At 36.3% G+C, this 393,922-nt stretch carries 343 protein-coding genes, 3 tRNA genes, 1 pseudogene and 1 riboswitch (1 of these 348 running past the window's edge); of the genes and pseudogenes, 163 read left to right on the top strand and 184 right to left on the bottom strand.

Annotation, left to right across the window (positions count from 1 at the left end; all coding sequences use genetic code 11):
- The 22 genes from purD to FBT53_RS06140 form a co-directional block, all read right to left on the bottom strand.
- Positions 1-862, bottom strand: the 5' portion of a protein-coding gene (gene purD, locus FBT53_RS06035) for a phosphoribosylamine--glycine ligase (protein WP_136950268.1). Its footprint begins 410 nt before the window's first position; 862 of the gene's 1,272 nt are visible here — the first part of the coding sequence; its start codon is at positions 860-862; its stop codon lies off the left edge, out of view.
- A gap of 48 nt (positions 863-910) precedes the next feature.
- The gene (locus FBT53_RS06040) at positions 911-1,897 is read right to left on the bottom strand and encodes a UDP-glucuronic acid decarboxylase family protein (protein WP_136950269.1); all 987 of its coding nucleotides are present in this window, start codon (positions 1,895-1,897) and stop codon (positions 911-913) included.
- 26 nt (positions 1,898-1,923) lie between these two features.
- Positions 1,924-3,291, bottom strand: coding sequence for an exopolysaccharide biosynthesis polyprenyl glycosylphosphotransferase (locus tag FBT53_RS06045; RefSeq protein ID WP_136950270.1), 1,368 nt, complete (start codon positions 3,289-3,291; stop codon positions 1,924-1,926).
- Positions 3,288-4,034 carry a WecB/TagA/CpsF family glycosyltransferase gene (locus FBT53_RS06050; RefSeq protein WP_136950271.1) on the bottom strand — a complete coding sequence of 249 codons (747 nt, stop codon included), beginning with the start codon at positions 4,032-4,034 and terminating at the stop codon, positions 3,288-3,290. Before FBT53_RS06050 ends, FBT53_RS06045 begins: the two co-directional genes overlap by 4 nt.
- 16 nt (positions 4,035-4,050) lie before the next feature.
- A complete protein-coding gene (locus FBT53_RS06055) occupies positions 4,051-5,292 on the bottom strand; it encodes an O-antigen ligase (RefSeq protein WP_136950272.1) in 1,242 nt (413 codons plus the stop codon).
- Positions 5,289-6,248 (bottom strand): hypothetical protein, encoded by a 960-nt coding sequence (locus FBT53_RS06060; protein ID WP_136950273.1) that lies wholly within the window; start codon positions 6,246-6,248, stop codon positions 5,289-5,291. The genes FBT53_RS06055 and FBT53_RS06060 overlap by 4 nt, the downstream gene beginning before the upstream one ends.
- Before the next feature lie 413 nt (positions 6,249-6,661).
- Entirely contained in the window at positions 6,662-7,762 is a 1,101-nt protein-coding gene (locus FBT53_RS06065) for a glycosyltransferase (RefSeq protein WP_136950274.1), read from the bottom strand.
- Positions 7,763-7,775: 13 nt separating this feature from the next.
- Positions 7,776-9,221: a lipopolysaccharide biosynthesis protein gene (locus tag FBT53_RS06070; protein WP_136950275.1), complete on the bottom strand. Its 1,446-nt coding sequence runs from the start codon at positions 9,219-9,221 to the stop codon at positions 7,776-7,778.
- Between the two features lies 1 nt (position 9,222).
- Positions 9,223-10,350 carry a glycosyltransferase gene (locus FBT53_RS06075; protein ID WP_136950276.1) on the bottom strand — a complete coding sequence of 376 codons (1,128 nt, stop codon included), beginning with the start codon at positions 10,348-10,350 and terminating at the stop codon, positions 9,223-9,225.
- 35 nt (positions 10,351-10,385) lie between these two features.
- Positions 10,386-11,285 (bottom strand): NAD(P)-dependent oxidoreductase, encoded by a 900-nt coding sequence (locus tag FBT53_RS06080; RefSeq protein ID WP_136950277.1) that lies wholly within the window; start codon positions 11,283-11,285, stop codon positions 10,386-10,388.
- Positions 11,286-11,828, bottom strand: coding sequence for a dTDP-4-dehydrorhamnose 3,5-epimerase family protein (locus FBT53_RS06085; RefSeq protein ID WP_136950278.1), 543 nt, complete (start codon positions 11,826-11,828; stop codon positions 11,286-11,288).
- A gap of 2 nt (positions 11,829-11,830) precedes the next feature.
- Complete coding sequence (gene rfbH, locus FBT53_RS06090; RefSeq protein ID WP_136950279.1) at positions 11,831-13,156, bottom strand: lipopolysaccharide biosynthesis protein RfbH; 1,326 nt, start codon at positions 13,154-13,156, stop codon at positions 11,831-11,833.
- A gap of 1 nt (position 13,157) precedes the next feature.
- Complete coding sequence (gene rfbG, locus FBT53_RS06095; protein WP_136950280.1) at positions 13,158-14,243, bottom strand: CDP-glucose 4,6-dehydratase; 1,086 nt, start codon at positions 14,241-14,243, stop codon at positions 13,158-13,160.
- Positions 14,225-14,998: a glucose-1-phosphate cytidylyltransferase gene (gene rfbF / locus FBT53_RS06100; protein WP_136950281.1), complete on the bottom strand. Its 774-nt coding sequence runs from the start codon at positions 14,996-14,998 to the stop codon at positions 14,225-14,227. Before rfbF ends, rfbG begins: the two co-directional genes overlap by 19 nt.
- Position 14,999: 1 nt before the next feature.
- Complete coding sequence (locus tag FBT53_RS06105) at positions 15,000-15,980, bottom strand: FAD-binding oxidoreductase (RefSeq protein ID WP_136950282.1); 981 nt, start codon at positions 15,978-15,980, stop codon at positions 15,000-15,002.
- A 30-nt stretch (positions 15,981-16,010) separates the two neighbouring features.
- Positions 16,011-17,054 (bottom strand): hypothetical protein, encoded by a 1,044-nt coding sequence (locus tag FBT53_RS06110; RefSeq protein ID WP_136950283.1) that lies wholly within the window; start codon positions 17,052-17,054, stop codon positions 16,011-16,013.
- Between the two features lie 93 nt (positions 17,055-17,147).
- Positions 17,148-17,690: a dTDP-4-dehydrorhamnose 3,5-epimerase gene (gene rfbC, locus FBT53_RS06115; RefSeq protein ID WP_136950284.1), complete on the bottom strand. Its 543-nt coding sequence runs from the start codon at positions 17,688-17,690 to the stop codon at positions 17,148-17,150.
- Entirely contained in the window at positions 17,690-18,547 is an 858-nt protein-coding gene (gene rfbA, locus FBT53_RS06120; protein WP_136950285.1) for a glucose-1-phosphate thymidylyltransferase RfbA, read from the bottom strand. Before rfbA ends, rfbC begins: the two co-directional genes overlap by 1 nt.
- A 6-nt stretch (positions 18,548-18,553) precedes the next feature.
- On the bottom strand, positions 18,554-19,600 hold the full coding sequence (gene rfbB, locus FBT53_RS06125) for a dTDP-glucose 4,6-dehydratase (RefSeq protein ID WP_136950286.1): 1,047 nt from the start codon (positions 19,598-19,600) through the stop codon (positions 18,554-18,556).
- 20 nt (positions 19,601-19,620) lie between these two features.
- Positions 19,621-21,300 (bottom strand): hypothetical protein, encoded by a 1,680-nt coding sequence (locus FBT53_RS06130; protein WP_136950287.1) that lies wholly within the window; start codon positions 21,298-21,300, stop codon positions 19,621-19,623.
- A 36-nt stretch (positions 21,301-21,336) separates the two neighbouring features.
- Positions 21,337-22,833 carry a GH3 auxin-responsive promoter family protein gene (locus FBT53_RS06135; protein WP_136950288.1) on the bottom strand — a complete coding sequence of 499 codons (1,497 nt, stop codon included), beginning with the start codon at positions 22,831-22,833 and terminating at the stop codon, positions 21,337-21,339.
- A gap of 1 nt (position 22,834) precedes the next feature.
- Positions 22,835-23,704: a M23 family metallopeptidase gene (locus FBT53_RS06140; RefSeq protein ID WP_136950289.1), complete on the bottom strand. Its 870-nt coding sequence runs from the start codon at positions 23,702-23,704 to the stop codon at positions 22,835-22,837.
- A 182-nt stretch (positions 23,705-23,886) separates the two neighbouring features.
- On the opposite strand from FBT53_RS06140, the gene tatA reads away from it, so the two are divergent.
- Positions 23,887-24,078: a twin-arginine translocase TatA/TatE family subunit gene (tatA, locus tag FBT53_RS06145; RefSeq protein ID WP_136950601.1), complete on the top strand. Its 192-nt coding sequence runs from the start codon at positions 23,887-23,889 to the stop codon at positions 24,076-24,078.
- Between the two features lie 212 nt (positions 24,079-24,290).
- Positions 24,291-26,369, top strand: a complete 2,079-nt coding sequence (locus tag FBT53_RS06150; protein ID WP_136950290.1) for an OmpA family protein — start codon at positions 24,291-24,293, stop codon at positions 26,367-26,369.
- A 69-nt stretch (positions 26,370-26,438) separates the two neighbouring features.
- On the opposite strand, the gene FBT53_RS06155 is transcribed toward FBT53_RS06150, so the two are convergent.
- The 3 genes from FBT53_RS06155 to pgk form a co-directional block, all read right to left on the bottom strand.
- On the bottom strand, positions 26,439-27,437 hold the full coding sequence (locus FBT53_RS06155; RefSeq protein ID WP_136950291.1) for a DUF4837 family protein: 999 nt from the start codon (positions 27,435-27,437) through the stop codon (positions 26,439-26,441).
- A 12-nt stretch (positions 27,438-27,449) separates the two neighbouring features.
- Positions 27,450-29,033 (bottom strand): LysM peptidoglycan-binding domain-containing protein, encoded by a 1,584-nt coding sequence (locus FBT53_RS06160; RefSeq protein ID WP_136950602.1) that lies wholly within the window; start codon positions 29,031-29,033, stop codon positions 27,450-27,452.
- Positions 29,034-29,151: 118 nt separating this feature from the next.
- The gene (gene pgk, locus FBT53_RS06165; RefSeq protein WP_136950292.1) at positions 29,152-30,342 is read right to left on the bottom strand and encodes a phosphoglycerate kinase; all 1,191 of its coding nucleotides are present in this window, start codon (positions 30,340-30,342) and stop codon (positions 29,152-29,154) included.
- Positions 30,343-30,474: 132 nt separating this feature from the next.
- Here pgk and FBT53_RS06170 point away from each other — a divergent pair, with 132 nt between their 5' ends.
- Together FBT53_RS06170 and FBT53_RS06175 are read left to right on the top strand one after the other, a co-directional pair.
- The gene (locus tag FBT53_RS06170) at positions 30,475-31,626 is read left to right on the top strand and encodes a DNA polymerase III subunit delta' (protein WP_136950293.1); all 1,152 of its coding nucleotides are present in this window, start codon (positions 30,475-30,477) and stop codon (positions 31,624-31,626) included.
- Between the two features lie 11 nt (positions 31,627-31,637).
- Positions 31,638-32,036, top strand: a complete 399-nt coding sequence (locus FBT53_RS06175) for a DoxX family protein (protein ID WP_136950294.1) — start codon at positions 31,638-31,640, stop codon at positions 32,034-32,036.
- 178 nt (positions 32,037-32,214) lie between these two features.
- Here the strand turns inward: FBT53_RS06175 and FBT53_RS06180 are convergent, their stop codons facing one another.
- The 5 genes from FBT53_RS06180 to FBT53_RS06200 form a co-directional block, all read right to left on the bottom strand.
- On the bottom strand, positions 32,215-32,721 hold the full coding sequence (locus tag FBT53_RS06180; RefSeq protein WP_136950295.1) for an OmpH family outer membrane protein: 507 nt from the start codon (positions 32,719-32,721) through the stop codon (positions 32,215-32,217).
- A gap of 208 nt (positions 32,722-32,929) precedes the next feature.
- Positions 32,930-33,778, bottom strand: a complete 849-nt coding sequence (locus FBT53_RS06185; protein WP_370323675.1) for a class I SAM-dependent methyltransferase — start codon at positions 33,776-33,778, stop codon at positions 32,930-32,932.
- Positions 33,779-33,856: 78 nt separating this feature from the next.
- A complete protein-coding gene (mnmG, locus tag FBT53_RS06190; protein WP_136950296.1) occupies positions 33,857-35,725 on the bottom strand; it encodes a tRNA uridine-5-carboxymethylaminomethyl(34) synthesis enzyme MnmG in 1,869 nt (622 codons plus the stop codon).
- Positions 35,726-35,730: 5 nt separating this feature from the next.
- Positions 35,731-36,150, bottom strand: coding sequence for an rRNA maturation RNase YbeY (gene ybeY, locus FBT53_RS06195; protein WP_136950297.1), 420 nt, complete (start codon positions 36,148-36,150; stop codon positions 35,731-35,733).
- Entirely contained in the window at positions 36,143-39,583 is a 3,441-nt protein-coding gene (locus FBT53_RS06200) for a hypothetical protein (protein WP_136950298.1), read from the bottom strand. The genes ybeY and FBT53_RS06200 overlap by 8 nt, the downstream gene beginning before the upstream one ends.
- 132 nt (positions 39,584-39,715) lie before the next feature.
- Here FBT53_RS06200 and gltX point away from each other — a divergent pair, with 132 nt between their 5' ends.
- Together gltX and FBT53_RS06210 are read left to right on the top strand one after the other, a co-directional pair.
- Positions 39,716-41,221: a glutamate--tRNA ligase gene (gene gltX / locus FBT53_RS06205; protein ID WP_136950299.1), complete on the top strand. Its 1,506-nt coding sequence runs from the start codon at positions 39,716-39,718 to the stop codon at positions 41,219-41,221.
- An 81-nt stretch (positions 41,222-41,302) separates the two neighbouring features.
- Positions 41,303-42,232: an SPFH domain-containing protein gene (locus tag FBT53_RS06210; protein WP_136950300.1), complete on the top strand. Its 930-nt coding sequence runs from the start codon at positions 41,303-41,305 to the stop codon at positions 42,230-42,232.
- A 215-nt stretch (positions 42,233-42,447) separates the two neighbouring features.
- On the opposite strand, the gene FBT53_RS06215 is transcribed toward FBT53_RS06210, so the two are convergent.
- Entirely contained in the window at positions 42,448-44,130 is a 1,683-nt protein-coding gene (locus FBT53_RS06215; protein ID WP_136950301.1) for a glutamine--tRNA ligase/YqeY domain fusion protein, read from the bottom strand.
- A gap of 265 nt (positions 44,131-44,395) precedes the next feature.
- On the opposite strand from FBT53_RS06215, the gene FBT53_RS06220 reads away from it, so the two are divergent.
- The 6 genes from FBT53_RS06220 (at position 44,396) to FBT53_RS06245 (ending at position 64,636) form a co-directional block, all read left to right on the top strand.
- A complete protein-coding gene (locus FBT53_RS06220) occupies positions 44,396-46,648 on the top strand; it encodes a gliding motility-associated C-terminal domain-containing protein (RefSeq protein WP_136950302.1) in 2,253 nt (750 codons plus the stop codon).
- 48 nt (positions 46,649-46,696) lie between these two features.
- Positions 46,697-48,826 (top strand): PorP/SprF family type IX secretion system membrane protein, encoded by a 2,130-nt coding sequence (locus FBT53_RS06225; protein ID WP_240729776.1) that lies wholly within the window; start codon positions 46,697-46,699, stop codon positions 48,824-48,826.
- Between the two features lie 5 nt (positions 48,827-48,831).
- On the top strand, positions 48,832-63,132 hold the full coding sequence (locus FBT53_RS06230; RefSeq protein WP_136950304.1) for a T9SS type B sorting domain-containing protein: 14,301 nt from the start codon (positions 48,832-48,834) through the stop codon (positions 63,130-63,132).
- A gap of 23 nt (positions 63,133-63,155) precedes the next feature.
- Positions 63,156-64,112, top strand: a complete 957-nt coding sequence (locus tag FBT53_RS06235) for a type IX secretion system membrane protein PorP/SprF (RefSeq protein ID WP_136950305.1) — start codon at positions 63,156-63,158, stop codon at positions 64,110-64,112.
- 42 nt (positions 64,113-64,154) lie between these two features.
- Entirely contained in the window at positions 64,155-64,514 is a 360-nt protein-coding gene (folB, locus tag FBT53_RS06240) for a dihydroneopterin aldolase (RefSeq protein WP_136950306.1), read from the top strand.
- A gap of 51 nt (positions 64,515-64,565) precedes the next feature.
- Positions 64,566-64,636, top strand: a tRNA-Cys gene (locus tag FBT53_RS06245).
- A 27-nt stretch (positions 64,637-64,663) separates the two neighbouring features.
- On the opposite strand, the gene FBT53_RS06250 is transcribed toward FBT53_RS06245, so the two are convergent.
- The 3 genes from FBT53_RS06250 to rnr are packed head-to-tail and all read right to left on the bottom strand — an operon-like array spanning position 64,664 to position 68,262.
- On the bottom strand, positions 64,664-65,323 hold the full coding sequence (locus tag FBT53_RS06250; RefSeq protein ID WP_136950307.1) for a LysE family translocator: 660 nt from the start codon (positions 65,321-65,323) through the stop codon (positions 64,664-64,666).
- A gap of 8 nt (positions 65,324-65,331) precedes the next feature.
- Positions 65,332-66,015, bottom strand: coding sequence for a head GIN domain-containing protein (locus FBT53_RS06255; protein WP_136950308.1), 684 nt, complete (start codon positions 66,013-66,015; stop codon positions 65,332-65,334).
- Positions 66,016-66,069: 54 nt separating this feature from the next.
- Positions 66,070-68,262, bottom strand: coding sequence for a ribonuclease R (rnr, locus tag FBT53_RS06260; RefSeq protein WP_136950309.1), 2,193 nt, complete (start codon positions 68,260-68,262; stop codon positions 66,070-66,072).
- 594 nt (positions 68,263-68,856) lie between these two features.
- Between rnr and FBT53_RS06265 the strand changes: the two genes are divergently transcribed.
- Genes FBT53_RS06265 through FBT53_RS06275 form a run of 3 tightly spaced genes read left to right on the top strand, consistent with a single transcriptional unit; the run spans position 68,857 to position 70,667 of the window.
- The gene (locus tag FBT53_RS06265) at positions 68,857-69,288 is read left to right on the top strand and encodes an RpiB/LacA/LacB family sugar-phosphate isomerase (RefSeq protein WP_136950310.1); all 432 of its coding nucleotides are present in this window, start codon (positions 68,857-68,859) and stop codon (positions 69,286-69,288) included.
- A gap of 18 nt (positions 69,289-69,306) precedes the next feature.
- Positions 69,307-70,215 carry a cation diffusion facilitator family transporter gene (locus FBT53_RS06270; RefSeq protein WP_136950311.1) on the top strand — a complete coding sequence of 303 codons (909 nt, stop codon included), beginning with the start codon at positions 69,307-69,309 and terminating at the stop codon, positions 70,213-70,215.
- The gene (locus tag FBT53_RS06275) at positions 70,215-70,667 is read left to right on the top strand and encodes a GNAT family N-acetyltransferase (RefSeq protein WP_136950312.1); all 453 of its coding nucleotides are present in this window, start codon (positions 70,215-70,217) and stop codon (positions 70,665-70,667) included. The genes FBT53_RS06270 and FBT53_RS06275 overlap by 1 nt, the downstream gene beginning before the upstream one ends.
- On the opposite strand, the gene FBT53_RS06280 is transcribed toward FBT53_RS06275, so the two are convergent.
- The 10 genes from FBT53_RS06280 to FBT53_RS06325 all read right to left on the bottom strand — a co-directional run bounded on the left by FBT53_RS06280 (position 70,664) and on the right by FBT53_RS06325 (position 81,932).
- Positions 70,664-71,038 carry a hypothetical protein gene (locus FBT53_RS06280; protein ID WP_136950313.1) on the bottom strand — a complete coding sequence of 125 codons (375 nt, stop codon included), beginning with the start codon at positions 71,036-71,038 and terminating at the stop codon, positions 70,664-70,666. The genes FBT53_RS06275 and FBT53_RS06280 overlap by 4 nt on opposite strands.
- 67 nt (positions 71,039-71,105) lie before the next feature.
- Positions 71,106-71,699: a hypothetical protein gene (locus FBT53_RS06285; RefSeq protein WP_136950314.1), complete on the bottom strand. Its 594-nt coding sequence runs from the start codon at positions 71,697-71,699 to the stop codon at positions 71,106-71,108.
- Positions 71,699-72,934 (bottom strand): DNA (cytosine-5-)-methyltransferase, encoded by a 1,236-nt coding sequence (gene dcm, locus FBT53_RS06290; RefSeq protein WP_136950315.1) that lies wholly within the window; start codon positions 72,932-72,934, stop codon positions 71,699-71,701. The genes FBT53_RS06285 and dcm overlap by 1 nt, the downstream gene beginning before the upstream one ends.
- 57 nt (positions 72,935-72,991) lie before the next feature.
- Positions 72,992-73,381, bottom strand: coding sequence for a response regulator (locus FBT53_RS06295; protein ID WP_136950316.1), 390 nt, complete (start codon positions 73,379-73,381; stop codon positions 72,992-72,994).
- A gap of 98 nt (positions 73,382-73,479) precedes the next feature.
- On the bottom strand, positions 73,480-75,384 hold the full coding sequence (locus FBT53_RS06300; protein ID WP_136950317.1) for a PAS domain-containing protein: 1,905 nt from the start codon (positions 75,382-75,384) through the stop codon (positions 73,480-73,482).
- 95 nt (positions 75,385-75,479) lie between these two features.
- Entirely contained in the window at positions 75,480-77,108 is a 1,629-nt protein-coding gene (locus FBT53_RS06305; protein WP_136950318.1) for a S41 family peptidase, read from the bottom strand.
- A complete protein-coding gene (gene rnpA / locus FBT53_RS06310; RefSeq protein WP_136950319.1) occupies positions 77,092-77,478 on the bottom strand; it encodes a ribonuclease P protein component in 387 nt (128 codons plus the stop codon). Before rnpA ends, FBT53_RS06305 begins: the two co-directional genes overlap by 17 nt.
- A 67-nt stretch (positions 77,479-77,545) precedes the next feature.
- Positions 77,546-79,405, bottom strand: a complete 1,860-nt coding sequence (locus FBT53_RS06315; RefSeq protein WP_136950320.1) for a M1 family metallopeptidase — start codon at positions 79,403-79,405, stop codon at positions 77,546-77,548.
- A gap of 1 nt (position 79,406) precedes the next feature.
- Complete coding sequence (locus FBT53_RS06320) at positions 79,407-81,050, bottom strand: S8 family peptidase (RefSeq protein ID WP_136950321.1); 1,644 nt, start codon at positions 81,048-81,050, stop codon at positions 79,407-79,409.
- Positions 81,051-81,068: 18 nt separating this feature from the next.
- Complete coding sequence (locus FBT53_RS06325; RefSeq protein ID WP_136950322.1) at positions 81,069-81,932, bottom strand: MBL fold metallo-hydrolase; 864 nt, start codon at positions 81,930-81,932, stop codon at positions 81,069-81,071.
- 190 nt (positions 81,933-82,122) lie between these two features.
- On the opposite strand from FBT53_RS06325, the gene FBT53_RS06330 reads away from it, so the two are divergent.
- Positions 82,123-83,988, top strand: a complete 1,866-nt coding sequence (locus FBT53_RS06330; protein ID WP_136950323.1) for a sodium:proton antiporter — start codon at positions 82,123-82,125, stop codon at positions 83,986-83,988.
- Between the two features lie 34 nt (positions 83,989-84,022).
- Here FBT53_RS06330 and lepA read toward each other — a convergent pair whose 3' ends face one another.
- On the bottom strand, positions 84,023-85,819 hold the full coding sequence (gene lepA / locus FBT53_RS06335) for a translation elongation factor 4 (RefSeq protein WP_136950324.1): 1,797 nt from the start codon (positions 85,817-85,819) through the stop codon (positions 84,023-84,025).
- Between the two features lie 182 nt (positions 85,820-86,001).
- Between lepA and FBT53_RS06340 the strand changes: the two genes are divergently transcribed.
- A complete protein-coding gene (locus FBT53_RS06340; RefSeq protein ID WP_136950325.1) occupies positions 86,002-88,419 on the top strand; it encodes an outer membrane beta-barrel family protein in 2,418 nt (805 codons plus the stop codon).
- A 46-nt stretch (positions 88,420-88,465) separates the two neighbouring features.
- Positions 88,466-89,458, top strand: a complete 993-nt coding sequence (gene dusB / locus FBT53_RS06345) for a tRNA dihydrouridine synthase DusB (protein WP_136950326.1) — start codon at positions 88,466-88,468, stop codon at positions 89,456-89,458.
- Here the strand turns inward: dusB and FBT53_RS06350 are convergent.
- Together FBT53_RS06350 and rbfA are read right to left on the bottom strand one after the other, a co-directional pair.
- Positions 89,455-90,669 (bottom strand): ABC transporter permease, encoded by a 1,215-nt coding sequence (locus tag FBT53_RS06350; RefSeq protein ID WP_136950327.1) that lies wholly within the window; start codon positions 90,667-90,669, stop codon positions 89,455-89,457. The two genes, dusB and FBT53_RS06350, sit on opposite strands and share 4 nt — an antisense overlap.
- 3 nt (positions 90,670-90,672) lie before the next feature.
- Complete coding sequence (gene rbfA, locus FBT53_RS06355; RefSeq protein WP_136950328.1) at positions 90,673-91,068, bottom strand: 30S ribosome-binding factor RbfA; 396 nt, start codon at positions 91,066-91,068, stop codon at positions 90,673-90,675.
- A 69-nt stretch (positions 91,069-91,137) separates the two neighbouring features.
- Between rbfA and mce the strand changes: the two genes are divergently transcribed.
- The 34 genes from mce (at position 91,138) to FBT53_RS06525 (ending at position 130,092) form a co-directional block, all read left to right on the top strand.
- Positions 91,138-91,542: a methylmalonyl-CoA epimerase gene (gene mce / locus FBT53_RS06360; protein ID WP_136950329.1), complete on the top strand. Its 405-nt coding sequence runs from the start codon at positions 91,138-91,140 to the stop codon at positions 91,540-91,542.
- A 57-nt stretch (positions 91,543-91,599) separates the two neighbouring features.
- Positions 91,600-91,676, top strand: a tRNA-Ile gene (locus FBT53_RS06365).
- Positions 91,677-92,007: 331 nt separating this feature from the next.
- Entirely contained in the window at positions 92,008-92,205 is a 198-nt protein-coding gene (locus FBT53_RS06370) for a hypothetical protein (RefSeq protein ID WP_136950330.1), read from the top strand.
- 302 nt (positions 92,206-92,507) lie between these two features.
- A complete protein-coding gene (locus FBT53_RS06375; RefSeq protein ID WP_136950331.1) occupies positions 92,508-93,176 on the top strand; it encodes a recombinase family protein in 669 nt (222 codons plus the stop codon).
- 32 nt (positions 93,177-93,208) lie between these two features.
- Positions 93,209-94,483, top strand: coding sequence for a DUF2130 domain-containing protein (locus tag FBT53_RS06380; protein ID WP_136950332.1), 1,275 nt, complete (start codon positions 93,209-93,211; stop codon positions 94,481-94,483).
- 17 nt (positions 94,484-94,500) lie between these two features.
- Entirely contained in the window at positions 94,501-96,066 is a 1,566-nt protein-coding gene (locus FBT53_RS06385; RefSeq protein WP_136950333.1) for a class I SAM-dependent DNA methyltransferase, read from the top strand.
- A complete protein-coding gene (locus tag FBT53_RS06390; protein WP_136950334.1) occupies positions 96,050-97,315 on the top strand; it encodes a restriction endonuclease subunit S in 1,266 nt (421 codons plus the stop codon). The genes FBT53_RS06385 and FBT53_RS06390 overlap by 17 nt, the downstream gene beginning before the upstream one ends.
- Positions 97,312-99,591 (top strand): AAA family ATPase, encoded by a 2,280-nt coding sequence (locus tag FBT53_RS06395; protein WP_136950335.1) that lies wholly within the window; start codon positions 97,312-97,314, stop codon positions 99,589-99,591. Before FBT53_RS06390 ends, FBT53_RS06395 begins: the two co-directional genes overlap by 4 nt.
- Positions 99,592-99,611: 20 nt before the next feature.
- Entirely contained in the window at positions 99,612-101,138 is a 1,527-nt protein-coding gene (locus tag FBT53_RS06400) for an RNA-binding domain-containing protein (protein WP_205729023.1), read from the top strand.
- Entirely contained in the window at positions 101,135-104,341 is a 3,207-nt protein-coding gene (locus FBT53_RS06405; protein ID WP_136950336.1) for a type I restriction endonuclease subunit R, read from the top strand. The genes FBT53_RS06400 and FBT53_RS06405 overlap by 4 nt, the downstream gene beginning before the upstream one ends.
- Entirely contained in the window at positions 104,338-105,051 is a 714-nt protein-coding gene (locus FBT53_RS06410) for an AbiV family abortive infection protein (RefSeq protein WP_136950337.1), read from the top strand. The genes FBT53_RS06405 and FBT53_RS06410 overlap by 4 nt, the downstream gene beginning before the upstream one ends.
- A gap of 135 nt (positions 105,052-105,186) precedes the next feature.
- The gene (locus FBT53_RS06415) at positions 105,187-105,543 is read left to right on the top strand and encodes a hypothetical protein (RefSeq protein WP_136950338.1); all 357 of its coding nucleotides are present in this window, start codon (positions 105,187-105,189) and stop codon (positions 105,541-105,543) included.
- Positions 105,544-105,610: 67 nt separating this feature from the next.
- A complete protein-coding gene (locus tag FBT53_RS06420; protein WP_136950339.1) occupies positions 105,611-105,844 on the top strand; it encodes a hypothetical protein in 234 nt (77 codons plus the stop codon).
- Between the two features lie 421 nt (positions 105,845-106,265).
- A complete protein-coding gene (locus tag FBT53_RS16385) occupies positions 106,266-106,583 on the top strand; it encodes a DUF6660 family protein (protein WP_136950340.1) in 318 nt (105 codons plus the stop codon).
- A 43-nt stretch (positions 106,584-106,626) separates the two neighbouring features.
- The gene (locus tag FBT53_RS06430) at positions 106,627-108,813 is read left to right on the top strand and encodes a TonB-dependent receptor (RefSeq protein WP_136950341.1); all 2,187 of its coding nucleotides are present in this window, start codon (positions 106,627-106,629) and stop codon (positions 108,811-108,813) included.
- 2 nt (positions 108,814-108,815) lie between these two features.
- Positions 108,816-109,232, top strand: a complete 417-nt coding sequence (locus tag FBT53_RS06435) for a Fur family transcriptional regulator (protein ID WP_136950342.1) — start codon at positions 108,816-108,818, stop codon at positions 109,230-109,232.
- A 54-nt stretch (positions 109,233-109,286) separates the two neighbouring features.
- A complete protein-coding gene (locus tag FBT53_RS06440; protein WP_136950343.1) occupies positions 109,287-109,649 on the top strand; it encodes a DUF3703 domain-containing protein in 363 nt (120 codons plus the stop codon).
- 3 nt (positions 109,650-109,652) lie between these two features.
- Positions 109,653-110,540, top strand: a complete 888-nt coding sequence (locus FBT53_RS06445; protein ID WP_136950344.1) for a cation diffusion facilitator family transporter — start codon at positions 109,653-109,655, stop codon at positions 110,538-110,540.
- A gap of 511 nt (positions 110,541-111,051) precedes the next feature.
- Positions 111,052-112,017 carry a RhuM family protein gene (gene rhuM / locus FBT53_RS06450; protein ID WP_136950345.1) on the top strand — a complete coding sequence of 322 codons (966 nt, stop codon included), beginning with the start codon at positions 111,052-111,054 and terminating at the stop codon, positions 112,015-112,017.
- Between the two features lie 122 nt (positions 112,018-112,139).
- The gene (locus FBT53_RS06455) at positions 112,140-113,144 is read left to right on the top strand and encodes a hypothetical protein (RefSeq protein ID WP_136950346.1); all 1,005 of its coding nucleotides are present in this window, start codon (positions 112,140-112,142) and stop codon (positions 113,142-113,144) included.
- Between the two features lie 263 nt (positions 113,145-113,407).
- The gene (locus FBT53_RS16070) at positions 113,408-113,746 is read left to right on the top strand and encodes a type II secretion system protein GspG (RefSeq protein ID WP_255578245.1); all 339 of its coding nucleotides are present in this window, start codon (positions 113,408-113,410) and stop codon (positions 113,744-113,746) included.
- Positions 113,747-114,505: 759 nt separating this feature from the next.
- Positions 114,506-118,258: an efflux RND transporter permease subunit gene (locus FBT53_RS06470; protein ID WP_136950349.1), complete on the top strand. Its 3,753-nt coding sequence runs from the start codon at positions 114,506-114,508 to the stop codon at positions 118,256-118,258.
- Positions 118,255-119,475: a TolC family protein gene (locus tag FBT53_RS06475; protein ID WP_136950350.1), complete on the top strand. Its 1,221-nt coding sequence runs from the start codon at positions 118,255-118,257 to the stop codon at positions 119,473-119,475. Before FBT53_RS06470 ends, FBT53_RS06475 begins: the two co-directional genes overlap by 4 nt.
- Positions 119,476-119,491: 16 nt before the next feature.
- Positions 119,492-120,049, top strand: coding sequence for a DUF3347 domain-containing protein (locus FBT53_RS06480; protein WP_136950351.1), 558 nt, complete (start codon positions 119,492-119,494; stop codon positions 120,047-120,049).
- 4 nt (positions 120,050-120,053) lie between these two features.
- A complete protein-coding gene (locus tag FBT53_RS06485; RefSeq protein ID WP_136950352.1) occupies positions 120,054-122,459 on the top strand; it encodes a heavy metal translocating P-type ATPase in 2,406 nt (801 codons plus the stop codon).
- Positions 122,460-122,464: 5 nt separating this feature from the next.
- A complete protein-coding gene (locus tag FBT53_RS06490; protein WP_136950353.1) occupies positions 122,465-123,172 on the top strand; it encodes a hypothetical protein in 708 nt (235 codons plus the stop codon).
- Positions 123,173-123,190: 18 nt separating this feature from the next.
- Complete coding sequence (locus FBT53_RS06495; protein WP_136950354.1) at positions 123,191-123,673, top strand: DUF305 domain-containing protein; 483 nt, start codon at positions 123,191-123,193, stop codon at positions 123,671-123,673.
- Positions 123,674-123,769: 96 nt separating this feature from the next.
- A complete protein-coding gene (locus FBT53_RS06500) occupies positions 123,770-125,485 on the top strand; it encodes an efflux RND transporter periplasmic adaptor subunit (protein WP_136950355.1) in 1,716 nt (571 codons plus the stop codon).
- A 14-nt stretch (positions 125,486-125,499) separates the two neighbouring features.
- A complete protein-coding gene (locus tag FBT53_RS16075; protein ID WP_169630325.1) occupies positions 125,500-125,667 on the top strand; it encodes a hypothetical protein in 168 nt (55 codons plus the stop codon).
- A 558-nt stretch (positions 125,668-126,225) separates the two neighbouring features.
- Positions 126,226-126,987 (top strand): AraC family transcriptional regulator, encoded by a 762-nt coding sequence (locus FBT53_RS06505; RefSeq protein WP_169630326.1) that lies wholly within the window; start codon positions 126,226-126,228, stop codon positions 126,985-126,987.
- Between the two features lie 86 nt (positions 126,988-127,073).
- Positions 127,074-127,499, top strand: a complete 426-nt coding sequence (locus FBT53_RS06510; RefSeq protein ID WP_136950357.1) for a nuclear transport factor 2 family protein — start codon at positions 127,074-127,076, stop codon at positions 127,497-127,499.
- A gap of 92 nt (positions 127,500-127,591) precedes the next feature.
- The gene (locus tag FBT53_RS06515) at positions 127,592-128,707 is read left to right on the top strand and encodes a serine hydrolase (RefSeq protein WP_205729024.1); all 1,116 of its coding nucleotides are present in this window, start codon (positions 127,592-127,594) and stop codon (positions 128,705-128,707) included.
- A gap of 173 nt (positions 128,708-128,880) precedes the next feature.
- Positions 128,881-129,327 (top strand): nucleoside 2-deoxyribosyltransferase, encoded by a 447-nt coding sequence (locus FBT53_RS06520; protein ID WP_136950358.1) that lies wholly within the window; start codon positions 128,881-128,883, stop codon positions 129,325-129,327.
- Positions 129,328-129,726: 399 nt separating this feature from the next.
- The gene (locus FBT53_RS06525; RefSeq protein ID WP_255578246.1) at positions 129,727-130,092 is read left to right on the top strand and encodes a GNAT family N-acetyltransferase; all 366 of its coding nucleotides are present in this window, start codon (positions 129,727-129,729) and stop codon (positions 130,090-130,092) included.
- 136 nt (positions 130,093-130,228) lie between these two features.
- Here the strand turns inward: FBT53_RS06525 and FBT53_RS16080 are convergent, their stop codons facing one another.
- Together FBT53_RS16080 and FBT53_RS06530 are read right to left on the bottom strand one after the other, a co-directional pair.
- Positions 130,229-130,405: a hypothetical protein gene (locus tag FBT53_RS16080; protein WP_169630327.1), complete on the bottom strand. Its 177-nt coding sequence runs from the start codon at positions 130,403-130,405 to the stop codon at positions 130,229-130,231.
- Between the two features lie 188 nt (positions 130,406-130,593).
- The gene (locus tag FBT53_RS06530) at positions 130,594-131,304 is read right to left on the bottom strand and encodes a sulfite exporter TauE/SafE family protein (RefSeq protein WP_136950605.1); all 711 of its coding nucleotides are present in this window, start codon (positions 131,302-131,304) and stop codon (positions 130,594-130,596) included.
- A 115-nt stretch (positions 131,305-131,419) separates the two neighbouring features.
- Between FBT53_RS06530 and FBT53_RS06535 the strand changes: the two genes are divergently transcribed.
- Positions 131,420-133,204, top strand: a complete 1,785-nt coding sequence (locus tag FBT53_RS06535) for a sodium:solute symporter family protein (RefSeq protein WP_136950360.1) — start codon at positions 131,420-131,422, stop codon at positions 133,202-133,204.
- Between the two features lie 2 nt (positions 133,205-133,206).
- Here FBT53_RS06535 and FBT53_RS06540 read toward each other — a convergent pair whose 3' ends face one another.
- Entirely contained in the window at positions 133,207-133,797 is a 591-nt protein-coding gene (locus FBT53_RS06540) for a riboflavin synthase (protein ID WP_136950361.1), read from the bottom strand.
- Positions 133,798-133,855: 58 nt separating this feature from the next.
- Here FBT53_RS06540 and pdxA point away from each other — a divergent pair, with 58 nt between their 5' ends.
- The 8 genes from pdxA to FBT53_RS06580 all read left to right on the top strand — a co-directional run bounded on the left by pdxA (position 133,856) and on the right by FBT53_RS06580 (position 140,477).
- The gene (gene pdxA, locus FBT53_RS06545) at positions 133,856-134,917 is read left to right on the top strand and encodes a 4-hydroxythreonine-4-phosphate dehydrogenase PdxA (protein WP_136950362.1); all 1,062 of its coding nucleotides are present in this window, start codon (positions 133,856-133,858) and stop codon (positions 134,915-134,917) included.
- Between the two features lie 83 nt (positions 134,918-135,000).
- Entirely contained in the window at positions 135,001-135,543 is a 543-nt protein-coding gene (locus FBT53_RS06550) for a DUF177 domain-containing protein (protein WP_136950363.1), read from the top strand.
- 6 nt (positions 135,544-135,549) lie between these two features.
- Entirely contained in the window at positions 135,550-135,750 is a 201-nt protein-coding gene (gene rpmF / locus FBT53_RS06555; RefSeq protein WP_136950364.1) for a 50S ribosomal protein L32, read from the top strand.
- A gap of 173 nt (positions 135,751-135,923) precedes the next feature.
- Positions 135,924-136,919 carry a beta-ketoacyl-ACP synthase III gene (locus FBT53_RS06560; protein ID WP_136950365.1) on the top strand — a complete coding sequence of 332 codons (996 nt, stop codon included), beginning with the start codon at positions 135,924-135,926 and terminating at the stop codon, positions 136,917-136,919.
- Positions 136,920-136,945: 26 nt separating this feature from the next.
- The gene (gene accB, locus FBT53_RS06565; protein ID WP_136950366.1) at positions 136,946-137,434 is read left to right on the top strand and encodes an acetyl-CoA carboxylase biotin carboxyl carrier protein; all 489 of its coding nucleotides are present in this window, start codon (positions 136,946-136,948) and stop codon (positions 137,432-137,434) included.
- A gap of 92 nt (positions 137,435-137,526) precedes the next feature.
- Positions 137,527-138,879 carry an acetyl-CoA carboxylase biotin carboxylase subunit gene (gene accC / locus FBT53_RS06570; protein ID WP_136950367.1) on the top strand — a complete coding sequence of 451 codons (1,353 nt, stop codon included), beginning with the start codon at positions 137,527-137,529 and terminating at the stop codon, positions 138,877-138,879.
- A gap of 31 nt (positions 138,880-138,910) precedes the next feature.
- Positions 138,911-140,023, top strand: coding sequence for an FAD-binding oxidoreductase (locus tag FBT53_RS06575; RefSeq protein WP_136950368.1), 1,113 nt, complete (start codon positions 138,911-138,913; stop codon positions 140,021-140,023).
- Positions 140,024-140,033: 10 nt separating this feature from the next.
- Positions 140,034-140,477: a 3-oxoacyl-ACP synthase gene (locus FBT53_RS06580; protein ID WP_317171149.1), complete on the top strand. Its 444-nt coding sequence runs from the start codon at positions 140,034-140,036 to the stop codon at positions 140,475-140,477.
- Positions 140,478-140,652: 175 nt separating this feature from the next.
- Here FBT53_RS06580 and arfB read toward each other — a convergent pair whose 3' ends face one another.
- The 7 genes from arfB to FBT53_RS06615 all read right to left on the bottom strand — a co-directional run bounded on the left by arfB (position 140,653) and on the right by FBT53_RS06615 (position 147,825).
- Positions 140,653-141,057: an alternative ribosome rescue aminoacyl-tRNA hydrolase ArfB gene (gene arfB / locus FBT53_RS06585; RefSeq protein WP_136950370.1), complete on the bottom strand. Its 405-nt coding sequence runs from the start codon at positions 141,055-141,057 to the stop codon at positions 140,653-140,655.
- The gene (locus FBT53_RS06590) at positions 141,035-142,036 is read right to left on the bottom strand and encodes an ABC transporter ATP-binding protein (RefSeq protein WP_136950371.1); all 1,002 of its coding nucleotides are present in this window, start codon (positions 142,034-142,036) and stop codon (positions 141,035-141,037) included. The genes arfB and FBT53_RS06590 overlap by 23 nt, the downstream gene beginning before the upstream one ends.
- A gap of 58 nt (positions 142,037-142,094) precedes the next feature.
- Complete coding sequence (locus FBT53_RS06595; protein WP_136950372.1) at positions 142,095-144,248, bottom strand: prolyl oligopeptidase family protein; 2,154 nt, start codon at positions 144,246-144,248, stop codon at positions 142,095-142,097.
- 150 nt (positions 144,249-144,398) lie between these two features.
- Positions 144,399-145,388, bottom strand: coding sequence for an aspartate-semialdehyde dehydrogenase (locus tag FBT53_RS06600; RefSeq protein WP_136950373.1), 990 nt, complete (start codon positions 145,386-145,388; stop codon positions 144,399-144,401).
- 218 nt (positions 145,389-145,606) lie between these two features.
- A complete protein-coding gene (gene mscL, locus FBT53_RS06605) occupies positions 145,607-146,008 on the bottom strand; it encodes a large-conductance mechanosensitive channel protein MscL (protein ID WP_136950374.1) in 402 nt (133 codons plus the stop codon).
- Between the two features lie 76 nt (positions 146,009-146,084).
- A complete protein-coding gene (alr, locus tag FBT53_RS06610; RefSeq protein WP_136950375.1) occupies positions 146,085-147,191 on the bottom strand; it encodes an alanine racemase in 1,107 nt (368 codons plus the stop codon).
- On the bottom strand, positions 147,184-147,825 hold the full coding sequence (locus FBT53_RS06615) for a thymidine kinase (RefSeq protein ID WP_136950376.1): 642 nt from the start codon (positions 147,823-147,825) through the stop codon (positions 147,184-147,186). The genes alr and FBT53_RS06615 overlap by 8 nt, the downstream gene beginning before the upstream one ends.
- A 155-nt stretch (positions 147,826-147,980) precedes the next feature.
- Here FBT53_RS06615 and FBT53_RS06620 point away from each other — a divergent pair, with 155 nt between their 5' ends.
- Both FBT53_RS06620 and rsmI read left to right on the top strand, forming a co-directional pair.
- On the top strand, positions 147,981-148,661 hold the full coding sequence (locus FBT53_RS06620; RefSeq protein WP_136950377.1) for a hypothetical protein: 681 nt from the start codon (positions 147,981-147,983) through the stop codon (positions 148,659-148,661).
- 63 nt (positions 148,662-148,724) lie between these two features.
- Positions 148,725-149,396 carry a 16S rRNA (cytidine(1402)-2'-O)-methyltransferase gene (gene rsmI / locus FBT53_RS06625; RefSeq protein WP_136950378.1) on the top strand — a complete coding sequence of 224 codons (672 nt, stop codon included), beginning with the start codon at positions 148,725-148,727 and terminating at the stop codon, positions 149,394-149,396.
- A 115-nt stretch (positions 149,397-149,511) separates the two neighbouring features.
- On the opposite strand, the gene FBT53_RS06630 is transcribed toward rsmI, so the two are convergent.
- Positions 149,512-150,114, bottom strand: coding sequence for a carboxymuconolactone decarboxylase family protein (locus tag FBT53_RS06630; protein ID WP_136950379.1), 603 nt, complete (start codon positions 150,112-150,114; stop codon positions 149,512-149,514).
- Between the two features lie 58 nt (positions 150,115-150,172).
- Here FBT53_RS06630 and FBT53_RS06635 point away from each other — a divergent pair, with 58 nt between their 5' ends.
- The 3 genes from FBT53_RS06635 to FBT53_RS06645 are packed head-to-tail and all read left to right on the top strand — an operon-like array spanning position 150,173 to position 153,592.
- Positions 150,173-150,601, top strand: a complete 429-nt coding sequence (locus tag FBT53_RS06635) for an OsmC family protein (protein WP_136950380.1) — start codon at positions 150,173-150,175, stop codon at positions 150,599-150,601.
- Positions 150,602-150,625: 24 nt separating this feature from the next.
- On the top strand, positions 150,626-152,314 hold the full coding sequence (gene recJ, locus FBT53_RS06640; RefSeq protein WP_136950381.1) for a single-stranded-DNA-specific exonuclease RecJ: 1,689 nt from the start codon (positions 150,626-150,628) through the stop codon (positions 152,312-152,314).
- 6 nt (positions 152,315-152,320) lie between these two features.
- On the top strand, positions 152,321-153,592 hold the full coding sequence (locus FBT53_RS06645; protein WP_136950382.1) for an MFS transporter: 1,272 nt from the start codon (positions 152,321-152,323) through the stop codon (positions 153,590-153,592).
- Between the two features lie 183 nt (positions 153,593-153,775).
- On the opposite strand, the gene FBT53_RS06650 is transcribed toward FBT53_RS06645, so the two are convergent.
- From FBT53_RS06650 to FBT53_RS06675, 6 genes are all read right to left on the bottom strand, one after another.
- On the bottom strand, positions 153,776-154,552 hold the full coding sequence (locus tag FBT53_RS06650; RefSeq protein ID WP_136950383.1) for a UDP-2,3-diacylglucosamine diphosphatase: 777 nt from the start codon (positions 154,550-154,552) through the stop codon (positions 153,776-153,778).
- A 34-nt stretch (positions 154,553-154,586) separates the two neighbouring features.
- Positions 154,587-154,997, bottom strand: a complete 411-nt coding sequence (locus FBT53_RS06655) for a DUF3592 domain-containing protein (RefSeq protein ID WP_169630329.1) — start codon at positions 154,995-154,997, stop codon at positions 154,587-154,589.
- A gap of 135 nt (positions 154,998-155,132) precedes the next feature.
- Entirely contained in the window at positions 155,133-155,606 is a 474-nt protein-coding gene (locus tag FBT53_RS06660) for a DUF4199 domain-containing protein (RefSeq protein WP_136950385.1), read from the bottom strand.
- 37 nt (positions 155,607-155,643) lie between these two features.
- Positions 155,644-156,411: an enoyl-CoA hydratase/isomerase family protein gene (locus FBT53_RS06665; RefSeq protein ID WP_136950386.1), complete on the bottom strand. Its 768-nt coding sequence runs from the start codon at positions 156,409-156,411 to the stop codon at positions 155,644-155,646.
- 22 nt (positions 156,412-156,433) lie between these two features.
- Entirely contained in the window at positions 156,434-157,774 is a 1,341-nt protein-coding gene (locus FBT53_RS06670) for an MATE family efflux transporter (RefSeq protein ID WP_136950387.1), read from the bottom strand.
- Complete coding sequence (locus FBT53_RS06675) at positions 157,764-158,276, bottom strand: GNAT family N-acetyltransferase (protein ID WP_136950388.1); 513 nt, start codon at positions 158,274-158,276, stop codon at positions 157,764-157,766. Before FBT53_RS06675 ends, FBT53_RS06670 begins: the two co-directional genes overlap by 11 nt.
- Positions 158,277-158,324: 48 nt before the next feature.
- Between FBT53_RS06675 and FBT53_RS06680 the strand changes: the two genes are divergently transcribed.
- Both FBT53_RS06680 and FBT53_RS06685 read left to right on the top strand, forming a co-directional pair.
- Positions 158,325-159,122, top strand: a complete 798-nt coding sequence (locus FBT53_RS06680) for a universal stress protein (protein WP_136950389.1) — start codon at positions 158,325-158,327, stop codon at positions 159,120-159,122.
- A gap of 55 nt (positions 159,123-159,177) precedes the next feature.
- Positions 159,178-159,251 (top strand) — tRNA-Ala (locus tag FBT53_RS06685).
- Positions 159,252-159,293: 42 nt separating this feature from the next.
- Here the strand turns inward: FBT53_RS06685 and FBT53_RS06690 are convergent.
- Entirely contained in the window at positions 159,294-159,692 is a 399-nt protein-coding gene (locus FBT53_RS06690; protein WP_136950390.1) for a response regulator, read from the bottom strand.
- Positions 159,689-161,512 (bottom strand): PAS domain-containing protein, encoded by a 1,824-nt coding sequence (locus tag FBT53_RS06695; protein WP_136950391.1) that lies wholly within the window; start codon positions 161,510-161,512, stop codon positions 159,689-159,691. Before FBT53_RS06695 ends, FBT53_RS06690 begins: the two co-directional genes overlap by 4 nt.
- Before the next feature lie 104 nt (positions 161,513-161,616).
- Between FBT53_RS06695 and FBT53_RS06700 the strand changes: the two genes are divergently transcribed.
- The gene (locus FBT53_RS06700; RefSeq protein WP_136950392.1) at positions 161,617-162,324 is read left to right on the top strand and encodes an SDR family oxidoreductase; all 708 of its coding nucleotides are present in this window, start codon (positions 161,617-161,619) and stop codon (positions 162,322-162,324) included.
- Position 162,325: 1 nt separating this feature from the next.
- Here the strand turns inward: FBT53_RS06700 and FBT53_RS06705 are convergent, their stop codons facing one another.
- From FBT53_RS06705 to FBT53_RS06720, 4 genes are all read right to left on the bottom strand, one after another.
- Complete coding sequence (locus FBT53_RS06705; protein WP_136950393.1) at positions 162,326-165,067, bottom strand: PD-(D/E)XK nuclease family protein; 2,742 nt, start codon at positions 165,065-165,067, stop codon at positions 162,326-162,328.
- Positions 165,068-165,122: 55 nt separating this feature from the next.
- Positions 165,123-166,484 (bottom strand): OmpA family protein, encoded by a 1,362-nt coding sequence (locus FBT53_RS06710; RefSeq protein WP_136950394.1) that lies wholly within the window; start codon positions 166,482-166,484, stop codon positions 165,123-165,125.
- A 111-nt stretch (positions 166,485-166,595) separates the two neighbouring features.
- The gene (kbl, locus tag FBT53_RS06715; protein WP_136950395.1) at positions 166,596-167,789 is read right to left on the bottom strand and encodes a glycine C-acetyltransferase; all 1,194 of its coding nucleotides are present in this window, start codon (positions 167,787-167,789) and stop codon (positions 166,596-166,598) included.
- Between the two features lie 2 nt (positions 167,790-167,791).
- Entirely contained in the window at positions 167,792-170,881 is a 3,090-nt protein-coding gene (locus tag FBT53_RS06720) for an exodeoxyribonuclease V subunit beta (RefSeq protein ID WP_136950396.1), read from the bottom strand.
- A gap of 118 nt (positions 170,882-170,999) precedes the next feature.
- On the opposite strand from FBT53_RS06720, the gene FBT53_RS06725 reads away from it, so the two are divergent.
- On the top strand, positions 171,000-171,608 hold the full coding sequence (locus FBT53_RS06725) for a superoxide dismutase (protein WP_136950397.1): 609 nt from the start codon (positions 171,000-171,002) through the stop codon (positions 171,606-171,608).
- Positions 171,609-172,259: 651 nt separating this feature from the next.
- Here the strand turns inward: FBT53_RS06725 and FBT53_RS06730 are convergent.
- The 4 genes from FBT53_RS06730 to FBT53_RS06745 are packed head-to-tail and all read right to left on the bottom strand — an operon-like array spanning position 172,260 to position 176,357.
- The gene (locus FBT53_RS06730; protein WP_136950398.1) at positions 172,260-174,158 is read right to left on the bottom strand and encodes an amidophosphoribosyltransferase; all 1,899 of its coding nucleotides are present in this window, start codon (positions 174,156-174,158) and stop codon (positions 172,260-172,262) included.
- 41 nt (positions 174,159-174,199) lie between these two features.
- The gene (locus FBT53_RS06735; RefSeq protein ID WP_136950399.1) at positions 174,200-175,126 is read right to left on the bottom strand and encodes a PfkB family carbohydrate kinase; all 927 of its coding nucleotides are present in this window, start codon (positions 175,124-175,126) and stop codon (positions 174,200-174,202) included.
- Between the two features lie 32 nt (positions 175,127-175,158).
- Complete coding sequence (locus FBT53_RS06740) at positions 175,159-175,791, bottom strand: viroplasmin family protein (protein ID WP_136950400.1); 633 nt, start codon at positions 175,789-175,791, stop codon at positions 175,159-175,161.
- Positions 175,791-176,357: a phosphoribosylglycinamide formyltransferase gene (locus FBT53_RS06745; protein WP_136950401.1), complete on the bottom strand. Its 567-nt coding sequence runs from the start codon at positions 176,355-176,357 to the stop codon at positions 175,791-175,793. Before FBT53_RS06745 ends, FBT53_RS06740 begins: the two co-directional genes overlap by 1 nt.
- A gap of 144 nt (positions 176,358-176,501) precedes the next feature.
- Between FBT53_RS06745 and FBT53_RS06750 the strand changes: the two genes are divergently transcribed.
- From FBT53_RS06750 to pyk, 5 genes are all read left to right on the top strand, one after another.
- Positions 176,502-176,735 carry an acyl carrier protein gene (locus FBT53_RS06750; protein WP_010519573.1) on the top strand — a complete coding sequence of 78 codons (234 nt, stop codon included), beginning with the start codon at positions 176,502-176,504 and terminating at the stop codon, positions 176,733-176,735.
- A 91-nt stretch (positions 176,736-176,826) separates the two neighbouring features.
- Positions 176,827-178,077: a beta-ketoacyl-ACP synthase II gene (gene fabF / locus FBT53_RS06755; RefSeq protein ID WP_136950402.1), complete on the top strand. Its 1,251-nt coding sequence runs from the start codon at positions 176,827-176,829 to the stop codon at positions 178,075-178,077.
- 10 nt (positions 178,078-178,087) lie between these two features.
- A complete protein-coding gene (gene rnc, locus FBT53_RS06760; RefSeq protein ID WP_136950403.1) occupies positions 178,088-178,822 on the top strand; it encodes a ribonuclease III in 735 nt (244 codons plus the stop codon).
- Positions 178,823-178,936: 114 nt separating this feature from the next.
- Positions 178,937-179,398 carry an IPExxxVDY family protein gene (locus tag FBT53_RS06765; RefSeq protein ID WP_136950404.1) on the top strand — a complete coding sequence of 154 codons (462 nt, stop codon included), beginning with the start codon at positions 178,937-178,939 and terminating at the stop codon, positions 179,396-179,398.
- A 2-nt stretch (positions 179,399-179,400) separates the two neighbouring features.
- The gene (pyk, locus tag FBT53_RS06770; protein ID WP_136950405.1) at positions 179,401-180,843 is read left to right on the top strand and encodes a pyruvate kinase; all 1,443 of its coding nucleotides are present in this window, start codon (positions 179,401-179,403) and stop codon (positions 180,841-180,843) included.
- Here pyk and FBT53_RS06775 read toward each other — a convergent pair.
- Positions 180,840-181,361 (bottom strand): PAS domain-containing protein, encoded by a 522-nt coding sequence (locus FBT53_RS06775; protein ID WP_136950406.1) that lies wholly within the window; start codon positions 181,359-181,361, stop codon positions 180,840-180,842. The two genes, pyk and FBT53_RS06775, sit on opposite strands and share 4 nt — an antisense overlap.
- A gap of 149 nt (positions 181,362-181,510) precedes the next feature.
- Between FBT53_RS06775 and FBT53_RS06780 the strand changes: the two genes are divergently transcribed.
- The 4 genes from FBT53_RS06780 (at position 181,511) to FBT53_RS06790 (ending at position 183,604) form a co-directional block, all read left to right on the top strand.
- The gene (locus FBT53_RS06780) at positions 181,511-182,368 is read left to right on the top strand and encodes a helix-turn-helix domain-containing protein (RefSeq protein WP_136950407.1); all 858 of its coding nucleotides are present in this window, start codon (positions 181,511-181,513) and stop codon (positions 182,366-182,368) included.
- 94 nt (positions 182,369-182,462) lie between these two features.
- A complete protein-coding gene (locus FBT53_RS16085) occupies positions 182,463-182,615 on the top strand; it encodes a hypothetical protein (protein WP_169630330.1) in 153 nt (50 codons plus the stop codon).
- Between the two features lie 19 nt (positions 182,616-182,634).
- Positions 182,635-183,180, top strand: a complete 546-nt coding sequence (locus FBT53_RS06785) for a carboxymuconolactone decarboxylase family protein (RefSeq protein WP_136950408.1) — start codon at positions 182,635-182,637, stop codon at positions 183,178-183,180.
- Positions 183,181-183,214: 34 nt separating this feature from the next.
- Positions 183,215-183,604 carry a plastocyanin/azurin family copper-binding protein gene (locus tag FBT53_RS06790; protein WP_136950409.1) on the top strand — a complete coding sequence of 130 codons (390 nt, stop codon included), beginning with the start codon at positions 183,215-183,217 and terminating at the stop codon, positions 183,602-183,604.
- 47 nt (positions 183,605-183,651) lie between these two features.
- On the opposite strand, the gene FBT53_RS06795 is transcribed toward FBT53_RS06790, so the two are convergent.
- Both FBT53_RS06795 and dinB read right to left on the bottom strand, forming a co-directional pair.
- Entirely contained in the window at positions 183,652-184,230 is a 579-nt protein-coding gene (locus tag FBT53_RS06795) for a TetR/AcrR family transcriptional regulator (RefSeq protein WP_136950410.1), read from the bottom strand.
- Positions 184,231-184,263: 33 nt separating this feature from the next.
- The gene (gene dinB, locus FBT53_RS06800) at positions 184,264-185,361 is read right to left on the bottom strand and encodes a DNA polymerase IV (protein ID WP_136950411.1); all 1,098 of its coding nucleotides are present in this window, start codon (positions 185,359-185,361) and stop codon (positions 184,264-184,266) included.
- 27 nt (positions 185,362-185,388) lie between these two features.
- Here dinB and FBT53_RS06805 point away from each other — a divergent pair, with 27 nt between their 5' ends.
- Entirely contained in the window at positions 185,389-185,862 is a 474-nt protein-coding gene (locus FBT53_RS06805) for a CYTH domain-containing protein (RefSeq protein WP_136950412.1), read from the top strand.
- A 95-nt stretch (positions 185,863-185,957) separates the two neighbouring features.
- On the opposite strand, the gene FBT53_RS06810 is transcribed toward FBT53_RS06805, so the two are convergent.
- The 21 genes from FBT53_RS06810 to FBT53_RS06910 all read right to left on the bottom strand — a co-directional run bounded on the left by FBT53_RS06810 (position 185,958) and on the right by FBT53_RS06910 (position 212,303).
- A complete protein-coding gene (locus FBT53_RS06810) occupies positions 185,958-187,904 on the bottom strand; it encodes a CocE/NonD family hydrolase (RefSeq protein ID WP_136950413.1) in 1,947 nt (648 codons plus the stop codon).
- A 268-nt stretch (positions 187,905-188,172) separates the two neighbouring features.
- Positions 188,173-189,573, bottom strand: a complete 1,401-nt coding sequence (locus FBT53_RS06815) for an efflux transporter outer membrane subunit (RefSeq protein WP_136950414.1) — start codon at positions 189,571-189,573, stop codon at positions 188,173-188,175.
- Between the two features lie 10 nt (positions 189,574-189,583).
- Positions 189,584-192,748 (bottom strand): efflux RND transporter permease subunit, encoded by a 3,165-nt coding sequence (locus FBT53_RS06820; RefSeq protein WP_136950415.1) that lies wholly within the window; start codon positions 192,746-192,748, stop codon positions 189,584-189,586.
- A gap of 27 nt (positions 192,749-192,775) precedes the next feature.
- Entirely contained in the window at positions 192,776-193,855 is a 1,080-nt protein-coding gene (locus FBT53_RS06825) for an efflux RND transporter periplasmic adaptor subunit (RefSeq protein WP_136950416.1), read from the bottom strand.
- Between the two features lie 21 nt (positions 193,856-193,876).
- Positions 193,877-194,365: a GbsR/MarR family transcriptional regulator gene (locus tag FBT53_RS06830; protein ID WP_136950417.1), complete on the bottom strand. Its 489-nt coding sequence runs from the start codon at positions 194,363-194,365 to the stop codon at positions 193,877-193,879.
- A 139-nt stretch (positions 194,366-194,504) separates the two neighbouring features.
- Complete coding sequence (locus FBT53_RS06835; protein WP_136950418.1) at positions 194,505-195,611, bottom strand: permease; 1,107 nt, start codon at positions 195,609-195,611, stop codon at positions 194,505-194,507.
- A gap of 17 nt (positions 195,612-195,628) precedes the next feature.
- Positions 195,629-196,825, bottom strand: a complete 1,197-nt coding sequence (locus FBT53_RS06840; protein WP_136950419.1) for a histidinol-phosphate transaminase — start codon at positions 196,823-196,825, stop codon at positions 195,629-195,631.
- A gap of 285 nt (positions 196,826-197,110) precedes the next feature.
- A complete protein-coding gene (locus tag FBT53_RS06845; RefSeq protein WP_136950420.1) occupies positions 197,111-197,506 on the bottom strand; it encodes a hypothetical protein in 396 nt (131 codons plus the stop codon).
- Between the two features lie 6 nt (positions 197,507-197,512).
- Positions 197,513-198,532 carry a phenylalanine--tRNA ligase subunit alpha gene (gene pheS, locus FBT53_RS06850; protein ID WP_136950421.1) on the bottom strand — a complete coding sequence of 340 codons (1,020 nt, stop codon included), beginning with the start codon at positions 198,530-198,532 and terminating at the stop codon, positions 197,513-197,515.
- A gap of 108 nt (positions 198,533-198,640) precedes the next feature.
- A complete protein-coding gene (locus FBT53_RS06855) occupies positions 198,641-200,485 on the bottom strand; it encodes a SulP family inorganic anion transporter (protein ID WP_136950422.1) in 1,845 nt (614 codons plus the stop codon).
- Between the two features lie 95 nt (positions 200,486-200,580).
- Entirely contained in the window at positions 200,581-201,207 is a 627-nt protein-coding gene (locus FBT53_RS06860; RefSeq protein WP_136950423.1) for a carbonic anhydrase family protein, read from the bottom strand.
- 2 nt (positions 201,208-201,209) lie between these two features.
- Positions 201,210-202,805, bottom strand: a complete 1,596-nt coding sequence (locus tag FBT53_RS06865) for a SulP family inorganic anion transporter (RefSeq protein ID WP_136950424.1) — start codon at positions 202,803-202,805, stop codon at positions 201,210-201,212.
- Between the two features lie 80 nt (positions 202,806-202,885).
- Positions 202,886-203,173 (bottom strand): hypothetical protein, encoded by a 288-nt coding sequence (locus FBT53_RS06870; protein ID WP_136950425.1) that lies wholly within the window; start codon positions 203,171-203,173, stop codon positions 202,886-202,888.
- A gap of 60 nt (positions 203,174-203,233) precedes the next feature.
- Positions 203,234-203,998: an SH3 domain-containing protein gene (locus tag FBT53_RS06875; protein ID WP_136950426.1), complete on the bottom strand. Its 765-nt coding sequence runs from the start codon at positions 203,996-203,998 to the stop codon at positions 203,234-203,236.
- A complete protein-coding gene (locus tag FBT53_RS06880; protein WP_136950427.1) occupies positions 203,995-205,788 on the bottom strand; it encodes a BatD family protein in 1,794 nt (597 codons plus the stop codon). The genes FBT53_RS06875 and FBT53_RS06880 overlap by 4 nt, the downstream gene beginning before the upstream one ends.
- Complete coding sequence (locus FBT53_RS06885; RefSeq protein WP_169630331.1) at positions 205,788-206,678, bottom strand: tetratricopeptide repeat protein; 891 nt, start codon at positions 206,676-206,678, stop codon at positions 205,788-205,790. Before FBT53_RS06885 ends, FBT53_RS06880 begins: the two co-directional genes overlap by 1 nt.
- Positions 206,671-207,717, bottom strand: coding sequence for a VWA domain-containing protein (locus FBT53_RS06890; protein ID WP_136950429.1), 1,047 nt, complete (start codon positions 207,715-207,717; stop codon positions 206,671-206,673). Before FBT53_RS06890 ends, FBT53_RS06885 begins: the two co-directional genes overlap by 8 nt.
- Positions 207,718-208,716, bottom strand: a complete 999-nt coding sequence (locus tag FBT53_RS06895; RefSeq protein WP_136950430.1) for a VWA domain-containing protein — start codon at positions 208,714-208,716, stop codon at positions 207,718-207,720.
- The gene (locus FBT53_RS06900; protein ID WP_240729777.1) at positions 208,716-210,356 is read right to left on the bottom strand and encodes a BatD family protein; all 1,641 of its coding nucleotides are present in this window, start codon (positions 210,354-210,356) and stop codon (positions 208,716-208,718) included. The genes FBT53_RS06895 and FBT53_RS06900 overlap by 1 nt, the downstream gene beginning before the upstream one ends.
- A 6-nt stretch (positions 210,357-210,362) precedes the next feature.
- Entirely contained in the window at positions 210,363-211,229 is an 867-nt protein-coding gene (locus FBT53_RS06905) for a DUF58 domain-containing protein (RefSeq protein WP_136950431.1), read from the bottom strand.
- Between the two features lie 72 nt (positions 211,230-211,301).
- A complete protein-coding gene (locus FBT53_RS06910) occupies positions 211,302-212,303 on the bottom strand; it encodes a MoxR family ATPase (protein ID WP_136950432.1) in 1,002 nt (333 codons plus the stop codon).
- 162 nt (positions 212,304-212,465) lie between these two features.
- On the opposite strand from FBT53_RS06910, the gene FBT53_RS06915 reads away from it, so the two are divergent.
- From FBT53_RS06915 to FBT53_RS06925, 3 genes are read left to right on the top strand one after another with little or no spacing between them, the layout of a single operon-like run.
- Complete coding sequence (locus FBT53_RS06915) at positions 212,466-213,332, top strand: aldo/keto reductase family oxidoreductase (RefSeq protein WP_370323679.1); 867 nt, start codon at positions 212,466-212,468, stop codon at positions 213,330-213,332.
- Positions 213,333-214,091, top strand: a complete 759-nt coding sequence (locus tag FBT53_RS06920) for an SDR family NAD(P)-dependent oxidoreductase (RefSeq protein WP_136950434.1) — start codon at positions 213,333-213,335, stop codon at positions 214,089-214,091.
- Entirely contained in the window at positions 214,088-215,224 is a 1,137-nt protein-coding gene (locus tag FBT53_RS06925) for an ATP-binding protein (protein WP_136950435.1), read from the top strand. Before FBT53_RS06920 ends, FBT53_RS06925 begins: the two co-directional genes overlap by 4 nt.
- On the opposite strand, the gene FBT53_RS06930 is transcribed toward FBT53_RS06925, so the two are convergent.
- Positions 215,221-216,165: a carbohydrate kinase gene (locus FBT53_RS06930; protein WP_136950436.1), complete on the bottom strand. Its 945-nt coding sequence runs from the start codon at positions 216,163-216,165 to the stop codon at positions 215,221-215,223. The two genes, FBT53_RS06925 and FBT53_RS06930, sit on opposite strands and share 4 nt — an antisense overlap.
- A gap of 123 nt (positions 216,166-216,288) precedes the next feature.
- Here FBT53_RS06930 and FBT53_RS06935 point away from each other — a divergent pair, with 123 nt between their 5' ends.
- A complete protein-coding gene (locus FBT53_RS06935; protein ID WP_136950437.1) occupies positions 216,289-217,017 on the top strand; it encodes a metallophosphoesterase in 729 nt (242 codons plus the stop codon).
- 59 nt (positions 217,018-217,076) lie between these two features.
- A complete protein-coding gene (locus FBT53_RS06940) occupies positions 217,077-218,078 on the top strand; it encodes an acyl-ACP desaturase (protein ID WP_136950438.1) in 1,002 nt (333 codons plus the stop codon).
- A 36-nt stretch (positions 218,079-218,114) separates the two neighbouring features.
- Here the strand turns inward: FBT53_RS06940 and FBT53_RS06945 are convergent, their stop codons facing one another.
- From FBT53_RS06945 to FBT53_RS06975, 7 genes are all read right to left on the bottom strand, one after another.
- Positions 218,115-218,771 (bottom strand): hypothetical protein, encoded by a 657-nt coding sequence (locus tag FBT53_RS06945; RefSeq protein ID WP_136950439.1) that lies wholly within the window; start codon positions 218,769-218,771, stop codon positions 218,115-218,117.
- A 22-nt stretch (positions 218,772-218,793) separates the two neighbouring features.
- Positions 218,794-219,714 carry an OmpA family protein gene (locus FBT53_RS06950; protein ID WP_136950440.1) on the bottom strand — a complete coding sequence of 307 codons (921 nt, stop codon included), beginning with the start codon at positions 219,712-219,714 and terminating at the stop codon, positions 218,794-218,796.
- Positions 219,715-220,057: 343 nt separating this feature from the next.
- Positions 220,058-221,611, bottom strand: coding sequence for an aldehyde dehydrogenase family protein (locus FBT53_RS06955; protein ID WP_136950441.1), 1,554 nt, complete (start codon positions 221,609-221,611; stop codon positions 220,058-220,060).
- A 55-nt stretch (positions 221,612-221,666) separates the two neighbouring features.
- Positions 221,667-222,038 carry a DUF1304 domain-containing protein gene (locus tag FBT53_RS06960; protein ID WP_136950442.1) on the bottom strand — a complete coding sequence of 124 codons (372 nt, stop codon included), beginning with the start codon at positions 222,036-222,038 and terminating at the stop codon, positions 221,667-221,669.
- Positions 222,039-222,041: 3 nt separating this feature from the next.
- Positions 222,042-222,581 carry a 3-hydroxyanthranilate 3,4-dioxygenase gene (locus FBT53_RS06965; protein ID WP_136950443.1) on the bottom strand — a complete coding sequence of 180 codons (540 nt, stop codon included), beginning with the start codon at positions 222,579-222,581 and terminating at the stop codon, positions 222,042-222,044.
- A gap of 126 nt (positions 222,582-222,707) precedes the next feature.
- A complete protein-coding gene (locus FBT53_RS06970; RefSeq protein WP_136950444.1) occupies positions 222,708-223,211 on the bottom strand; it encodes a CAP domain-containing protein in 504 nt (167 codons plus the stop codon).
- Between the two features lie 244 nt (positions 223,212-223,455).
- Positions 223,456-223,986: a CvpA family protein gene (locus tag FBT53_RS06975; protein WP_136950445.1), complete on the bottom strand. Its 531-nt coding sequence runs from the start codon at positions 223,984-223,986 to the stop codon at positions 223,456-223,458.
- A 56-nt stretch (positions 223,987-224,042) separates the two neighbouring features.
- Here FBT53_RS06975 and FBT53_RS06980 point away from each other — a divergent pair, with 56 nt between their 5' ends.
- Positions 224,043-224,399 (top strand): hypothetical protein, encoded by a 357-nt coding sequence (locus FBT53_RS06980; protein WP_136950607.1) that lies wholly within the window; start codon positions 224,043-224,045, stop codon positions 224,397-224,399.
- On the opposite strand, the gene FBT53_RS06985 is transcribed toward FBT53_RS06980, so the two are convergent.
- On the bottom strand, positions 224,396-225,394 hold the full coding sequence (locus FBT53_RS06985; protein ID WP_136950446.1) for an NAD(P)H-dependent glycerol-3-phosphate dehydrogenase: 999 nt from the start codon (positions 225,392-225,394) through the stop codon (positions 224,396-224,398). The genes FBT53_RS06980 and FBT53_RS06985 overlap by 4 nt on opposite strands.
- A 124-nt stretch (positions 225,395-225,518) precedes the next feature.
- Between FBT53_RS06985 and FBT53_RS06990 the strand changes: the two genes are divergently transcribed.
- Together FBT53_RS06990 and FBT53_RS06995 are read left to right on the top strand one after the other, a co-directional pair.
- Positions 225,519-226,433, top strand: a complete 915-nt coding sequence (locus FBT53_RS06990) for a nicotinic acid mononucleotide adenyltransferase (protein WP_136950447.1) — start codon at positions 225,519-225,521, stop codon at positions 226,431-226,433.
- A 255-nt stretch (positions 226,434-226,688) separates the two neighbouring features.
- On the top strand, positions 226,689-228,266 hold the full coding sequence (locus FBT53_RS06995) for a SulP family inorganic anion transporter (protein ID WP_136950448.1): 1,578 nt from the start codon (positions 226,689-226,691) through the stop codon (positions 228,264-228,266).
- A gap of 3 nt (positions 228,267-228,269) precedes the next feature.
- Here FBT53_RS06995 and FBT53_RS07000 read toward each other — a convergent pair whose 3' ends face one another.
- From FBT53_RS07000 to FBT53_RS07020, 5 genes are all read right to left on the bottom strand, one after another.
- Positions 228,270-228,827, bottom strand: a complete 558-nt coding sequence (locus tag FBT53_RS07000) for a hypothetical protein (protein ID WP_136950449.1) — start codon at positions 228,825-228,827, stop codon at positions 228,270-228,272.
- 41 nt (positions 228,828-228,868) lie between these two features.
- Complete coding sequence (locus FBT53_RS07005) at positions 228,869-229,246, bottom strand: ester cyclase (protein WP_136950450.1); 378 nt, start codon at positions 229,244-229,246, stop codon at positions 228,869-228,871.
- Complete coding sequence (locus tag FBT53_RS07010; protein ID WP_136950451.1) at positions 229,243-230,877, bottom strand: S8 family serine peptidase; 1,635 nt, start codon at positions 230,875-230,877, stop codon at positions 229,243-229,245. Before FBT53_RS07010 ends, FBT53_RS07005 begins: the two co-directional genes overlap by 4 nt.
- 83 nt (positions 230,878-230,960) lie before the next feature.
- Positions 230,961-231,440, bottom strand: coding sequence for a cytochrome c family protein (locus tag FBT53_RS07015; protein WP_136950452.1), 480 nt, complete (start codon positions 231,438-231,440; stop codon positions 230,961-230,963).
- 61 nt (positions 231,441-231,501) lie between these two features.
- Complete coding sequence (locus FBT53_RS07020) at positions 231,502-234,243, bottom strand: carboxypeptidase-like regulatory domain-containing protein (RefSeq protein ID WP_136950453.1); 2,742 nt, start codon at positions 234,241-234,243, stop codon at positions 231,502-231,504.
- A gap of 83 nt (positions 234,244-234,326) precedes the next feature.
- On the opposite strand from FBT53_RS07020, the gene FBT53_RS07025 reads away from it, so the two are divergent.
- The gene (locus FBT53_RS07025; protein ID WP_136950454.1) at positions 234,327-235,364 is read left to right on the top strand and encodes an endonuclease/exonuclease/phosphatase family protein; all 1,038 of its coding nucleotides are present in this window, start codon (positions 234,327-234,329) and stop codon (positions 235,362-235,364) included.
- An 18-nt stretch (positions 235,365-235,382) separates the two neighbouring features.
- Here FBT53_RS07025 and FBT53_RS07030 read toward each other — a convergent pair whose 3' ends face one another.
- The 8 genes from FBT53_RS07030 to uvrC all read right to left on the bottom strand — a co-directional run bounded on the left by FBT53_RS07030 (position 235,383) and on the right by uvrC (position 248,360).
- Positions 235,383-235,817 carry a hypothetical protein gene (locus FBT53_RS07030; protein WP_136950455.1) on the bottom strand — a complete coding sequence of 145 codons (435 nt, stop codon included), beginning with the start codon at positions 235,815-235,817 and terminating at the stop codon, positions 235,383-235,385.
- 92 nt (positions 235,818-235,909) lie between these two features.
- The gene (locus tag FBT53_RS07035) at positions 235,910-239,164 is read right to left on the bottom strand and encodes a carboxypeptidase regulatory-like domain-containing protein (protein WP_205729025.1); all 3,255 of its coding nucleotides are present in this window, start codon (positions 239,162-239,164) and stop codon (positions 235,910-235,912) included.
- A gap of 153 nt (positions 239,165-239,317) precedes the next feature.
- Entirely contained in the window at positions 239,318-240,955 is a 1,638-nt protein-coding gene (pgi, locus tag FBT53_RS07040) for a glucose-6-phosphate isomerase (RefSeq protein WP_136950457.1), read from the bottom strand.
- The gene (locus FBT53_RS07045; protein WP_136950458.1) at positions 240,936-242,231 is read right to left on the bottom strand and encodes a peptidoglycan DD-metalloendopeptidase family protein; all 1,296 of its coding nucleotides are present in this window, start codon (positions 242,229-242,231) and stop codon (positions 240,936-240,938) included. Before FBT53_RS07045 ends, pgi begins: the two co-directional genes overlap by 20 nt.
- Position 242,232: 1 nt before the next feature.
- Positions 242,233-243,201, bottom strand: coding sequence for a tryptophan 2,3-dioxygenase family protein (locus tag FBT53_RS07050; RefSeq protein WP_136950459.1), 969 nt, complete (start codon positions 243,199-243,201; stop codon positions 242,233-242,235).
- Positions 243,202-243,215: 14 nt separating this feature from the next.
- On the bottom strand, positions 243,216-243,992 hold the full coding sequence (locus FBT53_RS07055) for a DUF3108 domain-containing protein (RefSeq protein ID WP_136950460.1): 777 nt from the start codon (positions 243,990-243,992) through the stop codon (positions 243,216-243,218).
- Positions 243,993-244,308: 316 nt separating this feature from the next.
- The gene (locus tag FBT53_RS07060) at positions 244,309-246,564 is read right to left on the bottom strand and encodes a patatin-like phospholipase family protein (protein WP_136950461.1); all 2,256 of its coding nucleotides are present in this window, start codon (positions 246,562-246,564) and stop codon (positions 244,309-244,311) included.
- Positions 246,565-246,572: 8 nt separating this feature from the next.
- Positions 246,573-248,360 carry an excinuclease ABC subunit UvrC gene (uvrC, locus tag FBT53_RS07065; RefSeq protein WP_136950462.1) on the bottom strand — a complete coding sequence of 596 codons (1,788 nt, stop codon included), beginning with the start codon at positions 248,358-248,360 and terminating at the stop codon, positions 246,573-246,575.
- Positions 248,361-248,768: 408 nt separating this feature from the next.
- On the opposite strand from uvrC, the gene FBT53_RS07070 reads away from it, so the two are divergent.
- Complete coding sequence (locus FBT53_RS07070) at positions 248,769-249,329, top strand: 5-formyltetrahydrofolate cyclo-ligase (protein ID WP_136950463.1); 561 nt, start codon at positions 248,769-248,771, stop codon at positions 249,327-249,329.
- On the opposite strand, the gene FBT53_RS07075 is transcribed toward FBT53_RS07070, so the two are convergent.
- The 5 genes from FBT53_RS07075 to FBT53_RS07095 all read right to left on the bottom strand — a co-directional run bounded on the left by FBT53_RS07075 (position 249,326) and on the right by FBT53_RS07095 (position 255,515).
- Complete coding sequence (locus FBT53_RS07075) at positions 249,326-249,970, bottom strand: lipoprotein signal peptidase (protein ID WP_136950464.1); 645 nt, start codon at positions 249,968-249,970, stop codon at positions 249,326-249,328. The genes FBT53_RS07070 and FBT53_RS07075 overlap by 4 nt on opposite strands.
- Before the next feature lie 33 nt (positions 249,971-250,003).
- Positions 250,004-250,624: a DUF4097 family beta strand repeat-containing protein gene (locus tag FBT53_RS07080; protein WP_136950465.1), complete on the bottom strand. Its 621-nt coding sequence runs from the start codon at positions 250,622-250,624 to the stop codon at positions 250,004-250,006.
- 29 nt (positions 250,625-250,653) lie between these two features.
- The gene (locus tag FBT53_RS07085) at positions 250,654-251,037 is read right to left on the bottom strand and encodes a TraR/DksA C4-type zinc finger protein (RefSeq protein ID WP_136950466.1); all 384 of its coding nucleotides are present in this window, start codon (positions 251,035-251,037) and stop codon (positions 250,654-250,656) included.
- Positions 251,038-251,041: 4 nt separating this feature from the next.
- Positions 251,042-254,449 (bottom strand): isoleucine--tRNA ligase, encoded by a 3,408-nt coding sequence (ileS, locus tag FBT53_RS07090; RefSeq protein ID WP_136950467.1) that lies wholly within the window; start codon positions 254,447-254,449, stop codon positions 251,042-251,044.
- A gap of 115 nt (positions 254,450-254,564) precedes the next feature.
- A complete protein-coding gene (locus FBT53_RS07095; protein WP_136950468.1) occupies positions 254,565-255,515 on the bottom strand; it encodes a DUF4382 domain-containing protein in 951 nt (316 codons plus the stop codon).
- Between the two features lie 221 nt (positions 255,516-255,736).
- On the opposite strand from FBT53_RS07095, the gene FBT53_RS07100 reads away from it, so the two are divergent.
- Positions 255,737-256,156: a hypothetical protein gene (locus FBT53_RS07100; protein ID WP_136950469.1), complete on the top strand. Its 420-nt coding sequence runs from the start codon at positions 255,737-255,739 to the stop codon at positions 256,154-256,156.
- 58 nt (positions 256,157-256,214) lie between these two features.
- Here the strand turns inward: FBT53_RS07100 and FBT53_RS07105 are convergent, their stop codons facing one another.
- Positions 256,215-258,590, bottom strand: coding sequence for a TonB-dependent siderophore receptor (locus tag FBT53_RS07105; protein WP_240729778.1), 2,376 nt, complete (start codon positions 258,588-258,590; stop codon positions 256,215-256,217).
- A 40-nt stretch (positions 258,591-258,630) separates the two neighbouring features.
- Positions 258,631-259,350 carry a DNA repair protein RecO gene (recO, locus tag FBT53_RS07110; protein WP_136950471.1) on the bottom strand — a complete coding sequence of 240 codons (720 nt, stop codon included), beginning with the start codon at positions 259,348-259,350 and terminating at the stop codon, positions 258,631-258,633.
- 285 nt (positions 259,351-259,635) lie between these two features.
- On the opposite strand from recO, the gene FBT53_RS07115 reads away from it, so the two are divergent.
- From FBT53_RS07115 to FBT53_RS07125, 3 genes are all read left to right on the top strand, one after another.
- Positions 259,636-259,956 (top strand): type II toxin-antitoxin system RelE/ParE family toxin, encoded by a 321-nt coding sequence (locus FBT53_RS07115; RefSeq protein WP_136950472.1) that lies wholly within the window; start codon positions 259,636-259,638, stop codon positions 259,954-259,956.
- Positions 259,957-259,973: 17 nt separating this feature from the next.
- A complete protein-coding gene (locus FBT53_RS07120) occupies positions 259,974-261,071 on the top strand; it encodes a HigA family addiction module antitoxin (RefSeq protein WP_136950473.1) in 1,098 nt (365 codons plus the stop codon).
- A 333-nt stretch (positions 261,072-261,404) separates the two neighbouring features.
- Positions 261,405-262,853, top strand: a complete 1,449-nt coding sequence (locus FBT53_RS07125; RefSeq protein ID WP_136950474.1) for an ATP-binding protein — start codon at positions 261,405-261,407, stop codon at positions 262,851-262,853.
- 270 nt (positions 262,854-263,123) lie between these two features.
- Here the strand turns inward: FBT53_RS07125 and gdhA are convergent, their stop codons facing one another.
- Together gdhA and FBT53_RS07135 are read right to left on the bottom strand one after the other, a co-directional pair.
- Complete coding sequence (gene gdhA, locus FBT53_RS07130; protein ID WP_136950475.1) at positions 263,124-264,467, bottom strand: NADP-specific glutamate dehydrogenase; 1,344 nt, start codon at positions 264,465-264,467, stop codon at positions 263,124-263,126.
- A 119-nt stretch (positions 264,468-264,586) separates the two neighbouring features.
- The gene (locus FBT53_RS07135; RefSeq protein WP_136950476.1) at positions 264,587-265,750 is read right to left on the bottom strand and encodes a PLP-dependent aspartate aminotransferase family protein; all 1,164 of its coding nucleotides are present in this window, start codon (positions 265,748-265,750) and stop codon (positions 264,587-264,589) included.
- Between the two features lie 55 nt (positions 265,751-265,805).
- Between FBT53_RS07135 and FBT53_RS07140 the strand changes: the two genes are divergently transcribed.
- Positions 265,806-266,558 (top strand): DUF3298 and DUF4163 domain-containing protein, encoded by a 753-nt coding sequence (locus FBT53_RS07140; RefSeq protein WP_136950477.1) that lies wholly within the window; start codon positions 265,806-265,808, stop codon positions 266,556-266,558.
- Here FBT53_RS07140 and FBT53_RS07145 read toward each other — a convergent pair.
- Positions 266,548-267,015 carry a DinB family protein gene (locus tag FBT53_RS07145; RefSeq protein ID WP_169630332.1) on the bottom strand — a complete coding sequence of 156 codons (468 nt, stop codon included), beginning with the start codon at positions 267,013-267,015 and terminating at the stop codon, positions 266,548-266,550. The genes FBT53_RS07140 and FBT53_RS07145 overlap by 11 nt on opposite strands.
- A 77-nt stretch (positions 267,016-267,092) precedes the next feature.
- On the opposite strand from FBT53_RS07145, the gene FBT53_RS07150 reads away from it, so the two are divergent.
- On the top strand, positions 267,093-267,446 hold the full coding sequence (locus FBT53_RS07150) for an arsenate reductase family protein (RefSeq protein ID WP_136950479.1): 354 nt from the start codon (positions 267,093-267,095) through the stop codon (positions 267,444-267,446).
- Positions 267,443-268,336, top strand: a complete 894-nt coding sequence (locus FBT53_RS07155; protein WP_136950480.1) for a DMT family transporter — start codon at positions 267,443-267,445, stop codon at positions 268,334-268,336. The genes FBT53_RS07150 and FBT53_RS07155 overlap by 4 nt, the downstream gene beginning before the upstream one ends.
- On the opposite strand, the gene FBT53_RS07160 is transcribed toward FBT53_RS07155, so the two are convergent.
- Complete coding sequence (locus FBT53_RS07160; RefSeq protein ID WP_136950481.1) at positions 268,320-268,796, bottom strand: thioesterase family protein; 477 nt, start codon at positions 268,794-268,796, stop codon at positions 268,320-268,322. The genes FBT53_RS07155 and FBT53_RS07160 overlap by 17 nt on opposite strands.
- Before the next feature lie 104 nt (positions 268,797-268,900).
- On the opposite strand from FBT53_RS07160, the gene FBT53_RS07165 reads away from it, so the two are divergent.
- On the top strand, positions 268,901-269,878 hold the full coding sequence (locus FBT53_RS07165; RefSeq protein ID WP_136950482.1) for a nitronate monooxygenase family protein: 978 nt from the start codon (positions 268,901-268,903) through the stop codon (positions 269,876-269,878).
- A 5-nt stretch (positions 269,879-269,883) separates the two neighbouring features.
- Here FBT53_RS07165 and FBT53_RS07170 read toward each other — a convergent pair whose 3' ends face one another.
- Positions 269,884-271,530, bottom strand: a complete 1,647-nt coding sequence (locus FBT53_RS07170) for a cyclic nucleotide-binding domain-containing thioredoxin-disulfide reductase (RefSeq protein ID WP_136950483.1) — start codon at positions 271,528-271,530, stop codon at positions 269,884-269,886.
- A 204-nt stretch (positions 271,531-271,734) separates the two neighbouring features.
- Here FBT53_RS07170 and FBT53_RS07175 point away from each other — a divergent pair, with 204 nt between their 5' ends.
- The 5 genes from FBT53_RS07175 (at position 271,735) to FBT53_RS07195 (ending at position 276,048) form a co-directional block, all read left to right on the top strand.
- The gene (locus tag FBT53_RS07175) at positions 271,735-272,694 is read left to right on the top strand and encodes a YheT family hydrolase (protein ID WP_136950484.1); all 960 of its coding nucleotides are present in this window, start codon (positions 271,735-271,737) and stop codon (positions 272,692-272,694) included.
- Positions 272,695-272,758: 64 nt separating this feature from the next.
- A complete protein-coding gene (locus FBT53_RS07180) occupies positions 272,759-274,114 on the top strand; it encodes a DUF5689 domain-containing protein (RefSeq protein WP_136950485.1) in 1,356 nt (451 codons plus the stop codon).
- Between the two features lie 55 nt (positions 274,115-274,169).
- Complete coding sequence (locus tag FBT53_RS07185; RefSeq protein ID WP_136950486.1) at positions 274,170-274,640, top strand: ankyrin repeat domain-containing protein; 471 nt, start codon at positions 274,170-274,172, stop codon at positions 274,638-274,640.
- A 6-nt stretch (positions 274,641-274,646) separates the two neighbouring features.
- Complete coding sequence (locus FBT53_RS07190) at positions 274,647-275,270, top strand: NUDIX hydrolase N-terminal domain-containing protein (protein ID WP_136950487.1); 624 nt, start codon at positions 274,647-274,649, stop codon at positions 275,268-275,270.
- A 1-nt stretch (position 275,271) separates the two neighbouring features.
- A complete protein-coding gene (locus FBT53_RS07195; protein ID WP_136950488.1) occupies positions 275,272-276,048 on the top strand; it encodes an amidohydrolase in 777 nt (258 codons plus the stop codon).
- On the opposite strand, the gene FBT53_RS07200 is transcribed toward FBT53_RS07195, so the two are convergent.
- Both FBT53_RS07200 and FBT53_RS07205 read right to left on the bottom strand, forming a co-directional pair.
- Positions 276,032-277,651, bottom strand: coding sequence for an Ig-like domain-containing protein (locus tag FBT53_RS07200; protein WP_136950489.1), 1,620 nt, complete (start codon positions 277,649-277,651; stop codon positions 276,032-276,034). The two genes, FBT53_RS07195 and FBT53_RS07200, sit on opposite strands and share 17 nt — an antisense overlap.
- Positions 277,652-277,711: 60 nt before the next feature.
- Positions 277,712-278,365, bottom strand: coding sequence for a ComF family protein (locus FBT53_RS07205; RefSeq protein WP_240729779.1), 654 nt, complete (start codon positions 278,363-278,365; stop codon positions 277,712-277,714).
- Between the two features lie 84 nt (positions 278,366-278,449).
- Here FBT53_RS07205 and FBT53_RS07210 point away from each other — a divergent pair, with 84 nt between their 5' ends.
- Both FBT53_RS07210 and FBT53_RS07215 read left to right on the top strand, forming a co-directional pair.
- On the top strand, positions 278,450-279,346 hold the full coding sequence (locus tag FBT53_RS07210) for a hypothetical protein (RefSeq protein WP_136950491.1): 897 nt from the start codon (positions 278,450-278,452) through the stop codon (positions 279,344-279,346).
- A 37-nt stretch (positions 279,347-279,383) separates the two neighbouring features.
- Positions 279,384-280,925, top strand: a complete 1,542-nt coding sequence (locus FBT53_RS07215) for a glycine--tRNA ligase (RefSeq protein ID WP_136950492.1) — start codon at positions 279,384-279,386, stop codon at positions 280,923-280,925.
- 62 nt (positions 280,926-280,987) lie between these two features.
- Here FBT53_RS07215 and FBT53_RS07220 read toward each other — a convergent pair whose 3' ends face one another.
- The gene (locus tag FBT53_RS07220; protein ID WP_136950493.1) at positions 280,988-282,778 is read right to left on the bottom strand and encodes a carbohydrate-binding protein; all 1,791 of its coding nucleotides are present in this window, start codon (positions 282,776-282,778) and stop codon (positions 280,988-280,990) included.
- Between the two features lie 444 nt (positions 282,779-283,222).
- On the opposite strand from FBT53_RS07220, the gene katG reads away from it, so the two are divergent.
- The gene (gene katG, locus FBT53_RS07225; RefSeq protein ID WP_136950494.1) at positions 283,223-285,457 is read left to right on the top strand and encodes a catalase/peroxidase HPI; all 2,235 of its coding nucleotides are present in this window, start codon (positions 283,223-283,225) and stop codon (positions 285,455-285,457) included.
- Between the two features lie 53 nt (positions 285,458-285,510).
- Here katG and FBT53_RS07230 read toward each other — a convergent pair whose 3' ends face one another.
- Positions 285,511-287,577: a TonB-dependent receptor domain-containing protein gene (locus FBT53_RS07230; protein WP_136950495.1), complete on the bottom strand. Its 2,067-nt coding sequence runs from the start codon at positions 287,575-287,577 to the stop codon at positions 285,511-285,513.
- A gap of 38 nt (positions 287,578-287,615) precedes the next feature.
- Here FBT53_RS07230 and FBT53_RS07235 point away from each other — a divergent pair, with 38 nt between their 5' ends.
- Both FBT53_RS07235 and FBT53_RS07240 read left to right on the top strand, forming a co-directional pair.
- Entirely contained in the window at positions 287,616-288,377 is a 762-nt protein-coding gene (locus FBT53_RS07235; protein ID WP_136950496.1) for an exodeoxyribonuclease III, read from the top strand.
- A 73-nt stretch (positions 288,378-288,450) separates the two neighbouring features.
- On the top strand, positions 288,451-289,491 hold the full coding sequence (locus FBT53_RS07240; protein ID WP_136950497.1) for an aldo/keto reductase: 1,041 nt from the start codon (positions 288,451-288,453) through the stop codon (positions 289,489-289,491).
- On the opposite strand, the gene FBT53_RS07245 is transcribed toward FBT53_RS07240, so the two are convergent.
- The gene (locus FBT53_RS07245) at positions 289,488-289,967 is read right to left on the bottom strand and encodes an Lrp/AsnC family transcriptional regulator (protein ID WP_136950498.1); all 480 of its coding nucleotides are present in this window, start codon (positions 289,965-289,967) and stop codon (positions 289,488-289,490) included. The genes FBT53_RS07240 and FBT53_RS07245 overlap by 4 nt on opposite strands.
- Before the next feature lie 472 nt (positions 289,968-290,439).
- On the opposite strand from FBT53_RS07245, the gene FBT53_RS07250 reads away from it, so the two are divergent.
- On the top strand, positions 290,440-293,403 hold the full coding sequence (locus FBT53_RS07250) for a TonB-dependent receptor (protein ID WP_136950499.1): 2,964 nt from the start codon (positions 290,440-290,442) through the stop codon (positions 293,401-293,403).
- A gap of 25 nt (positions 293,404-293,428) precedes the next feature.
- Positions 293,429-293,932: a hypothetical protein gene (locus FBT53_RS07255; RefSeq protein ID WP_136950500.1), complete on the top strand. Its 504-nt coding sequence runs from the start codon at positions 293,429-293,431 to the stop codon at positions 293,930-293,932.
- Between the two features lie 102 nt (positions 293,933-294,034).
- On the opposite strand, the gene radA is transcribed toward FBT53_RS07255, so the two are convergent.
- Genes radA through panC form a run of 5 tightly spaced genes read right to left on the bottom strand, consistent with a single transcriptional unit; the run spans position 294,035 to position 298,793 of the window.
- Complete coding sequence (radA, locus tag FBT53_RS07260; protein WP_136950501.1) at positions 294,035-295,396, bottom strand: DNA repair protein RadA; 1,362 nt, start codon at positions 295,394-295,396, stop codon at positions 294,035-294,037.
- A 45-nt stretch (positions 295,397-295,441) separates the two neighbouring features.
- Positions 295,442-296,584, bottom strand: a complete 1,143-nt coding sequence (locus FBT53_RS07265) for an alpha/beta hydrolase (protein ID WP_136950502.1) — start codon at positions 296,582-296,584, stop codon at positions 295,442-295,444.
- 29 nt (positions 296,585-296,613) lie between these two features.
- Positions 296,614-297,579, bottom strand: a complete 966-nt coding sequence (locus tag FBT53_RS07270; protein WP_136950503.1) for a lysylphosphatidylglycerol synthase transmembrane domain-containing protein — start codon at positions 297,577-297,579, stop codon at positions 296,614-296,616.
- Between the two features lies 1 nt (position 297,580).
- The gene (panD, locus tag FBT53_RS07275) at positions 297,581-297,931 is read right to left on the bottom strand and encodes an aspartate 1-decarboxylase (protein WP_136950504.1); all 351 of its coding nucleotides are present in this window, start codon (positions 297,929-297,931) and stop codon (positions 297,581-297,583) included.
- Between the two features lie 13 nt (positions 297,932-297,944).
- Positions 297,945-298,793 carry a pantoate--beta-alanine ligase gene (gene panC, locus FBT53_RS07280; RefSeq protein ID WP_136950505.1) on the bottom strand — a complete coding sequence of 283 codons (849 nt, stop codon included), beginning with the start codon at positions 298,791-298,793 and terminating at the stop codon, positions 297,945-297,947.
- 102 nt (positions 298,794-298,895) lie between these two features.
- On the opposite strand from panC, the gene FBT53_RS07285 reads away from it, so the two are divergent.
- The 6 genes from FBT53_RS07285 to FBT53_RS07310 all read left to right on the top strand — a co-directional run bounded on the left by FBT53_RS07285 (position 298,896) and on the right by FBT53_RS07310 (position 308,624).
- On the top strand, positions 298,896-299,705 hold the full coding sequence (locus FBT53_RS07285; RefSeq protein WP_136950506.1) for a glycogen/starch synthase: 810 nt from the start codon (positions 298,896-298,898) through the stop codon (positions 299,703-299,705).
- Between the two features lie 8 nt (positions 299,706-299,713).
- The gene (locus FBT53_RS07290) at positions 299,714-301,618 is read left to right on the top strand and encodes a DUF4270 domain-containing protein (RefSeq protein ID WP_136950507.1); all 1,905 of its coding nucleotides are present in this window, start codon (positions 299,714-299,716) and stop codon (positions 301,616-301,618) included.
- A gap of 125 nt (positions 301,619-301,743) precedes the next feature.
- Positions 301,744-303,591: a glutamine--fructose-6-phosphate transaminase (isomerizing) gene (gene glmS / locus FBT53_RS07295; RefSeq protein ID WP_136950508.1), complete on the top strand. Its 1,848-nt coding sequence runs from the start codon at positions 301,744-301,746 to the stop codon at positions 303,589-303,591.
- 202 nt (positions 303,592-303,793) lie between these two features.
- Positions 303,794-306,607, top strand: coding sequence for a TonB-dependent receptor domain-containing protein (locus FBT53_RS07300; RefSeq protein WP_136950509.1), 2,814 nt, complete (start codon positions 303,794-303,796; stop codon positions 306,605-306,607).
- Between the two features lie 171 nt (positions 306,608-306,778).
- Complete coding sequence (gene atpD / locus FBT53_RS07305; protein WP_136950510.1) at positions 306,779-308,287, top strand: F0F1 ATP synthase subunit beta; 1,509 nt, start codon at positions 306,779-306,781, stop codon at positions 308,285-308,287.
- 58 nt (positions 308,288-308,345) lie between these two features.
- Positions 308,346-308,624: a F0F1 ATP synthase subunit epsilon gene (locus tag FBT53_RS07310; RefSeq protein WP_136950511.1), complete on the top strand. Its 279-nt coding sequence runs from the start codon at positions 308,346-308,348 to the stop codon at positions 308,622-308,624.
- 52 nt (positions 308,625-308,676) lie between these two features.
- Here FBT53_RS07310 and FBT53_RS07315 read toward each other — a convergent pair whose 3' ends face one another.
- The gene (locus tag FBT53_RS07315) at positions 308,677-309,204 is read right to left on the bottom strand and encodes a GNAT family N-acetyltransferase (RefSeq protein ID WP_136950512.1); all 528 of its coding nucleotides are present in this window, start codon (positions 309,202-309,204) and stop codon (positions 308,677-308,679) included.
- Between the two features lie 27 nt (positions 309,205-309,231).
- Between FBT53_RS07315 and FBT53_RS07320 the strand changes: the two genes are divergently transcribed.
- The 8 genes from FBT53_RS07320 to FBT53_RS07355 all read left to right on the top strand — a co-directional run bounded on the left by FBT53_RS07320 (position 309,232) and on the right by FBT53_RS07355 (position 316,937).
- Entirely contained in the window at positions 309,232-310,359 is a 1,128-nt protein-coding gene (locus FBT53_RS07320; RefSeq protein WP_136950513.1) for an 8-amino-7-oxononanoate synthase, read from the top strand.
- Positions 310,352-310,738, top strand: coding sequence for a DUF2007 domain-containing protein (locus tag FBT53_RS07325; protein ID WP_136950514.1), 387 nt, complete (start codon positions 310,352-310,354; stop codon positions 310,736-310,738). Before FBT53_RS07320 ends, FBT53_RS07325 begins: the two co-directional genes overlap by 8 nt.
- Positions 310,735-311,349 (top strand): dethiobiotin synthase, encoded by a 615-nt coding sequence (bioD, locus tag FBT53_RS07330; protein WP_136950515.1) that lies wholly within the window; start codon positions 310,735-310,737, stop codon positions 311,347-311,349. The genes FBT53_RS07325 and bioD overlap by 4 nt, the downstream gene beginning before the upstream one ends.
- Positions 311,349-312,329, top strand: a complete 981-nt coding sequence (locus tag FBT53_RS07335; protein WP_136950516.1) for a glycosyl transferase family 90 — start codon at positions 311,349-311,351, stop codon at positions 312,327-312,329. The genes bioD and FBT53_RS07335 overlap by 1 nt, the downstream gene beginning before the upstream one ends.
- Positions 312,330-312,403: 74 nt before the next feature.
- The gene (gene bioA / locus FBT53_RS07340) at positions 312,404-313,669 is read left to right on the top strand and encodes an adenosylmethionine--8-amino-7-oxononanoate transaminase (RefSeq protein WP_136950517.1); all 1,266 of its coding nucleotides are present in this window, start codon (positions 312,404-312,406) and stop codon (positions 313,667-313,669) included.
- A gap of 3 nt (positions 313,670-313,672) precedes the next feature.
- Positions 313,673-314,827, top strand: coding sequence for a beta-ketoacyl synthase N-terminal-like domain-containing protein (locus FBT53_RS07345; RefSeq protein WP_136950518.1), 1,155 nt, complete (start codon positions 313,673-313,675; stop codon positions 314,825-314,827).
- Between the two features lie 95 nt (positions 314,828-314,922).
- Positions 314,923-316,023 (top strand): biotin synthase BioB, encoded by a 1,101-nt coding sequence (gene bioB, locus FBT53_RS07350; RefSeq protein ID WP_136950519.1) that lies wholly within the window; start codon positions 314,923-314,925, stop codon positions 316,021-316,023.
- A 56-nt stretch (positions 316,024-316,079) separates the two neighbouring features.
- Positions 316,080-316,937 carry a cupin-like domain-containing protein gene (locus tag FBT53_RS07355; protein ID WP_136950520.1) on the top strand — a complete coding sequence of 286 codons (858 nt, stop codon included), beginning with the start codon at positions 316,080-316,082 and terminating at the stop codon, positions 316,935-316,937.
- 18 nt (positions 316,938-316,955) lie between these two features.
- On the opposite strand, the gene FBT53_RS07360 is transcribed toward FBT53_RS07355, so the two are convergent.
- From FBT53_RS07360 to FBT53_RS07370, 3 genes are read right to left on the bottom strand one after another with little or no spacing between them, the layout of a single operon-like run.
- A complete protein-coding gene (locus FBT53_RS07360; protein ID WP_136950521.1) occupies positions 316,956-319,388 on the bottom strand; it encodes an ABC transporter permease in 2,433 nt (810 codons plus the stop codon).
- A 24-nt stretch (positions 319,389-319,412) separates the two neighbouring features.
- Positions 319,413-320,108, bottom strand: a complete 696-nt coding sequence (locus FBT53_RS07365; RefSeq protein WP_080317953.1) for an ABC transporter ATP-binding protein — start codon at positions 320,106-320,108, stop codon at positions 319,413-319,415.
- 54 nt (positions 320,109-320,162) lie between these two features.
- Positions 320,163-321,410, bottom strand: coding sequence for an efflux RND transporter periplasmic adaptor subunit (locus tag FBT53_RS07370; protein WP_136950522.1), 1,248 nt, complete (start codon positions 321,408-321,410; stop codon positions 320,163-320,165).
- 158 nt (positions 321,411-321,568) lie between these two features.
- Between FBT53_RS07370 and FBT53_RS07375 the strand changes: the two genes are divergently transcribed.
- Together FBT53_RS07375 and FBT53_RS07380 are read left to right on the top strand one after the other, a co-directional pair.
- Complete coding sequence (locus tag FBT53_RS07375) at positions 321,569-322,927, top strand: sigma-54 dependent transcriptional regulator (protein WP_136950523.1); 1,359 nt, start codon at positions 321,569-321,571, stop codon at positions 322,925-322,927.
- Between the two features lie 7 nt (positions 322,928-322,934).
- Entirely contained in the window at positions 322,935-324,266 is a 1,332-nt protein-coding gene (locus FBT53_RS07380) for a PAS domain-containing sensor histidine kinase (RefSeq protein ID WP_136950524.1), read from the top strand.
- Here the strand turns inward: FBT53_RS07380 and FBT53_RS07385 are convergent.
- The 3 genes from FBT53_RS07385 to FBT53_RS07395 all read right to left on the bottom strand — a co-directional run bounded on the left by FBT53_RS07385 (position 324,247) and on the right by FBT53_RS07395 (position 326,867).
- On the bottom strand, positions 324,247-324,717 hold the full coding sequence (locus tag FBT53_RS07385) for a regulatory protein RecX (RefSeq protein WP_136950525.1): 471 nt from the start codon (positions 324,715-324,717) through the stop codon (positions 324,247-324,249). The genes FBT53_RS07380 and FBT53_RS07385 overlap by 20 nt on opposite strands.
- A gap of 57 nt (positions 324,718-324,774) precedes the next feature.
- Positions 324,775-326,322 (bottom strand): ribonuclease E/G, encoded by a 1,548-nt coding sequence (locus tag FBT53_RS07390; RefSeq protein ID WP_136950526.1) that lies wholly within the window; start codon positions 326,320-326,322, stop codon positions 324,775-324,777.
- Positions 326,323-326,576: 254 nt separating this feature from the next.
- Positions 326,577-326,867 (bottom strand): HU family DNA-binding protein, encoded by a 291-nt coding sequence (locus FBT53_RS07395; protein ID WP_136950527.1) that lies wholly within the window; start codon positions 326,865-326,867, stop codon positions 326,577-326,579.
- Positions 326,868-326,986: 119 nt separating this feature from the next.
- On the opposite strand from FBT53_RS07395, the gene mutY reads away from it, so the two are divergent.
- The 4 genes from mutY to gldD are packed head-to-tail and all read left to right on the top strand — an operon-like array spanning position 326,987 to position 330,389.
- On the top strand, positions 326,987-328,018 hold the full coding sequence (mutY, locus tag FBT53_RS07400) for an A/G-specific adenine glycosylase (RefSeq protein WP_136950528.1): 1,032 nt from the start codon (positions 326,987-326,989) through the stop codon (positions 328,016-328,018).
- 14 nt (positions 328,019-328,032) lie between these two features.
- Positions 328,033-328,503: a single-stranded DNA-binding protein gene (locus FBT53_RS07405; RefSeq protein WP_136950529.1), complete on the top strand. Its 471-nt coding sequence runs from the start codon at positions 328,033-328,035 to the stop codon at positions 328,501-328,503.
- A gap of 10 nt (positions 328,504-328,513) precedes the next feature.
- On the top strand, positions 328,514-329,848 hold the full coding sequence (locus FBT53_RS07410) for a gliding motility-associated protein GldE (protein WP_136950530.1): 1,335 nt from the start codon (positions 328,514-328,516) through the stop codon (positions 329,846-329,848).
- Positions 329,838-330,389 (top strand): gliding motility lipoprotein GldD, encoded by a 552-nt coding sequence (gene gldD / locus FBT53_RS07415; RefSeq protein ID WP_136950531.1) that lies wholly within the window; start codon positions 329,838-329,840, stop codon positions 330,387-330,389. Before FBT53_RS07410 ends, gldD begins: the two co-directional genes overlap by 11 nt.
- A 3-nt stretch (positions 330,390-330,392) precedes the next feature.
- On the opposite strand, the gene FBT53_RS07420 is transcribed toward gldD, so the two are convergent.
- The 5 genes from FBT53_RS07420 to FBT53_RS07440 all read right to left on the bottom strand — a co-directional run bounded on the left by FBT53_RS07420 (position 330,393) and on the right by FBT53_RS07440 (position 335,633).
- Complete coding sequence (locus tag FBT53_RS07420) at positions 330,393-330,869, bottom strand: hypothetical protein (RefSeq protein ID WP_169630333.1); 477 nt, start codon at positions 330,867-330,869, stop codon at positions 330,393-330,395.
- 11 nt (positions 330,870-330,880) lie between these two features.
- Positions 330,881-331,315, bottom strand: a complete 435-nt coding sequence (locus FBT53_RS07425) for a hypothetical protein (protein ID WP_136950533.1) — start codon at positions 331,313-331,315, stop codon at positions 330,881-330,883.
- A 200-nt stretch (positions 331,316-331,515) separates the two neighbouring features.
- A complete protein-coding gene (locus FBT53_RS07430) occupies positions 331,516-332,163 on the bottom strand; it encodes an NAD(P)-dependent oxidoreductase (RefSeq protein WP_136950534.1) in 648 nt (215 codons plus the stop codon).
- A gap of 67 nt (positions 332,164-332,230) precedes the next feature.
- The gene (locus tag FBT53_RS07435; protein ID WP_136950535.1) at positions 332,231-334,303 is read right to left on the bottom strand and encodes a pitrilysin family protein; all 2,073 of its coding nucleotides are present in this window, start codon (positions 334,301-334,303) and stop codon (positions 332,231-332,233) included.
- 7 nt (positions 334,304-334,310) lie between these two features.
- Positions 334,311-335,633, bottom strand: a complete 1,323-nt coding sequence (locus FBT53_RS07440; RefSeq protein WP_136950536.1) for a pitrilysin family protein — start codon at positions 335,631-335,633, stop codon at positions 334,311-334,313.
- 134 nt (positions 335,634-335,767) lie between these two features.
- Here FBT53_RS07440 and FBT53_RS07445 point away from each other — a divergent pair, with 134 nt between their 5' ends.
- The 3 genes from FBT53_RS07445 to rpmA all read left to right on the top strand — a co-directional run bounded on the left by FBT53_RS07445 (position 335,768) and on the right by rpmA (position 337,260).
- Entirely contained in the window at positions 335,768-336,220 is a 453-nt protein-coding gene (locus FBT53_RS07445) for a DUF4199 domain-containing protein (protein WP_136950537.1), read from the top strand.
- A gap of 97 nt (positions 336,221-336,317) precedes the next feature.
- A complete protein-coding gene (gene rplU / locus FBT53_RS07450) occupies positions 336,318-336,956 on the top strand; it encodes a 50S ribosomal protein L21 (RefSeq protein WP_136950538.1) in 639 nt (212 codons plus the stop codon).
- Between the two features lie 43 nt (positions 336,957-336,999).
- Entirely contained in the window at positions 337,000-337,260 is a 261-nt protein-coding gene (rpmA, locus tag FBT53_RS07455) for a 50S ribosomal protein L27 (RefSeq protein ID WP_136950539.1), read from the top strand.
- A gap of 115 nt (positions 337,261-337,375) precedes the next feature.
- On the opposite strand, the gene FBT53_RS07460 is transcribed toward rpmA, so the two are convergent.
- Positions 337,376-338,479 (bottom strand): SDR family oxidoreductase, encoded by a 1,104-nt coding sequence (locus FBT53_RS07460; RefSeq protein ID WP_136950540.1) that lies wholly within the window; start codon positions 338,477-338,479, stop codon positions 337,376-337,378.
- A gap of 74 nt (positions 338,480-338,553) precedes the next feature.
- Positions 338,554-339,870 carry an adenosylhomocysteinase gene (gene ahcY / locus FBT53_RS07465; RefSeq protein ID WP_010516405.1) on the bottom strand — a complete coding sequence of 439 codons (1,317 nt, stop codon included), beginning with the start codon at positions 339,868-339,870 and terminating at the stop codon, positions 338,554-338,556.
- 65 nt (positions 339,871-339,935) lie between these two features.
- Here ahcY and FBT53_RS07470 point away from each other — a divergent pair, with 65 nt between their 5' ends.
- Genes FBT53_RS07470 through FBT53_RS07490 form a run of 5 tightly spaced genes read left to right on the top strand, consistent with a single transcriptional unit; the run spans position 339,936 to position 343,554 of the window.
- Positions 339,936-340,577: a 4'-phosphopantetheinyl transferase superfamily protein gene (locus FBT53_RS07470; RefSeq protein WP_136950608.1), complete on the top strand. Its 642-nt coding sequence runs from the start codon at positions 339,936-339,938 to the stop codon at positions 340,575-340,577.
- Between the two features lie 38 nt (positions 340,578-340,615).
- On the top strand, positions 340,616-340,876 hold the full coding sequence (locus FBT53_RS07475) for a YkoF family thiamine/hydroxymethylpyrimidine-binding protein (protein ID WP_136950541.1): 261 nt from the start codon (positions 340,616-340,618) through the stop codon (positions 340,874-340,876).
- A complete protein-coding gene (gene pnuC, locus FBT53_RS07480) occupies positions 340,860-341,492 on the top strand; it encodes a nicotinamide riboside transporter PnuC (protein ID WP_169630334.1) in 633 nt (210 codons plus the stop codon). The genes FBT53_RS07475 and pnuC overlap by 17 nt, the downstream gene beginning before the upstream one ends.
- Positions 341,453-342,016 carry an AAA family ATPase gene (locus FBT53_RS07485; protein ID WP_136950542.1) on the top strand — a complete coding sequence of 188 codons (564 nt, stop codon included), beginning with the start codon at positions 341,453-341,455 and terminating at the stop codon, positions 342,014-342,016. The genes pnuC and FBT53_RS07485 overlap by 40 nt, the downstream gene beginning before the upstream one ends.
- The gene (locus tag FBT53_RS07490) at positions 342,013-343,554 is read left to right on the top strand and encodes a DUF4301 family protein (RefSeq protein WP_136950543.1); all 1,542 of its coding nucleotides are present in this window, start codon (positions 342,013-342,015) and stop codon (positions 343,552-343,554) included. The genes FBT53_RS07485 and FBT53_RS07490 overlap by 4 nt, the downstream gene beginning before the upstream one ends.
- Before the next feature lie 27 nt (positions 343,555-343,581).
- Here the strand turns inward: FBT53_RS07490 and FBT53_RS07495 are convergent, their stop codons facing one another.
- Positions 343,582-344,205 carry a hypothetical protein gene (locus tag FBT53_RS07495; protein WP_136950544.1) on the bottom strand — a complete coding sequence of 208 codons (624 nt, stop codon included), beginning with the start codon at positions 344,203-344,205 and terminating at the stop codon, positions 343,582-343,584.
- Positions 344,206-344,459: 254 nt separating this feature from the next.
- Between FBT53_RS07495 and FBT53_RS07500 the strand changes: the two genes are divergently transcribed.
- The gene (locus tag FBT53_RS07500) at positions 344,460-344,759 is read left to right on the top strand and encodes a hypothetical protein (protein ID WP_136950545.1); all 300 of its coding nucleotides are present in this window, start codon (positions 344,460-344,462) and stop codon (positions 344,757-344,759) included.
- A 136-nt stretch (positions 344,760-344,895) separates the two neighbouring features.
- On the top strand, positions 344,896-346,266 hold the full coding sequence (locus FBT53_RS07505; RefSeq protein ID WP_136950546.1) for a sigma-54 dependent transcriptional regulator: 1,371 nt from the start codon (positions 344,896-344,898) through the stop codon (positions 346,264-346,266).
- Here the strand turns inward: FBT53_RS07505 and FBT53_RS07510 are convergent.
- Complete coding sequence (locus tag FBT53_RS07510) at positions 346,255-348,642, bottom strand: hybrid sensor histidine kinase/response regulator (protein ID WP_136950547.1); 2,388 nt, start codon at positions 348,640-348,642, stop codon at positions 346,255-346,257. The genes FBT53_RS07505 and FBT53_RS07510 overlap by 12 nt on opposite strands.
- Before the next feature lie 153 nt (positions 348,643-348,795).
- Here FBT53_RS07510 and FBT53_RS16360 point away from each other — a divergent pair, with 153 nt between their 5' ends.
- The 3 genes from FBT53_RS16360 (at position 348,796) to FBT53_RS07520 (ending at position 352,750) form a co-directional block, all read left to right on the top strand.
- A complete protein-coding gene (locus tag FBT53_RS16360) occupies positions 348,796-348,921 on the top strand; it encodes a hypothetical protein (RefSeq protein WP_255578244.1) in 126 nt (41 codons plus the stop codon).
- Positions 348,922-349,216: 295 nt separating this feature from the next.
- A riboswitch (TPP riboswitch) is annotated at positions 349,217-349,310 on the top strand.
- Positions 349,311-349,405: 95 nt separating this feature from the next.
- Positions 349,406-351,637, top strand: a complete 2,232-nt coding sequence (locus FBT53_RS07515; RefSeq protein WP_136950548.1) for a TonB-dependent receptor — start codon at positions 349,406-349,408, stop codon at positions 351,635-351,637.
- A 117-nt stretch (positions 351,638-351,754) separates the two neighbouring features.
- On the top strand, positions 351,755-352,750 hold the full coding sequence (locus FBT53_RS07520; protein WP_136950549.1) for a Gfo/Idh/MocA family protein: 996 nt from the start codon (positions 351,755-351,757) through the stop codon (positions 352,748-352,750).
- On the opposite strand, the gene FBT53_RS07525 is transcribed toward FBT53_RS07520, so the two are convergent.
- Positions 352,747-353,184: a hypothetical protein gene (locus tag FBT53_RS07525; RefSeq protein ID WP_136950550.1), complete on the bottom strand. Its 438-nt coding sequence runs from the start codon at positions 353,182-353,184 to the stop codon at positions 352,747-352,749. The two genes, FBT53_RS07520 and FBT53_RS07525, sit on opposite strands and share 4 nt — an antisense overlap.
- Positions 353,185-353,353: 169 nt before the next feature.
- Between FBT53_RS07525 and greA the strand changes: the two genes are divergently transcribed.
- Both greA and FBT53_RS07535 read left to right on the top strand, forming a co-directional pair.
- Positions 353,354-353,830, top strand: coding sequence for a transcription elongation factor GreA (greA, locus tag FBT53_RS07530; protein WP_136950551.1), 477 nt, complete (start codon positions 353,354-353,356; stop codon positions 353,828-353,830).
- Between the two features lie 72 nt (positions 353,831-353,902).
- Positions 353,903-354,295: an HIT family protein gene (locus tag FBT53_RS07535; RefSeq protein ID WP_136950552.1), complete on the top strand. Its 393-nt coding sequence runs from the start codon at positions 353,903-353,905 to the stop codon at positions 354,293-354,295.
- On the opposite strand, the gene FBT53_RS07540 is transcribed toward FBT53_RS07535, so the two are convergent.
- Together FBT53_RS07540 and FBT53_RS07545 are read right to left on the bottom strand one after the other, a co-directional pair.
- Entirely contained in the window at positions 354,292-354,633 is a 342-nt protein-coding gene (locus FBT53_RS07540) for a hypothetical protein (protein ID WP_136950553.1), read from the bottom strand. The two genes, FBT53_RS07535 and FBT53_RS07540, sit on opposite strands and share 4 nt — an antisense overlap.
- A gap of 3 nt (positions 354,634-354,636) precedes the next feature.
- Positions 354,637-355,782: a PAS domain-containing sensor histidine kinase gene (locus FBT53_RS07545; protein ID WP_136950554.1), complete on the bottom strand. Its 1,146-nt coding sequence runs from the start codon at positions 355,780-355,782 to the stop codon at positions 354,637-354,639.
- A 121-nt stretch (positions 355,783-355,903) separates the two neighbouring features.
- On the opposite strand from FBT53_RS07545, the gene FBT53_RS07550 reads away from it, so the two are divergent.
- Both FBT53_RS07550 and aat read left to right on the top strand, forming a co-directional pair.
- Positions 355,904-356,287: a DUF3127 domain-containing protein gene (locus tag FBT53_RS07550; protein WP_136950555.1), complete on the top strand. Its 384-nt coding sequence runs from the start codon at positions 355,904-355,906 to the stop codon at positions 356,285-356,287.
- Positions 356,288-356,427: 140 nt separating this feature from the next.
- Complete coding sequence (gene aat / locus FBT53_RS07555; RefSeq protein WP_240729780.1) at positions 356,428-357,102, top strand: leucyl/phenylalanyl-tRNA--protein transferase; 675 nt, start codon at positions 356,428-356,430, stop codon at positions 357,100-357,102.
- Here aat and FBT53_RS07560 read toward each other — a convergent pair.
- From FBT53_RS07560 to FBT53_RS07575, 4 genes are all read right to left on the bottom strand, one after another.
- Positions 357,076-357,756, bottom strand: a complete 681-nt coding sequence (locus FBT53_RS07560) for a DUF2490 domain-containing protein (protein WP_136950556.1) — start codon at positions 357,754-357,756, stop codon at positions 357,076-357,078. The two genes, aat and FBT53_RS07560, sit on opposite strands and share 27 nt — an antisense overlap.
- Positions 357,743-358,267: a hypothetical protein gene (locus FBT53_RS07565; protein WP_136950557.1), complete on the bottom strand. Its 525-nt coding sequence runs from the start codon at positions 358,265-358,267 to the stop codon at positions 357,743-357,745. Before FBT53_RS07565 ends, FBT53_RS07560 begins: the two co-directional genes overlap by 14 nt.
- A 43-nt stretch (positions 358,268-358,310) precedes the next feature.
- Positions 358,311-358,874, bottom strand: a complete 564-nt coding sequence (locus tag FBT53_RS07570; RefSeq protein WP_136950558.1) for a DNA-3-methyladenine glycosylase I — start codon at positions 358,872-358,874, stop codon at positions 358,311-358,313.
- Between the two features lie 118 nt (positions 358,875-358,992).
- On the bottom strand, positions 358,993-359,385 hold the full coding sequence (locus tag FBT53_RS07575; RefSeq protein ID WP_136950559.1) for a hypothetical protein: 393 nt from the start codon (positions 359,383-359,385) through the stop codon (positions 358,993-358,995).
- A gap of 192 nt (positions 359,386-359,577) precedes the next feature.
- Between FBT53_RS07575 and FBT53_RS07580 the strand changes: the two genes are divergently transcribed.
- The 6 genes from FBT53_RS07580 (at position 359,578) to FBT53_RS07605 (ending at position 366,660) form a co-directional block, all read left to right on the top strand.
- On the top strand, positions 359,578-360,252 hold the full coding sequence (locus FBT53_RS07580; RefSeq protein ID WP_136950560.1) for a TetR/AcrR family transcriptional regulator: 675 nt from the start codon (positions 359,578-359,580) through the stop codon (positions 360,250-360,252).
- A gap of 3 nt (positions 360,253-360,255) precedes the next feature.
- A complete protein-coding gene (locus FBT53_RS07585; RefSeq protein ID WP_136950561.1) occupies positions 360,256-361,938 on the top strand; it encodes a peptidase domain-containing ABC transporter in 1,683 nt (560 codons plus the stop codon).
- The gene (locus tag FBT53_RS07590) at positions 361,931-363,286 is read left to right on the top strand and encodes an HlyD family secretion protein (protein ID WP_136950562.1); all 1,356 of its coding nucleotides are present in this window, start codon (positions 361,931-361,933) and stop codon (positions 363,284-363,286) included. Before FBT53_RS07585 ends, FBT53_RS07590 begins: the two co-directional genes overlap by 8 nt.
- Positions 363,267-364,685 carry a TolC family protein gene (locus FBT53_RS07595; protein WP_136950563.1) on the top strand — a complete coding sequence of 473 codons (1,419 nt, stop codon included), beginning with the start codon at positions 363,267-363,269 and terminating at the stop codon, positions 364,683-364,685. Before FBT53_RS07590 ends, FBT53_RS07595 begins: the two co-directional genes overlap by 20 nt.
- A gap of 96 nt (positions 364,686-364,781) precedes the next feature.
- A complete protein-coding gene (locus FBT53_RS07600; RefSeq protein WP_136950564.1) occupies positions 364,782-365,906 on the top strand; it encodes an esterase-like activity of phytase family protein in 1,125 nt (374 codons plus the stop codon).
- Between the two features lie 121 nt (positions 365,907-366,027).
- Positions 366,028-366,660, top strand: a complete 633-nt coding sequence (locus FBT53_RS07605; protein ID WP_240729781.1) for a thioredoxin family protein — start codon at positions 366,028-366,030, stop codon at positions 366,658-366,660.
- On the opposite strand, the gene FBT53_RS07610 is transcribed toward FBT53_RS07605, so the two are convergent.
- From FBT53_RS07610 to FBT53_RS07630, 5 genes are read right to left on the bottom strand one after another with little or no spacing between them, the layout of a single operon-like run.
- Entirely contained in the window at positions 366,643-367,371 is a 729-nt protein-coding gene (locus tag FBT53_RS07610; protein WP_136950566.1) for an energy transducer TonB, read from the bottom strand. The genes FBT53_RS07605 and FBT53_RS07610 overlap by 18 nt on opposite strands.
- 59 nt (positions 367,372-367,430) lie before the next feature.
- The gene (gene truB / locus FBT53_RS07615) at positions 367,431-368,129 is read right to left on the bottom strand and encodes a tRNA pseudouridine(55) synthase TruB (RefSeq protein ID WP_136950567.1); all 699 of its coding nucleotides are present in this window, start codon (positions 368,127-368,129) and stop codon (positions 367,431-367,433) included.
- A 9-nt stretch (positions 368,130-368,138) separates the two neighbouring features.
- A complete protein-coding gene (locus FBT53_RS07620) occupies positions 368,139-368,933 on the bottom strand; it encodes an undecaprenyl-diphosphate phosphatase (protein ID WP_136950568.1) in 795 nt (264 codons plus the stop codon).
- A gap of 1 nt (position 368,934) precedes the next feature.
- On the bottom strand, positions 368,935-369,198 hold the full coding sequence (locus tag FBT53_RS07625; RefSeq protein WP_136950569.1) for a DUF3098 domain-containing protein: 264 nt from the start codon (positions 369,196-369,198) through the stop codon (positions 368,935-368,937).
- A gap of 9 nt (positions 369,199-369,207) precedes the next feature.
- Positions 369,208-370,086 (bottom strand): ABC transporter permease, encoded by an 879-nt coding sequence (locus FBT53_RS07630; RefSeq protein ID WP_136950570.1) that lies wholly within the window; start codon positions 370,084-370,086, stop codon positions 369,208-369,210.
- A 90-nt stretch (positions 370,087-370,176) separates the two neighbouring features.
- Here FBT53_RS07630 and FBT53_RS07635 point away from each other — a divergent pair, with 90 nt between their 5' ends.
- The 3 genes from FBT53_RS07635 to FBT53_RS07645 all read left to right on the top strand — a co-directional run bounded on the left by FBT53_RS07635 (position 370,177) and on the right by FBT53_RS07645 (position 375,265).
- Positions 370,177-373,116 carry a leucine--tRNA ligase gene (locus FBT53_RS07635; protein WP_136950571.1) on the top strand — a complete coding sequence of 980 codons (2,940 nt, stop codon included), beginning with the start codon at positions 370,177-370,179 and terminating at the stop codon, positions 373,114-373,116.
- Positions 373,117-373,376: 260 nt separating this feature from the next.
- On the top strand, positions 373,377-374,480 hold the full coding sequence (gene ald, locus FBT53_RS07640; RefSeq protein ID WP_136950572.1) for an alanine dehydrogenase: 1,104 nt from the start codon (positions 373,377-373,379) through the stop codon (positions 374,478-374,480).
- 89 nt (positions 374,481-374,569) lie between these two features.
- Entirely contained in the window at positions 374,570-375,265 is a 696-nt protein-coding gene (locus FBT53_RS07645) for a zinc metallopeptidase (protein WP_136950573.1), read from the top strand.
- A 63-nt stretch (positions 375,266-375,328) separates the two neighbouring features.
- Here the strand turns inward: FBT53_RS07645 and FBT53_RS07650 are convergent, their stop codons facing one another.
- The 5 genes from FBT53_RS07650 to FBT53_RS07670 form a co-directional block, all read right to left on the bottom strand.
- The gene (locus FBT53_RS07650; RefSeq protein WP_136950574.1) at positions 375,329-375,835 is read right to left on the bottom strand and encodes a hypothetical protein; all 507 of its coding nucleotides are present in this window, start codon (positions 375,833-375,835) and stop codon (positions 375,329-375,331) included.
- A gap of 2 nt (positions 375,836-375,837) precedes the next feature.
- The gene (locus FBT53_RS07655; RefSeq protein WP_136950575.1) at positions 375,838-376,749 is read right to left on the bottom strand and encodes an AraC family transcriptional regulator; all 912 of its coding nucleotides are present in this window, start codon (positions 376,747-376,749) and stop codon (positions 375,838-375,840) included.
- A 9-nt stretch (positions 376,750-376,758) separates the two neighbouring features.
- The gene (locus FBT53_RS07660; RefSeq protein WP_370323680.1) at positions 376,759-377,715 is read right to left on the bottom strand and encodes an SDR family oxidoreductase; all 957 of its coding nucleotides are present in this window, start codon (positions 377,713-377,715) and stop codon (positions 376,759-376,761) included.
- Positions 377,716-377,837: 122 nt separating this feature from the next.
- Positions 377,838-378,308 (bottom strand): Lrp/AsnC family transcriptional regulator, encoded by a 471-nt coding sequence (locus FBT53_RS07665; protein WP_136950576.1) that lies wholly within the window; start codon positions 378,306-378,308, stop codon positions 377,838-377,840.
- Between the two features lie 48 nt (positions 378,309-378,356).
- Positions 378,357-379,730: a saccharopine dehydrogenase family protein gene (locus FBT53_RS07670; protein ID WP_136950577.1), complete on the bottom strand. Its 1,374-nt coding sequence runs from the start codon at positions 379,728-379,730 to the stop codon at positions 378,357-378,359.
- A 71-nt stretch (positions 379,731-379,801) separates the two neighbouring features.
- On the opposite strand from FBT53_RS07670, the gene FBT53_RS07675 reads away from it, so the two are divergent.
- The gene (locus FBT53_RS07675) at positions 379,802-380,185 is read left to right on the top strand and encodes a DUF423 domain-containing protein (protein ID WP_136950578.1); all 384 of its coding nucleotides are present in this window, start codon (positions 379,802-379,804) and stop codon (positions 380,183-380,185) included.
- 72 nt (positions 380,186-380,257) lie between these two features.
- A complete protein-coding gene (gene pckA, locus FBT53_RS07680; RefSeq protein ID WP_136950579.1) occupies positions 380,258-381,874 on the top strand; it encodes a phosphoenolpyruvate carboxykinase (ATP) in 1,617 nt (538 codons plus the stop codon).
- 66 nt (positions 381,875-381,940) lie between these two features.
- On the opposite strand, the gene FBT53_RS07685 is transcribed toward pckA, so the two are convergent.
- From FBT53_RS07685 to FBT53_RS07695, 3 genes are read right to left on the bottom strand one after another with little or no spacing between them, the layout of a single operon-like run.
- The gene (locus FBT53_RS07685; protein ID WP_136950580.1) at positions 381,941-382,684 is read right to left on the bottom strand and encodes a uroporphyrinogen-III synthase; all 744 of its coding nucleotides are present in this window, start codon (positions 382,682-382,684) and stop codon (positions 381,941-381,943) included.
- A 5-nt stretch (positions 382,685-382,689) separates the two neighbouring features.
- Positions 382,690-383,346 (bottom strand): DUF4271 domain-containing protein, encoded by a 657-nt coding sequence (locus FBT53_RS07690; protein WP_136950581.1) that lies wholly within the window; start codon positions 383,344-383,346, stop codon positions 382,690-382,692.
- Entirely contained in the window at positions 383,343-385,010 is a 1,668-nt protein-coding gene (locus FBT53_RS07695) for a glycosyltransferase family 39 protein (protein ID WP_136950582.1), read from the bottom strand. The genes FBT53_RS07690 and FBT53_RS07695 overlap by 4 nt, the downstream gene beginning before the upstream one ends.
- 126 nt (positions 385,011-385,136) lie before the next feature.
- Here FBT53_RS07695 and FBT53_RS07700 point away from each other — a divergent pair, with 126 nt between their 5' ends.
- Genes FBT53_RS07700 through FBT53_RS07710 form a run of 3 tightly spaced genes read left to right on the top strand, consistent with a single transcriptional unit; the run spans position 385,137 to position 387,630 of the window.
- Positions 385,137-385,865, top strand: a complete 729-nt coding sequence (locus FBT53_RS07700) for a polyprenol monophosphomannose synthase (protein ID WP_136950583.1) — start codon at positions 385,137-385,139, stop codon at positions 385,863-385,865.
- A gap of 1 nt (position 385,866) precedes the next feature.
- Positions 385,867-387,201 (top strand): dihydroorotase, encoded by a 1,335-nt coding sequence (locus tag FBT53_RS07705; protein WP_136950584.1) that lies wholly within the window; start codon positions 385,867-385,869, stop codon positions 387,199-387,201.
- 3 nt (positions 387,202-387,204) lie between these two features.
- A complete protein-coding gene (locus tag FBT53_RS07710) occupies positions 387,205-387,630 on the top strand; it encodes a DUF4296 domain-containing protein (protein ID WP_136950585.1) in 426 nt (141 codons plus the stop codon).
- Here the strand turns inward: FBT53_RS07710 and FBT53_RS07715 are convergent.
- Positions 387,614-388,624, bottom strand: coding sequence for an NAD-dependent epimerase/dehydratase family protein (locus tag FBT53_RS07715; RefSeq protein ID WP_136950586.1), 1,011 nt, complete (start codon positions 388,622-388,624; stop codon positions 387,614-387,616). The two genes, FBT53_RS07710 and FBT53_RS07715, sit on opposite strands and share 17 nt — an antisense overlap.
- A gap of 86 nt (positions 388,625-388,710) precedes the next feature.
- Between FBT53_RS07715 and tyrS the strand changes: the two genes are divergently transcribed.
- Together tyrS and FBT53_RS07725 are read left to right on the top strand one after the other, a co-directional pair.
- On the top strand, positions 388,711-390,006 hold the full coding sequence (gene tyrS, locus FBT53_RS07720) for a tyrosine--tRNA ligase (protein ID WP_136950587.1): 1,296 nt from the start codon (positions 388,711-388,713) through the stop codon (positions 390,004-390,006).
- Between the two features lie 66 nt (positions 390,007-390,072).
- Positions 390,073-390,603: a hypothetical protein gene (locus FBT53_RS07725; protein WP_136950588.1), complete on the top strand. Its 531-nt coding sequence runs from the start codon at positions 390,073-390,075 to the stop codon at positions 390,601-390,603.
- Positions 390,604-390,612: 9 nt separating this feature from the next.
- On the opposite strand, the gene FBT53_RS07730 is transcribed toward FBT53_RS07725, so the two are convergent.
- The 5 genes and pseudogenes from FBT53_RS07730 to FBT53_RS16090 form a co-directional block, all read right to left on the bottom strand.
- Positions 390,613-391,155, bottom strand: a complete 543-nt coding sequence (locus tag FBT53_RS07730) for a cupin domain-containing protein (RefSeq protein WP_136950589.1) — start codon at positions 391,153-391,155, stop codon at positions 390,613-390,615.
- 90 nt (positions 391,156-391,245) lie between these two features.
- The gene (locus FBT53_RS07735) at positions 391,246-392,232 is read right to left on the bottom strand and encodes an acyl transferase (protein ID WP_136950590.1); all 987 of its coding nucleotides are present in this window, start codon (positions 392,230-392,232) and stop codon (positions 391,246-391,248) included.
- Positions 392,233-392,301: 69 nt separating this feature from the next.
- A complete protein-coding gene (locus tag FBT53_RS07740) occupies positions 392,302-392,622 on the bottom strand; it encodes a T9SS type A sorting domain-containing protein (RefSeq protein WP_136950591.1) in 321 nt (106 codons plus the stop codon).
- Positions 392,623-392,762: 140 nt separating this feature from the next.
- Positions 392,763-393,071 (bottom strand): T9SS type A sorting domain-containing protein, encoded by a 309-nt coding sequence (locus FBT53_RS07745; RefSeq protein ID WP_136950592.1) that lies wholly within the window; start codon positions 393,069-393,071, stop codon positions 392,763-392,765.
- Positions 393,072-393,299: 228 nt separating this feature from the next.
- Positions 393,300-393,922 (bottom strand): annotated as a pseudogene (locus tag FBT53_RS16090) (hypothetical protein); the annotation flags it as partial.

Consider the following 393,922-nt stretch of genomic DNA (forward strand, 5'->3'; position numbering starts at 1 on the left):
TAACCTTTGGGTCATCACCAACTTTAATCAAACCAATAAAAATAAAACCTTGATACGGTATGTTATCTTTTTTTAAACCGTCTACGGTTGGTTTTACAATACGTTCTTCTATTTTAGCAAGGAAAGCTTCATCTGCAAAAGGAACTGGCGATACAGCGCCCATTCCGCCTGTATTTAGTCCTTTATCTCCTTCTCCTATTCGCTTGTAATCTTTAGCGTAAGGTAAAATCTTATAGTTTTCACCATCCGTTAAAACAAAACAGCTCAATTCAATTCCGTCTAAAAACTCTTCTATAACCACAGTTGTGCTAGCGTTTCCAAACTTAGCGTTAACCAACATGGCCTCTAGTTCTGCTTTGGCCTCATTAATATCTTCTAAAATCAATACTCCTTTGCCCGCTGCTAAACCATCCGCTTTTAAAACGTATGGGGGATGTAAGCTTTCTAAGAACTGAAAACCTTCCGCTAGATTTTCTGAAGTGAAGCTTTGGTAAGCTGCTGTAGGCACTTTATTGCGCAGCATGAATTCTTTTGCGAATTCTTTAGAACCTTCTAAGGTAGCTGCCAATTTTCTAGGTCCTACAATAATCAAATCATTAAGGCCCACTTCATCCTTAAGAAAATCATGTATTCCTTCTACCAAAGGCACTTCTGGCCCAACCACGAACATTTTAATGTTATAGGTTGTAATCGCCTCTTTAATCGCATTAAAATCAGAAACCCCTATGGCCAAATTTGTAGCTATTGACGAAGTACCCGCGTTGCCGGGCGCAACAAAAAGTTGGTCTACTTTATCGCTTTGTGCAATTTTCCAAGCTAGGGTGTGTTCGCGGCCACCAGAACCAATTATTAATACGTTCATAGAAAGTTAAATGTGCTGATTAAAGCGACAAAAATAGTAAGAGTTATTCTATTTCCTATTTACTTCTTTGAAATCTCTGTGCTCTGTTTTTTCAAGCTCCTCTTTTGAAAGTGATTTAAAGTAATCAAAAGTCTTTTTCATTCCTTCTGCGCGACCAACTTGAGGCTCCCAACCTAAAATCTCTTTAGCTTTAGAAATATCTGGCTGTCTTTGCATAGGATCATCTTTAGGTAAAGGTTTGTAAATTACCTTTTGATTGGTTCCTGTAAGCTTTATTATCTCTTCTGCAAAATCCCTAATACTAATCTCGTGTGGATTACCAATATTCATAGGCAAGGTATAATCACTCATAAGCAATCGATAAATACCCTCAATCTCATCTTCAACATAACAAAAAGAACGGGTTTGTGAGCCATCCCCAAAAACCGTTAAATCTTCACCTCTTAGTGCCTGACCCATAAAAGCAGGTATCACTCTACCGTCATTTAGACGCATTCTGGGACCATAGGTGTTAAAAATACGCACGATTCTTGTGTCTAAACCGTGAAACCTATGATAAGCCATAGTAATAGATTCCTGAAAACGTTTTGCTTCATCGTATACTCCTCGTGGACCGATTGTATTTACGTTACCATAATACTCCTCTGTTTGCGGATGTACCAAAGGATCTCCGTATATCTCAGAAGTTGAAGCAATCATGAAACGTGCATTTTTTTCCTTTGCTAGCCCCAACAAATTGTGTGTTCCTAATGCACCAACCTTTAAGGTTTGTATTGGTATTTTTAAATAATCTATTGGGCTAGCAGGTGAAGCAAAATGCAAAATATAATCTAAATCACCTGGAACATGAACAAATTTGGTCACATCGTGATTGTAGAATTCGAAGTTTTCTAATTTAAAAAGATGCTCAATATTTTTTAAATCACCTGTTATCAAATTATCCATTCCAATTACGTAAAACCCTTCGGATATAAATCTATCGCATAAATGGGACCCTAAAAAACCAGCTGCACCGGTAACTAAAACTCTTTTCATAACTATATAATTATTTTTTTAATGTATTAGTAAGCATTTTCTTCTCCTCTAAACACATTTATTGCAGTTTGGATAATTATTTTAATATCTAAAAGAAATGACCAGTTCTCTATGTAGAACACATCATATCTTGTTCTATTCACAATATCGTCCCTAGTCTCAATACCTCCTCTAAAACCTTTACTTTGCGCTAAACCTGTTATACCGGGTTTTACATAATGCCTAACCATATACTTTTTAATTTCTTCACCATACTCTTCATTTTGTCTCCAAAGATGAGGTCTTGGACCTACAACGGACATATTTCCGTACAAAACATTAATAAATTGCGGTAATTCATCTAAACTGGTCCTTCTTAAGAACTTACCTAGCTTGGTAACCCTAGTATCGTTACGAGATGCGGAAACTTCTGTTGTAGAATTAATTTTCATGGTCCTAAACTTATAACAATTAAAACCTGTTCCTTTATAACCAGGTCTGTTCTGAACGAAATATACAGGACCTGGATTGTCTAAATAAATTAATAGTGCCAATAATGGTGTTAACCATGATAGTAAAAAAACATATACACAAATAGCAAAAACAACATCAAAACTTCTTTTAAAAAAAGCATTTAATGGATTCTCTAAAGGAATATCCCTTAGTGAAAGGATTGGTAAAAAATCATAATATTCGAACTTGAGTCTCTTTTGAAAAATATTTTTATTATCCGGTATAAACTTTAATGTTTTTATATGGGTGTCGCAAAAAATAATTATATCATGAATCTGTTTATTAGAAAGCTCATTAATAGAACAATACACCTCATCTATACTATTTCCCAGAATAAAATCAAACAATTCTTGAAGGTTCAACCTATTTTCTTTAACTGAAAATTGTTTTACGAACTCAAAACCGTATTCGTCCTTTTCATTAAAAATCCTTATAAGTTGTTTAGGCTTTTTACCATCTCCCAAAACTACCACTCTCATGATATTCCTTCTAAATATCTTTCGATATTTAATTAGTACGAACCTAAATGCAAATTTTATCAGTGTAATTAATGCAAAAACACAAATTAGGTAAATACCCAAATGATAGCGATCTATGAACTTCTCCATAAAGAAGCCTATATACGCATAGAGAAATAAGAAAAACGATATAAACTGCCTTACCAATAAATAAACAATCTGTGTTAATCTGGTATATCTATAAATATCGTAATACCTATTATAGACTGAAATGATAACCCAAGTAATAGATATATAAAAATAGAAAAGGGAAGGATACTTAAAATCCATTTGATATGGTAAAAAATAAACCATAAGATTAAGGATACATAAATCTATAAGATATTTAATCCTTTTTATGAACTTGCCATAACCCACATGTGGTTTTTTATCCTCCAAACTCATTTTTTTCTTGACTTTAGCAAAGATGCCAATAACATTGAACAAAATTTGGTATTGGTAACAAAATATCTTTTGAACAATCTTTTAGGGTTCTGGCACAATCTATAGAACCATTCCATCCCGATATTTTGAACAAATTTAGGCGGTCTTTTTTCCGTTCCTATCAAGGTATTTATAGCATTACCAATACCCAAACAAACGGAATTACATTGTTCTGCATATTTTGACATCCAGATTTCTTGTTTTGGACAGCCTAGAGAAACCAACAAAATATTTGTTTGGCAATCATTAATTGTCTGTAAATGCCCTTTTGTTTCTTCTTCTGTCAATATTCTAAATGGTGGGGAAATTAAAGTGCCGATTTTAAGACCTGGTATATGCTCGGAAACATAATCCTTAAAACTTTTTAAGTTATTTTCCGTATTGCCATATACAGAAACTACCAATCCTTTAAGAGCAGCTAATTTTAATAATTCTGGAGTTAAATCCATACCTGCCAATCTTTCTTGTTTGGCATTATTAAGCATATTAAAGGCCCATTTAACAGGCACACCATCTGTAACAGCCCATTTTGCGTTTAAAATTGCATTTTTTAAAGCCAAATTGCTTTGAGACTCTACTGTCATATGAACATTGACTGCACATAAATAGGAGGACTTTCTGGCTTTTGCATTCTCAATTAAACCTTTTAATAAACCTTCTTTAGAAATTTGGTTTATCTCTATACCGAAAAGCTGTTTTTTCACTAACAAAATTATCTCTCTAATTATTTGTTCTTCTTGGGTTATAACAAAGAAATAATCCAAAGAAAAATGTAAACAACATTATTCCTTTTTCTCTTACCAAAACCGACTCCGTTAACCCATTGACCATAAAAAATGTCAAAATTAACAAAAGATGTATGTTTTTGTCCCTAATTGACTTATATAAAATGAGAATAATAATGGCCATTAGCAAAATGAAACCAACAACCCCTAGTTTTAAAAAGACCCCAAGATATAAATTATGCGAATTAAATATTGAGCCGTGCTCCTTATTAAAGAACAATAATGATTGATATTCATTTTCCTTATAACAATTATCTAAATATAGTTGTGCTTTGGTTACGCCAGTACCAAACCAAAAATTTTCTTTTATCCCTTCTAAAGAACAATTCCAGGTCATATAACGTACTGCCAAGCCCTCGTAAGACCAATCTTGTTGAAAATTGAATTCTGTATTGAAATTTAGCACAAAATCTATCCTAGACTTAAAAGAATCATTGTAGAGATAATTAATGGTAAATATTAGGGCGAACAATACTGTTAGACCTAGCAAAAATCTTTTAGATCTTACCAATCCAAAAACACCTAAGGCTACAAAAGTGGCCAATATAGCCGTCCTAGAACCCAATAGAAACAAAAAGAACAATAAAAAAGCCAACTCTAAAACATATAAAGATTTCTTATCCTTGCCTCTAACAAATATCAAAGAAGTAACCATTAATACACCTAAGCCAACAAACAACGAAAAATAAATAGGCTCATGATTAACCAGAACAGAAGAAAGATTGGTATAAGAAATATCCTTTAAACCTAATACCGCATTCTCTTTAAAGATAACCCGTACAATTGCTGTAATCAAGGACGTTAAACAAAGTATGGAAACAGAGTGGATATATAGATTTATTATTGATTTAAGTTGTTTATCTGTAGTCTTACCTATCATGATTTGGATCATTACAGGTAAAATCAGAACAGTAGACATCCTAAGTACATATTGAAAACCTTTAGGGTCTTCTAAAACGATGCCATTTGTAAAAATAACCCCAATAAAAATTAAGCATAGATAAAATAACCATCCACCATTTTTAAGACGGGAAACCACTTTTCTATCAATAATAATATTTTGAACGATAAACAGGACCCCACCAAAAATCAACACGTTCATAAAGGCGTTACTCCATGGCAACACAACTGCCATACTCAATAAATATCCAAAAGCTAAATACCGATTCTCTTTCAACCTATTACTGTTTTATTTGATTGATTATATCCTTGCTTAGTTTGTTTTAGAAATAATAAAACTAAAATCAATGTGGGAAATATAGCTTGAGCTATCTCTAAATAGTTTTCAAAAAACGAAATACCAACAACAAAAAAAGAAGTTACCATTAAATAAAAGTAACGTCGTTTTTCCATTTTGGAACTAACTCTAAAATACCTATATCTTAATTTAAGGATAAAAGCTCCAAAAAGTAACCCCAACAACGAAAATAAAACTGGTCCAAGTTCCATAAGAAGACTTAAAATAGAATAAACCGGCTTGTTCATAACTGACATCCCATAAGAATCGTCTGTAGTTGCTTTTACCCATAAAGGAATTAGGTTGTTCTTTAATTTTTGATTTTGATTTACAACCCCAATAGGATTTCTAAACTTTTTTGTTTGTTTATTATAAAAATACTTTCCGGACATTATTAAAGAGCTTCTGCTACCATATTGGCCCAGACCCATTCCAAAAAAAACAGATTTTGCATCTGTAAATAAAGATGGCACCCCAACAAAGGTTGACTTTACCTTTAAATTCCTTGATTCTAGAATTTGTTTTTTATAAGATGAAAAGCTTGCCAAATTTCTAGGTGCCAAAACAGACAAAACACCTAAAAATAGTAATATCGCCAATAATACCTTACCTACTTTTATAAAATTAATCAGAGCCATTGTACAAACAATAGCAGCTATAATTGCCAAAGAAATATGTATACAAGAAGCCAGAATAATAGAAAAAACGCCAAAAATCATTACATGATATTTTTTGTTTTCTACCATCAAAATATAATAAGTAACCAAGGATACTTGGTTAATGGTAAAGAAAATATTGGCAAACCCATTTTCTTTATTGATAAACGAAAATATATTAATGGTACCCTGTACGTAATCCCCTGAGGATAAATCGAAGCCCTGATTTAAAAAAGCCACTTGTAAAATCCCAACTATTGCTTCTATTACAATGACTTTGCCAACAAAAAGGTCTAATCTATTTTTATTTAATTTAGAAATGCCATTGGGCGATTTGACCAAAAACAAAAACCAGAAGGAACTATAAAAAAGCAACGCTACTAGATAATTAATCAAAAAAAAATCTGATCTAAATAGTATCCAACAAACAGCCACATACACTGTAATGACCATCCCTAATAAAAGTATACGGTCAAAAATATAAATAAGGGGATTTTTAAAAAAAACATAGACCAAAGCTACTATAGGCATTATAATCATCAACTCCTTTGGTAAAGGGGAAAACACCAATATTTGAGAAATCACCAAGATATTAAGAAGCGTTTTTTGTAAACGTTCATCTTGTTCAAGTAAAAGTGCCTTATCCTTTTCTTTTATAGACATACCTTATTAACCTCGTTCTCAAAGTTGGTATAATATTTATCCTCGGTAAAGTAATTTAAATACCGTTCTCTTCCTTTAGTACCCATTGTTAGCCTCAATTTATCGTCCATCAATAGTTTTAAAAGTGCATTTGCCAATAAATCATGGTTTTTAATAGGTACCAATAATCCGGTTTCATTATTCAATACTATATCTGGCACACCTCTCCAAAAAGTAGCTACAACAGGTAACTTAAACTGCATTGCTTCTATTAAGACATTTCCAAAGGTCTCGCATTCATAAAAAGTAGGAAAACATAATACATCCGCATTTGCATAATAAGTCCATTTTTCTTGAGCGGTTTTTACGCCTAAAAATTCTATATATTCGGTTAAATCATTTTCCTTTATATAGTTAACGCAAGTATTTTTAAATTCAGCTGTATCGAACTTTCCCATAAACTTAATTTTAAAGTTTATGTTTTTTTCCTTTAAGATTTTAGCAGCTTGTAGAAGCACCAAGATCCCCTTGGTCAATTTTAAGGCTCCAACAAATAATATACAATTACCTTCTTTAATAGAAGAAATATTGGTGATAGAAAAATCCTTTATACCATTTGGAATAACTACATCTTTTTTACAGTTAAAATATTTTCCGTCTTCTGGGTTTTTAGAAGATAAGCGTATCGAAAGATCTGGATTGGCATAAACATGGTCAACCAATTTTTTTTTCCAACCTTTATATGTTTTTATTTGCTCACTTACACCCCCTGCCCTAAAATGATAAATTGTCCTAGAAAACAGCCATCTTACCATCAATAAAATAATAACATCTCTATAGATAGCCACATTACTTGGTCCTGCTGGCGGATAGTATAAGTTTTTTATTCCATATCTAAATCTTTTGTAGGCAATATCCAAAACCAAGGAAAACAACTTAAAGATTTTCAAAATCTTAAATTTACCAACAGTGTCTATATCTTTAGAAAAATTCATTCTAGAGTGGTAAATATCTAAACTTTGGTACTCTTTTAATATGGTATTCTGTATCATGATAGCTTGTCCATGATATGGTGGAGGTGTTTGTCCAACAACTAGTAACTTCTTTTTCATCTGAGAAAACTTACTAATGTTTTAAATTACTTATTTTCTTTAAAACAAATTGCCAATAGTCTTTTTTTAAATTATACATAGCAACACACATTGCCAACAATAACAAAACCGTCTTTATGATCACCATAGATACGATGTTTAAATCTATGGTTAACAGATGTAAACCCAACATAAAAAACAGCACTAATATTGCAGACAAAGCACCTAACTTAAAATACCTTAAAAAAAAGAAAAAGGGCTTTTTAAAACCTATTCCGAACAGAATATAAAAACCTTGAAAAAAATTAATTACGAACGCTACAAGTATTCCGTATGCAATCGTCAATAAATTATCTTGTAAAAGCCCAAATACCACTGCCACTACGGTTAAAAATGCCGATATAAAACCGGAAATGAACAATAGTTTGGTTTTACCCAAAGCTTGAAATATGGCACCTGTACTGGCCAAAGTCATTTGAGACCATATGGTTAACGCTAAAATTTTAAAAACAGGTATTGAGCCTATCCACTGATCACCGTACATAATCAAAATAACCTCTTCTGCAGAAAAATATAGGAACACGGATAAGGGTAATCCTATAAAGCCAAGAAGCTCTAAAATATTTTTATAATTATCATGTATTATTTCTGGTTGTTTTTCATAGGCCGCTAAAACCGGATGCAAAACAGGGGTAATTACATAAGTTAATGTTTGGGCAGGATATAACATAAGTCTATATGCCCGATCATAGAACCCTAAGTTCGTATCGCCCATGTATTTTCCTATCAGTAAACTGGTTAAGTTCCTAGAAAAATAATTAATGATATTAAACATAAACTGAAATGCGGAATAACTAAAAATCAATTTTATACCATTAAGGCCAAAATTAGTAGTAGGTTTAAATTTACTATTGACAAAATTTATTATAAAGATCAGTATTGCCTTAAAAAACTCTCTGTAAACCAATGCATAATACCCATGTCCTTGGTAAGCCAAGTAAACTGCGATCAACCCAGTTATTATGTTTACTACCAATAAAGCTCCCTCTAATTTTAAAAACAACTTTTGTTTTCTGATTAAACCTTGCGGGACCACATTTAAAATATAAAAGAATACCACAATTGATAAAATCCTACCAATGTTGATATAATCTTTATTAGCATAAAAATCTGCAATTGGATAAGAAACCAAAGCAAATGAAAAAGCGATTATAAATGCAATTATTACGGTATAATTAAAGATGGATTGAACATGCCTATTATCCAAATCATTATTTTGAACTATTGCCGTGCCAATACCAATTTCACCCAATAAATTAAAAAACATGGTAAAAACTAGGATAACCGCAACTACTCCAAATTCTGCTGGGGTGAGTAGCCTGGATAAAATCATGGTCAACAAAAGTTCAAATAAAATATTTGAATATTTTGAGATAAAAGTGATAAGTAACCCCTTTCTTAGTTCCTTTTGTACGGACATACTAAATTTCTAGATGAGCTAACAATTTATCACCAAAGGCCTCTATGGAAAAATGTTCCTTAAAAACTCCATAACTATTATCTACAATTAATTTGGCCTGATCAAACGATAATTCCTTTATATCCATAACAGAAGTAGCTATGGCCTCTCCTGTATTACTTTTGGTCATGAATAAATCCTCAATAGTATTAAAATACTCCATTATCCCTAAAGACCTACCTGTAAGTACGGGAATTTTCATAGAAACAGCATCTATTACTTTATTGGTGATAACAGTATGTGCTTTTTCAGATGCTCCAAAAGCCCCTAAAGCCAAATCGCAATTAGTAACTAAATACTCCTCTAGTCTACCACTAGAAAAGGTATAATCGCTATGTAAAAAAACACAATCTTCTAAATCAAGTTCCTTTACCATTTGATTGTAAGGAACCGCATTTTTCTTAGAATCCCCAAATAAATTTAACTTAAAGGCAACGTCTTGCTGTTTTAATATAGATGCAGCTTCTATAATATTCTCTAAACCATGCAATGGTATAAACGTACCCCACCAACAGATATTTAAATACTCTTTATCCGTTTTTTTATAATAATCCAATTTTGCCTTTCTTTTAGCGTTGATACAAAGTGGAATAACAAAAGCATTAATTTGTTTATTTCCATTAGGATATACTGTGTTAATGTAATATTCTTTTTCTGCATTATTTAAAAAAAACACCTTGTCAGCACTTAACAGTAATCGATCGTAAAACCTATAGACTTTTGCCATTAAAGATGATTTAGACACCATTTTCCTATCAAAAACCCTTGTATCGTAATAAGAGATATAGAAATCTGATATAATTGTTTTCCTGAACAACTTTGCCAATAAAATTTGAATGAACTTGTTATTGTTCATAGCAAGAACGAATACAAAATCCGCTCTTAATAAAAAATACACTCGTAAACAAGAAGACACAAAAACATCTAAAACCTTAAATAATTTTGTTAGAACGGATGGTCTAGAAGTGCCTACGGAAAAATTACTGAAATTAACATTGTAATTACCAGAGTTTAATAAAGTACCGATAACGGTTTGCGATCTATAGGCACCTAAAATATTACCAAGAACATATACATTTTTCTTTTTCATATAGGTTTTTAAGAGCTAAAACATTTTACTTTGGATTACTTGACCCCCTTGAAAAACACACGTTGTAAACCCTGTTCTAAGGAAATTTGTTGTTCCCAATTGGGTAACACCTTATGGTTAGACCAAACCTCCATAACCTCTCTTTTCCTATAGGCCCTTGCTCCCCAATTTATTTTGATTTCCTTACCTGTAAGCTTAGAAAACAATCCTATTAATTCTCTTAAACTAATGGTTTCTTTTGCCGCCAAAGAATAAGTAGAAAAAATAGGTTCTTTTTGCCCCGAAAGAATTAAATAGGCCATATAAAAACCATTACATATATCATCTGCATGTAACAAATTGATTTTTTGTTCTCCAGGAGACATATCCAATTCCCTTCCTTCCTTTGCAAATTGATTTAGTAAATTTATCAGTTTTGGTCTAGTATCGTTCTCCGAATAAGAATCGAATAATTTTAAGGTTATACAAGATAAACCATTAGCTTGATGGTAAAATTGGATAATATCCTCAAAAGCCTGCTTAGTGGCAGCATATAAACAAACTGGATTATACGTTGGATCGTTGTTATAGTGCTGCCAAGAGGTACCTGTATTAATAAGATTTTTAACCCCTGCTAGTGCCATTGCCTCTAACAAAAAACTACCGAATAGAATATTTGAATTAATAAGGGTGTTTATATCCTCTTTTTTATGTTCCGCAATAAAGCAAGAAGCTAAATGAAAAACACCATCTATTTCTTCTCTTTTTAGATAATCCGCAAGGTCATCGACTAAATCTGAATAGTAAAAAACACTAACTTCTGATTTTAAACCATCCAAGTTGGTTAAATCGGAATTCGATCTAACCCCTACATGGACCTTTACCTCATTAGAGTTTAAAAATCTGGCCAAATTAGAGCCTAAAAATCCAGTGGCACCTGTTATGAATATATTCATTTAATCAAAAAATTCTTTAAAGTCGCTTAAAACAGGGTGTTCTTGATCCCTTTTGGACAAAATGGGGGTAATACCTTGCCAATCGTAACCAAAACTATTCCATAAAATACCTTTATCGTTATTTGGGCTATAAACGGTTTCTACCATATAATTTAGAACCGTATTATCTTCCAGACTTAAAAAGCCGTGAGCACAACCTGCGGGTATATATATGCATTTGGCTCTAGTTTGGGCGTCTAACAAAACAGTATCGAATTTTAAATAAGTAGAAGAAGATTTTCTTAGATCCAAAACTACATCAATTACAGCTCCCGAAACACATGTTATTAATTTTGAATGCTGCTGTGGTACCGTTTGAAAATGCATACCGCGAACAACATTTTTATGACTGGTAGAGTAATATTGTTCGTCCCATTGAATATTAAGACCCTTTTCAATGAACATGTCCTTATGGAATATTTTAAAAAAATTTCCACGTAAATCCTCAAATAAAGGAACTTCTATTTTAAATGCCCCGGAAATATCGGTGTCAATAAAATTCATTTTTAAAAATTAAGTCCAAAAAACTCTTCCATTTTATCACCGACAAAATCAAAATGTTCTTTGCCCAATGCAGGGTACACACCAATCCAAAATGTATTGTTCATAGTTAGGTCCGTATTGGTTAAATCTCCAACTACCCTGTAGGTTACATCCTTAAAATAGGGTTGTTTTGTAAGATTACCAGCAAACAACAATCTAGTTCCAATATTGTTTTGGCTTAGAAAATTCAATAAATCTACACGGTTTACCCCACAACCTTCTTTTAAAGTAATTGGAAAACCAAACCAAGAAGGTTCACTATTTGGTGTAGCTTGTGGAAGTTTGATGAAATCTGTCAAAGAACTTAATCTTTGGTACAATAAATTAAAATTCTCCTTTCTTTTTTCTACAAAGCCAGCTACTTTATCTATTTGTGCTAAGCCACAAGCAGCTTGCATATCGGTTATTTTCAAATTATATCCAATATGAGAATAAACATATTTATGGTCATACCCATAAGGTAGGTCTCCATGCTGTTGTTCAAAACGACATCCACAGGTATTATCGCATCCTGGGGCACAATAACAATCTCTACCCCAATCCCTAAAAGACTCTGCTATGGCAATTAGCTCGGCATTATTGGTAAATACAGCACCGCCTTCTCCCATGGTCATATGATGGGCCGGATAAAAACTTAGAGTAGCAATATCGCCAAAAGTACCTACTTGTTGTCCGTTAAAAGTTGCGCCTAAAGCATCGCAACAATCCTCTACAAGCCATAAATCATATTTAGAACAAAGCTCTTTTATTTTTCCTAAATTAAAAGGATTACCAAGCGTATGTGCTAACATAATTGCTTTGGTTTTTGGCGTTATCGCAGCTTCTATTAAATCTGCATTGATGTTATGAGTATCAATATCTACATCTACAAAAACCGGAACGGCCCCAAACTGTACTATGGGGTTAACCGTTGTAGGAAAACCTGCAGCAACACCAATTACCTCATCACCTTTTTTAATTCTTCTGTCGCCTAACTTTTGAGAGGTAAGGGTACTAAAGGCCACTAGGTTGGCAGATGACCCGGAATTTACAGAAATACAGTGTTTTACTTTTAATATTTCGGCAAGTCTTTTCTCAAATTTTTCATTGAACCTACCGGTCGTCAACCATCCATCTAAAGAGGCATCTACCATATTCTGTATTTCCTCATTACCAATTACTTTACCGGCCGGAGGAATTGGAGAGGTACCTGGTTCAAATGGTTTTTGTTGAAAGGCAAGCTCCGTATACGACTTAACCAATTTAGCAATATCATCTCTAAGACTTTGAACTGTTACTGTCTCTTCCATTCTAATTTTTATTATAATTTTCTATTTCTTGGATACAAACCTGGTTCATATTCTCTTTGTTCAACCATTTTTGATGCCAATCTACAATTAATCCTAATGTATGGTTTAAATCCCATCTGGGCTCCCAATGTAATCTTTGTTTTGCCTTAGAACAATCCAACTTTAAAAAATTTGCCTCGTGTGGGTTGTTTTCCTTGTCCAATTGCCAAGTTGCACCATCTCCCCAAAACGATTGCATTTTTGTGAGTATCCATTCTACCGTTTTACAATCATCGTCTTTAGGACCAAAATTCCATCCTTCAGCAAAAGAAGCACCGTCATTATATAAATGTTGCGCCAATACCAAATATCCGGATAAAGGTTCTAGTACATGCTGCCACGGCCTAGTTGACAAAGGGTTTCTTATAATTACGGGCTCTGATTTTTCGAATGCCCTTAAGATATCAGGAATCAATCTATCACCGGCCCAATCCCCTCCACCAACAACATTCCCAGCCCTTGCTGAAGCCAAGTTGGCCGAATTGTTATCCTTAAAAAATGATTTTGTATAAGCGGAAGTTACCAATTCTGCACATCCTTTACTACTACTGTAAGGATCATGTCCACCCATTGGCTCATTTTCTCGATAACCCCAAGCCCACTCTTTATTTTCGTAACATTTATCCGTTGTTACAGAAACAATGGCCTTGGTATTGGTACAATTTTTTGCAGCTTCTAATACATGTACCGTTCCCAATACATTTGTTTGATAGGTTTCTATAGGGTTAATATAACTATACCTTACCAAAGGTTGTGCGGCCATATGTATAACCACATCCGGGTTAAAGGATAGCATGCTTTTTTTCAAACTATCGTAATCACAAATGTTTCCTATATCAGATTGCATATTTGCACCGACCTTTGCAACAGTGAACAGCGCAGGATCTGTTGGTGGAGCTAAGGCAAAACCTTTTACATTGGCTCCCATTTGCTGTAACCATAGGGCAATCCAACTACCTTTAAAACCTGTATGACCGGTTAAATAAACTTTTTTATTATTCCAAAAACCTGGGTCTACTTTACCACTACCTACTCCCATAATTTCCATGGAGCTTTTTTAGAGGCCCACAACTCTTCTAATTTCATTTTATCTCTTAACGTATCCATTGGTTGCCAAAACCCTTCATGCTTAAACGCCATAAGTTCTCCGTCCGTTGCCAAAGACTTTAAAGGTTCTTGCTCCCAAATGGAGGCATCATTTTCAATTCTATCAATAACTTTTGGAGATAGAACAAAAAAGCCCCCATTTATTAATGCGCCATCTCCTTTAGGCTTTTCTTGGAATTTCATGACTTGGCTAGAATGAATTTCTAGAGCACCAAATCGTCCTGGAGGGAAAGTTGCAGTTAACGTAGCATCCTTACCGTGGGATTTATGAAAATCTATTACAGCCTTTATATTTACATCACTGACACCATCTCCATATGTTAAACAAAAGGCCTCCTCATCTTTTAAATAAGGTCTTACCCTTTTTATTCTTCCTCCTGTCATGGTAACATCTCCTGTATCTACAAGGGTAACCTTCCAATTTTCTGCTCTTTTTTCATGAACGACCATTTCGTTGTTTTGCATGTCAAAAGTCACATCTGATTGATGTAAAAAGTAATTGGCAAAATATTCCTTGATTACGTAACCTTTATATCCGCAACAGATGATAAAATCATTAACTCCATGATAGGAATACATTTTCATTATGTGCCACAATATTGGTTTTCCACCAATTTCTACCATTGGTTTTGGCTTGGTAGATGTTTCTTCGCTTAATCTGGTTCCTAAACCACCTGCTAAGATTACCGCTTTCATACTATTTGGTTATTACGAATGCATCAGAGAAAAATTGATTCTCTGGCAATCCATTTTTTATAAATACTTTATTAGCGTCGTTAATCATATTATTAGATCCGCATGCGTATACTTGATAATTTTCTATATCCTTAATTACTTCCATCGCCACATTTTGAACATATCCTGTTGCTCCATTCCAATTGATTGTAGGTCTAGATAGAGTTTTTATTAATTTGATATGCTCGTTAGAAAAATCGAGACCCCAAAAAAAGTCTTCCTCATTCCTACCACCCCACAGTACTGTTATTTTCCTGTTTTTGTATAAATTAGATGCTATAATTTGTTCGATAATTGCCTTAATAGGGGCTATACCTGTTCCTGTAGCTAAAAATAGTAACGGTTTTTCTGTGTCTCTTAAAAAAAAAGTACCCAAAGGGCCTTCTAATCGCAATAAATCATTCTCATTTGCTTCCTCAAAGAAATACCTGCTCATTACGCCTCCTTGATAATTCTTAATGAAAAAATCTAAGGAACCATCCTCTTTAGTATTATTTGCAATAGAATAACTACGTTTTGTTGTTCCTTTAATTAGATTTACATATTGACCTGGATGAAATTTAAAACTTTGGTTTGGTGGTAACCTTAGCTCCAATTTCACTACGTTTTCATTTAGGCGGGTAATCATGTTGATTTTACATGGAATTGTTCGTTTTTCATATATTTCTAAATCCCCTAAATCCTCAACATCCAACTCCAAATCACTTTTTGCCAAAGTATTGCAAGACAAAACGAAATCTTGCTCTCTTTCTTCCTTGGTTAAAACGGACTCCTCTTGTAGAATAACGTAGTTGCCGGACGTTATTTTTACCTTGCAGCTACTACATCTAGCGTTTAAACAACTATGATTCAAATATATCTTTTCCTTTTGGGCTGCCTGAAAAATCGTTTCATTATCTTTTGATGTAAATGTTTTTCCGTTAGCGAGTTTTATTTGATACATCTAAGAGATTTTAACGTTTATATATTTTAGTTAAAGTTGATTGTTCTTTAAATACTTGTTTAAATTAAGTATGAGTAGTATCAGAATTACAGATACCAACAAAATTAATGGTAGTAGGAGCACATATTTGCTCCAAAAACCTTTTACCTTAACTCCACGATTAGGAAAATCACTTATAACATTTAAAATGGAGGATTTGTTAGCTCTTTCTTGGTTTAATTCTACAAGATTACGCTTCAAAATTTCACGCTCCTTTACAAGAGCCAATTCTTTATTCTGAGATTGTCCGTTTTCTGCCAAATTGATATTGGTTCCCTGCATCGGTTTCTCCGCTTCTTTCACCAATATCGTTTTATACAATTGCTGCAAACTATCTACCTCACTCAACTGCTGCGTTATGATAGAATCTTGCAATTTTATATTTATATCATTTATCTGCTTTTGTAATTTAAAATAATCATTGCTTGAAATTGATTTAACGATGGATTGCTGTGCTTTTTTTGCTACGCTGTTGTCCGTACTTATCAATGAAATTTGATGAAAACGGGCGTCTAATGAATTAAAGTTTTGCAAATACGATTCAAACTCAATTGCCTTAATAGTTGATGTATCTAATTCCTTAACAAACTCATCAAACAACTTTATTTTTTGATTTTCATCCGAATAGGAATCAACAAAAATCTCTTTTATTGAGGCGGCTTCTGGTATTGAAATTTTCAATGCTTCAGCAAGCGCAATGGAATCCTCTGCTTTTGCTAAATCATTATAAAATTCAATATTATTATATAGTTGTTGAACACTATTAAAATTGGGCTCTACAACCATTCTAGAAATAAATTTCTCCGTTTTATATAAATCTGAAAAATAACCTGCGACAGCACCAATAACTAATGAGCCCAGAAGGATAATAAAGTTTTTCTGAATAAACAGTAAAATGAGAATTATACCATTAAAAATGCCTTTAAAAATACTTGCTATAAAGTTGGACAATTTTTGAAAAGCACGACCAATTAATTGAAACAATTGACCTAAATCAATCTCATCACTGCCTGCGTTTTTTTGGTGTTCTGACATTCTAAATTATACGATTAGTTAGTTTTAATTAATTACAAAGATAGTTGGATTTTATACTCACACACCTTTTGACAGAAAAATGCTACTTTTCACCTAGATCTCTTTAGTTAGTTCAGTCAGTTGCATGTCCTTTTCTGATAGGATAATATCGTTATCATCAATTGGCCAATCTATTTGAAGTTTTGAATCGTTAAAAAACAAACCCTTTTCTGATTCCTTATTGTAATACTCGTCCACTTTATACCTAAACTCTGCTTCATCACTTAAAACCGCAAAACCATGTGCCATGCCCTTAGGAACAAAAAGCATTTTTCTATTAACATCCGAAAGTTCAATACTAACATGTTTTAAATAGGTGCTATTTTCTTTCCTCAAGTCAACCACCACATCTTGCACTCTTCCTTTGCTTACAGAAACTAATTTAGCTTGAGCAAAAGGGGCCTCCTGATAGTGTAAGCCTCTTACCACACCATATTTTGAAACCGAAACATTGTCTTGAACAAAGTTTACTTGATAACCAAGTGCCTCTTCTAGCTTTTTTTTGTTGAAAGCCTCATAAAAACACCCTCTTTCGTCTTCAAAAACTGAAGGTTCAATTATAAAACATCCTTTAAGTTCGGTTTCCGTAATCTTCATTAAATCAATTTTAAAAGATTAGAACCATATCCACTTTTAATCAGTGGTTGTGCTAGTATTTCTAATTGTTTGGCAGATATAAACCCCATGGTGTAGGCTGTAGCTTCAATAGAACCAATATTTAAACCTTGCCGCTCTTCTACTACCTCTACAAATTGTGAGGCTTGCATTAAAGACTTAAACGTTCCCGTATCTAGCCAAGCGGTGCCACTATCTAAAATACTTACGCTCAACTTATCTTGTTCTAGGTAAACCCTATTAACATCTGTTATTTCCAGCTCTCCCCTTTTACTAGGCTTAATATTTTTTGCAATTTCTACAACTTTATTATCATAGAAATAGATTCCAGGTACCGCATAATCTGATTTAGGATTATCTGGCTTTTCTTCTATACTAATTGCCTTGCCATTTTTGTTAAATTCTACAACCCCATAGCGTTGTGGATTACTAACTTGATAGGCATATATAATTCCGCCCTCTGGATTATTATTTGATTGCAGTAATTCTGCCAATCCAGAACCATAAAAAATGTTATCTCCCAGTATTAATGCAACCTTGTGGTTTCCGATAAATTTTTCACCAATAATAAAAGCTTCTGCTAATCCATTTGGCTCAATTTGTATAGCATACTCAAATCTACAGCCATAATCAGACCCATCTCCTAGTAGCTTTTTAAATAAGGGTGAATCTTGTGGAGTTGATATTATTAGAATCTCCCTTATCCCTGCAGACATTAAAGTAGAAAGCGGATAATATATCATGGGTTTGTTATAGATAGGCATCAATTGCTTACTCACTGTAAGGGTAAGTGGGTGCAATCTGCTTCCTGTACCGCCTGCTAAAACTATCCCCTTCATTTCTATTTATCTATTTTCGTATAACTCTGTATAATATTCCCGGTAAGCACCAGAAGTTACATTAGCTAGCCAAGTTTTGTTGGCTAAATACCAGTCTATAGTTTCTTCTAACCCGAGATTAAATGTAGCTTTTGGAATCCAACCCAATTCATATTTCAATTTATTGGCATCAATCGCATACCTATGATCATGGCCCGGCCTATCTTTTACAAAAGCGATTAGCTTTTCTGAGCTGCCTTCTGGTCTACCTAGTTTCTTGTCCATAAGCTCACAAAGCGATTTTATCAATTGAAGATTGGTCAGCTCATTATTTCCGCCAATAAGGTAAGTCTCTTGAGTTTTACCTTTGTGAAAAATAGTATCAATGGCAGAAACATGATCTAGTACGTATAGCCAATCCCTGACATTGGCACCGTCTCCATAAACTGGTAATGCCTTGTTCTCTAAAATATTATTGATAAACAGCGGTATCAGCTTTTCTGGAAATTGATTTGGGCCGTAATTATTGGAACAGTTAGAAATAACGAATGGCAAACCGTAAGTTTCTCCATAAGCCCTCACAAAATGGTCAGAACTTGCCTTACTAGCAGAATACGGTGAATTTGGTTTATATGGGGATTCTTCCGTGAAATATCCGTCTATTCCTAAACTGCCATACACCTCATCCGTGCTCACATGATAAAACAAGTGTTCATCTAAATTTTTCCAAATATTCAAGGCAGCTTGCATCAGATTAATAGTACCTGTGACATTGGTTGCTACAAACGCAAGTGGATTACTTATAGAACGGTCGACATGGCTTTCTGCTGCTAAGTGGATTACCCTGTCAAACTTATACTCCTGAAATAAGGAAATAATTTGATTAGTATCTCTAATATCTGCTTTTAGAAATGTGTAATTTAAACTGGATTCTATGTCTTTAAGATTCTCTAAATTACCAGCATAGGTTAAGGCATCCAAATTATAAATATGATATTTTGGATAGGTATTCACAAAGTGCCTTACCACATGCGAACCTATAAAACCTGCTCCTCCTGTAATTAGAATTTTCATTTAAAACCAATCAGTATAAATTATATAAAAATTTGCTCTAATATTTTATAGGTAATCAGATATGTAGGTTTTACTCCCGTTGTTCCTAGACCACCAGAAGCCAACGTACTACCTGTTTCTAAAGGATTATCTGATGCGTAATATGCATATCTAACCTTAACATCCTTACTTACACTTTTTCTTACCCTAGAAGCTGATTGTATGGCTTTTTGATAATGAACGCCTTCCATTTCTAGACCAATAACATTCCAGGTAGACTCATAGAAAAACTTTAAAATGTCTTTGTTCTGCAATGATGTTCCTAAAACGGTAACCATGGTTCCTTCTAATACTTTAAGTCCATGGCCTTCAAAATCCTTGGCGCACAGTTCGTTCTCAAAAGGATAGTTATCTGCAGTACCTTCAAAAATGTGTGCAGAAGGTATCATCAAGTCGCCCTTACCGCCCTCTAGAATTCCAGCTTTACCCATAATGGAAACGGAATCTACATTCAGGAAAATTTTGTCATCTCCTTTTTCCAAAGGTTTCAACAACTCGTCAATTGTTTCGTAAGCCTGCTCGCCAAACGCATAATCCATCACAAAAATAACCGGCTTTTCATCTTCTGGAATACTGTTGTCTACCTTGTAGCAACAAGCAGCATCATTAAATTTTGCCGTGTCAAATAACTGTACGGAGATGTTAGCTCCAGAAGTATCTTCTATAGGTATCATACCATTGGCAATAGCCACCTTCTCTACTTTATTCCGTAGCTCTTTATTTTCTGATAAACTCAAAGCCTGGTAAATCTCTAAATCGTCTTTACCTTCAAACTCAGCTCCAAGCACTTTTCTCGCAAACAGCGAATTCATTACACTGTGCATATTAGCGCTTATAATGTGTAAAGGCCTGCCTAGTAAATTATATTTTTCTAGCGTTTCTTTTATAGTGGTAGCCCATCGTTCTCCGTGAATGTGGTGACCCAATCGTTCTCTTAAGAGCGGACTAAAAGTTATTGTTCTTTTGTTGCCAGTGGCCACTTCCTCTATTGCCAACTTGCCCAACCAGTAAATAAATTCTAGAAAACGGTCTGGCATGGCGTCGGTAGCAAACTTCTTTTGTATCGCTACCACCTCTGCATACGTTCTACTTAGAATATTGGCTACATGTATGTAGGCAACTTCGCGCTCTTCTTCCGTACGTTCTGTTTGCTTAACAAATTCTTCTAGCTTTTGCCAATCCCGAATGGTAGCATTATCTTCTTCTATCCATACACGCTCACAAATTTTATCTGCCTCAATAAACAAAAAGGTTAAGTGCGTTAAAATATCATAGATGTCTGAGCGACCACGCGTAATTTCAATATTCATCTGCTCATCGTCTATACGATAGCAGTTTCTTCTTCTTTTAGGCGGAATTATAGGCTGCAAGTGTGATTTTGAGATGCCTTCATCTGACGTTAAATTGATATACCTACATTGTTCTATACCCATTGGTAAGCGTTCTAAAACATAAATAAGTCCATTTAACTCACCTCTATCTTCTGCAACCGAACCGTAAATTTCTGGTCGTAGTACCAACAATGCGTTACGCAATGTATTGCCAGAAACACCAGAAGGTTTGTAAAAGCCTCTATTTAACAAATGCCGCATGGTAACGTACAAACGCTCTATGGCGTTGGTAGATTCTTGCGCACGTGTAGTTTCCTTAATTGCCGTCATATTCAGTATTTCGGTGTAAAAATACGGGAAATCTTCTTACTTTATTTTAAATGCAGTTAAGGCTTCTGCTAATTTTCTGTCATTAGATAGACGTTGTATTTTATTTTGACCACCCAATTTTCCTATGGATTGCATATAAGATTTGAATCCATCTTTTTGCACTTTAGTTAGTTGCAAACGTTTTAAAACCTTGCCTTCTATTAGATCAAAATAGTAGCTGTTTTGTTTTTGGAGCGATGTGTCTAAGGTTTGTATAAACAATTCCATATCTGATGGTTCTTTCTGAAATTCTACAAACCATTCATGATAAGGCAATCCACTTTCTGGCGACGTTTGGGGGGCAACGGTAAATTCGTTCACCTGGGCATCCGTGGCCACAATGGCATCTTTCATTGCTTGTTCTACTTCTTTTGCAATAACATGTTCTCCAAAGGCAGAAATAAAATGCTTAATTCTGCCCGATACGATGATTTTATAAGGGTCCTTAGAAATAAACTGAACGGTATCTCCTATGTTGTATCCCCATAATCCAGCATCTGTAGAAATTATCATGGCATAATTTACGTGCAATTCTACGTCCTTTAGGGTGATACGTTTTGCATCAGCATCAAAAAATTCGTCTGCCTTTACAAACTCGTAAAAAATACCGGCATCCGTAAGTAAGAGCATTCCTTTTTCAGTCTGGGAATTCTGATAGGCAAAAAAACCTTCACTAGCCGGAAACAATTCTATAGCGTCTACCTTACGACCTATTAAACTTTCAAATTTGGCACGATATGGTTCATAATTCACTCCACCGTAAATAAATAACTGAAAGTTTTTAAATAAATCTCCAACCTTCTTTTGGTGTTTTTCTTGTAATTTTTCAAAATACATCTGCACCCAAGATGGTATGCCTGCTATAACCGTCATGTTTTCATTTTCGGTTTCGGTCACAATAGCATTTACTTTGGTTTCCCAATCTTCAATACAATTGGTTTCCCAGCTAGGCAATCTGTTTTTTTGCAAATAGTTAGGTACATAGTGTGCCGAAATACCGGATAACCTACCCAACTTTATGCCGTTTTTCTCTTCCATTTCTGGACTACCCTGCAGAAAAATCATTCGCCCGTCCACAAAATCGGCATTACCTGTTTCTTGAATGTAATTAAGGATGGCATCGCGAGAAGCGTTTACTTGATTTTTAATAGAAGGTTTGGTTATGGGTATATATTTTGCCCCAGAAGTTGTGCCAGAAGTCTTTGCAAAATACAAAGGCTTACCAGGCCAAAGCACATCTTCCTTTCCATTCACCACTTGCTCCACATAGGGTTTTAATTCCTCATAATCCCGTATAGGAACCCGCGCTACAAAATCTGAATGGTTATTAATAGTGCTAAAACTATGGTCTTTACCAAACACAGTATTTTCGGCAGATTTTAGTAGGTTTTTAAAAACCTTTTCTTGAGCTCCAATAGGATTGTTAATCCATTTACTGTTCTTTTTGGCAATTCTATTGGCAAAAATCTTGGCAGCGAAAGCTTTTAAGGACATATTATTTAAAGTCTATGAAGTCTGATGGGTTGGTTGGCTTACCATTAAGCCATAGTTCAAAATGTAAATGCGGACCAGTAGATAATTCTCCTGTGTTACCTACTGCTGCTATTACTTCTCCAGCGCGTACAACATCTCCCTGCCCTTTGGACAACGCCCCATTATGTTTATAAACGGAGATAAGATTGTCTTTGTGCTCTAAGATTAGCACATAACCCGTTTCTGACGTCCATTCTGCGAATATTACAGTGCCATCGGCTACCGCTTTAACTGGGGTATCTTGTGGCGCAACAATATCAACAGCATAATGTTTTTTATCTGCATCGTAATTTCCAGTAATAGGACCTTCTAAAGGCTTAAACAACATACCTGTTAAATTACTCATGCTGGGTTCAAACAGGTTGTATTTATCTTCTAGTTCTACCTCCTTACGTAAATCTAAATCTTCTTGTATGGGTTCTAAGTTTATAGTTGATGGGTCCAATTTATATTGTTGAAAAAGAGAATCTCTATTAAACTCATTATTCTCTATTTCTCCACGAAGAACCATACGCACATTATCCAAATAACGATTGGTATAATTAAGAACATTAACTAAAGAATCGGTTTTATAGGTTAACTCTGTGGCCTGTCTTTTTAATCGTGTAGAAGAGTAACCCGGAATATATTCCCTTAATGGCGTAAATGCTATTAAAAGTGTTGTTAAACCAATCAGTATAATAATAAAAAATGTACCTGTAACAAATACATTTAGTCGGTTGAGTTTAAAAGAAATTTTTTCTTCAAAAGTATTCTCGTTTAGAATTACCAAACGATACTTATGCAGTAGTTTCCTTTTTATCTCTTTTCTTTTTTTAGCTTTCTTAGCCATAATAGACAAAGATAGTTTTAGATTTTAATTTACCTATTTTTCCTCAGTATTTATGAATGTTTTAATAGCACTATAAGCAACTGTTATTAAGCATAAAAGGCATTATAGCTATAATTATTGCTTTTAACAACATGGCGTTACTGTTTTTTGTATTTTTGATATTCATTAAAGATAGAAGGATTATGGTTTTTACTGATATTATTCTAGGAATGTTGGGTCCATGGCAAATAGTTTTAATTGTTCTGGCCATTCTTTTGCTTTTTGGAGGCAAAAAAATTCCGGAGTTAATGCGTGGCCTAGGTAGCGGAATTAAAGAATTTAAAGACGCTTCTAGAGAAGACGAAAAATTAGAAGAAAAAAAAGAGACCGAATAAGAAGGTCTCTTTTTTTATACCCATATTGCTACAATCTCTTTAAGTAAAACTTCAGCTTCTTTACAGTTTTACTTCGCTTATTTCTCCTTTCACAACAAAAATTAATTAAACAGTTATTAACAATCTATTTTCGTGGCTAGTGGTTACTTTAAACCAATTAAGGTAACTAACTAATATTCTAAACTTTGGGAAATTTTGTAACCAATACAACAATGAAAAAGCTAGCCATTTTAATTATCTGTTTTATTTCACTTCAATTTTACGGACAGTCTGTAAGCTTATTAGAGTTCGAAGATGCTGTGGTAGAAGAAGCCATTCTTGAAACTGAAAAAGAAAACGATTCTATAACCAAAACCAAGAAAGTAGCCCGCTCAACGTACAAAGGAGTGAATGATAAGCTAATTAAAAAAGCAGATGATTATTATGACAAGCTTTGGTACTCAGAGGCTGCTAAAGTTTATGACATAGCCATGTCTAAAAAATCTGCTAAATACCCTATGGATGTTTATGTTAGAGCAGGTGATTCTCATTACTTTAATTCTAATATGGAAATGGCTAGCAAATACTATGAGCTTGCTTACAAGGATAATAAAGAAGAGATTGCTAATGACGATTTGTTTAAATATGCGCATAGTTTAAAAGGAATTGGCAGGTATAATAAAGCAAAACGTATTATGCGTTTGTTTAATAAAAGAAATACACTAGTAACATCTTCAGAAGAATTGGCTACTACTAAAGAGAAACTACTAGAAGAGAACAGTGTTGCAACAAGTCAACCTTATGAAGTGAATATAAAAAACTTAAATATCAACTCTAAGTATTCAGATTTTTCACCGATGCTTTTAGATGACAACCAATTGGTTTATGCTTCTGCTGTAGATTCGGCCTTTTTAAAAACCAGACGGTATAAATGGAATAGTCAGCCGTATTTAGATTTATACGTTGGTGATGTTAATGATGAAAAAAGTAAGGTTTCTAATGTTGAAAAATTTCCAAAAGAAATTAACAGCAAATACCATGAAGCAGCAGTAACCTTTTCACCAGATAAAAACACTATCTACTTTACTAGAAACAATTACGGTAAAAAATTAAAGCGAGACCAATACGGTGTAAATCACCTTAAGATATATACTTCTACTAAAACAGAAGAAGGCTGGACAGAGGCAGTAGAGCTTCCCTTTAATAGTGAAGATTATTCTACTGGTCACCCAGCAATGAGTCCAGATGGTAAACGATTGTATTTTGTATCTGATATGCCTGGCGGATTTGGCCAAACAGACGTTTACTATGTAACCGTAGATGGAAATGGCGCTTACTCTGCACCTATTAATCTAGGAGAAACTGTAAACTCTAGAAGAAAAGAAATGTTCCCTTTTGTAACTGAGAATGCGTTGTATTTTTCATCGGATAGAGGTGATGGTTATGGTGGATTAGATATTTATAAAACTACAATAACAGAGGAAGGCTTTGGTAAGCTTAAAATCCTTGGAGAACCTATTAACAGTAATAGAGACGACTTTTCTTTTATTATAGATGAAGATTTAAAAAACGGATATTTTGCATCCAATCGTGATGGTGGTAAAGGAGACGATGACATCTATTCTTTTGACAACCTAGAAATAAAGCCTCCTGTGTCTATGAAAAGCATTGTAGAAGGACAAGTAGTTGAAAAATTAACTGGAGACCCTATAAAAAATGCTATAATTACTTTATTAGACGAAGAAGACAATATTGTAAAAGAAGTAGAAACAGATGAAGATGGAAGGTTTATTTTTAATGATATTGAACGAAATAGCAATTACAAAATAACTTCTAATAGGGAAGAGTTTAAAGATTATATACAAGATATAGTAATACAAGATCAGGAAAAAGAATCCTTAGTGTTCTCCTTGAGTAGAAAAGAGGCCCAAGTGGTTTTAGAAGATGGAGTTAAAAAACTTAAAGTGGAAAACATCAACTTTGGATTTGATAAGTATAACATTAACCAAGAAGCATCTGTAGAATTAGACAAACTATTACGCGCTATGGAACAATATCCAAGCATGGTTATCAAGATAGAATCGCACACGGATAGTAGAGGTAGCCGAGCCTATAACCAATATTTATCTGATAAGCGTGCAAAATCTACAAGAGATTACCTTATAGCCCATGGCGTTGCACCAGAGCGTATAGCTAGTGCTATAGGATATGGTGAAGACCGTTTACTAAATGATTGTGCTGATGGAGTGCCTTGCTCACGTACAACACACTTAGAAAACAGACGTTCAGAATTTATCATAGTAGAAATGTAAAACTAAAAACCCTGCATAAAAAAAGCCTCCATAATTTGGAGGCTTTTTTAATTTATAACATTCGGTATGTTAATTTTTTTCTACATCAAAACGTAAGGTTTTCAAGACCGCCTCTAGTTCAAACATGTAGTCTCTTTTTTGCGTATTTGGTGCAAAAGTAAACCCTTCTAAAACAAGCTTTCTATTGTTCTCCTTATCATTAATAATATAAGACAAAAATGGACCTGCCATTGGATATCCATGAATTTCCCAAATACCGCGTACTTCTGCTGCCTTTTTACCCCCTATTTCTGCGGGGTAAACAAATGGAGCGAAGGCTTTCTCCGTCATCATATACGTTCCTTCATACTCACCAGGAATATTTTCTTTAACTATACTGTCTCTAACCCTAACAATATCTCTTACAAAGGTAGAATCTACGCTAAATACATCTGCAGGTAAGGCGTATGCAATAATATTCATGTTTCCTTTAGGTATTTGTCTATCAAACCACACAAAATTAGCTTCTTCTTTTCCTAAGCGATATACCGAAGGTAAAGTCAAGGACACACCAAATGTATTCTCCAAAGCCTTTTCTTTGCTCAAAGAGCGTTTAAAACGTTTCTGCGTTTCTGAAATATCGGTATTTCTAAAAGCAGTTATAGCTTCTTGCGCTATGTCTTCTAATCCTTTTAATAATTCTGATTTTTTAGCACCTTTTACCACCGCTAATTTCTGTGGTGTTGCATAAATATCAGTCTTTATATGTGCTTTGGCAGTAGAATCTGCGGCTACAAATAAAACAGAACGTGCATGCAAGGCGGTACCTTTAAAAACTTGAGGCGGTAACTGTGTAAGGGTCAGTATTGGTTGTTCTGGCATGTAAGTTGGGGCTGGAGCTGCGAAAAGTTCTCTAATCTTATCCCCTATTTCTCCCTGCCACAATTCTGTATCTATAACAACCATTAGGGAGTTAACGCTACCTGTAGAGGGTGGTAAAAAAGATTCTTTTTTTTCGCTCTTTTCATTGCAGGAAAAGGCAGCTAGAAATATAATTCCTAGCATTAATAGTGTTCCGAGTTTTTTCATATCAGTATAAATTTACGAAGAACAATTACACAACCTTAATTTTGTTCCAGGTTTTAGGTTGTTGTTGCTGAGTCCGTTCCATTTTCGTAAATTATCAATAGTTATGCCAGGATATTGCTTAGAAATGGTCCAAAGACTGTCCCCGGATTGTACTACATGTACTTTGGAGGGATCCGATGGCATTTTAACTGGCCTAGAAGGCACATTTTCTTTAGTAACTACGGATTTGGTACTGGTACTTGCTATAGGCTTTCTAGGATAAATTGTTAATCGTTGTCCGACCTTTAGATTATTGCTGCGCAAACCATTCCATCTTTTTATCTGGCTTACACCTACGCCATAGCGTTCCGCAATTTTACCCAGATAATCTCCACTTCTAACCTTATAACGTACACGGTCTTCCGCTGTTACCAACTGCGGTAGTGCTTTTTCCTTTTTTGCTAACTCATCTTTAGCCAAGGCGTAAATCGCTGCTTCATTAGAAACAAATATGCCAATGTGTTTTCTAGGTAATCTTAGGGTATAGGTTTTACCTTCTACTTTAGGTATTATATCTAACTTATAAGACGGATTCAAGGTACGTAATTCGTCCACAGAAATATCTACCACTTTAGAAATGTGGTCAAAAGAAATAGCATTTTTAACGTGTACCGTATCTGTAACAAAATAGGGACGTTCTGCTTTATTCCCTACAATGCCATGTTCATTTGCATACTCAAACAAATACATTGTAGCCAAAAAAGCAGGTACATAGCCTGCTGTTTCTCTAGGCAAATGTGGTCTTAAATTCCAGTAATTTGTATATCCGCCAGAACGTCTTATAGCCTTATTTACATTGCCGGGACCAGAGTTGTAGGCTGCGAGAGCCAAATCCCAATCGCCAAAAATATCGTATAACTTACCCAAATACTTACCCGCTGCTTGGGTAGAAAAAATAGGGTCACTCCGTTCATCTACATAAGAGCTTACATCTAAACCATACATTTTACCTGTACTAAACATAAATTGCCATAGACCAGTAGCTCCTACTCTAGAACGTGCTTTAGGGTTCAATGCAGACTCAACAATAGCCAGATATTTCATCTCTAAAGGTATATTATGATTGTCCAATTCTTGCTCAAACAACGGAAAGTAAAACTGACTTGCCGTTATCATTCTATGAATTAAACCTCGCTTTCGCTTTAAAAAAGAATGAATTACCTGTTCTAAGGTTGGGTTGTATTCTACGTTAAATGGTGTTTTTGCATTCAGTTTAGCCAACCTAGCTTTTAAGGTGTCTGTGGGTAATTCTACAGAAAAAATAGAGTCATAATTCATGGTAGTTACTTCTGCATACATTTCATCAAAGTAGGCATGACTTTTTTGCAACTCTACCATCCAAAGACTATCATAAGCATAGGCCTTAGCTAAATCTTCTAATTGAGTTTTTTCTTTTACTTCTGGGACCACTTTTACTGCCAGGGGAGTGTCCTTTACTGGTGTAGTTACTGTGCTATTTGCAGGCGCAGTAGTACCTGTATTATCTTGTGCAGTAAGCGTATTTGTACATAAAATTGGGCAACAAATTGCCAAGGAAATTGCAAGTCTTCTCATCATCATGACACCTCAGTTTGGAATGGGGCGTGCTAAAATGCGCTTTTTTGTTTAATTATTAAAATGAAAAATCACAAAAAGGCAAATTTTAAGACAACACCCCTATTCTATAACTTACTGATTATGCCATTATTGCAGCAATTCCAGGTAAAGTTTTTCCTTCTAGGCTTTCTAACATGGCACCACCACCCGTAGATACATAGCTTACTTTATCCTGAAAACCAAATTGTTTTACTGCAGCAACAGAATCACCACCACCAACTAAAGAAAAGGCTCCATTTTGTGTGGCTTCATCTACAAACGTACCCACAGCAATGGTTCCTTTTGCAAAAGATTCTATTTCAAAAACACCTACAGGCCCATTCCAAAGAATAGTTTTAGATTTTAAAATAACCTCTTTAAAAATATCTAATGTTTTTGGTCCAGCATCTAAACCTTGCCAACCGTCTGGTATTTCATTAACTGCTACGGTTTGTGTTTTAGCGTTGTTATCAAAGTCATCTGCTGCTAAGACGTCTACTGGTAAATGTACTTGCACACCTTTTGCTTCGGCTTGCTTTAGAATATCTAGGGCTAAATCCATCTTATCATCTTCACATATAGAATCTCCTACCTTACCCCCTTTTGCTTTAACAAAAGTATAGGTCATACCGCCCCCAATTACCAAGTGGTCTACTTTATCTAAAATATTCTCAATGATTGTTATTTTAGAAGACACTTTAGCTCCGCCTAGAATTGCGGTTACAGGTTTCTCTCCCGTTTGCATTACCTTATCTATGGCCTTAATTTCTTTGGCTAATAAGTAACCAAAACATTTGTTCTCTGGGAAAAACCGTGCTACTATAGTGGTAGATGCGTGAGCTCTGTGGGCAGTTCCAAAAGCATCATTTACATACACATCTCCAAATTGTGCTAGTTTTTCTGCAAAACCTTCATCGCCTTGCTCCTCTTCTTCATAAAATCTAAGGTTTTCTAGCAATAAAATCTCTCCACTATCTAAATTGGCGTAAGCTTGCTCCACTTTTTCACCAATACTATCTTCTACAAACTTTACTTGTACCCCTATAATTTCAGAAACTTTGTCTGCAATATGCCCCAAGGACATGTCTGGATTTCTTTTTCCTTTTGGTCTACCCAAATGACTCATTAAAACTGCACTACCACCATCTTCTAATATTTTAAGAATGGTAGGCCTAGCAGCTTCAATACGGCTAGTATCTGTTACGTTAAAATCACCATCTAAGGGTACATTGAAATCTACACGGACTAATGCTTTCTTATCCTGAAAATTATAGTTGTCTATTGTTTTCATCTGTATTTAGTTTAAGTCTCAAAAGTAATTAATTAGGCTTGGCATGTAAAGACTCATCTACCGAAATTTGTAAACTTTTACAGTAATTTAGTTTTAAATGGCACCTATACCCAAATCCTTATCTTTGGCAGTATGTTATTTGAGCAAGTATTAGGACAACATCACCTTAAAAAACATTTAACTACCACCATACAAATGGGGCGTGTACCACACGCACAATTATTTGTTGGACCAGAAGGTAGCGGCACTTTGGCAATGGCTATAGCCTATGCTCAATACCTACTTTGTGGGAATAAAGGCGATGAAAATGAAGGGGGTAACGCAGAATGCAATATTAAGTGCGCTAATCTTACCCATCCAGATTTACATTTTGCATTTCCTGTCTCTAACTCTGATAAGGTAAAAAGCCATGCTGTAAGTGATTACTATTTAGCAGAATGGCGGCAATTTGTAAAAGAACAACCTTACGGTAATTTGTTTGATTGGTACCGAACCATTGGTATTGAGAAAAAACAAGGTCAAATAGGTGTAGACGAGGCACAGGATATTGTAAAAAAACTCACTTTAAAATCTTACGAAGGTGGCTACAAAGTTTTAATTATGTGGATGGCAGAAAAGATGAATACTTCTGCTGCTAACAAACTCTTAAAACTAATAGAAGAACCTCCACATAAAACCGTTTTACTTTTAATTGCTGAAGACGAAGAACAACTTATTAATACCATACGTTCTAGATGCCAATTGTTGCAATTTGGTCCCCTGCCAGAACCAATAATCGCAGAACGACTTTTGGCAGAAGGTGCTACCCAGGACGAAGCTAACCGTTACGCCCACGAAGCCAACGGAAATTATAACAAAGCACTAGATTTATTACATAAAGACTCTGAGGATTTAGTTTTTGAAAGATGGTTTGTACAATGGGTGCGCACTGCTTTTAAAGCCAAAGGAAATAAATCCGCTATACACGAACTTTTATTGTGGAGTGATGAAGTGTCTAAAACTGGCAGAGAAGTACAAAAGAAATTTTTATTGTATTGCCTATCTATAATTAGACAAGCACTTTTAATTAATTATAGTGCTAAAGAACTGGTTTATACCCATATTAATGTAGACGGATTTGCGCTTGAAAAATTTGCTCCTTTTGTACATGAGAATAACGTAGAAAACATGACTAAAGAGTTAGAAGACGCCATGCTACACGTGGAACGTAACGGTAATTCTAAACTTATTTTTACAGACCTTTCTATTAAACTTACCCGTTTATTACATAGTAAAGCTAACTAAAACTAAAACCCATGCATTTACATTTTACAGAAAACGCTGCCTCCCTATTCCTAAGTGCTATGGTGGTTATTGTATTTTTACAAAGTGGAATAGACAAAATAATTGATTGGAAAGGCAATCTTTCTTGGCTACAAGACCATTTTTCTAAAACTATTTTTAAAAACATAGTTCCATTCCTTTTAGGAACCGTCACTGTAGTAGAAATTGCAGCAGGATTAGTATCCATAATTGGGTTTGTTCACCTCTTAGTTTTTAACCATAAAGATTTTGCTTTTTACGGAGCGGCTATAGCAGGTTTAGCACTTTTAATGCTATTACTAGGACAGCGTATTGCAAAAGACTATGATGGTGCAAAAACGCTAGTTATACACCTAATTGCAGTATCTTTTTTATTGTTTTTAACGGCTTAAACACCTTGTAGAACTCTGGATATATTTAGTGTCGCTAATTAAAATGTAATTGCAATACTTGTCAGAATAAGAACTTGCAAAACGTTTTACGAATAAACGATAGCGCTAATAGAAAACTTAATTACAAAGAAAAGGCCTTGGGAAACCAAGGCCTTTTCTTTGTTAGTTTACGGTAAGACTACTTTTTGTAGTTATCGTTTAAAAGTTTAAGAACTTCTTCTGTTAAGTCATTAGCTTCACTGCCGTACAGAACACTACCGCCTTCACCGCCACCTAAGATGTAAGTATACCCATTGGCTTTACCGTATGCTTCTATTTCTGCTTTAACTTTTTTTACAACACTATCCATCTTTTCTTGACCCTCTGCCTGTAGTGATTGTTCTTGTTGTTGTAAACTTTGCCCCATCATTTGTCCTCTTTGCTGTATTAACGCATACTCTTCTTGCGCTTTTTTCTGAGACATAGATTGTGCTTTTGTTTGAAACGCCTGAACTTCTATCTGAAAAGCCTGAGAAATACTATCTCTTTGTTTGCCTAATTTTTCTGCTTTGGCTTTGTAACTATCCTCTACATCAATTTTCTCTTGATAGCCGTCCATTAATTTAACGTTATCTACATAACCAATTTTACTTTGCTGACAAGCCGCCAACAATACTAAACCTATTAATACACCAAATTTTTTCATTGTTTTATTTTAAGAAGCGCTAAAATATAAAAACGATTTAAGCTTTAGGTTTTTGTAAAAAAATAGAAAATAGATATTAATTATAGCAACAACACACCATTATCAATCAAAACTATCAAAATAGAACTGTTTTAAGGCGATTTAAAGCGATAAATTTAATCTTACAACACATTGATGCGTAGTAAGTGCAAGAACCCCTTAGAGCGAGTTATTTGGTCTTTTTAAGGATGTAAATATGAGAAGAACACTCCTTAGTACTCAAATAAGAAAGGTTAGACCTAAAACCATACCAAATTCCCTTAAAAAATTTCTTTCTACCCGTCTTATATTTTTCCGATAAGATAGATACGTAGAACGCATCAAACCACATAGGTTTTATTTTTTCAATCTTTAATTGAAACGGAGAGAATAAACTTTTTATCCCTTGCTTAGAAAAATGCCAAAGGTGTCTAGGCACATCATAAGCTGCCCAAAATTGTTTATAATATTTAGCATCCCAAGATTTGAAATTTGGAACCGCTATTACCAAAGTTCCATTTGGCTTTAAAAGCTTTCGTAAATTGTCAATATCATTTTCTAATTCTGGAAGATGTTCTAAAACGTGCCACAGGGTAATTACATCAAAAGAAGCTTGGGGTAATCTATCTAAGGCAGTAACTAAATCAATTCCTTTTTCTTTTGCTAACGCTCTTGCCTTTGGGTTGGGTTCTATACCAGAAACGTTCCATCCATTTTGCTTTGCCGTAAAAACAAAATCACCCGTACCTGCACCAACATCTAACAAAGACTTACCTTCTTCTGCAAATGATGAAATTAATTTAAGTTTAGATGCTAGATTAATTTTTTTAACGGTTTGGTATATGATGTCCAATAATGATGAATTCGCGTCCGTATGGGAAATATAATCATCACTTTCATAATACGTTTCCAAATTAAGTGGTACCGGAAAAGTTTGCAGAACTTCTTCCTTATCATCACAACGTAACTGGAACTCCTCTTTACTTACCGAATAATCTTTGACCTTTAAATACGTCCTCATCTCTACTTTGATTTTCAAAGTTAACCGTCTAAAAAAATTAAGATAACATATGCAATAATAAAATGCACCGTACGTTCCACGTGGAACGTACGGTATTTATCTGCCTAAATGAACTAATAACACGCTAATATCTGATGGCGATACACCGCTTATTCTAGAAGCTTGTGAGATAGTCACTGGTTGAATTTCTTTTAGCTTTTCTCTAGCCTCAAAAGAAATAGAATTGATTTTACTATAATCAAATCCTGCTGGAATCTTAATACCTTCTAAACGCTGTAATTTATCAGCATTGTTCTTTTCTTTAGCGATGTAACCCGAATATTTAACCTGAATTTCTGCTTGTTCCAAAATATCAGCATCTAAATTATTCTGCGCCACATAATCCTGTACTTCTTTTAAGCGAAGCATATGATTCATTGTCATTTTAGGCCTAGAGAAGACTTTGAACATTTTGTCTGACTGTTTAACAACAGCTGAGCCAACTTCTTCTAAAATTGGATTGATTTCCTCCACTTCAAAACTGGTCCTTTTGAAAAATGACACAAAGGCTTTAGACTTTTCCTTTTTATCTTCCATTTTCTTAAGACGTTTTTCTGATGCTAAACCAATAGCATAACCCCGTGGAGTTAACCTTAAATCTGCATTATCCTGTCTTAATAATGTTCTATATTCCGCTCTAGAGGTAAACATACGGTACGGCTCTTCTGTACCCTTAGTAATTAAATCATCTATTAAAACACCAATATAAGCCTCATCCCTATTTAATATAAATGGCTCTTTTTCTTTGATTTTAAGATGCGCATTAATCCCTGCCATTAAACCTTGAGAAGCCGCTTCTTCATATCCTGTTGTACCATTTATTTGTCCCGCAAAAAACAAATTATCCACCAACTTAGTTTCTAGTGTATGTTTTAACTGAGTTGGAGGAAAATAATCGTATTCTATTGCATAGCCGGGTCTAAAGAACTTTACATTTTCAAATCCAACCACAGAACGCAAAGCTTTAAACTGGACATCTTCTGGCAATGAAGTAGAAAACCCATTGACATAAACTTCCACCGTATTCCAACCTTCTGGTTCTACAAAAAGTTGATGCCTATCCTTGTCCGCAAAACGATTAATCTTATCTTCAATTGAAGGACAATACCGTGGACCAAGACTTTTAATTCTACCATTAAACATTGGTGACCTATCAAAACCTTCCCTAAGTAAATCATGAACAAGAGTGCTTGTGTAGGTCATATGGCAATCTCTTTGCTTGGCCAACCTGTTCGTATCTAAATAAGAAAACTTTTCTGGTTCTGCATCCCCCGGTTGTGGTATCATCACTTCATAATTTAATGAACGACCATCCACTCTAGGGGGTGTTCCGGTCTTCATCCTGCCACTCGCAAAACCCAAATCTACCAATTGCTCAGTTATACCAAACGCAGCACTTTCCCCTGCACGGCCACCACCAAACTGCTTTTCTCCTATATGTATTAAACCATTAAGAAAAGTACCATTAGTAAGCACAACAGATTTAGCTGAAATCTTAAGTCCCAAAGAAGTTTGAACTCCAGTCACTTTGCCTGACTCCACAACTAAACCTGATACCATTTCTTGATAGAAATCCACATTGGGCGTTTGCTCTAAAAGCAACCTCCAATCCTCAGCAAAACGCATACGGTCATTCTGGGTTCTAGGACTCCACATGGCAGGACCCTTAGACTTATTTAGCATTTTAAATTGAATAGCAGAACGGTCAGAAACAATACCGCTATACCCGCCAAGCGCATCTATCTCTCTAACGATTTGACCCTTTGCAATACCACCCATTGCAGGATTGCAAGACATCTGACCAATATTTTGAAGATTCATTGTGACTAGCAAAGTCTTAGAACCCATATTAGCCGCAGCCGCGGCAGCTTCCGCGCCAGCATGGCCACCACCAACCACTATTACATCGTATTCTTTTTCAAACATAATTACTAATGTTCCACGTGGAACAACTCAATTGCATTATTCTCCTCTACTCTCATTTCCCTAACCTGGGAATCTGTTTTATCCTTGTAGCCCATAAGGTGCAAAACACCATGTGCCATAACACGCCTCAACTCTCTATCAAAAGAAACGCCATACTCCACAGCGTTCTCCTTAACCCTGTCAATACTAATAAAAATATCTGCACCCAAAGTTGTATCCACAGTATAGTCAAACGTTATGATATCTGTAAAATAATCGTGATTTAAATACTCCTGATTAACCTTAAGCAAATAGCTATCATCACAAAAAATATAGGTAATATCTCCTAAAATCCAATCCTTAGTTGCAATAAGTCTAATTAACCAATCGTTATAATTAGTTGTATCTTCCAGATGAAAATCACATTCAGAAAAAAACTCAATCATCTTTTTTAAAATATTCTTTTACCTTGCTATGGTAATTTTGCCGCAAAGGTAATGCTTGCTTATTTAAAATCTCTATCTGATTAAAGCGCTTTTTAATATCCTCTCTTGGGGTAGCTAAATCGTTTTTAAATGTTTGTACTCCATACTTACTTTCTCGTTCTTTTTTTCGACCCTGTTCTAATTCTGCATTCTTCAATTTCAACAACTGCTGTTGAATACTAGACGCTCTATTTCTAGTTTTTTGGGTTATACCATTTTCTAACAACTCATCCTCAAAATTCTTCATTTGCTGAACCAACTTTCGCGCTAAATCCCTGTCTTCTTTACGAACCAAATCTGCAAGTTGGTCCTCTAATCTAGAACGTATTAATTGCTGCTGTTTGTAAATTTCATAAACCTCCTGTAGTTCACTTTCCGTCATCCCGTAACCAGCCCCAGTACCGGATTCTGTTCCGTTCTCTTTTCCATTCTTCCCCCCTTTTCCTGCTTCACCGTTACCATCAGAGTCACCTTCCTGTTTTCCCTTACCTTTTCCAGACTCACCCCCTATTTCTCCTTTTTCACCTTTGCTACCTTCACCATCAGAATCACCCTTCTTACCCCCTTCTTTACCACTACCGGATTGACCCATTTTTTCACCTACACTTTGTTGTCCTCTAATTATATCCGGTAATTGAGCATCATTATCTTGTCCCTGACCATTACCTGACTGCATACTTTTTTGCATATTATCCATAACATTAGCCAAATAATCAGCTAAATTATTGGATGCCGTTAGTACATATTGTTGATACGATAAACCCTGATATAACTTATTATCTGCAATCGAAGCCAAGGCTTTATCTGAATTATAATAAACCTCTTCTATTTGCTCATTCACAAATTCTGCTAATTCTACCTGACGCAAAGACAATGCAAACAAACTATCATCTATATGCCCAAATAAATTTTTTAATTCCTTTTGTTCCTTAATACTCGAGGAGAACTGAGATAACTCTAAATTTTGTCCTTGCATACGCTCCATTAAATTTTCTTGTTTGAAAGAAAAAATAATTAAGTTGTCCAAAATCTGGCGTAACATCTCAGCATCTTCCGCAACAGAAGAACCACCACCAGACATACTACCAGAATTTAATTGTTCTGAAAGCTTTTTTAATTGTTCGCCACTTGCACGCTGTTTCTGTTTTGCATTTGACTCTTCTGACTTACCACTTTCACTCTCGGTATTCTCAGAACCTTGATGCTTCTGAACCTCTTCTAAGGCCTCTGATTGTGTTTTCTCAATTTTATCTAATTCATCTTTCTCAACGTCTATAGCAATTGGTTTTTTCAATTCTAGATTGTCTTTCTGTACCTCTTCCAATTCCTTCCTAATTCTTTTATATGTACTATTAATTTTTTCTTGAGATTCTATAGCAAACCTATCCTCTATTGATAGATTAGACAATTTAAGTTGACGTTCAGATAACTTTTCTAGTGCTCTAGAAAGTTCAGCTACTTTTTCTGTGACATAATATTTTTTAGTTAATTCAACCAACTGTTTTAAATTTCGCTTATTGGTAGATTGGGACTTACTTAATTCGTCAAGTTTAAACTGTAATTCTTCTTTATTAATTTTATCCGCTAGCTTATTCAATTCCTCCATTAATCGTTTATTTTTGCGGGCTTCTAATTCTTGCCGCTCCAAACGTTCTTGTAAAAGCTTGGAAAATTCCTCATTCTCTTTACTCTTTTTCAAATTTTCCTTTAATCCTTTTGAAAATTTTTCCAATAATTCTTCTTGTTTCTTTTGATTCTGTACAAATTGCCTCAACTGTTGTTGCTCAGAATAATCTAAATCTTGATTGGTCTTTAACGTATTATCTAAATCCTTTCTACTAATTTCTAAATCATTTACATCTAAAAGTCTTTCTTCTAACCTATCTATAAGCTTACTTTGATTTTCTAAAGATATTTTATCTATTTCACTGTTAGTCAATAACTTAGTTGAATAAATGTCACTTTTTATTGATTTAGAACCATTAACCTTATCATTATCAAATACTTGGAAGAAATACTCGTATTCCTTTCCCTGCACTATATCTAAACCTGTTGGAAATTGATAAAAAAATTGATGCACATTTCTATTTGGTTTTTCTAACTCTAAAGATTTGAAACCATTATTACTTCCTATCTCTTTATACTGTACCAAGACCTTAGTTAAACCATAGTCATCCGTTGCGTTCCCCATATAAAAAACAGAATTCTGTGCTAACGTATCTTTGAGAACCTCCATCTTTAACTTTGGATACTCATCCTTTATCACGGCTATTTTATAAGACAAACGCTCAAATTCTGCCAAATCTTTATTACTAGTAATAATTTCATAATCCACATCATCATAAAGTTTTTCTTCAAATAGAAATTCACTATTTTTTCTTTTGAAAGTAAACGTGCTATCCCCTAATAGAATGTTGACATTATCTAAATTATACCCTTTAATATTCCATCCAACACGTGTACCTTCAGGAACAGTTACAGAACCCGTAGCACTAATCTTAGACTTTTTAAAATTCACATAATGAGGATAATTCAATTCTAATTTAAAATCAGAAATGGCAGGAACCTTAACCACCTTTAAGACAAAAGTTCTAGAACTAATCTCATCACTTTTAAAATTAAAAGCAACATCATCCATTAGATTTACAAACTCATATTCATAAAATCCATCACGATAGATTAACTGCCTTTCCACACCATCAACTGAAATGAAAACCTTATCTGGCCTAATATTACCCACGGTAGTAACCTTAATTTTTTTATTCGAAAATTGTAGTGCAGATAAGTCAGTACTACTCAACAGAAATGTAAAAGGAGCAGGTTTTTCATAAGCAATGTCATAATTTGAAACTCTTGAATAACTACTAAAAAAATCCGTTAAATTACCAGAAACCAAGTAGACCAAAAGAATGAACATAGGCATAATCAAATACTTAGTGTATTTAAAATTTGCCTTTAAATCTATAGCGCTAGAGAATGTGAAAATGCCAAGACTATCGCTTTTTTGTTCTATAGCTGCCAAAACTAAATCGTTAGATTTACTATCCTCTGCTAATTCTAATAAATTCTTGAGCTTATCATCAATTTCAGGAAAATGACGACCAATAACAGTTGCAGCATCCTTATAAGTTAACCCACTCTTGAACTTAAAAAGATATAGTATTGGAACTATAATGAAATAATACAATAAACCTAAGAGCCCTATGGTCAATAAAGCCAAAAGAAACATTCTAATAGCCGAATTAAACCAAAACAAAAACTCAACAGAACCAATAACCAAAAAGAAAAGCCCACCGAAGCTCAACAAAAGCAACACTCCTCTAAGCAACCTACTGGTATAGTACTTTTTAATAAATAATTCTAAATTAACAAGAATGGTATCAAAACCAGACATAAACTATTCTTTTTATACAAGTTAGCTTACCAACTAAAATAGTACATAAAATATTATGTTAATTCCAAAATTATCAGAGTTACAAATCAATTTTTAGCTTAATCCTGTAATTGTATCTTTGCCAAAAAAAATATGGCATCTAAAGTAAGAGTTCGTTTTGCCCCTAGTCCTACAGGGCCTTTACACATTGGCGGATTAAGAACAGCTTTATACAACTATCTCTTTGCTAAAAAACACGATGGAGACTTTATTCTCAGAATAGAAGATACCGACCAAAATAGATTTGTTCCTGGTGCGGAACAATATATAAAAGACGCCTTACAATGGTGTGGTCTTACCTATGATGAAGGACCCGATAGAGACAAAGGTTATGGGCCCTACAAACAAAGTGAACGTAAACCACTGTACAAACAATATGCTGATGAATTAATAAAAAGAGGAAAAGCATATTACGCCTTTGATACTCCAGAAGTATTAGATAATCATAGAAAAGAACATGAAGCAAAAGGTAAAACTTTTATCTATAATTGGCATAACCGGGAAAAACTTACCAACTCCCTTACCCTAACGGAAGACCAAGTTAATACAAAACTTAAAGCTGGGGAACCGTACGTAATACGTTTTAAAGCTCCAAAAGATGAAACTTTGGAATTAAATGATGTTATCCGTGGAACAATTTCTATTGATACCAATATTTTAGATGATAAAGTACTTTTTAAAAGTGATGGTATGCCAACCTATCATTTGGCTAACATAGTAGACGACCATTTAATGGATATTACCCATGTTATCCGTGGTGAAGAGTGGTTACCCTCTTTAGCTTTACACCACTTATTGTACGAAGCTTTTGATTGGACTCCGCCAATTTTTGCACATCTACCCTTAATACTAAAGCCAACAGGGAAAGGCAAACTTAGTAAAAGAGATGGTGAAAAAGGTGGCTTTCCCATATTTCCTTTAAGCTGGAATGAATCTTTAGGATACAAGGAAGCCGGTTATTTTCCAGAAGCCGTTGTTAACTTTCTTGCCATGTTAGGATGGAATCCGGGTACCGAAGAAGAGGTTTTTTCTCTTGAACAACTTATAGAAAAATTTAGTTTAGACCGAGTGAATAAATCAGGTGCCAGATTTGATCCTGAAAAAAACAAATGGTATAATCAGCAACATTTACAGCAAAAGAGCATTGAAGAACTTGCTGGATTATTTACAACTACCCTAGAAACAAAACAGATTCCTGCCGAATTAAGTACAACAGAAAAAGCAACTCAGGTAGTTTCTCTAGTAAAAGAACGAGCCAGTTTCGTATCAGACTTATGGGAATTAAGTAATTATTTCTTTATTACACCTACCCATTATGAAGAAAAAGCTGTTAAAAAACAATGGAAAGAAGAAACACCAAACCTAATTTCTCAGGTAAAAGAAGTAATCAACAACGTTGAAGAATTCAATTCTGAAAACATAGAATCAGAGGTTAAACATTGGATTAAAGCACAAGAACTTTCATTTGGCAAAGTAATGCCACCACTAAGATTAGTGATAGTTGGGGACATGAAGGGTCCACATTTGTTTGATATTATTTCTTTCATAGGCAAAACCGAAACCAATAAGCGAATAGACAACGCCTTGAATAATTTGTAACAAAAAGCTAAAATATACTACAAACCCATAGTTGTCTTTTGTAAATTGACAACAAATTATCAATAATCAAATATCACAACAATGGGCCAATTCCTTTTAATTCCTATCATTTTCTTTGGAATCGTTTTACTGATTTCCTCCTTTTTCGTCGTTAAGCAACAGACAGCAGTTGTCATAGAACGTTTTGGTAAATTTACAAGCATTCGAAACTCTGGTCTACAAATGAAAATACCTTTGGTAGACCGTATAGCGGGAAGACTTAGTTTAAAAATTTCACAATTAGACGTAATTGTAGAAACGAAAACATTAGATGATGTATTTGTAAAACTAAAAGTATCTGTGCAATACGTTGTAATTAAAGAGAAAGTATATGATGCATTCTATAAACTAGAATATCCGCATGATCAAATCACCTCCTTTGTTTTTGATGTAGTACGTGCAGAAGTACCAAAAATGAAATTAGATGATGTCTTTGTAAAAAAAGATGATATAGCTATTGCTGTTAAAAGAGAATTGCAAGAATATATGTCTGAATATGGATACGATATCATAAAAACCCTCGTGACTGATATTGACCCAGACGCACAAGTAAAAGCTGCCATGAACCGAATTAACGCTTCTGAACGTGAAAAAATAGCAGCACAATTTGAAGGCGATGCTGCGAGAATATTAATCGTTGAAAAGGCCAAAGCAGAAGCAGAAAGCAAAAGATTACAAGGACAAGGTATTGCAGACCAGCGAAGAGAAATTGCAAGAGGTTTAGAAGAATCCGTTGAAGTCCTTAACAAAGTCGGGATTAACTCACAAGAAGCATCTGCCCTTATTGTGGTTACGCAGCATTATGACACTTTACAATCTATTGGGGAAGAAACGAATACTAATTTAATATTACTGCCAAATTCACCACAAGCAGGAAGCGATATGTTAAACAATATGGTTGCCTCTTTTACCGCTAGTAATATGATTGGAGAAAAAATGAAAGAAGCTTCGAAAAAAGAAAAAAAAGAGTAAATACATTTAAACCAGCTAATAAAAAATCCCAATCAGTATAATTGATTGGGATTTTTCATAAAACTTATTTTAAGCCCTTCTGATAAACTATAAACAGCCATCCTAAACCTTAACATATTCTAAGAAAGAATCATCCAGAAAAACGCTGAAACAAATTCAATATTAATAAGAAAAATCGATTTTGTACTTATAAATAATTGAAAACGCTTATTATTCTATTTTTCTTTGAGTTTGGCCCAGGTATCTCTTAATCCAACAGTTTTGTTAAAAATTAAATTGTCTGAGCTACTATCGGTATCCACATTAAAATAGCCTATCCTTTGGAATTGAAAATGCTCCCCAACCTTGGCATCCTTTAAACTAGGTTCCAAATAACCGGTAATTACTTTTAAGGAATTCTTATTAACAAATTCCATAAAATCTACATCTTTATCACCATCCGGAGTTTCATGAGAAAAAAGACGATCATACAACCTAATTTCTGTTGGTAGTGCATGTGGTATGGAAACCCAATGCAAAGTACCTTTTACTTTACGTAAACTTTCTTCCGTACCGCTTCCGCTTTTACTTTTAGGGTCATACGTACACTGTACCTCTATAATAGTCCCATCATCATCCTTGGTACAACTTTCTGCCTTAATAATATACCCATTTTTAAGGCGCACCTCCCCTCCTAGCTTTAAGCGAAAAAACTTACGATTTGCCTCTTCTTTAAAATCTTCTTTTTCTATATAAAGCTCTCTAGAAAAAGGAACTTTTCTAAATCCAGCAGCTTCATCTTCTGGATTATTCTCTGCGTCTAGCCATTCCTCTTCATTCACGGGATAGTTGGTAATTACCACTTTTAAAGGGTCTAAAACACCCATTACCCTAGGCGCAATCTTATTTAAATGTTCTCTAACGTGAAACTCTAAAAGAGATACGTCTACCACGTTATCCCGCTTAGCGATACCAATAGTGTCTGCAAAATTACGTATAGATTCTGGCGTATATCCCCTTCTCCGTAAACCCGAAATGGTTGGCATTCTAGGATCGTCCCAACCGGAAACCACACCTTCTTCTACCAATCTTAAAAGCTTTCTTTTGCTCACCACAGTATGACTAAGATTTCTACGAGCAAACTCGCGCTGCTTAGGTCTTAATTTATCTTCAGATACCAATTGGTCCAAAAACCAATCATAAAGCTCTCTGTGTGGTAGAAACTCTAACGTACATAAACTATGACTTACCTGCTCTAAATAATCGCTTTCGCCATGCGTCCAATCATACATAGGATAAATACACCAATCAGTATTAGTTCTATGATGTGCTTTATGTATAACCCTATACATTATAGGATCCCGCATTAACATATTAGGAGAAGCCATATCTATCTTGGCACGTAAAACATGTACACCTTCTTCAAATTTGCCTTCCTTCATTTGCTGAAAAAGCTCTAAATTTTCAGATATAGAACGGTCTCTAAAAGGACTAGGGGTTCCTGGTACGGTAGGCGTTCCCTTTTGCTGGGCCATAGCTTCCGATGATTGACTATCAACATAAGCCTTTCCTTGGTTAATAAGATCTACAGCCCAATCGTACAATTGTTGAAAGTAATCTGATGCATAACACTCCTTATCCCATTCAAAACCAAGCCATTGAACATCTCTCTTTATCGCTTCTACATATTCCTTTTCTTCTTTAGCCGGATTGGTATCATCAAACCGAAGATTAACAGGAGCGTTATATCGTAAACCAAGTCCAAAATTTAGACAAATAGAACTCGCATGCCCTATATGCAAGTATCCATTTGGCTCCGGTGGAAAACGAAACCTAAGGTCCTCTTGAGAGTAGGAACCACTTAAGTCTTCCTCAATAATATGCTCAATAAAATTCAACGACTTTTTAGTCTCTTCCATATAAAAACAATTGTAGCGCAAAGGTAGCTAAAAACAACAGTTATTAGCAATTTATCAACAGGCCAACAAACAAAAAGAATCATTTCACAACAGAAAACAGGTGGACCACAACAATAACTTTAAGTACGTTGATAAATGGTTAATATTTGTTCTTAGCGTGGTGTGTATACACCTGTTTTTAAACCTACTAAAGTCTAAAAAGTAAACTAAAGCATACATGCTAAATGACCTAAAAACATATTACACCCAAATATTACCTACACTTATGAAAACAAAAATGAATCAAGGTTTAGGTGCCTTACTTCTATTGTGGTTGCTAGGATTAGCCACTGCAACAGGACAGACACTTAACAAACCAACACCAGCAGCCAATCCAAATTTAGGATCAACTACTCCCTGGACATCCGCCTGTGGCTCAGAAAACTTTAACGAGTATTATGTAGAATTTACTTGGGGACCACCTTTAGTGGCTTCTACCAATGAGTTTATTTTAGAACTATCTAATGCTAATGGCAGCTTTGCCAACCCTATAGAATTAGATAGGGTAAGCGATAAAAACACAGAATTCGACTTTCTATTTTCTTTTAATCTACCTACCGACACAAGAGGTGATGGGTACAAATTTAGAGTCCGTTCTACCAATCCAGAAAAAATAAGTGAGGTATCTGATGCCTTTTCCATGTATTATATAGACTATAACAGTCCTATTTTAATTAGTAAAGACGGCAATGGTACCATACCTCCAAGCGGAACTATAGATGTTTGTACAGGTGCGCAAGTTACCTTAGCCGCCCATAATGTCCCAAATGCTGACAATTATATCTACAGTTGGTACAGAAGTGGTACCAAGTTATCCAGTACAGGTCCAAGTATTACGGTTTCTGAGTCTGGATTATATTTTGTAGAAATGGATTATGGCGCTAATTGCTCAGGATCTGCTAACACCATATCAAACAGCATAGAAGTAAATATTAATGCACCACAAGGTATAGCCATTAATACCCCTACTAAAACTACCTTATGTAGTGATGATACCATAACATTACAGGCAAATAATACGGGCAATGGATATACCTACACCTGGTATAAAGATGGCTCTATAGTACAGCCTGCTGCCGTTGAAGGAGCAACTTTAAGCGTATCTGGCAGTGCTGCTGGTTTTGAAGGTGACTACCAAGTAGAAGTAGAAGGCGATGGAATTTGTTTAGAGCGTTCTGCTGCCGTTACTATACAAAGTGCAGGCTCTTTTGCAGTAAACCTAGACAACCCTACTAACGTGATTTTACTGCCTAGTACAACCGAAACCTTATCCGTAACTACAGATGCTAGCACACCAACGTATCAATGGTACAAAAACGGTACTGCCATTAGTGGTGCCACGAATGCGACTATTACCGTTAGTGAAGTTGGGGATTATCATGTAACCGTAACAGAAACAGGAGGTAGCTGTACTTCCGTAACTAAAACATCAGAAACTACAACTGTTGTTTTCCCACAAGATTTTGCTATTACCATAGATTATCTAAATACCTATGAAGCCTGTATCAGTACTTCTGTAGAATTAACAGTTGCAAGCATAACTGCTACAGATGCTAATGGTAACCAAATTGATGTTACCGACAACCTGAAAAATGAATTTACCTATCAGTGGAAAAAAGATAACACTACAGTAGATGGTGCTAGTGGTGCAACCTTATCTCTAGTTGATGCCTCAGAAAACGGTACCTATAGTCTTACAGCTACTCTAGATACTTTTACTGTAAATACTATAGAATTACCCGTAGTACTTAATTCGGGTGAAAATATTGCTATTTCTAGTGATGGAAATGTGTTGTGTGATGGCGTAATCATCACAATAAGTACAGACTACGATTTAACAGGTAAAACCTACGAGTGGTATCTAAACAATACCAAACTAGACATAACTACTGCAAGTATCACAGCCACAGAAGTTGGTAATTATCAATTGCGTGTTAATACCAATGGCTGTCCTATTATTTCTAATGAAGTTGTTATTACTGCTTTTGATGAAAGTATAGTACAACTGGATACTAATAGTAATTTAGTTTTTCCAGAAGGGGAATCCAAAGTTGTTAATGCTTCTGGCGCAGATTCTTACGCATGGTTTGATGAGGCTAATAACAATATAAGTACAAGTTCTTCTATTACATTAAGTGAAGAAGGCACCTACGTATTAATAGCCTCTAGTGGTAACTGCCAGATTAGTAGAACTGTAACTGTATCTTATAGAGATAATTTTGACATCCCAAATGTGGTAACAGCAAACGGTGATGGTGCTAATGACCTATGGGTCATCCCAAATACCTACTCTAGACAAGCAAATGTTACCGTAACTATATATAATGAAAATGGTGAAGAAGTACTAAACCAGAGAGATTACCAAAATAACTGGCCATCTTCTTCATTACAATTCAGTAAAAAGAATCAGCTTTTCTATTACAAAATACAGGAAGGCAACAAAACCCTACGACAAGGCACCATAACGGTGATCCGATAACCCAACAAACCCATGAACAAGCTTACCAAACTATTTCTAACCCTTATAATGTGTTTACTTCTAGTGCCTACCCAAGCACAAGAAGAAGACCCATTTGTTGCCTACGATTTGCCTACCCAAAACTTAGTTAAGTTCAATAGGTATTTGTTAAATCCTACTTTTTCTACCGTAAGAGAAAACAAATCGTATATCAACTTATTCCACAGAAACCAATCAGTATCTTTTGATGATAACGCTCAGACGTACTTTTTAAGTTACAGTGGTAGAATAGGGGATAGAAGTGGGGTTGGTGTAAGTTTATACAACCAAACAGAAGGTGTAATTGACAACTATGGCTTATTAGCAAACTATGCTTACGGTGTAAAACTTAGTGAAAAAAGTAATTTAACTTTTGGTGCTAACTTTTCATATTATAAAAGTGGCATCAATCAAAATAGAGCATCTACTTTAGATCCGGACGACCCATTATTGCGTGGTTCCAATGATATTTCCTTAATAACCGTTCAACCTGGTTTTAACCTATCTTACGGTCAGTTTGATGTAGGTGTTGTTGCTAACAATTTGTTTGAGTATAATTTAAAAACAAGCGAAGACCTAACAGATTTTGCTTCTAAAACTTTTACAGGTCATTTACAATATACCCATGAGTTTAAAAAAAGTAGCGGTTTATTAGAATCCGGTCGTTTAATGCCTTTGGCACGGGTACAATCCCTAGCCGGTGAAGACATTAATCTTGGAGGTAGTTTAATTTTAGATTTACCAAAAATAGGTTGGTTACAAGCGGGTTATGACGATTATTATGGTGCAGCAGCCGGTGTTGGTTTTAACTTAAACAAAAGAATATCTATAGGTTATACCGTAGAAAAAGGTTTAAGCAACAACTTAGAAAACTTTGGTGTAAATCATGAAATTTCTCTAGCCTACAGTTTTACACCAACCTTAACAGAAGATAGAGTTCTTTTAGAAAAAGACAATGAAGATTTAGTAAGTAATGATGAAGAAGAAACTCCTATTGAAGAATTAACAGTTTCTGAAAAAGACATCATGATTGCGGAACTGCAACAAAAGCTTGCTGAAAACGATGCCATTTTAGACGAATTACTTTTTAGACAAGATTCCATAGAATCTACTAGACAACAAGATTTAGAAAGACGTTTTGCCATGGTAATGAAAATGGTAAAGAGAGAAACTCAAGGCAGTAGACCAGATATTGAACAACGTGCTCAAGCCATATATTTAGCCAATGCAGACCAGACCAATATTGGTACTTCTACAAGAGAAAACCCAATAAATTATAGTGATACACAAGGTACTAGCGATGCTTATGCTACAAACGCTACTACCACCGTTCCAGCTTCCGATTACGGAAATGCTACTAATATGGAAGAAGTAACAACTACTGCACCTACCTATAAGAAGCCAATTCGCTTAGCAGATATTAGTGGTACTTCTACTACGGCAGCTATTGTAGAAGCCAAAGAAGAGCGAGCTGCTACCTTAAAGGACAAAACAAAATATACCAAACGTTACAAGAATTTTAAAACATTTGAAATTCCAGATGTAGAAAGCGGTTCTTATGTAATTGCAAATGTTTATAAGGGTACCAAATACATGACTGAGTTCATGGACCAATTGCAAAATCAAGGTATAGAAACGGACTATTTTACCAATCCAAGAAATGGTATGAACTATGTGTACATCAAAGGTATCAACACTAAAGGAGATGCCATAGCTGCACATAAATCTAACCTTAACGGTACTTATAGTGGTAACACTTGGGTAATGACTGTTAAAAATGATTATACCGAAGGCGCATACGTAGATAACATCCCCAAGTCTTCTACTTATGATGATAACCTATTGCAACAAAATGTACAAGAAGAAAAACAAAACGGTGTAGCTTATAATACCTTACACATAGACGGTTTGCGTTCTGGTTATTACATTGTCGCTAACGTCTTTGCAAACCCAAGAAATGCCACACGTTTTATAAAGCAATTAAATGACCAAGGTCTTAATGCCAGTTATTTTATTAACCCAGAAAATAACTATCGCTATGTGTATTTAAAAGCACATAACGAGTGGACGGATGCCCTTGTTTCCTATTATTCTAACATCAATAATGCGTACATAGATCCCATGTGGATTATGCGTGTAAAATCTAACCGTAGCGCTTAACAAACATGAGTAACAGTTACCCCAAGACTTACTTACTTATCCTCTTTTTCCTTGCCTTTTCCATGCAAGGAATATTTGGTCAGGTTAAAAACAACTTTGATCCTAGATACAACAATAGCCTAAGAGGTGATTTAACCCTTATAGGTAACAACATTGTAAACCGGGATGGTGGTACTTCTACTACAGAACCAGAAGATCCTTATAATGATATTGGTAATCCAAGATGGTTTTGGACTGGTTCTCAATGGGTTATTCTAAGCTCAGAATACAACGATCAACTAAATATGCAATATATTGATGTTGATAATGATACCTCTACGTTTAGCTCTAGTAGTGCTACATTATCGGTACCAGATGTTGGTTGTTCCTTAATAAGATATGCGGGTTTATATTGGTCCGCAGTGTATGTAAATAATGATCGCTCTGGGATAAATCAGGTAAAATTAAAAACACCTGGATCCTCAACCTATATAGATATTACTGCTACAGAAGTTTTATTTGATGGTGATGGCGACGTGGACTTTGGCTATTATAGTCCTTACGCCAGCTATGCAGATATTACCAGTATCGTAGCTGGTTTGGCAGACCCCAACGGAGAATACACCGTGGCCAATATATTAGCAAGTAATGGCAGCGATATAAGTGGTGGTGTATCTGGGGGTTGGACCATGGTAGTTGTTTATGAAAACCCTAATTATCCTGGAAAATACATAACAACATTTGATGGTTATGCCGGCATTAAAACTGGAGAAACTGTAGATATTCCATTCAATGGATTTACTACATTACCAAATCCTTTTCCTGTTAATGCCAGATTAGGTATAAGTACATTAGAGGGTGATAATAGAATAGAGGGAGATGGATTATCCTTTAGTGCCAATATGAACGCAGGGTTTACACCATTAGGTAATACAGCTAACCCTACCAATAATTTCTTTAATAGTAATATTACAGATGAAGGCCTACTTGTAAACAGCAGAAATCCTAATAGTATCAATACTTTGGGTTGGGATATAGATTTATTCACCATCCCAAATCCTTTAAATGGTGTTATTCCTAATGATGAAACAGGGGCAGTTTTAAGAGCAAGTTCTTCCCAAGACAAGTACGATATTTTCTTTGGTTCTTTTGATGTAGAAATTATAGAACCCAATATTGTCTTAACAAAGACGGTAGAAGACATTGGCGGTAACGATATTACAGGGCAAGGCGTTAATTTAGGTCAATACCTAGATTACGTATTAACCTTTGAAAACACGGGTAATGATGATGCCATTAACTACCAAATAAGAGATGTATTACCTATTAACGTTACTTTTTTGCCAGATGAATTAGACTTGCCTGCTGGCGTAACCTATACCTATAATTCAGCCACAAGAGAAGTAGTATTTTCAATTCCAGATAATTTAGTTGCCGAGAATGATCCGCCTGCTTCAATAAGAATGGGTGTAAGAGTAGCAGAAAGTTGTTTTGATTTTATTGATGCTTGTACGGACTTAATTCAAAACTTAGCCTATTCCACGTATAGAGGGTTTTACAATGACAATGTTATTACTGATGATCCTTCCGTTACAGATTTTGATAACTGCGGCTATGTAACCCCAGGTGCCACTAACTTTTTATTAGACGATTTAGAGAATTGTGATTTCTCCCGTACAGTCCTTTTGTGTGGGGAAGACGTACTACTAGATGCAGGTGATAACTTTGATAATTATGTTTGGTATAGAGATAACAATCAAGATGGTTTGGTTGATGCCGGAGATACTGTAATCACTGATGACGACGAAGATAACGACCCTTCTACTATAGTCGTAGATGATATTGGAATCTATATTGTAGATAAGCAAGTAGCAGACCCCTGTAAAGGCTTTGAAGAAATCATCACAGTAGAACGTTTTGGTCAAACTCAAACCAATCCTATAATAGATTTAATTAATGACACCAGTAATACAGTAGATGGTACAATCCTAGTCTGCCCTAACGATGGTAGAGAATTACCAGAAATCTTCTTGTGCGGTCTTAATGATACTGAGCTTATTCAAATAAACATACCAGATGCCTTGAGTATAGAATGGGAACAGCTTGTGGAAGGTTCTTGTTCTGCAGCGGCTACAAACTGTGCTAACACTAACAATTCTTGTTCTTGGACCCAGGTAGGTAGTGGTTTTAATTATACAGCCTCAGATGCAGGTGAGTATAAACTGTCTATAAATTATGAAGATGGTTGTTCTAGCATCTTCTACTTTAATGTGTATAAAAATCCATTAAATCCACAGGTAGAGACTAGGGATTTAATGTGCGGTGTAGACGGACAAATTAGAGTAGTTAACATGCCTGCCGATTATGAATTTCAATTGGTAAATGATGCAACAGATGCAATTGTAGTACCTTATTCTGATAACAACGGACCAGAATTTACAATTGACCAAAATGGAGCCTACCGTGTAGAAATGAGACAAGTAGGTGTTACTGGCGGTTGTGAATTTGTGGTAGATAATATTGGTATTAGAGAAAGGAATGTTCAGCTTACAACCACCATTACCAATACCAGTTGTAATGGTTTAGGTGCTATCGGGGTTTCTCTTTTAGATGCAGATGTACAATACTATTACAGCTTAATTCAGAACGGAACCGAAGTAGACAGTTTTGGCCCTTCTAACGATAACAATTATACTTTTGAAAATAAGGCTGCAGGAGATTATACGGTACGTGTAACTACAGACGCAGGATGTGATTTAACTCAAGACGTTACAATTTTGGATGAATCTGATCTAGAATTGGAAGCAGTAATCTCACAGCACATTTCTTGTAGGGAAGGAAATATTCAGATGAACTCTACTGGTGGGCAAACACCACATACGTATGCTATATACGAATTTGTAGATGAAAGTGGTACAACAGTAACTTCATACAATGACCCTACTGAAATTCCTAATAGTGAATTTCAAACTAGTGTTATTTTTGATATATTAATTCCTGGAACCTATACCTTTGCGGTTATTGACAGAAATAACTGTTTTGCCATATCTAATCCAGTTACTATTGTCTTAGTACCGTCCGTGGAATATACCACCAGTTCTCAAGACGAAAGTTGTTTTGGAGCCAATGATGGTAGTATAAATTTAAATTTAACTTCCTCTAACGGCTATACGGTAACCTTTAATCTCTTAGATGCAGATGATAACCAAATCGCAACTAATGGATCTGGCCAGTTTAATAACTTAGCTCAAGGAGATTACACTGTTGTGGTTAATCAGCGCAAAGGAAACACTAATTGTGATTTCTTAGAACCTTTTACCATCGGTGGCCCTACAAGTGCTGTTATTGGTGATATAGCTTTGATTCAAGATTACACTTGTTTACAAAATGGAATTATAGAAGCACAAAATGTTACGGGTGGAGCAGCACCATATGCATTTAGTATTGACGGGGTTAACTTTGTTAATGGAGTAGGGGCAGAACGTTTTAGCAACCTAACCGATGGTACTTACAGAATTACCATTAGAGATGCTAATGATTGTACGTTTGTTACAGACCCTATTACCTTATTGCCACTTAATCCGCCTACCAATTTAGATTTTACGGCTAGTGCAGTTACCTGCCCAGACAATACATCTAATGTTACTGCAACAGTAACGGCGGGTACAGCTCCTTTTGTTTTTGAAATTATTGCGCCTTCTTTGGTTACTCCTGCTTCTGCTTCTGGGTCTACCGCAACTTTTAATAACTTAAGCCCAGATACCTATAACTTTAGAGTTACGGACAGTAAAGGTTGTGTATATACGGAAACCTTTACCATTGCTCCAATCACTCCAATAAATGTAGTTGGTCAATTAGTAAGTAATATAAGTTGTTTAAATGCAACAGATGGTGAAGCAAGATTTACCGTTAATGGTTTTAGCACTAATTACAATTATACCATTACAGGACCACAATCTTTTAGTGGTACTAATGAAACGAACACCACTATAGACCTAACCAGTCTAGCAGCAGGTACATATGATATAGCTATAACTGACAATGCTACCAATTGTACCGATACGGCATCGGTAACTGTGGAAGCACCAACAGCCCAATTAGCTATTTCTATCGTAGAAACACAACCCACCTGTACCACTGATGGTAGCGTAGCTATTACAGCAACTGGAGGTTGGGGTAGCTATACCTACACTTTAACAAATCCGGATACCACTGTATTTGGTACCAATACTACCGGCTCTTTCAACGGATTAACACAAACAGGACAATACACAGTTCAAGTGGAAGATGCAAACGGTTGTGAAGTTCCTGGTAATTTTACTTTAAATGCAGCTATAGCTCCCGTTTTGGAACTAGTTCCTAACGATTTTTGTTATGACAATGCAACAGGTTTAACCTTAACCGCAAATGTAACCAGTGGTGGCGATGGTAATTTTGAATACAGCATTAACGGAGGTGATTTTTCTAGCACCAATAGTTTTATAAATCTTTCTGCTGGTACATATACCGTTACTGTACAAGACGGAAATTCTTGTACTGATACAGAAACAATTACAATAAACCCACAACTATCGGTAACAGCCATGGCAAGCAATATCATTGCTTGTGCAACTTCTACTACGGTAGATATCACAGCTGCCGGTGGAGATGGTAATTATGTTTACGCAGTTGTTTTAACAGGTACAACTCCCGCTGCTACAGATTTCTCAACGACGAATCCAGCAACAGTTAACGCTGCAGGAACTTATGATGTTTATGTAAGGGATAATTCAGGAAACACAGATTTTTGTGAAGCAGTAGATACGATAGTAATAAATCAAGACCCTGCTCTTAATTTATCCATCTCAAATACGGCTATATTGTGTAGCGGTGATGCTTCATCAACACTTACGGTAACTATTACAGGCGGTGAGGGACCGTACACCTATAGTATTGATAATGGTACAACCTATCAACCAGAAAACACATTTGAAAACCTTGCTGCAGGTAGTTACCATGTTAGAGTTAGAGATGCTAATTCGTGTGAAATAGACCAGATTTATGCCATTTCTGAACCGTTACCTTTAAGCGCTTCTGCGGCAGTAGCACAACTTGCAGAGTGTAACCCTAGTGGTGCAGAAATAAGAATTACAAACGTAATTGGAGGTACAGCTCCCTATACCTATAGTTTTGATGGTGGTACCACGTATGGTGCAAGTTCTATAGAAAATCTTTTACCAGGAGACCATACTTTATTTGTAAGAGATGCAAATAATTGTACTTACCCCATGACAGTTACCGTACAGCCAGAACCAACCCCACCTAATGCTACGGCTACAGTAGATTATGAGTGTGATGGAGAAGGTATAATAACTGTTACACCAGACAGTGCAGATTTTGACTACACCTATTTAATAGATGGTACCCCAAATACGCCAGATACTTCCAATATTTTTAATAACGTACCTACTGGTAATCATACAATAACAGTAAATTATACCAGTAATATTGCACCAACACCAAGTATACTATTGACTGAAAACTTTGGTACGGGTGCCAATACCCCAATTAGTGAAATTGACCCAGCTTATTGTTATGAACCTCAAGATGGTTCTACAAGTTTATGTGGGTTTGGAACAGATACGCATATCCAAGATGGTGAGTATTCTGTTACCAACTTAATTGTAAATCCATACGGTACTTGGAGATCTCCTAGTGATCATTCTGGACTAGCCAATGGCAGGTTCCTTGCAATTAACGTAGGTGGTGTAGCCGGGGTAGGTGGTATTGTATATCAAAAAACTGGTGTTGAGGTAATACCAAATCAAGATATCGAAATATCATTATGGGCATTTAACCTATTAAGAACAGGCTCAACTGGCGGAGATCCTTCTATAGAAATTCAATTGGTAGATGGTAGTGGTACCATTATTGCCAGTACTACAACAGGTAATATTCCTAAAAACAATAATGCTAATGATTGGCAGAACTATACGGTTAATTTAAATCCTGGTGCCAATGCCAATTTAGATATCGTAATAAGAACTAACTCGGCAGTTACACAGGGTAACGATATTGCTATAGATGACATACAAGCATTACAATATCCAGAGGCATGTCCATCTAGTATTACCCTAGATGTTCTAGTAGAAGAAGGTAATGAACTAGCTGCTAGTATTACCAATTTTACCAACATCAGCTGTAATACCGGTAGTGATGGTGCAATTACCTTTCAAGTAGAAAACTTTGATACTACAAATGGTTACGAATACCAAGTAAACGGTGGTGGTTACATAACCTCAACTAATGCCAGTGTAACCTTACCAAACTTAACAGCAAACACCTATGTTATTGATGTTAGGGATATCAATGATAATAGCTGTGCTATACAACTTACACAAGTTTTAACGGAGCCAACCGTAGTGGAAGTAACGGCTACTTTAGATGCACAAGTTACCTGTACAACTGGGGCAACCATAACGGCAAATGCTACTGGAGGCACTCCCAATTATACATACCAATTAGAAGATAATTTAGGTACACCAATAACCAACTTCGATTTTGCTACCAATGGTACCAATACCGTTTTTGCAGATTTGGCAGCTGGTACCTATATAGTACGTGCAAGAGATACCAATGGTTGTGAAGATATAATTGATTCTCCCATAATAGTAAATGCACCTGCAGTGTTAACATTTACTACAACTGCCACTGCTTGTTATAGTGGTGCTAATGATGGACAAGTAGTTGTTAACGTAACTGCTGGTAATGGCGACTACTTATTTAGTTTGAATGGTGGACCCTTTATAGCGCCTGTACCATCAACATTAACAACATATACTTTTGATAATTTAGGTCCAGGTACGTATACGGTAGATGTTATTGACGCATCTGGTTGTACCGCACCGCAACAAAGTGTAACTATTACGGAACAATTGGTGGCAAATGCTGTACTAGACCAAGATTTAACTTGTTTGGTTGATGCTCAAGTAACCATAAATGCCAGAGGTGGTTCTGGTACTTATTCGTACGAATGGTCTAATGATGGAGGAACTACGTATAATACAACTGGATTTACTGGGAATGTTTTTACAACCAATGTAGCCGGTACGTATCAATTTCAAGTAACGGATACTACCAGCCCAACAGCTTGTAGCGTGGTTACCAATACTGTGACCATTACACCTGCTGTGCAACCCGTAATAAGCTCTGTAACGCCAACTCACATTTTATGTCATGGAGAAAGTACTGGTGCTTTAGATGTGGTTATTGATACTTCTGTAGGAGTGCCTCCTTATGTTATAAATGTAGTTGAAACTGGTTCTGGTACTATCTACAATACACAAACTACCGGATTACCGGCAGGGGATTACCAAGTAACTATAACAGATGACAAAGGTTGTGTGTCTAATCCTTTCTTGGTAACCATTAATCAACCAGATGTTATAAACTATACTACCACAGACGTTCCAATCACATGTAACGCATCTGGTGGAACAGACTCAGGTTCTATTACCGTTTCTGGAACCACTGGTGGTACAGCGGAATACACCTATATACTAAGTGCTAATAATGGTATTGCGCCACAAACGTATACCACATCTCCAGGAAACATTGATTACACCTTTACCATTTTAGATTTTGGTATCTATACAGTAGATGTGGTAGATGCCAATGGTTGTGCGGCTTTTAGTACTGAAGTTATTGCTTCTCCTCCAAACGATTTGGATATAGATGTAACTACAACAACAGCCAACTGTACTTCTGGGGGTACCGCAATAATTACCGTTAGTGCAGCGGTAGGTAGTGGAGATTATACATTCGGAGTATTGGAAACCTATTCACCTCCTTATTCAACCTCCTACCAAGCTCCTGACACACCTGGAGGTAATACCGCAACTATTACGGGTTTAATACCTGGGGTTACTTATACATTTGTGGTATATGATAATACCACCATGTGTTATTATTTTGAGGAGGCAGACGCTCCTATAGACACACCTTCTAGTATGACAGTTACTTCGCAAACCGAAAGTAATGTTACTTGTACAGGTAATGCAGATGGTAGTGTTTCTTTTGAGTTTACTGGTTTTGACGCTGGTGCAACAGATGTTAGGTACGAGATTTTCAACAGGCAATCTAACCTTACTACTGGTCAATTTGCACAAGTTCCCGTGAATGCACCAACAACGGTAACAGTTTCTGATTTTGGTGCTTTAGCTCCTGGTGAATATTATGTATTGTTAACCGAAATTGGGGGTCCAAACAATGGTTGTACCGTTTCTGGAGATTTGTTCTCTATACGGGAATCTGCCAATCCGTTAGATTTAGACGTAGCTTCACCAACAAACGATAATTGTAATCTTAATGCGGGTGTTATAACTGCCACAGGAAGGTTTGGAACCGCTCCTTACGAATATCAATATTTGCCTGATACCGCAGCAGCTCCTTTAGCCACAGATGCTGGCTGGACTACCAATACTAGTGCTAATGTAGAAGCAGGAGATTATATCGTTTATGTAAAAGATGCTTATGATTGTATTCAGCAAGCACCAATTACCGTTTTAGAAGATGTACGCCCAGAAATAACGCTTGCTATAGTAGATGAATGTGTTGCTGAAGGTAGTTTTGAGGTATTGGTAACCCTTGATAATCCAGCAGCTGCTAGTGCTCCTTTCCAAATAAGCATTAACGGTGGTGCTTACCAAAACTTTACATTCAATGCAAGTAATGAATATACGGTTACTGGTTTAAGTTCTGGTTTAACCCAATCTATTAATGTTAGGGATGTAAATGGTTGTGAGGATTCAGATACCATAGATATTTATCCTCCTTTACAATTTAATGCTCGTTTAACCACTGCTTTGGATTGTGAACCTGCACCTGCAAACAATGCAGAGATTACTATTGATGTATTAGCTGGTTCTGGTTCTTATGATTATGCAATTGATGGTCCTGGCACGGTAGACCAAGCACAAACAAACATGGTTGGTACCAGCGTTGTTTGGACGGATGCTAGCGTAGCTGGTGATTATGCTATTACGGTTTACGATACCAGTACGGCAATTCCTTATTGTTTGGGTACAATTACTGTAAATGTACCAGCTGCGGTACAACCTATATTTACGCATACACCTACAGATGTTACTTGTAACGGAGGTGCAGATGGTACTATCCAATTATTTGAAACAAATACGGGTATTAATCCATTAACTTATACCATTTCACCAGCTGTTGGTTCTTTCAATAGTACCACATTAACTTTTGAAAATCTACCGGCAGGTACATATACAGTTACTGGTACAGGAACCAATGATTGCGAGTTGGTTATCAACAATATTATTATAGATGAACCTACGCCGGTATCCATAGATACTGTAACTACTACAGATTTCCTTTGTACCAACGGTAATAATGAAAATAACGCTACTATAAGCGTAGATGGCATTACCGGTGGTAGCGGTACCTATGTGCGCTATGAATTTATAGAAGAAGATGACCCTAATACAGTTCCTGTAGAAACACCCGTAATTGTACAAAACGGAAATAACCCAGTACTTACGATAACCGATTTTGATGGTGGGGTATATACCATTAATGTGTACGATTCTGCAGGATGTATGGATAGCACCACCGCTACCATAGTTCCTTTTGATGAACTACAAACGGCTACAGCTGCCATTACCAATCCGTTGAGTTGTTCTCCAGGTTCAGATGGAGAGATAACACTTACGGTAACCTCAACAGCAAACGATGTTAATCAATATGAATACAGTATTGACAATGGTGCAACTTGGCAAAATACTGGCAATAGTGCTACACCTAATGTATTTGGTGGTTTAACCGCAGGTACCTATAATTTCTTGGTAAGACATCTAGTAACGGGTTGTATCATCAGTACTTCTGAAACCCTTACAGACCCTAATACATTTACTATAGACGTAGACGTGGTGCGTGATGTACTTTGCTTTGGAACAGCTACGGGTGAAGTTACCTTTCAGTTAATAGATGCGACCTATACTAACGGATTCTCTTGGGAGATATTCAATACCAATGGTACACCAACCAATCCAGCTGACGATACCTCCGAGGGTACTGGTTCAATTGCCAATACAGGTCCTACAGCAGGAATTAATTTACCTGCAGGTAGCTATTACGTAGTAATTACGCAAGATAACTTCCCAACCTGTGAAAATACACAGGCCTTTACCATTGCTGGTCCTAATGCTGCTATTACCGCAAACCATACAACAACACCAATAACCTGTATGTCTGCTTTATTAGATGATGGTAGTATTACCATTACCAATGTACAAGGCGGTTGGGGAGGCTATACCTACTTTGTAGGGGCAGATGGTGTTATACCAACAGCTACGGATTTTGTAAATAATGCTTCTTTTGGTAACCTAACTGCTGGTACGTATGATGCTTGGGTAAGAGATAGTGAAGGTTGTGAAATATTGGTTCAGGATGATATCCTCTTAACCAATCCAACCCCAATCCAAGCTACTTTACTAGTAACCAATGACAACTGTACCAACTTTGAGGGCGAATTAGAAGTGGTTGGTATACCGATAACAGACCCAGTTAGTGGTGGTCAAGGTAGTAACTACACCTACCAATTATTCAGAAATGGTACTGCATTTGGTTCTCCACAAACCAGTACCACCTTTATAAACTTAGGTGAGGGTAATTATGAAGTGGTAGTGTTAGACCAATGGGGTTGTACTACTACTACTAATGCCGAGTTGTTATATGATGAAATGAACATTAGTACCACGGTAGACAAACAAATAGACTGCTCTATAACGCCTGCTGGTACAATTACCGTGAATGTTAATGGTGGTTCTGGTAACTTTAATTTTGAAATGACCGTACCTAATACGGGTGCTGTTATTAACCAAACCACAGGTACTTTTACCAATTTAACTGAAGTAGGTGTGTATACTTTTGTGGTTACTGATACAGATACTAACAATCCTGTTTGTACTAGAACCATAACCCAACAATTGGTAGCACCTAGTACTACTACATTGGATACACCTATTGTTTCAGATGTTTCTTGTTTTGGTTTGGCAGATGGTAGCATTACCGTTGTACTTGCCGCAACTTCGCCAGGTATTAATGAAGATGCTCCTTACAATTATAATTTATATGATAATGCAGGAGTGCTTATTTCTGGTCCACAATCTAATCCAACTTTCACTGGTTTGGCTGCAGGTTTCTATCAAATTGAAGCGGTTTCTGCTAAAGAATGTGCTTCTGTACGTACTACGGTAGAGGTAGAGCAGCCAACAGTTTTAGATGCTACTGAAACGGTAACTGCTTTTGCGTGTGCACCAGACAATAGTGTAAATACAGCTACTTTAACCATAACAGCTACAGGCGGTACATCAGCTTATTTATATAGTATAGATGGTACTAATTATCAAACTCAAAATACCTTTGAAATTATAGATAATGGTACTGTACAAACTATTACTTATTATGTTAGAGATGCCAATGGATGTCCGTTCACAGATAGCGTAACCATAAATCCAATTAATACATTTAACGCAACTGTAGCTCAGGTTGTACAAATTTCTTGTGCGGTAAATGAAGAAGTAACTATAACGGTAAGTGATAATGGTGATGTTAGCAACGTGTACACGTTTGAACTACTTCCTATTGGTAATACAGCAGCAACCTTAACTGGAACACCTGCCTATAACCAAGCTACATTTGAGTTAACAGAAGTAGGTTCTTATACCTTCCGAGTTACAGATACAGCTACTGGTTGTTATTTTGATACTGCAGCTTATGAAATTGCTCCGTATGATACCATTGATGTAATTGCTACGGCAACAGCTCAATCTATTTGTTATGGCGATACTTCTGGTGAAATTACTATAGATGTATCGGGTTACAATGGCACTTATGACTATACCGTATACAACCAAGATGGAACCGCTACGACTATTAACGGTAGTGGTAATACAACTACCAATCCTTTAGTAATAACAGGTTTAGCGGGTGGTAACTATTTTGTACGGGTAACAGAAACTGCAAATCCATTATGTGTAGAAGATTCTAACATCGTAACTATAATTTCCCCAGATAGACTGCTAATGGCAGACGCCCAAGAAGTAGCTAATGTAGGCTGTACCAATGATTCTGGAGAAATTAATGTTAACATTGAAGGTGGCTATTTACCATACGACGTGGTCTTAACTAACACCACTACAGGTAATGTATTTACACAAAACGATGTAGCAGCGGCTCTATTTACAGGATTAGGCGCTGGAGCATATACTATACAAGTAACAGATAACCAAGGCTGTGTTGTTTCAGATACGGAAACTCTAATTGCACCTACCCCAATCACAGCGGGCATAACAGCAACACCAACTATGTTACAATGTTACGGTGATACCAATGCGAGTGTTACAGCTACTAATGCAACAGGTGGTGAAGGAGTTTATCTGTATGAGTTAAATAGTTTTGAAGCAGACGGCGTAACCTTAAGATTTACAAGTGGTGCTCAAAACCTACCAACTTTCAATAATTTGGGTGCTGGTATTTACAGCATACGAGTTTCAGATGGATGGAATTGTGAATTTACTACACCACAAGTAGTAATTACCGAGCCTGTAGAAGTATTTGCGTCTTTAAGACAACTTACGGCAATGACATGTACTACAGATGCTACAATTGAATTAACGGCTACAGGTGGTACAGCTCCGTATAGCTATAGTACAGACGGTATTACTTATTCATCTATGAGTGGTGGTGATACCCATACTTTTAATGTAACAGAAGGCAATTATCAATATTTTGTAATAGATGTAAATGGTTGCGAAGGGATGATTTCAAATCAAGTAACTGTAGAAGCAGTACCTGATTTAATGATAGACTTAGACCTATCTGCTGCTATGATTAATTGTACTGGAGAAGCAACTGCTAGAATAACTGCGGATGCTTCTGGTGGACTAGGAAGCTATTCTTATGAATTGTTTACAGATGCTGCCTTAACTAATAGAATTGTTGGTCCACAAACTGAAGAAAGTTTTAATGATTTAGCAGCAGGTAGCTATTGGGTAAGAGTAACTAGTGTAGATTGTATAACAGTTTCTACAGAAGCTATTATCACAGAGCCCACTCCTTTGCAAATTGACAGAGAAGAGTTTACAAATATTACTTGTGCAGGGGAAGAAGACGGTAGTATATATGTTGAGGTTTCCGGTGGTACAGGAGAAATCTACTATGCTATTTCTCCTAACCTAAACCAATTTGATACGGATAACACATTTACCAATCTAGCACCTGGCAATTATGTAGTAATTGCACAAGATGAAAATGGTTGTTTTGAAACCTTTGATTTTGAGTTGACTGCTCCAGCACCATTAGAAGCTGAAGCCATTAACATTGAACATGAAATTTGTTTTGAAAGCGCTGATGGTACGTTTGAATTGGATATTACCGGTGGTACTGCGCCATACTTTACAAGTTTAAACGCTAACAATCCAACAGATTTTGTAGAAGGTCAGATAAGCTTTACAGACTTAGCTGCTACTACCCATGTAGTTTTTGTACGCGATTCTCAAGGTTGTGAAACCACAGTATTCGTAGAAATAAATCCAGGTGTAGACCTTGCTGCAACAGTTACACCAATGTATGCGTGTACAGGTAACATACCAGATAATAGTTTGGATATTGTTTTTAATGATGAGACAGTGTTACCAAACGTACTATATGCATTAGATAGTACAGACCCAGACGATATGCAATTAAATGCAGACTTTACCAATATTACCCCTGGTATGCATTATTTAACTATTGCACATGACAATGGCTGTATTAATACCATAGATTTTGAGATAGAAAATTTTGAACCGTTAACCCTAACGTTAGAATCTATCAACGTAAATGAAATTACAGCAATAGCCAATGGTGGAGTAGAAGACTATACATTCTATTTTGGAGACCATGATAATGGCACAGACAACACGTATTACATTAATCGTACAGATACCTACACTGTTACTGTTGTAGATCAAAATGGATGTGAGATGTCTGCAGAGATATTTATGGAATTCATAGATATAGAAATTCCTAATTTCTTTACACCAGATGGCAGTGGTACTAATGATACTTGGGTTCCAAACAACATTGAAGGCTTCCCAAATATACTAACTATCATTTTTGACCGTTATGGTAGAGAACTCTATAGGATGAAATTGAATGACGCTCCATGGGATGGAACATACCAAGGCCAGGAGCTACCAACCGGTGATTACTGGTACGTGATTAAACTAAGAGGTGAAAACGATGACCGCGAGATGGTTGGACATTTTACCTTATACAGATAACAGACTTTTTAACCTATTGAGTGATGAGAAAGACCCAAATCCTTATCCTACTACTATGTTGCATTGGTGTATACACCTCTGCTCAGGAATTAACATTACCCCAGCATTCCCAATACAATGCGGATAATCCCTTTCTAATATCACCTGTTTATGCTGGTATTGGAGACCATATTAAAGTGCGTTTAAACGGCTTAACGCAGTGGGTGGGTATAGAAGATGCTCCCGATACTCAAACGTTAGCTGCAGACGCTAGAATTGGAGATAGGTCTGGTATTGGTATGTTTATTTATAATGATAGTAATGGTAACACCCGTCAAAGAGGTGCAAGAGTTTCTTTTGCGCACCATTTAACCTTAGACCGTTACGAAGACGAATTTTTATCTCTAGGTATCTCTTACAACTTTAATCAATTTAGAATAGATACCGAAAATTTTAGAGCGGAGAATGGTGAATTACCAACAGATGATAGAGCAACAACCAATCATAACTTTGATGTAGGCGTACTGTATCGTATCAATAAATTCTTTGTGAGTGTTAATGCCGCTAACCTTCTGCCTAAAAATTTAGAAAATTTTAATCCTACTTTTGAGCCTAATACGCTAAGAAATTATTACGCTTATGCGGGTTACGCCTTTTCTAAAAATAAGAAAAGTAAATTAGAAGTAGAACCTTCTATTTTCTTTCAGTGGTTTGAAAGTGATGGCCGTTCTGTGACAGACCTTAATGCTAAGTTTAGATTTTTCAATTTTGAGGATTATTATTACTTAGGACTTACCTACAGATTTTTAAATGATAAAGAACAACCTTTAACCCCGTTGTATTTATCTCCTATGGCAGGTCTTAAAAAGAACAACCTTTATTTTGGATATTCTTATCAAATTTTAACCAACGAAATTTCTGGGTACAATATTGGTACACATGTAGTTACTATTGGGATGGACTTGTTCCAAGGTATTAGTAATTGTAGATGTACGTACTAAAATTGCTAGTTATCACTTAATTTTGCTCCTTATTTCTAGCTCATGGGTAAAATTAAATTGAATAACATCCGCGTACATGCTAAACATGGATGTTTACAAGAAGAAGCGATAATTGGTAGTGATTACCGTGTAGATTTAGAAGTAGCTGCAGATTTTAGTGAGGCGGCTTCTTCTGATAACTTGGCGCAAACCGTAGATTATGTACATCTAAATAATATTGTTAAAGAAGAAATGGCTATAAAATCTAAATTATTAGAACACGTAGCCAAACGTATTATAGATCGTATTTTCTCTGAAATTAAGATGGTTACAACAGCAGAAGTGGCTGTTTCTAAAATAAATCCGCCTATTGGTGGCGATGTAGAAAGTGTTACTGTTATCCTTTCTGGTAAAAACAGCTAAAATTCTTTCTTGGAAACCAAAAATTAACGTGGTACATTTGCACCTTATTATGGCGTTGTGGCCGAGTGGCTAGGCAGAGCTCTGCAAAAGCTTGTACAGCGGTTCGAATCCGCTCGACGCCTCTAAAAGCCTCCCTATTTTGGGAGGCTTTATTGTTTTATACGCTCTATACCATCTTGCACGTTAAACTGTTCTTTAGGTAAAAAACCCTTAGTTATTAGAACAATACCACAAATCATTAATACAACTCCTAGTCCTTTTTTAACCCACCTAATCCTAGCAGGGGTTAATTTCTTTTTTAACTGTTTTGCAAGTAGTATCTTAATTACATCTACCAAAAAATAAGTAACTATCATGGTAGTAAAAAAGGTGAATAGTCTATTTTCATCATTCTCCATACTAGGGCCAACAACTATGAGTACCCCCAACCAAAACACCAAAACACCAATATTTATAAAGTTCAAAAGAAAACCCTTAACCATTAAAGCCAAATAATTCCCCTTAAGTTTTTTAGACTCTTTCTTTTTAGATTCCTTTTTTACGTAGACTACAATGCCGTAAACCAGCATAATCATACCACCAAAAACATAAAGTCCAGGTTCGTTACTTAAATTTTCTAACAATTGAAAACTAGAAAAATAGGCTATAAAAATAAAAAGTACATCTGCTATTATTACCCCAATGTCCACAGCAACAGCTGCTCTAAACCCTTTGGTAGCTCCAGTTTCTAATAGAACAAAGAATACTGGCCCAATCATAAAACTTAAAAGTATGCCTAAAGGTATTGCTGCTTGTATATCTTCTAACATAGTGCTTTTTAATCCACACGCTCTATTTTACCGCCAAATACTGTTTTCTCATCCATTTTTCTAGGATTACCATAAACAGATACGGAACCACCTGCCTTTACGTTTGCTTGCACATAGTCTGTAGCATAGATAGTAGCTAAACCACCTGCATTTACAGCAATAGTGGTAAATTTACTTTTAAATAATTTGCCATTATACGTACCACCAGTATTAATGCTAATATCTTGGTTTTTGGTAAACCCTTTGACAATTACATCTCCACCCGTAACCGCTTTAACTAACAATTGGTCGGTTTGGCAATTAAGATTAATCTCACCACCTTCTTGTGCTTTTAATTCTAATAAATCTTTCACTAAAACATCATCAGACTTAATAAGCGCGTCTTCATTTACATCTATGATATTCAAATCTTCTGTATAATGCAAATCTATAAAGGTTCTATATCCACTAAACATTTTCTCTAGTTCCATTCTAATCTTAAGAACCCCATCATTATTTACAATAACAACCTTATGGGTATTAGCACCAGTTATTATGGCTTTATTTACATCTGATTTGATAAGAGTAATAGAAAGGCCATCAAAACCTTTAAGTTCTTTAAATGGCTCCAATGCCATGGTTATATCTTGATTTTGTGCCGCAGAAAATTGCATCATCAAAATAAACAGAAGAAGACTAATTATCTTTTTCATTTTTTCAATTTAGTATTGATTCTCAAATACATAAACTGTTCCAGAGCAAAAAAATTATGATTCGTGTTTACCGATTAACGAAAAGTCTAAATGTCTTTTTTCTAAATCTGTATCTTTTACCATTACAATTACCTCATCTCCAAGCTGATACATGGTTTTAAACCGTTCACCTATTATAGCATATTGGCTTTCATCAAACGTATAATAATCGTCTTTTAAATCCCGGATGCGAATCATTCCTTCACACTTGTTTTCAATGATTTCTACATAAATACCCCACTCCGTTACACCAGATATAACGCCTACAAATTCCTTATCTGCATGGTCTTGCATAAATTTAATCTGCATGTATTTTATGCTATCTCTTTCTGCATTAGCGGCTAACATTTCCATATCAGAAGAGTGTTTACACTTATCTTCATAAACTTCTTCTTTAACCGTTTTCCCTTGATCTAAGTAGTGTTGAAGCAACCTATGTACCATAACATCTGGATACCTACGTATTGGAGAAGTAAAATGCGTATAATAATCGAACGCTAAACCATAATGACCAATATTATCTGTGGTATAGATAGCTTTACTCATTGTACGTATAGCTAAAGTATCTACCAAATTTTGTTCTTTATTTCCTTTTACGTCTTGTAATAGCTGATTTAAGGAACTGTTAATTGTTTTACGGTCCTTTAAACTTATGCTATGTCCAAATCTAGAAATAACACCATTTAAAGCCATTAGCTTATCCATATCTGGCTCATCATGCACCCTATATACGAAGGTTTTCTTTGGTTTTTGCTTGCCTATATATTCTGCTACCTTTCTGTTTGCCAATAACATAAACTCTTCTATCAACTTATTGGCATCTTTAGATTCTTTAAAGTATACGCCCTCCGGATTATTATTTTCATCCAAATTAAAACGTACTTCAATTTTATCAAAAGAAATAGCGCCAGCAGACATACGAGCTGCACGCATTTGTTTAGCCAAATTATCTAAGGTTAAAACCGCGTTGACCACTTCTTCACTTACCTCATAAGCATTGCCTCTTATGGATACATTTTCTGGTATTTCTGCCGTTTTGGTCTCTATAATATGCTGTGCCTCTTCGTAAGCAAAACGCTCATTAGAATCTATAACCGTTCTTCCAAACCATTGATTAACAATTTTTGCATTCTTATCCAATTCAAATATGGCAGAGAAAGTATATTTTTCTTCGTGAGGTCTTAAAGAACAAGCATTATTAGATAAAATTTCTGGTAACATAGGTACTACGCGGTCTACCAGATAAACCGAAGTTGCTCGGTTATAGGCTTCTTCATCTAAAATGGAATCTGGTTGTACATAATGAGATACATCCGCAATATGAATCCCAATTTCAAAATTACCGTTTTCTAAAATTTCAAAAGAAAGAGCATCATCAAAATCTTTAGCGTCTTTAGGATCAATGGTAAAGGTTAAAACCTCTCTCATATCTCTACGTTTTAAGATTTCTTCGTTTTTAATGCTAGTATCTAACTGATTTGCATATTGTTCCACTTCATACGGAAACTCATACGGTAAGCCATATTCCGCTAAAATAGAATGTATTTCAGTATTATGTTCCCCAGGCATTCCTAAAATTTTGGTCACCTTACCATACGGAGAATCTGCATCTTTAGGCCAATCGCCTAATGCCACTAAAACTTTAGAACCGTCTGGAGCATCATTAATTTTATCTATTGGGATAAAAATATCAGTATACATCCTAGAATCCATGGGCCTAACAAAAGCAAAATTCTTGTTTACTTCTATAATGCCAACATATTCTTTTTTAAATCGGCTTAAAACTTTGATAATTTCACCTTCTGGCCTTTTACCTCTACGCAGTGGTCTAAGACTAACCTCAACCCTATCTCCATGAAAAGCTCCTCCAAGTTTACTATTAGGTACAAAAATGTCATCTTCTTGACCCTCTACCACTATGTAGGCGTCTCCACGCTGGGTTAAATCTACCTTGCCCTCTACAGCTATATAAGCTTCTTGTTTCTTTTTATACTTACCTCGTTCGGTTTCTACAATACGCTCTTTTTGCTTTAATTCTCCTAATCTTTTGATAAGGTCATTTCTTCCTTTTGTATCTACAATACCAAGTTTAGCTGCTATCTGTTTGTAATTAAAGCTTTTACCAGGCTGCTCTTCTAATACACTAAAGATACCTTTAGTTATCTCATTCTTTCGCTGACTTCTAGCCCTTTTTTTCTTTTTAGCCATTAAGACAAATATTTTTTGAAAAATACAAATAAATATTAGAGACCTACGTTATAATAAGACGATAAGCTAAATACCTTATCAATTATCAACAGATATATTATTTATACTTTTTTCTTTTTTGAAATTAAATTAATAATGGAGGGTATTATAGTTTGTTGAAATGTGGAATAATTATTTATGAGGTTTCTTGCTCTGAACAGAAAAAAATAGTTGTTGACAATTTATACCAGTTAATAGTAGATTAAAATCAGCCGGTTAGATTTGTTATTAACGAATCTTAATAAGTCCTTTCAACATAAATTTTAGAACAACTAAATGTATTTTTAGTGTTAATATCTGTTCATTAACGTTTAATTACTCTTGATTAAAAATTAATTAAACATTACGTAAACATCACCAAATGTTATGTATTGGAGAATAATCATTAAAAATCAAAATATTCTTCTCAGTTTTTTTCTTCAATTTCTTCACATTTTTAACATTTTTATAACCGATTGATTTTAAATAATCTACTCTTTTATCAACAGCAATTATAAACATGCTGCTTTAAAAGGTTTTGTACCTTTGCTAAGAACCCCAACTAAAGAGAACGTTATGAAAATAGCTATTGGAAATGACCACGCTGGTACAGATTATAAATTAGCCATAGTAGGTTTGTTAAAATCTAAAGGTATTGAAGTTGTAAACTATGGTACAGATAGTACAGATAGTGTAGACTACCCGGATTTTACGCACCCTGTTGCAGAAGATGTTGAAAAAGGTATTGTAGATTTTGGTATAGTGGTCTGTGGCAGTGGTAACGGTGCTGCAATGACAATTAATAAACACCAAGGTGTTCGCGGTGCACTTTGTTGGACAAAAGAAATCACAGCATTGGCAAGAGAGCATAATGATGCCAATATTCTTAGTTTGCCTGCAAGATTTGTGGCTTTACCACAAGCTTTAGAAATGGTAGAAACTTTCTTGGATACTCCTTTTGCCGGGGGTAGACACGAGAGACGTATAGATAAAATACCTTGTATTTAAAATCTTGTTTCAGAAATTATGGGTCAACCTCATAACCACACCCATAGTTATCATACCAGTGATACTAAGCTTACCATTTCTATTTTTTTAAATGTAGGTATAACTGTTGCTCAGATAATAGGAGGATTGCTATCTGGTAGTTTATCCTTATTATCAGATGCGCTCCATAATTTTAGTGATGTTATTTCTCTTATTATAAGTTTAATAGCCAATAGATTAGCACGTAAAAAATCTACTACAAATAAGACGTTTGGTTACAAACGTGCAGAAATTATAGCAGCATTTATAAATGCTGCTACATTACTTATAGTAGCAGTACTATTGATAAAGGAAGCTGTAGTTCGGTTTTTAGAACCACAACAAGTAGCGTCTGGTTTAGTAATAGGTTTATCTGCCATTGCTATAGTATTTAATGGGCTAAGTGTGCTGCTTTTAAAAAAAGATTCTAATAATAATATGAATCTAAAATCTGCTTACCTACACTTATTAACAGATATGTTAGCATCTGTTGCAGTCTTATTTGGTGGGCTTTTAATGCAGTATTACCATTGGTTTTGGGTAGACCCGTTATTAACATTGTTAATAGCACTGTATTTAATTTATGTAGGTTTTGATTTACTTAAAGAGTCTACTAACGTATTAATGCTATTTACTCCTGAATCTATTGTTGTGGATGATATTGTGGCTTGTATTACAACCATAGAGGCTATTAAAAATGTACATCATGTACATATTTGGCAATTAAATGATGATGAGGTGCATTTAGAAGCTCATTTAGATTTTAATACGGATATAAGGTTGTCCGAATTTGATGTTATTTTAAACCAAATAGAAGCGCAATTGTTCTACGAGTTTGGTATTAACCACGTTAATATACAGCCTGAGTTTGGCAAATGTGATAGTAAAAACCTTATTGTGCAAGATTGATGAATATTACAATTAAGAAATTTGATGAACTGAGTATACATCAGTTATATGCTATACTAGCCTTACGATCACAAGTTTTTGTTGTAGAACAAGATTGTGTGTATCAAGATTTAGATGGAAAGGATAAATTAGCAAGCCATATCATGGGGTTTAGTACCAATGGGCAGTTAGCGGCATATACACGGGTATTTAGTTCTGGAGATTATTTTAAAAATGCTTCTATTGGCAGAGTAGTGGTAGCATCCACACAGCGTAAATACGGTTACGGTAAAATTATTATGCAAAAAAGCATCGATTTTTTAATTGATGAATGTTCAGAAAAATTCATAGAGATATCCGCTCAAGTGTATCTACTCAAGTTTTATAACGAGCTAGGTTTTAGAGAAAGTGGTGAACAATACTTAGAAGATGGTATACCACATATTAAAATGTATTATACCATAGGTAATTAAAGGCGTATAGGCGTTTTACTGTTCAAATTTAAATCGTTTAGGATACTATCTGTGAATTTATAGTGCCCTTTGGTGGTGATGATTTTAAAGCGATTACTTTTTAACCGGCTTAATGTGTCTAAAAACAGCCATTTAGATTTTAATTGGTTTTCCTTGTCTGTTTTAAGACTAATGTCAAAAAAATACTTTCTACCATTTTTTTCTGCCACTATATCTGGCGTAATTACGGTTCCTGTATTTTTCTTTAAAAATGACTTTGGTGTGTCGTAGCCATCAACATCTGCCCTAATGTTAATAAACCCTGTGTTTTCTAAGTACTTAATGGATTTCTCTAAAAATTCTGTGTTTTTATGTTTTTGAAATTTTATCATACCCCTTAAGTTAATAAATTGCCAGAGATATGAAAATATTAGTACTTGATTAACAAGTAGTTAACAATTAAACTAAACGTTTGGCAACTTTTAGTTTTTCTAAATAACTTAGTCTAAGTATCAGATTCAGAGGTTGTTCCCACTTATTTTTCTTACTTAAATACAAATATCCTTGTGTTTTAGGTCGCAATCCTTTTATCAAATGCATACCATGTGTAGTAGGTCTTTTAATTGTTGATAAGTCTATATTTAATTGATACAGTGCGCGTAATAAAAGTCTTTTATTAACCATTGTTATTTTACAAGAAGTATAGTTATTAGGTTCGTCCTGATATATTGCAGTCACTAAAGCATAAAAATCTGTTTGTTTTTGGGAATCTAAAAACCAACCTTTTTTCGGAATGTTATTTTTAAGATAATTTAGTTCAAAAGCAAATGTGGGTAAATCATCATTTATATAATCTAGCTGTGCTTTTTCATCTATCGCAAATGTTGTCCCCTTTTTTTTGTGCATAAGCCATAAGTCTACACCTTTTAATTGGAGTTGTCTATCTTTCTCGCGCTTAAATGAGTATTGTTTTAAGTGTGTATGGTATTGTATATCTAAAAACCGTTGTAATTGTTTTTCCTTTTCTAAATCCTGTCTAAAATTACCTTGCATTATTCAACAGTTTTAAGATGCTCTAGCAGGGTTTTTCCAATTTTTTCTACAATACCAATTACTAGAGCATTACCCATAAAAAAAGCACGTTTAGCATCTGTTATACCTTTTAGTTTAGTATGATTATCCGGAAACATATTTAAACGTTCTAACTCTATTGGTGTTAGTCTTCTTAAACCTTTAGTGGTCTGTATTACGTGTTTAAATCTAGAAGCCGCTGCGCCACCTTCACCTGTTATAATGGTTCTACTAGGCTTGTCTAATGCATCCGGAAAGGTCATGTTCCCTTCAGTATATTGGTAACTAAAACCTGCTTTTGTTCTTCTTGTTTCTTTTTTAGCTCCTTTTAGATAATTCCATTTTTGTAGTTGCGTTTCTGGAATATAAAATTCTTGGGAAACATCATCTTCATTTTGTAAAATATCTTGTAATAGGCTATAGGGTCCCTTGTAATTTGGAGAAACATTAGCGGTACATACATGGTGATTAAAACATATACCTGCATTCTTAAAGGGAGATAACTTACCATCTAGATTAAATTGCTCAGACAAGCGTACTAAATCATTTTCTAATTTAAAATTTTGATAGTTAATCTCTTTTGTATGTATAGGGAAAGATTTTGCTAATATACCATGCTTAGAAAGCCAAACGGTACTATTTTGTTTTTCTAATTGTTTGTAAATGGAGGATTCTTTGTGAATTCCCACAAAAAAAACGCGCCTTCGGCGCTGTGGCATTCCGTATTCTGCTGCATTAATTACACGCCATTCTACGGCATAGCCAAGATTGGATAAACCAGAAAGCATTACTGCAAAATCTCTACCACGTTGTTTTACGGGTGATTTTAAAAGACGGTCTACATTTTCTAGAATTAAAAATTGCGGCTTTTTTACCTTTTCTTCTAAAATACGGTAGATAGACCACCAGAGCACCCCCTTTTTACCCAATAATCCTTTAGAACTTTTTAAGGTTGATGCTACAGAATAGTCTTGGCAAGGAAAGCCACCAACCAATACATCATGGTCTGGAATAGTAGTAGTAGCAACGGTTTCAATATCTTGGTTAGAATGTTTTGTATGCCTAAATTTAGTTTTATAGACCTCAGAAGCATGCTGTAATTTAGTAGCAGGTTCCCATTGGTTGCTCCAAATAACTTCAAAACCATTAGTGGCTTCTAAACCTAATCTAAAACCACCCACACCAGCAAATAACTCGCATACCTTTAACTTACGCATGCCGTAAATATAAGAACTGTTAATTAAGTTTAAAGTAAGTTAATATGCAGGTGATTATTAACGCAGGTATTTATCAACTAAACCTTCTACCGCTTTCTTATCCATAGGTTTAGCTAAGATGTAGTCTACCATCTCATATTTTTCTAATAAATCTTTATCGTTATGAGATAGGCTAGTAGTGAGTAGAATTATACGTGCTTGTTGTTTTTCTGGTCTACTAATTTGTCTATAAGCATCTAAAAACTCCCACACGTCCATAGTGGGCATATTAATATCAGAAATCACCAAATTAGGAAAAACTTCATCTGGATTATTAAGATAGTCTAAGGCGCTCTGCCCGGTTAAAAAAGTGACTACCTCTTTAGCAGCATTAGCTTGTTGTATAAATTTGGTATGGATAAAATTGGTTGCCTTATTATCATCCAATAATAATATCTTATCAAACATAAAATCTACATCTAATACGTTTTAATAGTATTTTTAAGAATAGTTACAAAAGTGTTATCTACCTATCGGTTTATCAAATTTATGGAAAATACGGGGGGTTATGCTTCCATAAGTGTAAAATAAAATGTGCTTCCTTGGCCAAATTTAGAGGTTACCCAAATAGAACCGTCATGAGATTCTACAATTTTTTTGCATTGACTTAACCCTATGCCTGTGCCTTCAAATTCTTCTTTACTATTTAATCTTTTAAAAATTTGAAAAACTTGATCTACTTTTTCTTCTGGTATGCCAATACCGTTGTCCTTAATTGCTATTTCTATCATACCCTTGGTTCGCCTAGATGTAATATCTATAAAAGGGTTTTCTTCTTTTTTTCTAAATTTTAAAGCGTTGCCAATTAGATTAAGAAAAAGTGAATGTAATTCTACTGTGTTACCTACTACTTTAGGTAATCTTTTAAAATTTATAGTAGCACTTTGTGTTTGTATTCTTGTTTTTAAATCTTTAAAAACATCTGCAATTACGTGATTAAGGTCTACCGTAGTTTTGGCACTATCTCTCCCAACACGGGAATATTCTAATAAGCCTTTAATTAAAGCATTCATACGGTTACAAGAGTTATTGATAAACTCTAAATAGCTTAAACCTTCTACACCAATTTTTTTACCATACTCTTCTTCAAAAAGCGCAATAAAATCGCGAATGGTACGTAAAGGTTCTTGTAGGTCATGACTAGCCAAATAGGCAAATCGTTCTAAATCTTCATTGCTCTTGAGTAAATTCTTAAGATGTGTTATGTCTATATGGCTACCAACCATACGTACAGGAGAACCATCTTCTGCCCATTCTATTACTTTACCTCTACATAACACCCAAACAATTGAACCATTTTTATGGTAATACCTAACTTCATTGTCATAGGGTATTTCACCTTTACTTTCTACATGGGCGTTAAATACATTAAAAACTCCTGGTAAATCGTCTGGATGAATAATTTTTTGCCATGCTTCTGGTGTATTCTCCATCTCATGGTCTTCATAACCAAACATTTTTTTAAAAGAAGGACTTAAATATTCTGTGTTTTCTAAGATGTTCCAATCCCAATACCCAGCCATTGTGTTTTCCAGGACTTGTTCAAAAATTTGGCTTTTATTAGTTAACTCCTCTTCTAACTGGGGTACTTTTACGCTATCTGTAATATCTATTTCTGTACCAATCATTTTTAAGGGCTCTCCCTCATCAGACCACTCAATAACTTTACCTCTGGTGTAGATATGTGTATAATTACCTTGTGCATTTTTAAAGCGTTGAACTACCTCAAAAGGGCTTTTTCCTTTGGTATAGAAATGTTTTTTTAATAGGGCATCTACTTTAATCTTATCTTGCGGGTGCATAAGAGAAAACCAAGTTTCTACGGTATCTTCTACTTCACTTTCTTTATAGCCCAATGTTTCATGGATAGATTTATTCCGCGTATGATTCTGTTTTAAATCCCATGTCCAGAAGCTATCTGCACATTGTTCAAATGCAAAAAGTTGCTCACTAAGTTTTTTATCCGCTAAAATTTCTTTGGTAATGTCTCGTAAACTTAAGACTATAAATTCTGGTTTATCTGTGTGGCTAGAAATAGTAAATGCATTAACAGATATGTATCTATAGTCACCAGTTTCTTGGTCTTTAATCTTATGCCGAATATCTTGATAAGTACCACCTGCTAAAAGCGTAGAAAGGTGTTTTTTGTATAGACGGTAAGCTTCTACACTAATAATCGACTTAAATTTTTTACCAACCAGTTGGCTTTTACTGGTCTTGCGCCGTAAATGGACAAAGTTTCGGTTGCAATCTAAGACAATCCCATCTAGGCTAATAGCCACTATGGCGTCTAAAGAAGTTTCAAAAAAAGTTTTGAAAATTCTGTAAGATTGGGACTTGTCGGCGCTATTAAATACACCTCTACTATTTCCATTTATGGATACGTTGCTCAATTTTCTGATACTATCCATACTACTGTAAACATTGGTTCAGTCTGTCTGCAGAGTAAATATAGTAAAATTCTTACAAAAAATCGCAAAACATATTGATAATCAGATAATCATCTTTAATTATTAAGGATATTCTTGTACTTGTTTGTATCTGATAATAAAACAGTTGCAGTTTGTATGGCTTCATCATGTTCTAAATTATAATTGTAAAGCCCTTTTCTATAGAAATATCTAGGAATCAATTCTTCTGTAATTTTCTTTTTAATTACCGCCTCATAGGTATCTAAAGCTTTGAATTTAGATGTATTGATGGTGCCCAATAATTCTTTATACTTTTCTTGAACTTCTTTACCCAATAGCTTGTTTTCTTCTGCTATACGTTGCTCTAAAATTACCTCTGTTTTGGTTTTAAAACTGAAATCTGCTTGGGTAGCAAAAGTCTTAAATGCAGCATAATCCTTTGCTGTAAAATTAAAATCAGCTATAGAACCCAGCGGATTTTTGTAATAATAATCGGTAGCAAAATCAAAAATAACGTTCCCAGCATCTAGAGCATCTACAAGTGTGTTGCTATTAAGCGCTGCTATTTGTACATCTGGTAAAACACCGCCACCATCTTCTACGGTACGTCCATTACGGGTTTTAAATTCATTAAATTGGGTGTTCCGCACAGCTTTGCCATTCTCATCTCTGTTCCAATAATCTAGAGATTGTATACACCTACCAGAAGGTGTGTAATATCTAGAAATAGTAACTTTTAATTGTGTTCCATAAGTTAATTTTAAAGGACGCTGTACTAGGCCCTTTCCAAAACTACGTGCTCCTACAACCACAGCTCTATCCAAATCTTGTAGGCCACCGGATACTATTTCACTAGCAGACGCGCTTCTGCCATTAATCAATACTACCAGAGGAATTTCTGTATCTAGCGGCTTATTTTTGGTTTTATATTCTTGGTTAAACTTTTTTACTTTGGATTTTGTAGTAACTATCAATTCTCCTTTAGGAACAAAAAGATTGGTAACGTTAATAGCTTCTGATAGTAAACCTCCTGGATTTCCTCTTAAATCTAAAATTAATTGCGTAGCCCCTTTACCCTTTAAATCAATAATAGCTGCTTGTGTTTGGCTGGAAGCTTTTCTATTAAAGCGAGATAAAACGATGTACCCTGTTTTATCATCTACCATGGCATAAAACGGAACAGCATCTACTTCTACACCTGCTCTTTTAATTTTTGTAGTCTGTGTTTTACCTTGTCTTTTAAATTGTATTTCAATTTCCGATTCGTTGGCTCCTTTTAATAATTCGCTAGCATTATCATCAAATTCGGATACTTTAATATCTCCTATTTGAATAATTTCATCTCCAGCTTTTAAACCAGCCAAATCAGCCGGATAGCCCTCATAAGGCTCTACAATGAGTAAACGGTCTTTATAGGAACGTACCAAAGCTCCTATACCTGAATATTCCCCAGCATTAGAAATCTTATAATCCTCAACATCTTGTTCATTTAAAAACTTGGTGTAAGGGTCCAAATCATCTAGCATATGTTTTATAGCAGTATCCATGAGTTTTGCTGGGTTGGTCTCGTCCACATAATTCATGTTCAACTCCTTAAATAAGGTGGTAAAGATTTCTATCTGTTTGGCTATCTCGAAAAAATCGCTCTTATAACTACTCCCTACAACTAAAAATGCTAGGGCGATGACAGGCACAAGAATTCTTTTTTTATACAGTTTTCTCATCGAAGATTTTTTTATGGAATTTGCTAAAGAGTTTACCCATTTGGCTTTGTATCTGCACATAGGTAGGCATTTCTTTACCAAGGTATAAAATGGCGAACGCAAAATCCTGATTTATGTTGTTAAAAATGGTGGTTTTCTGTTGCCTATAGCTCTCTCTAAGTAACCGTTTAACACGGTTACGGTCTACCGCTTTTTTAAACTTTTTCTTGGGTGCAACTACCATAATCTTAGAACAAGAATCAGGAGTGTTTGGTAATGGAAGGTAAATAAGCTTAAGTGGGAATTGATTTATACTTTTACCTTCTATAAAAAGTTGGTCTATAACCAGCTTACTTTTTAAACGTTCTCTTTTTGTTAATCGCTCTTCCATTGCTGTAAAAGTAAAAAATCCGCTAAGGCAAAACCTAGCGGATTTTTAAGGACCTAACTTTTTTAGTTTAGTTGGCTTGCCAAACGTTGTTTTCTCTATCTATATCTGCCATTAATTGGGATGGATCTATAGAAAGACCTATCACCTGGTCGTAGGGTTTATCTATAATCAATTCATAGGTTGGGAAAGCCCAAGCCCAATCTTTAGCAACCGTTCTATCTAAATTTGGATATGGATTGTCTTTTTCACCACGCATCATTTGCAAAGGAATGTATACAGTTTCTTGTTTGCCCTCTGCGTCTACCACAAGAATGTCTATAGGCATAGGCATTAAACCAATTCGTTCTAAAATCACTTTAGTTTTGCGACCCTCTGGTTTAACTTCTTTGATAGCATAATCTATTGTATTTGTTGTTTGAGTCCAATCTGTAAGATACCAATCTAACTCCATACCAGATACCTTTTCTGCTGTACGTTTAATGTCATTAGGGACAGGGTGTTTAAACTTAAAGTCTTCAAAATATTTTTGTAATGTTTCCATAAGCTTATCTTGCCCAATTACATAGCCTAATTGTGATAAGAATACAGAGCCTTTACTATAGGCAGCAATACCATAAGCAAAATTTAAGTGGTAACGGTCTGCATGCGTAGTTTGCGGTTGTTCTTTACCAGACTTTACAAGAGCGTAATACCCTTTGTAAGAGCCCTCAAAAGGGTTTTCTTTGTTTTGCTCCATAATCTGGTTCATACACAAACTGCTAATAAAGGAGGTAAACCCTTCGTCCATCCAAGAATGTTTAGACTCGTTAGTGGCTAAAATATGTTGGAACCACGAGTGCGCCATTTCATGAACCATTACACCAACTAGGCTACCAAAGCTTCTTTCTCCCGTAATCAAAGTACTCATGGCATATTCCATACCGCCATCACCACCTTGGATTACAGAGTATTGTTCATAAGGATATTTTCCTACGTTTTTGCTAAAGAACTCCATTGCTGCAACGGTTTTTGGCTGTAGGTCTTTCCAATTTTTTTGTAATTCTGGTTTGTTTTTATATAAAAAATGTAGAGTTGGGCCATTTTCCATAGGAACAACATCATGTACATATTCTGGATCAGCTGCCCACATAAAATCGTGAACCATTGGAGCTTTAAAGTGCCATGTTAGTGTTTTTCCTTTGGTTTTTACTTTAGTTCCAGGGGTTTCGTAACCGTGACCTACCTCATCTGGATTTTGTAAATAACCTGTACCCCCAACAGTATACTTTTTATCGAGCGTAAGTTTTACATCAAAATCTCCCCAAACCCCATGAAATTCTCTTGCGATGTAGGGATTAGGATGCCACCCTTCAAAATCATACTCTGATAATTTTGGATACCATTGACTCATGCTTAAAGCAACACCTTCTGCACTATTTCTACCAGAACGTCTTATTTGTAAAGGCACTTGCCCTTTAAATTCCATCTCTAGGGTAGTTTTAGCACCTGGAGCAATAGGCTTAGCTAAATCTACTACTAAGATGGTTCCCTCCTCATTAAACGTAACATTTACACCATCTTGGGTAAGGGTTGTTGTATGCAAATAACCAATTTCACTAGGTGATAGATTGGTTATTCTACTAGTACCATCATCATTCAACATTCTTTTATCTCCGTCTTTAATGGTGCTCAATCTGGCATCCATTTCACTATCTGGCTGAAAAGCATTGAAATATAGATGGTAATACACTCGATTTAATTGGTCTGGAGAATTATTGGTATATACCAATTTTTGTGTACCCGTATATTGGTAGGTTTCTACATCCATCTGTACGTCCATGGTGTAATCCACATGTTGTTGCCAATATTCCGTGTTGTTTTGGGCGATAAGTAGAGAAGATAGCCCACAAACCATTAAAAATGTTAATTTCTTAATTAGATTGATCATATTATTCTGCGTTTTGGTCTAGTGTAATTTTTCCTTTAGAAACACTTTCTGCTAGTACTAAAGCATTATAGGCGTTCACCATTTTGCCAGATTTAGAAACATTGCTAAAGGGTCTATTTTTAGAAGGGTCATTAGCTAAAATAACATTGGTTTTAGTGGTAACCCCAGATTGCATGATAATTTGCTTTACTTGGTTGGCTTTAAGATTTGGATAATGTGATTTTATAAGTGCTGCAACACCAGCGACAGCAGGGGCAGCCATAGAGGTGCCACCTTCAAATTTATAAGCGTTAGAAGGTATGGTAGAATAAATTTCTGCCCCAGGAGCAAAAACATCTACGTTTGCACTGCCATAGTTAGAAAAACCAGCTACCATTTTAGAACCGTATTTTGGAGCCAAAGCACCAACGGTAATTACGTTATCTGTAAATTCTTTACCGCCGTATTTATGGTCGTTGGGGTAATTGGTATTGGTGGCATCATCCAAATCGTTACCGTCATTACCTGCGGCATGTACAATTAGAACATTTTTAGAAGCAGCGTACGCTAAAGCCTCATATACCCATTCTGCTTTAGGAGAAAAAGATTTACCAAAACTACAGTTGATAATTTCTGCACCATTGTCTACTGCATACCTTATGCCTAATGCAATGTCTTTATCATATTCATCACCATTTGGTACTGCTCTTATGCTCATAATTTTTACATTATTGGCCACACCATTAACCCCCTTACCATTGTTTCTTACAGCAGCAATGATACCTGCTACATGGGTGCCGTGAGATTCGTCTTCTACACGATTATTAGGATTGCCATTGCCGTAACCTAAATCTGTAATATCGTAAGGATTATCACCTACGATTTCTCTACCGTTATAATCTACATTGATGTTATAATTTAGTTTTTCTGTAAAGTAGGTGACGGCTCCATTAAGTTCTTTGAGTACGTCTTTTACATTTTCTCCATTTTGGAAAACAAAGTTTAAAACAGATGCTGCTTGCTGTAGTTGCTCGCTATCCGCTTTAACTTTCATTACCTCTTCTTTGGTATACGTTTCCTTGCCCAGTTTCTCTTTCATGACCATATCAGCCTGAGTAACTACTTGCAATATTTGTTCGTACTGTTGCTTACTTTGGATAGTTTCTGCTTTTTCCTTTTCTAACAGAGACTTTGCCTTAGCCAAGGAAGATGCATCACCCAGATTTAAACGAAGCATACGTGCATATTCTAGTTGCTCGTTATAAGATTCTCCTAAAAAGTTATAACCGTGAATATCATCTACATACCCATTGTTATCATCATCCTTACCATTATTTGGAATTTCATCGGTATTGGTCCACAAAACGGGTTTTAAATCCTCATGTTCTAAGTCCATCCCAGAATCTAAAACTGCGACAATTACGGTTTTCCCTTTTTTACCGTTTAGCAATTCTGCATAAGCTCTGTCTACACTCATGCCTGGAATGGTATCCTTAATTAAATCTTTATGCCCCCAAGATTTTTTTTCTACATCGGTTAAGTCGGCAACTTTTAGTGGTAAGGTGTCTATATTTTCTACAGGTGTAGAAACTAAGGTAGTAGAACCACAACCTACCAATGTTAAACCAGCAAAAAGTGGCAATAGGGGTTTTACAATTTTTATCATGTTAGTGTTAGTTTAAAATTATTCATTAAATAGTTCGTCAAAACTATAAGTTTGATTTAAGCGTACGCCCTTTTCTGTTTGCTTTAAGGTGCAGATTTCATTATGGGCATCGTGCTCAAAGAAAATGTAGAGATTATCCGCTACAGCTTTTTGCAAAAATGCATCCTTTTCTTTTAAGGTAAGCAAAGGTCTAGTATCGTAGCCCATAACGTAGGGTAAAGGAATATGGCCTACCGTGGCAAATAAATCTGCCATAAAAACAATTTTTTTGCCCTTGTAGGTAAGTTGGGGCAACATTTGTTTTTCTGTATGACCATCAAAAAAATAGATGCCAAAGTTGAGCTCTGATTGCTGCTGAAATGTCTCTCCTGTTCGCTCAATAAAATGCAATTGACCACTTTTTTGCATGGGCAAAAGATTTTCTTTTAAAAATGAGGCCTTTTCTCTTGCATTTGGCTCCGTTGCCCACTGCCAATGCGCCTTGTTAGTCCAGAACTTAGCATTTTTAAAGGCTGGCTCGTAGCCAGTATGGTCCTTGTTCCATTGTATACAACCTCCGCAATGGTCAAAGTGTAGATGTGTTAAAAACACGTCTGTAACATCTTCCATGGTAAAACCATGATTAGCCAAAGACTTGGCAATACTATCATCTCCCCAACGGTTGTAGTAGCTAAAAAATTTGTCAGATTGCTTATCACCCAAACCAGTATCTATGAGGGTTAAGCGGTCTCCATCTTCAATTAAAAGGCTTCTTGCTCCAATATCTATTTGGTTATTGGCATCTGCAGGATTCGTCTTTTGCCAAATACTTTTAGGAACCACGCCAAACATGGCGCCACCATCTAACTTAAAATTTCCAGTTTCTATGGGGTATAGAGTCATGCAGTAAATACTAAAAATGACGCACAAAATAAGAAACCGCGATCTAAAGACCGTAAAAACCCAACTTTATTATTTCTTTTTTAACAAAAGGTAAAGATAGATTTATAAGCTCAATGCAAAAAGTGTATTCCACAAGTTTGAAGATATACGAAATTAAAAGAAAAACCCTATTTTACCAAAAAATCTAAAAATGGTTGAATTAGCCGGAATAATTATACTTGGAATCATTGCACAATGGGTAGCCTGGCGTTTAAAATTACCAGCTATTTTACCCTTGATTCTTATAGGATTACTAGTTGGGCCAATAGCTTCTTTGTACACGGAAGACCATTTAAAACTTATTGAACCTATTTGGAACGGCGAGAAAGGACTATTTCCCGGAGAAGGATTGTATTATTTTGTGTCTTTGGCTATTAGTATTATACTGTTTGAAGGTGGACTTACGCTTAAACGCTCAGAAATTGCCAATGTAGGACCTGTGATTACAAAGCTAATCACTATTGGATCTGTAGTTACATTCTTTGGTGCTGGGGTGGCAGCACATTATATTTTTGAATTGTCTTGGCAGCTTTCTTTTTTGTTCTCTGCCTTAATTATAGTTACCGGACCAACTGTTATAACTCCAATTTTAAGGAATATTCCACTAAAAAAGGATATATCTACTGTTTTAAAGTGGGAAGGTATTTTGATTGATCCAATTGGGGCATTGGTAGCGGTTTTGGTATTTGAATTTATAAGTGTGGGAGAAGGTTCTGGATATACCCAAACTGCACTAATAGAGTTTGGTAAAATTATTCTTTTTGGGACTACGTTTGGCTTTACGTTTGCACATGCTTTAGCATTTGCAATAAAACGAAATTTTATACCGCATTATTTAATGAATGTGGTATCACTCTCTGCGGTACTATTGGTCTTTGTAGAATCGGATCTTTTTGCGCACGAATCTGGATTATTAGCCGTGGTGGTAATGGGTATGGTTTTAGGGAATATGAATCTGCCTAATTTAAAAGAGTTGCTTTACTTTAAGGAATCACTGAGTGTATTATTGATTTCTATTTTATTTATTCTTTTAGCTGCTAATATTAACATTCAAGATTTAGAGCTTTTAATGTCCTGGAATACGGTTTGGTTATTTGCTATTGTGGTATTCTTAGTTAGGCCTATAGGGGTATTTTTAAGTACTCAAGGATCCAATTTAAAACTAAAAGAAAAGTTGTTTATAAGTTGGGTTGGTCCAAGAGGTATTGTTGCGGCGGGTATTGCTTCTTTATTTGGATCTAAACTTTTAGCCAAAGGAGAACCAGGAGCAGAATATATAACTCCCTTGGTTTTTATGATTGTTTTAGGAACTGTTCTTTTAAATGCGACAACAGCGCGGGTTTTTGCACGTTTGGTAGGCGTTTTCTTGACTAAATCTGAAGGTATTTTAATTGTTGGTGCTTCTAAAGTTTCTAGATTAATTGCGAGCTATTTAAAAAAGAATAAAAGACACGTAGTTCTTATAGACAGTAATCAATCTAACATAGATAAAGCTAAAAAGTTGGGTCTAGAAGCATTTGTGGCTAATATTTATTCTGACACGCTAGTAGATAATATTGAGCTCAATGATATGGGATATTTAATGGCTTTAACAGGAAACTCAGACATCAATAAGTTTGCTATTGATAAGTTTACCGCACAATTTGGTGAAAATGGTGCATTTAGATTGGTAGATACGGATGAAATGAGTAATCCGGATAACAATCCTAAAGAAGGATTGTTCTCTCATACAGATGATTTTATCAAACTAACAGAAACGGCCCGTAAAAATGCTACTATTCATGAAGTAGAAATAAAGGATAGGGAACATTATGAAGCTATGATAGAATTGACGAAGGCAGACAATGATATAATTCCTATTTTTCTAAAAGAACCAGATGGAGATTTAACTATTATCCCTTCTTTTAGTAAAGAATTCACCAATATTAAAGAGGGTAGTAAGCTGGTGTATTTAGGGAAAGAATTCACTTTTACAGAAGAGCAGCAAAACAAAGAATTAAATTCGGAAATAGAATAAAAGCAAAAAGCGACGAAATTTCGTCGCTTTTTAATTAATCGTTCAGTTTAAGTACTGCCATAAATGCTTGTTGCGGTATTTCTACGTTACCCACTTGGCGCATACGTTTTTTACCTTTCTTTTGTTTTTCTAACAGTTTTCTTTTTCTAGAGATGTCTCCACCATAACATTTTGCAGTTACATCTTTCCTAAGTGCTTTGATTGTTTCTCTAGAAATAATCTTAGCGCCAATAGCCGCTTGTATCGGAATATCAAATTGTTGTCTCGGGATAAGCTCTTTTAGTTTTTCGCACATTTTTTTACCAATGGTTTGTGCGTTATCAAAATGTACCAAAGCAGATAAAGCATCTACTGGTTGTGCATTCAACAAAATATCTACTCGCACCAATTTAGATGCTCGCATACCAATAGGTGTATAATCAAAAGATGCGTATCCTTTAGAAACAGTTTTTAATCGATCGTAAAAATCGAAAACAATTTCTGCCAGAGGCATGTCAAAAGACAACTCCACACGTTCTGGAGTTAAGTAAGTCTGATTGGTAATTTGCCCTCTTTTATCTATACACAAGGACATTACATTACCTACAAAATCAGATTTAGTAATAATTGTTGCTTTTATATAAGGTTCCTCTACACGGTCTAAGGTAGAAGGATCTGGTAAATCTGAAGGATTATTTACAATTACAATCTGGTCGGTATTCTTTGTTGTAAAGGCGTGGTAACTAACATTGGGTACGGTGGTAATTACCGTCATATCAAATTCGCGCTCCAAACGCTCTTGAATAATTTCCATGTGTAACATGCCTAGGAATCCACAACGGAATCCAAATCCAAGTGCCGCACTACTTTCTGGTGCAAAAACCAAAGAAGCATCATTTAACTGCAATTTCTCCATTGAAGACCGTAGCTCTTCAAAATCCTCTGTATCAACCGGATAAATACCAGCAAAAACCATTGGTTTTACATCTTCAAAACCAGCGATTGCTTTTTCAGAAGGGTTTTCCGTCAGGGTTATCGTGTCACCTACTTTTACCTCACGGGCATCTTTTATACCTGTTATTAAATAACCAACATCACCAGTAGAAATTTTTTGCTTAGGATGTTGAACAAGTTTAAGTGTCCCAATTTCATCTGCAAAATAAGACTTTCCTGTGGCCATGAACTTAATTTTCTGCCCCTTCTTAAGTTCTCCATTTAAAATTCTAAAGTAAGTTTCTACCCCTCTAAACGGATTGTAAACCGAATCAAAAACTAGAGCTTGTAATGGCGCTTCTACCGTTCCTGTTGGTGATGGAATACGTTCTATGATAGCAGAAAGTATTTCTTCAATGCCTAGTCCTGTTTTGGCACTAGCAGGGATAACATCCTCTGGTGCACAACCTAACAAATCTACAATGTCATCTGTAACTTCTTCTGGATTAGCACTAGGTAGGTCAACTTTGTTGAGAACAGGAATAATTTCTAGGTCGTTCTCCAATGCTAAATACAAATTAGATATGGTCTGGGCTTGTATACTTTGCGCTGCATCTACCACTAAAAGTGCTCCTTCACAGGCAGCGATAGACCTAGAAACTTCATAAGAAAAATCTACGTGTCCAGGGGTGTCTATCAAATTCAACACATAAGTTTCACCTTGATAAACGTATTCCATTTGTATAGCGTGACTCTTAATAGTAATACCACGCTCCCGCTCTAGGTCCATACTATCTAGCAACTGATCTTGCTTTTCCCTTTCAGTTACAGAACCAGTAAAATCTAATAGTCTATCTGCCAAGGTACTTTTACCATGGTCAATATGTGCAATGATGCAAAAATTACGAATATGCTTCATTCAACGAATGATTTTTAGAGGGCAAAGATACTACAAGGTAGTTGTGTTCTAATCTTTTTTAAGAAATTACCGATAAAAATTAGGTTAAAAAAGCTTTTAGGAATCTTAAACCTTGAAATAATTGTTCTGTTTTTTTGAACGACTTATATTCATTAGATTTGAGTGTTAACCACTAATCAAATATGCTAAACCTACGTTATGCCCTTTTATTGGGCCTTTTTTTGGGTACTAAAGTCCTTCTTTCTCAAGAATATAAATTACATGGCGAGATAATTAATGCCCAGGCAGAACGGGTTCCGTTTGCCAATGTTCTTATGTATAAAGCGAAGGATACTAGTTACATAGGCGGAGTATCTGCAGATGAGAATGGAAAATTCTTATTCCAGGCCGTAAAGAGTGATAGTATTTTGGTAAGGGCTAGTTATGTAGGGTTGTATTCGGAATATATTTTTCATTTTTTAAGTAAGGATTACAATCTTGGAGCTATTATATTAGAAAGCGATACAAATGAGTTAGAGGAAGTGGTGGTTTCCCAGAAAAGACCAACGGTAAATCGATTAGCAGATAGGCTTGTTTTTAACGTAGAGAACACGGTTGTATCTTCTGGAGACAGCTGGAGTATATTAAGGAATACTCCAGGGGTAATAGAAAATCAAGGAAACTTATTAGTAAAAGGTAAGAAAGCTTCTATTTATATCAATAATAGAAAAGTGCATTTGTCAGAAAACGAATTACAAGATTTATTGGAGGGTTATTCTGGTGTTAACATAAAAGCAGTAGAAGTGATGGCTACTCCACCATCTAATTATGATGCAAATTCAGGAGCAATTATCAATATTGTAACAAGTAAAGGATTAGTTGCAGGTTATAAGGGTAGTGTTAACGGTAGTTATACGCAAGCGGTATTCCCTAAATATTCTTTAGGAACAAGTCACTATTATCAAACCGAAAAAGTAAATGTTTTCGCTAATTATAATTTTAGTCCTAAAAAGGAAATATTTAGATCAGACACAGGTGTTAACTATAAAGATGAAAATAATGAGACGTATTCTAGTTGGTTTAGCAATTCTGATGTAATTACGAAGTCAAGAGTACATAATTTAAATACATCTTTGGACTACACAATAGATGAAAACAATAAATTAAACTTTACCTCTAATGTGGTCATAGACCCAAACAAAAAGAATAATCGCTTACTAGATGCATTTATATTTAACCGTAATAATACTTTAGATTCTACATTTACTTCATTAAGAGAGGTTAATTCTGATAGACTGAACATTGCACTAGATGGTACTTATGAGCGTAATTTTACAAAATTAGGCAGTAAATTAACTTTAAATGCACATATTACAAGCTTTGATCATAGTCAAACCCAAAATCTTGGATCCAATTATTTTTCACCATCTGGAAACTTAACACGTTCATTTAGTTTTACCACAGAAGAGGAACAAGACATAACAATCTTTACATCTCAATTAGATTATGAACAGCCTATAGGATCTGGTTCTATTGAAACAGGAATTAAATTTGCAGGAATAAATTCTGACAACCTTGTGGATTATAATAATTTTCAAGGAGAAGATCAAAATGTTACGGCTGCGCTATCTGATAATTTTGAATATGATGAAAAGGTTTATGCAGCTTATCTTACTTACATTAATTCTTGGGATAAATTTTCTGCCAAAATTGGTGTAAGGGGAGAATATACAGATGCGGTAGGTAATAGCTTATCCTTGGGTCAGCAAAATAATCAGAATTTTTTTGAATTATTTCCATCCGTGTTTTTAACCTATGCACCAAACGAGAATAATAGCTTTTCCATAGATTATAATAGAGGAGTAACAAGGCCTAAATATCAAGATTTAAATCCATTTAGGTTATTTATTAATGAAAATGACTTTAGAGAGGGTAACCCTAATTTAGTGCCACACTTCACTAACAATTTCAATTTTAATTATACCATAAATGGAGAATACTTTATAGATTTTTATTACAGAGACAACGGAGCCTATATTAGTCCGTTGGAGTTTCAAGACAATGAATTAAGAATAAAGAAAACGATAAACCAGAATGTATTAGAAAGCACTTCTTACGGATTAGATTTCACGGTTAGTAAATCGTTGTTAAGTTCTTGGTACTTTTACGGCTATGCTTCTTTATTTTACGAAGACGAAACATTTTTGGCTATCGAGAGCGGTAACGTTCCATATAAAAATAAAGTTGATGGAGTTTATTTGTATTTAGGTAATTATTTAACCTTATCTAAAGACGGTTCTTTTACTGGAGAAATATCCTTAACACATCTTTCAGAATTCATTTTTGGCTCCTATGTACAGTCTGCCACAACCAATTTAAATATAGGTTTTAGAAAAAATTTATGGAAAAATAGAGCCAGCATTTCAGTACAAATTGAAGATGTACTTAAAAAAGCAAATCCTAGGATGACTTCTAAATACCTAAATCAAGATAACTATTATTATTCCCGGGAAGAAACTAGATTTTTAAGACTAGGCTTTACCTATAATTTTGGTAATTACAGATTATCAAATAATGAAAGGGCCATTAATAAAAATGAACGCGACCGTTTAAAGGATTAAGTATTCTATTGGTTTTTTGTAATTTTGCTTTCCAAAAAAAAGAAAATTGCCAAAAATAGGAAACATACAACTGCCTGATTTTCCGCTACTTCTTGCTCCCATGGAAGATGTTAGTGACCCGCCATTTAGAGCGCTATGCAAGGAAAATGGTGCAGACGTGGTGTATACAGAATTCATTTCGTCAGAAGGGTTGATTAGAGACGCCGCTAAAAGCGTTATGAAATTAGATATCTATGAGAAAGAACGCCCAGTAGGTATACAGATTTTTGGTTCGGAATTAGATTCTATGTTAGAAGCGGTAGATATTGTGGAGAAATCTAATCCAGATATAATAGATATCAATTTTGGTTGCCCTGTTAAAAAAGTGGTTTGTAAAAATGCAGGAGCAGGCATTTTAAGAGATATTCCTTTAATGGTTAAGCTCACGGAGGCTATGGTAAAGCGTACCAAACTACCTGTAACTGTTAAAACTAGATTAGGTTGGGATAGCAACACTATAAAAATTGTTGAGGTTGCGGAACGCTTACAAGACGTGGGTATAAAAGCATTGTCCATTCATGGCAGAACCCGTGTTCAAATGTATAAAGGCCAAGCAGATTGGAAACCTATAGCAGCGGTTAAAAACAATCCTAGAATGTATATACCCATTTTTGGCAATGGAGATGTGGATACACCAGAAGCTGCAGTACGAATGCGAGATGATTTTGGTCTAGACGGAGCTATGATAGGCAGAGCTAGTATTGGCAATCCATGGTTTTTTAATCAGGTTAAGCATTATTTTAAAACAGGTGAACATCTACCATCACCAAATATGGCGGAGAGGGTAGAAGCGGCACGCAGACATTTACAAATGTCTATTGATTGGAAGGGTGAAAAACTAGGCGTTTTTGAAACACGCCGGCATTATACCAACTATTTTAAAGGTATTCCACATTTTAAAGAATATAGAATGAAGATGGTTACTAGTGATGATGCTTCGGATGTGTTCGATGTCTTTGAGGAGGTTCTAGATAAATTTGGTGACCATCAATTTGCTTAAGTTGCGGCTACTAGTTTTTTGGTAATTCTGCTACTTGCAATTTTTGCGGACAGTAATCCTAAAATAAAGATAGTTGCCATCACTATTACCAAATTTATCAGTTTAAATTCTACCGGATAAGCCAAGGTAGGCGTTATTTTAAGCCACTTAAATGTAATTTGAGACAAAACTAGTACACTGCCTAAAAATAGGCCTATTAGGCCCCCTAAACTCGTAACCATTAAACCCTGTAAAAAATAGATATTACGTAGCTGAGGCAGGGTTGTACCCAAAGCATATAGGGTTTTAGAATTCTGTTGTTTGTCTAAAATCATCATAATAATTGCTCCAACAACGTTGAATAAAGCTATAATCAGTACCAAAGTGAAAATCAGATAGGTAGCAACATTTTCGGTATTAAGCATTCTATAAAGTGTACTATTTAACTCTCTTCGGCTTACAACAGTTATAGATGTTCCCAATATCTGTTGTAATTCTCGCTTTACTTTTTCTATACTTGCATTTGGATTGAGCTTAAAGTTAATTCCGCTTACTTGCGTACTGTCTTTTTCTAAAAATGCTTGAGCTATTGGCAATCGTGTAAATACATATTTTTTATCTAGATCGTCCTCAACTGCATAAACACCACTTACCACTAAAGGCATTTGGTTATAAAAACTTCTAGAGTTTAAGGCATTTGCAGAAATTGAACCTTTACCGGGTTTTAGAGTGATTGCATTTAAAGGTTTTAAGTAATTATTTAAAGGTCCGCCTAACAGATTAAAAATACCGAGACCTATCACTGCCTGATTTTCCGCTACACCCCAATTACCAAAATACAAAGTACTATCTATTCCTGTTACCTTATGGTAAGCTTCATCTATACCTTTAAGATAGGCGATATGATTTTTCTCTTCGAAACTAAGATAAATACGTTCCTCAATTTCTTTAGAGAAATGCGCAACCCCAGCGGCGTTTTCAAGTTCCTTCAATACAGATGGGGTAACCGTGAAAAACTTGCCACTTGTAGGTCTTGCCTTTAAATCTGGGTCAAATGTGTTTGTAAACTGAAGGCTAAACGTTTTAAGCCCAGAAAATGCAGAGAGCACAACAAACAATGCAGCTGCACCAATAACTATAACTAGAAAGGTAATGAAATTGATGATATTTACTGCATTCTGACTACTTTTGGAGCGTAAATAACGCTTTGCTATGTACGCAGAAAATCCCAAAAATTAGTATTTTTTGCGTTTTTCTAATAAACTACGGTCAGTAATAGGGTTTTCTTCTCCCTTTAAAGATTTGTCAATCTTTTCTATATAATCCAAAGAGTCGTCTTTATAAAAGATAAGATTAGGTACTCTCCGTAATTGATTTTTTGTGCGCTGTGCTAGTTCGTGCTTAATTAAAGGTTCGTTAGAAGTTATGCCTTTCATTAATTCATCCCCCTTGTCAGAAGGAAAAATAGATACGTAAACCTTGGCTATAGAAAGGTCTGTAGTAATAGTAACTTTAGAAACAGAAATTAGTGTCCCCTTTAATCCTCCATCCGTTGCGGCTCTTTGCAAAACCTCTGCAAGGTCTTGTTGTAAAATGCCAGCAATCTTTCGCTGTCTTTGAGTTTCTTCCATAATTGCAAAATTACCTATTTCCTTGGCAATCTATTGTATTGCCGTATTTTTAAATAAAAATTTAAGAATATGAACAAGATAGAACATTTAGGAATAGCTGTAAAAGATTTAGAGGCTTCTAATGAATTGTTCGCAAAATTATTAGGAACAAAGCACTATAAGATAGAAGAAGTTGCATCAGAAGGGGTAAAAACTTCTTTTTTTAAAAGTGGACCTAATAAAATAGAGTTATTAGAGGCTACCCAAGCAGATAGCCCTATAGCTAAGTTTATAGAGAAGAAAGGAGAGGGGGTACACCATGTTGCTTTTGCTGTAGAAAACATAGATAAGGAAATAGAAAGATTAAAGAAAGAGGGTTTTACGGTATTGAATGAATCTCCCAAAAAAGGAGCAGATAATAAATGGGTTGCCTTTTTACACCCTAAAACCACTAATGGTGTGTTAATAGAGTTGTGCCAAGAAATAACGGAATAAGCTCAAATTATTTTGGTGTAATAAAAAATAAAATTTAATTTTGCACCCCTAGAAATAGGTCCTATAGCTCAGTTGGTTAGAGTAGCTGACTCATAATCAGTTGGTCCCTGGTTCGAGCCCAGGTGGGACCACCAACAGCCCTTCTAAGTCTTTGATTTAGAAGGGTTTTTTATTTTAAGACTAGCAGAAGACGTGGCAATATTTATACTTCTACTGTACAAATTCTGGGCTTTATACTTAATTATTCAATTAATTATTGGTTGGCCTGACCACTACAATATGTGATAAATTTCATTTTTATAAGGCATGTGCTTTAGTTTTAAGTAAATATTATTTAGAAAAATATTGTAAACAGCGGTTCTAAGGATAGGCTTTATATAGAAAAATTAGCCCTTATAACAAAATTGTAAATTGTTTCAGGTTTTCCTATTTTAGAGATTACTTAAATTTAAAGTAGAATCCGACATGGAAAAGGTATTCAACAAAATGGATGCCACACAGAGCAAAATGGAAATCATGCAAACCGAAATGGATATGTTTCGGGATAAGATGTCAACTCAGTACGAGACCCTTAATTCAAAGTACAACGTACTTATCGGAATGATAAGTTTTATAGGCTTCGTGATTACCGTGGTAACCATCGTTTCACAATTATTAAAATAGCCCTAGGGCTATTTTATATTATGGATTTCCTCACGTATCGAGTATTTAGAAATCCTTTTTTTTGTCATGGTTTTTGAATAACCAAAAACACACGCAAAAAGTAATAATCCGAACTTTAATCAGTCTTGCTAAAAATAGGCGTTCCTTCGTAAATATTTCATCGATACCCATATTCCATAAAAGGCTTATTTAAACCACCCTTTTTTTGAACTTTAATTTCAAAACCTAATTCTTAATTCTGTACGGTTTACTATTTCCGTACACTTAAATAGTTTACCTTGTATACGTTTTAATACCACAGTATGAAATTTGGTTACGCTCGGGTTAGCACAAAATCCCAAAAACACGATTTACAAGTAGATGCTTTTTTAAAAGAAGGGATACACCCTCCTAATATTTATACCGATGTTTCTTCTGGAGCCAAAGCGGAACGGCAAGGTTTGGATGATATGCTTAAAAAGTTACGCGAAGGCGATACCGTAATAGTTTGGAAGTTAGACCGGATAGCGAGGAGCCTTTCCCATTTGGCAAAGTTGGTAGAAGAGTTTGAACAAAAAGGCGTACATTTCAAGAGTATTCAGGAAAGTTTTATCGACACCACTTCCCCCCATGGTCGATTTATATTTAACATATTCGCCTCCGTGGCCCAATTAGAAAGAGATATCATAATAGAAAGAACACGAGCAGGTCTGGAAAGCTCTAGACGTAGGGGCGTTAGAATAGGCAGAAAGCCTGGGCTAAGCAAAAAGGCAGAACAAAAAGCTATTTTGGCGGAACGCTATTATAGGGATAACGAATTGAGCGTTGAAGAAATCATGAAACTAATTGATGTGGGTTCCAAGAAAACCCTTTATAAATATCTCGCTATTCGTGGACGAAGAACCTGTAAGGAATGTGGAACTTTGTTCTGGGATAAAGAACAAGAATTAGACAACGCTTTTTGTTCAAAACACAAACCAATTAAGAATTAAGAATTGTTTCGATTACAAATAATGTCATTAAAATGAATAAAAATACAGAAGTTAAATGTCCAAATTGTCATGAAGTCTTTAAAGTGGACGATTCGGTTTATTCTGATATAGTTAAGCAAGTTCGGGACCAACAGTTCCAAGATGAAATTAATAATCGCTTGGATATTGCAGAAAGGCAAAAGGCTGATGCTCTTCAATTGAAAGAGTCTCAGTTAATAAACGAATTCCAACAAAAATTTGCTGAAAAACAAAGAGAGATAGATAGCCTTCGAGAGAAAAGCAAGACGGAGCTAATCCAGGAAGTCTCAAAAAAAGACAATACAATTAGGGACTTACAATCCAAATTAGAGCAAGCGGAAACACAAAAGAAACTGGAACTGCAAGAGGCAGTCAGTGTCTTAGAAAAGGAAAAGGACAAACTAGAAAACAACCTTAAAACTAAAGAGGTAGAAAAAGAATTATTAGCCAAATCTCTAAAAGATGATTTTAGAAGGGAGTTGGAAACCAAAGACCAAGTCATAAAATACCGTGACGAAGAAATTGAGCGCTTAAAAGATTACAAACAAAAGCTTTCAACCAAAATGGTTGGCGAAACTCTAGAACAACACTGCGAAATTGAGTTTAATAAAATAAGACCTACGGCTTTTCCAAATGCCTATTTTGAAAAGGATAACGATGCTTCCGGCGGTAGCAAGGGTGATTTTATTTTTAAGGATAAGGATGAAAATGATAATGAAATTGTATCCATTATGTTTGAAATGAAAAATGAAAATGACCAAACTGCCACTAAAAAACGGAATGAAGATTTTTTTGCCAAATTGGATAAAGATAGAAATGCCAAGGGATGCGAATATGCCGTGCTTGTTTCGTTATTAGAGGCTGACAATGAGTTTTACAATACAGGAATAGTGGACGTTTCTTATAAATATGACAAGATGTATGTTATTCGTCCGCAATTTTTTATTCCGATGATTACCCTATTACGCAACGCAGGTAAAAAATCACTGGAGTATAAAACGGAGCTCAGTATTATGCGAAATCAAAATTTAGATATTACCAATTTCGAAGAAAAAATCAATGATTTTAAAACTGGATTTGCTCGAAACTATGATTTAGCTAGTAGACAGTTTGGGGATGCAATCAAAGAAATTGATAAAACCATAACGCATTTACAAAAGACAAAAGATGCACTGCTGGCATCTGTTAATAATTTACGTTTGGCAAATAACAAAGCGGAGGATTTAACTATAAAGAAGTTAACCTACAACAATCCTACCATGAAGGAAAAATTTAATGAATTAAAGTAAAATAACCCAACCAATAAATGGCCAAGAAAAAAGTACTGAAGACCAAATCTATAGAAGAAACCCTTTGGCAGTCTTGCGATAAGCTAAGAGGTTCCGTAGAACCCTCAGAATACAAACACGTAGTATTAGGGTTGATTTTTCTAAAATTTACCAGTGATAAATTTGAACAACGCAGACAGGAACTCATTGCAGAAGGTAAAGAGAAATATGTAGAAATGAAGGATTTCTACAATATGAAAAATGTTTTTTTCTTGGAAGAAGTTTCTCGTTGGTCTTATATCAGTAAAAATGCAAAGCAAGATGATATCGCTATTAAAATTGATACGGCTTTGCATACCATTGAAAAAAACAATCCTTCTTTAAAAGGAGCCTTACCCGACAACTATTTCTCTCGCTTAGGTTTAGACAAATCCAAATTAGGGTCCCTACTCGATAAAATAAATGAGATAGATACGCTACAAAATGAAGGTCAGGATATTGTTGGAAGAGTGTACGAATATTTCTTAGCAAACTTTGCCTTAAAAGAAGGAAAAGGAAAAGGTGAATTCTACACCCCAAAAAGTATTGTAAATCTTATTGCCGAAATGATAGAACCCTATAAAGGGATTATCTATGACCCTGCCTGTGGTTCTGGTGGAATGTTTGTACAGTCCATTAAGTTTATAGAAAATCATCACGGTAATAAGAAAGAGGTCTCTATATATGGTCAAGAATACACGAACACTACGTATAAACTGGCTAAGATGAATTTAGCCATTCGTGGAATTGCTGCCAATTTAGGAGATAAGGCAGCCGATACCTTTGCTCAAGACCAACACAAAGATTTAAAAGCCGATTACATTATGGCAAACCCTCCTTTCAACCAAAAAGATTGGAGAGGTGCTGATGAACTTATAGACGACCCACGTTGGATAGACTACGATGTGCCACCAAAAAGCAACGCCAACTATGGTTGGATTTTGAATATGGTAAGTAAACTTTCCGAAAATGGTGTAGCAGGATTTATTTTGGCAAATGGAGCTTTATCTGGTGGTGGTGAAGAATATAAAATCCGTAGAAAGTTGGTTGAAAACAACTTGGTAGAAGCCATTATCATTTTACCGCAAAATATGTTCTATACCACTAATATTAGTGTGACACTTTGGATTTTAAACAAAAACAAAACCGAACGAACTGTTGAATTGCCGGACACCAAACGTTACTACCGTAATCGTGAGGATGAAATTTTGTTTATGGACTTGCGCCAAATAGGAGAACCCTTTGAAAAAAAATACACCCAATTTTCAGCACAACACATTCAAGATATTGCCAAAATCTACCACAATTGGCAACAAGCAGACACAGATTATAAAAACGTACCTGAATACTGTTACAGTGCCAATTTAGAAGAAGTTGCTAAAAAAGACTTCTCGTTGGTGCCTAGTAAATATATCGAGTTTGTAAACCGTGACGAGAATATCAATTTTGATGAGAAAATGACGACTCTACAAACGGATTTAAGCGACTTGTTACAACAAGAAGCCGAGAGCAAAACCCAATTGTTAAACGTGTTTAAAGAATTAGGTTATGAGCTCGAATTATAAAAGAATCGGTGATTACATAGAGCTTGTTGATGAAAGAAATACTGATTTAAGTATTGATTTACTGCTAGGTTTAACAGTAGAAAAGAGATTTATTCCATCTGTTGCAAATACAGTTGGGACGAATATGAAGAATTACAAAATTATTCGAAAGAATCAATTTGCGTGTAGTACAATGCAAGTACGTAGAGATAAAAAAATGCCTGTTGCTATCTTAAAGGACTTTGAAAAAGCTATTATCTCTCAAGCCTATCCGGTTTTTCAAGTTGTCGATGAATCTATACTTGACCCCGATTATTTAATGATGTGGTTTTCACGTGCAGAGTTTGACAGACAAGCCACATTTCACGCTGTCGGTGGTGTAAGAGGTAGTTTAGAATGGGAAGATTTTCTTGATTTTGAACTCCCCATCCCCTCTATAGAAAAACAACGCGAAATAGTTAACGAATACAACACCGTTACCAACCGCATCAAACTCAACGAACAACTCAACCAAAAACTAGAAGAGACTGCTCAAGCTTTATATAAACATTGGTTTGTGGAGTTTGAGTTTCCAAATGAAGATGGGAAGCCATATAAGTCTAGTGGTGGAAAAATGGTGTATACCGAGGAGTTGGATAAGGAGATTCCTGAGGGGTGGAGTGTTGGAAATATAGAAGATTTGTGTGAAATAATGGATGGTGATAGAGGTCGGAATTATCCTAGTCAACAACATTTTTCAGAAAACGGCTATTGTTTGTTTCTAAATGCAGGAAACGTAACAAAGAGTGGCTTTGACCTCTCAAATAATAGTTTCATTACCAAAGAAAGAGATGAATTACTAAGAAAGGGAAAATTGAAAAGAAAGGATACAGTTCTTACTACAAGAGGAACTGTTGGGAATTTAGCATATTACAGCGAACAAATAGAGTTTGAGCATTTAAGAATTAATTCTGGAATGGTGATTTTTCGACCGAAAGAATTTAACAATTCATTATTCTTATACTACTTGATGAGAAGTCAGGAAATGACAAACAATATTGAAAACTTTTTATCAGGTTCAGCTCAACCTCAGTTGCCTATAAAGGACATTAAAAGAATATTGGTATTGATACCTATTCAAAGTAAAATTCATTCTTTTTCTGATTTAAGTATACCAATTCAAAATCAGATTGAATTACAAAAGAAAGAAATTAGAAAGCTACTTGAACTGAAAGACTTGCTTCTCACAAAAATGACCAAAGTTGAACAGGAAAAAGAGGTCGTGATATGATAACGTCTTTAAACATAAAAAATATTGCCACTTATGATGCCGTTAATGGTGTTCCTATAAATGACTTAAAAAGAGTCAATTTCTTTTTTGGTTTTAACGGTTCAGGAAAATCAACTATTGGTAAATATCTACATAATCTGAGTTTAGATACAAATAGTCAAAATTCGGATTTCAACCAGTGTACTCACGTTGGATATGATGAAACTCAGCATCAAATTTTAACCTTTAACGAAGATTTTATTGAGGAGAACTTTGTGACTAATAGTGACCTAAAAGGAGTCTTTTCTTTAAATCAATCGAATGCAATCATAGACCAACAAATTAAAGATGAAGAGGATAATGTTGAAAATTTTAAGAAGCAGATTGATAAGTATAAAGCTAAGATAGGAGCTATTGATTCAGATAAGAGTACAAAGCAAACCAATTTAGTGAATCACTGTTGGAATCAACGAAAAACGTTTGACAGTTTTACAAAAGTTAGATTAGCTTACCCTGGTAGTAGTTCTAACCATTTAACTGAAGTCAAAAGGTTATTACAAAATCCTTTAAGAACAATTTCTACGATTACCAACCTTACGGAACGCTACCAAAGCTTATATGAAAAGGAACTTAAAGAAATTCAAATAAGTGTTAATGCTAAGGTATATTGGGAATTACGCAAGTTAGAAGAAAAGATTAATACCCTTTTACAAGAAGTAATAGTTGGAAATGAAGACGTTAATATTTCCGGATTAATACAAACACTTAATTCTAGAAATTGGGTTGAGCAAGGGTTAGATTATATTGAATCTTCAGGTAGCACTTGTCCCTTCTGTCAGCAAGAGACCATTGATGCAGAATTAAGGGAACAGTTTTCTAAGTTTTTTGATGAAACGTACAAAGAAAAAATAGCTGAATTGGAGGCTTTAAAAACTTCATATAGAGAAAAGGCTAATGTTTTTATTTCCAATATTTCTCAAATTCAAAATGAGTTCAATCCCCAAAATAAAGTTTCTAACCTTGTAATATCCTTATCAGCTTTATTTGACGATAATGTTGATATAATAAGCTATAAAATAGAACACTCGAACGAGAAGAAAACAATTACCAGCTTACACGCAAAAAAAGCTGCTTTGTCTGAAATTATAAAACTGATAAAAGATAATAACGAGCTGTTCTCTGATTTAGATGCCAATAAAGAAACTTTACTTAATGATATATGGAATTATATAGCCAATAATTGTCGAGACGAAATTGATGGTTTTGCAGATAGAGAAGCTAAATATGATAGTATTAAAGAGTTAGCTGGTCATTTGAAAGCTTACTATTATGGTAAAATTACAGCAGCAAAGCAAAATATTGAAACCCTAAGAAACCAAACGGCAGATACAAAAGAAGCAGTAGATTATATTAATAATATACTGAAAAATGCAGGCTTTGCAGGTTTTGAAATTGCTGAAAAGGATAAGGTAAATAATATTTCCAGATATTACTTAAAGCGTCCTCAAACACAGGATGATAGTGAACCAATATTCAAAACTCTTAGTGAAGGTGAAAAGAATTTTATTTCGTTCTTATATTTTTATAGGTTGTGTTTGGGAACTGATGACCTCCAAAGCAATGGTAACAAAAAGAAAATAATAGTCATTGATGACCCTGTTTCTAGCTTAGACAGTCAAGCTCTATTTATTATCACGACCTTAATTAGAGAGTTAATCCAAAGAAAAGGCAGTAGTAATAAACCTGATAAACGGTCCTTTTTAAATCAGAATATTAGTCAGGTCTTTATTTTGACTCACAATTTCTATTTCTATAAAGAAGTGTCTTTTGAAAACAGAATTTGTACACATCATTATCATTTTAACCTTAAAAAGACTGCAAACAGTACATCAATAAATGGACAACACGAGAGAATTATCAAAGATGACTATTCTTTACTTTGGTCAAGTTTAAAGGAGACTAAAGAGAACCTTCATAATGGTAGCACCAATAACATCTTCATTTCAAATACAATGAGGAGAATAATTGAAAGCTATGTAAACTTTATTGGTTTAGGTACAGATTCTTGGTCGGCACTTTTAAATGAAAATAAAGATTTACCAAATTACTACATTAAATGTGCTTTTATATCTACCATAAATGATGAAAGCCATAAAGTTTCGGCTCTTGATGGAATTTATTATCAAAAAATAATAAATGAGCAGCCTCAAGTATTATTCGATGTATTTCTCTCCATATTTAAAACAATTGGTAAGGAGCATTATGAGATGATGATGGATGAGCAAATAGCAGCGTAATCAAAAATTAAAAAATATTTATGACAGAAACCAACCGCATAGAATACAAAGCACAACTCACCAAAGATTTAGATTTGGAAAAAGAAGTGGTAGCCTTTTTAAACTACCACGAGGGCGGTTTGGTCTATATCGGTATTGATAAAAATGGAAAGACCTTAGGTGTTACTGATTCAGACGCCGATATGCTTAAAATAAAAGACCGCATTAAAAACAACATTGCTCCTTCGGCTATGGGCTTGTTCGATGTGGTGTCAGAAGAAAAAGACGGTCAGCCTATCATTAAAATCATTGTGGCCAGCGGCAGCGAAAAACCCTATTTCAAGAAAAAATATGGGATGACCGAGAAAGGTTGTTTTTTGCGTGTAGGTACAGCGGCCGAGCCAATGCCACAGGCAATGATTGATAAGCTTTTTGCTGGTAGGACGCGTAACTCTATCGGTAAGATAAAATCCCATCGTCAGGACCTTAATTTTGAACAGCTTTCCATTTATTATCAGGAAAAGGGCAAAACCCTGAACAGTCAATTCAAGAAAAACCTGGAATTGCTAACAGAAGATGGCGATTTAAACTATGCAGCTTACCTTTTGGCTGATGTCAATAACATTTCCATTAAAGTAGCCAAATACAATGGTTTGGACCGGGTTAACCTTGCTGAAAATAACGAGTACGGTTATTGTTCCCTAATCAAGGCCACCAAGAGTGTCTTGGATAAATTGGAAGTAGAGAATACAACCTTTGCCACTATTACTTCCAAAGAAAGAATAGAGGAACGGTTATGGAACGCGGTAGCTTTGCGAGAGGCTGTTTTAAATGCTTTTGTGCATAACGATTATACTCGGGAGGTACCCCCTAAATTTGAGGTTTTCGATGACAGGATAGAGATTACTTCAGCAGGTTCCCTGCCGGAAGGGTTGAGCCAGGAAGATTTTTTTAAGGGTGTTTCCATTCCCAGGAACAAAGAACTAATGCGTGTATATAAGGACGTAGAGTTAGTGGAACAATTGGGTTCTGGGATTCCTAGGATATTACAAAGTTACGGTAGCTACTGTTTTAAGTTCATGGACAATTTTACCAGAATGGTTTTTCCATCTTCAGGTAAGGCTTCGCATAACCCTGCTCCTGATAGTGATTGGGATACATTACAAAAAGAGTTTCATACACTGAGAAGCAGTGATAAACCTAGTGGAGATGGGTTTTTGCCGTGGATCAAGGATAATTTGCCCACCTTGGTGCGCGAACTTCAGGAAAGCTTCAGAATAACTTCAGGAAAGCTTCAGGAAAACTTCGGGAAAGGATTTGAAATACCGAAAATACTAGGTTCAGAAAACACATCAGGTAAACCTTCATATAAGAAGCTGCCAAACAGCTTTATTATTTTGATGCTATTGGCAATAGATGCCACTATTACGGCAGAAGAGATTTCAACATTAATAGGTATTTCAGAACGTGCAGTGTTTTCAAACTTAGACAAACTCAAAAATGCCAATTTGATAGAACGTGTAGGTGGTAGAAAAGAAGGCTATTGGCAAATTATAGTACAAGAATGAAAAAATTTACAGAAGCAAAATTAGAGGAAGCGTTTATAGAATTATTGGGTAATGAAGGTTATCCACATTTTTTAGGGAATACCATTAGCCGTATGCCCGAAGAAGTGTTGATTGAAGAAGATCTCATCGAGTTTCTAATAACACAATACAAAAAAGAAGGATTAACCCTTACCGAGGCTAAATCCATTGTATTACAGCTTAAAACCTTACCTGCTTCTGATTTATATGAAACCAATAAAAAAATAATCCAGTGGCTGTCTGATGGTTTTATTCTAAAGCGAGAAGACCGTAACCAAAAGGATATTTGGGTATCTTTAATTGACTATGTGGGCTTAGACCGTCAAATTCAAGGAAAAAACTTAGACACTCTATCAGTAGCCGAACCTCAAGAAAAATACGGAGACAATAACATCTACAAATTTGTTAACCAACTTGAAATTGTAGGTACAGAAAAACGTATTCCTGATGGTATTATTTACATCAACGGAATACCAGTGGTAGTGTTTGAATTTAAAACGGCTATTCAAGAGAATTGCACCATCCATAACGCTTATGTACAGTTAACAACACGTTATAAAAGAGATATTCCAGAGCTTTTTAAATACAATGCATTCTGTGTTATAAGTGATGGGGTAAACAACAAAGCAGGTTCATTTTTTGCACCCTATGAGTTTTACTATGCGTGGCGTAGAATATCAGGTTTATCTAAAGATGTAGATGGTATTGATAGTATGTTTACCCTTATTCAGGGAATGCTTCATCAAAACAGATTAAGGGATATTATTCAGAATTTCATTTACATACCTGATACGTCTAAAAAAGATGAAAAAATAGTATGTCGATATCCACAATACTATGCCGCAAGAGCTTTATACAACAATATCAAAAAAGCTCAAAAACCAGAAGGAGACGGAAAAGGTGGAACATACTTTGGAGCGACTGGTAGCGGTAAGAGTTACACCATGCTCTATCTCACAAGGTTATTAATGAAGAGTGAATATTTTGAAAACCCTACAATCGTTCTCATTACAGACCGTACCGATTTAGATGACCAACTTTCAGGACAGTTTACCAATGCTAAAATTTATATCGGTGATGATACGATAACAAGCGTAGAAAGCAGAGCTGAATTAAGAGAGCTATTACAAGGTCGTGCAAGTGGTGGTGTATTCTTAACCACCATTCACAAGTTTACAGAAGATATTGAATTATTAAGTGAGCGTACTAATGTGATTTGTATTTCTGATGAAGCACATAGAAGTCAAACCAATTTAGACCAAAAAGTTAGAGTTACAGAAAAGGGCGTGAAAAAATCTTTTGGCTTTGCTAAGTATTTACACGACTCTTTACCCAATGCAACTTATGTCGGTTTTACAGGAACACCAGTTGATGCGACCTTAGATGTATTCGGTAAAGTGGTGGACGCCTACACGATGACCGAATCGGTTAAGGATGAGATAACGGTGCGCATTGTGTATGAAGGTAGAGCAGCGAAAATAGCTTTACAGAATAGCGAATTAGAAAAGATTGAGAAATATTACGAAGAAGCTGCGGAAGCTGGAGCCAATGAATACCAGGTAGAAGAAAGTAAAAAGCAATCTGCAAATATGAATGCCATTCTTGGCGACCCGGACAGACTGAAAGAATTGGCAGCCGACTTTGTTCATCACTACGAAAACCGAGTTACAGAGGGTGCTACTATAAAAGGAAAAGCAATGTTCGTAAGTAGTTCTCGCAGTATTGCTTATGAATTTTATAAGAATGTATTAGAATTACGACCTGAATGGAACGAAGTAAAAGTTGCAGAAGAAGGGGCAGTGCTTTCAGATAAAGATAAGAGGGAAATCAAACCTATGGAGCGTATCAAAATGATTATGACTCGTGGTAAAGAAGACCCAAAGGAATTGTACGATATATTGGGCACAAAGGATTATCGCAAGGAACTTGACAGACAATTCAAGAACGAGAAATCCAATTTCAAGATAGCCATTGTGGTGGATATGTGGTTGACCGGTTTTGATGTCCCCTTCTTGGACACTATCTATATTGACAAGCCTATCCAACAACATAACCTGATACAGACCATTTCCCGTGTGAACCGTAAATTCAAAGGAAAAAATAAGGGCTTAGTGGTGGATTACATTGGCATCAAAAAACAAATGAACCTAGCCCTTAAAAAATACTCAGAGGGCGATAAAGATAATTTTGAGGATATACAACAATCCTTGGTAGTGGTCAGAAATCACTTGGATTTACTGGCTAAATTGTTACATAAATTAGATAGCTCAAAATACTTTAATGGTACGGCACTGGAACAATTGAACACCCTGAATATGGCCGCGGAATTTGTACAGCTGACCAAGGATATGGAAACTCGTTTTATGGGCTTGGTTAAAAGATTAAAAGCAGCTTATGATATCTGTGCAGGGAGTGGGGAATTGACACAACAGGAAAGGGATTTTACCCATTTCTACTTAGCAGTTCGGTCTATTGTTTTCAAACTTACCAAAGGGGATGCACCTGACACCGCCCAAATGAATGCCAAAGTAAGGGAAATGATAAAGAATGCTTTACAAAGTGATGGTGTAGATGAGATTTTTAAAATGGGCGAAGAAACTGAGAAAGAGCAGGACATCTTTGATGAACACTACTTGGCGAAAATTGATAAAATAAAGCTGCCCAATACAAAGATCAAATTGTTACAACAGTTGTTGGCCAAGGCTATTGGCGAAATGAAGAAGGTAAATAAAGTAAAAGGCGTTGACTTCTCCAAAAAAATGGAATCATTGGTTCAGAAATACAATGAGCGTAAAGATGATGTATTACAGAGTGTGGTATTGGACGATTTTGCCAAGCAAATTACAGATATGATTTGGGAGGTTTACAAAGAATTTAAGGCAGGTGATGATTTAGGGATTGATTTTGAGGAAAAAGCATTTTATGACATCCTAAAGGAGCTTTGTGTAAAGTATGACTTCAGTTATCCCGAAGATAAATTAATTGAACTGGCACGCGCTGTTAAAGATTTGGTTGATGGTCAAGCACAGTTTCCGGATTGGAACAAAAGAGATGATATTAAATCTGCTTTAAAAGTAGGTCTAATACTTCTTTTAGATGAGCATGGCTATCCACCAGTAGAAAGGGATGAAGTTTACAAGGAAATCTTTGAGCAAGCGGAGAATTTTAAGAAGTATAGTAAATGAAAAAGTTTATTGATTTAACCTCAGAGGAATCTAAGGGTTTAGATAAACCACTATTTGAGAATGCACTTAGACTGAAAGAAAATTCGGAATTACTTGCTGCTACAAAGAATTCTTTCAGTATTGCAACCTCACTTTTAATATTGAGCTCAGAAGAAATGGTAAAAGCAATTCTAGTTTTATTGCACTCTGAAGGTTATAAGGTTTACAAGCTTGAAGAAGCTTCAAAATTCTTTAAAGATCATAAAATTAGGCACCAAATCTGGCAGTTAATCGAAACGGGTTACGAACTTTTTGAGGCCAAAGAAAATTGGAATTCAGCAAAGTTGAACTTTAAATCCGATAAAAAAAACGTAATAGATTCTTTGCTTAATAATCTATATGCAGTATACATGGCTTATAAGCCTTTATCAAATTTAAAGAAAAGAGTTGAGGAGATACAAGATTTTAATGATTTAAAAAACAAAGGATTGTATGTGGATTTTAGGGACGGGTTGGTAATTCCAAGTGAAAGTGTAAATGAGAAAGAATATAATCTGGTAATACCAATTACAGAACGATTGTTTAAGTTCTATAAGGGAATTGAAAAGTTATTTCGGGCAACAATTGAAGCGAATCACATATCAAACGCAGAAAGTCAAAAGCAAAAAGAAGATTTAAAATTGTTAATTGATACTGCATTAAAGGATTTTTCATTTAAAAAGTTGAATTAATAATTTTATCTCAATTCTCACTCATCAAGGATTGACCCTAAATTATTATTGCAAAACAGTAATAACAAACTGTACTTACTATCTTAGGAAAAAGTTTAATAATTGATGCAAACAAATATTATTAAATATAAAAGAATGATTAATGGACAGATGCAATATGAATTCTTCCAATTAGAAGTGTTTAACATTCTTTATAGAGAGTTAGGGTTTACATCTATAAAAATCAATGGTCGTAATAAATTATTGGAACGGGTTCCAGAAGGATACAAATTTGTTTCCATCCACATCCTTAAAGATAGTTTCAGGGAATATTTGGAAAACGATTTTGATTTAAGTACACTTCCAGAAGAAGTAAACCATGTCGATTTATTTAATATGTTTTTTAAAGAAAAACCAATTACTAGAAGCTATGCAAATGCATTTTTCCACAGTAAGGATAAGCTAAATCCGAATGATTATCAGATTAAGGGAGAGTTTCTAGTACTCAAATAAATATATTTTCTTCCTGTCTCACATTGAGTACTTTTATAAGTTAGGGATGAAAAATTTAGATTAAAAAATGGCAGAATTAAAGATTAAAGGAAATTTTACACCAAAAAACAAACCAGAACGTGTACAGAAGTTTTTAAGTTTAGCGCTTAAAAGTGGGGAGTTTATGACTGCACCAGGTAAACTTACATGTACTTATATTGAATCTCTTAGACAACATCAAATTGATGAGAATACAACTGAAATATCGGAACAACGTTTACGTCAGATATTTGATAATGATGAACTAAACTTTTTGGTGTGAGGCAACAATACAAGAAAATAATTTAATTAATCAATTTTCTTTTATCCTCACTTATTACGGATATACCCTCACTTATAGGGACCTATTGTTATTTTTACAATTTTGGCTATGAATTAGTTTCTTGGGGAAAGTTCAAAAAAAGGATTTTCTGCTCGTCTAAGATTTAGTAGTTTTATACAAAAGAGATATCTGTTATTACGGATATCCAATTGTTGTGCATAATGCGATAATCGTACTGAAATTCAATATTAGAACAAAATATCCCAACCGCACAAACAACACATTTATTTTTTCTAACCACAAAGAGCCAACGCCTAAAAAATAAAAGAGCTGTTTTTGCCAACGCTCAAAAACAGAATAAAAAAATTAGGAAACGACTTTTGCAACACCATTGCACGTAAAAAATTTTACCTTTGCATAAGTGAAAAACATCGCAGTCTTATTATCCATTCTATTTCTTGTTCTATCTATAAAACCTTGTTCAGATGGAAACAATGCGGAAGATTTACATAAAGACGAAATAAGCGCAAATCACAACCATCAAGAGGATAATGATGATTCCTGCCCAATAACTTGTCTTTGCAATTGCTGTGGAATGGCTATATCCTACGTGCCAGTCAAAACATTCAGGTTGAATCTAAACGAAAAAATCTCAACAGAGGTTTTTTCAAATTATCAATCGAACTATCGTTTCGATTTTCTTTCCAACATTTGGCAACCGCCACAATTGAATAGCTAAAAAAATAGCCCAAATTTTTTAGTTAATCAATTTTACATTTTCAATGAATAAATACATATTGAGCTTAATGCTCACAATGATAGCGTGCTTTAATACAAAAGCACAAACATCTGATATACAAATAAAAGTAGTTTCAAAAACTGATAGCGAACCTTTACTGGGAGCAACAGTTTATTTCCCGGAATTGGGAAAAGGAGCGGTAACTGATTTTTATGGTATCGCAACTTTTAGAGAAATTCCAAATGGAGTGCAGAAACTTAAAATTTCATACATTGGTTTCACATCCATAAATACAAGTATTGAAGTAGAAACGCAATATGCGTTTACATTTCAGCTCGAAGCAGGCGGTAACAAACTCGATGAAGTTGTTATACAATCTTCAAGGAATACGAGAACCGTAAAGAAAATCCCAACAAGAATAGAATTTATTGGTGCAGAAGAATTGGGCGAAAAAGCCATTATGAACCCAACTAATATTTCAATGGTGCTTCGGGAAAGCACAGGAATCCAAATGCAACAAACCTCTTTAAGTAGCGGAAACACAAATATTAGAATTCAAGGTCTTGATGGTCGTTACACACTGCTTTTAAGAGACGGTTTTCCACTTTATGGTGGTTTCTCAAGCGGTTTAAGCATTTTACAGATTCCACCTTTGGACTTGCAACAATTTGAAATCATAAAAGGAAGTTCATCTACCCTATATGGTGGTGGTGCAATTGCAGGTTTGGTAAATATGGTTTCAAAAACACCTAACGAAGAACCAGCTTTGGACATTATGTTGACCCAAACACAAGCGTTGGGTAGTACAGCAAATGTGTTCTACAGCAAACGCAACGAGAAATTTGGTGTTTCGATGTACGGTTCTGGTCATTATCAAAAAGCGTATGACCCAGAAGATGATGGTTTCAGTAACTTGCCGAAAACCAAATCTATCTCATTCAATCCAAAGTTCTTTTATTATCCGTCTGAAAAAACTACATTTTGGATTGGACTTAATGGTACATATGACGACAGAATTGGTGGCGACATCACAAAAATAGAACATGGCAAAAATGGAATCCATCAATATACCGAAGAAAACACTTCGAAACGATTGAGCAGTCAAGCGGTTTACAAAACGCAATTAGATTCAGTGAGTTCTTTCAACATTAAAAATAGCGTATCGTTTTTTGATAGAAATTTGACCATTCCAGATTTCATGTTTGACGGAAAACAAATCAATTCATTTACGGAGATTTCATATCAAAAGGAAAATTCAAGAGCAGACTGGATTTTCGGTGCAAATTTATACACTTCAAATTTTGATGAAAACGAAAATGCACGACTACAGCGTGACCAAACCGATGTAACCTACGGAGCGTTTGCCAATAATATCTACGATATTTCAGACAGTTGGATATTAGAAACTGGCTTAAGAGCAGATTACAATACCGATTTTGGTTTTTTTCCACTTCCGAGAGTTTCATTATTATATAAAAACGATAGCGAATTTTCGAGCAGAATAGGTGGCGGATTGGGTTACAAAATTCCAGATATTTTTACCGAAGAGGCAGAATTAATCAATTTTGAAAATATCCTTGCAATCGATAAAGAAGAGCTAAAAGCAGAACGTTCTTACGGTGTAAATCTTGATTTCAATTACCAAACTCGATTATTTGAAACTATAGGCTTTTCGGTTAATCAATTATTTTATGTGACTGCAATCAATAATGGATTATTGCTAAATAGGACGGATGATGGCTTTTTCGAATATGAAAATGCAACAGAAGAGATTTTAAGCAAAGGTACAGAAACAAACATCAAATTCACTTACAAAGATTTCAGATGGTTTTTAAATTATGCGTTTATAGATACCAAATTGAACTATTTAGCAGGTAACCCACAAAAACCATTAACTGCAAGGCACAATGCAGGAAGTGTATTAATGTATGAATCTGACAAATGGCGTATTGGTTACGAAACATTCTATACAGGAAAGCAAAGATTATCCAACGGAATAGAAACAACAGATTTTGTAACAATGGGCTTATTGGCGATGCGAAACTTTAAATTTGGTAGTGTTTTCGTAAACTTTGAAAACTTTACCGATAGACGACAGAGCAGATTTTCGCCATTGGTTTTGCCACCACACGAAAATCCAGAATACCCTGAAATTTACGCACCAACGGATGGATTTATTTTTAGCGTTGGCGTAATCATAAAACCTTTTGGAAAAGAAGACCACGATTAAATATGAAAAAGATAGAGCAAATTTTAGAAAGTAAAAATATCCGCGTTACCGCAATGCGTTTATTGATTTATAAATTTTTGGCAGAAAAAGAAATCGCAGTTGCGTTAAGTGATATTGAAAACAATTTCGAGAAAGCTGACAGGACAACTTTATACCGAACCGTAAAAACTTTTGAAGAAAAAGCAATCGTACACCAGATAGACGATGGAACAGGAATTACTAAGTATGCACTTTGTGAAAAAGGCTGTAATTGTAAAATTGAAAACGATTTGCACCTTCATTTTCATTGTATCAATTGCAACGAAACTGTTTGCTTAACCGAGCATAAAATACCGCAGATTAAAGTTCCGAAAGGTTTTGTTTCAGAAAATATAAATTTGGTTGTTAAAGGTATTTGCCATAAATGTAGCGGGCTATAAATGCACCTCCATTGCATCTTATTTCAATTTACATTAGTACAATAATTTTAAATTATGAAATTTAATACCATTATTCCGAAAAACCTAAAGCAGGCTTATTCAAGCGAGTTAGAAATCTATAGGTTCAATTTGAGAAATGGAGACTATAATAGTGCTTGGCATCATTTAGAGCGAAGTCATATTATTGGTCAATCTTACCCAGTAGAGCATACCTATTCCCATTGGTTAATGCTAAAATTTGGATTTCGACAGAAAGATTTCAAAGAAATTATAGGTCAAATTATTAGGTTGCTTATTGGCGGTTGGAAATCATTTATTAATCACGTTCCTCTTGGTAACACAGGTGGTGCTAATGTACCACCATTGAGAAAAATGCCGATTCCAAGTGATATTGAAGTGTTATTTCAAAACAAATAATCTATGTCGCACAATCATTCGCATCGCCAGCATTCATCAAAAAATTTAAAAATTGCATTCTTCTTAAATTTAGGATTTACCGTTTTTGAATTTATTGGTGGTTTGTACGTAAATAGTATTGCTATTGTTTCAGATGCTGTTCACGATTTGGGCGACAGTCTTTCGCTCGGAACATCGTGGTATTTGGACCAAAAATCGAAAAAAGGCGCGAACAATAAATTCTCGTATGGCTACAAACGCTTTTCGCTACTTGGAGCGTTGATAAACAGTATTGTTCTCTTAATTGGTTCGACATATGTTATTTACGAGGCTGTAAAAAGATTAATAGAACCTGAACATTCTGATGCACAAGGAATGATACTTTTTGCTATTGTTGGTGTAGCTGTAAACGGTTATGGAGCTTGGAAAGTGAGCAAAGGAACATCTATGAATGAACGAGTAGTTTCCTTGCATTTACTTGAAGATGTCTTGGGTTGGGTAGCTGTGCTTATCGTTTCGATTGTTTTATACTTCTATGATAACAATTACCTCGACCCAGCATTATCATTGCTTATTACCCTTTATATTTTGTTCAATGTATTTAAGCGCTTAAAAGAGACATTATTTGTTTTTTTACAAGGTGTTCCAAAAGACATTGACCTGGATGCCATTAAAAACAGCGTACTGCAATTGGACAATGTTGCATCATTACATCATACACACTTATGGTCGCAAGAGGGCGAAAACCACGTTTTTACGACACACATAAAATTGAAGAACATTACCGAATTTGACCAGATACTGACGGTTAAAAAAGAAGTAAAATACATCTTGCAAGAATACAAATTCCATCACTACACCATTGAAACGGAACTTGACGCAGAAACATGCGAATTAAATGATGACAACTGAAATGCCAACGCCGAAAGCCATACACATCTACAGTCGCTCAAGCCAGCGCACCACCAAAACTGTAAAAGAGTATGTCTTGCCAACACTCAAATCCGAACTAAAAACAAACATCGGAAACCCAAGCTGAACATGAAAAGCACTATGCACAACAACGTGTATAAGCAATAGCAGTTTGAGTGCTTTATCGATGCTAATTTTCTTAAATTAAAGTATATTATAAACTGAAAAGTAGTTGCTAAAAATCTGCTACTGATCATACACAAGACCGTTGAAAGTTCAAAAAAAGGATTCTCAGGAATCCAAACCGAACAAGTAGCGAACAAGTAACCGAACAAGTCAGCGACTAAGTAACCAACCAAGGAAGTAGTCACGTAAAAATCCTAATGAGGAACAATATTATTAATGATTAAATGCTTAGAGAATGTGATTATAACATCCTTAAAAGGGTCATTAATCGCAATGCATTGTTAATTGGTTCTTTTTTTGATTCTTACCTTTAGCCTAAAACAGGATGAATAGGGGGGAGATTATTCTATACGATGATAAACCAAGCATAGAAATTCGGTTGGATAATGACACCATTTGGTTAAATCAAAAACAAATGGCGGAGTTGTTTGATAAAGATACCGATACCATTGGCCTACATTTGAAAAATATCTTTACCACCAAGGAATTGGATAAAAAAGCAACTACCGAGAAATACTCGGTAGTTCAGAAAGAAGGTAATAGACATGTAAAACGTAAAGTTTTATTCTACAATTTAGACGCAATAATTTCAGTTGGCTACCGAGTAAATTCGAAACAGGGAACCCAATTTAGAATATGGGCTACCCGTACGCTAAAAGAATATCTAGTCAAGGGTTATGTTGTCAATGAAAACAGGTTAGCCCAAAAGGAAGAGGAAATCCAAATACTTAGAAACGGTATTTCGATATTGGGTAGGGCAATGGAAGAAAAGTCAAACCATGAAAGTAATGAATGGCTGAAACTGTTTTCCCAGGGTTTGGAACTATTGGATGACTACGATCACGAGAGATTGGACAAGAAAGGCCTAACTAAAAAAGAAGCCATATTTCCTAGCATAGAGGAATACCAAGTACTTATACAACAAATGTCAACTAAATTTGATTCTGAAGTTTTTGGAAAGGAAAAGGACAAAAACTTTCAAAGCTCCATCGCACAGATTACAAAAGGTTTCGGAATTGAGGATTTTTATCCAACCATAGAAGAAAAAGCTGCCACTCTACTATACCTAATTACTAAAAACCATTCCTTTGTTGATGGTAATAAGCGAATAGCAGCGGCATGTTTTCTTAAATTCCTAAGCGCTAACAGTATGCTTGTTTCTCAAAATGGCAAAGTAATTATCAGTAATGATAGCTTGGCAAGTTTAACACTATTCATTGCTTCCAGTAAGCCTGAAGAAATGGAAACAGTAAAACGTTTGGTGATAAGTGTTTTAAATAGGGGTAATTAAATTAAAGTTCAAAAAAAGGATTTTCTGTCCGTTTTAGATTTGGTAGTTTTATGCCATACAGATATTGGTATTAGCACAGATATCTACTGGTCAATGTGCATTGGACTAAAAATCGTATTCAAATGAAAATAGAAATTGCGGAATCTCTAATTTACAGTTATTTAAAACATGTTGAAGGATGTAGAATCGTACAAACCAATTGGACTACAAGTGGAAAATGGACAGTAACCAAATATGAAAAAGAAAGAGCAAGGGTATTATTTAATAAGATTACTTCATCAGAGCATTTTAGTGGAATCTTTAAAAAAAGTTCATTTGACCAATTGATTAAACAAGCCGAAATTGATGTTATAGGAATTAATACCGCAGAAGAAACAATTTATGGAATAGATGTAGCATTTCATTCAGCAGGGTTGAACTATGGAAGCAAAACCGAAACTGCCATAAGAATTGTAAAAAAGATTTTTAGAACAGTTTTTATAATGCAATCTTACTTTGACGAAAATGAAAAATTTAAATCATATTTCATCACACCAAAAGTTAATCCAGCTACACAAGTAATTATCGAGAATTTGATGATAAAAGCAAAAGAAGTAATAAACGATGACAATATTTCTATTGACTTTATATCAAATGAACAGTTTTATGTGGAGATTGTTGATCCACTTTTGATAAATATAGATGAGGAACACGATACGGCTGAATTGTTTTCTCGTGCAATTAAGTTAATGAATCTTGACGGTCGGAACAGAAAGTCAAAAATAACAGGACCAAAACCTATAATTAATCGAATAACAAGTTCAAAAAAGGAAGTGAACGGAATGAAAATTGGACAGTTTGTTCAACATAGTTTTAGAAAAGCATTTGACCTGAACCTTTTGTCTGACAGAGAAATAATTGAACTTCAAAAACCTGAATACTCTAAACGAATTTTCAACTCTAACTTTGAAGTTTTAAGAAATAAAAACAGACCTATTGAAGATGAATATGGTAGAAAAAGATACTATTCGAAAGAAATCTTTTGCGGCAACTATCATTTGACTTCACAATGGATTGAGCCACAATGGAAATTATTACTTGATTGGCTCAAAAAAATTGGATATGAATATAAAAATTATGCCCCTTAAAAAGGGTCTGTGGTAGACAAAAGTTCAAAAAAAGGATTTTCTGCCCGTCTAAGATTTAGTAGTTTTATACAAGAGAGATATTCGTTATTACGGATATCCAATTGTTGTAGCACATTTGAATGACCGAACTAATTTTAGAAATATTAGTAAACTTTGGACTGATTCGTGAAGATTATAAACACCATAAAAAAATCTCGAAAAAGGAAAAAGCCGACGGAAAGAAAAGACCGTTTCAAAGGTATTTTCTACAACCGAGTTCGATAATGGTTATTTCAGTTTTGGTAATCGGAATTATAAGTTCATTTCTATTTTTTAGTTACCAGCGAATATCAATTTTTCCAAAAAAGACAAAAAAAGAAATTATGGAAATAACTGAACGAATGGAAAATTGGAAAGAAGAGTATGGAACTTACCCAACAGACTTAAATGAATTGATTGGAAATAATCCGATGCAACAGGAATGGAAAACGGACTCGTGGAATAGACCTTACCAATATGCGGTGACAGAAGATGGCAAGGGATATTTAATTGTTTCTGCAGGTTCAGACGGAAAGTTCGAAACGGAAGATGACATAAAAAAATCTAACTATGTCCTGGAATAAGGATTTTGAAAAAAGATTCTGGAAAGAATATAAAAAGGGAATTTATTCCTATTTAAGAGTTAGTAATTTTATAACAGATAAATTGCTTTTCTTTAAAGGGGTTGTTATAAACATGTGTAAATAAATCATTTTGTTTGAAACTATTTTAAAATAACAGAGACGATTAAATTTTTTTCAAGAAACCACCTTGAATATAATTTTGTAAATTTATCAGGATGAGAAGGTTTTTGCATAAAATACTGTCTATTCTAATGGCATTTGTGGTGTTGTTCACGACATTGTCATTCACGGTGGATATGCATTACTGTGGGGATTCTTTGGTCGATTTTAGTTTCTTTACGAAGGCGAAAACTTGCGGAATGGAAAAGGCACAACCTTCCAAGGGTTGTGAAAACCCTACACTAAGCAAAAAATCTTGTTGTTCGAACCAAAAAATCCTAAAGGAAGCTAGCGACGACCTTAAAACATCATTTGACAAACTTAATTTTGAGCAACAGACGTTCGTTGCAACATTCTTCTTCTCCTACATAAATCTTTTCGAGGGACTTGGCGATAAAGTTATTCCAACTAAGGATTACTCTCCCCCCTTTATAGAACGGGACGTCCAGATACTTTACGAGACCTATTTAATTTGATTTTAAGACAGTAACCTTTTCAGACCTGTTCCTCACATGCGGGATTCTGGGCACGTTTTGTTGTATTCAACTTTCAGAATTGCACCAAGACCACCATTGTATAACTGTCTAATAATCATTTTATATGCTGAACAAAGGCATTAAATACCTTATAGAAAACAAGCTCGTTGCGGTACTGATGCTCGCCCTTTTCGTTGGTTGGGGTATTGTAAACGCACCTTTCAACTGGGATACTGGAATATTTCCCAATGACCCTGTGGCCGTGGATGCCATACCGGATATTGGCGAAAACCAACAGATTATTTTTACCAAATGGCAAGGGCGTTCTCCGCAGGATATCGAGGACCAAATCACTTATCCACTTACCACTTCATTAATAGGAATACCAGGTGTCAAAACTATACGTAGTTCCTCGATGTTCGGGTTTTCGAGTATCTATATCATTTTTGAAGAGGACATCGAATTCTATTGGTCACGAAGCCATATTCTTGAAAAACTCAACTCGCTTCCCAGCGGCCTGTTACCCAATGGTGTCAATCCCGTCCTGGGTCCGGATGCCACGGGATTGGGTCAAATTTTCTGGTACACCTTGGAGGGCCGTGATAAGGATGGGAATGTCACTGGCGGATGGGATTTACAGGAATTACGTAGCATACAGGATTACTACGTTAAATATGCGCTCTCTTCTGCTAATGGTATATCAGAAGTGGCTTCAATAGGGGGTTACGTTCAAGAATATCAAGTGGATGTTGAACCAGAAAAGATGCGGCAATACAACATTGGTTTGGCCGATGTCGTAAAAGCTGTAAAGGAAAGCAATCAGGACATCGGTGCCCAGACTTTGGAAATGAACAAGGCCGAGTATCTAATACGGGGTCTTGGGTATGTAAAATCCATTGCCGATATAGAAAATGCAGTTGTTGATTCCGAAAATTTTACACCTCTTTTAATTAAAGATGTCGGTAAGGTCCACTTGGGCCCTGCAACTCGTCGAGGCATTTTGGACAAGGAAGGTGCCGAAGTCGTGGGCGGTGTGGTGGTAGCACGCTATGGTGCCAATCCTATGGAAGTCATCAATAATGTTAAAGACCAAATAGATGAATTAAGTTCGGGACTTCCCACTAAGGAATTGGCCGACGGTCGAACCTCACAAGTCACCATCGTTCCCTTTTATGACCGTACCGAACTTATTCAGGAAACTTTGGGTACGCTCAAGGAGGCCCTCACAATGGAAATCCTTATTACCATTTTGGTTATCATTATAATGGTGTTCAATCTTAGGGCGTCGATTTTAATTTCAGGATTATTGCCTGTGGCGGTGTTGATGGTCTTTATCACGATGAAGCTCTATAATGTGGATGCAAATATCGTGGCACTTTCAGGTATTGCCATAGCCATTGGTACGATGGTAGATGTCGGGGTCATCCTCGCCGAAAATATGATTCGCCATCTGGAAGACGAAGACTTGCGGGTAAATAAGAGAGGTCAGCCTTATACCACAAATGAAATCATTTATAATGCCACCTCCGAAGTTTCTGGTGCCATCGTTACTGCGGTATTGACTACGATAATCAGTTTCCTTCCCGTGTTCACAATGGTAGGTGCAGAAGGAAAACTCTTCCGACCGTTGGCCTTTACCAAAACAATGGCTTTGGCCGCAGCACTAGTTATTGCGCTGTTTTTAATACCACCCTTTGCCGCAACATTTTTTAGAAAAACCGAAATGCGGGAACGGCTCAAATATGCACTCAATGGACTTTTAATCTTTTTGGGAATCACCGCCGTGGTCTTCGGTTATTGGATTGCTGTGTCACTCGTCGGTTTTGGCACGGTTGCCATTCTATCAATTCGTGTTTCGCTTCCGCGAAAGCAAAAAAATCTCATCAATACGGCTATCGCCACAATTGCAGTAGTGTTCCTATTGGCTGAATACTGGCGACCGCTCGGTTTCGACCGCAGCTTGATTATGAACCTCATTTTTGTAGCGGTAAGCTGTTTTGGCGTTCTGGGCATCTTTTCGCTACTCAGAAAATACTATGATAGCATCTTAAGGTGGGCACTGCAAAACAGATTGCTGTTCTTGATAATTCCCACCACATTGCTGGTTCTCGGTTTTTTCATTATGCGCAACATAGGCAAGGAATTTATGCCAGCACTCAACGAAGGATCTTTCCTGTTGATGCCCACCTCGCTACCGCACTCAGGCGTAGAGGAAAATAAGAGGGTTTTGCAACAATTGGATATGGCCGTGGCCACTATTCCTGAAATCGAAACGGTGGTAGGGAAGGCAGGTCGCACCGAATCAGCACTTGACCCGGCACCGCTATCAATGTACGAAAACATGATTCAGTACAAGTCTGAATATATGCGCAATGCCTCAGGGGAACGACAACGCTATCGGGTAAACGATGATGGACTGTTTCTATTGAAAAATGAAAAGTTCCATATCAATCCGAACAACCATGTAGAAAACAATGCCAATTATGAGGCATCCCAATTACAAACGTCTGTTACAAGAAACGAATTGATTCCCGATGATGATGGTGAATACTATCGCAACTGGCGACCTGAAATCGAAAGTCCCGATGATATTTGGAACGAAATCGTCAGGGTCACTAAACTTCCCGGTATTACTTCCGCCCCAAAACTGCAGCCTATAGAAACACGATTGGTAATGCTGCAAACGGGTATGCGCGCACCAATGGGCATAAAGGTCAAAGGACAGGACCTACGTGAAATCGAAGCATTTGGATTGGAACTCGAAGATATCTTAAAGCAAGTTGAAGGGGTAAAAGAACAGGCGGTATTTGCTGACCGTATCGTGGGCAAGCCCTATCTGTTGGTCGATATAAAACGGGAAAAGTTGGCACGTTACGGTATCTCGATTATGGACGTACAGGAAATCCTGGAAGTGGCTGTTGGTGGGATGCCGCTGACCCAGACTGTTGAGGGACGTGAACGATATGCCGTTCGGGTGCGCTACCCTCGCGAATTGCGTGATAACCCGACCGACCTAAAGAACATATACGTTCCCGTGGAAAAAGGAAGCCCCGTTCCCCTTGGCGAACTCGTGGATATCCGCTATGAGCAAGGGCCACAGGTCATCAAAAGTGAGGACACTTTCTTGGTAGGTTACGTGCTTTTCGATAAGCTGGATGGATTTGCCGAAGTGGATGTGGTGGAAAATGCCCAAGCCTTGATTAAGGACAAAATAGAAAATGGTGAACTGACCGTTCCCAAGGGCATCAGCTATAAGTTCACCGGAACCTATGAAAACCAGTTGCGAGCCGAGAAAACACTATCAATCGTAGTTCCCCTCTGTCTGATTATCATATTCCTCATTTTATACTTCCAGTTCAAATCGGTCACCACCTCATTGATGGTGTTTACCGCCATTGCGGTTGCATTTGCGGGTGGTTTCGTAATGATTTGGCTGTACGGTCAGGACTGGTTTCTCAATTTCAGTTTGTTCGGTGAAAACCTACGTGAACTGTTCAATATCAAGACCATCAACCTGAGCGTTGCGGTTTGGGTAGGATTTATAGCCCTTTTTGGAATTGCTACGGATGACGGTGTGGTGATGGCAACCTATCTCGACCAGAGTTTTAAGAAGGAAAAACCGAATGACAAACTGGGCATTCGTCAAGCTACCCTTGAAGCGGCCGCCAAGCGTATCCGTCCCTGTTTGATGACGACCGTAACGACTGTTCTTGCCTTGTTGCCCGTACTTACATCCACCGGAAAGGGAAGCGATATTATGATTCCGATGGCCATCCCTATTGTGGGCGGGATGCTCATTGATGTTACCTCATATTTCCTGTTGCCCGTATTGTATAGCTGGCGGGAAGAATACCAACTTAAACGAGCAAGCAAATGAAAAATGTAAAAATCATCATCGGATTATTGCTTGTTTCCGCTTTCGCAAAAGCACAGGAATTACAATCCTATATTCAGGAAGCAGAAAGAAACAATCCCGTTATCCAAGCATACGAACTGCGATACAACATCGCCGAAGAAAAGGTAAACGAGGTCAATACGCTACCTAATACTGTGGTAAGCGCAGGATACTTTGTAAGCGAGCCCGAAACCCGAACGGGTGCGCAACGTGCACGATTTTCAATTTCGCAGATGTTGCCTTGGTTCGGAACGATAACGGCAAGGGAAAACTATGCCAGCTCAATGGCCGAAACCGAGTTTGTAGAAATTGCCATTGCCAAGCGAAAACTGGCACTTTCGGTCGCCCAATCCTATTATCAATTGTATGCCAACAAGGCGAAACTGGATGTATTGAACGAAAACATCCAACTCTTAGAAACCTACGAACGGCTGGCGTTGACCTCTGTGGAAGTGGGGAAGGCCTCTGCTGTCGATGTTCTACGATTGCAAATTCGTCAGAACGAACTGCAACAGCAAAAGGAAGTCCTGCAAGAAGAATATTTGGCAGAACAGGCCAGCTTCAACAATCTGCTGAACCGAAAGGAAAATATCCCCGTGGAAGTTGTTCAAGAAATGAGCATCCCGACGGAAGATCCGAAGTATGGCAAAGAAAGCTTGGCACACAATCCAGAACTGATCAAGTACGATAGACTTTACGAATCCATCGAACAATCCGAATTACTCAACCAGAAAGAAAGTGCGCCGAACATCGGTTTTGGATTGGACTATGTACCCGTTTCCGAACGGCCTGATATGACCTTTGGCGATAACGGCAAGGATATCGTGATGCCAATGGTATCGCTGTCCATACCTATTTTCAACAACCGCTATTCCTCGATTTCCAAGCAGAACGAACTGAAGCAACTGGAAATTGAATCTAAGAAAAATGAACGGTTAAACACCTTGGAAACCGCTTTCGCGAAAGCAACATCGCAACGCAATCAAGCCCGTATCCAGTTTAATACCCAGAAAAAGAACCTAAAACAGGCTAAAGATGCAGAGGAAATCTTGATAAAAAGTTATGTGACCGGAATTATCGATTTTAAGGATGTGCTGGACATTCAAGAATTGCAGTTGAAATTTCAAATGAACCAAATCGAATCGGTGCGGACATATTATGCACAGTCCGCGATTGTGAACTATTTAATAAATCAATAATTTAAAAACGAAAACAATGAAAACAAAAATGCACGAACACCTTAAAACAAACAAAGTGGGCAAAACACTTTTCAGAACAATTTCAATGATGGTTATAATCGTAACTGCGATTGCCTGTAAAAATGAGCCTAAAACCGATAGTGGAATCAAGGCTAAAGAGGAAATGACAACCGAAACTTCAAAGTTGGCCTTTAATGATAGCGAAATAGATGCGCAATTTCAGCACTATATCCACCTTAAGACCGCTCTTGTTAATTCGGATATCAACGAAGCCCAATCGGGTGCGAAAATGTTGATGGAAAATACGGGTGATGGCGCATTGAAAGAAATGCTGTCAAAAATTGCTGAAACCAATGATATAGAGGTGCAACGCACTTTGTTTTCTGATGTCACAGAAAAATTGACGGAACTAGTGCATGCGTCGATTTCTTCTGGCGAAGTCTATAAACAATATTGTCCAATGGCATTTAATAATGAAGGTGGTTATTGGCTATCAACGGATAAAGAAATCCGCAACCCTTATTTCGGTGATAAAATGCTTAAATGTGGAAAGGTGGCGGAAACCATAAAATAATGATATGAAACACACCTATCACATACACGGAATGATCTGCAACGGCTGTAGAACCCACGTCGAGAAAACCCTTTCTAAAGTTGATGGTGTGGCTAATGCATCGGTTAATTTGGAAGAAGCCGAAGCGACCATTGAGATGGAATCACATATTTCTATCGAAACATTTCAGGAAGCACTAAAGCAAGATGGTGGTTCGTATAGTATTCACGAACTAGGCGAACATCATCATAAAGAAAAATCTGCTTCAACGAAACCAAAAAAAGAAAAGCCAAAAGACAAAGGAACAGGAACGTTTTACTGCCCAATGCACTGTGAAGGCGATAAAACCTATGACCAACCAGGTGATTGCCCTGTCTGTGGAATGGACTTGGTACCTATGGAACTTGACCTGTCCGCAGAGGAAAAGACTTATAAAAAACTGCTCAAAAAGTTTTGGATAGCCACGGCCTTTACACTGCCCATTTTCATCATTGCAATGTCGGAAATGGTCAGTAACAATCCGCTGTACAATTTTCTGGAACTGAAATATTGGAACTGGATTCAATTCGCACTTTCCATTCCCGTGGTTTTCTATGCCACATGGATGTTCTTCGAGCGTGCCTACCGCAGTATTGCAACCTGGAACCTCAATATGTTCACACTTATTGGTATCGGTGCTGGTGTGGCTTGGTTGTTCAGTGTGTTCGGGATGCTCGTACCAGACTTTTTCCCCGACCAGTTCAAGACTGAAGCAGGCACCGTTCACGTTTATTTTGAAGCGGCAACGGTCATTCTCACGTTAGTTTTGCTTGGCCAACTTTTGGAAGCCCGAGCCCATAGCAAGACCAATTCGGCGGTCAAAGAGCTATTAAAGTTGGCACCTAATAAGGCCGTTAAAGTTGTGGATGGTGAAGAACAGGAAGTGGCCATAGACAAGATTCAGTTAGGTGACATCCTTCGGGTAAAACCGGGCGATAAGATTCCTGTTGACGGTATTATCACCGAAGGCGAAACTTCCATCGATGAATCGATGATAACGGGCGAACCCATTCCTGTGAACAAAAATGTTGGCGACAAGGTCAGTAGCGGAACGATAAATGGCAATCAGTTTTTTTTGATGAAAGCGGAAAAGGTGGGGTCGGATACCTTGCTTTCCCAAATTATCCAGATGGTCAATGATGCCAGTCGTAGCCGTGCGCCCATCCAAAAATTGGCCGATACGGTTTCAGGTTATTTTGTGCCCATCGTGGTCATCATAGCTATTATCACTTTTGGGATTTGGGCAATTTGGGGACCAGAACCAGCTTATGTGTATGCCCTAGTCAATGCTATTGCCGTTTTGATTATAGCTTGTCCCTGTGCTTTGGGATTGGCAACGCCTATGTCCGTGATGGTCGGTGTTGGTAAAGGCGCACAGAATGGGGTGCTCATTAAAAATGCCGAAGCCCTCGAAAAGATGGATAAGGTAGATACCCTCATCGTGGATAAAACGGGAACAATCACCGAAGGAAAACCCACGGTGGAAAAAGTGGGGTCTTTTGATAACGGTTTCAGCGATAGCGAAGTCCTGCAATACATTGTTTCGCTGAACAACCAAAGTGAACATCCTCTGGCCGAAGCTACCCTCAAATACGGCAAAGAACAAAATGCCGAATTTCTAAAAACCGACGGGTTCAATGCCGTAACCGGAAAAGGTGTGGAAGGCAAGGTCAACGGCAAGGACGTGGCGCTGGGCAATGCCAAGATGATGGAACACGCCAATGCCGGGTTGTTGGAAACTATGCAGGAAAAAGCCCAATCCTTCCAAAAGCAGGGCAAAACCGTTTCCTATCTCGCTATTGATGGAAACATTGTCGGTTATGTGGTAATTGGTGATAAAATCAAGGAAACGAGTGCCAAGGCCATCAAGGAATTACAGGAAAAGGGAATTGATGTGATTATGCTCACGGGCGACAACTACGATACGGCAAAGGCCGTGGCGAACGAACTCAATCTTTCGGACTTTCAGGCGGGAATGCTTCCCGAAAACAAGCTGCAGGAAGTTGAAAAACTACAAGAAAACGGAAAAGTCGTTGCTATGGCGGGTGACGGTATCAACGATGCACCGGCTTTGGCAAAAAGCGATGTGGGTATCGCAATGGGAACGGGTACCGATGTAGCCATAGAAAGTGCATCCATTACCTTGGTAAAGGGCGATTTGCACGGTATCGTTAAAGCGCGAAACCTTAGCGATGTGGTAATGCGAAACATTAAGCAGAACCTATTTTTTGCGATGATTTACAACACCTTGGGAATACCCATTGCTGCGGGATTGCTATATCCATTTTTCGGGATTTTACTTTCCCCAATGATAGCTGCCTTGGCGATGAGCTTCAGTTCGGTTTCGGTCATAGCCAATTCGCTTAGGCTTAAAAGTTCAAACATTGATTAAATGATATGGTAAAAAGGAAAACAGCGATTAAAATTAGAAAGGCACACCGCTACCTGGGCATCTTCTTGGGCATCCAGTTCTTGTTGTGGACGATAAGCGGTATGTATTTCAGTTGGACGGACATTGACGAAATACACGGTGACCAGTTTCGGCAAGACCCGATAGAGCCATCTGCTTTTACAGATTTGATAAGTCCATCCGAGGTAAATCTTGAAGAAGCGATAGTTTCAGTAGAACTTAGGGAAATTGATGGTAAGCCGTTCTACTGGATTAATGACAAAAAGCTTTTTGATGCCAAGACAGGCAAAGAAAAGAAAGCGATTTCAGAAAATGAAGCCCTTAAAATCGCTGAACGGAATATGCTACCTGAACTTCAAGTGAAAGGCATAGAACGCATCGAGCAAGTGGGTAGCCATAGTGAGTATCGTGGCAGACCGCTTCCGGCCTATGTCATAAGTTATGAAACGCCTGAAAATATCAAGGCCTATGTTTCGGAAAAAGATGGGGCGTTTCAAACGCTACGCCATCGGGATTGGCGCTGGTTCGATTTTCTGTGGATGACCCATACGATGGACTATGAAAGTCGGGACGATTTCAACACTATTGTTCTACGTGCCTTTTCCCTGCTAGGATTGATTACCGTGTTGAGCGGATTTTCGCTATGGTACATCAGCTCATCCACAATCAGAAAAATAAAAAAGAGAATCAAATAACACTGAAAATTCAAAAAAATGGAAAATTCTAAAGAACACGAAAACAAAGGAAACTACAAAACCTTCTTCATTATGCTCGGTTGCTCATTTGTAGCAATGTACATCACGATGTATCTCAATACCTATGAATTCGACCACGTACGGTTCAGTTTAACGCGTTTTTATATGGTTTGTTTAGGTATTTCTACAATGGCTGTGATTATGTGGTTCTTTATGCGCAAAATGTATACCGACAAGAAAAAAAACATGGCCATTTTATTGGGTAGTTTGATTCTATTCTTGGGAGCATTGTTTTTGGTTCGCGACCAAAAATCTACTGTAGGCGATGTTCTATGGATGAAAGCGATGATACCCCACCATTCTATAGCAATTTTGACCAGTGAACGTGCGGATATCAAAGATCCAGAGGTCAAAAAACTAGCCGAAGAAATCATTAGTGCCCAGCGCAGGGAAATTGCCGAAATGAAAGAAATGATTGAACGATTACAGAACGAAAAATAACAATCTATGAAATGAGCCATAACAAATCTTGATTTTTACTGAGATTATTAATGGCGAATTACATCTGACCTATGAAATACAATAAGAAATAAACAGATGAATAAGAATATCATTTATATCCCTATTGCAGCCGTTGTCGGACTGCTTGGTGGTTGGCTTATTTTCGGTGGCTCGTCAGAAGAATCTATGACAGATAAACACGACCATTCCACAGAAGCTGAAGGTCAGATGTGGACCTGCTCTATGCACCCTCAGATTATGCAGCCCGAACCGGGCGACTGCCCTATTTGCGGGATGGATTTAATTCCTGCGGAATCGGGTGCTGACGGACTGGCAATGAACGAGATTAAGATGACCAAGAATGCAATGGCACTGGCTAACATCCAAACATCCATCGTGGGCAATGCTTCCACAAATGATGAGGATATGATATCCCTTTCTGGAAAGATTAAAATGAATGAAGAAGAAAATGCGGTGCAGGCCAGTTATTTTGATGGTAGGATTGAGCGCCTCAACGTCAACTTTGAAGGTCAGGATGTACGAAAAGGGCAATTGTTGGCTACCATATACGCGCCTAATCTCATTGCCGCACAGCAAGAACTGATAACGGCCGCCTCACTCAAGGAATCGCAACCCTCACTATACAAGGCAGTACGCAACAAACTGAAACTTTGGAAACTTTCGGAAGCCCAAATTAATAGTATTGAGGAATCAGGAAAAGTCAAAGAAAACTTTCCGATTTATGCTACTGTATCGGGAACGGTTTCAGAAAAGATGGTTGCCGAAGGTGACTATGTAAAGCAAGGACAGCCTATTGCAAAAGTCAGTAACCTGAAAAGCGTGTGGGCAGAATTTGATGCCTACGAGAACCAGATTTCAGAATTCAAAAAAGGTCAAAAGATTAAGGTCACTACCAACGCCTATCCTAATGAGGAATTCGATGCAACAGTTTCATTTATAGACCCTGTTCTCAATACCCAAACGCGAACTGTAACCGTTCGTGCCAACCTTCAAAACAGCGATGGATTGCTAAAACCTGGAATGTTCGTCACTGGTAAAGTTGAAGGAACAAAGGCAAAAACAGAATCGAACCTGACCATACCCGCAAGTGCAGTAATGTGGACGGGTGAAAGGTCTTTGGTGTACATCAAAACTAATCCTTCCGAGCCTGTTTTTGAAATGCGGGAAGTAACGCTCGGCAATCGCAATGGCGATATGTTTACAGTTGCATCGGGTTTAGAAAACGGTGATGAAATCGTGACCAATGGCACCTTTACCGTAGATGCCGCCGCCCAATTACAGGGCAAGAAATCGATGATGAATCAAAGTGCTGAAGAAAATAAAAAAATGATGGCAATGGAACTATCACTTTCAACTTCTTTTCAAGAACAGTTTGTGAAAGCTTTGCCCTCATACCTTGAACTCAAAGATGCGTTGGTAGCCAGTGATGCTGAAAAAGTTTCCGCTTTCGCGAAAGCAACTTCCGAAAAATTGAAGGCGATTACTCAAACAAATCTAGACAAAATGCTTAGGTCCCATTTATCCAAAAGTATTGAAATACTAGATGCCATAGCAAAAAATTCCGATTTGGAAAACCAACGCAGTCATTTCGTTGTACTCAATGAAAACTTGGTCGCAATAGTAATGAACCTCGAAGGTTTGGATGATACCCTTTACGTTCAAAAATGTCCAATGGCCAATGACAATGAGGGTGCAGTATGGCTAAGTATGGAAGAAGAAATCCGTAATCCCTATTATGGTGATGCTATGTTAACCTGTGGAAGTGTGATTGATTCCTTGCCATATCATTAAAGTTCAAAAAAAGGATGCCAAAAATAGAGATAAGCGGAGATAAAGATGAGTTGAAAAGGATTTCGATTTTCCTAAGCAACAACAATATAAATCATATTCTAAATGACGATTTGAAAGGCGTGATTACTGAAGATAAGATTGAAGAATACTGGAAAGATATAATAAAACCAAAAGTTCAATAAAACGATCTTTTGATTACGGCGGAAAATCCTCTCGGATTCAACCCAACAAGCCATACACGAACCATTGAGAGCTCAGAACAAGAATTTATTGTATGGAAAGATAGCGTAGGCTAATCCTTGGGATTTATAATTTTAGCAACAAGACCAAGTACAAGAACTTGTAAAAGATGGATAGCCTTGCCTATTTCACCGTCCTTTATACTAAGATAAAATAATGAGACCCTATTTTTGCAGTAATTTTAGAATGTGCATTAGTAATAATAAATATTTTAATCATAAGACGGCAGTTTGAATTTTGATAATCAAATACTTATATTTTTTAGTGCTTTAGGCGCATTTAACGGATTAATTGTTAGCATATATTTTTTTATAATTGCAAGACAACAACAATACCCAAATTACTTTTTATCCTTCTTACTATTAATGGTAACCATCCGGGTTACCAAGTCTATTTTCTTCTATTTTAATCCGCAATTGTCAACTATCTTCCTGCAATTAGGCATATCAGCCTGTATATTAATAGGCCCATTGTTGTACATGTATTTAAAGAGTATGTACATGATTAAAAAACCTCGTTGGCATATTCACTGCATACCTTTTTTAGTAATAATTATTGTTGTTGGGACTATTTGGCCTTACACAGCGTATAGCGAATATTGGAGTAAATGGGTGATGAAAGCAATCTACTTGCAGTGGTTTATTTATCTGGCTACTTCTTTCAAATTTATTAAACCTATTCTTAAAAATTATAAAGCCTTAAAGGGGTTATCCAGGACAGATTTATGGTGTTTAAGTGTCTATTTTGGAATCACCTTTATTTGGTTAGCGTATATTTTTGGAGCGTATACTTCCTATATTGTAGGGGCTATTTCATTTACATTTATACTCTATATCATTGGCTTACTATTAGCGTTAAACGTGAGTAAGACTTTGTTGTTTTTTAAACAAAAAGAGAAATACAATAACAAAACAATAACACAAGAAAAAGCTAGAGAAATTGAAAATTCCATCTCAATCCTTATAGATAAGGAGTTATTTTTAAAACCAAACATTACACTGAGTGAGTTTGCTAGTGGCATTAAAATAACAAAACATACCTTAAGTCAATATCTTAATGAACAGAAAGGAAAATCTTTTAATAGGTTTATAAATGAATTAAGGGTGGAGAAGGCTAAAGAATATCTTGTAGTTAAACATAATTATACCATGGAAAGTATAGGTTATGATAGTGGATTTAATTCTAAATCTACATTCTTTAAAGCCTTTAAAAAAGTAACAGGGCTAACCCCCTTGGAGTATCAAAAGAGGAATGCCAGATAGTGTAATTTTATAAAAACGTACTATCAATTTATCTATTGCCACCTTAGAATTAGCGTGGTTAGTGAAATTTGAGAAAAATTTTAATTATGAGAACTACGTTAATTCTTTTACTGGTATTTCTTCAGTACAACTCCTTTGCACAAGGAGATACTTCCTTGTCTGAAATTGAAAAAATAAACAGAACTATCTTTCTTTATATTGATGGAACTGCCAATGGCGAACCAGAAAAAGTAAAACAGGCCTTTCATCCAGATTTTAATCTCTATTCCGTTACTGAACAAGATAGTTTACAAGTTTGGAGGGGCGAGGATTATATTAGTAAAATTAAAATCGGGGAAAAATCAAAAAGAATTGGACGAGTTATTTCTATTGATTTTGAACATAATACAGCAATCGCTAAGGCAGAGATTGTTATACCAAACTTTAGAATCTTTACCGATTACTTTTTACTCCTAAAATATAAAGGTTCGTGGAAAATTATACATAAGAGTTACACTTATAGAGATTTCTAACTCTAAACTATTTAAAAAGGTTAATCAAAAAATTTAATTATAGATACCTGTTTACTATGGGCTTACGCCTTTATGTAATTTCCTTAAAAATGATGAAACACACTGTATTGGTTGTATTGGTTGCAATAGTAGGTTGTACCAAAAAGCCAGATAAAAGAATGGAATTTAAAGCGTTGATTGATAGTGCCATGGTAAAAATGGTAAATAAACCTTTAATCAATTCTGGTTCTATTGCAATTTATCATAAGGGTAAAGCGTATATAGGCCATTATGGCGAATTAGAAAAAGGCAAGTTAAAACCGCCTTCTGATGAAACTATTTATGAAATTGGTTCTCTAAGTAAAGTGCTTACAGGAACACTTATAGCAAATGCTGTTTTAGAAAATAAATTAAGTATAGAAGATGAAGTTGTTACGTATTTAGATAAAGAATACCCAAAACTAGTAGAGCAAACCCCCCCGATAAAATTAAAGCATTTGTTAACGCATTCTAGCGGCTTACCTAACATGCTGCCTTTAGAGTTAAATCCTGTTCTAGAAGATTTTCTTAATCATGAAACTCCATTAAGGATAAATAAGATTTTGAGTAATTACAACAAGACCCATTTTCTAGAAGACCTTTATTTAATTAAGACAGATATAAACCCAGGCCTTCAATACTCCTATTCCAGTATGGGAACAGAATTAACTGCGCATATCTTGGAGAAAGAATACCAAACTACCTATGAAGATTTGTTGGTCACTTTTCTTACTGATGAAATCGGGATGAACAGCACTAAAATTAGCCTTAAGAAAGATGAGCTGCGCCATTTGGCAGTTGGGTACCATACAGATAATAGAAATATAGCTCCAGTAATGCCAAGACTACCGTGGGGAGCATCTGGTAATGTTAAATCCACCGTGGTTGATATGATGAAATTTATAAAATTTCAATTGAAGAATAATTCGGTGGTAAAAGAATCTCACAAATCTTTGGTGCAATTTGATAACGAGTTTGGACTCTCCTATTTTTGGAATATAAATTCTTCTGATAAAAAGTTAGGAACCTATTATTTTCATCATGGAGGTGTACCTAGGTCTCAATGTTACATCTATGTTATTCCTAAGCATGATTTAGCCGCGTTTATTATCACAAATCAGAGCGGTAAAGATACCAGTGGAAAAATGGAAGAAGCACTTAAAGAAATATTTGATGGTTTAATAAATTAGGCTTTCCCTTTTTAGTATTTAATAGTTTACAACGTAGCATTCATAATCGTAAATAATAAGCTCTCATTTTTTGGCTTATTTAGAAGGTATTTTATTCCATAAAGGCTTTCGTTTTTAATGACGGTACACCTTAATTTAGCAGTCAATATATGGTTTAACAAACTTATAAAGCATTGAAGACACTATATTTTGCTGGTCCACTCTTTAATAAAGCGGAAAGAGAATTTAATAGTTACCTATGTAGCCAGATAGAGAACCTTGATTTTAATGTCTTTTTACCGCAAAGAGACGGAGCGGAGTTAGACAAGTCTCCTTATCAAGAGATGACACCATCACAGCGTAATACAGCTATTTTTAATTTGGATGTAGAACAAGTATCTAGAGCCGATGTGTTTTTGTTTGTTTTAGATGGAAGGGTGCCAGATGAAGGTGCATGTTTTGAACTGGGCATGGCTTATAACCAAAAGGTTCAAAATAATTCGGACAAAATTATACTTGGGCTTCTTACAGACATGAGAGCAGCTTTTATTGACTCTAAATTAAATGCTATGTTGGCCGGCGCTTTTGATATGGTTTTTAATCAAGAAAAAGATTTGATAGACTATTTAAAAAAATTATAGAGGTAAATGTATCGGTAGCCTTCCTCGCTACCTGCAATTTATAATTCATAAAAATATTGCCAGTAGCATTAATTCTACATACTACAGTGGATGGACTGGATGCGGTGGACAATGCTTTTATTTTGGTCTAATGCTTACTAGTAAAAAAAACTTTCCAACTAAACATCTCTGATGGAAAAAGGCAGGGGGTAACCCTGTTCTAAGTTTGATTCCAATGAACAATAAGTCTCATAGTTTAAAATAGTTTTAACTAAACAATATTTAGACATTTATATTTTAGGAATTCTATTTTTACCAAAAGCCACTAAAGAAATCATGATTGTTAAAAGTAATGTAGTAAAAGAATAAGATACCATATTAGAGATTATTAACGATGCATCCATCGCCTATAAAGGTATCATTCCAGAAGACAGGTGGAAAGAACCTTATATGTCTAAAGGGGAACTAGAAGCGCAAATTAAAGAGGGTGTTAAATTTTATAATTACCAAAACGAAAGTGAAATTCTGGGCGTAATGGGTATTCAGCTAATGGAAGATGTTACGCTAATTAGACATGCCTATGTAAGGACAGTAGCTAGACAAAAAGGTATTGGGGGTAAGTTATTGCATCACTTAATACAAATGGCCAAAACACCTGTTTTAATTGGCACTTGGAAGGATGTATCTTGGGCAATTCGGTTTTACGAAAAACATGGTTTTAGCAGGGTGCCAGAGGTAGAAAAAAATAGATTACTTAAAAAATACTGGACAGTGCCAAGTAGGTAAATTGAAACGTCTACCGTTTTGGCAAGCAAAGATTGGGCAAATTACTAGACGCAAATGCAAACCTACATTACTAAATAAAAACCCCTTTGCATTGGCAAAGGGGCTTTACTTTTTCGTTTTAGCTATCACGAAAGGGTTATAATTGTGCTAGACCTTGGTCTAGTTCTGGTACAAGTTTTAAAACGCTATGGGTTATTTCTTTTCTAATTTCCGTTCCATAACCGTTTAAAAAAGCAAAGGTTAAGATAGAAAATGCAATTAAGCAGGCTCCAATAATTATTCTTAGGTGTTCATTTTTTGGATTGGCAGACATACCTTTGTTGTTTGTTAAATAAATCTAAAAATAATTATTTACTTAACAAAACTTTAGCAAAAATAAATAGTTATAGAAGATACCTGCCAAGGAATAAAAAAGTTTCAGGCACAGGTCTAGATTACTCCTTTTTTAGCCTTATTAGTTGGATTAAGCTATGTTATTAATAGAAGAAGAAAGTAAACAAATTATCTTAGTAAAATTGCAATTGCACCAATGGCAGTCACAATTAGTATAAATCTACGGTAATGTTTTTCCTGAATTATTTTTACCAGCCGTATACCCAAAAACATGCCTAAAAAAATGGCCGGTAATAGCTTTAAATCAATAATTAAACTTTCCCAAGAAATAGTTTTCCAAATAAAAATGTGAAAAGGCAATTTAAAAGCATTCGTAATCAGAAATAGCCAAGCTGCAGTGCCTACAAATTCGTTTTTAGGCAATCTCATTGCTAGGAAAAAGATATTGCTAAATGCACCAGCGAGATTACCAATCATGGTACAAATACCAGCTAGAATACCAACACCCCCCGCAAAAGTCCAATGTTTTGGTACACTTTTAGATTTACGTCTATCCCAATAAAGTAATATAGCCAGGCTAAGAAAAATGACAAAAACCATCCCAATCTTAAACTGTCGTTCAGGTAAATCCTTCCCAACTAATACCCCAATAAGTATTCCTGCAATCATCCACGGTAAAAACTGTAAAATGTATTTCCATTGTGTATGCCTGTTGTAATAGATAACCGCAATAATATCGCCCACCAATAGCAAAGGCATTAAAATTCCTGTAGATTCTTTTGCGCCAAAGGCAAGCGCTAAAAGTGTTACATTAAAGATAGAAAGGCCTTTTAAACCAGCTTTAGAAACACCAAGCAAGAATATAGATGTATAAGCCATTACCCATGCAGATAAGGCTATCGTAGCTGTTGTTGATGTTGGTTCCAATTGCGTTGGGCGATTTAAGGCTAAAGGTATTTTAAAAAATTCTATATTTAGCTAAAACCAACTTACAATGCAACTCACCACCTTGGATTATAGCCTTATAGTGGGCTTCTTTGCCATCGTCTTATTTATTGGCGTTTATGTTTCAAAATCCTCTGGCAAGAATACAACAGAATATTTTTTGTCTGGTAGAAACATGCCGTGGTGGCTGTTAGGTTTTTCCATGGTGGCAACTACATTTTCTACAGATACTCCAAACTTGGTTACAGATTTTGTGAGAACAGATGGGGTTTCTGGCAACTGGGGATGGTGGGCATTTTTACTTACAGGCTTACTAACTGTTTTTGTTTACGCCAAACTTTGGCGCAAGTCTAATGTTAAAACAGATATGGAATTCTATGCCATCCGTTATGGAGGTAAACCTGCTAAGTTTCTAAGAGCGTTTAGAGCGCTTTATTTGGGTATAGTTTTTAACGTTATGGCTATGGCAGCCGTTTCTTTAGCAGCAATTAAGATTGGGCAGGTGATGTTGGGGTTAAGCCCAGAAATTACCGTAATAGTTGCAGGTACCATTACAGTTTTATTTAGTGCGATAGGAGGATTTAAAGGCGTTATTTATACAGATTTTGTATTGTTTTTTGTTGCTATGATAGGTGCTATTGGTGCAGCATTCTATTTGGTGAACTTGCCAGAAGTAGGGGGTCTGTCAACTATTTTACAAAATAATTTAGTGCAAGAGAAAATGTCTATTTTACCAGATTTTACTAACACAGAAATGGTGATTACGGTACTGATAATTCCATTGGCGGTACAATGGTGGAGCGCATGGTATCCTGGGGGTGAGCCAGGGGGTGGAGGGTATATTGCTCAGCGTATGTTGGCTGCAAAAAATGAAAATCATGCCGTTGGAGCTACATTCTTTTTTAATATTCTACATTATGCTTTGCGTCCGTGGCCTTGGATATTAGTGGCATTAGCTTCATTAGTGGTATTTCCAGATTTAGAGAGTATAAAACAAGCCTTTCCTAATATAGAAGAAAGTAAATTGGGGCATGATTTGGCCTATTCTGCCATGCTTACCAAATTACCATCCGGATTGTTAGGTATTGTTTTGGCCTCTTTAGGCGCAGCATATATGTCTACTATTTCTACACATTTAAATTGGGGTTCCTCTTACGTTGTAAACGATTTTTATAAGCAACAAGTTAACCCAGAAGCTAGCGAGAAAGAATTAGTATTTGTTGGTAGAATTACTACTGTTGTTTTAATGGTGTTAAGCGCACTTTTTGCCTTAGCTTTAACCAATGCCACGCAACTTTTTGACATCATTATTATGTTTGGTGCCGGGACAGGGCTCATTTTTATATTAAGATGGTTTTGGTGGCGAATCAATGCTTGGAGCGAGATTGTTGCCATGTTTTTCTCTGGAGTAATTTCCATAGTTTTTTGGCAATTAGAAGAACCACTATTTTTAGCCGATGACGCTATTTTTCCTGTTTGGAGTAAATTTTTGTTGGTGGTGTTATTAACTACCCTAGTATGGTTGGCAATTACATTCTTAACCAAACCAGAAGACCTTCAAGTTCTAAAAGCTTTTTATCAACGTACGCAGCCTGGAGGTCCTGGCTGGAAAAAAATCCGGGCAGAGGTAGGAATAACAGAAAATATAAAATGGTCAGTTCCGTCTGGGATTTTGGCCATGTTAGTCAGCTCCTTGTTGGTGTATGGTTGTCTGTTTGCTACAGGAAATTGGATTTACGGTTACTATGAGCTAGCAAGTATTTTAACAAGTGTGGTAATTATCGCTGCTGTTCTCTTAAAAAAGATCTGGAGCGGTATGAAGGATGTATTCTAACTCTAATCTCTTAACTCCAATAAACGTGCAACGTATTTACCAATAACATCAAACTCCAAGTTTACTTGCGTCCCCACGGTATACGTGTGGAAGCAAGTATGCTCATGAGTATAAGGGATTATGGCTACGCTAAAACTATCTTTCTTAGAGTTGACAACCGTCAAACTAACCCCGTCTACGGTAATAGAACCTTTTTCTATGGTTACATTGGTTTTGGCTGGGTCGTAGCTAAATGTATATTCCCAGCTGCCATCTTTCTCAGAAACGGCAGTACATACAGCGGTTTGATCTACATGGCCTTGAACAATATGCCCATCTAGTCTAGTATTCATCAACATAGCTCGTTCTAGATTTACCTTTTTACCAACTTCTAAAGTGCCAAGATTTGTTTTTTGTAGCGTTTCTTCAATTGCTGTTACGGTATAAGTTTCATCCGTTAAAGAAACAACTGTTAAGCAAACTCCATTATGAGAAACACTTTGGTCAATTTTAAGTTCTGAGACCAGAGAAGAATCAACCGTAATATGCAAATTACCTCCTTCTTTCTCCAATCCAGTGATGGTACCTAAGGTTTCTATAATCCCAGTAAACATGTCTTTTTAAATTTAGCTAGCTTTGTAATTGTAAAAATAAGTATAGTAAAGCGTAATTATGAGTGAAGCTGCAAAAATTAAGCTAGGAATTTCAATTGGCGATATTAATGGTATTGGGTGCGAGGTTGCCCTAAAATCATTTTTAGACCCAAGAATGCTAGATTTTTGCACTCCTATCTTATATGCATCTAATAAGGTAATATCAGAGCAGAAAAAAAGGCTACAGTTAGATATTTCCTTTCAAGGTATTTCTAACGCAGAAAAAGCGCAGGATGGCAAAATAAACGTTTGTAATGTTTGGAAAGAACAACCTAGACTTCAATTTGGTAAGGCTACGGAAGACGGTGGCACGTATGCTATAAAATCGTTAAGGGCAGCTACAAAGGCATTAAAAAACGGCGAAATAGATGTGCTGGTTACGGCGCCTATCAACAAGAACAATATACAAGCAGAGGATTTTAAATTTCCAGGTCATACAGATTTTTTAGCTCAGGAACTAGGAGGTAATAGTCTAATGTTTATGGTGACAGAGGATATTAAGGTAGGCCTATTAACAGATCATATAGCCGTTAAAGAAGTGGCTAATGAGATTACTACTAAATTAGTGCGAGATAAGGTTTTTACGATGATGAAGTCTTTAAGGGAAGATTTTGCAATAAGAAAACCTAAAATAGCTTTGCTGGGTATAAACCCACACAGTGGTGACAACGGCACTATTGGTGATGAGGATGATAAAATTATGAAGCCAGCCATTGAATCTCTTTTTAATGAAGGGCATTTAGTCTACGGACCGTATGCTGCAGACAGTTTTTTTGGTAGTAAAGCTCACGAAAGTTTTGATGCTGTAATAGCAGCCTATCACGATCAAGGATTAATACCTTTTAAAACACTTGCCTTTGGCAAAGGAGTTAATTTTACTGCCGGATTGTCTAAAGTACGTACAAGTCCTGACCATGGAACGGCTTATGAAATTGCAGGGAAAGGCCAAGCAGATCCAAGTTCTTTTACAGAAGCAATTTTTATGGCGCTTAAAATTTTTAGGAACAGACAGGAGTTTACAGAACTGACAGAAAATCCGCTTAAAAAGCATCATCCTAAAAAAAGAACAAAAACGCAATAAATGTTAATATTTATTGGGTATATGTAAATAAATAGTATCTTTGCACCCGCCTTAAGGGCTGGTACACAAACATTAAGTGTAAAATGAAGCAGACGAAAGCATTTTATATTCCATTTGCGGGATTAAAATTAGGTAAGCACACGTTTGAGTACAATGTTGATAATAAGTTCTTTGAGTCTTTTGGTTATCAAGAGTTTAATGATGCTGATATTGCTATTACAGCAGAGCTCAACAAAATGAACACCATGATGGAGTTCCAGTTTGATGCAAAAGGTACGGTAAATGTTAATTGTGACGTTACTAATGAACCTTTTAATCAACAGATTGATGCAACAATGCATTTGGTGGTGAAGTTTGGAGAAGAATTTAATGATGAAGATGATGAAATTCTAATCTTACCTCACGGAGAACACCAAGTGAATATAGCACAATACTTGTATGAAATGTTGGTGTTAGCAGTGCCTCAAAAAAGAGTGCACCCGGGTGTAGAAGACGGCACATTAGATTCTCCAATGCTAGACAAGCTAGAGGAGTTGCAACCAAAGATAGAAGAGAATACAATAAAAAAAGAAGACAATACCGACCCAAGATGGGACGGACTTAAAAAGTTATTAACGGATAAATAGGTAACAATGGCACATCCTAAGAGAAAAATATCGAAAACGAGAAGGGATAAAAGGAGAACCCACTACAAAGCTACCATGCCAACAATTGCTCAAGATAGTGTAACTGGTGAAATGCACCTTTACCACAGAGCGCACTGGCACGAGGGTAAATTGTACTATCGTGGAAAAGTACTTATAGATAAGACAGAAGAAGAAACTGCTGCATAAGTACACGGTATTAAGAATAAACGACTCCCGGAATGTTAAAATTGCGGGAGTTTTTTTATGGATATACTTTAAAGGTCATCTAACTTAATTTTAGCGAGGAATGTCATAAAAAATGAGTAATTTTCGCCAAAATTGAGGCTTTTTTGGCCTTTTTTGTTAAAAACGACTTAAAAATGGGTAAAACTACAGCAGCCATAACCGCTGTGGGGGCATATGTTCCCGATCATATTTTAACCAACAAAATGTTGGAGTCCATGGTAGAGACCAATGACGAATGGATTACCACCAGAACGGGGATTAAAGAACGTAGAATACTAAAAGAAGAAGGAAAGGGGACATCTTTTATGGCCATTAAGGCTGCGGAAGACTTAATCAACAAATCTAATTTAGACCCTAAAGAGATAGATATGGTGTTGGTAGCTACGGCTACTCCAGATTTACAAGTGGCAGCTACTGCAGCTTATGTTGCGTCAGAAATTGGTGCAGAAAATGCTTTTGCTTACGATTTACAAGCGGCTTGTTCTAGTTTTCTGTACGGAATGTCTACCGCATCTAGCTATATAGAATCTGGTCGTTACAAAAAGATACTTTTAATTGGAGCAGATAAAATGTCTTCCATTATAGATTATACAGATCGTGCAACTTGTATCATTTTTGGTGATGGTGCAGGAGCTGTGTTATTTGAGCCCAACCAAGAAAGTCTTGGTTTGCAAGATGAATACTTGCGTTCTGATGGTATTGGTAGAAACTTCCTAAAAATAGACGCAGGTGGTTCTATTTTACCTGCCAATGAAGAAACGGTAAAAAACAAACAGCATTACGTATTCCAAGACGGTAAAACGGTTTTTAAGTTTGCGGTATCTAATATGGCAGATGTATCTGCTAAAATTATGGAACGTAACAATCTTACGGAGCAAGATGTACAATGGTTAGTACCACACCAAGCTAACAAACGTATTATAGATGCTACAGCTAATAGAATGGGGGTAAGCTCAGAAAAAGTAATGATGAATATTCAACGTTATGGTAATACTACCTCTGCCACGCTTCCACTATTATTGGCAGATTATGAAAAACAACTAAAAAAAGGAGATAATCTAGTATTCGCTGCTTTTGGTGGTGGTTTTACTTGGGGTTCCATTTACCTAAAATGGGCATACAATTCTTAATTTAGAACTAAATAAATCAATTATAAATGGATATTAAGGAAATTCAGAGTCTAATCAAATTTGTAGCCAAATCTGGTGCAAGTGAAGTTAAGCTAGAGATGGAGGATATTAAAATCACCATCAGAACAGGCTCACAAGGTTCTGGTGGGGAGACCACTATCGTTCAACAAATTCCTATGGCACAAGCACCAATGGCAGCTGCTCCAGCAGCTCCAGCGCCAGCACAAGCACAAACTCCTGCGGCAGAGGCTCCAAAGGCAGAGGACGATTCCAAATATATTACCATTAAGTCCCCTATCATAGGTACTTTCTACAGAAAACCCTCTCCAGATAAACCTGCTTTTGTAGAAGTAGGCAAGGATATCAAGGTTGGCGATGTATTGTGTGTTATAGAGGCTATGAAGCTTTTTAATGACATTGAATCAGAAGTATCTGGTAAAATTGTTAAGATTTTAGTGGACGATTCTTCTCCAGTAGAATTTGATCAACCATTGTTCTTGGTAGATCCTAGTTAATAAAAATTCTAATGTTCAATCCCTAAAAGTTGGGGGCAAATCTTTGTTGCTTTAGCACAAGGTTGGCGAGTTGAATTTTTAAACAAAGAATTATGTTCAAGAAAATATTGATTGCCAATAGGGGAGAAATTGCACTTAGAGTTATCCGTACTTGTAAAGAGATGGGTATTAAAACAGTAGCAGTTTATTCTAAGGCAGATGAAGAAAGCTTGCACGTTCGTTTTGCGGACGAGGCTGTATGTATAGGTCCCGCGCCTAGTTCGGAGTCTTACCTAAAAATTCCGAACATTATTGCTGCTGCGGAAATTACCAATGCAGATGCTATACATCCAGGTTACGGATTCTTATCAGAAAACTCTAAATTCTCTAAGATTTGTGCTGAGCACGATATAAAATTCATTGGAGCTTCTGGAGAACAGATAGATAAGATGGGAGATAAGGCTACCGCTAAAGAAACTATGAAAAAAGCTGGCGTACCTACGGTACCTGGTTCAGAAGGTCTTTTAAAAGATGTAGCCCATGCCAAAAAGGAAGCCGGGAAAATGGGGTATCCTGTGATGATTAAAGCTACTGCAGGTGGTGGCGGTAAGGGAATGCGTGCCATTTGGTCAGAGGAAGAAATGGAGAAGAACTTTGAAAGTGCTGTAAACGAAGCCAAAGCTGCTTTTGGTAACGGTGGTATGTACATGGAGAAGTTGATAGAAGAACCCCGCCATATAGAAATACAGGTAGTGGGTGATCAGTATGGAAAAGCATGCCATTTATCAGAAAGAGATTGTTCTGTACAACGTAGACACCAGAAATTAACGGAAGAAACACCTTCTCCGTTTATGACGGATAAGTTAAGAGATGATATGGGGGCTGCAGCCGTAAAAGCCGCAGAATACATTAAATATGAGGGTGCAGGTACGGTAGAATTTTTGGTAGACAAGCACAGAAACTTCTACTTTATGGAGATGAACACGCGTATACAGGTAGAGCACCCTATTACAGAACAAGTTATAGATTACGATTTAATTCGCGAACAAATACTTGTAGCAGCGGGTGTGCCAATTTCTGGTAAAAACTATATGCCAAAATTACATTCTATAGAATGTAGAATTAATGCGGAAGACCCGTTTAATGACTTTAGACCGTCTCCGGGTAAGATTACAACATTACATACGCCTGGAGGGCATGGAGTACGTCTAGATACGCATGTGTATAGTGGGTACATAATTCCACCAAATTATGATTCTATGATTGCTAAATTAATTACCACTGCCCAAACAAGGGAAGAGGCTATTAATAAAATGCGTAGAGCTCTAGATGAGTTTGTGATAGAAGGTGTGAAAACTACAATCCCCTTCCATAGACAATTAATGGATCATCCAGATTATTTGGCGGGAAATTATACCACCAAATTTATGGAAGATTTTACCATGGAAGACAAGTATAAAGATTAGTATATTGCCCCCGTTAATTCGGGGGTTTTTTATGGAATTTAGTTACTGGGAAAAAAAGCAATGGTTTACCCAAATAGATGTGGCTATTAAAGGTAGTGGTATTGTTGAACTTAGCACAGCTATTTATATAAAAAAGAACCATCCAGAATACAAAATTTTAATTTTAGAAAGAGGAGTTTTGCCCCAAGGCGCTAGTACCAAAAATGCTGGCTTTGCTTGTTTTGGGAGCATTTCTGAGCTTTTATCAGATTTAAATAATCATACTCCAGAAGAAATCTATTCTTTAGTAGAGCAGCGTTATAATGGCATTCAGCAATTACGTGGATTAGTGGGCGATAAAACCCTTGATTTTCAAGTTCACGGCGGACATGAAGTTTTTTTAGAGAAAGACATACATGTTTATGAAGAATGTAAAGAAAAAATGGGATTCTTTAATGAACTTCTACATCCTATCTTTAATAAAGATGTTTTTAGACTAATGCCAAATACCTACAAGTTTGCCTCTGTTTTATCTAATTATATTACACATATAGAAGAGGGTCAAATTAATACAGGAGCAATGCTTTATGGATTATTAAAAAAGGCGCAATCCATGGGCATTCAAATGGTAAATGGTATAGAAGTTCTCCAGATAGAAGACCAAACTAATCAAGTAAACATTGAGACCAATCTTAATTGCTTTACTGCTGCTAAAATTTGTGTAACAACAAACGGGTTTGCATCTCAATTGTTAAAGTTAGATGTAAAACCTGCACGGGCTCAGGTATTAATTACCCAGCCAATACATCAACTACCAATTCAAGGTACCTTTCATTTAGAACAGGGGTATTATTATTTTAGAAATATAGATAATCGAATACTTTTGGGGGGTGGTAGAAACTTGGACATAGCTGGTGAAACCACAACAGCATTTGGGAAAACAGCTGTCATTCAGGAGCAATTAGAACAATTATTAAAACACACAATTCTACCCAATAAGGAGGTTATTATTGACCATAGATGGAGTGGAATTATGGGGGTAGGGCAACAAAAAAAACCTATTATAAAGGCTGTGAGTCCCAATGTGTACTGTGGTGTGCGAATGGGCGGTATGGGTATTGCTATTGGGGCCGCTGTAGGTAAAGAATTGGCAAATTTAATTTAGGTTGATGGGTATGAAGGAACAAGTATATCAATTTGCAGTAAATTTTGTAGACCAAAAAATAAGCGGTTTACAGCTTGCTTTACAAGATATTGTACAAGCTTTAACTTCAGAAACTAAAAGTACAGCAGGGGACAAGCACGAAACAGGACGAGCCATGTTACAATTAGAAAGAGAAAAACTAGGTAAACAATTGGCAGAAGTAGAAAAAATGAAATTGGTCTTGCAAAAGGTTAATCCTAACATCCCCTCAGAAAAAGTTGCATTAGGGGCCTTGGTAGCTACACAAACTTGCTATTACTATATTTCTATTTCTGCGGGTAAGTTTATAGGTTTAGAAAAGCCAACGTATTGTATTTCAGCAGCCACTCCTATTGCTCAATTACTTCTTGGAAAGAAGGCAATGGATAGTTTTACTTTTAATAATATTGATAACACTATCCTAGCTGTTTTTTAACGCTTGATTTACCTTTTGGTAAACTATCTACTGATGCAAAACTGTAATTTTAAAACATCAATAAGTTGATAGAATTATCCTACAAAACACAGTGTATCTAAAGCAATATTTAATGCTAAGATTATAAAGTGATGTACTGGTTATAAGGACTACAGTTTTAGGAATATTTATTTTTTCATTCTATATTCGGCCGCTTGCGAAGTTCCTTTTTCCAAGCGGTCTTTTTCTTGCTATTAATTCGCTTTTCTTTAGCGGCTCTAGTGGGTCTAGTGGCTTTTCTCTTTTTAGGAATGTACAATGCACCTTGTAATAAGGTGAACAGCTTTGCAGTAACTATTTCTTTGTTCTTATGCTGGCTACGTGTATCTTCTGCTTGAAGAATTAATATGTTTTCCTTTGAAAGTTTTGGACCTAGTTTAGAGATGATTCTTTCTTTCTCCACCTCAGATAATCCTTGGGATTCCATAATGTTAAAATAGACTTCTACCTTGGTGGCTACTTTGTTAACGTTTTGCCCGCCAGCACCGCTACTTCTTGCAGCCTTGTATTGTAATTCTTTAAGAATAATAGTCTTTAGCATGGGTCTTGGATATACGCTCGGCTAAGGATTTTGCCGTTGCTTTTAAAAATACATTGGTCCCTGGTATGATTGCATTTTTATGTAAAAACCAGACCGGTAAATCAGTTTCATGGTAGGCTTTAATTAAATAATGACTCCCTTTAAAAAAAGATTCTTCTACCTTAACATTAAAAGGTGAATTTTGAGTAATTGTCAATTCGTGTGGATACACAATAATGGGTCTATCTATATAATAACCAGGATTTAAAAAATAGAGCGGAATTTTATTAGCCTCACCAAACAAATTGGCAGTATATAAATCTTTTGGATTGTTATAAACACTTTTTGTAGGTCCAAAGTCTATCAGTTTACCCTCTTTTAAGACCAATGTTAACCAAGCAAAAGGTAAAATATCGTCAGGATCATGAGTTGCATTAATAACAGTAATCCCTTTTTCTTTTAAATAAGGAAAAAGCAATTGTTTTAAGCCATTTTTCTTAAACTGGTCTATACTACTAAAAGGCTCATCTAATAACAAAATTTTTGGTTCTTGGGCTAAAGCCTTGGCAATAGCTACTCGTTGTTGTTGACCGCCACTAAGGTTTTTAACTTTAACTTTTGCAAATGGCAACAGCTGCATTACTTCCAAGAGCTCGTATATACGGGCTGCATGGCTCTCTTGGTCAAAAACGGATAAGTGTTCACCAATATTCTCTTCTACAGTGGTAAATGGCATTAAATCCAGGTCTTGAGATACATATTTCATGTAATTCTCTCCTGGAATTAAATTAAAGTTAGGCCCTAGAACTTTTTTATTATTCCAAGACACCTCACCACCTTGCAATTGTAATAAGCCGTAAATGGCTTTAAGTAGCGTACTTTTACCAGAACCGCTTTCACCTATTAATGCCAAATGGCTACCATTAGGCAATTGAAAAGAGATATCTTTTAGAATAAGCTTATCCGCATAAGCAAAAGAAATGTTTTGTACCTGCAGCATAGTTGTTTATAGTAAGCATTTTAGGCCTATAAAACAAGTTTAGAAGCCTATTAAAGTACTAGTTTTTAAATTCTTTTAATACAGCTTGGTTAGGCAACGCATCATATCCCATATTAAATAGTGTAAAACCAAAAATATCTGCGTATTGTTCTATGGTTTTACTAACTGGAGTGCCTGCTCCGTGCCCAGCATTAGTCTCAATACGAATTAATGTAGGATTATTGCCAGCTTGTTTAGCCTGTAACTCCGCTGCAAATTTAAAACTGTGGGCTGGTACCACGCGGTCATCATGGTCACCTGTGGTCACCAAGGTTGCGGGGTAATTAGTCTCTGGTTTTACATTATGTACAGGGGAATAGCCTTTTAAATACTCAAACATTTCTTTATTGTCTTCCGCAGTACCATAATCATACGCCCAACCAGCCCCAGCGGTAAATGTATGATAACGTAACATATCTAAAACACCTACGGCAGGTAATGCAACTTGCATTAAATCTGGTCTTTGGGTCATAGTGGCACCTACTAATAGTCCTCCATTAGAACCACCACGTATGGCCAAAAATTCTTTAGATGTATATTTATTTTCTATTAAGTATTCTGCAGCAGCAATAAAATCATCAAATACATTTTGTTTTTGCAACTTGGTACCTGCATTGTGCCATTTTTTACCATATTCACCACCGCCTCTTAAGTTAGGTACAGCATAAACTCCACCCTGCTCCATCCAAACGGCATTGGCAATACTAAAAGATGGAGTTAGGCTAATATTAAAGCCACCGTAACCATAAAGTATTGTTGGATTTTTACCATTTAATTCTAAGCCTTTCTTATAAGTGATAATCATTGGGACTTTGGTGCCATCTTTAGAGGTATAAAAGACTTGAGTAGACTCGTAATCAGACGGATTAAAATCTATTTCTGGTTTCCAATACTGCTCATACGCTCCGGTATCAACATTGTATTTGTAAGATGAGCCAGGAGTATTATAATTAGTAAAGGAAAAGTAAAATTCTTTGTCTTCATCTTTACCGCCAAAACCACCAGCACTACCCACGCCAGGGAGTTTAACCTCTCGGATTAATTTTCCATCATAGTTATACTGGTAAACTTTTGATATAGCATCTACCATGTACTCTGTAAAGAAATAACCACCACCTTTACCAGCAGTCAATACATTTTCTGTTTCTGGAATCACGTCTTTCCAGTTTTCTGGGGTAGGGTTAGCTACACTGGCAACCACAATTTTTTTGTTTGGCGCTTCTAGATTCGTCACCATCCAAATTTGGTCACCTTCATTATCAATCACGTAAGTATCAGAGTCGGTATGGTCTAAAAGGGTAACTAAAGGGCTGTTTGCTTTAGTTAAATCTTTCATGAATAATTTATTGCCAGAAGTAGATACAGAAGCAGAAATGAACAAGAAGCGTTCATCTTCTGATACACGACCACCTACATATCTGTGCTTTTCCGTAGCGGTACCACCAAAAATCACTTCGTCTTCTGCCTGTGGAGTTCCCAATTTATGGTAATATAATTTATGCTGGTCAGTTTTTGCAGATAACTCACTACCTTTTGGCTTGTCATAACTAGAATAGAAAAAACCTTCGTTCCCTTTCCAAGAAATACCAGAAAATTTAATATCTACCAAGGTGTCTTCTACCTGTTGCATGGTTTCTGTGTTGATGATAATAGCCTTACGCCAATCACTACCTCCTTCAGAAATTAAATAGCCAGCTAAAGAACCGTCTTCCGTAAAACTTAGCCCCATCAAAGAGGTGGTGCCATCTTCTGAAAATTTGTTTGGATCTAAGAACACCTCTTCTTTACCGTCTTCTTTTTTACGGTACACTACATATTGGTTCTGTAAACCGTCATTTTTATAAAAATAGGTGTAATCCCCTTCTTTAAACGGGGAACCCAGTTTCTCATAATTCCATAGTTTCTCCAAACGATTTTTTAAATCGGTACGGAACGGAATTTTATCTAAATAACCGAATGTGGTTTTATTTTGAGATTTAACCCATGCCTCCGTTTCTGGACTCCTATCATCTTCCAACCAGCGGTACGGGTCTTTTACGGTTTCTCCAAAGTATGTATCTACGGTATCTACTTTATTGGTGGCAGGATAATTCACAACAATAGGTTCTTTTTTAGGTTCTTGCTTACAAGCAATAAAGGTACCTATTGCCAGCAAAAAGGATAGTTTTTTCATGGTTTTTATGAGATTAGTCTAGCTAAAAATACCATGAAAAGGTTTGTATTCTGTATAATGCACAATGGTGTTAACTTTTTTTAACTAAAAATGCATCCTTACAGGTGCAAGGATGCATTTATAAATTTTGGCAACTGTAGTAAATAATCTTTACACTAGGGCATTAGCTACCAAATATTCTGCAATTTGTACCGCATTAGTTGCCGCTCCTTTACGTAGATTATCTGCAACAATCCACATGTTTAAAGTATTGGGTTGTGTTTCATCTCTTCGCATACGACCTACAAAAACCTCATCCTTGTCATGCGCGTATATAGGCATAGGATAACTGTTGGTCTCTGGATTGTCTTGTACTATTATTCCTGGTGTGTTGCTTAAAATCTCTTTAACTTCATTTAAGTCAAAATCGTTTCTAAACTCAACATTTACACTTTCTGAATGTCCGCCAGCGGTAGGTATACGTACTGCAGTAGCGGTAATACTAAAGGTTCTATCGTCCAATATTTTTTGGGGCTCACGAGCCAATTTCATTTCCTCTTTAGTATAGCCGTTTTCCATAAAAACATCACAATGTGGCAAAGCATTTTTATGGATAGGATACGGGTATGCCATTTCACCTTTAATACCTGTTGCTTCATTTTCCATCTGCTCCACCGCTTTAACTCCAGTACCAGAAACGGATTGATAGGTAGAGACAATAACACGTTTCATCCCATATTTTTTATGTAGAGGGTTCAAAGCCATAACTAACTGTATAGTAGAACAGTTAGGATTAGCAATGATTTTATCTTCTGTAGTTAACACGTCTGCATTAATTTCTGGAACTACTAGTTTTTTATCTGGGTCCATACGCCATGCAGAGGAGTTGTCTACCACAGTAGTACCAACAGCGGCAAACTTAGGAGCCCATTCTAAAGAGGTTTCTCCACCTGCAGAAAATATAGCGATATCTGGTTTAGCCTCTACAGCGGTCTGCAGACCAATAACGGTGTGTTCTTCGCCCTTAAAAGTTAATTTTTTACCCACAGAACGTTCAGATGCTACTAAGAGTAATTCATTTATAGGGAAATTACGTTCTGCTAGTACTTTTAACATCACTTCGCCCACCATGCCAGTGGCGCCAACAACTGCTACTTTCATTGTTTTACGATTTATGCAGTACAAAGGTAGGCTACCTTTAGATGTAAACAAGCAATCTGAGCGGAATAATTTAAAAAACAACAAAAAGTTATAAATATAACAATTAGAATAATATTAAAAAAAACCACTTAGTTGTCAGCGATAACAACTAAGTGGCTTTAAATTTAATTAAGTGATGTAGCGGTTAGCCCACCTGCAAAGCAGTGTAGGTTACGTACTTATTTTTTAAGCGCATCTCTAATTTCCATTAACAAGTCTTTTTCAGACGGTCCTGGATCTGGAGCTGGAGCCTCTTCTTCTTTCTTTTTCATCTTGTTAACACCCTTTACAATCATAAACATTACAAATGCTACAATAATAAAGTCGATAACATTAGTTAAGAATTCACCATAAAGAACAGCAACTTCACCTACTTTTTCACCAGCATCATTCATGGCACCTTCCTTAACGATGTATTTTAAATCTTTGAAATCGGCATTGAAAATTAAACCGATAAGTGGGGAAACAATTCCACCTGTGAAAGAAGCAACTACTTTGTTAAAAGCAGCACCCATAACGAAACCTACAGCGATATCCACAAGGTTTCCTTTCATTGCAAAGTCCTTAAATTCCTTAAGCATTTTTATAGTTTAACAGGTTAATAGTGGCGCAATTTACAAAATTGGCAAATATTAATAAAATTTTAACAAACTAAATTTAGTCAATGATTTTACGTGTTACCCTAGCTGCAATGCCGGTCAGTAATTCGTAGGAGATAGTTTTTGCTGTAGTAGCTACCGTATTTGCAGAAAGCGCTGGTCCAAAGAGAGTTACCTCATCACCTTCTTGGCAATGAATATTAGACACATTAATCATAATCATGTCCATGCAGGTGTTGCCAATAATTGGTGCCAATTGACCATTAACCAGCACAAATGTTTGGCCTCCGCCGTATTGTCTACTAATACCATCTGCATGCCCAAGAGGAAGTGTGGCTGTTCTTACCGTTTTATCTGTGGTAAAAGAACGATTGTACCCTACGCTATCACCAGGCTTAATTATATGTATTTGAGAGATGACTGTTTTAAGGGTAGCTACGGGTTGTAATTCTGCATCATATTTAGCCTCATTGCCATAACCATATAGTCCTATGCCGCTGCGCACCATATCAAAATGGGCTCCAGGATAATTAAAAATCCCAGAAGTGTTGCACATATGTCGCTTGGGAGTATAACCCAAAACACTAGTGGTTTGGTCAACAAAGGCATTAAAAGCTTTAATTTGTTCTTGACTAAACACTTTTTCTTCTAAATCTTCTGAGGCTGCTAGGTGAGAGAATACGGACGCTATTTTAATAGCTTTTGTTTGTTTTGCCATTGCTAATCCTTCTGGTGCATCGCTCTGCGAAAACCCTAACCGATTTAATCCTGTATTAAATTTAAAGTGAACAGGGTAGGCTGTTTGTTGTTTTTCTTCGGCAAGTGCTATAAAAGCTTTTGCAATCCTAAGAGAATACAAATTAGGTTCTAAGCAACGTTCAATTAACACCTCTAGATTACCAATTTGTGGGTGTAGTACCAAAATTGGTAATTGTACACCAGCATCTCTTAACAATACCCCTTCTTTAGCATAAGCTACCGCTAAATAATCCGCACCAAGCGCTTCTAACTTTTTTGCAATGGCAACCATATCACTACCATAAGCAAAGGCTTTGACCACCCCTAAAAATTTAGTGCTTTTAGAAAGTTTAGATTTTAAATAGTTAAAATTATGGGCAAGCGCACCAAGGTCTATGACCAAAGTAGTTTCTGTAATTTTATGCATTCCCCTTTGGCTTGTTCTTTAACTCTTCCACATTTACATCTATTTTCTTAACGCGTTCTTTAAGCATTGCCTTATAAAAAGCACCTCTACTTAAAGGTTCATATTCTTCTACCTCCCCTAAAAGAACCAGTTTGTCATCATTAGATTTTCTAAAGCTATAATTAGCCAAATTACCTGTCCTTGTGCAAACCGCATGTACCTTGGTTACGTATTCTGCCGTAGCCATAAGGGCTGGCATAGGGCCAAACGGATTGCCTTTAAAATCCATATCTAAACCGGCAACTACTACCCGTATACCTTTATTGGCTAAATCATTACAAACGGTAACTATTTCGTCATCAAAAAATTGAGCCTCATCAATACCAACAACATCACACCCATCTGCCAGTAGTCTTATATTAGCAGCCGCAGGTACCGGAGTGCTTCTAATTTCATTAGCGTCATGAGAAACTACCATTTCCTCATCATAGCGAGTATCTACCTGAGGTTTAAATATTTCTACTTTCTGTTTGGCAAACTGCGCACGCTTTAACCTGCGAATCAGTTCTTCCGTTTTTCCAGAAAACATAGAACCACAGATAACCTCTATCCATCCAAACTGTTCTTTATGGTTTACGGTGTTTTCAAGAAACATGTTGTATTTTTAATGCTTACTATTGTTTGCCATTAGAAAGGCAAGAGGAGCAAAGCTACTAAATATTTTAGCCTAAATCTACGTTAAAATTTAACCTTTTGTTTTTAATGGATAAGCATTTTTGGTAGTATTTTTATGTTTAAAGTTGTCGCGCCATGAAAAGAAAGTTAAGGGAGGAGCTTATTAAGCTATCTACGGACATCCTTACTTCTAGAGAAGATAAGGAGTTAATAGAATTGTATGATACAGCCAAACAATTGTTTGAAAAGCTGGCGGTGCTTAAATTTATAGAGGAAAACTTAACAGAAGTTGAGGTAGACGTATCTAAAAATGCCATTGCAAATAGGTTTGAATCCATGGCAAATGCGGTCTTGAGCGATAATAAGCAGGTGCCAGAGAACAATCCGCACCAAGAAGATATTATTACTCCAGGTATGGATACCATAAAGGATATGGTCTCAGAAATGCCTAACGAAGCTTTAGAATACATTTTTGGAGACTTTATTGCCAAGCCAGAAATGATGAAGAATGAAAAGGAAATCCTAGCGCCAGAAACGGCTCCAGCGGAGACTATACTACAGCAGAAATCTTTAAATGATAGAGTCAGTAAAGAATTTCAGATAGGTTTAAATGATCGTTTGGCTTTTGTTAAAAACTTGTTTGATGGCAGTATGGAAGACTATAGCCGAGTAATTAGCCAATTAAACACAATTGATAGTTTGGAGCGCTCTATAGCATTTATAGACGCTATGGTAAAACCAGAATACTATAATTGGGAAGGCAAGGAGGAATACGAAACCAGGTTTAAAGCTATTATTGAAAGACGATTTGCCTAGTAAAACGTAAATAAAATACCAAGTAACCGATTGTTCTTACAATCGGTTTTTTTAATTAAGACAATGGGAAAATTGTTTTTGGTGCCTACGCCGATAGGCAATTTAGAAGATATGACTTTTAGAGCGATAAAAGTTTTAAATAGCGTAGATTTAATCTTGGCAGAAGATACCCGTACAAGCGGTAAATTATTAGCTCATTTTGATGTAGAAACACCAATGCAGAGTCACCATATGCATAATGAGCATAAAACGGTAGAAAACATAGTAAAACGATTAAAAGGGGGAGAGCAAATAGCACTTATTTCTGATGCAGGTACCCCAGCAATCTCTGACCCAGGATTTTTACTTACACGTGCTTGTTTAGAGCAAGAAATAGCGGTAGAATGTTTACCAGGCGCCACCGCTTTTGTACCTGCTCTGGTGAACAGTGGTTTGCCTAATGACAAATTTGTTTTTGAAGGTTTCTTGCCAGTTAAAAAAGGAAGGCAAACACGTCTACAGCTACTAGCAGAAGAAACTAGGACTATTATTTTTTATGAAAGTCCGCACAAGTTGCTTAAAACTTTGGCGCAGTTTGCTGAATTTTTTGGTCCGGATAGGCCAGTATCCGTTTCTAGAGAATTAACAAAAATGTACGAAGAAACGGTCAGAGGTACAGTCACCGAAGTACTGGAACACTTTAATACCCATGCCCCTAAGGGCGAATTTGTTTTAGTTGTAGGGGGTAAAAAGTAAGGTTGGCTGTGTATTTTTACAGTTCAACCAACCATTACTTTTAAAACTTTTAATCCTTTTTAAGGATGAAAAATTAAGCCTATAACGTTATTAACAATGTGGAGTAATTCCATGTCTAGTACGTACTGCCATCATGTTTTCCTTTTTCCCAACCATATTTGCCTAAATATTGGTCAGCACTTTGCACAGCACCGTCTTCAATATCCGTACCCATAGAGTCGTTCCATCGGTTTAAATACCCAAAAAGAGAAATAACACCTAGCATTTCTACAATTTCACCATCGTTCCAATGCTGGTGTAAACGCTCTTTAAGTTCAGCATTAACGGTATTGGGCACTTGAGATGCTGCTAATGAAAAATCTAAAGCCGCACGTTCAGCTTCAGAAAATGCTGGGTGTGTGCGGTACTCCCAAATATTATCTAATTGTTCTTGTTCCGCACCATAACGTTCTGCAGCTCTAATAGCATGTGCTTGGCAATAACGGCACCCTGTAGCATTACTACTTACCCAAGCAATCATTCGTTTTAATGCAGAGGTAACACGCCCTTGGTTTTCCATAACCGCCATATTTAGGTTAATAAAAGCTTTGGAAATAGCAGGTCTATGTTGCATGGTTAAAACAGAATTGGGGCAAAATCCTAGTGTTTCGTTAAAAAACTGTGCCAATTCTTGTGTTTCCTTGTCGTGGTCTGGGTGTAAAGGGTTAACTAATGCCATTTTTGAGAATATTAAGTTTAGTTGCAGTATTTTTATTCTCTACAAGAAACGAAAACTTATGGCAAATACAAATCATATTTCTACTACATGGTTGGGCAACATGCAATTTGAAAGCACCAATCCTTCTGGTAAAACCGTAACTATAGATGCTTCTCCAGATGATGGAGGGCAAGGAGATGGTCTAAGACCTAAAGCTCTAATGCTTTCTGGTTTAGCGGGTTGTTCTGGCTTAGATGTGGCTTCTCTTATTAAAAAGATGAAGTTGAACGTAGATAAATTTCATATTGAAACCATTGCGAATTTAACAGAAGAGCATCCAAAGTATTATGACAAGGTGGTCATAGAATACCACTTTCATGGGGATGATTTAAACGAGGCCAAATTACAACGTGCTGTAGATTTATCTGTAGAAAAATACTGTGGTGTTATGGAAATGTTTAGAAAGTTTGCCGATTTAGAAATCAAGACCCTTTTTCATACCAATTAATACCACCATTACTAGAATTTTTCTATGCGTTGGACTCTAAAACCTAAACCCTTAGATGAAGATATTCAGAGGCTCTCTACAGCATTAAATGTAGATAGCCTTATTGCACAGTTGTTACTGCAAAGAGGTATTTCTAGTTTTGAAGAAGCCAAAAAGTTTTTTAGACCAGAGCTAGCAGATTTGCATGACCCTTTTTTAATGCAAGATATGGACAAGGCTGTGGCTCGGATACAAAAAGCAATGGCGAATGGAGAAAATATTTTGGTTTATGGGGATTATGATGTAGACGGAACAACTGCTGTTGCATTATTATTTTCTTATTTGTTGGTGAATTACCCTAACGTAGCCACCTACATACCAGACCGCTATAACGAGGGTTACGGGGTATCTTATCAAGGAATTGACTTTGCAGAGGACAATGATTTCACGCTAATAATAGCTCTGGATTGTGGTATTAAAGCCATAGAAAAAGTAGCTTATGCTAAGGAAAAAGGTATTGATTTTATTATTTGTGACCACCACCGTCCAGGAGAAACTATACCAGAGGCTGCTGCTGTGCTAGACCCTAAACGTAATGATTGTAATTACCCGTATAAAGAACTCTGTGGGTGTGGTGTAGGATTTAAGTTGATACAGGCTCTAGCAGCTACTGAGGGTTTTGGTATAGAAACGTTAACGCCCTATTTAGATTTGGTAGCGACCGCTATTGCCGCAGATATTGTTCCTATAACAGGTGAAAATAGGGTATTGGCGTATTACGGATTGCAAGTGATAAATGCGGCTCCTAGGATAGGAATCAAGGCAATCATTAATCAATTAAAAAAGACTACCCTCACCATAACAGATGTTGTCTTTGTTATTGCACCACGCATAAATGCTGCTGGTAGAATGAAGCACGGACAACACGCTGTAAATCTGTTAACAGCAAACAACTATCAGCAAGCAGAACAATTTGCTAAGGAGATAGAAGAATTTAATACCAATAGAAAAGGTTTAGACCGGGAGATAACAGTAGAGGCCTTACAGCAAATAGAAGAACTTAAAGAGGAAGATAAATTTACCTCAGTGGTTTATCAAGAACATTGGCACAAAGGAGTAATTGGCATTGTGGCCTCTCGTTTAACAGAAACTTTTTACAGACCAACTTTGGTATTTACCAAAAGCGGAAATAAACTGGCGGCGTCTGCGCGTTCGGTAAAAGGGTTTGATGTTTATAATGCCCTAGAGGCTTGTGCAGATTGCATAGAACAGTTTGGCGGACACAAATATGCGGCAGGGTTGACACTCTCAGAGGAGCAATACCCAACTTTTAAGCAAAAGTTTGAGACTGTAGTGTCTAACACAATAGATGCTAAGTTGCTAACGCCAGAATTACAGATAGACGCAGCCATAGACCTTTACCAAATAACACCCAAACTTATGCGAATTTTAAAGCAGTTTGCACCTTTTGGTCCCGGCAATATGACTCCTGTTTTTATGACAGAAAAAGTTAAAGATACCGGATATGCTAAAGGCGTAGGCCAAGATGAAGCTCACTTGAAATTTTCAGTAAATCAGAATGGTTCCACCCCTATTGGTGGTATTGGTTTTAACTTAGGGAAAAAGCTACCGTTGTTAAAAAATAATAATTCCGTTGCCATTGCTTACTCCATAGACGAAAATGAATGGAATGGTGTCGTAAGTTTACAGCTAAAATTAAAGGACCTTAAATAACCCAGTATGTCCAAACCTTTAGATCCCTATGCTGCCCTTCGTTTTAGGGAATTTAATATTTTCTTGTTGGTGCGTTTTGCAATGGTATTTGCATGGTCTATGCAGTTTATTGTAATAGAATGGCAGGTGTATACCCTTACTAAAGACCCACTTTCTCTTGGTATTATAGGGTTAATGGAAATAATACCAGCAGTTAGTATTGCACTTTTTGCCGGTCACTTTGTAGATCAAAATGAAAAGCGAAATCTGCTCGTAAAATGCATATTAGGATTCTCTGTGGTAAGTCTTGGCCTTTTTCTTGTAAGCGCACCATCTGTAACCGAAAAGTTTAATGATACAACCGTTCTTTACCTAATTTACGCCTTAGTATTTTTAGGGGGACTAGTAAGAGCTTTTATTGGCCCCACTATCTTTTCTTTAATTGCATTAATAGTACCAAAAAAAATCTATCCTAATGCGGCCACGTGGAGTAGTTCTACTTGGCAATTAGCCTCTGTATTAGGGCCCGCTTTTGCTGGCTTTTCTATCAGTTGGATTGGGGTACACTGGTCTATGTGTATCATCTTTGCTTTCTCTTTAATGGCTTTGTTGTTTTTGTCTCAAATTAAGAAGAAACCGATTTTAAATCCTAAAATTGGAGAGCCAGTTTTACAAAGTTTAAAAGATGGACTAAAATTTGTGTTTAGTACTAAAGCTATTTTAGGCGCTTTAAGTTTAGACATGATTGCTGTTTTGTTTGGAGGCGCGGTTGCCTTATTACCCATATTTGCGCAAGATATTTTACACGTAGGCTCTGAAGGTTTTGGTATTCTTAGAGCGGCACCAGCAGTAGGCGCCTCTATTACCATGCTGGGTTCTACACGTTTTCCATTACACAAAAATGCAGGTAAAAAACTCTTGTGGGCTGTATTTGGCTTTGGTCTGTGTATATTAGTTTTTGGTCTGTCTACCTACTTTTGGCTGTCTGTTTTAGCATTATTTTTAAGTGGTGCAGTAGACGGCGTAAGTATGATTGTGCGCCAAACTATTTTACAATTAAAAACACCCGACAACATGCGTGGTAGGGTGGCTTCTGTAAACTCTATTTTTGTTGGTTCTTCTAATGAATTAGGCGCTTTTGAAAGTGGGGTGGCAGCCAAATTGTTAGGCACGGTAAATGCCGTTATTTTTGGTGGATGTATGACTCTGCTTACAGTGGGTGGTATGGCCGTTATTTCTCCAAGTTTTAGAAAATTAGACTTAACCCAAGATGTAGAAGAAAGGGAAAATGAAGTATAAAAAAATCCTTCCATAACAGAAGGATTTTTAAGTAGGTATAAAAAGATTTGGTATGCTTTTTTGCCGGTTAGGCAACTATGAATTTTAGATTGGGTTATCACTAATTCTGAAGTAAAAGTAGGGCACTTGCAGCGAGCTAAAAATTAATTGTTGCGAACACCGTTTTTTAAGATGTGAAAACGTTTAGGAATTGCTTTTATCAAGATAATGCAACTGCAATTGCGAGCCATCGAAAGAGGCATAAGTGTAATACTTAATCCAATCGCCCAAATTTATATAGGTAGATCTGCCATTTAAGTCTATTTCCATAGGAAGATGGCGATGGCCAAAAACAAAATAGTCATAATGCTGGTTCTTTAGCTTGCGTTTGGCATATTGTATAAGCCACTCTTTATCTTCCCCCAAAAAATTAGCATCTGCGTCACCAGAAATAACTTTATTATTTACGGATAAGTGTTGAGCAAGACGTACGCCCAAATCTGGATGTAACCATCTAAAAAACCATTTGCAAACAGGATTTACAAATACTTTTTTCATCATTTTAAAACCTGTATCTCCAGGGCCTAAACCATCTCCATGGCCTACAAAAAAAGAAGTGTTTTCAATCTTAAATTGTTGTGGCTTATGAAAAACTGGAATATTTAGTTCTTCTTCAAAATAGCCATTCATCCATAAATCATGATTGCCAACAAAATAATAAATAGGGATGCCAGCATCGGTAAGTTCTGCTAATTTGCCCAGTGTGCGGACAAATCCTTTAGGTACTACTTTTTTGTATTCAAACCAAAAATCGAACAAGTCGCCCATCAAAAAAATAGCAGCAGCATCTTCTTTAATTTGGTCTAACCACGCTACAAAGCGCTTTTCTCTTGGTAGACTTTCTGCATGGGTAGGAGCTCCAAGATGATTGTCGCTAGCAAAATATACTTTCTTGCCTTGTTCTAATTTTTTGATATCCATTTGGCGGCAAATATAGGATTTCTAGACAGTCTTGTTAAATTAGGCGGAAGGCCAAATAGGAAAAACCTATTACAAGTAGCGGAGCAGCAATCATAAATGGAATAACGCTACCACGGTATAGGTCCCAAAAGGATATCACTTTCATCGTTTCTGGTTTTTGTTTATCGTAAACAACAGAAACCACATCTCCAACCTTGTAGGGAGCAGGATAAGAACGTATTCTGCTGGTGTATTCTAAGACTTGGTTTCTACGGTCTTTGTACTCAAAAACTGGGCTATACAAAGGATTATTGTCGCCTGTAAATACTTCTAGATGGATAACTTTAGCCTTGGTTTTAATTCCGTCTGCTAATAGATTTTGTGTTTTGGTAAACTGAAGCCACGCCATATAGGCAATAAAGACTCCCAGAGCAGCTAAAAATCCATAGAATACTAACCAAAACATAGGCCTGCGCATTACAGTAGCTTAACGTTTAAATTTCTTGTTATTTCTGTATCTGGTAATAATATAAACTGCAATTACAAGCAATGCCAATAGGGGCATAGTAAGGTTACTATTTAATAGGGATAAAAATTCCATCTATTTCTTTTTAAGAAAGAACGCTACAATAGCGGATGTTAGTATACCCATTGCTAAAGCACTAATAACACTCATAACTACATAATTGTTAAAATTGAAGTAGGCCTCCATGTCTACCTTATTGTTACCTAGAGAAATGCCATGAGCAATAGCGTTATTAAAATACTCTGGTGAAATATAATTATGAGTTAGGTATTGTGCCAATGGACTTAGTAAGGCTACAAACAAGGAAATAATTACGCCAGTAATAAAACCTTTTACCCAAGACATTTTACCATTGAGGTCTTTATCTCTTTTTTCTTTTAGAGCGAATACAAAAATAAGTATAGCTACTACTGCAAAAACATTAGTGTACAAGGGATATTTTGCTATGTGTTCATCATGCCAGCCTAAACTTTTTTCTAGCACCATCCAAAGTAGTGCGGCTAGGGTAAAAATTACCCCCCATTTAATTTCTGTTTTAATAGTTTTCATCTTAAAAGCCGTTTAGTTGTGCTATATAAGGTACTAACTATTTTTTAAATTTTGCTAAGGCCTTTTTGGTATTCTCAGAAAGGGCAAGTCTTCCAGAAAGTTCAGCGCGGGCAGTAAGGAGCTCATCCCAATCCTCTGTGCCTTGCCATAATACTTGTTTCATAGCACTTAATGCTTCTGGGTTGTATTGGGATAATTGATGCGTGTAATGGTCTAGCGCTTGGTCCATTTCTGGGATAGAGTCAAATACTTTTGCATACAATCCTTTTTCTTTGGCCCAATATGCATTTTTCCATTCTGTTGGCGCAAAAGTAAGTTCTGCCAAGGCAGCTTTTCCCATTTTACGTTCCACGGCGGGAGCAATAACAAACGGACCAATACCAATGGAAATTTCTGATAGTTTAATGGCGGCTGCTTCTGTAGCCATAACATAATCGCACGCACTGACGAGACCAACTCCGCCACCTACAGTTTTTCCCTGTACACGACCAATAATTGGTTTTTGGCAAGAGCGCATTGCATTTAAAACCTTTGCAAATCCACCAAAGAATGCACGCCCTTCTGTTAAATTACTAACAGCTACGAGCTCATCAAAAGAAGCCCCAGCACAAAAAGCACGTTCACCTTCTGACTTTAAAAGAATAACAGAGACCTCCGCATTTACAGCCAAATCATTAAAGGTTTTGGCAAGTCTATCTAACAATTCAGAAACAAAACTATTGCTTGCTGGGTGGCCAAATTCTATAGTAGCTAATTTATTTTCTATGTGGGTATAAAGACTTCCGTTTTGTCTGTCTGTTGTCATTGTTGTGTTGTTTTGTATAAAATTAGGGGTTTTGTACCAGCGGCTTAAACTTTTGCCAAAACTTAATTACTAAAGCCCCACCACGAATCGCCATCCAAACCATGAAAGCTATCCAAATAGCATAGAATCCCCATCCTAGGAATTTGCCCAAGTACAGAACAGGAATAAAACCCAAAAAAGTGGCGGCAAGTAGTACATTTCTTAAGTACTTCATTTCTCCTAAGCCCTTGAATAATCCATCAAAAATAAAAGCAATACTATTCATAGGTAAGCCTAAAATAACTAAGTAAAAAATTCCGTATAAGGTTTGTAAGACAATGGGTTCATTAGAGAACATTCGCCCTAAAGGCTTGTAAAAAAGAAATCCAAGAGCAACTAAAACTACACTTATTACAACTCCATAAGCAAATACTTTTTTTGCGAGTATCCATAAGCCTTTGTAATCTTTTGCGCCCAAAAGTTTACCACTCATTCCATTACCTGCAGCGGCATAGCCATCTATAAAAAAGGCTGAAAAAAGCCAGAGATTTATAGCTATTGTGTGGGCTCCGATGAACTGGTCTCCTAATGCTGTGGCCTCTCTTACTGCTAAAATGAGTGCAGCATTTAATGCAATAGCTCTGACAAATAAATTAAGACTCATGAAAATAAGCTTCCTAATCTCCGTATTAAATGGAAGTTTTAACTTTAAACTTATACTGGTTTTGGTGCGTAATAGATAAAACACTAAAAGTGCCATAACAGCTTGCGCTATTAAACTTGCATATGCAGCACCTTCTAAGTAAAGGGCTGGTATGTAGCCTTCTATGCCGTACACTAGAATAACGTCTAAAACTATATTTACTAGAGCACCTATTATAGCGATGACCATAGGGTAAAAAGTATTTTGCAGACCCCTAAAAATACCGAAAATAGCAAAGGTAAATAGTGTTAAAGGGAATCCCCAAACACGTATAGAATAGTAGGCTACGCAATAATCTAAAATTTTACCTGAAGCCTTAAAAAGAACAAATATTTCTTCTGCAAAAAATAGCGTACTGGTTAATAGGACAATGCTAAGCGCAATGTTTAAATAAATAGCTTGTGCAGGTAAATCTGCAACTGATTCTAGGTTATCCGCACCCAAATATTGAGATATAATTGAGGAAATAGCACTTCTGGTTTGCCCTAAAACCCAAATAAGCATAGATAAAAAAGACCCAACAATCCCTACCGCAGCAAGTGATTCTAAACCATCTACAGGAATATTACCGACAATAGCTGTATCTGTAATGGACAACACGGGTTCCGCAATCCCCGCGATAGTTGCAGGTATCGCTAATTTATTTATGGTTTTAAAAGAAACTACCGTTTTACTTTGCATGTTCAAGAATAAGTTCATAACAGTAAAAAGGGGCTGTACTCTGTTTAGGAAAGTAGATATTCCCTAATTTTTGATATCCTCTGGCTTCATAAAAACGCTGATTTCTTTTGTTTTTAGAAAAAGTATCTAAACGGACAGAGATTCCGCCTTGTTTTCTTACTTCTTCTTCCGCAAAATTCATTAATTGTCTTGCATACCCTTGTCCTTGTAAATTGGGATGTACGCAGAGCCGGTGAATATAAAAATTACGACCTTCTTCGGTTAGCCACGCTATGCTTTGGTATTCATCGTCTTTTAAGTTAGATATAACAATTGAGCCCATAATGGCACCTGCAACTTCTAAAACATATAGCTCTTTCCTCTCAAGGTCTTTTTCAAAAGCATTTTGACTGGGATAGTGTTCATTCCATTGATAAATGCCATGGGCAATCATGCTAGCAGCACAAGCTTTAGTCACTGATAGCAGTGGAGAAATATCTTTTTGAGTGGCAGGCCTAATCATAATTACACTTATATTCTGTAAATTTAGCTATATAAAAACAACCAAACTATGAAGAATATTCTTGTTCCAATGGGCACATCGCCCTCTGCAATAAATACTTTACAATATGCTGTTGCCTTTGCAAAAGAAATGGGTGCTCAAGTATATATTATGGACGTATTTACTTTAGCCTCAACTGCGGGCGCTTTATCTAATGTTACAGAAAAGGTGGCGGCAACAGGCAGGGAACAAATAAAAGAATACATAGCAAGTATAGATACCCTGGGGCAAGAGCTAAAAATTGCCTCTTATAATGGTGATATTGTGGATGGTCTTAATCAAATTAACAAGGAGTTGGGTATAGATTTAATTATTCTTTCACCAAAAAGCAATGATGTAAATGAGGAGTATTACTTGGGCAGCACCTCTGGCAGAATTGTTAAACTAACCAACATACCTGCATTAATTGTACCTAAAGATTACACGTATGAACCTGTAAAAAGTATTTTGGTAGCGTTTAAATCTGGGATTTTAAAAAGAGGAAGAATACTTAATCCTTTGGTAGAGGTTGTAAATACATTTAAAGCAGAAGTTGGTCTGTTATTGGTGAAGACACCTGGTTATACGGATGAGGATTTACAGATAAACACATCACTTTTAGACCTGAGTAAAAATCTTACTATAACAGAGAACCAAACTACATATCATGGGGTGCTAGAACATTTTCAACAGTACCAACCAGATATGCTTTGTGTTTTTAGAAGAAAACGAGGCTTCTTTAAAAAGCTTTGGGAAAAGAGTACCATTCTAAAGTCCGAGTTCTTTGCTCCAGTACCCGTTTTAGTACTTAGTGTAAAAAAGTATTAAAGAATAAAACTATTTTGATACTTATACAAAATGTAGTTCCTTTGCGAACTGCAACGGGGGATTAGCTCAGTTGGCTAGAGCGCTTGCCTGGCAGGCAAGAGGCCACCGGTTCGAATCCGGTATTCTCCACTTAAACTATAAAAAGCCACGTATATACGTGGCTTTTTATAGTTATAGACTGGCCATTATTTTTTTTAAGTCTTCTTCCGTAATGGGTTTTACAAAGTAATTGCTAACCACGTTAAGTTCCTTAGCGCGCTCGTGGTCGCGTGCGTCTATAGAAGAACTAACCACATAAATTTTTACCTTCTCTCTATTGTGGTTGGGTATTTTTACAAAATCTTCTAAGAACTCCCACCCATCCATAATAGGCATATTTAAATCTAGAAAAATAACTTCTGGTAAGGGTTGATTATTGTTTAATCTTTCTACAAGGCCATCTATGGCTTCTTGTCCATTTTTAAACACTAATAAATCGTTACTAAATCCAATTTTTTTCAATAGAATTTTCATTCCAAAAAGAAAAATAGGGTCATCATCTACTACACAAGAGACGGCTAATTTGCTCATGATAAATCGTTATAAAACGTTAATATAAAAGTAGACCCTTTATTTGGTTTGCTGTCTACGCTAATATCGCCATTCATGGACTGCATTTGGTTTTTAGAGATAAATAACCCAACACCTCTTGCCTCTGGATGGTCGTGGAATGTTTTATACATTCCAAATATTTTTTTCTTATGTCTAGGTAAGTTAATACCTAGACCATTATCTTTTATGCTTATTCTACTCTCGTCCTTATCTTTATAAAAATCAATAGTTAATTCTAAATTCTTATCTGGACGTTTATAACGGACAGCATTAGAAATAAGATTTAAAAGTACACTTTCTAAGTAAGGTTGTATTGCTGCAACTTTCGCTTTTTCGTTTATGTTGTTTTTTAGAATGGTATTGGCATTTTTTAATTGGTCCTTTAAGCTTTCTAGAACAATATCTAAAGATTCTTTAATAGGAATCTGTTTAATTTTTTGTGAATCATCTGTAGAAATCTGAATTACTTCATTTAAGTGCAGTAAAGTTTCATTTAGATGGGATGAGGACTGTTGTAGCATGTCTAGATATTCTTCCAAATCTTCTTGTGTGCTATTATCCCCGCTAATAAAATGAGAAAGCATGGAGATATTAGAAGAATGAGAACGTAGATTATGAGAAACAATGTGTGCAAAATTGAGTAAACTATCCTTCTGGTTGGTTGTCAATTTTAAAAGCTTTTGAAGGCGAGCTTCGTTTTGCCTTATTTCTGTTATATCCCAATTGGTGCCAATCATTTTATAAGGTTCACCTTTGCCGTCTCTTAAAACGGTTCCTTGGGCTTTTAGCGTTCTTATTTTATTGTATTTGGCAATAATACGGTACTCACTATTGTATTCTTTGACTCCCCTTATGGCTAAATCTACTTCTTTTAATACTCTAGGTCTATCCTCTGGATGTAAACTATCTACCCAATGTTTAAAGTTATTAGTAAAGGATTTAGGGTTTATGCCAAATAAGGTAAACATATTGCGATCCCACACAACGGCATCTGTACGTAAATCGTATTCCCAAATACCAATTCTGCCAGAGGTTGTGGCAATTTCTAGTCGGCTGGCAGCTTTAGACATTTCTAATTCTGCTCTTTTTTCCTTGTCTATATCTTGGAAAGTGCCAAATAGCCTTATACATTCTCCATTTACAAAATCAGTCTCGCCTTTAGCGCGTACCCATTTTTCATTTCCTTTAGCCGTAATAATGATGAGCTCTTCATTATAAGAAACTCCGTATTTAACAGCATTGTCTACTAGTTGCTGAATGCGCTCTCTTTGTGGACCTTCTTTGTAAAATTTTATACCTGTTTTTAAACTGGGCTTATAGCTCGGGGGCACTTCATGTATTTTTTTAGTGCTTTCTGTCCAAATTAATTCTTTGGTTTTAATATTTAACTGCCAACCACCAACCAAAGCGACTTCTTCTACACGAGTAAAAAAGTCTTGCATTTGTTTGTGTTCAGAAACTTCTTCTAGATAAATAAAAAGATTTACCGTTTGGTTATTTTCTAGAACTGGCTTAATACGCCATTTAACCCATTGTATGGCATCCTTGTCATTTACATACTGCACGGCATCATTATGATCCTCTGTTTTATAGACCATGCAATCATTTATAGTAGAAAAAAATAAGCTGGGTAAAAAAGGTATGGCTTCTGCAATATGTACCCCATACAAATCTGATTTGCCAGGGATAAATTCTACCAGTAAATGCCTAGAGTATTCTTCAATTTCAAATTGACTGTTTAAAATAAAGGCAGATACAGGAAGCTCTTTTATGTAATTATATGTTGAAATTGTTTGCAATGATTAAGTTATTACCTACAAAAATATAACATATAATTAGTACGAAATATTTTCTGAAAAGTAGATTAATCTTCAATTTAATCAAATCTTTTAAAAAGCATGTTATGATTAAGAATAAAGTAGCCTATATCACGGGCGGAAGTAAAGGAATAGGACTTGGCGTAGCAAGAACACTTTTAGAGCAAGGTGTGCGCGTGGCCATTAGTGGTAGAAATTTAGAAACCGTAAAAAAGGCGGCAGAAAGTTTAGGGAGTTCAGAGATGGTTTTACCTATAGTATCTGACGTTACCAAGCTAGAAGATGAAAAAAAAGCTGTAGCCGAAATTTTAGATAAGTTTGGACAATTAGACTTTATGATTGCCAATGCAGGGGTAGGTCATTTTGCTCCTGTTGATGAAATGAAAGACGAGGACTGGCACCAAATGATAGATACTAATCTTACTGGAGTTTTTCATAGTTTAAAGGCTGCTGTAAGTGCGCTTAAAGAATCTGAAGGATACTACATAACGCTAGCGAGTTTAGCGGGGACAAACTTCTTTGCTAACGGTGCGGGTTATAACGCTACTAAATTTGGTGTAGTGGGGTTTACACAAGCCGCTATGTTAGATTTAAGAAAGTATAACATAAAGGTAAGTACAATTATGCCAGGGTCAGTGGCAACACATTTTAATGGTAATGAACCATCAGAATCTGATAAATGGAAAATACAGCCGGAAGATATTGGCAAATTGGTTCTAGACCTACTTACAATGCACCCAAGAACTCTACCCAGTAAAATAGAGGTAAGGCCTACGAGACCAGATTTAAAATAGACTATGTAATTTCTTCATCTAAGAAGGGAATTTCCGTATTAAAAATAGCCTTGATTAATTGGTGTAGTTCGTTCTCAAATTTTGCCAAGAGGTCAGGGCTTATTTCTGTATTGGCACGGCCTCTAGAATGTGTTTTGGTGCCAAAATATATAATCTCTTGTTGTATTTGTTTAATAGGTACAATACCAGCTTTAAAGGTGCCAATGGAGTGTTCTTGTTGATACATGTAAGCATAACATAACAGCTGAAATGCCTTAAGGTTTTTTGGAGTAAATGCTAACTCTCCTTCTTTAGACACCATTTGTACTTCAGAATTATTTACATTACCTGTTTTATAATCTATAATTTCTAACACACCATTAACTTCATCAATACGGTCTAAAGTACCTTTTAAATGGATAGGGAAATTCAAATCTGGAATGGTCAGTGGACAGAACATTTGAGCTTCCAGACCTAGTAAGTAAACCGTGTTTTCTGTACATCTTTTGATATCTAAAGCAATAAAATCTGCTATATATTTTTGTACAACATTAAAGGCAATTAAATTTTGCCCGCTACTAAAGTCACCTACATCATAGATAGTTAAAAACTGTTGCTGTACTTCGGTTTTAATTTTAGGTAGTAAGCTTTTTAGTAAGTCAGGTGTTAATTGAGTGTTTAAATATGGCAAATACAATTGCTCCAGAGCGTTGTGTACAATGGTGCCAAAGGTGTTATAAGCTAGCTGTTCTTCAACACTGTCAATATCATTTATTCGTAAAACATTCTGTTTATAAAAGGTGTACGTGTTTTTTATATAATTTGATAAAGATGAGGGCGAGAAACCTTTAGAAGCAATAGATTTTAAATCATTTAGAAGTCTATCTGTTTTTTTAACAGTTACTGGTGGTGAGTTCAAGGATGTTATTGCTGGAGTAGCAATATGATGCTTTACCTGAAATTTTAATTGGTCGTCTGTTAAAAGCTGTGCTATAAAACGGCTTTTCTCATTACCTAATAACACATCTGGTTCTGTATTATACGTTACGTATACTTGGCTTGCTCGCTGTAATAAACGGTAAAAGTGATAGGTATAAATGGCATCTTTTTCTTTGTAAGTGGGCATTTTATATTCCTTTTTAACATCATAAGGAATAAACGAATTGTTGCTTTTACCTGCGGGCAGTATACCCTCGTTTACAGAGGTCATTAGAACAGTTTCAAAATCTAAACATCTACTTTCTAACATACCCATAATCTGCAAACCACTTGTTGGGCTACCTTTAAAATCTAATTGTTCAGTAGAAATAAGTTCTAAATACAGTGCATTTAAGGATTTGATACTAGAAATATAGGTTTTCTCCAATCCCAGATTCTTTAACTTTAAAAACAGTTTGATAAAAGCTTGTGTAGCTTGTACTTCATAATGATTTTTTTGGTTTTCAAAATAATCACTTATGGTATTTAAGAGTAAAAGAAGTAAATCTATAAAGTTTTGTGTGGTTAGCTCAGTGGAGGCGAACAATTGATGTAGTATAGTGCCAGTACCTTTTAAAAACTGTAAATTATCTGGATGTATAAATAACACATTATGGTGTTGTATGTGCTGCGTGATTACAATGGCTTTATGTATACCTTCTTTTTGCAAAACAATTTCTGTCATTGGATTTCCTAGAAATTGTAGCACATCTTTATAGAAAACTCCTCTAGCACTTTTGTTTAAAAAAAGCTGAAAGTAGGCGGATATAAATTGGTGTAAATTGGTTTTCTCTAGGGGTAATCCCATAGTAATATTTACTTCTGGAATGTTTTCTGGCAAAGAGTTGATAATCGCAGGTAAAAGGGTTTCGTCTGCAAGTACCAAAGCCACTGTGTCTTTTTTGGTTTTGCGTTGGTAAAGGTTTGCAAGTAAGTTGCCAATAAATTTTGCTTGAGATACATTTTTTGGAATTCCGTAAATGTTGACCTCTTTGTTTTCTGTGTTGTAATTATTGGAAAAGTAATGTTCTTTAGTAGGTAGCTCTTTCCATTTTTTAAAATGGTTGCGGATAAAATACCCAACATCATGTTGAGGGTCTTCATAGAAATACGAGTCTATATCCCAGTAAATTTTATTGTTGGTTTTGCTTATAAATGCTTTTATAAGCTTTATTTCTGCTTCATTCAACGCATTAAAGGCAATAAAATGATAGCTTTTTTCTCTTTGGCTTTCAAGGTATTCTTCTACATTTTGTTGAGCTTTTTTGTAAATCAACCCTTGATAACCGGTATTTTCAGACCTAAGTAATTCTAGGTACTTTGGATAGAGCTGACCTATTGTCTCTAAAAATAGGGTGTGATTTTTAATGAGTTTGGTAGGTTCTAGCTTTAAATCCCACTTTGCCATACGTTCAATGGCTGTTAAATAATCAAATAACACTTGGGCATCTACTAAATGCCGATCTATTTCATTAAAGTCACCCAAAAGGGTAGTACCCCATTGTAGAAATTGCTCTAACTTTTCTTCTGGATGTTGTTTTTGATATACTTCAAAAAGAAGCAAAAGGAGTTCTAGATTAGTACTATGTTCTAAACCAGATATTTCTTGAATAAATTCTTCTATACTATAGATTTGTGGACTTAGTATAGGCTTTTCTATCTGTTGTGCAAGGTAGTGTTTAAGATAGGTACCCGCCCTTCTACTAGGGAGTACAAAGACCATTTGGTTTAAATTTTTATGGTCTTTTAAAAGTTGTATTAGTGTTTCTTCTAGAAAACTTTTCATATATAAAAAAGCCCCGACAAATGCCGGGGCTTTCTATGGGTTTAATTACTTAAACTTATTTTACTAGGTTGATTTCAACCCTTCTGTTTTGCTTTCTACCAGCTCTTGTATTGTTAGTTGCGATAGGCTTATCCTCACCGTAACCGATAGCAGTTAATCTATCTGCACCAATACCTTTTTCAATTAAGAAGTCTCTAACTGCGTTAGCTCTCTTCTCTGACAATTGTTGGTTCAATTTGTTGCTACCAACGCTATCAGTGTGTCCTTCAACAGTAAACTTAGCGTTAGGATACTCGTTCAAGATTTGGATAATGTCTACCATTACAGAAGTTGATTCTGCTTTAATAGAAGACTTACCAGTGTCAAACAAGATTGTTCTAGCGTAGTCATTCAATTGTTTCTGTACTTCTTCAGTAACTTCAGGACAACCGCTGTTAGCTACAGTACCAGCAACTTCTGGACACTGATCATCTTTGTCAAGAACACCATCTTTATCAGAATCAGCCCAAGGACAACCTTTGTTCTCAGCAGGACCAGCTTCGTTAGGACACTCGTCTTTGTTATCAGCAACACCGTCACCATCAGCATCAGGACAACCAGCTAAAGCAGGAAGACCAGCTTCGTTAGGACAAGCGTCATCTTTATCAGCAACACCGTCACCGTCAGCATCAGGACAACCGTTCATTTCTTTTGAACCAGCTTGGTCTGGACAGCTATCTTTGCTATCTTCGATACCATCACCGTCAGAATCTGGACAACCATTGAATGCTTCTAAACCAGCAACTTCTGGACAAGCATCATCTTTGTCATAAACACCATCACCATCAGTGTCTGTACCACCAAATTTGATGCTAAGACCAGCTAAGTGCTGAAAATGCTCTACTCCATAATCTTCAAAAACGTGCTTGTATTGAGTCTGTAAAGTTAAACCTACGTTTTCTGTAAACCAGTAGCTTAATCCGATACCACCATTAACAGTACCTGCACCGATTTCGTCAACCCAAGTGTAACCACCACCAATCTCTACGAATGGGTCTAGTTTTGTGTTTTGTAAGATGTTGTACTTAATAGTACCATCTACTGCGTAGTGAGATAAATCATCTACACTAACATCTCCTAATTTCTCAATTCTGTTAAGTGATCCTCTTGCTCCTACAGAGAAACCATCACCAACGTATCTAGATACAGATACATAAGAAATAGAAGGAATAATGTTCCAGTGATCTGAAACGTTGAAATACTCGTCAAACAAAGAGCTTGTAATAACACCGTCAGCAGGATCGGCATTAGTAGGGTAAACGTCTACCGCGTTTACACCAAAACTCACCTGCCAAGGATTGTTTTCGTCTTGCGCGCTAAGGTTGTTTAACCCTAAAACAAGTAAGGCAACAACTAAAAATTTGCTTAGATGTTTCATGTTCAAAATTTTAAGTTTAAGTGTTTATCAGCTGCAAATGTAAGTTGTTAGCACTTATTAACAAAATATACCTACCATTTTTTTATGCAACTATTTTTATTTATGGACTATTTAGATCACTTCTAAGGACTTGCCTATTTTAGTAAATGCCGTTATAGCCTTATCTAAATGTTCTTTTTGGTGTGCAGCGGACAATTGTACTCGTATTCTGGCTTTGCCTTTGGGTACTACTGGGTAGAAAAAACCAATAACGTAGATGCCTTCTTGCAATAGACGGTCTGCCATTTCTTGTGCTAGCTTAGCATCATATAGCATTACAGGTACTATGGCAGAGTCCCCATCTATAATATCAAACCCAGCAGCTTTCATCCCTTTTTTAAAGTATTCCGTATTGTTCTGTAATTGATCTCTAAGGGTGGTATTATTAGACAAAAGTTCAAATACCTTTATAGATGCTCCTACAATGGCAGGTGCTAAAGAATTAGAAAACAAGTACGGTCTAGAACGTTGCCTTAATACTTCTATAATTTCTTTTTTACCCGTAGTGTAGCCACCCATGGCACCGCCTAGTGCTTTACCCAAAGTGCCAGTAATAATGTCTACCCTGTCCATAACGTTTTTTTCTTCTAGGGTTCCTCTACCGGTAGCACCAATAAAACCAGCTGCATGGCACTCGTCTATCATTACCATAGCATCATACGCATCTGCCAAATCACAGATTTTATCCAAAGGCGCTAATAAGCCGTCCATGGAAAAAACCCCATCAGTCACAATAACCTTAAAACGGGAACCATCAGCATTGGCTTGTTTTAGACATTCTTCTAAAGCAGCCATATCATTATTAGTGTAGCGATACCGTTTTGCTTTGCACAAACGCACACCGTCAATGATGGAGGCATGATTTAAGCTGTCAGAAATAATAGCATCTTCTGCGGTTAACAAAGGCTCAAATACTCCACCATTAGCATCAAAGGCTGCAGCATATAATATGGTATCTTCTGTACCGTAAAATTCTGCAATTTTTTCTTCTAGCGTTTTATGAATGTCTTGGGTGCCACAAATAAAACGAACAGAAGACATACCGAACCCGTGTGTGTCTAACGTGTCTTTGGCTGCTTTAATAACTTCAGGATGAGAAGAAAGCCCCAGATAGTTATTGGCGCAGAAATTAATTACTTCTTGCCCATTGGCTATTTTGATCACAGCGTCTTGTGGAGAAACAATAATGCGTTCCTTTTTGTAGAGCCCCGCTTCCTTAATTTCTTCTAATTCTTTTTCTAAATGCGATTTAATTTTACCGTACATATTTATAAAAATGTGGGGGTTATTGAGTTGTTGATATAAACAATTATTTTATTTGTGACAAAGTACCCCATTTTTGTTAGAATATGCTCATAATTCATTAACTGAATTTTGTGATGGTCTTGTGGTTTACCGGTTTTGTAGTCTAAAATGGTAGCCTCTTTACCCTTTAAGGCTAGGCGGTCTAAGCGTACTAAGCTTCCGTCTGTATGCAATAGTTCTACCTCGTTATAGGTTGTATAGGTATCTGTAAAATATTCTTTTAGTTTAGGGTGATACACCAAACTTTTTAGTAAAGGGCGTATCTCATTTTCCTGTGTTGTATCCATTTCACCCTTTTCTATAAAATTATTTAAGACATGTGGCAAGTCATCTGGCACATAAACCTGTTCTAAAACAGCATGTATTAAATTACCGCGTACTAGCTCCTCTGATGGTTCTCCCCAATTTATATTTTGTGCAGAGGAAAAAGCATATGGTGGTTTTGCACTCCTATATGTATAAGGTATAATTTGTTCTTTGTTTTTTGTAGCTTCTAAGTCCGATTTATTCTCTTGTAATGTTCCAAATTGATAGGTGTCTTGGTCTGAGCGCCACATACCTTTAGCGTTAAGAAAACCTTCTAGTAAACTTGCGTAGCTATCGTTCAGTTCTTTTTCAGTGATAATAAACAAACCTTGTACAGCTCTAGTTAAGGCAACGTATAATACATTGATGCTATCTAATTCTGTTTGATGATATTCTTGTTCCAGTAGTTGGTTGCTTATCTGTGAAAACTGCTCCAAATCTTTATTCGCATTTACCAACACCTCTTCTAAGCCATTAAAAGCATTGGGTTGTACAGGAACCCATAGTTTCCCAGTTTTGGTTTTATCATTTATTTTGGTTTTGACAAATGGATAAATTACAAATGGAAATTCTAGTCCTTTAGATTTATGTACGGTCATAATGGAGACTGCCTCCATATGTTCAGGCACTGTTATTGCCATGTTTGGTTTGTTATCCCAGTGTTGTATAAATTCATAAACACCAACCCCTTCTTTTTCTGTGAATGCAAGAACTTCATCCATAAAATGGTTTACATGAGCATTACTTTTAGGAACTAAATTAAATTTAGCAATCAAAATTTCTAACACATCATATAAGGTATAACTACGGAGCGTTTCTATATTCAAGGCATATTGTACAGTTAGGTAATTAGAAAAGCGTCCCAAGTGCTGCTGAATAAAATTGTGCTTATCCATTTTGGATGGACAGAGGTAGTTTAATAAATCAAATTCATATGCTTTTTCTGATGGCACTAGAAGATAGTGTAAAAAGGCAATTAAGAATTGTACCTCAGGATTATGTTTTAATAACAAAGCTTCTGAAGAAATAATCGGAATTTCTTTTTCCGCCAGATAATTGGCTATTGCGATAGCTTCTGTATTACGGCGAACCAATATACAGATATCGCTAAACGCATAACCATGGCTTTTTAGTGTGATGATATAGTCTAGCACTTTTTCGCAATACATAGCTTCTTCCGCCTTTTTATCTAGAAAGTTGATTTCTACATAACCACCCGTCCTAAAATTAATCTCTTGGGAGCTCTGGTTGGCATACATGTCTTGATAAGTATGGTTTTGTAGTGCATTGGATGCGTATCTAAAAAAATCATTATTAAAATCAATGATAGTACTAAAACTGCGCCAATTGGTGCCTAGTCTTTCTGTAAGGGCTTGTATTGTAAAAGGTTGTGCTGTATTGTTGATTAAGGATACAAACTGGTCTGGATACCCGCCTCGCCAACGATATATGGACTGTTTAACATCGCCTACGAGCAAAAGCGAACCCTTTCTCCCGTCTAAATCTTGATTTTCTAATGCATTAGAAATAAGTGGAGCTAAATTTTGCCATTGCATTTTAGAAGTATCTTGGAACTCATCTATAAAATAATGACGGTAGCGCTCCCCTAAACGTTCATATATATAAGGAGCAGGTTGGCCATTAATTTCCTTTGCAATTAACTTATTAAATTCTGCAATATGCAACTTACCCTTTACGTCTGTTATTCGCTGTACTTGTTTTGCAATCTCGTTTAATACCGTGAGCGGTAAAATATTGTTGTAGACATTTGTAAGAAACTTATAAGTGTAAAACTGTTTTTTTATTTCTAAAAATAGATTTACGAATTGCTCTTGTAAGGTATCTAGTAACTTTTGTATTTCAGGTTCGCATTTTTTGGGATAAAGCTTTTGTTCTGCTAGGTGCAATTGCCATTTAGCATCCCACTTTAAAGAACCCAAGTCCCCGTTACTTATTTTAATCATGAATTTAGGGTAGTAACCAGCACTAAAATCTGAGTGAGAAATACCATGGGTCTCCATTAAAGCTAGACTTTCTTCTGCTTGGGCCTTCATACCCTTTTCTAAAGTAGTAATAGCGGTTTTTAAGTCTTTCTTTAATACATCAAAATCAGCTATTGTCTTATGTTGCAATTTTTGCAGCTGTGGAAAATGATTTTCGCTAAATAAAAGTTTACCTACCTCTTTAAGGTCTTTGGTAATATTCCAGCTTTTTTGATTTTCTACTTTTTCTAAAGCATAAGCAATTAAGGTATCTGTAAGCGCTTTGTCCTCCCCAACTTGTTGTACTAGTTGCCCAACAGCCTCGTCTAAAAGCGCATCGGTATCTAAAACTACTTCAAAGTTTTGTGCGAGTTTAAAATCTTTCGCAAACGTGCGTACTATTTTATGGGTAAATTTATCTATAGTAACAATCTCAAAAAAAGCATAGTTGTGTAGAATATCTTTCAGCAAAAACGTACTCTTGTATTGTAAAACTTCCGGAGTTAAGTGAAGTTCTGTAGCAATCTCTTTAAACATGGTTTGGTACTTGCTCGGTAAGGGGTGTTGGCTAAACCCATGTAAAAACTCCAGTATTCGCTGTTTCATTTCTGCAACAGCCTTATTAGTAAAAGTAATTGCCAACAACTCTCTAAAGTTTTTTTGGCCTTTTCCTTGTAGCAATAAAACAAGGTAAGACTTTACCAATTGGTATGTTTTTCCAGAACCTGCAGAAGCGTCTAATATTTTAAAACCGTTTGTATTCAAGTAAATAGTGTTAAATGGTTTATAATCTTACAATCTTGTTAACATAGAAACCATGGAAATTGTTTGTTAAAATCTTATTTTTGATGAACATAGTATTAACTTAAAAAAAGACAAGAACATGGCTTTTGAATTACCAAAATTACCCTATGCATATGATGCATTGGAACCTAATATTGATGCCCGTACCATGGAAATACACCATACAAAACACCATAATGGGTATACTACAAAATTAAATGGTGCTATAGAAGGCACAGACCTTGCTGGTAAAGATATTGAAGATATCTTAACCAATTTAGATATGTCTAACACAGCGGTTAGAAACAATGGTGGTGGTTACTTTAACCATAACCTTTTTTGGGAGGTTATGCAGCCAAATGGTGGTGGTGAGCCTTCTGGTGATTTAGCTGCTGCAATCAATGATGCATTTGGTTCTTTTGAGGCTTTCAAAGAAAAATTTGCTGCGGCTGCCGGTACTAGATTTGGTTCTGGTTGGGCTTGGTTGTGTGTACACAAAGGTGGCAAGGTAGAGGTATGCTCTACTCCTAACCAAGACAATCCATTAATGCCAGATACTGGCTGTGAGGGATATCCTATTCTAGGATTAGATGTTTGGGAGCATGCTTATTACCTAAACTATCAAAACAAAAGACCAGATTACATACAAGCTTTTTTTAATGTTATAAACTGGGATAAGGTTTCTGAGCTTTATAGTGCTAATAAATAGTAAAGAAATTATTTTCTAAAATGTATGAGTGCGGTTATTACCGCACTTTTTTTATGGTTGGTATTCAGAGTTATACCAATAGAAAAGGGTGGGATAAACCCACCCTTTTCGTCCCAAATCTTACCATAAACTTAACCTACTTATGCTATGGCGAGACTAAATTACTGGTATTGTGTAAAATAACAAAAGAAAAAATAGAAAAAATTCTAAGGAAAGTAGCGAAGCATAGGTTAACAGTTACTAATAAGTTGGGTATCAAACATAAAGAAGGCGGACACGGTCCGCCTTCTTTCCCCAAATCTTACCATGAACTTAACCTACTTATGCTATGGTTCTTCAAATGTATGTTGATAAAATGTGCAAATCTATTCTTTTGGTTAAACAACACCTTAATTGGATGAACTACGTGGTCTGTCTATTATCCTGTATTTGTATGAAGAATTTACTTACTACGAGTGGAAAATGAAACTGGTGTAAAATAAAAAAGGTGGATATGTATCCACCTTTTTTGCCCCAAATCTTACCATGAACTTAACCTACTTATGCTATGGTAGTTATAAAGTTAAATTCAGTTTTTTCATACAAATCAGAATGCCGTTAAACGACTTCTTTTATCGATGAAAAGCACAAATTTTTGGTTTAAAGGCCTAATTAATAGGCTCTTTCATTCTTTCCTTCAAAGAAATTCATAAATGCTTTATTCACTACACGATGCCCACCAGGGGTAGGATAATCACCTGTAAAATACCAGTCTCCTAAGTTTTTAGGACATGCATTGTGTAAATTATCTATGGTTTGATATATAATTTCTATCTCCGCACGGACTCCAGCTGGTGCTAACAATTCAGCAATCTTTTTGGATATTTCTTCTGGCGTAAAGGGAGCATATACTTCTTTAACGTAATTGATGATGTCCTTACTGTTACTTTTAGACTGTTCCACACATTTGTGGTAAATATCTTCCATAATGTGCATGGTGCCACGGTCTTCGTGCAATGCAATGGCGGCTCTGAAAGCTATAAAGTCTTCCAACTTTGCCATATCTATACCATAACAATCTGGGTAACGTATTTGGGGTGCAGAAGAAACCACCACAATTTTCTTAGGATTTAAACGGTCTAGCATTCTAAGAATGCTTTTTTTAAGGGTAGTACCGCGAACAATACTATCATCTATTATTACTAGATTATCTTCTGGTTTAACAGAACCATAGGTTATATCATATACATGAGTAACCAGATCGTCTCTGCTATCATCTTGTGTTATGAAGGTACGTAGCTTGGCATCTTTAATAGCAACCTTTTCTATTCTAGGGCGTACATCTAAGATTTTATGTAAGGATTCTTGTGTAATATTGGTTCCTAAAGCCAATATTTGTTCTTCTTTCTTTTTATTAAGATAGGTTTGTGCTTCTTTAACCATTCCTAAGAACGATGTTTCTGCAGTATTAGGAATATAGGAGAATACCGTGTTGGTTAAATCATCCTTTATAGATTTTAAAATTTCTGGAAAAACAAGCTTTCCTAAAAGCTTACGTTCTTTATAAATTTCTTTGTCACTTCCTCTAGAAAAGTAAATACGCTCAAAAGAACATGCTTTTCTTTCTCTTGGTTCTTGTATTTCTTCTATGCTAACATTACCATTCTTTTTAATAATGATGGCATGGCCTGGATTTAATTCTTGAACAGCATCGTATTTAATATTAAACACGGTTTGTATCGCTGGCCTTTCTGATGCAACAACAACTATTTCATCATCCTTATAATAATAAGCAGGTCTAATTCCAGAAGGGTCTCTCAGCATAAATGCATCACCATGACCTAATAGACCACCCATGGCGTAACCACCATCCCAATTTTTTGCTGCTTTTCTAAGTATTTTACCAACATCTAAGCGTTCTGCAATATGCGGAGATGCATCTCTCTTACTATACCCCTCTTTTTTAACTTTCTTATAAAGCTTGGCAACCGCATCGTCTAAAAAATGGCCTATTTTCTCCATCACCGTAACGGTATCTGCCATTTCTTTAGGGTGTTGTCCTAATTCTACCAAGTTGCCAAAAAGTTCATTAACATTTGTCATGTTAAAATTACCAGCAACAATAAGATTACGGTGCATCCAGTTGTTTTGTCTTAAGAAAGGGTGCACGCTTTCTATACTATTTTTGCCAAAAGTTCCGTAGCGTACATGGCCTAAAAACAATTCTCCTATATAAGGAACATTTCTTTTTTGGTAAGCAACATCATCTTGGCATTTTGGATCGGCTAACATGGTAGCGTTGATGCGCTCATTAATTTGAGAAAAAATATCCTGTATAGGTTGTGGCTTTGCAGAGCGTACTCTACTTATATAGCGTTCTCCTGGCTGCATGTTTAATTTTATGCTAGCTAGACCAGCGCCATCTTGTCCTCTGTTGTGCTGCTTCTCCATCATTAGGTACATTTTGTTTACACCGTAAAATGCTGTACCATACTTTTCTTTGTAATATTCCAAAGGTTTTAACAATCGGATCAAAGAAATTCCACATTCGTGCTTAATAGGATCACTCATGTACTAAAAAATAAAGCCCCGTTTTCACAGGGCAGGGTTATTTATTCTATTTCGATATTAAACTGAGTCAATTCTCTAAATTGTAAGAGACGATTTGCTATCTCTTCTTTTGTCACCGTCAACATTCGTTCGGTACCAAATTTTTCCACACAAAACGAAGCCAAATTGGAGCCTTGAATTACAGCATTCTTTAAATTCTCAAAAGATATATTTTTACTTGCCGCTAGATAACCTGCAAAACCACCTGCAAATGTATCCCCAGCGCCAGTAGGGTCAAATACTTCTTCTAAAGGTAATGCTGGAGCAAAAAAGATACTTTGATTATGAAACAATAATGCACCGTGCTCACCTTTTTTGATAACCACGTACTTTGGTCCCATTTTTTCTATTTTTTGAGCCGCCTTAACCAAAGAATATTCTCCGGTAAGTTGCCTTGCTTCCTCATCATTTAGAGTAATAACGTCTATGTGTTTTATTACTTCTTTAAGTTCTTCAAGACTGTTGTCCATCCAGTAATTCATGGTGTCCAAAACGATAAGTTTTGGCTTTTTCTCCATTTGATTAATTACACTTAGTTGTATGCTTGGGTGTAAATTTCCTAACATAACTACATCTGCATCTTTAAAATTGTCAGGAACAACAGGATTAAAATCTGCTAAAGTATTTAACTCTGTAGCTAGGGTATCTCTGGTGTTCATATCTAAATGATACTTACCGCTCCAGAAAAATGTTTTACCACCTTTTACAACTTCTACGCCATCCAAACTAATGTTGCGGTCTGTGAGCAAATCCATGTATTCTTGGGGAAAGTCGTCCCCTACAACAGAAACGATACAAGAAGAAACATCAAAATTAGCTGCAGCAAGACCTATATAAGTAGCAGCGCCACCCAGTATTTTATCGGTTTTGCCAAAAGGGGATTCAATGGCATCAAAGGCAAGGGTACCTACGACTAATAATTTACCCATTTATTTTTCAATTTTGCTGCAAATATACCGCATTATTTTCTACCAAAATCTGCAGGAATCTCTCCCCATGCTTTTGTTTCCCATTTTACAATGGTTGTGGTGTAAGAATTATTTTGCAACCATTTTTCTGCACGAGTAATTAGCTCAAATAATGCTGTGTTTTTTGCATTGGGGGCCAGCTTAGTGTTGCATTTTTTTTTGCGTACCCAACTCATGGCAGTACGGGAGTCGGTATAAATAATTCGGTCACTATTTTTCTGTTTTAAAAATGCTAAGCCATGAACAATGGCTAAAAACTCGCCGATGTTGTTTGTTCCTTGTTTAAAAGGACCCTGTTTAAAAAGGAGTTTTTTGGTCTTAGTATCTACACCTTGGTATTCCATTACACCTGGATTGCCACTAGAGGCTGCATCTACTGCGATACTATTATTATTGGGTTGGCCAATTTTTATTAATTGTTCCCTGCTTAAACCGCTACTTTTTGTTTTCTGTCCTTTATAATCAGCATAGTTTCCTTTGTAAGCTTTTTTGGCCTCATCAAAAGTTGGAAAAGATTTGTATTGTGCGCCTTCTACACCTTGAATTTGACTTTTACAGTCGTCCCATTTATCATAAATTCCAGGATGTTTTCCTTTCCAAACTACGTAAAACTTCTTTTTAGCCATTACTTAAGGAGTATATCTGCTATTACTTTTGGAAAAAACTCATATTCCAAGGAATGTACTTTTTCTGCAATAGAATTTGGCGTATCTTCTACAGTTAGTATTGTTTTTGCCTGGTGTATGATGGCGCCATCATCATAATATTCATTTACATAATGTATGGTGATTCCTGTTTCAGTCTCATTATTTTTTTTAACAGCATGGTGTACATGGGCGCCGTACATTCCCTTACCGCCATATTTTGGCAATAAAGCCGGGTGTATGTTTATTATCTTATTAGGAAAAGCATGCACAAAACTTTCTGGTATTTTCCATAAAAAACCTGCTAAAACAATTAAATCTGGATTAAATGCTTTTAAAGTGTTTAGAACAATTTCTGTTTTAGAAAAAGCCATTCTGTTAAAATAAAGCACAGGAATTTTTAGTCTTTGGCACCTTTCTATAACTTTTGCATCCTTATTATTAGTAAGTACACATTGTATGTTGACATTGCTGTCGTTCTTAAAATATTGGAAAATATTTTCCACATTAGAGCCTGATCCAGAGGCAAAAAGCACGAGTTGCTTCATGTTGTAAAGGGTTTAAGACCAGTGCAAAAATAGCTGTCTGCATAGATAATGCAGTAATTTACAGTACATTTTATCGACAAATAGTGTTATTAAACCAAAGTTTTATATTTTTGCCATCAATAAAATTTAAAAACCGATATAACTATGTCAGACATTGCATCAAGAGTAAAGGCTATCATCGTTGATAAATTAGGTGTTGATGAGAATGAAGTAGTACCTGAGGCAAGTTTTACCAACGATTTGGGTGCAGATTCTTTGGATACTGTTGAGTTAATCATGGAATTTGAGAAGGAATTTGATATCCAAATCCCAGACGATCAAGCAGAAAATATTGCAACAGTTGGTCAAGCAATAAGCTATATAGAAGAAGCTAAGTAATTTTATGATATCTTATTAACGATTTTAAATTATCCATGTGGTAATAATGCCACATGGATATTTTTTTTAATTTCAGGCTAAATATAGTTCTATGCAATTAAAACGAGTCGTAGTTACAGGTTTGGGTGCCTTAACACCTATTGGTAATACTGTAGCAGAATATTGGGAAGGCCTTAAAAATGGAAAAAGTGGGGCTGCACCTATAACTTATTATGATACAGAAAAGTTTAAAACCAAATTTGCCTGCGAACTTAAGGGATACAACCCTACCGATTTTTTTGACCGAAAAGAGGCCAGAAAATTAGACCGCTTTGCGCAGTATGCCTTGGTCTCTTCTGATGAAGCTATAGCAGATTCTGGATTAGATTTAGATGCTGTAGATAAGTTTAGAGTAGGTGTTGTTTGGGGTGCTGGTATTGGTGGTCTAGAAACTTTCCAGAACGAGGTAATCGGATATGCGCAAGGAGACGGAACTCCGCGTTTTAACCCTTTCTTTATCCCAAAAATGATTGCGGACATAGCACCGGGTAACATTTCTATTAAACATGGTTTCATGGGGCCAAACTATACTACAGTATCTGCTTGTGCTTCCTCTGCCAATGCTATAATAGACGCTTTAAACTACATTAGATTAGGCCATTGTGATGTGTTTGTAACTGGTGGTAGTGAAGCTGCTGTTACTATAGCAGGTATGGGTGGCTTTAATGCTATGCATGCCTTATCTACCAGGAATGATAGCCCAGAAACAGCATCTAGACCATTTGATGCCTCTAGGGACGGATTTGTTTTAGGAGAAGGTGCTGGTGCTTTAATTTTAGAAGAATACGAACATGCTAAGGCACGTGGTGCCAAAATATATGCAGAAGTCTTAGGTGGTGGTTTGTCTAGTGATGCTTACCACATGACAGCTCCACATCCAGATGGGATTGGTGTAGTAAGGGTAATGCAAAACTGTTTAGAAAATGCTGGTCTAAAACCAGAAGATGTAGACGCTATCAATACCCACGGGACTTCTACTCCTTTAGGGGATGTTGCAGAACTTAAAGCCATTTCTCAAGTCTTTGGGGAACATGCTAAAAACATCAACATTAACTCTACTAAGTCCATGACCGGGCATCTTTTGGGTGCAGCCGGTGCTATCGAGGCAATAGCTTCTATTTTAGCAATGGAAAATAGCTTAGTACCCCCAACAATTAATCATAATGAGGTTGATGAAAACATTGACCCTAGCTTAAACTTGACATTAAACAAGGCACAAGAGAGAGAGGTAAATGTGGCTATGAGCAACACATTTGGTTTTGGAGGGCATAATGCGTGTATTTTGTTCAAGAAATTAAGCTAGAAGTAATTTTATGAAATTTGCACCTAAAATATTCAATTCCCATCCTAAGCAGGATGGGGATTTTTTTTTGGGTATTAAAAGAATTCTTGGATTTAGACCCAAAAATCTAGAAATCTACAAAAGGGCATTTTTACATAGAAGCCTTAATAAAAAGGATGAGAACGGCAATCCTATGAATTATGAGCGACTAGAGTTCTTAGGAGATGCCATGTTGGGAACCATTATTTCTAAGCATTTATACAATGAAGTGCCAGAGGGAGACGAAGGTTATTTAACCAAAATGCGTTCTAAGATTGTAAGTCGTAAACATTTAAATGAATTAGGTAAAGACTTGGGTTTACTCAATTTTGTAGAAAGTCGTATACCAAAATCACATTTTGGTGAAAATATACATGGTAATGTTTTTGAGGCTTTAGTAGGAGCTATTTATTTAGACCGAGGGTATACCTATTGCGAAAAATTTATAAAAACGAGCGTTATTGAACCCTATGTAGATATAGAGCAGTTAGAGGGTAAAGTAATTAGCTATAAAAGTTTGGTAATAGAATGGTGCCAAAAACAGAAAAAACCATTCCACTACAACGTGTATGAGGATACTGGTAAGGATGAACTAAAACACTTTGCTGTTAAGCTTTCTATAGAAGGTAAAGTGCTTGCAAAAGCAAGAGCTACCAGTAAAAAGAAAGCAGAAGAAAAAGCCTCTAAACGAGCCTACTATGCCTTGCAACATAAAATAGATGGCTGATCGTTTTAAGAAATAGTAAAATATAACGTTTTCGTTAATTTTTACCTTCCTTAGCTGAGGATTGTTTAGGCAAGTTGAGGTTTTAGTCCTATATTTACAATTCGCAAAATTTTAATGGCAGCAGTATATAAAATATCAGAAGAATGCTTTGATGATTCTTTTGAGTTGATAGCTATACATACCAATTTAGAGAGCTATCAACTAGCCTATTTTATAAATAGCGTCACAGATTTGCAGCTTGCACGCTCTTTTAGAGACTTGGTAGTAGACACGGTTGCCTACGCGCTTTACGAGTACAAGGATGCTATTAGTGAAGAAGATTGGTTCTTAATGGCAAATATAGCGCAAAAAGAAGACACAGGCCTAGCAGAAGGACTGTTTTCTCAAAGCAATACGCTGATTACATATCATTTATTGGAGGAACGTAAGGACATCAATTATCTTTTAAAATTGAGTGCAGAACAGACAATACAAATAAACAATGTTCTAGAACAGATAAAAAGCATACCAAAGGTGCGTATGGCTTATGCCCTAGAACCAGAAACCTTGAAATCCAAAAAAAACCTAATTTTTTAAACATGCCAACAAAAAAGAAAACAAAAATAGTAGCTACCCTAGGGCCTGCTACAAGTAAAAAAGAGGTTTTAAAAGAAATGATGCTGGCTGGCGTGGATGTGTTCCGTATTAACTTTTCCCATGCCAATTATGACGACGTGCAAGAGCGTATCAAAATGATACGCGAATTAAATGAAGAATTAGAAATAAATACTGCCATCCTTGCAGATTTACAGGGCCCTAAACTAAGGGTAGGTGTAATGGGTGGAGAAGTAGTAGTTGCCCCAGGAGATAAAATAACATTTGTTACAGGAGAACCGTTTGAAGGAAACGCCGAACGTGTTTATATGAACTATGCAAGCTTTCCGCAAGATGTAAACCCAGGAGAGCGTATTTTACTAGATGATGGTAAGTTAATTTTCCAAGTAGAAGCTACCAATAAAAAGGATGAGGTTATTGCTAAGGTAATCCAAGGTGGTCCTTTAAAATCTAAGAAAGGGGTAAACCTACCTAACACCAATATTTCCTTACCGGCATTAACCGAGAAAGATATTAAAGACGCCATTTTTGCTGTGAAACAAGATGTGGATTGGATTGCATTATCTTTTGTGCGTTTTAGCCAAGATTTAATAGACTTACAAAATTTAATAAAAGAGCATTCTGAATTTAAGATTCCTATTGTTGCTAAAATAGAGAAGCCAGAAGCTGTAGAGAATATTGATAAAATAGTAGCTTATTGCGATGGTTTAATGGTTGCTCGTGGAGATTTAGGGGTAGAAGTACCTGCTCAAGAGGTTCCATTAATCCAAAAACAATTGGTGCTACGTGCCAAAAAAGCTAGGATTCCTGTAATTATTGCGACACAAATGATGGAAACCATGATTACTAGCCTTACACCAACCAGAGCAGAGGTGAATGATGTGGCCAATTCTGTTATGGATGGTGCAGACGCAGTTATGCTTTCTGGAGAGACCTCTGTAGGTAATTATCCAGTACAAGTAATAGAGAAGATGGCCAGTATTTTGGAAAGTGTAGAAAATTCTGAATTAATACATGTACCGCAGACGCCACCCCATATTAAGACAAGAAGGTATATTACCAAATCAGTATGTTACCATGCAGCCTTGATGGCCAATGAAATTAAAGCGAAAGCTATTTCTACCTTAACCAACAGTGGCTATACTGCTTTTCAAATTTCAGCATGGAGACCAAGTGCACATATTTTAGTATTTACGTCTAATAGACGTATTCTAAACCAATTAAATCTACTTTGGGGAGTAAAAGCATTTTACTACGATAGGTACGTTTCTACAGATGAGACTATAGAAGACGTAAATAAAATAGCCTGCAAAAAAGGGTTTTTAGAAGTTGGGGATATGCTTATTAGCCTAGCAGCAATGCCTATTAAAGAAAAGGGTATGGTAAATACACTTAGGGTAACAGAAATAGAGAGTTGCAATCTTTAAGCAACCTCTTTTTCTAATGCAATAAAATTGACTAAATGGCCTTCTGTGTTCCAAACTGGGAGGCCTTTTATCCAACAATTATAAGGAGCACCATTTTTACGGTAGTTTACCACTACAGCTTCAAAAGGTTGTTCTGCTTGTATAGCATTTCTAATCTGTCTGTTTATTTCTGGATTTGTTTTAGCTCCTTGGAACATTTTTGGAGTTCTACCTTTTACTTCACTTACTAAGTAACCATTCATTTGTGGCATATTACTGCTAGCATGTACAATGGTTAAATCTGGTTTAGTAACTACAATGACCCGGTCTTTATCTAACAATTCTTGTTTAAAATCTATTTTACTAGTCCATAATCGTTGCTTGGCTAGAACTTGTAGTTGTTGTACGTCCAAAAGTTTATTTTGAATGGAAGAATATCCCAAAGAAAATTGGTCCCAAGAAAATAATGGCAAACCTGCTCCCTTTACAGAATTGTAAAATTTTTTTGCCGCTTCATCGTAATTTTTAAACTCCTTCATACTCCAATAGTAGATAAATAATCTATAAGCACTGATAATCAGAGAGCTGTTTAACGTTTTTGTCCAAAAAAATTATGATTTATTGGCATGTTAAGAACTGTAAGTTTAAACAAGATTTAGGGACTAAAAGGCAATAAATATTGATTTTAATGGAACATATTAAGTATGAATATCATCGCCCTAGAGAAAATGCATTCTTAGGTTTATCTACAGATATTAAGCAAGACGATGCATATTTTCCTGTTCGGGATCATACCATTAAAATTTTGTGGAATCGTAATACAGCACCTGTACAAGTTTGTGTGGATGATTACACCATCACCTTAAAACCCAATCAGCTCGTATCTATAACTTATTTGCAAGAAGTGAGCTTTAGCAAAACGCAATTACCGTTAACATCCTTTTCGTTTAACAGAGAGTTTTATTGCATAATAGACCATGACGAAGAAGTAAGCTGCAATGGAATTTTGTTTTTTGGTACACAAGATTTGCCTATAGTTAGTATTCCATATACGTTACAACAGCGCTTTGAAACCCTTTTTAGTGTTTTTGTAGAGGAGTTTACAACTCCTGATAAGATTCAAGGGCAAATGCTGCAAATGCTTTTAAAGCGATTAATTATAATGGTTACCCGCTTGGCCAAAGAGCAACTCATAGTTAAAGCACTAAATAATGACCAGATAGAAACGATTAGGAAATTCAATGTTTTGGTAGACATACATTATAAAACCAAACGGAAAGTGAGTGATTATGCAGAATTATTACATAAATCTCCTAAGACCTTATCTAACCTTTTTGCTATCTATAATCAGAAAACACCACAACATATAATTCTAGAACGCTTGGCATTAGAGGCTAAGCGCTTAATGAATTTTACAGATAAACAGAACCAAGAAATTGCTTACGAACTTGGTTTTAATGATCCTGCACATTTTAGTCGTTTTTTTAAAAAAATGACACAGTTTACTCCCTCAGAATACCGCAATTCTCAATTAATGCAAGCATAAGGGAAAAATTGGTAAGAGGTCGGGAAATTCGTCATAACCCTTGCCTGTTTTACTACCGCATCTTTGTAGTGTAAAAATTAGTAAAGCATTACAAATGGCATACAATAAATTATTTAACCTGATTAGCATTTTTACCAGCGCAAGGCGCCCTGAGGTAAAAGAATTAAATGCCGTAGCGCATTGTGAGAACCAATACCATCATGATTTTTATTGTGATGCGGAGAAACCTTTTATAGCAAATTTTTAATACTTAAAAACATAATAACATGAGTACATTTTCACCATTAAAAAGAGATGAAGTAAGCGAGGGTAACCAAGCAATTTTTGACAACCTAGAGAAAGCATTAGGCTTTGTGCCAAATCTTTACGCAACATACGCGCATTCTAACAACGCATTGGCAAACTATTTAACCTTTGCAAATGCAAAAACATCTTTAAGCGCAAAACAGAAAGAGGTAGTAAACCTTGCGGTAAGCCAAGTAAACAATTGTGCTTATTGTTTAGCAGCACACACGGCAATTGGTAAAATGAATGGTTTTACAGACGAGCAAATCTTAGAATTAAGGAGTGGAAAAGCTTCTTTTGATAACAAATTAGATGCTTTAGCAAAATTAGCTAAGAATGTAACAGAAAACAGAGGGGCTACAGACCAAGCGGTTGTAGATAACTTTTTGGCAAGTGGCTTTACCAAAGAAAATTTAATAGACACTTTAGTACTTGTAGGAGACAAAACCATTTCTAATTACATACATAGTACTACTAGAGTTGCAGTAGATTTTCCTGAGGCAAAACCTTTAGAAGCAGCGATTTAACCTATTAATTAATTCAAATTAAAAACTTTATACAATGAAAAATCTAATTTTAATTTTAGCAGTGGTATTAGGATTAAACACTGCAGTACAGGCACAAGATAAGATGATGGACAAAAAAGTAAAAACCATCACCTTAGAACAAACTCCAGGAGAATTTACCAAAAAGGAATTAACGGTGAAGGAAGGGACTTATATTTTTGAAATCGTGAATAACGGTGTAGACCACAATGTAGGGTTTGTTTTGGTAGAAAAGGGAAAAGATGTAAGTAAGCCAGAGAACCATATACAGACTGCTTATGTAACTGCTCCTGTGGGTACAGATTCTAGAGAAGTATCTAAACCAACAACCTTAACAAAAGGTGAGTATGTGTATTTTTGTCCATTAAATCCTACGGCAACAGATAACATCTTGGTCGTTAAATAAGACCAATTTATTCATAGAAAAAAGGCTTGCCATTGGCAAGCCTTTTTTTATAACAACTGTACATCTTGTAATACAGAAGGTACTACACTTTTAGCCAAATGGATTGGCCAATCGTTCTCATGCAGATAGGTTTCCATCATTGCACTTTGAAAAAGCATATAAATAGCTCCAGATATTTTTTCGGTTTCTGCTTTAGAAACATTGGCGACGGTTCTCCCTACAATTTCTCCTAAGAAGAAAAGGAGTTCCTTTTTTTGTTTTTTTATAAGGTTCCAAATCTCTTCTTCTTCCTTAGTAATTTCACTAAGAGTTTTTAAGCCCCAATCTCCGCAAAAAGGCGCTTCTCTGTACCTATCCCTTACGTAGTCAAAAATACCCAATAGCTGTTGTTTGCTATCCGTTTTTTCCGCAATAAACTCTTTTAAACCCAACATAAATTTATCGTGCCTATCATTTAAATAGGCCATACATATATCTTCTTTAGATTTAAAATGATGATAAAGCGTTGCTTTGGCAATATCACTCTTTGCTACAATCTCATTTACGCCAGTTCTATTGTAACCCTGAGTATAAAAAAGATGAGCAGCAGTAGCAGTAATATGCTCTTTAATATTACTTCTCTTCAATTGTTAATGTGTGTTTAGTTACCGCTAAAGTACTTAAAATTCAAATTTTAACTGAAATGTGATTGTTGAATTAGGCGATGCATTGCTTTTTTCTGTATTTAAGCTTGATAAGGATATGCCTAGCAACCTTACAGAATTCTCTAGAGGAGATTGGTAAAGTAATTCTTTAGTGTGTTCTAAAATTAGACTTTTATCAGAAATATAAAAAGGGAGCGTTTTACTACGTGTTTGTAGTGTAAAATCACTGTATTTAATTTTTAGTGTGACGGTTTTCCCAGATAGTTTGTTTTTTTTAAGTCGTTTTTCTAGTTCTTGCGCTATATTTTCTAGGCGTTCTAACATAAATATTTCACTGCTCAAATTTTCGCTGAACGTACGCTCCGCTCCTACAGATTTAGGTGTTCTATAGGGTTTAACTTCACTTAAATGAATACCCCGTACTACGTTATAATAGTGTTGACCACTCTTACCGAATTCTTCATTTAAAAATTGGAGCGACTTCTTTTTTAAATCGGCCCCAGTAAAAATGCCAAGTTTGTACATTTTTTCTGCCGTAACCTTACCCACACCGTAAAATTTACGTATGTCTAATGCAGCCAAAAAGGCAATTACTTCTTCTGGATTTACCGTTTTTTGACCATTGGGTTTGTTGTAATCACTAGCAACCTTGGCAATAAATTTATTAATGCTAATCCCAGCGGACGACGTAAGCCCAGTTGTATCTAAAATCCTTTGCCTAATCTCTTGGGCAATGAGCGTTGCAGACGGATTTCCTTTTTTATTTTGAGTAACGTCTAGGTAAGCTTCATCCAAGGAAAGAGGTTCTACTAAGTCCGTATACTCAAAAAACACCTGTCTTATTTGTTGAGAAATTTCTTTGTAACGGTCAAATCTAGGTTTTACAAAAATAAGTTCAGGACAATTTTTTTTAGCCAAGTAGCCAGACATCGCACTACGTACCCCATATTTACGTGCTTCATAACTTGCAGCAGAGACTACACCACGTTTTGCGCCGCCACCCACGGCAATAGGTTTTCCCATTAAACTAGGATTGTCTTTTTGCTCAACGGAAGCATAAAAGGCGTCCATGTCTACATGTATTATTTTTCTAAGCGGAAAACTAAATTCCATACTCAAAATTAACCTATATTTAGCTAGATGGAGCACTTAGAAATAGAACGTAAGTTTTTGGTCCTTTCCGATGCTTACAAAACAGCAGCCAGACAAAAAGATAGACTGGTGCAGGGTTACTTAAATACGCATCCAGAACGGACGGTTAGAGTGCGTATAATGAATGATAAAGCCTTTATAACGGTGAAAGGCCCTACTAATGATGCTGGAACATCTAGATTTGAGTGGGAGATGAATATCCCTGTAGAAGAGGCTACCAATTTAATTGATTTGTGTGAAACAGGAATTTTAGAAAAATACCGTTACAGAGTGCCCGTTGGCAACCATATTTTTGAGGTGGATGAATTCTTGGGCGAGAATAAAGGCTTGGTAGTGGCAGAAATAGAGCTCCAACATGAAGATGAAAAATTTACCAAACCAGAATGGTTGGGAGAAGAAGTGACAGGGAACAAAGCATACTATAATTCTGCTTTAACCAAAAAACCATTTTCTCAGTGGTAAACTTTTACTCATATGTTCAAACTTTAATTAGAATAGCATAAAAAAACCTGTAATGACCAATTGCATTACAGGTTTTTTATAATGGGTTGGTAAGCTTATTGCAATACTGTAAACTCAATATTAGAATCTGTAAATACCGTATGCGTCTGGGTTTTAAAGTCAGCTTCTTCTGCTTTAAAAATATTATCCACATAGGTTTGCGGATTTAAATCGATAAGCGGGAACCACGTGCTTTGAACCTGTATCTGCAATTTGTGGCCTTTTTTAAAGGTATGGAATACGTCTTGCAGTTTTATATTGACAGCAGTTTTTTCATTAGGTATAAAAGGTTCTGGAGTAGTAAAACTATTTCGAAAACGACCGCGTAAAACCTCACTACGTACCATTAGATGATAGTTGCTCATTTCTAGGTGGTCTTGCATTTCTTCATTGGTTTCTGCATCATCCGGGTGTACATCTATCACCTTAACAATCCAATCCGCCGCTGTGCCCGTAGTGGCTACTTGCAGGTTGGCTAAAATTGGACCTGCAAGGGTTAGTTCCTCTGTTAATTCATCAGTCTCAAATACTAAAACATCTGCACGTCTTGCTGCAAATCGTTGGTCGTCTGTCATATATTTTCTAGGAGTAAACACAGATTTAATGTCCTCAGAATAGGGAACTGGCTTGTTAATATCACTCACAAATTCCACCTTGTTATCAGCTGTTTTTGTTGGTGTTAGCTCTTGATTAGGACTTAGATAAAACGCTTTTTTGGTGGTATTTTGTGGAGGCCAAGCCTCAAACTGATTCCATTCTTTTTTACCAGAATCATATACATAAGCCTCTGGTAGACCTGTATTTCCATCTCCTTTTTCTTTTAAAAAGTGATTAAAGAATTTAGTTTCTATTTTATCTTGGAAAAACTCAGAAATAGAATCGCCAAAGTAATAATTACCTACTAGGTTTCTACCATTTCTACGAGCCCATCTTCCGTGGTCCCAAGGGCCAAATACCATGGTATTATAAGCACCAGTATTGTGTTTTTCTATGTTTTTGTAGGTTTCTAAGGGTCCATATAAATCTTCAGCATCAAACCAGCCCCCAACAATCATGGTAGCTACGTGAGATTTGGTCTTGTTCAAATGTTGAATGAGACCTCTGCTTTGCCACATTTCATCATAATTAGGATGTTCTTTCAGCTCATTCCAGAAAAAGTCATCCGTTACACCTTCTGGCCGCATTTTTTTATTATCCGCAGTTTCATATTCAAAAAAGCGGTCCAAATTTTTTAGAGGGCCTTGGTCTAAGAAAAATTGATACTGGTCTTTAGTACCTAAATCTGGCAAGGTGTACCAGGCTGTATCTACGGGGCTATCGCCGTTAGGTCTAGGCGTACCAAATAAAGATGTTGCTCTAAAATAGCTTAACATGTAAGCGCCATTGTGGTGAAAGTCATCAAAGAAAAAATCGCCAATACAGGCTTGTGGAGAGGCGGCTTTAAGAGCAGGATGAGCATCTATTGTAGCATAGGTTGAGTAGTATCCTGGGTAAGAAATACCCCAAATACCAACGCGGCCATTATTGTGTTCCACATTATTAATTAACCAATCTATGGTATCGTAGGTATCCGTACTTTCATCTATTTGGTCCTTACTTGTTTTATTGGGGATGTAAGCTCGCATGTTTTCATAATGTCCTTCACTCTTCCAACGGCCACGTACATCTTGGTACACTACAATGTAACCTTCTTGCATCATGTTGATATTCGGCGCAATTTTAGTTTTGAATTTACCATCGCCATAGGGTTGACTGCTATAGGGAGTACGCTGCATAATAATAGGATACTCCTTAGATGTATCCTTAGGAGTGTAGATGGTGGTGTGTAATTTTACACCATCTCTCATGCTAATAGCTACTTCCTTTTTGGTGTAGTTTTCTTGTACGTAGTTTTCTGAAATTTCTGTGGTGCTAGGGTCAGCAGTTTTGTTGGTTTTTTTGCAAGATTGAAGTGTGCAAAGTACCAAGGCGGTCATCCCTAAGGATTTTAAAAAATGAGTCATTTTAAGTCTTTGAAATTAGCTTTCTAAAGCTACAAAATTTTGCATTAGCGCTTAGCGCGATATAGCAGTGAATGATAAATGATACCATAGACCATTGCGTTTGGAAATGAAAAGGGCTAAAAGGATATAATGATAAAAAACAACTGTGGAAAGCGGGGATTTTCAACGTTAAACAACAACATGCAAACTAAGAACGACAGACACTTGCATCACCCTTAAAATAGCCACTCTTAGCTTGCTCAACTCTCCACAGTTGCACACATAAATATTATCTCCAACCACCACCAAGAGCGCGGTAAAGTTCTACCGTTGCACTTAGTTGACCGTACTTAGAGTCTATAAGATTTAACTCTGAATTTAGCGCATTTTGTCTCGCGGTTAAAACTTCTAAATAGTTAGCTAATCCATTGTTTAGTAACTCTTCAGAATAATTCTCTGCCAAGGCGTACGCTTCTAATTCTTGCTTGCGAGCTTTTAATTTTTTAGTCTCGGCCTCATAATTATATAAAGCATTGCTCACCTCTTGACCAGCGGTTAAAAGCGATTTTTTATAATTAAGAAATGCTTGTTCTTGCTGTGCTTTTGCTACTTCTAATTGGGTGCGTAATTTACGCTGATTAAAAATAGGTTGCGTTAAAGAACCTATCAAGGTAGAAAATAGTGAGCTGGCATCTATCCAATTATCAAATTCTAAGCTTTGAAAACCACCAGAAGCAGTTAACGTTAAGCTTGGGTACAAGCTGCTTCTGGCTACATTAGTTAACTCAAACGTGTTAATTAGATTAAACTCAGATTGCATAACATCTGGTCTGTTTGCCAATAACAAGTAAGGTACCCCAGTTTGTAATTCAGGATTTAAATCTTGCTGTTCTAAAGAACCTCTTTCAATAGCTTGAGGAGCTTCAGCCAACAAAATGCTAAAAGTATTTTCTAACAACTTAATGTTGTTCTCCAAATCTATTACTATAATTTCTGTGGTATGCACCTGTGCTTCGGTTTGTTTAACCGCAACTTCTGTTACTTGACCTGCCTCTTTAAGAGCTAGGGTAGTTTCTAAACTGCTTTTTCTGGCGGCTAAAGTTTCTTCTGCAATCTTTTTCTGGCTATCTAATGCCATTAGTTGGTAATAGGTATCTGCTAAAGCTGCTACTAGTTGCGTTTTTACTGCTTGGTGTGCGGCTACACTTTGTAAGTAAGATGCATTCGCCGCACGTTTATTGCTACGTATTTTTCCCCACACGTCTGCCTCCCAAGAAAGTGCAGCAGAGAGCTCATACTGTTCTAACGGTTCAGAGAAAAAACTACCAAATTGACTATTCTCAGAGTTTTTGGTTCTAGTAAATGAGCTGGTTGCGGAGAGACTAGGAAAATACCCTGCTTTACCCTGTTTTACATAAGCTTGGGCAATGGCTACAGTTTCTAACGCGACACGGATGTCTAAGTTATTGCTCAATCCTTTTTCTATATGGCTTTTAAGAATAGGGTCTGTAAAAAGCTCTTTCCAAGAAACAGATGCCAAAGAAAGACTATCCTGTGGCAATTGGTCTGTTCTGTAAAGCGCTTCTGTCTCTACTTCTGGTCGGTTGTAGTTCTTTGCCACAAAGCACCCTTGGAGTATAAGTGGCAAGGCAATAACGACAATAATTTTATATATATTTTTTGCTTTCATTTTGTTGTACTTACGCATTGATAGCTTCTTGTTCATTATTTGGATTATTATCATCTGCTGGTTTTCCTGTAAACCGCTCTTGCAGCAATTGGAAGATGACATAAAGTGCCGGAATTACAAACACGCCGAATATGGTGCCAATGAGCATACCTCCAACAGCACTCATACCTATAGAACGGTTACCCACAGCCCCAATTCCGCTAGATAATGCCAAGGGCATTAATCCTAAGATAAAAGCGAAAGAGGTCATCAAAATTGGTCGTAGTCTTGCTTTTGCTCCATCTATAGCAGAATCTAATACGGACATGCCTTGTTTTCTTCGCTGCAATGCAAATTCTACAATTAGAATGGCATTTTTAGAGAGCAGACCAATCAACATGATTAAAGCAATTTGGAAATAGATGTTATTTTCTAATCCAACCAAATTTACAAACCCAATAGCACCTGCAATACCTACTGGAAGTGATAACAAAATGGAGAACGGTAGAATGTAAGATTCATATTGCGCGCTTAATAGAAAGTATACAAACACCAAGCTTAACATAAAAATGATGATAGTCTGGCTACCCGCACTATTTTCTTCTTTAGTTAGTCCAGAATATTCATAAGTATAGTTGTTGGGCAATACCTGTGCAGATACCTCTTCAATTGCCGTGATTGCATCCCCCGTACTATAACCAGGATTCATGGCTCCATTGATTTTAACTGAGTTTAATAAGTTAAAACGACTTACAATTTCTGGCCCATAGATTTTCTTTAAAGAAACGAATTGAGATACCGCAACAGATTCTCCGTTAGCGTTGGTCACAAAAATGTGATTCAAGCTTTTCTCGTCGGCTCTGTCTTCTGGCTTTGCCTGTATCATCACACGGTACTGTTTCCCAAACTTGTTAAAATCCGTGGTGTACAATCCACCGTAATAGCCTTGCATCGCATTAAATACATCGGTAACGGCTAAACCGGCAGACTTGGTTTTTTCAATATCTACCTGTAATTCGTACTGCGGAAAGTTGGGGTTAAATGAGGTAATAGCGTATTGTACCTCTGGCCTAGCATTTAGGGCACCTAAAAATTCGTTGGTGGTTTGCCCAACAGATTGCCAGTCTTCTGCATCTTTATTCTGTAAATTCAGTTCAAAACCTGCGGAGTTACCAAAGCCTCTAACGGCGGGTGGGGTAAAGAAAAAGATACGAGCATCTTTTAATCCAGCAGTTTTGGCAAACAATTGCCCTATAGTAGCTTCTACGGTTTGCGAATCCTCAGTTCTCTCGTCCCAATCTTTAAGACGAATTACAGAGAACCCATAAGAACCCCCATTAACACTGTTAAGAATACTAAAACCAGTAATATTCATACGGGCTTTTACAATGTCCATAGATTCATAAATAGAATCTAATTTTTTTACTGTTTTTTGAGTTTCCTCTAACGTGGTGCCAGGAGGCATGGTAACATCGGCAAAGATGATACCTTTATCCTCATTAGGAATAAAGCCTGTAGGTGTAGTTCTAAATAAATAGAAGGCAAGTGCAGAGAATAGCACCAAACTACCAATGGTGAGCCACTTTCGTTTAGCAAAGACTTTAACCGAGTTAACGTATTTATCGGTAATAGTGTCAAAACCAGTATTAAAAGCGGTGAAAAAACGCTGTTTTAATCCTTTTTTATGTTCTTCAGAAGGATTATGCGGTTTTAAGAACAAGGCTGCTAACGCTGGACTTAAAGTCAATGCGTTTACAGCAGAGATTAAGATGGCAATAGCCAGAGTAATACCAAACTGTTGATAGAATACTCCAGAAGACCCACTGATAAACGATACTGGTATAAATACTGCAGACATCACCAAAGTGATTGATATAATTGCTCCAGAAATCTCTGACATCGCAGATTTAGTGGCTACTTTAGCGTTCTGTGCGCCTTCTTCCATCTTAGCATGTACCGCTTCTACCACCACAATGGCATCATCTACCACAATACCGATGGCAAGAATCATTGCAAATAAGGTTAACATGTTAATAGAATATCCAAACAAGGATAAAAAGAAGAAAGTACCAACAATGGCTACTGGTACGGCAATGGCCGGAATTAGCGTAGACCTAAAATCTTGCAAGAATAAGAAAACTACAAGGAATACTAATAAAAAGGCTTCAATCAAGGTTTGTATTACGTGCTCTATAGAAGCACTTAAAAAATCTTTGGTGTTATAAGGGATTACATAGTCCAATCCCTCTGGGAAATCCAATTTGCTTTCTTCTAAAATAGATTGTATCTGGTCTATAATCTCATTAGCATTAGATCCAGAAGTTTGGAAAACCCCCACAGCAGTACCAGGGTTACCCATACCTTCATTTTTGGTACCATAGTTAAAAGCCCCCAATTCTACTTCTGCAACATCTTTAAGACGCAGAAACTGTCCATTGTCTTGTGCTTTAATTATAATGTCTTCGTATTCCGCTTCTTCAGAAAGTCTACCTTTATATTTGAGTACGTACTCGTAAACGCCATCGGCATTTTCACCAATTTTACCCGTTGCGGCTTCTAAGTTTTGTTCTCTAAGTGAATTCTGTATATCTGATGGCATTAATCCGTAAGTCGCCATTTTTTCTGGGTCTAACCAAATACGCATGGAATAATCTTTGGCACCAAATACGGTTACATTACCTACGCCTTCTATACGCTGTAGTTTGGGCACTAAATTGATACGCGCGTAATTCTCTACAAAGGTGGCATCATAGTTCTCATTCTCAGAAAAAAGAGAAAAGAATAACAAGGCACTGGTCTGGGATTTTTGTGTGATGACACCTGTTTGTACCACTGCCTGTGGTAATACACTATTAGCACGCGCAACTCTATTTTGTACGTTTACTGCGGCTATATCTGGATTGGTCCCAAGTTTGAAGTATACGTTAATCGTTGCACTACCGTCATTACTAGCGTTAGAGGTCATGTACAACATATCTTCTACACCATTAATTTGTTCTTCTAATGGTACAACTACACTTTTTAATACGGTTTCCGCATTAGCCCCAGTATACGTACTAGTTACCTGTACAGTGGGTGGTGCAATCTCTGGATATTCTTCTATAGGCAAGGTAGTAAGACCTAGCACACCTAGAATAACTATGATGATGGATATTACCGTAGACAATACGGGTCTATCTATAAATCTTTGAAACATGGTCTGTTTTTTTCTTCCTGTATGTTGTTATTTAACCGGACTAATCTCTTGCCCGTCTCTTAGTTTGGATACACCTTCTATCACAATTGTAGTTCCTTCTTCTATCCCTTCAGAAACCAAGTAATCAGCATCTGTCTGGTCAACTATTTTAATGTGCTGTGTTTTTATGGTATTATCTTCTTGGAGTACATACACCAGTTTATTGCCTTGTATATCTAGGGTAGCCATTTTAGGAATTACAAAGATGTCTTTCTGCTCCGTTGGTATTTTAATTTCGCCTGTGCTACCTGAGCTTAGTATTAACTTGGGATTTTTAAAGTCGGCCCGTAAGGTTACACTACCAGTAGTACTGTTAATGATGCTGTTTACCATGGCAATTTTACCTTTGTGTTCGTAAGGTTCGCCATTAATCATAATCAATTCTACTTCTGGAGCTTTATTAACGTCTATATATCTGCCTTCTTTGGCTACACGTTCTTTTATTTCTAAAAGTTCTTTTTCGTTTAAAGAAAAATAGGCGCGTACTTCACTAATATCAGAAACAGTAGTAAGCGGTTGCGCTGTAGTGCTAGACACTAAGGTTCCTACCTTAAAAGGTATTTCCCCAATATACCCATCTACAGGACTTGTTACCCGGCTATAGCCAATATTTGCAGTTATACTCTGATAGCTGCTTTTGGCTTGCTCTAATTGAGCTTTTGCAGTTTCTAACTGTACATTACTAATGATGTTTTTTTCAACTAAAGGTTTTAGTTTATCTACCTCTACCTGTGCAGCATTCACTGCAGCTTTTGCAGCATTCGCATCTTGACTTAGAGATTCTGTTTCTAATTTAAATAACAGTTGTCCTTTCTTTACTTTTTGACCCTCTTCCACATAAATTTTCTGTACAAAACCAGAAACTTTTGGTCTAATCTCTACGTTTTGTTTGCCTTCTATAGTGGTTGCATAACTATCAAAAGTAGTAACATTCTGTTTTTTAAGGCTGCTCACTTTTAAACTAGGTGGTGGGGCCTGTTGTGGTTCTTGCGCTCCTTCATTTTTACTTCCACAGGAAGTAAAAAATACAAGACTTATAGTCGTTAGGCCTATTGCAATCTTTTTCATTGTTCTAATTGTTGCTGTTGTTTAATTGTAATTGTCTATTTCCTTTAACGTCTTTAAAGTGTTGCTCAGAAGTTCTTCGCTCTTTTTTATAAAGGTGTGATACACTTCTGCTCGCTTTAAATTGCTTTGGTACTTTTCCGGGTTATACGTTTTATTGTATTTCCGGATTTTGGTGATAATTCGGTTTTCTTGCTCAATACGTTTAAGTTTTTCTTCTAACTTGTTGATGTAAAAAGCATCGGCAGCTGTAGTTCTAAAATATCTTTTACGTTCACCTGGTTTAGTAAAGTAATCTATCAGGTCTAGTTTTAAAAGGAGATTTAAGGCTGCGGAAATAGAGCTTTTGCTTGCGCATCTGCTCATTTGGCACTCATCAAAACTTAGGCCATCGCGGTCAGTAACCACTAACATGGCATATAAACGAGCTGCTAATGGAGGAATTTCATGTTGATTCTCTAAGTGTATCCCCAGTTCTTCTATTAATTGTTTTTTTTCCTCTTCTCTAGACATATATTCCAGTTTTGAAGGGACAAAATTAGTGTTAGTTCGTTTTTAACCGAACTAAAAAGAACTAAAGTTTTCTTAAACACTGTTAGCAAAAAGATAATTGCTTACGCGTTATACTTAAATTATTGTTAGAAGGGGTGTTTTAGCCCTCGTAAGCGGGCTCTTCTTTCCAAGTTTGTTTTCTTCTAGTTTTAAGTGCTTTAAGCGATGGGTATATGGCGCCACATACAAAAAGTGCAACTGCAGTTAAAAACAAATAGAGAGGATTGCCAAAAACTGTTCCGCTGTTAAGTATAGCCATAATTAAAATAGTAGATAGCGGAAAAGATAGTGCCAACATAGAAATAGCAAAGTTGCCATTAAAAGTTTTTTTCTGACTTTCCACATCATTTTCCATAGTTTCTATAGCGGCAATATGGGCGTAAGGCCAAAAACTACAGGCGCTTAAAGAGAATGCTAGGGCTAACAAAACAGTGTTGGTTTCCATAGGTATAAATACAGATAATAGGCCTATTATTAGGAAACTAGCGGCAGCTCTAAGGGTTAAAAGTGAAAAAAGCTGCGCAAATTGTTTTTTCTGAATATTTACAGCCAATCCAATAAAAAGTAAAACTAATGGAGTCATCAACAGGCTAATTCTAGATAAACTCTCAGCTATCGCATAAGGGAGGTTTTCCATGTGTAACCCTAATACCATTAAAATTAATGCAGCCGCAATAAAGAGGTTAACGGGTTCAAAAGCGAGTACTTTTAGCAAGTCTAAAAGTTTTGCTTTGTTAAACTTAGTGGCCTTAGCATGTTTTTTGAGATACCATTGCATGGCAATTAAATAAAGAATAATTAATACGAAAATCTTATTACCCAAATCTGCCATTGCTGCCTGAGCAAGGAAAGAATCGCCTAAAAATTCGAGTACAAACGGAAAACAAGATAGCCCAGGAGCCAAGGAAGGGAAAAGCAGTCTTACGGTGTTATAGTTTGGACTGTTTTTTTCAATACCTATAGTAGGTAATACTAATGGCGCAGTAAAGTAAAGAATAAAATTAAGTGCTAATGCAAGCACGGGTAATAAGAGAAGCTCACCTTTTACATCTACACTTAACAGCGCTATAAAGATAGTGGCGGGTAGGGCTAGGTTAAGAATTACCTTCTTTAATCCGGTAATTTCTGATTTTGACTTAAACTTGGTCTTTAGAACTAGACCGATACCTATAAAAATTAAGAATACTAGAATTTTTTGAAACCCCACCCCCAACAATTTTTTGATTAAACAATTACTTTTTGCAATGCATCTACAAAGAGTTGCATCTCTGGCATAGTACCCATACTAACTCTGCACCAATTTTTATCCATAAAGTTGAAGGCTCTAACCCCTACTTCTTGGGCAGCCATTTTACTTAAAAACTCTTTACCATCTAAGGCAATAGGGAAGATGATGAATGAGGTGTAGGATGGCACATAGTCAATCCCCATACTTTTAAGGTTTGCATATACAAATTCTCTTGCTTCTGCATTATTTTCTCTAGAAGAGTTGATGAATTCCTCATCATCCATAGCAGCGATTGCTGCAAGTACAGAAGGGTAGCTTATACCCATACCGCCTCTAGTAATATTCTGTATTTTATCTAAGGTTTTTTCTGGTGCAATTCCATAACCTACACGAATCCCAGCCATACCGTGTATTTTAGAAAAGGTACGCGCAACAATAATGTCTTTACCTTCTGCTACTAGTTTAACCATACTATGCTTAGCACCATCATCTAGATACCATAAATAAGCTTCGTCTACAAATACGGTTACCTTTTCTGATACTCGTGAGCAAAAGTCTAGTAGTTTTTTACTTTCTGTAAGGGTACCTGTTGGATTGTTAGGATTACAGATGTAAACTAATTTGGTATCTGCGTCTATAGCTTTTTCCATAGCGTCTAAATCGTGAGACCAATCTTTCTTAAGCGGTACAGGTTTCCAAGTAGCTCCACATGCTTCTGCAACCTTAATCAAAGACATGTAGGCAGGGTCTGCAGATACTATATTACCGCCTTTTTGAAAATAGACCATTGCTGCTTTCTCCAACAAATCAGAAGAACCAGGACCCATAATAACGTTTTTTGCGGTAACACCTTCAAACGTTGCAATTTTTTCCATAAGCTGAAATAGTTCTCTCCAAGCATACCTGTTAGCGCCACTAACAGCATCAGTCATTGCCGTAACAGCTTTTGGCGATGGACCATAAGGATTTTCATTGGCATTTAACTTTGCCTTTAATGGTTTAAATTCCGTGTGCGTAGGAATAAGGTATTCTTTAAAAAATGGACTATAAAGTATATTCCCTTGTTGATCTAAAGTCACGGGAATATTGGTACTAGTTTTAGAAAAGCCCAAATACGGAGCAGCCATTAATCCACCAGCAGTAATAGCCGATTTTTTAAGCCAATTGCGTCGATTTAAAATAGGAGTATCCATAAAGAAGTTATTTTTTTGATTGTCAGCATTTTAAAAGTACTGGGAATCCATTTTACTTCCAATGGTAAACCGATAAAAATGACTTAGTCATATTATCGATATTACAGTTTTTGATAAGATATTTTATGAAATGTATAACAAGATAATGCCAATTAACACTTTTCAATTGCGCTAATCCACAGTAAAACCTACAGATTGCCAGTTTTAGGGGTGTTTTTCATTCAAAAACTGTTAAAATAGAATGAAGGCTGTTAAAATTAAGGGGTGTTGTTCTTAAAAAATAAACTACTCTGGCAATACCCCCTCTAAATTTAGGATAGGTATGGATTGTAAGTTAATTTCTTTTACGCTATGTTCTGGAAATACAAAACGTTTTTCAAAAAGCTTATCTTCCGCAAAAAAGGTAACGAAGAATTCGTTTTTCAATGCTAATACATCTTCTTGTACTAACTCAATTTTAGCAAAAGACTTAGCTTCCATTACGCCGATTCCGTGGCGCATGGTAGATGTTTTTTTATCTCCTAAATATCCTTTAGAAACTACAAGCACCATTTCTATGGCATCTTTTCTATTATTGATGATGTAGGCATTCCAATCTTTAGCTAAAAACTCTTTATTCCATTCTTGTGCGATAACAACATGGACATCTTTAGCAATGGGAATTTCTATGTCTTTTTTCATGCTAACTTAAAGGGCGCTCTTGAATTGTTTTAAGAAACGAATATCATTCTCACTTAACAATCTAATATCCGTAATTTGATGCAATAGCATGGCAATACGGTCTATACCCATGCCAAAAGCAAAACCAGAATATTCTTCTGGGTCTATACCGCAATTTTTAAGTACATTGGGATCAACCATTCCACAGCCCATAATTTCTAACCAGCCCGTACCTTTGGTCATACGGTAATCTGCTTCGGTCTCTAAGCCCCAATACACATCTACTTCTGCACTAGGCTCCGTAAACGGAAAGTAAGAAGGGCGCAAACGAATTTTACTCTTACCAAACATCTCTGTGGTAAAATATTGTAAAGTCTGTTTTAAGTCGGCAAAAGAAACGTCTTTGTCCACATACAAACCTTCTACCTGATGAAAAAAGCAGTGAGAACGAGCAGATATTGCTTCATTTCTATACACGCGTCCTGGAGAAATGGTTCTAATTGGCGGTTGATTGTTCTCCATATAACGTACTTGTACCGATGAGGTGTGCGTACGCAATAAAATATCTGGATTGGTTTGTATAAAGAAAGTATCCTGCATATCTCTTGCAGGGTGGTATTCTGGTAAATTTAGAGCTGTAAAGTTGTGCCAGTCGTCCTCTACTTCTGGGCCTTCGGAAACATTAAACCCAATTCTAGAAAAAATATCTATAATTTGATTTTTAACAATAGAAATAGGATGTCTTGCACCTAGTTCCAAGGGTTGCCCCGGACGTGTTAAATCGCCATAAATACCCGCTGTATCTTGCTGGTCTTCTAAGGCCTCTTTAAGTGCATTAACTTTTTCTGTAGCAGCTTGCTTTAATTGATTGATAACCTGACCAAACTCTTTCTTTTGCTCGTTAGGAATGGTTTTAAAAGCGGCAAAAAACTCGTTCATCAACCCCTTTTTGCCAAGGTATTTAATCCTGAAGTTTTCTATTTCTTCCGGAGATTGTGAACTAAAGTTTTCTACGGCTACCAAATGTTCCTTAAGGGTATCTATCATTGTTAGATGGCTTTTAGAGAGCGCAAATTTAGCAAATTGTCCTAGAATATCAGGGCAATTTGCTAATGAACCGTTGTTCTTAGTACACTATATAATACAGCTTTTTACTTATAGTTCGGTTTTTAACCAAGTTAAGCAAGTTTCAAAATTGGGAAAAACTTGTGCGTCTGGCACCAATTCTGGAAAAATATTAATTTTCTCCATCATCAGCTTAGGTTGTTCTCGTAGGCCAACTACGGCCAATTTTACCCCATTAGTAGTTAAATTGAGCATCACATCTTCTAACACATTTAATCCAGATTTATCCAAATAAGGCATCCGATCCATTCTAAACACTACAATATTTGCGGTTTCTGGTATCTGCGCAGACAATTGTTGTATTTCATTGGTAGACCCAAAGAACAACGGACCGTTAATGTGTTTGATGAAGATTTTCTGGTCAATTTCGGTAGGTATTTGCTGCTCGTCTTCCCATGCTTCTTCTAGTGGCAGTTGTTTAACTACAGAATTTTTAGCGGTAAGGTCGCCAATCTTCTTCATAAAAATTAAAGAGGCCATAACCAAACCAATACCCACTGCATAGACCAAATTCCAAACCGAAGAAAGCACCATGACTACAAGCATAATTACCATTTCTGAGCTCAATCTTATAGGACCAAGTTTTATGTCTTTAGGCAAGTAGGGAATGGCTTTTAAACCTTTGTAATCAATAACTCCAATACCTACAGTAACCAAAATACCAGCCAATACGGCTGCTGGGATTTTAGAGGCAACGGGCCCTAAGGCAAGCAGAATTATGAGTAATAAAATCCCAGCTATCATTCCGCTTAGTCGTGTTTTACCTCCAGATTTTATATTAATTACCGTTCTAATGGTTGCGCCAGCACCAGGAATGCCTCCAAAAAGAGCGCCGATGGTATTACCAATGCCTTGCCCCATTAATTCCTTGTTAGGTTTGTGCTTGGTGTTTGTCATGTTATCCGCTACAACCGACGTTAACAAAGAATCTATTGCGCCCAGTAATGCCAGAGTGAGTGCCGTGAAGATATACGGGCTTATCGCACTAAAACTAAACTGAGAAAATATTTCAAAATGTGGGGTGGGTAGGCCAGCTGGTATTTCTTGGATTGGAATGTAGGGCAATCCAAAACCTACGGCAACACCAGAAACTACGATTAAGGCGACCAAGGTACTAGGTACAGCAGTGGTTATTTTTTTAAATCCGTATATAATAGCAATGGTCGCTAAAGCCAATCCAAACTCTAACCAATTAATATGTTGTAAGGCTCTAGGTAATATTTTTATAGTTCCAATTACACCAGATGCATTCTTACCCGCTAAATTTTGTGCTTCTTTAGCAATATCTGTAGGTGCAATGACTGCAGCTTCTTCTATAGTTTGTTTAAAATGATTTATAGTTAATAGATTTTCACCTTGATTATCTTTTAGTGTTTTGGCTAATAATTCTGCTTCTGCTTTTTGAGTAAAGTCAGCTACATAGGCATTATCTTGTTTTGGGTAGTAGCCAATGGCAGGAAGTATCTGCGTAATTAATATAATTACACCAATAGCGGTCATAAACCCAGATACTACAGGGTAGGGTATGTATTTTATATAAACACCTAATTTTAAAAAACCAAGAACTATTTGTAGCAAACCAGCCAATAGGAAAACCGCCAAAATAACGGGTAAGGCCTTATCTAAATTACCGTCATTTGTAGCCATGATACCTGCAATTACCACCATACTTACTGCAGTCATGGGAGCTGTTGGGCCAGAAATTTGCGTATTGGTGCCCCCAAACAGAGCGGCAAAAAAGCTAATAAAAATTGCGCCATATAAACCGGCTGTAGGCCCTAGACCACTACTAACCCCAAATGCTAGTGCTAATGGTAAGGCCACAATACCTGCGGTAAGACCGCCAAAGAGGTCGCCTTTAAGATGTTTAAACATAATACGTTGGTTCTTTAAGTTGGAAGATAGCCATTATTTCACATAAAAAAGGCCAACCTTTTAAGGTTGACCTAATGTTTATTTTGGTAATGCGCTTAATAGAATTCTACTTCGCCACTGGCAATGTCATACATAGCGCCTACAATTTTAATTTCTCCCTTTTCTTCCATTTCCTTTAGAATAACACTTTGGCTACGAATATTTTCTAGCGTAAGCTCTACATTCTTTTTAGAAACGGCATCTACAAATTCTAGGTTTTTAGAATTACGTTTTTCTTCTTCCTTAGGCTCTTTAACGGCAAATACGGCCGGCTCTATTTTGTTGATTAATGCCGTTAAATTGCCCATTCTAGCATGGTCACACGCTCCTTTTACAGCGCCGCAAGAGGTATGACCCAAAACTACAATAGCCTTAGTGCCCGCCAATTTACATGCAAACTCCATGCTTCCAAGAATATCTTGGTTTACAAAATTACCTGCAATACGTACACTAAAAATATCACCAAGGCCTTGGTCAAAAACCAACTCGGCAGAGACTCTAGAGTCTATACAACTTAATATAGTAGCAAATGGGAATTGCCCGTCTTTAGTATCATTTACTTGTTCTAATAAATTTCTATTGGCTTTAAGGTTAGCTTGAAAACGCTGATTACCTTCTTTTAAAAACTCGATAGCCTTTTCAGGCGTCATTGTTGCCTGTGTTTCCGCGGTATGTGCTTTCATATCTATGCTGATTGTTTCTTTTTTAAATTGAAAAATTTGATATAACTAGGCGGATTTTCTACTACGCCACGTTCTGATATAATTTTAATATTGATATTTCTGTTCTTGGCTTTTTCTGAAAAATCTTCCAAAATTTCGATAATATCATTATCTAGATACCTAGTTTTGGTAACATCTAGTTCTAGATAAGAGTTTTCTTCTAAGCTATCTAACTCTTTGAGGATGGCCCCTTTGTTAAAGAAGGTTACTTCTTCTGCCAACGTCATTTTAACCTTTTTATGGTTTTCGGATTCTTCAATATGCAAGAAATGCGAGTTTTGGTAACTTTTGATAAGAATAACTACTATACCCACGGCTAAACCTAGACCAATCCCCACCAATAAATCTGTAAAGATGATTCCTAATACGGTAACGATAAAGGGTATAAACTGTTTCCAGCCTAAATCATACATTTTTTTGAATAATGCTGGTTTTGCCAATTTGTAGCCAACAATAAATAAAACAGCTGCAAGAACAGAGAGTGGAATGTTATTCAACAAAGTAGGGATAAGAATTACGGAAATCAATAAAAAGAATCCGTGTACAATAGCAGAAAGTTTTGTTTTACCACCAGATTGTATGTTGGCAGAGCTACGAACAATAACCTGTGTTATAGGTAAACCACCAATCATCCCAGAAATGATATTACCCGTACCTTGAGCCATTAACTCCCTGTTGGTTGGGGTAACCCGCTTCATAGGGTCTATTTTATCCGTGGCCTCTACACAAAGTAACGTTTCTAAACTTGCTACCAAGGCAATAGTAAAACCAGTAATCCAAATTTGTGGGTCACCAATGGCACCAAAATTAGGAAAGCTAAATTGCCCTAAAAAGGAATCGAAGGAATCCGGTACAGGCACACTAACTAAATGGTCTTTAGAGATTCCTAAAGTAGCATGGTCTTTTGTTAGCATGTAAAATATGATACCAAGCGCAACAGCCACCAATGGTCCTTGAATAAGTTGAAAAATCTTTCCTTTTTTACTTAGAACCTTGTCCCATAAAATAAGAATAGCCAAACTAACAACTGCTATTAAAGTGGCACCCACGCTTAAATTCCCTGCTACTATACCGCTTATGGTATTAAATATTTCTGTAAAGGTGTTCTCGCCATCTATTTGAAAATAGGAGAAGTCGCCCTCTGGATCATTATCAAACCCAAAAAAGTGGGGTATTTGCTTTAATATGATAATAATTCCAATTCCGGTGAGCATACCTTTAATTACGGAAGACGGAAAATAATATCCAATTACTCCCGCTTTTAAAATACCAAATAAAATTTGGATAACACCTCCTATAACTACGGCAACCAAGAAGTTTTGGTATCCGCCTAAGGTGCTAATAGCTGCAAGAACAATAGCTGCTAAACCTGCAGCTGGGCCGCTAACGCCAATTTGCGATCCACTTAAAGAACCCACAACAATACCCCCTATGATACCCGCTATTAGGCCAGAAAATAATGGGGCGCCACTGGCAAGAGCAATACCTAAACATAAAGGTAAGGCTACAAAGAATACGACAATACTTGCCGGTAAATCGTTTTTAATATACTTAAACATTGTATTAATTTTTAAAAATTGGTATTCGGCTGTATTATGCTAGTAGGTCAACTTTTTGTGCCACAAGCATAAGTTTAAAATTAAGACAATAGTTCTGGAGGAGGAGATAAAACTTCTATAGCTATATTTAATTTTGAAAAATTGTAGTGAGTTACATATTTCTTTGAATGCAATTTATTTTTATCCATAAGATTTACCGTGTATGTTTTTAAAACAAATGGTTTTAACGCATCTTCACAGGTAGATTCTTGGGATTCTTCTTCGGTTAAATTCTGCACAATACTATTATCAATACTTGTGCGTAGCACCGGTAAAAAGGTGGTGCTAAGTAGTATTACGCTTAAAAATAAGGCTAGCTTTATGCGCATATTGTGTTAGGTGTGATGGCTAAAATATAGCCCTGAAATGGAAAGATAGTTAATTATAAATTAAAAATCCTTCAATAATTTAATGGTATTAGATTGTACCCAGCCTGTTTGGCCATCTGCAATCTTAATTTTAAACCAGCCATTTAATTTTTCTAGAATATTCACCTTAGTGCCCTCGTGTAAACTAAAAACACGCTCACTTTGGGTGTTCGGTTCTGTGTTCACTACAATTTCTCGTTTTAAAACAATAGCCGGATTATCCTTCTTAAACGCATCATAAGAGAAATAGGCAAGAGTAACGGTAGCAACACTTAAGAATATGGCCACCATAGCTCCAATAAAAAAGATTCGTTTTTGCGTGGCGTATGTACTGCGATAGTATAAAATATAAAGGATAACAAAACTAATGGATAGTAACACGGCAAAGAGTGCCCAATTATCGTATGTGAATAAGGATAGAGTACTATCTCTAAAACGAGCCATAGCGGTTTTAGGCATGGCTTCTATAGCATCTAAACGCATGTTTTCTGCGTAGGCTAAATTATTTTGAATCTCTTGGTCTTTTGGATTTAAGAGTTTAGCCTTTTCATAATAATAAATGCTGAGTCCAATCTCGTCCAGTTTGTAATAGCAATTACCCATGTTAAAATAAAGTTCTGCAGAATGCTTGCCATTGTCCAAAATGGTTTCATAGTGCTCCAAAGCCGTGCTATAATTTCCTTTATTATAGGCTTCTGTAGCCTTGTTAAAAAGGACTTCGTTTTGGGCAAATGCGCTTAACCCTATAAAAAGAACAAACAATAAGCTGCTTACAATCTTTCTCATAGTTGCTTATCCATTTGTGATATTACCATACTTGCCTTTTCAAAATCTTCTTGCATTTGTACATTAGTTGCTGGGCTATACCTAGCAAGTTCACAACTTTTTAAAAGCGCAATAAACTTTTCTATTGTAGCATCATCAACTTTCTTTGCAGTAAGTAATTCGGTTATTTTATCCTTGCTAAACTCAGAAGTTTCGATTTTTAATTTGGCTTTAAGATAGTTATGCAAAGCTTTTTCTAAAGCAACATAGAAACCATCTTTGTTGTTGAGTTCTTTTTTAGCAGTACCCAAATATTTTTTGGCTAATCTATTAGCATTACGCAATCTAGTACCTTCTACATCTTGCGCACGCGCATCTCGTTTTTTGGTCAATAGAATGAATAATGGAATTGCTGCTAAAGGCCCTAATAACAATATATAGAATAGTGTAGAACCAAAAAATGGGGCTTTAGTTATGCTGGTAAAATTGGGATTTACCTTTATAAAATGAAACTGGTTGCTTGCATTAATTGCAATTTTCTGAACGCTGTTGGTTTTAGCTGCACCAGCTATAGCATCATTAGGAGTAGGCCCTTCTATTACATTCACCATTATTTCTTCTGAAGCTATGGTTTTGTATTGCTCTGCTTCTGGGTCAAAATAACTGAATTCAATACTTGGTATGGGATATTTGCCTTTATATGCAGGGACAATGGTGTAGTTGTTTTTTACGTTACCCTGCATACCGTTTGCATAGGTTTTTACACTTTCCTTATATTCTGGTTCGTATACCTCTAAAGCGCTTGGTAATTCGGGTTCTGGTAACTGAAAAAGTTTTAAGTTCCCTTTGCCCTCTACCGCAACAGTGGCTTGCAAGGATTCAGATGCATTTAGCTGTGTTTTATTGGTATTGACTGTAAAAGAAAAATTACCCACAGCACCTCCAAAATTAGCGGGCTTACCATTTTCTGGTAGTGGTTTAACATTTAAAGTACGTTTGCCAGCGGATACAGATTTACTAGCCTGAGCGTACATGCGTCCTCCAAAAAAATCACGTTTGCCAGTAGGCACTTCAACGAAAACTTCTAAGGAAAGGGGTTCAATATCTAATTTACCAGCTTTTTGTGGGTACAGTACTACACGTTTTAAAACTACACTACGATAAGGCTTATTTTTATACGTAGTGTTGATGGTATTGTACTTAGTTACAGGAATATCTTGACTCCAAAAGTTGTTGTATTTAGGACTGTCTACGGGTCTAAAATTGGTAACCGAAATATTGGGGTCAATGTATAATTTGTAAATCACCGTAACAGCTTCGTTTAGATAAGGGCTTGTTTTAGAGACTTCTGCAACCAGATGCAGGCTTTCATCCGCAATATCATCCGCAGTTTTAGGGGCATTTGGATTGTCTACAGCATCCGTGACTATAATTTGTTTTTGAAGCGTTTTATAGGTTTCACCATCTATTTGTATGGTGGCTTGCTCAATTGTAAAGCTTCCTTTTTCTGTAGGCTTTAAAATGTAGCTATACGATTTAGAAAAGCTTCTTTTACCGTTTATCCAAGAAGATTTAATAGATTGAGAAGGACCCATTACCACTTGGAAGCCATTAAAATTTGGAGGTGTAAAATTATCGCCATCTTTGTTCATGATAAACTCCACCCGCAATCTTTCATTTACACCTAGTTTTTCTTTACTCAATTTAACTTCAAAGCTAATGCCATTGTCTGTCTGAGCATAAGTAAGACTACCTACCATAAGCGCTAGGAAAACAAATACGTACCGATAAATGCTAGAAATTAATTGCATTACCAATCTTTTTCGTTTTTAATTTTTTGACCTTTGACTTTCTTGGCATCTATTTTTTCTTGAACCTTTTTCTCTTCGTTTTGCATGGCTTCTAGCAAATTTTGAATTTGCTGTTTAGATAATTGGTTGGGTCTAGGCCGTTCTTTGCGCTCAGGCTCTTCTCCTTGGTTAGGTTGCTTTTTTTGTTCTTCTTTTTTATCACCTTCTCCCTCCTTATTTTCTTCTGGCTTTTCTTGGCCTTTATCTCCTTGATCTCCCTGGTCTTTATTTTGGTCGTCTTTTTGCTCCCCTTCTTTATCCTTGTCTTGATCTCCGTTTTGGTTTTGGTCTTGATTTTGTTCTTGGTTGTCCTTGTTTTGGTCTTTATTTTGGTCTTGGTTCTGATCCTGATTTTGGTCGTTTTTATTTTGGTCTTGCTCATTTTTAAGCATTTCCTTGGCCAAGGCTAAATTATAGCGCGTTTCATCATCCGTAGGGTTATTTCTTAGGGCTTGCTTGTATGCTTCTACAGCTTTTTGGTATTCTTTTTGTCGCATAAAAACATTCCCCATGTTGTGGTAAGATTTATGCTTGGTTTCCTTGGCTTCTGCTTTTTCTCCGGCTTCTTTAAAACGGGTAAAAGATTCTGCCATAGCATTACGATTGTAGTATGCTCTACCAAGGTTATATGGAGCAGCGGCATTAGCTTCACTCTTAGAAATAGCTTTACGGTATTCTGCCTCGCTCGCAACAAAATTGTTTTGACTTAATGCCTTGTTGGCATCATACGTAATGTTCGTACTTTCTTTAAGTAGTTTTTTGTTTTCTCTTAAAGTTTGGGTGTCCTCCTGAGCATTTACTATGGTAGTCACTAGTCCCAAACCTATAAAAAGTACCTTAATCTTATTCATTTGCATCTTCATTAAAAAGGTTCAACTTTTTTAACCACTGTGTTTTACGGTCTAATAGAAAGATGTCTAAAAATAAGAAGAAAAGTGCTAGGGCAACAAACCATTGAAATTGGTCTTTATACTCAGCAAATTGTTTGGCTTCAAATTCTTTCTTATCCATTTGGGCCAATTCTTCTTTAATAAAATTTACGGCATCTTCTGTATTATCACCGTTAATATATACACCATTACCTTTCTGGGCAATCTCTGTAAGAACGGGTTCATTAAGGCGGGTAATAACCACGTCTCCTTCATTATTTTTTTTAAGACGTTCTACAATGCCATTTCTTTTAATTGGTATTGGTGCTCCTTTACTTTTGCCAACGCCAATGGTGTATACTTTTATACCTTGATTAATGGCGTTTTCTAATGCATCAATTGTATTGCCTTCAGAATGGTCCTCGCCGTCAGAGATGATAAATAGAACTCTATTGGTTTGTTCTGCATCATCAAAATAGGTACTTGCTAAATCTATGGCAGAGTTTATTGCGGTACCTTGACTAGAAAGCATATCGGTGTTCATACTTTGTAAAAACATTTTGGCTGCTCCGTAATCAGTGGTTATAGGTAGTTGTGGATAAGCTTGACCAGCATAGGCGATAATACCAATTCTGTCACTTGCTAATTGATTTATAATTTCTGAAACTAAACGTTTCCCTTTTTCTAAACGGTTGGGCGCAATATCTTCTGCTAACATACTTTTAGAGACATCTACGGCAAAAACGATATCTACACCTTCTCTTTTAACGGTCTCTAATTTGGTGCCTATTTTTGGGTTTGCTAGTGCGATAACCAAACATGTAATACCTAGCAACAGAAAAATAAGTTTTAAGGTAGATTTAAATAAAGAACGGTCTGGCGCCAAACGTTTAAGCATGGGGGCATTTGCAAAAGCTTTTTGCTTACTTTTTTTCCATATTTGAAGCATCAAAAATAACAGGACTATAACAGGTATAATCCCCAACAGATAGAAATATAAAGTTTCATCAAACTGCACCATCTAAATAAAACTTTTAAATATTGTTGAACGTAATATCCACTCTATTAGTAACAAAGCGCCTGCCAAAAATAATAAGGGTCTAAATTTTTCTTCGTATTTGTAGTATTTAAACTCTTCTATCTCTGTTTTCTCTAGCTTATTAATTTCGTTATAGATTTCTTCTAATTTTTCATTGTCTGTCGCCCTAAAATATTTTCCACCTGTAACTTCTGCAATATTCTTTAGTAGTTCTTCATCTATCTCTACTTGTCTCATGCCATACTGAAAAGAGCCATCTCTTTTGTAGCCAGTAGGTGTAATCGCATTTCCGTTGGTACCTAAGCCAATGGTGTAGGTTTTAATTTCATATTCTACCGCTAAATCGGCAGCAGTTTGGGGTTCAATAAACCCACTATTGTTTACGCCATCTGTTAGCAAAATAATCACTTTGCTTATTGCTTTACTCTCTTTTAATCTATTGACAGAGGTGGCTAAACCCATACCAATGGCTGTACCATCTTCTAACTGGCCATACCTAATTTCTTTTAAGGCGCCTAAAACAATAGACTTATCACTAGTAATAGGTGTTTTAGTATAGCTTTCCCCGGCATATGCCACTAGGCCTATACGGTCATTGGGTCTTTTTTTGATAAAATCTGCAGCTACTTCTTTTAAGGCTGCCAAACGATTTGGCTTTAAATCACGTGCCAGCATACTAGAAGATACATCTATCGCCATTACTATGTCTATACCTTTTGTGGTTTTAGTACGGGTAGAGATATCTTCTGTCTGTGGTCTTGCCAGAGCGGTAATGATACTTGCTAAAGCCAAAAGGCGTAAAGCAAGTAAAACAGGTCTTAACTTAGACCATATACTAGTGGTTTTAAATGCATTGGTACTAGATAGCTTTAAAGAAGCGGTCTGTTTTTTATGAGTAAATACATACCACACAACAGCTAGGGGTAATGCTAAAAGCAGCCAAAAGAACTCGGGATTTGCAAACTCTATACCTTTAAACATCACATCTCCGTTTTAACATCGACCGTAGCCAAAATCCGTTCTACAATTTGTTCTGCATAAGCATCGTCTTCTTCCCAAGTAATATATACCTGTTGAGTAAAACCTTTTCCGCCAAAAAGTAAGCCTGTAAATTTAAAACGCTTATTATTCATTGGTCCTTCTCCGGTATACTGACCAGTGCCGTAAATTTTAGCACCAGGTTTACCACTTTTTGTATAGAACTCATCTTCTTTAGGTAAAATGTTTTTAATTCCATTCTTTTCTAGAGAGCCTAAGAAAGCGCCTACAGCAGCCTCCATATCTGGTTCTATTTGTTCTTTATAAAGGGTGCTGTTGACAGTGATGGAAAACAGGCTTAGGTAGTTACCGTAGGCAAAGGTTCCATTGGTTTGTATTACCTCTTTTGCATCTTCTGGAATGGCTATTTCTTTGCGGATTAAAACCTCTGGAGTTTCTAATTCTATAGCAGGTACACCATAGTGGCTTTTTACCCATTCCTTTTCTAATAATTCTTTAGTGGGGTAGCCAAAAAGGGTGTCTTTTACGGTTTTAAACCCAAAGTATGCTACAGATATCCCGGTGCCTAATACCAATAAGCCTGCTAGAACGCCAATGCCTATATAAATGCGTTTCTTGCGTTTTTCTGCTGCGTAAGCTTCTAAGTATGCTTCATTTTCTAATAAATCGTCTTCTGTTGGTTCTGGCAGGGCTTCTTTGGTTTTGACAACAATTTTTTCAACAGCGCTTCGGTCAGATTCTGCAATGGATATATCTGGTTTAGACTTGGCAAATTTTACCAAATCTGCGGTCTGTAATACCTTTTTAAACTGGGTAATGGTATCATCATCTAAGCTAAGCTCACCAGCGTCCTTTAATAACTCTAAGCGCTCAATAAGTTGGTCTGTGGTACTTTCCATGGCAGAAATATGCACATCTTCTTCTAAGTAGGCCCGTACAATATCTGTAAGTTCAGAGTAGTACTTTTTGTATTCATCTTGGATAAGATATCTTGAATTCTCTAACTCTTTCAGTTGTTTTAAGGCGCGGTCATATGGAGGTAGTAAAGCAATTTTTTCTTCTTCGGTAAGTGGTTTTTTGCGTAGAACAAACCAATAAAAAAGTGCTCCAAGAATAGCTAATGCAGCTAGTGCAAAAACTATATATTTTAGGATGTTAGTATAACTTTTTTCTACCTGTACCAAGGGCTTAATGTCGTACATTTTTTGTTTGGTAGTATCTACGGCAACATCGGCAACTTTTATACGGAAAGAGTCTGTAAAAAAAGGTTTTTCGTCTATGGCAATACGTTGGGGTGGTATGGTGTAAGTGCCGCTATCAAATTGCGTTAGTGCATAAATACGTTGTAGAGTAACCCTATCTTTCTTTTTAGTAGTGTCTATTTTTAAAGCCTCTACCATTTCTAACGGAGAAAATGTTTGATCTTCTGGAAAACTGACCAAGTTTAAAGAGTCTGTTTCTACCGTGATGGTGTATTTAATTTGCTCCCCTATTTTAATGTGGGTAGAGTCTACAGCAGCAGAAACTGTGGAAGACTGTGCTTGTGCAAAGATAAAAGTGCATAAAAGAAAACTGCATGTAAGCAGGCTAGTCAATTTAATATGTGTCGTGGCTAACTTCATGTCTTTCTACCCCCTGTTCTTAAAATAGCCCAATAATTTTTTTACATAGCTCTCGTCTACTCGGCAACTGATGGTGCCACTGCCAGATTTGGTGAATGCGCTTTTAAAATAATCTGAGCGCTCTACATGGTACTTGCCATACTCATTTCTAATCTGTTTAGAACTAGTATTTATCAACTTAGTAGCTCCAGTTTCTGCGTCCTTTACTTGTATCATTCCCAAGTTAGGGATATACTCTTCCTTTTCGTCATAAACACGGATGCCTGTAACATCATGCTTATTCCCAGCAATTTTAAGAGTATCTGCATAGTCTTCAGCAATAAAATCTGATAGCACAAAAACAATTGCCTTTTTTTTCATGACGTTACTCAAGAACTTTAAAGCTTCTGCAATATTGGTTTTATTACTTTTAGGCTCAAACTCTAATAACTCCCTTATAATTCTTAGAATATGACTTCTGCCTTTTTTGGGTGGAATAAAAAGTTCAACCTCATCAGAAAAAAGAATAAGACCTACTTTGTCATTATTCTGCAAAGCAGAAAACGCTAAGGTTGCAGAAATCTCTACTAAGATTTCTTTTTTAAATTGATTAGCAGTACCAAACAATTCTGAGCCACTCACATCTACCATGAGCATCATGGTTAATTCTCGCTCTTCCTCAAAAACCTTTACAAATGGCTCGTTGTATCTAGCTGTAACATTCCAGTCAATGGAACGTACATCATCTCCAAATTGGTATTGGCGAACCTCACTAAACGTCATACCCCTTCCTTTAAAGGTAGAATGGTATTCTCCACCAAACACGTGGTCTGATAAGCGACGTGTTTTGATTTCAATTTTTCGTACCTTTTTTAGAAGTTCTTTTGTATCCATAGAGCGTAAACTGTGTTGGTAAATAGATTAACATAAAACACGAATCCAATAGCCGTGTCAGCTTTTAAACTATTAAGGTACCTCTACTTGGTTTACTATTTTATTGATGATTTCTTCTGAAGTAATGTTTTCTGCTTCAGCTTCATAAGTGATGCCTATTCTGTGACGCAAAATATCGTGCACTACAGCCCTAACATCTTCTGGCACTACATAACCACGTTGCTTAATAAATGCGTAACATTTAGATGCTGTAGCTAGGTTAATACTACCTCTAGGGGAAGCGCCAAAGCTAATAAGTGGTTTTAGCTGTTCTAAATTATATTTCTCTGGATATCGCGTAGCAAAAATCAAATCAAGAATATACTTTTCTATTTTTTCATCCATGTAAACCTCTTTCACAGCTTTTTGAGCACTTAAAATTTGGTCTACAGTAACCACGGGGTTAACGACAGTTTTAGTACCGCTTAGATTTTGTCTAATGATTAACTGTTCTTCTGTAAGTTTAGGGTAGTCTATAACAGTTTTAAGCATAAAACGGTCTACCTGTGCTTCTGGCAAAGGATATGTGCCTTCTTGTTCTACAGGGTTTTGTGTGGCCATAACTAAGAACGGTGCCTCTAATTTAAAGGTCTCATCCCCAATAGTTACCTGCTTTTCTTGCATAGCTTCTAATAGTGCAGACTGTACTTTAGCAGGAGCACGGTTTATCTCATCTGCTAATACAAAGTTGGCAAATATGGGGCCTTTTTTAATAGAGAAATCGTTCTCCTTCATATTGTAAATAAGCGTACCTACAACATCTGCAGGCAGCAAATCTGGTGTAAATTGTATTCTACTAAAGCTACCTTTAACCGCTTTAGATAAAGTGTTAATTGCCAGTGTTTTTGCAAGTCCAGGAACACCTTCTAGCAAAATATGACCTTGACCTAAAAGCCCAATAAGTAGGCGCTCTACCATATGTTTTTGGCCTACGATGACTTTGTTCATCTCTTGCTTAAGCAAGTCTATAAACGCACTCTCCCGAGCTATTTTCTCATTTACGGCAGCAATATCTATCGTAGTATTTTCTTCCATATGCAACTGTTGATTAACGTTAATCTATCCAGAAATTTAACATTCCGCAAAATGAAAATTAATTTAAAATCGCTCTGTTAATAATTGGTTAAAATAAGTTCTAAAGCCTTAGTTTTGGCAAGGATTTAAGGTAATAATCACTAATTTTCTAAACCTATGCCAATGAATGTTAAATACTCTAAAATATTTGCTGGTACCATGACGTGGGGTAGTTGGGGCAAACAATTGACCAACACCCAAATGGTAGATTTAATACAGCATTGTTATACCAACAACATTACTACTTTTGATCATGCCGATATTTATGGGGACTATGGAAACGAACAGCTTTTTGGTTCTGCTTTTAAGGAAGCCGGTATAGCGAGAGAGAATATACAATTGGTATCTAAGTGCGGTATACAAATGACTAGCGGTCGAACCAATAAGGTAAAACATTACCAGTATGATGCTGCTTATATTATTTCTTCCGCAGAACGCAGTTTAGCACAATTACAAACCGATTATTTGGATTTGTTTTTATTACATAGACCAAGTCCTTTATTACACCCAGAAGAGGTATCTAAAGCAATTAATATGCTTAAAGAACAAGGGAAAATAAAACAGTTTGGGGTGTCTAATTTTAATCCTGCACAGATAGCTGTAATAGAAAAAGAGGTTAAGGTAGAGGCAAATCAGGTAGAATTTTCTCTAACACATTTAGACCCTATTTATAACGGCACTTTTGATGATTGCTTGGCAAATAATAGAATGGCCATGGCATGGAGTCCATTAGGTAGCTATTTTAGAGAAGATACTGCGCAAAACAATAGGATTAAACAAGTGCTTGCTAGTCTAGCAGAAAAGTACAATGTAGATGAAAGTATGTTGCTTTTGGCTTTTTTAATAAAACACCCAGCGGGTGTATTTCCCGTAGTAGGGACTGCGAATAAAGAACGGCTAGTAAATTCTTTAAACGCAGCAGCAATAGATTTAGAATTACAAGATTGGTTTTTACTTTTAGAAGCATCTCAAGGAAACGAAGTACCATAAATGGAAAAAACTGTATTAATAACTGGTGCTACCAGTGGTATAGGGAAAGAAACTGCTAAGTACTTTGCGCATAAAGGCAATTTTAAGTTGATTCTTTGTGGTAGAAGAACGGAAAGGCTAGAAAGCTTAATGCAAGAACTTAGTCCTAAAACTGCGGTTACTACTTTATCTTTTGACGTTAGAGACAAGCATGCTGTGTTCCATGCAATTGAAAATCTGCCAGATGCATTTTCTGAAATAGATATACTTATAAACAATGCTGGCAATGCCCATGGATTAGACCCTATACAAAGGGGTAATATAGATGATTGGGATGCTATGTTAGATATTAATGTTAAGGGCTTATTGTATGTAAGTAAGGCCGTTATGCCACAAATGGTTGCCCGTAGGGCAGGTCATATAATTCATATTGGTTCTACGGCAGGTAAAGAGGTATACCCAAACGGTAATGTGTACTGCGCAAGTAAACACGCAGTAGATGCTATTAACAAAGGGATGCGTTTAGATTTAAACCAATATGGTATACGTGTGGGTGCTATTAACCCAGGTTTGGTAGCAACAGAGTTTAGTGAAGTAAGGTTTAAGGGCGATGAAGAACGTGCATCTAAAGTGTATCAAGGTTACCAGCCCTTAAAACCAGAAGACATAGCAGACATTATCCATTTTGTGGTGACCAGGCCCTACCACGTAAATATTGCAGATTTAGTAGTGATGCCCACCGCCCAAGCTAGTTCTACCGTGATAAATAAAAATGCATGATTAACAAACGTCTCCTCATTAAAAACCTATTGGCGCATAATGATGAGAATAGTTTCTATGATAAAAAACGTTTTATATCTATTGGAGAAAAAGAAGGTAAGGCTAAGTTTCTAAAACACGTCTGTGCACTTGCTAATAGTAACCCTAAAAATAACTCCTACATTGTTATTGGTGTGGAAGATGCAGATAATACTATTGTTGGTGTAGATTTCTTTGATGATAGTAAAATACAAAACCTAGTTAACGCCTATTTAGACAATCCGCCATTAATAGCCTATGAAAATATACCCTTTCCACATTTGCCAGAAGGCAAGGTGGTGGGTCTTGTAACCATTACTAGTAACGGTAGGGTTTGTTCGCTAAGAAAAAATATTTGGAAGTATTACGGAGGTTCTGTGTTTTTTAGAGAAGGTAGTATAAGCTTGCCTAAAGTTTTTGATATTGAGTTAAAAGATATTAATTCAGACAAGGTGGCCACACTAGAACAACATGCGCGTAACAATATAGAACTAACCTTAGATGGAGTCATAGATTTTATCAACCATAAACATCCAGATTTAACCAGCAATTACAAAGTGTTTAAAGAACAATTTGTGGTCTGTTGGGCAGGGAATACTAAAAAAGTAAAAGACCAAACCTATTATTCTAGGGTAGATATAGAACTGATAAATGAGCAGGTAAAACTATTTTATTCAGCCTTAGATGAGGTTTCTATTCATTATAACGATGATACGTTTAATATACTAGAGTACGTACAATTAGGTTTAGGAAAAAATCAAAAATATTACCAACTAGAGGAAGTGACTATAAGGTTTTTTGAAAATGGAAAGTATAAAATAACAAGCAATCTTTTATTTGAGCCACCACAGTACGATAGAAAATCACTCTATCACCTATACAATAGCACCAATGCCTTACTTCAAAAATTATCAAATAAAATCACCTTAAACAGTTCAGAAAAAAAGGATTTAGAGCACCTACCAGATACTTTGTTAATCTGTTATTTAAATGGTTTTGAAGAGGCTAAAGACCAAATGGAAAAGGCTAGACCAGTGCTTAAAGCCTACGATAAAAACATTTATCTGGAGCTAAAAGAAGCCTTACGAATTATTAGAAAAGTAAAATACAACTAAACTGCCAAATCTTCTAAAGTGGGTAGCGCAGCGATTGCGCCAAACTGCGTTGTAGTAATAGCACCCGCCTTGTTAGCCGTTTCTACCATAGCTGTGAGGGCATCAAAATCTTCTAAGATTGCTTTTGGGTTAGGCAATTTTGCTATTTGGTACAAAAGACAGCCTATAAAAGCATCTCCAGCCCCTGTAGTATCTATAGGATTCACTTTAATACTAGGTATCGTAGTTTGCCTTTCTGCCATACTTACATAAGTACCTTCTTTGCCTAGCGTTACCGTAATAATTCTTGCGCCAGCCTCATGCAGATAGCTACATGCATCTGCTACTGTTGCTTTACCAGAAAGTAAAAGTGCTTCTTCTTTACTGAATTTACATAGGTGAGATTTTTCTATAAAACCTTTGCATTTGGTAATGAATTTTTCTTCTTTCTCTTGCCACAAATCACTTCTATAATTTGGGTCAAAACTAATGAAGCAATCTTTAGTAATCCCATCAAAAAGATAGTGGGTGTAGGCTTCCTCCAAATTTCCGCCCAGTAGCGCCGTTGCCGCTCCAAAGTGTAGCATGTGCCCTTGAAATTTAGTTCTAAGGCTAGAATCGTACTTTAATTCTTTATCAGCGCCTCTAGAAAAAACAAAATCACGTTCCCCATCTTCAGCAATAGAAACAAAGGCCATGGTGGTAAATTTTTTAGTGCGCTGAGCGTTACTAATATCCACGTGTTCATTGGCCAAGACATCTAATAAAAATGTACCAAAAGGGTCTTTACCAACCGCACCAACAAAACTACTTTTGCCTCCTAATTTTGCTATGGCGCAAGCAACGTTGGCTGGGGCACCACCTGCTTTTTTTGTAAATTCATTGGCCTTACTCAAATCACTTCCTTGGTGTTCCGCTACAAAATCAATTAGCAATTCGCCTACACAAAAAATCTTTGTCATCACCTTTGGTATTAGGCTTGCAAGTTACATAGAAAATTAATCCAAGGGTATTCTGTGAAACTTTACCTTAATTTTTCTTAGTTGACCGGTATTGTTTCTAATATTGTTACAAAGATTAGAGTAATGAGAACATTAGTTATAGGCGATGTACATTCTGGTTTGCGTGCGGTAGAGCAGGTTTTAGACCGTGCCGCAGTAACCGCAGATGACCATATAGTATTTTTAGGGGATTACGTAGATTCTTGGAGTGATGCTTTTGAAACCATAGCCTATCTAATACAATTAAATACTACGCATAATTGCACTTTTATCCGTGGTAATCATGACGAATTATGTTTAGATTGGTTAGTTGAGGGCAAAGATAACCCTACTTGGTTATTGCATGGTGGGGCAGCCACTAAAGCATCTTACGAGAAAAGAGAAAGAGCAGCGTGGGAGTCGCATATTCATTTTCTACAGGAAGAACTGGTAAATAATTGGGTAGATAACAATAACAACCTTTATTTACATGCAGGGTTCACCAACTTAAAAGGAATTGAGCACGAATATTTTGAGAAAACATTTTATTGGGATAGAACCTTATGGGAGCTTGCACAAGCATTGAATCCAGAATTATCTGTAGAAGACGCCCGTTTTCCTAAGAGACTAACCCATTATAACGAAATATTTATAGGGCATACCCCTATTTCTAAAACGGGTTTAGCAGTACCTAAAAATGGTGCCAATGTTTGGAATGTAGATACTGGGGCGGCTTTTATGGGCGCTTTAACAATCATGGATGTTGCAACAAAGGAATATTGGCAAAGTGACCCTGTACACACGCTTTATCCTAGCGAAAAGGGAAGAAATTAAGCCCAAATATAGCTGTAATTACATATTTTATTGGGAACTTTACCAAAACAGAACTAGTTATGTCTTTGAAAAATATACGATTGGAAGTGATGCAGGCCATAGAACCTAAGGTTGCAGGTTTTATGGATAAGTATCTTATGCCGATTGAAAAAATATGGCAACCGACAGATTTTTTACCAGATTCGCAAAGTGATACTTTCTTTGATGAAGTAGAGCAAATTAGAGAAGAAGCTAAGGAATTAGGATACGATTTTTGGGTTACTCTTGTAGCGGATACTATTACAGAAGAAGCTTTACCTACCTATGAATCTTGGTTAATGGATGTAGAAGGTGTGGATCAGCATAGCGAAATGGGTAAAGAGAACGGGTGGTCTAAATGGGTACGTGCTTGGACAGCGGAAGAAAATCGTCATGGAGATGTGCTTAATAAATATTTGTATTTATCTGGAAGGGTAAATATGAGAGAAATAGAAATTACTACCCAGCATTTAATTGCAGATGGTTTTGATATAGGAACAGATAGAGATCCCTACAAAAACTTTGTCTACACTACGTTTCAAGAACTAGCTACAAACATTTCTCATAAACGTGTAGGTAAACTGGCGAAGCAAAAGGGGAATGCCTTATTGGCAAAAATGTGTAACATCATTGCTGGGGACGAAATGCGTCACCATTTTGCATATCAAGAGTTTGTGAAAACTATTATGGACCATGACCCTAGTGGTATGGTGTTGGCTTTTGCAGATATGATGAAGAAAAAAATTGTGATGCCTGCGCATTTTTTAAGAGAGTCTGGCGGTAGTATAGGAGAAGCTTTTGAGCAGTTTTCTAACTGTGCTCAAAGGTTGGGAGTGTATACGGCACAAGATTATATAGATATCCTTAAAAAACTAAATAGTGCATGGGAAATAGAGAATTTAAGAGAATTGTCTGATCAGGCAGAACGCGCTAGAGACTATTTGGTTAAGTTACCCGACCGTTTACAACGTATCTCTGACCGGATGAAGGTTTCTATGGATCCCTATCATTTTAAATGGGTGGAAGCCAACGGAATGTTATAATAAAAAGCCGGGTCTAAAAGACCCGGCTTTTTGTTTTTAAAGTTTGCCACCTATATGCTCATCTTGCCATTTAACCAATTCTATCCATTTACCTTCATAAGCCATCTTTGCTTGTAGAGGCCAAGAACCGGGATTGTGTATGCGGTAGCGTTCCCCACCAGAGTTTAATACTTCTTGACATTTTTCTACCGTCGTCTCTGACAATTCTTTCCAAGTCTTAATACCGAAATTGTGGAATAAACCTTCAATTTTAGGTCCTATACCTTCTACTATTTTTAAATCGTCTTGCTTAATTTTTTTACCGTATGCAGCCTTTGCATCGGCTGCATTAAAGACTAAACCAGTTACTGCACCAGCAGCTAATGAGCTTACTACATTTGTAGAAGCAGCAGATTTTAATTTGCCTTGGCAAAGGTCTAAGTCGGTTTTTAATTTGGCGTTTTCTGTTTCTAATGCCTTTAGGGTTGCACTGTGGTCTACTACCGGCGTATTAGCAGTTGCATTCAGTTTTGCATTAGCCGCATCTAAATCTGCCTGTAATTTGCCGTTTTTAGATTTCCAGCTATTTAGTTCTTCAGTGTTATCTATAACTTCAGTCTTGCTGTTCCCTTTACCTAATAAATAGCCAAGAAGGGCACAAATGGCACCTACTAAAAGAGGAATTATCCAGCACCAGATATTATCTAAATTCATTTTTTAAAGTTTAAGGTTTGTATTATTTAAGTGTGATAACGGTTCTTCTATTTTTGGAGCGGCCTTCTTCCGTAGCATTATCCGCAATAGGCTCATCCGGTCCTTTAGATTCAGAAATAATCTTATTTGCAGGGATACCATTACGTACTAAATAAGATTTGGCAAAATCTGCTCTTTCTTGTCCTAAGGTTATATTGTTGATACGGTTACCAGTATTATCTGTATGGCCAACAACATCGCACATTGCACTGGGTACCTTATCTAAATACGTACCTATATCAGCAATTTTTTGCCGTTGAGTAGCGGTTAAATTAATTGTAGCTTCACCAGTATTAAAATATAATACAAGCGGATTGTCAACAATCTTATCGTGTAATGTTTTTAAATCTTCTGCACTCGTTTCTTTTTTTGCAGAAATAGTATAGGATAATGGGCCGTAATAAATGTTATCTTCAGAAGGTATCATTTCTTCCTTCAAAGTCCCTGCTATTGTAGTTTGAGAAGATGGAACGCCAAGGTTTACCATGTAATTTTTTACCGTATTAGCTCTTGCCAGTCCTAAGTTTGGCCATGCAGAAGTATTGGTTTCACTGTCTTTGTAAAAGCCAGTGATGGTTATGGCCTTTTCTGGATGCTCAGTTAGGTAGGATTTTAGAGAACTGCTTGCTTCTGTTAAGGATGGAGCTAAAGGCTCTAAATAATTGGCAGAAGAAGCGCTAAAATTAAAGTTCTCTTCTTCGTTTAATTTCCAATCCCCATCGGTTAAAGCAAAAGGGTACTTTGTGGCTTCGGGGGTTTTGGGCGTTGTTATTTCTTCTACCTTATCTGTGGTTGCATTATTTTGGTCAGAAGCCATGCAACAGCTGCAAAAGTTAAAGTAGAGAAAAATACCCAGAATAATAGTGATTAGAATCCCTATTATGTAGGTTAGATTTCTAGACATGTGTATAATAATTAGTGTTCTATTTGGCAAATTATAAAAAAACCAAATAAAAAGTTAAAAACCTGAACAGAAATTATTAAATAACAGGAAGTTAATGTAAAATTCACATAGAAAAACTGCCAAATATTCGTGTATTGTTGAGAATTTAACCATTTACACAAATTCTTATACCAACTATAGCTTTGTGCTTTAGAATCAAGGAATTATAGAGGAAATTTGAAATAGTAAAATAAAACCCTATTTCTCCCGACGAGGTTCCGGCATTGAAATAGGGTTACTACGATTAAGTTTGAGTTAGTTAAGTTGGTAAAATCGCTGTACGCTAGTATGGCGATTTTTTTTTTTACAAATCGAATTTAATTCCTTGTGCCAACGGTAACTCGGTAGTATAATTTATAGTATTTGTTTGTCTGCGCATATACACTTTCCAAGCGTCAGAACCACTTTCACGTCCACCACCAGTTTCTTTTTCTCCACCGAAAGCGCCACCAATTTCTGCACCCGATGTGCCAATGTTAACATTGGCAATACCACAATCACTACCAGAGGCAGCTAAAAAGCGTTCTGCTTCCCTTAGGTTATTGGTCATAATGGCAGAAGATAATCCTTGTGCTACATCGTTTTGTATCGCGATAGCTTCTGTTACATCTCCACTGTATTTTAATACGTATAAAATAGGAGCAAAGGTTTCTTCTTGTACAATTTCAAAATCGTTTTTAGCTTCTACAATAGCCGGCTGTACATAACAGCCACTTTCAAAGCCAGTTCCAGAAAGCACTCCCCCTTCAACCAAAACAGTACCGCCTTCGCTCACTGCTTTTTCTAAAGCCTTTTGGTACATGTCTACGGCAGTAGTATCTATTAGTGGACCTACATGGTTATTTTCGTCTAAAGGATTGCCAATACGCAATTGCTGGTATGCTGCAACAATAGCCTCTTTTACTTTATCATAAATAGCTTCATGAATAATAAGTCTTCTGGTAGATGTACAACGTTGCCCAGCAGTACCTACGGCACCAAAAACGGCACCTATAACGGTCATTTTAATATCTGCATCTGGCGTTACAATTATGGCATTGTTACCACCAAGTTCTAATAAAGATTTACCCAACCTAGCGGCTACTTTTTGCGCTACAATTTTTCCCATCCTTGTAGAGCCAGTTGCGGAAACTAAAGGTACGCGTTTGTCTGTAGAAAGATATTCGCCTACGGTGTAATCTCCATTAACCAAACAGCTAATACCTTCTGGTAAATTGTTTTCTTGGATTACAGCTGCCATAATGTTTTGACAAGCAACACCACATAATGGTGTTTTCTCAGAGGGTTTCCAAACACATACGTCACCACAAATCCAAGCCAAGGCCGTATTCCATGCCCATACCGCAACAGGAAAGTTAAATGCAGAAATAATTCCTACAATTCCTAAGGGATGATATTGTTCATACATACGGTGTCCAGGACGTTCAGAATGCATGGTTAAACCATGTAATTGTCTAGAAAGACCAACGGCAAAATCGCAAATGTCAATCATTTCTTGTACTTCTCCCAAACCTTCTTGGTAAGACTTACCCATCTCAAAAGAAACTAATTTACCCAAAGGTTCTTTTAGTTCTCTAAGTTTATCACCAAACTGTCTTACAACTTCTCCGCGTTGTGGTGCGGGTACAGTTCTCCAATGTTTAAAAGCATTTTGAGCCTTTTCCATCACTTTTTCGTAACCCTCTTTGGTAGTGGTGGTCACCTTGGCAATTAAACTGTCATCTACAGGTGAGTAAGAAGCTATTTCTGGCCCGTTACCAAAAGAAGAAGTGCCGGTAGAGGTTCCCTGATTTATATCTGAGATACCTAATTGTTTTAAAGCTTGATCTATACCAAAAGCAGTTGCAATTTCTGACATTTATAACTTTTTTAGAGTGAATTGTTACAAAAATACAAAGTTTACCTAGATGAAGTTAGTAGAACATCTCAAAAAGATAAAACAAGATGCCTAATAGTGCGGGTAAACCTTGTACTTTAAATATCTTTATAGAAACAGTGAATGCGCCATATATACCAGCGATAACTACACAACTAAGAAAAAACAAGGCTATGTTTACTGCCCAAAAAGGGTCTGTTACAAGTAAAGACCAAAGCAAGCCTGCGGCTAAAAAGCCATTATATAAACCTTGGTTGGCCGCCATGGATTTTGTTGGTTCAAACAAGTGGTCTGGAAAATTTTTGAACACTCTTTTAGCCTGGGTGGTCCAGACAAACATTTCTAGCCAAAGAAAATAGAGGTGTAGCAAAGCCACCAATAGAGTTAGTATTTTGGCTGTTATAAGCATAGTCTATTCTTCAGCAACAAATCTTGAGTCAACAGGCATTACCGTTCCGCAATTGTTGCAGGTACGTAAACTTTCGCTCCCATAAAAATGCTTAAAATGTTTTAAAAAATCTTTTTCAATATCATTGAGGGTAAAATAGGCTTCGTACAATTTGTTATTGCAATTATCGCAAAACCATAAAAGCCCATCTTTGCCCTCTAGATGGTTACGCTTTCTTTCTATAACCAGGCCTATAGAATTTTCATGACGGACCGGAGAGTGTGGTACTTTTGCAGGGTGCAGGTACATGTCTCCTGGGCCAAGTTCCATGGTTCTTTTTTTACCATCTTCTTGTATATGTACCTCAATATTACCTTCTAATTGGTAAAATAATTCTTCGGTTTCATTGTAATGGTAATCTTTACGAGCGTTTGGGCCTGCAACAATCATTACAATATAATCCCCAGCATCTTTATATAAATTTTTATTTCCTACGGGGGGCTTAAGCAGTTCTCTATTTTCTTCTACCCACTTAGTAAGGTTAAAAGGAGCTTTAATGGCCATACTTTTTTTAGGAAAGGTACAAAACGTTTAGCAAGAGCCACACAAAAAAAGAGAGGTCTACACCAGACCTCTCCACTACACTTAACTTAAAAACACTTGATATAATCTAAAACAACATATCCAAAATTATAATTTGTAAAAGATTTGGGTAAAGTATAATTCACCACCCGCATCTTGTACAATACTCAACGTAGCATGGGTAAAATCTCCTTCTATAGTATTCTTATGAGAAGGACTAGCCAACCATCCCTCTAAACAATCAGAAAGCATATTGTATTTTCTGGCAACGTTTTCACTAACAGAAGTTGCCTTGGTTAATTTGGCAACTTCATTTGCTCTCAATTCAAAATTTGTATGACTTAAAGCATCTTCTTTAATCATAAATTCATTGTGAGACTTAGCTAAATTGTAAATAGCTTTATTTAATTCTAACTCAGGAAGTCCAACAGAAACTCTATGGTTGTTAACCATGGCAAAAAGTGCCTCTTCATTATCAGATAACATTAAGTTTACGGATTTACCTACGGTTTCTTCTGTGTATAATGCTTCCTCTTCTTCTACGGAAATAGGCGCACTGCAAGAGGCAAAAAATACTATGCAAAGAATCAATAAGGGGGTAAACTTTTTCATTTTTCTTGTGTTTCGTTTTCGTTGGCACGAATGTATTGCCTAATGTTTCCGAATCATGAAATAATCCTTAACCACCCGTTTTTTTCGATAAGGTGTAAGTTGAAGAACAATAAGGGCTCATCGACAAACGGCATAGGCTTTTAATCGATGAAATGCGAATTTTGTAGGAAAGCCCCTGTTATATATGCGTTTTCGGAAGTAATTGAGAATAGGAACGTTATAAAAAAGGATGCTAATTATATACTTAAAAGGATAATTCCTCGTTGTTGGGTTCTTTTTCTGGAGTTTCTTCAGGTTCCTTAAATACCTTGCTAAAGACTAAAGCTCCAATATCTTTTACCGGTCCATACAATATGGAATCTGTTTTGGTTTCTTTATTAATAAAGTTAAAAGAAGATGTGGCTCGCTCAAAAAACACCAGTACAGCTCCTATGATTACGGCTACTTTTAAAGCACCGAAGATACCGCCAGCAATTTTATTTAAGATACCCAACATAGCAAAATCTGCTACTTTGGTTAATAATTTACCTGCAAAATGTACCAGTAAAACAATTATGATAAAGGTGATTATGAAAGAAGCAGTTTTAATGTATTTGGTGTCCCACTCCATGTTCTGATGCATATAGTCTGCAGCTATGTAACTAAAATGGATAGCCCCATAAATACCAGCAATTAGAGCTACTAAAGAAGCTAACTCTATAAAAAGTCCATTTTTAAGACCTTTATATAAACCCCAGATTAATAGCAGGCCTAATACAATATCTAAAAAACTCATGGTTTGTGTTTGAGCAAATATACTATTTTGGTTCTTACCTTTGTCTTTTTGTTAGTATGGGTAGAAATGAGGTTTTAAAAGAAAGATGGGAGCTGTTGGTACAACGTTTGTCTGCAAAGTTTGCAGACGGGGACGTACTAGATTTAGATGGTATCATCTATTTGGTAGGTGTACAAGAATTAGGGCAACTGGGACGTAGATTTAAAAAAGATGAAAAATTAAATCTAATGCATATTGCTATTTGTAGGCTTTTGGAACCCTATGGTTATTACGAGTTTGACTTTTTTGATGCAGACGGTTGGCCACATTATAAAATTAAAGAAGAACTCCCCAACCTAAAGGCAGGTGAGCAATCTGTTTTAATGAAAGAAGCTTTAGTAAACTATTTCTTAGAAAAAGAATTCATAGACTAATCTAACTTGTCCGTAAGCTTTTTAAACGTTTTTTTGGCATCTTTTTGCTCATATAGAATACCGTAAACCGCATTGATAATAGGAGTTTTTGACTTTTTTTCTATTTTACTCATAAGTAAGTGAGCACTTTTGGTAGCGTAGTACCCTTCTGCAACCATGTTCATTTCCATCATAGCGCTTTTAACAGTATAGCCTTTACCAATCATATTACCAAACATGCGGTTTCTGCTAAACACAGAATACCCCGTTACTAGTAAATCACCTAAATAAGCACTATCATTAATGTTACGCTTCATCTTGTGGACTTTACCAATAAAACGTTTCATCTCCCTTATAGCGTTACTCATTAGCACACTTTGAAAGTTATCTCCGTAGCCCAGGCCATGCGCAATCCCAGCAGCTATGGCATAAATATTCTTAAGCATAGCAGCGTACTCGGTGCCAATGATGTCATCAGAAATTTTAGTTTTTATATAATCACTGCTCAAATCTTGTGCTATATCCGCAGCTTTTTGCTCATCCGAACACGCAATGGTAAGGTAAGATAGCCGTTCCAAAGCAACTTCTTCTGCGTGGCAAGGACCAGTAATTACGCCTATTTGTTCATAGGGAATAGCATAGGTATAATGAAAATGTTCCCCTACAATGTAGCCGGTCTCAGGCACAATACCTTTGATGGCAGAAAAAATAATCTTATCGTTTAAAGGAAGGGTGAGTTTCTTTAATTCTGATGCTAAAAATGCAGAAGGGATAGCAAAAATGAGTATTTCCGCATCTTTGACCGCTTCATTAATATCATTAGTGAGTTGTAGTTGTTCCGTATGGAACTCTACAGAACTAAGGTAATTGGGATTGTGCTTTTCTTTTTTAATATGTTCAGAAGCGTAAACACTGCGCATATACCAAACAAATTGTTCTTGGGTTTCTGACAACATTTTGGCAATAGCTGTAGCCCAGCTACCACCACCTATTACTGCATATTTTGTGCTACTCATAGTACTATTTCGTATTTCAAAGGTAATCAACCAAACATCAATTGTGTTATTGGTTGATTATGTTACTGTTATACATTTTGGCATAGTCCTTGGTTTTACAAAGTAAATCAATAAACGAAAACACATGGGAACAAAGAAATTACTTTTAGGATTATTAGGACTCGTATTCCTTTCGTCTTGTTATACAGAAGTTATTTTAGATGAGGACTATATTGTAGAATCTCCATTTAACACAGATGCAGCTCTGCAAGATTTTGACTTGTGGTATGTAGATATCAATGCTACAAGCGGAAATGGAGAAGTACCATTTTTACAAAACGCATTTACCCTTACGTTTAGGAACGGTGTTGTTTATGCTAATAATAACATAGTAGGTCTGGGAAAAACAGGGAATGGATTGGGCGTAGATGTTGGTAGTTACGCTACAGGCAGCGGGCAAGTTGAGGTGAACCATGACATCTATGGCACTTATTATTTAGACATTTATGTTGTTGGCGATAACCGTATGGAATTGTACAGCCCAAGTACTAGAACTAGCTATTTTGTAGATGGTTACCAAAGAAATAGATTTGATTACGACCGTTTGTTTTATGAAAATCTAGATTATTTTTTACAAGAGTACGAAGCTTGGGAGAAAACTTCTACAAGTGAGGCAGGAGCGCTAAATGAGTTTGACGAAGAATCTTACTTAAGGTTCTTTGGGGGTGATGTTCTAGATTTTCAGTCGTCTAAAGATGCTCCAGGGACACACCCAGATAATCTATATTGGGATTACGAAGGAGACTACCGTGTGTACAACACTAATGATATCGATTTAAAAACTTTAACACTCGATTATGACTATCTGGGCAATGAATACTTTGAGTTGTACGTTATTGATGATAGTACGATAGAGTTGTACCATGTAGATAGCCAAACGGTGTACGAATTTAGTGGAAGAGGCTATATACAATTTTTAAAATCTGATGATAAAACGGGTAAAAAACGCAGTAAATCTAATTACGGAAAAATGAGCGTGACCCGTCAAAGAAGTCTGTAAGGAGCTAATATCCTTGCCGACTATATAAACGTTTTTTGGTTGGTTATTTAGTTAGAAATCGCCTCGATGCAGCTATAAGTTTGCACGGGGCGGTTTTTTTTAGGAGTTTTTTTAGTTGCTTTCTGATTTATCTTTATGCTAAATGTGTTGTAAATGTCTAATTATGATGTTCTTAGATTATCAAATTCTTAAAAATGAACCCATTTCTGGCTAAACCGCCATTTAGTAGTAATTTTGCCGGCTTAATTAGGAAACATGAAAAAGTACCTAAACCTTTTCGATTTTAGTCAGAAAGTAGATTATAAAACAGAAATACTATCAGGATTAACGGTGGCATTAGCGTTGGTTCCAGAAGCAATAGCTTTTGCATTAATTCCGGGTTTTTCACCATTAACAGGATTATACGCCGCTTTTGTAATGGCTTTGGTGACTTCTATTTTAGGGGGTAGACCAGGAATGATTTCTGGTGCTACCGGCGCTGTTGCTGTAATTTTTGTCGGTTTAATTTTAGAATTAAAGAATACCTTTCCGGGCATTGAGCCCATAACCATTTTAAATTACACCTTTGCCACGGTAATTCTTGCAGGGACCTTGCAAATTTTAGCCGGGGTGCTACGCTTGGGTAAATTTATCCGTTTGGTACCGCAACCGGTAATGTTTGGTTTTGTAAATGGTTTGGCAATTATCATTTTCATGGCTCAGTTTCCTAATTTTTATAATAAAGAAACAGGCGAATTAATGACGGGTAGCCCCATGTTTATAATGTTAGGTTTAACATTGCTAACCATGTTGATTATCTGGGGACTGCCAAAATTAACCAAGGTTGTACCCTCGTCTTTGGTAGCGATACTAGTAGTTTCTGCCATTGTGCTTGGCTTTGGAGTGAATACCTTAACGGTCGCTGATATTATGAGAGAAGGGGAAACCATTAAAGGTGGATTTCCGCCCTTGTCTATTCCGCAGATACCCCTTACCTGGGCTACATTTAAAATAATTATTCCATATGCTGCAATTGTTGCAGGCGTTGGACTTATAGAAAGTTTGCTAACGCTAAATATTGTTGATGAGATTACCCAAACTAGAGGTAGGGGTAATAAAGAATGTGTAGCACAAGGTATTGGTAATATCTTTTCTGGATTTTTATCTGGAATGGGTGGTTGTGCTATGATTGGCCAGAGTTTAATTAATACATCATCTGGTGCTAGAGCAAGACTTTCTGGTATTACAGCAGCGGTGATGCTATTGGTATTTATCATGTTTGGCAGTAGCCTTATTGAACGTTTGCCAATGGCAGCGCTTGTAGGTTTAATGTTTATGGTAGCTATTGGCACATTTGAGTGGGCCAGCTTTAAAACTTTTGGTAAAATGCCAACCTCTGATGTTATTGTAATGGTTTTAGTGACCTTAATTACGGCTATTACACACAACTTAGCAGTTGCTGTGTTATTAGGAGTAATTATTTCTGCGCTTGCTTATTCTTGGGAGAATGCAAAGCGTATCCGTGCGCGCAAGTATGTAGATGAGAATGGGGTGAAGCATTATGAAATCTACGGACCACTTTTCTTTGGTTCAACAACTTTATTTGCAGAGAAATTTGATGTGCAGAACGACCCACAAGAGGTGATTATTGATTTTAAAGAGAGTAGAGTAGCAGACATGTCTGGGATAGAGGCATTGCATAAAATTACCGAGCGTTACGCTAAGGCTGGTAAAAAAGTACACTTAAAGCATCTTAGTAAGGATTGTAGAAGGTTATTGCAGAACGCTGATAGTATTATAGAAGTAAACGTTTTAGAAGACCCAACATACAAAGTAGTTTCTGATACTTTTTAAACGTTACTCATTTAGTTTTCCCAGAAAAACATTGACTTTTGGGTTTATGGGATTGCCTGCAATTCTCCGTAACAAAACAATTTGTCCGTTGTGGTAAATAGCATCGGACAGTTGCCCGTTTACTAAATTCCAAAACGGAAAGGGAATAGTCTTTTCACCTCTTTTAAAAACAACATCAAAATTATTAAATGCTTTGTCACTTGCATTCTTATAAGCTTGGCTTGCTATTTTTAAATTGGTTAGGGTTTCTATTCTCAGTTGTTCCAGCGTGTAGTTAGCAGAAACTTGCGGCCGTACATTAGGCCGCTGTTCTACAGCATTACGGACGGCCTTAGACAGTTCTAAAATATGCTCAAGTGTTTGTAGGATATTGCGGGTATCATCTGCTGCAGAAAATACTAAGTCTTGTTGGGTTAAACCTTCTGTGGCCCAATAATATCTAAATCCTAATCCGTCTATAGTCCTAGAGACTATGGCTCCAGCGCTATAGTTTTCTTCTGCTTCTGGTACGGAAGCGTAGGGTAGTGGTTCTTGCGCCATAGTGGTGAATAATAGTAGCATAAATTTGGTAGTAAACAGAAGTTTTTTAACACGGTATCGCATCAGTACATGGTGTTAGGGTTGGCAGAAGTTTTAGGTATTTGTTGTATGGCATCCCAATGCTCAACAATTTTACCATCATCATCAAACCTAAAAAAATCCATAGTAACATATTGGTCGTTACCAGGCCATTCTTGGTGCGTATGTAGAGCTACCAAATCGCCCTCCGCAATACACCTTACAAATTCAATGGATTTATTAGGATATTCTTGTTGCATTCTTTCAAAATAGGCTATAAATCCTGCTTTACCGTCTTCAACATCAGGGTTGTGTTGTATATAGGTTTTTCCAACATACAAATTAACGGCCTCTTTAGGATTGCCCATGTATGCCGTTCTGTAAAAAGCAATAGCGTTGGCTTTGTTGTTTTCTAGATTCATAAGCTAGATTTATATAATTCTTCTGCCATCTTATAGGCGCTATAAGCATTGAGTACTTTTCCTGATTTTGTAATCTTGGAAAATGGAATACTATCTTTTGCATAGGTATTGACCACCATATCATAAGATGTCCCACTTTCCATAAGGATACGTTTTAAATCCTTTGCGGATAATTTTGGAAAATGCGATTTTAGCATGGCTGCAACTCCAGATGTTATGGCTGCAGAAACAGATGTCCCACCATTCCCTGGAAAGTATTTGGCCTCTCTCTTTGTGGTAGTAGTAATGTTTTCACCAGGTGCCAATAAATCCACGCTTTCAGCACCTATATTGGCCCATTCGGCGAATACTTGTTTTGGGTTTTCATTTGAAGCAGAAACGTGTAATACATTGTTTAAAGTTTTCCCTTTATCATTGTAATCTATGGGGTAATATTTTAATATGGTTTTTGAATCAACATCGTCACCACTGTTCCCGGAGGCTATTACTACTAATACATCGTGTTGTTCGGCATATTCAAGAGCTTTATAGAAATATTCTGGGTGTACTGGTGTTCTAATTCCACTACTATAATTAATGATATTGGCCCCATTGTCTACAGCGTATTTAACGGCAGCATAAAAATCTTTTTCGGTTTCGGCGCCTTCTTCTGCCCAGATAGCCAAGGGCATGATTTTTATTTTATTTGATATACCTCTTATACCTAGACCATTGCCACGTTCAGCGGCAATAACACCCGCTATTTGGGTGGCATGGTCTTCCTCATTGTTTGAATGAACCAAATTGCTTCCATAGTTTAAATCACTAAGGTCATTTGCCTTTTCCTTAAGTTTTAACCGGTCGTTATAACCTATGGTATTGATTGTGGATTTCTTAATCCAATATAATCTTTCTTCCCGTTGTAGCTCTTTGTAGGATACTCCATTCTGTAAAAACATCTTTAGATTAAGGAGAACCACTTCTTCTTCGCGATTATTGAAGGTTACGGTGTCTAGTTCTTCTTTGGTATATCCATCGATTAATGGGATTCTATCGGATAAGAGTGCTAATTGGTTTCTGTATATTTGATAAAAGTCGTCTTTCCGAGCGATGTTTATTTCTTCTTGTTCTTTTCTATTCTCGTGCTGTTCGACAGCAAATTGATACATCCGATAAAGTTCTTTGTCCTCAGGTTGTATTTGAGTTGAATCTATGCCATTAAAACGGCTCTGATAAGCATTTATAAATCTAGTGTCCGAATAGTTGGTGTATTTAATGGAGTTGTACCTATCAATTCCTAAGAAATTCCACCCATTAATGTCGTCTATATAGCCATTACCATCATCGTCCATACCGTTGTTTGGTATTTCATCCGAATTAATATGGATTTGGTTTTTGATATCCTCATGGAATAGGTCGATTTGACTATCTATTAGAGCTACCACAACCTCTTGTCCCTTATCCTCTAAGTCATATTCACTATAAAGTCGCTCCAAAGAAATGCCCGGAACAGAATCGTTTTCTAAATCCTTAAGGTGCCAAGATATATCTTCTTCAATTCGTGCATTTACGTATTGCTTACTCTTTTCTTGTTTACAAGAGAATATAAAGAAGCTTAAAATTACTATAAAGGAAGATTGGTGTAGTTTCATAGAATATAAAAATAAAAAAGCTGTTACCTAATCCAATTTATAGATTGATAACAGCTTTTCAAAGAATTGGTTATTAGTATTCTTTATAAGGTTCTTAGATACTCCGCTATGTCTCTAGCTTCATCTTGAGATAGATTTTGATTTAGCATAATTGCATTATTGTATTCTTTTAGCAATGCTTTTGCAATTGGATCTTCTTTTAGCATACCATCAGGATTTAATATCATATTCATAACCCATTCTGGACTTCTACGCTCATAAACACCTTTCATGGCAGGGCCAATCATGCGTTTGTCTACCATATGGCAAGCAACACACACAGAACTAAATGTTTGTTCGCCACGAGCAGCCATTTCTTGATTTATTTCATCAGCGAAGTCTACATTTTTGATAGGACCAACACCTTTGTTGTCTAAATCTACAGGCACACCACCAGCAGCTTCTTCTTTTTTGGTTTCGGTTTGAGCTCTAGTGACCTCAAAGCCATCTTCTTTTTTCTCTTTCTTGTCGCCACAGCTAGCTAAAAATGCACCCAAGGCCAAAAAAAGCATTAATTTTTTCATCGGTATTTATGTTTGTTTTTAGAAGCCTTAAATATAATTAAAAAATGATACTAGGCAGCAATTAATAGCTGAACGACAGATTAAGAAAATATGTGCGTCCAAATCCTTGCCAATATTTAGGAGCAAAAGAAGGATTGTCTCTTAAATTATCTTCTTGCAATTGCCTAAAATTTCCGTTTCTACTTTGTTCGTAGCCACCAGTACTATAAGCAACATCAAATACATTATTGATACTTACAAATGCACTAATATACCAGTCTTTTATTAGCCAAGATTTACCCCCAATCAGGTTTAAGAGGTAAAATGAAGGTAAAGGTTGTTGTTTTAGTAAGGTTTCGACTTTTTCTGGTGTAGCATCTGCAAAGGGAAGATTAGTATCTGGATTTAACAAAAAGCTCCGTGTTCTTAGTATGGTACTGGGCTGTATGTAGTTTTCACTTAGATAATTGGCAGAGGCACCAATCCACCAATATTTTGGGTCTCTATAATCTAAGCCAATAGATAGGGCTGTTTGTGGACCTTGTGCTAATCGTAACCCTTGCAATTGAGCTTTTCCTAAATCTAAATTACCTTCTAAATTAATGAGTTCTTCTTCTGCCCCAGCGGTATCAAAGTTTATGGTTACATTGGGGTTATTGGCAAAAGTGTAGTTGCCAAAGTTGGCGGCTGTTGTAAGTTTTACTTGTGGTGATAGTGTAAAGGTAAAACCTAGTTCTATCCCCTTGTGTAGTCTATCTAATTGGGTTATTGTTTCCTGTACAAAGTCGGACCCCACACCTGCATCCACGTAAAAATAATTTATATCTGTACCATTTTGAAATCGGGTATAATAGGTAGATAAGCGTCCCGTAACGTCGGGCAAACGTAGCTGATAATTTAGGTTGATGCTAGTAATTTTTTCACTAGTAATGTTGGGTACTATTAAGTGGTTTTCTCTGGGGTTGATATAGGTGTTTTGTAAGGTTGGGGCTTTGGTTGACAACAATCCTTGTGCTTCTAGAAGATGTCTACCGTTAATTTGATATGCCAATCCGCCTTTAAGACCATAAGTAGTAAAATTTACCTTTTTTCCATCGCCTTGAGAGTTGTTTAGATACCTTTCGTTTTTAAAAAAACCTGTCCGTTGGTAGGTCTTTTGCTCTAGCTTTCCAGATACAAAAGCCGACCATTTAGAAAAGGAATAAGATAGTTGCATAAAACCAGATAAGTTGTTTACCCTAGTTTTATAATGGTATCCAAAAACGGCATTTTCTTTTACTTCAGGTGTGCTTAGTGTGTTATTTGAAGTATTAGAAAAAGGGTCTATATCTAAATGATAATCAGCACCAAGTAAATCTTTTAGCTGAGCATAGTTTTGAAGTGAATGTTGAAAGAAATTGGCGCCAAAGTCCAATTTTAGTTGTGGAGCTAAAGTGATATTAGCGGTTGTGCTTATCCCAAGAATATTTTCGTCCTGTACATCATTCAAAAGTACGTATGCTGCCTTACCATTTTGAGTACTGCTTTTATTTGCTAAATAAATCTGATTCCAGTTAAGTTGTGGCTGTGCTAAAAAACCACTTCTAGCTAAATCGGCATTACTAAAATCTGCACCAATACGGTTATTGATGTAAAAACTTGGTAAATAGCGGTAGTAGGTAGGGTCAGGATTTGGAGCATTAAAATAAGCCAATCTACTGCGCTTGTGGTATCCATTTTGGTAAAAAAAACCACTGGTAAGGGATACTTTCTTGCCAGAGTAAAAATGGTTAAGTTGTATAAAAGGTTCAAAAATATCTCGTTCTCTAGAGTTTCTTATTTTACCGTTCTGCAATCCCCAATAAGGATTATATGTTCTAGAGGTTAAGTTGTTTACCTCTGGGGTTAGTGCTGCACTTCTACCTCTTTTGTTTTTTGCTGCAATAAAAGTTGCTAAATAGCTATGCTCAATATTTGGCTTGTATTCTAATGCTCCAAAAAATGAATATGCGTTGTACAAGGTGCCGTCTAGATAGCCTTCTTTAGCCCATCTTCCAGAACCCGAAAGTCCAAAAGAAAACTTATCATCAGAAAAACTACCTACATGGGTTGCCATTAATCTGCTACTGTAAGTACGATTAGAAAAAGAAGTGGTAACTCTAGAGCCTTGTCTTAACGCAGAAGGTCTCGTGTTAATAGAGGTTGTCCCTAAGGGTCCCCCAAAAGTTAGATTATTTTGCGCAAGATTATTGGTATAGCTTTGATTTCTGGTAGCATCATTTAAGCCTCCCCAAGTATTCCATTGGGGCCTACCGTCAAAAGCACGGTTCATGGGCATACCGTTAAACAGTACTATACTTTGGTTGCTATCATATCCTTTTACTCTAAAAAAAGCTTGGCCAAAATCGAATGCAGCGCGTCTTAAGAAAATATCCTTAGTGGCTTGGAGTAAACCTTGATTCGAATCTATTTGTTCCTCGCCATTTTCTAGTTCACTATCGGTTAGGGATATTAAATTGGTTGTAATTTCTTCTTGTACATCTTTAAGAAGAAACAATGTTCCTAAATCTAATGGTTTTGTGCCAACGGTAAAAGGTAAGCGTAATGGCTCATAACCATTTTTGCTTATACTTATGATGTAGTTTTCCATAGGAGGTATGGCCAAAGAGAATGTGCCATTGACATCAGAATTAGTGCTCAACTCAGTGTTCTCAATACGTATTGACGCATTTGCAATGGGTAAGCTCTGCTGAGGAGTTACTATTTTCCCATAGATTTTTTGTTCTTGGGTGTGGCCAAAATAACAACAAAACAAAAGAGCTAAAAGTACTCGTTGAACAGGCATGTATGGTTAGTGTAAAGAATAATGATACAAAATATTTTTAAATTATGATATTGATAATGCGACATTTAATGTAATTTGTGCATATGAGAATACTTTTTGTTTTTCTTTTTTTGGGATGGTATACAGGCATAGGTCAGCAAAAAAAGAATTATAGAATACGTACGGTGGCATTTTATAACCTTGAGAATTTATTCGATGTTAAGAATGATAGTTTGGTGTATGATGATGATAGAACTCCGGAGGGTAAATACCAATGGACAGAAGAGCGTTATCAAAGAAAATTAGAGAATATAGCTCAGGTAATTTCAGAAATTGGTAAAGACGTTTCTGGGAACTCACCAGATATCTTAGGTGTTTGCGAAGTTGAAACAAAACAAGTATTACAAGATTTACTGACTACACCATTATTACAGAGCAAAAACTATAAAGTAGTACATTTTGATTCTCCTGATGAGCGTGGTATTGATGTAGGCTTGCTGTACAAAGACTCATCCTTTTTACCAACAAGTTTTAAAAGCCATAGATTACTTTTGTTTAGTGCAGATGGCTATCGGGATTATACCAGAGACCAGTTAGTAGTAGGAGGACTTTTAGATGGGGAACAATTTTATTTTTTGGTAAATCATTGGCCGTCTAGGAGTGGTGGGGAGACTAGAAGTAGACCAAACCGAATAAAAGCTGCAGAACTCACTAAAAGGATAAAAGATAGTATTTGTCGTTTTGACGTTAATGCAAGAATTATAGTGATGGGCGATTTTAATGATGATCCAAGAGATGATAGTATCAAAAAAGTGCTTAGGTCCAAAGGTAAAGTCTCACAGTTAGATAGTCTTTCTATGTTTAATCCTATGGAGAGAATGTACAAAAGAGGCTTAGGAACCTTAGCCTATAGAGACCGCTGGAATCTTTTTGACCAGATATTACTAACTCCTAGTTTGGTGACAAAGAATACTAAATCTTACACTTTTTGGAAAGCAGGTATATTCTCCCCGAGCTACTTACAAACAAGCAAAGGAAATTACAAAGGATATCCGTTTAGGACTTACGTGGGTACCACCTATTACGGAGGTTTTGCAGACCACTTTCCAGTCTATGCGTTTTTACTAAAAGAGGAAGAGTAAACGGACTAATCTTCTATTTTAAAACCACTGTCCCCAAGGAATTCTACTAAGTATAGCAAGTAGTCCTAAACCGTAAAAAATAGCTATACGCTTAAATTTTGCAGTAGAATCATCTGTCTTTTTGTGTTTAGACCAGCCTATAGTGATAAGAACAATGGCAATTATATTAATGAAGGGATGTTCAACTGCAAGTAATCTTGCAGCAGAATTTAAACCACCCATGCCTAGGGTTTGTACGGCCTTAAAACCATTAGTAGAAACAAAGTATAGGATTAGGCCAATCAACAACTGAATATGAGACATGATTAGTGCAAATAGACTAATGCGAAGGTCTTTCTCAAAACGGAATTCTTTTTTACTAAACCAACCTATAAGAGCGTTAGCGACAGCTAAAATAAGAATGATTAATACTACGTAAGCTAAATAAGAATGAAGGTTCTTTACGATTTCCATGTTGTTAGTTTGTGGTGTAAAAGTAAACAATTTATGTCATAAAAAAACCCCTTGCGGCAGCAAGGGGTTTTTAAAATTATATGTGTTTAGGATTAGTTGAAAAGGTAACGAATACCAACTTGTAATCTCCAAGTATCTGATAAACTACTAGAAGGTCTATATGTTTCTGTAGGCAAATCAGAAGTTCCACTAACTGTATTTAATCTATAAACAGGTTCGTTATTTTCATTTCTACCTCTGTAGTTTAACAAATTATTCTGGAAAGTAAATTGAGGAACACCCCAATCAGAATTGAACATGTTACCTACATTTAAGAAGTCCATTGAAAGTTGAATCTTGTTCTTAGCATTTTCTGTTATATGAATGTCTTGTGTAATTCTCAAATCATAACGATTTATCCATGGTAATTTTGCCCCGTTTCTTTCTGCGACTTGACCTTTATTTTCACTTAGGTATTCATCTTGTGCTATATAGTTGTTTAAAGCATTTATTTGAGCTTGTTCAGTAATAAGATTACCTCCAGCAGTATATTCTTCAAAATTTAGTTCTGATGCTTCATTCGGAATATACATTAAGCGGTTAGAATTATCTCCAAAGTTGCCAGAGTACGTATAACTAAAACGGCCATTTTCACCCCCTTGCCAGAATAAAGCAATAGTAGTTTTATCTGTTTGATAATTTAAATTTGCTACGAATCTGTTAGGTTGATCAAAGGAAGCAAATCCTAAATCTGGATTATTTCTATCTTCTTTTACTGTGGCTGTCCACAGGGAACCTGCTTGAGACCCTCCAGATGCATCTAAATCTCTTGCTCTTGATGCAGTATACGCTATCATGGCGTAGAAACCGTTATCAAACTGTTTTTGCAATTGAGCTGTAAAAGAGTAGTAATCTGCTTTCTTCTCAGCATTAGTTAAGTAAAAAACATTTCTAAAATCTTCATCACTAGAATAACCACCATCCCAATATGGTCTCTGGTCCGGGCCAGATAAATTACCGTCCGCCTCTCTCAAAACTGGATTATAAACTATAGGTGTAGAGATATCTTTGGAATAGATAAAATCTAGAGTTCCTGTAATTCCCCAAGGTAGTTTGTGGTCAACTCCTATGTTAGTTCTCCAGACTTGTGGTAATTTAAATTCTCTATCAGTCAAATTTAGTTCATTAGAAAGAGTTTGACTAGGATTGGTAGGATTACCGAATGTTACGTCTGGGTTAAAAACATAATCTGGACCTAAAAATTCTTCAACTTCCTCACCTTCAAATCCTAGTCCGCCACGTACTACACCTGATCCATTAACTTGATTACTTAACCACACAAATGGGATACGTCCTGAGAAGATACCAGTACCTCCACGTAATTGGGTATTTCCATCACCGTTAACATCCCAATTAAATCCAACTCTTGGAGACCAAAGTGGACGAACTTTAGGAAATTGACTTACGTCAGGTGTAAACGTATTGCCTTCCCGATCGGTAAAAGTTTTGTTTAAATCATCCAATAACTCGTTTCTTGGAATATCTGTGGAATAAAATGGAAAGTCGATTCTTAAACCACCTGTTACCTTAAAATTGTCGTTTACCTGAAATTCATCTTGGAAATATACGCCAAATTGCCCAAAATTGGTTTCATCAACTGGTGGTGTCGTAGAGCCATCTAAAGCGAAACTTTTAGCGAATGCATCAGGATAAGCTCCTGGAGTTTGGTTAATTACAGTTTCTACAAAACTATCATAACTGGTAAATCTATAAAAGCCGTTAAAAACAGGATTAAATGCATTTTTAAAAGACATTAATTCCAAGTTAGCACCTATAGTATAGGTGTGTTTACCCTTATAGATTGAAAAATTATCAGTTATGTTGAAAACATTGTTTTCTAATAAATTACCTACTGTAAAAAGTTCATTTCCTAATGCAGTATAATATAGTAAATTTCCAGATGCATCGGGTTCTAATACTTCAATAAATGGAAAAGCTTGACCACCGGGTATTCCTCTCTTTGGATCGGTAATGGAGGTGTAACCAATGTTTAGTTGGTTAGACATGTTATCTGATACTTTTGCGTTCCACTCACCAACTAATGATTCAACTAGACGGTCATTGGTGTAATTAGCATTCGCAAAAGTCATTGCCTCAATGTTAGATCGTCTGGTATTTCTGTAGCGAGTTGGTAAAAAACGGTTGGAATTACCATTGATACTAACATCAGAAGATGAATCGTATCTATTGTATCTCAACGAGAATTTATTATTCTGATTCATGTTAAAGTCTAGACGAGCATTAAATCTAGTCTGTTCAGAAGAGAAAGGGTAGTTTTCGTAAGGCCCAGTAGCGTAACCATATAAATTGAATAAACTTTCACTTACAAAATCTAATTCAGACGCAGGAACTCTCGATATAGTAAGTCCATCGGGACTTAATCCCGGTCTAGATGCTTGTCTGGTAAATCCTGGAACGGCTTCCGATTCCTCTTCATAGCTTACAAAGAAGAATAATTTATCTTTAAGTATCGGACCACCTAGGGACATACCTTTTATATCATTTTGGGCATCACCACGATTTAGTTCAATATTTCTTAACTTGTTTCCTTGCATTTGGTCATTTCTCAGAAAATAATACACGGAACCTTTAAATTGGTTAGTACCGGACTTAGTAACGGCATTAACGGATGCACCAGTAAAACCTGCTAATCTAACATCGTAGGGCGCTAAATTAACCTGAACTTCTTCGATAGCATCTAATGAAATTGGATTTGATCCTGCAAATTGACCAGATCCTAGCCCAAAATTATTATTGTATATATTTCCATCAATTGTGTAATTATTAAAACGACTAGAGGTGCCTGCAAATGATGTTCCATTAGATTGAGGAGTTAACCTTGTAAAATCATTGATACTTCTGCTTATTGTCGGAAGAGCATCAATTTTTTCCCTTGAAAGGTTTACGGAAGGTCCAGTTCTATCTGGGTCAATAATTTCACCTTGTTGAGAAGTAATTACAACTTCTTCTAATTCTAAACCTTCTGATAAAGTTATTTTCAAATTAAAACTTTGGCCTAATCCTAAATTGATACCTTCGTATGAGCGTTCTTGAAAGCCTACATAAGAAGCTGTTACCTTATAAGGGCCTCCAACTCTAAGATTAGGAAGATAAAACCTACCTTCCTCATTAGTAATAGCCCCATAGACTGTGCCAGATGGTGTATGTGTAGCTACAATGTTAGCTCCAAAAAGGATTTCTCCAGATTGATCTGTAACTACTCCTTGCATGCTTGAGGTTGTCACCCCTTGCGCAAATGCAATAGTGGTCATAAAAATTGCCACTAATGCTAAGTAAATTCTTTTCATTTTACTGTGTTTAATTGTTCAATTAGCGTTGCAAAAGTCTGTTATTATGCTAAGACCAATGTTAAGGAATTATTAAGTTACATAGGTGGTAAAAACAGCAAGCCCCCTGAAATAGGGGGTTTAAGCTCATTTTTTAATGTTATGGTAAGCTAACTAATCCTTAAATTTTTGTAAAAGTGATAAAGTTGAGCTATCGTGGTTAGCAATATGTGGATTTTCTATGTCCTTTAATATGGTTTTAGCAAGTTGCTTGCCTAATTCTACTCCCCATTGATCATAACTGAAAATGTTCCAAACAACACCTTGCACAAAGATTCTATGCTCGTAAAGGGCTATCAATGCACCCAAACTTTTGGGTGTTAGTTGGTCAATTAATAGGGTGGTCGTAGGTTTATTACCATCAAATACCTTAAACTGCGCCAATTTATCTAAGTCTTTTTGCTGTAGCCCTTGGCTTTGCAATTCGGCAGTGACTTCTTCTAAGGTTTTACCATTCATTAAAGCTTCCGTCTGGGCAAAGAAGTTTGCCATTAACTTATTATGATGGTCTGTATTTCCATACAAAGATTTTTTATAGCCAATAAAGTCTGCGGGAATCAACTTGGTTCCTTGGTGTATTAATTGAAAGAAAGCATGCTGAGAATTGGTGCCTGGCTCACCCCAAACAATATTTCCGGTTTGGTAGGGTATAAGTTCTCCATTACGGGCTACACTTTTACCATTACTCTCCATTATTCCTTGTTGTAAATAGGCCGGGAAGCGATGCAAATACTGTGTATATGGAATTACTGCCTCTGTATCTGCTCCAAAGAAATTATTGTACCATACGGTAAGTAAACCTAAAATTGTGGGTAGGTTTTCGTCTAACGGGGCTTCTTTAAAATGGCTGTCCATTTCTTGAGCACCATCTAATAGTGCTTCAAAATGCTCATAACCTAATGCTAGTGCAATAGACAAACCTACGGCACTCCACAAGGAAAAACGACCGCCTACCCAATCCCACATCGGAAACACATTTTCATCTGCTATACCAAAAGCATCAATCATTTTGGTATTGGTAGAAACAGCAGCAAAATGTAACGCTACATCTGTCTGTGTTCCGTGCTTTAAAAACCATGCTTTGATGGTTTCTGCATTGCTTAGCGTTTCTTGGGTTGTAAAAGATTTAGACACTATGATAAACAAGGTAGTTTCTGGGTCTATTTCTTTCAACACTTCATTTACATGGTCACCGTCTACATTACTAACAAAATAAGTTTTTAGGTGGTTTTTATAAAATTTTAATGCTTCTGTAACCATAACCGGTCCTAAATCGGAACCACCAATACCAATGTTAACAACGGTATTAAACGTTTTACCCGTATACCCTTTTTTCTCCCCAGAAATAACTGCTTCTGAAAAAGCTTTAATTTGCTCTTTTACTTGGTAAACTTCTGGAATTACATTTTCGCCATCTACCTTGGCTACAACATCTTTTTTGGCCCTAAGTGCAGTGTGCAATACGGCCCTACCCTCGGTTTCATTTATAATTTCACCACCAAAATAAGCGTCTATAGCCGCTTTAAGCTCTACTTCTTTTGCGAGCTGTAATAAAAGTTCTTTGGTTTTTGGTGTAATTCGGTTTTTAGAGTAGTCCACATAAAAATCTTGCCATTGCAAGGAAAGCTTGGTAGCCCTATCTGCATCTTCTGCAAACAAACTTTTTAAATGGATGTCTTTAATTTGGTGGTAATGTTCCCCTAACGCTTGCCATGCTTTTGTTTGCGTTGGGTCAATTTTGGGTAGTGCCATTAGTATCGTTAAAGGTTATTAATTCTTCTTGCTCCCCAGGACCAGCTTCTAAACTGTCTAATTGTGCGCGTAGGGGTTTTATGTAATTAAAGTATTCTGTTTTTAAGGAATCTTTTAAGGCCTCTGCTGTAGGTAATTTTTCTCTAAGAGGATCTACTTGCTTTCCATTTTTCCAAAAACGGTAACATACGTGCGGGCCACCTGTATTTCCTGTCATACCAACCCACCCAATAACATCGCCTTGTCTTACAAACTCGCCAGCTTTTACCTTTTGCGCTTTCATATGCAAATATTGCGTGCTATAAGTGCCATTGTGTTTTATCTTAACGTATTTTCCGTTGCCACCTCTTCTTCTAGATTCGGTAACCGTCCCGTCTGCGGTTGCAATAATTGGCGTGCCTATAGGAGCTGCATAATCCGTTCCTTTGTGTGGGCGAACTTTATAACCGTAATACGCAATTCTTCGTTTTAAATTGTATCTAGAAGATATACGATACCCAAATTTAATAGGTGCTTTTAAAAATGTGCTTCTTAGGTTGTTAGCATCTTGATCATAATAGTCTTCTATTTGCTTTAAGGAATCTGACACAAAAGGGAAGGCATAGATTGGACGACCTTTGTGTTCAAAATAAGCAGCTTTAATAGGTCCACTACCGGCGTAGATTGTGTCGTTTATATAGCGCTCATCATAAATTAATTTAAACTTATCACCTTCATTAAGTCTAAAAAAGTCTATGGTCCATGCATACACTTCGGATAACTTAATAGTCATTACATAATCTACCCCCAGGCTATCCAAAGTCTGACTAAGACTACTTTTAATAGTGCCTGCAACTTGTTTTTCTATAAAACGGACCGGTTTTTTATCACGATAAGCAACTACAGAATCCCGCATATCTACTACGGTGTAATTTATTTTATCGTTTTGGTAAATAAAAATTTGTGCTTTAGCTACACTATCTTTAGATTTAAGAATTACGTAAGGTTTACCCACTTTAATTTTTCTGACATCAAAGGTGTCTCTAAATTTTTCAGAGATTGTAACAATTTTAGGATAGTCTACATGGTTTTTTAGCATTAGTTCGCCAAAGCTATCTCCGCTACGTACTGTATCATGCACTACTTCATAGGCATCAAAGTCAAAACCGTATTGGGTATTAACAGGTTCTTCAATAGTCATTTCTGTAAGGTTTTCTGGTAGTTCTTCCTTTTTATCGTCCTTACAAGATGCCATCACAACCAGTGCGGCGAATAGTGTTCCCCAATATTTATACATACTATACCTCTGAATTTTGTGGGTTAAATTGGTGTTCTACCCACTCTTTGCCCCAGTTTTCCAATTCTTGACTGGAATACAAAGTTGGGAAAAATATTATTTTTTGAAAACTAGGGGGTAAAAACTCCTTCCAGTTAGTACCGCCAGTAGCATCTATGGTAGCCTTGTCTTTAGCTAAATAACGGTATGCAGAACCCATATGCATTAAAGGCCAATTTACATTGGCATTGACGTCTAATTTTTTTAATTCTGCAATTAAGGTTTTGTTTTCTTTAGCAGCTTTAGAAAGGTTAAGATACTTATGGTAAATGGTACGGTCTTGTACTTGTTTGGCTATGCGTACAAGTCTTGGAGTGTAACGATATTCAAATTGCTTTAATGTCAGCGTTTTATCGCCTGTCTGTTTATCCGTGGCTCCTTTTTTCCAATAAATATGTTCAAATAATTTTTCTATATCTGTCTCTTGTGTAAAGTTGTTGCGTTCTGTTTGATGCACCAATAGATTCAACGATGTAGCATAAATTTCTATCATTCTATATTGCGCAGACTGAAATCCACTAGCGGGTAGCAATGCCATTCTGTAACGTAAAAATTGCTCTCTTTGCATGCCATTAATCATGATGCTAAAAGAAGATATCAGAGCTTTATAGTAATTGTTTATGCGCTGCGTACGTTCTATAAAAAAAGCAATTTGATTAGAACGGTCATCAACCAATTGCTTTTGCTCGTGTAATATTAATTTAAAATATAACTCGGTAATCTGGTGGTACATGATAAAAATTTCCTCATCAGGAAAATGAGTTCTAGGTACCTGCAGACTTAATAAGGTGTCTAAATGTATGTAGTCCCAGTAAGTAAGGTAACGCTGGTATAAGAGACCATCTAAATAGGAGCTAAGGTCTTGGCCAGAATCTTTAAATTTTTCTTCTAGTTTGTTTATTTGCGAAGCGATTTTTTCTTCGTTGTTCATTGGCTATTATACAATCAATCCATAATAATCTTGAACTGATTTCTTAAGCCATTGTATGCGTCTAAATCTGCTTTGAGGGAACCAACGGCCAAATCAGCTTTGATACGGACCGGAATCTTGTTTAGGTCATTGGTTACCCAAAGGGTAAGACTTTCTTGTTCCTTAAAAACACGACCGGACTGTACATAAGGTCTAAATTTAAGACATTCTACTTTTCCGAACTTGGTTTTTAAGATTTCCTTACCTAAATATTTTAATTTAAACTGAAAAACACCATCATCATCAAACAACATGTCCATATTTAACGTTTGTCCATCATCAAAGTGGTCAAAGTTGTATTTACTTCTTAGATAATAAGCAGCAGATAATAAATCCTGAATATTATTATGGATAGGTATATCTAGTTCTTTTTTGTTTTTGTGGTCTGTTAATATGGCATTTTTGGTACTATAATCAAAGGCTATTTCTATATCCTTAGTGTAGCCCCCCTCATCTATCTTTCTTATGAATTTGTAGGGTTTGCTATCTGTTTTGCCAAAGTAACTTTCATAGGTGTCATCAACTTTAAAAAAGATGCTGGCAAAACCAGTTGTTTTTCCTTTCCCAACTACGTGGTATACAGGTTTACCATTTAACTCGTCAGATTTTAAATGCAGCGTAGCATAACTGGCATTTAGAAACCCATAATGTATCCGGAATTTTAACCATTCCCCAGTTTTAAAAGCAGGTGTTTGTTGTGCGTAGCTTAAGCTTACGGTACAAAGCAAAAGGTATAGGAGAATCTTTTTCATTATTGGAGCAGTTTGTATATTAAAATTATAAAAATCAGGGCTATCAATAACCGGTTTACAATTAATTAAACAAAACTTATACCAAACTATTGCATAAAAAAAGCCCTAGTGTGTTCACTAGAGCTTTTTCTAAATAACCAACCAAACTTTAAATTATGAAAAACCAATACTTAAAGTTATAAGGGAACCACCCCTTATGCCAACAAAGATACGGCAGGTATTAGATTGCTTTTTAGCTTTTAACCAACTTTAACCAAAAGATTGAGAATTTTAGAAAGCTTTAGTGTTTTTTGTAAAAAGGTTGCTAAAAAATAGCCTAAAACCAATAGCCTATACTAAAAAATAGGGTGCCGTCATTCTGCTGTGGTGTCCATGAATAGAGTATTTGTGCTGGGCCTAAAAAGGATTCTAGACCATAACCAATACCAAAACCAGAATAGTCTGGTGCTGTAAACCAATCTCCAGTACGGTATAAATCGTCTGCTACGTTAGCAAAATTGGTCATAAATAGCAGGTGATTTTTTGGACTGAACTCATAATCTAAGCGAGCGCCTGCTTTTATAAAACTATTACCAATTAAACTCACATAATCATACCCTACAAAGGGAATTATATTATTAATGGGCTGGTTGCCATAGCCGCCCAAAATAAAATCAAAAGAAGATACGCCTGCCGTTCCTAGTTTAAAGCCAGCTTCGGATTCTAGTGTTAGCGATAGTTTAGGAAATAAGGGGAGTGCCATACCTAGCTTACCTTTAGTAACAGAAAAGTCTTTAAAATTATTATTAAAATCACTAGAGTATATATAGTAGTGAAAGTCACCATCTAGGAATAAACCTCTCGTGGGAAAATATTTATCGTCATAGGTGTCAAAACGAAGCCTACCATAGGTGCTTATATAGTCACTCTTCTCAAAAAACACACGGTCTTGCATGGCGTTCTCTTCTACTTGATTGTTTGTAGGGGGCAGGTTGTTTAAAGTGGTGGTACTAAATTTTAAATGTTTATGTTCTAGACCCATCCTAAAAGCAAATTCTTCTCTGATGACGGTTTGCACATAGACTTGATTGGTTAAATCTGAAAAATCTAAACGTATTTCACTTAAATTTTGATTAGCTCCAAAGTCAAAATTTCTACGTATAATATCATAATTTACCTCTTCATCAAAACTGGCGAAATTAGAGTTAATCCCAAAACTCCAATAAAATCCTTTGTCTAAATAATATTGAAAATTATAGCGTATGTGGTCTCCAACGATTAGGTCAAATGAAGCGACGTCATCCTTTAGAAATAGTTTTTTACGTGTTAGGTTAATAAGCGCAGCACTTTTAAACAAATCATCATAATGCGCTCCCATTTTAATGTACATTCTTGTGGGGTCTTCTTTTAAAAAGAGTGTTAAGTCCGTCCCTAATCCGTTAGAAGTAAGTTTGTATCGTATAGCTTTAAAGTTATTAGTAGCAGCTAAATTTCCTATTCCTTGTTGTAGCTTGTCAAAGGTTATTTGATTACCTAAAGTAAATCTTAATTTTCCTTTGATGTAGCCTCTGGTATAAGCTTCATTACCTTTGATTATTAATCTGTTAATGGTAAGACTATCTTTTACGCTTTTGCTAACCTTGGTTTTAGTTGCTGTATTTTGTTGTTCAGCAATGGCTTTTAATTGATTTAATTGTGCTTTAGCGGCCACTTCTCCACGTTCAATAATTTTACCAGTTTTTTCAAAATCAATAACAGAAAATTCTTTGATGTTTGGTTTTAAGTATATGTCTGTTTTCTCTTTCTTTTTAATCATATCGTTTGCTGTACGATAGTTGTTGATTTGCATTAAGATGTCTGTTGCAGAAGAAAGAGATTCTCTCACGGCCAAATCATCCTGTACATCTATGCCAATAATAATATCGGCTCCTTTGGCTCTAATTTCATCAATAGGATAATTATTAACAACCCCACCATCTATTAGAATCTGATTATCAATTTCTGAAGGTTCAAAGAGAGATGGTAGTGTGCCACTGGCCATCATAGCTTCTGGCAAATAACCGCGGTCCATAAGTACAGCTTTCCCTGTTTCTATATTGGTAGCTATGCATAAAAAGGGAGTTGGTAGCTCATTAAAATTGTCAACATCTTTAACATGGTAGAGAAGTTTGACAAACTCGTTATAAATGTTTTGTCCGCCAGAAATACCTTCCGGAAAGCTTACTTTAAAATTATCAAAAGGAAGGGTTAAGGTGTAGCGTTCGGCATCGTCCTTTTCATAAAAGGTTTTAGCGTTTCTTGGTAACTTGTCTTGGATAAGGAGTGATAAGTTGGTGCTTTTAAAAATAGAGTCCAGTTCATAAGCGGTATAGCCAGCAGCATAAAGACCACCTATGATTGCTCCCATACTAGTGCCCCCAATATAATCTATTTCTATACCGGCATCTTCTATTACTTTTAAGGCACCAATGTGTGCCATGCCTTTAGCTCCACCACCACTTAAGACTAGACCTACTTTCGGTCTTTTTTTATCTTGGGCATGTGTTAAAAAAAGGCTACAAAAAACGATAAGTATTACAATATGCTTTTTCATGAATTTGTCTAATGAAAATTCTCAAATACTTTTTTTGCTTTTGCCATTCCAATAGTGGCTGCTAAACTGTCTATACTTGCTTCTTTAATTCGTTTTACCGACTTAAACTTTTTCAGCAACTGTTCTGCCGTTTTGCCGCCGATACCATCAATGCCCTCTAGTTCTGAGTTTATGGCTGCATTACTTCGTTTTTGGCGGTGAAAAGTAATGCCAAAACGGTGGGCTTCATTACGTAGTTGCTGTATAATCTTAAGGCTTTCAGATTTTTTATCTAAATACAATGGTATAGGGTCTTCTGGAAAATAGATTTCTTCTAGTCGCTTTGCGATACCAATAATGGCAATAGTGCCACGTAGACCCAAAATATCCAAGCTTTTTAATGCTGATGAAAGTTGGCCTTTACCGCCATCTATGACTATAAGTTGCGGCAGGGGTTCGTCTTCATTTAACAGACGTTTATACCTACGGAACACCACCTCTTCCATAGAAGCAAAATCGTCTGGACCTTCTACTGTTTTAATATTATAATGACGATACTCTTTTTTAGAGGGCTTACCGTCTTTAAAAACTACACAGGCCGCAACAGGATTAGTTCCTTGTATGTTAGAATTGTCAAAACACTCTATATGTCTGGGTTCTTCTGAAAGGCGTAAATCTGCTTTCATCTGTGCCATTAAGCGTTTGGTGTGTCTATCGGGGTCTACAATTTTCATCTGTTTAAACTGTTCTTGTCTAAACGATTTTGCATTGTGTAGCGATAAGTCTAACAGTCTTTTTTTATCGCCTAATTTGGGTACTGTTATTTTAGCGTATAATTCTAAATCTAAAGGAAACGGAAGATAAATTTGTGAAGAGGTAGAATTAAAGCGTTGCCTAATTTCTGTTATGGCCAATACCAACAACTCTTCGTCCGTTTCATCTAACTTCTTTTTAATCTCCATGGTATGGCTACGGGTTATGGAGCCATTGGTTATTTGTAAGTAATTAACGTAGCCATGAGTTTCATCAGAAAAAATAGTAAATACATCTACATTGCTTATTCTAGGATTTACAATAGTGCTTTTAGCTTGGTAATTTTCTAAAACATCTATCTTTTCTTTTATCTGCTGGGCTTTTTCAAACTCCATTTCCGCAGCATAGGTTTTCATTTGTTGTTTAAAATAAGCCAGACTACTTTTAAAATTCCCTTTAATAATCTGTCTAATATCATTTATTTGGCGGTCGTACTCGGCAAAGCTCTGTAAATCCTCGCAAGGGGCTTTACAGTTGCCAAGATGAAATTCTAAACACTTTTTATACTTACCACTTTCTATTTTGTCTTTAGATAAATCGTAATTACAAGTACGTAAGGGGTAAACACTTTTTATGAGTTCTAAAAGTGTTCTGACCGTTTTCATACTGGTGTAGGGGCCGTAGTATTCAGAACCATCTTTAATTAACCGTCTTGTGGGGAAGATTCTAGGGAAACGTTCGTTTTTAATGCAAATCCAAGGGTAAGTTTTATCATCCCTTAAGAGTACATTGTAGCGAGGTCTATTTTTTTTTATTAAACTATTCTCTAGTAGTAGAGCATCGTTCTCGGTAGCCACTACAATGTGTTTAATAGTGACAATTTTTTTAACTAGTACTCTGGTTTTTCCGGAGTCGTGGGTTTTAGTAAAATAGGAGCTGACTCTTTTTTTTAAATTTTTGGCTTTACCAACGTATAATATTTTATCGTCTTTATCATAAAATTGATAGACGCCAGGGCTATTGGGTAAGGTACTTAGTTGTATGTCTATAGAAAGGGGCTGCATTCAGCTTGCTAAATTAGCTTTACCAAGGTATAATTTACGCCCTTTTTAGTAAAGGTTAACAGAAAATACATAATAGTTCTTTTCTACGATTTTTTATGGACTCTATTGAGTAAATCATTGATTATAAAGCTTTAAAAAATCTTAAAACACCACTTTTCATGTTAAAAATTCTGTAAAAACAGTGTATTTCATCGAGAAAATAGTGCAGTTCATAGGATTTTATATAAGAATTGTGTTATATTTAGGGAAACAAAAGTTTAATACATGGAAAATTATTTAATCGTTTTGGGCATGTATTTGATTTTGATGTTGTTTTTTAAGATTTATTTCGCAGTTGCGTCTAGAGAATAGGTTTTAAAAATCCCCCAGAATCAATCAACCCCCAATTGTTATTCTATAAAATTATAGATGACTAAAAAAGAACTAAGAGTAGATTATAAGCAGAAGAGGAACCTACTTACCGCTGATATAATCGAAGAAAAAAGTATTAAAATTGCCAATAGGATTCACAAACTGCCTATTTGGCAATTTTCTTTTTACCACCTTTTCCTTTCTATTGTTAAAAATAAAGAAGTAGATACAGAGCCCTTGTTAACCTTGCTACAAGGCATGGATAAGCAAATTGTAGTATCTAAAACCGAGAAGAATAGAAGCTTAAAAAACTATTTGCTGCTAGATACTACTCCAATCCGCATTAGTAATTTAGGTATACCAGAACCTGTAGATGGTATAGAAGTACCCGAGGAAAAAATAGATGTTGTTTTTATACCGCTTTTAGCTTTTGATAGCAACGGAAATAGAGTGGGCTATGGAGGTGGGTATTATGATGTTTTTTTACAAAAGTGCCGAAAAGATGTATTAAAAGTTGGCATTTCCTTGTTTGAAGCATGCCCCACAATTACAGATGTAGCAACTACAGATGTACCTTTAGATTATTGTGTTACTCCTTCCCAAGTATACCAATTCTAATTAGTTTCCTCTTTTTCCTCCTCTTTTGGGTTGGTAGCAAATGCCTTTTTATTAAAAAGTATTAGAATAGCTACGCCTATACTAATTGCGGTATCTGCGATGTTGAATATGGGTTCAAAAAAACGGAAACTTTTACCTCCTTTTCCGGGTACCCATTCTGGCCAAGTAGTATCTATCATAGGGAAGTATAGCATATCTACTACCTTTCCGTAAAACAATTTTCCATAAGGTTCTTCTGCAAATAGGGTAGCCACTTGGTGGTTGCTGTGGTCAAAAAGTAACCCGTAAAAAACAGAGTCTAAAATATTACCAAGAGCACCAGCAAAGATTAAAGAAACTGCAAGAATTAATACTTTGGGAGAATTTTTTTTAATAATATCAAAAAGCCAATACCCTATGCCTACTATTGCAAATAATCTAAAAACGGTCAGGAATAATTTTCCAGAAGCATCAGAGACTGGTAAAATATCACTTAGTTTGGTACCCCAAGCGGCACCTTCGTTTTCTATAAATAAAATTTTGAACCAATTAAAGACTTCCACAGACTCTCCAAGTACAAAATTGGTTTTTATGTAGATTTTACTGATTTGGTCTATCAGTAAAACAATAATGATAAGGATTATAGATTTCTTTAAACTCATTTCTCAAAAGAATCAGCCGCAAAAATAGCCATATTAATTGGTTCTATTCACCCAAATGTCACCTTCTACACTACTAAGCTCAAAAGTATGTTCGCCATCTGGTACTTTGTTGTGTGTTACGTGCCCATAATTACTTTTAGTGGTGACTATGCCATGAGCATTAGAAAGGAAAATATCACCTTTTTGGCTTTTAACTTTTACATCTTCCTCTACGTTGTTTAAATAGGTGTCGCCATCGTTCAGGGTAATCTGTAATTGTCTGTATTTACCCGCCGCATGTACGTTGGTATAAGAACCATCTAAGCGTACCCAGCTGTATTCTGGCACTTCTATTTTTAGGGCGATGGAAATTACCTTATGGGCGCTAAGTTTATCGTTTGGGTTCACAAAATTGGGTAGAAAGTCTGCGCTAATAAGCAGATTTTGACCATTTTCTTCTAGTTTAATAACTAAGTCTTGCGCATATTCCCCTTCCATGGCACCAGAAACTTTTAGCGTATTGCTCGTACTAGTAAACAGGTCTATAGCAAAACAATTACTAGCATCTATGGTGATGTGTTTTTGTTCTGTTGATGCAAAGGTTTTTTGTACCACCTTTTGGGCATTACTCCAAAAGAAAGCAATAAATAAGAATAAAAGAATACGGTATTTCATAATCAAAAAAACGCCCTAGGGCGTTTTTCTTATTTCTGCATGTTTTTGGCCTCTATACTCAAGGTAGCATGCGGCACCAATTTAAGACGCTCTTTATTAATAAGCTTACCCGTAACACGGCAAATTCCATACGTTTTATTTTCTATCCGTAGGATAGCGTTTTTTAAGTCGCGTATAAATTTTTCTTGTCTGATTGCCAGCTGTGTATTTGCCTCTTTGCTCATGGTTTCTGAACCCTCTTCAAATGCTTTAAAGGTAGGGGAGGTATCATCTGTACCGTTATTACCATCGTTCATGTAAGAGCTTTTCAACAAATCTAGGTGTTGCTTAGCTTTTTCTATTTTGGCTTCAATAATTTCTTTGAATTCGGCCAAATCTTTATCTGAGTATCTAACTTTTAAATCTTCTGCCATTTTTTTAATGTTTTTTGATAAACAATTTTGTTTTTACCTCATCAAAGGCAATTTCCGTGCCCTCTTCCAAATTATCCTCTAATACTAGATTTTCTGTTAAGGTCTCACTTTTAAGGTAATCTGCATTATTTGCTATTGCCTTTTCTACAAGACCATCTTTTAAAATCTTTAAATCAATTTTGTCGGTAACCTCAAAACCGGAATCTTTTCTTAGATTCTGAATTCTGTTTACTAATTCTCTTGCAATCCCTTCTTCCTTTAAAGCATCGTTAATAGTAACATCTAAAGCCACCGTAATTGGACCAGAACTTGCTACTAACCACCCTTCTATGTCTTGGGATGTAATCTCAACGTCAGAGAGCTGTAATTTAATATTTTTATTTGCTAAAGAAAGTGATATTTCGCCATCCTGCTCAATTTTTTGGATATTTTTTTGATCCATTTGCGCAACAGCCTGCGCTATATCCTTCATTTCTTTGCCATACTTTGGACCTAAAACCTTAAAGTTTGGTTTTATTTGTTTTACTAAAATGGCAGAAGCATCGTCCATTAAATCAATCTCTTTGACATTTACCTCAGATTTTACCAAATCTGCAACGGCTTCTATCTCTGCTTTTTGTGTTTGATTAAGGATAGGAATCATTACTTTTTGCAATGGCTGTCTTACCTTAATTTTTTCTTTTTGTCTTATAGAAAGCACTAAGGAAGATATCTTTTGCGCTGTATGCATTTTACTTTCCAAACTCTGATTTACCAATTCGGCATCAAACTCTGGAAAATCTGCTAAGTGTACGCTTTCAAAATTTTCTTTACCAGTAGCTGCATTTAAATCTTTGTAAAGATTATCCATAAAGAATGGCGCAATGGGTGCACCCAACTTAGCAACCGTTACTAAACACGTATATAGCGTTTGGTAAGCTGCAATTTTATCTTTTTGGTAATCCCCTTTCCAGAACCTTCTTCTCCCTAAACGTACATACCAATTACTTAGATTTTCTTGTACAAAATCAGAAATAGCTCTTGCGGCTTTTGTAGGTTCGTAAGCGGCGTATGCTTCGTCTACCTTTTGGATAACGGTATTAAGTTCTGAAAGTATCCACTGGTCTAATTCGGGTCTTTCATTTAGGGGAATTTCTGCTTCTTGATAGGTAAAACCATCAATATTAGCGTATAGCGAAAAGAACGAATACGTGTTGTACAGCGTGCCAAAAAATTTACGCTTTACCTCGGTAACTCCGTCAATATCAAACTTAAGATTATCCCACGGATTTGCATTGGCAATCATGTACCAACGGGTGGTATCTGCACCATGTTCTGGCAAGGCCTTAAATGGGTCTACCGCATTGCCCAAGCGTTTAGACATTTTCTTGCCCTCTTTGTCTAAAACCAGTCCGTTAGAGACTACATTTTTATAGGCTACGGAATCAAAAACCATAGTGGCTATGGCGTGCAAGGTATAGAACCATCCTCTGGTTTGGTCTACCCCTTCTGCAATAAAATCTGCTGGGTAGCTAACACCATTATCTACTAGTTCTTTGTTCTCGAACGGGTAGTGCCATTGGGCGTAGGGCATAGAACCACTATCAAACCAAACATCAATTAAATCGCTCTCTCTACGCATAGGTTTGCCGCTTGGCGACACCAAAGTAATTTGGTCTACGACGCTTTTGTGTAAGTCTATTTTTTCATAGTTGGTGTCAGACATATCGCCAACCACAAAATCTTTAAATACGTCTTCTGCCAGCACACCGGCAGTTACCGCTTTTGCCATTTCTTCTTTTAGCTCTGCAACCGAACCAATTATTATTTCTTCTTGGCCGTCTTCTGTTCTCCAGATAGGCAAAGGAATACCCCAATATCTAGACCTAGACAAGTTCCAATCATTAGCATTAGCAAGCCAGTTGCCAAACCTACCTTCTCCTGTAGCTTTTGGTTTCCAATTAATGGTTTGGTTTAGCGCAAACATGCGGTCTTTTACATCCGTAACTTTTATAAACCAAGAATCTAGTGGGTAATATAAAATAGGCTTATCCGTACGCCAGCAGTTAGGGTAACTGTGAACATACTTTTCTACCTTAAAGGCTTTGTTTTCGGTCTTTAGTTTTATGGCGATTTCTACATCTATAGATTTATCTGGTGCCTCGCCATCCGCATAGTATTCGTTTTTAACATACTTGCCGCCAAACTCTTTAAGCTCTGGTCTAAATTTACCTTGCAGGTCTACCAACGGAACAGGATTGTTGTTCTCATCTAATACCAACATGGGTGGTATAGGCGGATTGGCTTGTTTGGCCACAAAGGCATCGTCCGCACCAAAAGTAGGCGCAGTATGTACAATACCCGTACCATCTTCCGTAGTTACAAAATCGCCCCCAATAACCCTAAAAGCATTTTCTGCATTCTCGTACGGTAGTACGTAATCTATCAGTTGCTCGTATTTAGATTCGATTAAATCGGCTCCTTTTACTTCTGCCAATACCTGATAAGGAATTTTTTTGTCTTCTGGTTTAAAGTTGGCAAAATCCTCACTGGATTCTGCTGCAAAGAATTTGCCAGAAAACTGCTTGTTTACTAGGGCTTTGGCTAATACTACCTGTATAGGCTCAAAAGTATATAGATTAAAAGTCTTAACTAATACGTACTCTATTTTTGGTCCTACAGTTAATGCTGTGTTAGAAGGTAGTGTCCAAGGAGTAGTGGTCCAAGCAAGAAAATGTATATCTCCGTCAAAAGCTTGCAAGGCCTGCGGCAAACTTCCTTTTAGCGCTTTAAACTGAGCTGTTACCGTAGTATCCGTTACATCTTGGTAGGTTCCTGGTTGGTTTAGCTCATGAGAACTAAGACCGGTACCTGCCTTTGGTGAGTACGGTTGTATGGTATACCCTTTATAGATTAAGCCTTTATCATAAATCTGTTTTAGCAACCACCAAACAGATTCCATGTATTTAGATTTGTAGGTAATGTATGGGTCGTCCATATCTACCCAATACCCTACCATTTCTGTCATTTCGTTCCAGACATCTGTATAACGCATTACCGCTTTTTTACAAGCTTCGTTATATTCTTCTATGGTAATTTTTTTGCCAATATCTTCTTTGGTGATGCCCAGCTCTTTTTCTACTCCAAGTTCTACCGGTAGGCCGTGGGTATCCCATCCTGCCTTACGTTTAACCTGAAAGCCCTTCATGGTTTTATAACGCGGAAAAATATCTTTAATGGTTCTGGCCATTACGTGGTGAATCCCCGGCATACCGTTGGCAGATGGCGGTCCTTCAAAAAACACGTAACTCTCTTTTCCTTCTCTGGAAGTTATACTCTTTTCAAAGATTTTCTCGTCCTTCCAAAACTTTAAAACTTCTGTTGCCGTCTTTGGTAGGTCTAAACCTTTATATTCTCTAAACTTCTTCTCCATGGGCCTAATAAAATAAGTCTGCGAAATTAAGAATTTTAAAGTATTTACAGGTTTGTAAAAAGATAAAAAGCCCCTACTACTAGGGGCTTTTATTCAGATTTTTAGTAAGATAAGATTATTTGCTGCCGGTAATGGTAACATTAACGTTAAGTTGCAAAGCAGACGTTAAGGATAAGGCCCCCAAATTTAGTCCGGTAGAAGACTCAGCCTCTAGTATGGCAGCAAGCTCTACATTGCCATTGTTTTGGTTTTCATTGTAACCTACAAAAACCAATTCGTACTCGCCTTCTTCTACAAAATTTAAACTATAGGCATTGGTAAGCCCACTAACCTCTGCACTGGTAACGGCATTGGCAAAGGTTACATTGCTAGTACCAGAACCTTGTGTTTCGGTTTCTGCATTAAAGGTTCCTTTTTTGTAAGCGTAAACTATAATTTTATCAGAATTGTCTTGGCCTTTGTCTACAGATCCTTTTATAGTGCCCGTAGCTTCCTCGTTAACGGTTCTAATAGCGTTGCCTAGTTCTGCTGCTGTAGCAAAAGTAAGTTGGCCAGCGGTGCTAGCTTCACTTTCTACCACAGATTTTCTAAGATCAAAGTCTATGATAATAGTGTTGGCCGTTGCCGCCACAACTTCAAAACTATCATTGATTTTAATGCTATTTGCACTACTTTCTAATTTCTGTTTTTCTCCATTGGCCATTTCTACATAGCAACCAGGGGAATTACCTTGTACATCTTTCTCATAATCCAATACCAATTCTAAGCTAGAGTAGGTTTTGGAGGTTAGGTCTAGGTTACCCAAGGTTTGTGTTTTGCCATTTACCAATGCGGAAAGTTCTATAGTAGTAGTGGTAAATCCTTCTAAAGACTTACCATCTAATTTTACATCTGTTACGGTAACAAATACTGCAGATACGTTGGCATTGTCTATTGGAGCATCTGTAATTTTAAAAGTGGTGTTGTAGGTTTCTGAATTAGAATTCTCCCCGTCATCCTCACTACAAGAAATAGCAAATACCAAACTCAATACCATCATTCCTGTAAGTTTCAAAACATTTTTCATAAGGTTAAAATTTTGTCTGTTTTAGATTTAGGCCTTTAAAACAGCCTAAAAGGTAAAAACCCTAAACTGTAAAATGTTAAAATTTGTTAACATAGTTCTAGGAGACAGGAGTTCAGTGGCTTACGTTTTTTATAAAACTTTACTTTAAGTTTAAATGGAAATGTTAATTTACGGGTGACTTTTTAAAAATTTATGTTTCTAAACACTAAAACAATTTAAAAATGAAAAAATTAGTACTTGCCGCATTGGCACTAACCCTAACTACTGGAACACTTGTATCTTGTAAAGATGCTGCAAACAAAGCAGAAGAAGCTAAAGAGGCTGCTGCAGGAGCATTGGAAGATGCCGGTGAAGGTTTAAACGAAGCTGGCAAAGATTTGAAAGAAGCTGGTGAAAATGCCATGAACGAGGCTAAAGAAGCTGGTGAAGGCATGGTAAAAGAAGGCGAAAAAGCTATGGATAGTATTAAAGCTGCTGGTGAAAAAGCTATGGATAGTGCAAAAGAAATGGGTACAGATGCCATGGATAAAGCTAAGGCTGCGGGTGAAGATTTAAAAGATGCAGCTAATAAAACTGCAACTGATGTTAAGAATGCTGCAGACAAAACAGTTAAAGATGTAAAAGACGCAGTTAAAAACTAAGTCTCCATTACAGTTAACTTAAAAACAAAAACCCTTGGCAATTGCCAAGGGTTTTTGTTTAAAAGGTATAGGATAATCCAAGGATTAAATTCCTACCGGGTGCGACAATCCCAGAAGAATAAGGTCTATACCTTTGGTCTGTAATGTTTTCTAGCGCTACATTTCCCTTTAAGGCAGCGGTAAAACTATAATTACCTCTAAAGTTTACGGTATACCATGAGGGAGAAAAAGGATTACCATTGGCATCGCTAGCATAAATGTAGGCCTTACTTTGTTCCGATAGCGCTAAATCATCATTAGCTAATTCACCATTATAGTTTAGGAAAAAATCGGCTTTAAACCTTTCTTTTTTGTATACCAAATGGGCATCTGCAAAGGTTGGAGCAACGTGGCGTGCGGCACTATCCGTACCATCATCATCTTCTTCTATGCCTTCTGTAAGCGTTAGATTACCCAAGACACTTAGGTTTTGAGATAAAAAGGCTTCTAAGCCAAATTCAAATCCATACACATATGCTTTGGCAGCATTTTGTATGGCTTGTACATTGCTCATTTCTCCATTATAAAGCAATTGTGTTTCTCCGTTAAAGGTGTAATCTCTACGTACTAAGGCATCTACCAAATAGGTATAATAGGTAGCGGCCTTTAGCATTAATTTGTCATTAATGTTCTGTTGTACGCCAAAATCAATATTGTAAGCATATTCTGGTTCCAAATCTGGGTTAGGCACTACTACAGCACCGGGTTCTGAGTCAAAAATTTTGCCAGTATCGTCTATGTTAGGAGCTCTAAATCCGGTAGAGCCGTTTAAGGTGAATTGTAGATTAGCCGTAGGGAACCAGCTCATTCCCAAACTTCCGGTAAGAGCGCCAGTAATCAAGTCGGCTTCCTCAAAAGGGAAATCATAAAAAGTATCATCAAAAGCAGCATCTACCCAAACTTGACTATACCGTAAGCCTGCCAATAGTGCTAGGTTAGGTTTCAATTTGTATTCTCCATTTACATACCCCGCAAAAGTTTGCCACGTAGCACCATCTGGGTAACGTGATGCTGCAGGGGTGGTAGCGTTAGATAAAACATCCATTTCCATGCCTTTGGAGTTGATTTTATTAAACACATAACTCAAGCCATAGTAAAGGCGTAGGTCGCCAATTTTTTTGTTCTCTAAATCTAGGTTAACGGATAACGCATCTAACTTTTCCTTTGCATGGTATAAGGTGTTGTCTTGAAAACCACGGTCGTTTCTACTTTCTTCAAAAAATTGATAAGCTGTGGTGAGCTTAATACCATCATAAAATTTATTTTTTCCCTTATGAGTAATTTGTGTGTTCGCCATGAACCATTTTTGAGGACCATAATACCATTCTGCAGAACGGAGTCCATCGCCTTCTTGGTTTGGTCTTATCAATCTATCATACCTAGAATAGTCGGAAGTTTCTGAGTAATACAAGCCCAAATCATAATGCCAACGTGCATTTGGTTTGTAACGCAGCTTTTGCAAAACATTAATTTGGTCGTAACCGGTTGGGTATTGTTTTTCTGGATTGGAATTGTTCACTAATCGGTCTTCGCCGTTTTGGGTTACTACGTATTGATTACGCAAATAACTATCGGGTCCATGGCTCCCCATAGTTAGATCACCAAAATTGGTATAGCTCATACTGGTCAATGATGCCCAATTTTTATGGCCAATATTCACTTCTGCATGACCTGTATTTTCTGTGTTTGCGGTGGAAAATCGATATTGTGCATTACCCGAAACTCTTAGGCTGTCGGTAAACGAAAAGTGAGGTTTTTTGGTGTAAAAATTCATAACCCCACCTATGGCATCGCTCCCGTAAATAACAGAACCAGGGCCAAAAATCACCTCGGTATTTTTAATGGTAAAAGGGTCTATAGAAATTACATTTTGCACGTTGCCACCCCGGAATATGGCATTATTCATCCTAACCCCATCTACAGAAATTAGTACACGATTGGTAGCAAAACCACGAATCATAGGGCTGCCACCGCCTAATTGACTTTTTTGTACAAATACTTTACCACTTTGTTGTAGCAAGTCTGCGGCGGTCTGTGGATTGTTAAAAGCAATGGTCTGCTCATCTATGGTGGCAATTTTCTGTGGTATGTCTTTTTTCTGCTGTTCCCATTTAGAAACTGATAGTACAACCTCTTCTAGCTGCTCCGCATTGGGAATTAAAAAAACACGATGTCCTTGCTTTACCATTTTATTTTTAGTGGTAGTTAGCAGCTCATAAGACAAGTGTTTAATGGTCAGCTTTTCATTAGGGGCAAATACGCTTAAATCTACTTTACCCGTAATATTAGAAATGGTGGTTTTAGATTGGTCTTGGTTAAAAATGGCGGCATTAAGCACGGGTTGCCCAGTGTCTGCATCTAGTAAGGCAACCTGTTGTGCACTACCTGAATACATGCAGAAAAGAAAGATAAAAAGGAAATAGACCTTTTGCATATTAATTAAAAACAGCGTTTAAAACGGCCAATGACTTAGGTTTTCTAAATCCATGCAAATGGAGCTCAAAGTACAAAAGCATTTTGTTGAGCAGTTCCTGTCGGTTGGCTTTTTTGATTTTTACTGTGGAATATGCATCAAATTTTGTGCCTAAGAGCGTTTTAAAATCATAAATTATGGGGGCTTCTAACAACGGGTTTAAACTGGGCTTGGATAGGAATTCGCCCTCTAGCAAATCAAAATACAATTCATCTGTTTGATTATCATCAGGATAAAACCCTAAATACCGGCTAAGGTGTAGTAAAAATGCTAGCGGAAAATTGGTAATGTTTGTAGCTTGATCTAAAAAAATAAAAGCACGTTCTAAAAACTGAAACAGTTGCGACTCTTCTTCCCCTTCTTGTACGCTTTGCGCAACTACTTCTGCTAAAAACAAAACAATGCTGTTTTTTATAATATCTGTGTGTATAGTTTTGTAGGGGTAGCTCACCTTGGCTTCTTTAAGGGTTTCTAAAGTGCCCTTGTTTTTATGGTTGGCTACCAATTCTAATTGGGTTAAGGGTTGAAACAGCCCTGCTTTTAATTTTCCCTTTTTACTGGCCAATACGCCTTTTAACAAATACGATTTTAAACCATCTGTTTGGGTGTACGCTTTTACAATAAGGCTGGTGTCTCCGTATTTTAAAGCAGATAGTACAATGGCTTTGGTATGGGTGAGCATTACAAGAAACTTCTAAAAAAGTAAAGATAGTAGAAGCGTTTAAAAGATGGTGCTTGGGCAAGATTTTGTTTTTAGTAGGCAATCTTATAGAGTATCAACAACTACTGTTAAAAAAAAAGCATTTCTTTCGTGGGGTAGATTTTGTTGTTTTATGCGAAAGAGATATCTATTCTATGACGGATATCGAATTGTTGCCCACAATTAAAAGAAAATAAAAAGTTCACGAATAAAGTGAACTTTTTATGGTATAATATTTGTACATTTGCAATATGATATTCAAACAGAATGGAAATAATTTTTGAAAAAGATTACTTAAAAGAACTATACGAAAATGGAAAAGCAAAAAATAAAAAGTATAGATTTCAACCAACTGTAGTAAAAAAGTATATACAAACTATAGATAAATTAAGAGCTGCAAAATACACCGAAGAGTTATATCCCGTTAGAAGTTTGAATTATGAAAAATTAATTGGAGACAAAAAAGGACTAGAATCCGTAAGAGTAGATAAAAAATATCGGATAGAATTTATTAGTTCTGTAGAAGGAGAAGAACCTGATACTTTAACGATTTGTTCAATAATTGAATTAAGCAATCATTACAAGTAACTAAAAAAAAACTAAAAATGGCGACACTAAAAACAACATTAATTCCTGCACAAGCGACACATCCTGGAGTATTGATAAAGGATGAAATTGATGCTATACCAGATTTCACTCAAAGAACTTTAGCAAAAGAACTTGGTGTAAAACCATCATTTCTTAATGAAATTATTAAAGGCAAAAGACCTGTAACAGCAGATTTAGCTATTTTATTAGAAAAATCATTAGGGATTTCAGCAGACTATTGGATGAAATTTCAATCACAATATGAAATAGATAAAGCTAGAGTTAAACAAAAAAATATTAAAAAATTAAGAAACATAGAAATATGGAATATTATAAAAGAGTATGTTCCTGTTCGTTACTTCAAAAAGCATAATTACCTAATAGATGAACTGTCAGAGGACATAAAAGCTATAAAGAAAATATATGATGTTGAGACAATCGATGATTTAGTTGATTCTTTTTCAAAAGATAAATTTGCATATTACCGCAAATCAGAAAAACTTAAAATTGATGATAAAAATATGTTTGCTTGGAGTTCATTAGCTCAATATGAAGCTAAAAATCAGAAAACAAACACTTTTAATTTTGATAATCTCAATCAGCTTGTTTCCAATCTTAATAATATTTTTTATGAAAATTCCGATACAACTAAACGAGTGCAAACTCTATTAAATCAATTCGGAATTAAAATGTTACTAATTGATAAATTAGAAAAAACGCCAATTGATGGATTTTCATTTTGGTCTAACAATAATCCTGTGATTGCCTTGACTTTACGTCATAATAGAATTGATAATTTTGCATTTACAATAATGCACGAAATTGGGCACATTCATTTGCATCTAAGAAATGACAGAAACAGAAAATTTATGGATTTAACCAAAAAGCAAAATGTCGACCAATGTGAAAAAGAAGCTGATAATTATGCTCAAGAATCCTTAATCCCAGTAGACATTTGGCAAGATATTTTAGATAATCATTTACCATTAGATGACAATAAAATTATTTCATTGGGAGACCAATACAAAATAAATCCAGCCATTTTACTCGGTCGTGTTTGTTACGAAATGAATTATTATGCAATGAAAACAGAAATCGATAAAAAATTAAAATAACTAAGCCCAACAAAACCTATAAACAATACGGGCTTCGGCTTAACCAAGAGGTCTGTATGTATTCATAATTTCACTAAATCTTATAGATTTAGCTTTAGACAAGAAAAAATAAACAAAACCAAAAGCTTTGGCTTAGTGTGCGTGGCGGACAGTAAATGCTTTTTTGCACCCTTAATTTTTATAGATCTACCACTATACTTAATTGAATACACTATTTGATGTTAGAATTAACACATTATTAATAAATTAACTTTTCTATTTATTCAAAAATGTAAAAATAGATATATTACAATCTTCTTATATCTTTATATTTGTTTTTATTAAGAAGAATATATGGCAAGGTTAAACCCTATTCCAACAGAGAAAATAATAGAACGTCTTCAATACGAGAATCCGTGGTGGATAACTAAAGAGATACCAGATGCTTATAGCTCAATGTCTAAAAGATTATATTTTGATCTCTTTTATCCATTTGTACTTGAAAGAAGTATTAAAAGAGCGCTAGTCCTGATGGGGCCAAGAAGAGTAGGTAAAACTGTAATGCTATTTCATTGCATTGGTAATTTACTAAAAGAAGGAACAAATCCTCATAAATTATTCTTTATTGGCATTGATAACCCCATATATGTTAATTTAAGCTTAGAAGATGTGCTAACCCTATGTAAAAAATCTTTAAACCTTAACAATCTTAATGGCTGTTATGTCTTCTTTGATGAAATACAATACTTGAAGGATTGGGAGAGACACTTGAAAATATTAGTTGACTCATATCCAGAAACTAAATTCATTGTTTCAGGCTCAGCGGCAGCAGCATTGAAATGGCATGGCACAGAAAGTGGAGCTGGTAGATTTACTGATTTTTTATTACCTCCGTTAACATTTCAGGAGTATATTCATTTGAAAAAACTTGACCATTTAATATTTGTAGGGGATATTCAATATGGAGGTAAGGCTATAGAATATTGCTTAACGCATGATGCAAAAGCTTTAAATAAAGAATTCGTCCATTATTTAAATTTTGGAGGCTATCCTGAGGTAGTGTTATCTGAAAAAATACAAGGCGATATGGGTAGATATGTAAAAAATGATATTGTGGATAAAGTTCTTCTAAGAGATTTACCCAGTTTGTACGGCATCAAAGATGTCCAAGAACTCAATAGATTTTTTACATATTTAGCATATAATACAGGAAATGAATTTTCTTATGAGATTATGTCTAGGGAAAGTGGTATTCAAAAGGATACTTTAAAAAAATATTTGGAATATCTAGAAGCAGCGTTTTTAATTAAAGTATTAAACAAGGTAGGAGTAAATGCAAAAAGATTAAAAAGAATTACAAGTTTCAAAGTATATCTTACCAACCCATCACTACGTACCGCTTTATTTTCGCCCATAAGTGAAACAGACCAAGAAATGGGAAACATGGTTGAAACTGCTATTCTTTCACAATGGATGCATCGGGAGCAATTAGATTTAACCTATGCTAGATGGAAAGACGGCAGAAATGAAGGAGAAGTAGACCTTGTTTTAGTAGATGATAAAAACTACAAACCTATATGGGGGGTAGAAATTAAGTGGAGTAATCGATATTTTTATAAACCACAGGAATTGAAAAGTTTAGTTAAATTTTGTGAAACAAATAAACTCAAAGCTGCAGTTGTTACTTCAATTGATCAAATAGGTTTAAAAGAAACACAAGAGTTAAAGTTTACTTTTCTGCCAGCTTCTATTTACGCATATAATATTGGAGAAATCACACTTAGAATGAAAACTAATAATTAAAGAAAAAAAGAAAGTATAAGTATCTCTATAAAACACATCCTAAGGGTCACCTTTAATAGTGAGAACGTTTGCATACTTTATAGGAAAACTCAGTTAATACTATTTATTTCCCTAATCTTCTTAGTAGTGTAATAGAGAAATATAAATCTGATATAAAATAGAATGTTTCTTTAATTAAGGATTTATTGCGAATAATGCTTTACCTATTTAAAACAGAAAAGCCCTTGCAAACCTAAGCTTGCAAGGGCTTTGTATTTTAAGGAGGGTTTGTTAAATAACGCCCTGCGCTAACATAGCATCGGCAACTTTTACAAAGCCAGCAATGTTTGCCCCTTTTACATAATTACAATGTCCGTTTTCTTCCATTCCGTATTGTATACAAGAATCGTGGATATCGTTCATGATTCCTTTTAAGCGCTCATCTACTTCTTCTCTTGTCCAAGATATACGTAGTGAATTCTGAGACATTTCTAAACCAGAAGTAGCAACCCCACCAGCATTAGATGCTTTCCCTGGAGCAAATAGTATGTGCGCTTCATTAAACGCATGGATGGCTTCTGGCGTAGAAGGCATGTTTGCACCTTCGGCCACGGCTATACAACCGTTTTTGAGAAGCAATTTAGCGTCTTCACCATTAAGTTCATTTTGGGTAGCACAAGGTAGTGCTACCTGGCAAGGAACTTCCCATGGTGTTTTGCCTGCATGGTAGGTAGCGTTAGGGTATTGCTTAGTATATTCAGAAATTCTACCTCTTTTTTTATTCTTAAGATCCATAACAAAAGCAAGTTTTTCTGCATCTATACCGTCTTTATCAAGGATATAACCGCCAGAATCAGATAAAGTCAACACTTTACCGCCTAATTGCAATACTTTTTCTGCTGCAAACTGAGCCACGTTACCAGAACCAGAAATGACAACCTCTTTTCCTTCAAAAGATTCGTTTTTGGTTTTTAGCATGCTGTCTGCAAAATATACAGTACCATAACCGGTAGCTTCTGGTCTAATTAAAGAACCACCCCAAGATAATCCTTTACCAGTAAGAACACCTGTAAACTCGTTTCTAATTTTCTTGTACATACCAAATAAGAAACCAATTTCACGAGCGCCTACACCAATATCACCCGCAGGTACATCTGTGTTTGGACCAATATGTCTGCACAACTCGGTCATAAAGGCGTGGCAAAAACGCATTACTTCATCATCAGATTTGCCTTTAGGGTCAAAATCAGAACCACCTTTACCACCACCCATAGGGAGTGTTGTTAAACTGTTCTTGAACACCTGCTCAAACGCCAAGAATTTAAGAACACTAGCATTTACAGTTGGGTGAAAACGTAAACCACCTTTGTACGGGCCTATGGCGGAGTTCATTTGTATACGGTACCCTCTGTTTACGTGTATTTCACCGTTATCATCTACCCATGCCACACGGAAAGAGATAAGCCTCTCTGGTTCTACCATACGTAAAAGAATGTTTTTACCATGGTAAATATCGTGTTGTACTATGTATGGGATTACTGTTTCGGCTACTTCTTGTACCGCTTGGATGAATTCTGGTTCATGCCCATTACGAGCAATCACTTCATCCATAAATGCTTTGATTTTTTCTTCCATAATCGGATTAATAAATTGTTATCAAAACCTACTAATACAGGTCTGTTTTTGTAGAATTAGAAATATAACGGCAAAATTATGTTATTTATATAATTTGCAACATTTTTTTTGATAATTTTTCAATCGTTTTCGTCCAGTGCATAACTTAGGTCGTTTAAGAGGTCTTCTACGGCCTCTATCCCTACACTTAAACGTATTAAATTATCTGTTATTCCGTTCTTTAGTCGTTCTTCTTTGGGCATGCTTCCATGGCTCATGGTGGCTGGGTGGCCTACCAAACTTTCTACTCCCCCTAAAGACTCTGCCAAAGTAAAAAGTTTAAGTTTAGAAACGAACTTTTTGGTGTGCTCCATTGCTTCGGTTTGTAACGTAAAAGAGAGCATAGCACCAAAATGGCTCATTTGCTTTTTAGCTATCTGGTGATTGGGGTGTTCTGTAAACCCTGGCCAGTAAACTTTAGCCACTTTAGGATGTTCTTTTAAAAAATATGCTATCCTTTCGGCATTTTCACAATGGCGTTGCATGCGTACATGTAGTGTTTTTATACCCCGTAGCGTCAAAAAACTATCCATAGGACCACAAATAGCACCACTGGAATTTTGTATAAATTTTATCCGCTCTGCCAAAGCGGTTTCCTTCACTATTAAACCGCCTACTACTACATCACTATGGCCACCTAAATATTTGGTGGCAGAATGCATAACTATGTCTGCGCCCAAATCCAGAGGGCGTTGTAAGTAAGGAGTTGCAAATGTATTGTCTACCACTAATAAAACATCTTTATCCACTATGGCATTTGCTATACCAGCAATATCTACCAATTGCATCATAGGATTGGTAGGGCTTTCTAACCAAACCATTTTAGTACGCGTGGAGAAGTGTTGCTTAATATACGCTGGGTTAGAAAGGTCTACGAATTTAAAAGTGATACCGTAGTGTTCAAAAATACCTTTAAAAATACGATAACTGCCTCCGTAAATATCATTAGTACAAAGAACTTCATCATTAGGGCGAAGCAATTTTAATACGGCATCTATGGCAGCCATACCGCTACCAAAAGCGAAACCGTGCGTCCCATTTTCTAAACTAGCCAAGCTATTCTCTAAAGCAGTCCTAGTAGGGTTTGCTCCTCTGGCATAGCCATAGCCCAAATGTTCTCCTGGAGCAGTTTGTGCAAAGGTGGAGGTTTGGTAAATAGGAGGCATTACAGCACCATAGGCTTTTTCTAATGCTTGGCCACCATGGATGGTCTTGGTATTAAATTTTAGTCCTTTTTTATCCATTCCGCATGGTTTTCTTGTGTAAAAGTATAGTTACTTTTGGGACTTTCTTTTAAGTATGTCAAATTTTAGAATTCTTTTAATAAGTATCGCGTTTGTTTTGTTTTCTTGTGAAGATAAAAACGAGGTGTCTTTTGAAAATAAGGTAATTACGGGGAAGGGTTGCACAAATTGTCCCCAAATAAATATAGAGTTACTACAAGCGGTAGGCCAAGATTCCCTGGCTATCAAAATAAACACCATATTGAATGATGAGGTTATTGCCTTATTGAATTTTAACGATGAGCCAAGCGTAGCAAGTGTAGAAGAAGCGGTGACTGCATTTGAAAACAGTTACACGCAATTAAAATCACAGTTTGGTGCAGAGATAGTGCCTTGGGAAGCTGAAATAAATGCGCAAATAGCCCTACAAACAGATTCTTTGGTGACCCTAAAACTAGATGCTTATTCTTTTACAGGTGGTGCACATGGTTATAGTTCTGTGTCTTTTTTAAATTTTAATAAGGCTTTGGCAGCGCCTATGATGAATGACGAATTGTTTTTAGACGTGGAACAGTTTACAACCTTTGCAGAGGCTGCTTTTAGAGCGCAAGAAAAGATACCCACAGCAAAAAATATAAATGCTACGGGTTTTATGTTTGAAGAAGATACCTTTCACCTCCCATTAACTATTGGGTATGGAGCAGATGGCTTGGTACTTTGGTACAACCAGTATGAAATTGCATCCTATGCAGATGGCCCTGTAACTTTGGTTCTACCTTATAAAGAAGTGAATCCTTATTTGGTACTACCAGTAAACATTAAGAATTAGGCTGTATAGCTCTTTTTAAAGCTAAAATGTAGCCAAAGTGCATACCCTCATGAAAATTGTTAAAGCTAATAGCATCTTCCACAGAAGTAAGTTCAAATCCAAAACTAGTCTGGTAAGCGTTGTAGGTGCTAAAAACACCATTTTTATAATCTTCTAGAGTGCGTTTAGGTAAGGTGGTTAGTAGTTCTAAAATTTCGTTAAACTCATCTTCCGTAGGGTTTTCTTCTGGAAATGTTCCTTTGCGATATTTGGCTACTAAGGTATCAGAGATTTGCATTGGAGTGCCACTCAACTTGTAAATTAGCAATTGTTCTGTTACAACAGTGTGTGCAATATTCCACCAAATATTATTATTAAAACCTTCTGGCACGGTAAAAAGCGTGTCTTTGTCTAGGCTTGTTAAAAAATCTTTTAATTTTTCCCTGTTTTCTTGGCAAATTGCAAATACTTGTTCCATGCTATGTTTATGTGCTTTCAAAAATAGGGTAATCCCTTTGAAATCGATTACTTTGTGCTTTAAAAGTTGATTGTAGCATGAAAACAATATTTTATCTAGCCACTTGTAAAACCTGCCAAAAAATCTTAGAAGAATTACAACCTTTAGATGGGGTGGAGCTAAGAGAAATTAAGGAAAAAGGAGTTACCCAGGAGGAATTAGAAGTCATGAGAGGCTTAACAGATAGCTACGAATCTTTGTTCAGTAGAAGGGCTATGTTATTTAGACAACGCGGGTTAAAAGACCAATCCCTAACAGAAGAAGATTATAAAAATCTAATATTAGAACACTATACATTTTTAAAAAGACCTGTAGTTGTGGTAGATGATAGCATTTTTATTGGCAATGCTAAAAAACAAGTAGAAGCCGCTAAAGAAGCTCTACACGGATGAACCAAAGAACGCTAGCAATTCTAGCGGCCTTCGGGGCAACCTTTATCTATGCGCTTACGCATACTATTGCCAAAGGCGTAATGCCAGACTATGTACAACCTTTTGGTTTTATACAACTTAGGGTTACGGGAGCAGCAATACTATTTTGGCTTATTTCTTTCTGGGGTCCTAAAGAAAAAATAGATAGGAAAGATTATTTACGGATGCTGGTAGCTGCCACCCTAGGGATGGTGACCAATATGCTTGCGTTTTTTAAGGGTTTACAATTGTCTACTCCTATTAATAGTGCGGTACTCATTACTATTAGTCCAATAGTAATTGTATTACTTTCTGCCGTTTTTTTAAAGGAAAAGGTTTCTTTAAGAAAAGGGGTTGGTATAGGTCTTGGTCTCGTGGGGGCCTTAGCCTCCATACTATTTGGTCAAGAGTTGCGGCAAGATGCGCCTAATATTCCTGTGGGGAATGCCCTGCTCATTGTTAATGCAGTCTCTTATGCAGGGTACCTTATTCTGGCCAAAAAATTAGTAGAAAAATATCACCCATTTACGTTTATGAAATGGTTGTTTACCCTGGCGATATTCATAAATCTGCCCGTTACTTTTACAGAATTTGCAGCAATTTCTTGGACACAAATGCCGCTCTGGGCTTTTGGTACTATAGCTTTTGTGGTAGTAGGGACTACCTTTTGTACTTACTTGTTTAACATTTTTGCCATGCGCCAATTAAAGCCAAGCACACTAGGAGCATTCATTTATCTGCAACCTGTTATGGGGATAATTTTTGCTGTACTAGTAGGTAAAGACCAGCTAAGTCCTATAAAGGTAATAGCTGGCGCTTTTGTATTACTGGGTGTTTATTTGGCAAGTAAAAAGCCTAAGCCAAGTCCTTAGGGATTTTTGCAAATTTACGTGTATCCTCTTTGGTTAAAAATCTAAAATCTTCTGCACGTTCTTCCTGTAAGAAAACGTCTAAAATCTCTTTAGGTAATCCTGTTAAACTTCGCTTTTTCATATCAATAAAAGCACCCATCATTTCGCAATGTGCTACATTTCTACCTTTATAATCGTAAAAGTTGTGATGAAATTCAAAAAACATTCCATCTTCACTTAAGCCTTTCCATTCTAGAGAAACGCGTATAGGTTTGCCTGGGAAAACCTCTTTAAAGTAGTACATGTGTTCATAAAAAACTACCGGACCAATCCCATACTGTTCAAACTCCTTGTGCCCAAAACCTATTTGGGTTAAGTAGGCCATACGGGTATGGCTCATAAAGTTAATATAAGCAGAATTGGCCAAATGTCTGTTGGCATCTACATCACTCCAGCGAACTTCAAAATCCTTTAAAAACATAGTACTAAATTTTATTATGCATGCATAGTATTCACAAAAATAACATAGATTTGAAGAGTAGCTTTATATTTAAGCTGAATTATCAAAAATTTAAACTGAAGACAATGAGCCAAAAAGCAGCTTTTATAGATCAACTTTCCTTGCCAGCCATTTCTGCGCCTATGTTTTTAATCTCTGGTCCAGAATTAGTTATAGAATGTTGTAAAAACGGAATAGTAGGGACATTCCCCGCGTTAAACCAACGTTCTAGTGAAGGTTTTGAAGAATGGTTGATCCAAATTAAAACCGAATTAAAGCAATGGGAGGAGGAAACGGGTAAAAAAGCGGCTCCTTTTGGTGTCAATATAGTGGTACACCCTACCAATCCAAGAGTTGAGGCAGATGTTAAATTGTGCGTAAAACACCAAGTACCTTTAGTAATTACCTCGTTAGGAGCGGTACAAATGGTGGTAGATGCAATCCATAGCTATGGTGGCCTAGTTTTCCACGATGTAATTAAGAAGAGGCATGCTCAAAAAGCTGCTGAAGCTGGTGTAGACGGATTAATTTTAGTGGCTGCAGGTGCCGGGGGTCATGCGGGTACTATAAATCCTATGACCTTGGTGGCAGAGATAAAAACGTTTTTTGATAAGACGATAATTTTATCGGGTTGTATCTCTAACGGTAGAGATATTGCCTCTGCTATGCAAATGGGAGCGCATTTAGCATATATGGGTACACGATTTATCAATACCAAAGAAAGTTTAGCGCCTACAGCGTATAAAGATATGATTGAGGATTCTGGCGCTAGTGACGTAACCTACACAAAGGCAATTTCTGGAGTGCATGCAAACTTCTTGAGTAAAAGTTTGGCAGCTGCCGGACTCACAGAGGAAGATTTAGCAAAAGATCAAAAAATAGATTTTGGTAAAGAAATGGATACGGAGGCAAAAGCATGGAAAACCATTTGGAGTGCTGGCCAAGGGGTTGCTAGTATAGAAGATACTTTGCCTGTTGCAGATTTAGTGACTAAACTTAAAACCGAATTTAAATCTGCTATAGAGGAACAAGCTAAATTGTTAGAAACCTTTCCTAAGGACTAACTTTATTAGATAGATATTTTTTTAAGGTCGGCCAGGTACTGATGTACTTGGCTTACGGCCATAGAACCTTCACCAACGGCAGATGCTACCCGTTTAACAGAGCCTTTACGGACATCGCCCACGGCAAAAAAGCCTGGAATACTAGTTTCTAAAGATTGCGGTTTTCGAGTTTTAAAAATCTCACAGGCGAACAATTTCTTAGCATCAATGCCAGGACCAGTACAGATAAAACCTTTTTCATCAGTCTCCACTAAATCTACAACCCAATCCGTGCAAGGTTTGGCGCCAATAAACGTAAATAGATTAGTAATTTTCTCTTGCTTTTCACCCTCTGTTTTATGTTGTAATACAACCGATTCTAAATGGTACTGACCGTGTAATGCTTTTACTTCTGTGCTTTTTAAAACGGTGATGTTGTCAGCGGCCAAAATGCGTTGAACTAAATAATCACTCATTTTTGCCCCAAGGTCTTCTCCTCTTAAAATAACAAAAACTTTTTTAGCGTGGTCTGCTAAAAATAGCGCTGCTTGCCCTGCAGAGTTACCCCCGCCAACAACGCCAACCAATTCGTCTTTACAGGCAGATGCATTCATTCCGGTAGCGGAATAAAAAACGCCGCTGCCCTCGTATTTTTCTATGGTAGAAAGGGGTAATTGACGGTATTCTGCACCCGTGGCAGCAATTACAGCTTTGGCCTGTATTACCTTGTTATTTGTAGCAGTTACGGTAAAACAACCTTCATTGTAGGTTACTTTTTCTGCGCGATGAGGTATAGATATATTACACCCAAACTTCTGAGCCTGTACGTAAGCTCTGTTGGCTAAATCACTACCAGAAATTCCTGTGGGGAATCCCAAATAGTTTTCAATCTTGGAGCTCTTGCCCGCTTGTCCTCCAGGCGCTTTACTATCTATTGTTACTACATTTAGTCCTTCAGAAGCAGCATACACACTAGCCGCTAAGCCTGCTGGTCCTGCGCCAATAATTAACAAATCAAAAACAATGTCTTCAAATTCCATTAGAACACCGGTGTAGGTAGCAAGTTGTTCTAGCGATGGGTTTTGGCAGATTTCTGCTTCGCTATTAATCAAAAAGGGTAAATCTTCTTTATTGCGTCCAAAATGTGTTAATAAGGCTTCCGCATCCTCAGAAGCATCAACATCTAAAAAATTATACCATAGATGGTTTTTATCCATGAAATCCCGAATAGCATAGGTTTCTTTAGAATTAGAAGAACCTATTAATTTTAAGCCACCTTGGTATTGAGAAAGTACTGTTTCTTGCCGTAATAAAAAGGCATTCAATAATACATCACTTATTTCGCTATGCTTGGCAATAGCTTCCTTTAGTTGTTGAGATGTTAAACGCAGTACGCAGGTTTTAGCCTGTGCTATTCCATTAAACTGAGCACTTCTGTGAGATAGCATACCGCTATCCCCGGTAAATTCATTCTTTTTATGAATGGTTAAAGGATGATGTTTATTAGCCGGATTTTCAATGGTAATTTGACCGTCCATTACTACAAAAAAATCATATTGCTGGTCGCCTGCTTTAATGATGGTTGTACCTTCTGAAAAATGCTCTATGGTTCCAAATTGCTTCAATTGTGCAATTTGCCGTGCTGTTAATTCTGGAAACTTTTCGTCTTTCATAAATCCTTTTTAAGCTTTAAAAATAGTCCTACTACGCCTAAAAGTTAATCTGTGTCCAGTTTCTAAAAAGCGGGTTTTGCATAGGTATTTTAAACAAGAATACTTCTTATTGCTAAAGTTTAGCTATCCTTTAAAAATAATATAACTTTTCTAGTATGGCTAAGCTTGCGTAAAATTGTAGTTTGGTACTATAAAAGCTTTAATATGCCTTTAATTCCCTCTGACTACAAACCACCTTTTATTTTTAGAAATGGGCATTTTTCTACCATTTATGCAGGTGTTTTTAGAAAGATAAATGGTGTTATTCAAAATAGGGAGCGTTTAGAACTACCAGATGGGGATTTTATGGATTTGGATTGGAGCGAGAGCAAAGTGCCTACTCATAAGGTATGCATATTGTTACATGGTTTGGAGGGTAGTGCGCAAAGACATTACATTACAGGTTCTGCAAAATCTCTTAATTTAAACGGGTACGATGTTTGTGCAGTGAATTTTAGAGGTTGTAGTGGGGTGCCTAATAGGTTGTATAAAAGTTATCATTCTGGTGCATCAGAAGATTTACACCAAGTTGTTGCACATATTTTGCAACACAAGAAGTACGAGCAACTTTATTTAAAAGGTTTTAGTCTTGGTGGCAATGTTATCTTAAAATATCTTGGAGAACAGAGCGTTTTGTCTTCCAAAATAGTAGGTGCTGTAACGGTTTCTGTGCCCTGTAGTTTAGAGAGTGCCTGTGCCAAACTTTTGGCCTCTAATAATGCATTGTATTCTAAACGGTTTAAAAAAACTTTGTTAGAAAAGTTGTATGCCAAACAAGCACAATTTCCCGATAAACTCTCGGTAGAGCAAATAAAAAGTATAGCTACTCTTAAAGACTTTGATGATGTCTACACGGGTCCTGCTCATGGTTTTAAGGATGCCGTTACTTATTACACCAAATGTAGTAGCAAGCAGTTTTTAGCGGGTATAAAAGTGCCTACATTGCTAATAAATGCTAAAAATGATACTTTCTTAGGACCAGAATGTTATCCTTATGAGGAGGCTGTTGCTAATGACTTCCTAAATTTAGAGGTGCCAGATTTTGGCGGACATGTTGGTTTTTGGGGAAAAGAAAATATAAGTTACACAGAAGAACGTTGTATACAGTTTTTCAAAAACCTATAATGTTGATTTGTTTGTGGTTATCATTTAATTATACTACTTTGGAGCATGCCAAACCATTAACAGGATGCACCAAAAACTACTTTGTTTAGGTTTTTTAGTGCTGTTTTTTTTAGGATGCGTAGTTGATAAAGACTTTGACGCTCCAGAGCAAAATTGCCTAGCGCCTTGGAAACCTAACACTACTTATGAGGCAGTAAAAGGTCTTTATAAGGGAGAAACAGTACAAATATTACAAGATTTGGTTATCGAAGGTTACGTAACCTCTTCTGATCAAGCGGGCAACTTTTTTAGTGTATTGCATTTTCAAGATAAACTAGAAAATCCAACAGACGGTATGCAATTACAATTAGATGTAAGGGCTACCCATTTACGGTATCCGCCTGGGAGCAAGATTACCATAAACCTTTATGGTTTATACCTAGGACAAAGTAAAGGTGTTTATACGTTGGGTGGTACTTTTGTTGCTTTTGGTGCCACAAGTGTAGGGCGTTTACCGGCACTCAAAGTGCCAGAACATTTATTTGTAAGTTGCGAGCAAGGGGCTATAATTCCTAATAAATTAGGGCTAAAAGATATAGATAGTACCAAAACTAACACCTTAGTTCAATTTGAGAATATGGAGTTTGATGCTACCCTGATAGACAGCACTTACGCTCAACCGCAAGTTGCTGTGGATAGAATGCTTTTAAATTGCCAAGATGAAACCTTAGTGTTGAAAACAAGTGGCTTTTCAGATTTTTCTTCTGCAATTTTACCAGCTGGTAGTGGTACTATTACTGGAGTTTTATTAAGGGAACGCAATGATTATTTTCTGGTATTACGAGATACTTTAGATGTGCAGTTTACCCAAGAACGCTGCGCAGCTGTAATTACTGAATTTACTAGTGATGCTTTATTTTTTACAGAATTGGCAGACCCTAATAACAATGCAGATGCTCGTTTTATAGAATTGTATTATGCTGGTAATGAAAATTTATCTCTAAATAAGTGGTCTATACAACGTTATACCAATGCAAATACCGAAGTAAGTTCCGTAATAGATTTGTCAGAGATTGTATTAGAGCCAAATACATTCCTAATAATTGCTAAGAATGCATCAGAATTTGAACGGGTATATGGTTTTAGTCCAGATATGGAGGCCGGGAGTAATAGTCCTGCCGATTCTAATGGTGATGATAATCTGTTCTTGGTAGACGCATTTGGGACTGTTATAGATGCTTTTGGCATCATAGGTGAAGACGGTACGGGTACCAATCATGAGTTTGAAGATGGTAAGGCAATCCGCAATAGCAATATTACTAAGGCAAATCCAATCTTCTCTTCAGAAGAATGGCAAGTTTTTAATGATTCTGGTTCTCCAGGCACGGTAAATAGCCCTCAAAATGCTCCAGAAGATTTTTCTCCAAGCCAGCGAGATTAACATACCGTAAACACTAAGTTGTCCTTAAAATTGGCTATCTTCAAATGGTAAAATTATGGAAGAAAAAAATAGCTTTTTTAACGAGGTAAGAAATGGCAACGCTACTGCAGTTGGCCAGATGATAGCAGCGCAACCAGATTTGGTAAAAGTAATAGATGATAGAGGGTCTACCCCCTTAATACTAGCAGCTTATTACGGACACGAAGCCGTGGTTACAGAACTGCTAAAACACCAAATTTCTATTGATGCAAAAGACGGTACTGGGAACACGGCACTTATGGGAGTTTGTTTTAAAGGCTATACTGCTATAGCAAAAATACTCATAGAAAGCGGTGCAGATGTTAACATAACCAATGCTATGGGTGGAACGTGTTTAATTTATGCGGCAACATTTGGCCATAAAGATATTGTGGCATTATTGTTAGAAAATGGTGCAGATAAGGGAGCTAAAGATGCTCGCGGAAATACGGCTTTAGACCATGCAAAAATGCAAGACAAAAAAGAATTGATGAGTTTGTTAGAATAAGAAGTTTTGGCAAAACAAGAACAACTCAATTTAATAAAACGGCTTATTTCTTTATCAGACTTGGGCCTACTTTATGCCCAAGACCCTTATGACCAAGAGCGCTACACAGAGCTTAAACAAATAGGACTGGAATTGTTAAGAAGTGTTACTGATGTTCCACTTAAACAATTAAAGCATTTTTTTATGCCACCAGAAGATTATCCTACAGCTAAAGTAGATATACGTGCTTTTGTGTTGAATGATGCTGGTCATATTCTTTTAGCCCAAGAAGGTTCTGATGGTAAATGGACTATTCCAGGTGGTTGGGCAGATATTGGCAATACACCAAAAGAGGTGGCAGAAAAAGAAGTTTGGGAAGAAACAGGTATTGCGGTCAAGGTAAACCGCTTGTTAGCTGTTTATGATAAGCAACGGCATCCACACCCAGAAGAGCCTTTCTACATTTATAAATTAGTATATGCTTGTACGGTGGTTGGGGGCCAATTAAATCATGGATTTGATATGCTAGATGCAGCATGGTTTGCCCTAGAAGACCTGCCAGAGCTTTCTACACCAAGAATTTTAAAATCGCAACTAATACAGCTGCATGCTATGGTATTAGAGAATAAGTTAGAGGTATATTCAGATTAGGATGAAGAATGATTTAAACGTAGCATTGGTGCAAACACATCTATTATGGGAAAACCCTGTAGCCAATAGAAAACAATTGGAAACTAAGATTAAGGCTATAGATGCGGATACAGATGTAATAGTATTACCAGAAATGTTTACCACAGGGTTTACAATGCAACCGCAAATTATCTCTGAACAGGAAACAGAAAAGGCCGTTGCGTGGATGCAAACCTTGGCTAAGGAAAAGGATGCTGCTATTGTTGGGAGCTTGGCTTTTAAAGAAAAAGAAGATTATTACAATCGGTTATTGTTTGTAGCGCCTAGTGGCGATTTACATGCCTATGACAAAAAACATACCTTTACTTTGGCGGGAGAGAACAAGGTCTATAAGTCTGGAATAAAGAAAATCACTATACCGTTTAGGGGATTCAGCATCTGCCCGTTAATCTGTTATGATTTACGTTTTCCGGTTTGGGCTCGGAATACAACGGACTATGATGTGTTGCTCTACGTCGCTAATTGGCCAAAGCCTAGAATTACTGCCTGGGATACTTTGCTAAAAGCCAGAGCGATAGAAAATATGGCATATTGTATTGGGGTGAATAGAATAGGCATAGATGGGTATGGGTATGAATATCCAGGACATTCTGCCGTATATGATGTTTTGGGTAATCCTTTAGCTTTTTCAGAAAAGGACGAGGTGCTACACGTACAACTGTCAAAAAATCATATTACTCAAAACCGAGAAAAGCTTCGGTTTTTAGATGATAAAGATGCTTTTACTCTGTTATCGTAAAGGTATTTTCATATTCAGAAAAAGCTCTGATATCCATCACATCAGGATAGTATATTATTTTCTCTGGTTGTTTTCCTTTTAAAAAATTACCCGTATCCCATTTGCCATTTTCATTCGCATCAAAAATAACACGAACCCTATATTCTCCGGGGAGTAGTTGACCGAAATCTATAGGTGTAAATTCGGTTAATGTAACCTCCCTTACCAGTTCGTCTTCTGTATCTGTAAGTTGTACAATTACGGGGAAGGTTACATTGCCTGCTAGATTAAATGTTAAATCACCATAATCTGCTAAACTACCTGTGGTTAAGGTTGTTTTTATGGTATCGTTAGCCTGGCCAAAAAAATCAGTCATAGCACCAGGTAGCGCTGTAATATAATACTTTTGATTGTCTAGTAATTCAAAATTAAGGGCAACCTCATTGTTTATCGTATCTAGAATAGGAGAAATACTTACTTGAGTAGAATCTATATTCAATACCTGGAAATAGGATGAATCTATGTTTGTTAACGGTGTAGTGGCAGTGTATTTAAATTGCTCCCTAAAATTAATTCTACTGCTATGGCTTGGGCTTATTTTTAAACTATCTAAAGCCAACTTTCTTGTTTTTACCGTAAAAGTATCTTTAGTTTTCCATTGGTTATTGGTAACACTAAAAACAATAGAGTCTAAATCTGTTGGGGTAATCCAATAGTTTAGTGTGTCTTTGTCTTTTTCTTTTTTCACTATTGTTTTAACACTGTCTGGTAAAATAGTGAGTGGAGTTATTTGCGTGCTATCTCCAGCACCAGAATATCCAAAAATAATCTTGTTCTTTGCCACATAAGAAGGTACTGCTGCGGTAAAATCGGGAACTTCTTTAAACAAACTCAGTAAATAAATAGAGTCAGTGGGCAGGGTAATGGTATCTTCTAAAAACGCTATTTTATCTGCGCGTTGGTCAAAAACATTGTTTTTGCCTGCATCTTTTAATCCAAATAGTTTGTATTGACCAGCTTTTAAATAGCTAAGCTTAAATATGGGTAAACTATCTAAAGTGTTGGTCATATAATTTGGTGGGTATTTGTAGATGGTAGAGTCGTTGTAAGCAGTATCAATTTCATAAAGCATCACACTAATAAATTCGTCTGCTTTTCTCTTAAAAGCATCTTTAACCGCGCCGCTGAGCGTCAAAGAATCAATTACATCTCCAGTAGAAAATACATAAGTAAATAGATTGTACGGATTACCTTCGTTATGATCTACAATACTTTGTCCAAAATTGATGGTGTATGTAGTATTTTCTCTTAAAGTGTCTTTAAAAACAATTTCAATGCTTTTACTTGCCGAACCTTGTGGTGTAATTTCTGGCTGGTATTTAAGTGGTGGAGAAATTATCAATTGGTCTTGTAAATCCTTTAGCTTAATATACTCATCAAACTCTAGCTTTATTTTTTTACCCTTAAAATTTTTAGTGAGGTTGGGGGGCGTAGCCTTTTCTAAAACAGGAGCACTAATATCTTTTGGACCACCAGAGGGGCTGCCCCGTCTTGCACATTGCCAAAGGGTGATTATAGATAACAATAAAAAGGTAAGACTTAATAACTTTTTGAGCAATTTCATTAGCGATACTTAGCTAGAACAAAGAAACAACATATTCCGTAATGCCAAAGTTAACTTCTGTTAAGGAACTACGGCTAATGTGGCTACGTATATATTTACATTTGGTATGGTGTGTAAAGCATTAATGCAGGCCTCTAAGGTTGCTCCAGTAGTAATTACATCATCTATAAGTAAGATAGACTTGCCATTCAGTTGCGCTGCATCTTTAACTTTGTATAGCTCTTGCACGTTTTTCCAACGGTTTAACCTAGTTTTCTTGGTTTGCGTACGCGTATTTGCGGTTTTATACAAAATCTGAGGCAAATATGAAGTGTTCAATTCATGGGCTAAAGCTTTACCAAAACCATCTAACTGGTTGTAGCCGCGTTGTTTTAATTTTTTAGGATGAAGCGGTACTGGGACAATTCCCGCTAAAGAAATGTTAGCAAAATCGTTTGCAATTTTCTGTCCAAACCAAGCGCCAAAATAGCTACCTATTTGCTCCTGATTTTGATATTTTAAGGCGTGTAAAAGCTGTTTTGCTTTGCCATTTTTATGAAAATACAAGAACGATGCCGCCTTACTTATGTGTGCTCTGCCATAAAAAATACGGTCTACGGCATTTTCTTCAGAAAAATTTTGATCGGTGAACGGCAAATCGTGCCGACAAAACGTACATAAAATATGTTCTCCCCTAAATAATTGTTCATTACATCCAAAACATAGTTTGGGCAATAGTATAGAGTTAATATCGTTTATTATATTTGACGACCAATTCAAAATCATATCTTTTACCTACATATCAGCTACCTAAAAAAAATGGAATCTCAAGATACCAATTTCAATTATAAAATAATACTTGCCGCTTTGGTAGCTGTCATCATTGCTATACTCATAGCTTTTTACTACAGCTATGCACAGAGTCAAAACCAATTAGTGTATCTAGAAGACGAGAAAAAATTATTGGTAAAAGACCTGGCTTTGATGAAGGCAGAGGTAGACCGTTTAGCGGGTTTAAATGAGGTGAATGATATTGAATTACAGTCTTCTAAGTTTCGCATAGACGAATTGATGGATTCTGTAGGCCGCTTAAACTTTAATATTTTAAAATTAAAAGAAGACCGCAAATTACTTCGTAAACTAGAAGCGCGCTTTGATAGTTTAAAAATCAAAAACAATTTCTTACGCTACAACAATCAATTGCTGACAGAAAAATATTCCAAAACCGTTAGGCAGATGGAAGATTTAAAAGGAAAGACAAGTACGTTGGCAGAAGCAGAGGCGGTAGCAAGGCGTAAGAACCTAGAGTTAACTAAGGAACTTAAAGTAAAGAGCTACTTAAAAATGCAGCAAGCAGAAGGAGCGGGCTTTAGGTTGCGAGCTGGTAGACCATTAAAAACGAACAAAGCAGACGTCATAGAAAAACTACGTGGTTGTGTTACTATCTTAGGTAATCCTAACGAACGTGGTGAAGTTAAGGTAATTTACTTTCAATTTTTAGATCCAGACATGGCCGTTATAGAGGATAATGCAAGCCTAATAAATGTGGCCGGCAATACCTATAGCAAACGTGTAGAAATTGTGTACATGGGTAAAGAACTAGATGTATGCGATGCTATTACAATTCCAGAAGGATCTATAAAACCTGGAATCTACACCTTAAATGTATTTGAGGGCGAAAGACTGCTTACCTCTTCAGAATTTCAGTTAAAATAAGGTTTACTCTTTTGCACCATTGTTTTACATTTGCCAAATGGCAAATCAAGAAGACGTTTTTAAGAAGGTAATATCACATGCCAAGGAATATGGTTATGTGTTTCAGTCTAGTGAAATTTATGATGGTTTAAGCGCTGTTTATGACTATGCCCAAAACGGAGTAGAGCTCAAAAAGAATATCCGTGAATACTGGTGGCAAGCTATGGTGCAATTGCATGATAATATTGTGGGTATAGATGCTGCAATCTTTATGCACCCGACCACATGGAAAGCCTCTGGCCACGTAGATGCCTTTAATGATCCCTTAATTGATAATAAGGATTCTAAAAAAAGATACCGTGCAGATGTTTTGGTAGAAGATTATGTAGCCAAAATTGAAGCTAAAATAGACAAAGAAGTTGCTAAGGCTGCCAAACGATTTGGAGCTACTTTTGACAAAGAACAATTTTTAGCTACCAATGGTAGAGTAAAGGATTATCAAGAGAAAGCAGATACTATTCTAAAAAGGCTAGGACAATCGTTAGAAAAAGAAGATTTAGCAGATGTAAAAGCCTTGATAGAAGAGTTAGAAATTGCCTGTCCTTTATCGGGCTCTAAAAACTGGACAGACGTTAAGCAGTTCAACTTAATGTTTGGCACCAAACTAGGAGCTACTGCAGAAAGTGCAATGGATTTATACCTTAGACCAGAAACGGCACAAGGCATATTCGTTAACTTTTTAAATGTACAGAAAACAGGAAGGATGAAAATTCCTTTTGGAATTGCCCAAACAGGTAAAGCATTTAGGAACGAGATTGTAGCTAGGCAGTTCATCTTCCGGATGCGTGAGTTTGAGCAGATGGAAATGCAATATTTTATAAAGCCAGGTACTCAGAAAGAGTGGTACGATGCTTGGAAAGAAAAACGCCTAAATTGGCATTTGTCGCTAGGAATGGGAGCAGATAATTATCGTTTTCATGACCACGAAAAACTAGCGCACTATGCAGATGCCGCGTGTGATATTGAGTTTAAATTTCCATTTGGATTTAAAGAGTTAGAAGGTATCCATTCTCGTACGGATTTTGATTTAGGCAGCCATGAAAAATATTCAGGTAAAAAACTACAGTATTTTGACCCAGAAGAAAATAAAAGTTATGTGCCATATGTACTAGAAACTTCTATAGGTTTAGATAGGATGTTCTTAGCAGTTTTTGCCAATAGTTTGGTAGAAGAAGAACTAGAAAATGGAAGCACACGTACGGTATTAAAGTTACCCGCTGTATTAGCGCCAAATAAAGTAGCTATTTTACCATTGCTTAAAAGAGATGGTTTGCCAGAAGTAGCCCAAAAATTAGTAGATGAATTAAAGTGGGACTTTAACGTTACTTATGATGAAAAGGATGCTGTAGGCCGCAGGTATAGAAGGCAAGATGCCAACGGAACACCATTTTGTGTAACTATAGACCATCAAACTTTAGAAGATAATACGGTTACTATTCGCCATAGAGATTCTATGGAGCAAGAAAGAATACCAATAGACCAAGTAAAAGAGATTGTATCTAAAGCGGTAGACATTCGCTACTGGTTGCAAAAAATTTAAGTTTTATTTAAAGATATAAAAAGGGAGGTTACTAGTAACATCCCTTTTTTATGGAACCGAACTTATTGTTCTATGACAATTTTACCATAAACAACATCCTCTATGGTTAAAATGTAAATACCATTTGCTAAAGAAGAAGTGTCTATAAAATTACCATTGTAGCTGCCCGTTAACGCCTCTTTTCCTGCTAGGGTATGGAATTGATATCTACTCCCCTCTACTCCATTTGTTATTTGCAACTGGTTACTTGTTGGGTTAGGATGAGCTACCACTACCTTAGTTTCTGTAATATTAGTCTGTAAACTTACCATGGCGCTTACTTTTTTTAAAGTAATCTTATCCAAGTTCCATTGCCATGCGTCTTTACCAGCTTTTATCCTTAGGATATGATTGCCAGCCGTAAAATTAGCACGTTGTGGGGCAGTAAAGTCAGAAAAAGAATTCCAATTACCGGTACTTGCTAAGGTATTTGTAAAGAAGGGCGTGTTTACAATACCAAATTCAATACTTCTGTTGGCAAGTGGAGTTGCATAGGTATAGGTAACTTCATAAGCACCACTCTCAGGGATATTTATAAGGTAATCCATATAATCACCACCATTAACATAATTAATAATAGTACCTGCTTTGTTTGCTCCAAAAGGAACTAAGCCATCATTAAAAGAACCGTTAGTAGCGGAAAACCTTTCTGCTTGTATGGTAATACTATTTCCAGTGGCGTTAGTGTCAACAGGTTTATATGTTCTAATCCAATCCACCTTCATAGTATTACGCGCAGGATTGTTTAGTTGAGCATCTGTAGGGGTACGGTTGGCCTCCACGTGCCAATTCTGTGACTCCACATTAATTATAATATCCATCTCTTTAGTAAATCCATTGCCATTCTGATAGTTGTAAGGGTCTATTATACTAACAGAACTTGCATTACTAGCTGCTTGTAGTGTACTCAAAGAATAATTACTTGCTGTTGCATAGGTAATCATTTTTTGAAAACCAGTCGCAGCATCAAAATCTAGTTGACCATTAGTCATGGTAGGATAGGTATAGCTCCAGGTCCCGTTTCTGTTGGTGGCAACGGCCTTATCATATAAAACTCTAACCAAATTACCATCAATATAATATTCAAAATGGGTAGGGCTAATCCAATGCACCCCAATCCTTACATAGCGCCTATTTCCATTATTCCAATGGTAAGAGCCCCAATCAGAAACTCCGTTTTGGCTCCACCAGCTGTCAAAATCCCTAGGTTGATAATCCGTAAACGGTTGTCTTACAAAAGAATGATGGCTTAAATGTATAAATTCAGAAAAGAAAGCATTGCCTTGTTCATTACCCCCATAACATTCTATAATATCTATTTCTTGTGTATCGTCTGGACTCAATAACCAGACATCAGAGGCCAAAACAATATCCGCTACGCTTACCCAAGCTTCTACAAAAACGGGGTATTTAACCCTAGAATTACTCGTGATACAACCTGCATTAATACCATCATTAGGTCTATTCATTTTATTAGGTAGCACAGATATAGGTTGTGGCTCATTAGCGGTTTTCCATCTAGAGGCTTTAAAAACCAAGTCAGTACCATTAACAGAAACATGATTGTATTTCCAATAGGTTGTACCTGGACCATCCCACCCGTAATGGTAAAAATTGTACCATTTACCACTACCAAAATTACTTTTAGCGTTGGTTGCATTAAATTGATAGTTAAAATCATCCGAAGCACTGGGGACTAATTGCCATGTTTTATTGGCGCCTGGATATGCAGGTACAGGAAAATTGTTCCATTCTTGTGCAAAGGCTAGCGATGCTATTAGAAGAAGGTAAGCACTTAAAACTAATTTTTTCATTAGTTGTTGTTTTTAGGTTGATAATTCATTTTAAATTGATTTGAGGTGTTAAAAATCAAGATGTAATAATTATTGAAAGCTTTCTTTTTAAAATTCTTAATTATTAAGGCGATAATTCATTTTTTGATATAGACAGAAACTGTACAGTCATTGATGAATACGATTAAATGCCGCAGCGAATAAGGGAAACCGCTTGTCTAGCTTATGTTCAATAAACAATACAGCACAATGTTCTTTTTAACGAGTTAATAGCACTGCTGCATAATAAGTAACTAGGGGTTTGTAGTGGACAACTAGAGTAGTGCTTATTTATAAAAATGATGATTATCAGAGTTTCTATAAGAAAAATTAATACTTAGATAATGTAAATGAATTATCAATCAATTAATTTTAAAGGAAACAGACTTAATTTCACACTGTTATCAAAATTAAAACAACTTTATAATGGGAAATAATCAGCACACAAACGAGGCTTGGGACGTAAATGATTCTGCTAAATGTCCATTTTTGAATGGCGAAATGAGTAAAACGGCCACCGGTGGTGGAACGTCTAATAAAGATTGGTGGCCCAATCAAATGAATTTAAATATCCTTAGGCAACATTCTACTTTGGTAAACCCAATGGATAAAGATTTTAATTATGCAGAGGAGTTTAAAAAGTTAGACTTAAAGGCAATCAAAAAAGACCTGACAGATTTAATGACAGATAGCCAAGACTGGTGGCCGGCAGATTATGGCCATTATGGTCCGTTCTTTATCCGTATGGCATGGCACTCTGCAGGTACTTATAGAATACACGATGGTCGTGGTGGTGCCAGTTCTGGTTCTCAACGTTTTGCTCCATTAAATAGCTGGCCAGACAACGCTAGCTTAGATAAAGCTCGACTCTTACTTTGGCCCATTAAAAGAAAGTATGGTAAAAAAATTTCTTGGGCAGATTTAATGATTCTAGCTGGGAATGTGGCTCACGAGTCCATGGGGCTTAAAATGTTTGGTTTTGCTGGTGGTAGAGAAGATGTTTGGCAAACAGAAGAAGATATATATTGGGGCTCAGAGACAGAATGGCTTGGGAGTGATAAACGTTATGAGGGTGGTAGTCTAGAACGCTCTTTAGGTGCTGCTCATATGGGTTTAATTTATGTAAATCCAGAGGGGCACAATGGTAATCCCGATCCTTTAGAGGCTGCTAAGTATATTAGAGAGACTTTTGGCCGTATGGCAATGAACGATTACGAAACTGTAGCGTTGATTGCAGGAGGACATACTTTTGGTAAAACACACGGTGCCGCTGATCCAGAAAAGTATCTGGAAGCTGAACCTGCAGGAGCAGGTATAGAAATGCAAAGTATGGGCTGGAAAAATAATTTTGGTACTGGTATGGGTGCAGATACTATTACTTCTGGTTTGGAGGGTGCTTGGACAGATACGCCAACCAAATGGAGCCATAAGTATTTAGAAAACCTATTTAATTATGAATGGGAGCTAACTAAAAGTCCGGCTGGAGCATGGCAGTACAAACCAAAAGGAGATGCAGGTGCTGGTACAGTACCAGATGCACACGACCCAACTAAAAAGCATGCGCCATTTATGTTGGTTACAGATTTGTCTTTGCGTATGGACCCAGATTATGAAAAGATATCTAGACACTTTTTAGAAAACCCAGAGGAGTTTGCAGATGCGTATTCAAGAGCATGGTATAAACTTACGCATAGGGATATGGGGCCGTTGAATAGGTATTTAGGTGATGAGGTTCCAAGTGAAATATTAATCTGGCAAGACCCAATCCCAGCAGTAGACCATGAGTTGGTGAATGGTGATGATGTAGCACAGTTAAAAAAGAATATTCTAGCCTCTGAACTTTCTGTATCAGAATTAGTGAGCACGGCTTGGGCTTCTGCAAGTACATTCCGTGGTTCTGATAAGCGTGGAGGAGCAAATGGTGCACGCATCCGTTTTGAGCCACAAAAAAGTTGGAAAGCGAATAACCCAGAGCAGTTAAGTAAAGTCTTGGAGGTTTTAAGTAAAATTCAGTCTGACTTTAATGATGCTCAATCTGGTGATAAGAAAGTATCTTTAGCAGACCTTATTGTTTTGGGTGGTGCAGCAGGTGTAGAACAGGCGGCAAAAGATGCAGGCTATGCTATAGAAGTGCCATTTAAGCCAGGAAGAATGGATGCTCTAGAAGAACAAACAGATTCGGAATCTTTTGAAGCATTAGAGCCAATTGCAGACGGTTTTAGAAACTATTACAATCCTAAATTTGATGCAGCTCCTGAAGAATTATTGGTAGATAAAGCACAATTACTAACCTTGACAGCCCCAGAGATGACGGTTTTGGTAGGTGGTATGCGTACCATGAATGCCAATTTTGATGGTTCTAATCACGGAGTGTTCACAGACCAGCCTGGAACGCTAAGTAATGATTTCTTTGTTAATCTTTTAGACATGGCAACCACATGGAGTGCGGCAGATGACAGCGAGCAGGTGTTCCATGGTAAAGATAGAAGAACTGGAGATGTAAAATGGACAGGGACTAGAGCAGATTTGATATTTGGTTCTAATTCTGAGCTAAGAGCATTGGCAGAGGTGTATGCTACAGATGATGCTAAAGAAAAGTTTGTGCGCGATTTTGTTGCAGCGTGGAACAAAGTCATGAATTTAGACAGATTCGATGCCTAAAAGTGTTTAAGTACATAAAACTAAAAGCGACCTGTTGATCCAGGTCGCTTTTTTTATAAGCTATACTTGACATGTAAGCCAATATAAAAATTGCGACCATTGCCTGGATAAAAATACCTGGGCTGGCTTCCACCAAAACCAACAGCATTTATTAGTACAGACTGGGCATAATTGGTGTCAAAAATATTATTTACGCCAATGGTAAATTGTGTTTCTAAAATAGGACTTAGTTTGGGGGTAAAGTAAATTTTAGTGTGGAAGATGTTATAAGCATCGCTATAAATGGTATTTGCATCGTCTAAAGGTATTTCTGCCACGTAATTGTGATTAAGATACCATCCAAACTTTTGTAAATGTTGTAAGCTAAAACCTGTGTTTAGTCGGTGTTTGGGTACGCCTGTTAGCGCGTTTCCATTATAGTTAGTGCCATCGTTCACAAATTCGTTAAACTGATGTAGACTTAGGGTGTAGTTGGCATACGGCTGTAAGTCCCACTTTGGTGCTAATGTAAAATTGGATTTAAGGTCTAGTTCTAACCCCTTATGCGTTGTTTTCCCTGCGTTTTTACCAATAAATTGGTCTTCTCCTACCCGTTCTGCTACTAAAAGATCCTTCACTTTCATGAGGTATGCATTAGCAGTTAGGTTAATTCTATTTTTGAAAAGCGATTGTTCTATACCTATTTCATAATTCCAACCAGTTTCTTGAGCAATATCCGGATTTATAACTCCATCTGGGGTTAAAGTTTCTTCTAAGTTTGGATTAGAAAATCCACGGCTTACATTCGCAAAAAGCGAGCCATGAGTCATGGCGTATTGTAAACCAAAAGTTGGGTTGTAGATGGGGTCAAATTTGCGCTCCGCAGAGCTATCAGTACCATCGGTTACAAAGCGGTCGTTAAAATCGTAAGACGTGGTGTTAACGGATAATCCTACTTGTGCCGTTAATTTATCAGATAGCGGATAATTATAGTTTGCAAAGCCAAACCATTGCGTTCTAAACTCTTTATTTTCACTTAGTTTATCGCCTTGTAAACTACCGTTATCGTTGTTCTCTCGGTATAAATTTTCAAAGGTTTCCCAAAAATATTCGTCCTTATAAAGTTCCGTTCCAAAACTAAAGTTACCCCCTAAGGCTTTCCCTTTAAAAACGGAACGTAAACCAAATCCGCTAGTAAATTCATCTAAAATGTTAAAAGGTCTTGGTTCAAAGTGGTCTAGATACGTATAAAAAACACTGGTGCTGTTGGTTAGCTTAGGGTTAAAACTATAGGTGTAGTTTACTCCCGCTAAAGTATACTTGTTAGCCTCAAAGCCCTGAGCAGCATTCCAGTTTGCCGCTGCAACTTCAGGATTATTCTCGAAATCAGTTTTATTTATGGAGCTAGGAATCTGAGCTACATAGTCTATGTAATTCACCAAAACATCTAGTTTGCTCTTTTTATTAAGTAAAACGCCAAGGTTTACTAAAATACCATCACGGTCAAAAGAATTGTTTTGTCTATACCCGTTGGTACTAATGCTATTATAGCTCACATTTAGGTGCAATTTATCGGTTTGCTGGCTTAAACTTATATTCTCTTTTAATAATTGATAAGAACCTAAAGTAGTGCTGCTTTTAAGTTCAGAATTACCAGCATTTGGAGCTTTACTATTTAAAATTATAGCGCCACCTAAATTAGCGCCATAACTGCCACCTTTGGGTCCTTTTATAACTTCAATATGGCCTAAGGTTGCTAAATCATAAGCTTCTATAGAAGAAAACCCACTACCATTTGTTACAGGAATATTGTTAAAGTACAACCGTAATTTATCCGTCCCATATAGTGTTCTAGCGCCAATTCCCCGCATGGTAATGCGGTTAGTATTCAAAGCTCCAGAAAGTACATGGACCCCGGGAATCTGATTTAATACTTGCGGAGCGTCTAAAGGGGCAAAAGCATCAATTTGTGCTGAGGTTATGCTGCTAGAGGGGGTAATGCCATAAGCATTTTTAATGGTGAGCGATTTAGATAAAATAACTTCGTCTAAAAAGGTGATAGAATCTTGTTGAGCGCTAAGTTGTTGCCCAGTAAAAAGCAATACAACTATCGGTAATATCCATGGAAAATAAACTTTCATCGGTATAAAAATGGCTATTTTTAAAGCAAATTTAGAGGATGAAGATAGTATCTTATAACGTAAACGGCATACGAGCAGCATTAAATAAAGGTTTTTTAGATTGGTTGGCAACGGTAGACCCAGATGTGGTATGCTTGCAAGAGACTAAAGCCATGAAAGCGCAATTAGACCTGGACTTGTTTGCGGAGGCGGGTTACGAGCATAACTATTGGTTTAGCGCCCAAAAAAAAGGGTATAGCGGTGTGGCTTTACTCTGTAAAAAACAACCAGACCATATAGAGTACGGCACAGGTATAGACTATATGGATTTTGAAGGTAGAAACATAAGAGCAGATTTTGGGGATATTTCTGTTATGAGTATGTACTTACCTTCCGGAACCAATATAGCACGCTTAGATCACAAATTAATGTACATGGCAGATTTTCAAAAGTATGCAGATACACTTAGGAAAACACATCCTAATTTAGTGGTTTGCGGGGATTACAATATTTGCCACCAACCAATTGATATTCATGACCCAGTGCGTAACAAAAATGTTTCTGGATTTTTACCTGTAGAACGGGAGTGGATAGGAGATTTTATAGCAAGTGGTTTTATAGATAGTTTTAGAGCATTTAATACAGAACCAGATAACTACACATGGTGGAGCTATCGTGCAAATGCTAGAGCAAACAATAAGGGATGGCGCTTGGATTATGGAATGGTAAACAGTTCTTTAAAAGATAGACTTAAGCGTTCTGTTATTTTGTCAGAGGCCAAACACAGTGACCATTGCCCTATTTTATTAGAGATAGATTAGAAATAACAATGTTTTAAAAGGTTTTAGGGCGATGTTGTCCTAATTTTACCCATTTAGAATTTATTAAATCAAGATGAAGTATACCAGATTACCCAATACCAATATTAGAGTAAGTAAAATTTGTTTAGGGACTATGACTTGGGGCAGACAAAATTCTGAAGAAGAAGGTCATGCCCAAATGGATTTTGCATTAGATAAGGGGGTCAATTTTTTTGATACGGCAGAACTATATCCAGTGCCAGCCAAAAAAGAGTTGTATGCGGTTACAGAAGAAATAATCGGTAGATGGTTTGTAAAAACAGGCAATAGGGAAAAGGTAGTACTGGCAACTAAAATTGCGGGAAATGGGGATTATACAAAATTCATTAGAACTACAGGTTTTGCTAAGGACGCTTTAATTACGGCGGTTGAAGGCAGTTTAAAGCGCTTGCAAACAGATTATATAGATTTATATCAATTACATTGGCCAGAACGCGATACCAACTATTTTGGTAAACGTGGTTATGATGCAGACCAGCACGATTTTTGGGAGGACAATATTCATCAAGTATTAGAAACGTTGAGGGATTTGGTACAACAAGGTAAAATTAGAGAAGTTGGTATCTCTAATGAAACGCCTTGGGGCGCCATGCGTTACTTAGAAGAGAGTAAGGTGCATCAGGATTTACCGCGCATGCAAACCATACAGAATCCGTACAATTTACTTAACCGATTGTTTGAAGTTGGTCTATCAGAAGTTGCCATGAGAGAACGTATAGGGCTTTTGGCATACTCCCCTATGGGTTTTGGGACACTAAGTGGTAAATATTTAGGAGAAGTACCACCAAGAAAGGGACGGGTAACTTTATTTCCGCAATACAATAGATATAGCAATGAGAATGCTGTTGCGGCTACTAGAAAATATGCTGCTTTAGCAGAAGAACATGGATTGTCTTTAGCGCAAATGGCATTAGCTTTTGTAAACACAAGACCGTTCTTAACCAGTAATATTATTGGTGCAACATCTTTAGAACAGCTAGATGAAAACATAGCTTCTATTAACATAACCCTGCCCAATACCATTTTAGAGGGGATAGAAGAAATACACAATACAATTCCAAACCCTTCGCCTTAAGAAAATAATGCGTTGTCAGGGGAAAAAGAGATATGTCTAGACAGTTTCTCTTCCAAGGAAAGAAAGGAATCTATTTTTTTAATGCCTTTTATGGTGAGAATTTCTTGCTGATAAACGTTTCTAAAATGGATGCTGTCTTGCGTATGTACCTTTACCAAAACATCATACTTGCCATTAATATGATGAATTTTAACTACTTCTTTTATGGTGGCTAATTGGTCTATCACTTTAACATAATCTACAGGGTTGTTTAGATGGAGCATTAAAAAAGTGGTCATTTTGCAATTTATAGCAGCATAATCTAGTTCTAGTGTTGCTCCTTTTATAAAGCCCATCTCTGTCATTTTTTTTACCCGAGCATGTACTGTGCCAGATGAAATGATAAGTTTTTTGGCAATTTCTGTATAAGGCATTTGCGCATTTTTTGTCAGGAAGTCTACTATTTGGTAGTCTATGTGGTCCATTTTTTGTTTCATATGGCTTAATAGGTTGATGATTAATGTGCTAGGCTATTAAAGATACGTGCCTTTGTAAAAAAATAACAGATGCAACTATTAAAAATCAACGGTATAAATTAACACATCGTTAATAAAAAACCGTTTAAATCTCATATTCATAAAAAAGCCATTTTTAATAATAAATACCAGTATTGCAATTTGTTGACAGGCATTCTCTAAATCATTTTAAAATTTGCAGAAATAACTGTAAAAACTAAAAATATAGTAGTTTTTTACATTGTTGCTAGGGTTAAAAAAGGCACTAGATAAATATGTTAATTTTTTAATATTCAAAACGCTAACTAAATTGGCACTAATCAGTTATGCGATTGTATGATTGAGGTTTTGAGTTTCCGGAACTTGAATTCAATGAAGAATTTCCCCCTTGATTAAAAGAGTAATCAGATAGGGAGTATGGCTTCATGAAATAACCTTAAAAATCCGAAAACTTATGAAACAACTTCTCTATTTCTTAACTATCTTATTATTCAATTTTACGGCGCAAGCGCAAGAAATTACCGTTTCTGGGCGTGTGGTAGATGATACAGGTCTTCCTGTGCCAGGGGCAAATGTTATTTTAAAAGGAACCACACAAGGGACAACTACAGACTTTGAAGGTAATTACAGTATAGGCGTGCCAACAACTGGAGTCCTAGTTTTTTCTGGGCTAGGTTTTGAAACCAAAAGTGTCCCGATTGCTAATAAAAAAACCATAAATGTAACGCTTGCAACTAGTGCCCAACAATTGGCAGAGGCCATAGTGGTGGGCACTAGAGGACAGGCAAGAACAAAATTAGAAACTACAGCACCCGTAGATGTCATCAGTATCAGCAAACAACAAATTAATATGCCACAGTTAGATGTAGCTCAGATGCTTGTGGCCTCTGCTCCGTCTTTTACAGCGGTTCGTTCACAAGGAGGAGATTTGAGTACAGCTGTAAATCCGCCACAGTTAAGAGGGCTAGGACCCAATCAACTATTGGTGTTAGTAAACGGTAAAAGAAGGCATAGTGGGGCGCAGTTAATTGGTTCTGCTACTGGTTCTGCAGCCAATTCTGTAGATATGGATTTTATACCTACCGATGCTATAGACCGTATAGAAGTTTTAAGAGATGGCGCATCAGCACAATATGGTTCTGATGCTATTGCTGGGGTTATTAACCTAGTTACTAAAAAGGGAACTAATAAGTTTACCGCAAATTATTCTTTAGGTTTTTACACCAATAATAATCCAGATTTGAGCGATTCTAATTTAAGTGAATCTGACCAAGCTTTGTTAGAAGATACAGATGGTTTAGATGGATTTACACACCAGCTAGGGGCTAATTATGGTATAGGCTTTGAAAATGGAGGTTATTTTAACATAACTGGTTTATATCGTCAAAACGAAGCGGCAATACGGCCAAACATTAGTGGGGCAACACCTTATGGTTCTTCTTATTTAAATAATGAAAGAACAGATGCCCAAGGCAATATTATCATTACGAATCCAGAATTACTGGCCGCTCAAGCTGCTGGAAACGATGCTTTAGCAGCGGAACTAAGAACGGACGCTGGTTTATTAGCAGCAAGAGGGTTAACCGCAAGAGATATATCTACATTTGCTGGTTTATCTGCTTCGGTTTTGGGTACAGTAGCGTACAACCTAGAGATTCCACTTTCTAGTGCATCAGAATCTAACTTTTATTCTTTTGGGGATTTTGGGTACAAGAACACAGATGGTTTTGGCTGTTTCTACAGAAGGTCTGCACAAACAGACCGGTTTAGTTATGATTTATATCCTAATGGCTTTAGACCACAGATGATTATAACACAAACTAACTTAGGATTAACGGCTGGGGTAGATGGTAAACTGGGCGATTGGGATTTTGATTTCAGCAACACTTTTGGTACTAATAAACAAAACTACGGGCAATTTAATACGTTCAATGCTAGTTTGGGAGCTGAGTCACCTACAGAGATGGATTTAGGTACGCACTCATTTACCCAAAACACTTTAAATTTTGACTTATCTCGATATTTTCCTGAGTTTTTAGCAGGTCTCAACATTGCGATGGGAGCAGAGGTTAGGATAGAAAATTACGTGATTGAAAGAGGGCAGCCAGAAAGTTTTGCTGCTGGCGATGAAGGTGTGTTTTATGCAGCAGAAGACGACCAGTTGCTTATAGGTCCAGATGGCTTTCCGCTAGAAGATTTGAGTGGCAATCCCATTGTAGATGAAAACGGAAATCCTTTAGTTTTGTCCACCGCAGATGCTAGTTCTTATCCGGTTTTGCAATACAGTCCAAACTGTCAGTGTTTTAGAGGTTTTGCTCCAGAAAATGAGGCTAATGAATTTAGGTCGGTAACGGGTTTGTATTTTGATGCAGAATTAGATGTTACGGACAATTGGCTTTTAAGTGGTGCATTACGTACTGAACAATATTCAGATTTTGGTGGAGTGTTTACAGGTAAATTGGCTACCCGGTATTCTATCACGGATGATTTGGCAATAAGAGGTTCTTTTAGTAATGGTTTTAGGGCTCCTTCGCTTCAAGAGTTAAATTATTCGCACACCTTTACATTCTTTGTGGACTTAGATCCTTTTGATGGTACACTTTATCCTAATAATAGTGCGGTAGCAAAAGCCATTGGTATTGGTCAATTAGAAGAAGAAAGGTCTACCAATGTTTCCCTGGGTATAACAGCTAAACTATTTAAAAAGTTAGATTTGAGTATAGATGCTTATTCTATAAGTATTAAAGACCGTTTATTTTCAACAGGTAACTTTAGTGCAGCAGATGCTCCCGTATTAGAACCTTTGATTGGTTCTGGTTTGGCTAGTTTTAGAATTAATGGAGGGGACGTAAGTACAAAAGGGGTAGAAATTGTAGCTAATTATAATGACCGCGTAGGAGAAGGAATGTTGAACCTAAATCTTTCTGCCATATTTTCTGAGCGTACATTTGATGGTGCTAATGTTCCCGATTTAAATACCAATTTATCAGACCAAGAATTAGAAGATTTATACATTGACCGTGCAGTAATTGGCTCTTTTGAAAAAGGCGTGCCTAACACTAATTTTATAGCAACCGCTACATATAGTTTTGGTAAGTGGTCTGCCATGTTAAGGGGTAACTACATAGGAGAAATCTCTAGACTGGATGATGGTTTAGGTACTTTAACAGATGTTAATTTCCCTAATGTCGGAGAACAAGGGTATTCTGATCAAACTTTTTCTGCACAATTTACCACAGATTTAGGAATCACTTTTGCAGCTTCAAAGAATTTATCCTTTACACTAACAGGTCAAAATATTTTTAACAATTATCCTGATTTATACAGAGCAGAAGAGCGTGGTTTCTATTTGTATGGTAATGGACAGCAAGGTTCTCTAGGCGCTAACTACTTAGTTAGGGCGACATTGAGTTTATAATTGATACAACTAAAAGAATAACAACATGAAACAATCATATATAAAAAAAATAATCGCGTTTATAATTCTAATTGCAGCGTTTATATCCTGTGACTTGGAGCGTCTAGAACCAGCTTTGGAAACTGCAGATGGCGGTGGTACAGTAGAAACTTTTATGGCGTATACCATTGAGGCAACGGACCCAGAGGGTTCTAATGTATATGGAAGAGTCGTTTTTTGGAAAACGGATTTAGACCAAACTTTGGTGCAAATTTCTTTATATAATACAATAGATGAGATGTTGCATCCGGCGGTGTTGGTAGAAGGTGCCGCGGGTATGGGAACTACGAGCCTTTTACCAATAGACAATGTAAATGGTAGTACAGGTGAACTAGCAGAGAATAAATTTTTCCTGATTGCGGATACATCTTTTTACGATTCAATTTCTGGGTTAGATGCCCATGTAAGTATAGCACTTAGTCCTACAGACACAACCATTGTGGCGGCTGGGGATATTGGTATAAATGCTGATCCAGTAGATTCTAATTAAATAAGAAACCAAACTAAACCAAGTTTTTAAGACTGACTAGGATTTTTGAGTTAGTTTAAGAGTCGGGTTGATTAGCGGCAGCTATAAACTCGACTCTTTGTATTAAAATAGCTCCTTAACTAATTCTTCTATTTTAGAAATTAGTCGTACAGTAACTTTGGTGTTTTTTAAATTTATTTTATTGGCTTTAGAAACAAAAATAGTAGTGAACCCAAGTTTTTCTGCTTCTAAAATTCGTTGGTCTACGCGCTGCACGGGGCGTATTTCCCCCGCTAAACCAACTTCTGCCGCAAAACATACCCCTTGTGCTATTGCAATATCTGCATTGCTAGATAAAATGGATGCAATCACCGCTAAATCTATAGCAGGGTCATCAACAGAAATGCCGCCAGTAATGTTTAAAAATACATCTTTAGCGGCGAGTTTAAAGCCGGCTCTTTTTTCTAAAACAGCCAACAACATGTTCAATCGTTTTACATTAAAGCCTGTTGCAGAACGTTGTGGCGTTCCGTATACGGCACTGCTCACTAAGGCCTGTATTTCTATGAGTAAGGGGCGCATGCCCTCTACGGTGGCGGCAATAGCCGTACCACTCAATTCACCATTAGTATTAGAAATTAAAATTTCTGAGGGGTTATTTACTTCACGTAGGCCGCTGCCTTGCATTTCATAAATACCTAATTCTGCTGTGGAGCCAAACCGATTTTTTAAGGAACGTAGAATTCTGTACACGTAATTTCTATCGCCTTCAAACTGCAAAACAGTATCTACCATATGTTCTAGAATCTTTGGTCCTGCTATAGTTCCGTCTTTTGTAATATGGCCAACAAGTAATACCGGGGTGCTACTTTCTTTAGCAAATTTTATGAGTTCTGCGGTGCATTCTCTAATTTGAGATATGCTCCCAGCGGCAGATTCTATATAGTCTGTATGCAAAGTTTGTATAGAGTCTATAATGACTAAATCTGGCTCAACCGCAGCTATTTGTTGAAATATATGCTGTGTTTTAGTTTCTGTTAGTATAAAGCAGTTTTCCGCTTGTTTATTTATGCGGTCCGCACGCATTTTTATCTGTTTCTGGCTTTCTTCACCAGAAACGTATAGCACCTTGTAATTTAATTGCAGGGCAACTTGTAGTAGCAAGGTACTTTTGCCAATGCCGGGCTCTCCCCCTAAAAGGGTTAAAGATCCAGGAACTAGTCCGCCACCTAAAACTCGGTTAAATTCTTTATCCTTGGTGTCTAAGCGTACTTCTTTTTCGTTGCTAATTTCTGTAACCCGTAGCGGTCTAGCTGTTTTTTGTAGGGTCGTAGATGTGCCGGATTTCCAACTGGGCTTGCTTTCTTTTTGTACAACTTCTTCTACAACAGTATTCCATTCTTTGCAAGAAGTACATTGACCAATCCATTTTGCGAATTGGGCACCACAATTTTGGCAGAAATAAGCGGTTTTGGTCTTAGCCATTAGCTGTTCTAAAGTTAATTGTAGCTAAGATACGCCTAATGCTTTTTAATAGCCAAAATCGGCTTTAATCGCATCTATTTTTTCTAAAGCCATGTCCTTGGTAAGGAAATCAATTTCGTTCATTAAAAACGATTTTTCAAAAGCCTTCATGGCTTTTTTGGGTTCGCCTTTAAGTTCTAATGCTTCTCCCTCCATATAAAAACCTAGCATAGTCTCTGGATATTGGTCTTTTGCAATTTTAGATAAAGCTTCTAACGACTCAAAGTCGTCTTTTTTAAGTGATGCGGCATATATCGCCATGATATCATTCAATTCGTAATCCCTTTGGTAACCTAACAGTTTTTCTATTAGCTCGTACTTGTTGGTAAGATAGTTTATGGCTGGGTCTTCAGATTTTAATATTTGCTCTTTATATTCTTTAGGGGTTATAGGTCTAAAAGTTTTAAAAGTAGTATCAAAAGCTTCTGCTAGACCATAAGAAACAATAGATACATGGTCTGCATCTTCATACTCTGCAAAGGAATAATGTAAACTTTCTTTGTCTATGGAAGCTACGGCATTGTTTAATTGAAGCAAGCGGTTACGGTCATCTGTCTTTTCCTTTTCTAAAATAAGATGATAGAATAATTCTTGGTCTAATGCTGACAGTCTGGCGGGTACTCTACTTTCCATTTCTGTTGCGAGGACAGGAGAAATGATGGTGTAAGAATTAAATAGGGAGCGGTCCTTAAATAAAAAATAATTGCCAAAATTTGCTGTGATATCATAACCCATAAACATTTTGAATGGAGCTATGCTGTACGAATTTTCTAAATATGGAATAAGCTCCGTTCCTAAAAATTCATAAAATTGTTTGCCTTTATCTGTGGGTAGACCCGAACTTTGATCAAAGTCACAATCTTCCCAGCGAATATCATTTTCTGATTGATGTACGCCTACCACAATACTTTGGGGCATACGGTGTTGATTACTGTAAAATTTGGTGTTGGCAACAACCAAATCAAACAAATAATCAGCGTCCAAGACCACAATTAAAGGGTATTTTTTGTCTTCGGTGTAATCTTCAGGGAAGTAATAAGACACATCTCTGCGTTCTTGTAGTTTAAATGATTCAAAAATTTCCTTTTTTACTTGTGCATTTGTAGCGATACAAAAAAGAAGAAAAAGCGTAAGTAGTGATTTGGACATGGTAAACAGCTTCTGATAACTGCAATTAGCTATCTATTTCTGTTCAATAACGGCAATAGCACAAAGGATATTGCACCAAAAACAACTACCATTAAAGTTTGGGCTATCCACATAATCCATCCAAAGGTATTCCCAGCTATTGCGCTTACTCCAAATAGGCTTAAGGAGCCACTTACAGCAATTGGGTAAAGGCCAATGCCTCCGTTGGTGGTAGACATCGCAAACGCGCCTCCAACAAAGGCGACAAGTAATTGAGATATACTAAGGTCAGCAGTTTCTAAAACAGTAAATTTTATGACCCAAAACATGGCTACGTAGCAGAACCAAATAAGAAAGGTGTAGAAAATAAATAACCACTTATTTTCCATTTTTAAGATACTTGTGATTCCATCTAAAAGCCCATTTAAGAATCCATTTATTTTCTTTGCAAAAGGGGAACTAGATTTTTTTAAAATTCTAATTACTATTACTAAACTAACTATACCTAGGACTAATACTGCAAGCCCAATGATTATGCCCATACCACTTTGGTTTAAGTAGCCAAGTATAATATTGGTTTGTAATAAAAGGGCAGTAAAAATTACCAGAAGAAGCATAATTAAATCAATTACGCGCTCGGTAACAATAGTGCCAAAACCTTTTTCAAAAGGAACATTTTCATAGGTGGTGAGCGCTGTGGCCCGTAAAACCTCTCCAGACCTTGGAATGCCTAAATTGGCAAAGTAAGATAAGAATACAATTAAAACATTGTTGTATAGCTTAGGTTGGTAGCCTAGTGGTTTTAAAAGGTAATTCCAGCGAATAGCCCTAGCTATATGGCTAATAATTCCTATTAAAATAGAAACGCCAATCCAGAATGGATTTGCATTGGTAATACTAGTAACAATAGTTTTGCGGTCCTCTAAAGATGTACTTTGGTAGGAGTACCAAACCAAAAATAGTCCCAAGGCAATTGGGACTATTAGTTTCAATGTTTTTTTTAATTGTGGAGACAAACTAATTCAATAGGTTGTTTGCTTCATTAGGGAACACCAAAGACGGATTAAAAGTTTTAGCTTCTTCTATATCCATCCAAGAATAGGTTATTAAAATCAGAATATCGCCTTGTGCTACTTTTCTGGCAGCGGCACCGTTGAGCGTTATTTCACCAGAACCCCTAGGCCCTGGAATGGCATAGGTTTCTAGTCTTTCTCCATTATTGTTATTTACAATTTGTACCTTTTCTCCACGAATAATATTAGCGGCATCCATAAGGTCTTCATCAATAGTTATACTACCAATATAGTTTAGGTCTGCACCAGTTACTTTTACTCTGTGGATTTTAGATTTAACAACTTCTACTTGCATGGGGCAAAATTACTTAATTTAGGGCCAGATTATCTATAAGTCTAACCTCCTCCGCATAAACGGCAATAAAGGCCCTATATTTTGTGTTTTCTTGTATTTTTTTAATTGGGGTTAACGTGTCTTCATCTGTAATTTCAAAATACTCTAATGTAAAATCGGAGTTGTTTTCATAAAGATTAGTGACACTTTCCTTTATTTCTTGTACACTTTTCGTGCCAAATTTAGATTTGGCAGTTATTAGACTGTTGTATATAAAGTTTGCTTTTTCTCTAGTCGCTTTTGTCAGTCTTTCATTTCTGGAGCTTCTGGCAAGACCGTGTAATTCTCTAGAAATGGGGCAAGGAATAATTTTTACAGGTAATTCTTTAAGGGCAACTAATTTTTTAATGATTTGGAGTTGCTGAAAATCTTTTTCTCCAAAATAGGCCTTGTTAGGTTCAACGGTACGTAGTAAAAGCTCTACTATTGTTGCTACACCGTTAAAGTGCCCAGACCTAAAAGCACCTTCCATTACCTTTTCAAGACCATTAAACTCATACGTTTTAGAGGTAATGTCTCCATCATAAATATTTTCTCTAGTAGGCGTGAATAAAATTATGTCCGCAGATAATGAAGCAAGCAGTTCAATATCTTTTTCAAGGTTTCTTGGATATTTTTCTAAATCTGTGAGATTATCAAACTGGGTAGGATTAACAAAGATGCTAACCACGGTAATGTCATTGTCTTTAAGAGACTCGGCTACTAAGGATAAATGACCTTCATGCAACGCCCCCATGGTAGGTACAAAGCCAATTGTTTGTTGGTCTTCCTTATATTTTTTTAACTGTGCAGAAAGCACATTTTTATCTTGTATTACCTGCATTTTTAATATTAAAAGCGGCCAAAAATACTACAAATACAGCTATTTTGCATAAATTTTGTACTTTTGCAGCTACGTTTTGTCAGATGAACCAAAATTCAATTTATGACCGGTAAAAAGATATTATTCGTATCTTCAGAATTAATACCCTATCTTCCAGAGAATCAAGTTTCAAAAATGTCTTATGAGGCACCTAGAATGGTTAACAGTAATGGTGGCCAGATAAGGATTTTTATGCCAAGGTATGGAAACATTAATGAAAGAAGGCATCAATTACACGAAGTAATTAGGCTTTCTGGGATGAACTTGGTAATCAACGATATGGATATGCCTTTAATAATTAAGGTAGCATCCATCCCAAAAGAAAGAATACAAGTTTACTTTATAGATAACGACGAGTATTTCAAAAGAAAAGCTACGTTTAAAGACAAAGAAGGGAACTTATTTCCCGATAACGATGAGCGCGCTATTTTCTTTGCAAAAGGAGTCGTGGAGACAGTTAAGAAACTAAACTGGTCACCAGATATTATTCATGTTCACGGTTGGATGGCCTCTCTACTGCCTTTATACCTTAAAGAATATTACGCAGACGAGCCTATTTTTATGGATAGCAAAATTGTAACTTCTGTTTACGAACAAGGCTATGAGGGCGCTTTGGATGCTCAAATGATAGATAAGGTTGCTTTTGATGGGATAGATAAAAGTAAGATTGAAGCTATTTCTGAACCCGTCTATAATAATTTGTTAAAGGTAGCAGTGGATTATTCTGATGCAGTTATTTTAGCCTCAGAAGCTGTTCCAGAGACATTAACGGAGCATATTTCTAAACTAGATAAGCCTGTATTGCCATACGTTTCTTTCCAAGAAACAGAAGAGGCGTACGCGGATTTCTATAACAATCAAGTGCTAAAATAAAACCGTATATGGGTTTGCAGAAAAAGGGTTTCCTGGCGATAGCTGGGTTGTTTTTTATGTTTGTATTTGTTGCTTCTTGTGAAGAAGAAATAGATACCATTGGTGAAGGTGTTGTTGCGGGTGAGCCATTTACAACAGGCAAGGTGAGTTTTGATGTTTTTGCCAAGAATAGAAAAATAACGGCAGTACAAACTAATAAACTTCCCGTATATCAAGCTGGTGTGTATAAAGACCCTTTGTTTGGGGAAAGACAAGCGGTAATCACTTCTCAAGTGTCACTGTCTACTACAAACCCTACTTTTGGTACTGTTGTTCAAAGTTCTGAAGCCCTTACAGATTTATCTGGGAATAGAGATACTATTGCAGAAGCGGAAGAAGTTACCTCTGTTTATTTGTACTTGCCTTATTTGCAAGTTCCAGCATTAACAAATGACAGGGATGGTGATGGGGTGCCAGATGAATTGGATGAGGATCCAACGGACCCGAACAGTAATAGTGATGACGACGAAGTTTCGGATATTCAGGAACGTGCCAATGGCACAAATCCGTTGGATAGTGATACGGACGGTGATGGTATCTTGGATGGGGTAGATGAGGACATCATCAGTAATAATTTTCAGAATGAGTATGCTTTGGATAGTATTTTCACCAATGAATTTAAGACTTGGGAAAACAGCAAACAATTAGTTGGTAAGAAGTTTAACTTAAAGGTGGAACGTTCTAGCTTCTTTTTAAGAGATTTGGATCCTAATGCCAATTTTGAAGAAGCACAACCGTACTATAGCAATACAGATATTACTTCTTTTGTAGAAGGGGCAGCTTTATTTGATGGAGAAGTGACTATAGATAATAAAGAGATTATAACTGCATTTGAAGACGATAATCCAGAAACTACAGAGGTAGATGAAAGTAAACAAATAGCTTCTCGTTTAAATCCAGGAGTTTACGTGGAGCTGGATAAGGATTTCTTTCAAACTAATATTATAGACAAAGAGGGGAGTTCAGAGCTTTCTAATCAGGCTAATTTTAGAGACTTTTTGCGTGGATTGCACTTTACAGTAACGCCATCTAGTGATACAGAAGACATGTTGTTGCTTTTTGATATGACTCAAGCTAACATCACCATTAATTATGATTACCAAGATTACGATACAGAATCAGAAACGGAAATTACCTCTAGTAGTAGTTATGTGATAAATTTTTTACAGAATGCTAACGGAATTATTTCTGGCAACGCGGTAAACACTTTTGTAGATCAGCCGTTAGAAGCAGATGTGGCTACACATTTAGATGCATCTGTAGAGAATGCAGAAAGATTGGTGCTTAAAGGTGGTTCCGGTGCTTTTTCTCAAATTCGCTTATTTGGTAATCAGGTAGATGAGGCTACAGGAAAAGTGACTAATGGAGAGGAATTCATCAACCAGATAAAAGCTAATAATTGGATTATTAATGAGGCTAATTTGGTTTTTTATGTTGACCAAAACACGATAAATCAAAAGGGAGGCATCATAAATCCACCTCGTTTATATGTGTACAATTCTGTAACAAACCAGCCTATACATGATTTAACAGATGCTGCTACATCTCAATCTAATTTAGGAAGGTATCCAAATTATGATGGTGTTTTAGAGCAGGATGCTGTTGGGAACGGAATAAAATATACGGTAAAGATTACAGACCATATAAATGATATAATCGTGAGAGACTCTGCAAATGTAGTATTGAATGTTGCATTAACTTCAGATTTATCAATCACGGGGGTAAGAGAAGATATTGTAGAGGGTGAATCTGTAGATTTGCCTGTTATGTCTGCTATAAATCCATTAGGAACTATCCTATACGGCAGCAACGTTCCTGCGCAAGATGAAGCTAAAAAATTAAAGTTAGAAGTCTTTTATACTACAGCGAATTAAGTAAGGTTGGCATACCATTGCTCCGATTTTAGCGTTAAATCATCTAAAAACACTAAGTAAACGCCTAAGGTGCATTACTTTTGGGGTGAAACACTAATCATTATATTAATTAACAGACTACAGTTATGTGTGGAATTGTTGGGTATATTGGGCATAGAGAAGCCTATCCAATTATCATTAAAGGATTACAACGACTAGAATATAGAGGCTATGATAGTGCCGGGATTGTGCTTTATGATGAAGCTGGAACTAAATTAGCTAAAACAAAAGGTAAAGTAGAGGATCTTAAGAAAAAGGCAGAAGATACTATTTCTACTACTGGTAAATTAGGTTTAGGGCATACAAGATGGGCAACACATGGTGTCCCAAATGATACCAATTCTCACCCGCATTATTCTAATTCTGGCAATCTTTGCATCATTCATAATGGAATCATAGAGAACTATGAGTCTATCAAAAAAGAATTAATTAAAAGGGGATACACCTTTACATCTGATACAGACACTGAGGTTTTAGTAAATCTTATAGAGGAGGTTAAAAAAACGGAAGATGTAAAGCTTGGAAAAGCAGTACAGATTGCCCTTAATCAAGTGGTTGGTGCTTATGCTATTGCGGTCTTTGATGTAAATAAGCCAGATGAAATTGTTGTAGCTAAATTAGGAAGTCCTTTGGCCATTGGTATTGGCGAAAACGAATATTTCGTAGCTTCTGATGCAAGTCCATTTATAGAATATACTAATAACGCTGTGTATTTAGAAGATGAGGAAATGGCTATTATTAGATTGGGCAAAGAAATTAAGCTAAGAAAAATTAAAGATGATGCAATTGCATATCCTAATATTCTAGAACTTCAATTAAATATAGAAGAAATAGAAAAAGGAGGTTACGACCATTTTATGCTTAAGGAAATTTATGAACAACCGAGAGCCATCCAAGATACATACAGGGGTAGGCTTTTAGCGGACCAAGGCATAATAAGAATGGCTGGTATTGACCAGAATTTAGAGAAATTCCTGAAGGCTGATAGAATTATTATTGTTGCCTGTGGAACTTCTTGGCATGCTGGTTTGGTTGCAGAGTATATTTTTGAAGATTTGGCGCGTATACCAGTAGAGGTAGAGTATGCTTCAGAATTTAGATATAGAAATCCTGTTATTACGGAGAAAGACGTGTTAATTGCTATTTCTCAATCTGGAGAAACCGCAGATACATTGGCGGCAATTAAAATGGCAAAAGAGCGTGGGGCTTTTGTATTTGGGGTGTGTAACGTGGTTGGTTCCTCAATCGCAAGGGAAACACACGCGGGTGCTTATACCCATGCAGGGCCAGAAATAGGAGTGGCATCTACTAAGGCGTTTACTACACAAATAACCATATTGTCTCTAATAGCCCTAAAATTAGCGAAAGAGAAAGGTGTAATGTCAGACTCTAAATTTCATGAATATCTTACACAGTTAGAGAACGTTCCTGCAAAAGTTGAGCGTGCGCTAAAATCTAATGATGCTATTGAAGAAATTGCTGCAGTTTATAAGGATAGCCCAAATTGCCTGTATTTAGGACGGGGCTTTAATTTTCCAGTGGCTTTAGAGGGAGCTTTAAAGCTTAAAGAAATTAGTTATATACATGCAGAAGGCTACCCGGCAGCAGAAATGAAGCACGGTCCTATTGCTTTGATTGATGAACAAATGCCAGTAGTTGTAATTGCTACGAAGCAGGGGCATTATGAGAAAGTAGTAAGTAATATTCAGGAGATAAAATCTAGAAAAGGGAAGATAATAGCTGTTGTTTTTGAAGGAGATAAAGTAGTTAAAGAAATTGCAGACCACGTGATTGAAGTTCCGGAAACAGAGGAGTTCTTGTCGCCCCTGTTAACTACAATTCCATTACAATTGCTTTCTTATCATATTGCTTTAATGAGAGGTTGTAATGTGGATCAACCCAGAAACTTAGCAAAATCCGTTACGGTAGAGTAATAAGGAATAAATGTTAAAATTATAGAGCCGCCAATTTTGGCGGCTTTTTTTATGGATTTACCACTATAACCTGTGAATATTTAGCAAATAAGTATTATGCATGCATAATTTTTTGGAATTTTCATTGTAGGGAAATCAAAAAAATGTATCTTCCATCCGATAAATTAACTTTTTATTAAAATTTAACTCAAATACTAGACGAATGAGAAAAATCCTATTCGCATTAGCAATGCTCATTGGTGGGGTAGTGTCCGCACAGACTACTGTGACGGGTACTGTTGTAGACCAAAATAATGAGCCTGTTCCCGGAGCTAATATTGTTGTCGTAGGAAAAGCAGAAGGAGCTGTTACTGATTTTGACGGTAACTTTACGTTGAATGCCTCTATTAATCCGCCATTTCAACTTAAAATTACCAGCGTTGGTTTTACTGATGCTACAACTCAAGTAACGCAAAACAACCAAAACCTAACCATTACCATTAATGAGAGTTCTACTTTGTTAGACGAGATTGTAATTTCCGCATCTAGAACTCCAGAAAGAATTTTTGAATCCCCAGTATCTGTAGAACGGTTCGGATTAAAAGAAATTAAGAATACCACCGCAGAATCCTTTTATGGAGGCTTGCAAAATTTAAAAGGGGTAGATATCAATACGAATAGTTTAACCTTTCAATCTGTAAACACAAGAGGTTTTGCCACGTTTGCAAATAACCGTTTTTTACAATTAGTAGATGGTATGGATAACACTGCACCAGGTTTAAACTTTGTATTAGGTAACCTTACAGGAATGTCAGAATTAGATGTTCAAAGTGTAGAGATATTACCAGGTGCATCATCCGCATTGTACGGAGCAGGTGCATTTAATGGTATCTTATTTATGAGAAGTAAGAATCCGTTCGATTTTCAAGGTATTAGTGCATACATAAAAACTGGGATTACCTCTCAGGAAGCAGCAGGTGATAATGAATACTATGACATAGGTGTCCGTGCAGCACACGCGTTTAGTGATAAGGTGGCAGTAAAGGCTAACATCTCTTTTTTACAAGGAGAAGATTGGCATGCAAACAATTATATCGATTTAAATAACCCGGGTGCTGACCGTTCAAACCCAGCCTATGATGGTTTAAATGTTTACGGTGACGAAGTTGGAGACACCTTTAACTTAGATAGGATAGCAGATTTGCCTAGTGGCACTTTAGGCTCAGTATCTGTAACAAGAACTGGTTATGAAGAGCGTGATTTGGCCAACTATAACGCGCAAAGTGTTAAGTCCGATTTTGCAGTTCATTTTAGGCCTTGGGCAAATGACTTTGAAATTATTTTAAATAGCAGAATTGGTAGGGGTACTACAATCTATCAAGGAGCTAACAGATATTCTGTTGCAGGGTTTAAAATGCAGCAGCATAAAATAGAATTAAAAAATGATAACTTCTTTTTAAGAGGATACATTGTTTCTGAGAACTCGGGTGATGCATACGATACGCGTTTCGCTGCAATTAACATAAATAGAAGGTGGAAATCTGATGAAGATTGGTTTAGGCAATATCTGAATACCTTTATCGGAGCAAAATTAGGAATTGGTACCGGAGTGCAGTTGTCTGATGAGGTGGCGCATGCCGCGGCAAGAGCTGCTGCAGATACTGGTCGTTTAATTCCTGGTACTCCTGAGTTTCAAAGTGCTTTCAATGCGGTTACCAGTGACGGAGATTTAACCACTGGGGCTAAGTTTATAGATAATACTAAATTTCGCCATGTTAATGGTAACTACAATTTTGCACATTTAATCAATGATTGGGCAGACATTCAGGTTGGTGGTTCATTTAGAGAGTATGAATTAAGTTCTAATGGAACTATTTTTACGGATTTCGATGGACCTATTACGTATAATGAATTTGGAGCTTATGCGCAATTGCAAAAGAAAATGGCAGACGAGCGTATTAAGTTAACCTTGTCTGCAAGGTATGATAAGAACGAATTTTTTGACGGATTTTTATCGCCAAGAGCGGGTATATCAGCTACCTTAGGTGAAAATAGAAACCACAATATTAGAGCATCTATTCAACAAGGTTTCCGTAATCCAACAACACAGGATTTATTCATTGGCTTAGATGCGGGTAGAGCAATTTTAGTGGGTTCTGCTCCAGATAATTTAGATCGTGATGTAAGAACATACACGCTAGATCCAAATAACAGTGGGGCATTATTAACTGGTTCTCCAACGGTTACAATTTCTGGACGTTCGGCATACGAAAACTCTTTTACTGCAAGTTCTGTTCTGCGTTTTGCTGAAACTCAAAATCCTTTAGATTTAGAAATAGCAAATCCCGAAATTATTAAACCAGAAGAGATTACAGCCATAGAATTAGGTTATAGAACCCAATTGGGTAAATTTACCATTGATTTAAGTGGTTATTATAATAGCTATAAAAACTTCATATCCAATGTAAATACAGTGGTTCCTTTTTATGGAGATGTAGCATTAACACAAACAATACCTGAAAGTATAGATTCAAATAAAACACCTTTAGCAATTGCGGCTATTGCAAATAATGATTGGCAAGTATATCAAACCTATACAAACTCAGATGTAGATATTAATTCTTGGGGAGCTACTATCGGTGTTGATACTAAGATTTTTGGGAATTATGATTTAGGAGTAAATTATACCTATGCAGATTTAGATTTTGATAAAGCTGCTAATCCAGATTTTAGAACAAACTTTAACACACCAGAACACAAGTTTAAAGCTTCTTTTGGAAATACAGAGTTGTTCAAAAACTTTGGATTTGGTATTAACTACAGATGGAGTGATTCTTTTTTCTGGGAAGCTAGTTTTGCTGACGGAGAGGTGCCTTCTTATTCTGTGTTAGATGCACAAATTAATTACAGTGTTCCTTCTATAAAATCTGTTTTTAAAGCAGGTGGTAGTAACATTTTAGGTGAAGAATATTTTACGGCTTTTGGTAGTGGTAACATAGGTTCTATTTTCTATGTTTCTTGGACCATAAACCCATAATTATAATAACACTAACTAAATATTTATAAGGGCATCTGTAATGATGCCCTTTTTTGTTTGCAAAAAAGGAATTGGAAGTTTCTATATAAGAACGGAATACCATATCTTTGCGCCCGAAAAAAATACCGTTCTTCTTCATTAAGAAGATGAATTAATTGAAATACTGAAGTAATGTCTAAAGTTACAGGAAAAGTTGCCCAGATTATTGGCCCGGTTATCGATGTAGAGTTTGAGTCCGGAACAGAAATCCCAAAAATCTACGATTCATTAGAGGTAAAGAAGCCAGATGGATCACTTTTGGTGTTGGAAGTACAATCTCATATCGGTGAAAATACTGTTAGAACCATCTCTATGGATTCTACAGATGGTTTAAGCCGTGGTGTAGATGTGGTTGCTACAGGTAGTGCCATTCAAATGCCAATAGGTGAGGATGTATATGGTCGACTATTTAATGTGATTGGAGATCCTATTGATGGTCTTCAAGAGTTGCCAAAAAGTGGTGATAACGGACTTCCTATTCACCGTGAGGCTCCTAAGTTTGAAGATTTATCAACTTCTACTGAAGTTTTATTTACAGGAATCAAAGTAATCGACTTAATTGAGCCATACGCAAAGGGTGGTAAAATTGGTTTGTTCGGTGGTGCTGGTGTTGGTAAAACAGTATTGATTCAGGAATTAATTAATAACATTGCTAAAGGTCACGGTGGTCTTTCTGTATTTGCTGGTGTAGGCGAGCGTACAAGAGAGGGTAACGACCTTTTAAGAGAGATGTTAGAGTCTGGTATTATTAAATACGGTGATGATTTCTTGCACTCTATGGAAGAAGGCGGATGGGATTTAGCCAAAGTAGATAAGGAAGCAATGAAAGAATCTAAGGCTACCTTCGTATTTGGTCAGATGAACGAACCACCTGGTGCACGTGCACGTGTGGCACTTTCTGGTCTTACTATTGCGGAGTATTTCCGTGATGGAGCTGGTGACGGTCAAGGGAAAGACGTACTATTCTTTGTTGATAATATTTTCCGTTTTACACAAGCGGGTTCAGAGGTATCTGCACTTTTAGGTAGGATGCCTTCTGCAGTAGGTTACCAACCAACTTTGGCTACAGAGATGGGTGCAATGCAAGAGCGTATTACTTCTACTAAAAGAGGTTCTATTACGTCTGTACAAGCGGTTTACGTACCTGCGGATGATTTAACGGATCCTGCACCTGCAACAACATTTGCTCACTTAGATGCTACTACAGTACTTTCTAGAAAGATTGCAGAGTTGGGTATTTATCCTGCGGTAGACCCATTAGATTCTACATCTAGAATTCTTACACCAGAAATTTTAGGTAAAGATCATTACGGTTGTGCACAACGTGTAAAAGAGTTATTACAACGTTATAAAGAGTTACAAGACATTATAGCTATTCTTGGTATGGAAGAACTTTCAGAAGAGGATAAACTAGCAGTAGGTAGAGCTAGACGTGTACAACGTTTCTTATCTCAGCCTTTCCACGTAGCTGAGCAGTTTACTGGTATTCCAGGAGTGTTAGTAGATATCAAGGAAACCATAAAAGGATTTAACATGATTATGGACGGTGAACTAGACCATTTGCCAGAATCAGCGTTTAACTTAAAAGGTACCATAGAGGAAGCTATTGAGGCTGGCGAGAAAATGTTAGCAGAGGCTTAATATTTGGTTTAGATTATAGTGCTAACTAAAATAACGCCCAACTTTTAATATAATTAAGATGTATTTAGAAATAGTTTCTCCAGAAGCAACCTTATTTTCAGGTGACGTAACATCTGTTACTGTACCAGGTATAAATGGCGAGTTTCAAATGTTGGCAAATCACGCCCCTATAGTTTCTCTATTGCAAGAAGGCGATGTTAAAATACAAGGGAATGTTGAGATTGTTAATGAGTTTAAGGATAAGTTCTTAAAAGGGAGTAATGGAGACATGGTTTTGCCGATTAAAAGTGGAACTATTGAAATGAAGGATAATAAAGTGATTGTATTAGCAGATTAAGGCTATATAATTCCTTAAAATAAAAAAGCCCAACTTTAATGGTTGGGCTTTTTTATTTAAGCATAATCAAGGACCATTTTTTCCCATCTGCACTGTATCTTAATAGTTCTTTAAACCCAATAGTTTGATGAGCCTGCATAGAGCGCTTATTGGTACAATCTACTTCTGTAATAATGGATTCTATTGTTTCTGGGAGGTAGTGCTTCATTGCTTTATAAAGACCTCTAAACAAACCTTGACCTCTGTGCGATTTAGCAATACAAATCTGCCCCATAGCCATGAAGTTTACAGGAATTTTGAGTTTTTCTATTTCCGCGAACATCGGTTTTAATATAGGTATAGTATCTTTAAATGTGGGATGCATAGACAGTGCATAGCCTACAACCATATTCTTATCTTTTGCAATAGTGTGCGGATGTTTTTTATTTAGCAATCTTAAAATATCAAAATCATGTTCCACAGTTACAAATCCCTGATGAATGACTTCTTCTGGAACCAAATTTTTGGCCAAATTTAATTGTTGCAGGGCTAATATTTGATGAAGTTCTTCATCGCTAGAAACTTTTGTATAGTGCACCATCAAACTAAAGATACTATTTTTACCTAAATGCAAAATTTTCCCAAAAAGTTAAAAAACAGACTAGAAGAAAGAGCTAGAACCAATAGCCTGCGAAAGCTATCTGTACCAAATAGTTTGGTAGATTTCTCATCCAATGATTATTTAGGTTTCGGCAAAACTTCTGGGTTGGAAAGTTTACAACAAAAGAGTAATGGTGCTGGTGGTAGTAGGTTGCTATCTGGAAATCATGGGGGATATATCGCTTTAGAATCGTATTTATCCTCACTGTTTAACCAAGAAGCTGGCCTAGTTTTTAATTCTGGTTATGACGCCAACTTAGGTTTTTTTGCTGCAGTACCACAAAAAGGCGATGTAGTGCTATATGATGCGCTTTCTCACGCTAGTATAAGAGATGGTATTTTGCTTAGTAATGCGCAAGCATTCAAGTTTCGCCATAACGATTTAAATCACCTAAAAGAACGTTTAGAGCATTTTAGGAAAGATAATTTGGCAGATGAAATATATGTGGTAACGGAGTCTGTCTTTTCTATGGACGGAGATAGTCCAGATTTAGTGTCCTTATGTGCTATTTGTAATAAATTTAATGCGCTAGTAATTGTGGATGAAGCACATGCAGTAGGTGTCTTTGGTTTAGGATTACTACAGCAATTAGGCATATCCAAAAAAGTATTTGCGCAAATTATCACTTTTGGTAAAGCTTTGGGGAGTCATGGTGCAGCTATTCTAGGAAGTAAGGATCTTAAAAGTTACTTAGTAAATTTTAGTAGAAGTCTTATATACACCACCGCATTATCCGAACATGCTACGAATGTTATTTTACAGAATTTTAAATATTTACGTTCAGCTAAAGGTGAAAATTGTAGAAAAAAATTACTACATAATATTGCATATTTTAAAACTAAGATGGCAGAATTAGAATTGACTAAAAAATTTATTACTAGCGATTCTGCCATACAAGCATTGGTGTTGGGTAACTTGGATAAAGCGAAAACAGCATCAGAAAATCTTAGAGTTGCAGGTTTTGATGTGCGTCCTATTTTAGCGCCTACAGTTCCTAAGGGAGCAGAACGTCTTCGTTTTTGTATCCATAGTTATAATAGTAAGGAGGAAATAAAGGCTATTTTTACAATAATCAAAAAAACAATAGATGACTAAAGAGTTGGTGACTTTAGGGAGTTTTGAGTTTTTGTCCGATGTGCAGGTGATAAAAGGAAAATTGGAATCTGAAGGCATATCGGTTTTCCTTAAAGATGCAAATACCGTAGGTATTGAGCCATTCGCTTCTAATGCTATTGGGGGTATAAAATTACAAGTACATCCTGTAGATGAGGATAGAGCTAGAGCTATCTATGATGAAGTTAGGACCTATGCCCAAGATACCAACGGTGAGTTTGTAAAATGTCCAAATTGTAAAAGGCAAAAATCAGAGGTTTACTATTCTAGAAACACCTTACTTTACAAACTCTTTCCTTTTTTAGAACCTAAAAAGTACCGTTGTTTGCATTGTAAATTTATAAGAAGAGCGGAATCATGAAGTTGTTTATTACTGGAATTTCCACAGAAGTTGGTAAAACTGTTGTAGCTGGTATAGTTACCGAGGCATTGCAAGCAGATTATTGGAAACCAATACAGGCTGGAGATTTAGATAATTCTGATAGTCATAAAATTAAGAATTACATAACCAATACTAAAACCGTAATACATCCTAATAGTTATGCCCTGCAAACCCCAATGAGTCCACATGCTGCCGCGGCTATTGATGGGGTAGCTATAGATTTAAATAAAATTATAGAGCCAACAACAGATAATAATTTGGTAGTAGAAGGGGCAGGTGGATTGTTAGTGCCTTTGAATGATAAGGACACCATTTTAGATTTAATACAGCCAGAATATAAGGTTATTGTGGTGTCTAGACATTATTTGGGAAGCATAAACCACACCCTATTAACTATAAATGCCTTACAAGAAAAGGGTTGCCAAGTAGGTGTTGTATTTAGTGGCAATGAACACCCTACAACAGAAAACATTATTCTAAAAAAAACAAAGGCAAAGTTTATCGGTAGAGTAAATGAAGAACCTGAATTTAATAAAGATGTGATTCTAAAATACGCAGTATCTTTTCAAAAGCAATTGGTTAACTGGTAATGTACAGAAATAGATATACGCATAAGAATATTAAGCTTCTTTATTATTTAAAAGGAGTATATCTAGAGGTGCTTACCAATACTAACATGCAATTCTCTATAGCTAAAGAATTAGCTGCCTTAACTACAAAGGAGTTAGAAACCGTAAAAACTAGGTTAAAGTATTATTGCAATATAGACCAAGAATTCAGTTTAACAGATTGCACTATACCTATACATCAACTAAAAAGACCTAAAAGAACAACTACCTATTATTTTGATTTAATTGAGTACACTCGCTATTTCAACACCAATTTAAAATTGAAGTATCTTTTTGGAGATATTGTAGAAATACCAGAATTACCAACTTTGGTAAAGAGCAGGCCCATATTAGGACCCAATGAGAATTCAATCCTATTTAAATTTAATAAAATTAGACACTTTACATTTACGGATGATAGAAAGGGTTGGGCTACAAAAAAGGATGCTCTTATGGGTAGAGCAAATGTTAAACAAGAGCATAGAAGGGCATTTTACAGAAAATATTTTGAACATCCATTGTGCAATCTAGGCCAGATTAATAAAAACACAACGCACGACCAATGGTATAAACCTAAAATTACGATTAAGGACCATCTTAAATACAAGTTTATTCTGTGTTTAGAAGGTAATGATGTAGCAAGTAATTTAAAGTGGGTAATGTCTTCTAATTCGTTAGCGGTGATGCCAAAACCAAAATTTGAAACCTGGTTTATGGAAGGGCACCTAAAACCCAACGAACATTATGTAGCTATAAAAGATGATTATTCTGATTTGGAGGAACGTTTAGAATACTATTTAAGCAAGCCGCAAGCCGCAATTGAACTTACCCAACATGCCAATGCATATGTAAGGAGTTTTAGAAATGCTAAAATTGAAAATGCGCTGTGCTATTTGGTGCTAGAAAAGTATTTTGTAAAAAGTGGACAAATGAAACCCTTAAGTCAAGAATTCTACAATTAGTCTAGCTTTAAAAGTATCCCTTTAAAGGTATATATGAGTATTTTTGCTTTCTGAAAATCTAAAATACGTTAAGATTGAATCTTTCAGAAAGAGATAAAAAATACATTTGGCATCCACTTACCCAACATAAGTTACATCCTAACACATTGGCGATAACTAGGGCGCAAGGGGTGTATTTGTATGATGAAGCAGGGAAAAGTTATATCGATGGTATTTCTTCATGGTACACTGCCGTTTACGGTCATTGTAACCCAATAATTACGAACCAAGTAGCGGCCCAAATGAAAACCTTAGACCAAATAGTGTTTAGTGGTTTTACCCATGAGCCTGCTGTAAAACTTTCCGAAGCGTTAATTGCCATATTACCAGATAATCAACAAAAATTATTTTTTAATGATAATGGTTCCACAGCAACAGAAGTGGGCATAAAAATGGCATTACAATATCATTTTAACCAAAAAAAACCTAGAAATAAGATTTTAGCTTTTGAAGAAGGGTTTCATGGTGATACTTTTGGAGCCATGTCTGCTTCTGGATTATCCGTTTACAATGGCCCTTTTGAAGAGCATTTTATAGCTGTAGAACGTATTCGCGTGCCTACAAAAGCAAATGTAGAAGAGGTTTTAGAGCACTTACAAAGCCTGTTGCAAACAGAAGATTTTGCAGGCTTTATCTATGAGCCTTTGGTACAAGGTGCAGCAGCAATGAAAATGCACGATGCAGAGGGTTTAGATAGTATGTTGCGTTTGTGTAAAAAATATGGAACTCTGACCATTGCAGATGAAGTAATGACCGGCTTTGGTAAAACAGGAACCATTTTTGCCTCGGACCAGCTAGAGACCAAACCAGATATTATTTGTCTATCAAAAGCATTATCGGCTGGTTTGGTGCCCATGGCAATTACAAGTTGTTCTCAAGAAGTTTTTGATAAGTTTTATTCTGATGATATTGGTAAAGGCTTGTTTCACGGGCATACGTATTCTGGCAACCCTTTAGCGTGCACGGCAGCATTAGCAGCTATTAATCTATTACAGACAAAAGAAATTCAAGACGGAATTTCAAATGTAATTAAATGGCATAGCAACTTCGCACAAGAGATGGCATTGCATCCAAAAGTGGAAAACGTACGCCAGCTTGGTGTTATTTTTGCGCTCGATCTAAAAGTGAAGATGGAGCGTTACGGAAATTTAAGGGATATGCTTTTTAAACACTTTATGGACCAAGGTGTTTTTTTAAGACCCTTAGGGAATACCATTTATATTTTAGCGCCATACATCATAAAAGAAGAGGAAATGCAGCATATTTATGCAGCTATTAGAAAAGCACTAGATTTATTTTAAGTTATGTTTAAAAATCCAGTGTACATTACAGCATTAGGATCTATTTCGGCCTTAGGGCACACGGCAAGTCAGATTAAAGCTGCTTACAAAGAGGAGCACCATTACTTAAGCGAGATTCCGTTTAATACTACTAGCGTATGGGGAGCAAAATTAAATAAGACATCAGCCTTAGAAATTCAAAAACTTAAGGAAAGTGATTCTAAGTACAAATCATTAGACAATTCCGTTTTATACGCGCTATTTGCTGCTAGAAACGCGTTTAAAGCCTCGGGATGGGATGCTGCTACAGATTTTGGCATCAATATAGGCTCTTCGCGTGGCGCTACGGCGCTTTTTGAGGGATATCATAAAGAATTTTTAAAGGATGGAAAAACGGCAACATTGGCTTCTCCTACAACAACCTTAGGAAATATTTCTAGTTGGATTGCGCATGACTTAGGTACAAAAGGCCCAACAATCTCCCACTCTATTACCTGTAGTACTGCATTGCACGCCATGTTAAATGGCATAGTTTGGTTACAAAGCGGAATGGCAGAAAAATTTATGGTAGGCGGTAGTGAAGCTCCTTTAACCCCATTTACCATTGCACAAATGAAAGCTTTAAAAGTGTATTCTAAAGAAAGTGGAGTCTATCCTTGCAGAGCAATGGATTTAAAGAAAGAAACGAACACTATGGTGCTTGGAGAAGGTGCGGCTGTTGCATGTTTAGAAACGGGTAACCCCAAAAATTACAGGGCTAAGATATTGGGAATAGGCTATGCAACTGAGCGGTTAAAACATAATGTCTCTATTTCTTCTGATGCGCAATGTTTTCAAGATGCTATGCAAATGGCCTTGCAAAATGCGGAGCTTTCCAGTGTAGATGCCATAGTTATGCATGCACCAGGAACTATTAAAGGAGATACTTCAGAATATAACGCTATTCATAAAGTTTTTGGAGAAAACAGGCCCTTTTTAACGACCAATAAGTGGAAAATTGGGCACACCTTTGGAGCTTCAGGAATGTTAAGTTTAGAACTAGGATTGCTACTGTTAGAGCAACAGCAAGGTATTTCTTCGCCTTTTTATCAAAATATAAATAAGGAATCTTTCAAATCTGTGCTCATAAATGCAGTAGGTTTTGGCGGCAATGCAGTATCGGTAATCCTATCAAAATAAATTCTACTTTAAAAATGTTGATACTACAACAAAACTAATTTTTATTAGAATATCATTCGTAATACCTATTTTTGACCATCCAAAATAATGGAACTATGACAGAGACGAGACATAATTGGACCAAAGAAGAGATATTGGAAATTTATAACAAGCCAATGATGGATTTGTTGTTTGAAGCTGCTAATATACATAGACAGTATCACGACCCCAATACGGTTCAGGTGTCTACTTTGTTATCTATTAAAACCGGTGGTTGCCCAGAAGATTGTGGTTATTGCCCACAGGCTGCAAGATACCATACAGATATAGAAGGCAACGACCTAATGAGTGTAAACCAAGTTAAAGCGCAAGCACTCAGAGCAAAAGCCTCTGGTAGCTCAAGGGTATGTATGGGAGCTGCCTGGCGTAATGTAAAAGACGGCCCAGAATTTGACCAAGTACTAGAGATGGTGCGTACTATTAATAAGCTAGACATGGAGGTTTGTTGTACCTTGGGTATGCTTACAGAAAACCAAGCCCAACGTTTAGCAGAAGCAGGTTTATATGCCTATAATCATAACTTAGATACATCAGAAGAATATTACAAAGAAGTAATATCTACTCGTGGATTTGAAGACCGTTTACAAACTATTGACAACGTAAGGAAAACCAATGTTACTGTTTGTTCTGGCGGAATCATTGGTATGGGAGAAAAAGTAGAAGACCGTGCAGGAATGTTAGTCGCACTTTCTACTCTTGACCCACAACCAGAATCTGTGCCAATTAATGCCCTAGTTTCCGTAGATGGAACTCCTATGGAAAATGAGAAGCCTGTAGAAATTTGGGAAATGATTCGTATGGTAGCTACTACGCGTATTGTGATGCCAAAAACCCAGGTTCGTTTATCTGCTGGTAGAACAAGTATGAGCAGAGAGGGGCAGGCCATGTGTTTCTTTGCTGGTGCCAATAGCATATTTGCAGGAGATAAACTTTTAACTACACCAAATCCGGATGTTAATGAGGATATGGAAATGTTTAAAACCTTAGGTTTAATTCCGCAGAAACCCTTTGTAAAAGGAGCGCAGCCTAAGACAGTAGCGGCAGAAGATTCACAATTTGAAGCCATGGGCGAAAAACCTAAATGGAGCAGACCAGGGCATAAAATTGACCGTAATGAAGCCGCAAAGGAGAAAGCAAAAGTCCTTACTAAAAGTTAAGAAAAGGTTACCTACCCCATCATTTTACTATTTTTGTAGATTAAATTAGTTTTAGATTGAAATTGAATCTACAGCAAATTCCAAGAGTAAAAACCTTGACAAAGGAGGCTTTTCTACACGATTATTTTAGACCCCAAAAACCTGTGGTTATAGAAGAAATGATTGCAGATTGGCCAGCCTACAGTAAATGGAATTTGGACTACATGAAAAAAGTAGCAGGGGATATTGAAGTTCCTTTGTATGATGATAGACCCGTAAAGCACGATGAAGGTTTTAATGAACCGCATGCGAAAATGAAAATGGCCGCTTATGTGGATTTACTGAAAAAAGAACCTACCAAATACCGAATTTTTCTGTGGAATATTCTTAAAGAAGTGCCACAACTGCAAAAAGATTTTAGTTTTCCAGACTTTGGAATTAGATTAATGAAAGGCCTGCCCATGCTTTTTTTTGGCGGAAAAGACTCGTATACCTTTATGCATTACGATATTGATTTGGCCAATATTTTTCATTTTCATTTTGAAGGTAAAAAAGAGTGTATACTTTTTTCGCAGTCCGAAACCAAACATTTGTACAAGGTGCCCCACTCTTTAATTACTAGAGAGGATATAGATTTTTCCAATCCAGATGTTAGCCAATGGCCAGCATTAAAAAACGCAAAAGGCTATATTACCCAATTAGAACATGGCAATGTACTGTACATTCCAGAAGGCTACTGGCACTACATGCGGTATATTACGCCAGGTTTTAGCATGAGTTTAAGGGCTATTGCCAGAAAACCTAAAAATTTTGCAAAAGCCCTTTATAATATTTTTCTGATGCGTCATTTTGATAATGCCATGCGTAAATGGAAGGGCCAAGCTTGGATAGACTATAAAAACCAACAGGCAGTGGTAAGAACCAATGCCCGTTAGTTCTGGGTTGGTCTGTGGTTATTCGTATTTTAAATGTGCTACTAAATCTATCTTTAGTGCCTTTAGTGCTTGTATTAAAATTACGGCTAAGGTTAGGGTTAACATAAGTGCCATGGTAATTGCAAAAGGTGCCAAGGGCACATTTATTCGGTATGCAAAATCTTCTAGCCACCTATCTGCCAACAAATAAGAAATAGGTAAGGCAATGCTCAATGCTATTACTGCAATTAATATAAACTCTTTTATCAAGCTTAATATCAAAGTTTTTTCAGATGCTCCCAATGTTTTACGGATGGCCACTTCTTTGTAGCGTTGTTGCACACTATGAGATGCTATTGCAAACAATCCTAAAAGCGAAATGAATATCATTAAGAACGATAAAATGGTCACCAAGGTTTCTAAGCGTTTTTGTTTTGCGAATGTCTTGGCAAAATTCTGGTCTAAAAACTCGTATTTAAATGGAAATCTAGGTTCAATACTTTGGGTCCAAAAATCCTCAATGCTTGCTACGGTTTCGGTAATAGCAGTGCCATTTAATCTTACCATTAAATGGGTAGGTTTACCCCAATCTCCGGTTTCCCCTTTTAAATAGGGCATATACAGGGCAGGGTATGCTCCTTGGTCAAAACCCTTGGCAATGTAATTGTCTACAACGCCAATGATAGTGCCTTTATACCCCCAATATTCTACTTGTTTTCCTATGGGGTCTTTAAATTGAAAGTTAGAAACCAATTTTTGGTTTACAATAATCTCATTGGCGTAAATGGTATCCCCATCATTATCCAAGAATACTTGAGAGGTGTCAACATCCATCCAATCTTTGGTAAAGTTTTTACCCTTATTCAGTTTTATACCCATGGTAGGTATAAAATCAGCATCAATAAAATGCATATCTGCTTGGAAACTCAGTTCTTGATAATCCACGTTAGAATTGGAGCCAAAGCCAGCATACGTGCCAGGAGGTCTGGTGCCAGTAGCCACCGCGGCAACACCATCTATCTTTCTAAGTTCTTGTTTAAAAGTAGCTAACTTATTATGGGTCTCTCCTGCATTTCTAATGTTTATAATTAACATCTGTTCTTTGGTAAAACCCAAATCTCTGTTATTCATGTAATGCAATTGCGATTTGATTACAAATGCAGAAATAAGAAAGATGCCAGAAATGCAAAACTGAAATACAATCATGCCTCGCTTTAACTTTTGGCCACTTTTAGACCTACTAAAATTGCCTTTTAAAACTTTTACCGGATTAAATTGACTTAGGTAAATGCCTGGAAATAATCCGGAAATTAAAATTAAGATGGTGATTATACCAAAGCCCCACCACCATTTGTTGTATGCACTTAGCAACTCCAAATCAGTGCCCATTAAGGTGTTAAAAGGAGGCAATACAATTTCTATTAATGCCAAGGATACCAACAAAGCAAGAGCACATTGCAGGGCAACCTCAAAAATAAATTGGGCTATAACTTTTAGTTTAGACGTTCCTAATGTTTTTCTAATGGCAACTTCTTTGGCACGTTTAGTGGCTCCAGAAATGCTTAAATTGATAAAGTTGATGGCAGAAATAACCAAAATAAGCAGCGCAAAAACAGCTAGAATGTAAAGCGTGTTGGCTCCTTTCCCCATTAAAGCCTTACCAAAAAGATGTCTATCGGCAAGGTTTTCAATGTACATGGCTTCTTCTTTTTGTTCCAAATATTGCTCGTAGGTTATACCCCAGGATTCGTAGGTGTTTTGATCGTAGAATTCATCAAACTTTTTATTAAATGCGGCCACATCTACTCCCTTATGCAGCATAAAATATGCATCGTAATTAAAATTGCCCCAGTGGTCATTATTGTCGGCTTTTAAGTCCATTAAACGTAAAACGGAATGTTTCTCATCACTTGGAAAACCATCGGTTCTGTATACTGCGGCAATAGTAAAATTGTAGGGTTCGTTGCGGTATAAAGACGCTATGGTTTCTCCAACAGGATTTACATCGCCAAATAATTCCTTAGAGAATTCTTCGCTTAATACCAATTGGCTATCGTCCTTAAAAAGATTTGTAGTATCCCCATATTTTATGGGATAGGGAAAAAATTTAAAGAAATTGGCTGTGGTGCGTTTGGCACTAGAGATAACTTTTTTGCCGTCTTTATTAAACAAGATGCCACTGTCATAATTCATTATTAAGGCGTCTTCTAGCTCTGGGAGTTGTTCAAGTGCAGTTTTAACCATAATGCGGGGTGCACTTTCCCAGACTTCGCCATTGTCAAAAAGGCGTATAGGACGGTAAATACGGTCTAGGTTAGGATTCCATTTTTCATAACTCAGCTCTTTACTTACAAATAGAAGAATAAGAACAAATGTGGTAACACCAAGAACTAACCCTAATATGTTGATGATAGGGTATAACGGACTTTTCTTAAGGTGCCTTGTGAAAATTCTTAACCAGGAATAAATCATGATTGTTCGTTTTTTGATGGATGATTAAACTATGGCTACTTGTCTTTGATTCTCTTTTTCCATTAAGATATTACCATCTTTTAGAGTTACGATTCGGTTGCTAAAACTGGCGTCATAACTAGAATGGGTTACCATTAAAATGGTAGAACCTTGATGGTTAAGCTCAGACAACAACTCCATTACCTCATTGCCATTGGTGCTGTCCAGATTACCGGTAGGTTCATCTGCCAAAATTATTTTTGGGGTGGTCACCAATGCACGGGCAACGGCAACGCGTTGTTGTTGCCCACCAGAGAGCTGTTGTGGATAATGTTTATTTCTATGTGCAATATTTAAACGCTCCATTACGGCGATTACTCGTTCTTTGCGTTCTTTTTTAGCAATATTGTTGTAAACAAGTGGCAATTCTATATTCTCATACACATTAAGCTCGTCTATTAAATTAAAGTTCTGAAAAATGAAACCGATGTTTTCTTTCCGTACTTGGGCTCTGTCTTTTTCTTTTAGGCCATGCATTTCTTGTCCTAAAAATTGATAACTCCCGCTATCAAAAGAATCTAACAAGCCTATAACGTTAAGTAAAGTAGATTTGCCGCACCCAGACGGTCCCATAATGGCCATAAAATCGCCTTGGTTTACCTGTAAAGAAATTTGGTTTAAAGCAGTAGTTTCTACTTCTTCAGTACTGTAGGTTTTTAAAAGTTGCTGTATAGTAATCATGCTAAAACGTTTAAAATTAGATTGATGATGAATTTTATTAACTGTATCATGGTTTTAATCTTCCAAGTATAGAATGTCTTTGTCTTTATAATCGTTGTAAGAAGATGTAATTACCCTGTCTCCTGCTTGTAGGCCATCTAAAACCTCATAAAAGTGTGCATTGACTTTACCAATGGTTATACTGCGTTTTAAGGCTTTACTATCACTGGTAAGCACAAAAACAAATTGGCCGCCGCTCGAGGTATAAAAAGTGCCTTTTGGTAATAATAAAGCCGATTTTTCCTCTTTTGAAAGGTATAGTTTAACAGGTACGGTCATTCCTTGATTTATACTCTTGGGCGCTTTCTCTTTAAAATTCAATTCTACTTGAAATTTGCCATTGACCACCTCTGCCACTACATTTTTTATGAATAAAGGGTATAGACTGTCATTCATTTCCAAATGTGCCTCTTGCCCTTTGGCTACGTCATTAAAATAATACTCATCTGCTGCTAAAACTAACTTATAGCCATCTTGCATGTCTAATTTGCCAATAAGCTCACTTTTGTTATACGATTTTCCAAGGATGGGATTAAAAGAAGAAAGCAGCCCAGATGCCGGTGCCTTAACAATGAAATTTTCTTTGTTCTGTCTTAATTGTTCTAGACTTTCTTCCATTTTGGTAATGGATGCGTTTATCAAATGCAACTGATTGGCCCGGTCCTGTTGCTCCTTTTTAACATGTACCTTAATATTTTGCTGTTGTTTGGATTGAAAGCTATAGGTTTCTTGCGATTTTAAGTAGTCATTTTTACTAATAACACCTTTTCTATATAATGTGGTATCCATGCTATATTGGCGTTCTGCATTGTTGTAATTGTAAGTCATTTCAATTAAATCCCGATCCAATAGCATTTGCTGATTTTTTATGGCGATTCTGGTATTTCTTAGGTTGTTTATTTGTTCTATTATGGCTGTTTCTTGGGTAAGGTAGCCCAATTCTGCATTAGGGTTGTATAGCTCTAAAAGTAATTGCCCTTCTGTAACTATATCGCCATTTTGTGCATAGATTTTTTTTACAGAACCGCTTTCTATGGTATTTATTTGTAAGGTATTTAGTGGATGCACTTGTGCGTTAAATAAAGCCATATCTTCAAATAGACCTTTGGTTACTGTTTTGATACGTAACCGCTCTTTTTTAATCCTAACTTTTTGGTTAGCATCAAAAGCAGACCATAATGCAAAGCCCAATAGCAAAAGAGGTAAGGCTATTAGGGCAATCTTTTTAGTAGGATTTTTCTTTTTTTCTATTTTTTGGTCCATGCTATTCATTTTCAGTGGTATGTAAGCTTATATCGTGCCATTAAAATAAACATCTGTAAGTAACTGATAATCAATGAAAAATAATATTGAATAAATTTTAAACTGTTCATTATCGAACACTTACTTGTTCATTATCGAACAACTTGCTAACATTGGGTATGGCAAAGCAAGAGGCAACCGTACTAATTCTAGATGATGATAAAGACATTCTTTTTTCCATGGAGGTGTTTTTAAAAAGACATTTTAGCAAAGTACTTACAACAACCAATCCTAAAGAATTGGTAACCATGCTTAACAAAACAGTCTTGCATTTGGTGGTAATGGATATGAATTTTAGGGCAGGAGACCAGAGTGGTAAAGAAGGTTTGTATTGGCTTAAGTTAATAAAAGAACGTTCTCAAGAAACCATGGTGGTGTTAATGACGGCATATGCCAATGTAGATTTAGCGGTGGAAAGTTTAAAAAAAGGGGCTTTCGATTTTGTTTTAAAGCCTTGGGACAATGATAAGCTTTTGGCAACCTTGCAAAAGGGACTTTCTATGGTTAGGTCCAACACGCAGCAAAGCAAACTACAAAGCTTAACTAAAAACGGTTTAGTACCACAAGAGCATGTTTTGGGTAAGTCCCAAGCATTTAAAGAGGTGTTGCATTTGGTAGAAAAAGTGGCAGATACGCAAGCCAATGTGCTCCTATTAGGAGAAAATGGTACCGGTAAATATGTAATAGCGAAAATGCTACATCAAAATTCTGCCAGAAAAGACAACATATTTGTGCATGTAGATTTGGGTTCCTTAAATGAAAACTTGTTTGAGAGCGAATTGTTCGGTCATGCAAAAGGAGCGTTTACAGATGCTAAGGAAGATAGTTTAGGACGATTTGAGTTAGCAGATGAGGGAACTTTGTTTTTGGATGAAATAGGAAACTTGCCAATGCATTTACAGAGCAAATTGTTAACGGTACTGCAAACCAAAAAAGTTGTTCGTCTTGGCGAATCAAAAGAAAGAACGGTGAATGTGAGGATTATATGTGCTACCAATATGGATTTGCATCAGATGGTTGTGGAGCAGCGATTTAGACAAGATTTACTGTACCGTATCAATACCATGGAAATCGTATTGCCTGCATTACGGGAGCGTTCTGGCGATGTAGCGTTATTGGCACATCATTTTTTAGAAAAGAACAAGCGTAAATACCAAAAAGGCCGCTTGCAATTTTCTATTGAAGCGTTAAACGCTATGGAAAAGTATCATTGGCCCGGTAATATTAGAGAATTAGAACACATTGTAGAGCGCGCGGTTATTTTAAGTGAAGAAAATGAAATTCAAGAATCTGATTTACGATTTGGTCCAGCGGTCACCCCAAAAGAAACGGTTAAAAATTTAAATTTAGAGGCTACCGAAAAACATTTGATACAATTGGCTTTAAAGAAGCATACGGGTAATGTAAGTAAGGCCGCAAAAGAATTGGGTATTACAAGAGCCGCTTTGTATAGGCGAATGGAAAAACATAATTTGTGAGTATATCATGCGCTACTTTAATACTTTCTTTTGGTTTTGTCTTGTGCTGATTGCCATAGGTATTTCTGCAGCCGTCTATTATGGTTTGCAGGGATTTCTCTTTCTGCCACTTTTTTTAGTCGTGCTTTGCATTGGTATAGGGGGCATGCTTTTGTGGCGTATTAAAAATGGCTATTTAAGAACCACCCAAGTAATACAAGCATTAGTACAAGAAGACTATGCGTTTAAAGTGCCAGAAAATCAATTGCCAGCTGCATTAGCTTCGCCCTTGCAAATATTATATGGTAACTTAAAATCGGCCAAAAAGAATGCAGATGCCCAAAAAATAGTGTATGAGGGTATTATAGAAGCTATGGATACGGGCATCCTTATTTTAAGAAAGGGGGACGATAAGCTTTTTTTTGCTAACAGAGCGTTTTTTCAACTTTTACAAATGCCTAGGTATAACAAATGGCAAAATGCTTCACGCGAATTAAAAGCCTTTGATGCGTATTTTCAGGAAGAAAATTGGAAGAATACAAAGGATGTAATAACCCTGAATATTAATGGTAAAGAAAGTGATTTTTCTTTGCGAACCTTTATTTCTTACATCCATAATCAGGCTTATTTGGTAGTAAATTTAGATGCCATACAGAGTTTAATAGAAAAAAAAGAGAAAGAAGCTTGGTTCAATTTGATGAAGGTGATGAGTCATGAAATAATCAATACCATGGCGCCCATACAGCCCTTAGCTAATAATTTAGAATTTCTATTAGCAGAACATAAATCTAGCTTAGGCGATAGTTACACCGATGTAAGCCAAAGTGTAGAAACCATTCAAAAGCGCTCCAAACATTTATTGGATTTTATAGATACATACCGACTGTTAACAGAACTGCCCACACCTAAATTAGAGTGGGTTACAGTTACTAATTTATTAGAAGGTAGTCTGTCTTTGTTAAGGGGTATGTTGCAAGAAAAAGGTATTGAGGTCAATGTAACTATACCTAATGATAAATTGCGGGTATACGTAGATGCCAAACAGATAGAACAGGTACTCATAAACCTGCTTACTAATTGTGTGTATGCATTAGATGGCATAAGCAACCCTAAAATTGGCTTTACTGCGGAAGAACAGGAGCAAAAAGTGGTTTTTACCATTGCGGACAATGGTAAAGGCATAGCTGCTAGTTTAAAACGAGATGTATTTGTACCCTTCTTTACAACCCGTAAAAACGGTTCGGGAATTGGATTAAGTTTAAGTAGAAATATTATGAATGCCCACAACGGTAGCATACATTTTACAAGTAAAGCTGGTACTACCCAATTTCACCTTGGTTTTAAGATGCCAAATCATTGATTTTCTCGTAAATAAGGTGGCTTTCCCAACCTCGATATAACAAATAATCTAACAGTTTTTTTTTACGTTTCTGAGGCGGTAAACCTTGGGTCTGTTCCCATTTTTTATCTGCCAATTCATGGAAAACAGTGTGGTAATCTGCTTCTATTTCTTTTAAGGCCGTTTTTATATTGTAGTGCGATATTTGCCTTAGCTTAAGTTCTGTCGTGATACGATTTCTACCCCATTTTTTGTACTTAAATTTTCCTCTAGCATAGCTTTGGGCAAAGCGTTCCTCATTTAGATAATTTTCTTGAATCAAGTGGGCAATTATATGGTCAATAGCTTGGGGAATCATGCGCATACCCTTTAATTTGTCTACCACTTCTTTGTGGCAGCGGTCTTGGTAAGCGCAATATGCTTCTAATTTTCTTGTGGCTTCTTCTACTGTAAAACTTGGGGTATTTTGCATGCTATAAATGTATAAAAACAAAAAAAGCGACTCCAAATAAATGAAGTCGCTTTTAACTTAATTCAGTTCTTTGCCGTCCTTATTTTTAAACTTGTATTCTAGATACGTATAGGCATCCCTTGGTTGTATTTTAATCCATTTTTTATGGTCTAAAAACCATTTAGTTCTTATGGAAGGAAAACCCTTGGTTAGGTAAGCCGCAATAAAGGGGTGTATGTTCAACTCAATTCCTTTACTGTCCTTATTCTGTTTTAAAATACGTTCTAGATGAGCGTTTATCTTGTCAATTAAAACAATAGGAGCTTCTACCTCCTCACCAGTACCATTAGGATTGGCTTCACTAGTTTTAATATTCATTTCTGGACGTACACGTTGCCTCGTAATTTGTACTAAACCAAATTTGCTAGGCGGTAATATTTTATGTTTTGCCCGGTCGTCCTTCATTTCTTCCCTAAGATGATCATAAAGTTTTCTTCTATGTTCACCTTTGGTCATATCTATAAAGTCTACGACGATGATGCCACCCATATCTCGTAAACGCAATTGGCGCGCAATTTCTGTTGCTGCTAAAAGATTTACTTCTAATGCGGTGTCTTCTTGATTTTTGGCTTTATTAGAGCGGTTACCACTGTTTACATCTATAACATGCAAAGCTTCTGTGTGCTCAATAACCAAATAGGCACCTCTACTCATAGAGGCTGTTTTACCAAAAGAGGTTTTTATCTGCCGTTCTATTCCAAATTTTTCATAGATAGGGGCATTACCATTGTAGTGCTTTACAATAGATTCCTTTTCTGGTGCTATTTCGTGCAAGTAATCTCTTATATTATCATAAAGCGTTTCATCATCTACATGTATTCCTGTAAAAGTATCATTGAATACGTCTCTTAATATGGAAGAAGCTCTATTAAGTTCTACCAATACCTTAGATGGATGATTTGCATTGTGAAGAGATTTGCACATTGCTGTCCATTTAGACAACAAATTTTGAAGGTCTTTATCTAATTCTGCGACTTTCTTGTCTTTTGCCACGGTGCGTATTATAACACCAAACCCTTTGGGTTTTATACTGGTTACCAATCTTTTTAAACGCTCTTTCTCTTCTCTGCTCTCAATTTTTTGAGATACAGAAACGCGTTCAGAAAAGGGTACCATAACCAAGTAACGCCCGGCAATGGAAAGTTCCGAGCTAATTCTTGGACCCTTGGTAGAAATTGGTTCTTTTACAATTTGTACCAAGATAGATTGATTGGCTTTAACAACATCGTTGATACTGCCATTCTTGTCAATGTCTTTTTCAAATGGAAAATTTTTTAATGAAAAGTCTCTGAGCTTACCAGTTTTGGCCTGTTTAACAAACTTCAACATGGAAGAAAGTTGCGGTCCTAAGTCATGGTAGTGCAAAAAGGCATCTTTTTCATAACCTACATTTACAAAGGCGGCGTTTAAACCTGTAACAGGTTTTCTGATTTTGGCCAAAAAAATATCGCCAACAGAAAAACTATTATTGTCCTCTTCTTTATGTAGTTCTGTAAGTTTTCCATCTTTTAATAGGGCAAAATCCACGGCGTCAGAACTAGATCTTACGATTAATTCTCTATTCACCTTTTTAAATTTTTACCTACACCCAAAAGTGGGTACAGATGATTAAACAATTATGTGTGTCGATTAGCTAATCGAATTATAATTATTGTCTGGTCCGTAATGTCAATGAACGTATTCTTTTAAAAAGAAAAAGTAGTCTATCGACTACTTTTTCTTGTGTCTGTTGGCTCTTCTACGCTTTTTTCTCTTGTGCGTAGCCACCTTATGTCTTTTTCTTTTTTTACCACTCGGCATACAGCGTTGCTTTTATATTATTACTTAACTTGAACATTACTCTTAACTCCCTCAACAAATACTTTTGCAGGTTTAAATGCAGGTATATTGTGTGCAGGAATTTTTATTGTTGTATTTTTTGAAATATTTCTTCCGGTCTTTTCTGCCCTTGTTTTGATAATGAAACTTCCAAAACCTCTTAGGTACACATTATCACCATTCTCCAAGGAAGATTTAACCTCTTCCATAAACGACTCTACAGTCGCTTGTACATCACCTTTCTCAATACCCAGTTTCTCTGAGATTTTAGAAACAATATCCGCTTTCGTCATTTTCCGTTATTATTATTAATAGGTTTTTTAAATTGGCTTGCAAATATATAAATGTTTTATATAACGCCCTAAATTTTAAGTATATAAACTGATAAGGGCTTTGGATAGTATTTTCTTACATGGATTTTTCAGAAATAATTTTGCGTTGGTACCAAGAAAACAAAAGGGATTTGCCGTGGCGCAGCACCCGTGAACCCTATAAAATTTGGCTATCAGAAGTGATGTTGCAACAAACAAGAGTTGCACAAGGATTGCCTTATTACCAGAAATTTGTGGAAGAATTTCCGACAGTTTTTGACATGGCTGAAGCGCCAGAAGAACAAATTTTAAAATTATGGCAAGGGCTAGGTTACTACTCGCGCGCTAGAAATATGCATGCTACGGCAAAAATGGTGGTTAATGAGTTGGGGGGTAACTTTCCTACAACGCATAAAGAATTATTAAAACTGAAAGGAGTGGGGGATTATACCGCTAGTGCTATAGCTTCTATTTGTTTTAATGAACCAGCACCCGTAGTAGATGGTAATGTTTATCGTGTATTAGCCCGTTATTTTGGAATTGATATTCCTATTAATAGCACAGATGGAATAAAATACTTTAAAAGCTTAGCTAAAGAAGTAATGGCAACCACCAATGTGCGAGATTACAATCAAGGTATTATGGAATTTGGCGCCATACAATGTACGCCAAAAAGCCCTAATTGTACATTATGTACTTTACAAAGTAGCTGTGTGGCCTTTGCAGAAAATAGAATTACAGAATTGCCTGTGAAATTAAAAAAGACCAAAGTAAAGCACAGGTATTTTAATTATATGGTTTTTGTGGACGACGCTAAAAAAACAGCTTTGGAAAAGCGGGAAGGTAACGGGATTTGGCAGCATCTCTATCAATTTCCTTTAATAGAAGTAGAAGAGCCTTTAAACATTCAACAAATAGAAGATAGACTAAAACTAAAAGGACAATTATATAAAAAGGTATATCTGTTTAATTCAGAAAACATTGTTCATAAATTATCCCATCAACACATACATACTAAATTTTGGATTGTAGCGGTGACAAAAATTAAAGAGAATGCTGTATCTTTTGCTAAAGCAAAAGAATTTCCTGTGCCAGTTTTAATTGCACAGTTTATGGAGCGCTTTAAATTTTAGTATTTTTGTCGATTATGAGTGGAACATTAAATAAAGTAATGCTGATAGGGCATTTAGGAGATGAGATTAAGATGCATTATTTTGATGGTGGCGGGTGCATTGGTAGATTCCCACTGGCAACTAATGAGACGTATACAAATAGGCAAACTGGCGAGCGTGTTACTAATACAGACTGGCATAATATTGTTGTACGTAATAAGGCAGCCGAGGTTTGCGAAAAATACCTAAAAAAAGGAGACAAAGTTTATATAGAAGGTAGACTTAAAAATAGACAGTGGCAAGGAGAAGATGGGAATACCCGCTATGCTACGGAAGTGCACGTGCAAGATTTTACCTTTTTAACTAATAAAAATGAGAGTATGCAGGGGAATAATCAACAGAATGTTGGTCAAAATTCTTCTGCTAACAATACTTCTCAAGGATACAGCGTTCCAGAACAGAAAGCTCCTATGCAGGAAGCAGAAGATGACGATTTACCGTTTTAATTCTATTTAATTGGACCCAGAGCCCTATAGTTCGGTATTATTATTTGTTGCCCCAGATGGCGTTTTAGTAGCACAACTGGTTGTGCTTTTACTTTTGTTGATTTGTTCTGCATTAATTTCTGGGGCAGAGGTAGCTTTATTTGGACTATCTCAAACCGAACTGAATGCTATTGAGGAGGCCCAAACCAGCAAGGGGAATTTAATTCTTAAATTACTAGAGAAACCCAAAAAGTTGTTAGCAACAATATTAATAGCCAACAACGCCATAAATATAGGTGTGGTTTTGCTTTTTAGCGAAATCGGTGACATTCTGTTTTCAGAAATGAATCAGACCCTATTTGGGGTTATATCGGTGCGTTTTATTTTAGAAGTAGTGGTAGCAACCTTTCTTATTTTAATGTTCGGTGAAATTTTGCCTAAAATATATGCCAATCGTAATAAATCGCAATTTGCTCATTTTATGGCTTTACCACTTAAGGGGTTAGATTTTTTATTCACCCCTATGAGTATGCCTATGCGTTCTGCCACTATTTTTTTACAGGATAAATTAGGTAAGCAGAAAGCAAATATTAGTGTAGATCAATTATCACAGGCATTAGAGCTTACCTCAGAAGGAGATACTACTAAAGAGGAGCAGAAAATATTAGAAGGAATTGTATCTTTTGGTAATACAGACACCAAGCAAGTAATGCGGCCACGAATAGATATTTTTGCCCTGAATGCTGAGCTCAAATTTACAGAGGTAATAGAAGAAATTAAAAAGAACGGATTTTCTAGAATTCCTGTTTTTACAGAGAATATGGATAACGTATCTGGTGTGCTTTATGTAAAAGATTTGTTGCCGTATTTAGATAGAAAAACATTTAATTGGCATACCCTCTTGCGCGAGCCATATTTTGTGCCAGAAAATAAAAAACTAGATGATTTGTTACTAGAGTTCCAAGAGCAAAAAAAGCATTTGGCTATAGTGGTAGATGAATACGGTGGCACTTCTGGTATTGTAACTTTAGAAGATATTATAGAAGAGATTGTTGGGGATATTAGTGATGAGTTTGATGATGAAGATTTGATATATTCTAAACTAGATGAGCATACCTACGTTTTTGAAGGTAAAACAAATCTTAAAGATTTTTATAGGGTCATTAAAATTGATGACGAATCCGAAGAGCAGTTTGAGCTCAATAAAGGTGAATCAGAAACCATTGCAGGTTTTGTGCTGGAAACCTCTGGGAGTTTCCCTAAAAAAGGAGAAAGTGTAGTTTTTAACAACTATAAATTTACCATTGAAAGTTTAGATACTAAGCGTTTAAAACAAATTAAAGTTAGTTTGCCACATGATGTATAGGTTAGCATTTGTAATAGTTTGTTGTATTCTATTGTTTTCTTGTAAAGAAGAGGCTATTCCAAAGCCAAAAGCAATGCTAAGATTAGATTACCCAACACCAGCGTATCAAAACTATACATCTGCTAAATTCAAATTCAATAAAAACAAGGAGGCTAAAATTAAATCTGAAAATAAAGACGGATTAGTATTGGATTATCCTAAAATGAAAGGGTCTGTTTACTTAACCTATAAGCAAGTAAATAATAACATTAATCAACTGTTAACAGATGCTCAAAAATTATCTTATGAGCATGTAGTTAAGGCAGATAATATTATAGAACAACCTTTTATCAATACGGAAAAAGGTGTTTATGGCATGTTTTACGAAGTTACGGGTAATGCGGCCAGTCAATCACAATTTTATGTAACTGATAGTGTCAATCATTTTGTGACGGGTTCGCTCTATTTTTATGCCAAGCCAAATTATGATTCTATTTATCCTGCTGCTATATATTTACAACAAGACATCCGCACCATAATGGAGAGCTTGGACTGGAATTAAGTACTATTTCTCTGGCTCTGCTAAAAGTTTCTCTGCATTGGCAATAGCCTCTTCTATTGACGATTTCATTTCGTGTAAGCTAATTTCTTCTTCCTTAATCCATTGTTGTTTTTTTGAAGATAACTGTGTTTTTTCATGCATTTCAGCATAGGTAAATTTTTGACCGAATCCCTGCATCCAATTTACCATCTTTTGGTTCGCTATTTTCAATTTTGAGATTGCCTCATTAAATCTTGTATCTGAATTATTTTCCTTAGATGCCTTTTTTAATTTTGATATCAATTTTACCGATTTAATCATATCCTTTTCCATAATTTGATCATGAACTTGCATAACTTCATGCATTTTAGAATCTGATTGTGCATTTCCTAAAATAAAGAAGAGGACGGAAAAAACTGAAATAATGATTTTTTTCATTTTTGATTCATTTGCTCTTAAAAATAACCAATCAAATGACAATATTAATTTTGAATCGACCAATAGTTTGGATTTTAGTTAAAAATCTTTTCCTCTGAATTTGCCAAAAGTTTCTCTGCATTGGCAATGCTAGTGTTAATCTGCTCTTTCAGTGCTTTAACTTTTGCCTCTTCCTCGTCTAACCAAGCTTGTTTTTCTGGAGTAAGTTCTTTTCCATTTAAAATTTCGTCAGAATCAAAGCGGTCGCCAAAACCTTTCATCCAATCCATCATAGCGCTATTGGATTTTTGCAAGTCTTTCATTGCTTGTTGATACTGTTTTCCCGTGGCAGTAGTATCTACCTTATCTTTAAGTTGACTTACAAGTTTGCCTAAAGTGCCCATTTTAGGCATTACTTCATCATGAATGGCCATTACCTTTTGCATTTGGGAATTTCCTTCTTCATGTTTTTTATTTCCTTGACAACTACATATAATCACTACTATAAGTAAAAGAACTATTCGCTTCATGCTTTTAATCTATTTATTCTGTTTTAGAAAATTCAAGTTAAGAAATACAAAGTAAAGGTAGAAATCGCGAATACTATTCAATATACATAAAATAGTTTCTTCAGTCTACAGGAAATAAATTGTGGTTAAAATAATTTTATCACCTAAACTAAAGTAGAACCAATCGGACTAGTTTGGTTATAACGCTTTAAAAGTTATGGTTAAGAAACAACTACGGTTTTATGGTTTAAATCTGTTCTGGTGATGCTATTTATCAAATACCTTGCAACGCTATCTCTGCTAACTAAAAGGTTTGGTTTGGGTTGATTGTTCCACGATTCTTGGATTGATGCTTTTTGTGACGAATTAGTCAGACCTACAGGCCTAACAATGGTCCAATTCAATTCAGAAGAATAAAGAATTTTTTCCTGCTTTTCATGGTCTTTGTATGCAAAACCAATGTTGCTATACTTTATAAGCCACCTAAACCAAAAAGGGAGGTCTTTATTAGTCTCTGCAACTCCCCAAGCAGAACATATGACTATCTTATTTATAGACTCTTGCTGTGCAATAGTAGTTAGCTTATGCATTACATCAGAAAGGTATGTCTTAGGTGTTTTTAGTGGTGCCCATGGAAAGTCTGATGTTCTAGAAATATTGAGAACGCTAATTATGGCATCACATCCATTTAGAGCCTTTTGTAAATCTTGAATATCATTAGCATCACCCTCAATAACGGTTAATTTTTGTTGAGGTTTTATACGATTTGAGTTTCTTGCTAAGCAATGTACTTCAAAACCATCTGCTAAAGCACGCTTGAGAACCAATTTCCCCGTTCTTCCTGTGGCACCAAGTAATAAGATTTTCATTTATGTTTTGTTTTAAAAAAAAAAGACCGGATAAAACCCGGTCTTTAAATATATAATCAAACTAGTGCTATTCAAAATCAGCAGGAGAAACTCCTTCATTCACCTTAATTTCTTTAACTATAAAGTCAAAGCTTTGTGGTCCCATGGTTTGGGTCATTTTAAAAGGAAATTTAATTCCAGATATTTCTCTATAATCGTCTAAAATTAAAGTCTGTGTCATTTGCTGTCCTTGCATTTCTTGGACGTTCACTTCTTGGACCTTTAATCCAGTTTCTAGGTCATAGTAAACGGTTTTATTATCCGTTACTTTAATTTTGTAGGCTTTTTTGCCATTTACCATTTCTACGCCTTCTAAAGTTAAGCCACCTGCTGCCAAATAGTTTAATTCTGGAAAAGGTGCAGACTCTTCCTTAATTTTATTAATCTCATCTTCGTTAAGGTCCTTGCGTTGACCTTGCATGGTCATGTAACCTTTATTGCCGTCTAATACTTGTTTACTCATGGAATTACCCATAACCTTTACGTCTTGCATAAACTGTTCCTTAGAAGTTTTTTTCATCTCTAATTCCAGTTTCATTCCTTGCATTTCTGCTTCTGCAGATAATGCGTAAGATTCTACGTTTTCTAAAGCTTCTTTTCCGCCCACAGAAGCAAGATATTTTTCTATTACAGTGTTAGCATCTACGCCCTCTGGGGTAGCAACATCATAATTAGGTTTTTCTGTTTTGTTAGCGTTCTTATCAAAATATCTAACAGGAACAGCTTTACCGTTAAAAGTTACTTTCTCAAGGTTTTCTAATACTTCGCTACCTTTACCTACAACTACTACGCGAGCATTATCCATTGAGAAATATTTATTGGCGGCAGCTTGTACATCTGCAATAGATACTGCATTTAATCGCTCTAAGTAATTCTCGTAAAAGTCTTTAGGTAAACCTTCTTTTTCAATGTTTAAGGCGTAGTTGGCTACAGTTTCAGGATTTTCTAAAGCCATAACAAATCTACCAGCATATTTAGCTTTAGTATTTTCCAACTCTTCTTTAGTGATAGGCTCCTTACGGATGCGTTCAATTTCTTTCAAAATCTCTACTACAGAGCTATCTGTAACCTGATTTCTTACCTGTGCAGTAGCGGTAAACCTAGTTTTAGAGTGTTTGTTGTCTCTTAATGAAGAGTAAGAGCCATAGGTATATCCTTTGTCTTCTCTTAGATTTAAGAAAAGTCTACCTTCACCTCCGCCACCAAGTACTTGGTTGGCAATCAAAGCCGCTAGGTAGTCTTTGTCTTTCATTTTTAGGTCTACCAAATTTTCTACCACAACTTGGGATTGTACAGCATTAGGAAGGTCTACAAAATTAATTTGTGTATACTGAACGTCCTTAGGCTCTGAATAGCTCAAAGATGGTGGCACGGCCTTGGTCCAGGGTGTAAATGCTTCGGTAACAAGTTTTTTGGCATCATTAAAGGTTATGTCTCCTATAACAATTAAATAAGCATTTGCTGGGACAAAGTAAGAACGGTAAAATTCTTCTACATCTGCCAAGGTAACATTGTTAACTGTTTCTTCTGTAGTGATTTCTCCGTAAGGATGGTTTTTACCGTATGCTAAAGCAGATTGTACATTAGAGGCAATGGTAGAAGCATCTTTCTCGCCCGATTTTAAACCTGTAATTAATTTACTTTTCTCCTTTTCAAACTCTTCTGCTGTAAAGTTAGGGTTAATGGCAGCATCTGCCATTAATTCCAGTATTCTAGGGAAATATTTAGAAAGAGAAGAGGCAAAAGCACTTTGTGAACCAAAAGATATACGGGCTCCCAAATAATCTACTTCTTCATTAAAAGCATCTTTTGCTATATTTTTTGAACCATTACCCAGCATGCTAGACATTAAGCTAGATACCCCTGCTTTATTGCCTTCTGCAATGGGCGGATTATCTATTTCTAGCTGTATGCGTACTCTTGGTAGTTTATTGTTTTCTACCACCATAACGGTTAAGCCATTATTAAGCTTAAAGGTATTGGGTTTGCTAAGGTTAATTTTTGGAGCAGGGCCAGATTCTGGTTGTTTACTCCTATCTATTTGTGCATTAGTGGTAAGGGCAACAAGTACCAATACCAGGGTAGTTATAATCTTTTTCATTTGAATATTATTGCGCATTAGCTGTTTCTGGTAAGTACTCTAACTCTAATCTTTGGTTGGCGTTCAAATATTTTTTTGCAACTTCCATAATTTCCTCTCTAGTAATAGAGCGGTATATATCTATCTGCGTGTTGATAAGATTAACATCATCAAATAACATATAATAGGTAGCTAAAGAACTAGCAATACCCTCTACGCTGCTGTTAGAATTAACAAAGTTGTTTTCAAACTTATTAATCAGCTTTTGGTGGTCTTTTTCAGAAATTAATTCGGTTTTTATTTTTTCTATTTCCTCATCAATTTCTTTTTGTAAATCTTCCAAGCTCGTTTCGCCTACAGGTAGTGCCCCAACTATATAATTGCTGTACTCCTCCTGGGTTACATTAAATGCTAGAACTTGTAACGCCATTTTTTTATCATCTACCATTTTCTTGTATAGCTTTGAGCTTTTGCCATCACTTAGATAGGTAGAAATCATGTCTAATACATAGGCATCACGCTCTGTCTGTGCAGGCGTTCTGTAAGCCATTAAAACCAAAGGAATCTGTATGTTAGGGTCGTAAAATTTAGCTTTAATAGTACTCTGTATAGGGTCTTCTTTGATAACTGTACGCTCAATTGGAGCACCTTTTGGAATAGGACCAAAGTAATCCTTCACCATTTTTTTAGTTTCTGCAATATCAATATCGCCAGCAACTACCAAAACCGCGTTGTTAGGTACGTAATAAATCTGATTAAATTTTTTAAAATCGTCTAAAGACGCGCTAGCTAAATGCTCTAAAGAGCCAATAGTGGTCCATCTGTACGGGTGCTTTTTAAATAAGTTTTTAGAAACTTGTTCAAAAACGCGTCCGTAGGGAGAATTATCTACACGAAGTCTTTTTTCTTCTTGTACAACCTCTTTCTGTGTGTCTACACCAATTTGATTAATAACAGGATGCATTAAACGCTCAGATTCTAACCAAAGTCCTAATTCTAAATTATTAGAAGGGAATACTTCATAGTAGTACGTTCTATCCATGTTGGTATTGGCATTATTTCTGCCGCCATTAGAAGAAACTATTTGAAACCATTTACCGCGCTCAATATTTTTGGTGCCTTCAAATAACAAATGCTCAAAAAAGTGAGCGAAACCCGTTTTTTCTGGGTCTTCATCCTTACCACCAACGTGGTACATTACAGATGTGGTTACTACAGGTGCGCTGTTGTCCTGATGTAAAATTACGTGTAGTCCGTTGTCAAGGTCGTATTCCTCAAAGCTCACGGATTGGGCAGAGAGGCCCATGGTCAGGGCTAATACGCCCATGACAGTTAGTGTAACTCTTTTCATTTTCTATAGTAGTTTAATTGATATACCTATCGGTTGGTCTAAGATAAAGCCAATTTGTTACAAGATAGAATTACTTAAAAAGAAAAACTTTGTATCGACTGTTAATTTTTGTAACTTTTAATAAAACTAAAAGCATGAAAAATAGCACGTTACCTATCAGATTTGGCCTAGTTACCGCAGCGGTATTGGTGGCCTATTTTTTAATTCTTTCTCTGTTTAACAAGCACACCAACATTTTCTATAGCTTGTTTAATGGTGTTATTACTGGTTTTGGAATTTATGAAACCATTAAATACTTAAAGCTTAAAGACGGAAATAAATTTGATTATGGAAGAGGGTTTAAATTTGGGTTAACTACGGGTGTTGTGGCAACCTTACTTTTTACATTCTTTTTTATGGTGTATAGCACTGAGCTGAATCCATTATTTTTGGAGCAATTGTCTGCGGTTTGGGCTAAAGACTATAGCAATTTTACGGCTATAGTATTTTTTACTGTGGCAATAATGGGTATGGCTACAAGCTTAGTGTTGACATTAAGTTTTATGCAATTATTCAAGTCATCGAAAAACATACTGAGTAAAGCATAAAAAAGACTTTTTTGCCCTTGTGGATTAAGGAATTAGCAGTATATTTGCACCCGCTATTTACGAAAATAGGGATTTAATTCAATTAAAACATTTAAATATGTACGCAATTGTAGAGATGGCAGGGCAGCAATTTAAAGTTGCGAAAGACCAGAAAGTATACGTACACCGTTTAAAAACAGAAGAAGGAGAAAAAGTTACTTTTGACCGTGTTCTTTTGTTAGATGACGCTGGTACAGTTACTGTTGGCGCCCCAGTCATAGAAGGTGCAGCCGTAGAAGCTAAGGTTGTAAAGCATTTGAAAGGCGATAAAGTTATTGTCTTTAAAAAGAAAAGGAGAAAAGGTTACCGTAAGAAAAATGGTCACAGACAATCTTTAACAGAGATTGTAGTTGAGAACATTTTGGCTAGTGGTGCTAAAAAAGCTGCTCCAGCTAAAGCAGAAACTCCTAAAAAAGATGCTCCTAAAGCCGCCACTAAGAAGGCAGCCAAAGGTGGAGACGATTTAAAGAAAGTTGAAGGTATTGGTCCAAAAATTGCTCAGACATTGAATGATGCGGGTATCACTACTTTTGCTGAGTTAGCAAAGACAGATGCAGCTAAAATTGCAGAAATCATTGCAGATGTACGTGGTAACCACGTTACTGATACTTGGCCAAAACAAGCAGAACTTGCGGCAGAAGGTAAGTGGGATGAGCTTAAGAAATGGCAAGATGAATTAGATGGTGGTAAAGCTTAAGTTAACCACTACAGAAAATTAGTAAAGACAAAACCTAGAAAACATGGCACATAAAAAAGGTGTAGGTAGTTCTAAGAACGGTAGAGAATCAGAATCGAAACGATTAGGCGTTAAGATTTTTGGTGGCCAAGCTGCAATTGCTGGTAACATCATTGTACGTCAAAGAGGAACCAAACACAATGCTGGTGAGAATGTATATCTTGGAAAAGACCATACAATTCACGCTAAAGTAGATGGTGTTGTAAAATTTGAGAAGAAAGCAGGAGGTAAATCCTTCGTTTCTATTGAGCCTTTCGAAGCTTAAGAAAACTCAAAATATAGTATTAAAAAGCCCTGTTCGAGTAAATCGGATAGGGCTTTATTATGTCTATTCTCAACTAAATTACAAACCTTACTGTTTTTTAATGGAACAGTAGGGATTACCACCGTTGGTTTCTAAACTTCTGACTTATAGCGTATTCTATATTCGCTTTTAAATATTCTTCTGGATTATAGTTAGGTAGTGGTAAAATAGATTCAAGTAGTTGTGTGTCCCATTTTTGCGGTTTTCCAGTCAAATACGGGGTAAGGTGAACGCCAATGGTTTCATAATAGAATTTTTCCAAAGTAGTTTCGAATCCTCCAACGCTATCTACAATTTCTTGTGTAAGTTGGTAATTTTTAAAATTAACCGCCTCTAAAATTTTTGATATTCCTGTAAGTATATGGGTACCTATTGGATTTACTATATTGAGTTGTTCTACAGGTTGGTCTATTACCTTACAAATTACTTTGGCGGCATAATCTGTTGGTATAATATTTAAGTTGCTATCATTACCAGCTTGTATACGTACGCTACCCTGTTCTGTTTTATGCTGAAAAAATTTAGCGAACAAATAAAACACCATGTATTTGGAGATAAAAAAACGGGGTTTCTCCAAAGCGTTACCACCTAGAACACTAGGTCTCAAAATTTGAATTTCAATGCCGTTTTCGCCACATTGTTGTGCCACATATTTTTCTGCGGCATGTTTAGAGGCTTCGTAGTAGTTTCTGTATTCTGCAGGCGTATAATTAAGGTAATCATTACCAATAACCCCATCTTGTTTGCCAGCGGCAAAGGCTGTACTGATGTAAACAAACTTTTTTAAGTATGGTTTAAAAGCAGTAAATAGCTGTTTGGTAAAGCTTAGATTCTCTTCAAAAATTTGGGCTTCGTCTTTTGGATTTACAGATAAATTCACAAAGCCAGCAGAATGTATCATGTAATAGCGCTGGTTTGCATCCAAAAAGTTTTCTGGTTGTAATGCTTTGCTTGCTTCTATTACCGTTAACTTATCCTGAATAGCTATTAAGTTCTGGGCAATAAATTTTGGAGCCATTGGACTGGTGAGCATATTTTGTATTCTATCACTAGCATCAACAGACTTCTTATTTCGTACTAAAAGGTGAATACTTTTTAGTTCATTTAACCTTTCTTCTATCAAGCTAAATAGCAGTTGTGAACCTAAAGTTCCTGTTGCTCCAGTTAAAATAATATGCATACTTGACTATTGGTTACTAAAAAAACAAACCCCTGCTTCTGCAAGGGTTTATAAAAGATTAACAAAGGTAAAAATTAATACCTGTAATATTCTGGCTTAAAAGGACCTTCTACGGTTACACCAATGTAAGCCGCTTGGTCTTCTTTTAAAGTAGTTAACTCTGCGCCCAATCTAGATAAGTGTAGTTCTGCAACTTTCTCATCTAAATGTTTTGGCAACATATAAACCTCATTATTGTAGTTTTCGCTATTTTTCCAAAGCTCTATTTGCGCTAAAGTTTGGTTAGTAAAACTATTACTCATTACAAAACTTGGGTGTCCTGTAGCACATCCAAGGTTTACCAATCTACCTTCTGCTAAAACAATAATGTCTTTACCGTTAACGGTGTATTTATCTACTTGTGGTTTAATTTCGTCCTTGGTGCTGCCAAAGTTTTCATTTAACCATGCCATGTCTATTTCATTGTCAAAGTGGCCAATGTTACATACAATAGCCTTGTCTTTCATGGCCTCAAAATGTTCCCCACGTACAATGTCCTTGTTACCTGTAGTGGTAATAACGATATCAGAATTACCAACAACGGTTTCTAATTTTTTTACTTCATAACCATCCATGCATGCTTGTAGCGCACAAATAGGATCTATCTCTGTTACGGTAACAATAGCTCCTGCACCACGGAAAGAAGCAGCGGTACCTTTACCTACATCACCATAACCACAAACGGTTACGCGTTTACCGGCCAACATGGTATCTGTTGCTCTACGGATAGCATCCACTGCACTTTCTTTACATCCGTATTTATTATCAAACTTAGACTTGGTAACAGAATCGTTTACGTTTATAGCGGGCATAGGTAAAGTTCCGTTTTTTACACGCTCGTACAAACGGTGTACTCCTGTAGTGGTTTCTTCTGATAAACCCTTTACACCTGCAGCTAGTTCTGGGTATTTATCCAAAACCATGTTGGTAAGGTCACCACCATCATCTAAAATCATATTTAAGGGCTGTCTATCCTCTCCAAAGAATAAGGTTTGTTCAATACACCAATCAAACTCCTCTTCGTTCATACCCTTCCAGGCATAAACCGGAATACCTGCAGCGGCTATGGCAGCAGCAGCGTGGTCTTGGGTAGAGAATATATTACAAGAACTCCAAGTAACATCTGCTCCAAGCGCTACTAAAGTTTCTATAAGTACAGCTGTTTGTATGGTCATGTGCAAACAACCAGCAATACGGGCACCTTTCAAAGGTTGTTCTTCTTTATATTCTTCCCTTAAAGCCATTAAACCGGGCATCTCTGCTTCTGCTAATTCTATCTCTTTTCTACCCCAATCGGCAAGGGCAATATCCTTCACCTTAAAAGGAACGTATGCAATTGTTTTTGTACTCATACTATTTTTAATTTATTTTGATAGCAATTTTAGCCGCAAAGGTACAAATTACTTATCTTTTACAAGTGCCCGTTTATAAAACCATAACAGTATCGCCTACCACTAAAGTGTTGCTTTGGAAGGTAGAAGAACCCGAAGCAGTATTGGCCAAAGATGTATTGCTAACCCCACATTGCCAGAACCGCATGGATGGGATGAAATCTGAAAGCCACCGAAGGGCCTTTCTAAGCATTAGACATTTGATGGCTTTGGAAGGTTATGCAGATAGTGATTTGTATTACGATGAAAATGGAAAACCCCATTTAAAAGATGGAAAGCATATTAGTATAACCCACTCCTACAATTTTACTGCAATAATACTAAGTGATTCGCATGAGGTAGGTATAGATATAGAAAAGCAGCGCGATAAGATTATAAAAATTGCACATAAATTTACCCCTATAGAAGAGTACCATACGTTGGCCAATGCCGAAGCCATTATTCGTAAACTAACCATTGTCTGGGGTGCCAAGGAATCTCTATACAAAATTTATGCCCAGCCGGGTCTTAGTTTTTTAAAGCATATAGATGTACAAGACTTTACCATGGATACTGGAAAAACAACTGCACAAATAGTTTATGGCGATAAAAAATCGGTTTACGAAATAGATTTTTTAGAGTTTGAAGGGTTTACTTGTGTTTATGCTCAGCGTAATCTTGGTAGTTGAGGCTTTTAACAGTAGCTTTATGGGCCTAAACAAAAACCATGAAAATTTCTGTAGAGCTAACCTTGTCGCCTTTACAAGACGATTTTGAACCTATAATCATCAGTTTTATCAAAAAACTCCGTGACTCTGGTCTTACCGTGCAAGAAAACGCATTAAGTACCCATGTTTATGGGGAGTATGATAAGGTCATGGCCTTGTTAACAGAAGAGATTAAAGAAGCCTTGGAATTGATGGAACATGGTTTGCTTTATATGAAAATAGTAAAGTCTGACCGAAGCTCTTATGAACCAAATTTTTGATTTTTTCCTTTCCGCATATCAAGGAAGAAGTTGGTCTTTAATTTTACTAGAAGCTACCGCCTTTTTCTTTGGTATTGCTTCTGTAATCTATGCCAAGAGAGAAGATATTATGGTGTACCCAACTGGGTTGGTGGCAACAGTGATTACGTTCTATCTATTTTATGTAGACCGTTTGTTTGGAGACATGATGATGAATTTCTACTACTCCATTATGAGTATTTATGGTTGGTGGAACTGGTCTAGGACTAAAGAAAAACAGCAAGTTGTAGTTATTTCTAGAACCAACACTAGAGAAAAAGGTATTGGTTTTATCTTCTTTTTATTAACCATGTTTATTACGTATAGTGTTTACCAGTGGTTTGGTAAGGCGTTAGAGATACCTAATTATATAGATATTATTACCTCTGGTATCTTTTTTACAGCTATGTGGTATATGGCAACAAAAAAGTTAGAAAACTGGACGTTGTGGATTGTGGGCGATTTAATTACGGTACCTTTATATGCCTATAGAGGATGGGGAATGTTTGCATTGCAATATTTTATATTTACCCTATTGGCCATTCAAGGATACAAACAATGGAAGAACAGCTTAAACAACAGCCCAGCAACCTCCTAAAAGTTGTGCTTTTTGGGCCAGAGTCTACTGGTAAAACAACCTTATCCAAAGGACTTGCTGCGCATTATAATACCAAATGGGTTCCAGAATACGCCCGTGAATATTTACAAAACAAATGGGATAAAGAGCAAAAAGTCTGTGAGCCAGAAGACTTGCTGCCCATAGCTGCTGGTCAAATGCAACTAGAGAATCAACTTTCTAAAACAGCAAAAAATATATTGATTTGCGATACCGATTTATTAGAAACTAAAGTGTATTCAGAAGCGTATTATCTAGGGTATTGTGATCCATTGCTAGAAAAGTATGCGCTAGAAAATAATTATCAGTTGTATTTGCTTACCTATATAGATGTACCGTGGGAAAAGGATGATTTAAGGGACAAACCGACTCAAAGAGAAGAAATGTTTGCTTATTTCCACAAAACCTTAAAGAAGTATGATAAGAATTTTGTTATTTTAAAAGGTAGTCGTGAAGAACGATTACAAACAGCTATAAACATCATCAATAAACTACTGTCAGCATGATAAAACTATCTACCGAAGACCAAAATCAACTAAGTAAAAAAGGCATTTCAGAAGAAAAAGTACAACAACAAATAGCCACATTTAAAGAAGGTATTCCGTTTGTGACTTTGGATAAAGCCGCAGTGGTAGGCGATGGTATTGTAAAACTATCAGAACAAGAAGAAAAAGAACTTACTGCGTTATTTGATTCAAAAAAGAACCAACTACACTTATTAAAGTTTGTACCTGCTTCTGGAGCCGCTTCTAGAATGTTCAAGGCCATTTTTAATTTTGTAGATGCTTACAATCCAAAGCAAGGAAGTCTAGATGCCTATATAGATAAAACTGGAGATAAGGCGGTAAAAAAATTTAGAGACGGTATGCCTAACTTTCCTTTTTATATGGAACTCATGCAAAAAATTGAAGGTGCTTATAACTCAGAAGATGAGAAAGTACATCTTTTTGCTAAAGAAATGTTGGCAGAGGAAGGACTCAATTATGGTTTTTATCCTAAAGGGTTGTTACCGTTTCACTTGTATAAAGATGGGAGTGCAACGCCTTTTAAAGAGCATTTAAAAGAAGCTGCTTTGTATGCTACTAGTGAAGGTATGGCAAATTTACATTTTACCATTTCTCCGCAGCATCAAGAAATGTTTACAAAAGAAGAGGCGAAATCTGCACCCGAAATAAACAAGGCAACCGAGACTAATTTTTCTATTACATATTCCAATCAAAAGCCGGCTACAGATACCATAGCTGTAAACATGGATGATACTCCCTTTCGTAATGCAGATGGGAGCATTCTTTTTAGACCTGGAGGTCATGGAGCACTAATAGAAAATTTAAATGATCAAGAGGCAGATATCATATTCATAAAAAATATAGATAATGTAGTGGTAGAATCTAACCTTACCGCAGTAGCAGAAAGTAAAAAAATGCTAGCGGGATTGTTATTGAAAATTCAAGAGCAGGCTTTTGTGTATGCCTCGGAATTAGAGAATGATAAGGTTGCAGAAGACAAATTGGAAGAAATAACTACTTTTTTACAAGACAAGTTAAATGTGCGTTTTTCGTCAGATTTTAAACAGTTATCTCCAGAGGCGAAAATTACTCAACTTAAACAAAAGATAAATAGGCCTATCCGTGTATGTGGAATGGTAAAAAACGAGGGTGAACCCGGTGGTGGTCCATTTTTCATTAAAGATACAGAGGGCAACGTTTCGCTTCAAATTATAGAATCAGCTCAAATTAATAGTAAGGACAGTGCTCAAATGAGCATTTTACAAAACAGTACGCATTTTAATCCAGTAGATTTGGTTTGTGGAGTTAAAAATTTTAAAGGCGAAAAGTATAATCTGTTAGAATATGTAGATACAAAACAGGGCTTTATAACAGGTAAGACCAAAGAGGGTAAGGAGCTAAAAGCATTAGAATTACCAGGTCTTTGGAATGGTGCTATGGCATTTTGGAACACTATATTTGTAGAAGTACCGTTGGTAACTTTTAACCCAGTAAAAACGGTAAACGACTTATTGAAACCTACACATCAAGTACAATAAAAAATTACCAGTAACAAAAGGACGGATTTATAATCCGTCCTTTTTTATACTAATACCTGTAGGAGTAACAGGTAATGCTTTAAGCCAATCATTACCATATTTATCCAATAAATAGTTAGCTAAAGCAGCATTATGTTTTTGCGCATTGGCAAAGCTTATTGGGTCAATTGCACAGTTTTTAAATATAAAACCAATACCAACGTTTTTTTTAAATGCAGCCTGCCTTTTATTATCTGTGGGTAATATGGTATGGATAATAAAATTTAAAGTGCCTTTAGCCAGCTGCTCTTCTATTACAGTTGGTGTTAGTTCATGGCCGTAAGTATTTGTAACAAACGGAATACTACTATTAGAATCTAAAAGAGTTATTGTTGTAATAGATTTGTTTTTTAGGAGTTTGGGAGCATTTATAGATGCAAAAAAGCCCTTACTTACAAAATCTAATTTGTATCTGCCTTTTTGTGGTAATAGAACTTGTCTTGTGGCCGTATTTGTAAATGCTATTTTTTGCTGGGTTTCTTCAATTATTAGAAATCCTTTTTGAAATGCAATATCTGTTTTGTTCTTAAATTGAATGGTAACTGCAACTTCTTTGGCAAAACTTATTTGAGTTGAGATGTACAATACAAATAGAAGGATAAGCCTGAGCATATTAAAAATGGTTTTTTTAAAAGACGTTGGCCAAAAAAGAATGTGACAAAATCTTATAAAGTATACATATTGTTGTTTCCTTTTTACACACTTTGTGTATTGGGATACAGTGGTTTATACACTATACTAGAATTTAAAATTAGCATATAACATTGATAATCAATAACCTATGCTTTTTTTGCTTTGGTACACTAATTCTGGTATTATTTTTCCTCTATACCTAGAACAAAGTTTAACATTAAAACACAGACAAAATGAAAAAGTTATTTTTTGCCACAGCATTAGCAATCGGAAGTTTATCAGCAGTAACAGCTTCTACAGCTACTTTACACGACGGAATCATGAGCGAGGTAATCGCAGAAGAATTTAAAGAAATAGCAGTGTCTGACCTGCCTGCTGCTGTATCTGATGCAGTTGAAACTGATTTTGCTGGTGCTACCATCAACAAAGCATACATGAACGAGAATCAAGAATTTAAACTAGAAATCACTGCTGCAGACGGTTCTGAGCAAACCTTATACGCAGATGCAGAAGGTAACTGGCTAGATATGTAATATATCCGCTTAAGTTTATTACGCTAAAAAGACCGCAATTGCGGTCTTTTTTTATGCATTTGTATTCACTTTTAAGATTTTTTAATGGCTTTGCAGACTTAGGCAATACTATCTTTGTATAGTAACCCCATCTCATATGCCAAATATTTTAGTAGTAGATGATGACGTTGCTTTTTGCAACATGCTCAAAGGATTTTTAGAACGACAAAAATTTTCTGTTTTACATTCCTTTGGTTTAGAAGATGCGCTACAAAAATTAGAAAATACCCCTTTTACTGTTTTATTGACAGATTTAAGACTACCCAACGGCTCTGGCATAGATTTATTAGAAATTGTAAAATCTAAACAACCCAATTGTCATGTAGTGGTAATGACGGGCTATGCAGAAGTAGGTAGCGCGGTGGATGCAATGAAGAAGGGAGCGGCAGATTATATTGCAAAACCATTTGCTCCAGATGCTTTACTGAACATTATCAATAAATTAATAGCGAATAATAATACTGCTACAAACAAACAAAAATCTGTAGTACCTAAGATTAAAATTGAGAATGCAAAAAGCACTACAAGAGTAGTTGGAATAAGTGAAGCTGCAGAAAAACTTAATGAGCATATTAAATTGGTGGCACCCACCAACATGTCCGTTTTCATTAATGGAGCTAGTGGCACAGGAAAAGAAGTTACAGCAAGGGCAATACATGAAAATAGTAGAAGATGTAACGGCAATTTTATTGCGGTAGATTGTGGCGCAATACCCAAAGAATTGGCTGCTAGTGAATTTTTTGGGCATGTAAAAGGTAGTTTTACAGGAGCTGTAGAGGATAAAATTGGCTGTTTTGAAGCAAGTTCTGGTGGAACACTTTTTTTAGATGAGGTAGGCAATCTTTCTTATGAAAATCAAATTCAGTTGTTGCGTGCACTACAAGAACGTAAGATTAAAAAAGTAGGAAGTACCAAAGAAATTTCTGTGGATATTAGGCTAGTAACTGCTACCAATGAAGATTTGGAGCAGGCTGTTGCACAGGGTAAGTTTAGAGAAGATTTATACCACCGTTTAAATGAGTTTACTATAAATGTCCCTGCCCTAAAAGAAAGAAGGACAGATTTACCATTATTTTTAGATTATTTCTTAAATAAAGCGAACGTTGAGTTAGATAAGAACATTATCGGGTTTTCTGCCGATACACTACAAAAACTAACACAATACGCCTGGCCAGGTAATTTGAGAGAATTGCAAAATCTAGTGAAAAGAATGGTATTGCTTTGCCAAGAAAATGAAATTACGGTTAATCTATTGCCGCCCTATATTAAGGAAGCTGGTTTAAAAGAAACACAAACTTCTGGCGCCATAGACGAATCTTTAATTTTAAACAAGGAAGAATTAGAGAAAAAAAGAATTTTAAAGGCACTAGAGCAAACAAAATATAATAAAACAAAGGCCGCGAAACTACTGCAAGTTACCCGTAAAACCTTGTACAATAAAATTGCGCAATACAAACTAGAAGTTTAAATAAGCTTTTAATTCATTCAAAACATTTTCTAAGGCTTTGGTGAAATGCTCTTTTGATCTTGTTTTTGCTTCTGCTTCTAATTGTTCTAAGTGGGGGATTACTTCGCTTATCTGCAACAACCTAAACATAGGTAGCATTTTGTGAGCAATTTCTTTAATGACAACCTGATTTTTACTTGCCAATGCATGCTCTATTAGGCTATAATTTTTTAACGTTTCTTGATAAAAGATTCTTAAATTTTCTCTTAATTTTTCATCTAACTGTGCAGGGTCTAAAAAGCCTGTTAATGGTTCAGTATTTAAATAGTAAAACGTTTGTTTTGTGGTGTTTTTAACCGTGTCTACTGTAGATGCTATTTTTAAGTGGTTCATTAATGCAGATTGCAGCTCTCCTTTAGAAAAAGGCTTGTACAATAGGTGAGCAAAACCTGCCTTTATACAGCGGTGTGCATTTAAAGTTCTATTTCCAGTCATTGCTATAATTGGCTGCCCTTTATAATGCGGCATTTGCTGTTTAAATGCGTGTAAAACCTCAAAACCCGTGTTAGTTGGCATTTGCATATCAGTAAATACAATATCATATTCAAAACCTATCGTTTTTGGAACATCAGAAAGCTTGGTAAAGGTCTTGTGGGGAATGTTTAACTGTTCTAAAAAGGTAGATAGTAAGGCTAAAAGACTCGTATCATCATCAATTAATACTACTTTTTTGGAGCTGTAATCTGTAGATTTGGAACGGGAATTAGTATCAATATGTTCTACAGGTACTTCTACATAAAATGTAGTTCCTTTGTTTTCTTCACTTGTAAAAGATATTTTCCCGCCTAAAAGGTGTGTAAGTTTCTGCGCTATGGTAAGTCCCAAACCATAACCTTCTTTCTTTACATTCGTTTCTGCTTGCGTAAATTCTTTAAAAATGGTTTGCTGTATCAACTTAGGTATTCCGCTGCCTGTATCTGCAATGGTTATCTTTAACTGGGCATCCTTTTGTAGGTCGGCATTAATTTTTACATAACCATTTTGGGTAAATTTAAATGCGTTAGAAATTAAATTAGTGAGTATTTGGCGTAATCTAAATGGATCTGTTTTAAAGGTTTGCTGTAATGTTGCTGCTATGTCTAATTGTAATGCCACAGCGGTATTTGCTGGCTTTAGGCTTGTTGCAATCTCCTCTATCAGTTGAGCTGGGATAAAATTTGTGGGTTCTATAAGTAATTTGCCAGCTTCTAACTTAGAAAAGTCTAATAAATCATTCGCTAATTTATTTACATGGTTTGCAGCTACCTGTATGTTGCTTATGTATTTTACGGTGTCTTCTTTTCGGTTTGCCGTTGGCAGTAAATCTGCATATCCTTTTATAACTCCTAAAGGGCTACGCATATCATGAATTACAGTTTTAATAAGCTGCTCCCTGCTCTGCAGTAATTCCTTGGTGTACGTATTTGCAGCTTCTAATTGTGTGCTTAGTCGTTGTACTCTTCTAAAATCTCTAGTGATAAAATAGATGGATAATAGAATGATAATAAAAGCGAGGATGCCTAACCACTTAATATTTTTAGTGCTTTTTTTTAGGGCGATGGATTGTTCTAGGTTTGCATTTGCAGTAATGGCTAAAACTTCTTGTTCCAAAGTGCTCACTAAGTCTCGCAGTTTTTGCGATATTTCTATATCAGCACGCAATATTTGATATTCTTTGTTCGCTATTTGTTGATTCTGGCGCAAGTGTTTTTTACGTGTATCTAGTAGTAAATCTTGAGTAGCAATTAAGATGCTATCTACCATCTTACGTTCATTTTCTGCACCCTCTTCTCGTTTGGCATTTTCATTTAGTAGTTCCGCATAGGCAATCACACTTTTTTGTGTTGCTTCTGGTAGTTGGTCAAAATTGGGCACTAAAGCTCTCGGGGTTATAGTGCCCACGGTAGCCTCTAATGTTTTTATTTTTAAGATGAGACTGTCTAAAGACTTTTCTGCGTAGTTCTTTGTTGCTAATCGTCTAAGCTGGTCGTTATTGGCTACTTTCTGCTGTAGTAATATGGCTAAACTATCTAACAGCGAAATATGTTTGCTGCTCTCACTGCTCATTTTAAGAGTGTCTATCAAAAAAAGAATGCTGTCTACTTTTACGGCATAGGCTGCAAAATCCTTTTTTGTATTGCGTTGCAGAGCTAGTTTAGATAGATTTTCCGCAGCATAAATGTCATTAGTAAGCGTACTTATTTTTAAAAGGCGTTCCTCCTTTGGATTAATTTTTTGCGTTTTAGGCAGTATATTTTCTAACTCCAAATAGAAAAACCATCCAGCTAAAATGGCTAAAGATGCTAATACTATATAGCTTAAGACAATCTTTACAATAAAAATTTTACGTTTTTCCAAACCTGTGCTAAATGCCCAAATTTATTGAGGTTTCAAAATTTTGAGCACCAATAAAAAGTTAATTGTTAACCCAAACAAGTAAATTTTTTTTCTTAAAAATGTGACCCATTTAAAAAAGGGGTGTCTTACTTATAGAAACAAAAAATAAGAGACGTGTTAAAGTCTATAATTTACGGAGTAGCATTTTTAACAGCATTGGCAATAGCATCTCATTATTTAAATGAAGAAAAGACAATTAGGGTTGAGGCAAAAATTGTTTCTGCAGAAGTTCATAGATAAGTTATTCACATTCCGTTTTAGCCACTAGGCTAGCGGATCATTGGTTGGTTGATTTGGTTGGAAGGGCCGTACGGTTCTCACCTTACGGTCCTTTTCTTAAAAAGCTGCCATTATAAACACTTAAGATAATGCTATATTACACTAACCATGCGTTGTCTAAGGTCAATTACAAACAAAGATAATTTTCCATGTTATCCTTGTACCCCGAATCAAAATAGTTTGTTAGATTGATCCTTTTAAGGCTGTCCCCAGGACGGCCTTTTTTGTATTTTATATTTTAGGTATTACATTTGCCGCCATCTCAAAGGGGTGCTGCTTTTAAGTGGCTGAGATTATACCCATTGAACCTGGGCGGGTAATGCTGCCAAGGAATTACGCGGTTAGCGTTCATGGTAAAAAGCATCTAGTAAAACTAGAAGCAAAGCAAAAATTAGCAAAAACAGAATAATAACCCCTTTTATTCGTATTTAAATTACGAATCAGAATGAATTATTCATTAGTGAAAAGGTGCTGTAGCATAGCTTTAAAACAAAGCGTTTTTGGGATATTATTTTTTGGATTACAACTAGTTGTAGCACAAAATCAAGCTCCGGATACTACTCAAGGAACCAAAGTGGTACTAGATGAGGTTTTAGTGCAAGCAGTAAGAGTAACTAAAGCCACACCCGTTACATTTTCAGATTTAGATAAGGAAGAAATAGCTCCAAGAAATTTAGGACAAGATATTCCCATTTTAATGAACTTTTTACCTTCTGTGGTTACTACATCAGACGCTGGTGCAGGGGTTGGTTATACTGGGATTAGGGTAAGAGGTTCTGATGCTACCCGTGTTAACGTAACCATAAATGGTATTCCGTACAACGATGCTGAATCTCAAGGTACTTTTTGGGTAAATATGCCAGATTTTGCATCCTCCACAGAAAGTTTACAGTTGCAAAGAGGTGTGGGGACATCTACAAATGGAGCAGCTGCTTTTGGAGCTAGTTTAAATTTGTTAACAGATGCTATTTCAGAAGAAGCATTTGCGCAAATAGGGAGTTCTATTGGCAGTTACAATACCTTGCGAAACAATGTAAAATTTGGGACAGGTTTACTTAGCGACCATTTTGAATTCTCTGGCCGACTTTCTAGAATTACTTCTGATGGGTATATAGATAGAGCATCATCTGATTTAGATTCTTATTTTTTACAAGGTTCTTTTAAAGATGATAATACACTCATTAAAGCACTACTTTTTGGTGGGCACGAGGTTACCTATCAAGCATGGTATGGTTTTGAACCAGAATATGTGGCTGCATTAGGGGCAAATCCGGATATAAAAGAGAATCCAACATATAACGTTGCTGGAGTTTATTTTGATGACGCAGGTAATATTCAGTTTTATGATAAAGAAGAGGATAACTACAAACAAGATCATTTTCAATTACATTGGAATCAAAAATGGAGTGCAAACTGGAATACCAACATAGCAGTTCACTTTACTAAAGGTAGAGGTTATTTTGAACAATTTAAAGAGGACGATGATTTTGCTACCTACGGTTTTACACCTTTAGAGGTGAATGGAGAAGAGGTGAATACAACAGATGTAATTAGAAGAAGATGGTTAGATAACGATTTTTATGGAACAGTTTTTTCTGCTAATTATGTAAATGATGATTTAGACTTGATTATAGGTGGTGGTTGGAATGCATATGATGGCGACCATTTTGGAGAAATTATTTGGGCAAGGTACGCCACGGATAGCGAAATAAGAGACAACTACTATTTTGATCAATCGCGTAAAACAGATTTTAATAGTTATGTAAAAGCTAATTACAAGTTAGATGAGCATTGGAGCCTGTTTGGAGATGCTCAATATAGGTCTGTTAGTTATACTGCCAACGGAGAAGATACGGGATTGGTAGATGATGATTTCAACTTTTTTAATCCTAAGGCGGGTATTACTTTCGATTTAAATAGAAACAATAATTTCTATTTTTCTTACGCAAGAGCAAGTAGAGAGCCTAATCGTAACGATTACGAAAACGGTACTCCAAAGCCAGAAAAACTCAATGATTTTGAATTAGGTTGGCGTTATGTAAGTCCATCTTTTCAAGTAAACACTAATGTTTACTACATGCGCTACCAAAACCAGCTGGTTCTAACCGGGGAATTAAATGATGTTGGGGCACCTGTACGTGCTAATGTAGGAGATAGCTACAGATTAGGATTAGAGATTGATGCAGCATACCAAAGAGACTGGTTTACATGGCAAGGTAATATAGCATTAAGTGATAATAGAAATTTAGATTTTTTCTTTACTAGAGACGGAGAATTGACAGATTTAGGAAATACTAAAATTGCCTATTCTCCTGGATTGGTGGTAGGAAACGTAATTGGATTTAAACCTGTAGAGAATTTGCAGTTTTCTTTTTTAACCAAATTAGTAGGTGAACAGTATATGGGGAATATAGATGCTATGCGTTCTAAATTGGCTAGTTATTCTCAAACAGATTTTAACATACAATACAGCATCCCAACTAATGGTTTTTTTAAGAGTGTGGTCTTGTCTGGTTTAGTGAACAACGTATTTGATCAACACATAGTTTCTAATGGGTATTTTTATACGTACGATGACGATTGGAGTACTGAAGGAGTTATAACAACTATAGAAGGTGCCGGGTATTATCCGCAGGCTGGAATAAATTTCTTGTTGGGCGCATTGGTTAATTTTTAACTTTGCACCCACACCCTGAGCACCGAGATGATGTAAACTATTTGGTGTAGTTCCCCCAATTGTTTCGATTTGTGAAGGGTGTTTCTGCTTAATATAGTCTAAAATACTTCTACTATAATGCAAGCATCTGAGTTTTTTACACACAAGCCAATACGTTGGGGCATAGTGGGTTGTGGCGCGGTTACAGAAGTTAAAAGCGGACCTCCTTATCAATTTACGTCACACTTTGAACTACGGATGGTAATGCGTAGAGATGCAGAAAAAGTGGCAGATTATGCTAAGAGGCATCAGGTGCCAGCTTTTACAACAAAAGCAGAAGATTTAATCAATTCATCGGAAATTGATGCAATTTATATTGCTACACCACCGCATTTACATAAAAAATATGCGCTAAAAGTAGCCGAAGTTGGCAAGCCCTGTTGTATAGAAAAACCCTTAGCACCATCTTATAAGGAGGGTTTAGAAATTTATGAGGTTTTTGAAAAGAAAAATATTCCGCTTTTTGTAGCGTATTACCGTAGGTCTTTACCCCGTTTTTTAAAGGTGAAAGAATGGTTAGATAGTGGCGCAATTGGTAGACCAAGACACATTCATTGGTTAAAGACTAGAAATGCAAGTTTTTTAGATAAAAACAAACACTATAATTGGCGTACAGATGCCAATATTGCGCCAGCAGGCTATTTTGACGATTTAGCGAGTCACGGCCTAGATTTATTTTGTTTTCTATTAGGTGATATCATTTTAGCTAAAGGTATCGCTATAAATCAACAAGGGTTATATACCGCTAAAGATGCAATTTCTGGTGTTTGGGAACACGCTAATGGAGTTTTGGGTACAGGCACTTGGAATTTTGCTACGCATGAGCCAAAAGATGAGGTGGTGATTCTGGGTGAAAATGGAGAAATTAGATTTTCTGTCCTAGGAGAAGAACCGGTAATACTAAAAACAGCAACACAAGAAGAAAGTTTGTTTATTCCTCACCCTAAGCATGTACAAGAATTTCATGTGCATAATATACAGCAACACTTGCTTGGAATTTTAGAGCATCCATCTACAGGGAAAACGGCATTGCATACCAGTTGGGTTATGGATAAGATTTTAGGAGCTATTTAGTTAGAAATTATTACAGAACTGCCAGCCACAGTTGTGTTGTAGAACAAAAGGTCATAATAGCGCTGACCATCATCAGGTCTGTTTAGCATGGACCCAGAAAATAAACTGTATTCATAGTCATCACAACTACAAACCACATTTGACCCATCTAAAGTCATAGTAGAACACTCATTAGGAGCATGATTAGGGCAACTGGCTTCAAACGCAAAAAAAGTGTCTGGCCCAGTGCGCATCACAAAAGCACCGCGGGTGCCTACACCATTATTTCCCACATAAATGGGATTGCCAACACTGTTTAGATTACTGTAGAGGGGTAAATTAAGGTTAAGTTCAAACCGGAAGCCCACCTCTTGTAAAAAGGGATTTCTGTTTGTAGTGTTTTTATCGCATCCAAAAAGCAAAAGGGTGACAATCAGTAAAAAGAAATATCTCATCCTAAAAATTTGCCGTAAAAGTGGTCAAAAATTATGTATATTTGCGTTAATCCTCTCTAAAAATCACGAAATGGTGGTTGTGCAGAGGATTTTTCAATTAATAAATAAAGCGAAACGTAGGGAAAAGACAATTTTTCTCCTGCGTGTTTTTGCTTAAAATATAAGATATATGTCAAAAGTTTCATATTATACTCCAGAGGGATTAAAGAAGTTGAAGGAAGAGTTAGACCAACTTAGAGATGTAGAAAGACCCAAAGCATCCCAAGCTATTGCAGAAGCAAGAGATAAAGGCGATTTATCAGAAAATGCAGAGTATGACGCTGCCAAAGAAGCTCAAGGCCTTTTAGAAATGAAAATTGCCAAGTTGGAGGAAACCGTTGCCAATGCAAGAATTATAGATGAGTCTCAACTAGACACCTCTAAAGTATTGGTGCTTTCTACTGTAAAATTAAAGAACCAAGCCAATGGTATGGAAATGAAATATACCTTAGTTGCAGAAAGCGAAGCTAACCTTAAAACGGGTAAAATATCCGTGACCTCGCCTATTGGTAAAGGGTTATTAGGTAAATCTGTGGGCGATGTAGCAGAAATAAAGGTGCCTAACGGAACTTTACAATTTGAAATATTAGAAATAACCAGAGACTAGGTTATTTCGTTTTAATGAATATCTTTAATCCTGTCTACTAAAGACAGGATTTTTTTTGGTAAAAACATAACTATGGCGAGCATTTTTACAAGAATTATTAATGGCGAAATACCCTGCTACAAAATAGCGGAAGACGAACAGTTTTTTGCGTTTCTAGACATTAACCCCAATGCAAAGGGGCATACGCTCTGTGTACCTAAAAAAGAGGTAGATAAGTTATTAGATTTAGACGAAGAAACGTATATGGGGTTAATGGCGTTTTCTAGAAAGGTAGGTAAAGCTATAGAGGCAACAATAGATTGTAAGCGGGTAGGGATGACTGTAATTGGTTTAGAAGTACCTCACGTACACGTGCATCTAATTCCCTTACAAGGCATGCATAATGCCACTTTTAAACATAAAGAAAAAGTAGAGGCAGTGGAGTTGGAAGCAATAGCAGCAAGCATACGTGCAAATATGGCTTAAGCAATTAAAAAATATGTACCTACACCTACCGCAACAACCGCTAGGGCAATTAATACAAATGTAAGTGTAGTTGGTTTGGTTGCCTTTTTTTCCGGAGTAGCTAGTTTATTGTAATACTCAAAAACCCGTTCTATATCTTCGGTCCAGTTTACAGGGTAAATCATAGAATAACAAGTTTTACATTTAATCTCATGAGAAATTTGAGTTGTAATTCTATGAAAAAAAGCATTGTAGGTATGTTTTTGGTAAAAGGTTAGTTTTAGTAACTGGTTGTAACATTCTGGGCAATTATTGGTAAGCTCAACTTCTTTAATTGCAATATTTTTTTCTTTTGCCATGGCCTACTTTGTTTTTAATAAAATCTGCATTACTGTACCTTCTTTGCTAGATGTTAATACTTTAATTTTTCCCTTATGGTATTCCTCTACAATTCTTTTAACTAGAGAAAGCCCCAATCCCCAACCTCTTTTTTTTGTGGTTACTCCAGGATTAAAAATTGCATTAAATTCACTTTTTGGTATTCCGTGTCCGGTGTCTGTAATAGATATAGAAACATAGTTATCTTTTAAGGCAATGTGCAAGTCTATATCTCCTTTTCCACGCATGGCATCTATGCCATTTTTAACTAAATTTTCAATGCTCCAGTTGTATAGCGGTGGATTTAAAGGTACCAATAATTCATCTATTTCTGTTACAAAGGAAAAACGGATAAGTCTAGAACTCCTTTTTTTAAGATACTCGTAAGCTTTCCGGGTTTCTTCTACAATATCATGTGGTTTAAGTTCTGGCATAGAGCCAATTTTAGAAAAACGTTCGGTAATGGTTTGTAGGCGATCTATGTCTTTAGCAATTTCTTTGGTAATTTCCGGATTAATAGCTTCAGTTTTTAATAGCTCATTCCACCCCAATAAAGAGGTTAATGGTGTTCCTATTTGGTGTGCCGTTTCTTTAGCCATACCTGCCCAAAGTTTGTTTTGTTCAGAAGCTTTGTTTGTTTTAAAAAAGAAAAAAATGACGGTCGCAAAAAGGCAAATGATAAGTAGCAATGCCAGTGGATAAAACTTTAGTTTGTTCAACACTTCAGAATTACCGTAATACAGTGTTTCTAACAATTCACCTCCTTGTATTATTTGTATGGGAGTATTTTCACTTTTAAATTGGGCAATTTTTTTTTGAATATAAGTAGAGTCTTTCCCTAATTCTGCAGGTATGTTGTGCGTTTTTATGGAGCCTTCTTCATTAACCAAAATCATAGGAGTAGAGGTATTGTTGCCTAATACTTTCAGCGTAAGGTCTCCTAATTCTTTATCTACTGAGCTTTGTATTAATTCTGATTGAGCGGTGGCCCAAATTTCCATTTTCAAACGTTCTTCTTCTTTAAACTTTTTAAAAAAGCTGTTGGTATTCCAAAGAATTAGCGCTACAAAAATAAAAGCGGATAGGAGTAGCACTAGGTTAGAAGTACGTTTTCTAGGATTGAATTTCATTCCATAGGTTGTATGGGATTAAAGATAAAGCAAAATGTATTAATTGTTGAAAACATCCGCTTGTTGCATTTTAAATTTAGCCTCTAAATTGCCTATTTTTGAAGTCAATAAATAGTTTTAGATGGAAGTTCAGGGAAGAATTAAAATGATAGACGAAACTAAGACCTATGGTAACAATGGTTTTAGAAAAAGAGAAGTTGTGGTAACCACGGAAGAGCAATACCCACAACATATTTTAGTTGAGTTTGTACAAGATAAGTGCGATTTATTGAATTCTTACCGTGCAGGACAAATGGTGAAGGTGAGTATAAACCTTAGAGGTAGAGAGTGGACTAATCCACAAGGTGAAACTAAGTATTTTAACTCTATCCAAGGTTGGAGAATAGAAAATTTGGAACAACAAGCTCAGGGTGGAGACAACAGTATGCCACCAGTACCTCCTATGGAAGCTTTTGAGCCTGCCGATGATTTTAACGATGAAGACCATGACGATTTACCTTTTTAATTAAAAAAAGTTTAATACATAAGTAAGCCATCAGTTATTGATGGCTTTTTTATTTTAAAGCGTTAGCTATTGTTGCGAATAAGCACTAAAAAGGGTTGCTTAAATGATTTTATTTAAATAGTTTTCTAGAAAACAAACTGATGGATCCAAGTGGCAAAAACGCAATTTACTATCTAGATGATAGGTTGTGGTTTCCGCCAATAGCACATGCTAATGCAGAAGGACTTTTGGCGGTTGGTGGGGATTTATCTCCAGAGCGACTATTATTAGCCTATAAGAGCGGAATTTTTCCTTGGTTTAATGATGACGCCCTTATCTTATGGTGGTCTCCTGATCCAAGAATGGTACTTTTTCCAAATAAAATTAAAATCTCTAAAAGTATGCGTAAAGTGCTAAGGGATAATCAGTTTAGATTAACCATTAATCAAGACTTTGAGTCGGTGATAATCCATTGTGCTAAAAAAGACAGAAAGGACCAAGAAGGTACCTGGATAACAGATAAAATGATAACGGCTTATATGGACTTGCACCAACGTGGATTTGCTACTTCTTATGAGGTTTGGGAGCAAGATAGATTAGTTGGCGGTTTGTACGGTGTAGATTTAGGTCATGTCTTTTGTGGAGAGAGTATGTTTAGCCTTACTAGTAATGCTAGCAAGTTTGCCTTTATACACCTGGCGCAACACCTATCCCATAAAAAATACAGCATAATAGATTGTCAAGTTTACACAGAACACTTAAAATCATTGGGCGCGGAAGAAATAGACAGAACAGTCTTCTTATCTTATTTAAATGGAAATATTGAGGGTGGATAGGAAGAATAAAATGTGATGTTGGTCCTCTAAAGCATCTTCCAAACGATATTCTGTACCTATTTGAACTTTACACGTATCAGACAAAAACCAACCCAATTGTAAAGTTAATCTTTGGTCATATTCTGGATTCATTTTTTTACCTACACTAACTAGGGATTCGCAATTACCTACTAGGTAAGTTTCCCCTAAATCTAATCGTTCTCCATTTAGTGGTAAATCCAATGAAAATCGATATCTAAATCTATGAATAAAGTTATTGGTTGTGATACGTTGTTCCGTTCTAAATCGGTGTCCGTATCTTAGGCTAAATGGTCTTTTGGTAAAATCGTATTGTTGGGTAAAGCGTAATTCGTTCGCTTTAGCTTCAAAGGCTTCCCTAAATCTAAATTGAACACCCAGAGCTATACTTTGATTGTCCATTAGTTTATAATTACTAAAGTGAACTGCATCTATTTGTCTTACTGCTAGACTAGCTTCCTCATTTCTGTAAAAATAGCTGCGATTTTGAACACTGTAATTTTGGCTATAAAAAGGATTTACTTTGTAGTTCAAAGCAATTTTTGGCTGTAAATATCCTGTAAAATCTTGTCCTTGAACACTGCAAAAACAGAAGAGGAATAATAGTAGAAATGCCCAATATTTAATACCGTACATAGTCGTATTTTTGGGGAATACTTTCTCTGCTATTAAGATGTTGCCCAGCTGCATTAAACAAAATTTCTATTTCTTTAAAGCCTTTTTTGGTGCGGAAGGCAACAATCATCTCATAACGTATTTCTTTGGTAAGTAGGTTTTGAAAAGCATTTTTTAGTGTAGTCTGGGCACTACCGATATTAGGATAATGTTGCTGAATTTTTTTAATGCGATAGCGACTAAATTTGCTATTTAAATATACCTGCATTACCTCCCAACTGGCATCTGGTATATCTATTTCTTCAATAATATATTCTACATCTTCTAGTACACCATGCGCATCAAACTCTACGCTATAATGTATTTTGCCAGATTTAAATTTGGCCTCATAAGAAAGTTTGTCGCCGTCTTTCTCTTGATAAAAGCGTAAGTGCTTAGAATTGGTTAAATAAGGCACTAACCTGCTATAAGCACTGGACGGAAATTCATCTTCTGAAATACGGATTTCTCGTTCGTTTTTAGTTTGTGCCATAAGGGTAAGGCAATACATTAAAGAGAAAAAAAATAGAAGCACTTTAGATTTCATCATACCTAGAACAAGAAGTTATGTGGTCATTTACCATGCCTGTAGCTTGCATAAATGCATAAACTACAGTGCTGCCTACAAATTTAAAGCCTCTTTTTTTTAGGTCTTTACTTAAGGCATCAGAAATAGGAGTTGTAGCAGGTATTTCTTTTAAGCTGGTAAAACTATTCTTTATTGGTTTATGGTTTACAAATGACCATATATAATGACTGAAAGAGCCAAATTCTTCTTGCGTTTGTATAAACGCTTGGGCATTGGTTACTGTGGCACTTACTTTTAGTTTATTGCGTATAATACCAGCATCCGTAAGCAGGTCGTCTATCTTAGATTGAGGATAAGCGGCAATCTTTTTGTAATCAAAACCATCAAAAGCAGCTCTAAAGTTTTCTCGTTTTTTTAAGATGGTAATCCAACTTAGACCAGCTTGGAAGGTTTCTAAGACTAGAAATTCAAATAAAGTAGCATCGTCTTTAACAGGAACACCCCATTCTGTATCATGATATGCCTCATATAACGGGTCTCCTATGCACCAGCCACATTTAATTGAATCCATCAGGTTTAATTTTTAGGAGAAAGGTAGAAAGTTTTTATAAATTAAAAATGGCGAAACATATAAAAGCCCCTAACTGCAGTTACAGTTAAGGGCTTTCTAAGTACACTAACCAAATTTACTACTTAGACATCTCTTTTTTATTACCTGCGGTCAAAAGTAATTCTTCGTTATTTACAGCACCATTAAGGTCAGCTGTTAAAGTTCTGTAAGCATTGAAGAATTTTTTGCCATCTACCTTTTTAAAACGAACTTCTGTTGCGCCTTGTTTATTTGTTTTTATATCTGTTACCTCTACGGCATTGTAGTGTATGCTAGATAGATTAGCAATACCACCTTTTTTAATAATAAAGTTCTTTTTTGGAACATTTACATACTTAAAATCAGAACCAGAAGGTTCCCCAATAGTCATAATAGTTCCCACATTTACTTGGTCTTTAAATGATTCTTGCGCTTGTAGCCCAATGCTCATGAGAAAGGCATACAAACCAAGTGCAAATAGTTTTGCTTTCATAGTCTTTAAATTTCTGTTGTTGTTCATTATTTATTTGTCTTTTGAGTAGTAAGGCTTGTTTTGGCCACCTTTAAAACTCAAAGTAAAGATACTGTGATGTAATGTTATCTCAAAGTAATACCATTGTTAAAATTAGTTAAGCTATTAGAATGTAATAGTAATACTATTATATTTGCGGTCTATTTTAAAGTTATGGATAGATTATTACAAAATATTAAGATTGCTATTAATGATAATATTTACGTAAAGGATCCGGAATCTTCCGAACTTGGCCGTAGAATTATTGAGTACAGTATTGTTCTAATAGATGAAATAGGGTTTGAGGCCTTTACTTTTCGTAAATTAGGAGAACGGATTGGTAGTAATGAAAGTTCTATCTACCGTTATTTTGAAAATAAACACAAACTGCTGGTCTATTTGTCTTCTTGGTATTGGGGGTGGTTAGAGTATCAATTGGTATTCGCAACTCATGGAGTTCCAGACCCAGAAGAGAAACTATCAAGGGCCATAGAAATTATCTCTAGAAATAAGGTAGAGGATCAAAACTTTGGCCATATTAACGAGGTTTTATTAACTAGAATTGTAATTAATGAATCGTCCAAGTCTTACCTGACCAAGGAAGTAAAGCAAGAAAACCGAGATGGTTATTTTGTTATTTACAAAAGAATGGTACATAGGTTAGAAGAGATGATACGCACTTGCAATCCCAATTATAAGTACACTACAAGTTTGGCGAGTACTATAATGGAAACTTCACTGCATCAACATTTTTTAAAGGAACATTTACCATCATTAACTAACGGTGGTGAAGATAATGCCACCACGACCTTTATTAAGGAAATGGTTTTCAGTACGATTAAAAAATAACTAATGGCAAAAAACATTCTCTCTGCTTGGCAACGCTTATTGGGCTTGCTAAAATTGGATAAACGAGACGTTATCCAAGTATTCTATTACGCCATCTTTGCAGGTTTGGTCAACTTATCTTTACCTCTTGGTATACAGGCAATCATTAACTTAATACAAGGAGCACAAGTAAGTACATCTTGGATTGTTTTGGTGGTTTTGGTGACCTTAGGGGTGGCCTTTGTAGGGCTATTACAGCTAATGCAAATACGTATTATAGAAAACGTACAACAGAAGATTTTTACAAGGTCTTCTTTTGAATTTGCTTATCGTTTTCCAAAAATTAAGATGAGTGAGTTGTATAACTATTATCCACCAGAACTGGCAAACCGATTTTTTGATACCCTGACCGTACAAAAATCACTTTCTAAAGTCTTAATAGATTTTCCGGCAGCCTTGTTACAAATCATATTTGGGTTGTTGTTACTTTCTTTTTATCACCCATTTTTTATTGCCTACGGTATTTTATTGATGTTGCTCATTTATGTGGTGTTCAAATTTACAGCGCAGCGTGGATTAGATACTAGTTTAGAAGAATCTAAGAACAAGTATAAGGTAGCGCACTGGTTGCAAGAGATAGCCAGGTGTATTGTAAGTTTTAAATTATCTGGCAAGACCAGTCATGCGGTAGACAAGAATGACACATTGGTGGTAAAATACTTGGAGGCTAGAGAAGGACATTTTAAAATTCTGGTGCTTCAATTTGCACAGATGATTGGTTTTAAAGTATTAGTTACAGCTGGTTTACTGTTAATAGGGGGGTTGCTGGTACTTAATCAAGAAATGAATATTGGCCAGTTTGTAGCCGCAGAAATTATTATTCTTTTAGTAATTGGTTCTGTAGAAAAGCTAATTTTAGGATTAGAAACGTTTTACGATTTGCTTACCTCCTTAGAAAAAATAGGGCAAGTAGTAGATAAAGAATTAGAGCCACAAGATGGGGAGCGGCCGTTTAAACAGAATGAGGGCTTTAATGTAGAATTAGCAGAAGTTGGTCTTGCGGTGCCTGGTAAGGATAAAAAAATAGTGAACAACGTAAACCTAACTATCTCTCCAGATTGTACCATTTTATTGCATGGACCAATAGGCTCTGGTAAATCCAGTCTGTTAAGGATGATTGCAGGGATTGTAGAACCAACAGAAGGTAATATTTATATCAATAATGTAAAGCTAAAAGGCATCAATCTTAATTATTATAGGGCCCATTTAGGGCAATCTTTAAGTGAAGAAACGCCTTTTGAGGGCACCATTTGGGACAACATTACTTTTGGGGATAAAGACATTACATCAGAAGATGTGTACTATGCTTTAGAAAGAACTAAGCTTACCGAATTTGTTAAGCAACAAGAAAAAGGATTAAAAACCATATTGTATCCAGAGGGGCAACAAATTCCGTTTACCATTGCCAAAAAAATAATTTTAGCAAGGAGTATTGTTAAGAAACCGAAGCTTTTAGTACTTAAAGACCCGTTGGAGCAAATGGAAGAAACTGAGGCAGAAGAAATCATGAGCTTTTTAACGGACCCTAAGAATGGGTGGGCCCTGGTTATCGTTAGTGAAAATCTTAAGTGGCAAGACTATTGCGATAGAATTATTACTATGGTGAATGGGCAAATAGTAACCGAAACAAGAAATAGCAATGCTTAATATATCTCATAATAAACTTAATAAAACGGTAGATTTAGAGCGTTTTAAGTCTGCTAAAAAGGTGTTTCATCAAAGACACTATGTCCATTTTAATCGCTTTTTAGCCGCTTTTTCTATTGTGGTATTCATTATTCTGTTTTTACCTTGGACACAAAATGTTTCTGGTAAGGGAGCTCTTACTACGTTAACACCAGAGCAACGCCCACAAACCATACAATCTCCTATTCCTGGGCGTATAGAAAAATGGTATGTGCGCGAAGGTGATTTCGTAAATAAAGGTGATACCATTTTGCACATTTCTGAGGTTAAAAACGAATATTTTGACCCACAGTTGGTAGAACGGACAGGCCAGCAATTAAAAGCTAAAGAAATGGCGGTGACCTCTTATCAAGGTAAGGTTAAAGCTTTGCAGACCCAAATAGGAGCCCTATCTAACGAGCGTAGACTAAAATTGCAGCAGGCGCAAAATAAACTGCAACAAAGTAGGCTTAAAGTAGTAAGTGATAGTATTGATTTAGAAGCGGCAAAAACCAACTTAACCATTGCAGAACGGCAATACAACCGTACAGCACAATTAGAGCAAGAAGGCTTAAAATCGTTAACAGATGTAGAACAAAAGCGTTTAAAACTACAAGAAACTCAGGCTAAACTTATAAGTCAGGAAAATAAATTGTTGGCAAGTAAGAATGATGTGATTAATGCGGAAGTAGAAATAAATAGGGTGCAAGCTTCATATACAGATAAGATTAGCAAAGCACAGAGCGATATGTTTACAGCACAAAGTAATCAGTTCGATTCTGAAGCACAGGTATCCAAATTAGAGAACGATTTTACCAACTATAGCATAAGAACTGGGATGTATTACATTAAAGCACCGCAGAGTGGGTATATAAATAAAGCCATACAAGGCGGTCTTGGGCAAACTTTTAAAGAAGGTGAAGCGTTGTTGGGTATTATGCCGTCTCAGTATGATATGGCGGTGGAAACCTACGTTTCTCCCATAGACTTGCCCTTGTTGCAATTAGGAAATACCGTTCGTATTCAGTTTGATGGTTGGCCTTCTATTGTTTTCAGCGGCTGGCCTAACGTTTCTGTAGGTACCTATGGTGGTGAAATTGTAGCCATAGAAAACTTTATCAGTCCTAATGGTAAGTACCGAATATTAGTAGCGCCAGACCCAGAAGAAGAACCTTGGCCAGAACAATTGCGAGTAGGTTCTGGAGCCAATACTTTAGCCTTATTAGATGATGTCCCTATTTGGTTTGAAATTTGGAGACAGCTAAACGGTTTCCCTCCTAACTATTATCAACCTGATACCGTAAAAACCGATGCTAAAGCTAAAAAGTAATATAAAGTATTTCTGCGTAGCAATACTCTTTCTACTAGCTACGGTGGGGTATGCACAGTCAGCGGATGCTATTTTAGGATTTGAGGAGTATTTGGGGTATGTAAAAAAATACCACCCTATTGCTCGGCAAGCACAATTAACGCTATCGGTAGGGCAAGCTAATTTGCTAAAAGCCAGAGGCGGTTTTGACCCAAAGATTCAGGTAGATTATGCCAAGAAAGAGTTTAAGGATACTGAATATTGGGACCGTTTAAATGCCGCATTTAAAGTGCCTACATACTTTGGTCTGGAGTTTAAGGCAGGGTACGAAAATTATGAGGGTACTTATATTAATCCAGATGAAACGGTACCGGAAGACGGTTTGTATAGTGCAGGTGTTACCATGGATGTGCTACAGGGTTTTTGGGCTAATGAACGCATGGCGACCCTACGCAAGGCAAAATTCTTTAGAGAGCAATCTAAAGCTGACCAAGATATTTTGGTTAACCAAGTGTTGTACGATGCTTCTCTAGCATATTTTAATTGGTTAAAGGCCTATGAGCAGGCCCAAGTGTATCGGGAATTTATAGAAAGTGCACGCTTGCGCTTAGAAGGCGTAAAAAAGAGTGCATTAGCAGGGGATAAAGCAATTATAGACACCGTAGAGGCAAGAATAACGTACCAAAATAGGAGGTTGGGCTTGGAACAAGCTAATCTAAACTTTACCAAAGCGCGTTTGGCATTGTCTAACTATTTGTGGATAGAAAATGTACCTGTAGAAGTGCAAGAAACGGCTATACCCGAAGAAGAAATTAGTCAGTCCTTAGATGTGGCGCTAGATTTGTTAGGAAAGACGAAAGATAGTTTTGCTATCGAAAATCATCCAAAATACCGTTCGCTAGATTTCAAGGTTAAAGGTTTGTTGGTAGATAAAAGGCTCAAGGGGAACAAATTATTGCCTAAGTTAACTTTGGAGTATAATTTTTTAACAACCGCGGTGCAAGATTTTGAGATGCTGAATACCCAAGACTATAAAGGCGGGCTTAACTTTAGTTTTCCCTTATTTTTAAGAAAAGAAAGAGGTGATTTAAAATTGGCTAAATTAAAACTACAAGACGCTGAGTTTAATAGGGACTTTGCACTGGTAAGCATTCAGAATAAAGTAGAAGCTATTTATGCAGAGTTAGACTCTTATCAAAACCAAGTGACTATGATAGATACCATTGTTTTGGATTATAGGACGTTGTTAAATGCAGAGGAGCGTAAGTTTGGTTTTGGAGAGAGTTCCTTATTTTTAGTAAATAGTAGGGAGGGTAAATTGATAGACGCACAGCTAAAGCAGATAGAAATGTGGAATAAGTATTACACTGCAAAGGCAGATTTATTCAAAAGCTTAGCGATTAACCCAATTAATCCCTAGTTGGCCTTATCATAATTACTTAATAATAGTTTGTTGACCTAGATTTAAATGTAATCTGATTTTGATTTATCAATTTGCGAATCAAAATCAACACGAATGAAACTGAATTTGAATACACTTTTGGTACTAGGTTTAGGTGTCTCTCTTTTTTCTTGTGATTATGTAGATGATGTTATTGGGGAAACACCTAAAGATAGCATCGCTTTGCGGTATATAGATGAGTACGTAATTTTAGATGGTACGCAATACCAGAATACCGTTTTTGGGGGTATTTCTGGATTAGACTATGATGGTACAACATGGTACATGATAAGCGATGACCCTAACCAACCTCGTTTCTACAAAGGAGCTATAACGTTTAACGAAGATGGTTTTAAAGAGGTTGCCATAAAGGATGTAGTTTTCTTTAAGGACCAGCTAGGTAACCAATTGCATGACGGTATAACGGACCCGGAAGCCATTAGAATAGATGGTAATACAATTATTTGGACAAGTGAGGGCAACATCAATAACAACTTACCTCCATCTGTAAATTTTACTAATCTTAACGGAATGTTTACTGGTGAGGCAATTTTAAGAGACGCTTATTTACCACAGAATTCAGAAGAAAAAGGCCCTAGGCACAATGGTGTTTTTGAAGGTGTTTCCTCGGCAGTAGATGGTGATGGATATTGGGTAAATATGGAGTTGCCTTTAAAACAAGATGGCTCAGAGCCTTTATTAGAAGATACAGATTCTCCAATACGTATTGCTTTTATAGATAAAGCTACCGGTAAATTCGGGAAAGAATTTGCCTATGAACTAGACCCTGTAGTGCGCCCAGCAACCAATGGCACCTCTTTTACTGTGAATGGAGTGGTAGAAATTTTAGAATATGAAAAAGATAGATTTTTAGTACTTGAACGGTCCTTTGCTACAGGTTATGCAGACGGTGGTAACGATGTAAAAATTTATGAAGTTGATGCAACAGACGCTACAGATGTAAGCAACATGGAATCTTTAAAAGGTGCCACTTACAAGCCTGCAAAAAAGACCTTGTTGTTTGATTTTGAATCGGTAAGAAATCGTTTAACACAAAGTATTGTAGATAATATAGAAGGTATTGCTTTTGGACCAGATTTTGCTAATGGTAACAAGTCCTTAGTGCTGGTGGCAGACAATAATTTTAGTGCTTTTGGACCTCAGTTGAACCAATTTGTACTGTTAGAGCTACAGAAGTAAGTGTTTAAAACAAATGTCGCTAAGGCCATCCTTTTTGGGGTGGCTTTTGTATTTTTTGCAAACTGATTATTGTTAGGTTTTATATAGTATTACGACGATATCTTTGAAAAAAATGAATACAATGAATACAGATGCAAATACACTGAGAGAGGCGTTAAAAGATGTAATAGCTCAGGGTTTAGCTAACGCGATAGATTACCAAACATATAGAAAGCAAGTAAAACAATGGGCAGAGGAAAATTCTAATAGTGGTCCAGAAAAATCTGATGTTTTAGCTAATTATACCCAACTAAATGATAGGCGGATGAAACGTTGGGACAAAACCTTAAAATTTACAGAAGCGCAAATAACTGGTTTACCAAAGTTAGACGGTAAGTACACTTGGTTGGTAATTACAGAAAGCTGGTGCGGAGATGCAGCGCCAAGTGTTCCAGTAATGAATAAAATTGCAGAATCCCTACCCAATTTGGACCTTAAATTGGTATATAGAGATGAGAATTTACCGTTAATAGAGCAGTTTCTTACCAACGGAGCAATGTCTATCCCTAAACTTATAATGATAGATTCAGAAAGTTTACAAGTAAAACAAACTTGGGGGCCGCGTTCTACAAAGGCTACCAAAATGGTTAATGAATATAAGGCAGAGCACGGAAAGTTAACAGCTGAGTTTAAGGAAGACTTGCAAGGGTTTTATAACAAAGATAAAGGTCAAGATGTGTTTAATGACTTAGTAGCACTACTTGCGTTGGAATAAATAAGTAATAGTACCTATTTGTTCGGCCTTAGATGCGCTGCTAAACTGTGCTTTTAAAGCGTAAGTAATAGCATTTTCAATTAAGCAGTAATCGTTAGTAGATGAACTTTTTTCGTTAAAGCTAGCATCAATTACGCTTCCACTTTTATTCACTGTAATGTTAATGACTACTTTACCGCCTTCTAAGCATGTGTAAATGGGTGGCGGTAAGTCGTACGCATTTCTATCTATTAAAGAATAAGAAATAGAGGTGCGTTTATCTTTTAAAGCATTGGTAAATTCTTTTTTGTCAGCATCTCGTTGTCCCAATTCTTCTTTTTTCTCTTGCCTACGCTTAGCTAATTCTTTTAAGCTTGCGGCATAAGCTCCAGCATCTCCCATAACAGAACTTTGTTCTGCGGCCATGCTGCGTTCTTCCATCAACTCGTCCAATGTCTTTAAGGGTTCTGGATTACCGTAAGATGGTTTGGCGGTTTCATTTAAAGCCATGTGGCTTTTAATAGATTCTGCTTGGGCAAGTTCTTTAAGCTCTTGCTCTTCGGGTTCTTCTTTAAGTAGTTCCTCTAGTTCTTCTTCATTTAGAACTGCCATTTCTATGACATATTCATCCTCTTCCCTATTCACTAAATGGATATTGTAGGTAAGCAATACCAAGATGCCCATTGTAAAAATGGTGATGAGTAGGGATAATTGCTTTCTATTTAAATCCATGGTCCTATTATAACCCAATTTTATCTGAATTATTATGTGGGCAAAACCGAATTGCTACATCATTCTAGACCCAATTTCTCTTTGAATTCTTTGGGGGTTACTGCATTATTTACGTTATAACTGCCTATTTTGGTTCTTCTTAGGGCTGTTAAATGTCCGCCGCAACCTAATGCTTCTCCAAAATCAAAAGCTAAAGAACGGATATATGTGCCTTTGCTACAGCGCACTCTAAAGTGCACATTAAGGTCTTTTATTTCCGTAATTTCAAATTCAGAAATACTTATTTTCCGTGTAGGAATATCTATGGTTTCCCCTTTCCTTGCGTGCTCGTATAAGCGTTTACCATCTTTTTTTAAGGCAGAAAAAATAGGCGGTCTTTGGTCAATTTCTCCTAAAAATTTGTGTATGGTAGCATGTATTAAAGCATCAGTAAGATGGTCTGTCGGGAATGTTTGGTCTATCGCAGTCTCTAAATCATAAGAAGGTGTGGTGGCGCCTAAGGTAATAATACCTGTATATTCTTTTTCTTGCCCTTGTAAAGATGGTATCGTCTTCGTATGTTTTCCTGTGCAAATAATTAATAGGCCAGTTGCTAGAGGGTCTAGGGTGCCAGCATGCCCTATTTTAAATTTTTTGTTAAGGTCAAATTTTTTTCTGATAGCCCATTTTAAGGCGTTAACAGCTTGGAAAGAACTCCACTCTAAAGGCTTGTCTATTAGTAGTGTTTGCCCGTTTAAAAAATCTTCTTTACTAAGCATTATTCGTATTTATCCCCAGATACTCCAGCCTATGGCAATAAGACCAACTACCAAGCAGTATATGGCAAAATAAGTAAGCTTACTTTGTTTTACTAGCTTAATCATCCAAGTACAAGCAACTAAACCGGCAATAAATGCTGCAACAAAACCTGCTCCCATAGCGGCGGATTGTGAGCTTTCAAAACTTATATCACCACTTAGAATATCTTTGGCTACTTTACCTAAAATGAGCGGAACAACCATTAAAAAGGAGAACCGAGCAGATTTAGTTTTGTCTATTCCTAGTAATACTGAGGTAGAGATAGTGGCGCCACTTCTAGAGATGCCAGGTAGCATGGCTACCATTTGTGCCATACCAATGATAAATGCACTACGGTAAGAAACATCTTTATCTGTAGTTTTAGCCATGTCTGCTAAATACAACAATACAGCTGTTACCAATAGCATAATCCCAACAATAAGAATAGCTCCACCAAAGAAAACCTCCATAAAATCTTCTAAAAAGAAACCAACCAAAGCAGCAGGTATCATAGAGATGATGATTTTTAAGCTAAAAGCGGTTTGCTCATTCCATTTAAATTGAAACAAACCTTTAAAAATTTCCATCACATCTTTCCAGAAAATGACCAGCGTACTTAAGGCTGTTGCAAAGTGTAAAACCACGGTAAAAAGCAAACTCTCTTCAGGTATAGCATTAGCGCCTAAAATGGCTTTGCCCAGTTCTAAATGTCCGCTAGAAGAGACGGGTAAAAATTCTGTTAAGCCTTGTATTATCCCTAGGATAATGGCATCAATGATTTCCAAATTAGTCTTTCTTTTTATCTGGATTCAACAATATGGCGTATATCTGTATGCCTAAGCCAATTAAGATTAATGTGGGGGCTAAGCGTATTCTTCTAAAACTATAGATTGCATCACTAAAAACATTGGGGTCGTCGCTACCGCCGCCGGCCATCAAACCAAAACCAAGCGTAATAAGGGCTAACCCAATAAATAAAAAGGTATAGTTCTTCTTTTTAAATATAAATTGCTTTTGCGGTTTCTGCTCTTGCTTGTTTATTTTCCCCATGTGGCAAATTTAGTAATAAAGATCGTCTGTTCTTAAGTTTAAAAAGCGCTGCGTAGCAAAATACGTACTGATGAAAGAAATTAGTATGCCTAAACCTAGTACGGAAGCAAACAAAATAGCAATCACAGGTACATCACTAAACAAATCTAACTCTGGAAAGTTTTGATCTACGTAGTATAAAACTAAGGCCAAAGCTAGTATGGCTATTACGCTTCCAAAAAAACCTAGCTTAATATTAGTGAGTATAAATGGCTTTCTAATAAATTTTTTGGTGGCGCCTACCATTTGCATCGTCTTAATTATAAAACGTTTGGAATAAATAGATAAGCGAATAGAACTGTTGATGAGTAAAACGGCTATAAACGTAAAAATACCGCTAGCAATTAAAATCCAAAGACTCAACTTTTTAACATTGTCAGATAAAAGAGAAATTAAAGGCTTATCGTAACTTACTTCTTCTACATAACTTTTCCCTTCTAATTCTGTGGCTATTTCTGCAACCTGTTCTGGAGACACAAAAGCGGCATTTAAATGTACATCTACAGAATTCTTTAAGGGGTTAAAGCCTAAAAACTCTTGAAAGTTTTCGCCAATATCTTCACTATATTGTTCTGCCGCATCTTCTTTTGATACAAAAACAGCAGATTTGGTATGTTCTGCCATTGCTAAGCTTTTTTGCAACTGGTCTATTTCTACAGGTTTAGCATTGTCTTTTAAAAAGACAGAAATAGTAATCTGCTCCTTAAAATGGTCTGCTAATTTTTTGGTGTTCAAGACCAACATGCCTAAAATGCCTAGTAAAAAGAGAACTAGGGCAATACTTAGCACTACAGAAAAGTAAGAAGAGACCAATCGTCTCCGCTGATATCTTTCAATATATTCGCTCATGTATCAAATTGATAACGTAAAAATAGAAAAGTAAATCGGTTTTAAAGGGATTACCCCTATTTTTGCGCATCAGAAAAGAAGACTTTAACCATGAATTACGATTTTCAGAAGATTGAGAAGAAATGGCAAGAATATTGGGCCAAAAACGAAACCTTTAAAGCCCATAACAATTCTGAAAAACCAAAATATTATACCCTTTCTATGTTTCCTTACCCTTCTGGGGCTGGGTTGCATGTGGGGCATCCGCTAGGCTATATTGCTGGTGATATTTACGCGCGTTACAAAAGACACAAAGGATTTAACGTTTTGCATCCCATGGGGTACGATTCTTTTGGGTTGCCTGCAGAACAGTATGCCATACAAACGGGGCAACACCCTGCAATTACCACGGAAACAAATATTAATAGGTACCGTGAGCAGTTAGATCGCATTGGTTTTTCTTTTGATTGGAGCCGAGAGGTACGTACTTCTAATCCTGAATATTACAAATGGACACAGTGGATATTTATTCAATTGTTTAATTCTTGGTATGACGTTGCTGCGGATAAGGCTAAACCTATTTCCGAGTTGGTTACTGTTTTTGAGAAGGAAGGCAATGAAACTGTTAATGCGGTTTGTGACGAAGACGTGTCTAGCTTTACTGCTGAAGAATGGAAGGCATTAGATAAGGCCGCCAAAGAACGTATCCTTCTAAAATACAGATTAACCTATTTGGCAGATGCCGAAGTGAACTGGTGTCCAGCTTTAGGCACGGTATTAGCTAATGACGAAATAGTAAACGGCGTTTCTGAACGTGGTGGACACGAAGTTGTCCGTAAGAAGATGACCCAGTGGATGATGCGAATCACCGCTTATGCACAGCGATTATTAGATGGTTTGGAGAAGATAGACTGGCCGCAGCCGCTTAAAGATTCTCAAACCAATTGGATAGGTAGGTCAGAAGGGGCGTCCGTAACTTTTAAAGTAAAGGATTACGAAGCCAATATAGAAGTGTTTACTACTAGGCCAGATACTATTTTTGGAGTTTCTTTTATGACCTTGGCTCCAGAACACCCGTTGGTGGCAGAAATTACCACCCCTGATCAAAAGGCAGAGATTGAAGCGTATGTAGAAGCAACCGCAAAACGCTCTGAACGCGACCGTATGGCAGATGTGAAAACCATATCCGGAGCTTTTACGGGGGCGTATGCAGAACATCCATTTACCAAAGAACCAATACCAATATGGATAGGCGATTATGTTTTAGCAAGTTATGGTACAGGGGCTGTTATGGCGGTTCCTTGTGGAGACCAGAGAGATTATGATTTTGCCAAGCATTTCAACATTGCCATACCGAACATTTTTGATGGTGTAGATATCTCTGAGGAAGCGTTTGCGGATAAAGCCAATACGGTAATTGCAAATTCAGATTTCTTAAATGGGTTGTCTTACAAAGAAGCTACCCAAAAAGCTATTGCAGAGTTAGAGGCTATAGGGCAAGGTAAAGGAAAAATAAATTACCGCTTGCGCGATGCCGTTTTTAGTCGTCAACGCTACTGGGGAGAGCCATTCCCAGTGTATTATGATGCCAATGGGTTGCCACAAATGATAGCGGAGGAACATTTGCCAATAGCTTTGCCAGAGGTAGAAAAGTATTTGCCAACAGAAACTGGGGAGCCACCTTTGGGCAACGCTAATACTTGGGCGTGGGATGTTGCCAATGCAAAAGTGGTGGCTAATGATGCTATAGACAATAAGAGCATTTTTGCTTTGGAATTGAATACTATGCCGGGTTGGGCAGGGAGCAGCCAATACTTTAACAGGTATATGGACCCAAGAAATACGGAAGCTATTTACGGCAAAGAGGCGGTAGATTATTGGAAAGAAGTAGACCTTTACATTGGGGGTAGCGAGCATGCTACGGGGCATTTATTGTACGCTAGATTTTGGCAAAAGTTTTTGTTTGATAGAGGTTTTGTTCCTGTAGATGAGTTTGCCAAGAAGCTGATTAACCAAGGAATGATAACCGGTACTAGTGCTTTTGTGTACGTATGGAAAAAAAAGCATCACGACAAACCTATTATTATATCAAAAGGAATAATTGATAAAGCTGTAAAAGAAGCTGGGTTTATATATGATTACTCTGAAAAATTGAATGATTTGTTCGCTGATTTGAGGAGTAAAAAGTCTTTGGGGAGAATTGTTTCTGAAGCTAGTTTTGGTGATTTCAATCCTATCCATGCAGATGTTTCTTTAGTTAATGCTAGTGATGAGTTAGATGTAGAAGGCTTTAAAACTTGGCGCCCCGAATTTAAAGATGCTGAATTTATATTGGAAGACGGGGCTTACATAGTAGGTAGGGAAGTAGAAAAGATGTCCAAATCTAAATATAACGTAGTGAATCCAGATGCTATTTGCGAGGAATACGGAGCGGATTCTTTACGTCTATACGAGATGTTCTTAGGACCTTTAGAGCAATCCAAGCCGTGGAACACAGCAGGTATTACGGGCGTGCATGGTTTCCTTAAGAAATTATGGAAATTATATACTCCTTTTATCGATGGAGAAGTTGCAGAAGTTGCTCCGAGTAAAGACAACCTAAAAACCTTACATAAAACCATTAAAAAGGTAGAAGAAGATATAGAGAACTTTAGCTTTAATACATCGGTATCTACTTTTATGATTTGTGTTAATGAGTTAACAGCTCAAAAATGCCAGAGCAAAGAAATCTTATCACCTTTAGCGGTGCTAGTTTCGCCTTATGCCCCTCATATTGCAGAGGAGTTATGGCAAATCTTAGGGAATTCGACTTCAATTGCAGAAGCGGCTTTTCCTGTTTTTGATGAAAAGCACTTGGTAGAAAGTAGCAAAGAATATCCTATCTCATTTAATGGTAAGCTTCGTTTTAAGTTAGAATTGCCTTTAGATATGTCTAAGGAAGAAATAGAGCAAGTAGTTATGGCTCATGAAAAAACGCAAGAGCAATTAGAAGGTAGGACTCCTAAAAAGGTGATTGTGGTTCCTGGAAAGATTGTAAATATTGTAGGGTAGCCCTTTTAACATTAAGCTTAAAAATTAAAAACCCCTTCCAAAACGGAAGGGGTTTTTGTTTATTCAATTAAAAAAGTCGATTAAATCTGGGGTAAATGTACAACAAAGTTTAATAATAACAACTATACCCCCTAAAAAATAGGGGGTAATAACTAATAAAAAGTGTTATTTATCGAGTTGACCCCTACTTTTTATCGATTTTCCTTGTGATAAATCAAAAATTGATTCAACTTTGACCTATAATCTTAATACAACTAAAGATGATTGTAGGTGTACCAAAAGAAATCAAGAACAATGAGAGCAGGGTGGGGATGACCCCCGCCGGTGTTTATGAATTGGTAAAAAATGGCCATACCGTTTATGTACAGTCTGAAGCTGGAGCAGGTAGTGGTTTTTTTAATCAAGATTATCAGCAAGCAGGAGCTACAATCTTAGATACCATTGGTCAAGTGTATGCCATGAGTGAAATGATTGTAAAAGTTAAAGAGCCAATAGCAGAAGAGTATGGCTTAGTACGAAAAGGACAAATCATTTTTACTTATTTTCATTTTGCATCCTCAGAGCCATTAACTAAAGCAATGATAGATAGTAGGTCTGTTTGTATTGCCTATGAAACGGTAGAAGATGAAGAAGGAACACTGCCTCTGTTAACCCCTATGAGTGAGGTTGCTGGGCGTATGGCTATACAACAAGGTGCAAAATATTTAGAGAAACCTGCAAAAGGCAGAGGTGTATTATTGGGTGGAGTTCCAGGGGTTACTCCAGGAAAAGTATTGGTAATAGGTGCTGGTGTTGTTGGGATACAAGCTGCTAAAATGGCAGCAGGGTTAGGGGCTCATGTCACTATCATGGATGTGAATATGAAACGCCTACGCTATGTAAATGATGTAATGCCGCCCCACGTAGTAACAGAATTTTCGAACGAATTTAATATTAGAAAACATATTAAAACGCACGATTTAATTGTAGGTGGTGTATTATTAAAGGGTAAAAAAGCACCCAATCTCATCACAAGAGATATGCTAAAAGAAATGCGTCCGGGTACAGTGATTGTAGATGTGGCGGTAGACCAAGGCGGTTGTGTAGAGACCACAAAGGCTACTACGCATGAGAATCCTACCTATATTATAGATGACGTTGTGCATTATTGTGTAGCTAATATGCCGGGAGCAGTCCCTTATACGAGTACGGTAGCCTTGACCAATGTTACTTTGCCTTATGTGCTTAAGTTGGCCAATAACGGATGGGAGGCTGCCTGCCGTATGGACAAGTCCTTGGAGAAGGGCTTAAATATAGTAGACGGTGATGTTGTCTATAAAGAAATCATCGAGGCCTTTTCTTGGAAAGAGCCGGTTTTATTCTAACTAACATTATGACAGCTCAAAAGACCCCGCCAAATTTGGCGGGGTTTTTGTTTATTTGTGAGTATATTTAAATAAAAATCGATAAAATCATGATGGGATATTATATATTGATGGGTGCGATTGGTTTAGTAAGTTGGCTCGTCAGTTCTAGATTAAAAAGCAAGTTTAAACACTATTCTAAAGTGCACTTGCAAAATGGAATGAGTGGAGCAGAAATTGCTCAAAAAATGTTAGATGACCATGGTATCAGAGATGTAAAGGTTATTTCTACACCTGGAATGTTAACAGACCATTATAATCCTAAAAATAAAACTGTAAACTTATCAGAAGGTGTGTACAGTCAACGTAACGCCGCCGCCGCCGCAGTGGCAGCACATGAGGTTGGCCATGCCGTACAACATGCACAAGCGTATGAATGGTTAGGGATGCGCTCTAAGTTGGTGCCTATTGTTAGTGTAACTTCTGGCATGTCTACTTGGGTGGTATTTGGTGGTTTGGCTTTAGGCGCTGCTGCTGGTATTGGTATAGGGTATTGGGTGGCTGTGGCTGGCTTGGTAATGATGGGCTTTGCAACACTTTTTAGTTTTGTTACACTACCAGTAGAATATGATGCTAGTAAAAGAGCATTAGTCTGGTTAAAGCAAAAAAATATAGTAACCCAACAAGAATACAAAGGCTCAGAAGATGCCTTAAAATGGGCAGCAAGAACCTATTTGGTTGCTGCTATTGGTTCTTTAGCTACTTTAGTGTATTGGGGATTACAAGTATTTGGAGGTAGAGATTAAGCCAATCCTAATTAAGAATAAAATAAAACCCGCCCAATAGGGCGGGTTTTTATGTTTAAAGCGTTACTTTTTTATTTCTATAGCTTTTAATTGCTTGTAATAATTAGTAATTCTTGCATGTGCCGTGCCATCCACTAATAAAATAACAACAAGCATAGCTATGGTGGTTATACTGTAGGCGCGCCACCTAGGGCCATCAAAAAATAAGATGCACAAAGCAGCAATACATATGAGAATAGGAATGGCTTTAAATACCACGGTGCTATATTCTTTAAGCGTGCTTTCTGCACGGGTAATTTCTGCATCTTTAAACGCTACCTTATCCAGAGAATACGCTTTTTCAAATTGAGTAATTCTGTTTTTATTAGTGTAGAACAGTCCTAAGCCAATGGTTAATAGTAAAAGACCTGCAATCAACATTGGTATAGTATAGGCTTTGGCCAAATCGGTCTTACCTAATTGCCAAAACCCTGCACTGGCGGCTAGAAAAAAGATGGCAAAATAAATAAAGAATCGAGTAGAAAATACTTCTGCTTTTGCCCATTCTGTGGCTAATTTTAATAATTCCATAATCAATTTAATTTGTATTTTTCTCTATATTCCGTAGGGCTAATACCTTCTTTCTTTTTAAACAATCTTGAAAAGTAAGGAGGGTACTCAAAACCTAATTCATACGCTATTTCTGCTATTGTTTTATGGGGTTGTAATAACCTATTTTTCGCCTCGTTAATCAGTTGCAATTGTAGGTGTTCTGTGGTAGTTTTTCCAGTCTCTTTTTTTAGGGTGTCACTTAAATATCGTTGTGATACGGAAAGTTTTGCCGCCAACTGTTCAATACTTGGAATACCATGCTCTTGCAATTGGTTAGATTCTAAATATGCTGTTAATTGTTGATTAAAAGCGTTTAACAAGTCATTCCCTAATTCTTTTCTATTTATAAATTGGCGTTCATAAAAACGATTAGCGTATTTAAGTAAGGTGTCTAATTGCGAAATAATGATGTCTTTGCTAAAAGCATCCTGATTATTTTGATATTCTATTTCTATGTTGTCTACAATAGTTTCTAATAGTATTTCTTCTTTTGGTGATAAGTGTAAAGCTTCATTAATAGAATATGAAAAGAAACCATATTTTTTAATTTGATGTGCAAGTGCTGTTCCTTTTAAAAAATCTTCATGAAAATTTATAGAAAATCCTTTTTGCTCAAAAACAACACTATTGTCCCATTGCAATACTAGTCTTGGCGCGATAAAAAATAAGGCGCCATTGGTAAAATCGTATTTAGTTCTGCCATAATTTAAATTACCCGAAATGTATTTTTTAAAGCTAATAGTATAACAATCATTGGTAATGGGTGGAGAACTCTCTCTAGGGCAAGGCAAATAACCATCGCCTTTAGAATTAAAAACGCTAAACATAGGGTGCTCTGGCCTAGGTAAACCAAGATAATCCAAATAGGCTGTGAGTGTTTTAATATGTTCCATTGCCTTAAATTAAATATTCCATTTTATTCCGGTCTCTTCTTCAGATAGTTTCCACAATTTCTCGGCTACATTTTTATCCTTTGCGTGAGGTTTAATAGGATGTGCACCTACTGGCCCAACCCAATTGTTTCTTCCAGTTGGGCCATAAAAACGTTCTTGGTCCAGGTAAGGTTCAGTAGCACAAAGTAAAGAAGGGTATGCTCCGTTTTCTGCTGGTTGAGTCAGAGGAGATAACTTCATAATTCCAAAAATGATACGCATTAGTAAACTGCCGCTAGTGCTAATTAAAGAAGTTCTAGAAGAACCAGGGTGGCATGCATAAGCTTTTACATTGGTATTTCCAGAGTGTTTTAATTTGTTTTGGAGCTCGTAAATAGTCATTATTTGGGCTAGTTTACTTTGACTATATGCATCATTTGGAGTGTAATCATTTTCCCAGTTAAGGTCATTAAACTTTATGGTCTTTAAACCCATGTCGTATCCCAAACTCCCTACGGTAACAATCCTTCCTTTAGATTTTTCTAAAAGAGGGAACAGAAGCCCTTGAAGTGTAAAGTGACCAAAATAATTAACTCCCATCTGACTTTCCCAGCCGTTTTCTGTTAGTTGCCGTTTGGGTACTTGAGCTATCGCTGCATTGCAAATAAGAGCATCAATCTTGTCGGTGTTTTCTAATATCTCTGCGGCAGCTTCTTTTACAGATTTTTGTGAACCTAAATCCATCTGTATGGCTTTTACTGGTATGTCTGTTCCTACCTGCTCTTTAAGACGGGTAATGGTTTCTTCAGCTTTTTTAGGGTTTCTGTTGAGCATAATTACTTTTGCTCCCTTGGAAAGTAAAATTCTTGCGGCTTCAAAACCGGTTCCGCTTGTAGTACCAGTGATTACAAATGTTTTTCCAGTTTGGTCTGCCATTAATTCTGGAGTCCATCCTTTTTTGCCAAATTGATTTTTTTGCATTGCCATTTTTTGGGGTTTAATTTCTATGGCAAAGTTCTGACAGGTAAAGGGTTATGGTCGTATACATTTTTTCGTAAGTTGTATACTTTTTCGCTTCTAACTTACTTAATTACACTTATATAAGTTTTTTATATAGATATCTGTCTATCTATTTGTTGGTCAAGAGAAATAAAGGTTTCAGTTCTAGAAACACCCTCAATAGCTTGAATCTTTTTATTTAACACCTGCATTAGATGTTCGTTGTCCATGCATAACACCTTTATAAGGATAGACCAATTACCCGTGGTATAATGGCATTCTAGAACCTCTGGTATTTTTTTTAAATCGCCCACCGCTCTAGGATTGCTCATGGCGCGGTCTAAATAAATACCAATGTATGCCATAGTGGTGTATCCTAAAACTCTAGGATTAATTACAAATTTGGAGCCAGAGATAACACCTGTAGCTTCTAATTTGCGTAATCTTTGATGAATGGCAGCGCCAGAGATTCCAATTTTTCGCGCAATCTCTAGAATTGGTTTGCGGGCATCTTCCATTAAATGCCTTAGGATTTTTTTATCAATTCCGTCTAACTCTAATATATTGATGCCTTTTCTCATCTTTTAGTTGGTTTTAGCTACCCAAAGATAGAAAACTACTTTCAATTGTTAACTTGCAATACTATCTGGATTGTAGCCTAAATAAGGTGTATGGTGTTCTTTAAAAATAATTCCGTGTTCCTCTAATTCTTTTAATATTGGTTGATACACTTCTTTAGCAATTGGAATTTGGACACCAGGAGTTGTAATTTCTCCTTTAAGGATTTTTAAAGTGGCTATAGCCACAGGTAATCCAACAGTTTTTGCCATTGCGGTATAGGTTTTATCTTCTCCTTTAACTACCATGTTGGCATCTATTTGATATTTTTGACCATTAAGTTCGTAACCAAATTTGTGGTACATTACAATCATATCTTTTTCGTTCTGAGCTAAAGTCCAGCTTTGTTCTAATATATGTTGTAATATTTGGGCTGGGGTGGCATTAACTAAAGGAATTGTTTTGGTGCTACTAAATAAATCGAGTTCCATGAGCTTTTCCCACATTATATCATCTTGGTCAATTTTTAAGTAATACCGCAGTTTAAGTTCTACGCTATCAGTGGGCGAATAGGGTAAAAACAAATTGGTAAACTCTCTGAACGTCATCCCTTGAGAGTTTTCTATCTGGTAACTATCGTCCGTCATCCCTAGTTGTACAAACATATGCCATGCTTTGGAAAAACCAACACGCCTCATAGTGCCTCTATACAAGGTCAAAACATCTTGTAAGCCATAAGCCTCTCTGTATTTTAAGGAATCTCTATTGGCGTAGGCTTCAAATTTACCGTATCCTTCTACATCTAAAAATTCGGTTCTTCTAAATAGTTTATGATAGGGAATGTATTTGTACGTGCCTTCTTGTATAAATTTGGCTGTTCCGCCTTGTCCAGCAACGACAACGTTTCTTGGATTCCACGTAAATTTGTAATTCCATAAGTTGGTATCGTGTTCTGGGGCTACTAGTCCGCCACAAAAAGACTCAAATAGCAACATCTGTCCTCCCTGTGCTCTTATGCGGTCTATTACTTCCATGGCACTCATGTGATCAATGCCGGGATCTAAACCAATTTCATTCATAAAAACTAAACCCTTTTCTTTAACTTTTTGGTCTAGTTGCTGCAAAGCGTCACTTACGTAAGAAGCTGTGACTAAGTGCTTGCCTTCAGAAAGACAATCTTTAGCAACAATTATGTGTAAAAAAGCTGGTAACATGGAAATAACAATAGTACAATCTTGTATAAGTTTTAGACGCTTATCAGCATCCTTAATATCTAGGGTAACTGTTATAGCATGTTGATGGTTTTTTACATGTTTTGGTAATTTATCTGGATGTAAATCTGCTATAGTGATAAGCAATTGCTCCGTGCTTGCTTTAGCTAAAAGGTAATCTAGCAAATACGAAGTTGATTTTCCGGTACCCAAAACAAGTATTTTATGGCTCATAAGCTTAGCGTATCTTTACAAAAGGATTGATTTCAATTGTTACAAATATAAAAATATATCAATTTAAAGTTATGAATAAAACAATTTTAATTGGAGGTTTAGTTTTAGGTATACTTGCGGTGGTTTTAGGTGCTTTTGGTGCGCATGGATTAAAAAAAGTACTTACTGTAGACGAACTTACCACCTTTGAGACTGGCGTAAAGTACCAAATGTATCATGCCTTGTTTTTAGTTGCCCTTAGTTCCATAAGTATGACAACCGATAATGTTAAAAAAACAGTATTTTATTTAGTGATTGTAGGGGTTGTTTTCTTCTCTTTTTCTATCTATGGACTGGCTACAAATAAGCTAACAAGCTTCGATTTTAAGAAAATCGCAATTATAACGCCTGTAGGTGGCACATTGTTAATTGCAGCTTGGAGTTATCTGTTATTTTCCATTTTAACTAAAAAATAAACAAAAACAACCGTTAATTTCGGGGTTGCAATTATTAATTTTTTAGCTTTGAGGGCATAAAACTGAATTTTTATGAATAAATCTGCCTCTAACACGAAAACGATTGCGCTTACTTCTTACGGAATTAACCATGCCAATTTCCACTATCAGTTATCTGCGGAAGAACTGCATAAGATAACCTTGGAAAAGGGAATGGGAGAAGAATCTTCTTTGGGTGCCATTGCGGTAAATACAGGAGAATTTACAGGGCGGTCTCCAAAAGACCGTTTTATTGTTAAGGATACCATTACAGAAGATAAAATTTGGTGGGGAGATATTAATATTCCTTTTGAACCTGCCGCTTTTGACAAGCTGTATGACAAGGTGATTAACTATCTAAATCAAAAAGAATTATATGTGCGTGATGCTTACGCATGTGCAGAAGATGCCTATAAATTAAATATTAGGGTAATAAATGAATATCCTTGGTCTAATATGTTTGCTTATAACATGTTTTTAAGACCGACGGAAGAAGAATTAGAGACCTTTAATCCAGAATGGACTGTGGTAAATGCTCCTGGGTTTATGGCAGAGCCAGCGGTTGATGGAACAAGGCAACATAATTTTGCTATCCTCAATTTTAGAAGAAAAATTGCACTAATAGGGGGTACAGGTTATACCGGAGAGATTAAGAAAGGTATCTTTTCTGCTTTAAACTTTATTCTGCCAACGTTTAAAAACGTACTGCCGATGCACTGCTCCGCAAATGTTGGTGAAGATGGTGATACTGCAATCTTCTTTGGATTGTCAGGTACTGGTAAAACTACGTTGTCTACAGATCCAAACCGTAAATTGGTTGGGGACGATGAGCACGGATGGACTCCTGACAATTCCGTTTTTAATTTTGAAGGTGGTTGTTACGCCAAGGTAATTAATTTGAGTGCAGAAAACGAGCCGGAAATATATGGTGCTATAAAAAAAGGAGCCATTTTAGAAAATGTAATTTTAGACGATGCTGGTCATGTAGATTTTGAGAATACAAGCATTACTCAAAATACAAGAGTTAGTTACCCTATCTACCATATAGATAACATACAGCAGCCTTCTATAGGTAAAAACGTAAAGAATATTTTCTTTTTAACAGCGGATGCCTTTGGGGTATTGCCTCCTATTTCTAAATTGACACCAGCACAAGCGGCTTACCACTTTATTTCTGGTTACACGGCTAAAGTGGCAGGTACTGAAGCAGGGGTAGTTGAGCCCGTTCCTTCGTTTTCTGCTTGTTTTGGGGCGCCATTTATGCCATTACACCCTACTGTATATGCAGAAATGCTAAGCAAGAAAATGAAAGAGCAAGGAGTAGATGTGTGGTTAATTAACACTGGTTGGACAGGTGGTCCTTATGGCGTAGGTACACGGATGAAATTAAAATATACACGGGCTATGATTAGTGCAGCGCTAAGCGGAGAACTGGGGTTGTATAGCTATGATAAATACCATATACACTCTGTTTTTGGAGTAGCTCAACCAAGAGAATGTCCTGGTGTGCCAACAGAAGTATTAAGCCCAAGAGCTACTTGGAATGATGATGATGCTTATTATAAAACAGCATTTAAATTAACGAATGCATTTAGAGAAAACTTTAAGAAGTTTGAGAGTTATGCTAGTGAAGAAATTAGGCGCGGTGGTCCGCAACGCTATGCATTCTAAAAATAAAAACCCTCGGTATTTCCGAGGGTTTTTTTATTTGTAACAAGTACGTTGTGCTTACTCAGCTTATTTATTGGCATCCGTAATGTACTTCTGTAACGCCATGGTCATAGACGGCGTTTCTGGAGTTGGTGCTTGTATGTCTATACGTAGGCCAGCATCATTTGCGGCTTTTACTGTGCTATTACCAAATACAGCTATTCTGGTGCTGTTTTGTTCAAAATCTGGGAAATTGTGCAACAAAGATTCTATACCAGAAGGGCTAAAAAATACTAAAATGTCATAGTACACATTTCTTAAATCTGACAAGTCACTAATAACTGTCTTATAAAAAATTCCTCTAGTCCAGTTCAATTTAAGCTCATTAAGTGTATCAGGTACAATATCCTTTAAGGAGTCTGATGAAGGTAAAAGGTACTTTTCATCTTTGTACTTTTTAAACATAGGAGCTAAGTCTTGAAAAAGGCGTTTACCTACGTAAATCTTACGCTTTCTATACACTACATATTTTTGTAAGTAGTACGCAACAGCTTCTGATTGACAAAAGTATTTCATGGTGTCAGGCACTTTAAAGCGCATCTCGTCAGCAATTCTGAAAAAATGATCTACAGCATTTCTACTCGTTAGTATGATGGCTGTGTAATCATTTAAATCAATCTTTTGCTGTCTAACGCTCTTTGCAGATTCTCCTTCAACGTGTATGAAAGGTCTAAAGTCTACTTTCACTTTAGCTTTCTCAATAAGTTTTGAATATGGAGAGTTTTCCATCTTCGGTTCTGGTTGCGAAACCAAAATCGTCTTTACTTTCATAAGTTTCAACCTTTTAGATAGCCGATGAAAATTGCTAAGGGTGCAATTTCAAGTGTGCAAAGGTACAAAATAAAATACAAAACGTTAGATAAGATTAAATTTTGCTTACTTCTTAATGTATTGACCCATCCAATGATATTTACTAAAAATACCCCTATTAAAACTAATAATAGTAGTGTTTTTGAGCCTTGTAGCATGTAAATAAAAATGATGTTTCCCACAAAAGCCACAAAGCCGCTGTAGTTTAGGTAAGAAAATTTTTCAAAGATGGTATCCGTCATCAAATCGTAATTCTCAAAGAAAAAGCCGTTCGCCATCAATAAAAAGAGCTTTAACATTAGATAACCAAAGACAATTAAGAGTAAAACGCCATAGGTGTTTGGGTAGTCAAAAGTGGCAGTTCCAAGAAAAAAGTTTTTACACAAATACAGGAGTAGCGCAATATTGATGATGGTTAAAAGTGATAGTAATACATGAAAACCATTGACAATCTTTCCTTTTTTTCGGTTAAGATTTAGGTATTTGTTATTAAAAGGAAGGGCTATAAATGTAAAAAACATTCCTTTATAAAAATATTTGCCAAGTGTAAGCAACAGTAAGCTTAGGAAGAGCAGCCCTGTAATCCAGTCTAATTGCGGTATGCTTCTATAAAGCGCGTTCATTCCTTAATTTTTATGCTAGGACTATTAATACCCATTAGTAGACCATTTTCTGATATACTAAATTTAAGATATTCAATATCATCTCTACTAGGCTTAGGAAAATTGACTTGTATATAGGTGGTATCCTTGGGCCTAAGTTCTCGTTCAGAATCGCTTTGCAAGGTAAAAGGCAATGGCAATTTTTCCTTTAATTTTTTATACTTATTTAAATACCCCACATTAAATGTAAGCTTGTGTAAGGGTATACGCTCTTTGTAGGGATTATACACTTTTACTATCTGGTTAGGTTGGTTAAGGTCTATAACGTCTGTGTCTACGGTACAAAGTAACTTTCTGTAAGACTCAAAGTTATCTATATACCAACCATAAAAGGTTTTGTTTTTATTTGTGGTGTATGTAAAGTCTCCTTTGTTAGCGTAAAGGGTAATGTATGCCACTTTTTTGCCTTGTAATTTGGCTTCTGAGCTATCTATAGAATATTGGTTGCGGCGGTAATGTAGATTATTAAGGCTAAAAGCCGTTTCGCCCGTATAAAAGCTATACATGGGAGCACGGCGGTAACTATTCTCGAACACTACAGGGGTGTCGCCTACAATAGCATGTAGTTGCTGAGTCCAAGGGTACTCATGTGTCTCAAACACCAAAAACGGTAATAAGGGTTGAAAAACCAACCATAATCTTGCATAACATAGTAAAACTAAGCTTGCAAGACCAAGATTTTTCATCCATTCGCGGCTTTTAGCATGTGTAATCAAATAATTAAAAGCGATAATGGCTAAGGGGATACACAAGACGATAACCCATTGGGTTTGCGTACGTTTTTGAAAAGACGAGATAAAAAAGAAAAGGATTACTCCATAACTAAGAAACTGCAAAGCACGCTCAAATGCATCTTTCGGTTTTAATTTGAATAATGCCCAGTAAACAAAAGGGAATAATAAACCAAAGTTGGCAATGAGGTTAAGCAAGTACCCTAATGTAAACTCTGCAAAATCATAAGCATGGTTGGGGCGCTCGAGTATATGGTATTTAATGGTGACAAAATCATGTGCATACAACCATAAAAAATGAGGGCTAAATGCAGCCAAGGCAATAACTACAGCTACCCAAGCATAGACACTTTTTAATAATTTTAAGTTAGATAAAATCACAAATACAATCACCAGTACGGCATGGTATTTACTATACATTAGAGCGGCCATGGCAAGGCCTAATGCCAAGGAAAGTAGCCAATTTGGTTGGGCAACAAATTTTTTATAGAGATATAAGAATAAGGCCGTAAAAAATAAAAGCGGCGTATCTGGTAAGGTTAAAAAGCCATAAGCATTAAATAAGGCCATGGAGAATAAGAGTAGAAAAAAATGCGGTACGTATTTATTCTTTTCTTTAGCATCTATCATAAGCCAAAGTAAGAGCACGCTACCTGCGCTCAAAAAGGTGCTAAATAGACGAACACCCAGTTCCCCATGAAAGAAAAAGCCACTTAGTTTAATTAATAGAGCCACCATAGGTGGGTGGTCAAAGTATCCCCATGCCATTTGTTGGCTGTAGTACCAATAATAGGCTTCATCATAGATAATACCAGTAAAAGCACTTTGGACTATGTTAAGTACAAGCCAAGCAAGTAAAAAATAGAGAAAAGTTTTTGGGAAATATTTTTTCATGGAAACGCTATGTATCAGCCTGCAAATTTAAACAAACCAAAGGGCACTAAAAACAAAAGCCTAAGGCCATACAGCATAGAAAAGCATTGAAAAACATTATTTTTGACGACTTAAATACGTTTTCAGGTGTCAGAAGGACTGGTAATTATCCCTACATATAATGAAATAGAGAATATAGAAGCGATTATCCGCACGGTTTTCGACCTTAAAAAATCTTATGATATCCTTATAGTTGATGATAATTCGCCCGATGGTACCGCAGATAATGTGCGTTACCTACAGAAAGAATTTCCCAAAAGATTGCACTTAGAAGTACGAACCGAGAAATCTGGACTGGGTACCGCTTATATTCATGGGTTTAAATGGGCCTTACAAAAAACGTATCCTTATATTTTTGAAATGGATGCTGATTTTTCTCATAAACCTGGCGATTTACCTCGTTTACACCGGGCTTGTTTAAACGGGGCGGATGTGGCAGTAGGTTCCCGATATAAAAAAGGAGTTAATGTAGTGAACTGGCCTTTAAGTAGAATTTTACTTTCTTACGGAGCATCTTTTTATGTAAAACTAATTACAGGAATGCGAGTCCATGACCCTACAGCTGGTTTTGTTTGTTATACGAGAGAAGTATTGCAGACTATAGATTTAGATAAGGTTCGGTTTATTGGGTATGCTTTTCAGATTGAAATGAAATTCCGAGCGTATTTAAAGAAGTTTAACATAGAAGAAGTGTCCATCATATTTACTGATCGTGTTAATGGAAAGTCAAAAATGAGTACTTCTATTATTTGGGAGGCTATTTTTGGTGTAATCGCCATGAAATTCAGAAGTATTTTTTTTAAAAAATCATTTTAGCATGAAAACGTACCTCATAAAAAATGCAACAGCAGTTAACGAAGGTAAAATCTTTGAAACTGATGTATTATTAAAATCGGGCCGCATAGAAAAATTAGGCAGGGATTTAAGTAATGCTAATGCTACCATAATTGATTTTAATGGCAATTATTTATTTCCAGGGGTAATAGATGATCAGGTGCATTTTAGGGAGCCAGGACTAACCCATAAAGGGAGCATTGCAACAGAAAGTAGAGCGGCAGTTGCCGGGGGTACTACCACTTTTATGGAGCAACCCAATACCAATCCACAGACAACAACGATAGAAAAGCTAGAAGAAAAGTTTGCCATGGCTGCAAATTCTAGCGCCGCAAATTATTCTTTCTTATTTGGTGGTACTAATGATAATTTAGAAGAATTAAAAAGGTTAGATAAAAACGCCTGCTCTGGTGTTAAATTATTTTTAGGGTCTTCTACGGGCAATATGTTGGTGGATAATGAAGTGGTTATAGAACAAATTTTTAGAAATACCCAAATGCGTATTTCTGCGCATTGCGAGGACGAAACCACCATAAGAGAAAATCTAGCCAAATATAAAGACCAATTTGGGGATGATATTCCTATAAAATACCACCCAATAATTCGTAGTGAAGAGGCTTGTTATTTGTCTTCTTCAAAAGCCATCGCCTTAGCAAAAAAAACAGGGGCACGTTTGCATGTGTTCCATTTGTCTACGGCAAAAGAGATGGATTTGTTCACCAATGACATTCCTTTAAAGGACAAAAAAATAACGGCAGAAGTTTGTATTCATCATTTGTGGTTTGCAGCAGAAGATTATGATACCAAAGGAACTTTGATAAAGTGGAATCCGGCTGTGAAAACTAGTACGGATAGAGACGCTTTATGGAAAGCCCTTTTGGATGGCCGTATAGATGTAGTAGCTACAGACCACGCACCGCATACCCTAGAGGAGAAAGAAAACGTATATACCAAAGCCCCTTCTGGAGGACCCCTAGTACAACATGCGTTAATAGCTATGTTGCAAAAACATAAAGAAGGTAGAATTGCTTTAGAACAAGTGGTGCAGAAAATGTGTCATAATCCGGCTATCCTTTTTGATGTAAAAGAAAGAGGATTTTTAAGAGAAGGCTATTATGCGGATTTGGTAGAAGTTGCTATGAATAGCAACTGGACTGTGAGCAAAGAAAATATTTATTATAAGTGTGGTTGGTCTCCGTTTGAAGGAGTTTCTTTTGATGCACAAGTAAAAAGAACATGGGTAAATGGTGGTTTAGCCTATAACCAAGGCGAATTTGCTACTGAGCTTTTAGGGGAGCGTTTAACATTTGATCGTTAATCCATGAAAAAGCTATTGCTACTTTGTGTTTTAATTTGGGCTGCCTCTTGTAAAGAAAAACTGGTAGAAGAACCAGAAAACTTGATTCCAGAACCAAAGATGACCAATATTATTTATGATTTGGCCATGCTTAATGGGGCTAAAGCAGCCAATGCCTCAGTGTTAGATAAGCATAGAATAAAAACCATGCCGTATTTGTACCAGAAATATAAAATAGATAGTGTTGCTTTTGTGGAGAGCGATTTGTATTATGCTAGTAAGCCAGAAGTATATCAGCGAATATATCAAAATGTACTAGACCGCATAGAGGTGAAGGCAACAGCACTAGAAGATGAGCGCAAACGTAAATCTGATAGTTTAAAGAGTGCTAATAAGGCTAAAGTTAAATCAACAGTACTAGATACTACAAATCTTAAAAAGACGAAGTAGTTTTGTTTTTAAAGGCATTACAGCATTCTAAAACATAAGCTTCAAATTCTTCATAAGTAAAATCGGTATTTTTTACCAGCTTGCTATTGTCATAGGTTTGGGTGTATTTAAAACCATTTGCCATGATTCTAGAAAGTATTCTTGGTTGCCCAAAAATTGTAGCACGTATCCAATCTAATCTCCATAATACAGCTAGCATCCATTGTTTAAAAGGTTTGGTGGGCGCTTTTTTCTGTAATCCTTTAGCTAGTAAGGCGCTCATTTCTTGGTAACTTAAATTTTTACTTACCAAAATATAGCTTTCATTAGTAATAGGACTATCCATAAGTAAAGTCATGGAATTTACTACATCATTAACGGTAACAAAACCTGTGCCACCTGGTAAGTAATATCTGGGCTCGCGGGCGGAAAAAGCAAACATTTTACTGCTGCCATTATCCCAGAAACCACACCCTAAAATTACTCCAGGGTTAACAATTACCACATCTAAACCCTCTTGGGAGCCTCGCCACACCTCTAATTCTGCTAAATATTTAGTGAGGGCGTATTCTGGAACGGCTTGTTCTGGCCAATCTGTTTGTTCATTAGCTGCGGCGTGCCCAATAGTTCTCCCTATAGCGGCAATGGAGCTTACAAAGCATAATTTTTTTACGTTGTTAGCTAAGCAGAGGTTTACCACATTCGCAGTACCTTCTACATTTACCCGGTGTAGCGCTTTAGCATCTTTAGGGTCAAAAGAAATTAAGCCTGCACAGTGATACACTTGAGTTACATTTTTAAAGGTATCATTAAGCGCAGGGATATCTTCTAAAGAAGCGGGTAGCCAGGTAATTTTATTAAAATTTGTAGGATGAGCACCAGCATCAAAAAAAGATTTGGTTTTGGCAATACTTTTTTCATTTCTGTAAATGGCTATAACCGCTGCTTCTGTTTGGGTTAATCGTTGCAATAGGTAAGTGCCTACCAATCCTGTGCCGCCTGTAACTAAAATCATACCCAAATGTACCTAATTCATAATATTATTTACCTAAGAAAATACAAGATTCTATATTTGCACAGCTAATTGATAAGACAACTATTATGGCCAAGAATTTTGTGGCAGAATTAAAGTGGAGAGGTATGTTGCACGATGCCATGCCGGGAACAGAAGAACATTTGTTAGAAGGTATGCGTGCTGCGTATGTAGGGATAGACCCAACGGCAGATTCCCTACATATAGGGCATTTAGTTGGGGTAATGATGTTACGCCATTTTCAATTAGCAGGGCATAAACCATTTGCGCTCGTTGGTGGCGCTACTGGTATGATTGGTGATCCCTCTGGTAAGTCTGCAGAACGTAACTTGTTAGATGAGCCTACTTTACGCCACAATCAAGAAGCTATAAAAGAGCAGTTGGCTCGTTTTTTAGATTTTACAAGTGATGCGCCTAACGCAGCAATTTTAGTGAATAACTATGATTGGATGAAGGATTTCTCCTTTCTAGAATTTATACGAGATGTAGGGAAGCACATTACCGTAAATTATATGATGGCGAAAGACTCTGTAAAAAAGCGTCTTTCTTCTGACGCTAAAGAGGGGATGAGTTTTACTGAGTTTACGTATCAATTGGTGCAAGGGTACGATTTTTTACACCTGTACAGGGCCCATGATTGTACGCTGCAAATGGGGGGTAGTGACCAATGGGGAAATATTACCACAGGTACTGAATTGATAAGAAGAATAGGTGGAGGTAAAGGCTATGCCCTAACCTGCCCACTAATTACAAAAGCAGACGGCACCAAGTTTGGAAAAACAGAGGGTGGAAATATATGGTTAGATGCGGAACGTACATCTCCCTATAAATTTTACCAATATTGGTTAAATACGTCTGATGAAGATGCGGAGAAATACATTAAAATATTCACTTTTCTAACACAGGAAGAAATAGAGAATTTAGTGGCAGCACATAAAGAAGCGCCACACATGCGCCAATTACAGAAAAAGCTGGCAGAAGAAGTTACCGTTATGGTGCATAGCCAAGAAGATTTGGATAATGCTATAAAGGCAAGTAATATTTTGTTTGGCAAGTCTACCTCTAGCGATTTAAAACAGTTAAACGAGAAAACATTTTTAGATGTTTTTGATGGTGTACCGCAGGCAGAAGTACCTATGGCAGAATTAGAGGCAGGCTTAGATATGATAGGGGCCTTAGCTGCAAAAACAGGCTTTTTGGGTTCTAACGGAGAGGCAAGAAGAGAACTAAAGCAAAATTCTATCGCTGTAAATAGAGAAAAGGTAAAAGAAGATTATACCATTACTAAAGAAGATTTAATTAATAATAAGTTTGTGTTGTTGCAACGGGGTAAAAAGAATTACTTCATCTTAGTAGCAGTTTAAATTTACAAGTACACTAATATTTAGAATAGGTCGTTTTGATAAAGAACGACCTATTTTTTTTGATGTATGAAGAAGTTATTGGTACTTATGCTAACCTTAGGATTGGCTATTGGCTGTGATAAAATTGATGAATTGACCAAGTTTGAAATGGACTATGAACAAGAAGTGATTATCCCTTCTACAACGGGCATAGATTTACCTTTTGATGTATTTACGCCAGAAACAGAAACCAATTCGGAATCCGAGTTTGAAATAAATGATACCCGTAAAGATTTAATAGAAGAAATAAAACTTATTGAGTTGGTTTTGCAAATTGAAAATCCAACAGATAGTGATTTTAGTTTTCTAGAATCTATAGAGGTATTTATTGCAGCAGAAGGTTTGGAAGAGCAGCGTATAGCTTTTGAGGAAGAAGTGGCCCCAGATACGGGAATGCGTTTGATGCTAAACACCTCTGATATCGATTTGCAAGACTATATTAAAAAAGATTCTTTTACCCTTAGGTTAAAGACGGTTACCGACGAGATTATAAATCAGGACCACACCATAAAAGTGAAATCTGTCTTTTTTGTAGACGCCAAAATATTGGGAATTTAGTTCCAATTTTTAATCTTCCGGAGTAAGAAAGCGTATGCCATAATTTTTGCATATCTCTGCAACTTTTGCAAAGTCTGGTTTTCCGGGCGGTAACTCGCCTAATTCTGCAAACATTCGTTCTATCCCAGCAGGGAAGGCACTAAGAATAGTTTTACAATTGGTATCCCCAACAACTCTCCAAGAATGCGGAATATTTTTTGGCGCGTACGCTAAATCGCCAGCCTCTAAGATGGTAGTACTGTTGCCAACGGTAACTTCTAACTTTCCCTCCAAAACCTTAAAAATTTCATCCTCTTTGGTGTGTACATGAGGTGGAATCATTGTTCCAGGGGCATTTACTTCTTCTATTAAAGTAAACTGACCTGCAGTATCCTTACCTGTAAGTTTAAAGGTTTGTTGGTCTCCAATAACATTTACTTTTGTCCCTTCTTCTTTTCTAACAATTTTAGGTACGGTTTTATCATTACGTAAATGACTTTTTGTTTGGTTTGGGATATTGCTAAAAGCAATAGCTGCGAATGCACTGGTTTTTAAAAACTCTTTTCTTTTCATTATTTGGATAATTAGTTTTCACAATGTATCCAAATTTCAACAAGGTAATTTTTGTAATTGTATGGTATGTAGTTAATTGTGTGTTGTTGGCTATAAAACCATTAAATTGCATCCACGGATATCGGAGTGGTCAAAACGGCCTAAAACCTCAAAAGATTTGTCTTCGTAAACCTTCCCCAAGTCTTGGGTGGCAATAAAAGCGCACGAATGGACATTGGCTAAATCAATAACATTTATACCCCCTGTTTTACCGTGTGGTTGCACGCTTAAAGGGTCTTCGGTATCTCTTGTTAATACGCGCATCCAAGGTGGGCAATTAAAAAGGCCTTTTCCTTTAGAATAGGCTTGGCTTAATAATTCGGTCATTCCATATTCAGAATGTATATGGCTTGTATGTAAGCCTTGCAGAAGGGTGTGGTGTAATTCTTGTCTAATCATTTCTTTTCTACGTCCTTTCATACCTCCTGTTTCCATAACAATAGTGTTTTGTAGGTTTAGGTTGTACTGCTCTGCTAAGTCTAGTAAAGCAAAAGAAACCCCTATTAACATTGTCTTAGTGTTGTTTGCTTCTAGTTGCTGCAATGTAAGCGCCAATTCATCTAGATTGTTGAGGTAAAATCCGCTTTTTGGATGTTTTGAGGTTTTAATCATATCATCCACCATATAGATTAAAGAAGACCCGCTACGTTCTAAATAGGAAGGTAATAATGCCAAGATGCAAAAATTTGCTACGGAACCATAAAACAACTCAAACCCTTTTCTAAAACTATGTTCATACAAAGAAACATCCAATACAGCGTGTTTGCTCGTTAGACTACCTGTGGTGCCGCTACTACTAAAAGTTTGTTCAGGAATTCCCGCTCCAGACAGGATAGTACTGTTTTTAAAAAATTCTATGGGTAAAAAGGGAATTTGCGCTATGCTATCAACTGAAGCTACATCGGTTTTAAGCAAGTTGCAAAACCGTTGATACACGTTGTTATTTTGATATTGATATCTAAAAGTTTGTAAAGCTTGCTCTACAAATTGAGTTTCTGTTGCAATAGAAAAGATAGAAGAGGTGTCTATAGTCGCCATTGTAGCAAAATTAGACAAAATAAAAAGCCCCAACCAAAGGATTGGGGCTTTATAAGTAGTAGCTATGTTTTATTTAACAACTAATTTTTGAGTAGTTGTGAGGTCATTTTCTGTGACTTCTACAATGTAAACACCGGCTGGTAGTTTAGTAATGTTTAAGGTATTGGTTGCTATGGCATCTTTTAAAACTGGAGTGCCAAATACATTAAAAATGACGATATTTTTTAAACCGTTGCTTTTAGTGGTGATATAAACCTCTCCACCGTAAGCGGGATTTGGGTATACGCGTAAGCCAATGTCGTTTTTAGGACTGGGGTTGTTTAAACGTGGACTTGCATAGGAACTTACACCAATAGTAAACATAAGTAGGAAAAAGTACATGTGTTTCATTAACATATATTTGGGGGGTTAACGCTTGGTAAATGTACTTTGGAACAGCAGTAAATGCTAGATTTTGTTGTGAAATGAGGGGAAAGGTAGGTGTGTCAGATTAAAGGTAAAATTTGTCGGTAAACGACAGTTTTTGCAATTTATTTTATCACCAATTTACGAGTTACTACTTTTTCACGTTCAAAAACGCGTAAAATGTAAACACCTTTATCCAGATTAGATACATTTAATTCTCTACCAGAAAGTGTAGTTTGTAAAACTTGAGTACCTAGAACATCAAAAATATTTATTTGTTTAGGTGCATCTAAAGTAGTTTCAATATAAACCTTTCCATTAATGGTTGGGTTAGGGTATAATTTAAAACCTGGGATGTCCCCATTTGCTTGGTTTTGTTGTGCAAAACCAAAAGTACAGGAGAGCAATAAAAGTAGTAGGTAAATATGCTTCATAAAGTACTGATAACAAAGGGTATGCCACAAATATAGCCAAAAGGCTTTTTTTACTAACCCAATATAAAGAAAATACCCACATTTTTCGATGAACTGCAACCCTTGACCGAGGATTGGTGTAGTTGGTCGATGTTATAATAAGCGATAAGCGTGTTTTTTTTGTTTATAAATAAAAAACCCCGCATTATGCGGGGTTTTATAATCACTTAGGGTAAGTGAAAAATGTTTCTATTGCATGGTTACCATGAAAGAAGGACTAGCCCAATCAAATGCAGCTAAATCTGCTCCAACACCGGCTTTAGCGGTAACGCTATTATTTGCAGTTACGGTAATACCATCAGTGATTTCCGTAATAGTACCAGTAATAGTGCTTCCATCTTTGTCAACACCTACGTTCCCTTGAGCAAACGCGTTAGATAAAGTAAGTTCACCATCACCATTGCTATCTTTAGTGTCAATTCTGTTACCAAAAGAAGCTGTGCCATATGCAGCAAACAAGATGTTATCAATAGTGGCAACTGTACCTCTTCTAATTTCTGCACCAGCAGTTAAGGCAACATCAGGATTCAAGTTTAAAATAGTAACGTTGTTTAACGTAGGCATAGAGATTGGAGCAGCTGTAGGGTCGTTAGAGTTGCTGTCACCTTCAATACCTCTTGGGTCTTCAGTAGCCATATCAAAACCATCGTTACGAACACCAAAAGCGTTGTCAATAGTTCCTTGGTAACCTTCTGTCCAGTCAAACATATCATCAGCGATGTTAGAACAATACACGTTAGTTACGTTTACAGTACCACCAAAGAATTCGATACCATCATCAGCACCATTATTTACAACGATGTTGTTTACTA

This window comes from Flavobacterium sp. ASW18X, from assembly GCF_005144745.1.
Lineage (GTDB): Bacteria > Bacteroidota > Bacteroidia > Flavobacteriales > Flavobacteriaceae > Croceivirga.

Excerpts from the sequence above, each read along its gene's own strand:
- FBT53_RS07550 (WP_136950555.1), top strand. The coding sequence starts at position 355,904 with ATGGAAGTTCAGGGAAGAATTAAAATGATAGACGAAACTAAGACCTAT.
- FBT53_RS16070 (WP_255578245.1), top strand. The coding sequence starts at position 113,408 with ATGGTTATTTCAGTTTTGGTAATCGGAATTATAAGTTCATTTCTATTT.
- FBT53_RS06575 (WP_136950368.1), top strand. The coding sequence starts at position 138,911 with ATGGAATTTAGTTACTGGGAAAAAAAGCAATGGTTTACCCAAATAGAT.
- FBT53_RS06995 (WP_136950448.1), top strand. The coding sequence starts at position 226,689 with ATGAAAAAGTACCTAAACCTTTTCGATTTTAGTCAGAAAGTAGATTAT.
- FBT53_RS07565 (WP_136950557.1), bottom strand. The coding sequence starts at position 358,267 with ATGGCACAAACTAAAAACGAACGAGAAATCCGTATTTCAGAAGATGAA.
- pnuC (WP_169630334.1), top strand. The coding sequence starts at position 340,860 with ATGAACCAAATTTTTGATTTTTTCCTTTCCGCATATCAAGGAAGAAGT.
- FBT53_RS06080 (WP_136950277.1), bottom strand. The coding sequence starts at position 11,285 with ATGAATATATTCATAACAGGTGCCACTGGATTTTTAGGCTCTAATTTG.
- FBT53_RS07005 (WP_136950450.1), bottom strand. The coding sequence starts at position 229,246 with ATGAATCTAGAAAACAACAAAGCCAACGCTATTGCTTTTTACAGAACG.
- FBT53_RS06200 (WP_136950298.1), bottom strand. The coding sequence starts at position 39,583 with ATGTCTGGTTTTGATACCATTCTTGTTAATTTAGAATTATTTATTAAA.
- FBT53_RS07050 (WP_136950459.1), bottom strand. The coding sequence starts at position 243,201 with ATGAACAACGAAGAAAAAATCGCTTCGCAAATAAACAAACTAGAAGAA.
- FBT53_RS06225 (WP_240729776.1), top strand. The coding sequence starts at position 46,697 with ATGTGTTTACTTCTAGTGCCTACCCAAGCACAAGAAGAAGACCCATTT.
- FBT53_RS07115 (WP_136950472.1), top strand. The coding sequence starts at position 259,636 with ATGGAAATAATTTTTGAAAAAGATTACTTAAAAGAACTATACGAAAAT.
- FBT53_RS06845 (WP_136950420.1), bottom strand. The coding sequence starts at position 197,506 with ATGAAAAAAGACATAGAAATTCCCATTGCTAAAGATGTCCATGTTGTT.
- FBT53_RS06665 (WP_136950386.1), bottom strand. The coding sequence starts at position 156,411 with ATGACAACAGACAGACAAAACGGAAGTCTTTATACCCACATAGAAAAT.
- FBT53_RS06890 (WP_136950429.1), bottom strand. The coding sequence starts at position 207,717 with ATGGTGCAGTTTGATGAAACTTTATATTTCTATCTGTTGGGGATTATA.
- FBT53_RS06155 (WP_136950291.1), bottom strand. The coding sequence starts at position 27,437 with ATGAAAAAACTCGGAACACTATTAATGCTAGGAATTATATTTCTAGCT.
- FBT53_RS07070 (WP_136950463.1), top strand. The coding sequence starts at position 248,769 with ATGACTAAAAAAGAACTAAGAGTAGATTATAAGCAGAAGAGGAACCTA.
- FBT53_RS06400 (WP_205729023.1), top strand. The coding sequence starts at position 99,612 with ATGACAGAAACCAACCGCATAGAATACAAAGCACAACTCACCAAAGAT.
- rpmA (WP_136950539.1), top strand. The coding sequence starts at position 337,000 with ATGGCACATAAAAAAGGTGTAGGTAGTTCTAAGAACGGTAGAGAATCA.
- katG (WP_136950494.1), top strand. The coding sequence starts at position 283,223 with ATGGGAAATAATCAGCACACAAACGAGGCTTGGGACGTAAATGATTCT.
- FBT53_RS06675 (WP_136950388.1), bottom strand. The coding sequence starts at position 158,276 with ATGATTAGGCCTGCCACTCAAAAAGATATTTCTCCACTGCTATCAGTG.
- FBT53_RS06790 (WP_136950409.1), top strand. The coding sequence starts at position 183,215 with ATGAAAAATCTAATTTTAATTTTAGCAGTGGTATTAGGATTAAACACT.
- FBT53_RS07540 (WP_136950553.1), bottom strand. The coding sequence starts at position 354,633 with ATGGCAAAAGAAAAAAATATTGCAATTAAAGAAGTTGAGCTTACCAAT.
- FBT53_RS07175 (WP_136950484.1), top strand. The coding sequence starts at position 271,735 with ATGCCTTTAATTCCCTCTGACTACAAACCACCTTTTATTTTTAGAAAT.
- rsmI (WP_136950378.1), top strand. The coding sequence starts at position 148,725 with ATGGGAAAATTGTTTTTGGTGCCTACGCCGATAGGCAATTTAGAAGAT.
- FBT53_RS06300 (WP_136950317.1), bottom strand. The coding sequence starts at position 75,384 with ATGGATAGTATCAGAAAATTGAGCAACGTATCCATAAATGGAAATAGT.
- FBT53_RS07315 (WP_136950512.1), bottom strand. The coding sequence starts at position 309,204 with ATGGTGCACTATACAAAAGTTTCTAGCGATGAAGAACTTCATCAAATA.
- FBT53_RS07335 (WP_136950516.1), top strand. The coding sequence starts at position 311,349 with ATGTACAGAAATAGATATACGCATAAGAATATTAAGCTTCTTTATTAT.
- FBT53_RS06860 (WP_136950423.1), bottom strand. The coding sequence starts at position 201,207 with ATGAAAGCACATACCGCGGAAACACAGGCAACAATGACGCCTGAAAAG.
- FBT53_RS06535 (WP_136950360.1), top strand. The coding sequence starts at position 131,420 with ATGCAACTCACCACCTTGGATTATAGCCTTATAGTGGGCTTCTTTGCC.
- FBT53_RS07195 (WP_136950488.1), top strand. The coding sequence starts at position 275,272 with ATGAAGAATGATTTAAACGTAGCATTGGTGCAAACACATCTATTATGG.
- kbl (WP_136950395.1), bottom strand. The coding sequence starts at position 167,789 with ATGTACGGTAAAATTAAATCGCATTTAGAAAAAGAATTAGAAGAAATT.
- FBT53_RS07655 (WP_136950575.1), bottom strand. The coding sequence starts at position 376,749 with ATGGAACATATTAAAACACTCACAGCCTATTTGGATTATCTTGGTTTA.
- FBT53_RS06615 (WP_136950376.1), bottom strand. The coding sequence starts at position 147,825 with ATGTTTCTTGAAAACACCGTAAACCATAAAGAACAGTTTGGATGGATA.
- pdxA (WP_136950362.1), top strand. The coding sequence starts at position 133,856 with ATGAGTGAAGCTGCAAAAATTAAGCTAGGAATTTCAATTGGCGATATT.
- FBT53_RS06065 (WP_136950274.1), bottom strand. The coding sequence starts at position 7,762 with ATGAAAAAGAAGTTACTAGTTGTTGGACAAACACCTCCACCATATCAT.
- FBT53_RS06530 (WP_136950605.1), bottom strand. The coding sequence starts at position 131,304 with ATGGCTTATACATCTATATTCTTGCTTGGTGTTTCTAAAGCTGGTTTA.
- FBT53_RS07675 (WP_136950578.1), top strand. The coding sequence starts at position 379,802 with ATGAATAAAACAATTTTAATTGGAGGTTTAGTTTTAGGTATACTTGCG.
- FBT53_RS06495 (WP_136950354.1), top strand. The coding sequence starts at position 123,191 with ATGGAAAATTCTAAAGAACACGAAAACAAAGGAAACTACAAAACCTTC.
- FBT53_RS06875 (WP_136950426.1), bottom strand. The coding sequence starts at position 203,998 with ATGAGAAAGATTGTAAGCAGCTTATTGTTTGTTCTTTTTATAGGGTTA.
- FBT53_RS06930 (WP_136950436.1), bottom strand. The coding sequence starts at position 216,165 with ATGACAAAGATTTTTTGTGTAGGCGAATTGCTAATTGATTTTGTAGCG.
- FBT53_RS06620 (WP_136950377.1), top strand. The coding sequence starts at position 147,981 with ATGAAAAGAAAGTTAAGGGAGGAGCTTATTAAGCTATCTACGGACATC.
- FBT53_RS06920 (WP_136950434.1), top strand. The coding sequence starts at position 213,333 with ATGGAAAAAACTGTATTAATAACTGGTGCTACCAGTGGTATAGGGAAA.
- FBT53_RS07670 (WP_136950577.1), bottom strand. The coding sequence starts at position 379,730 with ATGAGCCATAAAATACTTGTTTTGGGTACCGGAAAATCAACTTCGTAT.
- FBT53_RS06485 (WP_136950352.1), top strand. The coding sequence starts at position 120,054 with ATGAAACACACCTATCACATACACGGAATGATCTGCAACGGCTGTAGA.
- FBT53_RS06630 (WP_136950379.1), bottom strand. The coding sequence starts at position 150,114 with ATGGCATTAGTTAACCCTTTACACCCAGACCACGACAAGGAAACACAA.
- FBT53_RS06990 (WP_136950447.1), top strand. The coding sequence starts at position 225,519 with ATGGGAACAAAGAAATTACTTTTAGGATTATTAGGACTCGTATTCCTT.
- FBT53_RS07630 (WP_136950570.1), bottom strand. The coding sequence starts at position 370,086 with ATGAGCGAATATATTGAAAGATATCAGCGGAGACGATTGGTCTCTTCT.
- gldD (WP_136950531.1), top strand. The coding sequence starts at position 329,838 with ATGATGTATAGGTTAGCATTTGTAATAGTTTGTTGTATTCTATTGTTT.
- FBT53_RS07360 (WP_136950521.1), bottom strand. The coding sequence starts at position 319,388 with ATGATTTATTCCTGGTTAAGAATTTTCACAAGGCACCTTAAGAAAAGT.
- FBT53_RS07290 (WP_136950507.1), top strand. The coding sequence starts at position 299,714 with ATGGGTTTGCAGAAAAAGGGTTTCCTGGCGATAGCTGGGTTGTTTTTT.
- FBT53_RS06140 (WP_136950289.1), bottom strand. The coding sequence starts at position 23,704 with ATGGCTAAGAAAGCTAAAAAAAGAAAAGAGATAAAAAGGAAACTACTG.
- FBT53_RS06295 (WP_136950316.1), bottom strand. The coding sequence starts at position 73,381 with ATGTTTGATAAGATATTATTATTGGATGATAATAAGGCAACCAATTTT.
- tatA (WP_136950601.1), top strand. The coding sequence starts at position 23,887 with ATGGTTTTTACTGATATTATTCTAGGAATGTTGGGTCCATGGCAAATA.
- rfbG (WP_136950280.1), bottom strand. The coding sequence starts at position 14,243 with ATGGAAATTATGGGAGTAGGTAGTGGTAAAGTAGACCCAGGTTTTTGG.
- FBT53_RS07160 (WP_136950481.1), bottom strand. The coding sequence starts at position 268,796 with ATGTTTTTAAAGGATTTTGAAGTTCGCTGGAGTGATGTAGATGCCAAC.
- FBT53_RS06560 (WP_136950365.1), top strand. The coding sequence starts at position 135,924 with ATGGGTAAAACTACAGCAGCCATAACCGCTGTGGGGGCATATGTTCCC.
- FBT53_RS07235 (WP_136950496.1), top strand. The coding sequence starts at position 287,616 with ATGAAGATAGTATCTTATAACGTAAACGGCATACGAGCAGCATTAAAT.
- FBT53_RS07085 (WP_136950466.1), bottom strand. The coding sequence starts at position 251,037 with ATGGCAGAAGATTTAAAAGTTAGATACTCAGATAAAGATTTGGCCGAA.
- FBT53_RS07230 (WP_136950495.1), bottom strand. The coding sequence starts at position 287,577 with ATGAAAGTTTATTTTCCATGGATATTACCGATAGTTGTATTGCTTTTT.
- FBT53_RS07185 (WP_136950486.1), top strand. The coding sequence starts at position 274,170 with ATGGAAGAAAAAAATAGCTTTTTTAACGAGGTAAGAAATGGCAACGCT.
- FBT53_RS07740 (WP_136950591.1), bottom strand. The coding sequence starts at position 392,622 with ATGAAACACATGTACTTTTTCCTACTTATGTTTACTATTGGTGTAAGT.
- FBT53_RS07460 (WP_136950540.1), bottom strand. The coding sequence starts at position 338,479 with ATGCATATTATTTTAACTGGAGCAACAGGAACTTTAGGTTCACAACTG.
- FBT53_RS06180 (WP_136950295.1), bottom strand. The coding sequence starts at position 32,721 with ATGAAAAAATTTGGTGTATTAATAGGTTTAGTATTGTTGGCGGCTTGT.
- FBT53_RS06070 (WP_136950275.1), bottom strand. The coding sequence starts at position 9,221 with ATGTCCGTACAAAAGGAACTAAGAAAGGGGTTACTTATCACTTTTATC.
- pheS (WP_136950421.1), bottom strand. The coding sequence starts at position 198,532 with ATGATAGATACCCTTAAGGAACATTTGGTAGCCGTAGAAAACTTTAGT.
- FBT53_RS06895 (WP_136950430.1), bottom strand. The coding sequence starts at position 208,716 with ATGTTTAAAGGTATAGAGTTTGCAAATCCCGAGTTCTTTTGGCTGCTT.
- FBT53_RS06870 (WP_136950425.1), bottom strand. The coding sequence starts at position 203,173 with ATGCGCATAAAGCTAGCCTTATTTTTAAGCGTAATACTACTTAGCACC.
- mscL (WP_136950374.1), bottom strand. The coding sequence starts at position 146,008 with ATGCTTAAGGAATTTAAGGACTTTGCAATGAAAGGAAACCTTGTGGAT.
- mutY (WP_136950528.1), top strand. The coding sequence starts at position 326,987 with ATGGATTTTTCAGAAATAATTTTGCGTTGGTACCAAGAAAACAAAAGG.
- dcm (WP_136950315.1), bottom strand. The coding sequence starts at position 72,934 with ATGCGTAAGTTAAAGGTATGCGAGTTATTTGCTGGTGTGGGTGGTTTT.
- FBT53_RS06705 (WP_136950393.1), bottom strand. The coding sequence starts at position 165,067 with ATGAAAAGTTTTCTAGAAGAAACACTAATACAACTTTTAAAAGACCAT.
- FBT53_RS06730 (WP_136950398.1), bottom strand. The coding sequence starts at position 174,158 with ATGAGTGATCCTATTAAGCACGAATGTGGAATTTCTTTGATCCGATTG.
- FBT53_RS07520 (WP_136950549.1), top strand. The coding sequence starts at position 351,755 with ATGCAAGCATCTGAGTTTTTTACACACAAGCCAATACGTTGGGGCATA.
- FBT53_RS07150 (WP_136950479.1), top strand. The coding sequence starts at position 267,093 with ATGAAAACAATATTTTATCTAGCCACTTGTAAAACCTGCCAAAAAATC.
- FBT53_RS06955 (WP_136950441.1), bottom strand. The coding sequence starts at position 221,611 with ATGTCAGAAATTGCAACTGCTTTTGGTATAGATCAAGCTTTAAAACAA.
- FBT53_RS06405 (WP_136950336.1), top strand. The coding sequence starts at position 101,135 with ATGAAAAAATTTACAGAAGCAAAATTAGAGGAAGCGTTTATAGAATTA.
- FBT53_RS07385 (WP_136950525.1), bottom strand. The coding sequence starts at position 324,717 with ATGCAAAATACCCCAAGTTTTACAGTAGAAGAAGCCACAAGAAAATTA.
- FBT53_RS06540 (WP_136950361.1), bottom strand. The coding sequence starts at position 133,797 with ATGTTTACTGGGATTATAGAAACCTTAGGTACCATCACTGGATTGGAG.
- FBT53_RS07105 (WP_240729778.1), bottom strand. The coding sequence starts at position 258,590 with ATGTATTCAGGTAGTGCACAACAGGTTGCCTTACTAGATGCAGACACT.
- FBT53_RS06040 (WP_136950269.1), bottom strand. The coding sequence starts at position 1,897 with ATGAAAAGAGTTTTAGTTACCGGTGCAGCTGGTTTTTTAGGGTCCCAT.
- FBT53_RS06375 (WP_136950331.1), top strand. The coding sequence starts at position 92,508 with ATGAAATTTGGTTACGCTCGGGTTAGCACAAAATCCCAAAAACACGAT.
- FBT53_RS07025 (WP_136950454.1), top strand. The coding sequence starts at position 234,327 with ATGAGAATACTTTTTGTTTTTCTTTTTTTGGGATGGTATACAGGCATA.
- FBT53_RS07575 (WP_136950559.1), bottom strand. The coding sequence starts at position 359,385 with ATGAAAGCAAAACTATTTGCACTTGGTTTGTATGCCTTTCTCATGAGC.
- FBT53_RS07135 (WP_136950476.1), bottom strand. The coding sequence starts at position 265,750 with ATGGATAAAAAAGGACTAAAATTTAATACCAAGACCATCCATGGTGGC.
- FBT53_RS06690 (WP_136950390.1), bottom strand. The coding sequence starts at position 159,692 with ATGAGCAAATTAGCCGTCTCTTGTGTAGTAGATGATGACCCTATTTTT.
- FBT53_RS07075 (WP_136950464.1), bottom strand. The coding sequence starts at position 249,970 with ATGAGTTTAAAGAAATCTATAATCCTTATCATTATTGTTTTACTGATA.
- ahcY (WP_010516405.1), bottom strand. The coding sequence starts at position 339,870 with ATGAGTACAAAAACAATTGCATACGTTCCTTTTAAGGTGAAGGATATT.
- FBT53_RS06420 (WP_136950339.1), top strand. The coding sequence starts at position 105,611 with ATGGCAGAATTAAAGATTAAAGGAAATTTTACACCAAAAAACAAACCA.
- FBT53_RS06410 (WP_136950337.1), top strand. The coding sequence starts at position 104,338 with ATGAAAAAGTTTATTGATTTAACCTCAGAGGAATCTAAGGGTTTAGAT.
- FBT53_RS07370 (WP_136950522.1), bottom strand. The coding sequence starts at position 321,410 with ATGGACCAAAAAATAGAAAAAAAGAAAAATCCTACTAAAAAGATTGCC.
- FBT53_RS07735 (WP_136950590.1), bottom strand. The coding sequence starts at position 392,232 with ATGGCGACTATAGACACCTCTTCTATCTTTTCTATTGCAACAGAAACT.
- lepA (WP_136950324.1), bottom strand. The coding sequence starts at position 85,819 with ATGAAGCATATTCGTAATTTTTGCATCATTGCACATATTGACCATGGT.
- FBT53_RS06230 (WP_136950304.1), top strand. The coding sequence starts at position 48,832 with ATGAGTAACAGTTACCCCAAGACTTACTTACTTATCCTCTTTTTCCTT.
- FBT53_RS07535 (WP_136950552.1), top strand. The coding sequence starts at position 353,903 with ATGGCGAGCATTTTTACAAGAATTATTAATGGCGAAATACCCTGCTAC.
- greA (WP_136950551.1), top strand. The coding sequence starts at position 353,354 with ATGTCAAAAGTTTCATATTATACTCCAGAGGGATTAAAGAAGTTGAAG.
- FBT53_RS06325 (WP_136950322.1), bottom strand. The coding sequence starts at position 81,932 with ATGACTCTATACCCCATAGAAACTGGAAATTTTAAGTTAGATGGTGGC.
- FBT53_RS06825 (WP_136950416.1), bottom strand. The coding sequence starts at position 193,855 with ATGAAAAAGATTGCAATAGGCCTAACGACTATAAGTCTTGTATTTTTT.
- FBT53_RS06855 (WP_136950422.1), bottom strand. The coding sequence starts at position 200,485 with ATGTTTAAACATCTTAAAGGCGACCTCTTTGGCGGTCTTACCGCAGGT.
- FBT53_RS06215 (WP_136950301.1), bottom strand. The coding sequence starts at position 44,130 with ATGGAAGAGACTAAAAAGTCGTTGAATTTTATTGAGCATATTATTGAG.
- FBT53_RS07035 (WP_205729025.1), bottom strand. The coding sequence starts at position 239,164 with ATGAAAAGAATTTACTTAGCATTAGTGGCAATTTTTATGACCACTATT.
- FBT53_RS07155 (WP_136950480.1), top strand. The coding sequence starts at position 267,443 with ATGAACCAAAGAACGCTAGCAATTCTAGCGGCCTTCGGGGCAACCTTT.
- FBT53_RS06900 (WP_240729777.1), bottom strand. The coding sequence starts at position 210,356 with ATGAAGTTAGCCACGACACATATTAAATTGACTAGCCTGCTTACATGC.
- pgi (WP_136950457.1), bottom strand. The coding sequence starts at position 240,955 with ATGGCACTACCCAAAATTGACCCAACGCAAACAAAAGCATGGCAAGCG.
- FBT53_RS07665 (WP_136950576.1), bottom strand. The coding sequence starts at position 378,308 with ATGAGAAAAGGCATCAATATATTAGAGTTAGACGGAATTGATAAAAAA.
- rnr (WP_136950309.1), bottom strand. The coding sequence starts at position 68,262 with ATGGCTAAAAAGAAAAAAAGGGCTAGAAGTCAGCGAAAGAATGAGATA.
- FBT53_RS07285 (WP_136950506.1), top strand. The coding sequence starts at position 298,896 with ATGACCGGTAAAAAGATATTATTCGTATCTTCAGAATTAATACCCTAT.
- FBT53_RS06975 (WP_136950445.1), bottom strand. The coding sequence starts at position 223,986 with ATGAGTTTTTTAGATATTGTATTAGGCCTGCTATTAATCTGGGGTTTA.
- FBT53_RS06650 (WP_136950383.1), bottom strand. The coding sequence starts at position 154,552 with ATGGATATCAAAAAATTAGAACAAGGCAAGAAAGTATATTTTGCTAGC.
- FBT53_RS16075 (WP_169630325.1), top strand. The coding sequence starts at position 125,500 with ATGCCAAAAATAGAGATAAGCGGAGATAAAGATGAGTTGAAAAGGATT.
- FBT53_RS06160 (WP_136950602.1), bottom strand. The coding sequence starts at position 29,033 with ATGATGAGAAGACTTGCAATTTCCTTGGCAATTTGTTGCCCAATTTTA.
- truB (WP_136950567.1), bottom strand. The coding sequence starts at position 368,129 with ATGCTTAGTAAAGAAGATTTTTTAAACGGGCAAACACTACTAATAGAC.
- FBT53_RS07030 (WP_136950455.1), bottom strand. The coding sequence starts at position 235,817 with ATGGAAATCGTAAAGAACCTTCATTCTTATTTAGCTTACGTAGTATTA.
- FBT53_RS07100 (WP_136950469.1), top strand. The coding sequence starts at position 255,737 with ATGAAAAAATTAGTACTTGCCGCATTGGCACTAACCCTAACTACTGGA.
- bioD (WP_136950515.1), top strand. The coding sequence starts at position 310,735 with ATGAAGTTGTTTATTACTGGAATTTCCACAGAAGTTGGTAAAACTGTT.
- FBT53_RS07580 (WP_136950560.1), top strand. The coding sequence starts at position 359,578 with ATGGATAGATTATTACAAAATATTAAGATTGCTATTAATGATAATATT.
- ybeY (WP_136950297.1), bottom strand. The coding sequence starts at position 36,150 with ATGATTGAGTTTTTTTCTGAATGTGATTTTCATCTGGAAGATACAACT.
- FBT53_RS06735 (WP_136950399.1), bottom strand. The coding sequence starts at position 175,126 with ATGGGTAAATTATTAGTCGTAGGTACCCTTGCCTTTGATGCCATTGAA.
- FBT53_RS07010 (WP_136950451.1), bottom strand. The coding sequence starts at position 230,877 with ATGAAACTACACCAATCTTCCTTTATAGTAATTTTAAGCTTCTTTATA.
- rnc (WP_136950403.1), top strand. The coding sequence starts at position 178,088 with ATGAAATTTGCACCTAAAATATTCAATTCCCATCCTAAGCAGGATGGG.
- FBT53_RS06320 (WP_136950321.1), bottom strand. The coding sequence starts at position 81,050 with ATGATAAAAATTGTAAAACCCCTATTGCCACTTTTTGCTGGTTTAACA.
- FBT53_RS07380 (WP_136950524.1), top strand. The coding sequence starts at position 322,935 with ATGCGCTACTTTAATACTTTCTTTTGGTTTTGTCTTGTGCTGATTGCC.
- FBT53_RS07405 (WP_136950529.1), top strand. The coding sequence starts at position 328,033 with ATGAGTGGAACATTAAATAAAGTAATGCTGATAGGGCATTTAGGAGAT.
- FBT53_RS06130 (WP_136950287.1), bottom strand. The coding sequence starts at position 21,300 with ATGACGGCAATTAAGGAAACTACACGTGCGCAAGAATCTACCAACGCC.
- FBT53_RS06210 (WP_136950300.1), top strand. The coding sequence starts at position 41,303 with ATGGGCCAATTCCTTTTAATTCCTATCATTTTCTTTGGAATCGTTTTA.
- FBT53_RS06085 (WP_136950278.1), bottom strand. The coding sequence starts at position 11,828 with ATGAATTTTATTGACACCGATATTTCCGGGGCATTTAAAATAGAAGTT.
- FBT53_RS06595 (WP_136950372.1), bottom strand. The coding sequence starts at position 144,248 with ATGAAAAAACTATCCTTTTTGCTGGCAATAGGTACCTTTATTGCTTGT.
- alr (WP_136950375.1), bottom strand. The coding sequence starts at position 147,191 with ATGCATAAAATTACAGAAACTACTTTGGTCATAGACCTTGGTGCGCTT.
- FBT53_RS06515 (WP_205729024.1), top strand. The coding sequence starts at position 127,592 with ATGAAACACACTGTATTGGTTGTATTGGTTGCAATAGTAGGTTGTACC.
- FBT53_RS06660 (WP_136950385.1), bottom strand. The coding sequence starts at position 155,606 with ATGAAAACTATTAAAACAGAAATTAAATGGGGGGTAATTTTTACCCTA.
- FBT53_RS07245 (WP_136950498.1), bottom strand. The coding sequence starts at position 289,967 with ATGAAACAAAAAATGGACCACATAGACTACCAAATAGTAGACTTCCTG.
- FBT53_RS06440 (WP_136950343.1), top strand. The coding sequence starts at position 109,287 with ATGAAATTTAATACCATTATTCCGAAAAACCTAAAGCAGGCTTATTCA.
- FBT53_RS07170 (WP_136950483.1), bottom strand. The coding sequence starts at position 271,530 with ATGAAAGACGAAAAGTTTCCAGAATTAACAGCACGGCAAATTGCACAA.
- FBT53_RS07600 (WP_136950564.1), top strand. The coding sequence starts at position 364,782 with ATGAAACTGAATTTGAATACACTTTTGGTACTAGGTTTAGGTGTCTCT.
- FBT53_RS06925 (WP_136950435.1), top strand. The coding sequence starts at position 214,088 with ATGATTAACAAACGTCTCCTCATTAAAAACCTATTGGCGCATAATGAT.
- rnpA (WP_136950319.1), bottom strand. The coding sequence starts at position 77,478 with ATGGAAGAGCGATTAACAAAAAGAGAACGTTTAAAAAGTAAGCTGGTT.
- FBT53_RS06980 (WP_136950607.1), top strand. The coding sequence starts at position 224,043 with ATGGGTAGAAATGAGGTTTTAAAAGAAAGATGGGAGCTGTTGGTACAA.
- FBT53_RS07425 (WP_136950533.1), bottom strand. The coding sequence starts at position 331,315 with ATGAAGCGAATAGTTCTTTTACTTATAGTAGTGATTATATGTAGTTGT.
- FBT53_RS07745 (WP_136950592.1), bottom strand. The coding sequence starts at position 393,071 with ATGAAGCATATTTACCTACTACTTTTATTGCTCTCCTGTACTTTTGGT.
- FBT53_RS06830 (WP_136950417.1), bottom strand. The coding sequence starts at position 194,365 with ATGTCTAGAGAAGAGGAAAAAAAACAATTAATAGAAGAACTGGGGATA.
- FBT53_RS07220 (WP_136950493.1), bottom strand. The coding sequence starts at position 282,778 with ATGAAAAAATTAGTTTTAAGTGCTTACCTTCTTCTAATAGCATCGCTA.
- FBT53_RS06765 (WP_136950404.1), top strand. The coding sequence starts at position 178,937 with ATGGCAGCAGTATATAAAATATCAGAAGAATGCTTTGATGATTCTTTT.
- FBT53_RS07605 (WP_240729781.1), top strand. The coding sequence starts at position 366,028 with ATGAATACAGATGCAAATACACTGAGAGAGGCGTTAAAAGATGTAATA.
- FBT53_RS06075 (WP_136950276.1), bottom strand. The coding sequence starts at position 10,350 with ATGAAAAAGAAAAATGTATATGTTCTTGGTAATATTTTAGGTGCCTAT.
- FBT53_RS06470 (WP_136950349.1), top strand. The coding sequence starts at position 114,506 with ATGCTGAACAAAGGCATTAAATACCTTATAGAAAACAAGCTCGTTGCG.
- FBT53_RS06985 (WP_136950446.1), bottom strand. The coding sequence starts at position 225,394 with ATGAGTAGCACAAAATATGCAGTAATAGGTGGTGGTAGCTGGGCTACA.
- FBT53_RS06700 (WP_136950392.1), top strand. The coding sequence starts at position 161,617 with ATGATTAAGAATAAAGTAGCCTATATCACGGGCGGAAGTAAAGGAATA.
- FBT53_RS06590 (WP_136950371.1), bottom strand. The coding sequence starts at position 142,036 with ATGCTGCAGGTACAAAACATTTCTTTTGCTTATGCGGATAAGCTTATT.
- FBT53_RS06645 (WP_136950382.1), top strand. The coding sequence starts at position 152,321 with ATGTCCAAACCTTTAGATCCCTATGCTGCCCTTCGTTTTAGGGAATTT.
- FBT53_RS06490 (WP_136950353.1), top strand. The coding sequence starts at position 122,465 with ATGGTAAAAAGGAAAACAGCGATTAAAATTAGAAAGGCACACCGCTAC.
- FBT53_RS06370 (WP_136950330.1), top strand. The coding sequence starts at position 92,008 with ATGGAAAAGGTATTCAACAAAATGGATGCCACACAGAGCAAAATGGAA.
- FBT53_RS07200 (WP_136950489.1), bottom strand. The coding sequence starts at position 277,651 with ATGAAATTGCTCAAAAAGTTATTAAGTCTTACCTTTTTATTGTTATCT.
- FBT53_RS06250 (WP_136950307.1), bottom strand. The coding sequence starts at position 65,323 with ATGTTAGAAGATATACAAGCAGCAATACCTTTAGGCATACTTTTAAGT.
- fabF (WP_136950402.1), top strand. The coding sequence starts at position 176,827 with ATGCAATTAAAACGAGTCGTAGTTACAGGTTTGGGTGCCTTAACACCT.
- FBT53_RS06670 (WP_136950387.1), bottom strand. The coding sequence starts at position 157,774 with ATGCAAAGTAAAACGGTAGTTTCTTTTAAAACCATAAATAAATTAGCG.
- FBT53_RS06150 (WP_136950290.1), top strand. The coding sequence starts at position 24,291 with ATGAAAAAGCTAGCCATTTTAATTATCTGTTTTATTTCACTTCAATTT.
- FBT53_RS07610 (WP_136950566.1), bottom strand. The coding sequence starts at position 367,371 with ATGGATTTAAATAGAAAGCAATTATCCCTACTCATCACCATTTTTACA.
- FBT53_RS06580 (WP_317171149.1), top strand. The coding sequence starts at position 140,034 with ATGAAGGAACAAGTATATCAATTTGCAGTAAATTTTGTAGACCAAAAA.
- FBT53_RS07725 (WP_136950588.1), top strand. The coding sequence starts at position 390,073 with ATGAAGAAGTTATTGGTACTTATGCTAACCTTAGGATTGGCTATTGGC.
- FBT53_RS06430 (WP_136950341.1), top strand. The coding sequence starts at position 106,627 with ATGAATAAATACATATTGAGCTTAATGCTCACAATGATAGCGTGCTTT.
- FBT53_RS07560 (WP_136950556.1), bottom strand. The coding sequence starts at position 357,756 with ATGTACGGTATTAAATATTGGGCATTTCTACTATTATTCCTCTTCTGT.
- recO (WP_136950471.1), bottom strand. The coding sequence starts at position 259,350 with ATGCTCACCCATACCAAAGCCATTGTACTATCTGCTTTAAAATACGGA.
- FBT53_RS16085 (WP_169630330.1), top strand. The coding sequence starts at position 182,463 with ATGGCATACAATAAATTATTTAACCTGATTAGCATTTTTACCAGCGCA.
- FBT53_RS07435 (WP_136950535.1), bottom strand. The coding sequence starts at position 334,303 with ATGAAAAAGATTATAACTACCCTGGTATTGGTACTTGTTGCCCTTACC.
- FBT53_RS06940 (WP_136950438.1), top strand. The coding sequence starts at position 217,077 with ATGTCTTTGAAAAATATACGATTGGAAGTGATGCAGGCCATAGAACCT.
- recJ (WP_136950381.1), top strand. The coding sequence starts at position 150,626 with ATGCGTTGGACTCTAAAACCTAAACCCTTAGATGAAGATATTCAGAGG.
- FBT53_RS06280 (WP_136950313.1), bottom strand. The coding sequence starts at position 71,038 with ATGATAAAATTTCAAAAACATAAAAACACAGAATTTTTAGAGAAATCC.
- rplU (WP_136950538.1), top strand. The coding sequence starts at position 336,318 with ATGTACGCAATTGTAGAGATGGCAGGGCAGCAATTTAAAGTTGCGAAA.
- tyrS (WP_136950587.1), top strand. The coding sequence starts at position 388,711 with ATGGCCAAGAATTTTGTGGCAGAATTAAAGTGGAGAGGTATGTTGCAC.
- FBT53_RS07645 (WP_136950573.1), top strand. The coding sequence starts at position 374,570 with ATGATGGGATATTATATATTGATGGGTGCGATTGGTTTAGTAAGTTGG.
- FBT53_RS06510 (WP_136950357.1), top strand. The coding sequence starts at position 127,074 with ATGAGAACTACGTTAATTCTTTTACTGGTATTTCTTCAGTACAACTCC.
- FBT53_RS06285 (WP_136950314.1), bottom strand. The coding sequence starts at position 71,699 with ATGCAAGGTAATTTTAGACAGGATTTAGAAAAGGAAAAACAATTACAA.
- FBT53_RS07265 (WP_136950502.1), bottom strand. The coding sequence starts at position 296,584 with ATGTCCAAATCACTACTTACGCTTTTTCTTCTTTTTTGTATCGCTACA.
- FBT53_RS06480 (WP_136950351.1), top strand. The coding sequence starts at position 119,492 with ATGAAAACAAAAATGCACGAACACCTTAAAACAAACAAAGTGGGCAAA.
- panC (WP_136950505.1), bottom strand. The coding sequence starts at position 298,793 with ATGCAGGTAATACAAGATAAAAATGTGCTTTCTGCACAGTTAAAAAAA.
- FBT53_RS06880 (WP_136950427.1), bottom strand. The coding sequence starts at position 205,788 with ATGCAATTAATTTCTAGCATTTATCGGTACGTATTTGTTTTCCTAGCG.
- FBT53_RS07215 (WP_136950492.1), top strand. The coding sequence starts at position 279,384 with ATGGCAAATCAAGAAGACGTTTTTAAGAAGGTAATATCACATGCCAAG.
- FBT53_RS07120 (WP_136950473.1), top strand. The coding sequence starts at position 259,974 with ATGGCGACACTAAAAACAACATTAATTCCTGCACAAGCGACACATCCT.
- mnmG (WP_136950296.1), bottom strand. The coding sequence starts at position 35,725 with ATGTTTGAAAAAGAATACGATGTAATAGTGGTTGGTGGTGGCCATGCT.
- FBT53_RS07240 (WP_136950497.1), top strand. The coding sequence starts at position 288,451 with ATGAAGTATACCAGATTACCCAATACCAATATTAGAGTAAGTAAAATT.
- FBT53_RS06170 (WP_136950293.1), top strand. The coding sequence starts at position 30,475 with ATGTTATTTGAGCAAGTATTAGGACAACATCACCTTAAAAAACATTTA.
- FBT53_RS07730 (WP_136950589.1), bottom strand. The coding sequence starts at position 391,155 with ATGAAAAGAAAAGAGTTTTTAAAAACCAGTGCATTCGCAGCTATTGCT.
- FBT53_RS07490 (WP_136950543.1), top strand. The coding sequence starts at position 342,013 with ATGATAAAACTATCTACCGAAGACCAAAATCAACTAAGTAAAAAAGGC.
- FBT53_RS06910 (WP_136950432.1), bottom strand. The coding sequence starts at position 212,303 with ATGGAAGAAAATACTACGATAGATATTGCTGCCGTAAATGAGAAAATA.
- FBT53_RS06680 (WP_136950389.1), top strand. The coding sequence starts at position 158,325 with ATGAAGAATATTCTTGTTCCAATGGGCACATCGCCCTCTGCAATAAAT.
- bioB (WP_136950519.1), top strand. The coding sequence starts at position 314,923 with ATGACAGAGACGAGACATAATTGGACCAAAGAAGAGATATTGGAAATT.
- FBT53_RS07485 (WP_136950542.1), top strand. The coding sequence starts at position 341,453 with ATGGAAGAACAGCTTAAACAACAGCCCAGCAACCTCCTAAAAGTTGTG.
- FBT53_RS06970 (WP_136950444.1), bottom strand. The coding sequence starts at position 223,211 with ATGAAAAAGTTTACCCCCTTATTGATTCTTTGCATAGTATTTTTTGCC.
- FBT53_RS07145 (WP_169630332.1), bottom strand. The coding sequence starts at position 267,015 with ATGGAACAAGTATTTGCAATTTGCCAAGAAAACAGGGAAAAATTAAAA.
- FBT53_RS07500 (WP_136950545.1), top strand. The coding sequence starts at position 344,460 with ATGAAAAAGTTATTTTTTGCCACAGCATTAGCAATCGGAAGTTTATCA.
- rfbF (WP_136950281.1), bottom strand. The coding sequence starts at position 14,998 with ATGAAAGCGGTAATCTTAGCAGGTGGTTTAGGAACCAGATTAAGCGAA.
- FBT53_RS06725 (WP_136950397.1), top strand. The coding sequence starts at position 171,000 with ATGGCTTTTGAATTACCAAAATTACCCTATGCATATGATGCATTGGAA.
- FBT53_RS06775 (WP_136950406.1), bottom strand. The coding sequence starts at position 181,361 with ATGAAGGAGTTTAAAAATTACGATGAAGCGGCAAAAAAATTTTACAAT.
- FBT53_RS07015 (WP_136950452.1), bottom strand. The coding sequence starts at position 231,440 with ATGAAAAAATTAATGCTTTTTTTGGCCTTGGGTGCATTTTTAGCTAGC.
- FBT53_RS07375 (WP_136950523.1), top strand. The coding sequence starts at position 321,569 with ATGGCAAAGCAAGAGGCAACCGTACTAATTCTAGATGATGATAAAGAC.
- FBT53_RS06235 (WP_136950305.1), top strand. The coding sequence starts at position 63,156 with ATGAGAAAGACCCAAATCCTTATCCTACTACTATGTTGCATTGGTGTA.
- FBT53_RS07060 (WP_136950461.1), bottom strand. The coding sequence starts at position 246,564 with ATGAAAAAGCATATTGTAATACTTATCGTTTTTTGTAGCCTTTTTTTA.
- FBT53_RS07095 (WP_136950468.1), bottom strand. The coding sequence starts at position 255,515 with ATGAAAAATGTTTTGAAACTTACAGGAATGATGGTATTGAGTTTGGTA.
- FBT53_RS07445 (WP_136950537.1), top strand. The coding sequence starts at position 335,768 with ATGAAAAATAGCACGTTACCTATCAGATTTGGCCTAGTTACCGCAGCG.
- FBT53_RS06635 (WP_136950380.1), top strand. The coding sequence starts at position 150,173 with ATGGCAAATACAAATCATATTTCTACTACATGGTTGGGCAACATGCAA.
- FBT53_RS06935 (WP_136950437.1), top strand. The coding sequence starts at position 216,289 with ATGAGAACATTAGTTATAGGCGATGTACATTCTGGTTTGCGTGCGGTA.
- arfB (WP_136950370.1), bottom strand. The coding sequence starts at position 141,057 with ATGCTAAAGACTATTATTCTTAAAGAATTACAATACAAGGCTGCAAGA.
- FBT53_RS06750 (WP_010519573.1), top strand. The coding sequence starts at position 176,502 with ATGTCAGACATTGCATCAAGAGTAAAGGCTATCATCGTTGATAAATTA.
- FBT53_RS06500 (WP_136950355.1), top strand. The coding sequence starts at position 123,770 with ATGAATAAGAATATCATTTATATCCCTATTGCAGCCGTTGTCGGACTG.
- rfbC (WP_136950284.1), bottom strand. The coding sequence starts at position 17,690 with ATGAAGATTACGGAAACCGAACTTAAAGGATGTTTTATAATTGAACCT.
- FBT53_RS06340 (WP_136950325.1), top strand. The coding sequence starts at position 86,002 with ATGCTAAACCTACGTTATGCCCTTTTATTGGGCCTTTTTTTGGGTACT.
- FBT53_RS07715 (WP_136950586.1), bottom strand. The coding sequence starts at position 388,624 with ATGATTTTAGTTACAGGCGGCACAGGATTGGTAGGCACTTACCTATTG.
- rbfA (WP_136950328.1), bottom strand. The coding sequence starts at position 91,068 with ATGGAAGAAACTCAAAGACAGCGAAAGATTGCTGGCATTTTACAACAA.
- rfbB (WP_136950286.1), bottom strand. The coding sequence starts at position 19,600 with ATGAAAATTCTAATTACAGGAGGAGCAGGTTTTATAGGTTCGCATGTG.
- FBT53_RS07395 (WP_136950527.1), bottom strand. The coding sequence starts at position 326,867 with ATGACGAAAGCGGATATTGTTTCTAAAATCTCAGAGAAACTGGGTATT.
- FBT53_RS06380 (WP_136950332.1), top strand. The coding sequence starts at position 93,209 with ATGAATAAAAATACAGAAGTTAAATGTCCAAATTGTCATGAAGTCTTT.
- FBT53_RS07430 (WP_136950534.1), bottom strand. The coding sequence starts at position 332,163 with ATGAAAATCTTATTACTTGGTGCCACAGGAAGAACGGGGAAATTGGTT.
- FBT53_RS06655 (WP_169630329.1), bottom strand. The coding sequence starts at position 154,997 with ATGTTTTGGTTAGTATTCTATGGATTTTTAGCTGCTCTGGGAGTCTTT.
- accB (WP_136950366.1), top strand. The coding sequence starts at position 136,946 with ATGGATATTAAGGAAATTCAGAGTCTAATCAAATTTGTAGCCAAATCT.
- FBT53_RS06840 (WP_136950419.1), bottom strand. The coding sequence starts at position 196,825 with ATGGATACTCCTATTTTAAATCGACGCAATTGGCTTAAAAAATCGGCT.
- FBT53_RS07690 (WP_136950581.1), bottom strand. The coding sequence starts at position 383,346 with ATGAACGCGCTTTATAGAAGCATACCGCAATTAGACTGGATTACAGGG.
- FBT53_RS06780 (WP_136950407.1), top strand. The coding sequence starts at position 181,511 with ATGGAACATATTAAGTATGAATATCATCGCCCTAGAGAAAATGCATTC.
- FBT53_RS06815 (WP_136950414.1), bottom strand. The coding sequence starts at position 189,573 with ATGAAAGCAAAAAATATATATAAAATTATTGTCGTTATTGCCTTGCCA.
- FBT53_RS07000 (WP_136950449.1), bottom strand. The coding sequence starts at position 228,827 with ATGCTACTATTATTCACCACTATGGCGCAAGAACCACTACCCTACGCT.
- FBT53_RS06550 (WP_136950363.1), top strand. The coding sequence starts at position 135,001 with ATGAAGCAGACGAAAGCATTTTATATTCCATTTGCGGGATTAAAATTA.
- FBT53_RS07320 (WP_136950513.1), top strand. The coding sequence starts at position 309,232 with ATGCAAAATTTTCCCAAAAAGTTAAAAAACAGACTAGAAGAAAGAGCT.
- FBT53_RS07255 (WP_136950500.1), top strand. The coding sequence starts at position 293,429 with ATGAAACAATCATATATAAAAAAAATAATCGCGTTTATAATTCTAATT.
- dinB (WP_136950411.1), bottom strand. The coding sequence starts at position 185,361 with ATGGAATTTAGTTTTCCGCTTAGAAAAATAATACATGTAGACATGGAC.
- pckA (WP_136950579.1), top strand. The coding sequence starts at position 380,258 with ATGAATAAATCTGCCTCTAACACGAAAACGATTGCGCTTACTTCTTAC.
- FBT53_RS06385 (WP_136950333.1), top strand. The coding sequence starts at position 94,501 with ATGGCCAAGAAAAAAGTACTGAAGACCAAATCTATAGAAGAAACCCTT.
- FBT53_RS07440 (WP_136950536.1), bottom strand. The coding sequence starts at position 335,633 with ATGAAAAGAGTTACACTAACTGTCATGGGCGTATTAGCCCTGACCATG.
- FBT53_RS07660 (WP_370323680.1), bottom strand. The coding sequence starts at position 377,715 with ATGGCAATGCAAAAAAATCAATTTGGCAAAAAAGGATGGACTCCAGAA.
- FBT53_RS06960 (WP_136950442.1), bottom strand. The coding sequence starts at position 222,038 with ATGCTTATAACAGCCAAAATACTAACTCTATTGGTGGCTTTGCTACAC.
- FBT53_RS07705 (WP_136950584.1), top strand. The coding sequence starts at position 385,867 with ATGAAAACGTACCTCATAAAAAATGCAACAGCAGTTAACGAAGGTAAA.
- FBT53_RS07125 (WP_136950474.1), top strand. The coding sequence starts at position 261,405 with ATGGCAAGGTTAAACCCTATTCCAACAGAGAAAATAATAGAACGTCTT.
- FBT53_RS07250 (WP_136950499.1), top strand. The coding sequence starts at position 290,440 with ATGAAACAACTTCTCTATTTCTTAACTATCTTATTATTCAATTTTACG.
- FBT53_RS06330 (WP_136950323.1), top strand. The coding sequence starts at position 82,123 with ATGGTTGAATTAGCCGGAATAATTATACTTGGAATCATTGCACAATGG.
- FBT53_RS06455 (WP_136950346.1), top strand. The coding sequence starts at position 112,140 with ATGAAAATAGAAATTGCGGAATCTCTAATTTACAGTTATTTAAAACAT.
- FBT53_RS07345 (WP_136950518.1), top strand. The coding sequence starts at position 313,673 with ATGTTTAAAAATCCAGTGTACATTACAGCATTAGGATCTATTTCGGCC.
- FBT53_RS07210 (WP_136950491.1), top strand. The coding sequence starts at position 278,450 with ATGGAATCTCAAGATACCAATTTCAATTATAAAATAATACTTGCCGCT.
- FBT53_RS06740 (WP_136950400.1), bottom strand. The coding sequence starts at position 175,791 with ATGGCTAAAAAGAAGTTTTACGTAGTTTGGAAAGGAAAACATCCTGGA.
- FBT53_RS06265 (WP_136950310.1), top strand. The coding sequence starts at position 68,857 with ATGAAAATAGCTATTGGAAATGACCACGCTGGTACAGATTATAAATTA.
- rhuM (WP_136950345.1), top strand. The coding sequence starts at position 111,052 with ATGAATAGGGGGGAGATTATTCTATACGATGATAAACCAAGCATAGAA.
- FBT53_RS06820 (WP_136950415.1), bottom strand. The coding sequence starts at position 192,748 with ATGTTTCAAAGATTTATAGATAGACCCGTATTGTCTACGGTAATATCC.
- FBT53_RS07635 (WP_136950571.1), top strand. The coding sequence starts at position 370,177 with ATGAATTACGATTTTCAGAAGATTGAGAAGAAATGGCAAGAATATTGG.
- FBT53_RS07525 (WP_136950550.1), bottom strand. The coding sequence starts at position 353,184 with ATGAGATATTTCTTTTTACTGATTGTCACCCTTTTGCTTTTTGGATGC.
- FBT53_RS06275 (WP_136950312.1), top strand. The coding sequence starts at position 70,215 with ATGAATATTACAATTAAGAAATTTGATGAACTGAGTATACATCAGTTA.
- gltX (WP_136950299.1), top strand. The coding sequence starts at position 39,716 with ATGGCATCTAAAGTAAGAGTTCGTTTTGCCCCTAGTCCTACAGGGCCT.
- FBT53_RS06390 (WP_136950334.1), top strand. The coding sequence starts at position 96,050 with ATGAGCTCGAATTATAAAAGAATCGGTGATTACATAGAGCTTGTTGAT.
- FBT53_RS06710 (WP_136950394.1), bottom strand. The coding sequence starts at position 166,484 with ATGAAACATCTAAGCAAATTTTTAGTTGTTGCCTTACTTGTTTTAGGG.
- FBT53_RS06255 (WP_136950308.1), bottom strand. The coding sequence starts at position 66,015 with ATGAAAAAGATAATTAGTCTTCTTCTGTTTATTTTGATGATGCAATTT.
- FBT53_RS07515 (WP_136950548.1), top strand. The coding sequence starts at position 349,406 with ATGAATTATTCATTAGTGAAAAGGTGCTGTAGCATAGCTTTAAAACAA.
- FBT53_RS06110 (WP_136950283.1), bottom strand. The coding sequence starts at position 17,054 with ATGTCAGAACACCAAAAAAACGCAGGCAGTGATGAGATTGATTTAGGT.
- FBT53_RS06945 (WP_136950439.1), bottom strand. The coding sequence starts at position 218,771 with ATGAATTTAGATAATATCTGGTGCTGGATAATTCCTCTTTTAGTAGGT.
- FBT53_RS07080 (WP_136950465.1), bottom strand. The coding sequence starts at position 250,624 with ATGAAATACCGTATTCTTTTATTCTTATTTATTGCTTTCTTTTGGAGT.
- FBT53_RS07545 (WP_136950554.1), bottom strand. The coding sequence starts at position 355,782 with ATGAAATTCAATCCTAGAAAACGTACTTCTAACCTAGTGCTACTCCTA.
- FBT53_RS07140 (WP_136950477.1), top strand. The coding sequence starts at position 265,806 with ATGTCAAATTTTAGAATTCTTTTAATAAGTATCGCGTTTGTTTTGTTT.
- ald (WP_136950572.1), top strand. The coding sequence starts at position 373,377 with ATGATTGTAGGTGTACCAAAAGAAATCAAGAACAATGAGAGCAGGGTG.
- folB (WP_136950306.1), top strand. The coding sequence starts at position 64,155 with ATGGGTAAAATTAAATTGAATAACATCCGCGTACATGCTAAACATGGA.
- FBT53_RS06135 (WP_136950288.1), bottom strand. The coding sequence starts at position 22,833 with ATGTCCTTAAAAGCTTTCGCTGCCAAGATTTTTGCCAATAGAATTGCC.
- pyk (WP_136950405.1), top strand. The coding sequence starts at position 179,401 with ATGCCAACAAAAAAGAAAACAAAAATAGTAGCTACCCTAGGGCCTGCT.
- rfbA (WP_136950285.1), bottom strand. The coding sequence starts at position 18,547 with ATGAAGGGGATAGTTTTAGCAGGCGGTACAGGAAGCAGATTGCACCCA.
- FBT53_RS06105 (WP_136950282.1), bottom strand. The coding sequence starts at position 15,980 with ATGTATCAAATAAAACTCGCTAACGGAAAAACATTTACATCAAAAGAT.
- FBT53_RS07055 (WP_136950460.1), bottom strand. The coding sequence starts at position 243,992 with ATGAAAAAGATTCTCCTATACCTTTTGCTTTGTACCGTAAGCTTAAGC.
- FBT53_RS07650 (WP_136950574.1), bottom strand. The coding sequence starts at position 375,835 with ATGGAATTATTAAAATTAGCCACAGAATGGGCAAAAGCAGAAGTATTT.
- aat (WP_240729780.1), top strand. The coding sequence starts at position 356,428 with ATGGATCCAAGTGGCAAAAACGCAATTTACTATCTAGATGATAGGTTG.
- FBT53_RS07045 (WP_136950458.1), bottom strand. The coding sequence starts at position 242,231 with ATGTATAAATATTGGGGAACACTATTCGCCGCACTGGTTGTGATGGCA.
- FBT53_RS07310 (WP_136950511.1), top strand. The coding sequence starts at position 308,346 with ATGTATTTAGAAATAGTTTCTCCAGAAGCAACCTTATTTTCAGGTGAC.
- atpD (WP_136950510.1), top strand. The coding sequence starts at position 306,779 with ATGTCTAAAGTTACAGGAAAAGTTGCCCAGATTATTGGCCCGGTTATC.
- gdhA (WP_136950475.1), bottom strand. The coding sequence starts at position 264,467 with ATGGAAGAAAAAATCAAAGCATTTATGGATGAAGTGATTGCTCGTAAT.
- FBT53_RS07495 (WP_136950544.1), bottom strand. The coding sequence starts at position 344,205 with ATGCTCAGGCTTATCCTTCTATTTGTATTGTACATCTCAACTCAAATA.
- FBT53_RS06045 (WP_136950270.1), bottom strand. The coding sequence starts at position 3,291 with ATGAGTTTGGAGGATAAAAAACCACATGTGGGTTATGGCAAGTTCATA.
- FBT53_RS06415 (WP_136950338.1), top strand. The coding sequence starts at position 105,187 with ATGATTAATGGACAGATGCAATATGAATTCTTCCAATTAGAAGTGTTT.
- panD (WP_136950504.1), bottom strand. The coding sequence starts at position 297,931 with ATGCAAGTAGAAGTTGTTAAATCTAAAATCCACAGAGTAAAAGTAACT.
- FBT53_RS06950 (WP_136950440.1), bottom strand. The coding sequence starts at position 219,714 with ATGTCTAGAAATCTAACCTACATAATAGGGATTCTAATCACTATTATT.
- FBT53_RS16080 (WP_169630327.1), bottom strand. The coding sequence starts at position 130,405 with ATGTCTGCCAATCCAAAAAATGAACACCTAAGAATAATTATTGGAGCC.
- FBT53_RS07325 (WP_136950514.1), top strand. The coding sequence starts at position 310,352 with ATGACTAAAGAGTTGGTGACTTTAGGGAGTTTTGAGTTTTTGTCCGAT.
- FBT53_RS06220 (WP_136950302.1), top strand. The coding sequence starts at position 44,396 with ATGAAAACAAAAATGAATCAAGGTTTAGGTGCCTTACTTCTATTGTGG.
- FBT53_RS07685 (WP_136950580.1), bottom strand. The coding sequence starts at position 382,684 with ATGAAAGTAAAGACGATTTTGGTTTCGCAACCAGAACCGAAGATGGAA.
- FBT53_RS07505 (WP_136950546.1), top strand. The coding sequence starts at position 344,896 with ATGCCAAATATTTTAGTAGTAGATGATGACGTTGCTTTTTGCAACATG.
- FBT53_RS07710 (WP_136950585.1), top strand. The coding sequence starts at position 387,205 with ATGAAAAAGCTATTGCTACTTTGTGTTTTAATTTGGGCTGCCTCTTGT.
- FBT53_RS06785 (WP_136950408.1), top strand. The coding sequence starts at position 182,635 with ATGAGTACATTTTCACCATTAAAAAGAGATGAAGTAAGCGAGGGTAAC.
- pgk (WP_136950292.1), bottom strand. The coding sequence starts at position 30,342 with ATGAAAACAATAGACAACTATAATTTTCAGGATAAGAAAGCATTAGTC.
- FBT53_RS06805 (WP_136950412.1), top strand. The coding sequence starts at position 185,389 with ATGGAGCACTTAGAAATAGAACGTAAGTTTTTGGTCCTTTCCGATGCT.
- FBT53_RS06175 (WP_136950294.1), top strand. The coding sequence starts at position 31,638 with ATGCATTTACATTTTACAGAAAACGCTGCCTCCCTATTCCTAAGTGCT.
- FBT53_RS06905 (WP_136950431.1), bottom strand. The coding sequence starts at position 211,229 with ATGGATACAAAAGAACTTCTAAAAAAGGTACGAAAAATTGAAATCAAA.
- FBT53_RS06745 (WP_136950401.1), bottom strand. The coding sequence starts at position 176,357 with ATGAAGCAACTCGTGCTTTTTGCCTCTGGATCAGGCTCTAATGTGGAA.
- FBT53_RS07625 (WP_136950569.1), bottom strand. The coding sequence starts at position 369,198 with ATGGGGAAAATAAACAAGCAAGAGCAGAAACCGCAAAAGCAATTTATA.
- FBT53_RS07595 (WP_136950563.1), top strand. The coding sequence starts at position 363,267 with ATGCTAAAGCTAAAAAGTAATATAAAGTATTTCTGCGTAGCAATACTC.
- FBT53_RS07475 (WP_136950541.1), top strand. The coding sequence starts at position 340,616 with ATGAAAATTTCTGTAGAGCTAACCTTGTCGCCTTTACAAGACGATTTT.
- FBT53_RS07300 (WP_136950509.1), top strand. The coding sequence starts at position 303,794 with ATGAGAAAAATCCTATTCGCATTAGCAATGCTCATTGGTGGGGTAGTG.
- FBT53_RS06965 (WP_136950443.1), bottom strand. The coding sequence starts at position 222,581 with ATGGCCATTAAAGCTCCTTTTAACCTTACTAAGTGGGTAGAAGAAAAT.
- FBT53_RS06270 (WP_136950311.1), top strand. The coding sequence starts at position 69,307 with ATGGGTCAACCTCATAACCACACCCATAGTTATCATACCAGTGATACT.
- FBT53_RS06395 (WP_136950335.1), top strand. The coding sequence starts at position 97,312 with ATGATAACGTCTTTAAACATAAAAAATATTGCCACTTATGATGCCGTT.
- FBT53_RS06445 (WP_136950344.1), top strand. The coding sequence starts at position 109,653 with ATGTCGCACAATCATTCGCATCGCCAGCATTCATCAAAAAATTTAAAA.
- uvrC (WP_136950462.1), bottom strand. The coding sequence starts at position 248,360 with ATGCAGCCCCTTTCTATAGACATACAACTAAGTACCTTACCCAATAGC.
- FBT53_RS06885 (WP_169630331.1), bottom strand. The coding sequence starts at position 206,678 with ATGAATAAGATTAAGGTACTTTTTATAGGTTTGGGACTAGTGACTACC.
- FBT53_RS07165 (WP_136950482.1), top strand. The coding sequence starts at position 268,901 with ATGAGCCAAAAAGCAGCTTTTATAGATCAACTTTCCTTGCCAGCCATT.
- FBT53_RS07365 (WP_080317953.1), bottom strand. The coding sequence starts at position 320,108 with ATGATTACTATACAGCAACTTTTAAAAACCTACAGTACTGAAGAAGTA.
- ileS (WP_136950467.1), bottom strand. The coding sequence starts at position 254,449 with ATGGAGAAGAAGTTTAGAGAATATAAAGGTTTAGACCTACCAAAGACG.
- FBT53_RS06810 (WP_136950413.1), bottom strand. The coding sequence starts at position 187,904 with ATGACTCATTTTTTAAAATCCTTAGGGATGACCGCCTTGGTACTTTGC.
- FBT53_RS07695 (WP_136950582.1), bottom strand. The coding sequence starts at position 385,010 with ATGAAAAAATATTTCCCAAAAACTTTTCTCTATTTTTTACTTGCTTGG.
- FBT53_RS07590 (WP_136950562.1), top strand. The coding sequence starts at position 361,931 with ATGCTTAATATATCTCATAATAAACTTAATAAAACGGTAGATTTAGAG.
- FBT53_RS06475 (WP_136950350.1), top strand. The coding sequence starts at position 118,255 with ATGAAAAATGTAAAAATCATCATCGGATTATTGCTTGTTTCCGCTTTC.
- FBT53_RS06865 (WP_136950424.1), bottom strand. The coding sequence starts at position 202,805 with ATGTTTAAGTATATTAAAAACGATTTACCGGCAAGTATTGTCGTATTC.
- radA (WP_136950501.1), bottom strand. The coding sequence starts at position 295,396 with ATGGCTAAGACCAAAACCGCTTATTTCTGCCAAAATTGTGGTGCCCAA.
- accC (WP_136950367.1), top strand. The coding sequence starts at position 137,527 with ATGTTCAAGAAAATATTGATTGCCAATAGGGGAGAAATTGCACTTAGA.
- FBT53_RS07570 (WP_136950558.1), bottom strand. The coding sequence starts at position 358,874 with ATGGATTCAATTAAATGTGGCTGGTGCATAGGAGACCCGTTATATGAG.
- mce (WP_136950329.1), top strand. The coding sequence starts at position 91,138 with ATGAACAAGATAGAACATTTAGGAATAGCTGTAAAAGATTTAGAGGCT.
- rpmF (WP_136950364.1), top strand. The coding sequence starts at position 135,550 with ATGGCACATCCTAAGAGAAAAATATCGAAAACGAGAAGGGATAAAAGG.
- FBT53_RS07020 (WP_136950453.1), bottom strand. The coding sequence starts at position 234,243 with ATGCCTGTTCAACGAGTACTTTTAGCTCTTTTGTTTTGTTGTTATTTT.
- FBT53_RS06435 (WP_136950342.1), top strand. The coding sequence starts at position 108,816 with ATGAAAAAGATAGAGCAAATTTTAGAAAGTAAAAATATCCGCGTTACC.
- FBT53_RS06305 (WP_136950318.1), bottom strand. The coding sequence starts at position 77,108 with ATGAGAAAACTGTATAAAAAAAGAATTCTTGTGCCTGTCATCGCCCTA.
- FBT53_RS07585 (WP_136950561.1), top strand. The coding sequence starts at position 360,256 with ATGGCAAAAAACATTCTCTCTGCTTGGCAACGCTTATTGGGCTTGCTA.
- FBT53_RS06315 (WP_136950320.1), bottom strand. The coding sequence starts at position 79,405 with ATGATCAATCTAATTAAGAAATTAACATTTTTAATGGTTTGTGGGCTA.
- glmS (WP_136950508.1), top strand. The coding sequence starts at position 301,744 with ATGTGTGGAATTGTTGGGTATATTGGGCATAGAGAAGCCTATCCAATT.
- FBT53_RS06915 (WP_370323679.1), top strand. The coding sequence starts at position 212,466 with ATGAATGTTAAATACTCTAAAATATTTGCTGGTACCATGACGTGGGGT.
- FBT53_RS06600 (WP_136950373.1), bottom strand. The coding sequence starts at position 145,388 with ATGAAAGTAGCAGTTGTTGGCGCCACTGGCATGGTGGGCGAAGTGATG.
- FBT53_RS06505 (WP_169630326.1), top strand. The coding sequence starts at position 126,226 with ATGATTAAAAAACCTCGTTGGCATATTCACTGCATACCTTTTTTAGTA.
- FBT53_RS07180 (WP_136950485.1), top strand. The coding sequence starts at position 272,759 with ATGCACCAAAAACTACTTTGTTTAGGTTTTTTAGTGCTGTTTTTTTTA.
- rfbH (WP_136950279.1), bottom strand. The coding sequence starts at position 13,156 with ATGGAAGAGACAGTAACAGTTCAAAGTCTTAGAGATGATATTGCTAAA.